This is a genomic window from Bradyrhizobium oligotrophicum (assembly GCF_051168495.1).
In the GTDB taxonomy this organism is placed as follows: Bacteria; Pseudomonadota; Alphaproteobacteria; order Rhizobiales; family Xanthobacteraceae; genus Bradyrhizobium; species Bradyrhizobium oligotrophicum_A.
The window spans coordinates 115,344-564,201 of record NZ_JBNPVB010000003.1; the positions used below are offsets into that span (position 1 = coordinate 115,344).

Annotated in this window: 411 protein-coding genes, 3 tRNA genes, 1 other RNA gene and 5 pseudogenes (1 of these 420 running past the window's edge); 174 read left to right on the top strand and 246 right to left on the bottom strand. The window is 64.8% G+C overall.

What is annotated here, in order from left to right; genetic code table 11:
• From ACQR1B_RS07240 to ACQR1B_RS07260, 5 genes are all read right to left on the bottom strand, one after another.
• Positions 1-522: the 5' portion of an inositol monophosphatase family protein gene (locus ACQR1B_RS07240; protein ID WP_434836712.1), read on the bottom strand. Its footprint begins 309 nt before the window's first position; the window shows 522 of its 831 coding nt (coding positions 1-522); it begins with the start codon at positions 520-522; the stop codon falls past the left edge of the window.
• Between the two features lie 22 nt (positions 523-544).
• Complete coding sequence (locus tag ACQR1B_RS07245) at positions 545-1,591, bottom strand: aldose epimerase family protein (RefSeq protein ID WP_434836711.1); 1,047 nt, start codon at positions 1,589-1,591, stop codon at positions 545-547.
• Between the two features lie 43 nt (positions 1,592-1,634).
• Entirely contained in the window at positions 1,635-3,521 is a 1,887-nt protein-coding gene (locus tag ACQR1B_RS07250) for an FAD/NAD(P)-binding protein (RefSeq protein WP_434836710.1), read from the bottom strand.
• A gap of 164 nt (positions 3,522-3,685) precedes the next feature.
• Positions 3,686-5,113 (bottom strand): L-fucose/L-arabinose isomerase family protein, encoded by a 1,428-nt coding sequence (locus ACQR1B_RS07255; RefSeq protein WP_434836709.1) that lies wholly within the window; start codon positions 5,111-5,113, stop codon positions 3,686-3,688.
• A gap of 112 nt (positions 5,114-5,225) precedes the next feature.
• Positions 5,226-5,921, bottom strand: coding sequence for a hypothetical protein (locus ACQR1B_RS07260; protein WP_434836708.1), 696 nt, complete (start codon positions 5,919-5,921; stop codon positions 5,226-5,228).
• Between the two features lie 739 nt (positions 5,922-6,660).
• Between ACQR1B_RS07260 and ACQR1B_RS07265 the strand changes: the two genes are divergently transcribed.
• Positions 6,661-7,155, top strand: a complete 495-nt coding sequence (locus ACQR1B_RS07265) for a cytochrome P450 (protein WP_434836707.1) — start codon at positions 6,661-6,663, stop codon at positions 7,153-7,155.
• Positions 7,156-7,310: 155 nt separating this feature from the next.
• On the opposite strand, the gene ACQR1B_RS07270 is transcribed toward ACQR1B_RS07265, so the two are convergent.
• The 21 genes from ACQR1B_RS07270 to ACQR1B_RS07370 form a co-directional block, all read right to left on the bottom strand.
• On the bottom strand, positions 7,311-8,393 hold the full coding sequence (locus ACQR1B_RS07270; protein WP_434836706.1) for a serine/threonine-protein kinase: 1,083 nt from the start codon (positions 8,391-8,393) through the stop codon (positions 7,311-7,313).
• Complete coding sequence (locus tag ACQR1B_RS07275; RefSeq protein WP_434836705.1) at positions 8,390-9,460, bottom strand: serine/threonine-protein kinase; 1,071 nt, start codon at positions 9,458-9,460, stop codon at positions 8,390-8,392. Before ACQR1B_RS07275 ends, ACQR1B_RS07270 begins: the two co-directional genes overlap by 4 nt.
• Complete coding sequence (locus ACQR1B_RS07280) at positions 9,457-10,560, bottom strand: PP2C family protein-serine/threonine phosphatase (protein ID WP_434871570.1); 1,104 nt, start codon at positions 10,558-10,560, stop codon at positions 9,457-9,459. Before ACQR1B_RS07280 ends, ACQR1B_RS07275 begins: the two co-directional genes overlap by 4 nt.
• A gap of 1,184 nt (positions 10,561-11,744) precedes the next feature.
• Positions 11,745-12,257 carry a hypothetical protein gene (locus ACQR1B_RS07285; RefSeq protein ID WP_434836703.1) on the bottom strand — a complete coding sequence of 171 codons (513 nt, stop codon included), beginning with the start codon at positions 12,255-12,257 and terminating at the stop codon, positions 11,745-11,747.
• Entirely contained in the window at positions 12,254-12,823 is a 570-nt protein-coding gene (gspM, locus tag ACQR1B_RS07290; protein WP_434836702.1) for a type II secretion system protein GspM, read from the bottom strand. Before gspM ends, ACQR1B_RS07285 begins: the two co-directional genes overlap by 4 nt.
• Positions 12,820-13,962: a PilN domain-containing protein gene (locus ACQR1B_RS07295; protein WP_434836701.1), complete on the bottom strand. Its 1,143-nt coding sequence runs from the start codon at positions 13,960-13,962 to the stop codon at positions 12,820-12,822. The genes gspM and ACQR1B_RS07295 overlap by 4 nt, the downstream gene beginning before the upstream one ends.
• Before the next feature lie 16 nt (positions 13,963-13,978).
• On the bottom strand, positions 13,979-15,769 hold the full coding sequence (locus tag ACQR1B_RS07300; RefSeq protein ID WP_434836700.1) for a GspE/PulE family protein: 1,791 nt from the start codon (positions 15,767-15,769) through the stop codon (positions 13,979-13,981).
• A complete protein-coding gene (locus ACQR1B_RS07305; protein WP_434836699.1) occupies positions 15,766-16,593 on the bottom strand; it encodes a general secretion pathway protein GspK in 828 nt (275 codons plus the stop codon). Before ACQR1B_RS07305 ends, ACQR1B_RS07300 begins: the two co-directional genes overlap by 4 nt.
• Positions 16,594-16,602: 9 nt before the next feature.
• Positions 16,603-17,277, bottom strand: coding sequence for a prepilin-type N-terminal cleavage/methylation domain-containing protein (locus ACQR1B_RS07310; RefSeq protein WP_434836698.1), 675 nt, complete (start codon positions 17,275-17,277; stop codon positions 16,603-16,605).
• A gap of 9 nt (positions 17,278-17,286) precedes the next feature.
• Positions 17,287-17,715: a type IV pilus modification PilV family protein gene (locus tag ACQR1B_RS07315; RefSeq protein WP_434836697.1), complete on the bottom strand. Its 429-nt coding sequence runs from the start codon at positions 17,713-17,715 to the stop codon at positions 17,287-17,289.
• The gene (gspG, locus tag ACQR1B_RS07320; RefSeq protein WP_434836696.1) at positions 17,712-18,215 is read right to left on the bottom strand and encodes a type II secretion system major pseudopilin GspG; all 504 of its coding nucleotides are present in this window, start codon (positions 18,213-18,215) and stop codon (positions 17,712-17,714) included. Before gspG ends, ACQR1B_RS07315 begins: the two co-directional genes overlap by 4 nt.
• A gap of 15 nt (positions 18,216-18,230) precedes the next feature.
• Positions 18,231-18,701, bottom strand: a complete 471-nt coding sequence (locus ACQR1B_RS07325; protein WP_434836695.1) for a GspH/FimT family pseudopilin — start codon at positions 18,699-18,701, stop codon at positions 18,231-18,233.
• Positions 18,698-19,918 carry a type II secretion system F family protein gene (locus tag ACQR1B_RS07330; protein ID WP_434836694.1) on the bottom strand — a complete coding sequence of 407 codons (1,221 nt, stop codon included), beginning with the start codon at positions 19,916-19,918 and terminating at the stop codon, positions 18,698-18,700. The genes ACQR1B_RS07325 and ACQR1B_RS07330 overlap by 4 nt, the downstream gene beginning before the upstream one ends.
• Positions 19,918-22,170 carry a type II secretion system secretin GspD gene (gene gspD, locus ACQR1B_RS07335; RefSeq protein WP_434836693.1) on the bottom strand — a complete coding sequence of 751 codons (2,253 nt, stop codon included), beginning with the start codon at positions 22,168-22,170 and terminating at the stop codon, positions 19,918-19,920. The genes ACQR1B_RS07330 and gspD overlap by 1 nt, the downstream gene beginning before the upstream one ends.
• Positions 22,171-22,429: 259 nt before the next feature.
• A complete protein-coding gene (locus tag ACQR1B_RS07340; protein WP_434836692.1) occupies positions 22,430-22,876 on the bottom strand; it encodes a hypothetical protein in 447 nt (148 codons plus the stop codon).
• A complete protein-coding gene (locus tag ACQR1B_RS07345) occupies positions 22,873-26,256 on the bottom strand; it encodes an RHS repeat-associated core domain-containing protein (RefSeq protein WP_434836691.1) in 3,384 nt (1,127 codons plus the stop codon). The genes ACQR1B_RS07340 and ACQR1B_RS07345 overlap by 4 nt, the downstream gene beginning before the upstream one ends.
• Before the next feature lie 120 nt (positions 26,257-26,376).
• Entirely contained in the window at positions 26,377-29,199 is a 2,823-nt protein-coding gene (locus ACQR1B_RS07350; protein ID WP_434836690.1) for an FG-GAP-like repeat-containing protein, read from the bottom strand.
• Between the two features lie 876 nt (positions 29,200-30,075).
• Entirely contained in the window at positions 30,076-32,112 is a 2,037-nt protein-coding gene (locus ACQR1B_RS07355; protein WP_434836689.1) for an acyltransferase family protein, read from the bottom strand.
• 447 nt (positions 32,113-32,559) lie between these two features.
• A complete protein-coding gene (locus ACQR1B_RS07360) occupies positions 32,560-32,679 on the bottom strand; it encodes a hypothetical protein (protein WP_434871456.1) in 120 nt (39 codons plus the stop codon).
• Between the two features lie 1,108 nt (positions 32,680-33,787).
• Positions 33,788-34,501, bottom strand: coding sequence for a hypothetical protein (locus tag ACQR1B_RS07365; protein WP_434836688.1), 714 nt, complete (start codon positions 34,499-34,501; stop codon positions 33,788-33,790).
• 459 nt (positions 34,502-34,960) lie between these two features.
• Positions 34,961-35,191, bottom strand: coding sequence for a helix-turn-helix domain-containing protein (locus ACQR1B_RS07370; RefSeq protein WP_434836687.1), 231 nt, complete (start codon positions 35,189-35,191; stop codon positions 34,961-34,963).
• A 326-nt stretch (positions 35,192-35,517) separates the two neighbouring features.
• On the opposite strand from ACQR1B_RS07370, the gene ACQR1B_RS07375 reads away from it, so the two are divergent.
• The 13 genes and pseudogenes from ACQR1B_RS07375 (at position 35,518) to ACQR1B_RS07435 (ending at position 50,221) form a co-directional block, all read left to right on the top strand.
• Complete coding sequence (locus ACQR1B_RS07375) at positions 35,518-35,919, top strand: hypothetical protein (RefSeq protein WP_231327512.1); 402 nt, start codon at positions 35,518-35,520, stop codon at positions 35,917-35,919.
• Between the two features lie 199 nt (positions 35,920-36,118).
• Positions 36,119-36,760 (top strand): TetR/AcrR family transcriptional regulator, encoded by a 642-nt coding sequence (locus ACQR1B_RS07380; protein WP_434871453.1) that lies wholly within the window; start codon positions 36,119-36,121, stop codon positions 36,758-36,760.
• The gene (locus ACQR1B_RS07385) at positions 36,757-39,444 is read left to right on the top strand and encodes a molybdopterin-dependent oxidoreductase (protein ID WP_434836686.1); all 2,688 of its coding nucleotides are present in this window, start codon (positions 36,757-36,759) and stop codon (positions 39,442-39,444) included. The genes ACQR1B_RS07380 and ACQR1B_RS07385 overlap by 4 nt, the downstream gene beginning before the upstream one ends.
• On the top strand, positions 39,441-40,361 hold the full coding sequence (locus ACQR1B_RS07390; RefSeq protein WP_434836685.1) for an FAD binding domain-containing protein: 921 nt from the start codon (positions 39,441-39,443) through the stop codon (positions 40,359-40,361). The genes ACQR1B_RS07385 and ACQR1B_RS07390 overlap by 4 nt, the downstream gene beginning before the upstream one ends.
• 473 nt (positions 40,362-40,834) lie before the next feature.
• Positions 40,835-40,948: pseudogene (tnpA, locus tag ACQR1B_RS07395) on the top strand (IS66 family insertion sequence element accessory protein TnpA); the annotation flags it as partial.
• An 81-nt stretch (positions 40,949-41,029) separates the two neighbouring features.
• Positions 41,030-41,731: an IS66-like element accessory protein TnpA gene (tnpA, locus tag ACQR1B_RS07400; RefSeq protein WP_434836743.1), complete on the top strand. Its 702-nt coding sequence runs from the start codon at positions 41,030-41,032 to the stop codon at positions 41,729-41,731.
• Positions 41,728-41,916 (top strand): IS66 family insertion sequence element accessory protein TnpB, encoded by a 189-nt coding sequence (tnpB, locus tag ACQR1B_RS07405; protein WP_434836684.1) that lies wholly within the window; start codon positions 41,728-41,730, stop codon positions 41,914-41,916. Before tnpA (ACQR1B_RS07400) ends, tnpB (ACQR1B_RS07405) begins: the two co-directional genes overlap by 4 nt.
• 40 nt (positions 41,917-41,956) lie before the next feature.
• On the top strand, positions 41,957-42,322 hold the full coding sequence (gene tnpA, locus ACQR1B_RS07410) for an IS66-like element accessory protein TnpA (protein WP_434836683.1): 366 nt from the start codon (positions 41,957-41,959) through the stop codon (positions 42,320-42,322).
• Entirely contained in the window at positions 42,319-42,666 is a 348-nt protein-coding gene (gene tnpB / locus ACQR1B_RS07415) for an IS66 family insertion sequence element accessory protein TnpB (RefSeq protein WP_434836682.1), read from the top strand. Before tnpA (ACQR1B_RS07410) ends, tnpB (ACQR1B_RS07415) begins: the two co-directional genes overlap by 4 nt.
• Before the next feature lie 68 nt (positions 42,667-42,734).
• Complete coding sequence (gene tnpC, locus ACQR1B_RS07420; RefSeq protein ID WP_434836681.1) at positions 42,735-44,342, top strand: IS66 family transposase; 1,608 nt, start codon at positions 42,735-42,737, stop codon at positions 44,340-44,342.
• Between the two features lie 1,121 nt (positions 44,343-45,463).
• Complete coding sequence (locus ACQR1B_RS07425; protein ID WP_434836680.1) at positions 45,464-47,293, top strand: serine protease; 1,830 nt, start codon at positions 45,464-45,466, stop codon at positions 47,291-47,293.
• Positions 47,275-48,609 (top strand): MBL fold metallo-hydrolase, encoded by a 1,335-nt coding sequence (locus tag ACQR1B_RS07430; RefSeq protein WP_434836679.1) that lies wholly within the window; start codon positions 47,275-47,277, stop codon positions 48,607-48,609. Before ACQR1B_RS07425 ends, ACQR1B_RS07430 begins: the two co-directional genes overlap by 19 nt.
• Position 48,610: 1 nt before the next feature.
• Positions 48,611-50,221: an MBL fold metallo-hydrolase gene (locus tag ACQR1B_RS07435; RefSeq protein WP_434836678.1), complete on the top strand. Its 1,611-nt coding sequence runs from the start codon at positions 48,611-48,613 to the stop codon at positions 50,219-50,221.
• A gap of 30 nt (positions 50,222-50,251) precedes the next feature.
• Here the strand turns inward: ACQR1B_RS07435 and ACQR1B_RS07440 are convergent, their stop codons facing one another.
• Together ACQR1B_RS07440 and ACQR1B_RS07445 are read right to left on the bottom strand one after the other, a co-directional pair.
• Positions 50,252-51,196: a S1/P1 nuclease gene (locus ACQR1B_RS07440; RefSeq protein WP_434836677.1), complete on the bottom strand. Its 945-nt coding sequence runs from the start codon at positions 51,194-51,196 to the stop codon at positions 50,252-50,254.
• A 62-nt stretch (positions 51,197-51,258) separates the two neighbouring features.
• A complete protein-coding gene (locus tag ACQR1B_RS07445; protein WP_434836676.1) occupies positions 51,259-52,341 on the bottom strand; it encodes a hypothetical protein in 1,083 nt (360 codons plus the stop codon).
• 205 nt (positions 52,342-52,546) lie between these two features.
• Between ACQR1B_RS07445 and ACQR1B_RS07450 the strand changes: the two genes are divergently transcribed.
• From ACQR1B_RS07450 to ACQR1B_RS07470, 5 genes are all read left to right on the top strand, one after another.
• On the top strand, positions 52,547-52,939 hold the full coding sequence (locus tag ACQR1B_RS07450) for a hypothetical protein (protein WP_434836675.1): 393 nt from the start codon (positions 52,547-52,549) through the stop codon (positions 52,937-52,939).
• A 2-nt stretch (positions 52,940-52,941) separates the two neighbouring features.
• Positions 52,942-54,537, top strand: coding sequence for a GMC oxidoreductase (locus ACQR1B_RS07455; RefSeq protein WP_434836674.1), 1,596 nt, complete (start codon positions 52,942-52,944; stop codon positions 54,535-54,537).
• A gap of 9 nt (positions 54,538-54,546) precedes the next feature.
• Positions 54,547-55,596: a ferritin-like domain-containing protein gene (locus ACQR1B_RS07460; protein WP_434836673.1), complete on the top strand. Its 1,050-nt coding sequence runs from the start codon at positions 54,547-54,549 to the stop codon at positions 55,594-55,596.
• 34 nt (positions 55,597-55,630) lie between these two features.
• On the top strand, positions 55,631-56,587 hold the full coding sequence (locus ACQR1B_RS07465; protein ID WP_434836672.1) for a hypothetical protein: 957 nt from the start codon (positions 55,631-55,633) through the stop codon (positions 56,585-56,587).
• A gap of 108 nt (positions 56,588-56,695) precedes the next feature.
• Positions 56,696-56,977, top strand: a complete 282-nt coding sequence (locus tag ACQR1B_RS07470) for a hypothetical protein (protein WP_434836671.1) — start codon at positions 56,696-56,698, stop codon at positions 56,975-56,977.
• Between the two features lie 198 nt (positions 56,978-57,175).
• Here the strand turns inward: ACQR1B_RS07470 and ACQR1B_RS07475 are convergent, their stop codons facing one another.
• The 5 genes and pseudogenes from ACQR1B_RS07475 to ACQR1B_RS07495 all read right to left on the bottom strand — a co-directional run.
• Positions 57,176-58,285: a hypothetical protein gene (locus ACQR1B_RS07475; RefSeq protein WP_434836670.1), complete on the bottom strand. Its 1,110-nt coding sequence runs from the start codon at positions 58,283-58,285 to the stop codon at positions 57,176-57,178.
• A 43-nt stretch (positions 58,286-58,328) separates the two neighbouring features.
• Positions 58,329-59,291 (bottom strand): restriction endonuclease, encoded by a 963-nt coding sequence (locus tag ACQR1B_RS07480; protein WP_434836669.1) that lies wholly within the window; start codon positions 59,289-59,291, stop codon positions 58,329-58,331.
• Between the two features lie 536 nt (positions 59,292-59,827).
• Positions 59,828-60,694: an IS21-like element helper ATPase IstB gene (gene istB, locus ACQR1B_RS07485; protein WP_434875039.1), complete on the bottom strand. Its 867-nt coding sequence runs from the start codon at positions 60,692-60,694 to the stop codon at positions 59,828-59,830.
• Positions 60,694-61,536, bottom strand: a pseudogene (locus ACQR1B_RS07490) (Mu transposase domain-containing protein); the annotation flags it as partial. The pseudogene ACQR1B_RS07490 and the gene istB, both read right to left, overlap by 1 nt.
• A gap of 106 nt (positions 61,537-61,642) precedes the next feature.
• A pseudogene (locus ACQR1B_RS07495) lies at positions 61,643-61,944 on the bottom strand (transposase); the annotation flags it as partial.
• 92 nt (positions 61,945-62,036) lie between these two features.
• Here ACQR1B_RS07495 and ACQR1B_RS07500 point away from each other — a divergent pair.
• Positions 62,037-62,279: a tetratricopeptide repeat protein gene (locus ACQR1B_RS07500; RefSeq protein ID WP_434832310.1), complete on the top strand. Its 243-nt coding sequence runs from the start codon at positions 62,037-62,039 to the stop codon at positions 62,277-62,279.
• A 365-nt stretch (positions 62,280-62,644) separates the two neighbouring features.
• Here the strand turns inward: ACQR1B_RS07500 and ACQR1B_RS07505 are convergent, their stop codons facing one another.
• Together ACQR1B_RS07505 and ACQR1B_RS07510 are read right to left on the bottom strand one after the other, a co-directional pair.
• Complete coding sequence (locus tag ACQR1B_RS07505) at positions 62,645-63,064, bottom strand: hypothetical protein (protein ID WP_434831984.1); 420 nt, start codon at positions 63,062-63,064, stop codon at positions 62,645-62,647.
• Positions 63,065-63,450: 386 nt separating this feature from the next.
• Positions 63,451-63,684: a helix-turn-helix domain-containing protein gene (locus ACQR1B_RS07510; RefSeq protein ID WP_434831985.1), complete on the bottom strand. Its 234-nt coding sequence runs from the start codon at positions 63,682-63,684 to the stop codon at positions 63,451-63,453.
• Positions 63,685-64,703: 1,019 nt separating this feature from the next.
• On the opposite strand from ACQR1B_RS07510, the pseudogene ACQR1B_RS07515 reads away from it, so the two are divergent.
• Positions 64,704-65,399 (top strand): annotated as a pseudogene (locus ACQR1B_RS07515) (tyrosine-type recombinase/integrase); the annotation flags it as partial.
• 189 nt (positions 65,400-65,588) lie between these two features.
• On the opposite strand, the gene ACQR1B_RS07520 reads toward ACQR1B_RS07515, so the two are convergent.
• Together ACQR1B_RS07520 and ACQR1B_RS07525 are read right to left on the bottom strand one after the other, a co-directional pair.
• Positions 65,589-65,663, bottom strand: a tRNA-Glu gene (locus tag ACQR1B_RS07520).
• Between the two features lie 457 nt (positions 65,664-66,120).
• Positions 66,121-66,459 (bottom strand): hypothetical protein, encoded by a 339-nt coding sequence (locus ACQR1B_RS07525; protein ID WP_434831986.1) that lies wholly within the window; start codon positions 66,457-66,459, stop codon positions 66,121-66,123.
• Between the two features lie 31 nt (positions 66,460-66,490).
• Between ACQR1B_RS07525 and ACQR1B_RS07530 the strand changes: the two genes are divergently transcribed.
• A complete protein-coding gene (locus ACQR1B_RS07530; RefSeq protein WP_434832311.1) occupies positions 66,491-67,471 on the top strand; it encodes an RluA family pseudouridine synthase in 981 nt (326 codons plus the stop codon).
• A gap of 219 nt (positions 67,472-67,690) precedes the next feature.
• Positions 67,691-68,590, top strand: a complete 900-nt coding sequence (gene rpoH / locus ACQR1B_RS07535; protein ID WP_434831987.1) for an RNA polymerase sigma factor RpoH — start codon at positions 67,691-67,693, stop codon at positions 68,588-68,590.
• Positions 68,591-68,662: 72 nt separating this feature from the next.
• Here the strand turns inward: rpoH and ACQR1B_RS07540 are convergent, their stop codons facing one another.
• Both ACQR1B_RS07540 and ACQR1B_RS07545 read right to left on the bottom strand, forming a co-directional pair.
• Positions 68,663-69,292 (bottom strand): peptidoglycan recognition protein family protein, encoded by a 630-nt coding sequence (locus tag ACQR1B_RS07540; RefSeq protein WP_434831988.1) that lies wholly within the window; start codon positions 69,290-69,292, stop codon positions 68,663-68,665.
• A 21-nt stretch (positions 69,293-69,313) separates the two neighbouring features.
• Positions 69,314-70,549 carry a GGDEF domain-containing protein gene (locus tag ACQR1B_RS07545; protein WP_434831989.1) on the bottom strand — a complete coding sequence of 412 codons (1,236 nt, stop codon included), beginning with the start codon at positions 70,547-70,549 and terminating at the stop codon, positions 69,314-69,316.
• 229 nt (positions 70,550-70,778) lie between these two features.
• Between ACQR1B_RS07545 and ACQR1B_RS07550 the strand changes: the two genes are divergently transcribed.
• The gene (locus tag ACQR1B_RS07550; protein ID WP_434831990.1) at positions 70,779-70,994 is read left to right on the top strand and encodes a hypothetical protein; all 216 of its coding nucleotides are present in this window, start codon (positions 70,779-70,781) and stop codon (positions 70,992-70,994) included.
• 133 nt (positions 70,995-71,127) lie between these two features.
• Here ACQR1B_RS07550 and ACQR1B_RS07555 read toward each other — a convergent pair whose 3' ends face one another.
• Both ACQR1B_RS07555 and ACQR1B_RS07560 read right to left on the bottom strand, forming a co-directional pair.
• A complete protein-coding gene (locus ACQR1B_RS07555) occupies positions 71,128-71,532 on the bottom strand; it encodes a response regulator (RefSeq protein ID WP_434831991.1) in 405 nt (134 codons plus the stop codon).
• An 812-nt stretch (positions 71,533-72,344) separates the two neighbouring features.
• Positions 72,345-73,151: a lytic murein transglycosylase gene (locus ACQR1B_RS07560; RefSeq protein WP_434831992.1), complete on the bottom strand. Its 807-nt coding sequence runs from the start codon at positions 73,149-73,151 to the stop codon at positions 72,345-72,347.
• 314 nt (positions 73,152-73,465) lie between these two features.
• Between ACQR1B_RS07560 and ACQR1B_RS07565 the strand changes: the two genes are divergently transcribed.
• The 3 genes from ACQR1B_RS07565 to ACQR1B_RS07575 all read left to right on the top strand — a co-directional run bounded on the left by ACQR1B_RS07565 (position 73,466) and on the right by ACQR1B_RS07575 (position 75,590).
• A complete protein-coding gene (locus ACQR1B_RS07565) occupies positions 73,466-74,410 on the top strand; it encodes an OmpA family protein (RefSeq protein ID WP_434831993.1) in 945 nt (314 codons plus the stop codon).
• Positions 74,411-74,491: 81 nt separating this feature from the next.
• Positions 74,492-75,004, top strand: a complete 513-nt coding sequence (locus ACQR1B_RS07570; RefSeq protein ID WP_434831994.1) for a hypothetical protein — start codon at positions 74,492-74,494, stop codon at positions 75,002-75,004.
• A 268-nt stretch (positions 75,005-75,272) separates the two neighbouring features.
• Positions 75,273-75,590 (top strand): hypothetical protein, encoded by a 318-nt coding sequence (locus ACQR1B_RS07575; protein WP_434831995.1) that lies wholly within the window; start codon positions 75,273-75,275, stop codon positions 75,588-75,590.
• Between the two features lie 205 nt (positions 75,591-75,795).
• Here the strand turns inward: ACQR1B_RS07575 and ACQR1B_RS07580 are convergent, their stop codons facing one another.
• On the bottom strand, positions 75,796-76,170 hold the full coding sequence (locus ACQR1B_RS07580) for a thiol-disulfide oxidoreductase DCC family protein (RefSeq protein ID WP_434831996.1): 375 nt from the start codon (positions 76,168-76,170) through the stop codon (positions 75,796-75,798).
• 215 nt (positions 76,171-76,385) lie between these two features.
• Here ACQR1B_RS07580 and ACQR1B_RS07585 point away from each other — a divergent pair, with 215 nt between their 5' ends.
• Entirely contained in the window at positions 76,386-76,622 is a 237-nt protein-coding gene (locus ACQR1B_RS07585) for a hypothetical protein (protein WP_284420218.1), read from the top strand.
• Between the two features lie 189 nt (positions 76,623-76,811).
• Here ACQR1B_RS07585 and ACQR1B_RS07590 read toward each other — a convergent pair whose 3' ends face one another.
• The 7 genes from ACQR1B_RS07590 to ACQR1B_RS07620 form a co-directional block, all read right to left on the bottom strand.
• On the bottom strand, positions 76,812-77,351 hold the full coding sequence (locus tag ACQR1B_RS07590) for a helix-turn-helix transcriptional regulator (RefSeq protein ID WP_434831997.1): 540 nt from the start codon (positions 77,349-77,351) through the stop codon (positions 76,812-76,814).
• A 541-nt stretch (positions 77,352-77,892) separates the two neighbouring features.
• Positions 77,893-78,828, bottom strand: coding sequence for a DUF817 domain-containing protein (locus ACQR1B_RS07595; RefSeq protein ID WP_434831998.1), 936 nt, complete (start codon positions 78,826-78,828; stop codon positions 77,893-77,895).
• A 187-nt stretch (positions 78,829-79,015) separates the two neighbouring features.
• Positions 79,016-81,223, bottom strand: coding sequence for an ATP-dependent nuclease (locus tag ACQR1B_RS07600; RefSeq protein WP_434831999.1), 2,208 nt, complete (start codon positions 81,221-81,223; stop codon positions 79,016-79,018).
• Positions 81,224-81,454: 231 nt separating this feature from the next.
• Positions 81,455-83,566: an RNA polymerase sigma factor RpoD gene (rpoD, locus tag ACQR1B_RS07605; RefSeq protein ID WP_434832000.1), complete on the bottom strand. Its 2,112-nt coding sequence runs from the start codon at positions 83,564-83,566 to the stop codon at positions 81,455-81,457.
• A gap of 410 nt (positions 83,567-83,976) precedes the next feature.
• Positions 83,977-85,983 (bottom strand): DNA primase, encoded by a 2,007-nt coding sequence (gene dnaG, locus ACQR1B_RS07610; RefSeq protein ID WP_434832312.1) that lies wholly within the window; start codon positions 85,981-85,983, stop codon positions 83,977-83,979.
• Positions 85,984-86,090: 107 nt separating this feature from the next.
• Positions 86,091-86,489, bottom strand: coding sequence for a gamma-glutamylcyclotransferase family protein (locus ACQR1B_RS07615; protein WP_434832001.1), 399 nt, complete (start codon positions 86,487-86,489; stop codon positions 86,091-86,093).
• 57 nt (positions 86,490-86,546) lie between these two features.
• Positions 86,547-87,359, bottom strand: a complete 813-nt coding sequence (locus ACQR1B_RS07620; RefSeq protein WP_434832002.1) for a transglutaminase-like domain-containing protein — start codon at positions 87,357-87,359, stop codon at positions 86,547-86,549.
• 206 nt (positions 87,360-87,565) lie between these two features.
• Between ACQR1B_RS07620 and ACQR1B_RS07625 the strand changes: the two genes are divergently transcribed.
• Positions 87,566-88,369, top strand: a complete 804-nt coding sequence (locus tag ACQR1B_RS07625) for an N-formylglutamate amidohydrolase (protein WP_434832003.1) — start codon at positions 87,566-87,568, stop codon at positions 88,367-88,369.
• Between the two features lie 4 nt (positions 88,370-88,373).
• Here the strand turns inward: ACQR1B_RS07625 and ACQR1B_RS07630 are convergent, their stop codons facing one another.
• Entirely contained in the window at positions 88,374-89,714 is a 1,341-nt protein-coding gene (locus tag ACQR1B_RS07630) for a PLP-dependent aminotransferase family protein (RefSeq protein WP_434832004.1), read from the bottom strand.
• 155 nt (positions 89,715-89,869) lie between these two features.
• Here ACQR1B_RS07630 and ACQR1B_RS07635 point away from each other — a divergent pair, with 155 nt between their 5' ends.
• The 3 genes from ACQR1B_RS07635 (at position 89,870) to ACQR1B_RS07645 (ending at position 91,559) form a co-directional block, all read left to right on the top strand.
• Positions 89,870-90,013 carry a hypothetical protein gene (locus tag ACQR1B_RS07635; RefSeq protein WP_434832005.1) on the top strand — a complete coding sequence of 48 codons (144 nt, stop codon included), beginning with the start codon at positions 89,870-89,872 and terminating at the stop codon, positions 90,011-90,013.
• 24 nt (positions 90,014-90,037) lie between these two features.
• Positions 90,038-90,874, top strand: coding sequence for a PhzF family phenazine biosynthesis protein (locus tag ACQR1B_RS07640; RefSeq protein ID WP_434832006.1), 837 nt, complete (start codon positions 90,038-90,040; stop codon positions 90,872-90,874).
• 100 nt (positions 90,875-90,974) lie between these two features.
• Positions 90,975-91,559 (top strand): Uma2 family endonuclease, encoded by a 585-nt coding sequence (locus ACQR1B_RS07645; RefSeq protein ID WP_434832007.1) that lies wholly within the window; start codon positions 90,975-90,977, stop codon positions 91,557-91,559.
• 49 nt (positions 91,560-91,608) lie between these two features.
• Here ACQR1B_RS07645 and ACQR1B_RS07650 read toward each other — a convergent pair whose 3' ends face one another.
• Positions 91,609-92,229 carry a LysE family translocator gene (locus tag ACQR1B_RS07650; RefSeq protein WP_434832008.1) on the bottom strand — a complete coding sequence of 207 codons (621 nt, stop codon included), beginning with the start codon at positions 92,227-92,229 and terminating at the stop codon, positions 91,609-91,611.
• Positions 92,230-92,360: 131 nt separating this feature from the next.
• Between ACQR1B_RS07650 and ACQR1B_RS07655 the strand changes: the two genes are divergently transcribed.
• Together ACQR1B_RS07655 and ACQR1B_RS07660 are read left to right on the top strand one after the other, a co-directional pair.
• Positions 92,361-92,675 (top strand): ArsR/SmtB family transcription factor, encoded by a 315-nt coding sequence (locus ACQR1B_RS07655; protein ID WP_434832009.1) that lies wholly within the window; start codon positions 92,361-92,363, stop codon positions 92,673-92,675.
• Entirely contained in the window at positions 92,668-93,192 is a 525-nt protein-coding gene (locus ACQR1B_RS07660; RefSeq protein ID WP_434832010.1) for an SRPBCC family protein, read from the top strand. Before ACQR1B_RS07655 ends, ACQR1B_RS07660 begins: the two co-directional genes overlap by 8 nt.
• 21 nt (positions 93,193-93,213) lie before the next feature.
• On the opposite strand, the gene ACQR1B_RS07665 is transcribed toward ACQR1B_RS07660, so the two are convergent.
• The 4 genes from ACQR1B_RS07665 to ACQR1B_RS07680 all read right to left on the bottom strand — a co-directional run bounded on the left by ACQR1B_RS07665 (position 93,214) and on the right by ACQR1B_RS07680 (position 97,104).
• On the bottom strand, positions 93,214-93,636 hold the full coding sequence (locus tag ACQR1B_RS07665) for a hypothetical protein (RefSeq protein WP_434832011.1): 423 nt from the start codon (positions 93,634-93,636) through the stop codon (positions 93,214-93,216).
• 151 nt (positions 93,637-93,787) lie between these two features.
• Positions 93,788-94,564 (bottom strand): DUF2189 domain-containing protein, encoded by a 777-nt coding sequence (locus tag ACQR1B_RS07670; protein ID WP_434832012.1) that lies wholly within the window; start codon positions 94,562-94,564, stop codon positions 93,788-93,790.
• A 338-nt stretch (positions 94,565-94,902) separates the two neighbouring features.
• Positions 94,903-96,510 carry an acyl-CoA synthetase gene (locus ACQR1B_RS07675; protein WP_434832013.1) on the bottom strand — a complete coding sequence of 536 codons (1,608 nt, stop codon included), beginning with the start codon at positions 96,508-96,510 and terminating at the stop codon, positions 94,903-94,905.
• 138 nt (positions 96,511-96,648) lie between these two features.
• The gene (locus ACQR1B_RS07680; protein WP_434832014.1) at positions 96,649-97,104 is read right to left on the bottom strand and encodes a GatB/YqeY domain-containing protein; all 456 of its coding nucleotides are present in this window, start codon (positions 97,102-97,104) and stop codon (positions 96,649-96,651) included.
• Between the two features lie 191 nt (positions 97,105-97,295).
• On the opposite strand from ACQR1B_RS07680, the gene carA reads away from it, so the two are divergent.
• Positions 97,296-98,492 carry a glutamine-hydrolyzing carbamoyl-phosphate synthase small subunit gene (carA, locus tag ACQR1B_RS07685; protein ID WP_434832015.1) on the top strand — a complete coding sequence of 399 codons (1,197 nt, stop codon included), beginning with the start codon at positions 97,296-97,298 and terminating at the stop codon, positions 98,490-98,492.
• 146 nt (positions 98,493-98,638) lie between these two features.
• On the top strand, positions 98,639-99,130 hold the full coding sequence (locus ACQR1B_RS07690; RefSeq protein WP_434832016.1) for a PaaI family thioesterase: 492 nt from the start codon (positions 98,639-98,641) through the stop codon (positions 99,128-99,130).
• A gap of 31 nt (positions 99,131-99,161) precedes the next feature.
• Here the strand turns inward: ACQR1B_RS07690 and ACQR1B_RS07695 are convergent, their stop codons facing one another.
• Positions 99,162-99,488 (bottom strand): ArsR/SmtB family transcription factor, encoded by a 327-nt coding sequence (locus ACQR1B_RS07695; RefSeq protein ID WP_434832017.1) that lies wholly within the window; start codon positions 99,486-99,488, stop codon positions 99,162-99,164.
• 88 nt (positions 99,489-99,576) lie between these two features.
• Here ACQR1B_RS07695 and ACQR1B_RS07700 point away from each other — a divergent pair, with 88 nt between their 5' ends.
• The 4 genes from ACQR1B_RS07700 to ACQR1B_RS07715 all read left to right on the top strand — a co-directional run bounded on the left by ACQR1B_RS07700 (position 99,577) and on the right by ACQR1B_RS07715 (position 102,291).
• The gene (locus ACQR1B_RS07700) at positions 99,577-99,999 is read left to right on the top strand and encodes a YeeE/YedE family protein (protein ID WP_434832018.1); all 423 of its coding nucleotides are present in this window, start codon (positions 99,577-99,579) and stop codon (positions 99,997-99,999) included.
• A gap of 7 nt (positions 100,000-100,006) precedes the next feature.
• Positions 100,007-100,459, top strand: coding sequence for a DUF6691 family protein (locus tag ACQR1B_RS07705; protein ID WP_434832019.1), 453 nt, complete (start codon positions 100,007-100,009; stop codon positions 100,457-100,459).
• 29 nt (positions 100,460-100,488) lie between these two features.
• Positions 100,489-101,382 carry an MBL fold metallo-hydrolase gene (locus ACQR1B_RS07710; protein ID WP_434832020.1) on the top strand — a complete coding sequence of 298 codons (894 nt, stop codon included), beginning with the start codon at positions 100,489-100,491 and terminating at the stop codon, positions 101,380-101,382.
• Positions 101,383-101,496: 114 nt separating this feature from the next.
• The gene (locus tag ACQR1B_RS07715) at positions 101,497-102,291 is read left to right on the top strand and encodes a sulfite exporter TauE/SafE family protein (RefSeq protein WP_434832313.1); all 795 of its coding nucleotides are present in this window, start codon (positions 101,497-101,499) and stop codon (positions 102,289-102,291) included.
• 101 nt (positions 102,292-102,392) lie between these two features.
• Here ACQR1B_RS07715 and ACQR1B_RS07720 read toward each other — a convergent pair whose 3' ends face one another.
• The gene (locus tag ACQR1B_RS07720) at positions 102,393-102,920 is read right to left on the bottom strand and encodes a Dps family protein (RefSeq protein ID WP_434832021.1); all 528 of its coding nucleotides are present in this window, start codon (positions 102,918-102,920) and stop codon (positions 102,393-102,395) included.
• A 108-nt stretch (positions 102,921-103,028) separates the two neighbouring features.
• On the opposite strand from ACQR1B_RS07720, the gene ACQR1B_RS07725 reads away from it, so the two are divergent.
• Together ACQR1B_RS07725 and ACQR1B_RS07730 are read left to right on the top strand one after the other, a co-directional pair.
• The gene (locus ACQR1B_RS07725; RefSeq protein WP_434832022.1) at positions 103,029-103,733 is read left to right on the top strand and encodes a class I SAM-dependent methyltransferase; all 705 of its coding nucleotides are present in this window, start codon (positions 103,029-103,031) and stop codon (positions 103,731-103,733) included.
• Positions 103,734-103,827: 94 nt separating this feature from the next.
• Positions 103,828-103,904, top strand: a tRNA-OTHER gene (locus ACQR1B_RS07730).
• 74 nt (positions 103,905-103,978) lie between these two features.
• On the opposite strand, the gene ACQR1B_RS07735 is transcribed toward ACQR1B_RS07730, so the two are convergent.
• Positions 103,979-104,347 carry an ArsR/SmtB family transcription factor gene (locus ACQR1B_RS07735; protein WP_434832023.1) on the bottom strand — a complete coding sequence of 123 codons (369 nt, stop codon included), beginning with the start codon at positions 104,345-104,347 and terminating at the stop codon, positions 103,979-103,981.
• A 118-nt stretch (positions 104,348-104,465) separates the two neighbouring features.
• Here ACQR1B_RS07735 and ACQR1B_RS07740 point away from each other — a divergent pair, with 118 nt between their 5' ends.
• From ACQR1B_RS07740 to ACQR1B_RS07755, 4 genes are all read left to right on the top strand, one after another.
• A complete protein-coding gene (locus ACQR1B_RS07740; RefSeq protein ID WP_434832024.1) occupies positions 104,466-105,626 on the top strand; it encodes an MFS transporter in 1,161 nt (386 codons plus the stop codon).
• A gap of 164 nt (positions 105,627-105,790) precedes the next feature.
• On the top strand, positions 105,791-109,255 hold the full coding sequence (gene carB, locus ACQR1B_RS07745) for a carbamoyl-phosphate synthase large subunit (protein WP_434832025.1): 3,465 nt from the start codon (positions 105,791-105,793) through the stop codon (positions 109,253-109,255).
• 211 nt (positions 109,256-109,466) lie between these two features.
• The gene (gene greA, locus ACQR1B_RS07750; protein WP_434832026.1) at positions 109,467-109,943 is read left to right on the top strand and encodes a transcription elongation factor GreA; all 477 of its coding nucleotides are present in this window, start codon (positions 109,467-109,469) and stop codon (positions 109,941-109,943) included.
• 243 nt (positions 109,944-110,186) lie between these two features.
• Positions 110,187-110,585: a DoxX family protein gene (locus ACQR1B_RS07755; RefSeq protein WP_434832027.1), complete on the top strand. Its 399-nt coding sequence runs from the start codon at positions 110,187-110,189 to the stop codon at positions 110,583-110,585.
• 86 nt (positions 110,586-110,671) lie between these two features.
• Here ACQR1B_RS07755 and ACQR1B_RS07760 read toward each other — a convergent pair whose 3' ends face one another.
• The gene (locus ACQR1B_RS07760; protein WP_434832028.1) at positions 110,672-111,151 is read right to left on the bottom strand and encodes an Lrp/AsnC family transcriptional regulator; all 480 of its coding nucleotides are present in this window, start codon (positions 111,149-111,151) and stop codon (positions 110,672-110,674) included.
• A gap of 283 nt (positions 111,152-111,434) precedes the next feature.
• Here ACQR1B_RS07760 and trxB point away from each other — a divergent pair, with 283 nt between their 5' ends.
• The 3 genes from trxB (at position 111,435) to ACQR1B_RS07775 (ending at position 114,719) form a co-directional block, all read left to right on the top strand.
• The gene (trxB, locus tag ACQR1B_RS07765) at positions 111,435-112,400 is read left to right on the top strand and encodes a thioredoxin-disulfide reductase (RefSeq protein WP_434832029.1); all 966 of its coding nucleotides are present in this window, start codon (positions 111,435-111,437) and stop codon (positions 112,398-112,400) included.
• A gap of 7 nt (positions 112,401-112,407) precedes the next feature.
• Positions 112,408-113,331 carry a LysR family transcriptional regulator gene (locus ACQR1B_RS07770; protein ID WP_006610484.1) on the top strand — a complete coding sequence of 308 codons (924 nt, stop codon included), beginning with the start codon at positions 112,408-112,410 and terminating at the stop codon, positions 113,329-113,331.
• Positions 113,332-113,795: 464 nt separating this feature from the next.
• Entirely contained in the window at positions 113,796-114,719 is a 924-nt protein-coding gene (locus ACQR1B_RS07775; RefSeq protein WP_434832030.1) for a 4-hydroxy-tetrahydrodipicolinate synthase family protein, read from the top strand.
• A gap of 479 nt (positions 114,720-115,198) precedes the next feature.
• On the opposite strand, the gene ACQR1B_RS07780 is transcribed toward ACQR1B_RS07775, so the two are convergent.
• The 5 genes from ACQR1B_RS07780 to ACQR1B_RS07800 form a co-directional block, all read right to left on the bottom strand.
• Positions 115,199-115,876, bottom strand: coding sequence for a ParA family protein (locus ACQR1B_RS07780; RefSeq protein WP_006610486.1), 678 nt, complete (start codon positions 115,874-115,876; stop codon positions 115,199-115,201).
• A gap of 282 nt (positions 115,877-116,158) precedes the next feature.
• Positions 116,159-116,500: a hypothetical protein gene (locus tag ACQR1B_RS07785; RefSeq protein ID WP_434832031.1), complete on the bottom strand. Its 342-nt coding sequence runs from the start codon at positions 116,498-116,500 to the stop codon at positions 116,159-116,161.
• Between the two features lie 338 nt (positions 116,501-116,838).
• Positions 116,839-116,915, bottom strand: a tRNA-His gene (locus ACQR1B_RS07790).
• 254 nt (positions 116,916-117,169) lie between these two features.
• The gene (locus ACQR1B_RS07795; RefSeq protein WP_434832032.1) at positions 117,170-117,604 is read right to left on the bottom strand and encodes a phasin; all 435 of its coding nucleotides are present in this window, start codon (positions 117,602-117,604) and stop codon (positions 117,170-117,172) included.
• Positions 117,605-117,847: 243 nt separating this feature from the next.
• Positions 117,848-118,228, bottom strand: coding sequence for a phasin (locus tag ACQR1B_RS07800; protein WP_434832033.1), 381 nt, complete (start codon positions 118,226-118,228; stop codon positions 117,848-117,850).
• 199 nt (positions 118,229-118,427) lie between these two features.
• Here ACQR1B_RS07800 and ACQR1B_RS07805 point away from each other — a divergent pair, with 199 nt between their 5' ends.
• On the top strand, positions 118,428-121,829 hold the full coding sequence (locus ACQR1B_RS07805) for a PAS domain-containing sensor histidine kinase (RefSeq protein WP_434832034.1): 3,402 nt from the start codon (positions 118,428-118,430) through the stop codon (positions 121,827-121,829).
• Here the strand turns inward: ACQR1B_RS07805 and ACQR1B_RS07810 are convergent.
• A pseudogene (locus ACQR1B_RS07810) lies at positions 121,814-123,018 on the bottom strand (NnrS family protein). The gene ACQR1B_RS07805 and the pseudogene ACQR1B_RS07810 sit on opposite strands and share 16 nt — an antisense overlap.
• Before the next feature lie 169 nt (positions 123,019-123,187).
• On the opposite strand from ACQR1B_RS07810, the gene ACQR1B_RS07815 reads away from it, so the two are divergent.
• Positions 123,188-123,904, top strand: coding sequence for a Crp/Fnr family transcriptional regulator (locus ACQR1B_RS07815; RefSeq protein WP_434832035.1), 717 nt, complete (start codon positions 123,188-123,190; stop codon positions 123,902-123,904).
• On the opposite strand, the gene ACQR1B_RS07820 is transcribed toward ACQR1B_RS07815, so the two are convergent.
• Together ACQR1B_RS07820 and hemN are read right to left on the bottom strand one after the other, a co-directional pair.
• Positions 123,905-124,096 (bottom strand): DUF1858 domain-containing protein, encoded by a 192-nt coding sequence (locus tag ACQR1B_RS07820; protein WP_434832036.1) that lies wholly within the window; start codon positions 124,094-124,096, stop codon positions 123,905-123,907.
• Positions 124,097-124,188: 92 nt separating this feature from the next.
• Positions 124,189-125,541 (bottom strand): oxygen-independent coproporphyrinogen III oxidase, encoded by a 1,353-nt coding sequence (hemN, locus tag ACQR1B_RS07825; RefSeq protein WP_434832037.1) that lies wholly within the window; start codon positions 125,539-125,541, stop codon positions 124,189-124,191.
• 200 nt (positions 125,542-125,741) lie between these two features.
• Here hemN and ACQR1B_RS07830 point away from each other — a divergent pair, with 200 nt between their 5' ends.
• Positions 125,742-125,951 (top strand): hypothetical protein, encoded by a 210-nt coding sequence (locus tag ACQR1B_RS07830; protein ID WP_434832038.1) that lies wholly within the window; start codon positions 125,742-125,744, stop codon positions 125,949-125,951.
• A gap of 81 nt (positions 125,952-126,032) precedes the next feature.
• Here the strand turns inward: ACQR1B_RS07830 and ACQR1B_RS07835 are convergent, their stop codons facing one another.
• Positions 126,033-126,194 carry a hypothetical protein gene (locus ACQR1B_RS07835; RefSeq protein WP_434832039.1) on the bottom strand — a complete coding sequence of 54 codons (162 nt, stop codon included), beginning with the start codon at positions 126,192-126,194 and terminating at the stop codon, positions 126,033-126,035.
• 245 nt (positions 126,195-126,439) lie between these two features.
• Between ACQR1B_RS07835 and ACQR1B_RS07840 the strand changes: the two genes are divergently transcribed.
• Complete coding sequence (locus tag ACQR1B_RS07840; RefSeq protein WP_434832040.1) at positions 126,440-128,158, top strand: hypothetical protein; 1,719 nt, start codon at positions 126,440-126,442, stop codon at positions 128,156-128,158.
• Between the two features lie 10 nt (positions 128,159-128,168).
• On the opposite strand, the gene ACQR1B_RS07845 is transcribed toward ACQR1B_RS07840, so the two are convergent.
• Positions 128,169-128,819: a 3-oxoacid CoA-transferase subunit B gene (locus ACQR1B_RS07845; RefSeq protein ID WP_434832041.1), complete on the bottom strand. Its 651-nt coding sequence runs from the start codon at positions 128,817-128,819 to the stop codon at positions 128,169-128,171.
• Positions 128,819-129,547: a CoA transferase subunit A gene (locus tag ACQR1B_RS07850; protein WP_434832042.1), complete on the bottom strand. Its 729-nt coding sequence runs from the start codon at positions 129,545-129,547 to the stop codon at positions 128,819-128,821. The genes ACQR1B_RS07845 and ACQR1B_RS07850 overlap by 1 nt, the downstream gene beginning before the upstream one ends.
• A 310-nt stretch (positions 129,548-129,857) precedes the next feature.
• On the opposite strand from ACQR1B_RS07850, the gene ACQR1B_RS07855 reads away from it, so the two are divergent.
• The 5 genes from ACQR1B_RS07855 to ACQR1B_RS07875 all read left to right on the top strand — a co-directional run bounded on the left by ACQR1B_RS07855 (position 129,858) and on the right by ACQR1B_RS07875 (position 136,155).
• Positions 129,858-131,807 carry an AsmA family protein gene (locus ACQR1B_RS07855; protein WP_434832043.1) on the top strand — a complete coding sequence of 650 codons (1,950 nt, stop codon included), beginning with the start codon at positions 129,858-129,860 and terminating at the stop codon, positions 131,805-131,807.
• A gap of 130 nt (positions 131,808-131,937) precedes the next feature.
• Positions 131,938-133,320, top strand: coding sequence for an ABC transporter substrate-binding protein (locus ACQR1B_RS07860; protein ID WP_434832044.1), 1,383 nt, complete (start codon positions 131,938-131,940; stop codon positions 133,318-133,320).
• A 117-nt stretch (positions 133,321-133,437) separates the two neighbouring features.
• Positions 133,438-134,313, top strand: a complete 876-nt coding sequence (locus ACQR1B_RS07865) for a carbohydrate ABC transporter permease (RefSeq protein WP_434832045.1) — start codon at positions 133,438-133,440, stop codon at positions 134,311-134,313.
• The gene (locus ACQR1B_RS07870; protein WP_284420303.1) at positions 134,310-135,161 is read left to right on the top strand and encodes a carbohydrate ABC transporter permease; all 852 of its coding nucleotides are present in this window, start codon (positions 134,310-134,312) and stop codon (positions 135,159-135,161) included. The genes ACQR1B_RS07865 and ACQR1B_RS07870 overlap by 4 nt, the downstream gene beginning before the upstream one ends.
• Before the next feature lie 7 nt (positions 135,162-135,168).
• Entirely contained in the window at positions 135,169-136,155 is a 987-nt protein-coding gene (locus tag ACQR1B_RS07875; RefSeq protein WP_434832046.1) for an alpha/beta hydrolase family protein, read from the top strand.
• A 221-nt stretch (positions 136,156-136,376) separates the two neighbouring features.
• On the opposite strand, the gene ACQR1B_RS07880 is transcribed toward ACQR1B_RS07875, so the two are convergent.
• The 5 genes from ACQR1B_RS07880 to ACQR1B_RS07900 all read right to left on the bottom strand — a co-directional run bounded on the left by ACQR1B_RS07880 (position 136,377) and on the right by ACQR1B_RS07900 (position 144,003).
• Positions 136,377-137,189 (bottom strand): ABC transporter permease, encoded by an 813-nt coding sequence (locus ACQR1B_RS07880; protein WP_434832047.1) that lies wholly within the window; start codon positions 137,187-137,189, stop codon positions 136,377-136,379.
• A gap of 282 nt (positions 137,190-137,471) precedes the next feature.
• On the bottom strand, positions 137,472-138,386 hold the full coding sequence (locus ACQR1B_RS07885; protein ID WP_434832048.1) for an ABC transporter permease: 915 nt from the start codon (positions 138,384-138,386) through the stop codon (positions 137,472-137,474).
• Positions 138,383-139,564 carry an ABC transporter ATP-binding protein gene (locus ACQR1B_RS07890; RefSeq protein WP_434832049.1) on the bottom strand — a complete coding sequence of 394 codons (1,182 nt, stop codon included), beginning with the start codon at positions 139,562-139,564 and terminating at the stop codon, positions 138,383-138,385. Before ACQR1B_RS07890 ends, ACQR1B_RS07885 begins: the two co-directional genes overlap by 4 nt.
• Positions 139,565-139,615: 51 nt before the next feature.
• A complete protein-coding gene (locus ACQR1B_RS07895; RefSeq protein ID WP_434832050.1) occupies positions 139,616-141,166 on the bottom strand; it encodes a glycerol-3-phosphate dehydrogenase in 1,551 nt (516 codons plus the stop codon).
• Positions 141,167-141,297: 131 nt separating this feature from the next.
• The gene (locus ACQR1B_RS07900) at positions 141,298-144,003 is read right to left on the bottom strand and encodes a sensor domain-containing protein (RefSeq protein ID WP_434832051.1); all 2,706 of its coding nucleotides are present in this window, start codon (positions 144,001-144,003) and stop codon (positions 141,298-141,300) included.
• Here ACQR1B_RS07900 and ACQR1B_RS07905 point away from each other — a divergent pair.
• A complete protein-coding gene (locus ACQR1B_RS07905) occupies positions 143,927-144,187 on the top strand; it encodes a hypothetical protein (RefSeq protein WP_434832331.1) in 261 nt (86 codons plus the stop codon). The genes ACQR1B_RS07900 and ACQR1B_RS07905 overlap by 77 nt on opposite strands.
• 27 nt (positions 144,188-144,214) lie before the next feature.
• The gene (locus ACQR1B_RS07910) at positions 144,215-145,318 is read left to right on the top strand and encodes an NAD(P)/FAD-dependent oxidoreductase (RefSeq protein WP_434832052.1); all 1,104 of its coding nucleotides are present in this window, start codon (positions 144,215-144,217) and stop codon (positions 145,316-145,318) included.
• 198 nt (positions 145,319-145,516) lie between these two features.
• Here the strand turns inward: ACQR1B_RS07910 and ACQR1B_RS07915 are convergent, their stop codons facing one another.
• The gene (locus ACQR1B_RS07915; RefSeq protein WP_434832053.1) at positions 145,517-145,702 is read right to left on the bottom strand and encodes a YdcH family protein; all 186 of its coding nucleotides are present in this window, start codon (positions 145,700-145,702) and stop codon (positions 145,517-145,519) included.
• A gap of 290 nt (positions 145,703-145,992) precedes the next feature.
• Between ACQR1B_RS07915 and ACQR1B_RS07920 the strand changes: the two genes are divergently transcribed.
• The 3 genes from ACQR1B_RS07920 to ACQR1B_RS07930 all read left to right on the top strand — a co-directional run bounded on the left by ACQR1B_RS07920 (position 145,993) and on the right by ACQR1B_RS07930 (position 146,868).
• Entirely contained in the window at positions 145,993-146,199 is a 207-nt protein-coding gene (locus tag ACQR1B_RS07920; protein ID WP_434832054.1) for a YdcH family protein, read from the top strand.
• A 128-nt stretch (positions 146,200-146,327) separates the two neighbouring features.
• Positions 146,328-146,540, top strand: a complete 213-nt coding sequence (locus ACQR1B_RS07925; protein WP_434832055.1) for a hypothetical protein — start codon at positions 146,328-146,330, stop codon at positions 146,538-146,540.
• A 76-nt stretch (positions 146,541-146,616) separates the two neighbouring features.
• On the top strand, positions 146,617-146,868 hold the full coding sequence (locus tag ACQR1B_RS07930) for a hypothetical protein (RefSeq protein ID WP_434832056.1): 252 nt from the start codon (positions 146,617-146,619) through the stop codon (positions 146,866-146,868).
• Between the two features lie 22 nt (positions 146,869-146,890).
• Here ACQR1B_RS07930 and ACQR1B_RS07935 read toward each other — a convergent pair whose 3' ends face one another.
• Positions 146,891-147,586 (bottom strand): GGDEF domain-containing protein, encoded by a 696-nt coding sequence (locus tag ACQR1B_RS07935; protein WP_434832057.1) that lies wholly within the window; start codon positions 147,584-147,586, stop codon positions 146,891-146,893.
• A 166-nt stretch (positions 147,587-147,752) separates the two neighbouring features.
• On the opposite strand from ACQR1B_RS07935, the gene purE reads away from it, so the two are divergent.
• The 3 genes from purE to rpsU all read left to right on the top strand — a co-directional run bounded on the left by purE (position 147,753) and on the right by rpsU (position 149,816).
• Complete coding sequence (gene purE, locus ACQR1B_RS07940; protein WP_434832058.1) at positions 147,753-148,241, top strand: 5-(carboxyamino)imidazole ribonucleotide mutase; 489 nt, start codon at positions 147,753-147,755, stop codon at positions 148,239-148,241.
• Positions 148,238-149,350 carry a 5-(carboxyamino)imidazole ribonucleotide synthase gene (locus tag ACQR1B_RS07945; protein ID WP_434832059.1) on the top strand — a complete coding sequence of 371 codons (1,113 nt, stop codon included), beginning with the start codon at positions 148,238-148,240 and terminating at the stop codon, positions 149,348-149,350. Before purE ends, ACQR1B_RS07945 begins: the two co-directional genes overlap by 4 nt.
• A gap of 160 nt (positions 149,351-149,510) precedes the next feature.
• On the top strand, positions 149,511-149,816 hold the full coding sequence (gene rpsU, locus ACQR1B_RS07950; protein WP_434832060.1) for a 30S ribosomal protein S21: 306 nt from the start codon (positions 149,511-149,513) through the stop codon (positions 149,814-149,816).
• 235 nt (positions 149,817-150,051) lie between these two features.
• Here the strand turns inward: rpsU and ACQR1B_RS07955 are convergent, their stop codons facing one another.
• The 12 genes from ACQR1B_RS07955 to ACQR1B_RS08010 all read right to left on the bottom strand — a co-directional run bounded on the left by ACQR1B_RS07955 (position 150,052) and on the right by ACQR1B_RS08010 (position 160,951).
• A complete protein-coding gene (locus ACQR1B_RS07955; RefSeq protein ID WP_434832061.1) occupies positions 150,052-150,951 on the bottom strand; it encodes a hypothetical protein in 900 nt (299 codons plus the stop codon).
• Between the two features lie 240 nt (positions 150,952-151,191).
• Positions 151,192-151,476, bottom strand: coding sequence for a cupin domain-containing protein (locus ACQR1B_RS07960; protein ID WP_434832062.1), 285 nt, complete (start codon positions 151,474-151,476; stop codon positions 151,192-151,194).
• 32 nt (positions 151,477-151,508) lie between these two features.
• Positions 151,509-152,606 (bottom strand): calcium:proton antiporter, encoded by a 1,098-nt coding sequence (locus ACQR1B_RS07965; protein WP_434832063.1) that lies wholly within the window; start codon positions 152,604-152,606, stop codon positions 151,509-151,511.
• Positions 152,607-152,719: 113 nt separating this feature from the next.
• Entirely contained in the window at positions 152,720-154,054 is a 1,335-nt protein-coding gene (locus ACQR1B_RS07970) for a sodium:proton antiporter (RefSeq protein WP_434832314.1), read from the bottom strand.
• Between the two features lie 97 nt (positions 154,055-154,151).
• On the bottom strand, positions 154,152-154,952 hold the full coding sequence (locus ACQR1B_RS07975; RefSeq protein WP_434832064.1) for an alpha/beta hydrolase: 801 nt from the start codon (positions 154,950-154,952) through the stop codon (positions 154,152-154,154).
• 18 nt (positions 154,953-154,970) lie between these two features.
• Positions 154,971-156,368, bottom strand: a complete 1,398-nt coding sequence (locus ACQR1B_RS07980) for an NAD(P)(+) transhydrogenase (Re/Si-specific) subunit beta (protein WP_434832065.1) — start codon at positions 156,366-156,368, stop codon at positions 154,971-154,973.
• A 58-nt stretch (positions 156,369-156,426) separates the two neighbouring features.
• On the bottom strand, positions 156,427-156,744 hold the full coding sequence (locus ACQR1B_RS07985; RefSeq protein ID WP_284420324.1) for a proton-translocating transhydrogenase family protein: 318 nt from the start codon (positions 156,742-156,744) through the stop codon (positions 156,427-156,429).
• A gap of 24 nt (positions 156,745-156,768) precedes the next feature.
• The gene (locus tag ACQR1B_RS07990) at positions 156,769-157,896 is read right to left on the bottom strand and encodes a Re/Si-specific NAD(P)(+) transhydrogenase subunit alpha (RefSeq protein ID WP_434832066.1); all 1,128 of its coding nucleotides are present in this window, start codon (positions 157,894-157,896) and stop codon (positions 156,769-156,771) included.
• A gap of 127 nt (positions 157,897-158,023) precedes the next feature.
• A complete protein-coding gene (locus ACQR1B_RS07995) occupies positions 158,024-158,176 on the bottom strand; it encodes an aa3-type cytochrome c oxidase subunit IV (RefSeq protein ID WP_434832067.1) in 153 nt (50 codons plus the stop codon).
• Positions 158,177-158,279: 103 nt separating this feature from the next.
• A complete protein-coding gene (locus ACQR1B_RS08000) occupies positions 158,280-158,666 on the bottom strand; it encodes a type II toxin-antitoxin system death-on-curing family toxin (RefSeq protein WP_434832068.1) in 387 nt (128 codons plus the stop codon).
• Positions 158,663-158,926, bottom strand: coding sequence for an AbrB/MazE/SpoVT family DNA-binding domain-containing protein (locus tag ACQR1B_RS08005; RefSeq protein ID WP_434832069.1), 264 nt, complete (start codon positions 158,924-158,926; stop codon positions 158,663-158,665). Before ACQR1B_RS08005 ends, ACQR1B_RS08000 begins: the two co-directional genes overlap by 4 nt.
• A gap of 69 nt (positions 158,927-158,995) precedes the next feature.
• Positions 158,996-160,951: a M3 family oligoendopeptidase gene (locus tag ACQR1B_RS08010; RefSeq protein WP_434832070.1), complete on the bottom strand. Its 1,956-nt coding sequence runs from the start codon at positions 160,949-160,951 to the stop codon at positions 158,996-158,998.
• A 120-nt stretch (positions 160,952-161,071) separates the two neighbouring features.
• Here ACQR1B_RS08010 and ACQR1B_RS08015 point away from each other — a divergent pair, with 120 nt between their 5' ends.
• The 3 genes from ACQR1B_RS08015 (at position 161,072) to ACQR1B_RS08025 (ending at position 166,964) form a co-directional block, all read left to right on the top strand.
• On the top strand, positions 161,072-162,568 hold the full coding sequence (locus tag ACQR1B_RS08015) for a sigma-54-dependent transcriptional regulator (protein ID WP_434832071.1): 1,497 nt from the start codon (positions 161,072-161,074) through the stop codon (positions 162,566-162,568).
• 402 nt (positions 162,569-162,970) lie between these two features.
• The gene (locus tag ACQR1B_RS08020) at positions 162,971-165,037 is read left to right on the top strand and encodes a L,D-transpeptidase family protein (RefSeq protein WP_434832315.1); all 2,067 of its coding nucleotides are present in this window, start codon (positions 162,971-162,973) and stop codon (positions 165,035-165,037) included.
• Between the two features lie 283 nt (positions 165,038-165,320).
• Positions 165,321-166,964, top strand: coding sequence for a DUF882 domain-containing protein (locus ACQR1B_RS08025; protein WP_434832072.1), 1,644 nt, complete (start codon positions 165,321-165,323; stop codon positions 166,962-166,964).
• Positions 166,965-167,083: 119 nt separating this feature from the next.
• On the opposite strand, the gene ACQR1B_RS08030 is transcribed toward ACQR1B_RS08025, so the two are convergent.
• Positions 167,084-167,359: a DUF2312 domain-containing protein gene (locus ACQR1B_RS08030; RefSeq protein WP_008961835.1), complete on the bottom strand. Its 276-nt coding sequence runs from the start codon at positions 167,357-167,359 to the stop codon at positions 167,084-167,086.
• Positions 167,360-167,607: 248 nt separating this feature from the next.
• Positions 167,608-167,904, bottom strand: a complete 297-nt coding sequence (locus ACQR1B_RS08035) for a DUF1244 domain-containing protein (protein WP_434832073.1) — start codon at positions 167,902-167,904, stop codon at positions 167,608-167,610.
• Positions 167,905-168,108: 204 nt separating this feature from the next.
• Here ACQR1B_RS08035 and ACQR1B_RS08040 point away from each other — a divergent pair, with 204 nt between their 5' ends.
• A complete protein-coding gene (locus tag ACQR1B_RS08040) occupies positions 168,109-168,699 on the top strand; it encodes a DUF1036 domain-containing protein (RefSeq protein ID WP_434832074.1) in 591 nt (196 codons plus the stop codon).
• Positions 168,696-170,132, top strand: a complete 1,437-nt coding sequence (gene pyk, locus ACQR1B_RS08045; protein WP_434832075.1) for a pyruvate kinase — start codon at positions 168,696-168,698, stop codon at positions 170,130-170,132. The genes ACQR1B_RS08040 and pyk overlap by 4 nt, the downstream gene beginning before the upstream one ends.
• Positions 170,133-170,138: 6 nt before the next feature.
• Here pyk and ACQR1B_RS08050 read toward each other — a convergent pair whose 3' ends face one another.
• From ACQR1B_RS08050 to ACQR1B_RS08145, 20 genes are all read right to left on the bottom strand, one after another.
• Positions 170,139-171,749 carry a glycosyltransferase family 87 protein gene (locus ACQR1B_RS08050; protein WP_434832076.1) on the bottom strand — a complete coding sequence of 537 codons (1,611 nt, stop codon included), beginning with the start codon at positions 171,747-171,749 and terminating at the stop codon, positions 170,139-170,141.
• A gap of 109 nt (positions 171,750-171,858) precedes the next feature.
• The gene (locus tag ACQR1B_RS08055) at positions 171,859-172,533 is read right to left on the bottom strand and encodes a TetR/AcrR family transcriptional regulator (protein WP_434832077.1); all 675 of its coding nucleotides are present in this window, start codon (positions 172,531-172,533) and stop codon (positions 171,859-171,861) included.
• 159 nt (positions 172,534-172,692) lie between these two features.
• Entirely contained in the window at positions 172,693-173,916 is a 1,224-nt protein-coding gene (locus tag ACQR1B_RS08060) for a glycosyltransferase family 87 protein (protein ID WP_434832078.1), read from the bottom strand.
• Between the two features lie 221 nt (positions 173,917-174,137).
• Positions 174,138-176,060 (bottom strand): ATP-dependent zinc metalloprotease FtsH, encoded by a 1,923-nt coding sequence (ftsH, locus tag ACQR1B_RS08065; RefSeq protein WP_434832079.1) that lies wholly within the window; start codon positions 176,058-176,060, stop codon positions 174,138-174,140.
• 233 nt (positions 176,061-176,293) lie between these two features.
• Entirely contained in the window at positions 176,294-177,385 is a 1,092-nt protein-coding gene (gene tilS, locus ACQR1B_RS08070; protein ID WP_434832080.1) for a tRNA lysidine(34) synthetase TilS, read from the bottom strand.
• Between the two features lie 99 nt (positions 177,386-177,484).
• Positions 177,485-178,522 carry a tol-pal system protein YbgF gene (gene ybgF / locus ACQR1B_RS08075; RefSeq protein WP_434832081.1) on the bottom strand — a complete coding sequence of 346 codons (1,038 nt, stop codon included), beginning with the start codon at positions 178,520-178,522 and terminating at the stop codon, positions 177,485-177,487.
• 165 nt (positions 178,523-178,687) lie between these two features.
• On the bottom strand, positions 178,688-179,182 hold the full coding sequence (pal, locus tag ACQR1B_RS08080) for a peptidoglycan-associated lipoprotein Pal (protein ID WP_315736319.1): 495 nt from the start codon (positions 179,180-179,182) through the stop codon (positions 178,688-178,690).
• Positions 179,183-179,459: 277 nt separating this feature from the next.
• A complete protein-coding gene (locus ACQR1B_RS08085) occupies positions 179,460-180,182 on the bottom strand; it encodes an N-acyl amino acid synthase FeeM domain-containing protein (protein WP_434832082.1) in 723 nt (240 codons plus the stop codon).
• 287 nt (positions 180,183-180,469) lie between these two features.
• Complete coding sequence (locus ACQR1B_RS08090) at positions 180,470-182,809, bottom strand: putative bifunctional diguanylate cyclase/phosphodiesterase (protein WP_434832083.1); 2,340 nt, start codon at positions 182,807-182,809, stop codon at positions 180,470-180,472.
• 249 nt (positions 182,810-183,058) lie between these two features.
• Entirely contained in the window at positions 183,059-184,399 is a 1,341-nt protein-coding gene (gene tolB / locus ACQR1B_RS08095) for a Tol-Pal system beta propeller repeat protein TolB (RefSeq protein ID WP_434832084.1), read from the bottom strand.
• A gap of 26 nt (positions 184,400-184,425) precedes the next feature.
• Entirely contained in the window at positions 184,426-185,445 is a 1,020-nt protein-coding gene (locus ACQR1B_RS08100) for a protein TolA (RefSeq protein WP_434832085.1), read from the bottom strand.
• Positions 185,442-185,918, bottom strand: a complete 477-nt coding sequence (locus ACQR1B_RS08105; protein WP_434832086.1) for a biopolymer transporter ExbD — start codon at positions 185,916-185,918, stop codon at positions 185,442-185,444. Before ACQR1B_RS08105 ends, ACQR1B_RS08100 begins: the two co-directional genes overlap by 4 nt.
• Positions 185,919-185,958: 40 nt before the next feature.
• On the bottom strand, positions 185,959-186,645 hold the full coding sequence (gene tolQ / locus ACQR1B_RS08110) for a protein TolQ (RefSeq protein ID WP_231317206.1): 687 nt from the start codon (positions 186,643-186,645) through the stop codon (positions 185,959-185,961).
• 442 nt (positions 186,646-187,087) lie between these two features.
• Positions 187,088-187,573 (bottom strand): DUF2852 domain-containing protein, encoded by a 486-nt coding sequence (locus tag ACQR1B_RS08115; RefSeq protein ID WP_434832087.1) that lies wholly within the window; start codon positions 187,571-187,573, stop codon positions 187,088-187,090.
• A 129-nt stretch (positions 187,574-187,702) separates the two neighbouring features.
• On the bottom strand, positions 187,703-188,428 hold the full coding sequence (locus ACQR1B_RS08120; RefSeq protein ID WP_434832088.1) for a TetR/AcrR family transcriptional regulator: 726 nt from the start codon (positions 188,426-188,428) through the stop codon (positions 187,703-187,705).
• Between the two features lie 136 nt (positions 188,429-188,564).
• The gene (locus ACQR1B_RS08125) at positions 188,565-188,933 is read right to left on the bottom strand and encodes a hypothetical protein (RefSeq protein ID WP_434832089.1); all 369 of its coding nucleotides are present in this window, start codon (positions 188,931-188,933) and stop codon (positions 188,565-188,567) included.
• 30 nt (positions 188,934-188,963) lie between these two features.
• Positions 188,964-189,380, bottom strand: coding sequence for a YciI family protein (locus ACQR1B_RS08130; protein ID WP_434832090.1), 417 nt, complete (start codon positions 189,378-189,380; stop codon positions 188,964-188,966).
• Positions 189,381-189,415: 35 nt separating this feature from the next.
• Entirely contained in the window at positions 189,416-189,829 is a 414-nt protein-coding gene (locus ACQR1B_RS08135; protein ID WP_434832091.1) for a YciI family protein, read from the bottom strand.
• Positions 189,830-189,940: 111 nt separating this feature from the next.
• On the bottom strand, positions 189,941-190,597 hold the full coding sequence (locus tag ACQR1B_RS08140; RefSeq protein ID WP_434832092.1) for a glutathione S-transferase family protein: 657 nt from the start codon (positions 190,595-190,597) through the stop codon (positions 189,941-189,943).
• Positions 190,598-190,600: 3 nt separating this feature from the next.
• Positions 190,601-191,152, bottom strand: a complete 552-nt coding sequence (locus ACQR1B_RS08145) for a dihydrofolate reductase family protein (protein ID WP_434832093.1) — start codon at positions 191,150-191,152, stop codon at positions 190,601-190,603.
• A 98-nt stretch (positions 191,153-191,250) separates the two neighbouring features.
• Between ACQR1B_RS08145 and ACQR1B_RS08150 the strand changes: the two genes are divergently transcribed.
• The gene (locus tag ACQR1B_RS08150) at positions 191,251-191,769 is read left to right on the top strand and encodes a winged helix-turn-helix transcriptional regulator (protein ID WP_434832094.1); all 519 of its coding nucleotides are present in this window, start codon (positions 191,251-191,253) and stop codon (positions 191,767-191,769) included.
• 40 nt (positions 191,770-191,809) lie between these two features.
• On the opposite strand, the gene ACQR1B_RS08155 is transcribed toward ACQR1B_RS08150, so the two are convergent.
• Positions 191,810-193,021 (bottom strand): hypothetical protein, encoded by a 1,212-nt coding sequence (locus ACQR1B_RS08155; protein ID WP_434832095.1) that lies wholly within the window; start codon positions 193,019-193,021, stop codon positions 191,810-191,812.
• A gap of 918 nt (positions 193,022-193,939) precedes the next feature.
• Here ACQR1B_RS08155 and ACQR1B_RS08160 point away from each other — a divergent pair.
• Together ACQR1B_RS08160 and ACQR1B_RS08165 are read left to right on the top strand one after the other, a co-directional pair.
• Positions 193,940-194,740, top strand: a complete 801-nt coding sequence (locus tag ACQR1B_RS08160; RefSeq protein WP_434832096.1) for an SDR family NAD(P)-dependent oxidoreductase — start codon at positions 193,940-193,942, stop codon at positions 194,738-194,740.
• A gap of 4 nt (positions 194,741-194,744) precedes the next feature.
• Entirely contained in the window at positions 194,745-195,191 is a 447-nt protein-coding gene (locus ACQR1B_RS08165) for a hypothetical protein (RefSeq protein WP_434832097.1), read from the top strand.
• A gap of 4 nt (positions 195,192-195,195) precedes the next feature.
• Here the strand turns inward: ACQR1B_RS08165 and ACQR1B_RS08170 are convergent, their stop codons facing one another.
• The 5 genes from ACQR1B_RS08170 to ACQR1B_RS08190 all read right to left on the bottom strand — a co-directional run bounded on the left by ACQR1B_RS08170 (position 195,196) and on the right by ACQR1B_RS08190 (position 198,235).
• Positions 195,196-195,606: a VOC family protein gene (locus ACQR1B_RS08170; protein ID WP_434832098.1), complete on the bottom strand. Its 411-nt coding sequence runs from the start codon at positions 195,604-195,606 to the stop codon at positions 195,196-195,198.
• Between the two features lie 30 nt (positions 195,607-195,636).
• Positions 195,637-196,047 carry a DoxX family protein gene (locus tag ACQR1B_RS08175; RefSeq protein WP_434832099.1) on the bottom strand — a complete coding sequence of 137 codons (411 nt, stop codon included), beginning with the start codon at positions 196,045-196,047 and terminating at the stop codon, positions 195,637-195,639.
• A gap of 95 nt (positions 196,048-196,142) precedes the next feature.
• On the bottom strand, positions 196,143-197,414 hold the full coding sequence (locus ACQR1B_RS08180; RefSeq protein ID WP_434832100.1) for an RNA polymerase sigma factor: 1,272 nt from the start codon (positions 197,412-197,414) through the stop codon (positions 196,143-196,145).
• On the bottom strand, positions 197,411-197,779 hold the full coding sequence (locus ACQR1B_RS08185) for a YciI family protein (protein WP_434832101.1): 369 nt from the start codon (positions 197,777-197,779) through the stop codon (positions 197,411-197,413). The genes ACQR1B_RS08180 and ACQR1B_RS08185 overlap by 4 nt, the downstream gene beginning before the upstream one ends.
• Before the next feature lie 99 nt (positions 197,780-197,878).
• Positions 197,879-198,235 (bottom strand): hypothetical protein, encoded by a 357-nt coding sequence (locus ACQR1B_RS08190; protein WP_434832102.1) that lies wholly within the window; start codon positions 198,233-198,235, stop codon positions 197,879-197,881.
• 89 nt (positions 198,236-198,324) lie between these two features.
• On the opposite strand from ACQR1B_RS08190, the gene ACQR1B_RS08195 reads away from it, so the two are divergent.
• Positions 198,325-199,290 carry a 2-hydroxyacid dehydrogenase gene (locus tag ACQR1B_RS08195; RefSeq protein WP_434832103.1) on the top strand — a complete coding sequence of 322 codons (966 nt, stop codon included), beginning with the start codon at positions 198,325-198,327 and terminating at the stop codon, positions 199,288-199,290.
• Between the two features lie 3 nt (positions 199,291-199,293).
• Here the strand turns inward: ACQR1B_RS08195 and ACQR1B_RS08200 are convergent, their stop codons facing one another.
• On the bottom strand, positions 199,294-199,965 hold the full coding sequence (locus ACQR1B_RS08200; protein WP_434832104.1) for a TetR/AcrR family transcriptional regulator: 672 nt from the start codon (positions 199,963-199,965) through the stop codon (positions 199,294-199,296).
• Positions 199,966-200,054: 89 nt separating this feature from the next.
• Between ACQR1B_RS08200 and ACQR1B_RS08205 the strand changes: the two genes are divergently transcribed.
• Complete coding sequence (locus ACQR1B_RS08205) at positions 200,055-200,699, top strand: glutathione binding-like protein (RefSeq protein WP_434832105.1); 645 nt, start codon at positions 200,055-200,057, stop codon at positions 200,697-200,699.
• Positions 200,700-200,825: 126 nt separating this feature from the next.
• Positions 200,826-205,604, top strand: a complete 4,779-nt coding sequence (locus ACQR1B_RS08210; protein ID WP_434832106.1) for a DUF3320 domain-containing protein — start codon at positions 200,826-200,828, stop codon at positions 205,602-205,604.
• Positions 205,605-205,608: 4 nt separating this feature from the next.
• Here the strand turns inward: ACQR1B_RS08210 and ybgC are convergent, their stop codons facing one another.
• The 7 genes from ybgC to ACQR1B_RS08245 form a co-directional block, all read right to left on the bottom strand.
• On the bottom strand, positions 205,609-206,055 hold the full coding sequence (gene ybgC / locus ACQR1B_RS08215) for a tol-pal system-associated acyl-CoA thioesterase (protein WP_434832107.1): 447 nt from the start codon (positions 206,053-206,055) through the stop codon (positions 205,609-205,611).
• Between the two features lie 66 nt (positions 206,056-206,121).
• Entirely contained in the window at positions 206,122-207,042 is a 921-nt protein-coding gene (locus tag ACQR1B_RS08220) for a metallophosphoesterase (RefSeq protein ID WP_434832108.1), read from the bottom strand.
• Between the two features lie 84 nt (positions 207,043-207,126).
• Entirely contained in the window at positions 207,127-208,173 is a 1,047-nt protein-coding gene (gene ruvB / locus ACQR1B_RS08225) for a Holliday junction branch migration DNA helicase RuvB (protein WP_434832109.1), read from the bottom strand.
• Positions 208,170-208,589: a cytidine deaminase gene (locus ACQR1B_RS08230; RefSeq protein WP_284423222.1), complete on the bottom strand. Its 420-nt coding sequence runs from the start codon at positions 208,587-208,589 to the stop codon at positions 208,170-208,172. Before ACQR1B_RS08230 ends, ruvB begins: the two co-directional genes overlap by 4 nt.
• Before the next feature lie 46 nt (positions 208,590-208,635).
• Positions 208,636-209,253, bottom strand: a complete 618-nt coding sequence (gene ruvA, locus ACQR1B_RS08235) for a Holliday junction branch migration protein RuvA (protein ID WP_434832110.1) — start codon at positions 209,251-209,253, stop codon at positions 208,636-208,638.
• Positions 209,250-209,777, bottom strand: a complete 528-nt coding sequence (gene ruvC, locus ACQR1B_RS08240) for a crossover junction endodeoxyribonuclease RuvC (protein WP_434832111.1) — start codon at positions 209,775-209,777, stop codon at positions 209,250-209,252. The genes ruvA and ruvC overlap by 4 nt, the downstream gene beginning before the upstream one ends.
• A gap of 74 nt (positions 209,778-209,851) precedes the next feature.
• Positions 209,852-210,598, bottom strand: a complete 747-nt coding sequence (locus tag ACQR1B_RS08245; protein ID WP_434832112.1) for a YebC/PmpR family DNA-binding transcriptional regulator — start codon at positions 210,596-210,598, stop codon at positions 209,852-209,854.
• Between the two features lie 217 nt (positions 210,599-210,815).
• On the opposite strand from ACQR1B_RS08245, the gene ACQR1B_RS08250 reads away from it, so the two are divergent.
• Together ACQR1B_RS08250 and ACQR1B_RS08255 are read left to right on the top strand one after the other, a co-directional pair.
• Positions 210,816-212,564: a methyl-accepting chemotaxis protein gene (locus ACQR1B_RS08250; RefSeq protein WP_434832113.1), complete on the top strand. Its 1,749-nt coding sequence runs from the start codon at positions 210,816-210,818 to the stop codon at positions 212,562-212,564.
• A 57-nt stretch (positions 212,565-212,621) separates the two neighbouring features.
• On the top strand, positions 212,622-214,052 hold the full coding sequence (locus ACQR1B_RS08255; protein ID WP_434832114.1) for a methyl-accepting chemotaxis protein: 1,431 nt from the start codon (positions 212,622-212,624) through the stop codon (positions 214,050-214,052).
• Between the two features lie 9 nt (positions 214,053-214,061).
• Here ACQR1B_RS08255 and ACQR1B_RS08260 read toward each other — a convergent pair whose 3' ends face one another.
• The 5 genes from ACQR1B_RS08260 to ACQR1B_RS08280 form a co-directional block, all read right to left on the bottom strand.
• Positions 214,062-214,886, bottom strand: a complete 825-nt coding sequence (locus ACQR1B_RS08260) for a TIGR00282 family metallophosphoesterase (RefSeq protein ID WP_434832115.1) — start codon at positions 214,884-214,886, stop codon at positions 214,062-214,064.
• A gap of 1 nt (position 214,887) precedes the next feature.
• Entirely contained in the window at positions 214,888-215,469 is a 582-nt protein-coding gene (locus ACQR1B_RS08265; RefSeq protein ID WP_434832316.1) for a 5-formyltetrahydrofolate cyclo-ligase, read from the bottom strand.
• A 109-nt stretch (positions 215,470-215,578) separates the two neighbouring features.
• Positions 215,579-215,740, bottom strand: a non-coding RNA gene (ssrS, locus tag ACQR1B_RS08270) — 6S RNA.
• Between the two features lie 1,091 nt (positions 215,741-216,831).
• Positions 216,832-218,454: an MDR family MFS transporter gene (locus ACQR1B_RS08275; RefSeq protein ID WP_434832116.1), complete on the bottom strand. Its 1,623-nt coding sequence runs from the start codon at positions 218,452-218,454 to the stop codon at positions 216,832-216,834.
• A 222-nt stretch (positions 218,455-218,676) separates the two neighbouring features.
• On the bottom strand, positions 218,677-219,828 hold the full coding sequence (locus ACQR1B_RS08280) for an HlyD family secretion protein (RefSeq protein ID WP_434832117.1): 1,152 nt from the start codon (positions 219,826-219,828) through the stop codon (positions 218,677-218,679).
• 130 nt (positions 219,829-219,958) lie between these two features.
• Here ACQR1B_RS08280 and ACQR1B_RS08285 point away from each other — a divergent pair, with 130 nt between their 5' ends.
• The 3 genes from ACQR1B_RS08285 to ACQR1B_RS08295 all read left to right on the top strand — a co-directional run bounded on the left by ACQR1B_RS08285 (position 219,959) and on the right by ACQR1B_RS08295 (position 222,983).
• A complete protein-coding gene (locus tag ACQR1B_RS08285; protein ID WP_434832118.1) occupies positions 219,959-220,870 on the top strand; it encodes a LysR family transcriptional regulator in 912 nt (303 codons plus the stop codon).
• A 272-nt stretch (positions 220,871-221,142) separates the two neighbouring features.
• Positions 221,143-221,598 (top strand): DsrE family protein, encoded by a 456-nt coding sequence (locus ACQR1B_RS08290; protein WP_434832119.1) that lies wholly within the window; start codon positions 221,143-221,145, stop codon positions 221,596-221,598.
• A 119-nt stretch (positions 221,599-221,717) separates the two neighbouring features.
• On the top strand, positions 221,718-222,983 hold the full coding sequence (locus ACQR1B_RS08295; protein ID WP_434832120.1) for a TAXI family TRAP transporter solute-binding subunit: 1,266 nt from the start codon (positions 221,718-221,720) through the stop codon (positions 222,981-222,983).
• 297 nt (positions 222,984-223,280) lie between these two features.
• Here ACQR1B_RS08295 and ACQR1B_RS08300 read toward each other — a convergent pair whose 3' ends face one another.
• Both ACQR1B_RS08300 and ACQR1B_RS08305 read right to left on the bottom strand, forming a co-directional pair.
• Positions 223,281-223,922 (bottom strand): glutathione S-transferase family protein, encoded by a 642-nt coding sequence (locus tag ACQR1B_RS08300; protein WP_434832121.1) that lies wholly within the window; start codon positions 223,920-223,922, stop codon positions 223,281-223,283.
• 3 nt (positions 223,923-223,925) lie between these two features.
• Positions 223,926-225,194 carry a serine hydrolase domain-containing protein gene (locus tag ACQR1B_RS08305; protein ID WP_434832122.1) on the bottom strand — a complete coding sequence of 423 codons (1,269 nt, stop codon included), beginning with the start codon at positions 225,192-225,194 and terminating at the stop codon, positions 223,926-223,928.
• A 213-nt stretch (positions 225,195-225,407) separates the two neighbouring features.
• On the opposite strand from ACQR1B_RS08305, the gene ACQR1B_RS08310 reads away from it, so the two are divergent.
• Positions 225,408-225,614 carry a hypothetical protein gene (locus tag ACQR1B_RS08310; protein WP_434832123.1) on the top strand — a complete coding sequence of 69 codons (207 nt, stop codon included), beginning with the start codon at positions 225,408-225,410 and terminating at the stop codon, positions 225,612-225,614.
• Between the two features lie 13 nt (positions 225,615-225,627).
• On the opposite strand, the gene ACQR1B_RS08315 is transcribed toward ACQR1B_RS08310, so the two are convergent.
• The gene (locus ACQR1B_RS08315) at positions 225,628-226,326 is read right to left on the bottom strand and encodes a hypothetical protein (RefSeq protein ID WP_434832124.1); all 699 of its coding nucleotides are present in this window, start codon (positions 226,324-226,326) and stop codon (positions 225,628-225,630) included.
• A gap of 206 nt (positions 226,327-226,532) precedes the next feature.
• On the opposite strand from ACQR1B_RS08315, the gene ACQR1B_RS08320 reads away from it, so the two are divergent.
• Positions 226,533-226,919: an ester cyclase gene (locus tag ACQR1B_RS08320; RefSeq protein ID WP_434832317.1), complete on the top strand. Its 387-nt coding sequence runs from the start codon at positions 226,533-226,535 to the stop codon at positions 226,917-226,919.
• A 42-nt stretch (positions 226,920-226,961) separates the two neighbouring features.
• Here ACQR1B_RS08320 and ACQR1B_RS08325 read toward each other — a convergent pair whose 3' ends face one another.
• Together ACQR1B_RS08325 and ACQR1B_RS08330 are read right to left on the bottom strand one after the other, a co-directional pair.
• Positions 226,962-227,345, bottom strand: coding sequence for a cell division protein ZapA (locus ACQR1B_RS08325; protein ID WP_434832125.1), 384 nt, complete (start codon positions 227,343-227,345; stop codon positions 226,962-226,964).
• Positions 227,342-227,692 carry a DUF4164 domain-containing protein gene (locus tag ACQR1B_RS08330; RefSeq protein ID WP_434832126.1) on the bottom strand — a complete coding sequence of 117 codons (351 nt, stop codon included), beginning with the start codon at positions 227,690-227,692 and terminating at the stop codon, positions 227,342-227,344. Before ACQR1B_RS08330 ends, ACQR1B_RS08325 begins: the two co-directional genes overlap by 4 nt.
• Before the next feature lie 271 nt (positions 227,693-227,963).
• Here ACQR1B_RS08330 and tkt point away from each other — a divergent pair, with 271 nt between their 5' ends.
• From tkt to ACQR1B_RS08385, 11 genes are all read left to right on the top strand, one after another.
• Positions 227,964-229,949 (top strand): transketolase, encoded by a 1,986-nt coding sequence (tkt, locus tag ACQR1B_RS08335; protein ID WP_434832127.1) that lies wholly within the window; start codon positions 227,964-227,966, stop codon positions 229,947-229,949.
• A 271-nt stretch (positions 229,950-230,220) separates the two neighbouring features.
• On the top strand, positions 230,221-232,098 hold the full coding sequence (recQ, locus tag ACQR1B_RS08340) for a DNA helicase RecQ (protein WP_434832128.1): 1,878 nt from the start codon (positions 230,221-230,223) through the stop codon (positions 232,096-232,098).
• A gap of 143 nt (positions 232,099-232,241) precedes the next feature.
• A complete protein-coding gene (gene gap / locus ACQR1B_RS08345; RefSeq protein WP_434832129.1) occupies positions 232,242-233,249 on the top strand; it encodes a type I glyceraldehyde-3-phosphate dehydrogenase in 1,008 nt (335 codons plus the stop codon).
• Positions 233,250-233,353: 104 nt separating this feature from the next.
• Complete coding sequence (locus tag ACQR1B_RS08350) at positions 233,354-233,497, top strand: hypothetical protein (RefSeq protein WP_434832130.1); 144 nt, start codon at positions 233,354-233,356, stop codon at positions 233,495-233,497.
• Positions 233,498-233,524: 27 nt separating this feature from the next.
• On the top strand, positions 233,525-234,715 hold the full coding sequence (locus ACQR1B_RS08355; RefSeq protein ID WP_434832131.1) for a phosphoglycerate kinase: 1,191 nt from the start codon (positions 233,525-233,527) through the stop codon (positions 234,713-234,715).
• Between the two features lie 45 nt (positions 234,716-234,760).
• Positions 234,761-235,030, top strand: a complete 270-nt coding sequence (locus ACQR1B_RS08360; RefSeq protein WP_434832132.1) for a hypothetical protein — start codon at positions 234,761-234,763, stop codon at positions 235,028-235,030.
• 170 nt (positions 235,031-235,200) lie between these two features.
• Positions 235,201-236,268: a class II fructose-bisphosphate aldolase gene (gene fba, locus ACQR1B_RS08365; protein ID WP_434832133.1), complete on the top strand. Its 1,068-nt coding sequence runs from the start codon at positions 235,201-235,203 to the stop codon at positions 236,266-236,268.
• A 244-nt stretch (positions 236,269-236,512) separates the two neighbouring features.
• Positions 236,513-237,532: a class I fructose-bisphosphate aldolase gene (locus ACQR1B_RS08370; RefSeq protein ID WP_434832134.1), complete on the top strand. Its 1,020-nt coding sequence runs from the start codon at positions 236,513-236,515 to the stop codon at positions 237,530-237,532.
• Between the two features lies 1 nt (position 237,533).
• The gene (locus ACQR1B_RS08375) at positions 237,534-238,211 is read left to right on the top strand and encodes a thiamine phosphate synthase (protein ID WP_434832135.1); all 678 of its coding nucleotides are present in this window, start codon (positions 237,534-237,536) and stop codon (positions 238,209-238,211) included.
• 9 nt (positions 238,212-238,220) lie between these two features.
• Positions 238,221-239,324 carry a tetratricopeptide repeat protein gene (locus ACQR1B_RS08380; RefSeq protein WP_434832136.1) on the top strand — a complete coding sequence of 368 codons (1,104 nt, stop codon included), beginning with the start codon at positions 238,221-238,223 and terminating at the stop codon, positions 239,322-239,324.
• A gap of 157 nt (positions 239,325-239,481) precedes the next feature.
• Positions 239,482-240,273 (top strand): inositol monophosphatase family protein, encoded by a 792-nt coding sequence (locus tag ACQR1B_RS08385; protein WP_434832137.1) that lies wholly within the window; start codon positions 239,482-239,484, stop codon positions 240,271-240,273.
• A gap of 186 nt (positions 240,274-240,459) precedes the next feature.
• Here the strand turns inward: ACQR1B_RS08385 and ACQR1B_RS08390 are convergent, their stop codons facing one another.
• The 5 genes from ACQR1B_RS08390 to ACQR1B_RS08410 all read right to left on the bottom strand — a co-directional run bounded on the left by ACQR1B_RS08390 (position 240,460) and on the right by ACQR1B_RS08410 (position 247,894).
• Complete coding sequence (locus tag ACQR1B_RS08390; protein ID WP_434832138.1) at positions 240,460-241,062, bottom strand: outer membrane protein; 603 nt, start codon at positions 241,060-241,062, stop codon at positions 240,460-240,462.
• A 356-nt stretch (positions 241,063-241,418) separates the two neighbouring features.
• Complete coding sequence (locus ACQR1B_RS08395; RefSeq protein WP_434832139.1) at positions 241,419-244,574, bottom strand: multidrug efflux RND transporter permease subunit; 3,156 nt, start codon at positions 244,572-244,574, stop codon at positions 241,419-241,421.
• A 6-nt stretch (positions 244,575-244,580) separates the two neighbouring features.
• On the bottom strand, positions 244,581-245,771 hold the full coding sequence (locus ACQR1B_RS08400; protein ID WP_434832140.1) for an efflux RND transporter periplasmic adaptor subunit: 1,191 nt from the start codon (positions 245,769-245,771) through the stop codon (positions 244,581-244,583).
• Positions 245,772-246,053: 282 nt separating this feature from the next.
• A complete protein-coding gene (locus ACQR1B_RS08405; RefSeq protein ID WP_434832141.1) occupies positions 246,054-247,082 on the bottom strand; it encodes an SAM-dependent methyltransferase in 1,029 nt (342 codons plus the stop codon).
• Complete coding sequence (locus ACQR1B_RS08410; protein WP_434832142.1) at positions 247,079-247,894, bottom strand: DUF1295 domain-containing protein; 816 nt, start codon at positions 247,892-247,894, stop codon at positions 247,079-247,081. Before ACQR1B_RS08410 ends, ACQR1B_RS08405 begins: the two co-directional genes overlap by 4 nt.
• Before the next feature lie 182 nt (positions 247,895-248,076).
• Here ACQR1B_RS08410 and ACQR1B_RS08415 point away from each other — a divergent pair, with 182 nt between their 5' ends.
• From ACQR1B_RS08415 to ACQR1B_RS08425, 3 genes are all read left to right on the top strand, one after another.
• Positions 248,077-249,066, top strand: coding sequence for a flagellar motor protein MotA (locus ACQR1B_RS08415; protein WP_434832143.1), 990 nt, complete (start codon positions 248,077-248,079; stop codon positions 249,064-249,066).
• Between the two features lie 329 nt (positions 249,067-249,395).
• On the top strand, positions 249,396-250,424 hold the full coding sequence (locus tag ACQR1B_RS08420) for a peptidoglycan -binding protein (protein ID WP_434832144.1): 1,029 nt from the start codon (positions 249,396-249,398) through the stop codon (positions 250,422-250,424).
• A complete protein-coding gene (locus ACQR1B_RS08425) occupies positions 250,421-250,879 on the top strand; it encodes a GNAT family N-acetyltransferase (protein WP_434832145.1) in 459 nt (152 codons plus the stop codon). The genes ACQR1B_RS08420 and ACQR1B_RS08425 overlap by 4 nt, the downstream gene beginning before the upstream one ends.
• Before the next feature lie 188 nt (positions 250,880-251,067).
• Here ACQR1B_RS08425 and ACQR1B_RS08430 read toward each other — a convergent pair whose 3' ends face one another.
• Entirely contained in the window at positions 251,068-251,268 is a 201-nt protein-coding gene (locus tag ACQR1B_RS08430) for a hypothetical protein (protein ID WP_434832146.1), read from the bottom strand.
• Between the two features lie 144 nt (positions 251,269-251,412).
• Positions 251,413-253,272, bottom strand: coding sequence for an ABC transporter ATP-binding protein/permease (locus tag ACQR1B_RS08435; RefSeq protein WP_434832147.1), 1,860 nt, complete (start codon positions 253,270-253,272; stop codon positions 251,413-251,415).
• A 233-nt stretch (positions 253,273-253,505) separates the two neighbouring features.
• On the opposite strand from ACQR1B_RS08435, the gene rpmE reads away from it, so the two are divergent.
• Positions 253,506-253,733: a 50S ribosomal protein L31 gene (rpmE, locus tag ACQR1B_RS08440; protein ID WP_015664357.1), complete on the top strand. Its 228-nt coding sequence runs from the start codon at positions 253,506-253,508 to the stop codon at positions 253,731-253,733.
• A 129-nt stretch (positions 253,734-253,862) separates the two neighbouring features.
• Here rpmE and ACQR1B_RS08445 read toward each other — a convergent pair whose 3' ends face one another.
• Positions 253,863-254,375 (bottom strand): DUF1465 family protein, encoded by a 513-nt coding sequence (locus ACQR1B_RS08445; protein ID WP_434832148.1) that lies wholly within the window; start codon positions 254,373-254,375, stop codon positions 253,863-253,865.
• Between the two features lie 561 nt (positions 254,376-254,936).
• Positions 254,937-255,128 carry a DUF1192 domain-containing protein gene (locus ACQR1B_RS08450; RefSeq protein WP_434832149.1) on the bottom strand — a complete coding sequence of 64 codons (192 nt, stop codon included), beginning with the start codon at positions 255,126-255,128 and terminating at the stop codon, positions 254,937-254,939.
• Between the two features lie 84 nt (positions 255,129-255,212).
• Between ACQR1B_RS08450 and ACQR1B_RS08455 the strand changes: the two genes are divergently transcribed.
• The 5 genes from ACQR1B_RS08455 to ACQR1B_RS08475 all read left to right on the top strand — a co-directional run bounded on the left by ACQR1B_RS08455 (position 255,213) and on the right by ACQR1B_RS08475 (position 265,751).
• Positions 255,213-256,211, top strand: a complete 999-nt coding sequence (locus ACQR1B_RS08455; RefSeq protein ID WP_434832150.1) for an NAD(P)H-quinone oxidoreductase — start codon at positions 255,213-255,215, stop codon at positions 256,209-256,211.
• 168 nt (positions 256,212-256,379) lie between these two features.
• Positions 256,380-259,259, top strand: a complete 2,880-nt coding sequence (locus ACQR1B_RS08460) for an EAL domain-containing protein (RefSeq protein ID WP_434832151.1) — start codon at positions 256,380-256,382, stop codon at positions 259,257-259,259.
• Between the two features lie 503 nt (positions 259,260-259,762).
• Positions 259,763-261,628 carry a feruloyl-CoA synthase gene (locus ACQR1B_RS08465; RefSeq protein WP_434832152.1) on the top strand — a complete coding sequence of 622 codons (1,866 nt, stop codon included), beginning with the start codon at positions 259,763-259,765 and terminating at the stop codon, positions 261,626-261,628.
• 307 nt (positions 261,629-261,935) lie between these two features.
• Positions 261,936-263,921, top strand: a complete 1,986-nt coding sequence (locus tag ACQR1B_RS08470; protein ID WP_434832153.1) for a cache domain-containing protein — start codon at positions 261,936-261,938, stop codon at positions 263,919-263,921.
• A 120-nt stretch (positions 263,922-264,041) separates the two neighbouring features.
• On the top strand, positions 264,042-265,751 hold the full coding sequence (locus ACQR1B_RS08475) for a caspase family protein (protein ID WP_434832154.1): 1,710 nt from the start codon (positions 264,042-264,044) through the stop codon (positions 265,749-265,751).
• Between the two features lie 82 nt (positions 265,752-265,833).
• Here the strand turns inward: ACQR1B_RS08475 and ACQR1B_RS08480 are convergent, their stop codons facing one another.
• The 5 genes from ACQR1B_RS08480 to ACQR1B_RS08500 are packed head-to-tail and all read right to left on the bottom strand — an operon-like array spanning position 265,834 to position 271,456.
• Positions 265,834-266,832 carry an ABC transporter ATP-binding protein gene (locus ACQR1B_RS08480; RefSeq protein ID WP_434832155.1) on the bottom strand — a complete coding sequence of 333 codons (999 nt, stop codon included), beginning with the start codon at positions 266,830-266,832 and terminating at the stop codon, positions 265,834-265,836.
• Positions 266,832-267,830, bottom strand: coding sequence for an ABC transporter ATP-binding protein (locus tag ACQR1B_RS08485; protein WP_434832156.1), 999 nt, complete (start codon positions 267,828-267,830; stop codon positions 266,832-266,834). The genes ACQR1B_RS08480 and ACQR1B_RS08485 overlap by 1 nt, the downstream gene beginning before the upstream one ends.
• Positions 267,830-268,771, bottom strand: coding sequence for an ABC transporter permease (locus tag ACQR1B_RS08490; RefSeq protein WP_434832157.1), 942 nt, complete (start codon positions 268,769-268,771; stop codon positions 267,830-267,832). Before ACQR1B_RS08490 ends, ACQR1B_RS08485 begins: the two co-directional genes overlap by 1 nt.
• Positions 268,737-269,696, bottom strand: a complete 960-nt coding sequence (locus tag ACQR1B_RS08495; RefSeq protein ID WP_284420031.1) for an ABC transporter permease — start codon at positions 269,694-269,696, stop codon at positions 268,737-268,739. Before ACQR1B_RS08495 ends, ACQR1B_RS08490 begins: the two co-directional genes overlap by 35 nt.
• 44 nt (positions 269,697-269,740) lie before the next feature.
• Complete coding sequence (locus ACQR1B_RS08500; protein WP_434832318.1) at positions 269,741-271,456, bottom strand: peptide ABC transporter substrate-binding protein; 1,716 nt, start codon at positions 271,454-271,456, stop codon at positions 269,741-269,743.
• Here ACQR1B_RS08500 and ACQR1B_RS08505 point away from each other — a divergent pair.
• Complete coding sequence (locus ACQR1B_RS08505) at positions 271,406-271,747, top strand: hypothetical protein (RefSeq protein ID WP_434832332.1); 342 nt, start codon at positions 271,406-271,408, stop codon at positions 271,745-271,747. The genes ACQR1B_RS08500 and ACQR1B_RS08505 overlap by 51 nt on opposite strands.
• 50 nt (positions 271,748-271,797) lie before the next feature.
• On the opposite strand, the gene ACQR1B_RS08510 is transcribed toward ACQR1B_RS08505, so the two are convergent.
• From ACQR1B_RS08510 to galU, 4 genes are all read right to left on the bottom strand, one after another.
• Positions 271,798-273,591 carry a peptide ABC transporter substrate-binding protein gene (locus ACQR1B_RS08510; protein ID WP_434832158.1) on the bottom strand — a complete coding sequence of 598 codons (1,794 nt, stop codon included), beginning with the start codon at positions 273,589-273,591 and terminating at the stop codon, positions 271,798-271,800.
• Between the two features lie 134 nt (positions 273,592-273,725).
• On the bottom strand, positions 273,726-273,983 hold the full coding sequence (locus tag ACQR1B_RS08515) for a DUF7662 domain-containing protein (RefSeq protein WP_434832159.1): 258 nt from the start codon (positions 273,981-273,983) through the stop codon (positions 273,726-273,728).
• A gap of 149 nt (positions 273,984-274,132) precedes the next feature.
• Positions 274,133-274,279: a hypothetical protein gene (locus tag ACQR1B_RS08520; RefSeq protein ID WP_434832160.1), complete on the bottom strand. Its 147-nt coding sequence runs from the start codon at positions 274,277-274,279 to the stop codon at positions 274,133-274,135.
• A gap of 11 nt (positions 274,280-274,290) precedes the next feature.
• Positions 274,291-275,172 carry a UTP--glucose-1-phosphate uridylyltransferase GalU gene (gene galU, locus ACQR1B_RS08525; RefSeq protein WP_434832161.1) on the bottom strand — a complete coding sequence of 294 codons (882 nt, stop codon included), beginning with the start codon at positions 275,170-275,172 and terminating at the stop codon, positions 274,291-274,293.
• A gap of 217 nt (positions 275,173-275,389) precedes the next feature.
• Between galU and ACQR1B_RS08530 the strand changes: the two genes are divergently transcribed.
• Complete coding sequence (locus tag ACQR1B_RS08530) at positions 275,390-276,817, top strand: lytic murein transglycosylase (RefSeq protein WP_434832162.1); 1,428 nt, start codon at positions 275,390-275,392, stop codon at positions 276,815-276,817.
• A gap of 149 nt (positions 276,818-276,966) precedes the next feature.
• Positions 276,967-278,778: an SGNH/GDSL hydrolase family protein gene (locus ACQR1B_RS08535; protein ID WP_434832163.1), complete on the top strand. Its 1,812-nt coding sequence runs from the start codon at positions 276,967-276,969 to the stop codon at positions 278,776-278,778.
• 125 nt (positions 278,779-278,903) lie between these two features.
• Here the strand turns inward: ACQR1B_RS08535 and ACQR1B_RS08540 are convergent, their stop codons facing one another.
• The 3 genes from ACQR1B_RS08540 to ACQR1B_RS08550 form a co-directional block, all read right to left on the bottom strand.
• Positions 278,904-279,272 (bottom strand): CsbD family protein, encoded by a 369-nt coding sequence (locus tag ACQR1B_RS08540; protein ID WP_434832164.1) that lies wholly within the window; start codon positions 279,270-279,272, stop codon positions 278,904-278,906.
• A gap of 74 nt (positions 279,273-279,346) precedes the next feature.
• Positions 279,347-280,081, bottom strand: a complete 735-nt coding sequence (locus ACQR1B_RS08545; RefSeq protein ID WP_434832165.1) for an SDR family NAD(P)-dependent oxidoreductase — start codon at positions 280,079-280,081, stop codon at positions 279,347-279,349.
• A 107-nt stretch (positions 280,082-280,188) separates the two neighbouring features.
• Positions 280,189-281,334, bottom strand: a complete 1,146-nt coding sequence (locus tag ACQR1B_RS08550; RefSeq protein WP_434832166.1) for a PQQ-dependent sugar dehydrogenase — start codon at positions 281,332-281,334, stop codon at positions 280,189-280,191.
• A 432-nt stretch (positions 281,335-281,766) separates the two neighbouring features.
• Here ACQR1B_RS08550 and ACQR1B_RS08555 point away from each other — a divergent pair, with 432 nt between their 5' ends.
• Positions 281,767-282,654, top strand: a complete 888-nt coding sequence (locus ACQR1B_RS08555; protein ID WP_434832167.1) for a TauD/TfdA dioxygenase family protein — start codon at positions 281,767-281,769, stop codon at positions 282,652-282,654.
• Between the two features lie 175 nt (positions 282,655-282,829).
• Here ACQR1B_RS08555 and ACQR1B_RS08560 read toward each other — a convergent pair whose 3' ends face one another.
• Positions 282,830-283,480, bottom strand: a complete 651-nt coding sequence (locus ACQR1B_RS08560; protein WP_434832168.1) for a YqgE/AlgH family protein — start codon at positions 283,478-283,480, stop codon at positions 282,830-282,832.
• A gap of 137 nt (positions 283,481-283,617) precedes the next feature.
• On the opposite strand from ACQR1B_RS08560, the gene ACQR1B_RS08565 reads away from it, so the two are divergent.
• From ACQR1B_RS08565 to ACQR1B_RS08575, 3 genes are all read left to right on the top strand, one after another.
• A complete protein-coding gene (locus ACQR1B_RS08565) occupies positions 283,618-284,457 on the top strand; it encodes a protein-disulfide reductase DsbD domain-containing protein (RefSeq protein ID WP_434832169.1) in 840 nt (279 codons plus the stop codon).
• Positions 284,458-284,533: 76 nt separating this feature from the next.
• The gene (locus ACQR1B_RS08570) at positions 284,534-285,910 is read left to right on the top strand and encodes a lipopolysaccharide biosynthesis protein (RefSeq protein ID WP_434832170.1); all 1,377 of its coding nucleotides are present in this window, start codon (positions 284,534-284,536) and stop codon (positions 285,908-285,910) included.
• 175 nt (positions 285,911-286,085) lie between these two features.
• The gene (locus ACQR1B_RS08575; RefSeq protein WP_434832171.1) at positions 286,086-286,745 is read left to right on the top strand and encodes a L,D-transpeptidase; all 660 of its coding nucleotides are present in this window, start codon (positions 286,086-286,088) and stop codon (positions 286,743-286,745) included.
• A gap of 25 nt (positions 286,746-286,770) precedes the next feature.
• Here ACQR1B_RS08575 and ACQR1B_RS08580 read toward each other — a convergent pair whose 3' ends face one another.
• The 14 genes from ACQR1B_RS08580 to cysG all read right to left on the bottom strand — a co-directional run bounded on the left by ACQR1B_RS08580 (position 286,771) and on the right by cysG (position 300,589).
• Positions 286,771-287,022 carry a SemiSWEET transporter gene (locus ACQR1B_RS08580; protein WP_434832172.1) on the bottom strand — a complete coding sequence of 84 codons (252 nt, stop codon included), beginning with the start codon at positions 287,020-287,022 and terminating at the stop codon, positions 286,771-286,773.
• Between the two features lie 254 nt (positions 287,023-287,276).
• A complete protein-coding gene (locus ACQR1B_RS08585; RefSeq protein WP_434832173.1) occupies positions 287,277-288,068 on the bottom strand; it encodes a 3-hydroxybutyrate dehydrogenase in 792 nt (263 codons plus the stop codon).
• 4 nt (positions 288,069-288,072) lie between these two features.
• A complete protein-coding gene (locus ACQR1B_RS08590) occupies positions 288,073-289,248 on the bottom strand; it encodes a DUF3734 domain-containing protein (RefSeq protein ID WP_434832174.1) in 1,176 nt (391 codons plus the stop codon).
• 142 nt (positions 289,249-289,390) lie between these two features.
• Positions 289,391-289,906 (bottom strand): CAP domain-containing protein, encoded by a 516-nt coding sequence (locus ACQR1B_RS08595; protein ID WP_434832319.1) that lies wholly within the window; start codon positions 289,904-289,906, stop codon positions 289,391-289,393.
• Between the two features lie 318 nt (positions 289,907-290,224).
• The gene (locus ACQR1B_RS08600) at positions 290,225-291,523 is read right to left on the bottom strand and encodes a hypothetical protein (RefSeq protein WP_434832175.1); all 1,299 of its coding nucleotides are present in this window, start codon (positions 291,521-291,523) and stop codon (positions 290,225-290,227) included.
• Positions 291,524-291,811: 288 nt separating this feature from the next.
• Positions 291,812-292,846: a sulfate/molybdate ABC transporter ATP-binding protein gene (locus tag ACQR1B_RS08605; RefSeq protein WP_434832176.1), complete on the bottom strand. Its 1,035-nt coding sequence runs from the start codon at positions 292,844-292,846 to the stop codon at positions 291,812-291,814.
• The gene (gene cysW, locus ACQR1B_RS08610) at positions 292,836-293,741 is read right to left on the bottom strand and encodes a sulfate ABC transporter permease subunit CysW (RefSeq protein ID WP_434832177.1); all 906 of its coding nucleotides are present in this window, start codon (positions 293,739-293,741) and stop codon (positions 292,836-292,838) included. Before cysW ends, ACQR1B_RS08605 begins: the two co-directional genes overlap by 11 nt.
• 9 nt (positions 293,742-293,750) lie before the next feature.
• On the bottom strand, positions 293,751-294,587 hold the full coding sequence (cysT, locus tag ACQR1B_RS08615; RefSeq protein ID WP_434832178.1) for a sulfate ABC transporter permease subunit CysT: 837 nt from the start codon (positions 294,585-294,587) through the stop codon (positions 293,751-293,753).
• Positions 294,588-294,644: 57 nt separating this feature from the next.
• Positions 294,645-295,634, bottom strand: coding sequence for a sulfate ABC transporter substrate-binding protein (locus ACQR1B_RS08620; protein ID WP_434832179.1), 990 nt, complete (start codon positions 295,632-295,634; stop codon positions 294,645-294,647).
• Between the two features lie 316 nt (positions 295,635-295,950).
• Positions 295,951-296,676 carry a phosphoadenylyl-sulfate reductase gene (locus ACQR1B_RS08625; protein WP_434832180.1) on the bottom strand — a complete coding sequence of 242 codons (726 nt, stop codon included), beginning with the start codon at positions 296,674-296,676 and terminating at the stop codon, positions 295,951-295,953.
• Positions 296,673-297,191, bottom strand: a complete 519-nt coding sequence (locus tag ACQR1B_RS08630) for a DUF934 domain-containing protein (RefSeq protein WP_434832181.1) — start codon at positions 297,189-297,191, stop codon at positions 296,673-296,675. Before ACQR1B_RS08630 ends, ACQR1B_RS08625 begins: the two co-directional genes overlap by 4 nt.
• A complete protein-coding gene (locus ACQR1B_RS08635) occupies positions 297,178-298,833 on the bottom strand; it encodes a nitrite/sulfite reductase (RefSeq protein ID WP_434832182.1) in 1,656 nt (551 codons plus the stop codon). Before ACQR1B_RS08635 ends, ACQR1B_RS08630 begins: the two co-directional genes overlap by 14 nt.
• Before the next feature lie 10 nt (positions 298,834-298,843).
• Positions 298,844-299,158 (bottom strand): DUF2849 domain-containing protein, encoded by a 315-nt coding sequence (locus tag ACQR1B_RS08640; RefSeq protein WP_434832183.1) that lies wholly within the window; start codon positions 299,156-299,158, stop codon positions 298,844-298,846.
• Positions 299,159-300,589 carry a siroheme synthase CysG gene (cysG, locus tag ACQR1B_RS08645; RefSeq protein WP_434832184.1) on the bottom strand — a complete coding sequence of 477 codons (1,431 nt, stop codon included), beginning with the start codon at positions 300,587-300,589 and terminating at the stop codon, positions 299,159-299,161.
• A gap of 234 nt (positions 300,590-300,823) precedes the next feature.
• On the opposite strand from cysG, the gene cysD reads away from it, so the two are divergent.
• Together cysD and cysC are read left to right on the top strand one after the other, a co-directional pair.
• Positions 300,824-301,618 (top strand): sulfate adenylyltransferase subunit CysD, encoded by a 795-nt coding sequence (gene cysD / locus ACQR1B_RS08650; protein WP_434832320.1) that lies wholly within the window; start codon positions 300,824-300,826, stop codon positions 301,616-301,618.
• A 16-nt stretch (positions 301,619-301,634) separates the two neighbouring features.
• Complete coding sequence (cysC, locus tag ACQR1B_RS08655; protein ID WP_434832185.1) at positions 301,635-303,551, top strand: adenylyl-sulfate kinase; 1,917 nt, start codon at positions 301,635-301,637, stop codon at positions 303,549-303,551.
• Positions 303,552-303,755: 204 nt separating this feature from the next.
• On the opposite strand, the gene ACQR1B_RS08660 is transcribed toward cysC, so the two are convergent.
• A complete protein-coding gene (locus ACQR1B_RS08660; protein ID WP_434832186.1) occupies positions 303,756-304,742 on the bottom strand; it encodes a cytochrome-c peroxidase in 987 nt (328 codons plus the stop codon).
• A gap of 332 nt (positions 304,743-305,074) precedes the next feature.
• Between ACQR1B_RS08660 and ACQR1B_RS08665 the strand changes: the two genes are divergently transcribed.
• Positions 305,075-305,461, top strand: coding sequence for a hypothetical protein (locus ACQR1B_RS08665; protein WP_434832187.1), 387 nt, complete (start codon positions 305,075-305,077; stop codon positions 305,459-305,461).
• A gap of 155 nt (positions 305,462-305,616) precedes the next feature.
• Here ACQR1B_RS08665 and ACQR1B_RS08670 read toward each other — a convergent pair whose 3' ends face one another.
• Positions 305,617-306,219 (bottom strand): Uma2 family endonuclease, encoded by a 603-nt coding sequence (locus tag ACQR1B_RS08670; RefSeq protein WP_434832188.1) that lies wholly within the window; start codon positions 306,217-306,219, stop codon positions 305,617-305,619.
• A gap of 103 nt (positions 306,220-306,322) precedes the next feature.
• The gene (locus tag ACQR1B_RS08675; RefSeq protein ID WP_434871383.1) at positions 306,323-306,619 is read right to left on the bottom strand and encodes a hypothetical protein; all 297 of its coding nucleotides are present in this window, start codon (positions 306,617-306,619) and stop codon (positions 306,323-306,325) included.
• A 1,021-nt stretch (positions 306,620-307,640) separates the two neighbouring features.
• On the opposite strand from ACQR1B_RS08675, the gene ACQR1B_RS08680 reads away from it, so the two are divergent.
• Positions 307,641-309,803, top strand: coding sequence for a malate synthase G (locus ACQR1B_RS08680; protein WP_434832190.1), 2,163 nt, complete (start codon positions 307,641-307,643; stop codon positions 309,801-309,803).
• 66 nt (positions 309,804-309,869) lie between these two features.
• Here the strand turns inward: ACQR1B_RS08680 and ACQR1B_RS08685 are convergent, their stop codons facing one another.
• The 3 genes from ACQR1B_RS08685 to ACQR1B_RS08695 form a co-directional block, all read right to left on the bottom strand.
• Positions 309,870-310,025: a Thivi_2564 family membrane protein gene (locus tag ACQR1B_RS08685; RefSeq protein WP_434832191.1), complete on the bottom strand. Its 156-nt coding sequence runs from the start codon at positions 310,023-310,025 to the stop codon at positions 309,870-309,872.
• Between the two features lie 135 nt (positions 310,026-310,160).
• Positions 310,161-310,823: a DUF2865 domain-containing protein gene (locus ACQR1B_RS08690; RefSeq protein WP_434832192.1), complete on the bottom strand. Its 663-nt coding sequence runs from the start codon at positions 310,821-310,823 to the stop codon at positions 310,161-310,163.
• 15 nt (positions 310,824-310,838) lie between these two features.
• Complete coding sequence (locus ACQR1B_RS08695; RefSeq protein ID WP_434832193.1) at positions 310,839-311,591, bottom strand: L,D-transpeptidase; 753 nt, start codon at positions 311,589-311,591, stop codon at positions 310,839-310,841.
• Between the two features lie 210 nt (positions 311,592-311,801).
• Between ACQR1B_RS08695 and ACQR1B_RS08700 the strand changes: the two genes are divergently transcribed.
• The 3 genes from ACQR1B_RS08700 to ACQR1B_RS08710 all read left to right on the top strand — a co-directional run bounded on the left by ACQR1B_RS08700 (position 311,802) and on the right by ACQR1B_RS08710 (position 313,918).
• On the top strand, positions 311,802-312,920 hold the full coding sequence (locus tag ACQR1B_RS08700; RefSeq protein ID WP_434832194.1) for an AI-2E family transporter: 1,119 nt from the start codon (positions 311,802-311,804) through the stop codon (positions 312,918-312,920).
• 80 nt (positions 312,921-313,000) lie between these two features.
• Positions 313,001-313,372: a DUF883 family protein gene (locus ACQR1B_RS08705; protein WP_434832195.1), complete on the top strand. Its 372-nt coding sequence runs from the start codon at positions 313,001-313,003 to the stop codon at positions 313,370-313,372.
• 99 nt (positions 313,373-313,471) lie between these two features.
• Positions 313,472-313,918, top strand: a complete 447-nt coding sequence (locus ACQR1B_RS08710) for a hypothetical protein (RefSeq protein ID WP_434832196.1) — start codon at positions 313,472-313,474, stop codon at positions 313,916-313,918.
• A 124-nt stretch (positions 313,919-314,042) separates the two neighbouring features.
• Here the strand turns inward: ACQR1B_RS08710 and ACQR1B_RS08715 are convergent, their stop codons facing one another.
• The gene (locus ACQR1B_RS08715) at positions 314,043-314,489 is read right to left on the bottom strand and encodes a hypothetical protein (protein ID WP_434832197.1); all 447 of its coding nucleotides are present in this window, start codon (positions 314,487-314,489) and stop codon (positions 314,043-314,045) included.
• A gap of 342 nt (positions 314,490-314,831) precedes the next feature.
• Between ACQR1B_RS08715 and ACQR1B_RS08720 the strand changes: the two genes are divergently transcribed.
• A complete protein-coding gene (locus ACQR1B_RS08720; protein ID WP_434832198.1) occupies positions 314,832-315,290 on the top strand; it encodes an energy transducer TonB in 459 nt (152 codons plus the stop codon).
• A gap of 99 nt (positions 315,291-315,389) precedes the next feature.
• Here ACQR1B_RS08720 and ACQR1B_RS08725 read toward each other — a convergent pair whose 3' ends face one another.
• Positions 315,390-316,193 carry a response regulator gene (locus ACQR1B_RS08725; RefSeq protein ID WP_434832199.1) on the bottom strand — a complete coding sequence of 268 codons (804 nt, stop codon included), beginning with the start codon at positions 316,191-316,193 and terminating at the stop codon, positions 315,390-315,392.
• A 196-nt stretch (positions 316,194-316,389) separates the two neighbouring features.
• Here ACQR1B_RS08725 and ACQR1B_RS08730 point away from each other — a divergent pair, with 196 nt between their 5' ends.
• Positions 316,390-316,626, top strand: coding sequence for a NepR family anti-sigma factor (locus ACQR1B_RS08730; protein ID WP_434832200.1), 237 nt, complete (start codon positions 316,390-316,392; stop codon positions 316,624-316,626).
• Positions 316,627-317,175 carry a sigma-70 family RNA polymerase sigma factor gene (locus ACQR1B_RS08735; protein WP_434832201.1) on the top strand — a complete coding sequence of 183 codons (549 nt, stop codon included), beginning with the start codon at positions 316,627-316,629 and terminating at the stop codon, positions 317,173-317,175.
• Positions 317,176-317,278: 103 nt separating this feature from the next.
• Here ACQR1B_RS08735 and ACQR1B_RS08740 read toward each other — a convergent pair whose 3' ends face one another.
• The 15 genes from ACQR1B_RS08740 to urtA all read right to left on the bottom strand — a co-directional run bounded on the left by ACQR1B_RS08740 (position 317,279) and on the right by urtA (position 331,500).
• Positions 317,279-318,934, bottom strand: a complete 1,656-nt coding sequence (locus ACQR1B_RS08740; protein WP_434832202.1) for a CHASE domain-containing protein — start codon at positions 318,932-318,934, stop codon at positions 317,279-317,281.
• A gap of 289 nt (positions 318,935-319,223) precedes the next feature.
• A complete protein-coding gene (gene ureG, locus ACQR1B_RS08745) occupies positions 319,224-319,847 on the bottom strand; it encodes an urease accessory protein UreG (protein ID WP_434832203.1) in 624 nt (207 codons plus the stop codon).
• A gap of 90 nt (positions 319,848-319,937) precedes the next feature.
• Positions 319,938-320,660, bottom strand: coding sequence for an urease accessory protein UreF (locus ACQR1B_RS08750; protein WP_434832321.1), 723 nt, complete (start codon positions 320,658-320,660; stop codon positions 319,938-319,940).
• Positions 320,647-321,309, bottom strand: coding sequence for an urease accessory protein UreE (locus ACQR1B_RS08755; RefSeq protein WP_434832204.1), 663 nt, complete (start codon positions 321,307-321,309; stop codon positions 320,647-320,649). The genes ACQR1B_RS08750 and ACQR1B_RS08755 overlap by 14 nt, the downstream gene beginning before the upstream one ends.
• A 40-nt stretch (positions 321,310-321,349) precedes the next feature.
• Positions 321,350-321,649 carry a putative quinol monooxygenase gene (locus ACQR1B_RS08760; RefSeq protein ID WP_434832205.1) on the bottom strand — a complete coding sequence of 100 codons (300 nt, stop codon included), beginning with the start codon at positions 321,647-321,649 and terminating at the stop codon, positions 321,350-321,352.
• 48 nt (positions 321,650-321,697) lie between these two features.
• Positions 321,698-323,413 (bottom strand): urease subunit alpha, encoded by a 1,716-nt coding sequence (gene ureC, locus ACQR1B_RS08765; protein WP_434832206.1) that lies wholly within the window; start codon positions 323,411-323,413, stop codon positions 321,698-321,700.
• 54 nt (positions 323,414-323,467) lie between these two features.
• On the bottom strand, positions 323,468-324,007 hold the full coding sequence (locus ACQR1B_RS08770; protein ID WP_434832207.1) for an HD domain-containing protein: 540 nt from the start codon (positions 324,005-324,007) through the stop codon (positions 323,468-323,470).
• 4 nt (positions 324,008-324,011) lie between these two features.
• The gene (locus ACQR1B_RS08775; protein WP_434832208.1) at positions 324,012-324,317 is read right to left on the bottom strand and encodes an urease subunit beta; all 306 of its coding nucleotides are present in this window, start codon (positions 324,315-324,317) and stop codon (positions 324,012-324,014) included.
• A 170-nt stretch (positions 324,318-324,487) separates the two neighbouring features.
• Complete coding sequence (locus ACQR1B_RS08780) at positions 324,488-324,790, bottom strand: urease subunit gamma (RefSeq protein ID WP_172110074.1); 303 nt, start codon at positions 324,788-324,790, stop codon at positions 324,488-324,490.
• A gap of 49 nt (positions 324,791-324,839) precedes the next feature.
• A complete protein-coding gene (locus ACQR1B_RS08785; RefSeq protein WP_434832209.1) occupies positions 324,840-325,676 on the bottom strand; it encodes an urease accessory protein UreD in 837 nt (278 codons plus the stop codon).
• Between the two features lie 58 nt (positions 325,677-325,734).
• Positions 325,735-326,430 (bottom strand): urea ABC transporter ATP-binding subunit UrtE, encoded by a 696-nt coding sequence (gene urtE, locus ACQR1B_RS08790; RefSeq protein WP_434832210.1) that lies wholly within the window; start codon positions 326,428-326,430, stop codon positions 325,735-325,737.
• Positions 326,431-326,555: 125 nt separating this feature from the next.
• Positions 326,556-327,317, bottom strand: coding sequence for an urea ABC transporter ATP-binding protein UrtD (urtD, locus tag ACQR1B_RS08795; protein WP_434832211.1), 762 nt, complete (start codon positions 327,315-327,317; stop codon positions 326,556-326,558).
• A gap of 5 nt (positions 327,318-327,322) precedes the next feature.
• Positions 327,323-328,486, bottom strand: a complete 1,164-nt coding sequence (urtC, locus tag ACQR1B_RS08800) for an urea ABC transporter permease subunit UrtC (protein WP_434832212.1) — start codon at positions 328,484-328,486, stop codon at positions 327,323-327,325.
• Complete coding sequence (gene urtB / locus ACQR1B_RS08805) at positions 328,483-330,045, bottom strand: urea ABC transporter permease subunit UrtB (RefSeq protein ID WP_434832322.1); 1,563 nt, start codon at positions 330,043-330,045, stop codon at positions 328,483-328,485. Before urtB ends, urtC begins: the two co-directional genes overlap by 4 nt.
• Positions 330,046-330,177: 132 nt before the next feature.
• A complete protein-coding gene (gene urtA, locus ACQR1B_RS08810) occupies positions 330,178-331,500 on the bottom strand; it encodes an urea ABC transporter substrate-binding protein (protein ID WP_434832213.1) in 1,323 nt (440 codons plus the stop codon).
• Positions 331,501-332,010: 510 nt separating this feature from the next.
• Between urtA and ACQR1B_RS08815 the strand changes: the two genes are divergently transcribed.
• The 3 genes from ACQR1B_RS08815 (at position 332,011) to ACQR1B_RS08825 (ending at position 334,248) form a co-directional block, all read left to right on the top strand.
• Complete coding sequence (locus tag ACQR1B_RS08815) at positions 332,011-333,420, top strand: DEAD/DEAH box helicase (RefSeq protein ID WP_434832214.1); 1,410 nt, start codon at positions 332,011-332,013, stop codon at positions 333,418-333,420.
• Between the two features lie 24 nt (positions 333,421-333,444).
• Positions 333,445-333,735: a translation initiation factor IF-1 gene (gene infA, locus ACQR1B_RS08820; protein WP_434832215.1), complete on the top strand. Its 291-nt coding sequence runs from the start codon at positions 333,445-333,447 to the stop codon at positions 333,733-333,735.
• Positions 333,736-334,035: 300 nt separating this feature from the next.
• Positions 334,036-334,248 carry a cold-shock protein gene (locus ACQR1B_RS08825; protein WP_006612155.1) on the top strand — a complete coding sequence of 71 codons (213 nt, stop codon included), beginning with the start codon at positions 334,036-334,038 and terminating at the stop codon, positions 334,246-334,248.
• A 174-nt stretch (positions 334,249-334,422) separates the two neighbouring features.
• On the opposite strand, the gene ACQR1B_RS08830 is transcribed toward ACQR1B_RS08825, so the two are convergent.
• The 4 genes from ACQR1B_RS08830 to ACQR1B_RS08845 form a co-directional block, all read right to left on the bottom strand.
• Positions 334,423-335,007 carry a TadE/TadG family type IV pilus assembly protein gene (locus ACQR1B_RS08830; RefSeq protein ID WP_434832216.1) on the bottom strand — a complete coding sequence of 195 codons (585 nt, stop codon included), beginning with the start codon at positions 335,005-335,007 and terminating at the stop codon, positions 334,423-334,425.
• Positions 335,008-335,024: 17 nt separating this feature from the next.
• Positions 335,025-335,579: a TadE/TadG family type IV pilus assembly protein gene (locus ACQR1B_RS08835; protein WP_434832217.1), complete on the bottom strand. Its 555-nt coding sequence runs from the start codon at positions 335,577-335,579 to the stop codon at positions 335,025-335,027.
• Positions 335,580-335,885: 306 nt separating this feature from the next.
• Positions 335,886-336,386: a pilus assembly protein N-terminal domain-containing protein gene (locus ACQR1B_RS08840; RefSeq protein WP_434832218.1), complete on the bottom strand. Its 501-nt coding sequence runs from the start codon at positions 336,384-336,386 to the stop codon at positions 335,886-335,888.
• A 136-nt stretch (positions 336,387-336,522) separates the two neighbouring features.
• Positions 336,523-337,350 (bottom strand): sterol desaturase family protein, encoded by an 828-nt coding sequence (locus ACQR1B_RS08845; RefSeq protein WP_434832323.1) that lies wholly within the window; start codon positions 337,348-337,350, stop codon positions 336,523-336,525.
• A 445-nt stretch (positions 337,351-337,795) separates the two neighbouring features.
• On the opposite strand from ACQR1B_RS08845, the gene ACQR1B_RS08850 reads away from it, so the two are divergent.
• The 10 genes from ACQR1B_RS08850 (at position 337,796) to ACQR1B_RS08895 (ending at position 348,043) form a co-directional block, all read left to right on the top strand.
• On the top strand, positions 337,796-337,960 hold the full coding sequence (locus ACQR1B_RS08850; protein WP_434832219.1) for a Flp family type IVb pilin: 165 nt from the start codon (positions 337,796-337,798) through the stop codon (positions 337,958-337,960).
• 325 nt (positions 337,961-338,285) lie between these two features.
• Positions 338,286-338,810, top strand: a complete 525-nt coding sequence (locus ACQR1B_RS08855) for an A24 family peptidase (RefSeq protein ID WP_434832220.1) — start codon at positions 338,286-338,288, stop codon at positions 338,808-338,810.
• A 126-nt stretch (positions 338,811-338,936) separates the two neighbouring features.
• Positions 338,937-339,737 carry a Flp pilus assembly protein CpaB gene (gene cpaB / locus ACQR1B_RS08860; protein ID WP_434832221.1) on the top strand — a complete coding sequence of 267 codons (801 nt, stop codon included), beginning with the start codon at positions 338,937-338,939 and terminating at the stop codon, positions 339,735-339,737.
• Between the two features lie 17 nt (positions 339,738-339,754).
• Positions 339,755-341,233, top strand: a complete 1,479-nt coding sequence (locus ACQR1B_RS08865) for a type II and III secretion system protein family protein (protein WP_434832222.1) — start codon at positions 339,755-339,757, stop codon at positions 341,231-341,233.
• Positions 341,234-341,256: 23 nt separating this feature from the next.
• Positions 341,257-341,997: a CpaD family pilus assembly protein gene (locus ACQR1B_RS08870; RefSeq protein ID WP_434832223.1), complete on the top strand. Its 741-nt coding sequence runs from the start codon at positions 341,257-341,259 to the stop codon at positions 341,995-341,997.
• The gene (locus tag ACQR1B_RS08875) at positions 341,994-343,262 is read left to right on the top strand and encodes an AAA family ATPase (RefSeq protein ID WP_434832224.1); all 1,269 of its coding nucleotides are present in this window, start codon (positions 341,994-341,996) and stop codon (positions 343,260-343,262) included. Before ACQR1B_RS08870 ends, ACQR1B_RS08875 begins: the two co-directional genes overlap by 4 nt.
• A 21-nt stretch (positions 343,263-343,283) precedes the next feature.
• The gene (locus tag ACQR1B_RS08880) at positions 343,284-344,747 is read left to right on the top strand and encodes a CpaF family protein (protein ID WP_434832225.1); all 1,464 of its coding nucleotides are present in this window, start codon (positions 343,284-343,286) and stop codon (positions 344,745-344,747) included.
• An 11-nt stretch (positions 344,748-344,758) separates the two neighbouring features.
• Positions 344,759-345,733: a type II secretion system F family protein gene (locus ACQR1B_RS08885; protein ID WP_434832226.1), complete on the top strand. Its 975-nt coding sequence runs from the start codon at positions 344,759-344,761 to the stop codon at positions 345,731-345,733.
• Between the two features lie 9 nt (positions 345,734-345,742).
• Entirely contained in the window at positions 345,743-346,717 is a 975-nt protein-coding gene (locus ACQR1B_RS08890; RefSeq protein WP_434832227.1) for a type II secretion system F family protein, read from the top strand.
• An 84-nt stretch (positions 346,718-346,801) separates the two neighbouring features.
• Positions 346,802-348,043 (top strand): Zn-dependent hydrolase, encoded by a 1,242-nt coding sequence (locus tag ACQR1B_RS08895; protein WP_434832228.1) that lies wholly within the window; start codon positions 346,802-346,804, stop codon positions 348,041-348,043.
• Between the two features lie 10 nt (positions 348,044-348,053).
• Here the strand turns inward: ACQR1B_RS08895 and ACQR1B_RS08900 are convergent, their stop codons facing one another.
• A complete protein-coding gene (locus ACQR1B_RS08900; RefSeq protein ID WP_434832229.1) occupies positions 348,054-348,860 on the bottom strand; it encodes a tetratricopeptide repeat protein in 807 nt (268 codons plus the stop codon).
• 200 nt (positions 348,861-349,060) lie between these two features.
• On the opposite strand from ACQR1B_RS08900, the gene ACQR1B_RS08905 reads away from it, so the two are divergent.
• Together ACQR1B_RS08905 and ACQR1B_RS08910 are read left to right on the top strand one after the other, a co-directional pair.
• Entirely contained in the window at positions 349,061-350,440 is a 1,380-nt protein-coding gene (locus tag ACQR1B_RS08905; RefSeq protein WP_434832230.1) for a leucyl aminopeptidase family protein, read from the top strand.
• On the top strand, positions 350,433-351,281 hold the full coding sequence (locus ACQR1B_RS08910) for an NlpC/P60 family protein (protein ID WP_434832231.1): 849 nt from the start codon (positions 350,433-350,435) through the stop codon (positions 351,279-351,281). Before ACQR1B_RS08905 ends, ACQR1B_RS08910 begins: the two co-directional genes overlap by 8 nt.
• A 1,654-nt stretch (positions 351,282-352,935) precedes the next feature.
• Here the strand turns inward: ACQR1B_RS08910 and ACQR1B_RS08915 are convergent.
• From ACQR1B_RS08915 to ACQR1B_RS08945, 7 genes are all read right to left on the bottom strand, one after another.
• Entirely contained in the window at positions 352,936-353,193 is a 258-nt protein-coding gene (locus ACQR1B_RS08915) for a hypothetical protein (RefSeq protein ID WP_434832232.1), read from the bottom strand.
• Positions 353,194-353,231: 38 nt separating this feature from the next.
• Positions 353,232-354,869, bottom strand: a complete 1,638-nt coding sequence (locus ACQR1B_RS08920) for an ABC transporter ATP-binding protein (RefSeq protein WP_434832233.1) — start codon at positions 354,867-354,869, stop codon at positions 353,232-353,234.
• A 5-nt stretch (positions 354,870-354,874) separates the two neighbouring features.
• Complete coding sequence (locus ACQR1B_RS08925; protein ID WP_434832234.1) at positions 354,875-356,047, bottom strand: ABC transporter permease; 1,173 nt, start codon at positions 356,045-356,047, stop codon at positions 354,875-354,877.
• 2 nt (positions 356,048-356,049) lie between these two features.
• Complete coding sequence (locus tag ACQR1B_RS08930; protein ID WP_434832235.1) at positions 356,050-357,159, bottom strand: microcin C ABC transporter permease YejB; 1,110 nt, start codon at positions 357,157-357,159, stop codon at positions 356,050-356,052.
• Between the two features lie 3 nt (positions 357,160-357,162).
• Positions 357,163-359,040, bottom strand: a complete 1,878-nt coding sequence (locus tag ACQR1B_RS08935) for an extracellular solute-binding protein (protein ID WP_434832236.1) — start codon at positions 359,038-359,040, stop codon at positions 357,163-357,165.
• On the bottom strand, positions 359,037-360,881 hold the full coding sequence (locus ACQR1B_RS08940) for an extracellular solute-binding protein (protein WP_434832324.1): 1,845 nt from the start codon (positions 360,879-360,881) through the stop codon (positions 359,037-359,039). The genes ACQR1B_RS08935 and ACQR1B_RS08940 overlap by 4 nt, the downstream gene beginning before the upstream one ends.
• A 380-nt stretch (positions 360,882-361,261) precedes the next feature.
• Positions 361,262-361,810, bottom strand: a complete 549-nt coding sequence (locus ACQR1B_RS08945) for a c-type cytochrome (RefSeq protein WP_434832237.1) — start codon at positions 361,808-361,810, stop codon at positions 361,262-361,264.
• Positions 361,811-362,049: 239 nt separating this feature from the next.
• Here ACQR1B_RS08945 and ACQR1B_RS08950 point away from each other — a divergent pair, with 239 nt between their 5' ends.
• Positions 362,050-362,790, top strand: coding sequence for a 3-deoxy-manno-octulosonate cytidylyltransferase (locus ACQR1B_RS08950; RefSeq protein WP_434832238.1), 741 nt, complete (start codon positions 362,050-362,052; stop codon positions 362,788-362,790).
• Positions 362,791-362,811: 21 nt separating this feature from the next.
• On the top strand, positions 362,812-363,672 hold the full coding sequence (locus tag ACQR1B_RS08955) for a prephenate dehydratase (protein ID WP_434832239.1): 861 nt from the start codon (positions 362,812-362,814) through the stop codon (positions 363,670-363,672).
• 168 nt (positions 363,673-363,840) lie between these two features.
• Here the strand turns inward: ACQR1B_RS08955 and ACQR1B_RS08960 are convergent, their stop codons facing one another.
• Positions 363,841-364,731 carry a LysR family transcriptional regulator gene (locus ACQR1B_RS08960; RefSeq protein WP_434832240.1) on the bottom strand — a complete coding sequence of 297 codons (891 nt, stop codon included), beginning with the start codon at positions 364,729-364,731 and terminating at the stop codon, positions 363,841-363,843.
• 124 nt (positions 364,732-364,855) lie between these two features.
• On the opposite strand from ACQR1B_RS08960, the gene ACQR1B_RS08965 reads away from it, so the two are divergent.
• Positions 364,856-365,515, top strand: coding sequence for an NAD(P)-dependent oxidoreductase (locus tag ACQR1B_RS08965; RefSeq protein ID WP_434832241.1), 660 nt, complete (start codon positions 364,856-364,858; stop codon positions 365,513-365,515).
• 245 nt (positions 365,516-365,760) lie between these two features.
• Here ACQR1B_RS08965 and ACQR1B_RS08970 read toward each other — a convergent pair whose 3' ends face one another.
• Positions 365,761-366,780, bottom strand: coding sequence for an LLM class flavin-dependent oxidoreductase (locus ACQR1B_RS08970; RefSeq protein WP_434832242.1), 1,020 nt, complete (start codon positions 366,778-366,780; stop codon positions 365,761-365,763).
• Between the two features lie 369 nt (positions 366,781-367,149).
• Between ACQR1B_RS08970 and metF the strand changes: the two genes are divergently transcribed.
• The 5 genes from metF to ACQR1B_RS08995 all read left to right on the top strand — a co-directional run bounded on the left by metF (position 367,150) and on the right by ACQR1B_RS08995 (position 375,108).
• Positions 367,150-368,067 carry a methylenetetrahydrofolate reductase [NAD(P)H] gene (gene metF / locus ACQR1B_RS08975; protein ID WP_434832243.1) on the top strand — a complete coding sequence of 306 codons (918 nt, stop codon included), beginning with the start codon at positions 367,150-367,152 and terminating at the stop codon, positions 368,065-368,067.
• Positions 368,067-371,933 carry a methionine synthase gene (gene metH / locus ACQR1B_RS08980; RefSeq protein WP_434832244.1) on the top strand — a complete coding sequence of 1,289 codons (3,867 nt, stop codon included), beginning with the start codon at positions 368,067-368,069 and terminating at the stop codon, positions 371,931-371,933. The genes metF and metH overlap by 1 nt, the downstream gene beginning before the upstream one ends.
• A 321-nt stretch (positions 371,934-372,254) precedes the next feature.
• Complete coding sequence (locus tag ACQR1B_RS08985; protein ID WP_434832245.1) at positions 372,255-373,388, top strand: ABC transporter permease; 1,134 nt, start codon at positions 372,255-372,257, stop codon at positions 373,386-373,388.
• Positions 373,385-374,104 (top strand): ABC transporter ATP-binding protein, encoded by a 720-nt coding sequence (locus tag ACQR1B_RS08990; RefSeq protein WP_434832246.1) that lies wholly within the window; start codon positions 373,385-373,387, stop codon positions 374,102-374,104. The genes ACQR1B_RS08985 and ACQR1B_RS08990 overlap by 4 nt, the downstream gene beginning before the upstream one ends.
• Positions 374,101-375,108: an HlyD family secretion protein gene (locus tag ACQR1B_RS08995; RefSeq protein WP_434832247.1), complete on the top strand. Its 1,008-nt coding sequence runs from the start codon at positions 374,101-374,103 to the stop codon at positions 375,106-375,108. The genes ACQR1B_RS08990 and ACQR1B_RS08995 overlap by 4 nt, the downstream gene beginning before the upstream one ends.
• Positions 375,109-375,377: 269 nt before the next feature.
• Here the strand turns inward: ACQR1B_RS08995 and ACQR1B_RS09000 are convergent, their stop codons facing one another.
• The 10 genes from ACQR1B_RS09000 to ACQR1B_RS09045 form a co-directional block, all read right to left on the bottom strand.
• Positions 375,378-376,010: a glutathione S-transferase family protein gene (locus tag ACQR1B_RS09000; protein WP_434832248.1), complete on the bottom strand. Its 633-nt coding sequence runs from the start codon at positions 376,008-376,010 to the stop codon at positions 375,378-375,380.
• Positions 376,011-376,070: 60 nt separating this feature from the next.
• On the bottom strand, positions 376,071-376,664 hold the full coding sequence (locus tag ACQR1B_RS09005) for a GNAT family N-acetyltransferase (RefSeq protein WP_434832249.1): 594 nt from the start codon (positions 376,662-376,664) through the stop codon (positions 376,071-376,073).
• 82 nt (positions 376,665-376,746) lie between these two features.
• Entirely contained in the window at positions 376,747-377,208 is a 462-nt protein-coding gene (locus ACQR1B_RS09010; RefSeq protein ID WP_434832250.1) for a hypothetical protein, read from the bottom strand.
• Positions 377,209-377,295: 87 nt separating this feature from the next.
• The gene (gene glpK / locus ACQR1B_RS09015; protein ID WP_434832251.1) at positions 377,296-378,798 is read right to left on the bottom strand and encodes a glycerol kinase GlpK; all 1,503 of its coding nucleotides are present in this window, start codon (positions 378,796-378,798) and stop codon (positions 377,296-377,298) included.
• A 394-nt stretch (positions 378,799-379,192) separates the two neighbouring features.
• Positions 379,193-379,966 carry an SDR family NAD(P)-dependent oxidoreductase gene (locus ACQR1B_RS09020; RefSeq protein WP_434832252.1) on the bottom strand — a complete coding sequence of 258 codons (774 nt, stop codon included), beginning with the start codon at positions 379,964-379,966 and terminating at the stop codon, positions 379,193-379,195.
• A gap of 219 nt (positions 379,967-380,185) precedes the next feature.
• The gene (pimD, locus tag ACQR1B_RS09025) at positions 380,186-381,328 is read right to left on the bottom strand and encodes a pimeloyl-CoA dehydrogenase small subunit (protein WP_434832253.1); all 1,143 of its coding nucleotides are present in this window, start codon (positions 381,326-381,328) and stop codon (positions 380,186-380,188) included.
• A 145-nt stretch (positions 381,329-381,473) separates the two neighbouring features.
• Positions 381,474-382,664: a pimeloyl-CoA dehydrogenase large subunit gene (gene pimC / locus ACQR1B_RS09030; protein WP_434832254.1), complete on the bottom strand. Its 1,191-nt coding sequence runs from the start codon at positions 382,662-382,664 to the stop codon at positions 381,474-381,476.
• A 211-nt stretch (positions 382,665-382,875) separates the two neighbouring features.
• Positions 382,876-384,063: an acetyl-CoA C-acyltransferase gene (locus tag ACQR1B_RS09035; RefSeq protein WP_434832255.1), complete on the bottom strand. Its 1,188-nt coding sequence runs from the start codon at positions 384,061-384,063 to the stop codon at positions 382,876-382,878.
• Between the two features lie 13 nt (positions 384,064-384,076).
• Entirely contained in the window at positions 384,077-385,747 is a 1,671-nt protein-coding gene (gene pimA, locus ACQR1B_RS09040) for a dicarboxylate--CoA ligase PimA (RefSeq protein ID WP_434832256.1), read from the bottom strand.
• Between the two features lie 181 nt (positions 385,748-385,928).
• Positions 385,929-388,025, bottom strand: coding sequence for a 3-hydroxyacyl-CoA dehydrogenase NAD-binding domain-containing protein (locus ACQR1B_RS09045; RefSeq protein WP_434832257.1), 2,097 nt, complete (start codon positions 388,023-388,025; stop codon positions 385,929-385,931).
• A 227-nt stretch (positions 388,026-388,252) separates the two neighbouring features.
• Here ACQR1B_RS09045 and ACQR1B_RS09050 point away from each other — a divergent pair, with 227 nt between their 5' ends.
• The 9 genes from ACQR1B_RS09050 (at position 388,253) to ACQR1B_RS09090 (ending at position 398,205) form a co-directional block, all read left to right on the top strand.
• A complete protein-coding gene (locus tag ACQR1B_RS09050) occupies positions 388,253-389,137 on the top strand; it encodes an IclR family transcriptional regulator (RefSeq protein ID WP_434832258.1) in 885 nt (294 codons plus the stop codon).
• Positions 389,138-389,203: 66 nt separating this feature from the next.
• On the top strand, positions 389,204-390,001 hold the full coding sequence (locus tag ACQR1B_RS09055) for an ABC transporter ATP-binding protein (RefSeq protein ID WP_434832259.1): 798 nt from the start codon (positions 389,204-389,206) through the stop codon (positions 389,999-390,001).
• Positions 389,998-390,711 carry an ABC transporter ATP-binding protein gene (locus ACQR1B_RS09060; protein ID WP_434832260.1) on the top strand — a complete coding sequence of 238 codons (714 nt, stop codon included), beginning with the start codon at positions 389,998-390,000 and terminating at the stop codon, positions 390,709-390,711. The genes ACQR1B_RS09055 and ACQR1B_RS09060 overlap by 4 nt, the downstream gene beginning before the upstream one ends.
• A gap of 13 nt (positions 390,712-390,724) precedes the next feature.
• Complete coding sequence (locus tag ACQR1B_RS09065) at positions 390,725-391,603, top strand: branched-chain amino acid ABC transporter permease (RefSeq protein ID WP_434832261.1); 879 nt, start codon at positions 390,725-390,727, stop codon at positions 391,601-391,603.
• A gap of 2 nt (positions 391,604-391,605) precedes the next feature.
• Entirely contained in the window at positions 391,606-392,622 is a 1,017-nt protein-coding gene (locus tag ACQR1B_RS09070; RefSeq protein ID WP_434832262.1) for a branched-chain amino acid ABC transporter permease, read from the top strand.
• A gap of 12 nt (positions 392,623-392,634) precedes the next feature.
• The gene (locus tag ACQR1B_RS09075; RefSeq protein ID WP_434832263.1) at positions 392,635-393,858 is read left to right on the top strand and encodes an ABC transporter substrate-binding protein; all 1,224 of its coding nucleotides are present in this window, start codon (positions 392,635-392,637) and stop codon (positions 393,856-393,858) included.
• 338 nt (positions 393,859-394,196) lie between these two features.
• Positions 394,197-395,420, top strand: a complete 1,224-nt coding sequence (locus tag ACQR1B_RS09080) for an ABC transporter substrate-binding protein (protein WP_434832264.1) — start codon at positions 394,197-394,199, stop codon at positions 395,418-395,420.
• Positions 395,421-395,672: 252 nt separating this feature from the next.
• Positions 395,673-396,896 (top strand): ABC transporter substrate-binding protein, encoded by a 1,224-nt coding sequence (locus ACQR1B_RS09085; protein WP_434832265.1) that lies wholly within the window; start codon positions 395,673-395,675, stop codon positions 396,894-396,896.
• A 28-nt stretch (positions 396,897-396,924) separates the two neighbouring features.
• A complete protein-coding gene (locus ACQR1B_RS09090) occupies positions 396,925-398,205 on the top strand; it encodes a glycerate kinase type-2 family protein (protein ID WP_434832266.1) in 1,281 nt (426 codons plus the stop codon).
• An 11-nt stretch (positions 398,206-398,216) separates the two neighbouring features.
• Here the strand turns inward: ACQR1B_RS09090 and ACQR1B_RS09095 are convergent, their stop codons facing one another.
• Positions 398,217-398,723 (bottom strand): MarR family winged helix-turn-helix transcriptional regulator, encoded by a 507-nt coding sequence (locus ACQR1B_RS09095; protein ID WP_434832325.1) that lies wholly within the window; start codon positions 398,721-398,723, stop codon positions 398,217-398,219.
• Between the two features lie 197 nt (positions 398,724-398,920).
• Between ACQR1B_RS09095 and ACQR1B_RS09100 the strand changes: the two genes are divergently transcribed.
• The 3 genes from ACQR1B_RS09100 to ACQR1B_RS09110 are packed head-to-tail and all read left to right on the top strand — an operon-like array spanning position 398,921 to position 402,456.
• A complete protein-coding gene (locus tag ACQR1B_RS09100) occupies positions 398,921-399,961 on the top strand; it encodes a branched-chain amino acid ABC transporter permease (protein WP_434832267.1) in 1,041 nt (346 codons plus the stop codon).
• Between the two features lie 3 nt (positions 399,962-399,964).
• Positions 399,965-401,734 carry a branched-chain amino acid ABC transporter ATP-binding protein/permease gene (locus ACQR1B_RS09105; protein WP_434832268.1) on the top strand — a complete coding sequence of 590 codons (1,770 nt, stop codon included), beginning with the start codon at positions 399,965-399,967 and terminating at the stop codon, positions 401,732-401,734.
• The gene (locus tag ACQR1B_RS09110) at positions 401,731-402,456 is read left to right on the top strand and encodes an ABC transporter ATP-binding protein (RefSeq protein WP_434832269.1); all 726 of its coding nucleotides are present in this window, start codon (positions 401,731-401,733) and stop codon (positions 402,454-402,456) included. Before ACQR1B_RS09105 ends, ACQR1B_RS09110 begins: the two co-directional genes overlap by 4 nt.
• 29 nt (positions 402,457-402,485) lie before the next feature.
• Here ACQR1B_RS09110 and ACQR1B_RS09115 read toward each other — a convergent pair whose 3' ends face one another.
• From ACQR1B_RS09115 to ACQR1B_RS09140, 6 genes are all read right to left on the bottom strand, one after another.
• Entirely contained in the window at positions 402,486-402,629 is a 144-nt protein-coding gene (locus ACQR1B_RS09115; protein WP_434832270.1) for a hypothetical protein, read from the bottom strand.
• 99 nt (positions 402,630-402,728) lie between these two features.
• Entirely contained in the window at positions 402,729-403,874 is a 1,146-nt protein-coding gene (locus tag ACQR1B_RS09120) for an ABC transporter substrate-binding protein (protein ID WP_434832271.1), read from the bottom strand.
• A gap of 212 nt (positions 403,875-404,086) precedes the next feature.
• Positions 404,087-404,506, bottom strand: coding sequence for an acyl-CoA thioesterase (locus ACQR1B_RS09125; RefSeq protein ID WP_434832272.1), 420 nt, complete (start codon positions 404,504-404,506; stop codon positions 404,087-404,089).
• A 217-nt stretch (positions 404,507-404,723) separates the two neighbouring features.
• Positions 404,724-405,488, bottom strand: coding sequence for an SDR family NAD(P)-dependent oxidoreductase (locus ACQR1B_RS09130; protein ID WP_434832273.1), 765 nt, complete (start codon positions 405,486-405,488; stop codon positions 404,724-404,726).
• A gap of 26 nt (positions 405,489-405,514) precedes the next feature.
• The gene (locus tag ACQR1B_RS09135) at positions 405,515-407,416 is read right to left on the bottom strand and encodes a feruloyl-CoA synthase (protein WP_434832274.1); all 1,902 of its coding nucleotides are present in this window, start codon (positions 407,414-407,416) and stop codon (positions 405,515-405,517) included.
• A gap of 1 nt (position 407,417) precedes the next feature.
• Complete coding sequence (locus tag ACQR1B_RS09140) at positions 407,418-408,221, bottom strand: crotonase/enoyl-CoA hydratase family protein (protein ID WP_434832275.1); 804 nt, start codon at positions 408,219-408,221, stop codon at positions 407,418-407,420.
• 964 nt (positions 408,222-409,185) lie between these two features.
• Between ACQR1B_RS09140 and ACQR1B_RS09145 the strand changes: the two genes are divergently transcribed.
• A complete protein-coding gene (locus ACQR1B_RS09145; RefSeq protein ID WP_434832276.1) occupies positions 409,186-409,515 on the top strand; it encodes a hypothetical protein in 330 nt (109 codons plus the stop codon).
• A gap of 226 nt (positions 409,516-409,741) precedes the next feature.
• On the opposite strand, the gene ACQR1B_RS09150 is transcribed toward ACQR1B_RS09145, so the two are convergent.
• The 4 genes from ACQR1B_RS09150 to ACQR1B_RS09165 all read right to left on the bottom strand — a co-directional run bounded on the left by ACQR1B_RS09150 (position 409,742) and on the right by ACQR1B_RS09165 (position 413,312).
• Positions 409,742-410,221, bottom strand: coding sequence for a DUF3237 domain-containing protein (locus tag ACQR1B_RS09150; protein WP_434832277.1), 480 nt, complete (start codon positions 410,219-410,221; stop codon positions 409,742-409,744).
• Positions 410,218-411,537 (bottom strand): TRAP transporter large permease, encoded by a 1,320-nt coding sequence (locus ACQR1B_RS09155; RefSeq protein ID WP_434832278.1) that lies wholly within the window; start codon positions 411,535-411,537, stop codon positions 410,218-410,220. The genes ACQR1B_RS09150 and ACQR1B_RS09155 overlap by 4 nt, the downstream gene beginning before the upstream one ends.
• 6 nt (positions 411,538-411,543) lie before the next feature.
• Entirely contained in the window at positions 411,544-412,053 is a 510-nt protein-coding gene (locus ACQR1B_RS09160; protein WP_434832279.1) for a TRAP transporter small permease, read from the bottom strand.
• Positions 412,054-412,292: 239 nt separating this feature from the next.
• Positions 412,293-413,312 (bottom strand): TRAP transporter substrate-binding protein, encoded by a 1,020-nt coding sequence (locus tag ACQR1B_RS09165; RefSeq protein WP_434832280.1) that lies wholly within the window; start codon positions 413,310-413,312, stop codon positions 412,293-412,295.
• 388 nt (positions 413,313-413,700) lie between these two features.
• Between ACQR1B_RS09165 and ACQR1B_RS09170 the strand changes: the two genes are divergently transcribed.
• Positions 413,701-414,114 (top strand): PaaI family thioesterase, encoded by a 414-nt coding sequence (locus ACQR1B_RS09170; RefSeq protein WP_434832281.1) that lies wholly within the window; start codon positions 413,701-413,703, stop codon positions 414,112-414,114.
• 12 nt (positions 414,115-414,126) lie between these two features.
• Here ACQR1B_RS09170 and ACQR1B_RS09175 read toward each other — a convergent pair whose 3' ends face one another.
• The gene (locus tag ACQR1B_RS09175; protein WP_434832282.1) at positions 414,127-415,011 is read right to left on the bottom strand and encodes a LysR family transcriptional regulator; all 885 of its coding nucleotides are present in this window, start codon (positions 415,009-415,011) and stop codon (positions 414,127-414,129) included.
• Between the two features lie 120 nt (positions 415,012-415,131).
• Between ACQR1B_RS09175 and ACQR1B_RS09180 the strand changes: the two genes are divergently transcribed.
• The gene (locus ACQR1B_RS09180) at positions 415,132-415,764 is read left to right on the top strand and encodes a pyridoxamine 5'-phosphate oxidase family protein (RefSeq protein WP_434832283.1); all 633 of its coding nucleotides are present in this window, start codon (positions 415,132-415,134) and stop codon (positions 415,762-415,764) included.
• Positions 415,765-415,969: 205 nt separating this feature from the next.
• Here the strand turns inward: ACQR1B_RS09180 and ACQR1B_RS09185 are convergent, their stop codons facing one another.
• Entirely contained in the window at positions 415,970-416,698 is a 729-nt protein-coding gene (locus ACQR1B_RS09185; RefSeq protein ID WP_434832284.1) for a glutathione S-transferase family protein, read from the bottom strand.
• A gap of 215 nt (positions 416,699-416,913) precedes the next feature.
• On the opposite strand from ACQR1B_RS09185, the gene ACQR1B_RS09190 reads away from it, so the two are divergent.
• Positions 416,914-417,612: a helix-turn-helix transcriptional regulator gene (locus ACQR1B_RS09190; protein WP_434832285.1), complete on the top strand. Its 699-nt coding sequence runs from the start codon at positions 416,914-416,916 to the stop codon at positions 417,610-417,612.
• Positions 417,605-417,913: a YkgJ family cysteine cluster protein gene (locus ACQR1B_RS09195; protein WP_434832286.1), complete on the top strand. Its 309-nt coding sequence runs from the start codon at positions 417,605-417,607 to the stop codon at positions 417,911-417,913. Before ACQR1B_RS09190 ends, ACQR1B_RS09195 begins: the two co-directional genes overlap by 8 nt.
• A gap of 11 nt (positions 417,914-417,924) precedes the next feature.
• Here the strand turns inward: ACQR1B_RS09195 and ACQR1B_RS09200 are convergent, their stop codons facing one another.
• The 4 genes from ACQR1B_RS09200 to ACQR1B_RS09215 form a co-directional block, all read right to left on the bottom strand.
• Positions 417,925-418,317, bottom strand: a complete 393-nt coding sequence (locus ACQR1B_RS09200; RefSeq protein WP_434832287.1) for a hypothetical protein — start codon at positions 418,315-418,317, stop codon at positions 417,925-417,927.
• A 126-nt stretch (positions 418,318-418,443) separates the two neighbouring features.
• Positions 418,444-418,794, bottom strand: coding sequence for a DUF3307 domain-containing protein (locus ACQR1B_RS09205; protein WP_434832326.1), 351 nt, complete (start codon positions 418,792-418,794; stop codon positions 418,444-418,446).
• Between the two features lie 298 nt (positions 418,795-419,092).
• Positions 419,093-419,977 carry a DUF6537 domain-containing protein gene (locus tag ACQR1B_RS09210; protein ID WP_434832288.1) on the bottom strand — a complete coding sequence of 295 codons (885 nt, stop codon included), beginning with the start codon at positions 419,975-419,977 and terminating at the stop codon, positions 419,093-419,095.
• A 20-nt stretch (positions 419,978-419,997) separates the two neighbouring features.
• Positions 419,998-420,666 (bottom strand): Crp/Fnr family transcriptional regulator, encoded by a 669-nt coding sequence (locus ACQR1B_RS09215; protein WP_434832289.1) that lies wholly within the window; start codon positions 420,664-420,666, stop codon positions 419,998-420,000.
• 307 nt (positions 420,667-420,973) lie between these two features.
• Between ACQR1B_RS09215 and ACQR1B_RS09220 the strand changes: the two genes are divergently transcribed.
• From ACQR1B_RS09220 to ACQR1B_RS09235, 4 genes are all read left to right on the top strand, one after another.
• On the top strand, positions 420,974-422,089 hold the full coding sequence (locus ACQR1B_RS09220; RefSeq protein WP_434832290.1) for a cyclic nucleotide-gated ion channel: 1,116 nt from the start codon (positions 420,974-420,976) through the stop codon (positions 422,087-422,089).
• Positions 422,086-422,880: an enoyl-CoA hydratase/isomerase family protein gene (locus tag ACQR1B_RS09225; RefSeq protein ID WP_434832291.1), complete on the top strand. Its 795-nt coding sequence runs from the start codon at positions 422,086-422,088 to the stop codon at positions 422,878-422,880. The genes ACQR1B_RS09220 and ACQR1B_RS09225 overlap by 4 nt, the downstream gene beginning before the upstream one ends.
• 158 nt (positions 422,881-423,038) lie before the next feature.
• On the top strand, positions 423,039-423,773 hold the full coding sequence (locus ACQR1B_RS09230; RefSeq protein ID WP_434832292.1) for a LuxR family transcriptional regulator: 735 nt from the start codon (positions 423,039-423,041) through the stop codon (positions 423,771-423,773).
• An 82-nt stretch (positions 423,774-423,855) separates the two neighbouring features.
• Positions 423,856-424,539, top strand: coding sequence for an acyl-homoserine-lactone synthase (locus tag ACQR1B_RS09235; RefSeq protein ID WP_434832293.1), 684 nt, complete (start codon positions 423,856-423,858; stop codon positions 424,537-424,539).
• A 520-nt stretch (positions 424,540-425,059) separates the two neighbouring features.
• Here ACQR1B_RS09235 and ACQR1B_RS09240 read toward each other — a convergent pair.
• From ACQR1B_RS09240 to ACQR1B_RS09275, 8 genes are all read right to left on the bottom strand, one after another.
• Positions 425,060-425,707: a nitroreductase gene (locus ACQR1B_RS09240; RefSeq protein ID WP_434832327.1), complete on the bottom strand. Its 648-nt coding sequence runs from the start codon at positions 425,705-425,707 to the stop codon at positions 425,060-425,062.
• A gap of 186 nt (positions 425,708-425,893) precedes the next feature.
• Positions 425,894-427,141: an acyl-CoA dehydrogenase gene (locus tag ACQR1B_RS09245; RefSeq protein WP_434832294.1), complete on the bottom strand. Its 1,248-nt coding sequence runs from the start codon at positions 427,139-427,141 to the stop codon at positions 425,894-425,896.
• Between the two features lie 143 nt (positions 427,142-427,284).
• Complete coding sequence (locus ACQR1B_RS09250) at positions 427,285-428,529, bottom strand: acyl-CoA dehydrogenase (protein WP_434832295.1); 1,245 nt, start codon at positions 428,527-428,529, stop codon at positions 427,285-427,287.
• Between the two features lie 155 nt (positions 428,530-428,684).
• Positions 428,685-429,812 (bottom strand): acyl-CoA dehydrogenase family protein, encoded by a 1,128-nt coding sequence (locus ACQR1B_RS09255; protein WP_434832296.1) that lies wholly within the window; start codon positions 429,810-429,812, stop codon positions 428,685-428,687.
• Between the two features lie 158 nt (positions 429,813-429,970).
• Entirely contained in the window at positions 429,971-431,839 is a 1,869-nt protein-coding gene (locus tag ACQR1B_RS09260) for an AMP-binding protein (RefSeq protein WP_434832297.1), read from the bottom strand.
• Between the two features lie 41 nt (positions 431,840-431,880).
• Positions 431,881-432,687 carry an enoyl-CoA hydratase/isomerase family protein gene (locus ACQR1B_RS09265; RefSeq protein WP_434832298.1) on the bottom strand — a complete coding sequence of 269 codons (807 nt, stop codon included), beginning with the start codon at positions 432,685-432,687 and terminating at the stop codon, positions 431,881-431,883.
• Positions 432,688-432,929: 242 nt separating this feature from the next.
• Positions 432,930-433,688 (bottom strand): SDR family NAD(P)-dependent oxidoreductase, encoded by a 759-nt coding sequence (locus ACQR1B_RS09270; RefSeq protein ID WP_434832299.1) that lies wholly within the window; start codon positions 433,686-433,688, stop codon positions 432,930-432,932.
• Between the two features lie 82 nt (positions 433,689-433,770).
• Positions 433,771-434,430, bottom strand: coding sequence for a TetR family transcriptional regulator (locus tag ACQR1B_RS09275; RefSeq protein WP_434832328.1), 660 nt, complete (start codon positions 434,428-434,430; stop codon positions 433,771-433,773).
• Between the two features lie 157 nt (positions 434,431-434,587).
• On the opposite strand from ACQR1B_RS09275, the gene ACQR1B_RS09280 reads away from it, so the two are divergent.
• The 4 genes from ACQR1B_RS09280 (at position 434,588) to ACQR1B_RS09295 (ending at position 439,262) form a co-directional block, all read left to right on the top strand.
• On the top strand, positions 434,588-435,760 hold the full coding sequence (locus tag ACQR1B_RS09280) for an acetyl-CoA C-acetyltransferase (RefSeq protein WP_434832300.1): 1,173 nt from the start codon (positions 434,588-434,590) through the stop codon (positions 435,758-435,760).
• A 169-nt stretch (positions 435,761-435,929) separates the two neighbouring features.
• On the top strand, positions 435,930-437,468 hold the full coding sequence (locus tag ACQR1B_RS09285; RefSeq protein ID WP_434832301.1) for an acyl-CoA synthetase: 1,539 nt from the start codon (positions 435,930-435,932) through the stop codon (positions 437,466-437,468).
• A gap of 241 nt (positions 437,469-437,709) precedes the next feature.
• The gene (locus tag ACQR1B_RS09290) at positions 437,710-438,780 is read left to right on the top strand and encodes an alpha/beta fold hydrolase (RefSeq protein WP_434832329.1); all 1,071 of its coding nucleotides are present in this window, start codon (positions 437,710-437,712) and stop codon (positions 438,778-438,780) included.
• 95 nt (positions 438,781-438,875) lie between these two features.
• Positions 438,876-439,262, top strand: coding sequence for a hypothetical protein (locus ACQR1B_RS09295; RefSeq protein WP_434832302.1), 387 nt, complete (start codon positions 438,876-438,878; stop codon positions 439,260-439,262).
• Positions 439,263-439,335: 73 nt separating this feature from the next.
• Here ACQR1B_RS09295 and ACQR1B_RS09300 read toward each other — a convergent pair whose 3' ends face one another.
• Positions 439,336-440,058, bottom strand: a complete 723-nt coding sequence (locus ACQR1B_RS09300) for a hypothetical protein (protein ID WP_434832303.1) — start codon at positions 440,056-440,058, stop codon at positions 439,336-439,338.
• A 199-nt stretch (positions 440,059-440,257) separates the two neighbouring features.
• On the opposite strand from ACQR1B_RS09300, the gene mbfA reads away from it, so the two are divergent.
• From mbfA to ACQR1B_RS09315, 3 genes are all read left to right on the top strand, one after another.
• Positions 440,258-441,229 (top strand): iron exporter MbfA, encoded by a 972-nt coding sequence (gene mbfA, locus ACQR1B_RS09305; RefSeq protein WP_434832304.1) that lies wholly within the window; start codon positions 440,258-440,260, stop codon positions 441,227-441,229.
• A gap of 78 nt (positions 441,230-441,307) precedes the next feature.
• Positions 441,308-441,838 (top strand): cytochrome b, encoded by a 531-nt coding sequence (locus tag ACQR1B_RS09310; protein WP_434832305.1) that lies wholly within the window; start codon positions 441,308-441,310, stop codon positions 441,836-441,838.
• 83 nt (positions 441,839-441,921) lie between these two features.
• Complete coding sequence (locus tag ACQR1B_RS09315) at positions 441,922-443,391, top strand: amidase (RefSeq protein WP_434832306.1); 1,470 nt, start codon at positions 441,922-441,924, stop codon at positions 443,389-443,391.
• Between the two features lie 242 nt (positions 443,392-443,633).
• On the opposite strand, the gene ACQR1B_RS09320 is transcribed toward ACQR1B_RS09315, so the two are convergent.
• On the bottom strand, positions 443,634-444,722 hold the full coding sequence (locus ACQR1B_RS09320; RefSeq protein WP_434832307.1) for a Zn-dependent alcohol dehydrogenase: 1,089 nt from the start codon (positions 444,720-444,722) through the stop codon (positions 443,634-443,636).
• Positions 444,723-445,019: 297 nt separating this feature from the next.
• Positions 445,020-446,804, bottom strand: coding sequence for an acyl-CoA dehydrogenase family protein (locus tag ACQR1B_RS09325; protein ID WP_434832330.1), 1,785 nt, complete (start codon positions 446,802-446,804; stop codon positions 445,020-445,022).
• A 108-nt stretch (positions 446,805-446,912) separates the two neighbouring features.
• On the opposite strand from ACQR1B_RS09325, the gene ACQR1B_RS09330 reads away from it, so the two are divergent.
• Together ACQR1B_RS09330 and ACQR1B_RS09335 are read left to right on the top strand one after the other, a co-directional pair.
• Positions 446,913-447,932: a glutathione S-transferase family protein gene (locus ACQR1B_RS09330; RefSeq protein WP_434832308.1), complete on the top strand. Its 1,020-nt coding sequence runs from the start codon at positions 446,913-446,915 to the stop codon at positions 447,930-447,932.
• A 107-nt stretch (positions 447,933-448,039) separates the two neighbouring features.
• Entirely contained in the window at positions 448,040-448,741 is a 702-nt protein-coding gene (locus tag ACQR1B_RS09335; protein ID WP_434832309.1) for an SDR family NAD(P)-dependent oxidoreductase, read from the top strand.
• Positions 448,742-448,858: the final 117 nt, after the last annotated feature.

The following is a 448,858-nucleotide window of genomic DNA, read 5'->3' on the forward strand; positions in this document are numbered from 1 at the left end:
AACGCTCTTGCCGCGGGTGAAGCCCACGCCGAAGACGGACTTGCCGGCCGAGCTCTCCATGTTCACGGTGATGGGCTCGCCGTTGCGCGTCGCGCCCCGACCCGCCGCCGCGCTGTAGAGTTCGTCCTTGACCGGATCGTAGATGACGCCCAGCACCGGCTGGCCCTCGATCGCCGCCCCGATCGAGACGCACCAGCTCGGGCGATCGCGCATGAAGTTCGAGGTGCCATCGATCGGATCGAGCACCCAGACGATCCGTTCGCCCTCCCTGTCGAGCCCGAACTCCTCGCCCAGGATGGCGTGATAGGGGAAGGCTTCCTGCAGACGCTTCCGGATCAGGAGTTCGACGGCCTTGTCGACCGCCGTGACGAAGTCCTGCGGGCCCTTGGTTTCGATCTCGAGCGGCTTGTTCTGGCGCAGATAGGACAGAGCCAGGCGGCCGGCCGCCTGTGCCGTTGCTTCTGCAACAGCCTGCATCAGGACAAGGGTCTGCTGATCCTGGTTCGTGAAGGAAAATCCCATCTTGCTCGCCCTTCGTTGCGTGTCACGATGCGCGGAGACGATACTCCGTCACCTGCCGATAGGTGTCGCCGGGCCGCAGCACGGCGTCGGAGAAGTGTCGATGGTTGGGGCTGTCAGGATAGCGTTGCGGCTCAAGGCAGATGCCGCAATGCTTGCCGTAACGCGCGCCGTCGAGGCCGACGGCCGGCCCCTTGAAGCTGCCGCCATCGTAGAGTTGGAGGTGCGGCTCGGTCGTGAAAACGTCGAGGGCCATTCCCGTTCGTGGCCCGAACAGCGTTCCGGCATGGACCAGATCGTTTTCCGGCAAGGGTTGCCGCCGCACGACAAAGCCAATGTCATAGGTGACGTTGTCCGGATTGCGCAGCGGTCTTTGCCGGTGAAAGTCGAACGGCGTACCGGAGGTGGATCTGATTTCGCCGGTCGGAATGAGGTCGTCGTCGACCGGCGTGTAGAAATCCGCCTCCGCCACGAATTCATGGTCGATTGCGTTCGGCACGGCAGCGTCGGCAAAGCCGGCCGGCAGTTCGAGGTTGAAGTAGCCATGGCTCGCGAGGTTGCAGAGCGTCGGGGCATCCGTCGTTGCGGCCAGCTCAACCCGCAGGGTCGCCGGACCAAGCAGCCGATAGACGCAGCGAACGTCGAGATTACCAGGAAAACCGGCGTCGCCATCCGGAGAGCGCAGCGACATTGTCACCGATGATGGATCATGGGCTTCAAGCGTCCAGGGCCTGCGGCTGAAGCTTTGGCCGTCGCCACCTCCGTGCAGCATATGCTTGCCGTCCTGATTGAGAGGCAGTTGGTAGCCCCGGCCATCGAGGTCGAAACGGCCGTTCCTGATCCTATTGGCGAAGCGCCCCGCAATCGTCCCGGCATAGGCCGTGTCGGCGACATAGTCGTCCAGCGTGTTGTAACCGACCACCACCCTTTGCCGGCCGCGAGCTGTGGGAATCAACAGGTCCCGTACGGCCGCGCCCCATGTCAGGATCCTGGCCTCGATGCCATCGTCCGAGCGTAGGGAGACCTCGTGGATGTCGACGCCGTCGACCTGTCCAAAAACCCGGTTCTGCATCTCCCCCACCCCTGTCGTTGCTTCGCCGTCAGCGCGGTTTGCATCAGCTCAGATACTTGTTCGGGCTCCGCATAGCGCCTCTGGTGGTTTCGCTGCCCCGCTCATCCGGCCCCGGATGGCTCGGGACGAGTTTTTCGATGGCGACCGTTGCGATCGCGTCCGCGTCGTCGATGAATTCGTCCCACACGCCGGGCTCGATCACGCCGACATGCAGGAACCATCTGGCAGCCTCGGTCGGTATTCCCAACACGTGGATGCGGTCCTTGACCTCGCCGTCCCTGGTGACCGGATGAAATGGCTTGGCGGTGACTTCGACGCCGCCGGTCCCCATGAAGCTCCTCAGCAGTCCGGCATCGGCCAGCCTGCGAATGGCGGGATTGTCGTCGACGTCGACATTCGGCACCGGCACATACGCGTCGATGAGGACATCGACGACCGCAGTGTAGTTGTCGACTGCATCCGACGAGGCGACGAAGCCTGCCCCATCCGTTTCGCGAAAGCGCGCACCTGGACCAAGCAGTTCGACCAGACCGCTTTCGATCAGCGCGAGCAGTTGCCGGGCCCGTGTCAGGGATGGGCCGGTCGAGAGGAAGGCGATGGCCGGGCCGATCCTGGTGATGAATTCGTGGTGGGACGTGGGGGTCAGCCCGCCCAGGTCCACGGCCTTGCGGATATGGGGCCTGATGAAACGCAGAACATTGAGAGCGGCCTTGACCGGATCGGTGAACTCGCCCGCCTCGGAGCGGGCGACATCCTGGCGAACCAGCGCAACGACTGCCCGCCTGAAGGCGTCCTGGCTCGGGAACGATAGGCCCCTGAACGGCGCGGCGATCGCTTCGAGGTCGAGCAGACCTTCCACGCCGAAGGAGTGAGCCAGCTCCGACATCAGCGGCATGATGGTCGCGGCGGAGACGCCGCCCGCGTCGAGCTGCCTGCGGAAGCTGTCGAAGCGATCGGGCCCGAGCGTCGTTTCGAGATAGGCGAGGTTCACTTCGGCCGTGAGCCAGGGCAGGTAGCTGGTGCGGAAGCATGCCGGCCCCTCGGCACGGATCTTGGCAATGCGTGTCTCGGTGAAGAATCGCGGCGCAAAGCCGAGCCCTGCGGGACGATCGTCCCTGCCGCGCATGGGCAAGGGGAAACCGCTGCGCGATCCGGCCACGATCAGCCTCGGCTCGCGGCCGCTTCGCACGTATCGGACATCCCCATCGTCGCCGTGAACATACCGGCCACCACGACCGAGGGTTAGTTCCGACAGCACGTCATAAAAGGTAAGGCCAAGCCCCCTGAGGCCGATGGTCTGCCGCGACAAGTCCGCCGGGAGGGACAAGCCGCTTTGAAAGGTCTCGAGCACGTCGAAGGAGGTCAGGTGCCGCGATGACGGCGTCGAGGCCGGACACGCCGATTTCGCCTTGCTGAGAGGATAGCCTGAACAGACGACGAGACGGTCGACACGGAGACTGTCGCGCCCGGATTCGAAGCTCAGCACATACTCGCCGGCATGCTCGGCGATGTCGGTGACCCTGTCCTGCACCCGTTCGATGCGCATCTGCTCGGGCAGATTCAGTTCGACCACGTCGAGGACGAACTTCAGGTACTTGCCGTAAAGCCCCCGCGGCGCCAATCCCGAAGGACCGGGATAATTGACGTCGATCTGCCGCCACCATTCCATGAATGTCGGTCCATATCCCGCACGCCAGGCCGCTCCGTCCGGCGGATTCGGGAACATCGTCGCGTTCTTGCAGCGGGTGTTCATCAGCAGCCAGTCGGGCTGATCGGTGCGCCATAGGCGGCCGCAACCGACCTCCACGCTGTCGATCGCATAGACCACCAGGGACCGAATCGTTGAGCTCTCCGCCAGCCTGCCGGCGAGCCTCTCGATCACGGACACGCCTCGCGGCCCGGTGCCGATGATGGCGATGCGCTCCGGCATCACGCTCCAGCGGTCCGTCGTCTCCGACAACTTGTTGAGCATCGGCTGTATCATCGGCACCTCATCCCAAGCAGCGTCTGCCGCTCCAGCGGTTTCCGAAAAAGAATGGCGTATATCGAAGCCGGCCGGGGCCGGCCCCCAGGAGCCGGCGTGAGCAGCCGGCGTCAGGCCTTGCCGTCGTGCAGGTGGAAATCCCAGCCGAGATAGTTGCGCGTCGCGTCGACGATGACGTCGCTGGCCGAGCAGAAGTTCGCGGCGACGTGATGCTCGAAGCCATTCTCACAGATATAGCGCAGCAGTTTCTGCATTTCGGGGATTTCGACCACGCCGGCGCCGCCGAAGGTCTCCAGCGGATCCTCGGTGAACTTGCCTTCCCCGACATAGCCGCAGATCCGCCCGGATGTGTCGTCGGTGCTCACGCGGATGAAGGTCATGTGGCCGGACTTGATCGAGCCGTCGACCGTTCCATAGGTGTTGTCCTTGCCGACAGTGCCGGCAATGATTTCCTGGAAGTCCATCCGGTAATTCTTGAAGAACTCCTTGGGCAGGTTGCTGCAATGGAAACACACGGCCTTGTTGGCGTTCGAGCCGTAGTTGTTATTCCAGTCGAGCAGTGCGCTCGGCGTCCCGGATGCCAGGGCCAGCATGTGCATGCCGATCAGCCCGCAGACGTCGACTTCGCAAGCGCTCGACATCAGCTTCGAGCTCATCATGCTCATCATCGTGCAGGGGACGACGCCATAGTTTTCCTCCAGCGAGGTCCAGCATTGGATCGCGCTGATGGACACATCGGCCTCCCGCATCCACTCTTCGGTCACCGCTGCGAGCTTTGCCTGCCTGAGGATGGCGGCGTGGGGCACGCCCTTGATGTCGATGTAGTTTCGGATGGCATCGAGCTTTTCGGTGACGATCGCGTGGTCGTCGTTCAGTCGCGACACACGGCCGAGAATCTCTGAAAGGTCCAGCGTGATGACGGAAATCCCCGCCCTCTCGAGCAGCTTCTCGCTGTAGCGGACGGTGTTGAAGGCCTGCGGCCGCGCGCCGATGGCGCCGATGCGCAGCCCGCGCAGTCCCCCGACGACGCGGCAGATCGCCGAGAAGCGGGCGAGATCCTGCTGAAACTCGTCGCTGAGCGGATCAACGCAGTGCGACTTGGTCAGCGAATAGCGGATGCCGTACTGACGCAGATTGTTGCAGGCCGACATCTTGCCGCAGAAGCTGTCGCGGCGCCATTGGATCGACATCCTCGTGGGATCGTCGGGGGTCGCCTGGATCAGGACGGGCACGTTGAGGCCGGACAGGCGCAAGGTGTCGGCGATCGGCCGTTCTTCACCGAAATTGGGAAGCGTGACGATGATGCCGTCGATGTCGCCAGCGCGGCTCTTGAACAGCGCGGCGCATTTGCGGGCGTCCTCGAAGGACTGCACCGCGCCATGTTCGGTGTCAGCCGGGCTGAGAACCACGCAGCCATGGCCGGCCCGCTCGAGCGCGCTGATCATGTGCTCGCGGCCGGTCGCGGCGAGATGGCCGGGAAAGAAACCGCGACTTCCAACGATGATGCCAAATGTCATCGACTTCATTTTGGACTTCATTTTGATGCTTCCAACCTTTGACGCCGGCGCCATCGATCTGCTGCGCGTGGGCGATGGGCCTTGGCGTGTTGCGACGTGCGGATGCGGTCGGATGGGGCGGCTCCGCCCGGGCTCATGCGCTCAGCGCTGCGCCGGCGTCGCAGGTCAGCACGGCATCGAGGACCGAGATCTGCTCGGGCCAGGTCAGCCCCTTGCCGAAAGCCTGGTCGAACAGGGCGGAGCCGATGGTGAAGCCCCAGGGCCTCAGTTTCCGCACCTGCTTGAGGCGCTCGAAGGTGTTGATGCTGCCGCTGATGATGGTCGCGTGGGGGCCGACCGACTTCAGCACCGCCACCCCGAGGTCATGAGGATCGCCATCCCTGTAGCGGTACATCGACAGGCAGACGCCGTCGGCGCCACGCGCCAGGACGCGCTGACCGTCCTCGACGACGTCCTCGGTGCTGCCATAGAGATAGCGCGGCACGCCTGCCCGACGCCCGATCGTCGGGAAGTAGACCACGGGCGAGCCCTGCAGAAGGGCGACCACGGAGGGGTGAAACTGGCAGCCGATGAGATATTTGCAATTGTTGCAGATGGCGAATTCGGCTGCACGCAGACAATCGTCCTCGGTTTCGCCGAACGATTCGAACACGATCGTCTTGCCCTTGTCTGCAATCAGCTTCGCCAGCTCGCCGGCACGATCAGCCGAGATGCCGGTGTCCTTGAAGCCCCAGAACTGGGTCGGAGCATGATTGGAGGCCTCGAACATTTCCCTGGCGTTGTCGACCGTCAGATCGTTGTTCGTGAGCATCGAGATGATCTTGACCATTGGCGCTCTCCCCGACTTTTTTTTGCAGATCGTGCGACATTCGAGAGCCGGCGCGATCACGCGCCGACGCAAACGGCATCCTCACCCGCAAGCCGGCGCGAAGCCGGACCGCCGGTCACGGATGCGGCGATGTGACAATCGAGAGCTTCGGCCTGTTGCCGCCCGAATTCACACAGCGTTCCCCGCCCCGACGATGCCGGCCGCCCCGTCTGCGGCCCGATCAGACCGCGAGAAGGCTCCGACACCATCGGCTCAACACAGGCGAACACTGAAACTTCGCATCGGCACGTCTGGACGCCATTCCCCAGAGGCGACCGACCAACGCTCCACAATCAGCGACGCGCAGCCTGATATGCGGTACGTACCTCATTGCGTTTCAGGTTGTCAATCATATTGTTTTCTTGATCAGGTTGTTATCGTCGGGCGGTCGCGGCAGCTGCGGTGAACAAGGCACCGGGGCCTGCGAAGCAGTCGCCCAACGCGAATCTCCCATTTTTAAAGGATATCTTGGCCATGCAATTGTTCGGATGACCTCGGCAGCAGATCATGCGCGCTCGCCTCGTAGCGGAGCCGACCGATTTGCCACTCGGCCGATCTGAGCCCACCGAACCGGCCGAGAGGGCCAATCTGCTCTAAAATGTGGTACGCACCTCAATCAAGCAGCAAGCTTGACGTTCGCCGGTCCGGGCTTTGTGGACTGTCACCGCAATGCCGAGCCGGATCCGTCCGCGCTTCCTTCATGGTCAACGCAAAGAATCCGATCCCGGACAGCCAGATCATCGCCAACATCAAGATCGCGATCGGCGGCGGCATCAACGAGCCGCGCGACGCGCTGCTGACGATCCTCTACGGCCTGCTGACCAACCCGGACCAGTTCGAGGCCGTGCGCGCGCAGGACAAATGGCGCTCCGCCTTCGAGGAAGGCGTGCGCTGGGTGGCCCCGATCCAGGCCAGCTCACGCCTCGTGATGGAGGACACCGAGATCCGCGGCTGCCTGATCCCGAAGGGCGACACCGTGATGACCATCCAGGCCTCCGCCAACCGCGACGAGGACTGTTCACCGACGGCGATCACACCAACGCGCTGCGCGACCCCCAACCCCCACCAGGCCTTCGGCAACGGCCCCCACCCCTGCGCCGGCGCCCACCTTCCCGCCGCACAGTCGGCGCGATTTTGCTGCCGATGCTGTTCGAGCGGTTTCCGCGGATGGAGCTGGTGGATGCGGCGGCGGTAAGGTGGCATGGGTTTGGGGGCCGCTGAATATGGCGGTGAGGTTGCAGTAGAAAAGGGGCGAGCGCTTGACGGATACATGTCTCCTCAGCGCATTCGACCCAATCGCGGTCGATTAGGATCATGATCCCAATCGTCGCACGACCGTATACACCAGCCCTACTTAGCCAAAACAACCGGAAAAGCGCGAGCCCTAGGTGTGCCTGGATAGCGGCTAAACCAAACTTTCTGGCCTACAGAAACACTTTCAGAACCGTAGACCGATTCTACATGATAGAAGACATCAGGCTTCTCCGGATCGTCGCTCGAGATATAGCCGTACCTGTTATATTTCAACGAGCTCACTACCCCGAACTCTCGAGGCGCATTTGTGTAGCACAGCCGCTCACAGGCTAATACGAGCTCATCGGCCGTCAGGCGCTCTGCAGGATCCTTTCTCATGCACTTCTCTACAAGGGAGTATAACTCCCTACCAAGAGAACTGAATTGCGGGCTCTTTTCCATAGAAGCAGGAAAGCTCGGGAGCCGTGCCTCCATGATCGCGGGAACTGCCTTGTAACCCTGACCAAAGGGCCGCCTCCCGGTCATAAGCTCAAGTGTCATTGCCCCCAAAGACCAGATGTCCGTGGGCTTATCCGCACTTCTAAGATCCTCAATCATTTCAGGCGCCATGTACGGCAGCGCACCAAGCGCCGTCTGAGAGGCGGTTAACCCTGCCGAGCCGCCTTCGACCGCATCTCCGATCTCTTTTTCAGCCATGATCGCGATGCCGAAATCCGTGATCTTAAATGCCTCAACGTGCGCCCCTCCAACAACCATAACGTTGTTGGGCTTTAAATCGCGATGAACGACATTCACGTGATGGGAGGCGGCTACCCCCTTCGCAAGATGATGCAGCGCTCTCGCCACGGAGTAAGGATCGAAGGAGGGAATGTGGTCGGCCAGCAAAGTTGCGAGGTCGCATCCGGTAACCAACTCCTCGATCAAATAATAACGCCCATTCTCCTCAAGATAGTCCAGAGTCTTTGCAACATTTGCATGATTTACTCTGCCGCTAAGGACAGCGCTTCGCTTGAACCGTTTTTCGGCAGAACTGCTCTTGGGAACTTTCAGGGCAACTGTTCGACCTAGCAACTCATCTCGGGCAGCGTACACCTCTTGCATCCCGCCCTGACCGACCTCACCCAATATTTTGTATCGACCGCCTATCACGTCCTCGGTCTTGTGGAGAACATTCGTCATAGGACCACCTCGGGGTGCGAAATATCGACGGTGATATATCGCCGATTCCAAAGCAACGATGGGTCACCCAAAGTGACAACGCATGCTCCAGGCAACGCCTGATTTAGACGCAGAGCAGAGTTATTAATCGTCACATCACCTGAAATTGCCACGACCAGAAACTGTAACCCATCATAACGGATGTCTATCGATCCTAACGATCCAGCGCCAATTCGCGCTGTTCGATTGGTCGCATCGAGAACGTGCACGCTGTTTCCAAGAACCAACGTTGCACGATGCTTATCGCGCAACAGATGCGCTGCGATTTCATCCCTGACCAGAGACATTGTCGGCCGCTGATCGGGATCAGCATCAAGGCAAGCATTGAGCAAGTCAGCAATCCGCTTGGGAAGATTCAACAGCGAATTATTGAAGTCTGCGTCTGTGCACGGCAGAATCGGAGGAGTTCTCCTCAATTGCGAGGGGAGCGTCCCCCGCATCATCTTCAGCGCGGTTGCGCCGAAAGCGTACACATCTACAGGTTGCGAAAAGGCAATCTCTTCCTCGTCAGCCACACACAACTCGGGCGCCAAGTAACCAATTGTCCCGACGGTTCCAACCGTCTTTGCGTCAAGATCGTCGGACCTGGAAAGTCCGAAGTCAAAAATCTTGAGACATCCCTCGTTATCGAACTTCATATTGCTAGGCTTTATGTCGCGATGGACTCGCCCTTTTTCATGGATGTCGGAGATGCCGCATGCAATCGCATAAGTAACTCTAAGGAATTCGTCAGCAGCCTTTATCGGAAGCTGGCTATTCAGATCGGGCCCCGAGATATAATCTTCGACTATACCAATTATGTGACCACCCCTATCACGAAGCACATCAAATATCTCGACTACATGCTTTGACCGGATGGCGGTCAGGGCAGCAATCTCGTCAAGGAGACGCGACTCATTAACGCCACTTTGTAGACGCTTGATAAGCACCGGCCGATCCAGATGCTCATCAATGCAGACAAACGCGTCGGACATACCGCCACCGGTAAACTCTGTCCCTGTCGGCTTGTAGCGTGGAGGAAGGTTCATCGATCACCTTCATCGGGAGCCGGAAATTGAATTGTGAGTGGCTCGTTGAGCGGAAGCTCGTCGGAAGGCCCCGCTTTCTTCTTCTTCTTCGAGCCCGGAAGTTTCGCACGCTTATTGTTACCTATGTCGACAGGATTTTCAGAACCCGGCGGCTCCGAGCTGGGGAGAGGCTCGTTCGCAGGCGAAGCCTCTCCAACGGAAGGCGCGCCGCGCTTCTTGTCCATCGACTCAGGGATCCAGACAGCGAGATGCCCAAATGCGGACATTAGACTCAGATCTATGCCGTCATCTGGCCTATCGGCAGCTTCCGCTATTGAAGCCGGCATTGCAATTGCCGTCGCATTATCGAAGCCACCCAGTATCTCGGACAGCTGAATAAGCTTGCGCGCCAGATCTGAATTGCTTCGCGCAGCATATGCAACTCGCTGCATATAGTTCACTGGAATATCGTGAGCGCCGTCCGATGTAAGTAGATAATTTTTCGGTTCACCGCTGATCGGTCTGAATAAATGAGCTTCAAGATCAGAACCCATGCCAACGAATTGCAGCAGTCGGGTATCGCGCTGACCGCCGTCTTGATCGGCGCTAGATCCCCGTTGAAGCGCTCCTTGCAAAGTATCATCGTGAGTTAGCTGACGAACGTAGTGATCACCGATCGCGTAAATGCGACTGTCGCCAACGTGGCACACGGCTGCGCTTCCATTCCTGCCAATTGCAATTGCCGAAAGGGTGGTACCTCCATGACCGCGAAATGCTTGAAAAATTCGGTCATTCGCCTCGCGCATGCCTACGAGAAGACGATCCTCCATAGGAAGGTGAGAGAAACGGACTACCGAGGACACGAACGTACTTAGACCCAAGATAGATGCTTCACCACCATGTTTCATACCGCCAAGACCATCGCACACGATTGCCAGATCGAAGTCCTTTTCGCTAGTAGAAGCATAACGTGCTCTGATGAATAGAGCAGCATCTTGATTTTGATCACGTACCAATCCGGTCGAAGTGGCGATGGCGCAATTGAACGCGCTTTCGGTCCCGCGGTGGTTTAGCTTGCTCCGCAGGAATTGTACTATTCGTTTTGTGAGCTGATCATCCAACATCTTACTCCCAGAGTGGTCTCCTAGCGGCACCGTGCGTTGACCCGCGAATTTTTGATCTTGGCATCCGCCCCTACCTCATGGTCACTTCGGCTCGGTACATCAGTCGCCAGAACATCGGGCTGCCTAACCGACACTGACCAATCAAAAAGTGCGCCTTGTTGATGTTTTCAGATTCTATTCTGCAGTTTGTCGATCCTTTTTCGGCAGTCTAGAGATTCACCCACAGGTTTGATGGTATTGGAAACCGAAGCAATTCTAGTCAACGGTCCGCATGCTCCGAACTTGTGATGGCGCAATTCCAGCGCCTCTTATATGGTCCTTGCTAGGCGATAAGCGAGAGAGAGAGACGCTGTCGGCCTCGCACCCGTGGGGTATGCGTGACGTCTTCGCTGATTTGGTCGCCAGCGCTGTGGCCAGTGGCATTCGGGCTGCATCGGCTCAGCATCTAGTCGTTGCATCCCACCCATTGCCAAACTGCCCGTCGCGCCAGTTTGCCGCATTCCGTCGGGCAACTTCCGGCTTGTGTCGTCGGGCAAATCACCCCGATCCTCTCCGCCGTCTCCTGCTCGGCTAGAAGGGGCGTTTCGCGATCGTCACGGACCGTGGAGCGGGGGATGCGGTGGCCGCCTGGGGTCGCAGTGCGCGTTTCGCGTGCGGACGAACGAACCCTGGACGGACGGTCAAGACGTGTGGTCCCGACACCCCGACGCTGGTGTCTTGGTCGGCGACGATGCCGATGACGGGGGCAAGCAAGCCCGGTCCCCTGGGAGAGCACGGAGCAGCCGTTCAACCCATCGCGCAGGGAAGGCCGGATGTTCGGCCAATCCTGTGGTGACTGCCGCCTGCTTTTTTGTTGCAGGCGGGCCATGGGTGCGGCCTGCACCCGGCCTTCCCTGCGCCCTTCTCTTGAGGGGCGTGCCTGAGAGCAAAGCTCGGACGCGAATTCGCGCCGCGAGGCTGATGAGCCGCGCCGCGAGGGGCAGAGATGGAGGGTTGAGCGCCGGGGAATGGCGCTCCCTAGGGAAGCAGGGAAAGTCAACAGAATCACTGGATTAGCAATCTGTTTGGGCAGAAATGGCATCATTGTTCTGCAAGGCTTTCCTGGAGGGTCACCCAAACGACCGATCGAGCTCGGCTCACCATCGCCTCGTAAATGATAACCAATCAGTGGCTCCTGAACGTCAATTGGGATAGAGCTGCAATTCGATCGCGCGCCCCGCCTGCTCGATCCGAACACCTGACGGATTGATCGAGGTCACCCGCCAGCCCTGATAGGTCTCGTTTTCGTTGACCCAAGAGCCTGGGCCACCTCCGATCTTGCTGAGCAGATAGGCCTTGCTCGTGCCGCCGTTGATCATGACGCCGCCGACCAAAAGGCCCGGGTCAGTCGCCACCGGGGGCGGCACGGCCACCGGCATCGGCGGTAGCGGCGCGGGTGGGGGCACGAACGGCTCGCGCGACTTCTGGAACACCGGATGGGCCAGGATCTCGGCATATCTCTCCAGCGGCTGCCGTCCGGCCACGCTCGCCATGCTCAGGGGCACCGACGCGTCCCAGGCCGCGCGGCCGGCGCCGGGGGCTTCTCCGCCGACGACCAGCGTCGCGAGTTTCGCTCCGAGCAGCAGGTCGAGACATGCCAGGAGCGCCAGCACGCCTGCCAGCAGCGTCACACGCGACAGCGCCCGCCTCCTCATTGGACGGCACCGTAGACGTCGAGCTGGGCCTGCAGCACCGGCTCTTCCGCCGTTCCGGGGCGCATGGCGGGCCCGCTCTTCAGCACCGCATTGCCGATGAAGAGATACGGCTTTGCGCTTTCGATGGCGTGAACTGCGCGCATGACGGCCGGCAAAGGTCCCGACAGGTCGATGCGCGCGCCACTGTACTTGATCTGGTCGACGATCCGGCCCGGCAGCGATTGAATTGCGCGGGACTGCGCACCGGCATTGCTTATGATCGTCTTCAGCTTGGTCTGCAGGTCGGCGGCAATCACGTTCTCGGTCGCACCGGTCAGGAACTCGCCGTTCTGGAGTTGCGACTGGGTTTCGGAGGCAAGGCCTTCGATGGCCGATGCCTGCGCCGCGATCGCGCTTAGCCGCGCCAGCAGCGCCTGCTGTTGCTGGATTTGTACGTCTCGCTCGGCGAACATCGCCGTGATCGGCGCCACGAAGCCCCAGAACAGCAGCGCGAGGATCGTGAGGTTGACCACGATGAACAGGCCGCGGCGTCCGAGTTCGTCCCTGCGCCTCGTCAATGCGCTCATGGCCCCACCTCCTTGAAGGCATCAGGCACACGAATCCTGGCCTGCAATGAAAAGCGCTCCCGGCTCTCGATCGGATCCATCGCCACCGGCGATGTCAGCGCGGCGTCGACGAACAGTTTCGATCCACCGAGCGTGTTGATCAGGCCCGGCGCCGCGGCCGAGAACCCGGTCATCGTGACCGATGCACTGCGCAGGTTCGGCCCCTCCACGAGCCGCAGTTCGGTCAACCAGGAATGCTTCGGCAGAATGCGGGAGGCTTCGTCCCAGACGTCGATCAATCCCGGCACTTCGCTACGCTGCAGCCGAAGACGCGACAGCGTCGTCCGCCGCTCCCGCAATTGATCCACCAGGGCGCGAACGCGCTCGGCGCCCTTGCGGGCCACGACGATCTCGGCATCGAGCCGGTCGAGCGTGGACTGTTGCCTGCCGAATGTCAGGACCGCGATGCCGAACCCAAGAAGCACCGCGAGCGCGCCGAGCATCGCGACGGCCACGGTCGAGGTCTTGCGGGCGGTCACAGGACGCGCCAGTCGGATCGACGGCGAGGCCTGATCGTCGCCGAACACGACGAAGTCGATCTGCGCGACGGCAAGCCCCAACTGATCAGCGGCCTGCTGCACATGAGGCCGCCGCGTCACCCATTGCCGAACCGCGATCCGGCCGTCAGGCGACGTGGCGGTCACGTGGTCGCAATAGATGTCCCCCGCCCTGAACGGGGTCCGGCGCAACAGGTCCTGCGGCACGATCGTGTCGATCGCGCCCTTCGCCTCGCGCGGCAGCACGAGATCGCGCGCGAAAACACTGTCCGCCGGCAGGCGCAGGCCGAGATCGACGTCGCGCCGATCCAGACCATGACGCTGAAGTATGGATGCGATCGCCGCCGTCACCTCGCCTGCCTGGGTGGTTTCGGCAGCCTCCACTCCTGAGCGTGGATCGTTCAACCGAATTCGGACCTCCATGTCGTCGCGATCGACCAGAAGTCTCGGCCGGCCGGCCGGCGCCAGCGCGGCCACGAAGCGTTGCGGCAGCAGATCGACCGCTTCCCGGCACCACCAGGCGAACGCCGATTGCGCCCAGTCGCGTGGACCGGCCGCACGAACCGTGGCCAGCAACGCTCCTCTGTCCTTGCTCTCAGGCATCGCTTGTTCCGCCGCCCTATCCCATGCGCGTCGCGCGCAGAACCTCATCAATCGTGGTCTCGCCGCGCCAGACCTTCCGGATGCCGGTCTCGTACATGGTCTGCATGCCCTGGTCGCGGGCGGCGCGCTCGATCGCGGTGTCCGACGCCTTGGCCAGGATCAGATTCTGGCATGCCTCGTCGATGACCAGCATCTCCGCAATGGTCGAGCGTCCGGAGAAGCCGACATCGCTGCAATCGGAGCAGCCGAGCGGCTGGCGAATGTCGGGCTGCGAAAGCGCACGAAGCCCGGTCACGGAGCGCTCGAAGCTCTCCGCCCAATAGGCGGCCTGCGGATGCTCTTGGGAACAACGGGGGCAGAGCCTGCGCACCAGGCGCTGCGCAATCACGCCCTTCAGCGTCGAGGACAGCAGATAGTTCTCGACGCCGATGTCGATCAGGCGGGTGATCGCGGACGCCGCATCGTTGGTGTGCAGCGTCGACAGCACGAGGTGACCGGTCAGTGAGGCCTGGATGGCGATGCGCGCCGTCTCGAGGTCGCGGATTTCGCCGATCATGATGATATCAGGATCCTGCCGGAGCATCGAGCGCAGCGCATGGGGAAACGTCAGCCCGATCTCCGACTGGACCTGGACCTGATTGATCCCCGGCATCTGGTATTCGATTGGGTCCTCCACCGAGAAGATCTTGCGCTCGGTGCTGTTGAGCGTCTTCAGCGCCGTATACAGCGTCGTGGTCTTGCCGCTGCCGGTCGGTCCGGTAACCAGGATGATGCCGTTGGGCTGCTGCAGCAGCGCCTGCAGCGTCGCGATATGCTCCGCGGAGAATCCGAGCTCGGCAAAATCCAGGCTGACGCGATTGCGGTCGAGCACGCGCAGCACGACGCTTTCGCCGAAGGCGGTGGGGATCGTGGAGACGCGGAAGTCGATGTCGATGCCGCGGACTGCGATCTTGATGCGCCCGTCCTGCGGCAGGCGCCGCTCCGCAATGTCGAGCTTCGACATGATCTTCACGCGTGACGTGATCGCGGCACGCAGGTCCACCGCGAGCACCTGGACAACGCGCAAGGCGCCGTCGATACGATAGCGGACGAGCACCTGATCGACATTGGGCTCGATATGGATGTCCGATGCCCTGGCCTCGACGGCGTTGGTGATGATCTGGTTCACGAGGCGGATGATCGGCGCCTCGCTTGCAAGGTCGCGCAGCCGCTGCACGTCGGATTCGTTGGCCTCGGCGCCGCCGGTCGCGCGCGCCTCCTCGCCGCGCGTCAGCGCCGGGTAGAGTGCCGCACAGGCCTTGTCGAAATCTGCCGCCGTGAACAGCCGGATGTCGACCGAAAGGCCTGTGAGGAATGCGAGCGCCCGGATCGGATCGTGGTTGAACGGATCGGTGACGCCGACGGCGAGCCGGCCGTCGCTGCAGAAGAGCGGCAGCACATGATTGCGCCACACGAACTCCGCTTCGACCAGCTCGGGCAGCACAACATCGATCGGGACCTGATCCGGACGCACCAGATCGAGCGCCAGGAATTTCGACAAGGCGGCGACCAGACCGGTCTCGGACACGAGGCCAAGCTTGGTCAGCACGGTGTCGAGCCTGTCGCCGGTCGTTTGCGCCGCCCGGCCGGCACGGTCGAGGCTCATGTGATCGACGATGCCTTCTTCCCGAAGGAAGTCGCCGAAGCCCTGCAACAGCGCGGTCCTGTCCATGTCCTGCATGGACCGGTGCAGCAGCGCGCGCGGCTGCTCGGGGCCCGCGGCGAAGGCCTCGTCCCGCTGCATTGCAGGCATTGCGCGTCCCGTCATCGCGTCCTCCAGCTCAGCACCCAATAGGGCTGCTGCGGATTCTCCGTCAGGCGCACCGCAACTTCGCCCACGACCACGCGCGACGCGTAGGAAAATTCGGTCCGGATCGTGAAGGCGCGGCCACGCAGCGCCGTCATCGGACTGCCTTCGGCGAGGCCCGATCTGGCGCTGTCGCGAGCGGCTACCGTCGCTTCGGCACTCTGCGCGGTCATCCCAGGCAGTGCGCGCAGCACCTCGCGCGGCGCCAGCTGCGGATCGACGAACTGCCGGCCCGAATGCACCGTGAGCGCCGGCGCGATCCGGGCGACGATCGAAGGTGTCATGTCCATGACCAGGAGCAGCTCATCGACGCTCTGGAACGGACCGTGACGGGGATGATAGGCGGCGTTGCGCGACGCATAGTCCCGGTCCTTGGCGCCGTTCAGGTGCTTCAGGGACGTTGCGGTTCGCCAGTCCACGATCTTGTCGGCCAGGCCGGCGGCAGCCTGCGCGTCCAGCCCTGCTGACAGCAGCAGGCTGTTCAGCATCGCCTCGTCGGTCTGATTGAGGTCGACCCGTCCCAGTTCGTCCTGAATCCGGATGCCGATCTGCGTCCCGTTGAAATCGAGCATGTAGAGGCGGCCGTCGGCGCGCCAGCGGCGGTCCGCCCTCGCATCGAGCAGACCGTCGATGGCGGCATTGACGCCGGCGTCGACGAGCGCATTCAGGCCGGCCTGCTCGATGCCGTTACGGGCAAGGCCATAGGACACGCTGCTCGACCATGACAGCGACAGCGCAATCGCCGTCAACAGCCCGAGCCCCCAGAGAACCGACAGTACCGGCATGTCACCCCCCTATCGCCCGCGACAGCGCATCGTGAGCGGGTCGTAGACGCAGGCCACGTCGGCCTGCACCCGCGGCGCGATCACGAGCTCCGGCCAGTGACGGGCATCGCCGGGACGCATCAGGACCCGCAGCCGGATCAGGCCGGGAGCCTCGCTCTGATCCTTCCAGCTCGTGCTCCAGGCCGCATGGACGTCTCCCGTAGCTCTCGCCGCATAACTGAGCTCGATCCGATCGATATCGGACACCAGCAGCGTCCGCTCGGTGTCCTGCCTCACCGCCAGTTCGGGTCGCGCCTGCAGGACGAGATCGACTCCGTCACGCTTGCGGTCGGCGAACAGCTTGAAGCGGAAACGGCCGGCCCCACCGGACACGGCCGGCGCATCGCTGAGGAACTCGAGGCTCTCGGCTTGGCCGTCGACATCGATCCGCCGTTGCGCCGCGCCTTCGCCCAGCATCATCGGATAGAGATTGCCGATCAGCCGCCGCAGCACGTCCTGCGCCGCGCGCTCGCGCTGGAACGATTCCGCGCGGGCGCTGCCGCTGCGCCAGGCCTGCACGCCGAATTTGAGATTATCGAACAGCAGCACGGCGAGCAGGCTGAACAGCGCCAGCGCAACGAGCACCTCGACCAGGGTGAAGCCTGCTTCGCGATCATCCATTCCGATTGCGTCTGGCGAAGTCATCGATCCTGCTCACTGCGACCTGGAGGCTCTGGGCCCGATGCGAAGCGTCGAGAGCGCATAGGAGCGCGGGTCCTGCCCTTGCTGCCAGCCGACCTGGACCGAGACCTGATACAGCTCGACCGGCCGCGCATCGCCGCTTTGTGCCGGTCGATAGGGCTGGATCGCGAGATGCCATTGATAGCCATTGGCCTCGGTGCCATCGCGTATGTCTGCGCGCAGCGGAATCACGCTACCGACCTGGGCCATGACCGACTGCGCCAGCGACACGGCGCCAGCCAGCCGTTCGGCCATTCCCGTTCGCGACAACCCGGTCGAGAGCAGGCCCATCACCAGGGTCAGGCCGAGCGACAGCATCGCCAGCGCAACGATGACCTCCACCAAGGTGAAGCCAGCCTCGTCGTCAGCCGCTGATGTCATCGCTGCCGCGACGGGCGTCATGGCTGCCAGCTCGTCACATTGGCATTGGCAGAGGTGTCATCCTCGCGTCCCTCGGGCCCGAGCGAGACGATGTCGTAGGCGCCGTGCTGCCCGGGAAATTTGTAGACATAGGGCCGTCCCCACGGATCGTTCGGCACCAGCGTGCCGCTGAGATAGGGGCCATTCCAGGTCGTCGCCGCGGCCGGCTTCTGCACCAGCGCACCGAGCCCTTCGGCTGCGGTCGGGTAGCGGCCATTGTCGAGGTGATAGAGGTCGAGCGCCGAGGACAGGCTGCGGATCTGGATCCGCGCCGTCTTGAGCTTGGAGTCGGAGAGATAGCTCAGCACGCGCGGGCCGACGAGACCCATGATCAGGCCGATGATGGTGATGACGACAAGCATCTCGACCAAGGTGAAGCCGGCCTCGCCATCGCGGCCTCTGCGTAAACGAAGCCGGAATTGCCCGCGCCACGCGGCCACCCGCAGTTTCACGACATCACGACATTGCATCCATCCCAGCATGCTCGTCCCCTCCCCTCAACACGTCGCGGCGGTCCGCACCGTCCCTGTCAGCCATTCGACACAGAGCCTGATATGATGCCCGTTCAACTCCAGGCTCAGATCGCCGCCGGTCGACGAGCCGTCCGGAAAGAACCGGAAGCCGCCCACGGCGGCGCCCACGCGCGTCGCGGCGGCATAGGTCAGCTTCGCCTGGATGTCCGGCGCAAAGGTACGCGGCCGGACGACGTCCGAGCTGAAGGTCCGGCGGTCGACGTCGATGGTCAAGGTCATCACGCGGTTCTGCACGATCGCAGCCGAGCGCGTCGCGCGCAGCGCCGACGCAATCTCGCCTGTCGCCGCATCGAGGCTCACCGTGCCGGCGCCGCGTGATAGCAAAGGGACGGCGGCGGATACCGTCAGCGCCAGGATGACGAGCACGGCAAGCATCTCGACCAGCGTGAAGCCGGCGCTCGCCTCGTCCCGTCCCAGTGCCGCCCGCGCGCTCATCGCCCCGCCAGATCATTGATACTGAGGACGGCGTTCATCACCGGCATGATCAGCGCGCCGATGATCAATGCGATGCCGACCGTCATCGCCGGCGTCAATGCCGCCATGAAACGATCGACGCTGGTCTGTAGCTGCTTCTCCAGCATCTGCGCCACGTGCAGCAGCATGCGGTCGAGCTTGCCCGCCTCCTCGCCGACCGCGATCATCTGCAGCGCCACGGCCGGCAAGGCGACCTCGTTGCGCAGCGCGCGGTGCAGCGCTGTGCCCTGCTGGATCCGCTCGATCGCCTGTTCCATGCCGGCGCGGAGATGACGGTTGTCGACGACGTCGCTCGCCGATTTCGTCGCTGCGATCAGCGGCACGCCGGCCATCAGCATGGTGCCGAGGGTACGGGCGAAGCGCGCGGTGTCCTGCTGCAGCAGGAAGCCGCCGAGCAGCGGCAGCCGCAGCGCGAGCCGGTCGAGGCGCCGGCGGCGACCGGGATCGGCCATGGTGAATGCAACGATGGCGCCGATGAGTACGACCACGGCAAGGCCAGCGATCACGATCTCGAGCCAGTGCTCCTTCAGCGCCAGCATCAGCTGGACGGTCAGCGGCACGGGCTTGCCGCTCTGGGTGAAGATCGGCGCCATCGACGGGATCACGCCGCCGACGATGATGCCGAGCGTGACGAGGCTCAGCACGATCAGCATCGACGGATAGATCAGCGCCGACTGGACGCGGGCGCGGATCTCTGCCCGCCGCTCCAGCAGCTCGGCGAGCTCGGTCAGCACCTGCGCCAGCCGGCCGCCGGTCTCGCCGGCTCTGATGACCGCGACATAGTCGGCGGGAAACACGCGCGGCTGCGCCTGCATCGCCTCCGACAGCGGCCGGCCATTGAGGATTTCGGCGAGCAGCGCCTCGACCAGGCTGCGCAGCCGCACGGCCGAGGCCTGCGTCTGCACGATACGCAAGGCGTCGTCCATCGGGATGTCGGCGGCGCAGAGCGTGGCGAATTCGCGGGTGAACGCCAAGAGGTCGCCGCGCTCGGAGCCACCGCCGAGCGTGATCTCGCGATTCCACCATGCCGTGCCGCCGCCGTCAGCAGAGTTCAATTGGAACGGTGACAATCCCTGCGCCCAGAGCGCGGCATCCGCGGCCGCGGCCGAGGCAGCCTCGATCGTCCCCTCCGCGAAGGAGCCGTCGGTGCCATAGGCGCGGTAGCGGAAGCGCGGCATCAGTCGAGGATCCTGCGTCCGGTGTCCTCGACACGCCGCCGCGCCGGCTGCCGGCGATGCGGGCCCTCGATCGCCATGAAGCGGCGATATTCGTCGGTCACGTTGCGCGCCTCATCGAGGCTGCGCATCACATGCGGACGGATCAGGATGATCAGCTCGGTCTTGCCGATGACGTTGTCGCGGCTGCCGGCGAAATTGCCGACGAACGGAATGTCGCCGATGATCGGGAGCTGGCTGCGGCCGGTGGTGCGGCTGTCCTGGATCAGCCCGCCCAGCACCAGCGCGTCGCTGTCATTGACGACCACCGAGGTGCGGATCTTGCGCTGCCGGATGGTCGGCGAATCGATGTTCGACGACGTCGTCGGCGCCACGCTCGACACCTCCTGCTCGATGTCGAGCAGCACGCGGCCGCTCTCATTGATGCGCGGGATGATCGACAGGATGACGCCGGTGTCCTTGTAGCTCACAGAATTGACGATCGGCGCGCCGGTCGTGAGGGTCGAGGTCGCCGATTGCGTCGTGATCGGCACCTGGTCGCCGATCTGCAGCACCGCTGGCTTGTTGTCCATCACCGTCAGCGACGGCGAGGAGACGATGTTGACGTTGGTGATCTGGTTCAGCGTATCGATGGTCGCGGCGATGTTGGCCGCGGTCAGCGCATAGGAGAAGCCGGGAAACACTGAGTTAACGGCTCCGGAGGCCGCCTCCGTCAGGGTGAATTTCGAGCTGTTCTTGCGCATGTACCATTGCACGCCGAAGCGCAGATCGTCGTTCAGGGTGACCTCGGCGATGGTCGCCTCAATCAGCACCTGGTTCGGCATCTGGTCGAGCCGCTCGATCACCTGCAGCACGCGCTTGTAGTCGGCCTGCGCCGCCTCGATCAGGATCGCGTTCTTGGCCTCGTCGGCGACGATGCGCAGCCGCGGCCCGTCAGCCTCGCCGTCGCGGACAGTGGGCGCAGCCGGAGCCGCCGCCGGCATGACGCTCGGCGCCGCAGCCGCCGGCGCGGCATTGCGCATGCCGCCGAAGCCGCCACTGGTCGCGCCGAGCCCGCCGGTGAAGGACGGCGACGACGATCCGGACATGCCGCCGCCGGAGGACGACGGCTGCGACTGTACGCTCGCCTCCTGATAGTTCGGCGCGACGGTGCGCCGCCCGGCCGTCGCGGTCTGCGTGTCCGTGGGGAACATCGACTGCAGAACGTCGACCAGCTCCTGGGCACGCCGGTTCTGCACCGCGTAAGTAAAAAGCTGCTTCTCGGATCCTTGCGCCTGTGCGTCGAGCTTGCGGATCCAGCTCTCGGCGCGGCGCAGATACGCAACCTGCGGCGAGATCACCAGGATCGAGCGCAGCCGCTTGTTGGGCACGAACTGCACCATGCCGGCCATCGGCCCGTCGCGGTCGGAGGCGAACACGCTCTTCAGCTCGGTCGCGATCGCGTCGGGCGCCGAGGTCTTGACCGGGATCAGCGCGAACGACATGCCCTTCATGGTGTCGACGTCGAACAGCGCGATCGCCTCCATCATCGCCGCGATCTCCTGGCGATTGCCGGACAGCGTGATCAGGTTGCGCGCATCGTCGACCCGCACCACCCCGCCGCGCGGCGCTATCGGCTCGACCACGCGCCGGATCTCGGAGGCCGAGACATATTTGAGCTGCACCACCTGCAGCCCATTGCCGACCATCTCGCCGCCATCGGCGACCTCGTCGGTGCGATACGCCGACGACACCGCCGTCTGGTCCGCCGCCACGATTCGATAGATGCCGCGGTTGTTGACCACGGCCGCATTGTTGGCCCGCAGCGCAGCCTGGAACAGATCGATGACCGCCGCCTGCGCCACCGGCCTCGGCGTCTGGATCGTGACCCGCCCCTCGATCCCCGGATCGACCGTGTACTTGACCCCGAGAATATCCCCCAACAGCGTCTTCGCCGCCTGCGGCACCGGCACCCCAGCGAGATTGATCGTGACGCCGTCGGCGACATCCTCCGACGCCCGCGACACCGCCCCCGTCGGCGGCTCACCGACGAAGCGCCCGCTGCCCTCGACCATGGTCGCCGGCCCGCCTTTGTTGTCATCGAGCAGCGGCGAACCCGACAGCTTGCCTCCACGCGCGCTCCCCGCCGGCGACCGCATCGCCGCCTGCGCCTGCGCGGCTCCGGCCTCCGCACCACTCGTACTCCAGGCGAACGACGACGTGCCCTCCTCCACCGTCTGGCACGCCGACAGCACCAGCACGACGGGAAGCGCCATCAACCCAATTCTGCGACCCCCGCCGAGCAAGACAATCACCCCGACCGATGCAACTCTGCAGCTCAACAACTAACAACTGCAGTTTAAGAGGTTTTGACCATCAGAGATACTGAACGCTGGATGCACGGCCGATTATTCAGACCTACGATACAACACTCTGCAAAAATCAGAGCGCAATACAGCCTTCAGGGCGCGCAACGAACAAGGGTAGCCCGAGCAATGACCGTCGGCGTAGAGTCCACCGCAATCCTTAACGACTTTATTGAAGCAATATCGGCCCCACACGACCAAATGCCATGTCCCCCTCCATGGTCAGGCTCAAGCACCACGAGTACCCAGGTCCAACAAAATAGTGATGCTGCGGGATATCGAGAATTGCCGGCAACACTTTCCTGAAGGATTCTAAAGACCCAAACAGCCCAAAGCTCGTCGCGCCATCGCCGACGTAAATAGCTGGGCCATCCAGCGAAAAACTCGATCGAACGCTGTCAAAAAAGCGGACAAATTGATCATGCTGCAAAAGAGGATCGCTTTCACATTGCTCAATCGCGCCCGCGACTCGCGTCCAATCAATCTTTGATCCGTTTACAGGAAACCTCTTTGAGATCTCACCAAATACCACACCGGAATCGGCAAGCTCACGAATAGCTCCTGCAGCAAGCTCACCTGTCAAAGCTTGCCTGAGATCGTCTTCATACGTGCTCACGGCCGCTCCTTAACAAATTGTCTTACGATCCGATCGACCATCGTTTGGCTCCCCTCGAAGGTAAACGTTTCTTTCTCCTTTCCGGACCAAGCATTAATGTGGGCACCATGCCGTTGATCAAACTCAACACGAAATCCTGACTTACCGTTTTCAGTCATCATGCCTATCGGTTTGCGTGCATTATCACCAAATTTTCCTATCGTTTGCCGCTCAGCAGCGAACCCACGCTGCTCAAGCCACCGAAGAGCTCCATTTCTTGCTTGATTGAAATCTTTAAAGGCGGGTGCGGCTTCCGTAGCTACCAGTCGTCCTGCGACCCTCGCGCCCGCAAAGCCAACTGCGGCCATTACTAGCATATCTTCGGGACCGGGAACAGCAGCTTGCATTCCCGTCGCGGCAAAACCGGTTAGGTTCATACCGAAATTGAGCATTTGATGATTGTAGGTACCGAAGGATGTTTGAACCGGACCGCCGAGCAAGGAGCAGAAAATCGCGCAGCGAGGCTCCGGCATTGGTGCGGCAGCACTTGCAGGCTGCTGAGCCGTCGGTGTCATTGTAACAACCGCACTAGCCCCTCCTCCACCGTAACCCAAAGCTGTCGCGTATTGCGATATATAGAAATCACCATAAATTCCGAGATTTCCCGCCCCACCTTGTGAACCCAACAGGTCGACGACGATGGGTCCCGGTACATTTGATCCGCCACTGTCAGACCCCGTTGAGCACCCGACGCAATAAGTTACAGATGAATCTCTCGGCTCCCGTGGCGTTGGCGCATCGACGGTTACCGGCGGCAGTTCACCCGTCCACTGAGCAACCTGATCACATGACGGCAAGTTCACCGTTTCAGTCCGCTCGCAGTCGATATATCCTGATGAATCAACGCGTTTGAGTGGCATATTGCTTGTATAGGCATATCGGTTCCATCCCTGGGTACTCGATGGTCGCGAGACGACAGGATCTGCGCTAGTCATACGAGCTAGGATGGGATCGTAGATCCGGCCATTCAGGTGGACCAGACCCGTAACTGAAAGCTGCTCTTCCCCTGTAAAGCCGCGCGTCGTCTGGCTGCTGATGCTGCCGGCTGTATCGTCCGTGCCATTCGCAAACCGCCGCTTGCCCCAGGCGTCGTACGACAACCGCTCTTGCACCACACCGTTCTCGTTGGTGATCACCGCGACCGAGCCGAGATGATCCTGATGTAGATATCGCGTCGACGACGTAGCTACGCCCCCTTGAGTCACCCGGATGCCAACCGTCGCCCCTCCGACCGACAGATAGTCGGTCCATCGCGCAGACGCTGTGCCGGGATTGCTGACTTCCGCGATCACGCCGAACGCCGCGATGTACAGCGTCGTTGTCTCCGGGGTCACCTGCTTGAAACGCTGATGGTCGGTATCGTCCAGGAACGAGATCGTGCGTGTCCCCTGCGTGATGCTGGCCGGCTTGTTGTAGGAGGTGTAGACGAGGCTGCGGCCGAGACCGGAGGTTTGGTTGCCATTGGCATCATAGGTAAAGGTCGTGCTGATCGATCCGCCGGAGACGCTCATCACCGCGTGCGGCTTGGCCGAGCCGGGCGCCGGATAGCTGTAGGTGCCAACGTCGGACTTTGTCAGCAGATTGCCGATTGGATCATAGGTGAAGGTCTTCGACAGCGGGGTCGGGGTCAGATTGACCGTCGACGATGTTAGCCGGCTCAGCACGTCATAGGTGAAGGTCTCGCTCAGATTGGTGTTGGCATCCGACCGCGACAGCGGGTTGCCGCGCCGGTCGTAGCTGTAGCTGAAGTTCTGCACGGAACCACCACTGCCAGTCGAGATGCCCGTCAGCCGCCCGGTCAGGGCATCGAAGCTGCGCGTCGTCGTCAGGCCATTGCCGACGGTGTCCTGCGTGATCCGCAGCTCGGCGTCCAGCGTGTCCGCCGTCCAGAAGGCCTGGCCGGTCGCATTGTCGAGCAGCTGGTTGGCATCGCCCAGGCTGGTGCGGCCATAACGGGCGGTGAAGCCCGAGGGGTAGCTAACGGCGCTCAGGAGCCCGTTGGCGTCATAGCTCGCCGCCATCGTATAGGTCGCGCCGTCGATCGTGGTCGCGACCTGCGCCGGCCGTCCGAGCGCGTCATAGCTCGCGGTTTTCGCATATCCGTTGCCCGGCCCTGCGGTGATCGCGGTCGAGGCGAGCTTGCCGATGCCATGCGCGGCCGTGTCGTAGACCCAGACCGAGGTCATGTCCGGCTCGACCGACTGCACCATGCGGTCGAGCTTGTCGTAGCTCATCGTGACCGTTTGGCCCTTGGCATCGGTCTGGCTGACCAGCAGCCCGAGCGTGTTGTAGGCGTAGCTCCAGGTACCGAGGTCGGGATCCGAGCTCGCGACCTTGTTGCCCCTGACGTCGTAGCTCGCGGTCACGACATTACCGACCGGGTCGGTGGTGCGCACGAGATTGCCGGCCGCATCGTAAACATAGGTCATGGTCTGGCCGAGCGCATCGGTCACGGACACGATGTTGCCCTGGCTGTTCCGCCTCACCGAGCGGGTCTGGCCGAGCGCATTGGTTTTGGTGACGCTCAGCCCGTGGTAGGCCACCTGCGACACGCTGCCGTCGGGCTTGGTCTTGGTCAATGCCCGGCCCAGCACGTCATAGGTGAACGATGTGTAGCGCGGCGTGCCGCCATTGACGAAGTACGGCCGGCTGGTCTGCGTCACCCGCCCCAGCGCATCGTAGCTGGTCGCCGCCCGGATCGTGCTGCCGTCGAAGCCCTGGCTGTCGCGTGCGATTTCGCGGTCGAGCATGTCGTAATAGACGATCACATACGGCCCATTGACCGTGGTCCCGCCCGCCGCATAGGGCGTCTCCTGGATCTGGTAGGCAGCGCCTGATGGGCAGGTCGCGGTTCCGCCATTAACCCCGCTGCAGATCAGGTAAGCCCACTTCGTCTGGGTTCCGTCGGGCCGGATCTCCTGCGTCTTGCGGCCGAAGCCGTCATAGCTCCAGCTCGTCGTCAGACCATTCGGCCCGGTCTGGCTGGTCGGCTGCCCAGACCGCGCATCGTATTGCACGCTCTCGGTCTGCCCCAGCGCATTGCTGTTCGAGGTTGCAAACTGACCGCGCGAATCATAGCTACCCGCGCTGCTGCTCGTGACGATATCTACCCCGCTGACCGTCGTGGTCAGCACATTGCCGAAGCTGTCGCGAGCGTAGTCCGTTTGCAGCCGGAACGCCGGCGTATCCGGCTCGACCACCTGTTGGATCAACATCCCCGTGGCGGCGTCGTACGCAAACGATGTCGCTTGCGTAACCGTGCTCGCGGCCCAGCTTGGGCTACTCGCGAGCATCGAGGCAAGCGCCGCACAAACAACTCTACTTTTGATTGCATTTCTCATGGCGCCAACCCCCAAGTCGCCGAACCAGTCAAATTGAACCGTTATCGTCCCAACAAGGACACAACTCTCCCACGGCCGCGTGCGCCATGGCGCGCGGCCATCATCTCCCCACATTTTTGGCTAGGGCGTCGCGCTCGTTGCGACCGACCTGGTCAGCCGCCCCAGATACCAGAGCGTTGGATCATTACTGTAGGTGTTGACTGTCGTCTTACTGAACCCATCCGACGTCGACACAGCAACCTGCGTCACATTACCGTACGTGTCATACTGGTTCGATGTCGTCACGCTCGGCAGCGCAGAACCATCCAGATCCGAACCACTCGATACGGCTTGCGAGAGCTGCACGCTATACGGCGGGCTGCCGGTCGACCAGCCGACGGCCTGTGGCTGCCCAGAGATCAGAACAGTCGATGTCGCGACATAGCTGAGGCTCTTCTGACCGATCGTCTGCGAGCCGAGCGAACTCGTCACGGATGACACCGTCCCAGTATAGGGAAAGTCCTGCCGATACGTGGTCGTGCCGCTGATGCCGGTCTGCTCATCCCGTACCGTCATCTGACGGAAACCGAGCATACCACGACCGGTCAGATCAACTTTGGCGCCAGCGTAGGTGTAAGTCGTACGAGAGACCCCGCCGATGCCATTCGAGCTATCGGCGCGCGAGACAACATACATCGGCCCCTGAAGATCGACCTGGGGATAGGACGCATCGCTATCCTTCGCGTAAACACTCGAATTCGTGAGCGGCTGATACGTGATAGCGATGTTGGCACCCGTGCCGGTCGTGATCGACGTCATCAGGTCGCCAATCGGCCCATTGCTGGTGAAGGCGTATTGATAGGGATATCCGGTCCCATCGATCAGGATGAACTCCGATCGTCCATCACCATTGAAATCACCTCGGATCGGAATGTAGCCCGTAGGCGTCGAGAATCTCAGACCGTTCGGCAGAGTTTGCGTCTGACCCGTGAAAGTCCCATCGCCGTTGTTTAAGAAGACGTACTGATAGGGATAGCCGTTGGTATCGACCAACAGGTAATCCGTTTTACCATCTCCATTGAAGTCGCCAATGACGGGAACCTTTCCCGTATTCTGAGCCATGTTCCAGGACCATCCGTTTGGCAGCGTCTGCGTTTGTCCGACAAACGTCCCATCACCTTTGCCGACGAAGACATACTGATAGGGATAGCCACCTCCATCGATCAGAATGTAATCGGTCGTGCCGTCGCCGTTGAAATCGCCGGTGATCGGAATGAGCTTGTAGCCCGATCCTGATGTCGTATTGAAGTTCCATCCGTTCGGTAGCGTTTGCGCCTGACCGGCGAAGGTCCCATCGCCATTGTTCAAGAAGACGTACTGGTACGGATTGCCGTTGGTATCGATCAGCAGATAGTCCGTTTTACCATCGCCATTGAAATCACCCATGACTGGAATGTATTCGTGCGGCGTAGGCGGCGATGGCGCTGCCCCGTACCCGGCCGTCTGCGCTGTTGAAACGGAAACCGCTGACGCGAAATTCCAACTATTTGGCAACGTTTGAGTTTGTCCAGCGAACGTTCCGTCACCATTGCTGATGAAAACGTATTGATAGGGGTAGCCACTACCATCGATCAGAATGAAGTCGGACCTCCCGTCTCCATTGAAGTCGCCAGTGATTGGGATGAGCTGGTAGCCAGATCCAGATGTCCCGTTGAAGCTCCAGCCGTTCGGCATGGTCTGCGTCTGGCCTGTAAAAGTGCCATCCCCATTGCTCATAAACACATATTGGTAGGGATAACCATGGACATCAACGAGGAGAAAATCTGTCTTGCCGTCGCCATTGAAGTCACCCGCTATCCGCAGGACGCTGTCGGGCGTGCTGAAATTCCAGCTGTTCGGCAATACCTGGGTTTGCCCGGCAAAGGTTCCATCACCATTGTTCAGAAAAACGTACTGATAGGGATAGCCATTCGCGTCGACCAGCAGATAGTCCGCCTTACCATCACCATTGAAGTCGCCGACGATCGGAATCATGCCTGGATGCTGCGCAAGATTCCAGCTCCATCCGTTAGGAAGAGTTTGAGTGTTCTCAGAAAAAGCGCCATTGCTCGCGCCCGCTTGCCAGCCAAGGGTCGTCGCCGGCAAGCAGCTTCCGTCTCCGGCACACATCTTCAAGGAAACAAGCTCGCTACGCTGGCTCGACCCGCCCTGCTGGTAGGCCAGCTGATAGTCGCTCACGAGACCGGACCCAACATATGTCTTGACGTTAGTCAGCCGATAGGGGAGCTGCAACCGGGAGCCGGCCCGGTAAGATGGTTCGAAATCGGGACGTGCCCCGTAAACGAACTGCACCGAATTGTAGGGCGCTGTTCCTGCTACGGCGTTGCCAGTGTAATCGATACGCAGCGGATATGCCTGCCCATTTGACGCGTCGGCGATGTACGTGACCGAGAAATAGTTCGTCTTGCTGTCACTGACCTTGTCGAGCCACCACATACTTGCGGTTGCCTTGCCCTGGGCCAGCACCTGGGAATCGGCCGTACGGCCGTACTCCATTGTTTTCCCTTCCCTCGTGTGCACCTCAAACCAAGCGGGACCATTGCCGGCAGCGCCGTGGGAGACGATCTTGGAATAGGACTCGATCTCGGTGCGATACTCCGTCCCATCAGCACCGTACGCTCCGCTGATCGCGACGAGCCGCCGCCCATGCAGGCAAAATCGGTCATTGGCGTCATAATTGACTCCACCCCGCACACCATCTTGCGCGACCGTCCTTGGACAGCGACCGATTGCCGATAAACCACCCAGCGACCAACCAACACCGAGCAGCCCGTTTCCTCCTTGACTATTGTAGCTCAACGACAGAGACGGGTTCATGCCGACCGTTCCCGGCGGCAACGCGATAGGAATGGAGTAGCTGGCTGCCCCGGCCTGGCTGACCGAGAATTGACCTGGGAGCGACAAAGCTCCTGCACAACTTAAGGCTGTATTCGAGATACAAAAAATTGCGGCTAAGCCGGCGCTCGCGATTTCTATTATGGGCCCACGCACGCCAATGCCTCGACCAAACCGAGCCGAATTCCCAAACATCACTGCCCCCGCAGTATCTGCACAATTCAAAACATAACGGACATCATTCGCGTCTGACGATCAACGAACATTGGAACTTATTCACAGCATAAAGATGAAGCCCAACTACAGCTACAACCAGATTCCGCGGCTACACCAAGTTTCTCCTAACGCGTGCATCGAGAGACGGAGTCGCGTGCCACAGCAACACTTCCGCGCCGCTCGTCGCCTCGTAGAGAAACTGTGTGAGGGTGTCCGGCTTGAGATTCCCGCGGAAATCGTTGCACACATCCCAGCAACAGAAATGCCAATGCCGCAGCGCGTAATCTCGTGCGCGATAGAACATCGGACGAACGGTTGAATGCCAAAAACCATCATGCGCGAGTTATAACTAAACACTACTTTTATGTGATTTCACCGCAGCGCACCTCAGATCAAGACCCTCAAAATTGCTCCCTGTTTTGTCTGGGATCGGTTCTGTGTGTGACCTGCCACTGAAGTTTCATCCAGCGGCGTTTAGAGTCCGAGTGAGTTTTGCAGCGGACTCCTTGCCTCCGCGTTGAGCGCCGCGGTTATCGCTACTGCGCGCGGTGCTCATCCCTCGGCGGCCTGAAGTGCTGGGCTTCTCGCATAGCCTTGAAATTTGGCGAACCGCCCATGAGCAAGGGTCTGACGTAGAGGGAGTCAGTCAACTGCCATTGAAAGCAAAAGGCCATTTGAGGCCACAGGGCACAAAGCTACAGGCCGGCCCTATGATGCCAGCGGAGGTGGTCAGCGGATGACTGACGGTCGGCTCAGCAACTGTGGCATCGGGTTAATCCCGTGAAGAATGCGGTTCAACTCCGGCGCCAGGCGCTGCATCACGTAGAGTGATCCTTCCGGCGTCAGGTGGAGCTCGTCCCACACTATCGGTGTCTCATCATCGGCCTTGAGCGGGCACTCCTTGTCGCGGCAGACGGCGGAGAGCACCGAGATGAACTGCACGGTTCGATGGTGACCAGCGATCTCCTTCAGGTGCGCGTCAACGGTGAAACTTGCAGGCATCACTTTCAACATCGCGCCCGTTGGAAAATGTGTGCGCTCGTAGTTCACGAGGCTGGTTGCCAGCGGGGCGGTAAACTCCAGCGACGGACCTAGCATCAGCACGGGAACCCCGGCAGCTTCAGCGGCCGAAAGGGTCGACTCCAGGTAGACTTCGAACTTGCTGATCGGTACTTCCCTGCCCTCCTGGAGCTCGGCGTCGGACGGCCCAAGGGCAGCCCAGTAGTAGCGCCAATTGCCGGAGAGAATGACCGCTGTGACGCGATGGTCGCGCAGCGCGTCACGAAAAGCGGCGTTGATCTCGTCGCAGTTCTGCGACGACGGCTGATGCAGAGCGAGGAGCGGCGCGCAAGCGCCAGAGGTCAGCTGCAGCAGGTTGAATCGTCCCGGGTCCAGATGATTGCGCAGAGCCCATGCGTAGTGCGCGGCAGCGCTGTCACCGAACAGGAGGATGTTCTGCTTGTCGTCCACCGGCGTCAGGCACTCGTCGTGCCGATAGTGGGCGAATGGCTCGCTGGGTTGGAGGAAGCAGCTGGATATCCGATAGAACGGCGCCATCGCCTCGACGTTGTAGCGCAGCATCCGTTGAGCCGTTTGTGGAAAGCGGTTTGGAAAACCACCCTTCGAAAAACCCGCCACGCCCATGACGAGCAGAATTGTCGCGGCGGTGGCGATCCAGCCCGAGCTCCTGAGTCCGAACCAAACTGGTCTGCCGCGTGCCGGCGCTTCCACGAGCCGATACGAGGCGTAGGCAAGTCCGAGCGAGCACGAGAGCAGCGCCGCGGTGGATATTGGACCGGCCCATGTGATTGGGATGGCAACGGTGCCCATCACGAATACCGGCCAATGCCAAAGGTACAACGAATAGGAGATCTTGCCCAGGAACAGGCCCGCGCGCTTGAAGGGCAGCGATACTGGCTGCCCATCCTCGCGATTGAAGGCTGTGATGAAGAACGCCGCACCGAGGCATGGGGCCAGCGCATTGAGGCCCGGAAATTTGGTCGCTCCCGTGAACATCACGGCGGGCCCCAGCATCAGCAGCGTGCCGGACACCGCCAGCATCCATCTCCATCTGAGATCGGCGGGCGACCAGCGATCGAGCAGGAACGACAAGCTGCCGATCAGGAACTCCCACCCGCGTAGCGCCGACAGATAAAAGGCTGCCGACGCAGAGGTCTTGATCAGCAATTCGTCGGCGATGCAGAGCCCGAGCGTACCCGTCAGCAGCAGGATCAGCGATACGGGCCTGGTAGGGTTGCGAAACAGTTTGCTCCAGAGAACGGTGACGAGCGGAAATAGAAAATAGAACTGTTCCTCCACCGACAACGACCATGTGTGGATCAGAACCTTGCCGACGGAGGGCAGGTCGAAGTAGCCGGACTGGAGCCAGAAGAAGATGTTCGAGGAAAACAGAATCGTGGACACGGCGCTGCCGAAGAACATGCGGTAGTCCTCGGGAGGCGCCAGGAACCAGGCCACGATGCCCGTACCGAGCACCATCACGTAAAGGGCCGGAAGCAGCCGGCGCGCACGACGGTCGTAAAAGGCCAAGAAAGAGAAGCTGTCGCGATGAATTCCAGCCCAGATCAGCCGGGTGATCAGGTAGCCGGAGATGACGAAGAAGATGTCGACACCAACGAAGCCACCTTGAAAACCCGGGATGCCGTAGTGGAAGCCGATAACCAGAATGACGGCGATTGCACGCAAGTAATCGATGTCAGCCCGGAACGGGAGCCCGACACCTCCGGTTGACTGTTCGATTGCCAAGGTATCCTGCTCATGTATTCCCGTAATTCTACGGTGAGTGACATGAACCCGAACCGACAGCAATAAAATGAAACCGATGGAAATACACAACCAGTGGGCACTGTTGCAGTTGTGCGACAGTCACGGTTGCAATAAGGCATGACTCGCGCGAAAGGGCGTGGTCATCGCGGCTTTGTTGCGGGATGGACGATATCTGTGGGTCCAGGCAGTGTTCGCGGACGTTTTGAGCGTGTAGGGTGTTGCGGTCCTGAATTCGCTGATCGCGGTCAAAGCGTCCCAATGATGCCCGTACTTTGCAGAGCTCGGGTACAAGGAAGCTCCGCCGGGCGAGCGCCGAGCTCAGCCCCCGTCCCGCATCGCAGCGAAACCGCAACGGCTGGAGCGTTTCAACGGCATACGCGGCCGCATCGTCCGTCCCATCAGCCTCGTTTGCTCGCGTGAAACAGTTCAGCCAGCGTGGCATCGAGCGCAATCGCAAACCCGGCTCAAGGTGTCGAGCCGAACATCGAGCTTACTTGCCTCCAGCTCGCTGATCAGCGCCTGCCGGAGACCAGCCGCGTTAGCCAGTTCCTCTTGTCAAGCTTTTGCCAAGCCGAGACGCCGCAAATCGCGCGCCAAGATCTGCCGCGCGGCATGAATGTCCCGTCGAACCATGAAGCATGGAGACACATCAGAAGCGCTCGCCATATATACGTAATTGCGTATATTCAAACTGATATCCTCAGAGCGGAAAGCCTCGGCTGTGGCACGAACGCAGCTCTGAAACTGTGCAACGGCGCGGCCGAACCTGATCGCGTGGGAGAAGCGCGATGCCAAATAGCCCTTCCGGCGGGACCATTGCGGTGACGGCGATCGAGCACCACAACATTGTCATCACCGTTGCGAGCTTGATTCAAGAACCCGAGAACTCGCAGTCATCCGCAGCCTCCGCGACATTCGTCACAATGATTTTGGGAGGGCCACTTGCCGGCCAGAGATCGGAGGACCGGACTTGGAGCATGATAATCTGAGATCACGCTGGTGCGGCAAGTCGGGTTGCCGATCTCGTTGCTGAACAAGAAGCCACAAGCCGGGCGATTCTGCGAGCACCATTGAACCCGTTGGTTGAGAGCACTGTGCGCGGATTCGCAACTATCAATACCGACATTCCCGGGAGGTTGCGATTCGACTACGGCAACCAGAGGTTGGCACTGCCTAGGGAAGAGTGAAAAAGCCAACAATTCAAGGCGTTTGCCAATTTTCCAGCCACGAGTTCCGCCACTGAGCCACAACGGCTATTTCGGCGATTGGCAAACAGATTCGCTCGGCGATCTCACCCGGTTTGCCGCAACTCCGGCCCAGGCGCAGGCAACCTGCGACGCAGCGGATCTCAGCAGACTGCTGTGCCCTCAGCCCTCCTCCCGGATCCATGGCTCTTGAGCCCTTCCGGCGCCTCTGGGGGCTTCAACGGAGTTTGGTTTGGCGACAAGACACACCCGCCAGAGCCGCTTCAGTCTCCTAGACCCGCGCTACGGCCTTAGGGATATGGTCAGGGGCATTGAGGCGAGACGCCAAGTCGGATGAAATTTCGTTTCAGACTCGACGGCCTCGCCCCGCGCTCTGCCTGGCGTGGATCATCTGCCGACCCCGCACCGGTCAGAACCGGTCAGGAGGCTCTGGAGTCCGACAGCCGCGATCACCTCTTTCCCCGACGGCCACCCAGCACATGCAGGTATCGATTCCGGAGCTCAATGATCGCCGACCGATCGAGCTCACCCCGTCTGAAGCGTTGGCGCAGCTCAGCACGTTCTTGATCCGGAAGCGCGGCTACCAATTCCCAACCTTCAGCGACGTCGTCGAAAAGCCCCACGATCGCCGGATCCAGCCGAGCCTCGTCGTCCTGGAGCTGGTTAAGCCGATCGTGCGTCACGCCGATGGCGTTCGACCAACCATCAGGTGCATAGGCCGCTGGTGGAGGGGGTCTGTTTTTATCTAGTTCTTTATAGGCAGGTCCCTTAGGGCCCCGCGGCGAGTCTTTATACGCAGGTCCCTTTTGGACCCGCGGAGCCGCAGGTCCCTTTCGACCCCGCGGACGCAACGACTTATCCACAGGCACAGGCACGTCATGGACGACATAGTCGAGCTCGCCGAACCGGTGTCCGTCGACGAATCGTTGCGCTTCGCGGGCGACATAGCCGGCGGCGATTAACTCTCGAAAGATGCGCTGCAGCTTCTTGCGGCCAACAACCAGGGTCCGCCCGACGTGATCCAGGCGGACGTGCCATTTGTGGGGACGCGACAGCAGATAGCCGAGCACGCCCTTCGCCTCGACAGATAGGCGGGGATCCGCGAAGACAGCGTTCGGGACAATGGTGAATTGCGCTCTGTGCTCGCGACGGACGATCGTCACTGGCGGCCGACCATCCAGGGGTGTCCGTCCAGATCCTTGCAAGCTTCAGCCAGCCGGGGGCACCCCACTCTCCCTGCAGGATGACGCGCGAGGCTCACATGAGTATTCGCCTCGTTCAGGAGTTTGCCGGATCTCGCATTCGCCGTTCTGCGCAACTCACTCCTGCATTGGCCGCGCGGCAACATAGGCCATTGTGCCATAGCCATTGCGGGCTGGTATATCGCCGAATCTTCGCTGTGCTACGCCACTATGCGTTCGGGATGTCCACGTCCAACCGAGGGATATGAACAGCATCAGCCAGATTGAAGGTAGCCGGAACGAGGCCGGTGCGTAGAAGGTGAGCGGGCAGACCAACAGCCGCGTCGGTGGCCGGCCGAGCTTCAAACTACGGCGCGCGTACTGCTCGAAGAGGGATCGACTTACTGCCTTGCCGGCTCGCCAATCGCAATTCCAAAGCGTTCAGGATGGCGGCTTCAGCAGATCAGAGGGCTCAACGCCCAGCGCTACAGCCAGCGCTTGGACGTTATCGAGTGTGAGATTGATCACCCCTGCCTCAATTTCGCTGATGTGCGGCTGGTCGAGCTCGGTGAGCTCGGCCAAGCGTTCTTGGCTAAACCGTTTTGCTTTGCGAAGCCGCCTAACATTCTCCCCGAGAACGCTGCGCGCCGCCTTTGGGTCCGACCAGTTCATCTGGACGGTAGGACCAAAGCAGGGCTGGAAATTCTATAGGTTATAACCTATAATACGAAAATACCGCCATCTCCTTTTAGAGTTGTCGGGCGGATTCCGAATTGGGGGTATGCCCCTGGAGTTCGGAGACAGAGCGATGATGCAGAGGCGCGAAACTCAAAAAGTCAGCCTCTCGAGGAGACCGAGGGCCGGCACAACGGCCCTGCAACAACAGGCAACACCAGCGCGGGCGAATCTTAATCACCATCGGAATCGCACGGCCACGCGGCTAGGGGCAATACACGGCTGTGAGGCGGTGCGCCGCCCGCGGCTTTCTCGGAGCTCAAATGGACACGCGAATATCGTTTAACAATCTTGATTCTGTGACGTCGTCGGACCAAGACGCTGGTCTCACGGCTCTTGAGCAACAGCTTATTGCGCTGGCGGCAGAACTCGATCGCAGCGTTTCCGACCTATCGGAGCGAGCTGACGAGTACGTTACGGCCCATGACGAGGCGTTGCTGGCCCGCCTTGATCCCATCGAACGGGCGATCATGGAAACGCCTGCCAACACTTTGAAAGGCCTGAGCATAAAGGCGCGCCATTTGGCCTACGTGCTGTCGGAGTATTGGGAAGCTCCCATTGATCAAATCGAGTGGCAGGGGCGAGCGATACGTCTCCTCATAGAGGCGATCTGCAAAATGGCGCACGCGCCTGTGCACATTAGGCAGCCTAATTCGGGCAAATAGAGCCGCTCTGCCCTCGCCTTTGGGATCCGGAGGTCGATGCTGCCGGCGGACCGCGGCTACGAGGCCGATTGGATGAGGCCAGCCAACGGAAATTCGGCGATGTCCCCGCCCGCGCGGAAGCGACTTTGACTCTTGCCCGAAGAACACTGTCATCAATCCGTGATTTGACAGTTCGTTCGTATTTGTCAAATCTGACAAAATGCAGGCCAAGGCCCCTCCCCAGGACCGGATCCTCGACGCCGCCATGCGCGTGTTCCGGCGCCACGGCTTCCGCCGGTCCTCGATCGAGCAGGCGGCTGAGGAAGCTGGACTGACGCGGCAGGCGCTCTATCATCACTTCGCCTCCAAGGAGGCGCTGTTTCGCGCAGTGATCGAGCGGCTCTACGAGCAAGGGCTCGCTGCCGAAATCGCGGCGGCGAAGGCGGCAGAGGAAGCGGGCTTCGAGCTTGCCGACATCCTGGTTGCCGAGATCGGTGCGCGAATGCAGTCGATGCTCGCTTCGCTCAACGACTCGCCTCATACCGAGGAGCTGTTTTCCGAGCACCTCGCGCAGGCGCGCGACCTCTATCAGAGCTATTCCATCCGTTTCGCCGACGAAATTGCAACCACGATCGCGCGGGTGTGCCGCAAGCGAAAGCTCACGCTTGAAAGCGGTGTCAGCGTGCGGGAGCTCGCGCGCTGCGTCGAGATGGCGATTCACGGCACAAAATCGGCTTTCCCTTCCATGCAGCCGGTCGACGCGTTCCTGAAACAGCTTCAGACCATGCTGCGCATGCTGATTGCCGGCGCGATGGCGCCGTCCGCAAAGAAGTCCCTACGCAAAACGGGAGTTCGGAAATGACCACCACGACTATCAATGGACGGCCTCTGGTGCTGCCCGATGATCCGGATGCGCTCTTGATCGACGTGATCCGCGATGGCGGCCTCACGGGCACCAAACTCGTCTGCGGCTCCGGTGTCTGCGGCGCCTGCACCGTGCTGCTCGACGGCACGCCCGTCGTGAGCTGCCTTTTGCCGGCGCAGGCGGCCGCCGACAAATCGCTGACGACTATCGAGGGCGTCGGAGCAGCCGGGTTGCACCCGGTGCAGAAGGCTTTCATGGCGCACGACGCCCTACAATGCGGCTTCTGCACGCCCGGCTTTGTCGTCGAAGCCACCGCGTTCCACGATAGCTGGCGCGCGACCAAGGGCACGGCGACACCCTCGCGCGAGGAGATCGCCGCCGCGCTATCGGGACATCTCTGCCGCTGCGGCGCCTATGAAGGCATCTATCGCGCCGTCACCGAAGCATGCTCGGGCCGCTTCGACGGCATCGATCCCATCGCGCCGCGACTGGAAGCCCGCGACAAGGTGACGGGGCAGGCCCGCTACACCGTCGACATCCACCATGACGGTCAGCTCGAAGGCGTCATCCTGCGCGCGCACATCGCGCATGCGAGGATCACCGGGCTTGATCTGGCGCCGGCGCGCGCCATTACCGGCGTTGCCGCGGTCGTTCCGCTACTCGACGACGACAATATGGTCCGCTTCGTGGGCGCGCCGATTGCAGCCGTCGCGGCCAAGGATCGCCGCACCGCACGGAAGGCGATCGCCGCGATCAGCTTCAAGGCATCGCCTCTACCCGCCGTGATCGGGCTCGATGCAGCGCGACGCGACGATGCGCCAGTCGTGTTCGAAAAGAAGGATCGCAAGCGTGCCGGCAACGTGTCCGAGGGCGCCGGCGGCGCTCCGGTGTCGTGGAAGGGAAATGTGCGCGGACCTTCGGCGCCGTTCTCGCAAAAAGCTAAGCAGGCCAAGAGCTGGCTTGACGAGGCGCGCCAGCAACGCAATCCGCTGCTGGTCGAGGAGACCTTCCGCGTCTCGACGCAACAGCACGCAAGCCTCGAACCACATGCCGCCGTGGCCAGGTTCGATGGCGATCAGCTCACCGTGCACATCTCGACTCAGGCCATTCACGAAAGCATGGAGAAGATCGCCAAGCGTTTCCGCCTTCCGCACAACAAGGTGCGTGTTATCGCCGATCATGTAGGTGGCGGGTTCGGCTCCAAGGGCAGCGTCGGGCTGGAGACCATCGCCGCGATCGAGCTTGCGCGCGCGGCGAAGGCGCCGGTGCGTGTCGCCTTCGATCGCGAGGAGGAGCTTTCCGTCGCCGGCTATCGTCCGGCCGCCGAGATGAAGCTGTCGTTGCTGCCTTCGGCGGAAGGCCGCCTCAAGGCGCTGTCGCTGACCGCCCATGCCGATACCGGCGCTTCCGTGAACTCGCTGATCGCCGGTCTGGCCCGGCTGATCTATCCGGCCGAAGCAAAAGAGCTCGTTGACTTCGACGTGCTCAGCAATTTGCCGCCCGGCGCGCCGTTCCGCGGCCCCGGCGGTCCGCCGATGTCGTTTGCGCTGGAGCAGGCGGTCGACGAAGCGGCGCTGCGCATGAAGATCGATCCGATTCACTTGCGCAAGCTCTGGGACCCCGATCCCAACCGTCAGCGCCTGTACGACTGGGCTGCCGGCCTCGACGTCTGGAAGAGCCGCAAGCCGGCCGCCTCACAGATCGGCCGCTTCCGGCGCGGGGTCGGCGTCGCCACCGGCTACTGGCTCTATCTCTGGCAGACCGGCTCCTCGCTCGAACTCGCGGTTGAGGGTGGCCGTATCGTGGCAAGCTGCGCGGTGCAGGATATCGGCACGGGCACGCGCAGCGTGATCGCGAACACCGTCGCCAAGGCGTTCGATCTCGAGCCGCAGGATGTGGAAGTTCGCATCGGCCGCTCCAACCTGCCGCCCGGACCGGGCTCCGGCGGCAGCCGTGTCACCGCTTCGGTGGTGCCGCCGACGTTGCTCGCCATCGAAAAGCTGAAGGCGGAAATCAAGCGTACCGCTTCTCGAACACCCGCTCCGGGCTCGAACGCGCCGTGGCGCGAGATGATCGCGGCTTCTCCCGATATCGCTGTGTCGGCGACACGCCAGGAGGACGGCAAGCCGCCGCCCGGAGTCAGGCCTGCGCTGCACGAGGCCGGAATCATGGGCCGGGTGTTCGGTTGGGTGCTGCGCCTGATGAACCACATGGTGGTCGGCGCCGGCGTGCCGAGCTCGGTGCAGGTGATGGAAGTCGAGGTCGATACCTGGCTTGGGCGCGTGCGCGTGCTCAACGCCTATACGGGCCTGGCGGTCGGCAAGCTCGCCGCACCGACGCTGGCGCGAAGCCAGGCCGAAGGCGCGGTGATCCAGGGCATCGGCTACGCACTCTATGAGACGCGGGAGACCGATCCTTTGAGCGGCCACATCCTGAGCAGCAGCATGGAGGATTACCGCATTCCGGGGATTGCCGACATGCCGAAGCTGGAGGTGCATTTCGACGAGGCCGGTTTCGAGCATGTGCCGGGCGGCAGCGTCGGGATCGGCGAAGTCGCGACCGTGCCGACCTCACCCGCGATCGCCAACGCCATCCGCAATGCGATCGGCGTGAGACTGACCGAAATTCCGTTCCGGCCCGATCGTCTGGTCGCCGCGCTGAAAGGGAGCGATGCAGCATGAGCGTCGCCGTCATCACTGCCAACCCCACGCCTGAATTCCGCGCTGGAGGTACCGACTTCAGCGAACGCCGTCGCAGCGGCGTGTCGCAGGCAATGCCGATCGATATTTCGGACACCGGCGACAAGACGATCACCTGGGACGCCGACGGCGCCGTTCAGATCGGGGCGCTGACCACCATCGCCACGATCGCGACCGACGCACGCATCGCCGCTGCTTATCCCGGTATTGCGGCGAGCGCACAAGGGCTCGCCACGCCACAGGTGCGCCATGTTGCAACGCTCGGCGGCAATCTCGCGCAGCGTTCACGCTGCTGGTATTTCCGCCGGGCCGACATCAATTGCTTGAAAAAAAGCGGCAGCACCTGCCCTGCCCGGTCTGGCAATCATCTCTATGGCGTTGCCTTCGACCTCGGCGACTGCGTCGCGCCGCATCCCTCGACCATGGCAGCGGCTCTGCTCGCTTATGATGCGAAAATCACCACGGACCGGCGCAGCGGATTGACGATAGCCGGCCTGCTCGGCGACGGCTCGGTCTCGCACGCGGATCATACACTCACAGCAGGCGAGCTGATCAAGAGCATTGCGCTTCCTGCTCCGCTCGAGGGCGAGCGCGCCTCCTACAAACGGGCGATTGGCCGGACCTATGCGGAATGGCCGCTGGTGGAGCTCTGCGGGCGCGTTGTGATCGCCGGCGGCAAGTTCCAGCTCGTGCGTCTCGCTGCCGGCGGTGTCGCGCCCGTGCCGCTTCGACTCGAGGCGGTAGAAGTCCAGCTCAGTGGCAAGGTTGCTAATGCGGCATCGATCGCAGAAGCGGCGAAAGCGGCCAGCTCGGGTGCCAAACCATTGCCGATGACGGCCTACAAGCTAGACATTCTGCAGGGGCTGGTGCGCGACGTGCTGGAGCGGCTCTCGGACTAACTGGTCGCGCACGTGGCGAAGAGGTCGACACCGATCTTGCTACCGGGCGTCGCAGCCGAACTCGCTCTGTCGCCCATCATGTTGACCGGCTGCCACGAAGCCGCAATGGGCATCGCCTGGAGCGACGAGAAGGCGGCAGCCTTAACTGAGCTCCGGTGGTCTGCCAGCGTCCGTCCATCCGCTCATGGCCAAGTATGTCCCAATTCTGCGAAACAGCTCGCCAAGCTCCGATTAGTGCCATTCCGGACGTTGATCTCTCAGGACTTTCTTCTTGTAACAACACTATCTGTCCCGGAGCGGTGCCATGCTGCGATGAGTGAGTACAAGAACTTACGACCGCCGATTCTACGCCGCGGAGAGGCGCTTTTATCTTGCCCTGAAACGTCGCCCGGTAAGCGTCCGGTCTCTGCACGCCTTCCCCCTGGTGTGTTGTCGTTCCATTTCGAGTTCTCTGCTGCTGTGGAGAATCTCCGGTGGGATCCAAACATTTCGAGAACAGAGCTCGCCGCGAATGGTGGTCGCTGCACATCGAAGCGTGGCGTCGCAGCGGTCTCGGGATCCGCAAATACTGCCAGCAACAACGTCTGACCGAGAACACTCTGCGGCGTTGGCTGAAGCGGCTGGCCGGCAACGAGACTGCGCTTAAGCTCGAGAAATATCAGACGGAATTGCGCCGCGAGCGCGCCCGGGACGAGCGAGAAAAGGCGCTGCGAAAACAAAAGCAGCGCAGGTTTACGGTCACCTCGGATGTGCGCAATCGGGCGTCTCAGGCGTTCTGGGCGATGCATGTCGAGGCGCTGAACTGGAGCGGGATGGAGCTCCGCGCTTACGCCGCGGCGATGCAGCTGTCGCCGCATTCGCTGCGCAAATGGCGCGACCGACTGGCGGCCGGCGAGGTCACGATCGACTGGCGCGCCCATCTTCATCCCTCCGCCCGTCCCGCCGTCAGCACTAGTGCTAGGAACTCACAGCCCGAACGCCACTTGACAGCCGCGGAAATCGGCGATCCGGCCGCGCCCAAAACGCCGGCCCGGCGCTTCTTCAGCGACGAGGAGAAGCTCGCGATCGCCAAGGAGACTGAGCTGCCGGGCGCGAAGGTCTCTGCCGTCGCGCGCAAGCATGGGATCGTCACCGGGCTGCTGTTCCGGTGGCGCGCGCAGTTCGGCATCGCGCAAAAGAAGCGATCCAAGCTCGCCCGTGTCGTGCTGCCCGACGACATGCCGGCCGCACGCGCCCTGCGCGATCTCGTGCGTCCACCGGAGGGCATGATGGCCGTCGACCTCGCTGACGGGCGGCGTGTCTTCGCTCCGGCCAGCAGCGATCCGGACGCCGTGCGAGCGCAGATCGAAAGCGGAGAGACAGCATCATGATGTTCGTTCCAGCGGGCGTGAAAGTGCACCTGGCGCTCGGCTACACCGACATGCGCAAGGGCATGGACGGCCTTGCGATGCTGGTCCAGGAAACGCTGAAGAAAGATCCGTTCTCCGGTCACCTGTTTGCCTTCCGCGGCAAGAAGGGTAAGCCTCCGGTGACGGCCGCCTTGCGCCGGCAGTGAGGCTTCGCGAAGCCATAGGATTAGTCCTGGAGCTAGTCCTATGGCCAAGTCGGAAGTGGAAATGATCACGTCGGAGCGGCGGCGACGGCACTGGTCGCGGGCGGAGAAGGAGCGGATCGTGGCGGCGGCGCTGGAGCCCGGCGCGACGATTCTGGGTGTGGCACGCACCTTCGGAGTTCATGGCAGCCAGGTATTTCGCTGGCGTCAGCAGCTGTGCGGCAAACCAACTTCCGCGCCCGGCTTTGCCGCCGTGACGATTGCGACCGAGCCGCCCGTAGCGGCAACCCGGACACAGGGATTGATCGAGGTCGAGCTCGGCGCCGATACCCGGATCCGCATCAGCGGAGCTGCGGACGCTGCGACCGTGACGACGGTGATTGCGGCGCTGCGGGCGGGCAATCGATGATCCCGATCCCCTCCGACACACGGGTCTGGCTTGCGACCGGCCACACCGATATGCGCAAGGGCTTCGATGGTCTGGCGCTGCTGGTACAGGAGACCTTGAAGCGTGATCCGCATGGCGGCCATCTGTTCGTGTTCCGTGGCAGAAGCGGCGGTCTGATCAAGGTGCTGTGGCACGACGGCCAGGGCATGTGCCTGTTCGCCAAGCGGCTGGAGCGTGGCCGCTTCATCTGGCCATCACCCGTGGACGGGACGGTGGCGATCACGCCGGCGCAGCTCGGCTATCTGCTCGAAGGCATCGACTGGCGCCATCCGGAACGAACATGGCGGCCGGAAGCCGCGGGCTGAGAAGCGCGGCCGTGCACGCGTGCGATAGCTGATGCGCGCACGCGAGAGCTGTGATTCCATCCCTGTCGATGATCACAGCCGAATCGCTCCCCGATGATGTCGCGACGCTGAAGGCGCTGGTGCTCGCCGGGCATGCAGCGCAGCTTGCAGCGGAAGCCAATGCGCGCAATCTCGAAGCCGAGGTCCGCGCCCGCACGCTGCTGATCGAGCAGATGAAGTTCACGATCGCCAAGCTAAAGCACGAGCAGCACGGCCAATCCTCCGAGCGCGCCTCGGTGCTCGAGCAGCTCGAGCTCGAACTCGCTGATCTCGAGGAGGATGCCAGCGAGGCCGAGGCTGCGGCGGAGCTGGCCGCGGAGCGGGCGAAGGCCGCCAAGATCAACGTGCAGCCGTTCGAGCGCCGGCGCCCGGCACGTCGGCCGCTGCCTGAGCATCTGCCGCGCGAGCGCATCGTGCATCCGGCGCCGACCAATTGCGGCTGCTGCGGCGGCGACAGGCTGCGCAAGATCGGCGAGGACGTGACGGAGACGCTGGAGCTCGTGCCGCAGCAGTGGAAGGTGATCCAGCATGTGCGTGAGAAGTTCTCCTGCCGCGCCTGTGAGGCGATCAGCCAGCCGCCGGCGCCGTTCCATCCGATCACGCGGGGACGCGCCGGGCCGCGTTTGCTGGCGCACATCCTGTTCGCCAAATACGGATTGCATCTGCCGCTCAACCGGCAGAGCACGACCTATGCGCATGAAGGTGTGACGCTCGACGTCTCCACGCTGGCCGACTGGGTCGGCGCGGCGGCTGCGACGTTGATGCCGCTGGTCGAGGCCATCAAGGCGCATGTGCTTGCAGGCGAGCGCATCCATGCCGACGACACCACGGTGCCGGTTCTGGCCAAGGGCAAGACGCGCACAGGGCGTGTATGGACCTATGTCCGCGACGATCGTCCCTTCGCCGGCCACGCGCCGCCGGCTGCCATGTTCTTCTACTCGCTCGATCGCTCCGGCACCCATCCAGAGGCGCATCTTGCGACCTATGCCGGACCGATGCAGGCGGATGCGTATGCCGGCTTCAATCGGCTCTACGAGGCCTCACGCAAGCCGGGTCCGATCACCGAGGTCGGCTGCTGGGCGCATGCGCGGCGCAAGCTGTTCGAGATCGCGCGGCTGAAGAAGGCGCCGATCGCGATCGAGGCCATCAAGCAGATCGATGCGCTGTTTGCAATCGAGCGCGAGATCAATGGCCTGCCGCAGCACGAGCGCAAAGCCGCGCGCCATGCGCGCAGTCGCCCGCTCGTCGATGAGCTTCACACCTTCCTGCGCGAGCGCCGCGCCAAGCTCTCAGGCAAGAGCGAGACCGCCAAGGCGATCGACTACAGTCTCAAGCGCTGGGATGTGTTCACGCGCTTCATCGACGATGGCCGGCTGTGCTTCACCAACAACGCCGCTGAGCGCGAGTTGCGCGCCGTGGCCGTCGGCCGCAAGAACTGGACCTTCGCCGGCTCGGACGAAGGCGGCAGCCGCGCTGCCGCCATCTACACGCTGATCCAGACAGCCAGGCTCAACGGCATCGATCCACAGGCCTGGCTCGCCGACGTGCTCGCCCGGCTGCCCGATCATCCGGCCGGCAGCATCGCCGACCTGCTGCCCTGGAACTGGAAGCAAGCAGCCGTCCAAGCCGCAGCCTGATCGCATCGATGAATCAACCATTCGGCCCGGGTCACTTCGCCCGTGGCCTTCACCGGATGCGTACCTTTCAACTTAATCTGGCTGGCCTAACTCAAACTTTCCCATGCCCGCCTCGTCTCCGGGCCAACAGCCAAAATCGGCTCTTTCTGCCGCATGACAGTCCCAAGCACCAGGCGTTGTAGACAAGAGCGTCGCAGCGGTGACTGGCGGAGTTCGCGGATTGCCCGCACAACCTATTACGACGCCGCGCGCGACGAGCCAATCCGCTCCGCCCATCACGAGCGTGAACCCAAACGTGCTTTCCAATCCAGGCGTGAATTCCTATTCAGCGATAGGCAATAGTTTGGCTGTTCCCTCGACCAACCCGCTCTTCACTTTACCGAATGCTTCGATCGTTACTTCTCAGACAGGATCGCTTGCACCGGCGCTTAGCGCCACAACACCAAGCAGCCATCGATGAGCGACATCATGTCGCCACCTAAATCTCCCACCCCCGATCTCGAAAGACTGCGCAGCTCGCAAATTCGAGGAGCGAGGCAAGCCCTGGCAGTCGCGCACCTGTCCGCCTACGTCCTTCGAATGCCTGCTCTTTTTACCTCTCCATGGCCCCGTTCGACGCCATGTGCGGCAATCAGCGTTTGCTCGGACAGAAGCGCGAAGCAACGATGCTCGCCTCTCATCGAGCTGGCGAGGCTGCCGTCCCCAATGGAAATTCCGATTGTGTTTTCGCTCATCCGGGCGAATATATATGTTATTGCAACTTTTGCTGGATGGTCGTCGACTCAGGTCCCCTACGTTTCGCGGCTAGAGATGGACCGGGAAATGATGACCAAGGATCGTTTGCTCTCCCGTCTTTCGCTTGTCACCATTGGGATAGATCATTTCGGGCCGATCATGAAGGTCAAAGCACTGCATCCATCAGCCATCTGTCGCGTCGCAAATCAGGCCACGGCGCAGTCGTGGCCAGGCCACCGCCCCTGCCTTCGACGGACAATCTCTCGGGGAAACGCCCAAATCTACACTACCGACGGTATTAGATTGGATCGTGAAGGCGACATCCTGCTCCATCGATCTCCCACGACCTCATCCTCCAAGAGTTGAATGATCAAGTGGAGACCTCGATGGCGAAAAAGACGGTCACCAAAGCAACGCTCAAGAACCTTTATGGGGCACGCAAATATTTGAGCGGCAAGACCCAGGAGGAGTTGGGACTGAAGATAGCTTTCGATGTCTACTTCCAGGATCCAGCGTTCGCCAAGAAACGTCCAGGTCTTCCCGAATTCGACGAGGCCCTCATCACGTGGGAGCCTAGCATCAACGATGGGCCGACGAGCGCAAGGTTTGCAGTGGTCGACTACGACGGCGACACGGGCGATCTGACACCACCTGCGGAGTGGCAAGAGGACGCCAAGCAGTTCGTCGATGCCAAAAAAGTAAAGATCGATATTTCGACCCAAGGGGATTCGCTGCAAGCGCATCAGGTGCACGTTTGGGCGGTTCTACAGCGGGCCTTGGATTTCTTCGAAGGAGGGTTCGGCCTCGGGAGAAGAATATCCTGGGGTTTCGACGGCAATCGCTTGATCGTCGTCCCTCACGCCGGAAACGGGCGAAACGCCTTCTACGACCGCCAGAGCAAATCTCTTCAGCTCTATTACTTCGACGATGGGCCGGAGAGGATCTATACGTGCCTGTCTTCCGACATCGTCAATCACGAGTTCGCCCACGCCGTACTTGACGGTGTCAGACCCCACTTCGTCGAAGCGATCGTCCCGGAAACTGCAGCGTTCCATGAATTCGTCGGTGACCTGACCGCCATTCTGATCGCATTTCGCAACAACGACTTCCGCAACTACCTCGTTGAGGAATCGAAAGGCGACCTCGGCACCGACAACGACCTGAACCGTCTCGCGGAACAGTTCGGGAAGGCCGCGTACGGCCGGGACTATCTGAGGACCGCACGTAACTGCAAGACGCTCTCCAAGCTCAAAGGAGAGCAACGGCCGCACCTGCTGTCCGAAGTCCTCACGGGCGCCATGTTCGACATAATCATCGCGTTGTCCAAGTACTACATTGACAAACGAGGACGCACGATCTCGGAAGCATTTTGGGACACGATCCAGCGCATGCAACAGATGGCCATCCAGCCTCTGGATCTACTCCCACCGGTCGACGTCACGTTCAACGACTATGCCAAGGCCGTGTTGCGCATGGAGGAAATTGCAAATCCTTCGGATCCCGACGATTACCGCGGTCTGATGATCAAGGCATTCCGGGCAAGAGACATCTTGGACGACGCCGATGTCGAAGAGTTGACTAAACCTCGCCAGGTATTCAATCGTCCAGTTCTCGACGTATTTCACGAGGTCGACGACTTCTCCTCTTCTCGCTCTGAGGCCTATCGGTTCCTCGACGACAACCGCGACCGTCTGTTTATCCCGCCAAACGTCGACGTCATCGTGTCCGACCTGTACGTTTCGCACAAGCTTAGCCGCCAGGGACGCCGCCTCCCGAAACAGATAATCCTTCAATACATCTGGCGCGAGGATGTGGAGCTCAAGGGCTCCCGCTTCGGCCGCTTCGAAGGTCAAAGCGCGAGCTTGCTCTGTGGGGGTACTCTCGCCTTCGATCACGAGGGCAACCTGCTGGCATGGGCCCGGAAGCCCGGAACCACCTTCTCCGGAAGCGGACAGCGCTGCGGAGACGACGAACGCGAGCGACAACTCGGCGAAGTTCGTAGGGAGACGTTCCTGAACTCAGTCGCGGCGAGGGTGAAGAGCGGAAGCATCGGCACCGCGATCGGTGGCCCGAAGGGTTTACTGGCGTCGAAGATACCGCCGTTCACGTCGCGCGAAGTCGACGGCGCCCTACGGTTCGAGCTCTCCCCGCACTTCGGCATTCACGACGATTCCAACGACGAACTGGGTGAGAGACGATGGCAGACGAGCTCTTGATACGGGCCTACAACGTCGAACTCGGCGATTGCATATACTGCAGGATCCCAGGGGCGCGAAGCGACGGGGGCGACTTCCACATGCTGATCGATTGCGGAACTTGGGGGCCAGTGTCTGCCCTTAAGGCCGCGATGGCGCATCTCAAGAGCGAACTTCCTAGCGCCGGCGCGGAGAAACGGCAGCTCGACCTTCTGGTCGTTACCCACGAGCATAAGGACCACATCGCCGGATTTGACGCCGACCTCTTCGAAGACTTGGAGATCGGGGCCATCTGGATGAGCACCGCCATGGATCGGAATCACAAGCAGTCGACGCGGGCCTTCGCTTTGCAGGACTTCGCTCGGCGGGCGATGCGTGGCCTGGCGGAGACGAACATCTCCCTGACGCCCGAATTGCAAGATCTCGTTGATCTGTACTCCGTCACGAACGACGAAGCGATAGAGACGCTCCAAAAGACGTTACCCAAAGCGAACGACATCGACGCCAAATACGTAAGTGCCGGCGACACGGCCGAGAGCCTCGGCCTGACGCTCACAGGCGTCACCATCGACGTAATTGGCCCGGAAAAGGACATCGACGGCTTTTACCTCGGAGAGGATCCGGATCTTTCGCTCAGGGCCCTCGAGCACGCGGCCAAAGGGCTCGAACGGAGCGTCGAGGTTGCCGCCAAGGCGATTCCCACAAACATAAGCCTTGCCGATTTTCGGCGCCTGCAGTCCCGGATGATGTCAGGCGCGCTCGCATTTGCCGACGAGGCCGGTGCCGTCATAAACAACACCAGTGTGGTGCTCCTCATCGAATGGAAAGGCAAACGGCTGCTCTTTGTCGGCGACGCGGAATGGGACACCCGGTTCCGCGAGGGCAAGAAGAACGCATCGTGGAACGTCATGTGGGCTAAGCGTAAGGACAAGCTGGCAAAGCCGATCGACTTTCTGAAGGTCGGACATCATGGCAGCATCAACGCCACACCCTGGAACGATGCCGAAGACGGGAAAGAAACCGAGCCTTCGATGATTCTAGACTCTATCCTACCCACTTCACGCTCCCACCTTGCCCAAGCGATCGTTTCGACGTTGAGAAAAAAATATCAGCCGATCCCAAGCGCAGCGCTCCTGTCGGAGCTCGGGCGTCGCGTAAGCAACGCTAAAATCTATCAAGCAGCGTTCAAAGAAGCCGGGCTCAAAACGAAGGACGTTCCATTCTACGCTGATCGTGAAAAGAGCTGGATAGGAGAAGGACAGCCAGTTCGGACGGACTTCGAAGCCCTCGTATCGGGCGAAGTCTTCGTGGAAGTCAGGATCAAGGCTGAAAATTGAGATGCGCGATCTCATCGTACCCGGCACGGAAAGTTTGGTAAGCACGGCGACGGTCGCAAAGGAAGCCGAGACTGCTCTCAATCTCAGATTTCGCATGCGGCTCAAAGACGTTTTCGCAAAGAGACTGCGGAACGAGCCCGAAGGGACATTCGAACAGGCCTTGTTGGATGGCCCAGACACGCCTTCTTTTCTTGAGATCGAGAGAAGTTGCGTCATGGCCCAAATATCGCGGGAGGACGGCGTTTCCTGGCAAGCGGCCGGCATAATCATCGGCGAGGAGCTGAGGCACCTCGCCATGACCATCCGCCAGACGAAATTCGAAGCCCTCTTAGCTCAAAGAAATATCGCCTTGCGCGACCCTTTCGCGGTCGTAAGACAGGAAGCGGTGGGACACGGCGGCTTCCATACGGGCGCCCTGGGTTTTACTCACCCGCAGTTTCGATGGGTCTACGACTGCGGATCTTGGCGCAAGCGAGCGATATTGAGGCAACGAATATTCGATTTCCTCGATCGAGCGCGCGTGTACGGGCGGCGAAAAATCGATCTTCTATTCTTGTCGCACTTCGACGCCGATCACGTTAACGGGCTAGAGGTTCTCTTTGCTGGAACGGAAGGAAAGCCCCTCGACGTCGACACCGTTGTTGCGCCTTATCTAGACCCGATCGACCGGTTCGCTTCCCTCGGACGGGCTATCGCCAAGGACCAGTGTCCGCCCGATCTCGTCGATGCCGTCGCAACCCCCGAAGACTATTTCGGTGACCGCGGCGTCCGCAGGCTCATCCTCGTAAAGCCCGACGACGATCCCGGCACCCCGCCGGGGGAAGGACGGCCGTCTCCGCCGCCCCGCCCATATATACCTCGAGATAAAAGCAATCCCCTCGCGGTCGACGCGATTACGGCCGGCGGTCAGTTTCTCACGGAAGACGCCAGGACAATGGCCGGAAAGCTCGCTCTCTACGTGGTCGAACCAGGGCTTTGGTTCGAAGCTTCGAGCGAAAAACGATGGCTCGACTGGATTTTCGTGCCGCACGCATACCGCTGGCGCTTCAATCGGGTTCATTTGGCGGATCGAATACGCAAGGTGGTCGGGGTCGACCCGGATCATCCTCAATTTTGCGCGTCCCTCGTCGGGATGCTGCGAACCAGGAAGGGGCTGAACGACGTAAAGCGGATCTACTGCGGCATGGACTCGAACGGCACCTCGCTCTCGCTTTACGCTGGGCCCGGCTACCGCGGTCTGGAAAGATGGTCTTTTACCGGACGGAAGCCGCTGGGATGGCTCATGACCGGGGATGCCCCACTGAACAGGCAAGATGCCTTTCGCGAATGGAAGGAGGCTTATTTAACACTCTCCGAGAAAGTGGGGCGCCTGATGCTTCCGCATCACGGAGCGGAACGAAACTTCAATCCGGAACTCTTCGAGTTCTTCGCTTCGTCGACCCCATTTCTTACGGTCGACAAAAGGGACTTTGACAACGAAAAGCGGCCGCCAGCCGCGGTGCGGAGGAAGCTTCCCCGCGCCCTGGACGCTGTGACCGAGCAGTCGGACCTCGTGGACGTCAGCGGACAACAATCCGCCGACGACCTCTGGAACGAAGTGATTCACTGGTGACGCAGGCAGTCGATATCCGGGAACGGCATCCTATTGGAATGCAGCATTGAGCAGGTTCGCAAGACGCGCGGCAGCAAGGGCGGCCCGGGTACGAGCGATATTGCGCGCGTTCGTCTCGTAGTCCCGGCTGAGAGCGACCGCCGCCGTCCCAGTGCTGACGGGGCTGGCATAAGCGAATTGCTTAACCAAATCGAAACTCTCTTGCGCCCAGATGGCCGGATCGGACTGCTGCGCGGCGCTTGTGTCGACCGATACGCTTCCCAACCCGGCTCGATCGTCTGCATCGAACATGGCTCCAAAGACCGACGAATATCCGCCGAAGATCCGGTCCCAATAGGCGTGAAGCGCGATCGTTTCGCCGGTTGCCGGCGTCACGGACTCCGAATTCCCACCGCGATCGCCGTGAGGGATCTGCGCGGTATACCGTCCGACGGTGTGCAGCGGCTGGTGAAGATCCCCCACCAGATGGAGCGTCCAAACTAGGTCATACGATCTCACATCGTCCGATGCCCCCGATGACGCCGGCAGCGCGGCGAGCATCAGCTTCAATTGCGTCACGGCATCGACCGGATCCGGCGCTGGGAGCCCGGTTCCGTCAGGCGTATAGAGAATGTCCTTGAAGTGCCAGTAGGCATGCTTCAACTTGTCGGAGTATCCGATGTTTCGCCCCGCGGTCGCGTCGCCCACGCGATCATCGGAGTATCCGGTCTTGGTCTTGATATCGTCGGCCCAAGTCGCCGCGTGGACGAAAGCATAGGTCTTTTCCAAAGACTGATCCGGTGCACTAGCGATCCAGCTAGAGTAGTCGGGATTCATCCTCAGCAGAACGTCGATCTTGTCTTTGACGGCGGGATCCAACCGTTTGTAGGCAAGATAGGCCACTTGCATATGGCCCTCGTCCCACCAGGCCCGAGCCGGACAAGCTGACGCAATGGTCAGAGCGAAGGAAAATGCAGAGAGAACGGACAACCTCATGATGCCTCCTAAGGAGAAAGTCGCCGCAACCTAGATTGTTCATGTCGATCTGGCTCATCACCTCAGGCCGTGTCGCTTTCGGGTATCGTCATCGGAATGAATTCTCGCATAAAGTCGATGTAACCTGCCCTCATGTCCGCATAGACCGCCAATTGCCAACGGTCCTCGACGTCGCCTTGTTCGATCGCTCGCCACCGCCCCTCCGACCGACCCAGATGCTTGGCAACCCGCGCAGCGACCGACCAGGCTAGGAAAACCGGTTCGGCAACGACCTCCCGTTCGGATCCCGTAAGATCGACCATCTCCTCGACCAAGAGGTCCGTCACGAACAAAGCTCTCCAAACGGGCGGCGGGTAGCTCAACTTCGATTGGAGATCGATGGTGCTCTCGCCCACGTCCAGGATCTGCCCAACCACGATCGCCGCGAACGCCGTCGAGAACATCATGTCTCGCGCGGTTTCATCCATTGCCGACCATTCCCCGGCGTATCCTTGCAGAATGGCATCCAGAGCCCAGGCATCCGCATCGAACTCTAGAAATCGAATGCGTTCATTGCCGAATTCCACGGCAGACAACTGCACCACTTCATCGACAAGACCCTTGCTGCCGCCTCCGAGAAGATCGAAGTGCCCGCGAACTACATGACCAAGCTCGTGGTGAATGACTATAGAGGCAATGTGACAATAAAGCTGGTGGAGGATCGAACCGCGGTCGCCGACGAGTCCAGGTGCCTGAACCTCTCCCATCAGGGCTTCACGGAGCTCGTCCGGGAGGGAATCGTCCATATCAACAAGGCCAAATGGGTAGACATTGTCGCCCCTGCCTATATCGGCGAAAGCACCGACGAGAGCATCTGCTACTCCAACGACCAATCCCCGACTAATGGCGACGGCCACGCCGCTATCGCTTCTGATGGCCCAGGCGTTCTGTATCACCGTATCGATCGCGAAAAATGCAACACTTTCCAAATGGTCGCTTAAACCGGCTTCCCGGAGCTCGGCAAGCGCCATCTCGTACACGCCCAACCAAGCTCCAAGAAGAATGCTTTCCCGAGGGGTAGGCTCTGCGAGCATGCCGCCGAGCTGGCAGACGGTTTCGTTCGTCTGCCAAAATAACCGTCTAACGTCGGCTTGAGCGTCGGACATCGTGTCGCGGATCCACCCTTGAGACTGCCAGCACCGCGGCGCCGATCGCAAAATCAACTATTCCAAATCTTCCCGAAATAAGCAACTATAGGTCGTTTCATTTCTATTCATAAACTTGCATCTGGGATCGCCAATGTATCAAGCCCGGGCAAAGCATCCACTCAGTCCGACCGTCCCGCCGAGGCAAGATCAAGTCGAGCAGGCGATGTGGGATCTGCTCGTCGCGATCGGTGAGTTTTGGAAACTGGGCGACGATCCGGAGCCGTACCGCCAACGCTTTCTAAGCTTCATGGCGAACAGGATCGAGCTCAATCCGCTCTATCGGGACTATTACGCGAAGGCAGCTTCGTTGATAGCCGACCTGGCTTCCGACGGCGGCGTCAATGCCGCCTACGAGACGATCTTCACCAAGAAGGTGAAGCCTCTACCGGCCGCGCCGGCGAGCGAGTTGGACCTCGTTCAACGAACGGTATCCAACGAATTCATAGCGCTGAGACTGGCGCTGGGAAGTTTCCAGAGCTTCGGAGCGGTCAACTATTGCGGATTCTTTGGAGGCGCCAACCTTCCTGGACGCTCCGCGCCCTACAGGACGTTGTAACCATGAACGTCGGCACCATCGTCATCGGATCGGGCGTTGCAGCGACGGCTCTCTGCCAACGTCTACTCGAAAAGAACCCGAAGGCTTCGATTCTCATGCTCGAAGCCGGGACGCGCGTGAAGACCAAGGACTTTGCCCTCTGGGAAAACTACCTGATCTCAGGCCGCCTTCCCTATGAGGCCTTCTGGGACCAGCAATATCCTCAAAAGGACTCCCGAGGCGAGAACGCCAGCGTCGGGCGCACCGAAATTCCCCTCAACGGAGCTAGAGTATTCGCTTACGGGGGATCGACACTCCACTGGGGCGGATGGGCCTTCAGACTGAAGCCCGAAGACTTTCATCTACGGACCAGCACAGGCAAGGGTGCCGATTGGCCATTCGGCTTCGATGAACTGGAACCGTACTATTGCGAGGCCGAGGACTACCTTGCAGTTTCAGGCGACTCCGATGATCCGACGGTGCCCCGTTCGAGGGCCTATCCGTTCGCCGCGTTTCCGCCGACCCTGGAAGATCGTCCGCTCGCGCTCGCGCTTGACGCCCTCAATATATCGCGATCAAGCATGCCGATCGCCCGCCGAGGCATTTCTAAGGTTCCCAGTCGGCATGCACCCTGCCAGACGACGGGGACCTGCAAATATTGCCCCTTTGGAGCCCGGTACGTCGCAAGCAACTATCTCGACGACATCCGTGAATGGAACGATTTCCCCAACTTCGAGGTCAAGTTGGGTGCGATCGTCGAAAGCATCTACGTTTCGTCAAAAAAGACCGCCGCCGGCGTCGAGTATCTCGATGTTTCCACCGGTAAGACCGAAAGAGTCGATGCGCAGCGAATAATCCTGGCCGCCGGAACGATCGAGAGCGCGAAGCTCCTTCAGCGTTCGGTTTCGAGCGACTGGCAATCGGGTCTCGGCAACGACAGCGACATGGTCGGCCGGCATTTCATCACGCATCCGTATTTCATCTATGAAGGCACGACCAAATCGAACCCGCTGAAGCTCCAACCTGAAATGAACTTCCCCACGCTCGTATCAAGGCATTTTGACAGCGAAGCCGAGCAGCCGAATGGAAAGTTCGTACTTGTGAACCCGCCTGATGCTAACCCCTTCTCGCTGGCGAAGCAGATGCAGGCCGGCCTGACGAGGAGCGAGGTCGATGCCCATCTCGTCGGACCAGGACAGGTGCAGCTCCACGGTATGGTAGAAGTTTTCGGTGAGCATCAAAATCGCGTTTCAAATCTCGATCGACGTAATCACCTTGGTCTTCTCGAGACGACTGTCGATTACGGGGCCGACGATCTTTTCGAAAAGCGCATGGACAGCATAAGAGCCGAGGTCGGTAAGATCTTTGCGCAAATGGATGCCAATCTCCCCGGCTCCGCGACGGTCTCTTGGAGAGCGGACCATGCCGCTTCGACCGTCAGAATGAGCTCCGATCCAGCGACCGGGGTCGTGGATGCCAATTTGCGCGTCCACGGCGTCGATAATCTGTTCGTATGTTCGAATGGAGTTTTTCCTTCGCTGGGCGCGATCAATCCCACTCTCACGCTGACCGCTCTCGCACTCCGATTGGGCGATCATCTCGCTTCGATTCCGATCTAGGAGGCTCCGTTGACAGACAATTTCGACGAGCGCCGCAAGCAACTTCTGGAATGGCTGCAAATCGCCTTCGCGCTCGAATTGGCAACCATTCCGCCGTACATGATCGCCTTGCTGAGCATCAAGTTGCCCGCGAACCGCGCAGCGGCGGAACTCATCCGCAGCGTCATGATCGAGGAGATGCTCCATCTGGCCTTGGTCGCGAACGTCATGAATGCGGTCGGGGGCACACCGCTGTTGGATTCGACCGTGATCCCCAAGTACCCGCTAGAGATGAACTTCAAGGGCGAGGCGTTTGCCGATCGACGCTTCCCCGTGAACCTCGAACGCTTCAGCAAGTCCGCAATCGTCACTTTCATGAAGATCGAACAGCCCGCGCCTCCGCCGAAACGAGGTAATCTCTTGTCGCTTTCGCTCGATGTGCCTGGCCTGACGATCGGGGAGTTCTACGGCAAGATCCGCGATCTATTGACCGAGCTTAACAAGGGGGATCCCGGTAAGCTCTTCACCGGAGAGCCATCGCGTCAGATAGATCCGGACTACTACTGGTCAGGCGGCGGCGAAATCATCGTCGTCACCGATCTGCAGTCGGCTCTCGCCGCACTCGATATCGTAATATCGCAAGGCGAAGGCGCGTGGCCCAAGCCCAAAACCCCCGAAGCGACGGGCTTCGGGGAGACATTCGACATGGGGCATTACTTCCGGTTCAGCGAGATCTACTACGGCCGCCGCTACAAGCGCGATGACGACCCCACAAAACCACCGACCGGCGACCACCTCGACGTGGATTTCGATGCGTCATACCCCATCGCGACCAATGCGACCGCTGCCTTGTACCAGGCGGGGTCGCAGCTCGCACGGCTCAACGAGTCGTTCAACAGAACATACACCGAAATGCTGATGCAGTTGGCCGAAGCCGTGAACGGCACACCTAAGGCGCTCTATACGGCTATCATGAACGGGATGCACTCCCTCACCCCGATAGCTCATGAAATGATGAAGACGCCTCTCGACGGAGATGCCGGGCACACTGGATGCCCGACCTTCGAATGGATGACGTAGACGGCACGTCCGTCTCACTTGGTGCGGGGAACCCATGTTCGATATTTTCGCGCGTGACGGCAAGGGTTGGCCGGGCTTTCCCAAACGGTCGTACGCCAAACTCGATCAGGTCGAACCTCTCAACGCCGGGCTGACGGAGGCGGCGGGCGCGTTCTGCTTGGACGTGGTTGACGCCGATTGGCACGAATTCGCAAGCGGCGGCAGGTTCGACCTGTCGAATACGAGTGCGCTCCGGGCATCAATATCGGATTATTGGTCTTACCTGTTTCAACGTCGTGTTCCGTCTCCTCTCGACCCGTACGCCAGCGCGCCGATATATCGGATCGAAATCTCCGCGAACCCGGGCGATGCCCATTACAAGACTCTCGCAGATCTGAACGAGGACGAGTGGATCCTGGTAGAACTTGTCGACACCGGGATTTTCGATGCCGACGTATTCGGGGCGCTGCTGCAGCAGGTTCCGGTGCCGGCTCATCTGCGGAAGATCACGAGAGCCATCCCTCAAACGAACGCTCTTAATATAGTCTTCTCGCCCGACACGTGGTCGGACGCTCAACAATCAGATATTGAAGGAGCACTATCGAGTGTTCCAGCGTTGCAATATCTCATTGGCATCGACGTCCGCCAGGGAGCCGCCATCGGCCTCGCTGAAGCCAACCAAGACATAGGGATGTATTTTGACCTCGGTGGTGGCGTCTATCGTAACGCGGCGACACGGCCCACGAACCTGCAATTCTGCTGGCGGAAGAATGCACCGATCGTCCTGAGCCACTGGGACGCCGACCATTGGTCCGGCCACACTTCGGATCCGAAGGCGCTCGCGCGCACCTGGATCGCTCCCAAACAGAATATGACAACGAAACACATCCAGTTCGCGAACAAGTTGCTTAGGGCCGGCGGCACGCTGCACATCTGGGGCAATCTGCCGGCGAACATCTCCATCAGCCTGCCGGGCAATCAAGAGCTTGATCTACGTAGATGCGACTTGTAGTTCTCGTACGCCGTTATCCAGACGGATGCACTTTTTCGCGCAGGAAAGCGGCGTCTATCCCACCTGATTAAGTACGCCGTCGATGCCCGTCTACAGACACATCGGAAGATGGCCATCGCATTCGTGTTGAAGCATTACCTCGCGGACGAAGTCGAGAAGGCGTTCAATGACGCCCTAAAGCCGAAGGCCAACGACCGCGCCACAACGGAGTCACGAATGGCCTCCCTCCGCTCCATATTTTCGATGGACCTCCTGATCACAGGGCGCCGGGAAGTCGCGTCGGAGATGCGCTCGCTCGTTCGAGCGTTCCACGATCTTGAGCATCGAGCCTCCCAGGAAGAACTGAGCGACAGCGACGAACAGGCGCTCGTTGAGATAGGCTTGGGATAGCTGACCACCAAGCGGGCCGCCGTCCAAAAAGCTATTCAAAATTGCGGATATGGTAACCTACTCGCCGCCACTGGGCTGCCCGTCGTCCTCTTGGTGGCCGCGGGATGATCCTGCGCTTGTGACACCTCCAGATCGATTTGTTCGGCTAACGAAACACCCTGCCGCTCAAGACGCTCCCTGGAAATGCCGGCAATTCGGTCAGATCGTCCACCAAGATGCCTGACGATGCACGCCCATCCGAGGAATCAATAGTCTCCTCACCCGCTGAAGGGCAGCGTATTCCTGTCCAGGCTCAGTCGCCAACTCCTCTTCGCGCCCGACGGCCAGACTAGCGAAGTCCTTCGCGAACGCCCGCCCGAACGTCACCGATCCAATCTCGGCCTCGTACCGCAGGCTCAACTCCATTTCCATCCCGGCGCACCCGATGCGACAAAACTCGATCGCATCGACGATCGTCGGGACGATGCGCCCGAAAATGACGGCTTCGGCAGCTTCGTCGATCTTGAGTTTCCGGACGAATTCCTCCACCCGCCAGTCGCCCGGCAGGAAGAGGAGCAGGTTCGCGAGGCAGAGGTTCAATATCCTCGTCAAAGCCCTTGGATGTCCGGTTTCCCTTCCGGCTTCGTGTCGTTGCCCCTCCGTCAGCGCCACCACGAGAGCACAAGCGAGGAACGCCATTTTGGGTACCGCTTCCGCACCGGCTTTCTCCTCCCATGCGATCCGATCCAATCCCGGACTGGCACGAAGAATGGTCTCGGCATGTTCGAGCAACAACTCGTAGGCTGTACTATCGGCCTCCAGCTCGAACACCTTGTTCGCGTCCACCCCAGTCACCTCGCCACCGGCTAGACCGGAATCACCGAGACGGTCGGACGTTCCTATCTCGTTCAAGGTGAAACCAGATTGACCGTTTCCCACGGCCGCGTGGATGTGCCCGCACGCGATATGGGAGAATTCGTGAAGTAGAACGAAGAAGACGCACAGATTGAGCATGCCGTTGAGAACGGCGTCGATCTCCTCTTGCGATCCGAAAAGGTCTTCCGTCAACCGCCGGGCAATGGTCAGGTCGTGTTCGTCGGATGAATTGAGCGCCCGAAAAATCCCATCGACGCAGCCTTCGTTCAAACCGATGGTAAACGACGCTCCTGCTCTGTATTCGATCGATGCGTTGAAGGTCGGGTCGACCGACCGCACCGATTCAATGCTCGCATCGGAACTCGGAAGCCCGCCGACGATCTCGACCGCAAAGAAGGCCAAAAGCGCGTCGGCTATTTCGCCCGCCTGTCCGTACTCGAGGCCCGGATTCATAGTCGCCCCGCCGCGATCGCAGCGCGCGGGAGCGACGGCGCCATCACTGCCCTGCCTCAAACTTAAAGCGCAACACCTCGTTAGCGATCTCCGTCATCGCCATCTGTGGGTCGAGACCTGGCCGGCACGACTCGCCGGTGGTGCCCGAGCCCGAAATGCGGCGGGCAGTGAACAGCGGGAATGGCGCGTGGAGAGGCGATTGCTTGCTTTCGCCGGCTGCTACCAAGACAGGGTTTAGACCCGGCAGGTAGGACGCCCGGCGCTCGCCGCCTGCCTCGTCCGTCTCGGGCCTTAGAGGATCGAAGCCGATTTCGGCCAATTCAGAAAGCCGTCGATCGAGCTTCTCGGTCGCGGCTTGCGACGGCCCCAAACCGCTGATCACAATCAGCGACGATTTCGATTCAGCGACGACCCAGAGAGCGATACCCAGGGCGCGTGCTACGTCGATCGCCTCGCCGGTGAAGCCAATGGGAGAGACGATGGCCGCCTTTTGCGCGCTCAGTGCCTGCTTGGTCTGCTCGAACTTCTGGATAACCGGCCTGTCGATCGGACGGGACCAATTCTTGCACTCGACGATCAAAAGGAAGTCGATGACGCCATCGATCTTCACGTTCAGGGCGATGTCGACCTCATACTCCCCAGGTTGACGAACCCCAGGAAAGCGCCTGTTTCGGCTAACGGTGCCGGACTTGAAGCAATCGAGCTGTCCGATCACAAATGACACATAGTCCTCGAATTCCCTCGGCGTCACGGCTTCATCCTTCGAGACAACACATTCGCCATCGTGCCATCCGGCAACAAGCTGAATGCGGCGCCCGACTGTTCGGGCCGCGTCATATTGCCCTCGAAGCTGGCCACAGTCGACTACTTCGTGGCCGGCTGACACGCTAGAATGCGGCCGGCAAAACGTCTTGGAGGGGGCATGGTACATACCGTCGCAGACATCCTCGTCTACCAGGGGGGTCGTCTCGATCCCAAGGCTCTCGACGGAGCCGCCATGATCCATCTTCAGAAATCGACGCAGGTATTTGAGGGAGATCTCAAACCGATCCTCGTCTCGGATCCTGCTTCTCCACTGATCAAGAGCACGCCCCCGTCCCGGGTGTCTCAATTCGAGTTCGTCGATCGTTGGGACGTCAATGCATGGGCCATTCTGGCCGAAGATCGTCCCCTCATTCTATTCCATGCGGGAATTCCGTTCGCACTCTTCGAGTTGTTCAACTCCCTCCTGAGCCGGAACGAGATCCTTGGGGACCTGTTTGGAACGAACGAGCGCGACGCCGGCGTTTTCTCGCCTCCAACGACCGACTATTCATTCGTAAGGAAAGGTTCGTGGCCACAGGGAATTTCCTTATCCGCCGAACAGCTCGAGTCTCTCCGTCGAGAAGGCTCCGAAATTCATCCCAACGTAAAGAACATAGTGGATTGGTCGCACTACGTTCAGTCAAAGCCCCAGTCCGCCGGAAGGCGACAATTCGCGCGACAGGCGTATGCTACAGCTCTCCATTTCCTCTTCAGTCACGAACTGGGCCATATCGACTGTCAACCGGCGTTCAAAATTGACCCCGGATCGGCGTCCAATTTTGACCCCCTGGTGCCACGAGTCCTGGCGGTAGCGCTCGCGGCGTCGGAGCTGGTCGGGGTTGCGGAGACGCCGCGAGCGCGGGTTGGGATGTGATCGTCGTCGCGGCTCTTGAAGCGCCAGCTGTCATTGCCGGTTTCGATGATGTCGCAGTGGTGGGTCAGGCGGTCCAGCAACGCAGTCGTCATCTTGGCATCGGTGAAGACGGTCGGCCATTCGCCGAATGACAGGTTCGTGGTGACGATCACCGATGTGCGCTCGTAGAGGCGGCTGATCAGGTGGAACAGCAGCTGGCCGCCGGACTGGGCGAATGGCAGATAGCCGAGCTCGTCGAGAACGACGAAGTCCATGCGGGTGAGATGGTCAGCGAGCCGGCCCTGCCGGCCGCTGCGGGCCTCGGATTCCAGCCGGTTGACGAGATCGACGACGTTGAAGAAGCGGCCGCGGGCACCGGCACGGATGCAGCTGCGGGCAATGGCGATGGCCAGATGCGTCTTTCCGGTCCCGGTGCCGCCGATCAGGACGGCGTTACGCTGCTGAGCAAGGAAGCTGCCACCGGCGAGATCGCGCACCAGAGCCGCGTTGATCGGCGTGCCCTCGAACTGGAAGTCGCCGAGATCCTTTGCCAGCGGCAGCTTGGCGATGGTGAGCTGGTATTTGATCGAGCGGGCCTGCTTCTCGCTGATCTCGGCGGTCAGCAGATCGCCGATGATGCGCTGGGGTTCATGCTGGCGCTTGACGGCGTTGGCCATGATCTCGTCGAAGGCGGCCTTCATGCCATGGAGCTCGAGCTCAGCCATGAGATCGAAGAGTTCGGATCGTTCCATCAGACGGTTCTCCTGAGGTTGTCGTAACGGGCGCAGTCGGCGACCGGGGCGTGGCGAAGGGTCAGTGCGGCGGGCGTGAAGATGGTGGGAGGCGGTTCCGGGTTGCGGCGGCGCGCCAGGATGTTGAGGATGACGTCGGCGGAGTGGACGCCTTCGGCGATCGCCTCGGTGCAGGCGGCCTCGACCGCCGGCAGGCCATCGGTCAGTACGGCGGTGAGGATATCGACCATCTGCCGGCCGCCATCGTCGACACTGGCAAGCCTGCGTCGCACGCGCTCCATCGCAGCCGGCAGCACCCAGTCCTTGAAGGGCGCGCCATTGCGCAGAGCTCCAGGCTTGCGGGCGAGCACCGGGACATAGTGCCAGGGGTCGTAGACCGTTTCGCCTCGGCCGAACGCGCGCTTGTGCTCAGCGACGATCCTGCCGTCCTGGCGGATGACGATGCGGTCCGCATAGGCATGGACCTCGACCGGGCGGCCGACAGCGCTCGCCGCCACCGAGTACTTGTTGTTGTCGAAGCGGACCAAGCACGTCTTCGAGACCGAGGCCGGCACCGCATGGAAGCCGTCGAACTGGCCGACATAGGGGACGAGCTTGGGGCGTTCGGCCTCGAACACCTCCCAAATCGTCTGCTCCGCCAACTCGGGATGGCGATGCGCCTTGGCGTAGGCGATGCACTTGTCGAGTAGCCAGGCGTTCAGCTCCTCGTAACTCCTGAACCGCAGCCGGGGCGTGAAGAAGCGCTCGCGGACCAGGCCGACCTGGTTCTCGACCTGGCCTTTCTCCCAGCCCGAAGCAGGCGTACAGGCGACCGGTTCGACCAGATGATGGCTGCACATCTGACCACCCGCTTCAACCCGAAGCGGGCAGCCTGCTACGGCCAACAATCGGGGGGTCAATTTTGGACGCCGATCCCCCAGCTTAGGGGGTCAAATTTGCACGCCGGATAACATGCGCGACAGCTTTCCGCTTGGCCGCGGGCGTCACCACTTCTTTCCCAGGAGATCTTTCAGAGCGGCATTGTCCAGCATCGCGTCAGCCAGCAGCCGCTTCAGCCGTGTGTTCTCGTCCTCCAGCGTCTTCAGCCGCTTGGCCTCCGAGACGTCCATTCCACCGAATTTGGCCTTCCACTTGTAAATGCTGGCGTCGCTCACGCCATGCTTGCGGCACAGATCGGCGACAGGAACGCCAGCCTCGTGCTCCTTCAAAATCCCGATGATCTGCTCTTCCGTAAAGCGACTGCGCTTCATGCTCTGGTCCTCTCTAGGGGCCAGAACGAACTTCAAACTGGATTAAGCCCGAGGGGCAAGGTCAAGATCGCTACGCCCTTGCCAACTTAGCCATCACACTTCTCCGAGGTGACCGCCCAAGCCAAGCAATTCCCATATTTGAACGCGCCTTAGTGGTCTCGCCAGATGATCCGTCGCTCTGGTTCGAATGTTCACGCGCCTACTACGCCGAGCGGCGCCTCGAAGAGACACGGACGTGCATAGAAAGGGCGATCGAACTGACGCCCGAGGCCGAGAATTATCGTCGGGCACTGGATCGGCTCAACCAGGTCATAGGAAGTCGACCGCCCCCTTAATCCGAGATGGATTTCTGCACGCTGAACTGCTGGTCTTCGCTCCAGCGAGCCGGAGCGGCTCCCGCTCCGTCTCAGCAATCGCCCATGCGGTGGGCCCTGCGGGACGCCGAAGATCGCGGGCGTCGCACGGGATCCCAAACTGCGTGCCGTCGGAGCAAGCAGTCGCCCGGGCCCATTCGATGTCGATCCCAACTCCGAACCTGCGGTTGACCGGAGTTTGCCCCTCAGCCCCGTTTGCGCTGACACGAACCGGAAGTCAACGATACCTACGCGGCCACGCCCCTGACTTTGCCACCTCGCCGGCCCTTATTGATATGCTCGCTGGGATTCTGCAACGCCGGGCCAGCGGCTTCAGCTCTCATCGGTCAGGTGAATATTTTCGTCGGATACACCTCGAAAAGCGATGGATCGCCGTAGGTGCTGCTGACGTATTGCACGACGCTTTCTATGAGGTCGGGCTGCCCCTCTCTCAACGGACGAGGGTAAAGACGCGACAGAACCGCGATAGGAATTCGGATCTTGCCAGAATGCTCGAAACCGCGGATCCGTTCGCCGAAAGCTTCCACTCTCATGTCCGCGACTTCTGACCGTCCGCCTTCGTTATGGCTGACATAGACGATCCCCAATTCGCCGGGCGGCACTTGAAGGCTCGCCTTTCCAAAGAGATTGGTCGGAGCCCACGTTCGCTTCCTGAGAGCGTTGGCCGCGACGTTTTTCCAGATCAAAGCAACGGGCCTTCGCACCCGGTCAACGATCGGCTCACCAGAGGGGAAAGACCAGGCCAACCAACAAACTAGGCGCCATTGATAGCCAATAAGGGAGGGCCGAAAGCTAAGACCTAAGGAAAGTGCGATCACACGTGGCGACGTTAATTGATGCCTTCAAAGAAGCTGCTCCAGGTGCACAATCGTCGAGCTTTCTGACATTGGCTGCGGGGAGGCCGAGGAATTTTATAGGTCGGGAAAGGCGAACATTTTGAAGGGCGAGCCGACAGCGTACGTCAAGAAGGAGTAGGTCGTCATGCCGTCGCCGCAGACTGCCACGCGGCTCGATGCTGCATTCCCCTTTCTTGAAGGCAACCCTGTTCCTTGCCGCGGCCAGGTGAGTGAGTCCAATACGGCGCCTATGAGGGTTTTCGCATATCGGCGTCCGCGAGCGGTTGCAGAGCGCGCTATTCCCTCGCAATCTTCGACCGAGCGTCGGGCTTCAGTAACTCGAGATAATCCACATCGAGGGCGACCGACAGTTCGTAGATCGTCACGACTGTCGGGTTGCGCTGTCCCTTTTCCAGGCCACTAATGTACTGCTGGCTGAAGCCAGAAATCTCCGCCAGCTTCTCCTGAGTCATGTCTTTGCTTTTTCGGATCCGCAGAACGTTGCGGCCAACCAAACGACGCATGTCCATGGGCAGAAGTCAGCCCATTGCACGCTTGGTTTTTATCAACTATAGTATGTATCCACTAAAGTATGTAACACCCGATCGGCCTAAAAGGAGGTTCCGTGTCGCAAGGTCGTTTCGCCGAACCAAATTCTCAGGGTCGTGCCGTGGCAGTGACCGCGATAGAACATGGCAACGTGGTCATTACAGTCGCAAGCTTAGCGTGCGAGCGCATCGTGTCCGCCGCCCCGGTCTGCGGCTTCATCACCACGATTTTGGGAGGTCCACTTCGCGGCGAGACGCGGGAGAGCAGAACGTGGAGCGGAATGATTCGCAGTCACTCGGACGCTGTATCTCGCGTCTCCGAGCTCCTCGTGTCCGAGCAGGATGACGCCTCGCAAGCAGACGATGAGCACCCGCGATAGAGCCCGTGAACCGACCCTTTTGCGTCCAAAAGCACGATGACACTTCCGAAGGACGCAAAAGCCTTCACTGTTACCTGATCCAAAGCCTAGACACGTCCTCCGGCGTTTTTCCGGCAGGTGCACAGGGCTTCGGAAAGGGTATCCGATCGATGCCAAGGCAGACGGCTCTCCCGTCATCACTCAAGCCGCGGCTCATTACTCGCGAGGCGGCAGCCGCATACATCTGCGTTTCCGCTAACGTCTTTGATCAAATGGTGCGAGTCGGCACTATGCCAAGGCCCAAAATCCTAGGTGAGCGCCGGAAAGCATGGGACGTCCGAGAGCTGGATACTGCCATTGATCTGCTGCCTTCGGATGGCAATGATCCTGGCGTTGACGAGACGTGGAGTGATGTCGATGCCTCGAAGGTTGCCGCCATACGTTGAGCGGAATCACGTCAAGGGGCATACGTACCTGTCATTTCGGCGCGGCAAGGGTGCGCGCATTCGCCTGCCAAATGACCCGACCAGCTCTGAATTCATGTCGGCCTACCAAAGCGCCCTTCTCGGTCAGGTAGCATCATCGAGACCCGAACTTCGCTCCCCCGTTCAGGGCACAATTTCCGCTTTGATCGCCTCTTACATGCGAAGCTCGGAATATATTGGCCTCCGGAAGACCAGCAAGGAGGGGTATGGCAGACGCCTCGAGGCACTCAGAATCGAGCACGGGCACCGGACCGTCGCTGGACTTTCTCGCGAGCGCATCATCACCGGCATTCTTCAGCCGTTCGCCGACCGGCCCGGCGCGGCTCTCGATACACTCAAGAAGCTTCGCATTCTGATCCGCCACGCAATCAATATCGGATGGATCAAGCACGATCCGTCGCTTGGAATAAAGCGACCCAAGCTTCAGCGCATCAGGTCTTGGACCGAGGATGAGATCGAGCTTTTCCGCAAGAAGTGGCCTCTCGAAAGCAAACAGCGGCTGGCATTCGAACTGTTCCTGAACACGGGCCAGCGACGATCGGACGTGGTCCGCATGGCGTGGTCACACATCACGCCCGAAAACAGAATCGCCGTCGCGCAGCAGAAGACAGGACGTCGATTGTTAATTCCGCTCCACCGCGACCTGCTTTCGGCCTTGGCTGTCGCAAAGCGTGACCACGTGTCGATCATTACGACCGCCTACGGCCAGTCCTTCAGCGTCGACGGCTTTAGCCAATGGATGCGCGACGCAATCACTGACGCAGGCCTGCCGCTCGGCTGTCAGCCGCACGGCCTGCGGAAGGCGACCGGCCGCCGCTTGGCTGAGGCTGGGGCGACGGCAAAGATGATCATGTCCGTCCTTGGCCACACCACTCTTGCAGAGGCTGAGCGATACACCGAGGAGGCTGATCAGGCGAGCCTCGCGGTCGATGCTCTGGCGCGCCTTGAAGGACACAAGGCGAACGACTTTCCCCAAACGCAATCTGCCGGTTTGGGAAAACCGACCAAAAAGCCAAGAAAATCAAAAGAGGAAAGGCAGAACTGGCGCTCCCTAGGGGAATCGAACCCCTGTTTCAGCCTTGAGAGGGCCGCGTCCTAACCGCTAGACGAAGGGAGCGTGAGGTGAACCGCATAGCCTCGAAATCGCCGCGCCGCAAGACGGGGGATGGGAGTTTTTTGGGGGTGGTGAAGGAGAGAGTCCCCGTGCGAACCCCCGCCCCCGACCCCTCCCCGCAAGGGGGAGGAGGGCGGACTGCCCGGGTGGTGAGGGGAGTGGCCATTCGGACATTGATGGGAGGGAAGCAGACTGCCACGACGGCGGTGGGCCCCCTCTCCCGCTTGCGGGGAGGGCTGGGGTGGGGGCAGCCGCGGCGGCGGTGCCAGAGGAGAGAGTTCCCCCACCCGCATCGCATCTTTCGATGCGATGCGAGCTCTCAGAGCGAGCTTCGCTCGTCTCGCCCCGCAAGCGGGGGAGGCGCTGACTGCCCGAGGTGGGGGAGATGGGCCAAAGCCAGAAGAGAGATGCCCAAGGCGGGAGAGAAGGGCCGAAATGGCCGGGCCAAACCGCCCTGCCTTTACGGCTCCACGGCGAAGCGGAGGCGGCCGGTGGGTTTGAGGGTCTTGGCGTCGAAGGTGCGGATTTCGGTGGTGCCGCCAACGTCCAGTGTCACGGCCAGGCGGTCGCCGGCGGTGCCGGTGGCGACGATGCGGGCGCCCTTCGGCAGCATGGCGGTGAGGTCGGGGCCGGACGCGGAGCTTCCCTCGCCGCGGAAAAGGCGATAGCCGATGGCGACCAGAAGCACTGCGATCGCGACCGAGGTGGTCACGCCCGCGATCATCATCATGCGCCGCAGCCGCGCCATCAGCTGGGCCTGCTCGGGCGAGGACGGCTCGGGCGCAACGGTAGAGTTCATGGACATCTCGACTTCACAATCCCACGGTCTGATGACGGTCATCGTCGCCGGCGACGAAGGCTCGCCGCGGCTCGATCGCGTGCTGGCGGCGAAGCTGCCGGAGCTGTCGCGGTCCCGGCTGAAGGCGCTGATCCTGGCCGGACAGGTGTCGCTCCGCGCGGCGGCGGTGCGGGACCCCGCTTATCACGTCACGGCCGGCGACACGATCACAATCGACGTCCCCGAAGCCGCGCCGGCTGAGCCCGCGGCGGAGGCTATTCCGCTTCAGATCGTCTATGAGGACGACGACATCATCGTCATCGACAAGCCCGCCGGCCTCGTCGTGCATCCGGCCGCCGGCCACGAGACCGGCACCTTGGTGAACGCGCTGATCGCGCATTGCGGGGCCAGTCTTTCCGGGATCGGCGGGGTGAAGCGGCCGGGCATCGTGCACCGGCTGGACAAGGATACCACCGGGCTGATGGTGGTGGCCAAGAACGACCGGGCGCATGCCTCGCTGAGCGCTCAGTTCGCCGATCACGGCCGCACCGGCGCGATGGAGCGCGGCTATCTCGCTTTCGCCTGGGGGCTGCCGCACCGGCCGCATGGCACGATCAACGCCGCGATCGACCGCCACCCGCATGCGCGCGACAAGATGGCGGTGCGCGCCAAAGGCCGCGAGGCCATCACCCATTACGAGGTGCAGGAGAGTTTTGCCGGCCGCGACGGCAAGCCGATCGCGTCGCGGATCGCCTGCCATCTCGAAACCGGACGCACCCATCAGATCCGCGTCCACCTCGCCCATCTCGGCCATCCGCTGCTCGGCGATTCCGTCTATGGCCCGCATTTCAAGACCAAGGCGAACCAGCTCGCGCCGGCCGCGCGGGCGGCACTGGAACAGCTCGGGCGGCAGGCGCTGCATGCCTATCTGTTGGTAATCGAGCACCCGCGGACCGGAGACATTCTGCGCTGGGAATCGGAGCTGCCGGAGGATCTTTCTCTCTTGGGAGATGCTTTGCGAGCGGCGCTATGACGCAGGCCGTTCAGGAAAACGCAATCATGTCAAATTCTTAATGCGCTCACACGGGGTCGTGACCCCCGGAATCCTTCCACCGGGAAGCGAAAATGGTGTATGTTGCGCCTGCGTCGAATGGTCGACGCGTGGAACGTCGCAAACCGGCCGGCTTTAACCAAGCGACCGCTTTGCCTGGCCCGCCGCTATCGGGGGCCTGAACCAACTGGAGGGCGCTCGATGGCCCGTACAGCTACACTCCCGGTTCTCAACGGAGAATCCGGACTTGCTCGCTACCTCTCCGAGATCCGCAAGTTCCCGATGCTGGAACCGCAGGAGGAGTACATGCTCGCCAAGCGTTGGCGCGAGCATGACGACAGCGACGCAGCACATAAACTCGTAACCAGCCATCTCAGGCTCGTGGCCAAGATCGCCATGGGCTATCGCGGCTACGGCCTGCCGATATCCGAAGTCGTGTCGGAAGGCAATGTCGGCCTGATGCAGGCTGTGAAGAGGTTCGAGCCCGAGAAGGGCTTTCGCCTCGCCACCTACGCCATGTGGTGGATCAAGGCGTCGATACAAGAGTACATTCTGAGATCGTGGTCGCTCGTGAAGATGGGCACGACCGCGAACCAGAAGAAGCTGTTCTTCAACCTGCGCAAGGCCAAGAGCAAGATCTCGGCGCTGGATGAAGGCGATCTGCATCCGGATCAGGTCAAGCTGATCGCGAAGCGCCTCGGCGTGACCGATCAGGACGTGGTCGACATGAACCGCCGCCTCGGCGGCGACGCCTCGCTCAACGCGCCGATTCGCGACGACGGCGAAGCGGGCGAATGGCAGGACTGGCTGGTCGACAATTCGCCCAACCAGGAAGCCATCATGGCCGAGCACGAGGAGTACGACCACCGCCGGCAGGCGCTGAACGGTGCGATCGGCGTGCTCAACGCCCGCGAACGCCGGATCTTCGAGGCGCGGCGGCTGGCCGACGAGCCGATGACGCTCGAGGACCTCGCCGCCGAGTTCGGCGTGTCGCGCGAGCGCGTGCGCCAGATCGAGGTGCGCGCGTTCGAGAAGGTGCAGTCCGCCGTCAAGGGCGCCATCGCCCGGCAGGAAGCGGCGACGCTGGAAGCCGCGCACTGATCCCGCGGCTTGCGGACGGAAGGCGGTTTTTGGAGCCGGCGGAGACGCCGGCTTCTTGTTGAGGGGAGTGTGTTATTCAGGCGCAGCGCGGGCGAGCTCGGCCAGCGCACAGCCCTCGCAATAGCGGGCGTCCTTGTAGTCGATCCAGTCGTGCGCATAGATCCGCTCCCGCGGGATGTTGTAGCGCAGCCGGAGCAGTTTTGAGAGCACGCGCCACGCCGCGACCTGGGCTTCGGTGGCAGGCGTGGTGACGTCGGGATAGTTGCCGGCGAACTCCACGCCGATGGAATTGTCACGCACGACCTTGCGGTAGGTGGGACCGTTGTCGATATAGCGGTGGTCGTTGCGATTGGCGCCGTCGCCATGCAGGGTCACCATGGTTTCCGGCACCGCCCAGTACACCGTTCCGTCGGTTTCCACCCACAGCGTGACGCCGCGCCGTTTTGGATTTTTGGCCTGCGCCAGCGCCCCCGATCGCGCCGACCCGGCCGGACCCTCGGTCTGGTGGACGATGATGTTGGTCCAGCGATGGGCTTTGGCGACGTCGCCCCATGGCGCGAGCCAGACCATCTTGAGGCCCGGGATGTCCGGGGTGCCGGACGCGCGGGCGAGTGCGGCGAGGTCCTCGGCCGAAACGGGCAGAGGGACCATGACGAGAAGCAGCGCCAGCGCTGCGCGGAAGGCGAACGGGATCGGCCTCATGGCCGGGGACGATAGCACCCCTCACTCGGCGGCGGCATCCTGGCGGGACGGCGGAGAGACCAGCGCCTCGATCTGATCGGGCGCGAGCGCGGGTGCGGCGCTCTCGCCGGTAAAGACGGCATAGCCGTTCTTGCCATCCTTCTTGGCCGTATAGAGCGCCTGGTCCGCCCGCGCCATCAGACGGTCCGGGAAGGCGCCGACGTCGTAGCTCCATTCGGCGACGCCGATCGAGACCTCGATCGCGACATCGTTGCCGGCGCACGCTTCGGCATCGTTGCGGCAGACCTGGAGAATGCGCCGTGCGATCATCGCGCCCTCGCGCAACGAGGACGACGGCAGCACGACGCAGAATTCGTCGCCGCCGGTGCGCGCCAGCAGGTCGCCGGGGCGCAGGCGGGTCTGGGCCATCAGGGTGAAGTGCTGCAGGCAGGCATCGCCCGCCGCATGGCCATGGGTATCGTTGATCAGCTTGAAGCCGTCGAGATCGATCACCAGCAGCGCGAACGCCCCACCCGAGCGCTCCGCACGCGCGCATTCCTCGGTCAGCCGCTGCATCAGATGGCGGCGGTTGGCGACGCCGGTGAGATCGTCGAGCAGCGCCAGATCGGCGACCTCGTTGCGCAGCCGGTCGACCGCCATCAGCAGGAAGCCGAAATTCAGCGACATCGACAGAAAGATCAGAACCAGCACGGCGGCCGCCTGGCCCGAACTCGAATGACTGAAACTGAAATCCATGCCGATGAAGGCGCCCGCGCTACGTGCGGCGAAAATGACGATGATCAGGATCGACAGCACTCCCGCGAGCCGGGCGCCCGGATTGATCGGTCCATGCCGGCGATCCAGCACCAGCCGCGCGATCACCGCCATCGGTAGCGCCTGCCCCAGCGAGTAGCACAGGATCCGCAGCGGACCGTTGTCGTAGACGTAGAGAAAGAACGCGATCGAGGCGCAGGTCAGGCCGACGGTCAGGCCGCTCAGACGCCAGGAGGCTCTCCGCCCGTAGAAGCGCTCCACGCCCATGGCGGCAAGGCAGATCGCAAAGGTCATCAGCGACGCGGCGGCGAGCAGCGGCACCAGCGAGCCGAAATAGATCCGCGCCAGTGCAAACAGCGCTGCGGGCGCGCACATGAAGGCGGACGCCGTCCAGAAGCGCGCGGAGTCCAGCTTGGGATAGCTGCGCACCACGTAGGCCCAGATCAGGCCCAGCGCGAGGAAGTTGACCACGAAGGCGGTCCACAGCGTCGGGACGTTCAGCATCCGGGCCTCGGGACGCCGCGCGTCTCGTCCTCGATATTCAGCAGCGCAGCGCTCATGACCTTCCCTGTCGTTCGCGGTAACATGGCGTCGCGCACTTAACGCTTCCTCAATTGCCGAACCGAGATTGCGCCTTGGTTTTGAATCAATGAAGACGTGATTTGCCGGCCGTTAACCCTGATCCCGCACGCCGCGTACGGCCGATCGACTGCATCGAGCTGTGGATAAGCTCATGCGTGCTGGTGACAGCGTGAGGCAGAACTTCGCGAATCTGCTGGGATCACCTCCCGAGGCTGATGCATGGCTGGCCTGCGCCAGCGAGGCCTCGAAGTCGCGTTGCAATCCATCAACTCCTGACGAGGATGCCATGGCGAAGAAGGCGAAGAAGGCCGCGAAGGCGACCAAGAAAGCGGCGAAGAAGACCAAGAAGGCTGCCAAGAAGAAGTAGTTGCACTCCCCGGGTGGGAGCGCGGCTTCCACCCGGTCTCTGCTCTCCCTCCAGGCGCTCCCTTCGAGTTCGCATTCTCAGAAATGGGATGCCGCGCCGGTCCGTCAAGGCGATCCGAAGCGCCCGCCTCGTTTCACTCGCTGACATCCTTGCGAAGCTGCGGCGCGCGCTCGAGCGTGACTTCGGCTTCACGCAGGACGTCGAGCGGTGCCCACGGCTTGGCCCAGAACTTTGCGTCTCCCGGCAAGGGCTGCGGCAGCGGCCGGCCCGAGGTGACGACGATGTTGATGTGCGGATGGCCCGCCCGCGCGATGTGCGCGAGTTCGACGCCGCTCATGCGGCCCGCGAGATTGACGTCGGTCATCAGCAGCACAACGCTGTGGCCAGGCTTGCTCAGCACCAGTTCCGCCGCCTCGGCGCTCTCGCACGTGATCACGTCGTAGTCGCTTTCCTCCAGCAGCAGCGCGATCATCTCGCGCTGGGTCGGATCGTCCTCCACGATCAGCGCGGTTGCGCGAAAGGGCTGAGACTGTCCCATGCAAACATCTCCCAAAAGCCGATCGTCACGTAAGTTGCGTAGGTTAAAAGCGAAGTGAGCGGATGGTTCGGTTCCGATGCGAAAAAGTGACGCAAGATCACCGGGACGTTTTGGAACACCGACTGGAACGGACGATCGCGAGATGACGCGGCGGCTGGAGGCGGCGGCAGAGGAGACTGCGGTCAGGCGAAGACGGTCTCGCGGCGCGTGATGCGTCCGAGTCTTGTCCATTCGCCGCCCTCGTCGGAAGTGGAGGGCGCAGGGAGAGCCAGGCCTCGGCTGAGGCCTGCGGCCCGCGTGCGAAAGATAATGCACGCGGCGGTCACCACAGGTTCAGCCGGACAGACCCGGCCCTCCCTGCGCGATGGTTTGACGCCTTATACGAGGTCTCCCTGGTGCGCCGGGCTTGTTGGCCACCATGCGCGACAACACGCTTGCGCGCGTTGCGCGGTGACACCAGCGTCGGGGTGTCGGGACGCCACGATTTCGGCGTGCGCATCGCTCCGTTCGTCGGCGCGGATAAAGCCACGCTGCAGAGCTCTACGCCCATCGCATCCCCTGCCCGCGCCTCGTGACGATCGCGAAACGCCCCTCCGGCGGGCCGGGACGGGCGGAAATGTGCGCGTGATTTGCCCGACGGTGCAAGGTCTCGTCGTGCGACAAACTAACACGACGGGCAGTTTGCGCATGGCGCATATGTGCCGGGCTCTTTCTCAACACGTCACTGGCAGTCGTTGCCGAGCCGATGCGGCGCGGCGTACTGGATGCCCGCCGGCGCGGGCATGATAGCGAAGGTGAGGAAACAGCTCGGCCTACCGCCCCATCAGCTGATCGGCGTAGTAGCCGATGGTCTTGCGGTAGATCACGGCCCGGTTCCACTCGCGCATCGCTTCGAAATTCGCGCTGCCCTCGTCATAGGGCGCGCCCATCTTGAAGCCGCTGGTCTTCAGCAGGTTGGCGGTGGAGGCGAGCACGTCGGCGGTGGAGTGGCGCAGGTCGACGCGGCCGTCGCCGTCGAAGTCGACGCCGTATTTGATGTAGGACGACGGCAGGAACTGGGTCTGGCCGATCTCGCCGGCGAAGGCGCCGACGAGGTCGCGCTGCGTGAGGTCGCCCCGCTGCAGGATCTTCAACGCCGCCAGCAGTTCGCCCTGGAACAGCTCGGTGCGGCGGCAGTCATGCGCCAGGGTGGCCAGGGTGCGGATCACCGGCAGCTTGCCCATGTCGCCCTTGCCGAAATCGGTCTCCAGGCCCCAGATCGCGACCAGGATCTGACGCGGCACGCCATATTGGCTCTCGATGCGCGACAGCAGCGCCGCGTGCCGCTGCAGCATGGCACGGCCGCCATTGATGCGGCCGGGGCCGACGCGGGTCGAGACGTACTGCTCAAAGCTCTTGTTGAAGGTGTAGCGCTGGCGGCGGTCGAAGGCGAGCACGGCCGGATCGAGCGTCACGCCCGCCAGCGCCTGACTGACGACGGCGCCGGAGACGCCGGCGCTCTGCGCCTCCGCGGAGATGCTCGTGACGAACGTATTGAAATCGCCACCGCAGCGCGCGGCCAGAGCGGGCGAGGCAAACGACAGGATTGCAATGGCGACGAGGGATCGAAGAGCCGGCATGAGAAGAGAAGTCCCTGCATGAGAGCGTGGTGGGAACGGGCAGGCCGGGCGCCCGCCGGTCGGCGATGGCCATGATCGCGCAGCCATGATGAACATGGGATGGCCGATCGTCGCGCATGCCCGCGCCCGGCGCGACGCCGGGGCGCCATCACAATGCCCGATTTCGCCACCGCAAGCCAGCCGGCAGCAACGGACCGCTCGCAATCGACCCGCCCCGGCCGTCACACATTTGAACGGCCGGCGGGCTCAGGCTCACCAATGGCAGAGCTGCCGGCGTCCACGGCCGGTTTTTCCGCAAGCCCCGCGAGGTCACGATGACAACGACTGTCCGGCTCGGCGCCCTGGCGCAGCTGACCCTGGTGACGGCCCTGCTGCTGCTATCGCCTGCGACCGCCCAGCCCGGTGACGTCGCGGGCGCCAAGGATTATCCCGGCATCGGCCGCTTCACCGGCAGCGTCATCACCGGCTATGTCGCCAAGGATTTCGACGCCGCGCGGCTGCAGGCGGCGCCGTTCAAGGACGGCAAGGCGGCCGACGAACGGCGCCTGGAGGGCCGCATCGTCCGCATCGCCTATCGCACCGCGCCCGGTCCCTCGATCCTGGAAGTGTCGCGCAATTTCGAGAACCAGCTCGCCAAGCAAGGCTTCGAGACGCTCACGGCCTGCGACACCGACGCCTGCGGCGGCATCCCTTTCACCGAGGCGATCGACATCCTGCCGGTGCCGCAGATGTGGGTCGACGGCTTCGAGTATCGCTATTTTGCCGGCCGCAAGGCGGCAGGCGGCCGCGAGATCTATGCCAGCGTGCTGGTGAGCCAGAACAATCAGCAGATCACCGCCCAGCTCACCATCGCCGAGCTCGGCGCGATGGAGAACAGGATGGTCAACGCCGCCGAGATGGCGAAGGGCCTCGGCGACAAGGGCCACATCGCGCTCTACGGCATCTATTTCGATACCGACAAGGCGACGCTGAAGCCGGAGAGCCGGCCGACCCTGGAGCAGATCGCGCAATTGCTGACCGGCCAGCCGCAGCTCAACGTCTTCATCGTCGGCCACACCGACAACCAGGGCAGCTATGACTACAATCTCGATCTGTCGCGGCGGCGGGCCGAGGCGGTCGCCGCGGAGCTGGCACGGAGCTATCGCATCGCCCCTGGCCGGCTGCGCACCGCTGGTGTCGGCCTGCTCGCGCCGGTCGGCAGCAATGCGACCGATGCGGGCCGGGCGCTGAACCGCCGTGTCGAACTGGTGGCGCCGTGAGCGCGGCGCGCGGTCGCTTGATCCTCGTCAATACCGTGCCATGGTCGATTTCTAAGCTGCGCGGCAAAAGGAGATGACGCCATGATCGGGATTACGCTGTCCGCCGACCAGATTCGCTCCGCGCCGCCGGAGGTCCGCCGCTGGATCGAGCACCAGGTGCTAGCCGGCCTCGGGCTCGGCCCGGAGGCGCCGCCGACGCCGGCCCTGCCCGCCCAGAGCGCGCATCTCGTCGCCTGCAGCATCGAAGATGCGGCGAAGGTCCTGGCGCAGATCCAGAGCGCGCTGCCGGCGGTGAACGTGTTCTTCGAATTCGGCCGGCCGGGCATCGCGATGGGCCAGCCGCCGATCATGATGTTCCGCCTGATCGACATCCTGCACCACACCCGGCTGCAGAACATCGGCCAGGTGATGGCGTCGCTGGAGATGATCAACAAGGCGCTGACGGAGGTGCGGCACGATCCCTCGGTGCGCTTCTGCGGCTTCGACAATGAAGGCCACTGCCTGATCGCACCGGAGACGCAACGCGCCATCGCCAGCGTCTGGCAGAGCGTGATCGCCCGGCAGCATGGCGTGGCCGAGGGCGAGGCTGCGTGAGGTTTGGAGAGCTGGGCACGACTGAGACGCAACGCGGGATGAGGTCGTTGGGGTGAAGCGCCCCCTCTCCTCTTGCGGCGCGTCTGCGCTTGGCTACCTGCGGAAGACACGCTCAGTCGTCCAACCACCTCGGACCTCGTGATGCACCTGTCCCAAAACGATGCGCCCTCGGCGCCACAGCCATGTCCGCCCCGGGCGGCTCCGGCCTTGAGCCCGCCGCCATCGATGCTACGATTCATCGTCGTTCACGATCCCCAGGAGATCGCCGATGCAACCCGGCCCGCGACCGCGCCGACTGCTCCAGGTGCCCCTGTTCCGCCTGCTCGCGATCAACCTCGCGCTCGGACTTGGCATGGCCGTGGTGCTGGTCGGCGGGCTGCTGGCGCTCGATCCCTGGGGCCTGCGGCACCTGGTCTTCTCCGACCACTCGCCGGGCGTCGCCATCGGCCTCCTGCTCGGCTCGTTCTTCGTCACCTTCGGCTCGACCGCGATGGGCACCGCGATCATGGCGCTCGGCGGCAGCGATGATGACGACGATGACAGCCGCGGCACGCGCGTGCATGCGCGGGTCAAGGTGCGGCGTTAGCGTCGAGCTCTCACCTCAGCGACGGTGTGCTCCCTCGCCCCGCTTGCGGGGAGAGGGTTGGGGTGAGGGGGACTCTCCACGAGCACCGACGTCGCGGAGAGCCCCCCTCACCCGGATTGCATCTTCGATGCAATCCGACCTCTCCCCGCAAGCGGGGCGAGGTAAAGCCGGGGCTCGGCGCGAGGGGCGCCCACTCCATCGTCCCTCACCAATGCCCCTTGCGCTTGTTCCAGGCGAACAGCACGTCGGCGAAGCGGTCGTAGCCGAACCGCGTCAGCGGGCGCACCAGGCGGTTGCCGAACAAAGTGGCGAGCCAGCTTTCGCCCGGCGTGAGCTTCCAGAGCAGCAGCGCCACATCGGCGCCGGTGAGCAATTGCCCGTCCTCGTCGGTCGCGTGCAGCCTGCGGCGGACATCGTCGACATCGGCACCGAACGCGCTCAGCGCCTGCGGCTCGGCGTTGATGTCCTTGAACGCGATCCGGCCCGACCTGACCAGCGCCAGGAGCTTGTTGCGCTGCCAGTCGATGCCGGCGTCGCAGACCGGGCAGCGCGTGTTGTACCAGACGGTGAGTTGGGGCATCGACATCTGGGCGGCGTGGTGGCGGGAGCGTTGCCCGGATGAACACACGTCCATCCGGCGAAATCGAGGAGTTTTCCGTCCGCCGGCCGGCCCGCGTTCGCCTGCGGGGTTCGCCCGATTCGGCGAAAACCATATGACGAGAAAGTCAAATTCGGGCAGCGGATAAGCGCTTTCTGGCATTGACCGGACCAGTCCCGCCGCCGTAAAGCGCCCCCATGGCGAAAAAACCCGGCTCCAATCCCAAAGGCGAATTCGCCTTCTTCAACGTGACCTATGAGGACGGCTCGCAGCGCTCCAACCGCCGCGTCCCGGCGGAACTGCTCGGCGGCCTCGACGGCGACGAGCCGGCCAAGGGCTTCATCATGGAGCAGGACCGCGACATCGCCGAAAAGTCCGGCCGTCCGCCGCTTCAGATCAAGTCGCTGGAACGCGTCGGCGCGAAGAAGAAGTAGCTCAGCCGCGCTGCCGTAGGGTGGGCAAAGGCGCGCCGAGCTGCTTCCGTAACGAAGACAATCTCCCGCGCCGTGCCCACCATCAGCCGCCTGCCGCGAAACGCGGTGGGCACGGCGCGCGACACCGTCCCCAGCCTGACCACCGTGCCAGCGCCTTTGCCCGCCCTACGGCAGCAACATCGGCGCGGACTAAGCGACCTTCAACGCCTGCGCCGCTTGCATCGCCCGTCGCTTCAGCCTGTCGGCGAGATGCTTCTCGCCCACACCAACCGCCGCGTTGGCTTCCTTCAGAACGCTCGCCTCGACCGACAGCTCCATGGGGACCTTCGCATTGGATGCCATCCAATGCGCGACGTCGGCCCAATCCCATAACGGACTGTCTGACGTGACCTTCGCCACTGGTGCCGGAAAATGTCGCCCGCGGCTCCCCTTGAAGTAGTTGGTGATGGCCGCACGGGTCAGCCCGGTGCGCGCGGCGATGTCGGCGAGGCTGACGAGCGGATCGGGCTCGATGCGGTCGATCACGGCACCGGCCGCCCGGACGTCGTCGATGGCCGACGCGACGGCCTCGTCGATCGAGGCGGCCTCGCGGGCGAAATCGACGATGACGTGACCTTTCTGATAGGCCACGAGCGCATCGTCGCAGCCAGCCGCGTAGAAGCGGTCGCCGAAATCGTCCGCATCGGGATCTACGCCCGAGGCAATGATGCTGAACTCAAACGTCTTCATCGCCCTCCTCCTTCTGCCGGTGGGGACAGCGATCGGCCGCCCTCCTGATCTGCCTCGCATGGTTGCCGGCGTTCTTCGGCGTCCCATTGACGACGACGTGGCAACGATCGGCGTGATCAGGATGAGGACAGTACATCCAGCCCCAATGACCCATCTTGCGAAACGTCCAGCCAAGATCGTCGCAATATCGAAGTACGTCCTCGACGTCCTTCTTCGGATGCCTTGGTCGATCAGCCACGGCCGAACCTGCATCAGGTTAGATATGAGACCGTTAACATCTGTCAACAGGGTGATTGCATGCTTCACGCAAAGAACATATCATGAACAAATGAGATGACAACAAGCAATGCGGCCTTCGGAATAAGCTGCATTGCGCCCCCGGATCGACTGACGAGACCCGAATTCCTACCGGCCCATTGCCCAACACGGTCGGCGCAAGTTCGACCTGTTGCGACAACGGGCGGAGATTTGCGGACTAGACGTCTTGTCGGCCAACCGCAACGCCTCGGCTCCCTTTTTCGCGTGAGAGATTAGTGCACTGTCACCGTAATCTCGGTTCGGCACCAGGCGGCGCGGCCGCCCTACCCGGCTCCATCGCCCTCGGCCGGTTGATCAGGCTGACCAGCGTGTAGCTGATGATCAGCAGCAGAAACCACGAGCCGAGCTTGGCCGGCGACACCATGGCCCAGCCATGGGCCTGCTGCGGATAGAGCCAGACCCGGGTGAAGGTGCCGATATTCTCCGACAGCCAGATGAACAGCGACACCAGGACCAGCCCGAGCAGCAGCGGCATCGACCGGTGCACGCGCCAGACCTTGAAGTGCACGGTCGCGGGCGCGAACAGCAGCGCGGCCCAGCCGAACAGCACGAGCCTCAGATCGAGCCCGTAATGGTCGGCGAAGAAGTTGAGATAGATCGCAGCGCTCAAGCCGATCAGCCAGCGCCGCGACGGATGGCCGGTGAAGCGGAAGTCGAACAGCCGCCAGACCCGGCAGAGATAGCTGCCGATGCAGGAATACATGAAGCCGGAGAACAGCGGCACGCCGCCGATCCGGATCAGACTCGGCTCGGGATAGATCCACGAGCCGGTCGCGGTCTTGAACAGCTCCATCGCTGTGCCGACGAGATGATAGATCAGGATGACCTTCGCCTCTTCAAATGTCTCCAGACGCGCAGCGAGCAGCGCGGCCTGGACGCCGAGCATGCAGAGGAAGAGAAAGTCGTAGCGCGCGAGCGGCGCATGCGCCGGATAGAACCGCCATGTCGCGAGCATCAACGCCACCGCGATGCCACCGAACAGGCAGGCCCACGCCTGCTTTACGCCGAAGCGGAGGAATTCGTAGAGGAAGGCGGTCCAGCGCTTCTGCGCCGCGGCCTGCGCTAGCCGCGCTTCGACCGCGATAAAGGGTCGCAACGGCGCCCAGATTGCGGCGGCGCTGTCGTGCGCTACGGCCGATGAAAACTCGTCGTCGTGCATGGGAATAGGCGTCCGGTGAGACGCCAATTCCTAGCAGTTGATCTCCCACCGCCGCCTGCGCAAAGTTCGGCCTCTTGCGGCAAGGACACGGACATTTGCGCACAAGACGCCGTCGGCCGACCGTGACACCTCGACGCGGCCCTTCGCCGCGAAAGATTAGTGCACCGTCACTGCGACCCTATCCTATTCACATTCTTGATGCTAGCTGCATCAGAAACTCCTTCAGCTCCCGATCGATATCGTCCCTTTGCATATAGCTTGCGATAGCTACACCATCCCTCATTTTATCGAACCGCAATCCATATGATTTGTAGATCTCGTCTAGCAATGCCGATCCAGGGACTATATCCAATTTCTGCTCGGACCACTTCTGGTCGATCTCTAGAGCCGCCGCATCACAAGATGCCTCAATTTGATCAGCTGCCGCAGCCATATCATCTTTGAGCTTTGTATAAGCCTCGCGACAAACGGTCTTCATTTCATCGATAGCTTTCGGAACGGCCTTGAGATCCCCATACGGATAAAATGGCTTGCGTGTACTTGCCACAACTCGCTTCCAAATAGCTAGATGCTTAAGCTTATCAGCGCACTCTTCAATTTTGGTCGAGAATTCAACGACGGATGGTTTCGAACAATGTGGATCATCGACGAAACGCAAACGACCTAAGATATGAGACACATTAGCAGTCGGGGAAAGGAGATAATTTTCCAGTTCACGGCGCCTAAGCACATGCACTCGCGCCTTATCTCCGAAATCGTCTTTAAGCCGAAGAAAATGCACGTTTCCAGACTCGTCCGAGTCGACAAGAAACCACAACTTTACTCTTCGCTTCGTCAAGAAGCTGACGACTTCCGCTGCAGCGTAATGACTGATGTTTCGAACGCCGCGCATTTGGATAAAGCCGACATTGAGCTGACCTAGGTTTATATCTAGTATCCTGGCCAATTCACGGATCACCTGCTCATCGCTCGGCCCCTCTACAAAGACAATCTGATCATACATGAACAGAGAACTGAGGCGAATTCCGAGTTCGCTCGGCAATCGTTCTTCGGCCTCGAGAAGACTTAGAGGAGAGATATCTGTAGAATTGCCCTTTGAGACCAGAAAAACGTTCTGAAAATTCCCTGTATCGAGAAAATTCGTCGAATGAGTGGTTATGAAAACCTGAGCTTGGCTTTGCGATACCTTGCGCAGATAACTCATAACGCTTGTCTCTAGAGCAGGATGCAAATGTATCTCAGGCTCCTCCACCAACAAGATCTGAGGTTTTTCAAATTCGGTATCTAAGATGAGGCGGAGAGCCTCTCGGATTCCTGATCCATTTGCCTGAACGAGAAAGTTATCAACATCCAACTCAGCCGACGAGCTTCCGTCAGGAGACGCCACCCCTTCAAAGGCGTCAACATCGACACCAAGAAGTTCATTTACGCTCGATTGAATCCCGGACAGGATCTCTGTCCCTCCCCGTCTCACTTTAAGTGAAAGGAGTCGCTTCGCTTCTGCGGAACCGATCGGTACTCGCCGCTCCTTAAAATGAAGGATTTTTGTCCGATTTAGTCGCCCGAGAAAATTTCTAACATACGCAGGGACTGTATGTTCTGCGCCTGAAAACGTTTCTATTGGAGCAGATATCTCCTTTAGATGCCAGTCCACCCCGCTGGCTTCTTCGGCCTTTAGAATTTCTCGCACAGCAAAAGCAAATTTCTCGTAGGTATCCGCGTCGTTTAACAAAACGCTGATCCGCGACATCAGGTCGCGATCTTGGAAATCGAAGCGCCTGCGAAGGAACAGGTTAAAGTCCGATCGCTCCTGGCGGCTCTTAAGAGTTGAAAAATCATCCCGATCAAACCGCAAAAGAAAATCCGCCAGAACAGATTTCACACGGTCTGATCGTTGAGCGGCAATGAAATTGTCGTAGAGTTCTTTTGAAGCTCTCTTATCAATCTCGAATAGCTGCCTCGCTTCGCTCCCCTCAGCCTTGAGCAGAGACATATTACGAACATAGGCATAACCTCTTGGGGGCGACAAAATAGAAACCGCCACAACAATTCGAGCCTCAGGCCCAACATCATCCAGAAGATTACGAACTTGAGGCTTCTCTTCGAATATATCTGCCAACAACCTTTTTCGTTCTTCATCTGAGATTCTGAAAGTTGCTTCGATGCCTATAGGCCTATTAGTATCCTTCTGAAAAAAATCTATCTCCTCACCAAGAGATGGTAGACGACTAATTACTTCAGGACTCGCGACTTGAAAAAAGACTTCTATCGAAGTCAGGATATTTGACTTTCCGGAATTATTCCTCCCGATGAGCACGTTGAAATCTCGACAAGGATTGAGTTCTACTTTCGAGATACTCCGATAATTTTCAACAACGATGCTTTCAAGGTACATGGCGCCCTCCGATCACAACGAACAGTAGAACAGCCCTGTCGCCTCACGCAACGATTAGCAGCGCAGCAAAGCTGCAATTCCAACCTTCCCCACAAATTCGGAAGAAGTCCCACTAGGTCGATTTTCCCATAAGCAGATCGGAACAAAAACGGCGGGCCTTTCGGCCCGCCTTTGATGTCTCGATAGATTGCCGGGTCAAGCCCGGCAATGACGACAAAGATCGAACGTCAATCAATTATCCAAGAAGCTCCGCAGCTTCCGCGACCGGCTCGGATGCTTCAGCTTCCGCAGCGCCTTCGCCTCGATCTGGCGGATACGTTCGCGCGTCACCGAGAACTGCTGGCCGACTTCCTCCAGTGTATGATCCGTGTTCATGCCGATGCCGAAGCGCATGCGGAGGACGCGTTCTTCGCGCGGGGTCAGCGAGGCGAGCACGCGCGTCGTGGTTTCGCGGAGGTTGGACTGGATGGCGGCGTCGATCGGGAGGATGGCGTTCTTGTCCTCGATGAAGTCGCCGAGATGGCTGTCCTCCTCGTCACCGACGGGGGTTTCGAGCGACAGCGGCTCTTTCGCAATCTTGAGGACCTTGCGGACCTTCTCCAGGGGCATGCCGAGCTTTTCGGCGAGCTCCTCCGGGGTCGGCTCGCGGCCGATCTCGTTCAGCATCTGGCGCGAGGTGCGGACGATCTTGTTGATCGTCTCGATCATGTGCACGGGGATGCGGATGGTGCGGGCCTGGTCCGCAATGCTGCGGGTGATCGCCTGCCGGATCCACCAGGTGGCGTAGGTCGAGAACTTGTAGCCGCGGCGGTACTCGAACTTGTCGACGGCCTTCATCAGGCCGATGTTGCCTTCCTGGATCAGGTCGAGGAACTGCAGGCCGCGGTTGGTGTACTTCTTGGCGATCGAGATCACGAGACGGAGGTTGGCTTCCACCATCTCCTTCTTGGCCTGACGGGCCTCGCGCTCGCCCTTCTGCACCGAGTGCACGATCTTGCGGAATTCGCCGATCTCGAGACCGGTCAGCGCAGCCAGCGACTGCACCTCCTGGCGCAGGTCCTTGATGCGGTCCTTCTCGTAATGGACGAAGTTCTTCCAGCCCTTGGCCGACAGCTTGGAGACGCGGTTGAGCCAGCGCGGATCGAGCTCCGAGCCCTGGTAGTTGCGCAGGAAGTCTTCGCGCGCGACGCCGTGGCTGTCCGCAAGCCGCATCAGCCGGCTCTCGAACGAGACCAGCTTCTTGTTGATGTCGTAGAGCTGCTCGACGAGACTGTCGATGCGGGCTTGGTTGAGGCGCAGCGACTTCACCTCGACGATGATCTCGTCCTTGAGCTTCTTGTACTTGCGTTCCTGCGAGGGCGACAGCGACTCGCTCTGCAGCTGGTTGGCGATGTCCTGCTCCTGCAGGCGGCGCAGCTTCTTGTACTCGGATGCGATCTTGTCGAAGGTCTCGACCACCTTCGGCTTCAGCTCGGCCTCGATGGCGGCGAGCGACATCTGGTTCTCGAACTCGTCGTCGTCCATGTCGGCTTCGGCCGCCGCCTCGCCGGGATCCTTCTCCTCGGCGGGCGCGCCGCCGTTCGGCGCGGCCCGGAACGGGGTCGGCTGCTGCGGGGCGGCCGGCGGCGCGACCGCGGCCTGGACGCCGCCGCCCTCGGTGGCCTCGCCCTCACCCGCCGCGGGCGCGGCGATCTGCGGGTTCATGCCGCCCTTGGACTCAGGGCCGGCATAGGTGGCTTCGAGATCGATGATGTCGCGAAGGAAGATCTTGCCTTCGTTGAGCTCGTCGCGCCAGATGATGATGGCCTGGAAGGTCAGCGGGCTTTCGCACAGCCCTGCGATCATCGCCTCGCGGCCGGCCTCGATGCGCTTGGCGATTGCGATCTCGCCCTCGCGCGAGAGCAGTTCGACGGTGCCCATCTCGCGCAGATACATGCGCACGGGATCGTCGGTGCGCTCGCCGGGCTCGGACTTCTTGACCTCGGTGACGGCCTTCTGGGTGATCTCGACGAGCTCGTTGTCGGTCTCGTCCTCGCCGTCGTCCTTCTCCTCGGACTCGTCGGCCTCCTCGGCCTCGGTCACGTTGATGCCCATGTCGGAGAGCATCGACATGATGTCTTCGATCTGTTCCGGCGAGGTGGTGTCGGACGGCAGCACTTCGTTGAGCTGATCGAAGGTCACGAAGCCGCGCTTCTTGGCCTGCTTGATCATCTTCTTGACGGCGGCGTCGGACAGGTCGAGCAACGGCGAAGGCGCATCGGCGGCGTCCTTCTCGGGAGCGTCGGCCGCCTTGTCGTCCTTTTCCTTGTCTTTCACCTGCAGCGTCTTTGCCTTCGTGGCCATTCATTGCTCCCGAAACGCGCCCGCTTCGCCCGTGGCATCATGGCCCTTGGCATCGCGGCGCCCGCCTGCTCTACTCAAACTGTTCTCGACGCGGAAAGGGCGGCGCATCTGACATCGCCACCCCATAAGGTCTGTCGCTGGTGTCGTCCCGTATCCGGACCGGCGCGCGTTTCTTGCAAAACCGATACCGGTTTGGCAAATCGAATCCGGCGCCCGAAACCGGCGCGGTGTCCGACAGCGAAACCAACCCATCTGCTGCAGAAAATGCCCCGGACCTCTTAAACTTCGATTAACCCTGTTTTTGCAGCCAAACCATGGATTTGGCGAGTCTTTTCGCGTGGCCCGGAACCGGCGTGGACGGTCGGGGTCGAAATGTGCTCGGTCGACGACGGCGCCGCGCGCCCTGCGGTCTACACGTTTCGGTTGCTGCGTCCGGACAGTTCCCCGAAGCCTTCGATCAGCGCCTCGGTGCCATCCATCTCGGCCATTCTGGCCTTCACGTCCCGCAACCAGCCCATATTGGACTCGCTCGGCTCCTCGCCCAGCGCCAACTCGGCATCCTTCAATTCCCTAAGTAAGGAGTGCCATTGCCGATGCAAGGCAACGAGCTGATGCCATGTCGCAAGAACGTCATCGCGCGCCGCCCCCGACTTCGCCGCCCACACCGCCGCGGTCGTGATCGCCCGCTCAACCCGTTGAAGAATCTCGGAAAAGCCGGACTTCTCCAGATCGGCCCGCATCTTCTCGGCCTGCTCGTCCGGGTCCGGCGAATGGTGGTGGTCGTGGGCGAAGGCGGCGATGATGGCGGCGCGCAGCTTGTGCGCCTCGGGATGGGCGAGCTCGAGCGCTGCGACCTCCTCGAGGTGATCGTGCAGCAGCCAGGGGTGGTTGATCAGGCACTGCAGGATCAGCGCCTCGCGGCGCGAGATCGCCGAGCGCTGGCCGCGCATGATCGGGCTCATGGCGAGCTGCGGGCTCGCCGCCTGGTAGGGTCCGCGGGCCATCGCCGGGCCTGTGGATGACGGGCCGCCGCGGCGGCCGCCGCCTGTGGATAACCGCCCCGGTTGGCCGGAACCGGGACCGCGGGGCGGAAACCGCCGGCCTGATTCGGCACCAAAGCCGCGGCCGAAGCCCCGGCCGCCGTCCGGCGCGAACGCCCGGTACAGCCGGTCCGAGAGGTCCTGCTTGTAGTAGCGGCGTACCACCTCGTCGCCGATGCCGCCGGTGAGCTGGCCGATCCGCGCCTCCAGCGCCGCGCGGCGTTCCGGGGTGGTGAAGCCGCCGCCCTCGGTCTCGCGGGTCCAGATCACCTCGGCCAGCGGCTTTGCGATCTTCAGCACCTCCTCGACGGCGCCGCGGCCGCCGGTGCGGACGAGATCGTCGGGGTCCTGGCCTTCCGGCAGCAGCGCGAAGCGCAGGCTCTTGCCGGGCTTGAGATGCGGCAGCGCGAGGTCGGCGGCACGCCAGGCCGCCTTCTGGCCGGCGCGGTCGCCGTCGAAGCACAGGATCGGCTCGTCGACCATCTTCCAGATCAGCGCCAGCTGGCTCTCGGTCAGCGCGGTGCCGAGCGGCGCCACGCTGCCTGCAAAGCCGGCGGCGACCAGCGCGATGACGTCGACATAGCCCTCGACCACGATCATCGGCGCGCCATTATGCGCGGCCTGGCGGGCACTGGGGAGGTTGTAGAGGTTGTCGCCCTTGTGGAAGAGCGGGGTCTCCGGCGAGTTCAGATATTTGGCCGGCACGTCCTTCTGCAGCGCGCGGCCGCCGAAGGCGATGACGCGGCCCCTGACGTCGGTGATGGGAAACATCACGCGGTCGCGGAAGCGGTCGTAAGGAACCGGGATGTCGTCGCCGGCGACGAGCAGCCCCGCCTCGACCATGTCGTTGACCGGCACGCCCTGGGCGCCGAGATATTCCTTGAGTGCGAAACGCTCGGGCGAGGCGTAGCCGATGCGGAACTGGAGCTGCGTCTGCGGCAGGATCGCGCGATCGGCGAGATAGCCCCGCGCTCTCGCGCCGTGGCGCGAGGCCAGCGTGTCGGCGAAGAACTTCGCCGCCAGCTCCATCACGTCATACAGCGTCTTGCGCTGGCGCTCCTGGCGCGCCGCGTCCGGCGTCACCGCCGGCAGCGCCAGGCCTGCGACCCCGGCCAGCCGTTCGACGGCCTCGGGGAAGCTGCAGCCTTCCGTCTCCATCACGAAGTCGAAGATGTTGCCGTGCTTGCCGGAGGAGAAGTCGTGATAAAATCCCTTCTGGTCGTTGACGTAGAAGGACGGCGTCTTCTCCTGCTGGAACGGCGACAGCCCTTTCCACTCGCGCCCCGCCTTCTTGAGCTTGACGCGCTTGCCGACGACATCCGAGACCGGAAGCCGGGCGCGCAGCTCATCGAGGAATTCCGGCGTGAAGCGGGCCATGAGCGGGGTGGTCGTCCTGTGCCAATCGGGTAGGCATATATGGGCAAGCTTGGTGAGTCCGGCAATTGCCTGACACAATCGGGTTTATCCGCCCTTTGCACAGGCCATCACGGCGCCAGAAACCGCCCCGAGACGATCCGGGCGGCCGCATCGACCGGCCAGTTGTAGACATAGGTCCAGGCCTCGCGGGCCGAGCCGTCGGCAAGCGTCACGCCGAGGCGCCGGCGCAGATATTCGGTCGGCGCAGCAAACCCGTCGCCGCAGGCCTCGTACATATCGAACTCGCGCAGCATCGGCTCGGGCTGACGCAGCCGGAACAGCTCGCCATGGACGACATCGGCCGCATTCTCGGACAGCACCAGGCCGGGATAATGCTGGATGCGGTAGAGCCGGCCGCGGCAACTGGCCTCGGCGACGAAATCGGCATTGGCCGACAACAGCCGCGCCATCGGATGGTCGAAGCCGCGCATCAGGGTGCCGTAGACGAAGAGCAGATCGGAGGTCATGCCCGTCTATAGCGGTGATCCCCGGCGATGCGAAGCGGCCCGCCCGGACTGAATGAATCAGGCGGCGACGATCTCGTCGCTGATGACGTGGAATTTGGTCAAGGTCATCAGGCCGAAGCTCGTCGACAGCGCCACGTCGGCGGCGTCGCGGCCCGTCGCCATCAGGATACGACCGATGCGCGGCACGTTGTGGCGGGCATCGAAAGTGTACCAGCGGCCGGAGAGATAGGCCTCGAACCAGCCGGAAAAATCCATCGGCGCGGGATCCGCGGGCACGCCGATGTCGCCGAGATAGCCGGTGCAATAGCGCGCCGGGATGCCCATGCAGCGGCAGAAGGTCAAAGCGAGATGCGCGAAGTCGCGGCACACGCCGGCGCGCTGCTCATAGACGTCGTGCGCGGATTTCATGGCGTGGGCGTGCTGATAGCCGAACGTGACGTGGTTGTGGACGAAGTCGCAGATCGCCTGCACCCGCGCCCAGCCCGGCGCCACCTGGCCGAACAACGACCAGGCGACCTCGGCGAGCTTGTCGGTCTCGCAATAGCGGCTCGGCATCAGATACAGCAGCAGTTCGTCGGGCAGCTGCTCGATCGGCATTTGCTGGGCGCCGGGATCGATCGCATCCGGCCGCCCGCTGTCGCGGACGACGGCACTGCCGTGGAAGGTAACGCCGCCGGCCGGCGCCACCAGCCGGCCGCAGAGATTGCCGAAGCTGTCGTTGTAGAACTTGATCGGCACTCTCGGCTCGGTCGCGATCGTCTCGGTGCCGATGATGTCCGCGAAGCGTGACGGATGGATCGACAGCATGATCACCATCGGCGTTGCCGCCGGCGCCGCGTAGGCGATCTCGAATCCAACCTTGATCAGCATGAAGGCTCCCTTGCCCCGTTCGGGCGGCACGGCCCGCCAGCCTCGTTATTGCCATCGACCGTAGGCCGATTGCGAAGTTCTGTCTTGTGATTGATCGTCAGAATCAGCATCGTTTGGCCGACCATCATGACGCCCGCCGGCCATACCTTCGTCGTTGTGCTCAATTCCAGATCGGTCTGCCGCTTCATGAAGCAACGAGAGACAGAATGACCGCGTCCGGCACGAGCACCACTCAACGACTCCTTCAGCCCGACGAAGTTCCCCCCGTGCTGGAGCACAACGTCGATGGGACGTCGGCGTTCCTGTTGACCTGCGATCACTACGGCCGGCTGCTGCCGCGTGCGCTCGGCGATCTCGGCCTCGATGAGAGCGAACTGGAGCGGCACATCGCCTGGGACATCGGTATTGCCGGCGTCGCCGAGGCAGTCTCGCGCGCGCTCGGCGCGCATCTGGTGGCCCAGAGGTATTCGCGCCTGGTGATCGACTGCAACCGGCCACCGAGGGCGCCCAACTCAATCCCGATGATCAGCGAGCGCACCACGATTCCCGGCAACGAGGGCCTGACGCAGGAGGACGCCGAGCTCCGGCGCCGCACGATCTTCGATCCCTATCACGACCGGATCACCGCGGTGCTCGATCAGCGCAAGGCCGCGGGGCGGCCGACGGTGCTGGTGTCGCTGCACAGCTTCACGCCGGTTTATGCCGGCATCGCCCGGCCCTGGCATGTCGGCACGTTGTATCAGCACGACCGCGTGCTGCCGCCGCTGCTGCTGCGCGCATTCCGCGCCGAGCCCGAACTGGTGGTCGGCGACAACGAGCCCTACGCGGTCGGCGACGGCACCGACTACACGATCCCCGTCCATGCCGAAGCGCGCGGCCTGATCAATTCGGGTATCGAGATCCGGCAGAACGAGATCGCCGCGCCCGAGGGCCAGCAGCGCTGGGCCGAGCGGCTGATCCGCATCCTCGGCGAGATCGAGGCCGAACTGCACGGCAAGGGATTGGCCTGAACGCCTACTCCGTCATGTCCGAGGCGTCGTGATGCGACAGCAGGCCGGCCAGCCGCCACAGCGCCGTGCGCAGATCGTCGTGGCTGGGCAAGCCGAGCGCCAGCCGCACCGCGTTGGGTGAGTGGCCATGTGCCACCGCAAAGGCGCTCGCCGGCGTGATCGCGATCCCGGCGCGCGCCGCCGCGGCCGTCAGGGCCTCGGCGCGCCAGCCTTCGGGCAGATGCAGCCAGACATGGTAGGACCGCGGATCGGCCTCGATGCGATGGCCGGCGAGGCATTCGGCCACGATCGCCTGGCGCACCAAGGCATCGGCGCGCTTGCGCCGCGTAATCTCGGCCGCGGTGCCGTCGGCGAGCAGCCCCATGCCGGCGGCGAGCGCGAGCGACGTCACCGACCACGCTCCGGTGCGTACCGTCGCAGCGAATTTCTCGCGCAGGTTCGAAGGCACATAGAGGAAGCCGACCGCGATCCCCGGCGCGAGGCGTTTGGCGAGGCTGTCGACGATCACGACTCGCTCCTCCGCCTGCGCGGCGAGCGAGACCTGATCGCTGAGAAAGCCATAGACGAGATCCTCGATGATCATCAGTTCGTGCTTGCGCACGAGCCGCACGATCTCCTCGCGGCGCGCCTCGCTCATCGTCAGCCCGAGCGGGTTCTGCATCACCGGTTGGACATAGATCGCGCTCAGCGCATGCGCGCGGTGAGCCTTGGTCAGCGCATCCGGGCGAATGCCCTCGCCATCCATGGCGAGCGGCACCAGGGTGACACCGAGCCGTGCCGCGATGCCCTTGATCATCGGATAGGTCACGGCCTCGACGCCGAGCCGGCCGCCGACCGGCACCAGCGCGGAGATCGCTGCCGCCAGCGACTGCCGCCCGCTGCCGGCGAAGACGAAATTCTCCGCGCGCGGCCGCCAGCGGTCGGTCGCAAAGAACGCCGCGGCGGTGCGCCCGGCTTCGACCAGCCGGCGCTGCGTGATCGGCGCCAGCACCGGCGCGAGCTTCTCGGGCCGATGCCAGACGGCAAGCGATTTCGCGATCAAGGTCGCCTGATCGGGCAGTGTCGGAAAATTGAACTCGAGATCGATGCGGCCGTCGAACGGCTCCAGCCGCAACGACGACGGCACCGGCGCCGCCTCTCCCGCGACGAAGGTGCCGCGCCCGACCTCGCCGACGACGAGACCCCTGCGCAACAATTCGGCATAGACGCGGGCTGCCGTGGATGCGGCAATTCCCCGCTCATAGGCGAACTGGCGCTGCGGCGGCAGGCGGTCGCCGGCCTTGAGCTTGCCGTTGGCGATGGCCTCGGCAATGTCGTCCACCAGGACCGTATACGAAGCATTCATGCTATATTGCACCGAGAGCAATGTTTCAATTGCACCGAGATATGTCCTGCGCGATTGCTCTTCGAACGACGCAATTGAAGAGCAATAGGTGACACATGGCATATTCCCTGGCGCAGCGTTGGGCAACTCCGCAAGTTGCCCATGCAAAGAGCAATTTGCTCCAGGCTCCGCAACTCTGGCTGCAGCGCCTGTTCTGGCGGTCCGAACTGGCGATGCTGGACGCCGAGCAGATGCGCGACTGCGGCCTCGATCCGACGGTGGTGCAGGAAGAGGCCAACAAGCCGTTCTGGCGCGACTGAGACCCTCACAAGGAGAGCACAACGATGCCGGCGCTTCCATTCCATCAGGTCGACGTGTTCTCCGCGGTCCCGTTCAAGGGCAATCCGCTCGCGGTGATCGCCGAGGCCGACGGCCTCGACGATGCCGCGATGCAGGCGATCGCCAACTGGACCAATCTGTCCGAGACGACCTTCCTGTCGCGTGCCCAGAATCCGGGCGCTGATTACCGCGTGCGCATCTTCACGCCGCAGCGCGAGCTGCCTTTTGCAGGCCATCCGACGCTCGGTTCGGCTCACGTCTGGCTCGCGCTCGGCGGCCGGCCGAAGGGCGAACACGTGGTGCAGGAATGCGGCGCGGGTCTCGTGCGCATCAAGCGCGACGGCGGCCGCCTTGCTTTTGCCGCGCCGCCGCTGCGCCGCTCGGGCGCGGTCGATGCCGAACTCACGGCGAAGATCGCGGCCGCGCTGGGCCTCGCGCCGAAGGCGATGCGCGCCGTGCAGTGGATCGACAACGGCCCGGGCTGGATCGGTGTGCTGCTGGACTCGCGCCAGGACGTTCTGAACATCAGGTTCGACGTGCTGGCGCTGTCACAGCAGCCGGTCGGCGTCGTCGCGCCATGGAACCCCGCAAAGGATGGACGTGACGCGGACTACGAGGTCCGCGCCTTCACCTGGAGCGGCGCTGAGGATCCCGTCACCGGCAGCCTCAATGCAAGCCTGGCGCAATGGCTGATCGGCGCCGGAATTGCTCCGAAGCAATATGTCGCGTCACAGGGCACCGTGCTCGGCCGCTCAGGCCGCGTGCACGTGGCCCAGGACGGCGAGACGATCTGGATCGGCGGTGCCGTCGCGCCGGTGGTGAAGGGCACGATCGAACTGTAGGCCCGGAGCAGCAGGCATCGGCGGGCGGCGAAACAGCCCTGAGCCATGCTTCCGCCGTCCGGATGCGTCGCCTATACTTCGGCCAAACAGGCGTTCTGGCATGAACATCAAGGTCGATCCGGCGGCGGTCACGCCCGAACAGTTCCTGTCCTGGGTGACGACACAGGACGGGCGTTACGAACTCGTCGATGGCGAGGTCGTCATGATGGCCGGCGCCGGCCGGCGGCACGACGCCATCGTGGTGAACCTGACGGCGGCGCTGCACGCCCAGACCCGAGGCGGTCCGTGCCAGACCTTCACTGGCGACACCTACGTCATCACCAGCCCCTCGACCCGCCGCATGCCGGATCTGGGCGTCGATTGCGGCAAGCCCGACGACGACTCGCTGGTGGCTGACAAACCGGCGCTGCTGGTCGAGGTACTGTCGCCGACGACGGGCGGCTTCGACGTGACCGTCAAGCTGGCCGAATATCAAGCGCTGCCGTGTCTCGATCATATCCTGTTCGTCGACACGGACAGCCCAAACGTCCACCTCTATTCACGGGGGCCGGACAGCGCCTGGAAGGATGCGGTCCTGAAAGGGCTCGACGCCGTCATCCGGCTGGACAAGCTGAACGTCACGCTCCGCCTGCACGACGTCTATGCGGGCCTGGAGTTTCGCCCGCGACCACGGCTGGTGGAATAGCGGTCCGCGACGGCAGGGCGAGAGGTAGGCCGACAACAGGACGCGGAGTTCACCGCGACCGCGTCAGCGCCAGCCACAAACCGCCGCCGATCATGAAACCGCCGGAGATGCGCGACACCAGCCGGGTGCGCCTGGCCGAGAACATCTTGCGGGCTCGGCCCGCGAGCAGCGCATAGACGGCGTCGGTGAGGCCCGCGATCACCATGAAGGTGACGCCGAGCAACGCAACCTGCGGCAGATGATCCTGGGTCATGTCCATGAACTGCGGCAGGAACGCGCCGAAGAACACCATCACCTTCGGGTTCGACAGCAGCACCAGCAGCCCCTGCAGGAAGAAGCCGCCGCGTGGCGGTGGAGGCGGCGCCTCGCCCGCAGCAATGCCTTCGATCGGCGAGCGGATGAGCTGGATGCCGAGCCACACCAGATAGGCGGCGCCGATCAGGCGCACCCATTCGAACCAGTAGCCCATCGTGGCCATCAGCGACGTCAGGCCGACGGCAACGACGCCGATGGCGATCGCGAGCCCCGTCTGCACCCCGGCGATGTTGATCAACGCGGCGCGGGTGCCGTGACGGAGGCCATTGGCGATCAACAGCGTGACGACGGGTCCGGGCAGCAGCGCCAGCGCCACGCAGGCGGCGATGAAGGCGAGATAGACTTGCAGGGACATGGGGCGCCTCGATGCGAATGAGGCCCTTACTAATGCACGACGTTTCGACCGATGGAAGCCTGGCCCAGCACCGGAGAAGCGGAACACGGCCAGCTTGACACGCAACCTTATGGTTGCCTATGCTCGAGAGCATGGATGATGTCTTCAAGGCGCTTGCGGACAGCTCACGACGCGCCCTGCTCGACAGGCTCCACACGCGGAACGGGCAAACCCTGACCGAGCTCTGCGACGGCCTCGCGATGACGCGACAGGCCGTGACCAAGCACCTTCTCATTCTGGAAGCGGCCAATCTGGTCGCGACGATCCGGCATGGCCGCGAGAAGCTGCACTATCTCAATCCGGTGCCGATCCATCAGATCGGGGAGCGCTGGATCAGGAAATTCGAGCGCGGCAAGCTCACGGCGCTCGGCGAATTGAAGAAGCGATTGGAGGAAGGCGATGACTGATCCGCACAGCACGGTCGACACCACCACCTTCAAGCCGGAGACCGTCTACACCATCTACATCGCCGCGAGCCTGGAGCAGGTCTGGCAGGCGCTGACCTCGGCCGAGTTCAGCCGGCAATACTTCTTCGGCTTCGCCGTCGAGGCCGACTTGCGGCCGGGCGGCACCTTCATCGTGCGCGCGCCCGACGGCTCCGAGCATATCAGCGGCGAGGTCATCGTCTGCAAGCCGCCGCACCGGCTGACCATCACCTGGGACGTCAACTGGCCCGGCCTCGTCGAGGCGCTCGGACGAACGCTGGTCACCTACGAGATCGAACAGGCCGGCGACGCCGTACGGCTCACGATGATCGAATCTCACGAGCGGCCGCTGTCGGACGACATCCTGTCCGGCGGACGCGCGGGTTGGCCGGCGATCCTGTCGAGCCTGAAGAGCGTGCTCGAGACCGGCAAGCCGCTCGCAGTCAAGATGACGCCACCGACGCGCATGCTCGCCGCGCTGAAGGCGATGGGCATTTAGGTGCCGTGACCAGAACGTCGTCTAAGATACCGCCGCGATCTGGGGAATGCACGCCAGAACTCCTCCGACCTGCACGGCGTTGCTGAGCATGCCGCCCCAATGCAGCCAGCGCAGTCGGCGCACCGCGCTGGCATCGCCGGAATCCCGGTCGGCGATACGGGCGTCCATCTGCTCCAGGAACCAGCGCCGCGACAGCATCGCGAAGGCCGCGACCAGGGCAATGCCGAGCGCCAGCAGCGGACGGCCATCGGCCAGGACGGCGAGCGTGCCGATCCCGCCGGCGATGGCCAGCGCCACGAAATAGGAATCGAACATGCCGCGCAGCAGCCGTGTCACCGGCACGATGTCGAGCCGCACCAGCAGGAAGGCCGGCGCAGCCAGCAGCAGATAGAACATCGGCAGCAGCAGGATGATCGTGGCAAACAGCGCAATGTTGTCTGGCATCATCCTTCCCCTGATATTGCGCCGGCCGGACAGCCAAGCATCATCTTGAGGTTATCCTAAGAGGCGCCGCTCCTGCGCGCCATCGGACCTTCGTCGGTAGCGATCGACCCACCGCCGGCTGCCCATGCCAATCCGAGGGCGCGCTTTCAACTCATGCCGGTGCCACGATCCGCCGGTAGAGATGCCAGGTGGCATGGCCCAGCACGGGCACGGTGACAAGCAGACCGAGGAAGTAGGGCAGCGCCGAGACGATCAGCAGCACGGTTATCACCGCCGCCCAGCCGATCATCGGTCCCGGACTGGCGACGACGGCGCGCACGCTGGTGATCATCGCGGTGACGAAATCGACGTCGCGATCGAGCAGCAGCGGAAACGACACCACCGTTAGCGAGAACAGCACCAGCGACAGCGCCGCGCCGTCGAGATTGCCGAGCGCGAGGAACAGCAGGCCCTCGTTGGTGGTCAGAACCACCGTCATGAACTCCTTGATGCTGGAGAACGAGGCGTTGAGCCCGAGCAGCAGCGCGATCAGGAGCCGGACCTGGTACATCCAGATCACGAAGAAGAACAGCGTGACGAATGCCATCCAGCCGATCTCGCCGCGCGAGACGATGGCGCGCCAGATCGCGCCGTAGGAAATTGGCTGGCCCAGTTCGCGGCGTCGACTGACCTCGTAGAGGCCGATGGCGACGAACGGGCCGAGCAGTGCAAAGCCCGCAGCCAGCGGATAGGCCAAGTAGACCATGCCGAACGCGGTGACGCACAGCACGATGCTGATACCACCGAGCACGTAGATCAGGCCGAAAGCCAAGCCGAACAATGGCTGGGCCTGGAAGTCGCGCAGGCCTTGCGTCAAGGCCTCGGCAATGTCGGCCGTCGTGATGCGGCGCACCACGGGATCGGTTCGTCCCGAGACGGATGCGGTCATCGGCGGTCCCTCCTGACTATTGTTCTTTGCGCCGATGCTAACAGCGAGAGGGCGGTGATTTCAATTTCAACTTGTAGGCAGAAAGTGAAGGGAGTGATCCCAAAGAGCTTCGATGAGAGGTGCGCGGTGGCGCGACACGGGTAGTCTGCTCCCTCTCCCCGTTCCTACGGGGAGAGAGTTGGGGTGAGGGGCAGCCGCAAGCACCAGACTCGCGGAGAGCCCCCCTCACCCGGATTGCATCTGGCGATGCAATCCAGCCTCTCCCCGCCCTAGCGAAGCTTCGCTTCGCCCTGGCGGGGAGAGGTCGCAAGCGGCCCGATTCTGTCCCAATCAAAGACCTACCCCCGCGCCCGCAATTCGCGCCGCAGCACCTTGCCGGTCGCCGTCATCGGCAGGGTGTCGGTGAACTCGACGTGGCGCGGATATTCATGGGCGGCGAGCTTCACCTTGACGAAGTCCTGGATTTCTCGCGACAGCGTGTCACTTGCAACGAAGCCCGGCCGCAGCACGATCCAGGCCTTGACGGCTTCGGTGCGCACGGGATCGGGAATGCCGACCACGGCGGCGAGCGCCACCGCGGGATGCTTGAGCAAGGTGTCCTCGATCTCCGCCGGACCGATGCGATAGCCGGCCGAGGTGATGACGTCGTCCTCACGGCTCGCATACCAGAAATAGCCTTCCGTATCCTGGGTGCCGAGATCGCCGGTCAGCAGCACGTCGCCTGCGAACTTCTTCCGCGTCGCCTCGGGATTGCGCCAATATTCGATCATGGTGCAGGGATTGGGTTGGCGCACGCCGATGATGCCCCTCGTACCGCGTGGCAGCTCCTCGCCGTTGTCGTTGACGATCAGCACCTCGAAGCCGGGCGTCGCCTTGCCCATCGAGCCTGGCCGGATTGGAAACAGTCTTGCATTGTTGCCGACGACGAGATTGCATTCGGTCTGGCCGTAGATCTCGTGCGCGTCGATGCCGAAGGTCGCGCGCACCCAGTCGAGCAGCTCGGCGCCGAGCGACTCGCCGCCGGTGAGGATGCTGCGCAGCTTCACGCCGTCATGCTTGACGTTAGCCTGCCGCATCAGCTTCAGCGCGGTCGGCGGCAGGAACACGTTGCGGACCTGATAGTCCGCCATCAGCTGCATCGCCGCCTGCGGCACGAACTTTTTCGCGCGATAGCCCACCACCGGCACGGCGTGGTACCAGGCCGGAAACAGCGCATCGAACAGTCCGCCGATCCAGGCCCAATCCGCCGGCGTCCACATCACGTCGCCGGGCTTGGGCAGGAAGCCATGCACCATCTCGACGTTGGGCAGATGGCCGAGCAGCACGCGATGGGCATGCAGCGCGCCCTTGGGATTTCCGGTCGTTCCGGAGGTGTAGATGATGATGGCGGGATCGTCGCTCGACGTCGCCACCGTCGGAAATTGATCGGAGGCGCGCTCCAGCGTCGGCCAGAATGGCTTGGCGCCGCTGCCGCCGCCGTCGGTGACGTAGATCGTCTTCAGCTCCGGCAGCTGGTCGCGAATGCGCGCAAGCTTGGTCAGGCCGATGGCATCGGTGACGAGCGCCTTGGCGCCCGAGTTCTGCAGACGAAACTGCAGCGCGTCCTCGCCGAACAGCGTGAACAGCGGCACCGAGACGAGGCCGGCGCGGAACGCCGCGAGATGGACGATCGGCAATTCCAGCGACTGCGACAGGAACACCGCGACGCGGTCGCCTTGCGCGAGACCATCGGCCTTCAGCACGTTGGCGAAGCGGCAGGAATCATCGCGAAGTTTGTCGAACGACACACGGCGGGTTGCGCCATCCTCCTCGACGACGATCAGCGCCAGGCGGCCCGAGCCGTCGGCGTGGCGATCGCAGGTCGCGACGGCGATGTTGAATTGAGCTGGGATGTCCCAACGGAAGTCGCGGTAAAGCTGGTCGTAGTCGGACGTTTCCTCGAGCACTGTTTTTCTCCGTCATGGCCGGGCTTGTCCCGGCCATCCACGTCGTTCTGCTCGTGCAGTCTTAAAGACGTGGATGCCCGGGACAAGCCCGGGCATGACGATGTAGCGGTCGTGGTTCTCAAATCGGCGACAACAGGCTCAGCCCGTCAACGCCGCCTTCACCAGCGCGCTGGCCTTGGCGAAGTCCATCTGCCCGGTGTACTTGGCCTTCAGCGCGGCGATCACCTTGCCCATGTCCTTCATGCCGCTGGCGCCGGTCTCGGCGACGGCGCCGGAGATCGCCGACTTCACCTCGTCGTCGCTCATCTGCTTCGGCAGATAGGCCGAGATGACCGCGATCTCCTCGCGCTCGCCGGCGGCAAGTTCGGCGCGACCGCCTTTTTCATAAAGTTCGACCGATTCCTGGCGCTGCTTGATCATCTTCTGCAGCACGGCCAGCACGTCGGCGTCGGTCAGCGGCGGCTTGCCCTCGCCGCGCGCGGCGATGTCGGCGTTCTTCAGGGTCGAGTTGACCATGCGAAGGGTGGACAGCTTGCGCTCGTCCTTGGCCTTCATTGCCTCCTTGACCGCATTGTTGATGTCGTCGCGCAGCATGGTCTCGTCCTCTCAATTCGGTTGGCGGCTGGTCTAGGCGGTTCGTCCCCTTGAGACAACTCGGTTCCGCATCCGTTCCGGTCAGAGAGGCGGAAACCAGGGCAATCTCAGCCCAATTTGACCGAAATCGCGTGTGAATCGGCCGCTTCCCGCTTTGACGCCGGGCCCTCGTCCCACTATGTAGGGGCCTCATGACACACATCGATACTGACGCCGCCTGGCCGGACCATAAACCGACCGCGCTCCTCGTGCTCGCCGATGGAACGGTGCTCGAAGGCTACGGCCTGGGCGCCGAAGGCCACGCCGTGGGCGAGGTCTGCTTCAACACCGCGATGACCGGCTATGAGGAGATCCTGACGGATCCGTCCTATGCCGGCCAGCTCATCACCTTCACCTTCCCGCATATCGGCAATGTCGGCACCAACGACGAGGATATCGAGACGGTGAACATGGCGGCGACGCCGGGCGCGCGCGGCGTGATCCTGCGCACCGCGATCACCAATCCTTCGAACTATCGCAACACCCGCCATCTCGACCAATGGCTCCGCGTCCGCGGCATCATCGGGCTGTCCGGCATCGACACCCGGGCGTTGACCGCGCTGATCCGCTCCAAGGGCATGCCGAACGCCGTGATCGCGTATGCGAAGGACGGCCAGTTCGACCTCGACGCGCTGAAGAAGGAAGCGCGGGAGTGGCCGGGCCTGGAGGGCATGGACCTGGTGCCGATGGTCACCTCCGCGCAGCGCTTCACCTGGGACGAGACCCCTTGGGTGTGGAACGAGGGGTTCGGCCAGCAGACGCAGCCGGAGTTCAACGTCGTCGCCATCGACTACGGCATCAAGCGCAACATCCTGCGCCTGCTCGCCGGGGTCGGCTGCAAGGTGACGGTGGTGCCGGCGACGACCTCGGCCGAAGACATCATGGCGATGAAGCCGGATGGCGTGTTCCTGTCCAACGGCCCGGGCGATCCGGCCGCGACCGGAAAATATGCCGTCCCCGTCATTCAGCAGGTGATCAAATCGGGCACGCCGACCTTCGGCATCTGCCTCGGCCATCAGATGCTGGGGCTGGCCGTCGGCGCCAAGACCAAGAAAATGCACCAGGGCCATCACGGCGCCAATCATCCGGTCAAGGACGAGACCACGGGCAAGGTCGAGATCACCTCGATGAACCACGGCTTCGCGGTCGACCAGGAGACGCTCCCGGCGGGCGCAACGCAGACCCACATCTCGCTGTTCGACGGCTCGAACTGCGGCATCGCGCTCGAAGGCAAGCCGGTATTCTCCGTGCAGTACCACCCGGAAGCCTCGCCCGGCCCGCGCGATTCGCACTATCTCTTCCAGCGTTTCGCCGAGCTGATGCGCGAGAAGAAGCGCAGCGCGGCCTGAGGCCGAACGCCTGATCGATATCGGAATGCCCGGGCCCGCCCGGGCATTTTTTTGCCCGCCGTTTGTGATGAGGTTGCCGGCGCTTTGCGCTCGCCTCAAGGCGGCTTCTTTTATATGATTTGTATCATTCTTTGGAGATGGGCGGCATGAGCGAGATAGGCCAGGATGAGGTGTTCGGCGTGGTGCCGCTGGAGGTGCTGGCCTCGATGCCGGGGCTCGATTTCGTGCGCGGCGTCTTTGCAGGCACCTTGCCGCAGCCGCCGATCATGCAGACCATCGCGCCGTTCGACTGCACGGCGGAGGCCGGGCAGGTCGTGATGCACAGCGTGCCGGGCCTGAGGCACTACAACCCGATCGGCTCGGTGCATGGCGGCTACGCCGCCACTCTGCTCGATTCCGCGATGGGGCTCGCGGTCCACAGCATGTGCCCGCGGGGCAGCGGCTACACCACCCTGGAGTTCAAGGTGTCGTTCATCAAGGCCATGACCGAGGGTACCGGCGTGGTGAAGACCGAAGGCAAGACGCTGTCGTTCGGCCGCCGCGCCGCGACCGCCGAAGCGCGCATCACCGATGCGCAGGGCCGCCTGCTGGCCCATGCCACGACGACCTGTCTGGTGTTCGAGCTGCTGAAGGCCTGAGGCTGGACCGGCGGCCAACGCCTGCCGCCGGTCAGGCGCAGTACAGCCGATACAGCGTCTGCAGGATCTCGCGGACTTCGTGGCTCGCCAGCCGATAATAGATGGTCTGGCCCTCGCGCCGCGTCGCGACCAGATCGAGCGCGCGCATCATCGCAAGATGCTGCGACAGCGCCGCCTGGCGCAGGCCGACCTGCTCGGCCAATTCGCCGACGGCTCGCTCGCCCTCGATCAGGTTGCAGAGCACCAACAGCCGCTTCGGGTTGGCCATGGCCGTGAGCAGGCGTGCGGCCTCTTCCGCCTTGTCTTCGAGACCCGCCACCGAGGCAGGCTTGGCTTTGCGCGCGGTCCGCGTTGTCATGATTGTTACTTTATGAAGTTCGTATATAAGCAATAATGCATACGAAACTTGATTGCAACAGGCTTCGTTTTCGAGGAACCGGCGCGAGATGATCACAGAATACACGGCCCTCACCGCGCTCGCCGGCGGCGCTCTGATCGGTGTCGCAGCCGTCACGATGATGGCCTTGACCGGACGGATCGCGGGCGTCAGCGGAATTGCCGCCCGGCTGCTGCCGCCCTGGGACGGCGCGCTCGCCGGCCAGGTCGCGTTCATAGCCGGCCTCGTCATGGCGACACTCGCCGTTCGTGCCGCCACGGGGCACCTGCCGCCGCTCACGCTCGAGGTCGGCCCGGTCGCCCTCGTCGCAGCCGGGCTGCTGGTCGGCTTCGGCGCGGTCTGGGGCAACGGCTGCACCTCCGGCCACGGCGTCTGCGGCATCGCCAGCCTGTCCCCCCGCTCGCTCGTCGCGACGCTGGTGTTCATGGCGACGGCGGTCGCAACCACATTCCTCGTCCGGCATGTGATGTGAGGCGGTGATGGTCATTCTGATCCAGTTCGTCGTCGGGCTCGTGTTCGGATTAGGGCTGCTGCTGTCCGGCATGTCCAATCCGGAGAAGGTGCTGAACTTCCTCGATCTCGCCGCGATCCGCAGCGGCGGCTGGGATCCCAGCCTCATCCTGGTGATGGCCGGCGCGGTGACCGTCACCTTCGTCGGCTTCCGTCTCGTCTTCCGGCGCCAGCGCCCCATCCTGGACGACCGCTTCCATCTGCCGTCCTCGCAGACCCTGGATTGGCGAATCGCAACGGGTCCTGCGATCTTCGGCATCGGCTGGGGCCTTGCCGGCATCTGCCCGGGTCCGGCCTTCGTGGCGCTCGGCTACGGCTCGCCTGCAATCCCGCTGTTCGTCGTTGCGATGATGATCGGAATGGCTGCGGCCCGCATGCTCGCGAACCGGCAGCCGTCGCTCCCTGCCGCTCTCTCGGAATGAAACAGAAACGCCCTTCGACGGAGGTTCGAATGTCCCGCATCCCGCATCCGGTCGATTTGTCCGTGACGCCCGAGGTCACCCCGTTCTTCGATCCGGCCACCAATACCGTGAGCTACGTCGTCAAGGACCCGAACTCGCCATCCTGCGCCGTGATCGATACGGTCATGGACATCGACTATGCGTCCGGGCGGATCGCGCCCACCTCGGCCGACCGGATCATTCGCCTGATCGAGGATCGCGGCTGGCACCTCGATTGGCTGATCGAGACCCACGTCCACGCCGATCATCTGTCGGCTGCGCCCTACATCCAGTCCCGGCTGGGCGGCAACATCGGCATCGGCGCCGACATCAGAATCGTGCAGGAGACGTTCGGCAAGATCTTCAACGAAGGCACCGAGTTTCAGCGCGACGGCAGCCAGTTCGACCGCCTGTTCCAGGACGGCGACACCTACCGGATCGGCGGCATGGCGGCCTTCGCCATGCATACGCCGGGGCACACACCGGCCTGCATGACCCATGTCATCGGCGACGCCGCGTTCGTCGGCGACACCCTGTTCATGCCCGATGGCGGCTCGGCGCGGGCGGACTTCCCGGGAGGAGATGCCCGCACGCTCTATCGCTCGATCCGTCGGGTGCTGGAATTGCCGGACGCGACGCGGCTGTTCATGTGCCACGACTACGGTCCGGATGGTCGCGACATCCGCTGGGAGACGACCGTCGCAGAACAGCGCGCACACAACATCCATGTCCGTGACGGCATCACCGAAGATCAGTTCGTCGCAGCCCGCGAGGCGCGCGACCGCACCTTGGACATGCCCAGGCTGATCATTCCCTCATTGCAGGTGAACATGAAGGCCGGGCAGTTGCCGACGCCGGATGCGAACGGGCGCCGCTACTTGAAGGTCCCACTCAACGCGCTGTGAGTAGGCCGCGTGCCCCTCAACCGGAGCAGGCCGTCTGCGCGGTCTGCTCCGTTCTCTTCCCTGCCTGCCGCGTCCCCCCGTGGGGCCCCTGACGACGATCCGGAGCATCACATGATGACCTTGCCCGCCGCCGAGCTTGTGCTCGGCTCGCTGTCCGGCTCGCTCGTCGGCTTTACGCTCGGCCTGATCGGCGGCGGCGGATCCGTTCTGGCCGTCCCGCTGATGGTCTACCTGGTCGGCGTCGCCAATCCTCACGTTGCGATCGGCACCAGCGCCGTCGCCGTGGCTGTGAATGCCGCCGCCAATCTCGCCAATCACGCCCGCGCCGGCCACGTCAAATGGCCCTGCGCGCTGGCGTTTGCGGCAACCGGTGTGATCGGCGCCTTCGCGGGCTCGACGCTGGGCAAGATGGTCGACGGTCAGAAGCTGCTGCTGCTATTTGCCCTGGTCATGATCGCCATCGGATTTCTGATGCTGCGCAAACGCGGCAGTGACAGCCTGTCTGACGTCGAGCTTTCACGCGACAACTTGTTGCCGCTGCTGGCGTTCGGCTTCGGCACCGGAGCGCTGTCCGGCTTCTTCGGCATCGGCGGCGGCTTCCTGATCGTGCCGGCCCTGATGTTCGCGACGGGCATGCCGATCCTCTACGCCATCGGCTCCTCACTCGTATCCGTCACGGCCTTTGGCCTGACGACAGCGGCCAACTACGCGCTGTCGGGTCTGGTCGATTGGGTCTTGGCGGCAATCTTCCTGGTGGCCGGCATCGCCGGTGGTCTCGCCGGCGCAAAACTCGCTGCGCGCTTGTCCGGAACGCGCGGCACCTTGAACAAGATGTTCGCGACGATGGTCTTCGTGGTGGCCGTCTACATGATCTATCGCAGCTCGATCGCGATCGGCAGCGTCAGCTAGCGCGGGGCCGATCGTCCGCATGCGAGTGGACGCATCGCCAGCACCGAGGAGACGCGCCACTTCGTGCTGCGCGTCCCCCTGTCATGTCTCGGGCGATCGGCTCACGCCGCGTTGCTGCCTTCCTGGCGGCTGGCCTCGAACAGGAACCAGGTCCGGCGCTCGGTCTCGTCGATGAAGGTTTCCAGCAGGCCCGCGCTCGCCGGATCGTCGTTGTCGTCGCACAGTTGGTGCGCCTTCCGCATCGCGGCCGCCATATGCTTGTTGTCCTCCATCAACTCCCGCAGCATCTCGCGCGGCGGCACATACTCCTCGTTGTTGTCCTTGATGGTCTGCAGCTTGCTGATCTGACTGATCGATTTCAGCGTGGTGCCGCCGAGCTTGCGCACCCGCTCGGCCAGTTGGTCCGTGGTGGCGAAGATGGCGTCCGACTGCTGGTCCAGCATCTCGTGATAGTCATGAAAATGCCGGCCGCTGACGTGCCAGTGGAAATTCTTGGTCTTGAGGTAGAGCGCAAAGGCGTCGGCCAGCAGCGTGTTCAAGGCCGTCGAAATCGTGTTCACGGCGTCGGGCGACAGATCGGTCGGAGTGTCGAGCTCGGGGGCGGTCTTGTCGGTCTTTGCTTTACTCACGGCTTTGCCTTCCTGTTAGAACCAGCAATGGACAGGGATGATCGGACCCGTTAACGCTCGTCAACCCCTCCGGTTCCGATCAAGGAACTGTGTTCGCCGGAACCCGCCATGGACGATTGGATCGACTATTACGATTCCACGCACACGATCTATGCGAGCAAGCTGCATCGCGACCTGCACTTCGAGGTCATCGCGCGCGACATCGTCGGCTACATCCCCTCCTCCGATGCCGTGGTGCTGGATTATTCCTGCGGCGAGGCGCTGTCGGCCGCCAAGGTCGCCGAAGCCTGCATGACGCTGATCCTGGCGGAGCCGGCCCCCGGCGTGCGCGGCCGGCTGATCGCCCGCTTTGCGCCCAATACCAAGATCCGGGTGCGCTCGCTCGACGAGTTGCGCAACATGCAGGAAGGGTCGATTGACCTCGTCGTCATGAACTCGGTCGCGCAATACATGAGCGAAGCCGAATTCGATGCGGCGCTGGCGGTGATCCGGCGGCTGTTGAAGCCGTCGGGACAGTTCGTGCTGGGCGATGTTCTGCGCCCCGAGGTCGGCATGGTCCGTGACGTGCTGGCGCTGCTGATGTTCGCCGCGCGGCACGGGTTTCTCAAGGATGCGCTGGTCGGACTTGTGGCCACCGCCCTGTCCGACTACCGGCAACTGCGGAGCAAGGTCGGCCTGCAGCGCTACAGCCAAGCCGACGTCCTTGCACGACTGCAGCGAGCCGGCCTCAGCGCCGTCCGCGCGCCCAAGAACATCGGCCACAACCCCTGGCGCATGACTTTCTTGGCCAAGCCCTCGAGCCGAACCGCTTGATCCGCCGAGCCCGCCCCGCAATATCCGGCAAACGGATTAGGGTTAATGGCAACACGGGCTGGCTCACGCAGCCGCGAGAGGTAAGATCGGCCCCGGCCCGGTGGCGGAAGCTACGACGCGAAGAGCGGTGCAACGCTCTTGAACCTGGTTCAAGTCCAGGCCGGGCCTCCAGCCTTTGCCAATACGCCACCTCGATTCGGCAGCATCATCCCCCCGCGTATCGTGCGCGGGCGGCAGGCCGGATTTCAGACCGCCGTCACGAGCTCGCAATCCGGCAATTGCAGCCGTTCGGCATCCCGGGTGGCGGCAGAAATGATCGCGGCCAGCAAGCCGGGAAAGCGCGCCTCGAGGTCATCGCGCCGCAGCCGTATAAAACGCGTGGTGCCCGAGATTCGCGTCTGGATCAGCCCCGCCTCGCGTAGCCGGGCGAAGTGGTAGGCCAGGTTGGATTTGCCGCTGAGCACGTTGAAATCGCCACAGCGCAGCTCGCTCGCGGCGTGCTCCAGCCGGGCGAGATTGTACACGATGGCGAGCCGGATCGGATCGCCGAGGCAATCCATCAGCGCCGGCAGCTCGATCTGATCGCGAGTGGGATGATGGGGAGCTCGACTCATGACTAGATCATAGTGGGCGGCAGCGGCGCTCTCAATGTTCAATATTTATCGAACCAATTGACAAAGACCAAGCGGCAATCAATAGTTCAATGAATATTGAACCATGGGGCGATGAACCATGCTCGTGACGTGGCTGGCGCTGGCAACCTTTGCGATCGGGACCGAAGCTTTCGTGATTGCGGGTCTGTTGCCGGCGATCTCCGCCGATCTTGGCATCTCGGCGGCCACCGCGGGTCAGCTGGTGACCGCCTATTCCCTGGCCTATGCCATCGGCTCGCCCCTGCTCGCCGTGCTGTTCAACAATGTCGACCGAAAGACGGTGCTGATCCTGGCGCTATCCTTCTTTATCGCGAGCAACCTGCTCGCTGTCGTCGCGCCCGGCTATCCGCTGCTGATGATCTCCCGGGTTCTCATGGCCCTCGGCGCCGGCCTTTGCACGCCGACCGCAATCGGGATTGCGGTCGCGATCTCTGCGCCGGAGCGCCGCGGCCGCGCGGTCGCGCTGGTAACCTCCGGCCTGACGGTCGCGACCGTGATCGGCGTGCCGCTCGGCACCTTCGTCGGGAGCCAGGCGTCCTGGCGGGCAACCTTCCTTCTGGTCGCAGCGCTCGGGGCCATTGCCCTGATCGGCGTGCTTCTGCGGGTTCCACCCAAGCTGCCCAATGCGGCCCCGAGCCTCGGCAGCCGCCTTGCGGTCGCCCGGCATGAATCCGTGATTTATGCGGTCGTGACAACGACGCTTTGGGCGATCGGCGGCCTCACCGTGTTCACCTATCTGGCGGTTCCGCTTCACGGTCTCGGCTTCAGTTCCAATGAGATCAGCTTGGCGCTTCTGGTGTTCGGCTCCGCCGCCGCGGTGGGCAATGTCCTCGGCGGGATCTTGGCCGATCGAATTGGCCCGACCCCGACGATGGCAATGAGCCTCGCAGGCATGGCGAGTGCACTCGGGCTGCTGTCGTTGACGCTGAAAGCAGTCGCCCCCGAGCTGAGCCATTACCTCGTGCTGCTTCCAATCGCCGCCTGGGGCCTCTGCGGCTGGAGCTTCTTCCCGGCCCAGGCCGCAAGCCTGATCCGGATCGAGCCTCAGGCCGCAACAGTTGTCCTGTCGCTCAACTCCTCGTTCATGTATCTTGGCTTCGCGCTTGGCGGCGCGCTCGGCGGGATCGTGCTCACGACGGCCGCTCCAGCCCATCTCGGTTGGGTCGGCGGGCTCAGCGTCGGCGCCGGGCTGGTGGTTCTCGCCCTCCGGCACCGGCGGGAGCGATTGAAACTCGCGTAAAATTGCCCGTTGATGGCGATCTAAGGCCCTTTTCGCTCGGAGGAAACTGGTCTAAAGACCGCTCGCGCGCGAGAACTGGTCGCGCCTTGGCCTTACGGGGACGCGCGGTAAGCGCGCCCTTTTTTTGTGCCCAATTCCTGCACGTTCCTTGCCCGTGAGCTTGAATGCCGAAACGAACCGACATCTCGACCATCCTGATCATTGGCGCCGGTCCGATCGTGATCGGCCAGGCCTGCGAATTCGACTATTCGGGAACGCAGGCGGTGAAGGCGCTGAAGGAGGAGGGCTATCGCGTCGTCCTCGTCAATTCCAATCCGGCCACGATCATGACCGATCCGGAATTGGCCGATGCGACCTATATCGAGCCGATCACGCCGGAGATCGTCGCCAAGATCATCGAGAAGGAACGCCATGTCGTTCCCGGCGGTTTCGCCCTGCTGCCGACCATGGGTGGCCAGACCGCGCTGAACTGCGCGCTGTCGCTGCGCCGGCAGGGGACGCTGGAGAAGTTCGACGTCGAGATGATCGGCGCCACCGCTGATGCGATCGACAAGGCGGAAGACCGCCAGCTGTTCCGCAACGCGATGGAGAAGATCGGCCTGCAGACCCCGAAGTCGCGGCTCGCCAATGCGTCGGCGCTGAAAAAGTCCTATCGCGACAAATATCACGCCGAACGCGAGAAGCTCTCGGGCCCTGAGCGCGACGAACTCGACCGGCAGTGGGCGCTCGGCGAGAATGATCGCCGCAAGCGCTACCAGGAGCATGCGCTCGGCGAAGCGCTGATGGCGCTGTCGGAGATCGGCCTGCCCGCCATCATCCGGCCGTCCTTCACGATGGGCGGCACCGGCGGCGGCATCGCCTACAACAAGGAAGAATTCCTCGACATCATCGAGCGCGGTCTCGACGCCTCCCCCACCAACGAAGTGCTGATCGAAGAGTCGGTGCTCGGGTGGAAGGAGTACGAGATGGAGGTGGTCCGCGACAAGAAGGACAACTGCATCATCGTCTGCTCGATCGAGAACCTCGATCCGATGGGCGTGCATACCGGCGACTCGATCACGGTGGCGCCGGCGCTGACCTTGACCGACAAGGAATACCAGATCATGCGCGACGCCTCGCTGGCGGTGCTGCGCGAGATCGGCGTCGAGACCGGCGGCTCCAACGTGCAGTTCGGCGTCAATCCGGCGGACGGCCGCATGGTCGTGATCGAGATGAACCCGCGGGTGTCGCGCTCCTCGGCGCTGGCCTCGAAGGCCACCGGCTTTCCGATTGCCAAGGTCGCGGCCAAGCTGGCGGTCGGCTACACGCTCGACGAGATCGCCAACGACATCACCGGTGGTGCGACCCCGGCCTCGTTCGAGCCGACGATCGACTACGTCGTCACCAAGATCCCGCGCTTCGCCTTCGAGAAATTCCCGGGCGCCTCGACCACACTGACGACCTCGATGAAGTCGGTCGGCGAGGTGATGGCGATCGGCCGCACCTTCCAGGAGAGCCTGCAGAAGGCGCTGCGTGGCCTGGAGACCGGACTCACCGGCCTCGACGAGATCGACATCGACGGTCTCGGCCGCGGCGACGACAAGAATGCGATCCGCGCAGCGCTGGGCACGCCGACCCCGAACCGCCTGCTGCAGGTGGCGCAGGCGATGCGGCTCGGCTGGTCGGATGAGGATATCTTCAATTCCTGCAAGATCGACCGCTGGTTCCTGGCGCAGATGCGCGGCATCGTCGACATGGAAGACAAGGTGCGCCGCAACGGCCTGCCGCCGAATGCGAGCGGCATGCGCACGCTGAAGGCCATGGGCTTCTCGGATGCGCGGCTCGCGGTGCTGGCCAACACCACCGAAGCCGATGTCGCCGCCAAACGGCAGGCCCTCGGCGTGCGCCCCGCGTTCAAGCGCATCGACACCTGCGCGGCGGAATTCGCTTCGCCCACCGCCTACATGTATTCGAGCTACGAGACGCCGTTCGCAGGCACCCTCGCCGACGAGAGCGCACCGTCGGACAAGAAGAAGGTCATCATTCTCGGCGGCGGCCCGAACCGGATCGGCCAGGGCATCGAGTTCGACTATTGCTGCTGCCATGCCTGTTTCGCACTGGCCGACGCCGGCTACGAGACGATCATGGTCAACTGCAATCCGGAGACGGTGTCGACCGACTACGACACTGCCGACCGGCTGTATTTCGAGCCGCTGACCGCCGAGGACGTGCTCGAGATCATCGCCACCGAGCGCACGAACGGCACCGTGCATGGCGTGATCGTGCAGTTCGGCGGCCAGACGCCGCTGAAGCTCGCGCGCGCGCTGGAGGCGGCCGACGTGCCGATCCTCGGCACCTCGCCGGAAGCCATCGACCTCGCCGAGGACCGTGACCGCTTCAAGCGCATCCTCGACAAGCTGCATCTGAAGCAGCCGAAGAACGGCATCGCCTATTCCGTCGAGCAGGCGCGCCTGGTTGCGGCCGATCTCGGCCTGCCGCTGGTGGTGCGCCCGTCCTACGTGCTCGGCGGCCGCGCCATGCAGATCATCCGCGAGGACAACCAGCTCAGCGACTACCTGCTCGGCACCCTGCCCGAGCTGGTGCCTGCCGACGTCAAGGCGCGCTATCCGAACGACAAGACCGGCCAGATCAACACGGTGCTCGGTAAGAATCCGCTGCTGTTCGACCGCTATCTGTCGGATGCGACCGAGATCGACGTCGACTGCCTTTGCGACGGCAAGGACACCTTCATCGTCGGCATCATGGAGCACATCGAGGAGGCCGGCATCCATTCCGGCGACTCCGCCTGCTCGCTGCCGCCGCATTCGCTCGACGAGGCGACCATCGCCGAGTTGGAGCGGCAGACCCGGGAGCTCGCGCTCGGGCTCGACGTGGTCGGTCTGATGAACGTGCAATATGCGATCAAGGACGGCACCATCTACGTGCTCGAGGTCAATCCGCGCGCCTCGCGCACGGTGCCCTTCGTGGCCAAGGTGGTCGGCACGCCGGTCGCCAAGATCGCGGCGCGAATCATGGCCGGCGAGAAGCTTGCTGATTTCGGCCTGACCAAGCGCGCGCTCAAGCATGTCGGCGTCAAGGAATCGGTCTTCCCGTTCGCCCGCTTCCCCGGCGTCGACACCGTGCTCGGCCCCGAGATGCGTTCGACCGGCGAGGTGATGGGCATCGACCGCTCGTTTGCCGTGGCCTTTGCCAAGAGCCAGCTCGGCGGCGGCACGCGCGTGCCGCGCAAGGGCACGGTGTTCGTCTCGGTGCGCGAGAGCGACAAGGCCCGCATCACCGAAGTGGTGAGGATGCTGCACGAGCTCGGCTTCAAGGTGGTCGCGACCTCGGGCACGCAGCGCTTCCTCACTGATCAGGGCGTGCCGACCGAGAAGATCAACAAGGTGCTGGAAGGCCGGCCGCACATCGTGGACGCCATTACCAATGGCGACATCCAGCTCGTCTTCAACACCACGGAAGGTCCGCAGGCGCTGGCCGACAGCCGATCACTGCGGCGCGCTGCCCTCTTGCATAAAGTGCCGTATTACACCACTCTTTCGGGTGCCGTGGCGGCCGCACAAGGCATCCGTGCCTATCTCGGGGGAGACCTCGAGGTCCGCACCCTGCAGAGTTACTTTTCCGAAAACTAGTCGCGACGCGCGGGCAAACGCCCGCTAAGCGATTGGCAACAATCGGCAATAAGGCCTCTCGGTAGGAACTCGCCGCCCCGTTAGATGTTGGTCCGGCCTTTCACGGGTTGGTATGAGCGGGCTTTCGGGCTTTGCTTTGAGCCGCGAAGGCCTATTCTGAAGATGCTGATCGTGCGCGCCTCTTGCCCGCACGGCTGAAGGACGAGAAGAGATGGTGGAAAAGGTTCCGATGACCGCGGGCGGCTACGCCGCGCTGGAGACCGAGCTGAAGCAGCGACAGTCGGTGGACCGCCCGCGCATCATCGAGCACATCGCCGAAGCGCGCTCGCATGGCGACCTGTCGGAGAACGCGGAATACCATGCCGCCAAGGAAGAGCAGTCGCACAATGAGGGCCGCATCGCCGAGCTCGAGGACAAGCTCGCGCGTGCCGACATCATCGATGTCGCCAAGCTGTCCGGCGACACGATCAAATTCGGCGCGACCGTGACCCTGATCGACGAGGACACCGAGAAGAAGACGGTCTGGCAGATCGTCGGCGAGGTCGAGGCGGACGCCAAGAAGGGCAAGATCTCCATCACTTCGCCGCTCGCGCGCGCCCTGATCGGCAAGAAGATGGGGACGACCGTCGAGGTCATGGCGCCGGGCGGCGCCAAATCCTACGAGATCGCCAAGGTCGAGTGGCGCTGAGACGCGCCGCGTCCGCTCCGAACGAATCGAAGGGCTCCGCCATGGCGGGGCCCTTCGCCGTTTCGGCGGTCGCAGTGCGGCCGGGTTACGGCGCTTCTGCGGTACACGCTCAATTCATCCCAGGACCGCCACATGACGGTGACGCAGTTTCCGTAATCAGCTAATTCTGGGGCGACGAGCCGCGCCGCAACGATCGGTCCGGCGAGGTCGCATCATGATTTTATGATTGGGGGACGATCACACATGGAGCAGATGCTCTCGAAATGGCAACCGGCTGTACTCAGCCTGTTTCGCTTCATCACCGGCCTGTTGCTGTTTCAATACGGCGTGGCGAAGATCTTCAAGTTTCCGGCCGTGGAGATGTTTGCCAAAGTTCAGCTGATGTCGCTTTACGGCGCGGCTGGCTTGCTCGAACTGGTACTCGGCGGATTGCTGATCCTCGGGCTGTTGACGCGCCCGGTTGCCTTCATCCTGTCGGGTGAGATGGCCTTCGCCTACTTCATGGGCCACTTCCCGCGGGGGTTCTTCCCGGTCGTCAATAACGGCTCGCTGGCGATCGCCCTCTGCTTTGCCTGCCTCTATCTGGCAACCTCCGGCGGCGGTCCGATCAGTCTGGATGCGCTGCTTCGCAAGAAGAGCTGATCTCTTTCGCGTCCCGTTCGCTTCGCAACAGCGAGCTTCCGGGTTCAGCCTCCGCAGGGGGCTGGACCCGCAGTGCCAGCCGGGGTTCACCCGCGTCCCTTGACCTCGAGCGGCACCGCCGCCTCGTACTTCGAATTGTGCAGCACCAGCGAAGTCCGCACATTTCGCACGTGCGGCGCTGCCGTCAGGTGCGTGACGAACTCCTGAAACGTCGCCATGTCCGGCGCTACGCATTTCAGGATGAAATCGACCTCGCCGGACAACATCCAGCATTCCCGCACCAGCGGCTCCGAGCGCACGAATTCCTCGAACGCCTTCAGGTCGGCGTCCGCCTGGCTCGACAGGTGCACCGCGGCGAACACGGTGACGTCGAAGCCGAGCTTGCGCGGATCGAGCAGGCCCCGATAGCCGGTGATGTAGCCCTCCTCTTCCAGCGTCCTGACGCGCCGCAGGCATGGCGGCGGCGAGATGCCGACCCGCTTGGCCAGCTCGACATTGGTGATCCTGCCATCGGCCTGGATTTCGCTGAGGATTTTGAGATCGATTTCGTCAAGATTCTTGGTCACGGGGATTGCAGGCTCTGGCGGGAACTGGGAGATGAAGACTCCGGGGCGGATGGCAACTCTCTTAGCGCAAGCCGGCCAATTTGCGTAATTTTATTACTCTACATTTCCCCTGTTGACCGGGTCGTGAAGGGAAAATTCGCCGAGATGCGTTGCAATTCTTGCATGGCTTGCCAGATGGCTTAGACTTGGTTTTGACATTTTCAATGGGGCTTCGGGGCGCTTCTTCCATGTATTCCGCGCGCTGCGTCGTCAATTCTCCTCTTTCCAGCGAGTCATCGTGCCCATGCAAGCTCCGATCCATGCCAAAGTCGTCATCATCGGTTCCGGCCCTGCCGGGTATACGGCGGCGATCTACGCGGCACGGGCCATGCTTGAGCCGGTCCTGATTCAGGGCATCCAGCCGGGAGGCCAGCTCACGATCACGACCGACGTCGAGAACTATCCGGGCTTCGCCGACGTCATCCAGGGCCCCTGGCTGATGGAGCAGATGGAGAAGCAGGCGACACATGTCGGCGCCAAGGTCAGGACCGACCTGGTGACCAAGCTCGAACTTGGACAGCGCCCGTTCCGCCTGACCTGCGATTCCGGCGACGTCTACCTCGCCGAGACGGTCATCCTGGCCACCGGCGCCCAGGCGCGCTGGCTCGGGCTGCCGTCGGAGGAGACCTTCAAGGGGTTTGGCGTCTCGGCCTGCGCGACCTGTGACGGCTTCTTCTATCGCGGCAAGGAGGTCGTCGTGGTCGGCGGCGGCAACACCGCGGTCGAAGAAGCGCTGTTCCTGACCAATTTCGCATCCACGGTCACGGTCGTGCACCGGCGCGATCATTTCCGGGCCGAGCGAATTCTGCAGGAGCGGCTGTTCAAGCATCCCAAGATCAAGGTCGTCTGGGACAGCGCGCTGGACGAGATCTGCGGTGCCAGCTCGCCGTCGAAGGTGACGCATGTCCGGCTCAAGAACGTCAAATCCGGTGCGGTGTCCGAGCTGCCGGCCGACGGCGTGTTCGTCGCCATCGGCCATGCGCCCGCCACGGAGCTGGTCGCAGGTCAGTTGAAGCTGAAGCCATCCGGTTACGTCGAGGTGGTGCCGGGCTCGACCGCGACCTCGGTCCCCGGCGTATTCGCCGCCGGCGACGTCGCCGACGAAACCTATCGGCAGGCGATCACCGCCGCCGGCATGGGCTGCATGGCCGCCCTCGAGGCCGAACGCTTCATCGCCCAGGCGGCGAGCGAACGCGCCGCGGCAGAATGAACTGAAGATGCCACGATCACGGGATGGATTTACGGATATGGATTGGGACAAGCTGAAGGTGTTTCACGCAGCGGCGGAAGCTGGCAGCTTCACGCATGCCGGGGAGCAGCTCGGGCTGTCGCAATCGGCCGTGTCACGGCAGGTGAGCGCGCTGGAACAGGAGCTGGCGGTCTCGCTGTTCCATCGCCACGCCCGCGGCCTGATCCTCACTGAGCAAGGCGACCTCTTGTTCCGTACCGCGCATGACGTCTTCATGCAGCTGCAGGCGGCCCGCGCCAAGTTGACCGACAGCCGCGAGCGGCCGAGCGGCGATCTGAAGATCACCACCACGCCCGGCGTCGGCATCAACTGGCTGATCCCGCGGCTCGGCGAATTCACCGCGATGTATCCGGAGATCCGGATCTCGCTGATCGTCACCGACGAGGAACTCGACCTGTCGATGCGCGAGGCCGACGTGGCGATCCGCACCCGCAAGCCGACCCAGCCCGACCTGATCCAGCGCAAGCTGTTCGCGATCAGCTTCCATGCCTATTGCTCTCCCGAATATGTGAAGCGCTTCGGCACCCCGCGAACCCTCGACGAGCTCGACGATCATCGCATCATCATGCTCGCCGACGGCCAGGTCGCGCCGCATCTGCAGAACCGCAGCTGGCTGGTCGACGCCGGCCGCAACGGCTCCGGTCCGCGCGAAGCCTATTTCAGGGTCAACAACATCCTCGGCCTGGTGCGCGCCTGCCAGCAGGGCCTCGGCATCGCCGCGCTGCCCGACTATCTCGTCGAAGAAAACAGCCGGCTGGTGCAGTTGTTCGGCGAGTCGGACTCGATCCAGCTCGACACCTACTTCGTCTATCCCGAGGAATTGAAGACGGTGGCGCGGGTCCAGGTGTTCCGTGACTTCGTCGTGAGCAAAGCGCAGCGCTGGCCGGCCTGAGATTGTGCATGTCTGACATGCGGCTTGCATGGTTGCTGCAGGGCCGTGTCGAAGATCATACTGTACGGGTACTGAGTACCGGCGTTGCGCATTGTCCCCCTCCTCCAGTGGCGCAGGCGCTCAGGAATCCTTCTTGGAAGGTGATTGTGTCGGCCGCGTTGGCCACAACCTCCAGCCGGGCTCATTGGGCCCGGCTATTTTTTTGGCTCGGCTGTATTTGTTCCAGCTATTTTTGTCTCAGCGCCCGGGGATCGTTGACAGCACCGCTTGCACCGCGCATGTAGGGGTCATGTCCACGTCGTCGCACGTCAAGTCGTCGTCGAAAAAAGGTCCCCGCCCGGGGACATGTGGACGCGCGCGCTAGAATCTCTCCAGAGTTCACCGCCGCATCACCAGCCCCGCCGCAAGGACGGGGCTTTTTTGCGTGTCCCGTCTCCGGCCTCAACACCCCAAGGAGATGGACCATGATCGACCCTCGAACGCGACTGCAAGGACTTTGGCTACCACTGATCACGCCGTTCCGCGACGGCGCGCTGGATGAGGCATCCTTGCGCAATCTGATCCGGCACTACGCGGCCAAGCCGATCGATGGACTGGTGCTCGGCGCGACCTCCGGCGAAGGGCTGGCACTGTCATGGGAGGAGCGCGCAAGGCTGGTCCATGTGGTCCGCGACGAACTCGCGGTCCTGGCGCGGCCGCTGCCGATCTGTCTCGGTGTCGGCGGCGTGGCGACGGCCGACCTGATCGAGGCGCTCGCGCGAACCGCATCGTGGCCGATCGACTTCTACCTGATCTCGAGCCCGCCTTACGTGCGTCCCTCGCAGCGCGGGCTGCTGGCGCACTTCACGGCCCTGGCTGATCACGCCGCCCATCCGATCGTCCTCTACAACATTCCGTATCGCGCCGCGGTCGGCCTCGACAATTTGACGCTGCTGCAGCTCGCCGGCCATCCGGGCATTGCGGGCCTCAAGGATTGCTGCGCCAACCGCATGCAGACGCGGGACCTGATCGCGCGCCGGTCGCCCGGCTTCCGCATCCTGACCGGCGAGGACGCGCAGAGCTTCGATGCGCTGCAGGCCGGCGCCGACGGCGCCATCCTGCTGTCCGCGCATCTGGAGACCGAGACGTTCGGCGCAATCCTGCAGCATGTCCGTGCCGGCCGTCACGACGCGGCAGCGGCCTGCTGGGCCGAGGTCGAGGATCTCACGCGGCTGCTATTCACCGAGCCGAGCCCGGCCCCGGCGAAGTACTGGCTGGCGCGGACCGGCGTGATCGCCAGCGCGGAGGTACGGCTGCCGATGGTGGAGGTTGGCGCCGAGCTCGCCGCGCGGCTGGACTGCGAGATCGAACGCCGCCGAGCGACCTCGATGCAGAGCCGCGTGGCCTGAGCCGCGCCGCCAGCGATCCCGGCTCCCGCCTCGATTGTCGAGATCGGGCGCAGGGCCGGCCGTTTGGCGGCCTCCGAACGGGGCCACGGTGGGCGCGCTCCCCCGTGGTTTCGTCGGAGCTAACGAACGCGCTCAAATGTCACGAAGTCGGCAACCAGCTTCTTAAAGACATTCCAGTATCGATGTTGAAAACGTCGAAGAGCGCGGGGGCGTCGTGGCTTTGCAGGATCCAACATTCCCTGAGCGTCAGGGCTTCAGCATCGAGGACATTCTCTGGGCGGTCGGGATCTGGTCCGTGATCCTCACACTGACGCCAGCGATCGCATTCTATGTGCTGATGGTCTCCTAACCTCGCCGCGCACTCCGCGCGGCGTCGGGCCAGGATCGCGATACGATCCGATCGGCTCGAACGGGAGACCGGTTCCAGCCACGAAAAACGCGCGGAAACCCGCGCGTCGATGACCGGCTTGGTCGAAGGATCAGGCCGCCTGCTTGTGCATCGCGCCGTTGGCCGACACCGTGCCGCGAATCGCCTTCACCGACCGCTCGATCGCAGCCCACAGGCGCGCGATCTCGGCCGCAGCGCGGCCTTCCGCGTAATATTCGCGCACGCCCTCGCCCTGCCCCAGCGCCATCAGCAGATCGGCGCGGTTGGTGATCTGTCCGCCCCACACCGGCGCCTTGAACTTGGCCAGCGCTTCGCGGGCGATGGTGACGATCGGGCTTTCGGCGTCGTCGCGGCGCGCCGGCGCACCGTTGAGAACGACCGCATAGGGCTTGCGCGCGGCGCGGCAGGTCTGGATCGTCTCTTGTACCGCGTTGACGTCGAACACGCCGGGGCGCGCCGGGATGATCACCATGGTCGCGTTCTTGATCGCGTCCTCGACGACGGCCGAGATCGTCGGCGGCGTATCGATCAGCACCCACTCGACGCCGTCGCGGCGGGCCGCGGACACGATCGCGCTCACCGAGTTCACCGCGGTCTTGATCGGCGGCTCGTTGGTGCCGCGCAGCTTGTGCCAGAGCGTCAGCGACCCCTGAGGATCGGCGTCGATGAGCAGACAAGACTTGCTCGCCTTGATCTGCGCAGCGAGATGGGCGGCCAGGGTGCTCTTGCCTGAACCGCCCTTACGCGATGCGAAAACAATAACGTTCATACCTTGGCCTCCAGATTGACCCCAGCCGCGAAAATGAATCAGCGGACTGATTCGCGGAAGATAAATTTAGCGATTGAGGAGACGTAACTCCTGATTGCCGACCCCATTGGTTTTTGCGTCACACCGAACGTTGAAAGACGAGCAGATCGTGCCGCGTCATTCGACAACATCCGGTCATGCCCGGACGCATTTGCATGCTGAGGCTGCGCCGATGGGTTGGAACGAACTGCGTCCACGACTCACGTCCGCTCTCGTGGCGTCGAATCCGGCATCATGCCGTGTTCAGGTCGCGTCCGGCCGCGGCAACTTCTTCGTCTTGCGTGCGACTGCATTCGCGGGCTTCCTCGCCGCGGCAGGCCGGATGATCATCGGCCGGTCCGCGCGTCCCGATGACGCAGCCTGGCGCGGCTGCGGTCCGAACTGGGCGCGACAAGGCGGCGACAGCTCCGCCTGGCGGCGGACCATGCAGGCGGTGACGCGATCGACGTCGGGAATCTCGGAACTACAAAGCCGAAAAGCGTCGCCCGTGCACGCCTGCTCCTGCTCGGCGGTGTAGGCGCGCGCCGCGTTCGGCACGAACAGCGCGGCGGCCGCGATCAGTACTCCAGCAATGCGTGGATCCATCCGCCTCATCGTCCCCGCCCCGATATGGCCACAAAGTGTGATCGAACGAGGCTGGATTCGCAAGGCGCAGCGTCGTGCCGCGTTACTAATTGAGCGAAGCGAACGACAGGCGAAGGCGCTGGGCAGCGATATATCCGTCGAAATACGGGGCGGAATCGGATCGGAATTCCAGGAGAACGCGGCGCGCGCACCACACGGTGCAAAGCGCGGCGCCAGATGCCGCAGTCACGCTAACGCTCCGGACCATCACGACCGGCCCCTGCCACGGATCGAGTTGCGACACGGCCAAGTCAACGAGATGAAGGAAGTGGCGGACCGAAATGCGATTGTCCCGATCATGGTACAGTTGGGTGGGCTCGAACCACCGACCTCCTGTTCCACAGACAGGCGCTCTAACCAACTGAGCTACAACTGCATCGCCATGGGATCGCCGCGCGTGGGGGCGTCCGAACGCGCCGGAAACTAGGTGCAACGGCGGAATTTGGCAAGGCCGAGAACGGATAAAGTGGCCCGCCCCACCGCCGTTTTTTGATGCCTTTCTGGGCTGTTCTGGAGCCTGCTCAGAATACGGGCTCAAAACGATCGAGCCCGCACGCGATGCGCCGGGCTCGGGATTCGTGGCCAGTTGCGCCGGGCTCCTCTCCGCAGGGACGACCGGCGGGGGGTGTCTCAGGCCGCCGGCTTGAACAGCTTCGAGGCGCTTTCCTTGATCGGCTCGACCGTCTCGGTGGCGACCTTCTGGCCGAGTTCCCCGAGCTCCTTGGCTTGGGCGGTGAACGTCTCGAACTGCTTGCGCGTGAACCCGGTCCACAGCTCCAGCGCCTCGGACGGCGACTTGATGCCGAGCAGCTCCTGGGCAAAATCCAGCGAAGACGTCGTGTTGACCTTCATGAACTCCATCACCTTCGAGGAGTAGGCACCGGCGCCCTTGCTGGCATTGGCGAAGAAGGCCTCGATGGCTGAATTGTGGGTCTCCGCCGCGTCCTTGAACTTGGCGTAGTTCTCGCGGGCCTGCGAGACGCCTTTTTCGGCGAGCGCGCGCACCTGTTCGGGAACCTCGAACGGAATGATAGAGGCGGAGAAAGGATCGGCGGCATTGGTCATGGCATGCATCCTTGGAAGATTGAGACTAACCGTCCCGGCAATCGGGAAGTCACTTTTGGATCACGCAGAGGAAACGCCCCTGGGAGGCAACAACAACCTCCCGTAGAGCTATATCGTGTCGATATTGTGCAACGCAATGAGAATTCCACTATCAGGAACTCCCCATCATCCCTAAGTGGTGTAAAACAACAAAATCAATCAATGAGTGCGGTCGTCGCAGGCGTCGCAGCGCTTCGGAGACCGCTACGTCTTCGGTTTGGTCGCGTCGATCGCCGCTCTGCTGATGGCCTGGCCCATCTCGCTGGCCTGCTCGGCCAGCGATCGCATCTGGCCTTGCACGAACTCGCTGTGCAGCTTCAGCACCTCGGGCAGATCCTTGGCGTGGACCAGCGACTGAGCGTAGTCCAGCGACGTCTGCACGTTCTTCTCGGCATAGGACAGCACCTTCGCGCCGATGTCCTTCGCCCCGGCCCGCACGGTGGCGCCGCGCTCCTCCAGCGAGCCGGCCGTCGCCTCCGCCCCCGCAAGGAACTTCTCGAAGTTCTGGCGCGCCTGATCGAAGCCGGCCTCGGCCATCGCGCGCATGTCCTTCGGAATTTCGAAGCGGCGTCCGTCGTCAATCATGGGTGCTCTCCTCCTGCTGCCTCCGAGCCGCCCGAGGCGGGCCCGGAAGGAACACATTAAGGTTATCCAAGCTTTAGCAGGACATGGGCACGGCGCTGCCGTGGACCTCCGCCCTCAAAACGCGCGATAGTAACGAATTCTTAACGCTGCCAGTTCCGGCCGCAGATCAAACTCACGAGAGCCCCAAGCCGTCGTTGCCATGACCCCCGCCGATCTCGAATTACAGGCCCTGAGCGATCCCCGGCTGGCCGTCCATGCCGCGGGAAGCCTGCCGGCGTGGCTCTGGTCGGCCGATGGCAGCCGCGTGTTGTGGGCCAATGCGATGGGCGCGCGCGTGTTCGGCGCGGCCAACGGCACGGCGCTGTGCGGGAAGACGTTCGGTCCGGCCGATTCGCATCGCCGTCAGATCGCGCAATTGGCGCGGCGGTTGCCCGAGACCGGCGCGCTCCGGCTCGAACGTCTGCGCGGCTTCGGCGCCTCCCTCGGCACGCTCGCGACCTGCGGCTGCGCCAGGATCGACTTTGCGGACGGCACGCGCGCCGTACTGATCACCAGCACCGACAACAGCAGCGGGCGCGGCTTTCCTCTCACGGAGCGCCTGAAGCGGCTCGTGGACAACAGCGAGCATGCACTGATCGCATTCACGCAAGACGGCCAGTTCGCCGGCATCAGCACGGCCGGGCGGCGGCTGTTCGGCATGTGCGACCTGAGCGAGCCCGGATTTGCGGCAGCCCGAAGCGCGGCGCTTGCCGATGGTGTCGCCGAGGTGACGTTCGGCGCCGAGCGCGCGGCGCTCTACCGCATCGGCAGCGGCCGTCAGGCCGGGCTGGTTGCGGCAGCCATGCCGGCACTGCCCGACGAGATGCAGGTGCCCACTCCCGATGCAGAACTCGGCGCACACGCCCCCGCGGCACCACAAGGTCCCGTGGACATTGCCTGCGCGGACGCGGCCGACACTCCGCCTGCTCCTTCGATGGATGACATGACCGAACGCTACACCGACTACGAAGCACCCGCCCTGTCCAACGAAGCGCCCGCCGAATTCCTGCTGGTCGACGGCGCTGCCGAGGCCGAGCCGCTCGCGCGGGTCCCGCAGGCGACGACCGACGGCCAGCCATCCGACTTCGCGCCGATGCACGCACAGGACGACACCTCGGTGATCGGAACCGGCGATCCGTCGACGCGCGGCCGTCGCCATCCGCTGCGCTTTTCGTGGCAGATGGATGCCGAGGGACGGTTCTCTATTGGCTCCGACGAGTTCGTCCGCCTGGTCGGCGCCCGAAGCGCCGCACATCTCGGCCGCCCGTGGCACCACCTCACGGAGACACTCGGACTGGATCCGGATGGGCGCGTCGGCGCCGCGATCGAGACGCGGCAAACCTGGAGCAACCTCGTCATCAGCTGGCCTGCCGATGGCGGCGAGAGTCTTCCCGTCGAACTCTCGGGACTACCGGTTCTCACCGGAGACAAGACCTATTCCGGTTATCGTGGCTTCGGCGTTTGCCGCGATCTCGATGTGCTGGACCGGTTGGAGACGCTGCGGCCGCCCGAGACGGGCGTGACCGAACATCCGCATGCCGGCGCAACCGGCCTTGCCCCGGCCGGTGTCGTCCCATCGCAGCTTGCTCAATCCGACCATGCACCGGCCGCAGATGCGCCGCCGCGGCGGGACAACATCACCGCGTCGGGACGCGACGCTTCCATTGTGGCCGAAGCGCCCCACATCGATGGTGTCGGACTCGAGCCGGCCGGAAACGTCGTGCCGTTCCGCGCCCCCGGCGAGACCAAGCTTCCGGCACTGACGCCGGTGGAGAACAATGCGTTTCATGAACTTGCGCGCCAGCTGTCGGCCCGGCTCGAGGGTGAAGTCCGCAACAGTCCGGCGGACGTTGCCGGCGCGCCGCTCGAACCGGCCTTGCGCGTGAGCGATCCGTTCGGGCCTCCGCCTCACCAGGATGCGTCGGCGACGGGCGAGATGGCGAGCGAGCACGCGACCGGGCTGCAGACCGAATGGCTGACGCCCGAAGCGCCGCCGGCCCACGGCGACAGCCAACGCGACCGGATCCTGCTCGATCTGCTGCCGACGGGCATGCTGATCTATCGGCTCGACCGGCTGCTCTATGCCAACCCGGCCTTTTTCAAGCAGATGGGCTATGCGGACCTGGCGACGCTGGAGCAGGCCGGCGGCCTCGACGCCCTCTATGTCGAGCCCGGCGCATCGTCGTCGACCGGCAAGTCGGAAGCCGGCACGCCGGTGACGATCTCGGCCGCCGACGGATCGTCCAGCGTGGAGATCAAGGCCGAGGCCCGCCTGTTCACGATCACCTGGGACGGTGACACCGCGCACGCCCTGATCTTCGCGCCGCCCCCCGGACCGGCCGCGGCGCTGCCGCCGGTCGCGGAGCCTTCACCGCCGCCGGTGACCGCTCCGGCCGCACCGGCTCCCCTCGTCGTCGCACCACCTCCCGCCGCCGGCCATGCCGATGCCGAAGACCTGGCTGCCATCCTCGACGTCACCGCCGAAAGCGTCCTGATGTTCGATGCCGGCGGCAACATTCACGCCTGCAATCGCAGCGCCGAGGCCTTGTTCGGCTACGACGGCGCCGCGTTCGTTCGCCGCAATCTCATCGAGCTGTTCGCACCGGAGAGCGCACGTCTGGTGTTGGATTATCTCGACTGCGTGCAGCACGCCGGTGCAGCAGGTCTGTTGGACCAGGGCCGCGAGGTGCTCGGCAAGGACGCCCAGGGTGGCGCCGTTCCGCTGTCGATGACGATCGGCCGCACCAGGGCCGATGGTCTGAACTTCTTTGCCGTGTTCCGTGACCTGTCGCAGCTCCGCCGCGGCGAAAGCGAGTTGCTGCAGGCGCGCCGCGTCGCCGACCGCGCCGCCAATGCCAAGGCCGACATGCTGGCCCGCATCAGCCACGAGGTGCGCGCGCCGCTCAACGCGATCATCGGCTTCGCCGAGGTGATGATCGGCGAACGCTTCGGCACGCTCGGCAACACGCGCTACGCCGAATACATGAAGGACATCCGCACCTCCGGCGAACGCGTGGTGTCGCTGATCGACGACCTGCTCGAACTGTCGCGCATCGAGACCGGCAAGCTCGAGCTCGCCTTCACCAGCCAGAACCTCAACGAACTGATCGAGAGCTGCGTTGCGGTCATGCAGCCGCAGGCCAACCGCGCCCGCATCATCATTCGGACCTCGTTGTCGCAGTTGCTCCCGCCGGTCATCGCCGACGCGAGAGCGTTGCGCCAGATCGCCCTGAACCTGATCTCGGCCTCGATCTCGCTGGCCAATCCCGGCGGTCAGGTCATCGTCTCGACCGCGCTGTCGGATTTCGGTGAGGTGGTGCTGCGCGTCCGCGACACCGGACACGGATTGAACGATCACGCCGTGGCCGCGGCGCTCGAACCCTTCCGTGCGCCGGGGGCCGCCGAGCAGAGCGCCGATGGATCGGGCCTCAATTTGTCGCTGACCAAGGCACTGGTCGAAGCCAACCATGCCCAGCTCCACATCAAGGCGGCGCCGAAGTCCGGCACGCTGATGGAGGTCGTGTTCTCGCGCGCGATCCCCCGAAATCAGAGCGCCGGCTGAGCCGATCCCGCCGAACGCACCGCGAGCGAACGGAGCCGGAGACCGAGCAGCAGCGGGCCGAACGCCAGCACGAAGCCCGCGAATGCAACGATCCAGGCGGACGCCGCCACGTGCAGCAGGATCCCCGCATGGGCCGGCAGCAACACGGCACAGATCCGCGTCACCGCCGCGACGATGATCCCCAGATAGATCGCCTGGGTCGCGACGGAAGCCGTCAGCGCCTGGCCGGTATGGCCGAGCGTGGCGCGCGTCATCACCGCAAGCGTCATGGTCCCCGCAGCGCCGACCATCCAGGCATGCAGCCCGGCGCTCGGCAGCACCATCCGAAGCTCGCAGCCGCATTGAGCAGGAAGCCCAGCGGCACGAAGGCGTAGCCGACATGCAGGATCACGAGCAGCCGTTCGCGCGTGGTGCGGTCGCCAGCCCAGCGTGCGAGCCTCACCGCATGCAGCACGCCCGCCGCAGCCAGAGCGAGCCCGATGCCGCCGCTGTCCGGCGCCACGATCCAGCCGAGCAGGGTCAGCGCACTGAACGCCACGACGGCCGTGTCGAAGCGGCCGAACGGCGCCGGCAGCCGGCCGGGATTGTATTTCACCAGCCAGTTGCGCGTGAAGCTCGGCGTGATGCGGCCGCCGATCAAAGCCAGCAACAGCACGATCACGGCAACGCCGATGCGGATGGCGTCGTCCGCCGACCCGCGCAGATGCGCCTCGATATGGAACGCGACGTTGCCGGCGCACAGCACACCGACGATGGCGACGACCGGCAGATTGCGCCAATTCCGGCCGGCGACGATTTCGCGCGCGGCGGCCAGGACCACCAGCAGCAGAAAGCTCGCATCGATCGGCAGCGCGGCCCACCACGGCAACGACAGCGTCACGGCCACCCGCCCGGCCAGCCACGCCGCGACGAGCGAGAGCAGCGGCAGGCCACGGATCGGCAGCCGTCCGGTCCAGTTCGGAATCGCCGTGAACAAAAAGCCGGTGACGATTGCCGGCAGATAGCCATAGAGCATCTCGTGCACGTGCCAGTCGCGCGGCGCGAACACCGCGTTCAGCGTCAGCTCACCGGAATAGGCCGGAAGCCAGATCAGGATCGACAGCGCGGCCTGGATTGCGCCGAGCAGGAAGAACGGCCGGAACCCGTTGGCGAGAACGCTCCAGCCCTGATAGTTGCGCGGAATGGCCATGTGCAAGCTCGCTCTGACGACGGCGGGAACGGCGCCGGTCGGGCGCCATGGTCGACATGTAGTTGAACCTCGACTGCAACAGGTTGCGCCAGCACAAACTTCCGATGGATTGCAAAAACGTGGTATTGAGCGGCGCTGGTTTCGGGCGCGCTGCGCCGCGGAGAACATCATGGCTTCCATCGACCGCTCGCTGGTCGCGCACCTGCCGCTGTTTGCAGGGCTCGGTGCCGAGGATCTCACCGAGGTGTTGCGTGAGGCGCGCTCCCTTCGCGTGCCTCGCAACGGCGCGGTGTTCGAACAGGGAGCCGATGCGACCTCGCTCTTCCTGCTGCTCCACGGCCATGTGCGCGCCAGCAAGACGACGCCGACCGGCGACCAGATCGTGGTCCGCTATGTCGTCCCCGGCGACACCTTCGGCGTCGCACCGGCCATCGGCCTGCAGCACTATCCGGCCACCGCCACCGCGGTCGACGACAGCGTCGTGCTGGCCTGGCCGTCCGCCGCATGGCCGCGTCTGGTGTCGCGGTTTCCGTCACTGGCCGCGAACGCGCTGCAGACCGTCGGCCAGCGCCTGCAGGAGACCCATGCCCGCGTCATCGAGATGTCGACGCAGCAGGTCGAGCAGCGCATCGCGCATGCGCTGCTCCGGCTCGCCAACCAGGCCGGCCGCAAGCTCGATCACGGGGTGCAGATCGACTTTCCGATCAGCCGGCAGGACATCGCGCAGATGACCGGCACAACGCTGCATACGGTGAGCCGGATTCTGTCCGGTTGGGAGCAGCTTGGCCTGGTCGAAAGCGGCCGTCAGAAGATCGTGCTGCGCGAACCGCACAAGATCGTGCTGCTGGCCGAGCAGAACTCCGACACCGCCGCATCCCGCTCCTGATCACGTTCCCGCACACAGCGCCGAGAGAAAGGTGTCGGTATCGACGCCATGCTCGCGGCAGGCATCTGCGACATTGTGGAAGCAGGCGATCGGGCAGCCGACGCAGCGCATCCCAAAGGCGAGAAAGACGCGGATCGTCTCCGGCTTTTGCCGCATGACGTCGTCGACCAGTTCATCGAATGAGATGGGCATGCGCGCCTCCACTCCAGAGCGAATGGTAGGCGCCATGCCGCCGGCCGTCTTTGTCGCGGCACAAGCACCGCGAGCCAATATCGACCTGTTTGCTACACTGCCCGGCTGTGCAGCTGCTTCGACGCATCGAGATGCGCATCGAACGCTGCGGCCACGCTGCGCACCAGGAACCGCGAGTGCTCGGTGACGGCAATCGCGCTGCCGTTCAGCTCGACGACGCCGTCGGAAATCAGCGACTGCAGCCGTGGCGCCGATCTCAGCATGTCATCGGTTGCCATGCCGTGCCGGGTGCAGATGACATCGAGGTCGACACCATAGTCGCACATGATGCGCTCGATGATGTCGGCCCGCAGGCGGTCGTCATCGGTCAGACCATAGCCCTTCACGGTGGCGAGATTGCCCGACGCGATTTTCTCCTCGTAGGCGCGCACCTGGGGCGCGTTCTGAACATAGCCTTGCGGCAGCTGGCCGATCGCCGAGGCGCCGAAGCCGAGCAGCAGGTCGTTGGCGTCGGTCGTGTAGCCCTGAAAATTGCGATGCAGCCGGCCCTCGCGGAAGGCAATCGTCATCGGGTCGGCCGGCAACGCGAAATGGTCGAGCCCGATCTGGACATAGCCCGCCTCCTTCAGCGCGTCGGCAATGGCGCAGGCCTGATCGTAACGCGCCAGACTGTCCGGCAGCGCTTCGTCCTGGATCTTGCGCTGGTGCGTCTTGAAGGACGGCACGTGGGCATAGCCGAACACGGACAGCCTGTCGGGACGCAGGTCGATGGCGCGCCGCACGGTGTCGAGACACGACGCCACGCTCTGATGCGGCAGGCCGTAGATCAGGTCGAAATTGATGCCGGCAACGCCCGCCTGACGCAGCCCGTTGGTGGCCTCGGCGGTCTGCTCGAAGCTCTGCACCCGGTTGATGGCCTGCTGCACCCGTGGATCGAAGCTCTGCACGCCCAGGCTGGCGCGGTTGACGCCGCTCAGCGCCAGTGCGGCGATCATCGCCGGCGTCAGCGTGCGCGGATCGATCTCGATGGCGATCTCGGCCGACGGCAGCACGAAGAAGGAATGGCGCAGCGATCCGACCAGATCGGCGAACGACTCCGGCGCCATGATGGTGGGCGTGCCACCGCCGAAATGGATGTGGCCGACCTGAAGCCGCCGGCCGATCTGGCGCGAAACCATGTCGATCTCGCACCGCAACGCAGACTCGTAGACTGCGATCGGTTCGTCGCGCTTGGCGATCATGGTGTTGCAGCCGCAATACCAGCACATCGAACGGCAGAACGGCACGTGCAGGTACAGAGACGCGGTGGCGTTCGAGGGGATCGCACGCAGCCACTCCGCATAGGTGGATGCGCCCACAGCGGCCGAGAAATGCGGCGCCGTGGGATAGCTCGTATAGCGCGGAAGGCGCTCCTGTCCGTAGCACGCGGCGAGATCTGGTCTCATGTCCTTGCCTGTCCAGCTGGATTTGGACGTGTTTGACACGAGGCGAGAGAAGCGGCCTTGAGCCTCCTCAAGGCGCCGCGGCAGATGCCCCGTCAACGTGCCAGTAGAACCCCGGGTTTCGCCATCGACATTGCGCTTCGTCAAAGTGGCGTAACCATTTCGCCTGATGATCGGATCATTCACGATTCGAGGGACCCGCAATGGAAGCTCTGGACCTGCTCGTTCGCTTGTTCGCTGCCCTCACCACCATCCGCGGTCATATTCCCCAATCCGACGGGTTCTATTCCTTCCGCGACGACTCGGCGCCGAGCGGCGTGCTCGGCAACATCGCCATGTTCCTGACCACGCTGTTCTGCATCGCAGCCGGGGTCGCCTTCGTCGTGCTGCTGGCGGTACGCTGGCTGAGCTGACGCGGACATCGGGCGCGGATGGCTTCATACCTGCGCGCGGGTTGCCGCATGACCGCTCCAGCCTTTTCTCTCAGCACCGTTTCACGCCTTCAGATGCAGCTTGCCGGTGCAATTCATCGGCACGCCGGACACCGCCCGCTCTGCCGGTTTCGCAAGTGCCAAATTGATTGCAACACAAACAGGACCGGTTTCAGCGGGCGCATGGTGATCGCGGCACGACAGACCAATGAAGAAGCGATCCATGGTCCGCGAGCAGCCTGCATGGAGCACGAGCACAGCGCGGCTATTCAGCCGGCTGATCCGCGACCTCCGGATCTGAGGTCGGGATCTCCAACTACGTGACCAGCTAGTCCCAGGCGCGGCGATTGCCGGTGCCATCGCACTGGTACAAATGACAGTCACCCAATATCAACTTTTGGTTGCGAAAATCAAGCTATAAACGCTAGACAATTGCCGTTGAGAGACGCGGGACGGACCAGGAGGCGAGTGTGGTTTCTCGACATCCGCCGGTCTTCTTCGCGTCCGACCTGCATGGGTACGGCATCGGCAACACCGGCTGGTTCGACGACAATTCTCCGCGCGCACTGGCCGGACGCTGCCTCGTCGACGCACTCGAATATCTCCGGACATCGCCGAAATTTGCCGCCAAGGACTGGCACGTGGTGAATGCGAACGCCGCGCGCATCGTCCACCAATGTCTTGCGGACACCGCGCTGGCGCGACGCGACATCCTCGATCGCGTGGCGCCCGCCATCGATGAGATCTGCGCGCAGATCGTCGCGAGCCGCCAATATCGCATTCCGTTCTACGGCGACGATTTCTGGGACTGGGCCAGCGTGGTCGACGCCTTCTGCGAGGTGCAGACGGTCTCCGTCACTGCAGCACGTGTCGCCAAGCGCGAACTCGACCAGTTTCGCAGGACCGTCCACATCCGCATGCCGAGCGGGCTCTCGGTCGGCGATCCCGATCAGGAGTGGTTTGGACCTGCGGTCGCGACGCGTGCCCATCGGCTGCTGAACACGCGCGCCTCGGGCTTCGATCCGGACTTGCGCCATGAATTGCAGGCCCAGGCGCTCGAACGCATCGAGCGCGGCCGATATCGCGGCCGGCAGGTGACGCCGTGGCAGCTCAGCTGGCACTACGGTCAGGTGGTCGGCGAATTTCAGCGCGCCGCGGGCGATCAAGCGGCCGAGCTGGCCGACTTCGCCTGGCTCGCCGTGCCGCTCGAACCCGGCAAGCGCGCGATGGTGCTCGCGCGCATCCTGCAGGGGGCCGGCGCGGTCAAGGACCGCCGAACGCTGTTACAGGCGCTCGACGAGCTCTATCGCTGCGAGACGCCGGGCCGTCCGCTCGGCCAGGGCGTGATCGGCGCCAGCGTGGAAGCCTGCCTGGACGTGCTCGAAGCGTTGTGGCCGCAGCTCGACGATCGAGATAAGGCCGGCATCAACACGATGCTCGACGCGCTGCGCTTTCTCCACGCCAAAGCCCACACGATCGGCTTCATCGTCGAGACGCCGGAGGACATCGAAGGTCTGATCCAGGCTATGGGGCCGGGCACGCTGATCGAACAGCGCAACGTCGCACGCGCGATCATCAGGCATTCCTGCTTCCATGCGGTGATCTGCCTCGGCCGGTCGATGACCGAGGTCGCGAGCGCCGCAGCGGTCGCGATCGAGGAACATGGCGCACGGTGGCTGATCATGCCGGGCCGCGCGCATGCGCTCGGACCCGCGCTTGCGCAGGCCGCCCAGGGCGCCCGCTTCGTCGGCGCCGGCCCGGGCGATCTCGTGATCGCGACCGCGGTCGCGCCATTCCGGATCGAGATCAAGGTGCGCGATGCGCTCAGCATCGCCGAGCCGCCGTTTCCGAATGACGGCATGATCATCCCCGCCGACGCGGAGCTATGCCGCCTCGCACATGAATCGGCGGCCACCATGCTCGACGAGATCGGCGTGTTCTTCGAGGGAATGACGGTCACGCGCAATGGCGGCGGCACCGCCGCCGAAATTTCGGCGGCGTTTCCAGGCGCCCTCGCCACCGATGAAACGTCCTATATGATGGCGCTGACCTGCCTCACGCATGCCGTGCCCTGTCTCGTCGTCCAGAGTCTGGCGGAGATGCCGCCGCAGGCACCGGCGCGTTCGGCACGCAACGCCGGCTGCCGCCTCGCCGTCAAGGTCGCGGAGACGCTGTGCCGGCGCTGGTAGCGGCGCGCCTTCAGGAATTCTTAAGGGCGACCCGGAATTCGGCTTCGGTCTTGGCCTTGACCTCGTCCAGCGTCACGCCGTCGGCAAGCTCGATCAGGGCCATGCCGTCATTGCCGTGCTTGTCGATCGTGAACACCGCGAGATCGGTCACGACCATGTCCACGACGCGCTCGCCGGTCAGCGGCAGGTTGCACGACTTCAGCAGCTTCGGCCCATCCTTGGCGGTGTGCTCCATCACGACGACCACGCGCTTGACGCCGGCGACGAGATCCATCGCGCCGCCCATGCCCTTCACCATCTTGCCGGGGATCATCCAGTTGGCGAGATCGCCGTTCTGGGCGACCTGCATCGCACCAAGGATCGACAGGTCGATGTGGCCGCCGCGGACCATCGCGAACGAATCCGCCGAGGAGAAATAGCTCGTGATCGGCAGCTCGGTGACGGTCTGCTTGCCGGCGTTGATCAAGTCGGGATCCTCTTCGCCCTCATAGGGGAACGGACCCATGCCGAGCATGCCGTTCTCGCTCTGCAGCGCGACGTCGACGCCCGGCGGAATGAAGTTCGAGACCAGCGTCGGAATGCCGATGCCGAGATTGACGTAGTAGCCGTCCCGCAGCTCCTTGGCGGCGCGCGCCGCCATCTGCTCTCGCGTCCAGGCCATCACACTTCCTCCCCGGCTGCCGCGGCGGCTTCACGTTTGCGGACGGTGCGCTGCTCGATGCGCTTGAGCTCGGTTCCGACCTGGATGATGCGCTTCACGAAGATGCCGGGCGTATGGATGTGGTCGGGATCGATCTGGCCGGCCGGCAGCAGATGCTCGACCTCCGCGACCGTGACCCTGGCCGCCGTGGCCATCATCGGGTTGAAGTTGCGCGCGGTCTTCCGGTAGACGAGGTTTCCTGCGGTGTCGCCCTTCCAGGCGTGCACGATCGCGAGATCGGCGAACAGGCCGCGCTCCATCAGATATTTCTGCCCGTCGAACTCACGGACTTCCTTGCCCTCGGCGACCAGCGTGCCGACGCCGGTCTTGGTGAAGAAGGCCGGGATGCCGGCGCCGCCGGCGCGGATGCGTTCGGCCAGGGTGCCCTGCGGACAGAATTCGAGCTCCAGCTCGCCGGCCAGATATTGCTGAGCGAACAGCTTATTCTCGCCGACATAGGACGAGATCATCTTCTTGATCTGCCGCGTTTCCAAAAGCCGGCTGAGGCCGATGCCGTCGACGCCGGCATTGTTGGAGACGACGGTGAGATCCTTGACCCCGGACTCGCGAATGGCGTCGGACAGCGTTTCTGCAATGCCACAGAGGCCGAACCCGCCGGACATGATGGTCATGCCGTCCTTGAGAAGGCCCGCAAGGGCGGATTTGGCGTCCGGATAGACCTTGTTCATGCGGGCATGACCTGATGGAGGACGGCGACAGCGTGGATATCGACCGGATTATTAGGCGAAATCTTCGCAATGCGTCAATGATGCCTTCCCAAGGTGCACATCCTGCTTTAGCTGTCGCGCTGGCGCGTGACTCCGGGATGATCCGGAGTGCGGACTTGACGGCTTCCGCCGCAATCCCGCCACACCGGCGGCGCGGCCTTGAAAGCGTCAAGAAAACGCATCAAGTTGTTGATGTTGGCAAGGGTTTTCGGCGCGCCCTGCCCATCCTCCGTAAACAGCGATCCGACGACCCCAGGACATGCCAGTGACCATGGCCCAAGGAATGAGGCGCCTCGGCACGCCGATCGCGGTGCTGCTCGGCATCGCGTTCGTGGGCCTGCTGGCGAGCTCCTGGCTGATCAATCGCGAGGTACTGCGGCGCGCGGTCGAGACGCAGATCCGCGCCGTGACCGGGCTCGAACTCGTCGTCAAGGGACATATCGACGTCTCCTTGTTCCCCGGCAGCTACGTCTCCTTTCACGACGTCGGCCTGAAGGGCAGCGGCACCGAGGACCCCGCTCTGCGCGTCGACGTGCTGACCGCAAATCTTCAGTTGCTGCCGCTGCTGCTGCAGCGCTTCGAGATCGCCGACGTCATGATGCTGCGGCCGCAGATCAACGTGACCCGCGAGGCCGACGGCCGCAGCAACTGGACCCCCTTCATCGAGACCATCGCGCACACCATGCGGCCGGGTCCCGACAGCCAGATGTCGTTCTCCGAGATCCGCATCCAGGATGGCATCCTGGTCTACGAAGATGCCGATCATCATGCCTCCGAGCGGCTCGACGACATCGACCTGTCGCTGGCCTGGCCGTCGATCTCGCGCTCCTTCGCGGCGACCGGCCAATTCGATTGGCGCGGCCAGCGCATCGAGGGCTCGATCAGCGTCAGCGACTTCCTGGCCGCGCTGTCGGGAGACCGCTCCGGCCTCAAGATGCGCCTTGCCAGCCCGCCCCTGAAGGTCGCGTTCGACGGCACGATCGCCAATCGCACCAGCACGCTGATGGAAGGAACGCTGACCGTCGACAGCCCGTCGCTGCGCGACGCCTTGCGCTGGACCGGACAGACGCCGCTCGGCAGCGGCGGCTTCGGCCGCTTCGCGCTGCGCGCGCGCGCCAACGTGGTCGGAGCCTCGATCGCGCTCACCAACGTCAATGTCGAGCTCGACGGCAACACCGCCGAAGGCGTGATGACCTACGCCAACAACGGCCGGCAGGCGCTGCAGGCGACGCTCGCGGCCGACGCGCTCGACTTCACCCCCTACATCTCGACCTTCCGGCTGCTTGCCAACGGCGCGCGCGACTGGAATCGGCAGATGTTCGATCTGAAGGCCCTGTCCACGACCGACCTCGACATGCGGCTATCGGCCGCAAAGGTCATCGTCGGCTCCTCGAAGCTGGGGCGGACGGCGTTCGGGGCGAACCTGCGCAACGGCGTGCTCGCGCTCTCGGTCGGCGAAGCCCAGATGTATGGCGGCGTGGTGCGCGGCTCGTTCGGCGTCGCCCGGGCAGATACGGTCGCGGACGTGAAGGCCGAACTGCAATTCATCGACGTCGATCTGCAGGCCTGTGCCAACGAGATGTTCGGCATCTCCTCGCTGTCGGGACGCGGCAATCTCAACATCTCGCTGACCGCGTCGGGCTCGAGCCCGTTCGGGCTCGCGCAATCGCTCGACGGCAGCGCCAATCTGCAGGGCCATGACGGCGCGGTCTCCGGTTTCAACGTCGAACAACTGCTGAAGCGGCTGGAGCGCAGCCCGCTGTCGCGCGGCGGCAATTTCCGCACCGGCTCGACCCCCTACGATTCACTGACCATCGCCGTGAAATTCGCCGATGGCGTCGCGACCGCGGAGGACATCCGCGTCGAAAGCCCGACCGCGCGGATCACCATGACCGGCACCGCGTCGGTGCCGAGCCGCGAATACGACTTCAAGGGCGTGGCGAGCCTGTTGTCGAGTGGCAGCGGCAGCAACGGCTTCGAACTGCCATTCGTCGTGCAGGGGCCCTGGGAAGATCCGCTGATCTTTCCCGATCCGGAAAGCCTGATCCGCCGCGCACCGGCGGCAGCACCGCTGCTCGATGCGGTGAAGGACCGCAAGACGCGGGACGCAGTTCGCTCGGTGCTGGAGCGCTTCACTGGCGGCGGGCTGCGCCCCGCCCAGCAGGACGCCACGCCACCGCAGGCTGATGCTCCGGAGAACAGTCCCACCAAACAGAACTGACGCGCCGGCGTCGGCTCTCGCCTCCGCCGCACGACCTATGTCTGATATATTACTTCTGGATCGCATCGAATCCCTGGGATAGTGTCCACCACAACCGATCAAGCAAGATCGGCGGATCAGGGAGAGACACGTGAAATCCAGGGGAATGGGTGCGCTTTCAATCGCAGTCGCAGCCGCCGGGCTTTTTTGCGCTGCAGCACCAGCCATCGCTCAGGACACCATCACGATCTGGTGGAGCAAGGGCTTCTACAAGTCCGAAGACGATGCGCTGCTCAACGTCGTCAAGAAATTCGAGGCCAAGACCGGCATCAAGGTCGAGCTGTCGCAATACGCGATCCAGGACATGATCCCCAAGACGGTCGCAGCTCTGGATTCCGGCACCGTGCCGGATGTCGCCTATGCCGACACCTACGACGTCCAGGCCCAGGGCAAATGGGCCTACGAGGGCAAGCTCGAGGATCTCACCGACATCCTGGAGCCGATGAAATCGGCGTTTGCACCAAACACGATCGAGACCGCCAATCTCTATAACAACGTCACCAAGAAGAAGGCCTATTACGGCTTCCCGCTGAAGCAGCAGAGCATGCACGTCCAGATCTGGGGCGATCTGCTGGAGAAGGCCGGCTTCAAGGCCAGCGACATTCCCACCAAGTGGGAGGACTACTGGACGTTCTGGTGCGACAAGGTGCAGCCGGGGATCCGCAAGGCGACCGGCCAGCGCCTGTACGGCGTCGGCCAGCCGATGGGCGTGGAATCCACCGATTCGTTCCAGTCGTTCTACACCTTCATGGACGCCTACAACGTCAAGCTCGTCGACGACGACGGCAAGCTGCTGGTCGACGATCCCAAGGTGCGCGAGGGACTGACAAAGGCGCTCAAGGACTATACCGACACCTACATCAAGGGCTGCACGCCGCCGTCCTCGACGACCTGGAAGGACCCGGACAACAACGTCGCCTTCCACAACAAGACCATCGTGATGACCCACAACTTCACGATCTCGATCGCGGCGAAGTGGTTCGAGGACTCGACCAACCCCGCGCTGACGCCCGAGCAGCGCGCCGCCGGCAAGAAGGCCTATGAGGAGGACATCATCACCGCGTCCTTCCCGAACAAGCCCGACGGCACGCCGATCAAGTATCGCTCCGACGTCAAGACCGGCCTGATCTTCAGCAATGCGAAGAACAAGGCACAGGCCAAGGAGTTCATCAAGTTCCTGATGCAGGAGGAGAACCTCGGGCCGTATGTCGAGGGCGCGCTGGGCCGCTGGTTCCCGGTCACGACCGCCGGTCAGAAGAGCCCGTTCTGGCAGGCCGACCGCCATCGCAAGGCCGTCTACACCCAGTTCACCGGCGGAACCTCGCCGTTCGACTTCACCAAGAACTACAAGTTCACGATTCTCAACAACGAGAACGTCTGGGCGAAGGCGATGAACCGCGTCGTCAGCGAGAAGGTGCCGGTCGAAAAGGCCGTCGACGAGTTGATCGCGCGCCTGAAGGAGGTCGCGGGCTAGTCTCTCGCGTCGCGATGCACTAGCCTTGAGACCCTGACAACGACAACACGTGCCGGCCGCAGCGCATGCGGCCGGTTCGGCTATCGGCGGGAAGAAACGACCCGGGACAAAACGACCATGGCGATCACGCTCTCAGCTTCCGATTCCGCGCTCGTGGAGGCGCCACGCCCGGTGCTGCTGACACCGTCCCAGGTGTGGGGCATCGTCATGCTCGCGCCCTACCTGTTCGTCTTCCTCGCCTTCGTCGTCTATCCCGTCGGCTACGGCCTGTGGCTGGCGCGGGACCCGGCCAGCTATGTGGCGCTGTACAACGATCCGATCTTCGCGCGCGCCGCCGTCAACACGCTGATCTTCCTCCTGGTCGGCATCAATCTGAAGATGCTGATCGCGCTGTTCCTGTCCGGCTTCTTCATTCAGCAGCGCGGCTGGATCAAATGGCTGTCGGTCATCTTCATCCTGCCCTGGGCGGTGCCGTCGATCCCGACGATCCTGTCGGTGCGCTTCATGCTCAATCCCGAATGGGGCATGGTCAACCATCTGATCTTCAACCTCACCGGCGATGACGGCCCGAACTGGCTCAACGATCCGACGATCGCGCTGTCGATGGCAATCGGCATGCACATCTGGAAGTCGCTGCCGTTCTGGACCTTGATCCTGATGACCGGGCGGCTGGCGATCTCGCACGATCTGTTCGAGGCCGCCGAGGTCGACGGCGCCACTTGGTGGCAGAAGTTCCGCTACATCACCTGGCCGTCGATGCAGACGCTCTACATCACCTGCACGCTGCTCTCGATGATCTGGACGCTCGGCGACTTCAACAGCGTCTATCTTTTGACCGGCGGCGGCCCGGCCGACCTCACCCACGTGCTGTCGACGCTCGGTATCCGCTATCTCCGGCTCGATCAGCTCAGCCTCGCCATGGCATCGATCGTCTGCGCCATGCCGCTGGTGCTGCCTTTGGTCTATTTCATGATGAAGCGGTTGTCGCGATGAAGCTCCCCTCCCTCCGCGAAGTCGGCACCGAAGCCCGGCTGCTGCTGATCGGCATCCCCGTCTTCATCTGGACGATGATCCCGATCTATCACATGTTCCTGTTCGCCATCTCGCCGAAGGAGGACGCGTTCTCGGGCAAGCTGTGGCCTGACCATCCGACCTTGCACAATTTCTCGATCGTGTTTCATCAGCAGCATTACTTCCTGCGCGACTTCTGGGTCCAGTTCGGCAACTCCGTCGTCATCGCCGTCGCCGTTGGCGCGCTGACGCTGATCATTGCGACCTGCGCGGCCTACGCGATCTCGCGCCTGCGCGTGCCCGGCAGCCGGATCGTGATGAACCTGGCGCTGTTCACCTATTTCATTCCGGCGGCTTTCCTCGCGGTGCCGATGTATCGCACCATGGGCAAATACGGCCTGCTCAACAATGACTGGTCGCTGATCCTGGCCATGGTCACCATCGCCTCGCCCTACGCGATCTGGGTGCTGAAGCAGGCGTCCGACAAATTGCCCGTCGAACTCGACGAAGCCGCCGTCATGGATGGCGCGAGCCCGCTGCAGATCTTCCGCCTCGTCTACGTGCCGCTGATGATGCCGTCGCTGGTCGCGATCGGCACCTATGCGGTGCTGCTGGCCTGGAACGAATATCTCTACGCGTTCCTGCTCCTGTCGAACGACAAGGCGATCACCCTGCCCGTGGCGCTCGGCAACTTCCTGGCCGCCGACGACTCGCCGTGGGAACTCTTGATGACCACCGGCTTCATCTACGCGCTGCCGCCGGCCGCGGTCTACTACGCCTTCAAGCGCTACATGGTGGGCGGGCTCACTGCCGGCGCCGTCAAATCGTGAAGCACTGATGCGGGTCGGGTTTCGTCAAGGACAGTTCGAGGACGCATCGCGGCCGAACTGGGACGGCGACGCGGCGCGTCCCATCCACTGGTTCGCGTGGTACCCGGCCGCTGAGGATGCGATCGAAGCCGCGCTGTCCGTCGCGCCGTGGCCGCAGGGCTGGTTCAAGACCGGACCGGTGGCTTTGAATGCGCCACTTGCCGGCAACGGGCCGTATCCGCTGGTGGTCTACTCGCACGGCACCGGTTGCAACGGCCTGCAATTCGAATGGCTGGCGAGAGAGCTGGCGAGCCACGGCTTCATCGCGGTCGCCGTCAATCATCACGGCAACAGCAATGCCGAGCCCGACCGGGCCGAGGCCTTCCTGTGCTCCTGGGAGCGGCCGCGCGACATCTCCTTGCTGATCGACCACCTCGTCGCTGATCCCGACTTCGCAGGTCGTATCGACGAAAACCGCATCTTCGCCGTCGGCTACTCGCTCGGCGGTGTCACGGCCACCGCCCTGCTCGGCGCCATCATGATCCGCTCGCCATTCGAGCCCGGCGCCAATCTTGGCCGCGGGCCGCGCGAGTTTCCCGATCTCGTCGATCATCTGCCGCGCCTGATGGACCAGAGCCAGATCTTCCGCGACTCCTGGGCGCGCATGTCGGCGTCGTATCACGACCCGCGCATCAAGGCCGCGCTGCTGCTGGCGCCGGGACGGTCGGTGCAGGGCTTCTCCGCGGACAGCGTCGCCGCGATCAATGTGCCGACGCACATCATGGTCGGCGGCGCGGATGCGCTGCTGCCGGCGGCGCGCTGGCTGCATGAGCGCTTGCCGGACAGCGCGTTCGACATCGTCGCTGCTGACGCCGGACATTACGTGTTCTTGCCGGAAAGCACCGAGCTCGGCCGCACCTCCGATCCGGCCATCTGCGCCGATCCGCCGTCGGTCGACCGCGCGGCGATCCATCGGACGGTGATCGCCGCCGCCTTGAAGCTGTTCGCGCGTTGATCGACGCTGTTACAGCATTCGCGGTCATCTTCGCGAGTTACGCCCGTGTGAACCCAGCAAGCCTCCACATCCCCGGCTGTCATGCCCGCGCAGGCGGGCATCCAGTACGCCGCGGCCTCTCGGTGCTCTCACAGGCGTCTCGGCGGACTGGATTGCCCGGTCAAGCCGGGCGATGACGGCTGTTCTGGAGCGACCTGACAGGCCCGTCGCAATGAGAGCTCTCATAGCGGCGCTGCGCTCTCGCCGCGGTCGCTGGACAGTTTTGACGCCAGCGAGGCGATCACGATCACAACGGCAATGAGTCCAATCACCAGCGTGCAGATCGCGTTGATCTCCGGCTTCACCCCGAGCCGCACCTCCGAATAGATCCGGATCGGCAGGGTCGCCGAGCCCGGTCCCGTGGTGAAGCTCGCGATCACGAGATCATCGAGCGACAGCGTGAAGGCCAGCATCCAGCCGGCGACCACCGCCGGCGCGATCAGCGGCAAGGTCACCATGATGAACGCGCGCAACGGATCGCAGCCGAGATCCATCGCCGCCTCCTCCAGGCTGCGGTCGAGCGAGACCAGCCGCGACTGAACGACCACGGCAACGAAGCACATCGTCAGCGTCGTATGGGCGATCGTCACCGTCCAGAAGCCGCGCTCGGCCTCGAACGCCACGAACAGCAAGAGCAGCGACAAGCCGGTGATGACCTCGGGCATCACCAGCGGCGCATACAGCATGCCGGAGAACAGCATACGGCCGCGAAAGCCCTCGCCGCGCGACAGCGCCACGGCGGCGAGAGTGCCGAGCACGGTCGCCACCGTCGCCGAGGTGGCGCCGACGCGCAGGCTCATCCAGGCCGCATCGATCATCGCACGGTCATTGAAGAACTCGTGATACCAGCGCAGCGACCAGCCGCCCCACACCGTCACCAGCCGTGAGGCATTGAACGAGTAGATCACCAGGATCAGGATCGGCAGATAGAGGAACGCGAGCCCCAGCGTCAGCGAAGCGACGTTGAAGCGCGACAGGCGGGAGGGATTAGGCATGAACGACGAACTCCTGCCTGACAACAAGCGCAACCTGTCCTGTAGTCCTCCGCGTCACGGCAGATATTGAGCAGCGTTGGCTGTCGGCTACCCTCCCCTGGAGGGGGAGGGTCGATCGCCCGCGAAGCGGGCGAGCGGGGTGGGGTGATCTCTCCACCCGCGCCGGTGTTCGTGGAGGGATCACCCCACCCCGTCTCACATTCCGCTTCGCTCCATGTGAGACGACCCTCCCCCTCCAGGGGAGGGTGGTCAGCGGAGCAAGCATCAAGACTGCGCACCCCATCACCTGCCCTCCTCCAACTGCCGGCGCTGCAGGCGGTCATAGAGCAGGAGCGGGAGCAGCAACACGACCAGCAACACCACCGCGAGGCTCGACGCCACGGGCCAATCCTTGTTGGTGAAGAACTCCAGCCACAGGGTCTGGCCGATCATCAGCGACTTGGAGCCGGCGAGCAGGTCGGGAATGACGAACTCGCCGACGATCGGGATGAAGCACAGCAGGCTGCCGGCACCGACCCCGGGCAACGACAGCGGAAACGTCACCAGCCAGAAGGTCTCGCGCGGCGAGGCGCCGAGATCTGCAGCGGCCTCCTCCAGCGCCGGCTCCAGCTTGGTCAAGGTCGCGAACAGCGGCAGGATCATGAACGGCAGGTAGGAGTAGACGATGCCGACATACATCGCGCTGTCGGTCGACAGCCACACGACAGGCGCAGACACGATGTGCAACGCCAGCAGGATCTGGTTCAACAGGCCGTCGTGCTGGAGGATGTTGACCCAGGCGTAGATGCGGATCAGGAACGAGGTCCAGAACGGCACGATGACCAGCATCATCGCGACACCCTGCCAGCGCTTCGGCAGCCGCGCCATCCCATAGGCGATGGGATAGCCGATCAAGAGCAGGATCGCCGTCGACGTCGCCGCGACGACGACGCTACGCAGATAGGAGGCGAGATACAGATCGTCCGACAGCAGCAGGCGGAAATTGTCCAGCGACAGCGCGGCCAATGCATCCGAGAGCGCCGACAAGCCATCCGCCAGTGAGAACACCGGCGTATAAGGCGGTTGCGCGATCACCGTCTGCGACAGGCTGATCTTGGCGACGAAGGCGAACGGCACCAGGAAGAACAGCACCATCCAGACATAGGGCGCGATCGCCGCGAAGCGGGCCGGGCGCGAAAAGATGCGGCGCGCGCTCATCGCTCCAGCACCACGCAATCATCGGGCGTGAACCAGGCCACGACCCGCTGGTTCAGTCCGTAGCCGTCGGCATCGAGCCGCGCGGTGTTGGCCTGGGAAGCGTGCAGGACGGCGCCGCCATCGAGCCTGATCTTGTAAACGGTCTTGCCACCGAGGTAGCTCGCATCGGTGATGGCGCCCTCCACGCGATTGAACGCCGCCGTCACCGCCGTGTCGGTTGCCGGTCCGCGGCGCGCCAGGCGGATCTTTTCCGGCCGGATCGCGACCGCGACCTTGGTCTCGCTGACGGGCGCGACGGGCTGCGCCGCAACCAGTTCGCCGGCACTCTGCGTCGCGACCCTGAGCCGGTGCGGCTCCCGCGCGGTCACCTCGCCCTCGAACAGATTGATATCGCCGACGAACTGCGCCACCCAGCGCGAGGCCGGCTCCTCGTAGAGGCGGCGCGGCACCGCCACCTGTTCGAGCCTGCCGGCGTTCATGACGCCGATCCGGCTCGCCACCATCATCGCCTCCTCCTGGTCGTGGGTGACAATGATGAAGGTCATGCCGAGCTTGCGCTGCAGCTCCATCAGCTCGAACTGCGTGCTCTCGCGCAGCTTCCTGTCGAGCGCGGCCATCGGCTCGTCGAGCAGCAGCACCTGCGGCCGGCGCGCCAGCGAGCGCGCCAGCGCGACGCGCTGCTTCTGCCCGCCTGAGAGCTGATCGGGCTTGCGCTTCTCCAACCCGTCGAGCTTGACCAGCGCCACCATCTCGGCAACGCGGGTGGCGATCTCGGCGCGCGGCATGCCGGCCCGCTTCAGGCCGAAGGCGATGTTGTCGCGCACGTTCAGATGCGGGAACAGCGCGTAGTTCTGGAACATCATGTTGACCGGCCGCCGATGCGGCAGCACCTGCGCGATGTCCTCGCCGGACAACAGGATGCGTCCCTCGTCCGGCGTCTCGAAGCCGGCCAGCATGCGCAGCAGCGTGGTCTTGCCGCAGCCGCTGGGGCCAAGCAGCGCGAAGAACTCGCCGGCGCGGATGTCGAGCGAGACGCCGTCGACCGCGCGGAAGCTGCCGAACGTCTTGACCACGTTCTCGATGCGCAGGATGGGCGGCTGGGGATCGGGGCGCGGCTCCGGCGGCGGCGATGCTGCCGGCTCGGCGGCAGGCTCTGGGGTCGCGAGGTCGTCAGCCATGATCCAGTCAATTCACCCTGCCCGGCCCACAACGGCACGGCGGAGGGCAAGCTAGCCGCCGACGGACTGCAGCTCAACCGCAGCTGCCGGACTATCCCCGTCCCCGTCACGCTCCGGCGCGGCGTTCACGGGCCTGGTCGCACCGGCCATGAACGCGGTCAGCGCTTCGTGCTCCGCCGCGCCGAAGGTCAGACCGAGTTTGGTCCGCCGCCACAGCACGTCCTCGGGGAATCGTGCCCATTCCCGGGTCATGAGATAGCGGACCTCGGCCTCCGTCAGCCGCGGGCCGAAAGCCTGGCCGAGATTGGCCCGGCTTCTGGCATCGCCCAGGATCTCCGCCAGCCGGGTGCCATAGGCGCCAACCAGACGCCTCGCCTCGGCGTCGCTGAGAAAACGCCAGCGCTCGCGGACGTCGTCGACGACGTCCTCGAAACGATCCCAGCCGAAATCGCCCCCGGGCAGCGGCGCGCCCGCGGTCCAGCGTGGCGACAGCGGATAGAACTTCGCGAGCCGCGAAACGGCCTGCTCGGCGCGGCGCCGCACCGTGGTGACGTCGCCGCCGCACATGGTCAGCAGCGGCGCCTTGCCGCGCCCCGCGTCGAGACTCACGACGGTTTCCATCCGTTGCCCATCGGCGCCTCTGCGCACCATCATGTTGGCGCCGGAGATCGTCCGGACCACATCGGCCGGCTGGATGTCCGAGCGGAAATAGCGGTTGGCGGCCTTGCACAGATAGCTCACATCCGCCGCCGGCATCGTGACCACAGCCGGGTCGCCCTTGAAGCCATGGGTGACCGTACCGATCAGCGTGAAGTCATCCGCATAGGGTTGGGCGAAGATCAGCCGCCCGTCGTGATTCTGAAACACGTAGACGGCGTCGACCTCGAACAGCCGGGGCACCACGATCTGGTTGACCTGCCTTGCGGTCACGCGCGGCGGCGGCTGGCGCAGCACGGTCTCCGCGGCCGAGACGCTCCACGCACCGGTGGCGTTGGCAAGCGCGCCGGCGGTGAGGATGCGGCGGTGGCCGCGGTCGATGATCGCGAGCCGCCAGATGCGATCGCGGTCGGCACGCACGCAACGGGCCCCGGTGCGAATCGCGGCGCCGCGCTCGGCCGCGTCCAGCGCCGTCAGCACCACGAGGCGGGAATCGTCGACCACGCAATCCGAATATTCGAACGCCGTCCCGATTGGACGCTTCAAGGCATCGCCGACCGGGTGATGGGTGACGTCGAGCGTCGCGGCGGCAGGCAGCCGATTGCGCGCGGCGAGGCGATCGTACAGCCAGAGCCCGGCACGCAGCCGCCATGGCTGGCGCTCACTGGCATGCGCGGGAATGGCAAAACGGATCGGACGCACCAGGTGCGGCGCGACGGTCAGCCACACGTCGCGCTCGGCCAACGCGGCGCGCACCCGCAGGACATGGCGGCGTTCCAGCGCCGCAAGGTCTCCGTGTACCAGCCGGGAGGTCGCCGACGACGCGGCTGCGCCCAGATCGCCCTGCTCGATCAGGATCACGCGCAGGCCACGGCCCGACGCGTCGCGTGCCAGGCTGACGCCGTTGAGGCCGCCACCGATGATCGCAAGATCGTAGTCCGCCATGCGCCAGGTCTTCGAGCGTGTCAGGACGAACGATCGTAGACCTGCGCCGCTGATTCTCGTAGCTGCGCGGATTGGGGATCGACGGATATATTCGCGCTGTTGCGCGGCAGCCTCTGACCGCGCCCGTCCGTTCAGCCCGTCTTGCGCACGGACGCAACGTCATCGTCATGCGCGCGGCCGACGACGCCGTCATATTTGTCGATCGGCAGCGGCTTGCCGAGCAGGTAGCCCTGAACCGAATCGCAGCCTTGCTCGGCAAGGAAGCCGAGCTGCTCGGGCGTCTCGACGCCTTCGGCGACGATCGACATGTTCATGCCGTGGCCGAGACCGATCACCGCACGAATGATCGCGGCCGATTGCGGATTGCGGCCGAGATTCATCACGAAGGCGCGGTCGATCTTGATCTTGTCGAACGGGAACGCCTGCAGATAGCTGAGCGACGAATATCCGCTGCCGAAATCGTCCATCGACACACGGACGCCGAGCGCCTTGAGCCGGCGCAGCAGCGCAACGCCGCGATCGAAATCCTCGATCAGCACACCCTCGGTGATCTCGAGTTCGAGCCGCCCCGGCGGCAGCCCGGTCTCGATCAGGATCGAATGCACCAGGGCCACCAAATCGCCATGGACGAACTGGGCCGGCGACAGGTTGACCGCGATCTGCAACGGCTTCGGCCAGGACGCCGCCTCGCGGCAGGCCTGGCGCAGGATCCACTCCCCCATCTCGACGATCAGCCCGCTCTCTTCCGCCAGCGGAATGAAGTCGCTCGGCGGCACGAAGCCGCGGGAGGGGTGGTGCCAGCGCGCCAGCGCCTCGAAGCCGATGATCTCGCTGGAATCGACGGTGTGGCCGGAACTCGCCTGCGGCTGGAAGTACAACGACAACTCGCCATGCTTGATGGCGACCGAGAGTTCCTGATGCAGAACGCGGCGATCGCGGATCTGCTGATCCATCTCCGGCTCGTAGAACGTGATGCTGCCACGCGACTTCGCCTTGGCGCGGAACAGAGCGGCGCCGGCATTGGCGAGCAGCGAGGCCGGATCAGAGCCATTGTGCGGGAATACCGAGATGCCGGTGGTGAGCGCGGTGCGGATCGACTTGCCGTCGATCTGGAAGTCGACGGCAATCGCGGCGGCAAGCTGTTCAGCCAGCGCCCTGCCGACCTGCGGCTGTTTGCCGTCGATGATCAGCCCAAACTCGTCGCCCGAGAGGCGCGCGACCACGCCGCCGCGGGCGACGGCATGGACGCGGTGGGCGACTTCGATCAGCAGCTTGTCGCCGACGGCATGGCCGAAGACGTCGTTGACGTCCTTCAGGCCCTTGAGGTCGACGTTCAAGACCGCGAACTGCTCGTCGGTGTCCTGGCAGGCCTCGATCATCTGGCTGAGCGCCTGAAGGAAGGCGGCGCGATTCGGCAGATCGGTCAGGCCGTCGTGATAGGCCATGTGCGCCATCCGCGATTCGGTCTGGCGGCGGTCGGTCACGTCCTCATAGGTCTTGATCAGATATTGCGGCTCACCCTGCTCGCCGAGCACCGTCACCCGGCGTGTCAGAAACAGGCGCAGGCCGTCCTTGGTCGAGATCGGGTGCTCCTCGGTCATCAGGCTGCGCTTCTTGATCGCAGCCTCGTCGCGCGCGATGATCAGCTTGGCTTCGCGCGGGTTGAAGATGTCGGCGGCGGTCAGGCCCGTCGCATCCTCGCGCTTGCGGTTGAGGATGATTTCGGCGCTGCGGTTGGCGAGCAGATAGCGGCCGTCACTGACGCTCTCGACGATCAGCGACACCGGAATGTTGTCGACGACCAGCTCGAGGAACTTCTTGCTGTTTTCGAGTTCGCGGCTCAGCGACCGCCGCTCGGTGGCGTCGTCGAACAGTGCGATGAGAAATTGCGGTTCGTTGTTCTCGTTGCGCGCAACGACCCGGTGGGCATCCAGGATGCGCTTGTCGCCGTCGCGCCGGACGACCAGTTCGCTGCAGTACGTGGCGCCGGCCGCCAGAATCGCTTCGCGGTCGGCGGCCGCGATGTCGGCCGCGGTCTCGGCGCCGAACAGGTCGCTGGGGCGCTTTCCGATGATCTGATCCCGCGGCGTCTGCGAGAACTGTTCGAACGCCCGATTGGCGAAGATGTAACGACCGTCGTCGATGTTCTTGGCGGCGACGCAGACCGGCACCTGATCGACCACGGATTCCAGGAACTGCTTGGTCGAGGCCAGCTCGCGCTCCAGCCGGCGCTGCGCGGTACAATCCTCGTGGATCCCGATGGACCCGCCGTTCGGAAGACGGAACAGCTGGGCGCGCACCGTGCGCCCGCCGGGCAGCTCGGTCAGGCATCCGTCCGGCTCCCGCGCCAGGCGCGCATAGTCTTCGACCGTCAGATCGAGCAGACCGCGCTGCCGCCGCAGCTCGACCAGATCCCGGCCGGTGCAACCGGGGGGAATATCCGCCCGGCTCATGCCGTAGATGTCGAGAAAGCGCTGGTTATAGAAGACGACGCGGTTGGCGGCGTCCGTCAGCATCAGTCCCTGGCTTAGATTGTTGAGGGCGGAGCTGATGAAGGCGTTGCGCCGCAGCTGCGCCCGGTTGGCGCGCCGCAATGCCGAATGGATCCAGATCACGACCGAGGCGAGAAAGGCGCAGACGACGATCCCTCCGATCACGACCTTCCAGAGCATGTCGGGTTCGACGGTCCCCAGATAGCCGGACGGCTGGAAATCGGACGTCGCGGCCGATGCGCGCGTCGACGCAGCCGCCAGCGCGGCGATGGCGGCCATCGAGGCCGCAACGACACGCGCAGAAAACGCGTTTCGGTCGCTCGCCTGCCAATTATTGCCAGCCATCAATCACCCGCGGTATCCGGATGGCATCCTCTGGCTCGACCGGTTGGGATCGGGTAAACGATTTCCGCAAACTTCGAAAAAGGCGAAGCAAATCCCATCGATGACCTTCTATGATGAATGGTTTGCTAAGCAGCGGCCGGCTTTGGCGCAGGTTCCGCCCACCAGGGATTGCATAGAGTCATGACCACTCGGGATCGTCTCAGGAAGGCATATGGAAAAGGTTGATTGCGTCGTCGTCGGTGCCGGCGTCGTGGGGCTCGCCGTCGCCCGCCAGCTGGCCAAAGCGGGTCGGGAAGTCATCATCCTCGAGGCCGCCGAGGACATCGGCACGGTCACGTCGTCTCGCAACAGCGAAGTGATCCACGCCGGCATCTATTACAAGGCCGGTAGCCTGATGGCGCGCTTCTGCGTGACCGGCAAGCGGATGCTGTACCGCTATTGCGACGAGCACGGCGTTCCCTACCGCAACTGCGGCAAGCTCATCGTTGCGACCAGCCCGGCCGAGACCGAGAAGCTGCAGGGCATCCGCGCCCATGCGGAGGCGAACGGCGTCGAGGGCATGCGGCTCCTGACCGGGTCCGAAGCCCGGGCCATGGAACCGGCGCTGGCCTGCGAAGCCGCCCTGTTGTCGCCGTCCACCGGAATCCTCGACAGCCACGCCTTCATGCTGTCGCTGCGCGGCGAGATCGAGGATCAGGGTGGTGCCCTCGCATTCCATACCCCGTTGCTGCGCGCCAAGGCCGCCGGCGGCGCGATCGAAGTCGATGCCGGCGGCGAGCAGCCGATGACGCTGTCCTGTCGGCTGCTGATCAACGCGGCCGGCCTGAACGCGCCGGCGCTGGCCCGCCTGACCGACGGCATGCCGCCATCGTTGGTGCCGACCGCCTATCTCGCCAAGGGCAACTACTTCAGCTGCAGCGCCAAGGCGCCGTTCAGCCGGCTGATCTATCCGGTGCCCGAGCCCGGCGGCCTCGGTGTCCACCTCACGCTCGACCTGGCGGGCCAGGCCCGCTTCGGCCCCGACGTCCAATGGATCGATGCCATCGACTACACTGTCGATCCCGCGCGCGCCGAACGTTTCTATCCGGCGATCCGCAAGTACTGGCCGACGCTGCCGGACGGTGCGTTGATGCCGAGTTACTCCGGCATCCGGCCGAAGATCGTACCTCCCGCGGTGGCATCGCAGGACTTCGTCATCCAGGGCCCACGCGATCACGGCGTGGCCGGACTGATCAATCTGTTTGGAATCGAGTCGCCGGGGCTGACGTCATCGCTCGCCATCGCGGCCCATGTCGGCGAACTCATCGCGAACTGATCAGGTCACGAAGAGAAGCCGGACGTGCGAGTTTTAGCTACGATAGTTAACGCATGCCGACCAAAGATCGGTGACGATCGAGATCAGCGCCCGGCGGTACGATCCTGTCTCGAACTCTTGATCGATGTTTGCGCCTGGGATGGATTTGTCACCATCCCAGTGCGCGTGGGCTTCCGGTCCGGATTGACGCGATTGTCGTCAGTGAATCGTTTCGGTAGTAACCTGTCTCAAGCGTTCGATCTCGTCCTTCACCATCAATTTACGCCGCTTCAGTTCAGCAATTCGCAGATCGTCGGTCGATGGATGCAGGAGCGCTTCATGCAATTCGCTTTCAAGAACTTTATGCTTCCGCTCCAGTTCAACGAGATGCGCCTGAATGGCCATTCGAAACCTCCTTGGTAGGTGAACCTGAGATTCGACCAGGATGAACGAGTGTACACCAGTCGCTTGACCTGTCGATGGGACCAAAAGACCGCTCATACAAATTTGAGCGCCAAGTGTAATGAAGCGTGAGCAGATGCGGACGATTCGAGAATCGACGCCAACCTGAAATTCACGGGACAGCTGCGGAGATCATGGGGTTCGCGGCTTGCGCATCGGCTTCGCAAGCGCAATATTCGCGCCCGCCTTCCGTTGGCTTCCCACTTCCTTCCGCTTTTTTGCTATCATAGATCATGGCTGACCAAGACGAGAGCGAACTGCAGGCCGAACTTGCGCGCCTGCAGCAGGAGCACCGTGACCTCGATGCGGCGATTGATGCCCTCCATCAATCGCCGGCGCCCGATTTGTTGCGGCTGCAGCGGCTGAAGAAGCGGAAGCTTCTGCTCCGCGACAGGATCGCCTTCATCGAAGATCAGATCACGCCCGACATCATCGCCTGACACGAAACGTCAGCACTCTTGTCCCTGATCGGGGCGCCAAAACGGACGAAAGTGAATCTTGACAATTTGAACAAAACAGGAACAATAAGCCATTCCCGCGAGCCCTTCGAACGTCCAGGATGGTTCTGATGCCCGCCCCCTTCTCCCCCGACGACCGCCTCTACGAACAGGCCTGCGATCAGGCCATCGCGATGTGCGACGGCAACCTGCGCTCCACGATCAAGGCGCTGATCATGGCCAATGAATATCTCGAGCTGGAGCTCCAGGAACTGCGCGCAGCGATCTCGTGCGGTTGCATGCCGAACACCGCCTCGGACGACGCACAGAGCAATGCGGCCTGACCCCCACGACGCGTGAGTGTTGCGGACGAACGTCGCTGCACTTGCCCGGCTCGACCCGATTGAGGAGGAGCGCGCAATGCCCGATGTCACCTATTACGTCGCCATGCCCTTCCAGCGCGACGAGCTGGGCATACTGATCGCCGGGACGGCGGAGGAATGCCAGAGCGCCACCGCCGCACTGCGTCGTGCGGAAGCCATGTCGCGCTTGCCGGGCGCCATCGGCGCCGTTGCCTTCAGCCGCAGCGGCGATCCCTTGATGGGGGAATTCAGCGATGCCCGGCTGCTGCACAAGTTCGGCGAGTTGCCGGACGATTTCGGCGAGCTCTGACCGGATCGAGGCGGATCCCGCTCTACACCTGCATCTCGTGCCTGCGCTGCGCCTTGCGGACGTACATCGCGCGGTCGGCTTGCTCCAGGGCACGCACCGGGTTGACGCGCTTGTCCAGCACGGCAACGCCAGCCGACGCGCCGGCATGCACGGTCGTCTCGCCGAAGGTGAAGGCCAGGCCGTCGATCGCCTCTTCCAGCGCGGCCGCTTTGGCACGCGCCTCGGCCTCTCCGAGGTGCCACAGCAGGATGCCGAATTCGTCGCCACCGAGCCGTCCGATCACGTCGGAGGAACGAACCTGCTCGCCGAGGACGCGCGCGACCGCCTTCAGGACTTCGTCCCCCGCGGCGTGACCGAACGTGTCGTTGATCGGCTTGAGGCGGTCGACATCGAGCACGACCAGGGCGCCGGTCGCGTCGTAGCGTTTGATGAATGCGATCGAGCGGTGCAGCTCGCGGGCGAAGCCGCGGCGGTTGAAGATGTCGAGCAGGAAATCGCGCTCGGCGGAGGCGGTCAGCTCGGCGATCCGGTTCTGCGCTGCAGCCAGCTCGGCCCTGAGGCGGCGGATGGTCTGACGCGTGCCCGCCGGGCCAGGGACAGATCCAGGTCCAACTTCAAGTCGCGGCCCGGGTCCAGAGCCCGGGCTCGGCGAGCGCCTGCGCCGCGGAACCTTGGGACGGTAGCGGGCTCCTCGCTTCCCGGCTCGTCCGGCGGTCATCATGCGCTTCTTTTTCATTGGACACCTTGCCGCGCCGTCGTTTGGGCTTGCCGCGGTTTACCAAGACAGGATAGTCCATTCGGACCTCCATGCCATGGCTTGCCGCTGTCGGGACCGATCCTATACTCCGGCCCATGCTGATGGATTCCCGAGTAGAATTGAGGTCATGACCGCCCCGATCGCCATCATCATGGGAAGCCAGTCGGACTGGGATACCATGCACCATGCCGCCGACACGCTCGGCGCGCTGGGCGTGAGCTATGACGCCCGTATCGTCTCGGCGCACCGCACCCCGGATCGGCTGTATGCCTTTGCCAAGGGCGCCAAGGCGGCCGGCTACAAGGTCCTGATCGCCGGCGCGGGCGGCGCCGCCCATCTGCCGGGGATGGCGGCCTCGCTCACGGAACTGCCGGTGTTCGGCGTTCCCGTCGAGTCCAAGGCGCTGTCCGGAGTGGATTCGCTGTATTCGATCGTCCAGATGCCCGCCGGTATTCCGGTCGGAACGCTCGCGATCGGCAAGTCCGGCGCCATCAATGCGGCGCTGCTGGCGGCAAGCGTGCTGGCGCTATCCGACCCCGCGCTGGCCGACCGCCTGTCGGCCTGGCGGCAGGCCCAGACCGATGCCATCGCCGAACGTCCGGAGGGCGCGGCGTGACCGGTTCCAATCGGGTGAAGCTCAAGCCCGGCGACACCATCGGCATTCTCGGCGGCGGCCAGCTCGGCCGCATGCTGGCGCTTGCCGCGGCCCGGCTCGGGCTGCGCTGCCAGGTGTTCTCGCCGGACCCGGACTCGCCGGCCTTCGACGTCGTGCTGAACGCAACCTGCGCCGAATATGCCGACGTCGAGGCCTTGGAGCTGTTCGCCAACGACGTCGACGTCGTCACCTACGAGTTCGAGAACGTCCCGGCGGCCGCAGCCATGGTGCTCGCGGCGAGACGCCCCGTGCTGCCGGGCCGTTCGGCACTGGAGACGACACAGGATCGCCTCACCGAGAAGGATTTCGTCACCTCGCTCGGCATCCGCACCGCGAATTATGCCGACGTGTCCTCCGTCGCCACCCTGCGCGAGGCGGCGTTCCGGATCGGCTTGCCGGCCGTCCTCAAGACCCGGCGGTTCGGCTATGACGGCAAGGGCCAGGTCAAGATCCGCCCGGGCGACGACCTCGAACGGATCTGGACGGAGCTCGGCACCAAATCGGCGATCCTGGAGGCGTTCGTCTCGTTCGAGCGTGAGATTTCCGTGGTTGCGGCGCGCGCAGCCGACGGGCAGGTCGAGTGTTTCGACGTCACCGAGAACGAGCATCGCGACCATATCCTCAAAGTGTCGCGGGCTCCGGCGGCCATTCCGGACGCGCTGGCCGACGAGGCCCGCGACATCGCCAGCCGGATCGCGACCGCGCTCGACTACGTCGGCGTGCTGGCTGTGGAAATGTTCGTCGTTTCAGCCGGCCCCAACCCAGGCGTCGTGGTCAACGAAATCGCTCCGCGGGTGCACAATTCCGGTCACTGGACCTTGGACGGCGCCTCGATCTCCCAGTTCGAGCAGCACATCCGGGCAATCGCCGGCTGGCCGCTCGGAAAGCCGCAGCGCCACGGGTACGTCACCATGACCAATTTGATCGGCGACGAGATCCATACCTACGAGCAATGGCTCACCGTTCCCGGCGCGACCGTGCACCTCTACGGCAAGGGTGCCGCCCGCCCGGGCCGGAAGATGGGGCACGTGACCCAGGTCTCGCCCTTCCCCGGGGCAGGGCTGAAATAAACACCGTTGCGGCGTTAAACTTCCCGGCAAGAGCCCGTCGGCGGGTGGACAGCGCCCGACATGTCTGATACATGGGCGCCCTCAAGGTTAAGGGCGAGGCCATTTGCCAGCCCTTGCTTCAGCCGATTTCAAACCGATAGACTGAGAAAGAGGATGCCGCGTGCAGGTTCTCGTTCGCGATAACAATGTCGATCAAGCCCTCAAGGCGCTCAAGAAGAAGATGCAGCGCGAGGGCATTTTCCGCGAGATGAAGCTCCGCGGTCATTATGAGAAGCCCTCCGAGAAGAAAGCCCGCGAGAAGGCCGAAGCCGTGCGCCGCGCGCGCAAGCTGGCCCGCAAGAAGCTGCAGCGCGAAGGCCTGCTGCCGATGAAGCCGAAGCCGGTGTTCGGCGCGGGCGCGGGTGGTGATCGCGGTGCCGGTCGCGGTCCGGGCGCTGGCGCCCCCCGCCCCGGCGCGCCGCGCTGATCTCGGCGGACCCAATCTGACATTGTTTGAAAGCGCGGGCCTTGGGCTCGCGCTTTTTGTTGTGCGCTGCTGTCGAGCCGCTCATTTCGTCCATGAGCGCAATCGCACAAAATATCCGAGGCCGCACAGTTGAGGTCTCCTGGTTGCGCCGAACAGATCACATGCGATCAACGAAAAACGGCGGACCAGACGGTCCGCCGTTTTTTTGAATGACCGCTGCAACTGAGCGAACCGACTACTTCGGCAGCACCGAGTGGAACACCGACTTGGCCGCCGACATCATGTCCTGCGCCACGTTCGACATCTGATCCTTGATCGAGGGATCGGCCTTCTCGGCACGCAGGTCGAGCGGCCGCAGTTGGCGCGACGGAATTTCGGCCGGCGGCGTCGGACGACCATCGGGCTGCAGCGAGCCCGTGTAGGACGGGTTGGCGCCCGAACCGGACGAAGCCGCAACGGCCTGATCAGCCGAAGGCGTGGAGACTGAAACCGGCGGCGGCAGTGGACGCATCGGAGAGACCTGCGGCGCTGCCGTCACGATGCGCGACGGCTCGCGCGCACCATCGACAGCCGGCTTCTCGGCGGCAGCAGCTCGATCGCTGGTTCCCCGACCTTCGCTGGCCCGCAACCGCTCAATGGCGGCCCGCGCCAGATCGGCCGCGTCGCGGCGTTCCTCCTGCTGCGCTGCCGGCGCCTCGGCCGGCGTGCCGCGCGCGATCAGCTTCTCACGCGGCGAGGCCAGATGACGCGGCGCCGACGCCTCCGCTGGGAGGCTCGCGGTCTCCGTCGGCTTCACATCGACTGTCTTCTCGGCGGCCTTGTCGGCCAGCGACTTCTCCGACACGCCCTTTGCCTTGATACCGGGCGCGGGGACATTCGAAACGTCGCTCGACGTCTCGGCCGGTTTGGCGTCGGCGTCGAGCTTGGCGCCATCGGCTGCCTTGTCCGGTGATTTGGGAGCGTTGGCCTTGGAGCCGGTCAGCTTCGCATAGGCAGCCGACGCCACGGCGGCCACCGTCGAAGGCGGCGCGTCAGGCCTGGTGTTGATGTAGTGATTGACGATGTAGGCCCCGAGGATGGTCGCGACCACCGACGGAATGATCTCCAGGGCAAACTTGGTGAGATATTTCAGCATGCTTGACCACTCCCGCGCGGTATCTGCGGGAACTTTGAGGCACAATTAAGGGACCATTCCCTACCTTCCGCTGCTCGCACGCCTGACAATCGCGCAGGGGGACGAACGGCGAAAAATCGTTTTCCTGAAAGCCTTTGAGACCGGAGCCGCGCCACAGTTTGGAGTCTCGCAGGCACGGCCACAGCTTCCTGATCGCTGGCTTGAGATACCACAATCAGCGGCATCCGGGTAAACAATTGGTTACGGCTTCAATTCAACTTCCAGGAAAACGATCTCGGACCCGGTCTCGTTCAGCACATCGTGTTCGACACCGGCCTTGCGGAAGTAGGATTTCCCGACCGCGAGTTGAGCCTTGGAGCGCTCCCCCGACGGCGCCACGATCGTCATCTCTCCCGCGGTCACGGGCACGATCACGTAATCCATTTCATGAACGTGGCGTCCGGTCGCACTGCCGGGCGCGAGCCGCCACTCGGTGACGCGGACCTCGGGCGTATCGACCTGGACGTCGGACTGGGCGCTGAGCATGGGTCTCTGTGGAAAATGGGTCTCTGTGGAAATCAGGGCACGAAGAGCAGAAACAGGAATACCGCGAACACCACCACATGCACCAGCCCGAACAGAATGTTCGTCCGTCCCGTGCCGAAGGTCAGCATGCTCAGAACGAAGGTCAGGACCAGCAGCACCATCCCCTGGGCATCCAGCCCGAGGACCAGTTGCTTGTCGAGCGCATAGGCGGCGGTTGCCACGGCCGGGATCGTCAGCCCGATGGTCGCGAGCGAAGAGCCGAGCGCCAGGTTGATGCTCTTCTGCAGGTCGTTGGTACGGGCCGCCGAGATGGCGGCAACGCTCTCCGGCAGCAGAATCAACAGCGCCACGAGCACGCCGGCCACGGCCTGCGGCGCGCCGGTGGCGGCGACGCCGGCATCGACCACCAGCGAGAACTTCTTGGCGAGCAGGACCACCGCGAGCAGCGCGACCAGCAGCAGCCCGACGCTCAACGCGAGCTTCGTCCGCGGCAGCCGGATGTCGTCATCGCTGAACCCGGCCGAGCTGACGACGAAGTAGTCCCGGTGGCGCGTCGTCTGCGTGTACAGGAAGACGGCATAGAGCAGGATCGTGGCCACGCTGACGAAGGCAAGCTGGACGGTCGAATACACCGGACCGGGCGACGTCAGCGTATGATTCGGCAGCACCAGCGTGATGGTCGCCATCGTGAACAGCACGCTGAGATAGAGGTTGGCGCCGGACACCAGGACGTCCTGCTCGCGGTAGCGCAGGCCGCCGATGAAGACACAAATGCCGACCAGGCCGTTGCAGACGATCATCACGACGGCAAACACCGTGTCGCGCGCCAGCGCCGGAGCCGCCGTGTCGCCGAGCATGATGGTGGCGATCAGCGCCACCTCGATGACCGTCACCGCGAGCGTCAGGAGCAGCGTGCCGAACGGCTCGCCGATCTCATGCGCGATCACCTCGGCGTGATGAACGGCCGCGAACACCGTGCCGAACAGGATGATCAGAAGTGCCGCAGCGAAGACGAGGCCCCCAGTCGAGGGCGTGAAGTCATACTGCGTCACGGTCACGATCGCGACCAGCGCGACGGCCAGCCCGGGGAAGACCATCGACGATGCGGGCGTTGCGCCCTTTACACTCATGATTCCCGCCTCACAGCCATTCTACACGACTATGCGCCACCGCGGGTTGATCGTCACCCGGCGCGCCCGACGACGCGCTGCGCCAAAGGCGGCCGCTCGAACCCGCGATCCTATCAGTGCGGGCTGAGCAGCGGGTGGATGGGCAGCAGCGTCAGCAGCACGAACAGCGGAATCAGCACGACACCGGCCCAAAGCATATAGCCGAAGAAGCTCGGCATGCGGATGCCGCGCTCATTGGCGATCGCGGCGACCATGAAGTTCGGCGCGTTTCCGATATAGGTCAGCGCGCCCATGTAGACGGCGCCCATCGAGATCGCGGCCAGCGTTCCCGAGAGCTCGCTCATCAACACCTTGGGATCGCCGCCGGCAAGCTCGAAGAACAGGAGGTACGTCGGGGCATTGTCGAGGAAGGCCGACATCAGCCCCGTGAACCAGAAATAGGCAACCTCTCGCGGCGCACCGGAGGGCGTCGTCACCGCGTTCAGCAGCCAGCCGAAGCTGCCATCGTGGCCGGCATTTAGCATGGCGATCACCGGAACGATGGCGATGAAGATCGCCGCGAACAGCTTGGCAACTTCGCGGATCGGTTCCCAATTGAACCCGTTCGCCGCGCGGTGTTCGTCCGGCGTGAGCCAGAGTGAGAATCCGGCGATCACCACGAGGATGGCGTCGCGGACGAGGTTCTGAAGCTCGACATGCGTGCCGACGACGTCGAAGGCGATGCCCGGCTTCCAGGTCGCCGAGACCAGCGTGTTGGCAACGATCGCAGCGATCAGACCGACATTGATCAGGCCGCGAACGCGAACCGGCTCTTTGGTTCCCGGGCCCTTCGAGGCCGGCTCGGCGCGGAACCGCCACCCGTCGATGCCTGCGAAAACGACGAGCAGCAGGCCGGCGACGATCGCGGTCTGCAGCCAGATGTGCTGCGTGGTCCAGAAGAAGTCGACGCCGCGCAGGAAGCCGACGAACAGCGGCGGATCCCCGAGCGGGCTCAGTGCGCCCCCGACATTGGCGGCCAGGATGATGAAGAAGATCAGCACATGCACGTTGTGCGGCCGGCTCAGGTTGGCGCGGATCAGGGGACGGACCAGGATCATCGCGGCCCCCGTGGTGCCGACGATACTCGCGATGACCGTGCCGAGTGCGAGGATGGCCGTATTGGTCGCCGGAGTTCCCTTGATGTCGCCGCTCACCAGGATGCCGCCGGCGACCGTATAGAGCGCGAACAGCAGCACGATGAAGCTGAGATACTCGGCGAGAAGGGCGTGGACAAAGGCGGCAAGCGCCGTCGAAAGCCCGGCGTTCCAAGTCAGCGCCGCCAACGTCACCAAGGCCCAGGCCGCCGCGATTTTTCCGTAGTGGTGATGCCAGAACTTGGCAAACAGCAACGGCCCGAGCGCGATCGACAGCAGCAATCCCCCAAACGGCAGCGCGAACGGCCAGGTCATCGCGGCACCGTTCAGCCCGGCGGCGTGCGCCTGCATCGGCAGGCATGCAAGAACCGGAACAGCCAACAGCACAACCGGCCATCGCGCCGCGCGGACGCTAGGGACCATCGATGAAAGTCTTGGCTGTGTCAGTCGCACCGAAAAAATCCAGATCGTTATGGCCGCCGTCGGGAAACCGTACGAAGCGCTTGGGCTCATGTGCAAGCGTGAACAAGCGTTGTCCGAAGCGAATTGGAATCCCGGGATCTTTGGCGCCATGCATGATCAGCAGCGGCACATTGACGTTGGCGATGCGCCGGTCGGAATGGAAGCGGTCCCGCATCAGAAGGCTGACGGGAACCACTTTGAGCATGTCGGAGGCGACGTCGACCGTCGACGTATAGGGCGCTTCGAGGACCAGCTTCGCGATCGGATGCTCGGCGGCGATCGCCGTCGCCACGCCGCTGCCGAGCGAAAAGCCCCAGGCTACGATGCGCTGCGCATCGTAGCGCTCCCGCGTGAAGGCGTAGGCGGCCGCGGCATCCTGAAGCAGGCCTTGCTCGCTGGGACTGCCGGTCGACCCGGCATAGCCGCGATAGGACAGCGCAACGAGTCCGGTGCCATCGGACGTCAGCGCCTTGAAGCGTGAGACCACACCGGCGAGGAAATCGCCATTGCCCGGAAAATACAGCACGACCTTGCGGCCGGGCTGCGCCGGCACGTGCCAGACGATAACCTTCTCGCCGTCGGCCGACGTCAGCACATGCTCTTCAGCCTGCGGAAAACCGGCCGCTTCCGGCGCAATGCGCCCGACCGGTGGGATCGGAAACAGCATCGCGCGCTGGCGGACGAAAATGACACCGACGACGATCACGTAGATCGCAGCCAGGACGATCAGGAGCCACTTCAGAAAGGTCATGGCTCCCCTGTCGGGTCGCTACATCGCCTTGACGATGTTCTCGGTCATCTTCTTGGCGTCGCCGAGCAGCATCATCGTGTTGTCGCGATAGAACAGCGGATTGTCGATGCCGGCGTAGCCCGACGCCAGCGAGCGCTTGATGAACATCACGGTGCCCGCCTTCCAGACCTGCAGCACCGGCATGCCGTAGATCGGCGAGGACTTGTCCTCCTCGGCCGCAGGGTTGGTGACATCGTTGGCGCCGATGACGAAGGCGACGTCGGTCTGGGCGAATTCGGAGTTGATGTCCTCGAGCTCGAACACCTCGTCATAGGGCACGTTGGCTTCGGCGAGCAGCACGTTCATGTGGCCGGGCATGCGGCCGGCGACCGGATGGATGGCGTACTTCACCTCGACGCCTTCCTTCTTCAGCGTGTCGGCCAGCTCGCGCAGCGCGTGCTGCGCCTGCGCCACCGCCATGCCGTAGCCCGGCACGATGATGACCTTGGAGGCGTTCTTCATGATGAAGGCCGCATCGTCGGCCGAGCCGAGCTTGGCCGGCTTCTGCTCGCCGGTGGCACCGCCGGCTGCAGCGGTCTCGCCGCCGAAGCCGCCGAGGATGACCGAGATGAAGGACCGGTTCATCGCGTGGCACATGATGTAGGACAGGATCGCGCCGGACGAGCCGACCAGGGCGCCGGTGATGATCAGCGCCGAATTGCCGAGCGTGAAGCCGATGCCGGCGGCGGCCCAGCCCGAATAGGAGTTCAGCATCGAGATCACGACCGGCATGTCGGCGCCGCCGATCGGGATGATCATGAGCACGCCGAGCGCGAGCGCCAGCACGGTGACCATCAGGAAGTCGAAGCCGCCGCCGGTCATCACCAGGCGGATCACGAAGAAGACGAGCGCAACGGCGAGCGCGATGTTGATGATGTGACGCGCCGGCAGGATGATCGGCGCGCCGCTCATCCGTGCCGACAGCTTGAGGAACGCGATCACCGAGCCAGTGAAGGTCAGCGCGCCGATGGCGACGCCGAGCGACATTTCGACCAGGCTCTGCGGATGGATGTTGCCGGGCGTGCCGATGTCGAAGGCTTCCGGCGCGAAGAACGCGCCGGCGGCGACCAGCACCGCGGCCATGCCGACCAGCGAGTGGAAGGCCGCGACCAGTTCGGGCATCGCCGTCATCGGCACCCGGCGCGCGACGACCGCACCGATCCCGCCACCGATCGCAACGCCGAGGATGACGAGCACCCAGGCGACGCCGTCGGCCGGCGGATGTCCGGCGAGCGTGGTGACCACGGCGATCGCCATGCCGGCCATGCCGAAGAAGTTGCCCTGGCGGCTGGAGGCCGGGCTCGACAGCCCGCGGAGAGACAGGATGAACAGCACACCTGCCACGAGATAAAGGAGTGCCGACAGATTGGCGTTCATTGCAGATGCCCCGTTGTGCCTGTCATCCCGCGTCGTGCGGCGTTGTTAAGCGACGTTGTTATTTGGACTTCTTCTTGTACATCGCGAGCATGCGCTGGGTGACGAGGAAGCCTCCGAAGATGTTCACGCAGGCGAAAATCAGCGCGATGAAGCCGAAGGCCCGCGCCAGACCGCTGCCGCTCGACAGCATGGGAACGCCGACCGCGAGCAGCGCGCCGACCACGATCACCGAGGAGATCGCGTTGGTGACCGACATCAGCGGTGTGTGCAGGGCCGGCGTCACCGACCACACGACGAAATAGCCGACGAAGACCGCCAGCACGAAGATCGACAGCCGGAAGACGAAGGGATCGACGGCTTGGACGACATGTTCCATGGCTTAGCTCCTGATGTCTTCCGACTATGCCTTCGGCTGGAAGTTCGGGTGGACGATGGCGCCGTCCTTTGTCAAAGCCGTGGCCTTGACCAGTTCGTCGTCCCAATTGACCGCCAGCGTCTTTTCCTTCTTGTCGATCATCGTCTCGATGAAGGAGAACAGATTGCGGGCGTAGAGGCCGGAGGCGGAGGCAGCGACCCGGCCCGCGAGATTGGGGTAACCGATGATCTTGACGCCGTCGATCTCCACGGTCTCGCCGAGCTTGACACCCTCGACATTGCCGCCGCGCTCGACCGCGAGATCGACCAGCACCGAGCCCGGGCGCATCGACTTCACCATCTCCATGGTGACGAGACGCGGCGCCGGACGGCCGGGAATCAGCGCCGTCGTGATGATGACGTCCTGCTTCTTGATGTGTTCCGCCGTCAGAGCGGCCTGCTTGGCCTGATACTCTTTCGACATTTCCTTGGCGTAGCCGCCGGCCGTCTGGGCGTTCTTGAACTCCTCGTCCTCGACCGCCAGGAACTTGGCGCCGAGGCTCTCCACCTGCTCTTTGGTGGCGGGGCGCACGTCGGTCGCAGAGACCATGGCGCCGAGCCGGCGCGCGGTCGCGATCGCCTGCAGGCCGGCGACGCCGACGCCCATCACGAAGACCTTCGTCGCCGGCACGGTGCCGGCCGCGGTCATCATCATCGGGAAGGCGCGGCCGAATGCTTCGGCGCCCTCGATGACGGCGCGGTAACCGGCGAGGTTGGCCTGGCTCGACAGCACGTCCATCACCTGCGCGCGGGTGATGCGCGGCATCAGCTCCATCGCGAAGGCGGCGATGCCGGCGTCGGCCATGGCCTTCAGCGCGGCGTCGTTGCCGTAGGGGTCCATGATCGCGAACACCAGGGCGCCGCGCCGGTAGTTGGCGAGCTCCGAGGCTTCCGGCCGTTTCACCTTGACGATGATGTCGGCGTCCTTGAGCGCATCCGCGCTGACGGTTGCGCCCGCCGCCGTGAACTCCGAATCCGGCAGGCCGGACTTGATGCCGGCGCCGGGCTCGACCGCGATCTCGGCACCCAACGCCTTGAACTTCTTCACCGTGTCGGGCGAGGCGGCGACCCGCGACTCCAACGGGTCGATTTCCTTGGCGACGGCAATCTTCATGAGGCCTCCGGCGCGAATGCGCGCGCGAGCTTAACAGGGCGGGACGTCCGACTGGGTTCAGCCTGCAGCGCCGTGGGCGCTCAGCTGAAGGCCCGCCGGCTGGGATGCCGACGGGCCCAGTGCGACACTAGACGAGGAAAATAGCCATCAAGATGACGATCAGAGCGACGCCGATGGTGCCGAACTTCACCAGCTTGATGAAGCCCTCATAGGTGGCCTCGTGCGCCACATAGTCGTTGCCGTCAGCCGTCGAATAGGCGATCTCGCCATGGTTTGCCATCGGGTCCCCCTAGAGAAGCATGCTTGTTAAGGTCGCATACCTCAAAGCCGGTGCAAGGGCAACGGCAGGCATGCAAGGCCGATTTATCGGTTTTCCGATCGGCCTATTCGCCGGGCCAATTGTCACGGATCCAGCGCGTCAGGCTGGCCTCGCTGACCTCGCCGGCGGCGAGGGCGAGGATCATGGCAGCAGCTTCCGCCTCCGGAACGTCGAAGTCGAATCCATTGACCCCGAGAAACGTATAAAGTGCCAGGAGCGAGGTCCGCTTGTTACCATCCACGAACGGATGATTGCGCGCGATGCCATACGCGTAGGCCGCAGCCAGATCGGGAAGCTCCGCACCTTCGTAGGCCCACTTGTTTCTCGGACGATCCAGTGCAGACTCGAGCATTCCTTCGTCGCGCAGTCCGCTGGCTCCACCATGAATGGCAAGCTGCTCATCGTGGATTGCGACGATCATCTGACGGGTGAGCCAAAACGGCTCGCTCATTTCGCCAACTCGGCAAGCGCGTTGTGATACCGCTTCATGCCTCGTCGTGCGACCGTCATCGCCCGCTCGAAATCCGGATCGTGCGGCGTCAACACGATGCTGCCACCTGGCTGCTCGACAGGGAACAGCTTGTCCCCCTCTTTCAGGTTCAGCCGTGCCACCATCTCCTTAGGCAAAATAAGCCCGATCGAATTACCGATCTTGCGGACCTGCAGCACGACGCTGCTGTCCGGCTTCAGCTCCTTAGGATTTTCATTCATGGCGGGCTCCTATATTTTACATTTGTATAACACTGAAGCCAGCCCCGGTTCAACACATGTTTCACAGCCCTACCCCATCGCCTCCAGCTCATCGATCATCCCGGCGATGACCGACAGACCGCCGTCCCAGAACCTGGGATCCTTGGCGTCCAGGCCGAACGGGGCGAGCAGCTCGGAATAGTGCTTGGTACCGCCGGCGGCGAGCATCGCCAGATAGCGCTCGGCAAAGCCTTCGGCGGCGTGCTCGTAGACGGCATAGAGCGAGTTCACCAGGCAGTCGCCGAACGCATAGGCGTAGACGTAGAACGGCGAATGGATGAAGTGCGGAATGTACATCCAGAAGTTCTCGTAGCCCGGCTTGATCTCGATCGCCTCGCCGAGGCTCTCGGTCTGCACCGACAGCCAGAGCTGTCCGAGCCGCTCCGCGGTCAGCTCGCCGTTCTTGCGCTCGGTGTGCACGGCGCGCTCGAACGAATAGAACGCGATCTGCCGCACCACGGTGTTGATCATGTCCTCGACCTTGCCGGCGAGCAGCGCCTGGCGCTGCCTCGCGTCCTTGGTCTCGGACAACAGCCGCTTGAAGGTCAGCATCTCGCCGAACACGCTCGCGGTCTCCGCCAGCGTCAGCGGCGTCGGCGCCATCAGCGCGCCTTGCCGCGCCGCCAGCACCTGGTGCACGCCATGGCCGAGTTCGTGCGCGAGCGTCATCACGTCGCGCGGCTTGCCCTGGTAGTTCATCAGCACATAGGGATGCGCCGACGGCGTGGTCGGATGCGAGAACGCGCCCGGCGCCTTGCCCGGACGCACCGGCGCATCGATCCAGCTCTGGTCGAAGAAGCGCTGCGCGATGTCGGCCATCTCGGGCGAGAAGCCGCGATAGGCGGTCAGCACCATGCTCTTGGCTTCCGGCCAGGCGATGGTGGCATTGGCCGCGAAGGGCAGCGGCGCGTTGCGGTCCCAATGCGCGAGCTTCTTCTTTTTGAACCAGCGCGCCTTGAGATGATAGTAGCGATGCGACAGCTTCGGATAGGCCGATCGCACCGAGGCCACCAGCGCATCCACCACCTCGCGCTCGACGCGATTGTTGAGGTGGCGGGAGTCGGCGACATCCTGGAAGCCGCGCCAGCGGTCGGAGATGTCCTTGTCCTTGGCCAGCGTGTTGGTGATCAGCGCGAAGGTGCGTTCGTTGGCCTTGAAGGTCTTGGCCAGCGCCTCGGCTGCCGCCTTGCGCTTGGCACCGTCGCGGTCCTGCAGGAAATTCAGCGTCGGCTCGATCGCGAGCTCCTTGCCTCCGACCTGGAAGCGCAGGCCTGCGATGGTCTGGTCGAACAACCTGTTCCAGGCCGAATAGCCGGTCTGTGACTTTTCGTGGAACAGCTGCTCGACGCGGTCCTCGAGCTGATAAGGCTTGTCCTTGCGCAGATCCTCGATCCACGGCCGGTAGTGACCGAGCGCAGGCGTCTCCATCGCGCGCTCGATCACGGCATCGTCGATACGGTTGAGCTCGAGCGGAAAGAACAGCAGATGAGTCGAAGCAGCCGTCAGCCGCTCCGAAATGTCGCCGTAGAATTTGGAGATCGCGGGATCCACGCTGTCGCCAGCATGCGCCAGCCCAGCGAACGAGCCGAGCCGTCCGGCGAGATCGTCGATCGCCTCGTAACGCCGCACGGCACCTGCGAGCCATTCGCCGCCATCCTCACGCGCGACATGCTCGGCGAGCTTGCCCTTGTAGTCCGTCTCAAACGCGACGCATTCAGAATCCATCTTCGCGAGATCGTGAGCAATCTCCGGCGCGTCGATGCCCCTATAGAGATCGCCGAGGTTCCACTCGGGCAGCGAGCCGATTCCGGCCTTTGCCGCGACAGCCTTCCTGGCCGGCTTGGCAGATGATTTGGCCGCCGCACCACGCGCAGCCTTGGCCGCGGCCGGCTTCGGCTTGGCCGCAGGCTTCTTGGCCTTGGCTGATTTGGTCCGGAGAGCGGATCTGGTCGGCTTGCGGAGAGCAGAAGAGGCGCGCGAGGTCATCGGATGGGTAACCTGTTGTTCGAACGTGTATCCCGATCAGCGAGGTTTAAGGTTGCGTTAATCGGCGTCGGCGAGAGTGCCCCGATTCGAGACAGATAGTCGTAGCGTGCAAGGAAAGCCATGGCTGCCAGCATTTTGATCGCCGATGATGATCCGGTCCAGCGCCGGCTGGTGGAGAACATGGTTCAGAAATGCGGCTACGAGGCGGTCGTCGTCGAGACCGGCGACGCCGTCATCGAGAAGCTGACCAATCCCGACGCCGGCCCGATCGATGCGATCGTGCTCGACCTCGTGATGCCTGGGCTCGACGGCATGGGCGTGCTCTCGAAGATGCGCGAGGCCGGCATCTCGATTCCGGTGATCGTGCAGACCGCGCATGGCGGCATCGACAACGTCGTCTCCGCGATGCGCGCCGGAGCCCAGGATTTCGTCGTCAAGCCCGTCGGCATCGAGCGGCTGCAGGTCTCTCTGCGAAACGCTCTCAATACCTCCGCGCTGAAAGGCGAATTGCAGCGCATCCGGCACAGCCGTGAGGGACGGCTGACCTTCGCCGACATCGTCACCCGCGCCGAGGCGATGGCGCCGATTTTGCGCATCGCCGAGAAGGCCGCGGCTTCGTCGATCTCGGTGCTGATCGAAGGCGAATCCGGCGTCGGCAAGGAGCTGTTCGCGCGCGCCATCCATGGCACCAGCGAGCGCAAGACCAAGCCGTTCGTCGCCGTCAATTGCGGCGCAATCCCGGACAATCTCGTCGAATCGATCCTGTTCGGCCACGAGAAGGGCGCATTCACCGGCGCGACCGAGCGCCACACCGGAAAGTTCGTCGAAGCCCATGGCGGCACGCTGTTCCTTGACGAGGTCTCGGAACTGCCGCTCACCGCCCAGGTCAAGCTGCTGCGCGCGCTGCAGGAAGGCGCCGTCGAGGCCGTCGGCGGCCGCAAGCCGGTCAAGGTCGACGTCCGCATCGTCTCGGCGACCAATCGCCGCCTGCTCGACCGCGTCAAGGAAGGCCATTTCCGCGAGGATCTGTTCTACCGGCTGCACGTGCTGCCGCTGACGATCCCACCTTTGCGCACGCGCCGGGAGGACATTCCGCATCTGCTGCGGCATTTCCTCGTGCGTTTCGCCGCCGAGGAAAACCGCGCCGTATCCGCGGTCAGCGGCGAGGCGGTAGCCTATCTGACGAGGCTCGACTGGCCCGGCAACATCCGTCAGCTCGAGAACGCCGTCTATCGCGCGGTCGTCATGAGCGAGACCGACCAGCTCGGCGTCGCCGATTTCCCGCTGATCCCGAGCCATGCGCCGCCGGTGGAGCCGGCGCCCGCGCTCATGGTGGAGCGCCCTGTCCATCCGGGATTGCCTGCGATGGTGCCGGGCGGTGAAGTCCCCATCGCGCCGCTGCCGTCCCATGGCAGCCTGGCGATGCTCAGCGCCGGCGGCGACGTGCGTCCGCTGGAAGAGATGGAGCATGAGATCATCCGCTTCGCGATCGCCCATTACCGCGGTCAGATGTCGGAGGTGGCGCGCCGGCTCAAAATCGGACGCTCGACGCTCTACCGCAAACTGGACGAAGCCAATGGCGAGACGCCGACGACGGAGAGCCCGCCGCTCGGCTGAGACGCTCGATAGGTAACATCGTCGCACGCCGCTCCGGGGTCCGAAAAACGCCGCAAGGCTCGGCAACGATGGAACATCTGAACCGTTGCCTTGCGGTGACAGACAAAGGAAAAAACGCGTGGCACAAACGAACGATCGGTTTGTCCGGGGTTTTTCCCAAGAGTCAGTTTGTCGTGAGTTGTCCCGTGTGGCGCTGGCCGCAGAAGTGGGGCTTGGGTATCGTTTGGGCGTGACTCAATCATTGCGTACACGCGTGCCCCATTCTCACGGGCTGTACTCGAGCCAAAGCTGGCGGGTAGACATCGACCTTGTTACCGACCCTGTTCCGGACGGAACAGATCATCCGAGGAATTGACAATGCGAGATTGTGTGACGACCCGTGGCGGATACGACCGCGTGTTGATGGCTGTCGCGGCGACCTTCCTCGTGGTGTCGACGAGCTCAGCTCTCGCCCAGAGCGACCCGCCCCGCAACAGCGCTGCCGAGCTGGCGATCGATGCGGCGATCCCGTTGCCCGAGCCGGCCAATGTACCGCCGCCGACCGCCAGCGACTTCAAGCTCGACACGACCGCCACCGTTTCGCCGAACCAGGCCAAGGAGCCGGAGCGGACGACGAAGCCGCTCGATTCCGCGGCCGCGCCTGCGACCGATCCCGCCAATGCTGCCACCCCACCGGCGGCGCCACCGGCTCCGGCGACCGCGACGGCTCCCGAGCCGGTCAAGGCCGCCAGCAACGTTCCCGCCGCCGACCAGCCCGTGGCCGATCGCCTGCGCGACCTGATGGCGACAAAGGCTACCCGTTTCTTCGATCGCAAGGCCGAGCGCGCCGCCGTCGAGAAATTCTACACCGGCCGCGACTATGCGCCGATCTGGACGCAGGGCGGCACCCTGACGTCTGCAGCCAAGGGCGTGGTCGCGCGTCTCAGGGATGCGGCTGCGGACGGGCTCAATCCCGGCGACTATCCGGTGCCGGATTTCGCCGCCGCAGCGTCCACGCCCGACACCCTCGCGGAAGCCGATCTCAGGCTCACCGAAAGCATGCTGGACTATGCACGGCAGGCGCAGAGCGGCCGCATGCACTGGTCGCAGGTGTCGGCGGACATCCAGTATCCCGAGCATCCGATCGATCCGACCGAAGTGCTGGCCAACGTCACCGGCGCGAAGGATGCCTCCGCGACGCTCGACAGCTATAACCCGCCGCACAAGCTCTACAAGCTGCTGAAAGCCAAGCTCGCCGAGCTGCGCGGCGGCAATGACGGCACGCCTGTCATCATCGACGACGGCCAGACGCTGAAATATACGCCCGCGCGCGGCAAGAACGCGCCGGAGGCCGAGGCGCAGATGTCCGACCCGCGCGTGCCCAAGCTGCGCGCCAAGCTCGGCATCACCGAGAACGCCGACGACATCCGCTACGACGCCAAGGTCGCGAGCGCTGTCCGCAAGTTCCAGGAGAGCGTCGATCTCAAGCCGACCGGCGTCCTCGACGACCGCACCGTCAAGGCGCTCAACACCCCTAAGCGCGACAAGCAGATCGACACGATCCTCGTCAACATGGAACGCTGGCGCTGGCTGCCGCGCGACCTCGGCGCGCCCTCACTCGGCGACGCCTATGTCATCCTGAACATCCCCGACTATACGCTCAAGGTGATGCAGCGCGGCGCCCAAGTGTGGACCACCCGCGTCGTGACCGGCAAGCCCGGCCAGCACGCCACGCCGCTGCTGACCGAAACGATGAAGTACATCACGGTCAATCCGACCTGGAACGTGCCGCCCTCGATCATCTATAACGAGTATCTGCCGGCGCTGCAGCAGGACCCGACCGTGCTCGACCGCATGGGCCTGCGGCTGGAGCGCGCCCGCGACGGCTCGATCCACATCTCGCAGCCGCCGGGCGAGGCCAACGCGCTTGGCCGCATCCGCTTCAACTTCCCGAACAAGTTCCTGGTCTACCAACACGACACGCCGGACAAGAACCTGTTCGCGCGGGACGAGCGCGCCTTCAGCCATGGCTGCATGCGCGTGCAGTATCCGGACCAATACGCGTCGGTGCTGCTCAACATCGCGATGCCGAACGAGCGCTACACGCCCGAACGCATCCGCAGCATGTATGGCCGGAGTGAGATCGACCTGAAGTTCCCGACGCCGATCCCGGTCAATATCACCTACCAGACCGCGTTCGTGGACGAGGCCGGCAAGCTGCAAATCCGCAAGGACGTCTATGGCCGCGACGCGACCATGATCTCGATCCTGAAGAACGGCCGCGGCAAGGATCTCGAGAACGTGGTGGCGCACGCGCAGCCCAATTATTCTCGTCCGCGCGGACCGCTGCCGAGCTCGGTGAACGTCAGCGACAACAGCTTCTCGTCCGGCTCCTCCGGCTCGAACTTCTTCGAGCGCCTGTTCGGGGGCGGTCCGCCGACCCCGCCGGCCCCGGTTGGCCGCCCGCCGCGGCGGGTTTTCACCCGGTGATCCGGGCGATGACCGCTGCTTGAAATATCCATTTACAATCAAGAACCTCGCCGATCGGGACGCCGCCGGCGAGGTTCTTCATTTGTGGTTAACCACACTGAACAACCACGATTGGATGGCACTTTTTCGCCACACTCAAGAGTATATGTTAAGGGTAATTGGGGGGCGGGCCGGTCAATATGCATTAACCATCCCGCCTTAGGTAAGCGTTTCCTCTCTCTTCCGCCGGACGGGCCGCAAGAGGGTATCCGAGTAAACGCTCGTCGACGGGGTGGGCTGCATCTTGCTGTCTGTTTTCGCGCGCCAATCGCGTTCGCTGCCCAGAGCGGGATGGAACGCCGTATGCCGCTATGGTCTCGCGTCGCTGCTCCTGCTGATGGGAGCGGGCACGATCCGTGATGCCGAAGCCCTGAACGAAACCCGCAGCCTGTCCTTCCACCACACCCATTCCGGCGAGGACCTGACGGTCACCTTCAAGCGCGAAGGCCGCTATGACGAAGACGCGCTGAAGAAGCTCAATCATTTCCTGCGCGACTGGCGGACCCAGGACGAGACGGTCATGGACCGCCGCCTGTTCGACATCCTCTGGGAAGTCTATCGCGACGTCGACGGCAAGCAGCCGATCCAGATCATCTCGTCGTACCGCTCCCCCGCGACCAATTCGATGCTGCGCCGGCGCTCGCAACATACGGGCGTGGCCCGCCACAGCCAGCACATGCTAGGCCATGCGATGGACTTCTACATCCCCGGCGTTCCGCTGGAGCAGATCCGCTACGCCGGCCTGCGGCTGCAGCGCGGCGGTGTCGGTTTCTATCCGACCTCCGGGTCCCCCTTCGTTCACCTCGACACCGGCAACATCCGCCACTGGCCGCGGATGACGGCCGACCAGCTCGCGCGCGTATTCCCCGACGGCAAGACCGTCCACGTCCCGAGCAATGGCGTCCCGCTCAAGGGCTATGAGGTCGCCAAGGCCGAGATCGAGAAGCGCGGCCCGGGTGATGACGCGTCGTCCGGCCGGTCAAATCTGTTCGCCCGCCTGTTCCGCGGCCGTCCGAGCGAGGATGACGACGAGGCGGGCGAAAGCGAGAGCAAGGCCGACGGCAAGCCGGTTCAGACCGCGGCACTCAGCGCCAAGGCGACCGACAAATCGTCGGACAAGGAGCGCTCGGCGGACAACAAGGCATCGACCGCCCGCGGCAAGATCGCCAACGCCCTGCAGCTGGCGTCGGCGGATGCGCAGGAGCCGATGGCGGCCAAGTCAGAAGCCAAATCTGAAACCAGGCCGGAGACGACGAGCGCAATTGCCGGCGCGTCCCGGGACGGCGCACCGCAAAGCGTCGCGGACATCATCAACGCGCGCGGCTTCTGGGGTGACAATCCGAGCGCACCCAAACAGGCCACGCCCGAGCAGGTCGCCGCGATCACCGCCCGCAGGGCGCTGTCGTCGATCGATCAGACGCAGACGGCGAGCCTGATGCAGGCGATGGCCTTCGCTCCGCAGGTCCCGTCCTCGGCCGATCGCGCCAACGCCGGTGGCACCACGCCGATCCCGGTCCGAAACTCCCGTCCGGCGACCCGCAGCGCTGCACCAGCGTCGGACACGCCCGGCACTGCCGCCAAGAGCGGATCGGGGCCCGACGGCATGATCACGATGGCGACGCGGCTCTCGGCTGCCAAAGGCCCGGATTCGACCTGGATGCGGGCGATCATCCTGACACCGAGCGCATCATCGTCCATGTCGGTCACGAAAATCGGCGATCTGGATCTGACCGTCATGCGCAGCTATTTCGTCAAGCCGCAGATCGCGCTGGCGATGAGTTTCGCCGCCGATCCAACTCCGGGACTGAGCTACGATCAGTTCACCGGGCCCGCGATCATCAAGCTCGAAACCAAATCCTTCACGATGCGCGCGGCAGCGTTGCGCTGACCGCGCCGGCCATGGAATCACGCGGCCCTGCACTCACACAAATGCCCCGCGCTGGCTGGCTTTGCGGGGCATTCGGTGGTTCGTCGAGATGAACAGATCAATCGAGCGCAGATGGCCGCTCAGATCATGCCGAGCGCCTGCATGTAGGTCTCGAGGATGCTCTCCTCTTCCTGGCGCTCGTTCGGATCCTGCTTGCGTAGCCGGATGATCGTGCGCAGCGCCTTGACGTCGAAGCCGTTGCCCTTGCTCTCGGCATAAACGTCCTTGATGTCTTCGGAGATCGCCTTCTTCTCCTCCTCCAGCCGTTCGATGCGCTCGATGATCGACTTGAGCTGATCTACGGCGAAGCGGGTCGCGGGCGAGTCGTCGTCCTTCGCGGCGGCGGAGGTGGCCATCTGATACTCCTGAGTGGAACTCGTGTGTCCTGGGCAGACGCCCCCGGGCGCTGCGTGTTCGCCGCGACCCTCAAATCTGGCGTGCCCCGCGTCAAGGCAACATCGCCCTCATCCACAAAGCGCCCACATGTTGTTGGGTCCGGCAGCCCGCCGGACAACAAGATCGGCCACGCCGCTTGCGTTTTCGGCGCGTCCCGGACAGGCGCGCGATTCGCGGATTGCAGCAAGCGCAGCGCGGCCAGCCGGGCTCAATGGCCCGGATGCACCTTCTTCATCGCCTCGAGCTGCTCGGTGCTGGCCTCGCGCTGGTACTTCGCCTTCCATTCCTCATAGGGCATGCCGTAGACGGCCTGGCGGCTCTCATCCCTGGTCATTGGCGTCCCCTTGGCGTCGGCGGCATCCTTGAGCCAGTTGGACAGGCAGTTGCGGCAGAAGCCGGCCAGATTCATCAGATCGATGTTCTGAACGTCGGTTCTGGTCTGCAGATGCTCGACGAGCCTGCGGAACGCCGCGGCTTCGAGCTCGGTCCTGGTGGTGCTGTCCATCGTCGTGTCTTTCTTCGTTGCCTGTTCCGCGCCGTGACGGATGTCTGCTATAGAATGCGGCATCGTCGCGGGTTTGGCCATATCGCAGCATACCGTCGAGGGACGAGCAGATCGTTCACATCCACCTTCGCCACGAAATCGCCGCCGTTGACAGCCGCAGCCAAGTCACGCGACATCATTCAACGTTTGATATAGCGTCGCGCAATGATCCCCAAAACCTCCTTTGTCCTGCATCGCTTTCCCCGCCGCCCCGGTTTCGGACTGCTTTCGCTGCTTGGGCTGGTCGCGCTCTGCCTCTCTTCCAGCCCGGCGGCAGCCGATTTCCGGCTCTGCAACAACACGTCGAGCCGGGTCGGGATCGCCCTTGGCTACAAGGATGCCGAGGGCTGGACCACCGAAGGCTGGTGGAACGTGTCGTCTCGCAGCTGCGAAACCCTGCTCAAGGGCACCCTGGTCGCGCGCTACTACTACATCTATGCCCTGGACTATGACCGCGGCGGTGAATGGTCCGGTCAGGCCTTCATGTGCTCGCGCGACAAGGAATTCACCATCAAGGGCACCGACAATTGCCTGGCCCGCGGCTTCGACCGGACCGGCTTCTTCGAGGTCGATACCGGCGACCAGCGCGCCTGGACGGTGCAGCTGACCGAAGCCAATGAGCAGCCGGCGCAGCAGCGAGTCCCGGGCATCCCAGGCACGCTCGGCCCCGGAGGCAACATGCCCGGTCTTCCCAACGGACCCCAGGGGACGCAGCCCGGGCCTGGCCTGCCCTCAGGGCAAGCACCCAAGCCATGAGACGACTGCGCCGCATCAAGATCCTCGCCACGCTCGGCCCCGCCTCGTCGGACAGCGCGATGATTCGCAAGCTGTTCGAGGCCGGGGCCGATATTTTCAGGATCAACATGAGCCACACCCCGCACGACAAGCTGCGGGAGCTGGTGGCCACGATCCGCAGCGTCGAGGCGAGCTACGGCCGCCCCATCGGCATTCTGGTCGACCTGCAGGGCCCGAAGCTGCGGGTTGGGACCTTCGCCGAAGGCCCGGTCCAGCTGAACAACGGCCAGAGCTTCGTGCTCGATTCGGACAAGACGCCGGGCGATGCGACGCGGGTGTACCTGCCGCATCCGGAAATCCTCGCCGCGCTGCAGCCCGGCCATGCGCTGCTGCTGGATGACGGCAAGGTGCGACTGATCGCCGAGGAAACCTCCCCCACCCGCGCCGTCACCCGCGTCGTGATCGGCGGCAAGATGTCCGACCGCAAGGGTGTCAGCCTGCCGGACACCGACCTGCCGGTCTCGGCGATGACGCCGAAAGATCGCGCCGACCTCGACGCCGCATTGAACATCGGCATCGACTGGATCGCGCTGTCCTTCGTGCAGCGCGCCGACGACGTCCTCGAGGCCAAGAAGATCATCCGCGGCCGCGCCGCCGTCATGTCCAAGATCGAAAAGCCGCAGGCGATCGAGCGTCTGAACGACATCATCGACGTCTCCGACGCGCTGATGGTGGCGCGCGGCGATCTCGGCGTCGAGCTGCCGCTGGAGCGCGTGCCGGGCCTGCAGAAGCTGATGACGCGGATGGCGCGCCGTGCCGGCAAGCCGGTGGTGGTTGCGACGCAGATGCTGGAATCGATGATCCAGTCGCCGGTACCGACGCGCGCCGAGGTCTCCGACGTCGCCACCGCCGTCTACGAAGGCGCCGATGCGATCATGCTGTCGGCGGAGTCGGCCGCCGGCAAATATCCCATCGAAGCCGTGTCGACGATGAACCGGATCGGCGAGGAGGTCGAGCGCGATTCGGTCTACCGCTCGGTGATCGCGGCTCAGCGCCCCGAGCCGGAATCGACCGCCGGCGACGCGATCGCGGAAGCCGCGCGGCGGATTGCAGAGAACCTCGATCTGCCCACCATCATCTGCTGGACGTCATCCGGCTCGACCGCGATCCGCGTTGCACGCGAGCGTCCGAAGCCGCCTGTCGTTGCGATCACACCCAACCTGGCGACGGGACGGCGGTTGTCGGTCGTCTGGGGCGTGCATTGCGTGGTGGCGGAGGATGCACGCGACCAGGACGACATGGTCGAGCGCGCCGGTTCGATCGCCTTTCGGGACGGCTTCGTGCGCGCCGGCCAGCGTGTCATCGTCGTGGCCGGCGTTCCGCTCGGCACCCCGGGGACCACGAACATGGTCCGCATCGCCTATGTCGGGCCATCGAGCGAAGCTCATCTCTGACGACGATCAGTCGACACTGCCGTCCGGCTTCAGGCCTGCGCTCGAGGCCGCCGGTGCCGCCGACGACACGGCCGGACAGGCCATGATGTCCGTGCCGTCTGCGCCCGGAATGCGCTCGCAGCGGCGTGACGCGTCGATCTCGAGATCGTAGTCGCCGAGCACGTCGAGCCGCGGCGGATTGTCCGCCGCGCTCTCCGCATAATACAACGCCCATACGCCGCCCGGCAGCGGCGTCGCCAGGCCGTTTCTGACCCGCCGGTCCAGCACGCCGCCGGGCATGATCGGCACCACCAGCTCCGACAACTGATAGACATGCGAGCCCTGCGGCAGGAACGACGTCACGTAGCCGAGCGGCTTCTGCAGCAGCAGAAACGTCGCCGGGCGCTGCAAGGTCTCCGCAAGCTGCGGCCGGTACGGGTCGGACCACGGCCGCCGCATCCAGTCGGTCGGCTGCGAGGCCAGCGCGATGGCGAGCGAAACGAGCACGATGACGGCCTGTGGGCCCGGCGACGACGCGCCCGGCTCAGCGCGCTCGCGCCAGGCCTCGATCAGGCGCACCACGAGCAGCACGATCAGCGGCGCCGCCAGCAGTTCGAGCGGGATCAGATAGCGCTGGATCGAGAACGCCAGCATCCACACGACGTAACTGACCCAGACGAAGACGACGAGACGCCGGTCGCGCAGCGGCAGCACCTCGCGCCTCCGCCACAGGCCTGTGACCACGAGCGCCGCGAGCAGCACGATGATCACGGCGAAGCGCGGATCGCGGAACGGCCATTCCGACGAGGGATACTTGCCGACCACCCAGTAGAACGGATAGGCGAGCGCATCGAACAAACCGGATGGCATGAAGCGCGTGTCGGCGATCGAGACCTCCGGCGCCTCGGGCGAGCGGAAGATCGTGTTGTAGAACGGATAAAGCGGGCTGCCGAAGTCGCGCATCATCTTCAGCGCCCACGGCCCCGCCGTGACGATCCCGGCCGCCGCACTGCCGACGCCGAACGCGATCACCGCGCGCAGCGGCCGCGCTACCAGCAGCAGCGAGACGCCGGCTCCGATCAGGAAGCTGGCGTTGGTGAGCTTCAGCCCGGTGGCGGCTCCGATCAACAAGCCGCCGATGAGGAAGCGCCGGCCGCGATCGTCGTCATCGCGGAAGATCAGTCCGACCCCGGCAAGGATCGGCATCGCGGTCAGGACGTCGGCGAAGCTGGTGCCGACCTCGGACAGAGCCATCGGGCTCAGCGCCGCGATGACGACCGTGGCGGCAAGCGTGACGGCGTTGGCCGCATGTCCCAGCAGCACGCGCGCAACCCACCAGACCAGCGCGAGATTGAGCCCGTGCAATGCGCCGAGCGCGATCCCCCACCAGGGTGCATCGAGCCCGTGGCGGACGACGTAAGGCAGCAGGTAGATCAGCGGATTGAGGAAGCTCTGGAAGCCGCCGGGCGCGACGTCGACATCGAAGCGGCCATGCACGAGCGCAAAGCCCGCATACTCGTGATAGTTCTGCCAGTCCCAGTTGATGTCCTCGCCGGCGGCATAGGCGTAGACCGCCCCCGCAATGGCCGATCCGGCGATCACGAGCGGAGTGGCCGGATGTTTGCGTTCGATCGACATCGGTGCGGGACACGTCCGGGACTACGAGCCGCGGCGGCCGTCCCGGCGCCGCACCCGACCATGGCGACGACGCGTGAATCGTTGATTAAATGCCCTCCGCGTCGGAGCGCTAGGCGCCGACCAGGCTCCTGACCGGGAGGACCGCCTGCACGACGAGGCCGCGGGCGCGCGCATCCATCACGCCGACCGCGCGCAGCGCCAGCAGGGTGACCGCCTGGACGGTGTCGCGGAGCTTGGCCGGATCACCGAGATTGTCCGGCGCCAGCGGCCCCACCAGCGCCTCGTGCAGCGCACCGAGCAGCGCCGTCGCCGCCAGCTGGGTATCCTGCGCCGGAAGATGGCCGGCGCGAACGGCGGCATCGATGCGCGAGGCGATCTCGCCGACGATGTCGCGGCGGCTCGCGATCCGCGAGGCCGTCACGTCGACGTCGACCGGCTCGGCCAGGATGCCCCAGGCGAGCTTGCGCTGCGACAGGACGTGAACGGCGACGGTGGAGACCGCAGCGGCCAGCGCCGAGGACGGGCCCGGCGCGGCATCGGCGGCACGCCGGACCGCGGCCAGCTCGTCGCGCGACACCTCGGCGATCAGTTCGGAAATCAGATCGGCCTTGGACGGAAAGTAGCGGTAGACCGTTCCGGCGGCCACGTTGGCCCGGACGGCCACGGGGGCGATCTGAACGGCCGACATGCCGCCTTCGGCGGCGGCTTCGCGGGCGGCGGTCAGAATCGCGCTGCGGCGGGCAGCCAGCCGCTTCACGACCTGATGGGTTCGCCGGTAGACCATGGCGTTTCTCGTCCCGGACGCGCTCGTCCGGGACATGTCCGGCGAACGCTGGTTCAGTGCTTTTGGAGGAACGTCCTCGCAAATTGCTTGGAAGAACTGAACACTTGTTCAGGAAAGAAGACAAGCGGAATCATGCCGTCCCCCACCGCAGCGGGAGAATCAGGCCGCCGCGAGCGTCGCCTGCGATGCCACCGGATGCCGCCACCATGACCCGGCCCGGGCGAGCACCAGACCGCCCATGATCAGATTGGCAGCGAGGCCGAGGGGAATGCCCGTCAGCATGAACGTGATCTGGAACGCCGCGATGCAGCCGAGCGCCGGCAACTCGTAGTGACGGAATCCGTCATGGAGGCCAACCCGCACCAGCCAGGCGACGGCGATCGCCTGCACCATCATGTCGTACATGAACAGATAGGGCGTCGTCAGCAGCAGCCCCACCGCCAGCGCCGCCGCCTTCAGCGAATAGCGCACCGGACTGCGCCACAGCGTCACCAGCGCGACCGCGACGGCTCCGGTCAGCACCCATTGGAAGGTCCAGCCGAGCGCTTCGGAGCCGCCGAAATAGCGCACCAGCGAGAACAGGCTCTGCAGCTTCCACCAGGTCGCCTTGCCTTCGGTGAGGAAGGCCTGCGAGAACGTCGGCAGCCAGTGAAAGAAGGCCTGCCAGCTCTCCAGGCCGAAGGTCATCCAGGACGCGAGCGCCAGGGCGACCGCGGTGATGCTCGCCGAGGCGAACGCGGTCCAGCGCTGGGTGGCGATGAGCAGCACCGGAAACAGCAGCCCATATTGCGGCTTGTAGGTCAAAAGCCCGAGGCAGATGCCCGCCAGCACCGGCCGCACCGGCAGCCAATACAGCGTGCCGCCGACGAGGGCGGCGGTGAGACATCCGTTCTGGCCGACGAGCGTATTCGAGAACAGCGCCGGAAAGCCGGCCGCCAACAACAGGCCGAAGCCGCGGCCGACGATGGCGCGCATGGCCAGCGCGAAGGGAATGAAGCTCGCATAGGCCCAGCCGGCGAAGGCGACCATGTAGGGAAACTGCGCCAGCAACGCCGCGACGAACAGGAAAGGCGGCGGATAGTGCCACGCGAAGTAGCCCGGGAAATCCTGTCGCAGCAGGTCGAGCTCGATCTGGCGCTGGACGTCCCAGTCCCAGGCCAGCGCCGGATGCCCCTGCAAGGCCAGCTTGCCCGCCGCCCAGACGTTGACGAAATCGGTCGGAATGCCGAGGCCCTCCGCCCCCCAGATCCAGATCCCCGACAACAGGCCGGCAGGGAAGAACGCGGCGTTGATGCAGGCGAGCGCAAAGCACACGGCGAACAGGCTGAACGGAACGCCACGCCGCGGCGATGGCATCGCAGCGGCGTCAGAATGATCGGCCATCTGAACCTCGACCCCGCGCCGAGACGGGCGCACTTCTGAGATAGGCTCGGACGCTTGAAGAAGGCTTAAGCGCAGCTGCGCGTCGGCGATGACCCATCAGTGGGCGATCAGGGATTGCAGCGGATCGCCGACAACGAAAAGCCCGGCTGCGAGCCGGGCCTGTCGTTGCATCGTCCTGATCTTCCCGGACGGGAGAGCCTGATCGCCCTCCCCGCTCCGCGTCATGCCTGGGGCTGCGGCTCCAGGCCGGGATCCGGATCAGGACGCGGACGCGGCTTGCCGGCGGGCGGCACGGCCGAGGCGCGCGGAGTCGACGGCTCGATCGCCGATTCGCGGTTCGGCTTCTTGCCCTTCAGCAGATCGAGGATCTCCTCGCCGGTCAGCGTCTCGTATTCGAGCAGCGCCTGGGCAATCGCCTCCCAATCCTCGCGCTTCTCGGTGATGATGCGGCGCGCTTCCTGTTCGCCGGCCTCGATCAGGCCGCGAATTTCGGAGTCGATCAGGCGGGCGGTGTCGTCCGAAATGTTGGTCGAGCGCGCCACCGAATGACCCAGGAAGACCTCCTGCTCATTGCTCTGGTAGCGCACGCGGCCGAGCTTGTCGGACATGCCCCATTCCATGACCATCGCGCGGGCGAGGTTGGTCGCCTGCTGGATATCGCCAGTGGCGCCGTTGGTCACCTTCTCGGCCCCGAACTTCTGCACCTCGGCCTCGCGGCCGCCGAACATCATAGCGAGCTTCGACACGCACCACTCGCGGGTGTGCGAGTGACGATCGGCCTCGGGCAGCGACTGCACCATGCCGAGCGCGCGGCCACGCGGAATGATGGTGGCCTTGTGGATCGGATCATGGCTCGGAACGTTCAGGCCGACGATGGCATGGCCCGCCTCGTGATAGGCGGTCAGCATCTTCTCTTCCTCGGTCATGACCATCGAGCGGCGCTCGGCGCCCATCAGCACCTTGTCCTTGGCCTCCTCGAACTCGGCCTGGGTCACCATCCGCTTGTTGCGGCGGGCGGCGGTCAGGGCGGCCTCGTTGACGAGGTTCATCAGGTCGGCGCCCGAGAAGCCGGGCGTGCCGCGCGCGATGGTCTTGAGGTTGACGTCCGGCGCCAGCGGCACCTTGCGGACGTGGACCTTGAGGATCTGCTCGCGGCCCATGATGTCCGGGTTGGAGACCACGACCTGACGGTCGAAGCGGCCGGGACGCATCAGGGCGGGATCGAGCACGTCAGGACGGTTGGTCGCCGCAATCAGAATCACGCCTTCGTTCGCCTCGAAGCCGTCCATCTCGACCAGCAGCTGGTTGAGGGTCTGCTCGCGCTCGTCATTGCCGCCGCCGAGACCGGCGCCACGATGGCGGCCGACGGCGTCGATTTCGTCGATGAAGATGATGCAGGGCGCGTTCTTCTTCGCCTGCTCGAACATGTCGCGGACGCGGCTCGCACCGACGCCGACGAACATCTCGACGAAGTCAGAACCGGAGATGGTGAAGAACGGCACGTTGGCTTCACCCGCCACCGCACGCGCGATCAGCGTCTTGCCGGTGCCGGGAGGGCCGACCAGCAGCACGCCGCGCGGAATACGGCCACCAAGCCGTTGGAATTTGCCGGGGTCGCGCAGGAATTCGACGATCTCCTGCAGGTCCTGCTTGGCCTCGTCGACACCGGCAACGTCCTCGAACGTCACGCGGCCGTGCGCTTCCGTCAGCATCTTCGCACGTGACTTGCCGAAGCCCATCGCCTTGCCGGCACCGCCCTGCATCTGCCGCGACAGGAAGATCCAGACGCCGATCAGCGCGATGAAGGGCAGCCACGACACCAGCAGCGACACGAACCACGGCACGTTGTCGCCCGGCGGCTTGGCGGTGATCGAGACCTTGCCGTTGTACAGCCGCGTCACCAGTGTCGGATCGCTCGGCGCGTAGGTCTGGAACGAGGAGCCGTTCTTGAAGGTGCCGTGAATCTCCGGTCCCTGGATCACGACGTCACGCACATTGCCCTGATCGACCTCGGTCAGCAGCTGTGAAAACGTGATGTCGGTCGACGACGCGCGTTGCCCCGGATTTTGGAAGAGTGTGAACAGAGCCAACAGCAATAGGACAATAATGACCCAAAGGGCGAAATTGCGCAGATTGGCGTTCATCGATTTTCCTTCGTGGTCGCGCGGATCGCGGCCGTCTATCCTCGGACTCATCCTGGGTAGCCACGAGGGAGTCCCCCGGTCGACCGTCCCGTAATCTAGGTACCACTCGCACCGATGCCAAGGGAACCACACAGGACTATTTAACGCATCCTAGCCTGATTCCCGCTCAAAAAATGGCGCGGGACGCGCTGCCGACGCAGGTGGTTAAGGGTCCGCGAAGGCCGCGGCGCGCCTCATCTCTCGCGCGATCGCCGAGGCGGCGCGGACGTGATGCGGATCGCCTCGCTCGTCACGCTTACCAGCGCACCAGCCAGGGTTAGTCTTAGCCTGCCTGATCGAGACGTACCAGCATCTGCGATCCCCGCAAGAGTGCGGTCGAGCCGGTCGAGCAGCGCTTCCGCCTTGCCGAGTTCCACCGGGCCTTCGGTTCCGACACGATTGATGGCGCGCATCAGCAGCCGGAGCCTGATTTCCGCCGGGAGTGCGACAAAGGCGCGCGGCTCGAAGGTCTGGCCGTGATCCGGCTGGGCCGACCCGGCTCCCGATTTGCGCAGCGCGAGGTACATTTCGGCGCCCTCCACCATTAATTCGATCGCAGCGTTGGCCCGTCCCAGCCGCCCTGCCAGCGTGGCCAGGGTCCTCGCATCGCCGCCCTCAGCGGCAAGCGCCGGCATCAGCGCCCGCAGGCGCGGCCGGGTGAAGGCTTGGTCGCGATTGGTCGGATCGTCGGCGAAGGGGACGTCGACGGACCTCAGCGTTGCCACGAGCCGGGCCTTGCAGATGTCCAGCAGCGGCCGCGCCAGCAGCAGCCCCTCGCGCTCGCTGACCGCGGTCATCGCTGCAAGCCCCACGAGACCGCTGCCGCGCAACAGCCGCATCAGCAGGGTCTCCGCCTGGTCATCCCTCGTATGCGCCGTCACGATGTGGCTGGCGCCGGCCTGCCGCGCGGCGCGTGCCAGCAAGCGATATCTCGCAAGGCGCGCCGCCTCCGGGAGTCCGGTCGCCGGCTTCTCGTCCATCCAGCGCAGAGTCCGGTGCGCGACTCCGAGCTGACGTGCGATCACCTTGACCATCCGCGCTTCGCGGCCGGCTTCCGGCCGCAAACCATGGTCGACGGTCACCGCGACGAGGCGAGGCCCATCGGCAAGCGCGGCGCGCCAGCGCGCCACGAGCCACATCAGCGCCATCGAATCCGGACCACCGGAGACCGCGAGCACGAGCGCCGGTGCAGCGATCAACGGCGCGAACAGGCGCTCGGCCTCGGCGACGGAGATCGGATCACCGTCCTCTGATGTGTCGTGCCGCACGGTCCCGTCGACTGCCATGGAAATGGACAATAGGCGCGACACGGCCGGACAACAAACTCGGCCGCAGTTGACGGCCGATCGTGGGTCAGCGACGCCGTGCCACGCGCGTGGCCGTCGTCAGCATTTCACGCGCTTCTGCTCGCGGTCGACCGTCGCCTTCACGCCGACCGACGCGCGCGGATATTTGCGCGTGACCTCGCCGAAGGCCGCGCACGCGGCCTCCTTCTCCTTCAGCGCCGCCAGCGACTGGCCGAGGCGCAGCAGCGCATCGGGGGCCTTCGACGACTTGGCGTATTTCGTCGTCACGGCGAGAAAGATTTCGGCCGCGTCGCGATATTGCTGACGCAGGTAGAAGCTTTCGCCGAGCCAATATTGCGCGTCGCCGATCATCGGATCGTTCGGATATTTCTGCGAGAAGTTGCGCATCGTCTGCTCCGCCAGCGCATAGTCGCGGCGCTGCATGTAGCCGATGCCGAGATCATATTCGTCGCGCGGCGTCTGTGTCGGCGGCGCGGTATCGAGACCCGCGGCTCCGGGAGCAGCCACCGGCGCGCCCTGCGGATAGCGGCCGCCGGCCGTGTTGGCGACGGTCGGATCGCCGGCCGGTCGCGCGGCCGGCTGGCCGCCCGGCTGGATCGGCAGCGCGCCGCCGCCGAGGGCCTGCGGCGCGCCTGGCGCCGCCGGGTTCTGGTTGGGATCGAACGCATCGCCGCGGCGGCGGCCGCCGGCGGCCGGCGGGTCCTGCGCGATTGGCGCAGGCGCCGAAGCCTGCGGCGGCACATAGCCCGGCTGCTGCTGCGGATAGGCCTGCTGCTGCTGGCCATATTGCGGCTGGCCATAGCCGGGCTGGGCCGGCTGTCCGTAGGCCGGAGCGCCCGGATTCGACGGCGGAGCCGCCGCGCTCGGCTGCGCCGCGGGCGCCTGCGCCCCGCTCTGCAGCTGCCGGAGCCGCTCCTCGAGCTGGCGATTGCGATACTGCAGTTCCTCGTTCTGGCCGGTGAGCTGCCGCAGCTGATTCTCCAGCCGCTGGATCCGGATCTCCGGATCGTCGTCGACCTGGGCGAGCGCCCGCGACGACAATGCCTGGCACGAGAAAATGACGAGCGCTGCGACGGCAACCGCAGCGGCGCTCCTGGAAAGAAACGTGAATGACATGCTGCCCTGACGACCGGATCGGCGAGAGGTTGGAAATAATAGCCCTGTGGGCGAGGCTCTACGTCAGAACCGGAATAGAGACAAATGACGTTCAAGCGAAGACCAAAAGATGAAGCCGGCGTCGATCACCGACGCCGGCTTCATGAACGCGCGAGGCGTTCAGCTTTATGAACTGGCGTTCAGCACGGTAACCGCGCGGCGGTTCTGCGACCAGCACGAGATGTCGTTGCAGACCGCGACCGGCCGCTCCTTGCCGTAGGAGATCGTGCGCATGCGGCCTTGGTCGATGCCGCGCGACACCAGGAAATTGCGGACCGACTGCGCCCGGCGCGCGCCGAGTGCGATGTTGTATTCGCGGGTGCCGCGTTCGTCGGCATGGCCCTCGATCGTGAAGCTGTAGCGCGGATAGCTCTGCAGCCACTGCGCCTGCTTCTCCAGCGTCGCGATAGCCTGCGGCGTGAGATCGGTCTGATCGCTCTCGAAGAACACGCGATCGCCGACGTTCACGACGAAGTCCTGCTGGCTGCCTGGAGTCGCAGCGCTGGCCATCGCACCATCGGCCCCGGTGAGATTCTTGTTGGCGCAGGCGCCCATCGAGAGCGCGACCGCTAACACCGCGGCCAACTTCAATCCCTGGAGGATACGCATCTGATATTTCATTCCGGGAGCCTCCACGCTCACGTTCTTAGACTGCCATCCGGTCTACAGGGCGATGGTTAAGCGAACGTTCCGTCAACCTTGATGGGGTCTTGCCGAACCCCGTCAAATGCTAACGAAACCCGAAAAGCGACCGCGATGGTTAATGGGTTGTAAATGTGGCGCCAGGGTGAAGGCAAGCGGCGCAACCCCCGCAGCAGGGTGCTTTTTTACCGATCCGTGCGCCGGCGCCACGGAACGAACCGGTCGCGGGCCAGGCGCGAGGCATCCCGGCTGACGCTCAGCCGGTCCTTGCGACCGCCCGGATCCGGAACGAATCAGTGAAGGCGTCCGGCGAGGAACGATCGAACAGCATCCGCCGCTCGAAGGCGCTGGACCTCATGAACGGGAAACGCTGGAACACCCGGTCGCGGATCGAGGGATAGTGAGCGGCGACGAGGCCGACCGGCTTGGTCAGGCCGGCATAGAGGCGCGGCTCGCCCCAGGGTTCCTGCAGGAACACCTTTTTGTAGAACGCCCGATGCTCCGGCCGGACGTTGGCGAGACCGATGTCGGCGTTGAAATGGGCACAGGCGACGTAGCCGAGCCGGACGGTCACGTAGGGCAGCGCCGGAAACAGGCGCGCCTTTTCATGGTCGGCGACGAAGCGCGTCGGATCGACGATGACCTTGCCGCGCTCGAGCTCGGGATGCAGCAGATCCGCGAACATGTCCGACGACAACGACTTGGGCCATTGCGCATTCAGCACGCTGATGCGGATCGAGCTGTAGAGCTCGCCATTCACGTAGACACCGAAGATGAAGCTGTTGGGAAGATCGTCGTACTCGTCGGTGACGCGCTCGCTGGCCGAAGGGAGGATCGCCCCCTCGCGCAGATAGGCGCGATAGCGCAGCCGATAGATCTCATCCTTGTCTTCGGCGGTCAGGGCCAGCCGATAGTCCACATTCTCCAGCGCGTCCGACTTTTGTTCGGCAACGGCAGTCGCTCTAGCCGCCGACTTCATTCGCAACCCCTCTTTACACAACCCTTACGAGCAGGATTGAGATTAACAGCGGGTTAATTCGGATGCAAAGCTTTCGCCGGTACACAGTTAACGGTACGTAGAATCCCGGAGCTACAACCGTCACTTACGGGGACAGTGACGGCGCGGAAAAGGACCACCTGGGATCAATTACGTGCCAATTCGAAACGGACTCGCGTGGCATGCGCGCGCCCTGCCCCCGCTTGATACGACGTGCGGTTGTCCTGCATGGCTGCGTGGGCAGCCATGCTCCCACGACGGAGCCGTGATCAGGCGATAGACCGCGCGCCGCCGGCAGGAGGAGCGGTCTCTTCGGCCGAACGCCGGCCATGCGAGGCGTTCAGGAGCTGGCGGATGCGCACTGCGGGCACCGGCCGGCTGAACAGATAGCCCTGCGCCTCGGTGACGGTGCCGTCCACGCTCACCAGTTCGAGCTGCTCGTTGGTCTCGATGCCCTCGACCACGACCGACATGCCGAGATCGGCCGACAGCCGGGCGACGCCGCGCAGCAGGGTCAGCGGCCGGTCGCTGTCGATGCCCTCCAGGAAGGAGCGATCGATCTTGACCTTCTCCAGCGGGAAATTGTGCAGATAGCTCAGGCTGGAATAGCCGGTGCCGAAATCGTCGAGCGAGATGCGGACGCCGAGCATGTGTAGCTGCGACAGCACGTCGTGGGTCAACTGCGTGTTGCGCAGGAGCGACGATTCGGTGATCTCGATCTCGAGCCGGTGCGGCGGCAGGCCCGAGACTTCGAGCGCGTAGCGGACCTCGCTCAGCACGTCACGCTGGTGGAACTGCTGCGGCGAGAAGTTGACGGCGACGCTCACCGCCTCGGGCCACTTCATGCATTCGAGGCAGGCCTTGCGCAGGATCCAGCGCCCGAGATCCACGATCAGGCCCATGTCTTCCGCGACCGGGATGATGTCCACGGGGGAAACGGTGCCGCGCACCGGATGATTCCAGCGCAGCAGCGCCTCGCAAGTAGAGATCTTGCCGGATTTCAGATTGACCAGCGGCTGGTAGAACAGCTCGAATTCCTCGTTGGCCAGCGCCTTGCGCAAATCGAGCTCGAGGATGCGCCGCGCCTCGACCGTCTGCGCGAGCTCGTCGCGGAAGAAGCAGAAGGTGCCGCGTCCCTCCGCCTTGGCGCGGTAGAGCGCCATGTCGGCGTTCTTGAGCAGCGTATCGGCGCTGATGCCCGGCGCCGTCATGGCGATGCCGACGCTGGCGCCGATCTCGACCAGATGATTGTCGATCTTGTAGCGCTCGCTGAGCTGGTCGACGATGCGACGCGCCAGGATGGCGGCGTCGTCGTTGGAGTGGATGTTGCGCTGGAACACGACGAATTCATCGCCACCGAAGCGCGCGACGAAATCCTCCGGCCGCAGCATGTCGCGCAGCCGTTCGGAGACGGCGCACAGCAGCTGGTCGCCGCAGGGATGGCCCAGGGTGTCGTTGACCTGCTTGAAGCGGTCGAGATCGACGAACAGCAGCGCCGACAATTCGCCGTTGCGCTGCGGGATCTTGAGCAGACGCTCGATCTCGTCGCGGAAGCTGACGCGGTTCGGCAACGTCGTCAGTTCATCGTAGCGGGCGAGGTGCGAGATCCTGGCCTCCGCATGCTGACGCTCGGTGATGTCCTCGAGCAGGACCACCGCGCCGCCATCGGCCATCGGTTGGAACGTCCATGCCAGCGAGCGGTCACGCACGATGTCGGGATCGCTGGTGATGATGTTGTGGGTCTTGGTGTTCTCGATCTCGGACAGGATCGTTCGGCCGCTGGAGGCCGAGATCGAACCCGAAATGACGCAGGCGTTGATGATGTCCACCGCATTGCCACCACGCTGCAGGATGTCGTCCGGCAGGCTCATCATCTCGCCGAAGCGATGATTCATCACTGCGAGACGCCCGTCCGCCCGGAACATGCACAGGCCGTGCGGCATGTTGTTCAGCGCGGTGTCGAACTGTTTGGCCAGGGCGGCCTCGCTTTCGCGCGCCACGAAGGCCTGGACGAAGATTCTCTGCAGGTTCGTCGAGATGTGCTTCAGCGACAGAAAGAACAGCACGCAGAACGCCGCCATCCCCATGTAGTAGGGACTGCCGTGCAGCGCGAGCGCGATCGCCAGGGGCCCGCAGGCGAGCAGGATCTGGACGTGGAAGATCCAGGGCCGACCGTAGGTCCGGCCGGCGCCCGCCGACATGTAGCAGAGCGTGACCACGATCGCGATCAGGTGCACGACCGGGTCGCTGTTGTCGACCACGGCGACGACGCACCAGACGCCGAGCACGAGCGCGTAGAGCATCGCGCCGATCTGATAGCGGATCTCCCAGCGCGCGACCGCCATCTGGGTCAACCGCCCGGCGTCGCAGAGGTGCCGATAGTAGCGCATGTCGAGCGAGCGCAATCCGCCGGCAACGATGAGCATGACCGCGCAGGGCCATAGGTTGACGTCGCCGCTCTTGATGGCGGTCATGACAGCCGCGACGGCGGCGCAGAGCGCGCCGGCAAACATCGGGCCGGGATCCTGGAAGAGAGAGTCGACGAGAGCCGCCTGGACGGCAGGCGACAGTTTTCGATCGTCTTCTCTGTTCTGACTGGCAAGCTGCATTCGTGCGCACGCGTCCTGTTCGGCGCGTACTATTACCGTTCGCAGGTGAAGTCTTTCTGAGGGAACATCGTTAGCGGAGCGTTGCCGCAGCAGCGAAATGCGAAAAAACCGCCGGAATTACAGACAGCTAGGCAAACACTGCACAGTTCTGCAACGAGCGGTTCCATTTCTTGCGACAACACGCATCGCGCGCCCTTCAAAATTGCGTCCACCATGACGTGAGCGGCCTCCCGGGCGAGCCCCACTCCATCACGACAGCAGCGGCGACCAGGCGGGGTCCGAGGCGTAGCCGGGCGTCGGAACCTTCTGCTCGAAGCGGCCGGAAACGTCGATCGAATACAGCGATGGGCCGGCGGAACCGCCGGGATCGCGGAAGAACATCAGCACGCGGCCGTTGGGCGCGAAGGTCGGCCCTTCATTATGGAAGCCGGAGGTGAGGATGCGCTCGCCCGATCCGTCGGTCTTCATGATGCCGATCGCGAACTGGCCGCCGCCCTGCTTGGTGAAGGCGATGTAATCGCCGCGCGGCGACCACACCGGCGTCGAGTAGCTGCCCTCGCCGAAGGAGATGCGCTGCGCGCCGCCGCCACTGGCCGGCATGACGTAGATCTGCGGCTTGCCGCCGCGATCGCTTTCGAAGCAGATCTGGCTGCCGTCCGGCGAGTAGCATGGCGAGGTGTCGATCGCCGGCGTGTCGGTCAGCCGCGTGGTCGAGCGTGAACGCAGATCCATTACGAACAGATTGGAGTTGCCGCCCTGCTGCAGGCTCAGGATGATGCGCTGACCATCCGGCGAGAAGCGCGGCGAGAACGACATGCCCGGGAAATTGCCGACGATCTCGCGCTGGCCGGTCTCGATGTTGAACAGATAGACCTTCGGGTCGCCCTGCCCGAACTCCATGTAGGTGATTTCCTGGCTCGACGGCGAGAACCGCGGCGTCAGCACCAGGTCGGCACCGCGAGTCAGATAGCGCACATTGGCGCCGTCCTGGTCCATCAGCGCCAGCCGCTTGACCCGGCGATCCGACGGGCCGCTCTCGTCGACGAACACCACGCGGCTGTCGAAATAGCCTTTTTCGCCGAGCAGCGTCGTGTAGATCTGGTCGGAGATGATGTGGGCGATGCGCCGCCAGTACTCCGGCGCGGTGACATATTGCTGAGCCGCCGACTGCTGCCCCGAATTGACGTCCCAAAGCCTGAACTCGGCCTTCAGCCGTCCATCGGACTGGCGTGTGGCGCGGCCGGTCAGCAGCCCCTGCACGCTGAGCGGCTTCCAGCTCGCGAATTGCGGCACCTGGTCGAAATTGGTGATGCGCTCGGCGAACGCGGCCGGATCGAGCGGCGCAAAATATCCGCTGCGCTTCAGATTGTTGGTGATCACCTGCGAAATGCCGTTGGCCACGTCGGCATCGCCCGGTCCTCCTGGGACGAAGGGCGGAATCGCAATCGGGATCGGCTTGAAATCGGTCGGATCGATGCGCAGGCGGCCCTGTTGTGCCTGCGCCAGCGCGGTCGACCATCCGAGAGCTGCTGCTGCCGTGCCGGCGCCCGCGATGAAGCCGCGGCGCGATAATCCAGTCATCGAGTGCATGGGTACCTTGGAGACGAACTTCGAAATCATCGCAAATCTTTCAGTCCGAAAACGAGTTGAATCAGCTTCCACGATTCATACTGGTTCTTGGGCAAGAAGGAGTAGGATTGACATTGGATGATGGCGCGCCTCGCGCTTTCAGCCATCGCCATGGCCACCGACCGGGACGGTCCCCGTACCGCGACAATCCGCGGCTCGCCCGCGACCGTTCCGTCAAGTCGCATCGGAATGTCGATGTCCGCCTCATACAGGTCCGCATCCTGACCGTTGTAGGGAAAGCCGAAACAGCGGCGCACGGCGGTCTGGAACGCCCCGCTCCAGCTCGCGATGTTGGTGTCAGCCATGCCACGCGTCGAGCCCAGCGCCGCATTCGCATTCAGCTCCGTGCCCGTCACCGCCTGCCGCGTCGGGTCCTTCTGATTGATCAGGCTCGCCATCTTCTCCGCGTCGAACTTGCGTTCGCTCTTATGCTTCGGAGGCTCCGGCGTCGCCGCCGCGGCCTGCTGCGGTTTTGGCGGCTGCTTCGGCTTGTCCTTGTTCAGCACGCTCGCGATCTGGTCAGGATTGAAGGGATCGGGCTTCTTCTCTTCCGGCTTCGGCTTTTCGGCGGGCGCGGGCTTGGGCGGTTCCGGCTTGGTCTCGGCCACGGGCTTCGGCGGATCGGGTTTCTTCTCGACCGGCTTCGGCGGATCAGGCTTCTTCTCGACCGGCTTCTCCGGCTTGGGCTGCGGCGTCGGCGCTGCATCGGTCTCGGTGACCGGCTTCGGATCGACCTTGCCGACGATGTCCTCGGTCGGCTTCTTCTCGCCGATCTTGTCGGCCAAGAGCTTCGCGACTTCCTTCTTGCCGGTCAGCGCGCCCGCTTTGGCCTTCGACGTATTGTCCTCGGAAATGACGTCGACCGGCACCAGGTCCTCCGGCGGCGCCACCATCGAGCGCGCGGAGAAGCTGAACAGACCCCAGCACAGCACGAGCACGTGCAACGCCACGGACAGAACCGTGCCCTTGCGCGTCCGCACGAACTGCATGAGGTCTGCTGCTGTCATGAGCCCTGTTCCGGCAGCACGACGATGCTGGCGCGGTAGCCGGCGTCGCGTGCAAGCCCAAGCACCTTCATCATGTCGGAATAGCAGGCGTCGCGATCGCCGCGGATCTTGACGACGTTGTCGGTGCCGCCGGCGCCGGCGTCCTTCATCGCCTTGATCTTCGGTCCGAGTTCGTTGATCGCGATCGGCGTCTCGCCGAGATAGACGTCGACCTTGGAGGCGCAACCGCCGCCGGTCTTCTTCACGGTTACCTCCAGCGGCGGCTTGGCGTCGGCGGTCGAAGCCGAGCCGCCCTGCGCCTGCGGCAGGTCGACCTGGATGTTCACGGTCAGCAGCGGGGCTGCGACCATGAAGATGATCAGCAGCACCAGCATGACGTCGACCATCGGCGTGACGTTGATCTCCGCCATCACCGCCGCCTTGCGCCGGCCGCGGCGACCACCGCCGGACGCGCTGCCCATGCTCATGCCCATCGTCTGCTACTCACGATCCGGGGGGCCACTATACCCGCCCTCATCCCCGCTCGTCGATCTGACGGGACAAGATGGCTGAAAATTCATCTGCGAAGCCTTCCAGCCGCTGCGCCTGCCGGTTCACCTCGGAGGTGAACTTGTTGTAGAAAATCGTCGCCGGAATGGCCGCGATCAGGCCGATCGCCGTGGCGAACAGCGCCTCCGCGATGCCCGGCGCGACCACCGCCAGCGAGGTATTCTTCGACGCCGCGATCGCCTGGAAGCTCGTCATGATGCCCCAGACCGTGCCGAACAGGCCGACGAACGGCCCGGCGGAACCGACGGTGGCGAGCACCAGCAGGCGGCGTTCCAGCCGCTCGACCTCGCGCGCGATCGAGACGTTCATCACCTTCTCGATGCGCATCTGCAGGCCTGCGAAGGAGCGGGCATGGCCCTCGAAGGACCGCTTCCACTCGCGCATCGCGGCCACGAAGCAGGCCGCCATCGATTGCGTCGGCTTCGCCGACAACACCCGGTACAGTTCCTCGATCGACTCGCCGGACCAGAACGCCTGTTCGAACCGGTCCATCGCGCGACGGGTGCGTGAATACAGGAACATCTTGTCGATCGCGATCGCCCACACCCAGATCGAGCACGAGATCAGGCCGAGCATGATGATCCGAACCACCCAGCCGGCATTGCCGAACAGATCTATCAGGGACAGGCCGGTGCTATCGCCAGGCGTCATCCGCAGTATCCTCTCAACCAACTGTCCCGGACGTCCGGGACCATGCATCTGCCGTTCCACGGCGGATGCCGTCGCGGCGGAAAGCGCCTACGCGAGACAACCTTGATCTGAACGCTTTAAGAGGCCCGCCGAAGCCACAAGCGGGCCTGCTTCCTCTGCCAACGTGTCAAAACAAGGGCTCATGGCGCGCGTAAGCGGCCCTTAACCAAACCCCGGCCGGAGTTAAGGCGGGGTTACCGCGGAGAGTTGCGGAGGTCAAAGGGCGAGCCGGGACAGCCAGATAGAGCCTTTGTGATCAGATCCTTGGCCATCGGCCGTCCCAAAGGGCGCGGCGAGCCGCCGCAGCGGCGCAAACGCAAGACGCCCGCCAGCGGGAACCGCGGGCGGGCGCTCGTGCCGTCAGGGCGGGGCTGAAAGCCCTGCGGCGTCAGGTCGTAGCCAGTCAGCTCTGCGGCTGGTCGCTCGGCGGGGTCGGTCGCGGCTTGTGCTGGGCCATGAACGCGTCGAACTCTTCCTTGTCCTTGGCGTGGCGCAGGCGGCTCAGGAAGTCACGGAACTCCTGCTGCTCCTCTTCGAGCCGCCGCAGGGTCTCCATGCGGTATTCGTCGAAGGCGCGGTTGCCGCTCGACGACGGCGCGGAGAAGCCGAAACCGAAGCCGCGGCGCTCCATCCGGTCGCGCATGCGGTCCATCTTCCACTGCATCCGTTCCATCTTGTTCTGCCAGCGATCTCCGCCGTTCCAGCACGACATCTTTCTGCTCCCGAGTGTGAAAAAGAGAAGGGCAAGTCCGATCGGCCACCAAATGATGAAGCCGAGCACGGTCACGGCGATCCAGCCGGGATGCCAGGGCGACTCCATCATGCGGGGCCGATACCTCTGGTCCTCCTCCGAACCGCGCCATCGATTGACATCTGCGGTGTAGGCCATCTCCCTCTCCATTCGCGGCGCCATGCCGTGTGAATGTAAATAACATTTACATAGCTAGCTCAACCCAGGATTTTGTCAAGGCGACCGCCTGACGCGCGGTTCGAATTATTTTTGGTCGTTCGTTGAACCTTATTTCGGCCGGCCCCACGGCCCCGGCGGCTTGTCGTCGTCGGGCAGCGGCGGCGGTTCGGCGGCGGAAGCCGGCGCGGCCCGGCGGTCGGTCGGGAAGCCGAGCCCGCGCAGATAGATCAGCACCTCGGCCTCCAGCAGCTCCTCCGGCGACATCGGCAGCTTGCGCCGGGCGGCATCGCCGCGGGCGAACAGCGAGGCGATGCCATGGGCCATCGACCAGATGTGCAGCGCCATCATCAGCGCCGGCGGCCGCGGCACGCCCGGCGGCGCCAGCGCGGCCAGCCGCTCGGCGGCGGCGCGGATCACGCCGAACGCCCGCTCGCCGGCGGCGAGCAGCCCGGCCGTGGAGTCGGCTGCTATGCCGGATTCGAACATCGCCGAATAGAATGCGGGCTCGGAGCGCGCGAAGGCGAGATACGCCTTGCCGACGCGCTCGAACGCCGTGACCGTGTCGGGACGGCCGTCGTCCCAGGCGGCCGACAGTTGCGACTCGAACTGCTCAAAGCCGCGCTGGGCGATGCTCGACAGCAGTTCGTCGCGATCGCGGAAATGGCGGTACGGCGCTGCCGGGCTGACGCCGGCCATGCGCGCGGCATCGGCGAAGGTAAAGCCGGCGGCGCCCTTCTGCGCGATCAAGTCGAGCGCCGCCTGCAGCAGCGCCTCCTTGAGGTTCCCGTGATGGTAGCCGCGCTCGGCGCGGCGCTCTTCCTTGCGCCAGCTCATGTGAAGGGCTTTTACATGAGCCGGTGCGAAAGACACCAGAGACTTTTCGGCGCTGCCGGCCGAGCCCAAGCGCAGGACGAAGTGCCACCCTGCCTAGAGGGGAGGGTGGTACCACTCAAGCGGCAAGATGCAGGCTCTAGCCACCCGGGATCGGCAGCACCGGCATGATCTCGACGCGCTCGCCGGGGAAGATCGCGAAGTGCGGATGGTTCACGAACATCCTGGCGGCGTCCTCGTGCGAGGCCGCACGGACCACGGTGAAGGCGCCCATCTCGTTGGCGATGTCGTTGACGCCGTTCTTGTCGACCCGCTTGGTCTTGCCGAGCGGCCCGCCCATGGCAACGATCGCGTCCTTGTGCGTCTCGACCCAGCCTTGCCAAGCGGTCATGCCCTGCCGCCCCCGCGCATTGCGCTCGGCCTCGGGTAGCGCCTCCCATTGCTTCCAGGCCGGGCTGGTTTTGCTGCCGAGAAAGACCGCGAGATAGGTGTTGCTGTTGTCGCTCATTGCACATCCTCCTGCTGAGAAATCGATCGATCAGGTACGGCCGGCATGCGGCAGTTCGGCGAAGCCGGCCGCGGCCTGCTGCACCTCGTCGGAGAAGTCGGCCATCTCCTGCACCTGCCGGATCTCAATGATCTCGTTCTCCGAAGCCGGGCACTGCTTCGCCCAGCCGATCGCCTCGTCGCGCGAGCCGACCTCGATCATCCAGTAGCCGCCGAGCACCTCCTTGGCCTCCGCGAACGGGCCGTCGGTCACGACAGGTTTGCCGCCGGCGAACGACACCCGCGCGCCCATCGACGGCGGATGCAGCCCTTCCAGCGTGATCAGCACGCCGGCCTCTTTCAGCGCCTCGTTGTAGCGCATCATCGCCCTGACCCGCTCGGGATCGAGCTGCACGTCCGGTGACGCGCTCTCATAGCCGAGCGGGATCATCAACATCATGAATCGCATCGGATCTCCTCCTCCCCTGCTTCGCAACCGCTCGTTCAGCTCTTGGCCGCCTGCGCACGCAGCCGCTCGATCCGCGCGCGCAGTTCCGGCGTGAACGTCTCGCCGAAATCCTCGGGCGCGTACACCTGGCGAATCTCGATCTCGCCGCGCGGCAACGGCGCGTGCTGCATGTGTTCGATCACCTCGTCGAGCGAGCCGGCCTTGATCATCCAGAAACCGGCGGCGAGTTCGCCGGTGAAATCGAACGGGCCGCGCGCGACGCGGGGTTTTCCATCCGAGAAGGCGATGCGCGCGCCCTTGGCCGTCGGATGCAGGCCCTCGCCGGCCTCCATCATGCCGGCCTTGCACAGTTCTTCGTTGAACCGGCCCATCGCGGCGAATTCCTCGGTGGTCGGCAGGATGCCGGCCTCCGTGTCCTTCGTCGCCTTCACGATCACCATGAACCGCATGGTCGCTCTCCCTGATGTCATCGGGCGAAACCGGTCCGCCCTCACCAGTAAGACGATCGCGTCGTTGGACCGCCGACATGGCTCCGCGATTATTTTTGCAGAGTTGTCGCTTCAGCCGCGCTCCTCGGGAAACATATGGAAGAAGGGGGCCGCCTCGGCCAGAACACGCGCGACGGAGGGCCGCGCCGCGAGGCGATCGAGATAAGCCGCCACCGCGGGGAGCCCGGCGCCGAACGGTTCCACGTTTTTCGCATAGAACAGCGCCGGCAGGGCCGCACAATCCGCCAGCGTGAACGGGTCGCCCATCGCCCAGCCGCCTGGAGCGAGTTCGGCTTCGAGCATCGCATAGGACGTGCGCAAGCGCGTCCGCGCTTCGGCGACGCCAAATGGATCACGCGCATCGGCCGGGCGCAGCCGGTCGAACACGATGGTCTGTGTCGGCATGTGAACGTAGAGATCAAGGAAGCGGTCGCGCAGACGCGTCCGCAGCGCCAGATCGGCATCATCCGGAATGAGGCACGTCGCGCCGCGATGCTGCTGATCGAGATATTCGATGATGACGCTCGACTCCGGAATCGTGCGCTGTCGCGCGTCGTCGCGCAGCACCGGAAACTTGCCGACCGGCCACAGCTTCAGGAACGCGGCGCGCTCACTGGCGTCGCCGAGATCGATCAGCTTCGGCGTGAACGGGATCTCGTTCTCGTACAGTGCGATCAGCACCTTCCAGCAGAACGACGACAGCGGATGATAGTACAGCGTCAACGACATCGCTCACACCTCACGAGACGGCACATAGCGCACGATGACGACGCCATTGGAGAGCGGGCGGGTGTCGATCAGGCGGAGCTTGATCGCCAGCCCTGGCTTGAACAGCGGCGCTCCGCCGCCGAGCACGCGCGGGTTGATCGCCAGCCGAAATTCATCGATCAGATCGCGGGCGATGAGCGTCGCGGCGAAATCCGCGCTGCCGAACAGAAACAGATCCTTGACGCTGTCCTTCTTGATCTGATCGGCGTCGACCGCCGCTTGCGGACCCAGCAGATGCGCGTTCGACCATTCCAGCCGAGACAGCGAGCGCGACGCGACATGCTTGGGGATGCTGTTCATGACGTCGGCGATGACGCCCTGCTGCGATGGCCAATACCCGGCCATCAAATCGTAGGTCACCCGGCCGAACAGCAGCCCGCCCGCCTCGTGCAGCTGGTCCTCGCAGAAGCGCTCCAGTTCGTCGCCCCAAACGTCCTCGTGCCAGGAGATGTCCCCGTTCGGACCTGCGACCATGCCGTCGAGCGTCATCATGTTCCACATGATCAGCCTCGCCATCGCGCCACCTCCTTGACTGCTTGTGTTTTGCAACTAGTTGGAGAATGCCGAGACTGGTGCAATGTTGCAAGCGGTTTATGCGCCATCATGAGACTCCGATGCCCGACCCTCACCGCTCCGGCTGCCCGATCAACCTCACCCTCGAGGTGCTCGGTGACAAATGGAGCCTGCTCGTCATCCGCGACATGATGTTCGGAAGTCGCCGGCACTATCGCGAACTGCTCGGCGGGTCGGAGGAAGGCATCTCCTCGAACATTCTGGCCGACCGCCTGAAGACGTTGCTCGCCGCCGGCATCATCAGCCGCCAGGACGATCCGAGCCACAAGCAGAAGGGCATCTATTCCCTGACCGAGCAGGGCATCGAACTGCTGCCGATCCTCGCGCAGATGGCCGGCTGGGGTTACAAATATCTGCCGGTCTCGGAAGAACTCGGCATCCGCGCCAGGCTGCTGACGGAAGGCGGGCCGACGATGTGGGCCGAATTCATGGATGAGTTGCGCGAGATCCATCTCGGCGTGAAACGGCGCAAAAAGGCCGGTCCCGGCGTCGGCGAACGACTGCAGGCGGCCTACCGGGAGGTGGTCGCGGCCAAGGCGGCTGAAGCGCGCAAGACGTGATCATGGACACTGCGCGGATGCCGCGCCCGCAGGCACGGCGTCAGAAGCGGGTGTTGTCGGCCCTGTACCGCGATGATCTGCGCGGGCTTCGCTCGGGGACCTGCTCCAATTGCGCGATCGGACGGCGGTAGGTCTCGGCGCGGCGCAGCCAGCCCGCCTCCCAGACGCGGTTGGACGGCAGATTGCGAACCCGCTGCTGCAGCACGACCTGCACGGCTTCGGAATATTCCGCCAACACGGCCTTCGGCTCGCTGGTGCTGCCGTTCATCTTCAGCAGGACCTGCTTCAGGCCCCAGCCCTGGCGCTGCCCCGTCTCCTTGTCCACCGCGGTCTCGGAGGGATTGGTGCCTTCGCCCTTGAAGTTGATGTAGTCGATCAGAGGATAGAGATCCTCCGATGCGCGCACGACGCGCGCATATTGCGCGACGATGTGCTCGCGCTCGGCGCTGTCGGGCGTGTTGGCGAGGATCTTGTCCATCGCCCCTTGCGCGCGCGCCACCAGGAACTGCGTCTGCTCCGCCATCGTGTCGAGCAGGAACTGGCGCAGTTGACGCATCTGGGGCGAATTGAAATTCCGCTTGAAGTCGGCCCGGCTCGTCCACGGGCAGGCCGGAATCGGCATCTTGTCGAGCCATTCCGGAAGCCGCGTCTTGCCGTTGCGCAGAAACGCGACCAACCCCGGAAAGCCTTCTTCATAGGGCGGCTTCGCGGTGGTCGGATACCAGATGAAATGGCCGATCCCGAGCGAGGCGAATTCCTCGCCCGCATTCCACGACGTGATCGCGTCACGCCGGCCGCCGGCTTCGTTGAGCCAGATCTTGCGGCCGATCATCTGCGCCACGTCGGCGGGCAGCACCCGTTGCGGGACGGACAGATTCTTCGCGTCCTTGGTCTCTCGCCCCGCCGTCCGCACGTCGCCCTTGCGCTCGGCCGTGACAGGCTTCGACGGCCCGGTCAACGGCAAGGCCAGCTTCGGCGCGGACGTCTGCACCTCGGCCGGCCGTCCGACCGTCTCGGGCTCGTTTTTTGGGGGCTGCGGCGACGTGGCCTCGCGCGCCTGCTCGGTCTCGGTCGGCTTGGCAGCAACGGTGTCGTCCGCCCATGCGCTCCCGTTCGCCGCCAGGCCGAGGACGACGCAGGACAGGAGCAATGCCTGGCGCGCGCGCACCAAGCCGTCCGGCCCGCGCGACGATGCCTGCCGTTCCATGCCGCTTGAGGATGTGATTCGCTGGCTGATGAATTGACCGCCCATGTCGCTTCTACCGAGACTCCGACTCTATGCTACCCGTTCGGGATTCGTCCAAGCCCGGACGAGACCGCACCACCCGACGGGAAAATCAACCGGGGGGCGACGGCTGCATCCGACATCGCAATCCGCTCTTCGCTGCGCCGGCGAGGCCACAGCTTCGCTGCGCCAAACAGCTGTTTCTTGAAGACGTTCAAGCCGATCACCCTTATCCAGCCATTCCCGTCCGAGTCCTGCGTTTAGAATTCCTGGTCCTTTAACCATGTCCTCCTTCCGATCGAGAGGCCGTTTCGCGGTCGTCGAGACGTCGGGAGCGGCATGTGTTGGACGCGTCGATGGTGCAGCGGGGATCATGATTCGGAACCAGAGATCGTGGACGCGCATTGCGCCATAGCTTTCCGACAAGATCATGCTCAGAAGTGGACACGTAGACGAACAACGCGGAGCGTACGGCGAAATCGTGCGGTCCTGGCATCCCGGGCGCAGTGCCGTGTCCGGTGCATGTGTGCATTGTGGCGGAAACGGGGGCAAAACAGCCTGTCGCCGCGAAGAATATATGAGCCGTCAGATCATCGTGGAGGGCTGGCCAGGATGTCGCAGCGGAACCTTCGGTATCGGCCCGTGCATTTTTCCGCCCGAGGGCCAAGGGGCGGCAAGCTTCCGGTCCTTCCCTGCGTCCTCGGGGGAGGGGGACGGCATCCGGCACGACACGGCCGCCCTTCACCACAAACACGCGAACGATGAGCTCATTTCTACCCCTGACTGTTTGACAAGGACCCCGAACTTCGGTGCGCTGTCTGCATTCCGCGGATATGGATCGAACGCACACTGACAATGTGACGATCTTCACAGCCGGTCCGCGCAGCCCATGTTAGAAACCACAATGAGCAAGCGCCGGGGCGCCGGCCGGAGGAGCCGACTGCCGTGACGGAATCATCGACGACGGTGCGAAACGACAAGGTCGCCCTGATCACCGGGGCGGCGCGCGGTATCGGGCTCGCAACCGCCAAGAGATTCCTCGACGAGGGCTGGCAGGTGGCCCTGCTCGACATCGAGGCCAAGCTGCTCGGCAACGCCACGGCCGCACTCGATTGTCCGGACCGCACGCTCGCACTGCATTGCGACGTGTCGGAAGCGACCATGGTGGCCGAGGCGCTGGAGCGCATCACGAAGCGGTTTGGTCGTCTCGATGCGCTGGTGAACAATGCCGGCGTCGCACGCTTCGCGCCGATCATGGAAACCAGCGAAGCCGATTGGCAGCGCATTCTCGACGTCAATCTGACGGGGCCGTTCCTATGCACGCGGGCCGCGGTGCCGCTGATGCGCGAGCGCGGCGGCGCCATCGTCAACATCACCTCGATCTCGGCCGTGCGCGCCTCCACCCTGCGCTCGGCCTACGGCACCAGCAAGGCGGCGCTGGCACATCTCACCAAGCAGCTCGCGGTCGAGCTCGCCTCAGCCGGCATCCGCGTCAATGCCGTGGCGCCCGGGCCGGTCGAGACGGAGATGGCCAAGGCCGTGCACACGCCGGAGATCCGCGCCGACTACCACGACGCCATTCCGCTCAACCGCTACGGCCTCGAAGAGGAGCTGGCGGACGCCATCTTCTTCCTCAGCTCCGAGCGATCGAGCTACATCACGGGCCAGGTGCTGGCCGTGGACGGCGGCTTCGATGCCGCAGGAATCGGACTGCCGACCTTGCGCGGCCAACGCGGGAACGCATGAGACGATGCCGAGCCGGATGCGCATCATCCTGACCCTGCTGCTCGCGCTCGCGTTGTGGGTGATCGCGACGATGCTGGCGCGCGCCGATGTCCGTATCACCTCCTCGCCCGGCGGCGAGGTCGGGCCGTTCCTCGAACTGTTCGAGAAGGTCCGCGCCTCCGGCGAGCGCGTGATCATCGACGGTCCCTGCCTGTCGGCCTGCACGCTGGTGCTGAGCGTCGTGCCGGAGGACCGCATCTGCGTGACACGGCGCGCCACCCTCGGCTTCCATGCCGCACGCTCGGTCGACCGGCGCGGCCGCACCTATGAGGAGCCGGAGGCCTCACAGATCGTGCTGCGCACCTACCCGGCGCCGGTGCGCAACTGGATCGCGCGCCGCGGCGGCCTGACGTCGCGGCTGCTCGTGCTGCGCGGGCGCGATCTGAAGGCGATGTACCCCTCGTGCCGCTAGCCGCTCAGTAGCCGTCGGCCGGGGAATTGATCATCCAGGGAATCCCGAAGCGATCGACCCCCATACCGAAGCCCTTCGACCAGAAGGTCTTGCCGAACGGCATGGTAATGCTGCCGCCCTCCAGCAGCGCCTTGAACTTGTGCTCGGCCTCGGCCGGATCTGCGATCTGCAGCGAGACCGAGATTCCCTGGGGCGTCCGAAAATACGCCGGCGGCGCATCCGAGGCCATGATGACGTCACCCGATATCGAGAAGCTGACATGCATGATCCTGTCCTTGTGCTCGGGCGCTGACGGCATCTCCGGCGGAGCCTCGCCATAGCGCATCATCATGTCGACCTTGGCGCCGAGCACGTCGGCATAGTGCTTGAGGGCCTGCTCGCAATTTCCGTTGAAGGTGAGATAGGGACAGATCATGTCATCCTCCTTGGTTGAAAACGTCATGCCTCAGCGCAGCGGCAGCAGCGCGCGCAGACGGCGGTCGCGCAACCACAGGCCGCCCCACACCATCAGCCCGAGATAAAGGCCGAACAGCAAATGGCTGAACAGCGGACTGCCGATGCGGACATGGGAGGCGATGGCGCCGCCGAGATAGCCGGTGAGCAGGATCGCACCGAAGAGCGACGTCTGCGGCAGCGCATAGAGCACGGTGCAGATGATCGTGATGAAGCCGAGCGCGCGCGCCGTGGAATCGCTCGCGCCATAACCCATCTGATCCATCGTCTGGGTGACGACATCGAGCGGAATGAGCTTGATCGCGCCATCGAACAGCAGGAACAGGATCACCAGCCCGCTGAGGAAGCGGCCGCTCCACGATTCGGCGCGCGAGACCGGCCGGTCCAAGGTGATCGTCGACATCGTCAGGCCCTCTCCATGATGTTGCTCCAAGGACGAACGACCGGCCGCGCCGCCGACAGCCCGGGTCAGATTTTGGGTCGGCCTTCGGCTACACGTCAATGACCAACGCGCGCCTGCGCCGTCGCGCCGTCGCGCATCAGCCGGTCGAGTTGCATCCGGATGTGCGCCGCCTCGGCCGAACTGTGCGCCAGCGCGATGGCGCGGTCGAACGCCGTCCGGGCCTCGTCACTGCGCCCGAGCTGCATCAGCAAACCGCCGCGGACACCGAAGAAATAGAAGTAGTTGGCAAGCCGCCCCTCGAGCGGTGCGATCAGGTCGAGCGCGGCCTGCGCACCTCGTACCTTGGACACCGCCACCGCGCGATTGAGCGTCACCACTGGCGAGGGCTGCACGACTTCAAGTGCACCATAGAGCAGGTCGATCTGGGTCCAGTCGGTGTCCTCAGGCCGTACCGCACGGGAATGCAATGCGGCGATCGCCGCCTGGATCTGGTACGGGCCGCTGCGGCGATGCCGCATGGCCTTGTCGATCAGCGCCGCGCCTTCCGCGATCATCGGCTGATTCCACAGCGTGCGATCCTGATCCTCCAGCAGGATCAGCGATCCCTGCGCATCGAAGCGGGCCGCCGTACGGGCGTGCTGCAGCAGCAACAGCGCGGTGAGCCCCATGATCTCGGGCTCGCTCGGGAACAGCCGCAGCAGCAGCCGCGCCAGCCGAATCGCCTCCTCCGACAACGGTTGGCGCAGCTCGGCGGTCTCTCCGCCGGCCGAATAGCCTTCATTGAAGATCAGGTAGATCATAGCGGCGACCGCCATCAGGCGCTCGGAGCGCTCGACAGCGCCGGGCGTCTCGAACGGCACGTCGGCCTGCGCGACACGCGCCTTGGCGCGGGTGATGCGCTGCTCCATCGCAGCCTCGCTCACCAGGAAGGCGCGGGCGATCTGCTTCACCGTCAGTCCGGAGACCACGCGCAACGCCAGCGCGATCTGCTGAGTCGCCGGCAACTCCTTGTGGCAGCAGATGAACAGCAAACGGAGGATGTCGTCGCGATAATGCGAGCCGTCGAGCCGGTCGGCAACGGCGCTCTCGGCGTCGCCGAGATCGGAGATCGCGTCGTCCTCGGGCAGCGGCTGCTCGCGGCGGCTGCGCCTGACCTCGTCGATGGCCGCGTTACGGCCGACCATGATCAGCCACGCCGCGGGATCGCGCGGCGGGCCGTTCTGCGGCCAGCTCTTCAGCGCGCGCAGGCAGGCGTTCTGGAACGCCTCCTCGGCGGTATCGAGGTCGCGAAAATAGCGCAGCAGTGCGCCGACGGCCTGGGGACGCGCTGACGTCAGGGCTGCATCGATCCAGGCCGCATCGCTCATGCCAGCGCTCCACCCGGCCTGAACGTCCCCACGGGACGGATTTCGTACGAGCCGCCGGGATTGGCCTCGCCCAGTTCGCGCGCGACCTCCAGCGCCTCGTCGAGATTGGCGCAATCGACGATGTAGAAGCCGAGCAATTGCTCCTTGGTCTCGGCATAGGGCCCGTCGAGCACGAGCGGCGGATCCTCCTTGCGCAGGGTCGTCGCCGCCGTGGTCGGCAGCAGCCGCGCCACCGGGCCGAGCCGTCCCTGCTTGATCAGCTTCTCCTGGACGACCGCGAGCTTGGCCATGACCGCCGCATCCTGGTCCTTGCTCCAGGCGCAGACGACATCCTCGTCGTGATAGCAGAGCAACGCGTACAGCATCGGCGGGCATCTCCCTTCGTCTTCAAGACGGTGGAGTATGCCCGCAGCCGACAGGCTCACGAAGAATTTTCGCAGGTTCCGCCAGCAGGGACGAGCCGCCTACCAGGAGATGCCATATTTGGCCGCGATGTTGCGCGCCCGCGTCTCCTGGGCGCTCTCGCGCGGCTGCTTGGCACGCCCGGCCTGCCGCTGCGACTGGCCCTGGCCTTGGCTTTGCCCTGCAGCCCCCTGGCCTTGCCCTGCAGCGCCCTGGCCGCCGGGATTGCCGGCGCCCTGCGCCATTCCGGCCGCGGCGCCCTGCCCCTGGCCACCCGCCTGTGGCTGCCCGCCGCCCTTGCCGAGGGAAATGCCGTTGGCCGACAGGATCGAGCCGACGTCGATGGTCTGGGCCTGGGTCTGGGCCTGGGCCGAGACGGAAGCGATGACGAAAGCTGTGACGAAAAGCAGTTTGCGCATGACGATGTCTCCGTGTTGATGACCGGAGATTGGCCTGCCCGCACGATCTGGTATGTGGGACAGATCACTCAAGCTTCGAGGACCTTCTGATGACCAAAGGCGCGCTGGCGCTCCTGATCCATGGCGGCACCGACAATTGGTCGCCGCAGCGCTGGAAGGCGCGTTTCGACGACGTCTGCGGCGATCGCCCCGTGGTGCTGCTGCCCGATGCCGGGCTCGACCCGGTCGACGTCCACTATGCCGCGGTGTGGAAACCGGTCCCCGGCGAGTTGGCCGGCTTCCCGAACCTGCGCGTCATTTTCAATCTGGGCGCCGGCGTCGATGCGCTGATGGCCGACAACACCCTGCCGAGCGTGCCGCTGGTCCGGGTGGCGGTCGACGATCTCACTCAGCGGATGACCGAATATGTCGTCCTGCACGTGCTGATGCACCACCGGCAGGAGCTGTATTTGCGCGAATCGCAGCGGATGAAGCGCTGGGCGCCGAAATATCAGTGGCCGGCCGCCGCCATCGGCGTCGGCATTCTCGGCATGGGCACGCTCGGCCTCGACGCGGCCGAGGTGCTCAAGCGCATGGGCTTCCAGGTCGCCGGCTGGAGCCGCAGCGCCAAGCAGGCCGACGGCATCGAATCCTTCCATGGCGCGGCACAGCTCGATACGTTCCTGGCGCGGACCGACATCCTGGTCTCGCTGCTGCCGCTGACGCCGGACACCCGCGGCATTCTCGACCGCAGGATGTTCGCCAAGCTGCGGCGCTCTTCGCCGCTCGGCGCGCCGGTCATGATCAATGCCGGCCGCGGCGGACTGCAGAACGAGGCCGACATCCTCGCCTGTCTCGACGACGGCACGCTCGGCGCGGTCTCGCTCGACGTGTTCGGCCGGGAGCCGCTGCCGGCCGACAGCGCCTTCTGGAGCCATCCGAAGGTCGTGCTGACGCCGCACAACGCCGCCGACACCGACGCCGACGCGATCTCGCGCTATGTCGGCGAGCAGATCGCGGCGTTCGAAGCCGGCGGCGCGCTGCGCAACCTGGTCGACCGCGTCAGGGGCTACTGAACGCTATCTGCCGCCCAGCATGACATCGATGGCGCCGGCGATGATCGCCTCCAGCTCCGTGCGCGGCACCCGCGCCCGGGCGCGGACCGCGATCGAGTGGATCGTCGCCGACGCCAGATGCGCCAGCACGACGGGATCGGCGCCATCGGGCAGTTCGCCCTTCTCCTTGGCGCGCCGGAAACACTGCGCAAACGCCTTGTCCAGCTCGGTCAGGGCGTTCTGCACCATGGCGCGGATGTCGGGATCGGCGATCGCCTCGGAGCCCGCCGTCATCACCGTGAAGCAGCCATGCGGCCCTTCCTCGCCGGAGAGATAGAGGTCGAGCACGGCGGCAAACAGCCGTTCCAACTGCCGCCGCACCGGCCAATCCTGGCGGAAGATCTCGCCCAACACGGCGCGGGCGTTGTCGCGATAGCGCTGATAGCTCTTGATGTAGAGCTCGCGCTTGTCGCCGAACGCGCCATAGAGGCTCGGCCGGTTCATCCCGGTGGCGGCGCTGAGGTCGTCCAGTGAGGTCGCGGCAAAGCCGGTCGTCCTGAACAGGTCGAGCGCCTTCCCGAGCGCGATATCCGGCTCATAGGCCCGCGGCCGCCCGCGCCGCTTCGGTTCGGCAGGCGCGGCGGCGGTTTTGGCAACGGAGTCGCCCCGCGGCGGCTGCTTCTTTTTTTGTACCATTCCGCACTAAATTCCTTGACCGCCCACATACTATGCGAGACAGTATAAAAATCAATCAGCGCTCCGGTCAGGAGCCCGAGGAGACGTCCATGGACCTGTATTTCTCGCCGCTCGCATGCTCGCTCGCCAGCCGCATCGCGCTGTATGACGCCAGCGCTGAGGCGAAGTATCTCGAGGTGGATCCGAAGACGAAGATCGTCCTCAATGACGGTTCCGATTTTCGCGCCGTCAATCCGCTCGGGCTCGTCCCGACCTTGCGCACCGATGACGGCGACGTGCTGACGGAGAACGCGGCGATCCTGCAATATGTCGCCGATCGCTTCCCTGCGGCAAAGCTCGGCACCGCCCCCGGCATGGACCGCAGCCGGCTGCAGCAATGGCTCTGCTTCATCGGCACCGAGCTGCACAAGGGGCTGTTCATTCCGATCCTCGACAAGACCGCCCCGGACGAGATGAAGACCCACGTTCTGAGCAAGAACCTGTCGCGCCTCGACCATCTCGACAACCATCTGCGCGGCCGCGACTATCTGCTCGATCATTTCACGGTCGCCGACGCCTATCTCGTCACCGTGATCAACTGGACCATGGCGACGCCGCCGATCGAGCTCGCCAGATGGCCGGCCGTGAAGGCCTACTACGAACGCCTGCGGACACGCCCGTCGATCGCACGCGCGATCGCCGAGGAGTTCGCGCTCTACAAGGCGGAACTGGCGCGGCACAAGGCGGCGGCCTGACGGCATCCGCGTATCATCTCACCCGGGCGGAGTTGAAGCCTCGTTCCACGAGCCCACCGACATCGTGTCGGATGCTTGACCTGAGTCACGTCGGGTTGCAATCCTCGAATCGCAGGAGGATTGCACGTGGCAAGCACATCCGTACGAGACCGATTACTGGCGGACCGGCGCGCGTTGCTCGATCTGGGCACGCGCAACCGGCTCGTGCACATCCCGCTCAAGACCAAGACCATCCGCACCATCGACATCGTCGGCGCACGCTCGGCTGCGCTGTTCGAGCTGCTCGGCGAAGGCAAGCGCTTCACGTTCCTGCCGACGAAGGCCGAAACGGCTGCGGAAACTGACGGCACGGCATCGGCTGCGGCCCTGCCTCCGCCGCCTCAGTCCGAAACGCCGGCCCCCAGGTCGAAGCCGACCGAAAACGAATCGGAGGCCCAGACCCGGCCCGCAGACACCCGGCTCCAGACCCGCTTGACGTCCGAGGCGCTGCAGAAGCGGCTGCTCGACATCTGGTACGACGCGCGCACGCTGGAAGAGGAACAAGGCGTCAACGTCCTCTATCTCGCCTTCGGGCTGCTGAAATGGTTCGAGGACGACAAATCCGACGTCGAGCGGTTCGCTCCTCTCGTCCTGCTGCCCGTCCGGCTCGAACGCAGCAGCGCCGCCGATCGGTTTCATCTCGTCTCGCGTTCCGAGCCGCCGTCGCCGAATCTTTCGCTCCAGGCGAAGCTCGATGCCGAATTCGGCTTGAAGGTCGCGGATTTCGGCGACGAGGACGATGTCGACATTGCCGGCTATCTGGCCGGCGTCGCCGAGACGGTCGCAGGAAAGCAGAAGTGGGAGGTCAAGGCGGATGCGATCGTCCTCGGCTTCTTCTCGTTCTCCAAGTTCCTGATGTATCGCGACCTCGATCCGGAGAATTGGCCCGCGGACGGCGCCCTGGATCGGCACCCTTTGATCACGGCGCTGCTGCAGGACGGCTTCGAAGCGTCGCAGCCGATCGTCGCCGACGATGGCAAGATCGATGCGGTGATCCAGCCGGTCGCGATGAACCACGTCGTCGATGCCGATTCATCGCAGGCCGTTGTCATCGAGGAAGTGGTCCGCGGCCGCGACCTCGTCGTCAAGGGACCACCAGGCACGGGGAAATCGCAGACCATCACCAACATCATCGCGTCGGCTGCGGCCGAGGGAAAGACGGTGCTGTTCGTCGCCGAGAAGATGGCCGCGCTCGACGTGGTGCACCGAAGGTTGAAAGCCGTCGGTCTCGGGTCGCTCGCGCTCGAGCTGCACTCCAACAAGGCCAACAAGCGTGCTCTGCTGGAAGAGCTGAAGCGCTGCAAATCAGCCGCCGTGCCGCCCCCTCGCGGTGAAGCGACGCTGGTGCGGCGCCTCACCGACAGCCGCGACAGCCTCAATCAGCACGCCGACATGATGCACCAGCCGCATCCACCGAGCGAACTGACACCGTTCAGGCTGCTCGGACATCTCGTGCGTTGCGGCGAGACCTCTGCGCAGACGCCTCTGCCACTGCAAAGCGCGCCATCCTGGTCACCGTTGGAGCTGGAACGGCGGAGCGAGCTGGTCGCAGAACTGGCGGAACGGATCGCATCCGACGGTGCGCCTCAGTTGCATCCGTGGCGGGGCGTCATGCGCGAGGCGCTCGATCCGGCCGAGATGGCCCAGCTGCGGACTTCGCTGGACGATCTTTCGAATGTGCTCGGCCGCGTCGCCACAGGCGCGGCGCGCCTCGGCACGCTGTTCGAACTGCCGCTATCGGCGACCTTGGCCGATGCCGCGGGCGTCCTGGCAATTGCGGAGGCCGTGGCCGCGATGCCCGAGTGCGACAAGGCTGCCTTGCGCGATCCGATCTGGAGGCGGCCTCAGGACGTCGCCGATCTCGTCGACAAGGGACTTCGCTACGCCAAATTGAAGACTGCGTTCGAGTCCGCCTTCGTCGACTCCGCCTGGGACGCATCGATCGCCGATTGCCGCAAGGTCATCGCCGAGAAAGGCCGCTCCTGGTTCCGCCTGCTCAGCGCGCGCTATCGCGCGCAGATCGCACTGCTCAACTCGTACCTGAAAGTACCGATGCCGAAATCGCTCGATCAGCGGCTGCTGCTGATCGACGGTCTCATCGCCGCGCAGGCGGCGCGCCGGTCCTTCGCAGAGGTGGAGACGGCAGGCAGCGCGGCCTTCGGAACCGCATGGCAGAAGGAGCAGTCGGATTGGGACGCGCTGTCGAAATTAACGGCTTGGTGGAGCGCGTTTCCAAAACCGTTCGCGACCGATGAGACGCGCCAGCGCCTGACGCATCTGACGCTGGCGGCCGACGATCGGCAATCGATCGACCGATTCAGGAGCGATCTCGCAGGCCTGAGGTCCGGCCTGCAGCAGCTGATCGATTTTCTGCAACTGGAGCCCAGCCGCATCCCGCTCGACCCAGGCGACCGGATTCGGTTCGACGAGCTGTCGCAGACCTTGTCGGAGTGGCGCGGCTCGACCGAGCGTCTCACCCGCTGGATCGCGTTCATGGAGCGGGTCCGCCTCGCGCGCGCGGATGGTCTGGCGGCATTGGTCGACCGCACGCTCGACGGCTCGTTGCCGGGCGACGCCCTGCAACAGACCTTCGACGCGTCCTACTACGATGCGATGCGCAGCGTGATCTTCGCCCAGTTTCCGCAGCTCAAGCGTTTCGACGGAGAGTCGCACGACCGTTTGGTCGACGGCTTCCGCAAGCTGGACGTCGAGCGCATGCAGTTCGCGCGTGACCAGATTGCGTATGACCACGCCGCAGCGCTGCCGCGCAATGCAGGCGGCATCGGACCGCTCGGCGTGTTGAACGGCGAACTTGCCAAGAAGCGCAATCATTTGCCGATCCGCCAGCTCCTGGAGCGCGCCGGCCCGGTCGTGCAGCAGATCAAGCCGATCTTCCTGATGAGCCCGCTGTCGGTCGCCCAATTCCTCAAGCCCGGCGCGATCGCGTTCGATCTGCTCGTGGTCGACGAGGCCTCGCAGATCGAGCCGGTCGATGCGCTCGGCGCCGTGGCGCGCTGCCGGCAGATGGTGGTCGTCGGCGACGAGCGCCAGCTGCCGCCGACGCGCTTCTTCGCAAAGCTGACCGGCAATGATGACGACGACGGCGACGACGAGGACCAGCCGACCTTCCAGGTCAAGGACGCCGAGAGCATTCTCGACCTCTGCCTGGCCAAGGGCCTGTCGCATCGGATGCTGAACTGGCACTACCGCAGCAAGCACCAGTCGCTGATCGCAGTCTCCAACAAGCAGTTCTACGACAACCGCCTGTTCATCGTGCCGAGCCCGTACGACGCCGTCGCCGGCATGGGGCTGAAGTTCAACTACAACCCCGATGCGCATTACGAGCGCGGCAGCAGCCGGACCAATCCGGGGGAAGCGCGGATCGTGGCCGAGGCGGTCATGCGCCACGCGCGCGAGACGCCGGAGAGAAGCCTGGGGGTCGCGACCTTCTCGGTGGCGCAGCGCCAGGCGATTCAGGACCAGCTCGAAATCCTGCGCATGGAGAACCCGGAGACCGAAAGCTTCTTCGTTCGCGGCACGAGCGAGCCGTTCTTCGTGAAGAACCTCGAAAACATCCAGGGCGACGAGCGCGACGTCGTCTTCATCTCGATGGGCTATGGCCGGACCAAGGAAGGCTTCGTCTCGATGAGCTTCGGCCCGCTGAACTCGGACGGCGGCGAGCGGCGGCTGAACGTGCTGATCTCCCGCGCCAAGCTGCGCTGCGAGGTGTTCTCCTCGATCACCGGCGACGACATCGACCTGTCGCGCGCCAAGGGCCGCGGCATCGCGGCTCTGAAGACATTCCTGACGTTTGCGCAGACCGGGCAGCTCGGCATTGCGCACGAGACCGGCCGCGATCCGGACTCCGTGTTCGAGGAGCAGGTCGCAGCCAAGCTGCGGACGCTCGGCCACGACGTCAAGACGCAGATCGGCACCGCCGGCTTCTTCGTCGATCTGGCGGTCGTCGATCCCGACAAGCCCGGCCGCTTCCTGCTCGGCATCGAATGTGACGGCGCCCAGTATCATGCCTCGCGCTCGGCACGCGACCGCGACAGGCTGAGACAGAACGTGCTCGAAGCGCATGGCTGGGTGCTGCATCGCATCTGGTCGACGGACTGGTTCCTGCGACCCAAGGAGGAGACCGAGAAGGTTGTTCGCGCGATCGAGGCCGCGAAAGCGCACTGGCGGGAGATCGACGAAGGTGCTGCCGAGGCGCAGCCCGAGCCTGCGGCACGCACCGATGTGCCCGCGCCGGAACGAGCCGACGAACACGCCGCCGAGGCCGTCGCACAGGCGCCGGCCGCGATCCCCTATGAGGAGGCGAAGCTGCGGGTGCGCCGGGAGACCGAGCCGCACGAAACCCCGCTCGCCGACATGACCCGGCACATCGTCGAGATCGTCACGGTCGAAGGACCGGTGCACGAATCGGAGATCATCGTGCGCATCCGATCGGCCTGGGGCCTCGCCCGCGCCGGCAATCGCATCCGCGACGCGGTGCGCGCGGCGCTGAAGTCGGCGGTCGATCAGGGGAAAATCGCGGGAGGCCCGTTCTACGTCGTGCCCGGACAGACGCCCGTCGTGCGAAACCGCGAGGACGTGCAATCGACGACGCTGCGCAAGCCCGAGATGCTGCCGCCGGACGAGATCAAGGCGGCCATCGTTCAGGTCGTCGAGCAGAACTACGGCGCCGAGGAGGATCAATTGATCCAGGCGGTGGCCCGCCTGTTCGGCTTCGGATCGACCAGCGCCCAGTTGCGCGATGCCGTCCAGAGCAGCCTCAAGGATCTTCTCGACGCTGGCAATCTGCGTCGCGAAGGAGAGCTGCTGACCAAGCCCCAGGAGGTCTCGCCGGCCGCGCCGGCCTAATCCACTAGGCGAGATCCGCCTTCATCAGATCACGCAGGGCCTTCGGAATCGGCTGCGCCCTGCCGCCGCTGATGAAGGCGACGCGGACGTCGGCCTTGACGAGAACCTCCTCGCCGCGCCGCACCTCCTGAGCCAGCGTGATCGAAGCGCCCTTCACCGCGATCGGCCAGGTGACCACGTCGAGTACGTCGTCCATGCGCGCCGGCCGCAGGAAATCGAGCGTCATCGACCGCACGACGAAGGCGAAGCCCGGCGCCTCGCTTTCGGCCTCCGCAAACAACGCATGCTGCTCGGCCCCCATCAGGCGCAGATGATTGGTGCGGCCGCGCTCCATGAAGCGGAGGTAGTTGGCGTGATAGACGATCCCCGAGAAATCCGTGTCTTCGTAGTAGACGCGGACCTGCATGTGATGGCGGCCGCCGCGGATGTCGCCGTCGAGATGTTGGGTCACCGGAAGCCCTCGATTGCCGGAAATGGCGATCGTTTTGCCCAGTTCAACGGCAAGTGCAAGAGCAAGCTACGACATCACCTCCACGGGTTCCCCACCGACGGTGACCAGCACGATCTCCGGCGGCATGCCGATCCGCACCGGCATGATGCTGCAGCCGAGTCCGCCGGAGACGATCACGTCGCACTGCGTGCGGATATGGCCGTAGGCAAGGTTGACGCCGTTGCGCGGGGGAACCGCCGGCGACCAGCCGAGCACGCGCACCTGGCCGCCATGCGTATGCCCGGAGAGCTGCAGCGAAACCCGCGACGGCACGCGGAGCGCGACGTCGGGCTCATGCGCCAGCAGGATCACCGGCGCGCTGTCCGTCACCTTGCGCAGCGTACCTGCGAGATCATCGACGCCGATCCGGGGCACCGAGCGGATGCGGCGGGCCGGCATGTAGGCCAGTTGATCGCCGAGGCCGGCGAGCCAGAAGGCATGACCGCCCTTTGTGAGCCGCACGACATCGTTCTCATAGACCGGAATGCCGGCGGCTTCGAGCGCCTGCTGGGCAACCGGCGCGCCGCGGCCGTTGCGCTGCACGGTTCGATCGTCCCAATAGTCGTGATTGCCGAGGATGGCATGAACGCCGAGCGGCGCCTTCAGGCCGCCGAGCACGGGCGCCCAGGCCGCAGCGTCGATGCGTCCGATATGATGACGGTGCCCGGCCACGTAGTCGCCGAGCAGCACGGTCAAATCCGGCTGCAGAGCGTTGGTCCTCTGGACGATGGTCTCGATGTGCGCCAGCGACATCCAGGGATCGCAGGCATGGATGTCGGCGATCGCCGCGATCTTCAGCTTCAGCCCGGCCGGCCAGTTGCGCGGATGGATCTGGTAGTCGGTGATGCCGAGCCGCAGCGGCTCGATGCCGACGCCATAGGTGGCGGTGGAAAAACCGGTGGCGGCAAGGCCGCCTGAGAACGACAGAAAGCGACGGCGTGACAGCATGGACGAACTCCTCGCACGCAATCCTTTTCTCCGGTCATTGCAACCGATTTCGGGTGCGTCTGTGCAGATTGTCAGCAGTTTTCGCTAGGCGTCGTCCTCATTGCCGAACAGGCCGAACTGGCTGGGATCGCGGTTCGGCTCGGCCATGCCGAGATGCCGGAACGCATGCGAGGTCAGCAGCCGGCCACGCGGGGTGCGCTGCAGATAGCCGCACTGAATGAGATAGGGCTCGATGATGTCCTCGATCGCATCGCGCGGCTCCGACAGCGCCGCCGCCATCGTCTCGACGCCGACCGGACCGCCGCCGTAGTTCAGCGCGATGGTCGTGAGATAGCGGCGATCCATGGCATCGAGCCCGGCGGCATCGACCTCCAGCGCGCTCAGGGCATGGTCGGCGATCGCACGATCAATCGCGGCCGCGTCGGCGGCGGACGCGAAGTCGCGCACCCGGCGTAAGAGGCGGCCGGCGATACGCGGCGTGCCGCGGGCGCGGCGCGCGATCTCGTTGGCGCCGTCGGCGTTCATGCCGATCCCGAGCACGCGGGCGCCGCGAGTCACGATGCCTTCGAGCTCCTCGACCGTGTAGAAGTTCAGCCGGATCGGAATGCCGAAACGATCGCGCAGGGGATTGGTGAGCAGGCCCGCGCGCGTCGTCGCGCCGACCAGCGTGAACTTCGACAGGTCGATCTTGACCGAGCGCGCAGCCGGGCCCTCGCCGATGATGAGGTCGAGCTGAAAATCCTCCATCGCCGGATAGAGCACCTCCTCGACCGCCGGGCTGAGGCGATGGATCTCGTCGATGAACAGCACGTCGCGCTCTTCGAGATTGGTCAGCAGCGCCGCGAGGTCACCGGCCTTGGCGATCACGGGTCCCGACGTCGCGCGAAAACCGACGCCGAGCTCGCGCGCGACGATCTGCGCCAGCGTCGTCTTGCCGAGGCCGGGAGGACCGACGAACAGCACATGATCGAGCGCCTCGCCGCGCTTGCGCGCCGCCTCGATGAAGATCGACAGATTGGCGCGCGCCTGCTGCTGGCCGACGAACTCCGACAATTGCTGCGGGCGCAACGCGGTGTCGCCGACATCGTCGGAACGCCGCTCCGGACTGACCATGCGCGCAGGCGGCTTCATTCGTTGCCGCGCCGGTATTTGTTCGGCAGCAGCTCGCCGATCGTCACCGCGGCAGGCCCCTTGCCGTTCGACGGCACGATGACGCGGGCCTTGGCGTCATAGTCATGGATCAGTTCGCGGCAGGTGCCGCAGGGCGACACCACGGCGACCTCGCCCGGCTCGCCGGGCTTGGGATGGCGCACCGCGACGATGGTCTCGATGCCGTGGTCACCGAATTCGGTAATGGCCCTGCCGATGGCGATAGCCTCGGCGCAAACGGCGTTGCGGCCAAGATAGGCGTCGATGTTGACGCCGGTGATGATGCGTCCGTCGCGGGTGCGCATGGCAGCACCCACCTCCTGCCAGTCGTTGCGGTAGCGGTTCTTCACCGCTGACGTCGCCGCCTCGATCAGCTCCTTGTCCTTCTTGCTCACCATGGGGGAAACGGATGTCCTTCTGCTCGCCCGGCCGGGCGACGATAGCCTATTTCGCCAGCTCTTTGAGGCCGAGGCGGATGAGTTGTGCGGTCTCCGCCGTGTCGCCGGCCGCGCGCGAGGCGGCGGCGATCGCGGCGGCGGCCTGCGGCTGGCCATAACCGAGATTGACGAGCGCGGAGATCGCATCCGCGATCGGCTTTGGCGCGCGCGAGTCCTCGATTGCGCCGGACAATCGGACCACGCCGGGATCGACATCGGCAAACGCGGGCGCCTTGTCCTTCAGTTCGGTCACGATGCGCTCGGCCACCTTGGGGCCGACGCCCGGCGTGCGCGCCACCGCGGCCTTGTCGCGCAGCGCGATGGCGTTGGCGAGATCGTTCGGCGGCAGGGTGCCAAGAACGGCGAGCGCGACCTTGGCGCCGACGCCCTGCACGGTCTGCAAAAGACGAAACCATTCCCGTTCGACATCCGAGCGAAAACCGAACAGCTTGATCTGGTCCTCGCGCACATAGGTCTCGATCGACAATGTGGCGGCTTCACCCGGCGACGGCAAGGCCTGCAAGGTGCGCGCGGAGCAGTGCACCTGGTAGCCGACGCCGCCGACATCGAGGATGACGAAATCCTCGGTGGTGGAGTCGATCAGCCCCTTGAGCTTGCCGATCATAGCCCGGCCACCTTCATCCGCAGCGCCTGGCCCTGGCGGTGATGGGCGTGGGTGATGGCGATGGCGAGGGCGTCGGCGGCGTCTGCCGACGCCGGCTCGGCCTTGGGCAGCAGGATCTTGAGCATGACCGCGATCTGGCCCTTGTCGGCGTGGCCGGCGCCCACAACCGTCTTCTTGACCTGATTGGGAGCGTATTCGGCGACCGAAATCCCGAACATCGCCGGCGCCAGCATGGCGATGCCGCGGGCCTGGCCGAGCTTCAGGGTGGCGACGCCGTCCTTGTTGACGAAGGTCTGCTCGACCGCGGCTTCCATCGGCTGGAGATCAGCGAGCACCTTCGCCAGCCCTTCATGGATCGCCAGCAGCCGGCTCGCCAGCGGCAGGTCGTCCGGAGGCTCGACCGAGCCGCAGCCGACATAGATCAGCCGGTTGCCCTCGCTCTCGATGACGCCCCAGCCGGTACGGCGGAGGCCGGGATCAATCCCGATGATGCGGACGGCTGAGCGAATCGGCTGGGCTTTCATGGGATAGAGATAGCCTCGCGCCACACCGATGGAAACATAAACGGAACAGCCGGGCCGACGTGGTTAACCGTCCGTCAACCGCCCATCTTCGCCATCAGCGCGTCCGAGATCTCGAAATTGGCGTAGACGTTCTGGACGTCGTCGTGCTCGTTCAGCAGATCCATCAGCTTCAACAGCTTTTCGGCGGTCTCGTCGTCGACCGCGACGGTGTTCTGCGGTTTCCAGGTCAGCGCCGCCTTGCGCGGCTCACCGAACTTGGCCTCGAGATTCTTGGCGACCTCGCGCAGACTTTCCGGCGCGGCATAGATCTCGTGGCCGCCCTCGCCCGAGATGACGTCGTCGGCGCCGGCCTCGATCGCGGCGTCCAGCACTGCGTCATCGGAGGCGACGCTGCGGTCGTATTCGATGATCCCGACACGGTCGAACATGAACGACACCGAGCCGGTTTCGCCGAGATTGCCGCCGGATTTGGTGAAGTAGGAGCGGATGTCGGAGGCGGCGCGGTTGCGGTTGTCGGTCAGCGCCTCGACGATGACGGCGACGCCGCCCGGGCCGTAGCCCTCGTAGCGGATCTCGTCGTAGTTGTCGCCCTCGCCGCCGAGCGCCTTCTTGATGGCGCGCTCGATGTTGTCCTTGGGCATGTTCTCCGCCCGGGCCGCGACCACGGCGGCGCGCAGCCGCGGGTTCATCGCCGGATCCGGTGTGCCGAGCTTGGCCGATACCGTAATTTCGCGGGCCAGCTTGCCGAACAGCTTGGACTTCATCGCGTCCTGCCGGCCCTTGCGATGCATGATGTTCTTGAATTGGGAATGGCCGGCCATGCGAGGTCTCTTGGAATCGTAGGGGTCAGTGGAAGCGCGGCCTTATAGGCCGCGGGAGCGTCAAAATCAAAGATTTGGGACGGGCTCGAGGGTGAGCGCAAGCTGCGGCGCAGCATCGGGCCGCCTGTCGCCATAAGCCAAATGTTAACCATGGCTTCACTGTCAAGTGCAAGGATGCCGCCGCTCTGCAGCTTTTCCCGCGGACCGGGTCTGCCCCATGGCGTTTGGTTTCTTTGCAAGACGAACCGCCCCGGCCCCCGATCCGGTGGTCGAACCGCAGCCGGTCGCGGCCCCCGAGCCGCCGGCGTCGGACGGCGATTCGGCCAAGGCGATTCTCGACCTGCTGGAGCTGGAACTCGGCGGCATGATCCGCCAGCTCGAGCGCGCCGCCAATGCGGTGGCCAGCGGCGCCGAGGCGACGGCGGGGACGCTGACCGACATTCGCCAGCGCGCCGATGCCTTGAGCGGCCGCAGCAGCACCGCGCAGGGCACGGCCGCGACCTTCGCGCAGGCTGCCGAGAAGGTGACCCAATCCGCCCATGGCATCCGCGCCCAGGTCCACGACGCCGGCCAGCTCGCCGATCAGGCCAGCAACGCCGCCAGGGAGGCCCGCGAGAATGTCGACCGCCTGCGCGAATCCTCGGCCGCGATCGGCAACGTCGTCAACCTGATCTCCCAGATTGCGCGCCAGACCACCCTGCTGGCGCTGAACTCGACCATCGAGGCCGCCCGCGCCGGCGAAGCCGGCCGCGGCTTCGCCGTGGTTGCGACCGAGGTCAAGGCGCTGGCGGTCCAGACCCAGAACGCCACCGAGGAGATCAGTCGCAAGATCGAGGCGCTGCAGAAGGACGCCGCCGGCTCGGCCGACGCCGTGCACCGGATTGCGCAGGCGATCGAGGCGATCCGCCCCGTGTTCACCAACGTCAATGGCGCGGTGGCCGAGCAGAACCAGACCACCGGCGAGATGTCGAGCAATGCCGCACAGGCCTCGCAGTTCATTGCCTCGGTGGTCGACAGCGCCGCCGACATCGGCAGCGCCACCAAGCAGGCCGAGAGTTATGGCGAGCGCGTCACCAGCGCCGGCCGCGCCGTGACCATGTATGCCCAGAAGCTGAAGGCGCGCTGCGCCGTGCTGCTGCGGCAGGGCGACCGCACCGCGCGCAGCGGCAGCGAGCGTCTGCCCTGCCATCTGAAGCTCGAGATCAAGTCCGGCGCGCGCACGATCAGCGCGCCGGTCTACGAGATCTCCAACGATGGCGTTCTGATCACCGGCCCCGATGCAGGCCGCCTGCCCGTGAACGAGCGTCTCGACGCCGAGCTCGAGGACGTCGGTCCGTGCCGGCTCCGCGTCACCGAGCAGGTCAAGGCCGGCGCCCAGGCGCGGTTCGACGGTCCCAGCGCCGAGCTGCGCGAGAAGATCGAGGACAAGCTCTGGGCGCTGCACGAGGAGAACAACGAGTTCGTCGCCCGCGCGCTGGAGGCCGGCACCGCGCTGAACAAGATCTTCGACAGCGCGGTCGCGCGCGGCGAGATCACGCTCGAGGACATGTTCGACACGAACTATGTCGAAATCCCCGGCACCAATCCGCAGCAGCACCGCAGCCGGATTCTCGACTGGGCCGACCGCGCGCTGCCGGCGTTCCAGGAAGCGTTCCTGGCCAAGGACCAGCGGATGGCGTTCTGCGTCGCCATCGACCGCAACGGCTACCTGCCGGTGCACAACAAAATCTATTCGCATCCGCAGCGGCCGGGCGATGTCGCCTTCAACACCGCCAACAGCCGCAACCGCCGCATCTTCAACGATGCGGCCGGGCTCGCGGCGGGCCGCAACCAGCGGCCCTATCTGATCCAGAGCTACGCGCGCGACATGGGCAACGGCAACACCGTCATGATGCGCGAGATCGACGTGCCGATCCGCGTCCGCGGCCGGCACTGGGGCGGTTTCCGCACCGCCTACAAGCTGTGACGCAGGCGGAGACTTGCGCACGATCGTAACGAATTCTGCAATCCCGGGAGTGAGGAAATGTCCGTCGCGCAACGCGCCATTCTGGAAAGCCACGATTCGCGCTCCGGCGCCGAACGCCTGATCGAACAGATTGCCGACCGGATCGGCGGCCTCGGCGTCGAGCTCGCCGACGTCGCCGGCAACGTCCAGGAGGTCGCCAACCGCGTCAGCTACCAGTCGCAGCGGTTCGGCCATCTGCAGGCCACCGCCAAGACCATGGTCGCGGCCAATCACGACATCGCCACCGCCTCGCAGGCGGTGCAAACGGCCACCACCGCCGCCGTCGGCGACATCGCGCAGTCGCGCAGCGTGGTCGACAGCGCCGTGCGGCACATTTCCGAGCTGGTCGATTCGGTCGAGCGCATCGAAGCGCGGCTCGGCTCGGTCGGCGACGCGCTGGCGCAGGTCGCCAAGGTTTCGGTCGCGATCGAGGCGATCGCCAAGCAGACCAACCTGCTCGCGCTCAACGCCACCATCGAGGCGGCCCGCGCCGGCAGCGCCGGCCGCGGCTTCGCGGTGGTCGCGAGCGAGGTGAAGTCGCTCGCCGAGGCGACGCGGCAGGCGACGCAGCAGATCGGCGATACCCTGCGCGGGCTGGATGCGCAGGTGAAGAGCCTGCTCGGCGAGAGCGGCCAGGCCTCCTCGCGCGCCAAGACCGCAGGCGAAGGCGCCCAGCGGATCGGCGGCATCATCGTCCGCGTCCAGGACGGCTTCACCAGCGTCGGCCAGGAGATCGACGGCGTGGCGAAGGCCGCGACCTCCAATCTCACGCATTGCGACGCGGTCATCAGCGAGCTCGCGGAATTGGCCAAGGGCGTCGACCAGTCCTCGGTCGAGCTCAAGCAGGCCGACGGCCGCATCGCCAGGCTGCTCGACCATTCCGAGGCGCTGATCGGGCTGATCGCCGAGAGCGGCGTCGAGACAGCCGACGCGCCGCTGATCAAGACCGTCGTCGAGACCGCAAGGCAGATCTCGGCCACCTTCGAGGCTGCGGTCGACCGCGGCGAGATCACGCTGGCCGATCTGATGGACGAGACCTATCGCGAGATTCCCGGCACCAATCCCAAGCAGTACATGACGCGCTACGTCGAATTCACCGATCGCGTCCTGCCGGCAATCCAGGACCCGATCCAGGGCAGCGACCCGCGCATTGTGTTCTGCGTCGCCTGGGCGCGCGGCGGCTATCTGCCGACGCACAACCCGAACTACTGCAAGCCGCAGGGGCCCGATCCGGTCTGGAACAACGCCAACTGCCGCAACCGCCGGCTGTTCGAGGACCGCGCGGTGAAGAAGATCGCGGCGGCGAGCAACAAGCCGTTCCTGCTGCAGACCTACCGCCGCGACATGGGCGGCGGGCAGTTCGTGCTGATGAAGGACCTCTCGGCGCCTGTCTTCGTCAAGGGCCGGCATTGGGGCGCGTTCCGCATGGGCTTTCGGCTCAAGAGCTGACGCCGGGTCTTATCCTCCCCAGAACGACGGCTTGGCCGGCGACAGCCGGCCGCCGATCCGCACCGGCGCGATCCTCTCTGCAAGCCCCGTTGCGTCGTCGGTCTCGACCGCGACGCCGCTGAAGGTGGCTTCGCCCATTGCCGGCGCGAAGCGCTCCGACGGAATGCCCGACTGGAAGCGCCGCAGCGGCTCGTCCTTCTGCATGCCGATGATCGAATCGTAGTCGCCGGTCATGCCGGCGTCGGTCATGTAGGCGGTGCCGCCGGGCAGGATCTGGTGGTCGGCGGTCGGCACATGGGTGTGGGTGCCGACGACGAGGCTGGCGCGGCCGTCGCAGAAATGGCCGAGCCCCTGCTTCTCGCTGGAGGCCTCGCAATGCACGTCGACCACGATCGCATCCGCCGCCTCGCGCAGCGGACAGGCGCCGAGCTCGCGCCCCAGCGCCGCGAACGGATCGTCGAACGGCGTCATGAACACGCGCCCGAGCACGTTGACTACCAGCGCGCGGGCGCCGTTCTTGGCATCGACCAGCGCCGCGCCGCGGCCGGGCGTGCCGGCCGGATAGTTCGCAGGGCGCACCAGGCGCGGCGCGCGCTCGATGAACACCAGCGCCTCGCGCTGGTCCCATGAATGATTGCCGAGCGTGACCGCGTCGGCGCCGGCATCGACCAGCTCCTGATAGATCGCTTCCGTGATGCCGAACCCGCCGGCCGCGTTCTCGCCATTGACGATGACGAGATCGAGCGCCCAGTCGCGGACCAGGCCAGGAAGGTGGTCCGAGACGGCGGTGCGGCCGGCCCGGCCGACCACGTCGCCGACGAAGAGAATTCGCAACTCAATTGCTCCGGAAATCCAAGGTCTCGCCTTCGGTTAGCACATAATCCAGCGCCGCGTCGTGGGCCAGAGCCGGGATCGCCTCAACTTCCTGCACGGCGAAGCCGAGGCCGACGCCGATGACGTGATGCGCCTTGCGCAGGTGCGAAAAGGTGTAGTCGTAGTAGCCGCCGCCATAGCCGATGCGGTGGCCGGTGCGGTCGAAGGCCGCGAGCGGCACCAGCATCACCTCAGGCACCAGTTCGGCCGCGGCCGGCGACGGTTCGGGAATGCCGAGCGAACCCAGCGTCAGCCTGTCGCCCGGCGACCACGCCCGAAACGACAGCGAATGGCCGCGCGCCAGCACCACCGGCAGCGCCAGCCGCGCGCCCTGCCCGGCCAGCGCTTGCATCAGCGGCATCGGATCGAGCTCGTTGCGGATCGGCGCATAGCCGGACACGACCGTGCCGGGCTCGAACGCAAAGGGGAGCCCACGCGCGGCGATGGCCAGCGCGGCCGCGCTCCGTGCCTCGTCGCTCAACGCGTCGCGGGCGGCAAGGGATGCAGCTCGCAGCTGCTGCTTGGTGTGCTGAGCGGCCTTCATCGGCATGCGACGTGGCCTCCGTGACGGGCTCCGCGGAGCGCGGGCACGCAAACGTTGCAGAAACGCGGCAGGTCGGCAACCGATGGGGAGTGGGGAGACGGAAAACCAGCGCGAAGCCGCAATCGCCGTTGAAACGCTCGATCCCGGAGTTCCCTACGAAAGTAGGTGGGCACCATATGTCCAGGTCCACGGACCTGGCCAGGGACAGTTCCCTTAAGGATCGATAAGGCCCCGGGGATATGTTGGTTCCGGACGCGCGTCGCAGCCTCGCAACGGCCAATGTAACCATCGCAGACTGATTTTGCCAGCGGCGGACGTGGATTGGGGCGCGATACCGTTGCCCAAAGTCGGTGTCGTCGCCCGGCTCGCCGCCTTCGCTGAAGCTCCGGCGCGCCCTGGGTGATCGTGGCCGCGTCGAAGCCGCAGGCGAAGACGGGACCGGGCGACGACAGTTGTGCGGTGGTGGGAGCCGGGCCGATCTCGGCAAAGCGGACGATGCTGGGCATGGCTTCGTCTCCTCGCGGCGCTCAGCGTCCGAGTTGTTCATGACGGTCACCCTCTTCGAAACAGAGGGCGCAGGGAAGGCCAGGCGCCGACTGACGCCTGCGGCCCGCCTGCGAAAGAAATGCAGGCGGCAGGTACCACAGGTGCAGCCGAGACCACCCGGCCTTCCCTGCGCGATGGCTTTACGGCTGCTTCGCGATCTCCCTGGTGCGCCGGGCTTGTTGGCCACCATGCCCTGCGCGACGCCCGAGGCGCCATCGCAAGGGGGACACCAGCTTCGGGGTGTCAGGACCACGCGACTTGACCGTGCGTGCCTCGCCGTTCGTCCGCGCAAGATGTCTCACGCTGCGTCGACACACGCCCATCGCATCCCACTGCCAACGGTCCGTGACGGTCGCGAAACGCCCCTCATGCGGCAGCAGGACGAGCGGAAACATCGCCCCGATTTGCCCGACATGACAAGCCGCGCAGCGTGCGACATCGGAGCGCGACGGGCAATTTGCGCATGCTGGACATGCGCGGATTGCCCGTCGTGCAGCGGAGGTCGGGTGAGAAGCCATGCATCGCGACGAAGCGATCGCAACCAGCATTCCGCTGTCGTCCCCGGCAAGCCACAACGGCGCGCAAGCGCCGGGGCGGCGCCGACCCGGGGACCCAACCTGCGTGATCTCTCTTGGGGCACGATGGCAGCGACCGAGCGCAACAACAAACAGCGGTGGCTATGGGTCCCTGCGTTCGAAGGGACGACAGCAGTTGGCGTGGCGACAGCATTGGTCATCACGACATTCCTCATCCCAGCCTCGTCACCCTCCTCGCCTTCCTCACATGATCCCCACCCAACATCGTCAAGCACGAGTCCTAATGCGCCTCCACCGCGGAGACGTGCCCTGGCTTCTTCAAGAACATCGCCGCGACGAGGGCCACGATCAGGGCGGCGCCGAGCAGGAAGAAGGTGTCGCTGAAGGCCTGGATGAAGGCCTGCTTCTGCACGATGTGGCCGATGGCGACGAGGGCGCGGCGGGCGGCGTCGGCGCGGTCGGCGACGCCGTGCGCGACGAAATATTGCGTGAGCTGATCGAGCCGCGTCCGGGTCGCCGGCTCGAACACGCTGACCGACTGCATCAGCACGTTGGAATGATACTGCTCGCGCTTGGTCAGCACGGTCTGCAACAGCGCGATGCCGACGGCGCCACCGAGATTGCGCATCATGTTGAACAGGCCGGACGCGGAGCCGGCATTCTCCGGCTCGATGCCGGCGGTGGCGACCGCCGATAGCGGGGCCATCACCAGCGCCTGGCCGATGGCGCGCACGACATTGGGCCAGAACAGCTGGTCGGCGGCGTAGTCGCTGGTCATGTAGATGTTCATGAAGTTGGAGCCGGCGAACAGCGCGAAGCCGATCCCGATCACGATCCGCGCGTCGATCCGCTGCATCAGCCGCGGCACCAAGGGGATCAGCACCAGTTGCGGCAGGCCGGTCCATGCCAGCACCATGCCGATCTGCTCGGCATTGTAGCCCTGGATGCGCGACAGATATTGCGGCAGGATGAACACCGAGCCGTACAGCGCCACGCCGAGCAGGATGTTGGCAAGAATGCCGAAGCCGAAATTGCGCCGGAACAACAGGCGCAGATTGAGCAGCGGCTTTGCGACGCTGAACTCGATGATCAAGAAGGCGCTCAGCGCCAGTGCGGCGATCACCGAGAGCTTGACGATGAAGGGCGAGCCGAACCAGTCGTCCTTGTTGCCCTCCTCCAGCACGGTCTGCAGCGCGGACAGGCCGATCGCCATGGTGATGATGCCCGGCCAGTCGCCCTGGCGCAGCAGTGAAAGCTTCATCGGCATCGGCTCCAGCGCATACCAGAGCATGCCGAGCATGATCGCGCCGGGCGCGAGGTTGACATAGAAGATGTATTGCCAGCCGAAATTCTCGGTCAGATAGCCGCCGATGGTCGGGCCGATCGCCGGCGCGAACGTCGCCGACAGCGCGAACAGCGCCAACCCCACCGGCTGCTTCGGCCGCGGCAGCAGCGTGATGATCAGCGTGAAAGCCATCGGAATCAGCACGCCGCCGCTGAAGCCCTGGATCGCGCGCAAAACGATCATTTGCGGCAGGTTCTGCGCCAGCGCGCAGGCGGCCGACAGGATCAGGAACAGGATCGCATTGGTGAGCAGATAGCGGCGCACGGAGAACACCTGGGCGAGCCAGCCGCTCAGCGGGATGACCACGATCTCGGCGACCAGATAGGAGGTCGAGATCCAGCCGCCGTCATCGATGCCGGCGCCGATCGCGCCCTGGATGTCGGCCAGCGAGGCGTTGACGATCTGAATGTTCAACACCGCCATGAAGGCGCCAAGGGTAGCGCCGATCACGGCGATCCAGGTTTTGACGGCGACGGTGGTGGGTGTGGCGGGCTTCGGAGGGTTTGGCGAGGCCGAAGCCGCGGACTGCGCTGCTGGTGACGGATGATGAGCGCTCATGGGCGCCTCCCGGAATTACAAAGTCTCTGACAGTTTGTCTGTCGATGCAGTCAGGATTGCTTCGCTCGCAATGACGGCTGGGATCGCAGCCGCGTGCCCAACTCTCGTCATCGCGCGCGAAGCGACGCGATCCAGTCTCTCGGAGCCCGGATGAGCGGAGCAACATCCGGGGTGCCGAGAGGGCGGTCCCGCGTGTCGCTTCGCTCACGCGGACTACATTCATCAGCCGCCGTTCGGACGTCCTGCGTTGGCGGCCACGCGTTTGGCTTCGTCGCGTGCGGCGAGCACGGTGGCCCTGGTGTCGACGGTCGGCTCGGCCGACATGCCCGGACGCAGCAGGCCGTTGAGGCCGTGATCATCGAGCACGATCTTGACCGGCACGCGCTGCACGATCTTGGTGAAATTGCCGGTGGCGTTGTCCGGCGGCAGCAGCGCGAATTCCAGGCCGCTGGCCGGCGACAGGCTGTCGACATGGCCGCGCAGCGTGTGATCGCGGAAGCCGTCGATGCTCAGTTCGACCGGCTGGCCGGCGCGCACATAAGTGAGCTGCGTCTCCTTGAAATTGGCGACGACATAGACCGCATCGAGCGGCACCACCGCCATCAATTGCGTGCCCGCCTGCACATACTGCCCGACGCGCAGCGAGCGGGCACCGACGGTGCCGGCGACCGGCGCGGTGATCTCCGTGTAGGAGAGATTGAGCGAGGCCTGCTGCGCAACAGCCTGGGCGCGAGCCAGCTGCGCCACGGCCTTGGCGCGCTCGGTGGTGAGCACGTCGACCTGCCGCTGCGCGGCCGCGAGCCCGGACTTGGCGCGCTGGACTTGCGCATTGCCGGCCCGCAGCGCCGCGTCGGTCTGCTGCGCCCGCTGCACCGTGCCCGAGCCCGACTTCATCAGGTCGTCGTAGCGGGCGCGTTCTTCCTGGGCAAATTTGAGATTGGCCTCGGCGGCTGCGACATCGGCGCTGCCTTGCGCGATGACCTGCTGCTGCAGCTCGAGCTGGGCATCGAGATTGCGGACCGAGGCGTCCGCTCCGGCGACGTCGGCGCGGGCCTGGTCGAGCGCGGTCTTGAAGTCGCGGTCGTCGATGCGCGCCAGCACCTGCCCGGCGCCGACCTTCTCATTGTCGCCGACCAGCACGGTGGCGATATAGCCGGACACCTTGGGGGAGACGATGGTCGAGTCCGCCTTCACATAGGCGTCGTCGGTCGATTCCAGGTAGCGCCCAACAGTCATGTAATCATGGCCGTAATGGCCGGCGGCGGCGAGGCCGAGCGCAAGCCCCAGTCCAAGGGCAGTCCGTTTCAGCACCGCCCGCGACGGGCGCAGGCCGGTTTTTGCATCGGTTTCAGGGACATAGGTGATATTCGACATGGCATGCTCCGGAGGGCCGGCTTCAAGGGGCCGCCATCCTCTGCCGCCTTAGATGCGCTTTCCTGTCGTTCGTGATAATCCTGCGCAAACCGAAAGGATTATCCTGCAAGAGCGAACAATCGGAGGGCCCATGGATCGGTTCGCAAGCCTGACCGCCTTTGCGGGGGTGGTTGAAGCAGGCGGCTTCTCCGCCGCCGCGCGGCGCCTCAACATGTCCACCACCATGGTGAGCAACCATGTTCAGGCACTGGAGGACCGGCTCGGCGTACGTCTCTTGAACCGGACCACACGGAAGGTGAGCCTGACCGAGATCGGCCGGGCCTATTACGAGCGCGCTGCCCAGATCCTGGCCGAGCTGGAAGAGGCCGACGACATCGCCGGCGCGCTGCACGCTACGCCCCGGGGCACGCTCCGCGTCCACTCCGCCACCCATATGGTTCAGTTCATTGCGCCAGTGGTCAGCCGGCTGCTCGCGGCGCACCCGGAACTCAAGGTCGACTTGATGATGGGCGAAACAAGCGTCGACCTGATTGACGAGGGCATCGACGTGGCCGTGCGGATGACGACGCCCCCAGACTCCAGCCTGATCGTCCGCAGCCTCGCCACGTGGCGGCACGTGCTGTGCTGCTCACCGGCCTATGTCGCGGACCATGGCTCGGTGACCCAGCTCGCCGAGCTGTCCGACCGCAATTGCGTCCGCCACGCCAATTATCCGTTCGGCGACGAATGGCGCTTCGTGCATCGGGACGGACACGCCGCCGCGGTGTCCATCGCCGGCAATCTGCTGACCAACAGCGGCGAGGCCCTGCGCCAGTCAGCCCTCGACGGGGTCGGGATCGCGCTCGCCGCGGGCTTCCTGGTCAGCGACGATCTCGAGGCCGGGCGGCTGCTCCGACTGCTGCCCGACTACCGCCCAGTCGAACTGTCGATGATCGCGATCTACCCTCATCGCCATCATGTGTCGGCGAAGGTGCGTGTCTTCGTCGACATGCTGGTCGTCCATAGCGCCGAACAGCAGAAGCTGATCGATCCCTATGCGTGACGGCCCGAGCCGCGCGGATAAAGGCTATTCAGCCGCGTGTTGAAGAAGCGAGCCGCGGGTCGCTATCGCGTACCGGCGCGATAAGTCCCCGACGATCTCCCGTCCTCACGCATCGCCGCCATCACGGCGCTCGCGCGGCGACGTTGCGCCGGCAGCGCATAGTGTCGCCACGATTGGGGTTCATCGATTCGCCGCTGAGGTTGTGTCTGATCAAGACCACATCCAAATGTCTAGTAGCGTACATAGCTTGTTGCGTACATTGGAGAGCTTACATGCGCTTCGATCTCAAGACGGCCACGATGGCCTGCGTGCTGCTGATCGCCTCGGCCGGCGCGGACTCTGCCGCCGACGTCAAGACTCACCGCGTCTCGATCCAGGTCGACCAGAACGATCCCGCGATCATGAATCTGGCGCTGAACAACGCCAGCAACATCATGGAAACCTTCAAGGAGAAGGGCGAGGAGGTCGAGATCGAACTCGTCACCTACGGGCCCGGACTGAACATGCTGCGCGAGGACACCTCGCCGGTGAAGGACCGGCTCAAGCAGATCGCCGAGCTCAGCTTTCCCGCCAGGATCCGGTTCTCCGCCTGCAACATCACCAAGCGCGGCATGGAGAAGCGCGAGGGCCATGCGATCCCCATCATCGCCGAAGCGAGTCTCGTGCCATCGGGCGCCGTGCGACTGATGGAACTACAGGAGAGCGGCTGGAGCTATCTCAAACCTTAGGTTGTCGACGCCCCAAAACCGCCAGGTTTACATCTCAGAGAAATACGACCTTGGATTGAGTTGATGTCATCAGTCTGCCCGCGGGGACACGTGGACGGACGCGATCGGGGACCGTTCTCATGCGTCGAACACTTGCTGGTCCAGCGCTGATGGCGCTGGCGTCGATCTCTGCTGCCTCGTTGACTTTCGGAAGCCTGGCGCTGGCCCAGGAACAGATCACAGCCCCGCTCTCGCTCAAACCGGCCCGCGCGCCCGACAGGCGGACTGCGGAGACGCGAACGCCCGAGGCGCGCGCGTCCGAGACCCGTGCGCCCGAACCGCGCACTGCGATCGACGAAACCAACATCAAGCTGCGCATGAACCAGTGGACCGTCGGCCTCGCCGCAGGGCTGCCCGATGGCGGCTTCGTGCGCTTCGCCAGCGAGATGGCGCGGACGATGGATGACGGCGACAACATGCGCCTGATTCCGATGGTCACGCGCGGCACGACGTCGAACATCGCCGACCTCCTGTATCTGCGCGGCGTCGACGTCGGCATCACCTATGCCGACGCCTTCGACTTCTATGCCAGGCAGGCCGGCCTCGCCAACATCAACGACCGCATCCGCTACGTCCTCCGGTTCTTCATTTCCGACGTGCACATCTATGCGCGCGAGGAGTTCAAGACGCTGCAGGATCTGAAGGGGCAGAAGATCGCGGTCGGCACGGCGGGCGTCGCCGCCGCGCATACGGGACCGCTGATCTTCCGCCGGCTCGGCATCGACATCGAGCCCGTGGCGGTCGGCGGCCCCGTCGCGCTGGAGAAGCTGCACAAGCGCGAGATCGCGGCGATGGTCTATGTCGCCTCGAAGCCCGGCGAGGTGTTCAGCGGCATGAAGACGGCAGACCCGGGATTCCATTTCGTGCCGATCCCCTACAGCAATCAGTTCTCGGACTTCTACTATCCGACGTCGATCAAGGCCGAGACCTATCCGGCGCTGCTCGCTCCGGACACCGCGGTGGAGACGATCGCCGTTCCCTCGGTGCTGGCCGTGTACAACTGGAAGCCCGGCAGCGATCGCGCCGACCGCGTCAACCGCTTCGTCGAGACGCTGTTCACCAACCTCGCGCGCCTGCAGCAGCCGCCGTTTCATCCGGGCTGGAAGGATCTCAATCTCGAGGCTCAGGTGCCGGGCTGGCAGCGCTATCCCTATGTCGAGACCGTGCTGGAGCGCATGAAGAAGGAGGCCGATGTCGGCATCGCGCCGGCCATCACCGGCGGCCTGTCGCAGCAGGAGCGCTTCGAGGCCTTTCTCGCCTCCCAGGCCAGGGGGCCGACGTCGAAGGCGGAGAAGGAAGAGCTGTATCGCTCATTCCTGGACTGGAGCAAGAAGCGGCAGAAGTGAGGGGGGCGCATCATGACGCATATGACGCGAGCGGCTCCGAGCTGATTCCCGCCGCACCGATACCGACGTGATGAAACGGCACGGGAAGAGAGCCGGTCGCCGCGGCACGGATGGTCGGCTCCCTCGCCCCGCTTGCGGGGAGAGGGTTGGGGTGAGGGGGACTCTCCGCAAGCGCGGTGCATGTGGAGAGTCCCCCTCACCCGGATTGCATCTGGCGATGCAATCCGACCTCTCCCCGCAAGCGGGGCGAGGTGCACCGCGCGAGCCGCACCGGCGATCGACAATCTTGTCTTGCGATCAGCTCAACAACAGCTTCATTCCCGGATCGCCCTTGGCCATGGCGCGCTGATAGGCCGGGCGGGCGCCGATGCGAGCAAGGTAGGCGCGGATATTCGGGAACGGCGTGAGGTCGTAGGGCAGGAAATAGCGCATCGTGGTCAGCGAGAACACCGTCATGATGTCGGCGGTCGTGAGCGCGTCGCCGGCCAGATAGTCCGCCTCGCCGCAGCGCGTCTCGACGGACGCAAAGGCGAGGTCGAGCCGTCGGCGCATGGCGCCGAGCACGGGATTGTCGTCCGGCAGATTGAGCCGGTTGAGAATCATCACCCGCCCCATCGCCGCCTGCAATGTGCCGTTGGCGAAGTGAAACCAGTACAGGAACGGCGCGAAGTCGGCATCGCCGGGATCGGGCCGCAGCCGGCCCTGGCCATATCTCGCGGTGATGTACTCGACGACGGCACCGGATTCGGCGAGCAGCAGCTCGCCGTCGGTGATGACGGGCGCCGCTCCGATCGGATGCAGCGCCTTGTACTCCGGCGGCGCCAGGATGGTCTTGGCGTCGCGGGTGTAGCATTTCAAATCGTAAGGGATCTCCAGCTCCTCGCAGAGCCAGACGATGCGTTCGGATTGGGATTTGCCGAGATGATGAACGGTGAGCATGCGCTATCTTACCATCGCGCCATAGACGATGTCCTGCACCTGCTCGCGATAATATTTGCGTAGCTCTCCGGGCGCGGCCGTGCCGACCACCACGACGAGGCGCTCCTTGGGATCGCAGAAGAACTGCGTGCCGAAGGCGCCGTTCCAGCTGAACTCGCCGGGATTGCCGGGCACCGCCGACAGGCCCTCGCTGGTGCGCACGGCCACGCTCAGGCCGAAACCGAAGCCGGCGCGATGCGGCTCGACGTTGGCCACGGTGTTCTTGATCTCGGGGCCGAGGTGATTGACCGTCATGTGATGCACGGTCTTAGGGCTCAGGATGCGCGCGCCGTCGAGCTCGCCGCCGTTGAGCAGCATCTGGCCGAAGCGGATGTAGTCGCCGACCGTGGCGAACGAGCAGGCGCCGCCGCAATCAGATTTGAGCGGCGTATCCAAGAGCTTGATCGCCTGCGGCTTGCCCGTCAGCGGATCGTTCGCAAACGGCCGCGCCAGCCGCGGCCGCTGCGCCTCCGTCGGCGCGAAGGTCGCATCCAGCATGCCGAGCGGCTTCCATAGATTGGCTGACAGATATTCGCCGAGCCGCTGCTCGCTGACCTTCTCGACCACCGCGCCGAGCACGTCGATGGAGAAGCCGTATTCGAACTGGGTGCCCGGCTGATGCGCGAGCGGCAGCTTGGTGAGGCGCGCGATGAAGGCTTGCGTATCGCCCTCGATCGCCGGCGCCGTGCCGTCGGGATAGAGCCGCGCCACCGGGCTCGAACTGTCGGGACGGCCGCCATACATCAGGCCGGAAGTGTGGCGATAGAGATCATGAATCAGGATCGGGCGCGCCTGGGGCGCCAGCAGCAGCGATCCATCTTCCTGCGCGATGCCGACCTTCATGTCGGCGAAACCAGGATAGTAGTCCGACAGCTTCGCCTGCAGCGGCAGCCGGCCCTGCTCCATCAGGGTGAGCGCGCCGACCGCGGCCATCGGTTTGGTCATCGAGGCCAGGGCAAAGATCGCATCCAGCGGCATCGGCGTGCCCTTGACCGGATCGAGCTGGCCGTAGGCCTTGTAGTGCACGAGCTTGCCGTCGCGCGCGATCGCAACCACAGCTCCGGGCACGCGCTTGGCGGCGATCTCGCGGGCGAAGAAATCGTCCATCCGCGCCAGGCCGCCGTCCGAGAAACCGACCTCGTCCGGCTTGGCCTCCGGCAAGGGCGCGGCGGTCAGCGGCGCGACGATCGTGGTGAACGCGACGGCCGCCGCCGCGAGGATCAGCTTGTTCATGGGCACCTCCCTGATGCGCGGACGATCCCGCTTATGGATATGCGAGATTCGACTGGTCCGCAGCATCGAGGCTAGGTCAGCCCGCGGAGAACGACAAGCGCTCGCACCACAATCGCATCGCGATGAATTGATCGGCTTCGCGGCTGCACAATCGGATGCCGGTGAGACGCATAAAAAGGTGGACAGAAGAGTCCTGAGCCTGCGAGGTCCCCCATGCTCAACAAGGTCAAGCTCGCCATCCAGATTCTATGGACCGGCAGCATGCTGGTCCTGGGCACCACGATCGGCGCCAGCTACGGCTTCAGTCAGCACGGCATCAGCGGCGCCGTCGCGCTCGGGTTCGTCGGCCTGTGCATCGGCGCGCTGGCAGCGGCCGCGCCGGACATGGCGCTGGAGGTCTTGGCTTCAGGACTCTGGTAGTCCGATCGCGCGGCTACCAAGGCAGCGGTGAGGGCCGGACCGCCCCTCGCTTGCCGACGCGGACCACGAACGCCTCACAATCGGCCACCGGGCACTTTTGCTCGCTGTCGGCGGGAAGGACCTGCAGCGCGACGCGATCATTGTCGATCCAGCGCTCGAACCGCCATTGTCGCGACTCGTCCACGCGGCGAGACTGCCATTCCATCGCCAGCTTGCCGTTCGCAGCCGTGCCGATCGAAAGATCATGCTCCTCGCCATGGACATAGTCGTTGTCGATGGCGACGAAGCGGGATCCATCGGGAGTGAAGTATGGCGTTCCGCTCACACGCAGGATGGCGCCGCTGCGCGCGCTGAGCAGCTCGACACCGCTGCCTTCGTAAAACGAGAGCTGGATGGCGTAGACACTTCCCTGCGGATGATAACCCAGCAGGACATAACCGACGCAACGCTGCGCGTCGTCGTTTTCGCAGGCTTTCGAATTATTCCGGTACGTCTTTAGCTTGCCGGTCTCGAGCCGGATGGTCAGCGTTTCGCCGGTGCGGCTGACCCGGCCACTCAACTCGCTCAGGCAGGCCGCTTCCCGGTCCACCGGATCGTCCTTACCGGTCATGTTGCAGAGGGCAGGAGCCACAGGCGCAGCGGTCTGCGCGGTGACGCGGCCGGACAGCAACGACAACAGCAACGCCGCCAGGATAAAGCCGCGACACAGCATTTCAGGCTCACGGAGTTTTCGACACCGGCATCGACGTTATGATAGGAGCGCATCCGGGCTCAAGGGTAAAACTCCTCGAATACCAAGAGTGAGCCGAGTTGCCCCCGATGAGGATCACCGACTTGCGTCGCCCGAGCGAGTCCCGGAACCGCTGCGCCTCGCAAGGTGTTGTTGCCGATGACCGCCTGGGAACGAAGAGCAGCGCCATGACCGGACCCGAGCTTGCCGATCTCTATCGCGCCTACATTGCCTGCCTGAACGCGCAGGACTGGCAAAGGCTCGGGCAATACGTTGGTGAAGGCGTGGTCCACAATGGTCGGCCGATCGGGCTGACGGGCTATCGCGAGATGCTGGTGCGGGATTTTTCCGAGATTCCCGATCTCTCTTTCCACATTCACCTGCTGCTGTCGGATCCGCCCATGATCGGGAGCCGGCTCGTCTTCGACTGCATGCCGAAGGGAAAATTCCTCGGCCTCGACGTCGACGGCCGGCGCGTGCGTTTCACCGAGAATGTGTTCTATCAATTCCGCGACGGCCGGATCGTCGAAGTGTGGTCGGTGATCGACAAGGCCGCGATCGAAGCGCAGCTATGATCGATGCGTAGTCCGCACACGCGTCAGCGCTCACGCGCGTTCTCACCCGATCGCGACCCCGCCACCGATCGTGCGGTTCAGCACCTGCGTCGTCCGCTCGATCCGCTCGGCCGCCGCGTTCAGCGCCTTCGCCACTGCAACCTGGGTCGCACGCGCGCGATCGCTCGCCTGGTTGCGCACATTGCGCAGGCCTTCGAGCTCCTGCTCCAGCGCCTGGACGCGCTGATTGGCGTCGATCAGTTCATCGCACACGGTCAGCGCGGCCATCACTGTGAGCCGGGCGTCACCGATCTCGCCGAACTTGCCGCGCAGATTGGTGATGCGCGTCTCAAGGCTCTCGGCGAGCTTGAGGAGCCTGAGCTCCTGGCCCTCCTCGCAGGCCATGCGATACTGACGGCCGTTGATGGTGACGTTGATGTGGCTCATTCGTCATCCTCATCGTCTTCAGCGGCGTCCTGCGCGCCGCCGCCATTGAGCACCGCACGGATGGTGCCGATCGCGGTGTCCAGGCGTTCGGCGATCTCGCGATTGGTGCGTTCGAGCCGGCGCGTCTTCATCAGCGAGCCGTCGAGCTCGTCGGCGAGGCGCGAGCGGTCGGCGCCGAGCGCCTGGATGCGCGTCGCCAGTTCGTCCTCGTCGCGATCGGCCTCGCGCCGTCGCTCGACCGCGCTCTCCAGCGCGTCGAGGGCCGTCATGAGTCGCCGCGTCGCCGCCTCCAGATCGGCGGCGCCGGGTTCCACCTGGCCGGCAAGATTGGCAGGGTGATCGTTCATGGCACGGATGCGAGGCCCTTAAACCGCGGGGGATAGCGACAAAAGCCGCTGTCCGGCAAGCGTTTACGGGCAAAATCTTACGTGCTGGGCGAGCCAAGCGCAACGCTCGGCCGAAACTATGCACTACTAAGCAACTTTTGGACGTCCGGAGACGTTGCATTGCCTTTGATTCCCGGAACTGAGGTGCTAATCAGCCCGCAAAATCCCGGCCCCGCCAGAAATACCGGCGGCGTCCCTGTCATCAGCACTTTACGTTTGGACGGATTCCAGCATGACGCAGGTCGAACATTCTCGCATGGCCAACGCCATCCGCGGGCTCGCAATGGACGCCGTCGAAAAGGCGAAATCGGGCCATCCCGGCCTGCCGATGGGCGCGGCCGACGTCGCCACCGTACTGTTCACCCGCTTCCTGAAATATGATGCTGCGGCGCCCGCCTGGCCGGACCGCGACCGCTTCGTGCTGTCGGCCGGGCACGGCTCGATGCTGCTGTACGCGCTGCTGTATCTGACCGGCAACGAGGTGATGACGCTCGACCAGATCAAGCGCTTCCGCCAGGTCGATTCGCTGACGCCGGGGCATCCGGAGAACTTCCGCACCAAGGGCATCGAGACCACCACCGGCCCGCTCGGCCAGGGCATCTCGACCGCGGTCGGCATGGCGCTGGCCGAGAAGATGCTCCAGGCCGAATACGGCAAGAAGATCGTCGACCACCATACCTACGTGCTGGCCTCCGACGGCGACCTGATGGAGGGCATCTCCCAGGAAGCGATCGCGATGGCCGGGCACTGGAAGCTCAACAAGCTGATCGTGCTGTGGGACGACAACGGCATCTCGATCGACGGCCCGCTCTCGATCGCCGATTCGGTCGACCAGGTGAAGCGCTTCAAGGCCTGCGGCTGGGCCGCCGAGCTGATCGACGGCCATGATCCCGAGGCGATCGCAGCCGCCATCACCCGGGCGCAGAAGTCCTCGCGTCCCAGCCTGATCGCCTGCAAGACCACGATCGGCTATGGCGCACCGACCAAGGCCGGCACCTCCAAGGTGCATGGCGAGGCCCTCGGCGCGGATGAATTGAAGGGCGCCAAGGAGAAGCTCGGCATCTCGCTCGAACCGTTCTCGGTGCCCGATGACGTGCTCGCCGCCTGGCGCGAGGCCGGCCGCCGCGGCGGACCGGCGCGGACCGAATGGGAGACGCGGCTTTCCGAGATGGGCCCGCGCAAGCGCGCCGAGTTCGAACGCCGGCTGCGCCACGAGCGTCCCGCGGCACTGGCGAAGGCGCTGAAGGACCACAAGAAGGCGCTGCTGGAAACTCCGCTCAACGCCGCCACCCGCAAGTCGTCGGAGGCCGCGATCGAGGTGATTGCTGCGGCGATGCCGTCCGAATTCCTGGCCGGCTCGGCCGACCTCACCGGCTCCAACAACAACAAGGCGAAATCCGTCACCGGGTTTTCCGCGAAGACGCCGAAGGGCCGCTTCATCCATTACGGCATCCGCGAACACGGCATGGCCGCGGCCATGAACGGCATCTTCCTGCATGGCGGCTTCGCGCCGAACGGCGCCACCTTCCTGGTGTTCTCCGACTATGCGCGCGGCGCCATCCGGCTGTCGGCGCTGATGGGCGCGGGCGTGGTCTATGTGCTGACGCATGACTCCATCGGCCTCGGCGAGGACGGCCCGACGCACCAGCCGGTCGAGCATCTCGCGGCGTTGCGCGCGATCCCGAACATGCGCGTGTTCCGGCCGTGCGATTCGATCGAGACCGCCGAATGCTGGGAGCTGGCTCTGAACCGGACCAACGGCCCGACCGTACTGGCGCTGACGCGGCAGAACCTGCCGCAGTTGCGCACCAGCGCGCCGGCCGACAATCCCTGCAGCCGCGGCGGTTATGAGCTGGTGGCAGCCCAGGGCGAGGCCAAAGTGTCGCTGTTCGCCACCGGCTCCGAGGTCGAGATCGCGGTCGCCGCCCAGAAGCAGCTCGCCGAGCGCGGCATCCCCGCGCGCGTCGTCTCGGTGCCGTCGCTGGAGCTGCTGCTGGAGCAGCCGGCCGAGGCCAAGGCCAAGATCATCGGCAACGCCCCCGTCAAGATCGCGATCGAGGCCGCGGTGCGCTGGGGCTGGGACGCCGTGATCGGCCAGGACGGCCTCTTCATCGGCATGCATTCGTTCGGCGAGAGCGGCCCGGCCAAGGAGCTGTACAAGCATTTCGGCATCACCGCCGAAGCGGCGGTCGAGGCGGCCGTCAAGCGGCTGGGCTGATCGATCTCCTCTCCATGAGGACGCTCCTCATGGTCAATGTGCAGCACCGATCTCGGTGCCCAACCCTCATGGTTAGGAGGCGCGTCAGCGCCGTCTCGAACCATGAGGCCCGGGTCCAGAATGTCGGCCTCGCCCTTCGAGACGCCCGCCTCTGGCGGGCTCCTCAGGGTGAGGGGATGGATTGACTATGACGCGGTAAAACGAGGACAATACGAGAACGGCGCGGCTTGACGCGCCTGTTCGCTTGACCTTCGGAAGCTTTCCTCCCCCCATGGCCTCAGCCCCCAACGCCCCGACCGAGCCAGCCGACAAAGCGCTGTCCGTGCTGCATTCGGTGTTCGGGCTGCCCGGCTTTCGCGGCGCGCAGGAGAAGGTGGTCCGGCACGTCACTGACGGCGGCAATTGCCTGGTGCTGATGCCGACCGGCGGCGGCAAATCGCTGTGCTATCAGCTACCGGCGCTGCTGCGCAAAGGCTGCGGCATCGTGGTGTCGCCGCTGATTGCGCTGATGCGCGACCAGGTTGCCGGCCTGCTGGAGGCCGGCGTCAACGCCGCAGTCTTGAACTCCACGCTGTCGCGCGATGAGGCCGACGAGGTCGAGCGGCGGCTCATGGTCGGCGATCTCGACCTGCTCTATGTCGCGCCGGAGCGGCTGGTGACGCCCCGCTGCCTGTCGCTGCTCGAGCGCGCCGAGATCGCGCTGTTCGCGATCGACGAGGCGCATTGCGTGTCGCAATGGGGGCATGACTTCCGCCCCGAATATATCGGCCTGTCTGTCATCGCCGAGCGCTTCCCCGAGGTGCCGCGCATCGCGCTGACGGCGACCGCCGACGAGCTGACCCGCAAGGAAATCGCCCAGCGGCTCGGGCTCACCGACGCGCCGCAATTCGTCGCAAGCTTCGACCGCCCCAACATCCGCTATGAGATCGTCGACAAGAACAACGGGCCGGCCCAGCTCAAGGCGTTCATCAAGGACCGTCATCCGGGCGACGCCGGCGTGGTCTACTGCCTGTCGCGCGCCAAGGTCGAGGACACCGCGGCGGCGCTGACCGAAGTGGGCATCACGGCGATCCCCTATCACGCCGGGCTCGACGCGAGCGTGCGCGCGCGCAACCAGGACCGCTTCATCAACGAGGACGGCGTCGTGGTCGTTGCCACGGTCGCGTTCGGCATGGGCATCGACAAGCCGGACGTGCGCTTCGTCGCGCATCTCGATCTGCCGAAGAGCATCGAGGCCTACTACCAGGAGACGGGGCGTGCGGGGCGCGACGGCAAGCCGTCGACCGCCTGGATGGCCTATGGCCTGTCCGACATCGTGCAGCAGCGCCGCATGATCGACGAGTCCAACGGCGCCGAGGCGTTCAAGCGGGTGTCCATCCGCAAGCTCGATGCGCTGGTGGCACTGGCCGAGACCGCCGGCTGCCGGCGCAGACTGCTGCTGAGCTATTTCGGCGAGAGTCCCGCGGGCGAGAGCTGCGGCAATTGCGACAACTGCCTGTCGCCGCCGAAGATGCGCGACGGCAAGGTGATCGCGCAGAAACTGTTGTCCTGCGCCTATCGCACCGGCCAGCGCTTCGGCGCGATGCATCTGATCGACGTGCTGGTGGGGCGCGCGACCGAGCGCGTCAAGCAGTTCGGACATGATCAATTGTCGGTGTTCGGCGTAGGACGGGAGCTCAACGAGAAGCAGTGGCGCGCCGCGCTGCGCCAGCTGGTGGCGATGGGCCATCTCGCGCCCGACAGCGAGGCCCATGGCGCGCTGAAGCTGACGGAGTCCTCGCGCGGCGTGCTGAAGGGCGAAACTCCGGTGATGTTGCGCGAGGAGACCGCGAGCACGGCGCGCGCGATCCGCAGCAAGTCGCGGCGTGGCGAGCTGGTGGCGCGGCCGGCCGCGGCCGCCGACGCTCCGCTGCTCGCACGCCTGCGAGCGTGGCGGTCGGAGATCGCGCGCAAGCGTGGTGTACCAGCCTATGTGGTGCTGCACGACGCCACGATCGACGGTATCGCCAGCGTCCGTCCGGCGACGCTCGGGCAGCTGCGCGATATACCAGGGATCGGCGACAAGAAGCTCGAACATTACGGCGACGAGCTGCTGGCGCTGATCACGGCGGTAAGTCCGTCAGGATCCGGATCGTCACCAGACGGTTGAGATTGGCGCGAAAAAGCGCTACCAAAAGTCCCATATCGTCCGCTCCCGCCCGGCAGAACCGGGTGGCATAGGTCCAAAACCCTCGTGGCGCCCCTCAGGAAGGCCGTCGACGGGGACGAAAAACGTCATTGAAGGAGACGAGAATGGCAGTCCGGGTCGGGATCAACGGGTTTGGCCGCATCGGCCGCAACGTTCTGCGCGCCATCGCGGAATCGGGTCGTACGGATATCGTGGTGGTCGGCATCAACGATCTCGGCCCGGTCGAGACCAATGCCCATCTGCTGCGCTTCGACAGCGTGCATGGCCGCTTCCCCCACACCGTGACCGTCGACGGCGACAGCATCGACATCGGCCACGGCAAGATCAAGGTGACCGCCGAGCGCGATCCGTCGAAGCTGCCGTGGAAGGATCTCGGCGTCGACATCGCGCTGGAATGCACCGGCATCTTCACCTCCAAGGACAAGGCCTCGGCGCATCTGACCGCCGGCGCGAAGCGCGTGCTGGTCTCCGCGCCCGCCGACGGCGCCGACGCCACCATCGTCTACGGCGTCAACCACGCCACGCTGACGAAGGATCATCTCGTCGTCTCCAACGGCTCCTGCACCACCAACTGCCTGGCGCCGATCGCCAAGGTGCTGAACGACACGGTCGGCATCGAGACCGGCTTCATGACCACGATTCATGCCTACACCGGCGACCAGCCGACCTTGGACACGATGCATAAGGATCTCTACCGCGGCCGCGCGGCGGCGATGTCGATGATCCCGACCTCGACGGGTGCTGCCAAGGCGATCGGCCTGGTGCTGCCCGAGCTGAAGGGCAAGCTCGACGGCGTCGCGATCCGCGTGCCGACGCCGAACGTCTCGGTGGTCGATCTCAAGATCGTCGCCAAGCGCAACACCGATCCGAAGGAGATCAACGAGGCGATGAAGCGCGCCAGCGAGCAGGAGCTGAAGGGCATCCTCGGCTACACCACCGCCCCCAACGTCTCGATCGACTTCAACCACGATCCGCACTCCTCGACGTTCCACCAGGATCAGACCAAGGTCATGAACGGCAACCTCGTGCGCGTGATGTCCTGGTACGACAATGAGTGGGGCTTCTCCAACCGCATGGCCGACACGGCCGTCGCGATCGGCAAGCTGCTGTAAGCTTTTCCCAGTCATCCGGGGCGATGCGAAGCATCGAACCCGGAATCTCGAGATTCCGGGTTCGGTCCTGCGGACCGCCCCGGAATGACGACTGAGGAAGCGCCATGACCCTTCCTAATTGGCTCGGCATCCCCGGCGTACTGCTGCTGATCGGCTTGATCGCTTATGGCTTCCGCCAGGGTATGCGGGTGACGACCAAACAGGAAGGCAGTCCGCCGGAGAACACCGACGGATTTAATCACCGCTGATGAGTCCCTCGTATTACGGTGGCTTCAATGACCCAATTCCGCACCCTCGACGACGTCGACGTCAAAGGCAAGCGCGTGCTGCTGCGCGTCGACCTCAACGTGCCCATGGACAATGGCCACGTCACCGACGCCACGCGCCTGGAGCGCGTCGCGCCGACCATCAACGAGATCGCGACCAAGGGCGGCAAGGTCATCCTGCTCGCCCATTTCGGCCGGCCCAAGGGCCGCGATCCCAAGGAGTCGCTGAAGCCGGTCGCAGCGGCGCTGTCGCAAGTGATCAAGCGCCCCGTCGCCTTCGCCGAGGACTGCATCGGCGCGGCAGCCGCCACTGCGATCGCCGCCATGAAGGATGGCGACGTGCTGTGCCTGGAGAACACCCGCTTCCACAAGGAGGAAGAGAAGAACGATCCGGCCTTCGTCGCCGAACTCGCCAAGCTCGGCGACATCTGGGTCAACGACGCGTTCTCCGCGGCGCACCGCGCCCATGCCTCGACCGAGGGCCTCGGCCACAAGCTGCCGGCCTATGCGGGCCGCACCATGCAGGCCGAGCTCGACGCGCTCGACAAGGCGCTGGGCCGGCCGGCCAAGCCTGTCATCGCGATCGTCGGCGGCGCCAAGGTGTCGACCAAGATCGACCTGTTGGAGAACCTCGTCACCAAGGTCGATGCGCTGGTCATCGGCGGCGGCATGGCCAACACCTTCCTGCATGCGCAGGGCGTGCAGATCGGCAAGTCGCTGGCCGAGAAGGATCTCGCCGCCACCGCGCTCAGGATCATGGACAAGGCCGAAGCGTCCAACTGCGCCATCATCCTGCCGGTGGACGCCACCGTGTCGTTCCACTTCGCGGCCAACTCGCCGTCCTTCGCCTACGGCCTCGACGCGATCCCGCCGGACAGCATGATCCTCGACGTCGGCCCGCAATCGACCGCGCGTATCCACTCGGCGATCGACGACGCCGCGACCCTGGTCTGGAACGGCCCGCTCGGCGCCTTCGAGCTCACGCCGTTCGACCGTGGCACGATGGTTGCGGCCAAGCACGCGGCCGAGCGCACCAAGGCCAAGAAGCTGGTCTCGGTGGCCGGCGGCGGCGACACTGTCGCGGCCCTCAACCAGGCCGGCGTGGCCGCGGACTTCAGCTACGTGTCGACCGCCGGCGGCGCCTTTCTGGAGTGGATGGAAGGCAAGCCGCTGCCGGGCGTCGAGGTGCTGAAGGCCTAATTTTCGGTGCTTGTCGGCCATGGATGTTTCTGTTATGTTCCATCCATGGCCGAAACCCCGACAGATGCTGTCCCTCTGATCCTGATGAAGATCCAGGAGAGCATTTCTGCGCTCCGATCCGAGTTCAAATCGGACCTTGGGCAGTTCAAGCAATCGGTCGAGACGCGGTTTGATCGACTGGAAGCTTTGGTCCGCAAGCAGCGCCGCGATTCCGCCGGCATGCTGGTCATGATGCGCGCGGCCGCCAGCGACTTCGACGAGCGGGTCAGCGAGGTTGAGGAACGGCTCCGGGCTCTCGAGGCCAAAGGTCAGTAGCGTTCTACTACTCCCCGCAGGCTGATCAGACGGCGAAATGTCGCCCTAACGCCCCAAAAACGCAGCGAGCCTTGGAATCCGCTCCCCGCCGCGTTATGCACGGTGCAGCAGTTTCGACATGTGCGTCATCAACCGCGCGGTCCTCAATTCTTATCCAGGGAGTTCCAGCCATGGCCCGCATTACCTTGCGTCAATTGCTCGATCACGCGGCGGAGCACGATTACGGCGTCCCGGCCTTCAACATCAACAACATGGAGCAGGCGCTGGCGATCATGGAGGCGGCGAACAGCGTCGATGCTCCGGTGATCATCCAGGCCTCGCGCGGCGCCCGCTCCTACGCCAACGACATCATGCTCAAGCATATGATGGATGCAGTCACCGAGATCTATCCGCACATTCCGGTCTGCGTGCATCTCGACCACGGCAACGGCCCCGACACCTGCATGACCGCGATCCAGGCCGGCTTCACCTCGGTGATGATGGACGGTTCGCTGAAGGCCGATGGCAAGAGCCCGGCCGATTGGGACTACAATGTCGGCGTCACCAAGACCGTCACGAACATGGCCCATCTCGGCGGCATCTCGGTCGAGGGCGAGCTCGGCGTGCTCGGCTCGCTCGAGACCGGCATGGGCGACAAGGAAGACGGCCACGGCGCCGAAGGCAAGCTGTCGCACGACCAGCTGCTGACCAATCCGGACGAGGCCGTGAAGTTCGTCAAGGAAACGCATGTCGATGCGCTGGCGATCGCGATGGGCACGTCGCACGGCGCCTACAAGTTCACGCGCAAGCCTGATGGCGACATCCTCGCCATGAACGTGATCGAGGAGATCCACCGCAAGCTGCCGAACACGCATCTGGTGATGCACGGCTCGTCGTCGGTGCCGCAGGACCTGCAGGAGATCATCAACTCCTTTGGCGGCAAGATGAAGCCGACCTGGGGCGTGCCGGTCAGCGAGATCCAGCGCGGCATCAAGAACGGCGTGCGCAAGATCAACATCGACACCGACAACCGCATGGCGATGACCGGCCAGATCCGCAAGGTCCTGTCGGAGCACCCGGAAGAGTTCGATCCGCGCAAATACCTGAAGCCGGCGATGGAGGCGATGGCCAAGTTGTGCAAGCAGCGTCTGCAGGAGTTCAACACCGCGGGCCAGGCCTCCAAGATCAAGCGCGTGCTGACGACCGCCGAAATGGCCAAGCGCTACGCCAAGGGCGAGCTCGACCCCAAGGTGGCGTGAGCCGGGCTGCCGTCCACTCTGCGCGTTGAGCCCGGTAGACCTCAATGGCTACCGCAACGGCGGTGAGCTCCCTTTCCCCTCGCGGGGATGGGAAGCAGACCGCCGCCGACGCGACAGGTCCCTGCGTCAGCAACGTCCCCTTCACCTCTCCGAGAGACCGCCTCACATGCGGCCAAGGTTTGCTCGGCAACCGCCCGAGAACCGTCTATTTTGATGGGCAGGGCAGGTGCGTCTGGAGCCAAGCATGAACCTCTCCGCACTGAACACCACAGCTCTTGCCATGGTCACCCCCGGCAAGGGCATTCTCGCCGCGGATGAATCGACCGGAACGATCAGGAAGCGCTTCGACGCCATCAACGTCGAGTCGACCGAACAGAGCCGTCGTGATTACCGGGAGATGCTGTTTCGCAGCGAAGGCATGTCGTTCATCTCGGGCGTGATCCTCTATGACGAGACGATCCGGCAGGCCGCGGCCGACGGCACGCCACTGGTGAAGCTGATCGAGCAGGCCGGCGGCATTCCCGGCATCAAGGTCGACGAAGGCACCCAGCCCTTGGCAGCCTGCCCCGGCGAGACCGTCACGACCGGCCTCGACCGGCTTGCGGATCGGCTGGCGGCGTACTACGCGCTAGGCGCACGCTTCGCCAAATGGCGGGCCGTGATCGCTATCGACAAGGACACAATCCCTTCGATGACCGCTGTTCATGGCAATGCGCATGCGCTCGGCCGCTACGCTGCGCTGTGCCAGGCAGCCGGCCTCGTGCCGATCGTCGAGCCGGAGGTCCTGATGGACGGCGATCACGACATCGGACGCTGTTTCGACGTCACGCAGCGCGTGCTCAACGAGGTGTTCAGCGAATTGCGCATCCAGCGAGTGGCGCTCGAAGGCATGATCCTGAAGCCCAATATGGTGGTCTCGGGCAAGACATGCCCTGTGCAGGCCAAGGCCGCCGAGGTTGCCGAGAAGACCGTGCAGCTGCTGAAGGAGTGCGTGCCGGCGGCGGTGCCCGGCATCGCCTTCCTGTCCGGCGGCCAGTCCGACGAGGACGCGACGGCGCATCTCGATGCCATCAACAGGTTTGGTCCCTTGCCATGGAAGGTGACCTTCTCCTACGGTCGCGCGCTGCAGGCGGCGCCCCAGCAGGCCTGGTCCGGCAAGGCTGCGAACGTCCCCGCCGGCCAGCGCGCCTTCACCCACCGCGCCCGCATGAACGCGCTGGCGAGCCACGGCCAGTGGACGCATGAACTCGAGAAGGCGGCATAAATTGTCAGGAAAGACCACTCCCGCGCGGCCCGAGCCGCGCCTCTATCTGGCGACGCCGGTCGTGACCGACGCGGCGGCGTTCGCCGCCAGCCTGCCCGCGATCCTCGGCAGCGCCGACGTCGCCGCGGTGCTGGTGCGGCTCCAGGACAGCGATCCGCGCAGCATGATCACGACCGTCAAGACGCTGGCGCCGGCGATCCAGGGCACCGGCGCGGCGCTGCTGATCGACGGGCATCCCGACATCGTCGCGCGCGCCGGCGCCGATGGTGCGCACCTGACCGGCGTCTCCGTGCTGGAGGACGCCATGCCGGGCCTGAAGCCGAACCGTATCGCCGGCTGCGGCGGCCTGTCGACGCGCCATGATTCGATGCGTGCCGGCGAACTGGGTGCCGATTACGTGCTGTTCGGCGAGCGCGACGCGCTGGGCCGCCGCCCCTCGCCCGATGCCGTCAACGAGCGCCTGGCGTGGTGGGCCGAACTGTTCGAGCCGCCCTGCGTCGGCTATGCGATCTCGCTGAAGGAAGCGGCCGATTTCGTCGCCGCAGGGGCCGATTTCGTGCTGGTCGACGACCTCGCCTGGAACGATGCGCGCGGGCCGGCCGCGGCGCTGGCCGACATCGGCGCGACGATCCGGCACGCCCATGCGGCGGCGCCGGTGATCGCGGCTGGACAGAGCTGAACGAGCGAGATGACGATCCTGCGCCTGACATGCCTCGTTGCTGCGTTCCTCGCCGTGGGGGCCGGTGCGCACGCGCAGATCTCGTTGACGCCGCCGGCCTTGCAGCAACCGCCGGCCGACAAGCCCAAACCGGTCGAGAAGCCGGCCGAGAAGGCCGCCGACAAACCGAAACCACCGCCGACGCCGGCGACGGCTGCCAAGAAACCGGCCCCTGCCCCATCGGCCAAGCCGGCGGCTCCCGCGCCGGCCCCGACGCCACAGCCTGCCGCCAACGATCCCAATGTCGACCTGGTCTATGGCGCCTATCAGCGCGGCCAGTACAAGACCGCCTTCGACCTCGCTACGCCGCGCGCGCAGGCAGGCGACCCCAAGGCGATGGCGATGCTGGGTCAGCTCTATGAAAACGCCATGGGCATCCGCCGCGACTACGACAAGGCGGCGATCTGGTACAAGCGCGCCGCCGAGGCCGGCGATCGCGAGGCGATGTTCGCACTGGCGATGATGCGGCTGGCCGGGCGCGGCGGCCCGACCGACAAGCCGGAGGCGGTGAAGCTGCTGGCCTCCGCCGCCAAGCTGGGCGAGCCCAAGGCGGCCTATAACCTCGCGCTGCTCTATCTCGATGGCCAGACCCTGCCGCAGGACCTCAAGCGCTCGGCCGAGCTGCTGCGGATGGCCGCCGATGCCGGCAATGCGGAGGCGCAATATGCGCTGGCGACCTTCTACAAGGAGGGCACCGGCGTCCCGCAGGATCTGGAAAAGGCCGCCCGGCTGCTGCAGGCCGCAGCGATCGCCGATAACATCGATGCCGAGGTCGAATACGCCATCGCGCTGTTCAACGGCACCGGCGTGCCGAAGAACCAGCCCGCCGCGATCTCGCTGCTGCGGCGGGCGGCCCGGCAGAACAGCCCCCTCGCCCAGAACCGGCTGGCATGGGTGCTGCTGTACGGTATCGCCACGCCGATGGACAAGGTCGAGGCCTATAAATGGCACCTGGTGGCCAAGACGGCCGGCAAGGGCGACCCCAAGCTGGACGAGAAGTTCGCCGACATGCCGCCCGAGGACCGCGCCAAGGGCGAGCAGGCGGCCAAGCGCTGGCTCGGCACCATCAAGTGACCTGCAGGCCACAGCACTTGCAGATCGGCGGCGGCTGATCCGCCCTTGACGCGGCGGCCCCGGCAGGGCACCCACAGCCGGCCCGTTTCACCCGCCTTCGCCTGATCCAGGCGAGGCGCGCACCGCCAAGGTGCGGTCAGCCCAGCGCATCGAGCTCATGATTCATTCCGCCCTCATCAATGTCATGGTCAAGGCCGCGCGCCGCGCCGGCCGCAACCTCAAGCGCGATCTCGGCGAGATCGAGCATCTGCAGGTCTCGCTGAAGGGGCCCGCGGACTTCGTCTCGCGCGCCGACAAGAAGGCCGAGGAGATGCTGTACGAGGATCTCTCCAAGGCGCGGCCCGGCTACGGTTTCATCGGCGAGGAAGGCGGCAAGCGCGAAGGCAGCGACAAGTCGCACACCTGGATCGTCGACCCGCTCGACGGCACCACCAATTTCCTGCACGGCATCCCGCAATTCGCGATCTCGATCGCGCTCCAGCGCGAGGACACCATGATCGCCGGCGTGATCTACAATCCCGCCAATGACGAACTCTACATCGCCGAGCGCGGCAAGGGCGCGTTCCTCAACGACCAGCGGCTGCGCGTCGCCGCGCGCCGCCAGCTCCACGAATGCGTCATCGCCTGCGGCCTGCCGCATATCGGCCGCGGCGACCACCAGCTGTTCCTGCGCGAGATGACGTCGCTGCAGGTCAAGGTCGCAGGGCTCCGCCGCTTCGGCGCCGCCTCGCTCGACCTCGCCTTCGTCGCCGCCGGCCGCTTCGATGCCTATTGGGAACGCGACCTGCAGCCCTGGGACATCGCCGCCGGACTGATCATGGTGCGCGAAGCCGGCGGCACCGTCTCCGGTATCGACGGCAAGGAGGACGCGCTGACCACCGGGCACGTCGTCTGCGGCAACGAGGTCATCCACCGCGAGCTGGTGAAGGTGCTGAAGGCGGCGGGGTAAGGTTGCGCTCGGCTTGCGTCCAAGCCTGCCCTGCGCTTGATCCCCGCTTCCGCGTCACAACCGCTGTCGTCATCCGCGAAAGCGGATGATCCAGTACGCCACGGCGGCTGCGATGAAGCCGAACCGTTTGCGTCTACTGGATGCCCGCCTTCGCGGGCATGACCAGCGTGAACATCATGGCCAAACTCAACGCCGCCCGCTGGTGAACGCCTGGGGCGTCGCGCCAGGCAGTGCCGGGGAGTTGATGTCGCTGTCGAGGCGATCGGACGACTGGCCGGCATAGCTGAAGCCGAGCGACAGGCTGACGTTGCTCGTCGGTTTGAACTCGACGCCGCCATTGATCGCGTAGGCCGGCGTCGAGGTTGAGCGCCCGTCGAACGTCGCGAACGGACCGCCGAGCCCGGGATTGTATTTCAGCGCCTCGAAGCCGCCATAGAAGCTGACGCCGCTCTTGAACGTGTAGCCGTACTGCGCGCCTTCGGTCGTGTACGAGCCGAGCGCACCGTAGCGGTTGACGATGTTGGAGCTCAGGCCCGTGCCCGCCAGCGCCGACCAGTTGTTCGCCACGCTGTAGCGCCGCGCAAAGAAGCCGCTGTCGCTGCCATTGCCGGTGAAGCTCGGGAAGTTGCCGTAGGACTCGAGGCCCTGAGTGCCGGCGTCGCTGAATCCGACCGGCCAGCCGGGCAGCCAATATTGCAAGGGAGCCGTCTGAGCGTGGGCTGCGGGACCGCCGAAGCCGAGTGCGGCGAGCGCGACCGCGAGAACAGGTTTGCGAAAGATCATCGACATGCCGTCAGCGTTACATGTCGCGGGACAATACACGCGGAGCACCGGGAACTCCAGCCAGCGGGAAGTAGAGTTCCGCTCTCCCTGCATGAACGATGAACTCCCCTCACCCTCTTGCGGCAGGACTATCGCATATGAGCATCCAAGCTCGAGTTTGGCTCCCTCCACACGGTCATGGCCGGGCTCCGTCCCGGCCATCCACGTCGTTCGGCATTCGGTGAAGGACGTGGATGCCGGGGACAGAGCCCGGGCATGACGACGTGGAAGCAGACTCGCGAAGAACTCGGATTTGCATATGCGATAGCCCTCCCCGCAAGGAGGAGGGGAGCAGATCGAGATCGCGGGGGCATTTCGATTGCCTAGGACTCCGCCGGCGCCGGAGGCCCGTAAGTCTGGCCCTCCGCCATAGGCTCCGGCTTCTCCCGATCCCCCGCGAGCACGCGCTGCACCGAGACGAAGAACACCGGCACCATCAGGAGCGCGAGGATCACCACCGCGATCATGCCGCCCATCACGACGGTGCCGAGCGCCTGCTGGCTGGCGCCGCCGGCGCCGGTCGCGATCGACATCGGCAGCACGCCGCAGACGAAGGCGAGGCCGGTCATCACGATCGGGCGGAAGCGCAGGATGCAGGCGAGCTGCGTCGCCTCCACCAGCGGCCGGCCCTGCGCACGCAGTTCCTTGGCGAACTCGATGATCAGAATGGCGTCCTTGGCGGCGAGTCCGATGATGGTGATCAGGCCGACGGTAAAATAGACGTCGTTCGGCAGGCCCCGCATCATCGCCGCGATCACGGCGCCGAGAATGCCGAGCGGCACGGTCAGCAGCACCGCCAGCGGAATGGTCCAGCTCTCGTAGAGCGCGGCAAGACACAGGAACACGACCAAGGCCGACAACCCCAGCAGCAACGGCGCCTGCGAGCCCGACAGCTTCTCCTGCAGCGACTGGCCGGTCCATTCATAGCCGAAGCCGCGCGGCAGCTTGTCGGCCAGCCGCTCCATCTCCTTCAGCGCGTCGCCCGACGTGTAGCCGGGCCTCGCCTCGCCGGAGATTCGCACCGCCGGATAATAGTTGAAGCCGGCGATCTGCGTCGGACCCTTCGCCCATTGAACGGTGGCGAAGGAGGAAAACGGCACCAGATTGCCGGCCCTGTTCTTGACGCTGTAGTTCAGCATGTCGTCCGCGTTCATGCGATGCAGGCGGTCGGCCTGCACCACGACGCGCTGCATGCGGCCGCGGTTCGGGAAGTCGTTGACGTAGTTCGAACCGAGATTGGTCGAGATCGTGTTGTTGATGTCCTCGAAGGTGACGCCGAACGCACCCGCCTTCTCGCGGTCGATCATCAGATTGACCTGCGGTCCCGGCGGCAGGCCCTCGATATACACCTTCTGCAGCACCGGGCTCGCATTGGCCGAGGCGATCAGCTGATCGGCCGCGGCGGACAGCGCCGTAAACCCCTTCTGGCCGCGGTCCTGCAGGCGGAAACTGAAGCCGGAGGAGTTGCCGAGATTGTCGATCGGCGGCGGCTGCAGTGCGGTGATCTTGGCGTCGCGGATCGAGTTGAGCTCGCGGTTGATGTCGGCCACGATCGCCGCCGCGCTGTCCTGTTTGCCGCGTTCGTGCCAGTCCTTCAGCGAGATGAAGGCCTGCGCGGTGTTGATGCCCTGGCCGGCATACGAGAAGCCGGTCAGGAAGGTGACGTTCTCGATGCCGGCGCGCTGCGCCAGATACTGCTCGACACGCTCGATCGCCGCCTGCGTCCGCGGATAGGAGGCGTCCGCCGGCGTTTGCACGTCGGTCGTGATGAAGCCCTGATCGTCGACGGGCAGGAAGCCGCCGGGCAGGCGCACGAAGGCGTAAGTGAGCCCGCCGAGCAGGATCGCATAGATCAGCATCAGCCGGCCGGTACGCCGGAGCGATCCGCGCACGACGAGGCCGTAGCGGTCGCGGCTGCCGTCGAGGAAGCGGTTGAACCAGCCGAACACGCCCTTCTTGGCGTGGCCATGCCCGGCCTGGACCGGCTTGAGCATGGTCGCGCACAGCGCCGGCGTCAGCGACATCGCCAGCAGCGCCGAGAAGCCGATGGCCGCGACCATGGTGACCGAGAACTGGCGGTAGATGATGCCGACCGAACCGGGGAAGAACGCCATCGGCACGAACACGGCCATCAACACCAGGGTGATGCCGATGATGGCGCCGGTGATCTGGCCCATCGCCTTGCGCGTCGCCTCCTTCGGCGGCAGCCCCTCCTCCGACATGATGCGCTCGACGTTCTCCACCACGACGATGGCGTCGTCGACGAGGATGCCGACGGCCAGCACCATGCCGAACATGGTGAGCATGTTGATGGAATAGCCCGTCAGCAACAGCGTGGCGCAGGTGCCGAGCAGCGCGACCGGCACCACGATGGTCGGGATGATGGTGTAGCGGATGTTCTGCAGGAACAGGAACATCACCACGAACACCAGCACCACGGCCTCGACCAGCGTCGAGATCACCTTCTTGATCGAGGCTTCGACCACCGGCGTGATGTTGTAGGGAATCTCATAGGAGATGTTGGCCGGGAAGAAGCGCGACAGCTCCTTCATCTTGGCTTCGACCGCGCCCGCGGTCGCGAGCGCGTTGCCGGTCGGCGACAGCAGTACCGAGAGACCCGCCGTCGGCTTGCCGTTGAGGCGGGTGTTGAACTGATAGCTCAGCCCCCCGATCTCGATACGGGCGACGTCGCGCAGCCGAACGGTGGAGCCGTCGGCGTTGGCGCGCAGGATGATCGCGCCGAACTCCTCGGGCGAATCGAGCTGGCCCTTGACCAGCACCAGCGCCGAGGTGCGCTGCTTGGTGGTCGAGGGTTCGGCGCCGATGCTGCCCGATGCGACCTGCGCGTTCTGCGCGCTGATCGCCTTGGTGACGTCATCGGCGGTGAGGCCGTAGCCGATCAGCTTGTCAGGATCGAGCCAGACGCGCAGCGAGCGCTCGGTCGAATACAGCGTCGCGCGGCCGACGCCGGGAATGCGCCTGATCTCGCCGAGCACGTTGCGGATCATGAAGTCGCCGAGGCCGACCTCGTCGAGGCTTCCGTCGGTCGAACTGAGCGTGATGATCTGCAGCACCGCGCTGGAGGCTTCCTCCACCAGGATGCCCTGTTGGATCACCGCGCGCGGCAGCCTTGCCTCGACGCGCTTGAGGCGGTTCTGCACCTCGACCGAGGCGTCGTTGGTCGACGTGCCCGGCACGAAGTTCGCGGTGATCTCGACCTGTCCCAGCGAGTCGCTGGTCGATTCGAAATTGAGAATGCCGGAGGCGCCGTTGAGCTCCTCCTCGATCAGCCGGGTGACGCTGTTGTAGAGGTTCTCGGGCGAGGCGCCGGGATAGCTGGTCGAGATCGAGATCGAAGGCGGCGCGATGATCGGATATTGCGCCACCGCCAGCAGCGGAATCGCGATCGCGCCGATCAGGCAGATGAACAGCGCGACGACCCAGGCGAAGATCGGCCTGTCGATGAAGAAACTAGGCATGTGGGCTTACTTCGACGGCGCCGGGAGCTGGCTCGCCGCGCTGACCTCAGTCCAGGTCTGCGGCACCACCTTGTCGCCGGCTGCGAACTTCTGGAAGCCGTCGACCACGACCTTGTCGCCGGCCCGCAGGCCGTCGGTGATCAGCACGAGACCATCCTGGACCGGACCGGTGCGGATCGGCCTTGCGATCGCGCGATTATCGTCGCGGATCACGTAGACCTCGGAGCCGCCGGCGGCATTGCGCTGCACCGCCTGCTGCGGCACCGCGACGGAATCACTGTCGATGCCCTGCTCGATGCGGACACGCACATACATGCCCGGCAGCAGCTCGCGCTTGGGATTGGCGAACTCGCCGCGCAGCGTGACCTGGCCGGTGGCGGCGTCGACCTTGGCGTCGGAGAACAGCAGCTTGCCCGGGATCGCATAGGGCGTGCCGTCGTCGAGCACGAGGCGGACCTTGATCGCGTCGGGCGAGATCTGGTCGAGATCACCGGATTCGAACGCGCGGCGCAGGCGGTTGAGCTCGCTGACCGACTGGGTGAAATCCGCATAGATCGGATCGAGCTGCTGGATCGTGGCCAGCGTGGTTTCGTTCTGGACCGCGATGGCGCCCTCGCTCACCTGGGCCGCACCGACGATGCCGTCGATCGGCGCCCGCACGGTCGCATAGTCGAGATTGAGCTGGGCGCGGGCCAGATCGGCCTTGCGGGCCTCGACATCGGCCGCCGCTTCGCGCTCGCTCGCGATCGCCTTCTCCTGTTCGACCTCGGGCGCCGCACGCTCCTTGAACAGCAGCCCGATGCGGCGCGCCTGCAGCACGGCGCGCTCGTGCAGCGCTTCGGCCTTGGCCAGCGCTGCCCGGTTCGACAGGATCTCGACCTCGAACGGCTTCGGATCGATGCGATAGAGCGGATCGCCCGCCTTCACTTCGCTGCCCTGGCGGAACAGCCGTTCGACGATGATGCCCGACACCCGCGGCCGCACGTCGGAAACGCGGGTCGGCGCGATGCGGCCGGGAAGCTCGCGCACGATCGCCCGCGCTTTCTGCTCGATCGTCACGATCCCGACGTCGGGAACGGCGATCTGCTCGCTGGTGGAGGCCTGGGCCGGGGAGGTGTCGTTACAGCCGGCCAGCAGCGGCGCGGCTGCGGCGAGCATCAATGCACTGCTGACCAGCGACGCGCGAAGACGAGACATGGATGGAGAAGCCCCTCGATAATGATCAAAAGCCGTCGACCGCATGGTCCGGCCATGGCGCCATTCTGGCGCCCGTGTTGCGTGCAACATAGAAATGTCCCGGTGCAGCGCAACGCGAAGCCCGGGCGGCTTGATGTCACACGAGCTATGAGCTTGATCGGCCTTCGTTTCTGCCGACTCACTCGATTGTGAGCGCTTTGTGGCGAGACGGTTCCCCGCGAGTTCCGCATCACTTGCGCGAATCCTTCGGGTGCGCTGCGGCATCCCGCCGCAGCACACCAATTAGTTGATCGGCCGCAGGCGGTAGTGGCTTACGCCCCACTCCCGGCCCTCGTCGTGCCCGAACAGGCCCGCGGTGGCCAGGAAGAACCAGCGCCAGCGGCGCATCCACAGCGCCGCATCGTCGCCATGGACCGGCTGCAGCAGTTCGAGGAGACGATCACGGTCGGCGTCGAAATTGGCGAGCCAGTCCTTCGCCGTGCGCTGATAATGCGTGCCGCTCCAGCGCCATTCCTTCTCGACCGCGAACAGATCCTGATACTGCCGGATCAGGCCATGGCTCGGCATGATGCCGCCGGTGAAGAAGTGCTGCGCGATCCAATCCTCGCGATCGTTGCGGTCGAACAGATAGGAACCGGTGCGGTGGGTGAAGACGTGCAGGAACAGCCGCCCCTCCGGCGTCAGCCACGATTTGATGCGCGACAGCAGCGCACGCCAATTCATCATGTGCTCGAACATCTCGACCGAGACGATGCGATCGAAGCGTCCCTCCGGAATGAGATCGTTCATGTCGGCGGTGACGATGCGCAGGTTCAATAGCCCGCGCGCGGCCGCCATCTCCTCGATGGCCCGGCGTTGGGAATGCGAGTTCGACACCGCGGTGATCTGCGCGTGCGGAAACTGACGCGCCATCCACAGCGAGAGCGAGCCCCAGCCGCAGCCGAGTTCCAGGATGCGCTGGCCATCCTGCAGATCGGCATTGGCGGCGGTCTGCCGCAACGCCTCCTCCTCGGCCTCCTGCAGCGTCGATGCCGTGTCCTTGTAGAAGCAGCAGGAGTATTTGCGGTTCGGCCCGAGCACCCGGGCGAAGAACGCGGCAGGCACCTCGTAGTGCTGGCTGTTGGCGGCGTCGGTATGCTCCGCGATCGACCGTGTAGTCAACAGCCGGGCGAACTCAGCATCGCCCATGACCTGGGGCTCCGCGAGCCGCGTCGCCGTGCGCGCGCACAATTCGTGGATCGCGGCGCGGACCACGGCGTCGGGCAGCGGCACGCGCTCGGCGGCGCCGATGATGGTGGAGATGAAGCTCATGCGGAGGCTCCGTGGCGTGGCGGCAGGGGAACGAAGGCGCTGGTGCGGGCCTGATAGGCGCGGTAGCGGTCGCCGCGCGAACGCAGCATCTGCTCCTCCAGCGGCGGAATCCCGGTGACGTGGACCAGGATCCAGTACATCAGCAGCGGGGCGAGCAGGCTGGCGAGGCCGAAGGGATTGTCCGGCGACAGCGCGATGACGGGATAGGACAGCCAGCACACCCACTCGAAGAAGTAGTTGGGATGTCGCGACCAGCGCCACAGCCCGACGTCGCACACTTTGCCCTTGTTGGCGGGATCGGCACGGAAGGCCTTGAGCTGGGCATCGGCGAGCGCCTCACCGGCGATGCCCACGAACAACACGAGGATGCCGAGATAGTCCTGCGGGCGGAGGTCGGCGGCCGGCGCGTGGGCAGCGACGAACATCGCAAACACCAGCGGGATCCCGCCCCAGGCCTGCTGCTGCAGGAACAGGAACATCCGCCGCGGTGCGGCCGCGCCCCATTGCCGGGCAAATTCGGCGTAACGGGGATCGTCGGAAATGCCGCGGCTGCGCGCTGCGACATGGCCGCCGAGCCGTATCGCCCACACCGCCGCCAGCGCTGCAACCAGCCATTGCCGGGTATTGGGCCCCTCGCCCTGAACGGGCCAGATCGCACCGAGCGCGCCGACGAGGCCGACGGAAAATGTCCAGATCGTGTCGACCCAGCCGGAATTCCCGGTGCGCTGCTGCACGCCCCAGGCGCCCGCCATTAGGAGGGAAAGTGCCAGCGAAAGCGCCAGCAGCGCCTGCAGATATTCAACGACGGTCATGACAAAGCCCGGGCATTCCCGCTAGATATGAACACGGGACTAACTACGCCGCGGACGCCCGCCGGTTTCAGCCAAAGTTCCGCGCAGGGGACGGGATTGGGCCGGTCGCGGCTTTTCTCCCGCCGCTGCTATGCCATAGTGGATTTTCGGGAACCGGTCCCCCGCAACGGATGTCATCGATAATGCCCCAAGGCTCCCCTCACCGCTCCGCGATGGACGCCCAAATGACCAAATTGTCCTCGCCCAGGATTTTCCTGGTGCGGATGCTGGTCTTCCTGGTGCTGTGTGCGCTGCTCGGCGTCGTGCTCTACAAGCAGATCATCATGGCGTTCTTCGCCAATCCCGGCCTCAACGCCCTAATCGGGGCGGTACTGCTGATCGGCGTCATCCTGTCGTTCCGCCAGGTCGTCCGGCTCTACCCGGAAGTGTCCTGGGTGAACAATTTCCGCATCGCCGATCCCGGCCTCGCGGTGCCCCGCCACCCGGTCTTGCTGGCCCCGATGGCCGCGATCCTCGGCCGCGAGCGCACCGGCCGGATGTCGATCTCGCAGCAGACCATGCGCCATCTGCTGGACTCGATCGCCACCCGGCTCGACGAGGCCCGCGACATCTCCCGCTACATGACCGGCCTGCTGGTGTTCCTCGGCCTGCTCGGCACTTTCTGGGGTCTGATCGAGACCGTCGGCTCGGTCGGCAAGGTGATCGACGGGCTCAAGGTCGGCGGCGACGCCGGCGCCCTGTTCGACACGCTCAAGGGCGGGCTTGCGGCCCCGCTCAGCGGCATGGGCATCTCGTTCTCGTCCTCGCTGTTCGGCCTTGCCGGCTCGCTGATCCTCGGCTTCCTCGACCTGCAATCGAGCCAGGCGCAGAACCGCTTCTATACCGACCTGGAAGACTGGCTCGCCGGCACCGTGCGCGAATATGGCGGCACCGGTGATACCAGCACCGACCTCTCGGTCGCCATCGAGCGGCTGCGCACCTCCGTGGAAGACGGCTCCAACCGCGGCGCCACCGCGGCGATGGCCAACCTCGCCGAGGCGATCCAGGGCCTGGTCGGACACATGCGCACCGAACAGCAGATGATCCGCGAATGGGCCGACGGCCAGGGCGAACAGAACCGCGAGATCAAGCGGCTGCTGGAGCGGCTGGCGCGGCAGACGGAGAAGAGTTGAGGTGCTCGGTTGCGCCGGATTGCGACGAACCACCTTTCCCAGAAGGTAGCGACCGTTTTGGTTGTGATGAACACCGATCATGCCACACCGGCGGTGCACCCTCTGCCCTTGTGGGAGAGGGTGGCGGGCATGAGCGCAGCGAAATGCACGCCGGGTGAGGGGTTCTTTCCGCGGAGACAGACCCCTCACCCGGCTCGCGCCCGCTCCGCGCGCGCGATCCACCCTCTCCCACAAGGGGAGAGGGTACACCGACTTTGCGGATATGCCGGTGATCCCAACTTGAAGATCAAGCGGCGTCGCACGCGGAGACAGTCTTGAGGAGACGCTGAATGGCGCTTGCACGTACCCGCCGTGGAGATTCCGGCCTCAACTACTGGCCGGGCTTCGTCGACGCGCTGTCGACGCTGGTGCTGTCGATCGTGTTCCTGCTGACCGTGTTCCTGGTGGTGCAGTTCTTCCTGTCGCAGGAGGTCACCGGCAAGGACAAGGCGCTGGAGCAGCTCAACGCCAAGATCGCGCAGCTCAACGAGATGCTGTCGCTGGAGAAGCTCGGCAAGCTGTCGCTCGACGACCAGGTGGCGCAGCTGCGCGCCGGCCTGTCCAACGCCGAGGCCGAGCGCGACCGCGTCAAGGGGCTCTATGACGGGCTGGCCAATGCCGGCAGCAATGCCGCCGGTCGCGCCAACGAGCTCAACCGCGCTCTCGATTCCGAGAAGCAGGTGACGGCGCGCGCGCTGGCGCAGATCGAGGTGCTGAACCAGCAGATCAGCGCACTGCGCCGCCAGCTCGCCGCCCTCGAGGACGCGCTCGACGCCTCCGAGAAGCGCGACAAGGAATCGCAGAGCCGCATCGCCGATCTCGGGTCGCGCCTCAACGTCGCGCTGGCGCAGCGGGTCCAGGAGCTGACGCGCTACCGCTCGGAGTTTTTCGGCCGGTTGCGCGCGATCCTCGGCAACCGCCCCGACATCCGCGTCGTCGGCGACCGCTTCGTATTCCAGTCGGAGGTGTTCTTCGACACCGGACAGGCGACGCTGCTGCCCGAAGGCCAGCAGGAGCTGAACTCGGTGGCGACGGCGCTGGTCGACCTCGACAAACAGATCCCGGCCGAAATCTCCTGGGTGCTGCGTGTGGACGGTCATACCGACGTCCGTCCGATCAACAGCCCCGTGTTCAAGTCGAATTGGGAATTGTCGTCGGCGCGCGCGATCTCGGTGGTGCAGTACATGATCTCGCTCGGCGTGCCCGCCCAGCGCCTGGTCGCGGCAGGCTTCGCCGAATTCCAACCGCTCGATGCAGCGAATACCGAGGACGCCTTCCGCCGCAACCGGCGCATCGAATTGAAGCTGACGGAGCGGTGACCGCGACCTTCACCCTGCGTCCCTATCGCGCCGAGGACGAGGACGCTGCAATCGCGCTGTGGCAGGAGACGTGGCAGCTCGCTTATCCCGCCATCGACTTCGCCGCGCGCGTGCCGTGGTGGCGCGAGCGTTGGCGCAGCGAGCTGGTGCCGAACGCGGATGTGATCGTGGCGGAGAAGGATGGCACGCTGGCCGGCTTCGTCACCATCGATCGAACGGGTTATCTTGATCAGTTGGTGGTGTCGCCGGCGCATTGGGGCTCGGCACTTGCCACGCAACTGGTCGATGCCGCCAAGCAGCGATCGCCCGGCGGCATCACGCTGCTGGTGAACAAGGACAACGCGCGCGCGATCCGCTTCTACAAGCGCAACGGCTTCGTCGAAGCCGGGGAGGACGTCAACCCGACCTCGGGCCGTCCGGTGCTGCGCATGGCATGGAAGCCTGAGGCTCGTTAGCCCGGCACGCAGCTACACCCGCCGCCGCCGTCCCGGACAACCGAGCGCAGCGAGGGCAGATCCGGGACCCACGCCGCAGCAGAATTGTTGCGAAGAACGACGTGGCGAGCTTTGCCTGCCACACGTTCGACCGGGGTTATGGGCCCCTGCGTACGCAGGGGCGACACCGAGTGCGTGGCCAACCGCAACTACACGCCGCGAAACAGCACACCCACCGTCAGCACCACGAACGCAATCGCCAGCGCGTCGAACGCGTGCGCCGTCGACAGCAGCGGGATCGAGGCGTGTGTGTAGTGCGCGAGCATCGCGACGAGGGCGAGCACCAGCGCGATCGCGAAGATCACGAACGAGGGCGGCGTGAGGGCAAAACTGCCACGACGATAAGGCATGGTCGTTCATCCTGTGTGACGGGGCGCCAGCGCAGGCGCGGCGCCGTGAAGTTTCGCGCAGGGAACGTACAAAGCCCGAGAAAGGTTGCAGGGCCGGGAACGAGAATTCGGGGGTGTTGCCGGCCGCCCACGGTGTTGCCGAAACTACACGGTCTCGAACTGCAACCGCGCCAGCCGCGCATAGAGGCCGTTGGCCGCGACGAGAGAGGTATGCGTGCCCTGCTCGACGATGCGGCCGCGGTCCATCACCAGGATGCGGTCACAGGACAGCACGGTGGCGAGGCGATGTGCGATCACCAGCGTGGTGCGATCCTTCATCAGGCCTTCGAGTGCAGTCTGCACCAGCGTCTCACTCTCGGCGTCGAGCGCCGAGGTTGCCTCGTCGAGCAGCAGCAGCGGCGCATCGCGCAGGATGGCCCGCGCAATCGCGATGCGCTGGCGCTGGCCGCCGGACAGGGTCACGCCGCGCTCGCCGAGCGGCGTCTCGAACCCCTCCGGCAGGCGGCGGATGAATTCGCTGGCATGGGCGAGATCGGCGGCGCGCTCGACCTCGGAATCGCTGGCCTCGGGCCGGCCGAAGCGGATGTTCTCGCGCGCGCTCGTGGCGAACACGACGGATTCCTGCGGCACCAGCGCCATGCGCTCGCGCACCTTGCGCGGGTCGGCCGTGCGCACCGGCACGCCATCGACCGAGATCGTGCCGGAGGCCGGATCGTAGAAGCGCAGCAGCAGATGAAACAGCGTGCTCTTGCCGGCGCCGGAGGGGCCGACGATCGCGACCTTCTCGCCGGCCCGGATGGCGAACGACACGTCCTCGAGGACGCGGACGTCGGGGCGTCCCGGATAGGCGAAGCTGACACGGTCGAAGCCGATGTCGCCGCGCGCCGGCTCGGGCAGCGCCGTGGGACGCGCCGGCGCCGTGATCTCCGGCTGCACGTGCAGCAGCTCGAACAGCCGCTCGGCGGCGCCCGAGGCGGCCGAGACTTCGCCCCAGACCTCGGAGAGCTGGCCGAGGCCGGCCGCCGCGAACGCCGCATAGAGCACGAACTGGCCGAGCCGTCCGGCGCTGATGTTGCCGGTCAGCACGTCGTGCGAGCCGACCCAGAGGATCGCGACCACGCTGGAGAACACGATGAAGATGATGATCGCGGTGAGCACGCCGCGCGCCTTGGTCGAGACCCGCGCGGCCTCATAGGCCTGCTCGACCTCGCCGCCGAAACGCCCGGCCGCCAGTTTCTCGCTGGTATAGGCCTGCACGGTCCGGATGGCGCCGACCAGCTCGGAGGCGTAGGCCGAGGCGTCGGCCAGCGTATCCTGGGCGTTGCGCGACAGACGGCGGACCCAGCGCCCGAAGGCGACCAGCGGCAGCACGATCAGCGGGATCGCCAGCAGCACGAAGCCGGACAGTTTCGGGCTGGTGAACACCATCATCGCGGTGGCGCCGAGAAACAGCAGCAGGTTGCGCAGCGCGATCGAGACCGAGGCTCCCGCGGCGGCCTTGATCTGGGTGGTGTCGGCGGTCAGCCGCGACACCAGTTCACCGGAGCGCGCGGAATCGAAGAAGGCTGGCGACAGCGACATCAGATGCGCGAACACGTCGCGCCGGAGGTCGGCGACGATCCGCTCGCCGATCGTCATGACCAGGTAGTAGCGGGCGGCGCTGGCCAGCGCGAGCACGGCAACGACCGCGATCATGACGCTGAAATAGCTGTTGATCAGCTCGATGCCCTTCGGCGTGAAGCCGAAATCGATCATGCGGCGGACCGCGATCGGCACCAGCAGGGTGGTCAGGGCGGCGATCGTCAGCGCAATCAGCGCCAGAATGGCTCGGCCGCGATAGCGCAGGATATACGGCGCCAGCGCCAGCAGCGGACGCAGCTTGGAGCGGCGGACCGGCACGGCCGGCTCGGTCAGTGCCTCGACGGCGGCGACGGCATCCTCGACCGCGTCCTGCGCTGAAGGGGCAGCGCTCTGGCGCTCGTCAAGCCGTTCCACTGCACTCATCGGGTCACCTGAGAATTCATCCAATCTGCCGCCGTGATAGGCCTGCCGCACCGGCCTTGGCAAATCCGGAAACATACCAAGGCGGGAGCAAGATCCGGGCTTGTTTCACGACCTCGGCTTGTTTTGGGCGGGACCTTGGGATATAGAGCCCGCCAATTGTCCCCCTTCAGTGACGACAGGATCAGGCGCGGCCGCGCCTCGTCGTGTCTTCGCATCGCGCCGCAGGATGAGCCATGAAAGCCGACATTCACCCGAATTATCATACGATTACCGTCGTGATGACGGATGGCACCGAGTACCAGACCCGCTCGACCTGGGGCAAAGAGGGCGACAAGCTCAACCTCGACATCGACCCCAAGTCGCACCCGGCCTGGACCGGCGGCACCCAGCAGCTCATGGATCGCGGCGGCCGCGTGTCGCGCTTCCAGAAGAAGTTCCAGGGCTTCCTCAAGAAGGATTGATGCCCTCCGGGCCGCTCAGCTGGCCCTCGGGCCTGCTGTTCTGGACTTTCTCAGCAAAACGCCCCCGGAAACGGGGGCGTTTTTGTTGTCAGCCTGCGCCATCGTGACGCTGCAGAGGGCCGCCGGCTTTTACTGCTCGAAGGCAGCCTTCAGCCGATTCAGCTGCGGAACCAGCGGGTTGCCGATCGCGCTCTGGTCCGGCGGCGGGGAATGGATGGTGGCGTCGAGGCGGCGGACCCGTCCCTGCAGGCTCATCGAGCGCGAGATCAGGTCCTGCAGCTGCTGAGGCAGCTTCTCCAGCAGATCGGTCGGCCCGGGATCGGCCGCGGTCAGCTTGACCTTGGTCTTCTCGCGATTGGCCTGGCCGAGGGTCATCTCGCCCTCCTTCACCGCGCGGTGCAGCAGCAGCCACGAAGCGAGCTGCATCAGGCGCGTGGTGAGCCGCATGCTCTCGGTCGCGTAGGTGAGGCTGACGGCCCGGTCGAGCGCCTTGGCCTCGTTGCGGCCGTCGCCGTCGAGATAGGCGGCGGTCTCCTCGACCAGATCCATGCCCTCCCGGAACAGCGCGCCGAATGCAGCGGAATTGGTGAGCCGCTCATTGAACTGAACAAGAGCGCCATCGCCCAGCAAACGGTCCGACATGGTTAACGCCTCTTATACGCGACGGATTGAGCAACCCGGCAACCACGCCGGTATGATGAACAAATCATTGCGCGGCCGGTTTCGAGAGTCCAGCAGCAACGCCTATTATGGTTTCCACGGCGTGGGACGCGCCGTGTCCTCGTACCTTGCAGCTGCAACACGGCCGATCAGGCCAGGTCGCATCCATCAGCTCAACTAGCAAACAAGATCGCGGCAATATTTTGCGGCGGCGCACGGGATTTTTCGGAAGCGGCGTCCGCCGCCGACCGACCTGCGCCATCGCTCAAGGCGGAAGGCCGCTGATCGTTCCAGAGCGTGGGACCAGGGACGGCGGCCGGGCGGGCCGCGGGCGCGCAAAAAAAGAGCCGCCGTTGCCGGCGGCTTTGAAGTTGATAACAGGGAGGCGTCAAACAGAGTGGACAGGAGCCACTCAGTGTCCAAACGAGGACGGTTACGGTTGTAAACGCGAAAGCTTAATCAACCGTAAATGGCGGAAATTTTTCAAACTTCATTAGCCATGTCGGCCACTGGCCGACCCTCATCTGACGTGCCGGAGCTCCGCTAGGACTTGAAAATGCTGGCGGCGGCGTCGCGCGAGGCGCGCTTCCTGGCTACCGCCTGCTCGACCCGCTCGATCTCGCCGCGCAGCAGCGCGATGCGGCCGGTCAGCTCCTCGACCGAGAGCATCGAAAGGTCCTGGCCGATCTCGTGCGCGGCCGCCTTGCGCGGCCGGTCGTCGTCCTCTTTTGCCATCTCGTTCTCTCCCGGTTGCCAGCCATGCCCCGGCTGGCCTAAGCACGCCGCAGCACCCGACGATCTCTGGCCGAAGGATTTCTCATGGAACAGCTGCCCGCGCAAATGACCGTGGTCGCCATCAGCAAGCCCGGCGGGCCGGAGGTTCTCAAGCCCGAGACCCGGCCTGTGCCCAAGCCCGGCCCCGGCGAGATCCTGATCAGGGTGAAGGCCGCGGGCGTGAACCGTCCCGACGTCGCCCAGCGCTCCGGCAGCTACCCGCCGCCGCCCGGCGCCAGCGACCTGCCCGGGCTGGAAGTCGCCGGCGAGGTGGTGGCGCTCGGCGAGGGCGCCGCGCGGCACAAACTCGGCGACACCGTGATGTCGCTGGTCGCGGGCGGCGGCTACGCGCAATATTGCATCGCACAGGACGCGCAGGCGATGGCGGTGCCCGCTTCCCTCTCCATTCTGGAGGCCGGCGCCCTGCCCGAGACCCTGATGACGGTCTGGCACAACGTGTTCGAGCGCGGTGGCCTCGAGGCGGGCGAGACCCTCCTGGTGCATGGCGGCTCCTCCGGCATCGGCACCATGGCGATCCAGCTCGCCAAGGCGTTCGGCGCCAAGGTGCTGGTCACGGTCGGCTCCCAGGACAAGGCGGACGCCTGCGTCAAGCTCGGCGCGGACCGCGCCATCAACTACAAGACCGAAGATTTCGTCGCCGTCGTCAAGGAAGCGACCGGCGGCAAGGGCGCCGACGTCATCCTCGACATGGTCGGCGGCGACTATATCGAGCGCAATTACGACGCGGCGGCGACCGACGGCCGCATCGTCCAGATCGCCTTCCTGGCCAGCCCCAAGGCCAGCGTCAATTTCGTCAAGCTGATGGTCAAGCGCCTGACCCATACCGGATCGACGCTGCGCCCGCGCAGCAATGCCGACAAGGCGGCGATGGTGGCCGCGATCGAGGCGAAGGTGATGCCGTTCCTGCGCGAGGGCCGGATCAAGCCGCTGATGGATTCGACGTTTCAACTCTCGGATGCAGCAAAAGCCCATGCGCGCATGGAGACCAGCCAACATATTGGCAAAATTGTGTTGGAAATCTAAGCGTTCTCTAAACAGAGCGTGTTTGGAAACTCTTTGATTTTCCTCGCTTTCGTGCCAATGATCGCGCACATCTGAACCGTGCCTGGAACGGCTCCAATTCCTTTCGCGAACGCGACTTTGAGTTTGACCTGTTTCGCTGTGGTTTGGTGTCGAACGCGGAGATTGACATTGCGTCTGATCAGGTGCTTCGCGTCCTTGGCGGCGCTGGGCCTCGTGATGTGTGGTGCCGCTGCCCCCGCTCAGGCCGTTGACGCCGTCAGCGTTCGCAGCGACGCGCCTGCCATCGACCTGACCGGCATCCTCGATCACCAGCGCAGCGAGAACGACCGCATCCAGGTCTCGACCGCGCCCGGCACCGACGGCATCGTCCGCCGCATCGAGGTGCGCGCGCGCGAGGGCGGCCAGCACTGGATCGTGTTCGCGCTGGCCAACAACACCGACGACCAGCTCGACCGCCTGATCGTGGCGCCGCATTACCGCGTGGTCGGCTCCGGCGTGCTGTGGCCGGATCTCGGCCTGTCGCGCATCGCCACCATCACGCCCTCGATCGGCGACCTGCCGGAGCGGCAGGAGAGCCCGACCGCCGACGTGTTCCGCGTCACGCTGGATCCCGGCTCGGTCGTCACCTTCGTCGCAGAACTGCGCACCGACAAGCTGCCGCAGCTCTATCTGTGGGAGCCAGAGGCCTACAAGGACAAGGTCAACTCATTCACCTTGTACCAGGGCATCGTGATCGGCATCTCCGGACTCCTTGCGCTGGTGCTGACGATCCTGTTCGTGGTTAAGGGCAGCATCATGTTTCCGGCGGCGGCGGCGCTGGCCTGGGCGGTGCTGGTCTATATCGGCGTCGATTTCGGCTTCTGGGGCAAGGTCCTGGACATGTCGAACAACGCCGAGCGGGTGTGGCGTGCGTCCGGTGAGGCGATCCTGGCCGCGACCTTGCTGGTGTTTCTGTTCGCCTACCTCAATCTGTCGCGCTGGCATGTCCGCTATTCCCACATCACACTGGGCTGGCTGTTCTTCTTAGGGTCGCTGGTCGCGGTGGCGCTGTTCGACCCCGCCGTGGCTTCGGGAATCGCGCGCATCTCGCTGGTCTTGATCGCGGTCGTCGGCTTCGCCCTGATCGTCTATCTCTCCAGCCACGGCTTCGACCGCGCGGTGCTGCTGATCCCGACCTGGTTCCTGCTGGCCGTGTGGGTCGGCGCCGCCGGGATGACGGTGGCGGGCCAGGTCACGAACGACATCGTCGGCCCGGCGCTGCTCGGCGGCCTCGTGCTGATCGTGATGCTGATCGGCTTCACGGTGATGCAGCACGCCTTCGCCGGCGGCGGCGCCACCACCGGCATCGTCTCCGACGTCGAACGCCGCGCGCTGGCGCTGGCCGGCTCCGGCGACCTGATCTGGGACTGGGACGTCTCCGCCGACAAGGTGTTCACCAGCCCGGAGACCGAGAGCTTGCTCGGCCTCAAGCGCGGCACGCTCGAAGGCCCCGCGGCGAAATGGCTCGAGGTGCTGCACCCGCTCGACCAGGACCGCTTCCGCGCCGCGCTCGACAGCGTACTCGACCAGCGCCGCGGCCGCCTCGTCCAGGACTTCCGCCTGCGCACGCCCGACGGCCATTTCATGTGGTTCGCGCTCAAGGCGCGCCCCGTGGTCGGCTCCGACGGCGAGGTCTCGCGCGTCGTCGGCACCTTGACCGACGTCACCGAGTTCAAGAACGCCGAGGAGCGGCTGCTCCACGATTCCGTGCATGACAATCTAACCGGCCTGCCCAACCGCAAGCTGTTCATCGACCGTCTCGCCGCCGTCGCCAATTTCGCCAAGTCGATGCCGGCGATGCGGCCGACCCTGATGGTGATCGATCTCGACCGCTTCAAGCAGGTCAACGATTCCGTCGGCATCGCGGTCGGCGATTCCATCCTGCTGACCCTGGCGCGGCGGCTGTCGCGCATCCTGAAACCCCAGGATACGCTGGCGCGATTGGCCGGCGATCAGTTCGGCCTGATCCTGCTGTCGGAGCAGGACCCCGCCCGCATCACCGCCTTCGCCGAAACCATCCGCAAGACCGTTCGCGCGCCGATCGCCTTCAACGAGCGCGAGATCTTCCTGACCGCCTCGATCGGGCTGGCGCTGTCCGATCCGCAAGTCCAGCTATCGGAGGACATCATCAAGGATGCCGAGCTTGCGATGTATCACTCCAAGCGCATCGGCGGCGACCGCATCGACGTCTACAAGCCGGCGATGCGCGCGCGCAAGAACGACCGCCTGACCCTGGAGAGCGAGCTGCGCCGCTCGATCGAGCGCCAGGAGATCACGATCCTGTACCAGCCGATCGTGCGGCTGGAGGATCGCTCGATCGCCGGCTTCGAGGCCCTGGCGCGCTGGGATCATCCGAAGCTCGGCCGGATGTCGCCGGTCGAGTTCATCACCATCGCCGAGGAGATCGGCCTGATCGTCGATCTCGGCACCTTCGTGCTCGACCAGACCGCCCGCCAGCTCTCGGTGTGGCAGCGCGCGACGCGGCTGCGCGAGCCGATCTTCGCCAGCGTCAACGTCTCCTCGCGCCAGCTGCTGCGTCACGACCTGATCCACGACATCCGCTCGGTGCTGGCACGCTCGTCCGTGGCGCGCGGCTCGCTGAAGATCGAGCTGACGGAATCGCTGGTGATGGAAAACCCGGAGCACGCCGCGCAGATGCTGACGCGCATCCGCGAGCTCGGCGTTGGGCTGTCGATCGACGATTTCGGCACCGGCCATTCCTCGCTGGCCTATCTGCAGCGCTTCCCGTTCGACACCTTGAAGATCGACCAGTCGTTCGTGCGCACCACCGCGCGCGGCACCCGCCCGGTGATCCTCAAATCGATCATCGCGCTGGCCCACGACCTCGGCATGGACGTGGTTGCGGAAGGCGCGGAGTCGGACTCCGATGCCGTCGAGCTCTATCAGCTCGGCTGCGAATACGCGCAAGGCTACGCCTTCGGCGAGCCGATGGACGCCGACGCCGCGATGCGGCTCCTGACGGAAGAGCGGCTGGAAGCGGCGAGCTGAGAGCACCGCCTTTCGCTGCGGTCCATCCGCCGCACGCTCAGCCTCCAGATGCATCTTCCAATTTTCATATCTTGAGGTAGAGTTACCGCGATACCGCGCGCAACGTGCTGTCGGCGTGAACCGATGCGCGCGGCGGCGGCGGCCGAAACGACCCTCGGCACGTTCCACGATCCGATTTGAGAAGGCCCGATCCTCCCCGCGCGCGCGACGACTTGTCGTCCATACCGCCCAGTCCAGGAGCCTCGTGACCGTGCCGGCGACAAGCGGCCGCATCAGTCTCGAACTGCGACCGCGCCGCCAGCGCGCGGCGACAATCGTCGGCACCATGCCGGCGCACCACGCGACGACTACCAAATGGGAGGGAGCAGCGATGTCGTCCTCGATCACCAGCGCTGTCTGCATTGCGACGGCAATGCGGCAGTGGGACAGAACGGATTGCGGATCCGTCCGCGTCGGGTCGAATGACTTTGCCTTGTCGGACAAGGCAGCGGCGGAGGCGGACCATGGGTAGCGCCGAACGCCGTCTCGACTCCGAACCTGCCATGTTCGCCGCCCCCTCCGTCGAGGCCCTGAAGCGCGACGACGGCGCGATCATCCTGCGCTCGCGCATGAAGCTGCTGCCCACCGCGCGTTGCACCGGCGAATGGCTGGAGCATTGGGCGCGCGCCGTGCCCAACCGGACGTTCCTGGCCGAGCGCCGCGGCGACGGCTGGACGTCACTCACCTACGGCGAGACGCTCACCCAGGTGCGCGCCGCCGCGGCCTGGATGCTGGCGCAAGGCCTCGGCCCCGACCGTCCGCTCGCCATCCTCTCCGACAACAGCATCGCGCACGCGGTGCTGGCGCTCGCCGCGCAACATGTCGGCGTGCTCGTCTGCGCGATCTCGCCGGCCTATTCGCTGATGTCGACCGACCACGAGAAACTGCGGGCGATGATCCGGCTGCTCGATCCCGGCGCTATCTTCGTGGCGCAGCGCGGCCCCTTCGCGCGTGCGCTCGCGGCAATCGACGGACTGCACCACGCGACGATCATCGCCGGCGACGGCGACGGGTCGAGCGCGGTGCCGCTGCAGACCCTGATCACGACGAGGCAAGGACCCGAGGTCGACCGCGCCTTCGCCGCGGTGACGCCCGACACGATTGCAAAACTGCTGTTCACCTCGGGCTCGACCGGGCAGCCGAAGGCCGTGATCAACACGCACCGGATGCTGACCATGAGCCAGCAGGCCAAGGGGCAGCTGTGGACCTTCCTGCGCGAGGTCGAGGGCGCGCCCGTCATTCTCGACTGGCTGCCATGGAGCCACACCTTCGGCGCCAACCACAATTTCAACCTGGTGCTGGCCCAGGGCGGCTCGGTCCATATCGACGGCGGCAAGCCGGCGCCCGGCCTGTTCGAGACCTCGCTCGCCAACCTGCGCAGCTTGGTGCCGACGATCTATTTCAACGTGCCGCGCGGCTTCGACATGCTGGTCGCGGCGCTCAGGACCGATGACGAACTGCGGCAGAAGTTCTTCTCCGGCGTGAAGTGCATCCTCTATGCAGCGGCGGCGCTGCCGCAGAATCTGTGGGATGCGCTCAACGAGATGAGCATGGCCACGATCGGCCGCCCGGCGCCGCTGGTGTCGGCCTGGGGCGCCACCGAGACCTCGCCGCTCGCGACCGACTGCCACTTCTTCGCCGAGCGCGCCGGCAATATCGGCGTGCCCATTCCCGGCACCGAGCTCAAGCTGGTACCGGCAGGCGAAAAGCTCGAGGTTCGGGTACGCGGACCCAACGTGATGCCGGGCTATTGGAAGGCGCCCGAGATCACGGCCGCCGCCTTCGACGAGGAAGGCTTCTACAAGATCGGCGATGCCGTGAAGCTCGCCGATCCCGATCATCCTGAGCGCGGCCTGTTCTTCGACGGCCGCATCACCGAGGATTTCAAGCTCAGCTCCGGCACATGGGTGAACGTCGGCGCGCTGCGCGTCGCCGGCATCGCCGCGCTGGCGCCGCTGGCACAGGACATCGTGATCGCCGGCCACGGCACCGACGAGGTCCACTTCCTGATCGTGCCGAACATCGCCGCCTGCCGCAGCAAGGCGGGGCTGACGGACACGACGGGAGTCGATGAGGTGCTGGCGCATGCCTCCGTGCGTGAGACGATCTCGCAAGGGCTGGCGAAGCTGCGTGCCGAGGCCGTCGGCTCATCGCGCTACGCGACCCGCGCACTGCTGATGGCGGAGCCCCCCTCGCTCGACGCCGGCGAGATCACCGACAAGGGCTACATCAATCAGCGCGCGGTGCTCTCCCGCCGCGCCGATCTGGTCGCACGTCTGCAGGATGATGCGGCGTCGGACGTGCTCAGGCTCCGCGCGGTGGCCTCCTGAGTGAGATGAGATTGTCGACGGCTCGCCATGCTCATATCGGCACCCGTCTCGACATCCGCACCAGCAGAACGCGACCGGCCTGCGCAGGCGCAGCGCGCAGGCGGCTCGCGAGACGGCGCCGATTAGTTCGGCGTGAACGGCTCAGCGCCCGCCACGCGACGCCAGCAACCTCGGAGCTCGTGCGAACTCCGTGGAACTACGTGACTCTCTCGCTGTTTGGCACCATGCTACCGCTACAACTTAACCGGGCATCAACTGCGATTCCCTAATCTTGTTCGCAGTTGAATCCTCGTGCCCGGATCGTCTCATGGCTCAGCCGCGCTTCTCGCTCGCCCTCCGCATCTACGCAATCATCGGACTGTCGTTCTGCGGCCTGGCAGGACTTGCGGCGACGCAGAGTCGGAATCTCGACACCGCTCTGAAAGACCAGCGGCAGAGCGAACTCAGCCACCTGATCCAGGCGGCGCTCAGCATCGTCCGCGACGAATATGACGCGGTCGCGCGCGACAAGGTTGCGCCCGAGGTCGCGCAGAAGAAGGCGGCCGAACGCATCGGAAAGCTGCGCTACGGCAACGACGACTACTTCTGGATCAACGACATGGGCCCGAAGATGGTCATGCACCCGATCAAGCCGGAGCTGAATGGCCAGAACCTCGCCGACAACAAGGATCCGACCGGCAAGCGGCTGTTCATGGAGATGGTCGACGTCGTCAGGCGCCAGGGCGCCGGCGTCGTCGACTACATGTGGCCCAAGCCCGGCAAGGACGCCCCACAACCGAAGATGTCCTATGTGGCTGGTTTCGAGCCCTGGGGCTGGATCATCGGCACCGGCGTCTATGTCGACGACCTCGAAGCCCAGATGTGGGAGAGCAAGCGCACGGTCTTGATTGCGGCAACGCTGGTGATACTGATCATCGGCTCGATCACGCTGATCATCGCACGGCAGATGTCGTCGGCGCTGGCTGCGATGAGCGGCGCGCTGACCGAGCTCGGTCGTGGCAATTTCGACATCAAGCTGCCGGGGCAGACGCGCAGCGACGAACTCGGCGACATGGCGCGCTCGATCGAGCAGTTCCGGCAGAAGACCGAGGAGAAGGCGCGGCAGACAGCAATGCTCGAGGACGAGCAGCGCCAGGTGGCCGAGCGGATCAAGCGCAGGGCGCTGAGAGATATGGCCGAGGCGGTGGAGCAGGCGACCAGCAGCGCCGTCAGCGATGTGGCCGAAGATACCGGCCACATGGCCAACAATGCGAAATCGATGACCGAGGGCGCGCTGACGCTGGAACGAAATTCGAGCAGCGTCGCGGCGGCCGCCGAACAGGCGCTGGCCACGACGCAGACCGTGGCCAGGGCCTCCTCGCAACTCGCTGCCTCGATCTCGCAGATCTCCGGCCAGGTCAACTCGTCGCGCGAACTCACCCGCAAGGCCGTGGCCGCCTCATCCGACGCCCAGGCGACGATCGCGAAATTGTCCGAAGCCGCCGACAGGGTCGGCGCCGTGACCAGCCTCATCAGCGAGATCGCCGGCCAGACCAACCTGCTGGCGCTGAACGCGACCATCGAAGCCGCCCGCGCCGGCGAAGCCGGCCGCGGCTTTGCGGTGGTGGCCTCCGAGGTCAAGTCGCTCGCCGAGCAGACCGCCAAGGCAACCAGCGAGATCGCACAGCAGATCGCGGAGATTCAGGATTCGACGCGCGCCTCGGTGACCTCGATCGGCGCGATCGGCGAGGTCATCCGCAATGTCGAAGCGGTGTCCTCCGGAATTGCCGATGCGATCCAGGCCCAGAACACCGTCACCATCGAGATTTCCCGCACCGTCGAGGAGACCTCGGCCGCGGCTCGCGAGGTGGCGACCCAGATCGCCGAAGTGTCGCGCGAGGCCAGCGAAGCCGGCCGGCGGTCGACCGACATTCGTGACGGCTCGACGACGGTTGCCGATAAGGTTCAGCGGCTGCGGACCGAGCTGGTGCGGGTGATCCGAACCTCGACCGCCGATGTCGACCGTAGGCTTTCGACGCGGCTCAATATCAACCGCCCGGGCACCCTGCAGGTGAATGGCGAGCCGATTTCAGTCACCGTGCGCAACCTCTCGCTCGGCGGCGCGCTGCTGGAGGCGATCCCCGTGCAGCTGTCGACGAACACGTCGGTGACGCTCGCCATTACCGGCATGATGTCCGATCTGCCGGGCACCGTGACTCGCGTCGGAGACCGCACCGCGCTGGTGCAGTTCACGCTGAACCCGGAGCAGACGACGCGCCTGACGGGCATCATCTCCGAACGCCAGGCCGCTTAACACAGAAGCGCACACCCCTCCTCATCATCGCCCGCCAAGCTGCGGCATTCCGCTTGATATTTCCTGCAACTTGCGGATCGCATAGGCTGACCAGAATATGAGGGTTCAGCAGGAGGGGCAATGGGCTGGGGCAGGTTGAGTGTCTTCGCCGTGGCGTTTGCGTTATTCGCCGTGCCGGCAGCCGCCGCCGACCGGGTCGCGCTGGTGATCGGCAACGGCGCCTATCAGAAGGTGGCGGCTCTTCCCAACCCGCCGCGGGATGCAACCGACATCGCGGCAGCCCTGCAGCGGCTCGAATTCAAAGTGACTTTGCTGACCAATTTGACCGGCGCGCAAACGAGAAAAGCTCTCGTCGAGTTTGGGCATGCGGTCGAAACGGCAAACATCGCAGCGGTCTTCTATGCCGGCCATGGCATGGAAATCGGCGGCGAGAATTGGCTGATCCCGATCGATGCGGAGCTGCTGAGTGACACCGACGTCGAGAGCGAAGCCATCAGCCTGCGATCGATCAATCTTCAGGTCGGCAAGGCCACGCAACTCGGGCTGGTCATTCTGGACGCCTGCCGCAACAATCCGTTTGCAGTCAAGATGCGGCGTTCGCTCAGCGTGCGATCAGTCGCGCGCGGACTTGCTCCGACCGAACCGACCGAGAATGTCCTGATCGCCTACGCGGCCCGCGACGGCACGACGGCAAGCGATGGCAACGGGCGCAACAGTCCGTTCACGACCGCTCTGCTCCGTCACATCGAAACGCCTGGTCTGGAGATCTCATTCCTGTTCCGCAGAGTTCGCGACGACGTCATGGCGGCCACTCAACGCGAGCAACAACCCTTCGTCTACGGATCGCTGTCCAAGGACGAGATCTACCTCCGACCGGCGGCGACGACGACAAGCGCCCCCAAGCTGGTCGCAACGCCCTCTCCTGCGCCAACCGAGGATGAACAATTTTGGCAGGCAATCCGGACCTCGAATGTGCCGGGTCTCTACGAAGAATTTCTGTCCAGATACCCGAGCAGCCGATTGACGGCAGAGGCTCGCGCTCGCCTTGCGGACCTCAGGGCGGAACAAGCTACCACAGCTTCACACCCCGACTCGAACACACCTGCAAACGGCGGGGGCGGCGAAGCGGCGCAATCGTTCAAGTCCTCGAAAGTCCATCCATTCACGACAGAGGATAGGGAACGCGTAGCAGCGTGGGCCGCAGAGCTGAAACTGAGGATGCCTCCCTTCACCATCCCCTCGGAAGAAACTAAGCCTCCGAATTCCTATTCGCGATTCGTCGGCGTGTGGTCCAATAAACGCGGTTGGGGAAACGGAAAAGGCCGCACCGGGATGCTTCTCATCGCCAAGGTGTCTGACACGGGCCTCGCGAGCGGATACTACCTGTGGGGACCGCCGACGAAGGCATCCTGGAAGCAATCTCCTGCCGGCTACGTTGAATTCGCCGAATACCTATTCGGCGATACCCTGATCTTCAAGACCGACGAAACGATTACTGCGAAGCTCGACAGTCAAAACGTTCTCACCCTTTCGGCCTCGAGAGCACGTTCATCGGAGAAGTCGGGCATCGAGCTTCGGCCCATCTGGCAGCTCGTCGGACCAAACATCAACGACACACGGTCGACCCCTGCTTCGGCTGCAAAGGCCGGCAAGGCGGCGGCGGGTGCGGTGTCCCATCGCGAGGCAGGAGACCGCGAGCTCGCCAAGGATACACAGCCGCGAGAAGCCCCGGATGAAGTACGCGCCCAATGTCGCCGCGAGGCGCATCGGCTTCAAAGCAATGACACCTCACGGATCGAGGCTTGCGTGCGCAACGGCGGGAGGATCTAGTTTAAACCAGCCCGCCGATCTAGTCGCCTGAGAATGCTCTCTCGCTCAACGGAGCCGCGTCAGACCAACAACAATAGCTCCATCAGCGGAAATGGCAGGCGACGAGATGCCCCTCGTCGCTGGCCTTCAGCGGCGGCACTTCCTTGCTGCAGACGTCCTTCGCGATCGGGCAGCGGGTGTGGAAGTGACAGCCCGACGGCGGATTGATCGGACTCGGCACCTCGCCCTTGAGACGCACGCGCTTGCGCTTCACAGTCGGATCCGGGATTGGCACCGCGGACAGCAGCGCCTCGGTGTAGGGATGCTTCGGCGCAGAATAGAGCTGGCGCGACGGCGCGGTCTCGACGATGCGGCCGAGATACATCACCGCGACGCGGCGGCTGATGTGTTCGACCACCGAGAGGTCGTGCGCGACGAACAGATAGGCGATGCCGAACTTCTGCTGCAAGTCTTCGAGCAGGTTGATGACCTGAGCCTGAATGGAGACGTCGAGCGCCGACACCGGCTCGTCGCAGATGATCAGCTTGGGCTCGACCGCGAGCGCCCGGGCAATGCCGATGCGCTGGCGCTGGCCGCCGGAGAATTCGTGCGGATAGCGCGTCATGTGGTCGGCCTGCAGGCCGACGGTTTCGAGCAGATGGACGATGCGCGCCTCATATTGCTGGCGCGAACTTGCGAGCCCATGGATCGTCAGCGCCTCGCCGATGATGGCGCCGATGGTCATGCGCGGATTGAGCGAGGCGTAGGGGTCCTGAAAGATGATCTGGATGTCGCGGCGCAGCGCCCGCAGATCCTGGCCCGACAGCGCGATGACGTCCCTGCCCTCGAAGCGCAGCTCGCCCGAGCTCGGCTCGATCAGCCGGAGCACGCAGCGGCCGGTGGTCGACTTGCCGCAGCCGGATTCGCCGACCAGACCGAAGGTCTCGCTCGGCTCGATGTCGAAGTTGACGCCGTCGACGGCGCGCACGCTGCCGATCTGGCGCTTCAACAATCCGCCCCTGATCGGAAACGCCTTGGTCAGGTTGCGCACGCTGAGCAACGGCGCCGGTGCGGCGGCGGATGCAGGACTGGCTTCGGTCATCACGACAACGTCTCTTCGGCGCGGATGCACGCCACCTTGTGGCCGGGCTCGATCTCGCGCAGCGGAGGCTGCGCGCGCCGGCAATCGGGAATGACGAAGCGGCAGCGCGAGGCGAAACGGCAGCCTTCCGGCGGGTTGACCAGCTTCGGCACGCTGCCCGGGATGCTCTCCAGCCGGCTCTTCCTGACCGCCGCGAGATCGATGCGCGGAATCGAGCGGATCAGGCCCTGGGTGTAGGGATGGCGCGGATTGGCGAACAGCCGGTCGACCGGCGCCTCCTCGGCGACCCGGCCCGCATACATGACGACGACGCGCTGGGCGACCTCGGCGACGACGCCCATCGCGTGCGTGATCAGCATGATCGACATGCCGAGCCGCTCCTTCATGTCGAGCAGCAGATCCAGGATCTGCGCCTGGATCGTCACGTCGAGCGCCGTGGTCGGCTCGTCGGCGATCAGGAGCTTGGGATTGCACGACAGCGCCATCGCGATCATCACGCGCTGGCGCATGCCGCCGGAGAAATGATGCGGATAGTCGCGCACCCGGGCTTTCGGATTGGGGATCTGCACCAGCGCCAGCATCTCCGCCGCGCGATCCATCGCCGCCTTCTTCGACAGGCCCTGATGCAGCCGGATCACCTCGGCGATCTGGTCGCCGACCGTGTAGACCGGATTGAGCGAGGTCATCGGCTCCTGGAATACGATCGCGATCTCACTGGCGCGGATCTCGTTCATCTCGGACGAGCCGAGCGGCACCAGGTCGCGGCCCTGCCACAGGATCTGGCCGCCGGCGATGCGGCCGGGCGGCATCGCGATCAGCTTCAACACCGACATCGCGGTGACGGTCTTGCCGGAGCCGGACTCGCCGACCACGCACAGGGTCTCGCCACGGTTGATCGAGATATCGACGCCGTCGACGGCCTGGACCTGGCCCTCGTCGCTGTCGAAATAGGTCTTCAGCCCCTTGATCTCAAGGAGCGGAGCGACACGCGCGTCCATCACATCACCTTCCGCGGATCGAGCGCGTCACGCAGGCCGTCGCCGATGAAGTTGATCGCGATCACGGTCAGGAAGATCGCGCCGCCGGCGAACAGCGCCCAATGCGGCGCGATGTCGAGATAGTCCTTGGCGTCGAACAGCAGCCGGCCCCAGGTCGGAATGTCCGGCGGGAAACCGAGACCGAGGAATGACAGCGTCGATTCCGCGATGATCGCGGCCGCCACGTCGATGGTGCCGGCGACGATCACGGGCCCGAGCGCATTCGGCAGGATGTGGCGGACGATCAGACGCAAATTGGACGCGCCCAGCGCGCGCGCGGCCTCGACGAACTCCTTCTCGCGCAGCGACAGGAACTGCGCGCGCACCAGGCGCGCCACCGGCATCCAGCGGAAGCCGCCGATCACCAGCACGATCAGGATGAAGGTGCCGCCTTCCGGACCGACCAGACCCTTCAGCAGATCGCGGAACAGATAGATCACGAGCAGCAGCAGCGGCAATTGCGGCAGCGACAGGAACAGGTCCGTCAGCCACATCAGCGCGGCATCGACCGGCCCCTTGGAGGCGCCGGAGATGGCGCCGATGACGACGCCGACGAACAGGCCGACCGCCATCGCCGCAAAGCCGACCGCCAGCGAGATGCGTCCGCCATAGATCATCCGCGCCAGCAGATCCTGGCCCAGATCGTCGGTGCCGAACGGATGATCCGACGACGGCGGCGCGAGCCGCGCGGTAAAATCAATCTCGTTGATCGGCACCCGCCAGATCCAGGGGCCGACGACGATCGCGAGCGCCAGCAGCGCCAGCACGACGATGCTGACGGCCGCCATGCGGTGGCGCAGGAAGCGCCTGACGGCGTCGCGTCCGGGCGAGAAGCGGCGCTTCTTCGCAGCCGGCGCGACGGCCGCCTCAACGGAAGGAGATGCGTGGGTCAAGCCAGCCATACAAAATGTCTGCGATGAGGTTGAACAGGACGACGAGGCAGGCGAACACGAAAGTCACCGCCATGATGACGGGCGTATCGTTGGCGAGGATCGCGCTGATCAGGAGCGAGCCGATGCCGGGAATGCGGAAGATCTGCTCGGTGACGATGGCGCCGCCGAACACCGTGGGCATCTGCAGCGCCACCAGGGTGACCACCGGGATCAGCGCGTTGCGGACCACGTGCTTGACGATGACCTTGCTCTCGTCCAGCCCCTTGGAGCGCGCGGTCGTGACGTAATCGAGCTTGATGACGTCGAGCACGGCCGAGCGCACGTAGCGCGTATAGGACGCGGCCTGGTAGAGGCCGAGCACGGTCACCGGCATCACCGCCTGCTTGAAGTTCTCCCACCACCACATCCATCCCGTGGCCGGGATATCCGCGCGATAGACGAACGGCAGCCAGCCGAGATTGACCGAGAACACCAGGATCAGGAGCAGGCCGGTGAAGAAGGTCGGCAGCGAGAAGCCGATGAAGGCGAAGGTGTTGGCGATCTGGTCGAAGATCGAATACGGCCGCCGTGCCGCCAGCACGCCGACCGGGATCGCCACGATCAGCGCCAGCAGCTGCGCGGTGCCGACCACGTAGAGCGTGGCCGGAATCCGCTGCAGAATCAGGGTGTCGACATTGACGCGGCTGGCAAAGGAGAAGCCCCAGTCGCCATGGATCATGGCGACCAGCCAGCGGAAGTAGCGCACCATGATCGGATCATCCATGCCGAACTTGATGCGCAGCGCCTCGCGGACCTCCGGGGGAATGTTCGGATTGCTCGCGAGCTCGCCGAACGGGTCGCCCGGCGCGAGCGCGAGCAGCACGAACAGAATCAGGCTGATGCCGAGCAGGCTCGGCACGGCGACGATGAGGCGCCTGAGAAGGTAATTTCCCATCGCTCCACCTCTACGATGTCTGGCTGGTCATGTTGATGGCGCGGTCAGGTCTCGCGATACCAGTTGGCGATCTGCCAGAGATCGTTGTCCCAGCCGCTCTTGTTCGCCACCATCCCGTTCTTCAAGCCGATGCAGTTGCGGCGGTTGATTTCGGGGAGGATGTAATTGTCCTGAACGACGAGATCGTTCAGCTTGACGAACAGCGCCGCGCGCTTGACCGGGTCGAGCTCGCTCGAGGCCTGCTTGTAGGTCTCGTCATAGTCCTTGTTCTGCCAGCGCGAGACGTTGCGGCCCTGCCACTTGTTGTCCTTGTTGGCGACCTCCCACGAGACGAACTGGTTCATGAAGAACTGCGGATCCGCCTGCGGCATGGTGGTCTGGTACATCTCCATGTCGCAATAGAAGTGCGGGTAGGTGTCGGGGTTGGCGGCGTCGGAGGAGAAGAACACCGACGCGACGACCGACTTCAGCTCGACCTCGATGCCGGCCTTCTGGAACGCCTGCTTGATGATGGCCTGGTTCTTCTGGCGCGGCGCGTTGATCGAGGTCTGGAACACCAGCTTGATCGGCTTGCCGTCCTTCTCGCGGACGCCGGACGAATTCTTCTTCCAGCCGGCATCCTCCAGAATCTGGTTGGCCTTCTCGATCGAGAACTCGAACTTGTTGTTCGGCGAACGGAAGCGCTCGGGGTTGTTGAGGAAGTTCGCGGTCGCGACGCCGGCGCGGCCGTAGATGAACTTCTGCACCGAGGCGCGGTCGATCAGCAGGTTGATGGCCTTGCGCACCGCCGGATCGGTGAAGATCGGATGCTTGGTCTTGACGCTCGCGCGCTCGCCGTCGACCTCGGTCCAGGGATCGGTCACGTTGAGCGCGATGTATTCGATGTGCCCGGTCACCGTGAGCTGCGCCCTGCCCTGCCCGCCGGCTTCCAGCTTGGTCAGGATCTCGTCTTCGACCTGCAGATTGTAGGCATAGTCGTATTCGCCGGTCTGCAGCACCGCGCGCGCCGCCGACACCGCGTCGCCGCCGCCCTTGACCTCGACCGTATCGAAGTAGGGCCGGTTCGCCTGGTGATAGTCCGGATTGCGCTTTGCCGAGATCGAATCGCCGGGCTTGAAGTCGACGTACATGTAGGGGCCGGTGCCGACCGGCTTCAGATTGATCGGCGCCTCGCGCGACTTGGCGCCGATATAGTCGGCGAACAGGTGCTTCGGGACGATGAGACCATAGGCCGCGACGAAGGCATCGGCCCAGAACGGCGTCGGCTGCTTGAAATTGAGCTTCACGGTGTAGTCGTCGATCTTGTCGATCGACTTGATGCCCCGATAGCTGCCGACCGAGACCGCGGCGGTGTCGGGATTGACCGAATATTCCCAGTTGAAGATGACGTCGTCGGCCGTGAACGGCTTGCCGTCGTGCCACTTCACGCCCTGCTTCAGCTTCCAGGTGACAGACAGGCCGTCGGCCGCGAGCAGGCCGTTCTCCTTGCTCGGAATCTCGGCGGCGAGAATCGGCACCAGATTGCCGTCGGCGTCCCAGCCGGCGAGCGGTTCGTAGAACAGCCGGCAGGCTTCCTGGTCCTTGGTGCCGTTGGCGAAGTGCGGGTTGAGCAAGGTCGGCGCCTGCCAGAACAGCAGCTTCAGCGGCCCGCCGCCGCCGGCCTTGGTCGGCTTGTACGCGATCGGCTCGGCCGCGAAGGCCACGCCGGAATGGGCGAGCATCGTGCCGGCCATCGGCGCGGTCAGCCCCACGGCAATCATCCGCTGCACAAATTCGCGCCGCGACAGGCGTCCCGCTTTGACATCAGCGATCTGGTTACGGAGGTCACGCTCGTTCATTCAATCGACTCCAAAGTGGTGCTGAATGCCAAAAAACGCGTCCTCGCCATGCAACGGAGGAGAACTGCACAAAAGTGGATCAGCCGTCGAAGCGTGTCAAAGCAGAATCCGGGCCAATTCCGCAAGAAGGAACGGATCGATTGTCGCACCTCGCAGACGCAGCACGCGATTGCCGCGCAACATCCCGGAAAATGGAACTACGCCACCAACTGATAGCGGCCACACCGGGATGTCGCGCCGACGTAGAACCGGCGCGATCGCGCTCAGCTCTCCCGATACCAGTTCGGCAGTTGCCAGAGATCGTTGTCCCAGCCCGAGGAATGGGTCTGCAACCCCTTGCGGATACCGCTGACGCGCGGACGGTTGAGCTCCGGCAGCACGTGACGGCCGGCGCAGACGGTATCGTTCAGCTTGATGTACAGCGCGGCGCGCTTCACCGGATCGAGCTCGCGCGTCAGCGCGTTGTAGAGATCGTCATACTCCTTGCTCTGCCAGCGCGAGATGTTGCGGCCCTGCCATTTGTTGGCCTTGCTGGCCGCCTCCCATGACACGTACTGGGTCATGAAGGCCTGCGGCTCGGGCGAGGCCATCGTGATCATCAGCATTTCCATGTCGCAATAGAAGTGCGTGTAGGTGTCGGGGTTGGCGACGTCGCTGGAGAAGAACACCGAGCCCACCACCGACTTCAGCTCGAGCTCGATGCCGGCCTTCTGACAGGCTTGCTTGATGATCGCCTGGTTCTTCTGCCGCGGCGCGTTGGTCGAGGTCTGGAACACGAATTTGAGCGGCTTTCCGTCCTTTTCGCGAAGGCCGCTCGGGCCTTTCTTCCAGCCGGCATTTTCCAGGATCTGGTTGGCCTTCTCGATGTTGAATTCGAACGTCGTGTTGGGCGAGCGATAGCGCGCGGGATTGTTGACGCAGTTGGAGGTGGCGATGCCGCCGCGGCCATAGATGAACTTCTGGATCGAAGCGCGGTCGATCAGCAAATTCATGGCCTCGCGCACGGCGGGATCCGAGAACAGCGGATGCTTGGCCTTGAGGCTCGACCGCTCGCCATCGATCTCGACATTGGGATCGGTGGCATTGAGCAGGATGAATTCGAGATTTCCCGTCGGCACGATCTCGGCGGCTCCGGTGCCGCCGGCCTCCAGCTTGACCAGGATCTCGTCCTCGACCTGCAGATTCCAGGCGTAGTCGAATTCCCCGGTCTGCAGCACAGCGCGCGCCGCCGAGACGGCATCACCTCCGCCCTTGATTTCGAGCGTGTCGAAATGCGGCCGGTTCGGCACGTGATAGTCGGGATTGAGCTTCGCCGTCAGCGTGTCACCCGGCTTGAAATCGACGAACAGATAGGCGCCGGTGCCGACCGCCACCAGGTTGTTCGGCGCCTCGCGGGACTTCGCTCCGATGTAGTCGGCGAACAGATGCTTCGGGATGATCGCGCCGCGGCCGCCCACGAACGGCGTGAACCACAGCGGCGTCGGCCGCCCGAACACCAGCCGCACGGTGTGATCGTCGATCCGCTCGATGGTCTTGATGTCCTTGTAGTCGCCGATGGTGACTGCGGACGTCTCGGGGTTGGTGGCGTATTGCCAGTTGAAGATGACGTCGTCGGCCGTGAACGGCCGGCCGTCGTGCCACTTCACGCCCGGCTTGAGTTTCCAGACCACGGAGGTGCCGTCCGCCGCGACGCCGCCGTTGGCGACACTCGGAATCTCGGCGGCGAGCACCGGCACCAGATTGCCGTCGGCATCCCATCCCGCGAGCGGCTCGTAGAAGGCGCGCGCCGCCTCCTGATCCTTGGCGCCGATCGCGAAATGCGGATTGAGCAAGGTCGGCGCCTGCCAGAGCAGGATCTTCAGCGGCCCGCCGCCGCCCGCCTTGGTCGGCTTGTAGGGAAAGTCCGGCGCGGCCATCGCGACGCCGGAATGCGCCAGCATCATGCCTGCCAGCGGCGCAGTCAGCCCGACGGCGAGCATCCGCTGCACGAAATCGCGGCGCGACAGCCGCCCATCCTTGACCGCCGCGATCTCGTGGCGCAGGTCCTGTTCATTCATTGCCGTGTCTCTCCATTCCGTCGGCGCTTAAAGCCGGCTTCGGTCGCGCCTTCAAGGCCTGCGTGGTCGCATGGCCGTCTGCGCCAGGCAGAAGGCATGATCCGCGCCATTTGCTGGAGAGCCGCGAGACGGTCTCAGCGCGGCGGTTTCAGTTTGCGGAAGCGGACGCCCTTGCCGTCGGGCAGCCGGGTCGCGACGTAACCTGCTTCGAGGCAGGCCTCGCGTTGCGGCATCTTCTCCTGCGGACTCCTCAGGCTGTCCCACCACGACGCCCGCTGCGCGGCGCGGGGCAGGCTGTCGCCGATCATGTCCTCGATCGCCTCGAGGCTGAGCGTCAGTTCGGGGAGGGTCTGCCGCTTGAGATAGTCTCGAAGCGCGTCATAGTCCGGCAAGTCTCGACTCCATCGTATCGGCCCGTCTCGGCGAGTGTTCGGCAGCCCTGACGGCAGGCGCAGCTCACGCAACCACTCGTTAACCTAGCCTGATTTGCGCCGGGCTGCTCCGTCGGTCTCCGGCGGAAACCAACGCGGCATCGCCAACGTCACGCCCGGGCGATGCGGACCGGCCTGCTGCAGGCCGCCGATGAGAGGCTATACATGGTCAGGACGCCGGGCCGCAATTGCTGCGCCGCAATGGCCGTGCCGCAGGTCGACGGCAGCCGCGCCGGCGGCGTGACGCCGCCAGCCACGGCGAGGGACCTCAGCTCTTGTCTTCGAGGTATTTCTTCATGTCGGCGCGCAGGCTGCCACGCAGGTCGGCGCGTGCCATGGCGAAAGCGATGTTGGCCCTCAGGAAGCCTGACTTCGAGCCGCAATCGTGCCGCTCGCCGTCGAAATCCACGCCATAGAATTTCTGCGTCTTCGACAGCCCGATCATCGCGTCGGTGAGCTGGATCTCGCCGCCGGCGCCGCGCTCCTGCGTCGCCAGGATCTGGAAGATCTCGGGCTGCAGGATATAGCGGCCGGTGATCGAGAAGTTCGACGGCGCGGTGCCCTTGGCCGGCTTCTCGACCATGCCGTCGACCTCGAACATCTTGCCGTCACGCTTGCCGACGCCGCAGATGCCGTATTGATGGGTCTGGTCGGCCGGCACTTCCTGCACCGCGAGCAAATTGCTCTTCTCCGGCAACTCGCGCGCCGCCGCGATCATCTGCGCCAGGCACCCCGGTGAGTTCAGCACCAGTTCGTCCGGCAGCACCACCGCGAACGGCTCGTCGCCGACGATGTCGCGCGCGCACCACACCGCATGGCCGAGGCCGAGCGGCGCCTGCTGGCGGGTGAAGCTGACCGCGCCGGCCTCCGGCTGATCGCGCGCCAGGATCTCGATCTCGGTCTTCTTGCCGCGCGCCGCAAGCGTCGCGTCGAGCTCGTACATGCGGTCGAAATGATCCTCGATCGCGGTCTTGTTACGCCCGGTGACGAACACGAAATGCTCGATGCCGGCTTCCTTGGCCTCGTCGAAGACGTACTGGATGAGCGGCTTGTCGACGATCGTCAGCATCTCCTTCGGCATCGCCTTGGTGGCGGGAAGGACACGGGTGCCGAGACCGGCGACCGGAAAAACGGCTTTGCGGATCTTCATGGGTATGACTAGACCTTGTGACGATATGAATGCGAAATCGATCGCATTTTGGTAGCTCGTTTGCAGCCGAGAACAAAGGCGGATGTTGGTCCGGTGTTCCGCTCGGAAGCAACCGAATGGCTAAATTTCGCTGCGGAAGCCGGTCAACCTGTTAATCTCTTGTTAAGCAGGACCGGGCCTCGTGGAGGCTGATCTTCCACGCGATCTGGATCGAGACATGGTGCGACGGAACGTTTTGCCCGCAGTTCTGAAAACCGGCCCCCGTGCGGCGGTTTTGGCCACGGCCCTGGTGACAGCCTTGGCCACGGGGCTGGCCGTGTCGCCCGGTTCGGCATGGGCGCAATCCGGCGGCGGGCCGCTGAACTTTCTCGACAGCCTGTTCACGGGTACCCTGACCAACGGCAACCCGAGTCCGTCCCAGCCGGGGCAGGCTCCCTCGCCTGGTGGGGCGCAGCCCTGGAGCGGCGAGGACGGCGCGTCCGGCCATCCGCTGATGACCGCGGCGGCGATCCGCGAGGCCGCCGGCAATTTCGATGCCTGTGTGGCAGGGCTGTGGCCAGATGCCGCACGCCGCAACATCACCCAGGACAATTTCCAGCGCTTCACGGCGGGGCTGTCGCCGGACCTGCGCATCATGGACCTGATGGACGCGCAGCCCGAGTTCACCAAGTCGATCTGGGACTATCTCGACATCCTGGTGAACGACACCCGCATGGCCAGGGGGCGCGAGGTGCTGGCGAAGTACAAGCCGCAGTTCGATGCGACCGAGCGCGCCTATGGCGTCGACCGCTATATCATCGCTGCGATCTGGGGCATCGAATCCAACTACTCGACCCAGATCGGCGACCGCAGCGTGCTGCAATCGACCGCGACGCTCGCCTGCATCGGCCGCCGGCAGGCCTATTTCAAGGACGAGTTCCTGTCGGCGCTGGAGATTCTCAATCGCGGTGACCTGCGCCCCGAGCAGTTGCGCGGCTCCTGGGCCGGCGCGTTCGGGCCGACCCAGTTCATGCCGACCGCGTTCAAGCGCTTCGCCGTCGATGCCGACGGCGACGGCCGCCGCGACGTCGTCGACAATCCGGCCGACCTGATCGCCTCGACCGCCAACAATCTCAAGAAGGACGGCTGGCAGAGCGGCCAGAGCTGGGGCTACGAGGTCGTGCTGCCGCAGGGCTTCAACTTCATGCTGGCCGACCGCGCCAAGACCATGAGCTTCGCGCAGTGGGAACAGCTCGGCCTGAAGCGCGCCAACGGCCAGCCGTTCCCGGCTACGGCCGAGAAGGCCTATCTGCTGGCGCCCGCGGGCGCACAGGGGCCAGGCTTCCTGATGCTGCAGAACTTCCGCGTCATCATGAAATACAATCCGGCCGAGGCCTATGCGCTGGCGATCGGGCATTTCGCCGACCGACTGCGCGGCGCGCCGCCGTTCGTGCAGGCCTGGCCGCGCGAGGAGCGCACGCTGTCGCGGGCCGAACGGCTGGAGCTGCAGCAGCTGCTGGCGGAACGGGGCTTCTACCGCGGCACGCCGGATGGCCAGTTCGGCGGCCAGACGCGGGAGGCGCTGCGCAACTTCCAGGCCTCGATCGGGACGCCTGCGGACGGCTTTGCGACCACGGACGTGCTGGAACGGCTGCGCGCGCGCTGAGGGCGTCAGATCCGCCCGCTCTGGTAACCTTTTGGGACGATTGCGGGTGGACCACAACACCATCCGGTGAATGCCCGTTTGCGGCCTGATTCGGGTCCTATTATATGGATGGTCACGATTTCGCCGCACGACGGTGCGGACGGGTGCGCATGTCAAAGCTGAAGTCCATCCTCAAGCTGTTGAACGAGCCCGGCCCGCTGGTCGTGCTGGCGGTCGTCATCGCCATGCTGGTCGGGATCACCGGCCCTGCCTCGGCCCAGTTCTTCAATTTCAACCCGTTCGCCTCGCCCCGCCCGGCCCCTCGCGGCGGCGGTGGTGGAGGCTGGTTCGGCGGCGACTTCTTCTCTCCGTACCAGCCGCAGCAGCCGAAGAAGGTCATTCAGGACTATTCCAAGGCGCCGTCCCCGGAGAAGCGCGACAACGCCGGCGCCCCCGAGCGCTACGTGCTGGTGCTCGGCGACGGCATGGCCGACTGGCTCGCCTACGGCCTCGAGGACGCTTATGCGGAGCAGCCCGACATGGGCGTCACCCGCAGGATCAAGACCAATTCCGGCCTGATCAAGTACCAGCCCAAGGGCGAGCCGGCCGACTGGGCCGCCGCCGCCAAGGGCATCCTGGCGACCGAGCGCGCCGACGCCATCGTGATCATGCTCGGGCTCAACGACCGCATCCCGCTCCGCGAGCCGGCCGTGGAAAAGACCGACGACAAGAAGACGGACAAGACGAAGAAGGACGCCAAGGCCAAGCCTGGAGATCCAAAGCCCGGCGACGCCAAGCCTGGGGACGGCAGCAAGCCCGGCGATGCGAAAACTGGCGACGCCCGGACTGGCGATGGCAAGCCCGGCGACGCCAAGCCGGACACCAAATCGGACGCTAAGACCGACACCGCCGCCAAGCTCGCCGACCCCGATCTGCCGCAAGATGAAGCCGACAACGATTCGCCCGCGATCGCAGCCCCGGAAAAGACCGCGCGCTCGCCGGGCGGTCTCTACGAGTTTCGCGACGAACGCTGGGTCGAGCTCTACGTCAAGAAGATCGAGGAGTTGATCGCAGTCGCCAAGAGCAAGGGCGTGCCGGTGCTCTGGGTCGGCTTGCCCGCGGTGCGCGGCCCGAAGGGGACGGCCGATACGCTGTTCCTGGATTCGCTGTATCGCGACGTGGCCGGCAAGGCCGGCATCACCTATGTCGACATCTGGGACGGTTTCGTCGACGAAGCCGGCCGCTTCCTGCAGAAGGGCCCGGATTTCGAAGGCCAGATCCGCCAGCTGCGCTCCTATGACGGCGTCTATTTCACCAGACCCGGCGCGCGCAAGCTGGCGCACTATGCCGAGCGCGAGATCAACAGGCTGCTCGCGAACCGCTCCACGCCGCTGGAGCTGCCGACCGAGCCGGCGACGCCGGACGCCAACGCCGTGCCCGGCCAGCCCGCGCCGCGCCCCGTCGCAGGGCCGATCCTGCCGCTCGTGGCCTCGTCCGTGGGCACCGATCAACTGCTCGGCGGCCCGGGCTCGCGTCCCGCAGCGGTGGACGCACTGGCATCGCGGACGCTGGTCAAGGGCGAGGCCCTGAGCCCGCCCGCCGGCCGCGCCGACGATTTCGTCTGGCCGCGCCGCGAGGTCGGTCGCGAGCAGGCCAAGGAACCGCCCAAGGAACTCAGCAAGCCCGATACGCCGGTCGCGGCGACGTCGCCGACGGAGGCCGTGCCGGGCGCACCCGCTCAGGCTCCGCAGCAGCGGCAGAGGCGGCTGACGACGCCCAGCTCTCCCGGCCAGCAACCGCCGGCTCAGGCGCAGCAGCCGAATCAGGCGAATCAGGGCGTGCGCGACTTCTTCGGCTTCGGCGCGCCGCAGCAGCCGGCTCAACCGGCGAGGCCGCCCGCGGCACGTAATCCGAACGCACCGCCGCGGCCGCCGGGGTCGGTCGGTCGCGCGGCAGCCGTGCTGGAGACGCAGGGCCGCTGATTCGCGCAGCAATGCGAATCGCGGCCCGCCCAATCCCAAAACGAGATACGCATGACAAATCGGCCCGCATTCGAGAGCGAATGCGGGCCGATTTCTATTCAGTCTCTAAACTGGCTGTCGCCAGTTCAGTAGCGCCAGCGCTGCGGCTTCTGCGGCCGGCTCGGGCGCATCAACACCGCGAGCAGGAAACCGATACCGCCTGCGACCAGCAGCGCGCCCATCGGATTGTCCTGCACGCGCTTGGTCAGCGCCTGCGTGCCGTCGCGCAGCGTATCTGTGCTGCTGCCGAGCGTATCCTTGGCGTAATCCATGGCGGCATCGCCGACCTCGCGTGCGGCATCCTTGGCTTGGCCATAGAGATTCTGAACGACGCCCGACGCCTCGCGCGCACGACCCGAGGCCTGCGTGCTCTTGTCGCCCAGCATTTCGCCGACGCCGCCCTCGACCTTGCCTGCGACATCCTTGACCGTACCCGTCAGCCGATCCTGATCCATTACCGCTCTCCTTGTCCTGCACCTGCGGGATTGCTGTCGAACTAACCGGCTGGAGCGGTGACAGTTCCGAATGACTACAAAATCAACCCGCCGTCGACGACCAGTGTCTGTCCGATGATGTAGGACGACAACGGCGACGCCAGGAACAGGGCCGCGCCCGCCATGTCCTGCGGCGTGCCCAGGCGCTTCAGCGGGATGCGTTGCAGCGCGCCTGCGAGACGCTGCGGATTGGCCGTCGTCACCCTGGTCATCTTGGTATCGACCAAACCCGGCGCGATGCCGTTGACGCGGATGCCGTCACCCGCCCACGCCTCGGCCAGCGTCCGGGTCAGCCCGACGGCGCCGGTCTTGGACGCATTGTAGGCCGGATTGCCCATCGTCGAATGATAGGCCGCCGTCGACGAGACGATGATCAGCACGCCCTTGGCTGCGCGCAACATGTCGTGAAACTTCGTCGCACAGGCCATCAGGCTGATGAGGTTGACCTCCACCACCTTGCGGAAGCCGTCCATGGCGAACTCGCCGCGGCGATACAGCACCGCCCCCTGCGCCAGCACCAGCACGTCGAGCCGGTCGAAGCCGGGCGCGAACGCCTCGATCGCCGCGGCATTGCCGACGTCGAGCTGCTGATAATGCAGGCCGTCGAGATCCGACCCATCCTCCGCGCGATAATCGGCCGCGCCGGCGCGCGTGCCGCAGACGGCGACGTCGGCGCCCTGCGCACGAAACGCCTGCGCGATGCCGTTGCCGATGCCGCTGGAGCCGCCGATCACCAGCACCTGCCGCCCCGAGAAATCGAGCGCGTTCATCTCCCTGCCCTCTTTGGTGTTTGTCGACATGTGTGGAGAGCGGTCGACGCGCTGTCAACGCCACCGCGCGGCAAGCAGGGCCCGCGCGCCGCGCAGCATCCGCAGTCTCACTTCGCCGGCGTCAGCCGCAGCAAGCGGCCCGGCGAATCATCCTCGATGATCCAGACCGCGCCATCCGGCGCGACCGCGACATCGCGAATGCGCGCGCCCATGTCCCAGCGCTCGGCCTCATCGGGCTGGCCGTTCGCGCCGAAGGCCACGCGCACCAGCGCCTGGGCGCGCAAGCCCCCGATCAGTGCCGATCCCTTCCACTGTGGAAACATCGCGCCGTCGTAGAACGCGAGACCGGCCGGCGCGATCACCGGATCCCAATAAAGCGGAGGCGCCGTGAGATCCGGCCGCGTCGCATGGCGTGGAATCGGCGTGCCGTCGTAATTGTCGCCGTTGGAGACCAGCGGCCAGCCGTAGTTCTTACCCGGCTCGATCAGGTTGAGTTCGTCACCGCCGCGCGGGCCCATCTCGTGCAGCCAGAGCCGGCCATCGGCGGCAAAGGCGAGCCCATAGGGATTGCGATGGCCGGTGGTCCAGGTCTGCGCCGGCACGCCCTTGTCCTCGGCCATCGGATTGTCCGACGGCGTCGAGCCGTCGAGATTGAGCCTGAGCAGCTTGCCGCGCGCCTGGCGCGGATCCTGCGCGCTGGTCGGCTGCATGCGATCGCCCACGGTCAGGAACAGATGCGTTCCCGCCGGGTCGAACGCAATGATGCCGCCGGGCTGCCCGCCGCCGCCGGCGGGCGTCTGGCGCCAGATCGCCGCGAGATCCGTCAAAGTGGCGCGGTCGTTCGCCAGCGACAGCACGGCACGGCTCAGGACGAGCCGGCTGCCGTCGGCACCCGGCTCGGTGGAGGTGAAGTAGACCTGCGACGTCGTCGCAAAGCTCGGCGACACCGCGATGTCCAGGAGGCCGTTCTGTCCGCGCGCCGCCACGGCAGGGACGTTGCCGATCTCGGTCTTCTGCCCGCTCTGGGTCACCAGGAAGATCCGGCCCGGCTTCTCCGTGATCAGCATCCGCCCATCGGGCAGGAAGGCGATCGCCCAGGGCGTGTCGAACTCCGCCACGCTCCTGGTATCGAAGGGCTGGACGGCGCCGGCCCTGCGGCCACCGGCATTGATGCTGTCGGCACGCGCCGACGGCACTGCGACGAGGGCTGCCGCCGACGCGACAAACGCGATGAACGTTCTGCGCAGAATCATGCTGACTCCAGTGTGTTAGTGGCGTGAGACGCGCACATGCAGCGGGAAACGCGACGGCAGGCGGGGCTGGATCATAGGCCGCACTGCGGCAAAGTTGAGTACGCGACAGCCGCATGCATTGATCGTCCGGCTTCATCACGCCGTGCCGGTCTCAAACGCGCGGGTCGGTGAATCGTGCCTCCCGAACGGACCTGATCGGTGCCGTCGTTTTCCGCGAGCCGCAAATAGGCCGAGCCACGATCAACGCACTCGTCGGTGGCGCCGTGGGCTCGGCGGGCCGATGGCCCGCAACGCATGATGTCCGACGCGCCGGCATGACAGCCGTGCGCGCGGCGCTCGATCGCTCGCGTTGACATCGGGGAGTGCCGGCGTAGCCTCTCGGATCAGACGCGGACACCAGTCCGTCCGATGAGGATACGCAAGGAGGACGCCATGGCGATCGCCATCCGGCAGCTGCATCCGCATTTCGTCGGCGACGTCTCGGGTGTCGATCTTCGCCAGCCTCTCACACCGGATGAGGTCGCGCAGCTGCAGGCTGCGATCGATCACTACGGGGTACTCGTGTTCCATCATCAGGACATCACCGACGAGCAGCAGCTCGCTTTCGCGCTGAACTTCGGCGAACGCGAGCAGGCGCGCGGCGGCACCGTCACCAGGAAGGAAGACTACCGCCTCACCACCGGCCTCAACGACGTGTCCAATCTCGGCAAGGACGGCCAGCCGCTGCCGCCGGACCATCGCACGCATCTGTTCAATCTCGGCAACTGCCTGTGGCATTCCGACAGCTCGTTCCGGCCGATCCCGGCCAATTACTCGATCCTCTCGGCGCGCATCGTCAATCCGAAAGGCGGCAACACCGAATTCGCCGACATGCGCGCGGCCTATGACGCGCTGGATCAGGAGACCCGGGCCGAGATCGAGGACCTCGTCTGCGAACATTCGCTGATGTATTCGCGCGGCTCGCTCGGCTTCCTCGACTACACTGACGAGGAGAAGGCGATGTTCAAGCCGGTTCGGCAGCGGCTGGTCCGCACGCATCCGGCGCATGGCCGCAACTCGCTGTATCTGTCGTCACATGCCGGCGCTGTCGTCGGCATGAGCATCCCTGAGGGACGGCTGCTGCTGCGCGATCTCACCGAGCACGCCACGCAGCCGCAGTTTGTCTATGTCCACCGATGGACGCTGCACGATCTGATCATGTGGGACAATCGCCAGACCATGCATCGCGTGCGCCGCTACGACCAGTCGCAGCCGCGCGACATGCGCCGCGCCACGGTCGCCGGCACCGAGCCGACGGTGGCGCAGCAGGCGGCGGAGTAGCTGCCTTTAGGGACCACTGTCAGGATGGGTCGTCATTGCGAGGAGCGCAGCGACGAAGCAATCCAGGGGCTCGGGTGGGACTCTGGATTGCTTCGCGGAGCCTGTCATCGGGCCGCGCCTCCGCGCGGACCCGTTGGCTCGCAATGACGGCGGAGAGGCTGATCGACGCTCGCTTCTACGCATGTCCTGCGGCGTTGGACAGCATGCCGGGATCGATGCCGATCTTGCGCAGCGCGAGATCGTATTTGTCCTCGACATTGTCGCCGAAGATCAGGTCGGCATCGGCGTCGCAATGCAGCCAGCCATTGTCCTGGATCTCTTCCTCCAGCTGGCCGGCGCGCCAGCCGGCATAGCCGAGTGCGAGGATGGCGTGCTTGGGGCCGTTGCCCTTGGCGATCGCCTTGAGGATGTCGATGGTCGTCGTCAGGCAGACGCCGTCATTGATCTTCAAGGTCGCATTGGCGATGAAGTAGTCGCTCGAATGCAACACGAACCCACGCCCGGTGTCGACCGGCCCGCCGCTCAGCACCTTCATCGTCTCGGCGCTGTCGGGCAGGCTGATCTGATCGCCCTTCTCGATGATATTCAATTGCATCAGGAGCTGCGGGAAATCGATGCTGCCGGCCGGCCGGTTCACCATGATACCCATGGCGCCCTCGGCCGAGTGCGCGCAGAGATAGATCACGGAGCGTTCGAAGCGGGAATCGCCCATCACGGGCATCGCAACCAGCAGCTGGCCATCGAGGTAACCACCCTGTGAGGCGTGGTCCCCGATCCCCGTGACTTTGCGGCGAATGTCGCCCAGCCGTTTTGCTTCAGGATTCATCCGCAAGGACTCTCATGATCGTCGATATCCTGATATTGGGATGCGCATCTGTCAATCAAGGTTCAGGTCCCGGCGACGAAATCTGCCTCACAAGCAATTCAATGGTTTGCGCCTGAACAGCACTCTAAAGACGTCTCATGTCCGCCTTGGTTCCTCATCACTCCGCCACACTGCTCGTCGCCACCGTCGTGTCGTCCTGCCTTGCGTTCGGCGCGCAGGCGCAGGACTCCTCGCCCTGGCAGCGCGACAGCCACTCCGCGGTGCGCCTGCTCGCGGGTTCGCGCAGCGGCCCGGTCATGCTGGGCGGCATCGCCATTCAGCTGCAGCCGGGATGGAAGACCTATTGGCGAACGCCCGGTGATTCCGGCGTGCCGCCGCGGTTCGACTTTTCCAAGTCGGAGAACGTCGAAGCGGTGACGATTTTGTGGCCGGCGCCGACCAAGTTCGACGACGGCGCGGGCGGCCATTCGCTCGGCTATCACGATCAGGTCGTGCTGCCGCTGCGCGTCGTCGCCAAGAGCGTCGACAAGCCGATGATTCTGCGCGCCGACATCAGCTACGCGGTCTGCGAGAAGATCTGCATCCCGGTGGAAGCCAAGGCCGAGCTCGCCTTCACCAGCGTGGCCAGCACCGAGGACGCGTCGCTGTCGGCCGCGCTCGACACCGTGCCGAAACCGGCCAATGTCGGCGATCCGAATCCGCCGACGATCCGTGACGTCAAGCGCGACGGCAAGAAGGACGTCATCGTCGATGTCGCCACGGCCGATCCGCGCGGCGTCCAGCTCTATGTCGAAGGGCCGACGCCGGACTGGGCGCTGCCGATCCCGGTGGCGCGGGACAGCGGCACACCGGGCATCAAGCGTTTCGCCTTCGAACTCGACGGCGTCCCGCCGGGCGTCAAGCCCGACGGCGCGGCGCTGAAGTTCACGCTGGTCGCGCCCGACAAGGCCTACGAGTTCAACGTCAACCTGCCCTGACCAACCCAATCTTAACGATGCGTTGATAGGGAAGGGCCATCGCCGCCTTCAGCGCGGCCGTGGAGCCGGACCTGCCGTGGCCGTGATGGATGCCCGCAACGATCCCGCAGCGCCGGGCCTCACGGCCCGGCTGAAGGCGCGCCTCGTCGCGCTCGGCGGCAGCGGCGAAGCCTCGCTGACGCGGCGGCTGGCCGGCACCATCTTCCTGATCCGCGTGCTCAGCGCCGGCCTCGCCTATCTCAGCCAGATCCTGCTCGCACGCTGGATGGGCGGCTCGGACTACGGCACCTACGTCTATGTCTGGACCTGGGTGCTGCTGCTCGGCAGCATGCTCGACGTCGGCATCGCCTCCTCGGCGCAGAAGATCATTCCGGACTACCGCACCACGGGCCAGCACGCTCTGCTGCGCGGCTTTCTGTCCGGCGGACGCTGGCTGACACTCGCGACCTCCACCATCGCCGCGCTGCTGCTCGCCGGCCTCGTCGCCCTGCTGTCGCCGTGGATCGAGCCGAGCGAGCGCATGCCGCTCTACGTCGGCTGCCTCACGCTGCCCGCCTTCGTGGTCGCCAACACGCAGGACGGAATCGCGCGTTCGCACGACTGGATGACGCTCGGGCTGATGCCGCAATTCATCATCCGCCAGACGCTGATCATCGGCTTCACCGCGGGCGCCGTCGTGCTCGGCTTCGATCTCGGCGCGACCGCGGCGATGGCCGCGAGCGCCGCTGCGGTGTGGATCGCGATGCTCGGCCAGATGCTGGCGCTGAACCGGCGGCTCGGTCGTCATATCGAACGCGGCCCGCGACAGTATGACCTGCGCGGCTGGCTCGCGATCTCGCTGCCGATTCTGCTGGTCGAGAGCTTCTATCTGCTGCTGTCCTACACCGACGTGCTGGTGCTGCAGCAATTCCGCTCGTCCGAAGAGGTCGGCATCTACTTCGCCGTCGTGAAGACGCTCGCGCTGGTGTCGTTCATCCACTACGCGATGTCGGCGACGACGGCGCATCGCTTCGCCGAATATCACGCGCTCGGCGACAAAGCGCGGCTGGCCGCCTATGTCGCCCATGCCATCAAATGGACGTTCTGGCCGTCGCTCGCCGCGACCCTGGTGCTGCTCGCGCTCGGCAAGCCGCTGCTGTGGCTGTTCGGCGCGCAGTTCACGAGCGGCTACGACATCATGTTCATCGCCGCGATCGGCCTCGTCGTGCGCGCGGCGATCGGCCCGGTCGAGCGGCTCCTGAACATGCTGGGCCAGCAGCGCGCCTGCGCCTCCGCCTATGCGGCGGCCTTCGTGATGAACCTCGTGCTGTGCATCCTGCTGGTTCCGCATTTCGGCGGCCATGGCGCCGCAGCCGCGACCTCGCTGTCGCTGGCGTTCGAGACGGCGCTGCTGTTCCGCATCGTCAAGCAGCGCCTCGGGCTGCACGTGCTCGCCTTCGGTAAGACGTCTTGATGGAACCGTGTTGACGCATCTGTCGCATCATCTTGGCGTCGGCTCGACGGAACCGAGAACGCAGCGCCGCGACAGCTCTCGTCGCGCTCCGATCACGCAAGTGTTGGGTGCAACGCCTTGATATTGGCGCGATCTTCCGGGCAGATGATTTGATTGCGCGTTGGGGGAGATCGAGATGTCGAGACTGGGGCTCGCAGTAGCGCTGGCCGGAACGATGTTGCTGGCCGGCTGCATGGAAGCGACGTTGTCGCCGAGCACGGAGGCGGCCCTCAATCCGCGCGACCGTCAGTTGCTGGCGCGCGCGCCTTACGCCGAGGCGCAGATCCCGCAGCAGTTCCAGCGCCACATCGTCGAATATACCCGGCAGGAACAGCCGGGCACGATCGTCGTCGATACCGACGCGCGCTTCCTCTACTACGTCCTTCCCGACCGCAAGGCGATCCGCTATGGCGTGGCCGTCGGCGAGGAAGCGATGGCGTTCTCCGGCGTCGCCACGGTCGGCAAGCTCGCGGAATGGCCGGACTGGGTTCCCACCGCCGATATCCAGGCGCGCCTTGGGCCCTATCCGAAGCGCGTCGCCGGCGGCCCGGCCAATCCGCTCGGGGCCCGCGCGATCTATCTCTACGAGGGCAACAAGGACACCCTGTACCGCATCCACGGCACCAACCAGCCCGAATATATCGGCCAGGCGATCTCATCGGGCTGCATCCGCATGACCAACACCGACGTCGCCGACCTCTATGGCCACGTCCAGCTCGGATCGACCGTGGTCGTGCTGCCGCCAGGCCAGAGCGTCGCGTCGACCAACACCAACATCTTCGCGCGGCGCAGCTGAATGGCCGGGCGCGTGATGCGCCCTCCTAACCGTAGCGCAGCTTCAGGCCGAGGATCGCGGCCACCAGGCCCAGCGTGATGGCGTTGGCGACGACCAGCGGCAGGTCGCTGATCAGCGCGCCGTAGAGCAGCCACATCGAGTTGCCGGTGGTCTGCAGCACGAACATGCCGGCCGAGATGTCGTGGGTCGAGCGCGAGCGCCAGGCCTTGATGACCTGGGGCAGGAACGAGCACGTGGTGCAGGTGGCGGCGCCGAGGCCGATGATGGTGGTGAGCAAGATGAAAGTCCGTGCGCTGGTCGTGGAGACGCACGCTTGTAGAATGGCGCGCGCTCGAGCGAAACCCGCCCCGGCGCGAATTGATAGCTTTGCGTGAGAGGGCCACACCACCCACGGTCATTCCCAGAAGGCGGGGAATCCAGCACGCCGCAGCGTCTCGATGACACACAGCTGCCGGTGAGTACTGGATCGCCCGGTCAAGCCGGGCGATGACGGTGGGGGATCTGGCAGACCCCGCCCCTCAGCAAAGATCGTTACTCCGCGGTCCAGCCGCCGTCGATCGACAGGTTGGAGCCGGTGATCTGCGCGGCCTCGTCGCTGCACAGGAACAGCGCCAACGCGGCGACCTGATCGACCGTCACGAACTCCTTGGTCGGCTGCGCGGCCAGCAGCACGTCGTTGATGACCTGCTCCTTGGTGAGATTGCGCGCCTTCATCGTGTCGGGGATCTGCTTCTCGACCAGCGGCGTCCAGACATAGCCCGGCGAAATGCAGTTGCAGGTGATCTTGTGGGTCGCGAGCTCCAGCGCCACGGTCTTGGTGAGGCCGGCGATGCCGTGCTTGGCCGAGACATAGGCCGACTTGAACGGCGAGGCGACCAGCGAATGCGCGGACGCCGTGTTGATGATGCGGCCCCAGCCGCGCTTCTTCATGCCGGGCACGGCGGCGTGGATGCCGTAGAATGCCGAGGAGAGATTGATCGCGATGATCTGCTCCCATTTCTCCGGCGGAAATTCCTCGACCGGCGACACGAACTGGATGCCGGCATTGTTGACGAGCACGTCGACCGAGCCGAACGTCGTTTCGCCGAGCGCGATCATGCCGGCGATCTCGGCCGGCTTGCTCATGTCGGCCGGCGAATGCACGGCCCTCACCTTGAACTCGCTCTCGATCGCGGCGCGCTCCTTCTCGATGTCGGCAGGTGCACCGAAGCCGTTGATCACGACGTTGGCGCCGGCCGAGGCGAAGCCGCGGGCAATCGCGAGTCCGATGCCGCTGGTCGAGCCGGTGACCACCGCGGTCTTGCCTTTCAAATTCGTCGTCATTGCTTCACTCCTTCTTGGCGGCCGCAAGGCTGCCGTCCTGCGTGAGATCGTAGGTCACCATGGTCTCGCCGGACTGCGGCCGCTCCAGCCGGTCCTTGTGGCGCATCGACTGATGCACGTCGCGCACGCCCGCCTCCCAATGCTCGACCATCGCCACATGCGAGAAATCGTAGTCCTTCGACGAGGTCTCGTAGTTCTTGCTGCGATAGATCAGGTGCACCACCGTCACGGTGTTCTCCTGCGCCGCCTTGCACAGAATCTCCAGCGAGGGATCGTTACGCAATTCGTCCGGCAGCTTGGCATAGAGCTCGCGGAACGCCTTGCGCGTATTGTGGATCATCCGGTTCTTGTCGGTGTTCATCCGCGTCCGGCTGGAATAGCGGATGTCCTTCTCGCGCTCGGCGGCCTCGAGCAGCGTCCGCGGCAGGTTGCCGCGCGCGGAGAACAGGTCGACCTGGAAGATCAGGAGGTCACGATCGGTCTCGGCGTCGAGCACGTAGTCGAGCGGCGTGTTGGAGGCGATGCCGCCGTCCCAGTAATGCTCGCCGTCGATCTCGACCGGCGGAAAGCCCGGTGGCAGCGCGCCTGAGGCCATGATGTGCTCGGGGCCGATGCACTTGCCCTGCTTCTTGAACTCGACATTATCGAAATAGGTGAAGTTGCCGGTGGTGACGCCGACGGCGCCGACCGACAATCGCGTCTTGAGATCGTTGATGCGGTCGAAATCGACCAGCCGTTCCAGCGTGCGCTTCAGCGGCGCGGTGTCGTAATAGCTGACGGACTGCGGCGAGCCGGAGGGCCACAACGGCGCCGGCGGAAACCGCGGCGTGAAGAAGCCGGGCACGCCGAACGCCGCGATCAGTCCAGCGCTGACTTCGTTGAAGGCCGAGCGGTGACGGTCGCCATTGAGCAGCGGCTTCCACGGTACCGGCGACGACACCATCTCCCAGAATTCCTTGAGACGGCGGACGCGTTTCTCGCGGTCGTTGCCGGCGATGATTGCGGCGTTGATGGCGCCGATCGAAATGCCGGCGATCCATTCCGGCTCGAAATCGAAATGACACAGCGCCTGATAGGCGCCGGCCTGATAGGAGCCGAGCGCGCCACCACCCTGCAGGACCAGCACGCGCTTTGCTTCGGTGGGAGTCGTCGGCGGAGCCGGCTGCGGATGATGTGTCATGTCAATCGATCGGTTATCAGCGAATGGGCCAGCGTGGCGTGACCGCGTGATAACGTCAATCCAGCCTCACGCATAGGTCGCTTCCGGCCACCTGTGGGGCTCAACCGGACAGACCGCTGCGCAGAGAGAGCAGCGGTGCCTCTCAGGAAGGCTTCTTGCCGTCGGGTGCCGCCAGAATCATAGTCCAGAATACCTTGTACTTGGTGTTCGGAGCATAGCTCGCGGCGATGCCTATTTTTGTGACACCGCTCTTCAGCATGTTGGCGCGGTGGGGCGGCGAGTCGCGCCAGCCGGAAAAGGCTTCGGCCAGCGTGTGATAGCCGGCCGAGACGTTTTCGACGGCCACCGTCGCATCATAGCCTGCGCCGGTCAGGCGTTTCGCCAGCGGCGCGCGCACGTCATGATCGAGCTTGTTCTTGTCGGCCATCGCCTGCGACTGCGATTCCGCCAGCCGCATCAGTTCGGGATCGACCTCGACCATGCCGAGTCCGTTGTTCTGACGATATTGTGAGATCATCGTCGCCGCAGCCACCGCGTCAAGCTTCGCGCCGGCGACCGCCATGTCGGCATACATGGTCGGCGCCTGCACGACGGGCGCCTCAGCCGCGCAGCCGGCAAGCAGGAATGCAATGGAGAGAGCGAAAGCCAGACGCTTCAATGAACCGGACCCTATGCGATGACGAGAGGCGGGTTGTTGCACATCAACCGTGGCTGAAAGGTGAATCGACGGTAAGTTCCATCGGTTCAATTTGAGACATTCTAGCCGGCAACGGTCATTTCACCAAAAGATCCGTTAGCCAAAAGATCCGCGCGATGCGTTCGGGCTGTTCGAAAAGCCAGATGGCCAAGTCCACAGAAAGCTCTCGGCCATCGGACGAGTTGTGCCAATTTAAAGATCAGTCAGACTGCTCACGCTGGGTGCGGACGCCTGAACTCTACAGCTCTTCAGAGGGAGACGAAGGGATGATATTGAACATCACTCCATTATCGCACCTGCAGCGAAGAACGACATAGAAATGAACGAACCAAGCAGAGCTTGATACAAGTAGTAGTGATAGAATGCGGGGAGATGGCATTCATACACAAAATCACAAAATCCGAAGGAGACGGCTATCAAGGCCGTTGTACCTCCGACAATAATCGAACGGGAAGCCCCCAAAGAGCGCAGCCATAGGATGGCGCCAAACGCAATTATAGGAACCATCGAATAGAGAAGAGCCGAGATATGCAAACGAGGCGACAAAAATGAGTAATCCTGCGAGCTCCACGCTGCAACTGCCACGTCGATCCCGTTGAAGAGTTCCTGCACGGCAAGCGATATAATCAGCTGAGAGGTCGCCATGACGGCAAAAGAGGTTTCGTGAGTCTCCGTTCGCCTGAACGCTCTTCGTCGCACTGGAAATGCATGCAACGCAAATGCCAACGGCAAGACAAAGCTGGCTGTGAACTTAAGCACATATCGGATTGTACTAAACCAACCGTCTCTATCTGGATTCGGCCACTCAAAATGAAGAGGCACAACTCGACGGAGAAGGGGGACAAAGATTACATAGAGTCCTAGGAGGGCAGAGAAAAGGATAGGAGCTGCAATCAGACGCCTGAGGTCAAACTTAAGTCCTCCCTCGGAACTTGGAGAGACCCCAAGCCGCTGCCGTAGAAAGTCCAGGCTATTGATTAAGCCATCGGCGCGGATCTGACTTCGACAGCGCCAGATTAGTTGGTACGCAACCCTATTTTCCCCCTTGTTTCCAACAAATTCCGGGGGCAGAGGGGCTTCAGAACCTAATGAGTGCTGGAGTTGAGTTTCTAAACGATCGAAATCCCCTCCATGCAACTGCAGAAGGGCGCGCGCAGCCTCTTTCGCGTTCTCATCTATGACTGAATACAACCCGGTCGTGTTCAAAACTAGGTCCCGCGCATATACTAATAGCGACCTAATTTTGCTCGCAAATAAGAACAGAAAAGCGCTTAAGACAATTAGCGGCTCCGCCCAAGGTGGTATCGCCGCACTGATTGATATAAATCCTTGATGTACTTTAACAGGTAAATGGTCTTTCACGAGATCAAGAAGGACTTGCTTCAAAGCAGACAGACATGCCGCAGCATCGAACGCTACGGCAGCAAAGGTTAGCGAAATCGTCCCTGCAAAAAACACACCAATCGCACGGAACCAAACCGATGAAACGATCTCATCTAGTGCATAAAATGATGAGGGCGAAGTGACGTCATGCTTTCGCTTGTCACGGAGAAGATCTACGGTAAGAAAATAGATCACTGCAGAGCTCAGAAGCACTGAGCAAATACGTAGCCAATCAATAGAAACTATATATAATAATCGATCCAGCATACCCAAGGCGCTGGCCCCCACAAAAATCTTGCGCTTAGGTTCACTTACACCGATTATTATTGCAGTCGGCAGCTGCGGGCTGAGGAAAAACAGAAGCCGTTACCAGACCAGCCGTCAAAATTGCTAGCAATAAAAAGATGGACTTCATTGGCCACCCTCTCCACCTCGTACTTATCATACATAAAAACAACCAAAGGCGCAACGGAGACTCCACCTTCAGCCGGCGAAAATCCGATAATGCCGCGGCTTGAGTCCGATGCGATCGCCGATGCGGAGTTCGCGGTCGCGGGGGGCGTCGATCTCGATGGTGGAGCCTTCGGTTAGCGCGATCTCGGCGCGCTGGACCGGGCCGAAGCTGCGGACATGGGTGACGGCGCCGTGCAGGGTACCGCTGTCGGCCGGGCCGATCAGCATATCGTGACGGCGCACGAACAGCGTCGAGGCGCCTGCGGCCCCGCCGGGGGCGGCGATGTCCAGCGGCCGGCCGTTGAGATGCACCGCGCCGCCGGAAATCTCGACCGGCAGCATGATCGACTCGCCGATGAAGCCGTGGACGAAGGCGGTCGCCGGACTGTCATAGACGTCGTTCGGCGAGCCCACCTGCTCGATGCGGCCCTTGTCCATCACGACGACGCGATGCGCGACCTCGAGCGCCTCCTCCTGGTCATGCGTGACGAAGATCGAGGTCACGTTGATCTCGTGGTGCAGGGTGCGCAGCCACTGCCGCAGCTCCTTGCGGACCTTGGCATCGAGCGCGCCGAACGGCTCGTCGAGCAGCAGGATGCGCGGCTCGATGGCCAGCGCCCGGGCCAGCGCGATGCGCTGGCGCTGGCCGCCGGAGAGCTGGCTCGGATAGCGGTCAGCGAGCCAGTCGAGCTGCACGAGGTCGAGCAGCTCCTTCACGCGTGCGCGGATCTGTGCCTCGCTCTTGCGGATGCTGCGCGGCTGCACGCGCAGGCCGAAGGCAACGTTCTCGAACACGCTCATGTGCCGGAACAGCGCGTAGTGCTGGAACACGAAGCCGACATGGCGCTCGCGCGCGCCGCGGTCGAGCGCGTTCTCGCCGTCGAACAGGATCTCGCCGGCATCGGGCCATTCCAGGCCGGCGATGATGCGCAGCAGCGTCGTCTTGCCGGAGCCCGAAGGCCCCAGCAGCGCCAAGAGCTCGCCATTGGCGACCTTGAGGTCGACACTGTCGAGCGCCTTGAAGGAGCCGAAGGTCTTGACGACGCCCCGCGCTTCAATGGTCATGAGGCATGTCCTCGTCGATGTTCCGTTCGAGAATGGTCTTGGCAATCAGCGTGATCAGCGCGAGCATCGCGAGCAGCGAGGCGATCGCGAACGAGGCCACCATCTGGTACTCGTTGTAGAGGATCTCGACCAGCAGCGGCATCGTGTTGGTCTCGCCGCGGATGTGGCCCGACACCACCGAGACCGCGCCGAACTCGCCCATCGCGCGCGCGTTGCAGAGCAGGACGCCGTAGAGCACGCCCCATTTGATGTTGGGCAAGGTGACCCGGAAGAAGGTCTGCAAACCGGAGGCGCCGAGCGAGATCGCGGCCTCCTCCTCCTGCGTGCCCTGCTCCTGCATCAAGGGGATCAGCGCGCGCGCCACGAACGGAAAGGTCACGAACACAGTGGCGAGCGTGATGCCCGGAAAGGCGAACAGGATCTGCAGACCATGGCTCTGCAGCCAGGGCCCGAAGAATCCCTGCGCGCCGAACAGCAGCACGAAGACGAGGCCCGAGATCACCGGGCTCACCGAGAACGGCAGGTCGATCAAGGTGATCAGGAAGGTCTTGCCGGGAAAGTCGAACTTCGCGATCGCCCAGGCGGCGGCGAGGCCGAACAGCAGGTTGGTGCCGACCGACACGGCCGCGACCGCGAGCGTGAGGCGGATGGCGGACCACGCCTCGGGGTCGGCCAGAGCGGACAGGTAGGCCATCACGCCCTTGCCGAACGCCTCGACGAACACGACCACCAGCGGCAGCACGACGAAGATCGAGAGAAAGCCGATGGCGAGCGTGATGATGGCAATGCGCACGGCGGCCGGCTCAGCGCGCGGATCGCGCCGGGCAGCACTCGCGATATGGCTGGACTGTGCCGTTGGGCCGGACGTCCGTTGCAGGGTCATCTCGATGCTCATGTCGCGGCCTCAAGTCGACGGCGCCTGGGCCTGGGCCCAGCGCTGCAAGCGATTCACCGCGAAGATGATCACGAATGCCACCACAAGCATGACCACTGCAATGGCCGTGGCGTCGGCATAGCGGAACTCGGACAGGCGGATCACGATCAGGAGGGGGGCAATTTCCGACACGTTCGGCAGATTGCCGGCGATGAAGATCACTGAGCCGTACTCGCCGACGGCGCGGGCGAAGGCCAGCGCGAAGCCGGTCAGGAGCGCCGGCATCAGGCTGGGCAGGATGACCTTGGTGATGATGTGCCAGCGGCTAGCGCCCAGGCTCGCAGCAGCCTCCTCGATCTCGGGATCGAGATCGATCAGCACCGGCTGCACGGTGCGGACGACGAAGGGGATGCCGATGAAGATCATGGCGATGAAGATGCCAAGCGGCGTGAACGCCACCTTGATGCCGAGCTCGGCCAACGGCGCGCCGAGCCAGCCCTTCTGCGCGAACAGCGCGGTCAGCGCCACGCCGGCGACCGCCGTCGGCAGGGCGAACGGCACATCGACGATGGCGTCGAACAGCCGCCGGCCCGGGAAGCGGTAGCGCACCAGCGCCCAGACCACGATGGTGCCCATCACGAGGTTGACGAGCGCCGCAGCAAAGGACAGGCCGAACGAGATCTTGAGCGCACTCAAGGTGCGCCGGCTGGTGACGATGCCCCAGAACTGCTCCAGGCTGAGTTCGGTCGAGCGGACGAACAGCCCGGCCAGCGGAATGAGGACGACGAGCGACAGCCAGGTCAGCGTCAGTCCCATGGTGAGACCGAAACCCGGCAACGTGCTACGCCGCGGCGCAAGAACGCTCAAGACGCCACCTGGCTCATTCTCTGGCTCACCCCATCGTCTCCTGCCGTCGACTCCGGATCAGTTCTTGTAGATCTGATCGAAGATCCCGCCTTCGCCGAAATGATCCTTCTGGGCCTTGGTCCAGCCGCCGAATACGTCGTCGATCGTGAACAGCTCGACCTTTGCGAACGAGTCGGCGTACGTCTTCGCCACGTCCGAATCACGCGGACGGTAGAAGTTGCGTGCGGCGATTTCCTGACCTTCCTTCGTATACCAGTACTTCAGATAGGCTTCGGCGGCGGCCTGCGTGCCCTTCCTGGCCACGACGGTATCGACGACGGCAACCGGCGGTTCGGCCAGGATCGACAGCGACGGCGAGATGATCTCGAACTTTTCCTTACCGAATTCTTTAAGCGCCAGATAGGCCTCGTTCTCCCAGGCCAGCAGCACGTCGCCGACGCCGCGTTCCACGAAGGTGACGGTGGCGCCACGGGCACCGGTGTCGAGCACCGGAACATGCTTATACAGGTCGGCCACGAACTGCTTGGCCTTGTCGGCCGAGCTGGTCTTCTTGAGAGCATAGCCCCAGGCGGCGAGGTAGTTCCAGCGCGCGCCGCCGGAGGTCTTCGGGTTGGGCGTGATGATGTCGACACCGGGCTTGAGCAGGTCGTCCCAATCCTTGATGCCCTTCGGATTGCCCTTGCGGACCAGGAACACGATGGTCGAGGTGTAGGGCGAGGCGTTCTGCGGCAGACGCTTCTGCCACTCCTTGGCGACCAGCCCCTTGCCCGCGATCGCGTCGATGTCGTAGGCGAGCGCGAGCGTCACGACGTCGGCCTGCAAGCCGTCGATCACGCTGCGGGCCTGGGCGCCGGAGCCGCCATGCGACTGCTTGATCTCGACGCTCTTGCCGGTTTCCTTCTGATAGCTCGCGGCAAACGCCTTGTTGAACTCGACATAGAGTTCGCGGGTCGGATCGTAGGACACGTTGAGCAGGCTCACGTCGGCCGCATAGGCCGATCCTGCCCATGCCAGGCCCGCGACAACAGCCAGAACACGCCGCATCATCCAAGCTCTCCATTCCAATGACCCGCAATGTGGCAGGCGCGTGCAGCAGAACGCCGGATGTACGGTTCAGAGTCAACGAAACCGGATTCTCTTGTTTCCGGCCGGACATGAGCATTGTGCTACGAAGCGGGGCGCAATGGGATGGGCATTCTGTGCCGCGACACAATGCCGTCGTGAAGGCGCGAAACACGGCGATTACCGCAGTCCAACGCGGGCGGCAATGCATTCGCGCTTGATCTTGTTCCCGATATGTCCGCAAGAATGGGAAAACAACCTTAGCGGGAAATGTAGATGATGTCGGACAGCGCTGGGCTCTCTACACCGATGACGTCGCGACCGTGTGGATGCCGCATTCGGTCTTGCCGCGGCCGCGCCAGCGGCCGGCGCGGTCGTCTTCGGCTGCGTCCGCGCGGCTGGTGCAGGGCATGCAGCCGATCGACCGGAAGCCGGACGCGACCAGCGGATGCTGCGGGAGGTTGGCCGCACGATAGATCGCCGCGATGTCCTCGCGGGTGACGTTGGCGAACGGATTGAACTTCACCCGCGCGCCGTCCTGCTCGACGACGGGAATCGCGGCGCGCAAGCCCCCCTGGAAGCGCTTGCGGCCGTTGATCCAGGCGGCGAAGGGCTTGAGCGCGCGCGCCAGCGGCTCGACCTTGCGGATGCGGCAGCAGGCGTCGGGATCTGAGAACCACAATTCGTTGTCGGCATCCTCCCGGGCCAGCGCTGCGGCATCAGGCTTCATCGACCGCACGTCCTGCAGGCCGAGGATCTCGATCAGCTGGTCGCGATAGGCCAGCGTCTCTGCGAACATGTGCCCGGTGTCGAGGAAGACGACCGGGATCGCCGGATCGACGTCGGCCGTGACCTTCAGCAGCGCCGCCGACTCCGTGCCGAACGACGACACCACGGCGAGTCGCTCGCGCCCGATCGCCTGCAAGGCGGCGGCAATGATCTCATGCGGCGTAGCCGTGCGCAGCGCTGCATCCAGCGCCGCGACAGGCGTCTGTGCGTCCGACGATGATGCAGCCAAGGTGCTCACAGCCCGGCACTCTCCGAATGGCGCAATTGCAGGCGCTGATGCAGGGCCGAGAGCCGGCCGTCGCCGGTCGGCTGGTAGAACACCGAATAGCGCTTCACCGTCTCGGCGAAGGCCTCGGCGTCGGCCTGCTTCTTGACCTCGAAGGCATCGAAGCCGGCGCGCAGCATGAACACGAACTGATCACGCAGCACCTGCCCCGTGGCCCGCAGCTCGCCGCGATAGCCATGGCGCTCGCGCAGCAGGCGCGCCTGGGTGTAGGCGCGGCCGTCACGGAAGTTCGGGAACAGCAGCGCGACCAGCGCGATGCGGTCGAGATGGGGCACGAGATCATCGACATCGCGATTGTTCGGCCAGATCACGCCGAGCTTGCCGCCGGCGCGGCCGACCAGCGCATCAGGACCAGCCAGAAAGCGCGCCTCGGAGACGAGGATCGCGCCCTGCGCCGGCAATTCGGCATCGTCGGCGACACGGACGAACTCGTCCGCGATGATGTGTCCGCCCTTAACGAGTGGCATAGACCCGCTCCTTGAATGGTTCGACCCCGAGCCGCTTCACCGTATCGACGAACAGCTCTTCGGGATGCGCGCGCAGCGCGAGATAGGCCTCGACGATGTCCTCGACGACGTCGGCGACCTCGGCATAGGGCACAGCGGGGCCGATCAGAGTGCCGAGCACGGCGCCCTCGTCGGCACGGCCGCCGATCGTGATCTGGTAGAACTCCTCGTCGTTCTTCTCGACGCCGAGGATGCCGATATGGCCGACATGGTGGTGGCCGCAGGCATTGATGCAGCCGGAGATGTTGATGTGCAGCCGGCCGATCAGGTTCGCGGTGTCGTGATTGGCGAAACGGCGCGTGATCTCCTGAGCGATCGGGATCGACCGCGCATTCGCCAGCGAGCAGTAGTCGAGCCCCGGACAGGCAATGATGTCGGAGACGAGGTTGACGTTGGGGATCGCAAGTCCGATCGCGTCGAGCGCCTTCCACAGCGCCGGCAGGTCGCGCTTCCTGACATGCGGCAGCGCCAGGTTCTGCTCGTGACCGACGCGGATCTCACCGAACGAGTATGTGTCGGCGATATCGGCGAGCGCATCCATCTGGTCGGCGGTCGCGTCACCCGGAGGACCGCCGACCGGCTTCAGCGACACGGTCACGATCGAATAGCCCTGCGCCTTGTGGGCAAACACCGAGTTCTTGCGCCACGCCTCGAAGACAGCATCATGCGCCGCCTGCTTGAGTTCGTCGGGCATCGCCGGCAGCGTCTCATAGGCCGGATAGAAGAAGCGCGAGCGGATGTCCTCGACGACGCCGTCGTCGATCTTCAGCGCGCCGTCGCGGATCTGCTGCCACTCCTCCTCGACCTCGGCGGCGAACTTCTCGATGCCGAGCTCGTGGACCAGGATCTTGATGCGCGCCTTGTAGATGTTGTCGCGGCGGCCATACTGGTTGTAGACGCGCAGGATCGCCTCGATGTAGCTCAGGATGTCCCGGCCATGGACGAACGGCCTGATGAGCTTGCCGATGAACGGCGTGCGTCCCAGGCCGCCGCCGACCAGCACCTCGAAACCGGTCTCACCCTGCTCGTTCTTGAGGAGACGCAGGCCGATGTCGTGGATCTTGATCGCGGCGCGGTCGTGATCGGAGGCCGTGATCGCAATCTTGAACTTGCGCGGCAGGAACGAGAATTCCGGATGCAGCGTCGTGAACTGACGGATCAGTTCGGCCCAGATGCGCGGGTCTTCGATCTCCCCCGGGGCGACGCCCGCCCACTGGTCGGAGGTGACGTTGCGCATGTTGTTGCCGGAGGTCTGCATCGCATGGATGCCGACCTCGGCGAGATCCGCCAGCGCATCCGGCAGCTCCGACAGCTTGATCCAATTGTACTGGATGTTCTGGCGGGTGGTGAAATGGCCATAGCCGCGGTCGTAGCGCCGCGCCACATGGGCGAGCCGCCGCAACTGCTCCGACGACAGCGTGCCATAGGGGATGGCGACGCGCAGCATGTAGGCGTGGAGCTGCAGGTAGACGCCGTTCTGCAGGCGCAGGATCTTGAACTCGTCCTCGGTGAGCTCGCCGGAGAGGCGCCGCTTCACCTGGTCGCGGAATTCGGCGACGCGCTCGTTGACCAGCGTGCGATCGATTTCGTCATAAGCATACATGAGAAGCCCTTCAGGCCTGAGCCGGCAGCGCGATGGTGGCGCCCGTCAGCCGAATGTGTTCGCGGAGATTGCCCGGCTTGACCGCGCCGTCGGCGGCGACCTCGACCGGCGCGATATAGGCACCGATGGCGCCGAGATCGTCGGCCACCGCTTCCGTCAGCAGCGCCCGCGCCTCGTCGGCGGTGCGCACGATCGCCGCATCGCTCAGCGCGTCGGACCAGCTCTTGGCGCCGGTGCGGTAGATCACCGCGCCGTCCCAGGTCCGGTTGGCGGTGATGACCGAGGGGCCGGTGATCTTGATCTTCTGTTGCAGCGGAGAGGTCATTCAGACGGGTTCCAGGAGTTGTTCAATCACGCGACTGAGATTCTGCTGACGCCACGGCGCCGAATGCGCCACGACGTCACCGATGACGAGAATGGCCGGGCCGCCGTCGATCCTCGCGACGAGGTCCGGCAACTGATCGAGCGTGCCGACCGCAGCCTGCGCATCCGGCCGCGTCACCCGCGCGAACACGCCGACCGGCGTCTGCGGCGAGCGTCCCGCGGCGAGCAGGCCGGAGCGCACCGCCGGTGCTGCGGTCATGCCCATGTAGACGACGACGGTCATCTTGGTGTCGGTCAGCACCGACCAGTCGACCGCCTCGGCGTCGCGCTCCTTGTGCGCGGTGAGAAAGGTGATGCGCAGCGCCTTGCTGCGGAAGGTCAGGGGCACCTCGAACTGCGCGGCGGCGCCAAGCCCTGCGGTGATGCCGGGCACGATGGTGTAGGACACGCCGGCCTTGCGCAGCGCATCGACTTCCTCGCCGCCGCGGCCGAACACGAAGCAATCGCCGCCCTTCAGTCGCACGGCGCGCTTGCCCTCGCGCGCGGCCTCGATCAAGAGCCTGTTGACGGCATCCTGGCCGATGCCGGGCTTGCCGACGCGGCGGCCGACCGGCACGCGCGAGGCGTCGCGGCGGATGCGGTCGAGAATCTCCGGCGTCACCAGTTCGTCGTAGAACACGACGTCGGCGTCCTGCAGCGCGCGCAGCGCCTTGATGGTGAGAAGATCGGGATCGCCGGGACCGGCGCCGACCAGGGTGACATGGCCCTCGCTGCGGCCCGTCTTGTCGGCACCCGCATAGGCCGAGGGATCGGCAATGCCGTGCAGCGCCGCCGCGGCCTCCTGCTTGCGACCCGCGAGCACGAGCGCGCCGATCGGGCCATCGACGATGCGTTCCCAGAAGCGGCGGCGCAGCGGCATCTCGGCGATGACCGGATTGATGGTCTTGCGGAACTCGCCGATGAAGCCCGCGAGCTCGCCGATCCGCGCCGGCAGCAGCGCCTCGATGCGCTCGCGCACGCGGCGCGCCACCACCGGCGACGAGCCGCCGGTGCCGATCGCCACCACGACGTCGCCGCGATCGACGATCGCCGGGAAGATGAAGCTGGAATGCGCGAGGTCGTCCATCACGTTGACGGGCAGGCCGACACTGCGCGCCCGCGCCGCCATCGCCACGCCGATGTCGCCGGCACCCGCGCACAGCACGGCGATGACGCCGGTGAGGTCGGCCGCGAGCGGATCGCCCTCGGCGCGCGCGATCTGGCCATGGTCATCGTGTAAGCCGGCGAGATCGAAATCGCCATCGGTCGCGAACCAGCGGATATCGGCGCCGGCCGACAGCAACACCCGGAGCTTGGCGCGCACGAGCTCCCCCGCGCCGATCAGCAGCACGGGACCGGTCTTCAGATCGAGAAACACCGGCAGATATTGCATTGCGCTCTTCGGCTTCGACTCTTCGGGGTTGACTGGAATTATTTTCTATATAAGTGTCACGCCGCGGACGTAAAGAGAAAATTATTTCTTGGCTTCGCCATAGAATTTTCTCCCAAGCAGGCGATGGCTGACAGCATGCACATTCTCACCAACGACGTTTCCAGAGACCGGTTGCCCTCTTCCGAGCTCGAGCAAGCATCTTCCATGCCGCGCGTCCTCAGCGCTGCCCCGACGATGGATCATCTCGACCAGCTGGAGGCGCAGAGCATTTACATTCTCCGCGAGGCCTTTGCACGGCTGAAGAAGCTCGCGCTGCTGTGGTCGCTGGGAAAAGATTCCAACGTGATGATCTGGCTGGCGCGCAAGGCGTTCTTCGGCCGGGTGCCGTTCCCAGCCATGCATGTCGATACCGGCAAGAAGTTTCCGGAGATGTACGCCTTCCGCGACACCTACGCGCAGGAATGGGGCCTCGATCTCCGCGTCGAGCCGTGTCCACCGATCGATGCCGTCGACCCGACGCTGCCGCCGGCCGCGCGCTCCGCGGCGCGCAAGACCGAGGGCCTGAAGATGGCGCTCGCCAAGCACGGCTTCGACGGCCTGATCGCCGGCATCCGCCGCGACGAGGAGGCGACCCGCGCCAAGGAGCGCGTGTTCTCGCCGCGCGGCGCCGAGGGCCATTGGGACGTGCGCGACCAGCCGCCGGAGTTCTGGGACCATTTCAACGCCTCGCCGCCGCAGGGCGCGCATCTGCGCATCCATCCGATCCTGCATTGGACCGAGGCCGACATCTGGGCCTACACCGCGCGCGAGAACATCCCGATCATCCCGCTGTACCTGTCCAAGAACGGCAAGCGCTACCGCTCCCTCGGCGACCAGGACATCACCTTCCCGGTCTCGTCCAACGCCTCGACCATCCCCGAGATCCTCGCCGAGCTCGAAAGCACCAAGGTGCCGGAGCGCGCGGGCCGCGCGCTGGACCATGAAACCGAGGACGCCTTCGAGCGTCTGCGCGTCGCCGGCTATCTCTGACGCGGAGCGCGAGGTCATGAACATGAGAGTCCCGGCCGCCGCTCCCGCCACGCCGAACGGCACCACCCGTCCGCAGGTCTCAATCGTCATCGTCGGCCATGTCGATCACGGCAAGTCGACGCTGGTCGGCCGCCTCCTGCATGAGACCGGCAGCCTGCCGGACGGCAAGCTCGAGATGCTGCAGGCCGTCTCGGCCCGTCGCGGCATGCCGTTCGAATGGTCGTTCCTGCTCGACGCGCTGCAGACCGAGCGCGACCAGGGCATCACCATCGACACCACGCAGATCCGCTTCCGCACCAATGCGCGCGAGGTCGTGCTGATCGACGCGCCCGGCCACGCCGAGTTCCTGCGCAACATGATCACCGGCGCCTCGCAGGCCGACGGCGCGGTGCTGATCATCGACGCGCTCGAAGGCGTGCGCGACCAGACCCGCCGCCACGGCTATCTCTTGCATCTGCTCGGCGTGAAGCAGGTGGCGGTCGTCGTCAACAAGATGGACCGCGTCGACTTCGGCGAGGCGCGTTTCGACGCCATCAAGTCGGAGATCTCGGCGCATCTCGAAGGCCTCGGCGTCAAGCCGGTGGCCGTGATTCCGATCTCCGCCCGCGACGGCGACGGCGTCGCCGAGCTGACCTCGCGCATCGGCTGGTACAAGGGCCCGACCGTGGTCGAGGCGCTGGACGGCCTGGAGCCGGCGAAGCCGCTGTCGAGCCTGCCGCTGCGCCTGCCGGTGCAGGCGATCTACAAGTTCGACGACCGCCGCATCGTCGCCGGCCGCGTCGAAGCGGGTGAATTACGCACCGGCGACGAGATCGTGATCATGCCGGCCGGCAAGATCGCCAAGATCAAGACCGTCGAGGGCTGGCCGCAGACGCCGGTGACGTCGGCGCAAGGCGCGGGCCGCTCGGTCGGCATCACGCTCGACCGCGAGCTGTTCATCGAGCGCGGCGACATCATCGCCCATGTCGGCCGCGAGCCGCAAGCCGCGCGACGGCTGCATGCGCGCATCTTCTGGCTGCACGACCAGCCGCTCGCCAAGGGCGACAACATCCTGGTCCGGCTCGGCACCCGCGAGGCCCGCGGCAGCGTGGTGGCGATCGAGAAGGCGGTCGATCCGGGCTCGCTGTCCAACGAGGAGAACGCCTCGATCGCGCGCAACCATGTCGGCGAGATCGAGATCGCGCTGACGCAACCGGTCGCCGTCGATCCCTATACCGAGAACGCGCGCACCGGCCGCCTCGTCATCGAGGTCCAGGGCCGCATCGCCGGCGGCGGTCTCGTCCTGACCGTCGACGCCGGCAAGCGCGCCGCGCCCGTCGACATCATCCCGGTGGAATCGGCGCTGCAGCCGCAGGAGCGCGCCGACCGCTACCGCCACAAGGGCGCGGTGGTCTGGATGACCGGCCTGCCCGGCGCCGGCAAATCCACCCTCGCCCGTGCCTTGGAGCGCCGGCTGTTCAGCCGCGGCGGCGCGCCCGTGCTGCTCGACGGCGACACCGTGCGCGCCGGCCTCAACAAGGATCTCGGCTTCACGCCGGAGGACCGCGCCGAGAACATCCGCCGCCTCGCCGAGGTCGCAACCCATCTCGCCCGCAACGGCCACGTCGCGATCGTCGCCGCGGTGTCACCGGCCCGCGACGACCGCGCATCGGCGCGCCGCATCGCCGGCGACCTGTTCCGCGAGGTCCATGTCGCGACGCCGGCCGAGATCTGCGAGAGCCGCGATCCCAAGGGCCACTACGCCAAGGCCCGCGCCGGAGCCTTGCAGAACTTCACCGGCATCGGCACCGACTACGAGCCGCCACTCGACGCCGAACTGGTGATCGACACCGCGACCCGCCCGATTGCGGAAGCGACCGACGAGCTCGAAGCTCTGCTGTCAAAGACCGGCGTGCTGTTCGACGACATCGCCGATCTCGGCGCCAACATCTGAGGCGAAGGTCGCTCTTGCCCCTCATGGTGAGGAGCGCCTTACTCCGCAGCCTCTCCGCGACAGCTGCCCAAGGCGGCGCGTCTCGAACCATGAGGCCCGCATCGGGGCCTCGCCCTTCGAGACGCCCGCCTCAGGGCGGGCTCCTCAGGGAGAGGGTTGAGGGTTCGCGCGGGGCGATTGCGAATGATAATGCTCTAACGCGCGTCAGAGCGCCCCGACATACGCCGTGAGATCATCGAGTTCGGCCTCCGTCGGCAGCCGCGACTCCATCTTCTTGGCGTAGAACTCCCACATCAGCTTCACCGCATCGCGCAGCGAGGCCGTGCGGCCGTCGTGGAAATACGGCGCGGTCGATGCGGCCGCGTGCAGGGTCGGCACCTTGAACTTGCCGCCGGTGCCGATGTCGTCCTTGCTCTTCTTGTCGAAGCTCGGGAGCTGATGGCAGGTGCCGCAGCCGCCGTCGCCGACATAGAGCTCGAAGCCGCGCTTCACCGCCGGGCTCGCATCCTCACGCGGCGTGCCGTCCTCCCTGACCTGCCAGTTCGCCGGAGTGTTCAGCGTCTTCACATAGGCGATGAGCGCCGCCAGGGTTTCCTTCGACGGCTCCGGCCCCTTCATACGGTTGACGATGATGCCGCGGATGCTGTCCTCGAGCGTGGCGGCCTGGCCCTGCCAGCCGAACACCGAGCGTTCGCCGACGCCCCACAGGGTCGGCGTATTGCGGCCGTTGGGATCGCCGTCGGCAACCACGTCGAGGCCGACATAGGTCTTGTTGTTGGTGTGGCCGGTCGAGAAGTGACAGGTGGCGCAGGACGCCTTGCTGCCGCCCGACAGGCTCGCATCGTTGAACAGCGCGAGGCCCTTGGCGGCGAGGTCGGCCTCGGAGAGTTGCGCTGGAGATGTCATCGCCGCGCCGACGGTCGTGGACAACGCCGGCGTCTCCGTCGCCGCAGCGGCAGGCGGAGCCTTGCTCTTCTTGGCCACGCTGGCGACATGACGAGGCGCGGCCTTGTGTGCGGGCTCGGCCGCCCGCACCGGCTTGGGTCGCAGCGCCGACGCCAGCCGCTGGAGCAGGCTCGGCTTCTCCGGCACCACGGAGAGATATGGCGTCACCGACTTGTCGGCCGCGAGCGCGGGCAAGGTGAGTAGTCCAAGACACAGGACGACCGACCGCAGCCCAGTGAACGCCATGACACCACTCCCCGCACCCCACCAGATGCGAGTCGTTATCGAAAGCTTTTAAGTCCGAAGTAGGACTGCGCGGCGGCATTGAATCGGCGCGGGTGCGCCGGCCGCCGCACAACCGCCGTGCCTCGCCCCGCATGAGTTGCTGTTGTCGGCTCCGGCGTTCGAGGGATCAAACGCGGCCTCACCCCGTTGCGTGATCCGCGTCACGGTGGGCGCAGCCCGCGATTTTTAAACCTGAGCGCATCGCTGACGGCGGCGCTGTCGAGCCGCGCGCAGCGACAGCGCCGGCTGAGCGGCCATCACCGGCCGCATGCGTTGTACTCACGGAGGGACCCATGGGACGTTTCGGCACCACCAACATCGTCTTGGTCGTCATGCTGCTGTCGATGTCCGTGCTGAGCGGGATGACCCACACCCAGGCGGGCCGCCTCTATCCGCCGGACGGCTGCAAGGCCGGCTTCGTCTGGCGCCAGGCTTATCCCGGCGACCGTACCTGCGTGACCTATGATCAGCGCAGCCGCGCCGCGAACGACAATCGCCAGGCGCCCAACCGCATCAATGACGCCGACCGCAGCAACGGCCCCAAGGCCTGCATCCCCGGCTATGTCTGGCGCGAGGCCTATGCCGGCGACATCGTCTGCGTCACCCCCGAGCAGCGCGCCCGCGTCAAACATGACAACGAGCATGCGAATGAGCGCCGCCGGGTGGCGGCAGGCGGCTGATCGCCGCGACGATCGTCCTATCTGTGTGCCCCCTTCGTAGGGCGGGCAAAGCGAAGCCGAAGGCGGCGCGTGCCCACCGTCTCACACCGCGCGAGCAGCCGGTGGGCACGCCGCTCCCGCGCGATTCGCGGGCTCGGCTTTGCCCACCCCACGAACTAATCACGTAGCACCGGCGTTCGTTCGTAGAGGTCGGCCACCCGGCACACCAGACCGAAGGTAGGAAGCGACAGCTCGTCGCCCGCTTCGAGCGAAATCGACGTCCAACCTCCACTGCCTCTGAGCTCAAGCATGACCTCCATCCGAGCCTGCGCAATCACCAGCACGGCCACGCAATGCGGATGCGCGCGGTACAGTTCGCGCTTGACCTCGATCCAGCGCCGGTCGGTGCCGGGCACGATCACCTCATCGGTATCGGAAATGACCTCGGCCAGCAGATAGGCCTTGTCGACGAAACGCTGGCCTGGGTCGTAGTCCGCATCGATCACGCCGACGTCCGGCTCTGGCCTGAACTCGCCGGCGCCGAGATCGAGCCCCGGCCGTTGCGCGGCCAGCCATTCCGGCGCGTGCCGCGCCAGTGCATCGTTGAGCAGCCGTTCGAGATTGCTGGCGATCTGGTTGTGCGCGATGGTCGGCGGGGTCATCATCATGGCCACACCCCCGACCAGCTCCCAACGCTCATGATCCGGCCGCCGCGCCTGGAAGCTGCGGAACTCCGAGGCTGACATCCGGCCTGAGCGGTCATGAGCGGCAATCTGCATAGCGGCATCCGATCGTCGGCCAAGACTAACATGCATCCTGCTTTAAGAGGAGTCGCCCGCGGCGGATGGGAGACTCGGCGTGACGCACAGCTCATGAACTGCGCTATCGGTACGATCTGGTATTCATTACCTCGATCCACATCCCGGACCGCCCCTCAAGCGCATCCTCGATTGGCCAGCCCGGGGCGGTTTCGATGAGGTGAACAAGCGTCCATGCCAAGCCAAAGCAATCGTCTGATCCTAGCAGGCCGACCAGGGCCTTCGCATCGTCTTCGCTGATGGGCGGCTGGATCTTCTCTAACGCCGCCTCGATCTTCTCGAGAGTTGCAATATCCGCCACAGCTGAAGGCGGAAACGGACCGAGCGACAGAAGCTCCTTCACGGCCGCCTGCATCACCACGCGCGTGACCTCCATGTTGACGGGCTATCTGAATGTGCGACCGTAGATCACTGCGCAGAAAAGCCCGAATTCGTCTGCCGGTTCAACCTGATTCGCCCTGTCCAGTCCCCGCCGCAAAAATATTCTTCTTTCTTTTTTTCGGAAATCATGTTTATCTCTGCCCATCCCGTCCCACACGAGGGACAGTTCGCGACCGTCACGGACGTCGGGTGCGGGATGCGGTGGGCGCTTTGGGCTGCGGCGTGAGCGATCATGCTGGCGGACAGTCCCGGGGCGCACGGCCAAGCCGTGGGGTCCTGGCATCCCGATGCTGATGCCACGTCTGCGAAGCGCCAACGCGCTGCGTGGGCAACGGTGACCAGAAAGCCCGGCGCACCGGGGAGACCACGGAGCAACCGTAAATCCATCGCGCAGGGAAGGCCGGATGTCCGGCTCGTACCTGTGGTGACTGCCGCCTGCTTTTTTTCTGCAGGCGGGCCATGGGTGCAGCCAGCACCCGGCCTTCCCTGCGCCTCTCGTGATCGAGGGGCGAGCAAGAGCAAAGCTCGGACGCGAATGCGCGCCGCGAGCCTAAAGTCGCATGAGTATGATTTCGACGAACTATCATCGCTGTGAGTTGGGCGCTCCATCCCCACCCTCCGCTGTCATCGCCCGGCTCGACCGGGCGATCCAGTATTCCAGAGATGCCAGCGGGCTCCCGAGAGGCCGCGGCGTACTGGATCACCCGCTTTCGCGGGTGATGACAGCGGTAGCGATGGCGACAGCTCCGGCGGGGCGGCGGACCTGCGGTAACAGCGGTCGGAACGGCGGCAGGATCAAACCCGGCGGGCGCGGATTGTTCCGGAAGCGCCCAGGCCAAACCGGCCGTGCCTCTCCCCCGACCATCTGCCATACCCCCTCCCCCTTCCTTGGCCCCCGCTTTGGCGTTAAATGCACTGCACACGCCGCCCAGCGTTGGCGGCCATTTCAGCATGCCAAAATCACGCGCAACGTCGCTTTGACCCGAGAGAAACGTCTCATCATGACCCGTATCGACGCCCATGGACTGAAGATCGCCCCGGTTCTGTTCGACTTCATCGCCAAGGAGGCGGCCCCCAAGACGGGAATCGATCCGGACGCGTTCTGGGCCGGGCTGGCCGCGATCCTGCGCGATCTCGGTCCCAAAAACCGCCAACTGCTCAAGTACCGCGACGACCTGCAGGACAAGATCGACGCCTGGCATCTCGCCAACAAGGGAAAGGCGTTCGACCTCGGCGCCTATACGGCGTTTTTGAAGGAGATCGGCTACCTCCTGCCGGAGCCCGCGACCCACAAGGTCGAGACGGCAAACGTCGACGAGGAGATCGGCAAGATTTGCGGCCCGCAGCTGGTGGTGCCGCTGACCAACGCCCGCTATGCGCTGAACGCCGCCAATGCGCGCTGGGGCTCGCTGTACGATGCCTTCTACGGCACCGACGCCATCCCGCATGATCCGAGCGAGGGCGGCAAGGGTTACAACAAGGCCAGGGGCGACAAGGTGATCGCCAAGGCCAAGGCGTTCCTCGACGCCGCCGCGCCGCTCGCCACCGGCAGCCACACCGACGTCACGGCCTATAGCGTCATCGCCGGCCAGCTCTCAGCCAAGCTGAAGAGCGGCAATGCCACCGCGCTGAAGAACGCCGACCAGTTCGCCGGCTACCAGGGCTCGGCCGACGCACCGAGCGTGATCCTGCTCGCCAACAACGGCCTGCACATAGAGGTCGTGATCGACCGCAGCCACGTCATCGGCAAGGACGATCCGGCCGGCGTGTCCGACATGATCCTGGAGGCCGCGGTCTCGACCATCCTCGACATGGAGGACTCGGTCGCCGCCGTCGACGCCGAGGACAAGGTTCTGGTCTATCGCAACACGCTCGGCCTGATGAACGGCACGCTGTCGGCCGACTTCGAGAAGGGCGGCAAGACGCTCACGCGCGCCTTGAACAGCGACCGCAGCTACACCACGCCGTCCGGCGGCACGCTCACCCTGCACGGCCGCAGCCTGCTGCTGATCCGCAACTGCGGACATCACATGTTCACCGACGCCGTGCTCGGCGCCGATGGCGAGGAGATTCCGGAAGGCATTCTCGATGCCGCCGTCACCGGCCTGCTCGCGATCCACGACCTCAAGGGCCTCGCGAAGACCAAGAACAGCCGCACCGGCTCGATCTACATCGTGAAGCCGAAGATGCACGGTCCCGATGAGGTCGCACTCACCGTGGAGCTGTTCGCGCGCGTCGAGAAGCTGCTCGGCCTGCCCGAGAACAGCATGAAGGTCGGCATCATGGACGAGGAGCGCCGCACCACCGTCAACCTCAAGGCCTGCATCCAGGCCGCCTCGAAGCGTATCGTCTTCATCAACACCGGCTTCCTCGACCGCACCGGCGACGAGATCCACACCTCGATGGAAGCGGGTCCGATGATCCGCAAGAACGAGATGAAGGCGCAGCCCTGGATCAAGGCCTATGAGGACTGGAACGTCGACATGGGCCTGATCGACGGTCTCCCCGGCCACGCCCAGATCGGCAAGGGCATGTGGGCCGCGCCGGACAAGATGGCGGACATGCTGGCGCAGAAGATCGGTCATCCCTCCGCCGGCGCCACCACCGCCTGGGTGCCGTCGCCGACCGCGGCCACGCTGCATGCGCTGCACTATCACCAGGTCAACGTGCACGCCCGCCAGGACGAGCTCACCAAGGGCGGCCCGCGCGCCAAGCTCGGCGATATCCTGACCATCCCGGTGTCGAACTCCAACTGGGCGCCGGATGACGTCCGCCAGGAGATCGACAACAACTGCCAGGGCATTCTCGGCTATGTCGTGCGCTGGATCGACCAGGGCGTCGGCTGCTCCAAGGTGCCGGACATTCACGACGTCGGCCTGATGGAAGACCGCGCCACGTTGCGCATCTCCAGCCAGCATCTCGCCAACTGGCTGCATCATGGCGTGGTCAGCAAGGACCAGGTGATGGATTCGCTCAAGCGCATGGCGGTGGTCGTCGACAAGCAGAATGCCGGCGATGCGCTCTATCAGCCGATGGCGCCCGGCTTCGACGGCGTGGCGTTCAAGGCAGCGTGCGATCTCGTGTTCGAGGGCCGCACCCAGCCGAACGGCTACACCGAGTACATCCTCACCGCGCGACGGCGGGAGGCAAAAGCACAGGCCTGATACGACAAAGCCCCGGCCAGACGCCGGGGCTTTTTTTTGATCAGCAGAAGGTAACATGATGCCAGATCATATCACAGCGATGAAGCGCAGCAGCGAGATGACGCCGAGCACGATCACCACGACACGGCAGATCTGCTTGGCGCGGCCGTCGAGCGGCAACAGGTTGATCAAATAGAGGATGAGGATGACGACGAGGAAGGTGACGAGAGCACTGATGAGCATGGACGGCCCCTGAACGTGTTGACGACTGCGCTGGCGCTGACCGACCTAACCCACAGGATCGTCGTTGGTTCCGTTGTCGGAACCTGTGAACCTGAGCTGGCTGCATCCGCGCGGCACAAGGAAGCGTCGCAGAGGTCAGTCGGACGCCATCACCGGCGCCCGCTCGTACTTGGCCCGCAGCGCTGCGGGCGCCGGGGAGAAGTTCAGCTCGGCGCGTTTGCCGCCGCTGCTGCGGTTGGCGACCTTGAGGCCGTCATCGCTGGCGACCACGTCGCCCTTACGCAGGGTGGGATCGTTGTCGATCGACACTTTGGCGAGGCCGAAATGGTCCTTGCCGTTGCAGGTGCAGCCGTCGACGATTTCGGTGCGATACTTGAATGCGTTCGGCAGCGTCGAATACGGCTTGCCGCCATCCGTCTCGGCATTGTCGATGGCGCTGCCATAGACGATCTCGGTCTTGGAGGCCGGGCAGAAGCTGTTGCACGCCGCCTCCTTGCTCTGGTCGCCGGTGGCGCCGAGCGGGAAATAGCGGCCGTCGCAGGTGCGCACGCACCAGGCGACGCCGCCGCCACCACCGCCGCGATAGCTGACATCGCCGCGCGGCGCCGGCCGCGGCGCGGGAGTTTCATCCGCGAACGGCATGCGAATGTACGGCTGCGGCGCGGCCCGCTGGGGCGCGTTGAAGCCGCCGAACAGCGCGGAGAAGAAATCCTGCGCGCTGGCCGCGGTCGGCCCCGCGAGGGCGCCTGTGGCGGCCATTGCTGCTGCAGCGACCGCAATCGTCCGTCGGCTCGTCATGATCCCTCGCTCCGATCAGTTGACGGCGGCGACGGGCAGCGACATCGCCTGTCGCCCGGACGGCAGCGAGGTCACGCGCCGGGCGCTCCGCTGTCCGTTGTCGGCCTGCAACGAGGCGCCCTTCGGCAGCACCACGACCCTGGTGCCCACCTGCACCCGGCCGAACAGATCGGCGACGTCCTCATTGGTGAGGCGGATGCAGCCCGACGACACGAACTTGCCGATCGTGGTCGGATCATTGGTGCCGTGGATGCGGTACTCGCTGGAGCCGAGATACATCGCCCGCGCGCCGAGCGGGTTGCCGGGGCCGCCGGCCATGAAGCGCGGCAGATAGGGCTGGCGCGCGATCATCTGTGCCGGCGGATGCCAGTCGGGCCACTCCGCCTTGCGCGTCACGCTCTGCACGCCGGACCAGGTGAAGCCCTCGCGACCGACGCCGACGCCATAGCGCAGCGCGCGGCCGCCGCCGAGCACGTAGTAGAGATAGGTGTGACCGGTATCGATGATGATCGTGCCCGGTGCCTCGCGGGTGTCGATATTGACGATCGTGCGGCGCAGCCGGTCCGGCAGCTGGCTGTCCTCATCCTGCGCGACCGCAGGGTCGTTCGCATCGTCCGGCGGAAATGCCTGCTGCTCGACCGGCGCATATCCAAGGCTCTGCGCTCGCGCCGCTGTGATTCCTGGCGCAAGCAAAAGCGCGGCTGCGATAGCGATCATCGATGCGGTCCGCTGCAACGCGCAGCGCTGGCTGGAAACGAGCTGTGTCATGGGAGGCCCCCTGTCGAGCGCATCGCTGTGATGCATGATTGCCCTACCAACGTCATACGGGCCGCCTCAGTTCCGGCGCCAATGTGGTTTGCCGGCGTTAGTCAAGCGCACGCCTTTCACGTTCTCGCGACGGAACCCGCGGCGGCTTCGGCTGTTGTGAACAACGTCGCGACGGCAAGCTGCGCATCAAGAACTTGGCCCGGGGAAAGCATGGTCCGTGTACTTCCCACCGAGCGGCTGCTCGGAAGCGGCAACGAGAGTTCTGCCCTCAGCGACAGCCGTCACGAACAACCACCCGTCATCAAGCGCACCGAGATCGTCGCGATTGCGCTGGTCGTTCTCACCGCAATCTGCGTCACCGGCGTCCTGTATGTTGCGCGGGGATTCTTCCTTCCCATCGTCATGGCCTTCGTGGTCGGCACCATGCTGTCGCCGGCGGCGAACTTCCTGGAGCGCTATCGCGTCCCGCGCAGCGTCGGGGCCGTCCTGATCGTGATCGCCGTCGCCGCAGGCCTCGCCTTCATCATCGGCCTGATCTCGGCCCCCGTGCTCGACTGGACCAACCGGCTTCCCGAACTCGCGACCCAACTGAAAGCCAAGTTGCACGTGTTCGATCGGCCGATCGCGCTTTGGCACGAGATGCAGACCGCGATCGGCGGCGGAAGCGCGCAGACGAGCAGCCTGGAGCTGCCGAAGTTCGACTGGGTGCAGCCGACGATCGAATTCCTGTCGCCGACCTTCACCGAATTTCTTCTGTTCTTCGCCACGCTCGTCCTCTTCATCGCAAGCTGGCGCGACCTGCGGCGGACGTTGATCATGACCTTCGGCGATCACGATGCGCGACTGCGGACGCTGCGCATTCTGAACGAGCTCGAGCTGCATCTCGGCAACTATCTGTTGACCGTCACCCTCATCAACGCTGGCGTCGGTATTGCAGCGGGCATCGCCTGCGCGGTCGCCGGCATGCCCAATCCGGCCGGCCTCGGCGCACTTGCGGCGACGCTCAACTTCGTTCCGATCATCGGGCCGATCGCGACATTCGCCGTGCTGGTGGTGGTCGGCGTGATCACGTTCCCGACCTTGAGCGGCGGCATGGTCGCACCGCTCTTGTTCGCGGTGATCACCTTCATGGAAGGCCACTTCGTCACGCCGACGATCATCGGCAGGCGGCTCGCGGTCAATGCGCTGGCGGTCTTCATCGCACTCGCATTCTGGACGTGGCTGTGGGGACCGATGGGAGCTTTCCTCGCCTCGCCGCTGCTGATCGTCGGACTGATCCTGAAGGAGCATTTGCTGCCCGACACCTCGCCGCAACTCCCTTCGGACTAATTCCGTTTCATTTCGGGAACCTCCCCGCTCAAGGGGCGTTTTCCGACAGACTTGAAGCGCCTCGCGCCGGGAGCCTCCAAATGCCACCAACCGATGGTGATACCGCTCTGAAAGACCTCACCGACAAAGCGAACTATGACCGCTTGCAAAAGGATGTCCACGCCGTGAAGAACGATATCGCAGCTCTCACCGACCAGATCACCGACGCACTCAACGCCTTCGCCGGTCAGGCCGGCAAGCAGGCGCGCAGCGGCTATCGCCAGGCACGCGAGAACATGGACCAGACGCTCGATGACGTGTCCGAACGCGGCAGCGCCATGCTCGGTGCGGCCCATGATGCCGCCAACTCTCTCGAGGAGCGGCTCGAGGACGTGATCGCACAGCGTCCACTCGCGACCGTCGGCCTTGCGCTTGGTTTGGGCTTCCTGATCGGCGTGACCTGGAAGCGCTGAGCGTCGCGCAGACCCATCTAATCCATGATCGGATCGGCGCCAATTCGGCGCCGATCCATTTTATCGCATCGCCGCGGGCGTCAACTTGGGAGAAGAAAGATGCTTCAGCGCATGATTGCAGAGGTCAAGGAAACGACCGGCCATACCGTCCGGCTGACGTCCCTGGCGTTTGCGGCGGCCGTCGGATTATTCGTCACCACCTGTTTTCTGTGCGCCGCCGCCTTCGTTGCGGTACTGCAGCGCCATGGACCGGTCGCAGCGTGCCTCACGGGGGCTGCGATCTTCTTCGTCGTCACGTTGATTGCAGTCATCAGCTACATGGTGCGCAAGCGCTCGGTTGTCGCGCGCGTTGCACGTCCGGCCGAAGCGGCGCGCTCGGCCGCCCAGTCTTTCCTCGCAGATCCGGTGCTGCTGGCGAGCGGCCTGCAGATCGTCCGCATGATCGGGGTCAAGCGTCTGGTTCCCATTCTTGCGGTGGGTGGCTTGGCGCTCGGCCTTCTCGCTCGGAGCCAGATGGCCGAGAGTACAGCGGAGCCGGCGGAATAGCGGCCGCCCGCAGGCCTGAGGTTTGAACGTTGAGGATTTTGGTTTGAAGCTTGAGGCCTTTTAGCCTGCTGCATATCGACTTAGCTTGCTGCATATCGATGTACCGAAGGCGCAGGCGGGGTGCTCACGTCACGCAACGCCCCGGCTGCAGTCGCTTCGCGATCTCGGTCAGCACGGAAACAGACGGCTCGCAGGCAACCGGCTGCCTTGCCGCTCCTCGACGCTCATTCTGGGCGCTGATGGTCTGCGATCCCTGCGGCGCGCTCCGCTGACCGGCCGCCGTGCTCGACGCTGCGATCGGGAGCCGCAACAGGAACGACGTGTCCGCGAAGGCTGCGAGCTTGATCGAGACGGTCTTCGTCGGCGGCACCTCGGCAACGAGACCAACCCGGTCTGCTTTGGCCGTCCGGTTCACGGTGCTCGACGTCTCCTCGAGGAGGTCGTTGGAAGACGTCTGCCCCCGCAGATCGGCGGTGAGGTCGTGCCCGGCGGCAAATTGCATTGCACCCGCGAGCATCAGGGCCGAAGCTGCGAGCGTGCCCAAAACAACGACTTTTCCCGTCTGCGACATTGTCTGCTCCCCGCGCCTCACAGGCACTCGGCATTTCAACGTAAGTCGCCGGAGCCCGGTTCGCGGACGGGCAAATCACTTAACCGTGTCCTAATGAGCGACGCTTTTTCGAAAAAAATTCGAGCTAATGGGAACGACCTTGAGGCTCGCGCGTCATCTCGACAGCCGGTTATTCCCCCTGCCCCATTGACCGGCGACGCGGGGCACCGTCGTGGTGATGCCGACGGTGCCCCGCATTCTTTTCAGGTCCAGATGGTGGCCTGACAGCGGTTCCAGCCCGGTTTTCCCAACGGTATATTTCGGCAGGCGCGGCGGCGTTGAGACTTGCGCTTGGGGACGCAAATGCTGAAGACGTCGGGTTTCCGTATCGGGTGGCACACCTTTGGACTGGCGCTGATCCTCCTCGGGCTATGTCCGGGCATCGGCGCGGCCGACAGCGCCAAGGACAACTGGATCAAGGCTCTCCTCCAGCAATTGAAGGCCAGCCGCCGCTACCCCCTCCAGGCAACCGACCAGGGCGGGAGTGCGAAAGTCGTTTTCCAGATCGACCGCGCAGGACGCCTGCTCTCCGCAGCCCTGACGGAAAGCACCGGCGATCCGGCGCTGGATCAGGAGGCGCTGGCCATGGTCGAGCGGGCTCAGCCGTTTCCCCCACCGCCGCCCGACCTGCCTGATAGCGATCTGACCCTGCTCTTGCCGGTCGTCTTCGCTCCGCGGCGGACGTCGGAGCTCGATCACACCAGGCCGAACCATCGTATCGCGCAGCAGGCAAGGCTCAACGGCGTCTGTCGTTCCTGCTGACGCGGGCTTCTTGCGACCGATCCAAAAACACGACCGCTCCAAAAACAAAGCGCGCCCCGCAAGGAGCGCGCCCGGATCTCTCATACTTTACAAGGCCGGTCAGGCCGCAGGCTTGGGCATCCGGTTGCGCGAGTTGCGCTGGAAGAACAGCGCCTGGCTGGCCACTGCCGAGACCATGGCCGGCTGGAACGGCTTCGAGATCAGGAACGCGGGCTCAGGCCGCTCGCCGGTGAGGAAGCGCTCCGGGTAGGCGGTGATGAAGACCACCGGAACCTCGAAGGTCCGCAACAGCTCGTTGACCGCATCGAGACCCGACGAGCCGTCGGCGAGCTGAATGTCGGCGAGGATCAGGCCCGGCTTCTTGTTCTTGGCGAGCGCCACCGCATCGGCATGCGTCCGCGCGACGCCAATGACGTTGTGACCGAGATTCTTGACCAGGCTCTCGATGTCCATCGCGATGAAGGTCTCGTCCTCGATGATGAGCACGTCGGTCGCGATCTCGGCGGCGAGCTCACGGCCGGCGGCGTCGGCGAGCCGGCGGGTCTCAGCGACGTCGATGTCGAGGATGAACGACACTTCCTCTTCGGGAAACCCCTCCAGAGACAGCAGCAGGAATGCCTGCCTGGGGAGCGGCGTGATGTTGGACAGGCGACGCTCCGGCGGCATCGGTAACGTCGCCACTTCGGCGTCGTCGTTCAAGGCAACTGAATTCCAGATCTGCGTAAACAGCCGGAACAGGCCCGCGCGCGGACCATACCGTTCGTCCAGCAAGGCCGGATCCTGGATCAGAGCCTCCAGCATCGCGCCGACATAGGCGTCTCCGGAACCTTGGCTCCCGGTGAGGGCACGCGCATACCGGCGCAACAGCGGCAAATGTTCAGCAACTAGCTGTGATCGGCTCATCCCCACTCCATTTGGTATTCTGGGCTTCCGCCCCGGTTCCATGATGGGCTGTTTACGCCTGAACCGACGAAAAGTTCCACAAACGTCGGGAACTTTTGTCGGCCGGTTGCATTAGTTCCCGATCAGACCCCCTCGATGGCGAGGATAATTCTTGAAGCTTCAGGGACTTAACTCTCGGGGAAACGTGGAAAAGGTCATGAAAGATGTAAAGTCTCAAGCCAGCAAGAATGCGGCACCGCGCAAGCCCGGCGGACTCAACACGGAGATCCAATCACGGATCGGTCATCAACTCCGCGCGATGTACGATGATGTCGTCCGTCAGGGGGTTCCCGACCGGTTTGCAGATTTGGTTCGCAAGCTTGATGCGCCGGCAGCACCATCCCACGTAGAGAACGGCGGGGGATCCAATGACCAGAACGACGGGAGGGAGTGAATGCCTCTCACTGATTCCTTGCGGGACGATATCCTCGCAGCCGTCCCAAGTCTCCGCGCCTTTGCGATTTCCCTGAGCGGTAATAGTGATCGCGCCGACGACTTGGTCCAGGAAACGTTGCTCCGGGCTTTGGCAAACATCGACTCGTTTCAACCGGGCTCCAATCTGCCCGCGTGGTTGTTCACGATTCTGCGCAACCTGTTCCGCTCCGACTACCGCAAACGTCGGCGCGAAGTCGAAGACGCGGAAGGCAACTACGCCAAGACGCTCAAGACGCATCCCTCGCAAGGGGCGCATCTCGAGTTCGAGGAGTTCCGCGCGGCACTGGAAAAACTGCCTCAGGACCAACGCGAAGCGCTGATCCTGGTCGGCGCCTCCGGATTCTCTTACGAGGATGCGGCCGCCATCTGCGGCTGCGCCGTGGGCACCATCAAGAGCCGCGTCAACCGCGCGCGCTCGAAGCTCGCAGCGCTGCTCTACGTCGACGGTGCCGAGGATTTCGGCCCTGATGAGACGGTGCGAGCGGTCATCGGCGGCAGCGGCGGCTGATACCTCGCCGGTATCTGAAGATTAAAAGAGGCGGCTCCCATCGAGCCGCCTCTTCTTCGTTGTGTCCGACGCTTGGCATCAATCTCTGCTGGAGCCCTGCGGCTCAACGCGGCGGATGTACCGGTGCCGAGAACTGTTCGGTGCGGTCGCGCTCCGTCATGTCGATGACGGTCTCCATCGGCGCCGTCAGCTCGTAGACGTAGCTGGCCTCGGTGAAGGAGCGCCTGGACGTGCCACCGAGCGCCTCCGGAGCGACGCGGTCGAGCAGGATCAGGCCGAAATCGCTGTCCGGCCTGCGCGTCGCCTCGCTGGTGTTGAGCTCCTCCCAGCGGAAGTGGAAGACGGCGTTCGGCTCCTCTCCCGTCACTTCCCATTTCGCGGTGATGTGCGGGTGCTTGCCGACCAGCGAAAGCCCTTCGTCAGAATGCGAGGCGAGCTCGAAGAACAGCAGCGACAGGCTCTGAGCGGCGCGCGCGCTCACGGTGATGTCGGGGCCGCTGACGGCAATCCGCTCGGCATGCGGGATCGCGCGGGCTTCGAACAGACCGCGCAGCTGAACGCCCTGCCACTGACTCTCGCTCAGCAGCGTCACCACGTTCGACATCGCATGAATCCGCCCGATCAGGAGCTCACGCGCGACGTCGATATCGGTGCCGTGACGGAGCGTGCGCGTCACGATGGACTGGATCACCGCGAGGATGTTCTTCACCCTGTGGTTCAACTCGTCGATGACGGCCGTCAGGCGGCGCTCGAAGCCGATCCGGACCTGGATCTCCCGGCTGAGCCGCAGATTGTTGTAAGCGACATAGCCGAACAGCCCGCAGATGATGCCGGTCAGTGCCAGCCCGATGACGCCGATGATCACCGCGGTCTGTTGCGCGCGCCGTACGGCATTGCTCTTGGCGTAATACACCAGCGACCAATCGTGATTGCCGAAGGTCACGGTGCGGATCGAGGACGGCGCCGGATCGTCGGGGCCACGCGTCCGGCTCGTCACCATCCCCTGATCGTTGGCGACCAGTTCGTCGGACGCATTCCGCGGGTCCTTCAACGCGACCGAAAACAGCGAGAGATCGTCATTGGTCAGCAGCAGCGGGCCGATCTCGTAGGAGAACGTCACGAAGCCCGCCGGCACGGTCGCCCCCTGCGGAACCACAGGAGCCGCCAGGACGATCCCGACCGCACCGTTGGCCCGCACCAGCGGCGTCGGGTCGGAAGCCACGGGCTTGCCCTCAGCCATGGCTCGCGCCAGCATCGGTCCGACGATGGGCTGCCGATCGAGCGCGATGCCGGGAAGCCGGGAGGTCTCGGCATTGCGCGGCTCGAGATCCATCAGGACGTCGAGCGGTCGATCGACGTTCGGACCGAGCGGCGTATCGTCGTAGTTGCGGATCGTGGGATTGGGAAAGCCCGCCTGGCGCAGTTCGGCCTGCGCGACCGGAAGCTCGTCCGGACGCAGACGCGCGATCCAGGACGCCACCACGAAATCGGTCTTGAACGCGTAGATCGACGACCGCAGCGGCTCCAGCATATTGGCCTTGATCACGGACGGCGCCCTGAACAGACCAGAGGCCACCCGGGCCAGCAGTTCGCGCTCGGTCAGCCGGTCCTGGACGAGGCTGGCATGGACGTCGATGGCACGCGCCAGTGCAATGCGGTCGAGAACCAGCTCCTGGTCGTGAACACGATAGGCCGCCAAGCCGGACAGCGCCGTCCCGACCAGCGCGATCACGCAGATGATGACACTCAGCCGGAGCACTCGTTTACTCTAAGGTCAAGGGTTGGCGGAGGAGAAAACGAGTCATCAAACAACGGGCCTGCCACTCAATAACGGGCACTTCGGAGCGAGTGCAAATGATCGAAGCAATCAGCGAAAATGCTCCTCGAATACCGGCGGTCGGCAAGCCCGTCATGCGTCTTGGGCAAGGCGCACCCCGGGGCCGAATAAACACGCGGACGCCAAAGTTGTTCCGGGCTGCTGAGGCTTTTTTGCGTCTGAAATGAGAGCCGACATTTAGCGCGACGGCACCCCGGTGCGGATCAGCCGCTCAGACCGCGGGTGTCAGACCGCCCTTGGCCTCGATGAAGCCGATGATGCGGTCAAGCCCGAGGCCCTTCTTCAAATTGGTCATGACGAAGGGGCGCTCACCGCGCATGCGCTTGGCGTCGGTTTCCATTTTCTCGAGCGAGGCCCCGACATGCGGCGCCAGATCGATCTTGTTGATCACCAGCAGGTCGGAGCGGGTGATGCCCGGACCTCCCTTGGATGGGATCTTGTCGCCGGCCGCGACGTCGATGACGTAGATGGTGATGTCGGCCAGCTCCGGCGAGAAGGCGGCAGCGAGATTGTCGCCGCCGGACTCGATCAGCACCAGATCCAGGCCGGGAAACTTCGCGCGCATGTCGGCCACGGCCGCGAGATTCATTGAGGCATCCTCGCGGATCGCCGTATGCGGACAGCCGCCGGTCTCCACGCCGGCGATGCGGTCCGGGGTGAGCGAGCCGGAGCGGACGAGGAATTCCGCGTCCCATTTGGTGTAGATGTCGTTGGTGATCGCCGCGATGTCGTAGCGCTGCCGCATCGACTTGCACAGGAGATCCATCAGCGCAGTCTTGCCCGATCCGACCGGACCGCCAACTCCGACGCGGAGCGGACCATGAGACGAAGCCATATCGTATGCCCTTCTGTCGTCTCCCCGCGAAAACGGGGACTGAAAATCACCAATCCGGTCTCTGCGATACGCCGACCATCGCGTCCGTCCTCACGAGCGGAACAACCTCGTATACTGCGTCTCATGGCGGAGACTGGCGAGATCGGCCCGGAAACTCGCACTGCCGATATCGTCCAGCGACGCGACCAGCGCACGCTCGGCCGTCGCGACCACGACCGGCTCCAGCGCTGCGAGTACGCGCTGACTGTCGGTCTGCCCCAGCGGAACGAGCCGGCTGCCGGCGGAAATCCAGTTCGACGTCACGGCATGCAGGAACCCGTGCAGCAACGGCCCCAGCGGGACGCCATGAAGCGCGCCGACCAGCCCAACGGCCACCGGATAGACGATGGTCTCGCAGCGCAAGACCGCCGCGTCGAGACCCTCGCAGCTCCAGGCGGACCGCGATATTTCGATGAAGGCGCGCCCTTGCGCGGTCGCTTCCAGCTGACGCTCGCGCGACGGCACGAAGGCGGCAGCGAGCTCCGCGACCTCGCTCAGGGGCGTGTCGCTGCCCAGTTCGGCCGCGCGATGCGCATGGGCGAGGAACACGGCATCGCTGAAGCCGGCGCCGTCGGTGAGCATCGTCGAAAGCCAGCCGCGCAGCGCGGCCGCATCGCTGATGTCGCCGGCCTCGACGGCCCATTCGATGCCGCTGGAGTAGGAAAACCCGCCGACCGGAAATGCCGGTGACAGCCATGTCATCAGCCGGTAGAGCGCCGAATTGTCGAGCCCGATCATCGCCTCCAAGGAGCCCGCGCGCTCACTTGTGGTCATGAGCATGGGGGTGACCGTGATGGTGATGGTCGTGATGATCGTGGCCGCAGTGCTCGTCATGCACATGATGCTCGTCATGCGCGTGACCGTGATCATGGCCATGATGCGCATGATCGTGAGCCCCATGATCGTGAGCCCCATGGCCATGATGATGGTCGTGGCCGTGGTGATCATGCCCGTGATGATCATGGTCATGATGCTGGTCATGGGCATGGCTCGGCTCGGCATAGGCGCCGCCTTCGGGATCGAACGGCGCCTCGATCTCGATAACGCGCGCGCCGAGGCCCTTGACCATGGTCTCGATCACATGATCGCGGCGGATGCGCAGGCTCTTGGCCACGATCTGCGTCGGCAGATGGCGATTGCCGAGATGCCAGGCGAGCCGCACCAGATGGTGCGGATCACTGGCGCGAATCTCGAGCAGCGGCTCCGCGGCCGCCACCACCTCGATCAGCCGGCCATCCTCAAGCACCAGGGCATCGCCACCGCGAAGTGCGGTGGCGTGCTCCAGGTCGAGCAGGAACTCCAGCCCGCGCGTGCCGGTCATCACCAGCCGCCGCCGGTGCCGATCGTCGAAATCGAGCAGGACGGAATCGGCAGCCGCCTCTTTCCAACGATGCTGGCCGAGCACACGCGTGGCGCGGATCATGCTGAAATCCTCATTCTTTCTTCCGCTCGTTCAATTCCGCTCAGCGGACATCGACCTTCTCAGGCGTGATGATCTCGATCTTCGGAGGCGCCGCCATGCATTTGACGGCCGCCCGCCCGAACGTCTTCATGTGCTCGGTCGCGCGATGCGGCACCAGCGCCTCGGCGCTCTCCCACTGCTCGACGAACACCATCTTGCTCGGGTCGGTGACGCTCTCGTGCAGATCATAGGCGATATTGCCGGGTTCCTGGCGAGTCCCCGTGATGCAGGCGGTCGCAGCGGCAATGAATTCAGCTCTCGTTTCGGGCTTGATGGTCAAGGTGGCAACGACATAGATCACGAAGCAGTCCTCCCGGTACGTTTCTGGTTTCTTGTACCGGGCGGAAGTCTAGAACATGAAGTAGCGCTGCGCCATGGGCAGCACCTCGGCGGGCTCGCAGGTCAGAAGCTCGCCGTCGGCGCGCACCTCGTAGGTCTCCGGATCGACCTCGATGTTCGGCGTCGCATCATTGTGGATCATGCTCTTCTTCGAGATCCTGCCGCGGGTGTTCTGCACCGCGTAGAGCTTCTTGGAGAGGCCGAGCTTGCGGGCGAGCCCGCCGGTCACGGCCGCCTTCGAGGTGAAGATCACCGAGGACGCCGTCAGCGACTTGCCGAACGCGCCGAACATCGGCTGGTAATGCACCGGCTGCGGCGTCGGGATCGAGGCGTTGGGGTCGCCCATCGGCGCGGCGACGATGGTTCCGCCCTTGATGACGCAGTCCGGCTTGACGCCGAAGAAGGCCGGCGACCACAGCACGAGATCGGCGAGCTTGCCCTTCTCGACCGAGCCGATCAGCTTCGACACGCCATGCGCGATCGCCGGGTTGATCGTGTATTTGGCGATGTAGCGCTTGACGCGGAAATTATCGTTGTCCTTGCCCTTGTCCTGCGGCAAGGCGCCGCGCTGCTTCTTCATCTTGTCGGCGGTCTGCCAGGTCCGGATGATGACCTCGCCGAGCCGGCCCATCGCCTGCGAGTCCGACGACATCATCGAGAGCGCGCCGAGATCGTGCAGGATGTCCTCGGCTGCGATCGTCTCTTTCCGAATGCGGCTTTCGGCAAACGCAAGATCTTCGGCGATCGACGGATCGAGATGGTGACACACCATCAGCATGTCCAGATGCTCGTCGATGGTGTTGCGCGTGAACGGCCGCGTCGGATTGGTCGAGGAGGGCAGCACGTTCTTCAGGCCCGCGACCTTGATGATATCGGGCGCGTGACCGCCGCCGGCGCCTTCGGTGTGGAAGGCATGGATGGTGCGGCCCTTGAACGCCTTGATGGTGTCCTCGACGAAGCCGGATTCGTTGAGCGTGTCGGAGTGCAGCATCACCTGCACGTCGTGATCGTCGGCGACCGACAGACAATTGTCGATTGCAGCCGGCGTCGTGCCCCAATCCTCGTGCAGCTTGAGCGCGCAGGCGCCGGCCTTGATCATCTCGACCAGCGCGGCCGGACGCGAGGCATTGCCCTTGCCGGAAATGCCGAGGTTCACGGGGAAGGCATCGAACGACTGCATCATACGGCCGATGTGCCAGGGGCCGGGCGTGCAGGTCGTCGCGAAGGTGCCGTGAGACGGGCCGGTGCCGCCGCCGAGCAGCGAGGTGACGCCCGCCATCAGCGCGTGCTCGATCTGCTGCGGGCAGATGAAGTGGATGTGGCTGTCGAAGCCGCCGGCGGTGAGGATCTTGCCTTCGCCTGCGATCACGTCGGTGCCCGGGCCGATGACGATGGTCACGCCCGGCTGGATATCGGGATTACCGGCCTTGCCGATGGCGCTGATCATGCCTTCCTTGATCGCGACGTCGGCCTTCACGACGCCCCAGTGATCGACGATCAGCGCGTTGGTGATGACGGTGTCGGCGGCGCCCTGCTTGTTGGTCGCCTGCGACTGGCCCATGCCGTCGCGAATGACCTTGCCGCCGCCGAACTTCACCTCCTCGCCATAGATGGTGAAGTCCTTCTCCACCTCGATGATCAGATCGGTGTCGGCGAGCCGGACCTTGTCGCCGGTGGTCGGGCCGAACATGTCGGCATAGACGGAACGCTTGATCTTGACGGACATCGACGGCCCCCACTCAGCTCTGCTTGTCTTGATTTCGAGACGCTGGCGATCCGCTCACAGCGTTCCCCGCGCATTGGCAACCGTTTCGTCGAACAGCGCATCCATCCGCGCGTTCACGCCGCGGCAGCCGGCCACGACCTGCTCGGACCAGCCGAGATACTCCATCAGCTCGAGCTGCTGCTCGAGATCCGGCTCGAAGAAGATACGCGCACGGATGTTGCTGATCTTGTCGGCGATCTTGATCTGCTTGGCGCCCTCAGATTTGCCGGGAGCTGCGATGATTTGGACCTGGCGCCGCTCGCTCCTGGGCAGGGTCATGTCGTCGGTGACTTCCTCGACAAGGCCGGCCACGCGCAGGCCGAAGCGCTCCGCCAGTTCGTCATGCGTGGTATCGGTGTCCTCGATGGTGTCGTGCAACCAACCCGCGGCGACCAGCTCGGCATCCTCACCGTTGCAGGCCACAGACAGGATGTTGGCGACTTCGGCGAGATGGTTGATGTACGGCTCCTCGTCACGGCCCTTGCGCTGCTGGCCGGCGTGACGGCGCGCCGCGAGCTCGGCCGCTTCGGAGACGAGGCGCAACCCGGTCAGCATCGGCTTACAACTTGCCCATCACGTCGCCGCGGAAGCCGTAGACCGTGCGCTTGCCGGCGAGCGCCACCAGCTGCACCTCGCGGGTCTGGCCCGGCTCGAAGCGCACCGCGGTGCCGGCGGCGATGTCGAGCCGCATGCCCCTGGCTTTCTTGCGATCGAACTTCAGCGCCGGATTGGTCTCGAAGAAATGGTAGTGCGAGCCGACCTGGATCGGCCGGTCGCCGGTGTTGGCGACCGAGAGCGTCACCGTCTTGCGGCTGGCATTGAGCTCGATCTCGCCGTCCTGGATGAAGAGTTCGCCGGGGATCATGTGGTACCTCGCCTATGTCCACTGCGTCAGAGCCGGGCTTGTCCCGGCCATCCACGTCCCACCTTTCGGATCAGAGAGCGTGGATGCCCGGGCCTTCGCCGCGCCGAAGCGGCTACGGCCGCGCAGGCGGGTCAAGCCCGGGCATGACGACCGAAAGAGTTGGGCTCGCCTCACCGGATCGGCTCGTGCACCGTGACGAGCTTGGTGCCGTCCGGAAACGTCGCTTCGACCTGGATGTCGTGGATCATCTCGGGGATGCCGGGCATCACCTGGTCGCGGGTCAGGACCTGGGCGCCGGTCTGCATCAGCTCGGCCACGGTGCGGCCGTCGCGTGCGCCTTCCAGGATGAAATCGGAGATGATCGCGACCGCCTCGGGATGATTCAGCTTGACGCCGCGCTCCAGCCTGCGGCGGGCCACGATGGCCGCCATCGAGATCAAGAGCTTGTCCTTTTCGCGGGGAGACAGGTTCATGCGGACTCTCTGGTGAAACGTCTTCTAATGATCGTCTGTTGGTAAACGTTTAGTTGAGCCACAGCCGCGGCAGCGGCACGGACGAGGCGCAGCCGAGCACCGCCATCATGTCGGCGCGCAGGCTCGCGGCATCTTGGGCACAGAAGCGCGCCATTGCAAATCCATTCCAGGCGGACAGTCCAGCCTCGCCACGGAAGGCCGGCAGGCTCTCCCTGATGCGCTCGACCAGTGCGGCGTCGCCTGGGACGATCAGCGCGGTCCCGATCGCGGCCGCGCCCTTGGCGATGGCCGGCTGCGCCAGCTTGTCGCCGATGTCCCCGTCGAGGCGGACCGTCTCGGCGAACACGAGCCTGCCGCCGCGCCGGACCCGCCAGCGATCGACGAACTCACCCTCGCGCATCGTCTCCCCCATCGCCGTGCGCCCGAACACGACGATCTCGCACAACAGGAGCGAGGCAGTGGCCGCGAGATCGATGTCGATCCGGCGATGGATGCGGGCGCGGTCGAACAGGATGGTCTCCTGCGGCAGCCAGGAGATGTGCGCGCCCGCATGGGCGGTCAGCGCGATATCGAGCTCCGCGGGCTTGCCGGCGGCGCGATAGACCTTTTCGGCCGCGGCGCTCGACAAGGTCACGCGGCTGCCCTCGCCGGCCGCGACCTCGATCGCGAAGCGGTCGCCACCGGCGATGCCGCCGGCGGTGTTGACGAACATCGCCGAGAGGCCGTCGTCCTCGGGCGAGGGAAAGCGCACCCGCAGCGAGCCGGATTCGTGCAGATGATGACGCCGCGTCACGCCGTCCTGCAGCCGCACGTCGAAGCGCACCGCGCCGCGGGCGCGGTTGGCCTCGAAGATGTCGGCAGCGGCGTTAGCGGGATCGGCCCGCATCGATCCCCTCCCTTGGGACCGGACGCGGCGGGGCCGCGTCCACGAAGCTAGATGACGATCACAGCGCCATCTGGCGGCTGATCTCGGCCGGATCGAGATTGGCGCGGGTGCAGGTGAATTTCACCGCGCCGCGATCCATCACGGCGAAGTTGTCGCCGAGTTCGCAGGCAAAGTCGAGATACTGCTCGACCAGCACGATGGCGATATTGCCGAGATTACGCAGATAGGAGATCGCCCGGCCGATGTCCTTGATGATCGAGGGCTGGATGCCCTCGGTCGGCTCGTCCAGCAGCAGGAGCTTTGGCCGCATCACCATGGCGCGGCCGATCGCGAGCTGCTGCTGCTGGCCGCCGGAGAGATCGCCGCCGCGCCGGCCGAGCATCGATTGCAGCACCGGGAACAGCGAGAACACGTCGTCGGGGATACTGCGGTCGGCGCGCTTCAGCGGGCCGAAGCCGGTCTTGAGGTTCTCCTCGACCGTGAGCAGCGGGAAGATCTCGCGGCCCTGCGGCACGAAGCCGATGCCCTTGCGCGCCCGCTCGTAGGGCTTGAGATGAGTGATGTCGGCGCCATCGAAGGTGATGCTACCCGACGCCAGCGGATACTGCCCGACCAGCGCGCGCAGCAGCGAGGTCTTGCCGACGCCGTTGCGGCCGAGCACACAGGTGACCTTGCCGGGCTCGGCGGCGATCGAGACGCCGCGCAGCGCCTGGGCGGCGCCGTAATAGAGGTTGATGTTGTCGACGGTGAGCATCAGCGACCTCCGGCCGCTGAGGGGCGAATGGCGAGTGGCGAATAGCGAATAGAAATTGCTGTCCTGGTCATGCTTCCCTGCGCTCTTCCCAATTCGCTACTCGCCATTCGCTGTTCGCCAGCCGACTAGCGGCCCAGATACACTTCGATCACCCGATCGTTCGACGACACCTGATCGATGGTGCCCTCGGCCAGGACCGTGCCTTCGTGCAGGCAGGTGACCTTGACGCCGAGTTCGCGAACGAAGGTCATGTCATGCTCGACGACCATGACGGTATGATCCTTGTTGATTTCCTTGAGCAGCTCGGCAGTCTGATGCGTCTCGACATCGGTCATGCCGGCCACCGGCTCGTCGACCAGCAGCAGCTTCGGGTCCTGCGCCAAAAGCATGCCGATCTCCAGCCACTGCTTCTGGCCGTGGGACAGGCTGCCGGCGAGTTTGCGGCGGACGTCCTTGAGCCGCACCGTCTCCAGCACCCTGTCGATCTGCTCGGCCTCGCCCCTCGTACCGCGCCAGAACAGCGTGCCCCTGACGCTGTGGTCGACGTTGAGCGCGAGCAGCAGATTGTCCTCGACCGACTGGCTTTCGAACACCGTCGGCTTCTGAAACTTGCGGCCGATGCCGAGCTCGGCGATCCGGGTCTCGTCGAGGCGGGTCAGGTCGGTCTTGCCGTCGAACAGCACCGTGCCCTCGTCCGGCTTGGTCTTGCCGGTGATGATGTCCATCATCGTGGTCTTGCCGGCGCCGTTCGGACCGATGATGGCGCGCATCTCGCCGGGCTCCAGCGCCAGCGAGAGGTTGTTGATGGCGTGGAAGCCGTCGAAGGAGACGTGCACACCGTCGAGATAGAGCAGCGCGGACGTCGATCGCGTATCCATCACGTTCATGCCGCTTACTCCGCCATCTTGGGTTCGGTGACGCCGTCTTCGCGGGCGGCGCTGTCGGCGTTCGGCGTCTTGGTGCTGTACTGGTCCCACCAGGAATTGAACGTGCCGACGATTCCCTTCGGCAGCAGCAGGGTCACGAGCACGAACAGGGCGCCGAGCATGAACAGCCAGTACGGCGCCAACACACCCGAGGTGAAGAACGTCTTGGCGTAGTTGACGACGACGGCGCCGAGTGCGGCGCCCACCAGCGTGCCGCGGCCGCCGACCGCGACCCAGATCACGGCTTCGATCGAATTGCCGGGGGCGAATTCGGAAGGGTTGATGATGCCGACCTGGGGTACGTAGAGCGCGCCGGCGACGCCCGCCATGCAGGCCGACAGCGTGAACACGAACAGCTTGTAGGACTCCACGCGATAACCGAGGAAGCGCGTGCGCGATTCCGCGTCGCGGATCGCGATCAAGACCTTGCCGAGCTTCGACGACACGACGGCACGGCAGATCAGGAACGCCAGGATCAGGGCCAGGCAACTCAGCGCGAACAGAGCCGCGCGGGTGCCTTCCGCCTGGACGTTGAAGCCAAGAATGTCCTTGAAGTCGGTCAGGCCGTTGTTGCCGCCAAAGCCGAAATCGTTGCGGAAGAAGGCGAGCAGCAGCGCGTAGGTCATTGCTTGCGTGATGATCGACAGATAGACGCCGGTGACGCGCGAGCGGAAGGCGAGCCAGCCGAAACAGAAGGCGAGCAGGCCGGGCACCACCAGCACCATCAGGGCTGCGAACCAGAACATGTCGAAGCCGTACCAGTACCAGGGCAGCTTGGAGTAGTTCAGGAACACCATGAAGTCCGGCAGGATCGGATTGCCATAGACGCCGCGGGTGCCGATCTGGCGCATCAGGTACATGCCCATCGCGTAGCCACCGAGAGCAAAGAACGCGCCGTGGCCGAGCGAGAGGATGCCGCAATAGCCCCAGATCAGGTCGATCGAGAGCGCGAGGATCGCGTAGCAGACATATTTGCCCCACAGCGCGACCAGATAGGTCGGCACCTGCAAGGCGGAGCCCGCCGGCAGCAGCAGGTTGGACAGCGGGATCAGGATGCCGCAGGCGGCCACGACCAGCACGAAGATGGTCGCGGTGCGGTCCAGCGACCGGGTGAGCAGATGCGGCATCATGCTTCCACCGCCCGGCCCTTGAGCGCGAACAGACCGCGCGGGCGCTTCTGAATGAACAGGATGATCAGCACCAGGATCGCGATCTTGCCGAGCACGGCGCCGGCGACCGGCTCCAGGAACTTGTTGGCGATGCCGAGCGTGAAGGCGCCGACCAGCGTGCCCCAGAGATTGCCGACGCCGCCGAACACCACGACCATGAAGGAGTCGATGATGTAGCTCTGGCCGAGATTGGGACTGACGTTGTCGATCTGCGACAGCGCCACTCCGGCGATGCCGGCAATGCCGGAGCCGAGCCCGAAGGTGAGCGCATCGACCCGCGAGGTTGCGATGCCCATCGAGGCCGCCATGCGCCGGTTCTGCGTCACCGCGCGCATCTCCAGGCCCAGCGCGGTGTAGCGCAGCATGGCGAGCAGGATCGCGAACACCGCCATGGTGAAGCACAGGATCCAGAGCCGGTTGTAGGTGATCGTGATCTGGCCGATTTCGAAGGCGCCGCTCATCCAGGAGGGATTGCCGACCTCGCGGTTGGTCGGGCCGAACGCGGAGCGCACCGCCTGCTGCAGGATCAGCGACAGGCCCCAGGTGGCCAGCAGCGTCTCCAGGGGACGTCCGTAGAGGAAGCGGATGATGGTGCGTTCGATCACCACGCCGATCGCGCCGGCTACCAGGAAGGCGAGCGGCGCCGCGATCAGCAGCGAATAGTCGAACAGCGCCGGATAGCGGGTGCGGATGACCTCCTGGACCACGAAGGTGGTGTAGGCGCCGAGCATCACCATCTCGCCATGGGCCATGTTGATGACGCCCATGACGCCGAAGGTGATGGCGAGGCCGATCGCCGCCAGCAGCAGCACAGACCCGAGCGACAGGCCGTACCAGGCGTTCTGCACACTCGACCAGATCGCAAGCGAACTCTGGATCGAGGCGATGGCGGTCGCCGCAGCTTTGGCGACGCTTGCGGGCTGATCGCCGGCGCTGATCTCGGTCAATAGCGCCAGCGCCTCCTGGTCGCTGCGCGCCCTGATGGTCGCGACCGCATCGAGCTTGTCGACCTCGCCGGCATCGGACTTGAACAGGATGATGGCGGCGCGCGCCTCGGTGAGCGCCTGCTTGACCGCGTGATTGGTTTCCTTGGCGAGCGCTGATTCCACGGTCGGCAGCGTCGCCTCGTCATGCGACTTGAACACGGATTTCGCGGCCGACAGGCGCGTGCTCACATCCGGCGACAGCAGGGTCAGGCCGCCGAGCGCAGCATCGACGCTGCGGCGCAGCCGGTTGTTGAGGCTGACCGCTGCGGCACCGTCAGGGAGCTTGTCGACCGCGGCGCCGGTGGCCGCATCGATGATCTTGCCGTCGGCCTGCTTGACATAGACCTTCTTGGTCTCGGCATCGAACATCAGCCGCTCGTCCTGCAGCGCGCTGATGATCGGGAAAGCCAGTGGGTTGCCCGACACCGCGATCTCGTTCACCGCATCATCGGTGTCGGAGAAATCGTCATTGGCAAACTTCGCGACGGACTCTTCGAAACTGGCGGCGAAGGCCGGAGCGGCAGCGACGATCAGGGCAATGGACAAAAGAAGACTGCGAAGGATCGCAAGAACAATGGCAGGCACTGGACCACCCCGGCAGGAGGAAGAGAGAAGGCGGCATGGCTTGCCGCCTTCTCCGGTCGTGATGACGTCGGAAGGCTCAGATCAGGTGCCGGAGCCCAGGCACTTGTTGGTCTTGACGTTGAAGTTTCCGCACTTCTTGCCGACCCAGTCGCCGATCAGGTCCTTGGAGCCTTCGAGCTCCTTCGACCAGGCATCACCCGGGACGAGGTCCTTGGTCTTGTAGACGACACTGAACTGGCCATCGCCCTTGATCTCGCCGATGAACACCGGCTTGGTGATGTGATGGTTCGGCAGCATCTTCGACACGCCGCCCGTCAGGTTCGGAGCCTCGGTGCCCGGGAGAGCGTCGATCACCTTGTCCGGGTCGGTCGACTTCACCTTCTCGACCGCCTTCACCCACATCTGGAAGCCGATCACGTGCGCCTCCATCGGGTCGTTGGTCACGCGCTTCGGGTTCTTGGTGTAGGCCTGCCAATCCTTGATGAACTTCTCGTTGGCCGGGGTCTTGATCGACTCGAAGTAGTTCCAGGCGGCGAGATGGCCGACCAGCGGCTTGGTGTCGATGCCGGCGAGTTCTTCCTCACCCACGGAGAACGCGACCACCGGGATGTCCTTGGCCTTGATGCCCTGGTTGCCGAGCTCCTTGTAGAACGGAACGTTGGCGTCGCCGTTGATGGTCGAGACCACGGCGGTCTTCTTGCCGGCCGAGCCGAACTTCTTGATGTCGGCGACGATCGTCTGCCAGTCGGAGTGACCGAACGGCGTGTAGTTGATCATGATGTCGTCCTGAGCCACGCCCTTCGACTTCAGGTAGGCTTCCAGGATCTTGTTGGTGGTGCGCGGATAGACGTAGTCGGTGCCGGCCAGCACCCAGCGCTTCACCTTCTCTTCCTTCATCAGGTAGTCGACCGCCGGGATCGCCTGCTGGTTCGGCGCAGCACCGGTGTAGAACACGTTGCGCTCGCTCTCCTCGCCCTCGTACTGCACAGGGTAGAACAGGATGCTGTTGAGCTCCTTGAACACCGGCAGCACCGACTTGCGCGACACCGAGGTCCAGCAGCCGAACACGACCGCGACCTTGTTCTTGGTGATCAGCTCGCGCGCCTTCTCGGCGAACAGCGGCCAGTTCGAAGCGGGGTCGACCACGACGGCCTCGAGCTTCTTGCCGAGCACGCCACCCTTCTTGTTCTGTTCGTCGATCAGGAACAGGATCGTATCCTTCAGCGTCGTCTCGCTGATGGCCATGGTACCGGAGAGGGAATGCAGAACGCCGATCTTGATGGTGTCGTCAGCAGCCTTGGCCGGGCCGAAGCCGGCAACGCCGAGCGCCAGGCCGGCAGCCGCAGCCAGCCAGCGACGGCGGCTGAACGGCGCCGTTAATTCCTGAGTGAGTCGAGTAAGCATGAGGTAATATCTCCCTGACGCAGACCCTGCTTCGCAGCCAAGGCGGCCGGCGGTCTGCGGCGGAAGAATCGCAAGAAGCATGCCATGCCATTCACATCGGGTAAGCCATTGAAAGAAAAATGGAACTCGTCCCCGTCGCGACCCAATGTCGCAACCATTCGCCGCGATTTTAGGCAGACACACTGATTATCTGGCCAGCATACAGCCGACAATTTATGCATTTTGTTTTGAATGGCTAAATTTAAAGCAGCAGAGTACCGCCTCAATCGCCGATCCGTTGCGCAGCAGCCCTTGAAAGTGCCGGCGATCTGTTCCATATAGCTGATAGATCGAGGCGAATCGGCCGGATCTCTGCAAGCCGCGTGTTCTTTGGCTCCTCCTAGAGCCTCTGGCTTTGCATCCTCACCCATCCTATCTCGACGCTCCAAACACGCGGGTGTCTCAAACCACCCACCCGCGTCCGGCTGCCTGCCGACACGGGCCTTATCCTCTTATGGAAAGCCCAATCTTTTGACATCCTTCCAGGATTTTAACCTCGCCGACGCGCTTTCGCGCGCGCTGAAGGAAGAGAACTACCACACCCCCACCCCGATCCAGGCACAGACCATCCCGTTGGCCCTCGAGGGCCGCGACGTGATCGGCATCGCCCAGACCGGAACCGGCAAGACCGCATCGTTCGCGCTGCCGATCCTGCACCGCCTGTTGCAGAACCGGATCAAGCCGCAGCCGAAGACGGCGCGCGTGCTGGTGCTGAGCCCGACCCGCGAACTGTCCGGCCAGATCCTCGACAGCTTCAACACCTACGGCCGCCACATCCGGCTGACCTCGGCGCTCGCGATCGGCGGCGTGCCGATGGGACGCCAGGTCCGCGCGGTCATGCCCGGCCTCGAAGTCCTCGTCGCTACGCCCGGCCGGCTGCTCGACCTCGTCCAGGGCAACGCCCTGAAGCTGAACCAGGTGGAATTTCTGGTGCTCGACGAAGCCGACCGCATGCTCGACATGGGCTTCATCAACGACATCCGGAAGATCGTGGCCAAGCTGCCGATCAAGCGGCAGACGCTGTTCTTCTCGGCCACCATGCCGAAGGACATCGCCGAACTCGCGGACGCCATGCTGCGCGATCCGGCGCGGGTCGCGGTGACCCCGGTTTCGTCGACGGTCGAGCGCATCGCCCAGCGCGTCATCCAGGTCGACCACTCGGCCAAACCGAACCTGCTGGCCCAGTTGCTCAAGGATGAGCCGGTCAACCGCGCGCTGGTGTTCACCCGCACCAAGCACGGCGCCGACAAGGTCGTGAAGGGCCTGGAAAAGGCCGGCATCCCGGCTCAGGCGATCCACGGCAACAAGTCGCAGAACCACCGTGAGCGTACCCTGGCGGCGTTCCGCACCGGCGAGATCCGCACCCTGGTCGCGACCGACATCGCGGCCCGCGGCATCGACGTCGACGGCGTCAGCCATGTCGTGAATTTCGACCTGCCGAACGTGCCCGAGACCTACGTCCACCGCATCGGCCGCACGGCGCGCGCCGGCGCCGAGGGCGTCGCGATTTCGCTGGTCGCCGGAGCGGACGAAATGTCCTACCTCCGCGACATCGAGCGGCTGATCAAGATCTCGCTGCCGCGCGACGACCGCCGCACGCCCGGCCACCGCGAGGCTCCGCCTGCGGCCAAGCCGCCTCAGCGCGGCGGCCGTCCCGGCATGCAGAATGCGCGGCCCAACGAGGGCGGCAACGCCGCAAAAGGCCCTCGCCGACGCCGCCGTTCCAATGCTAAGATGGCGCCTCTGCCAGGCAATCGTCAGGAGCCCAACCGACCGTCGCAAGGCGGCGGCAAGGCCGGGTCGATTCAAGGCGTTGCATTCCTGCATCGCGAAGGCAGACCCAAAAACCACGCTCACAACCGCAACCAACGGCCAAACTAGACGTCCATCGATCTGGAGAGAGACATGGCTAAGGAAGAGCTGATCCAGTTCGAAGGGCTGGTCACCGAAATCCTTCCCGACGCACGCTATCGGGTACAACTCGACGCGGGGCACGAAATCGTCGCCTACACCGCCGGCAAGATGAAAAAGAATCGCATCAAGACCCTCGCGGGAGACCGCGTGACCGTCGAGATGTCGCCCTATGATCTGGAAAAGGGGCGCCTCATCTTCCGTCACAAGGACGAGCGCGCCAGTGGGCCGGGCGGACCTCCGCGCGGCGCACCGCAACGCGGCGGGCAGTTCCGCCGGCGCTGACGTCTGGGGCGGAAAGATGGTCCGCCCCTCCTGCGGCCTGATCAAGTCTTGCGCAATCAGTGATAATCCAACGCGTCGGCAGCTGGCCGGCGCGTCAAAAAATCCTGCGCCCTCGCGCAGCTCAGGATTGTTTTGCGCGGCCAATTCCAATAATATATCCCGCAATCGATTTTCGGCCGGACGAGATTAGCTATTACCGGTACAGCCGGTTCAGACGCTGACGACCCTTCCAAAAATTCGATCTAACCAGCCCAGGATCCTGGGTTACGACATTTGATATCTGAGAAGGGAACTACCCCCGTGAGCATGGGAACCGTGAAGTGGTTTAACGCGACCAAGGGCTATGGCTTCATCCAGCCGGATGACGGCGGCAATGACGTGTTCGTGCACATCAGCGCTGTCGAGCGCGCCGGTCTCGGCACGCTGCGCGAAGGCCAGAAGATCTCCTACGAGATCGTGGCTGATCGCCGTTCGGGCAAGTCGTCGGCCGACAATCTGCGCGCTGCCAACTGAGCAGCGAAGGGGCGATCGTTCGATCGTCCCGGAACAACACCAAAGGCCGCCTTGCGCGGCCTTTTTTCATGCCCGGTTTTTTTTAATGCCCGATTTTCCTCATCCCGATTTTCCGCGTCCGGGCCATGGTGACCGTGATGCGCGGCAGGCGGGACGCCCGAATGATGTCGCGGCTCAGCAGCTCGTCTTGGGACTGTAGTAGACGCAAGTCGACTGTCGCGGCCGCGTATAGGCGACATCGCTGAGCTTGATGCCGGTCTTGGCCATCACATAGCCGACCGTGGGGACGTACTGATAATTCACCTCGCTGAAGATCAGATAGGTGCCGGTGACCAGCAGGTCCGCCGGCACGCCCACGGTCACTCCCACCGTCCGCGGCGCCGATCCCTTGCTCCACACCACGGTCGCCTGTTTCGTGGTCGGATCGACGTAGAGCTCGGTGATCGTCGCGTTCACCGGCGTCGTCGAATACGGGTACATGATCCCGGTCGAGGCGGCGAAGAAGTTCGATATGTCGGTGTCGCCGACCGAGTTCGATTGCGAAGTGAGGTCGGACAGCGTCCGCGCCATCAGCGTGACCTTGCGGTCGACCGCGATCGCCGAGCAGAATTCCACCGTGCCGAAGAACATCACCAGCATCAGCGGCACGATGAAGGCAAACTCGGTGGCGGCGACGCCGCCACGATCGGCTGCGAACCTGCCGATGAGAATCCTCGAGCGTGAGGCCGACGAGCGACGCGGTGTCCTTCCGAAGCGCATGATGAACGTCCGTCGCCTCATGTTGAATAGGGTTCGTTCTTGAAGGCCGCCGTTCCCACCAGCAACCGCATGCTGCCCGACAGGTTGGCGATGTTGTAGCCCAGTCCGGTCACGAAGATCGGCCATTGATAGAACAGCCTGACGACGACGATGTCTCCGGCGGCGCCCGGGCTGTAGGTCATGTTGTTGATGAAGTTGCCGGTGTTGTCGATCTGGCTGTTGATCGAGACGCTCCCGAACGAGGAATAGCTCTTCACGTCGATGTAGATCTTCTTGCAGTCGAACAGCACCGAGACCGACGTGTTGTTGCAGACATAGTCCGCGAAATCCTGCTTGCTGTAGCTTGCGCTCTGGGCCTGCCCGGTCAGGATCATGCGGGCCGAATCCTGTGTCGCCGTCTCGAGCACCTGGCCGGCGAAGAACATCAAGGCCGTCTCGATGATGGCGAACAGGAGCGCAAAGAAGATCGGGGCGACCAGCGCGAATTCGAGCGCAGCCGACGCCCGCCGGTTGCGGCGAAAGCGTCTCAGCAGTCTGCGGATCGAACTGGTCGCGGAGGCGGAGGCTTGCATTGTTTGACCCGGAATTGGAAAGGCACATCAACCTGAGTGAAACAAATAGCCGAAACTCCTTGGGAAAGGGTTTCCCACGATCCGAACGACATGGCCCGCCACGTCAACCTCCCGCTAACCACGTCCAAGAGCCGGCTCGCGTGCGGATGCGCGGCCCGCGTCTAAGCGAGACATCACGGCTGCCTTGCGAAAGCGGCCGGCCGATCATGCGCGCAATCGCGGACGCCCGGATCGCTGCGCTCCGGACACTTTCCCGACAAGGTCGGGTTCGGCCCCGACCTCGACAGGAGTGATCGGACTCCAGCCTCAATTGGTCTTCGAAGCGGACGCGGCACTGCCGCCGGCCTGGCTCGACATCGTGCCGGCCTGATCGAGCACCGACTTGAAATAGCTGTCACCGTCGCCCAGCGTGACCCGGCGCTGGCAGATCGGCATGCAGCTGTAGGTCTCGCGGTCGACGCCGCGATACACCGTGACGAGCCGGTCGGTGGGCCCCGCAACCTGAATCTGGCGATCGATCAGCACCTGTCCGCCGCGGTCCATGGCGATGAAATTGGTGGCGCCGTAGCTCTTGCCGGTGACGACGATGATGCCGCCGCTCTGCAACGTCACGTCCGCGATCATCGGATTGCCGACGACGAGGGTTGCGACGCGGTCGGGAAGCTTGACCAGCTTGGCTTGGTCGACGTTCACGGCAATGGCGGGATCGGGCTCCGCCGACACGGCGGCCGGCCACAGCAGCAGCGCGGCGACGATCGCCCGCAGCGCGAGGGAAACACAAGGACGACGGGACACTCTGAACGACATACTCAACCCCGGGGCATTGACGAGCCGTCTCAAGCGATACGCAGCGGTGACGGCGCCCGACGCGGCAAATCTGCGCTCAATTGGTGAACGATCTCCAAACGCGGTCCAACTCTCTCTCGATCACCCACCGCGCCACTCAGCGGCGGAACGGAAAAGCGAGCTGGCCGGCGAATTCGCCTGGCATCGTCGCTTCGTCCTTGCCGTAGGTCGCCGGGAGCTGCCCCTGCGGCATCCGGAACGTCCCGAACATGATGTCCCAGAGCGGGAAGGTGCCGGCAAAGTTGGTGTTGCCGCCCTCCGCGAGCGCAGTGTGGTGCCAGCGATGGAAGACCGGCGTCGCCAGGACGTACTTGAACGGCCCCAGCGTCCAGTTGAGATTGGCGTGCACGAAGGCCGAATGGAACGTCGTGAACGGTCCGACCCAGATCATCACGTTCGGGGAGATGCCGGCCATCAGCAGGATGACGTCGACGGCAATCGTGCCCAGGATCAGGTTGATCGGATGGAAGCGCGCCGCCGAGATCCACTCGAGGTCTTCCGAGGAATGGTGAACGGCGTGGTACTTCCAGAATTCGCCGCCGTGAAACAGCCGGTGCGTCCAATACAGCATGAAATCGGCGAGCACGATGAACAGCAGCCCCTGCAGCCATTCCGGCAATTGCGCCAGCGGGCCATGGCCATTCTCATAGAAGGCGATCAGCTCGTCCGCATCATGGATCTTGAAGATCACGCCGGCGCCGAGCACCAGCAGCCCGATGCGGAGCACGCGTGCGAAGACCGGTACGAAGAACCAATAGACCGTGTCCGTGACGAGTTCGCGCTTCTGCCACCATGGCTTGCCCGGATTGCAGGCCCAGAAATAGCTGAGCACCGAGAAGACGACCGCCAGAACAAGGGTGATCGGCAGCACCTTCTCGATGGTCTGGCCGAGCATCAGCGCAACTTCCCACGGCAGTCCGGACATAACGTGCCTCATTTCATGAACTTTCCCGAGGGGTACTCCTTGGCGCTTAAGGAGCCGTGAACCCACCTCCGGTCCTGCGCAAACGCCGTCTCAGGAAACATCCGCGGTCCGTCGACGAAGGCAGATCGTGAGACATCGCCCGTTCGCGAAGACGCTTCCGCGATCGGAGCCTGCTCACGCGAGACCACTCCTGGAGAGTCGATCGCAGATCGCCTTCACGACTCCCGCGGCGCTCCGCGGCCGTTCGCAGATTTGTTCCGCTTTTTCGTCGGACGGTTCATCCGAAATTTACTCTGCGCAAGAACGGCCAATCGTCGCGTTGTTTCATCGATCGAATTAACTACGCCGAAATTCCTGCCCCCTAGGGTGAGCACATGGTCACGGTGCTGAGAACGCCGCAACGACCAGATTTGTTCGACCAGCCACGTGTACATGGAGTTACCCTATGAAGAATCTTGTTGCTCGTTTCGTGAAGGATGAATCCGGCGCGACCGCGATCGAATACGGTCTGATTGCCGCCGGCATCTCGCTCGCGATCATTGCGGCGGTGAATGGTCTCGGCTCCAGCCTGAGCTCCAAGTTCGGCTCGATCAACTCGTCGCTGAAGTAAGCGTTTTCCACGACCGAGCAAAAAGGCCCCGGACTTCCGGGGCCTTTATCATTTCGACGTCCAGCTCCGGTGCGTTCAGTGATGCGTAGCCAAATTGCCTCCGCAGTTGCGTCCCAACGCCCGCCCCGGCCCGCCGATGCGGCCCTGCGCTGGATCTGCGCCGCTCTCGGCCTGTCCATCCTCGTGCTCGCGGCCCGCATCGCCAGCGTCTGGTGAGGCAGGACCCCGTCAGCGGGAACTCCAGTCGTTTCCCGATCGTTTATTTGTTGCCGCTAGATTCGGCGCGTCGGTGCATTCCGCGCCGCTTCGATGCCGTTGAGAGCTCATGACCCTCGATCTCGCGCGCCTGCTGCTGTTTCCGGCCCTGATGGCCTTCGCCGCGGCGAGCGACCTGTTCACGATGACCATTTCAAATCGTGTCTCGATGGCGCTCGTCGCCGGCTTCCTGGTGCTGGCGCCGCTGAGCGGAATGAGCATGGCCGACATGCTGATGCATCTCGGGGCCGGTGCGTTGCTGCTGGTGATCGCTTTTGCCTGCTTCGCATTCGGCTGGATTGGCGGCGGCGATGCCAAGGTCGCGTCGGCCGCCGCCTTGTGGTTCGGCTTCGCCCACCTGATGAACTACCTGCTTTACGCCTCGATCTTCGGCGGGGTGCTCACCCTCGCGCTGATGCAATTCCGGCAATGGCCCCTGCCCTACATGCTTGCAGGGCAACCCTGGCTTGCACGCCTTCACGCCAAGGACAGCGGCGTTCCCTACGGCATCGCGCTCGCGCTGGGCGCATTGATGGTCTATCCGGAAACCGAGTGGGTGAAGGCGATCGACGCCGCGCGCCTCGCGCTGAGCTGATAACCCCGTGTGAACGCGGTGTTAAGGCGATTTAGATACGCCTCATTAACCATGCTTTGACGAATAACTGCTCAACTCCCATCACGGCGGCGCAAGCGTCGCGGCGTAATGTGGAAAGTGAAGCGTATGAATACCGCACGGATTGTGGTTCTGACCATCGCTGTGGGCGCTGGCGGCATCGCCGCATATCTGGCGAGCGGGTCCGACGACCGGCCGGCTCAGGTTGCCGCCCCGGCGCCGCAGGTGCCGACCGTCGACGTCCTCGTCGCCAAAGCCGACATCGGCCTCGGCCAGTCGCTCAAGCCCGAACACCTGCAATGGCAGAGCTGGCCGGCGGCGACGGCGAGCTCGAGCTTCATACGTCGCAGCGAGCGGCCGGAAGGCCACAACGAGGTGACCGGCACGATCGCACGCGCACCGTTCATTGCCGGCGAACCGATCCGCGAGCAGAAGCTGGTCAAGTCCGACGGCTCTGGGTTCATGGCGGCGATCCTGCCTGCCGGCATGCGCGCCATCTCGACCGAAATCTCGCCGGAGACGGGCGCTGGCGGGTTCATCCTGCCGAACGACCGCGTCGACGTGATCCTGTCCAAGCGCGAGCGCAATCCGGATCAGCCCAACGCCGGCGACGTCGTCAGTTCCGACATCATCCTGTCGAACATCCGCGTGCTGGCAATCGATCAGGCTCCGAAGGAAAAGGACGGCCAGACCACGGTGGTCGGCAAGACGGTGACGCTGGAGCTGAAGCCGGAACAGGCCGAGACGCTCGCGCGTGCCCGGCAGACCGGAACACTGTCGCTGGCGCTCCGCAGCATCGCCGACATCCACATGGCCGAGACGCGTCCGGACGAGAACAGCCGCAAGCGCAGCGACAGCGTCGCCGTGGTTCGCTTCGGCATTCCCAGCACGATGACGACGCAGAAGTGACCGAGAGGACCACCAAGATGACCTGCAGCGAAAATCAGCGGAGACGTTGGACCCCGATGGTCCGCGCGCTGTCGTTTTCGGCCGCCGCTGCGCTGACGTTGAATCCTGCGCTCGCCCCCGTGATCGCGGCGGACTACCGCCCTGCGGCCGCAACGGCCGCCACCGACGGCCAGATCAACGCGCGCTTCCTCGCACTCGGCATCGGCAAGTCCGTGGTCATCGACCTGCCGCGCGACATCAAGGACGTTCTCGTCGCCGATCCCAAGATCGCCAACGCCGTGGTGCGATCCTCGCAGCGAGCCTACATCATCGGCGCCGCTGTCGGCCAGACCAATATCGTCTTCTTCGATGCGCAGGGCCAGCAGATCGCGGCCTACGACATCGCGGTCAAGCGCGATCTGAACGGCGCGCGCGCCGCGCTGAAGCAATTGCTGCCGAACGCCGAAATCCAGATCGAAGGCCTCGGCGACGGCGTCGTGCTGACCGGCTCGGCGTCGAGCCAGATGGAGGCCCAGCAGGCCGGTGAACTGGCCGCTCGCCTCGCCGGCGGCGCCGACAAGGTCGTGAATTCGATCACCGTGCGCGGCCGCGACCAGGTCATGCTGAAGGTGACGGTCGCCGAAGTGCAGCGCTCGATCGTCAAGCAGCTCGGCATCGATCTCTCCGGCCAGCTCAACTACGGCACCGCCGTCGTCAAGTTCGCCAACTCCAACCCGTTCACCGCCTATGGCAGCAACCTCGTCTCCAACAATGCCGTCAGCGCGGCCTTCGGATCGACTCCGTCGGTGCAGGCCACGCTCCGGGCGATGGAGAACGCGGGCGTGATCCGCACCCTTGCCGAGCCGAATCTGACCGCCATTTCCGGCGAGTCCGCGACCTTCATCGCTGGCGGCGAGTTTCCGGTTCCAGCCGGCTACTCCTGCGATCCGACGACCCATGTCTGTACGACGCAAATCAGCTTCAAGAAATTCGGCATCTCGCTCAACTTCACGCCCGTCGTGCTCAGCGAAGGCCGCATCTCGATGCGGGTGATGACCGAGGTCTCGGAGCTCTCCAACGAGAATGCGATCACGCTCTCCCAGGCCGTGAGCTCCACGACCACGAACTCCCTGACGGTGCCGTCGATCAAGACCCGTCGCGCCGAGACGACACTTGAGATCCCCTCGGGCGGGGCGATGGCCATGGCCGGCCTGATCCAGCAGCAGACCAAGATGGCGATCAGCGGCATGCCCGGGCTGATGCAGCTGCCCGTGCTCGGCGCCCTGTTCCGCAGCCGCGACTACGTCAACAACCAGACCGAACTGATGGTGCTGGTGACGCCCTTCGTGGTGCGCGCGGTCGCGCAGAAGGATCTTTCCCGCCCCGATGACGGCTTCGCTGCGGCCTCTGATCCGCAGGCCGATCTGTTGGGCAGCATCAACCGCATCTACGGCGTGCCGGGCCGGACCGAACCGGGACGCAACTATCGCGGCACCTACGGCTTCATCACGGATTGAGCAGGGACCAAGGACTTGCAGCCATGACCACGACCCCCAGCCCCGCTCGATACCGCAAGTTGCAACTTGCCGCCGCTCTGGCCTGCACCGCAGTCCTGCTCGGCGCCTGCAACTTCCGCAGAGATCCGGAGATCACGGCCAGCATCCCCGACGATTACCGGCTGCGCCACCCGATCGCGGTCCAGGAAGCACCGGACTCCCTCGTCGTCTTCGTCGGCCAGGGCCGCGGCGGCCTGACCGCCGAGCAGCGTGCCGAAGTCATGGGACTGGCGCACAGCTGGGCGCGTCAAGGCACCGGTGCGATCAGCGCCGATGTCCCGAGCGGCACGCCGAACGCCAGGGCGGCCGCCGACTCGATGCGCGAGATTCAATCGCTGTTCGCGGCTGCAGGCGTTCCGCCCCAAGGCCTCACGGTGCGCAACTATCAGCCGAAGGATCCGCGCCAGATGGCTGCGATCCGGCTGAGCTATCCGAAGCTGTCGGCCACTGCAGGTCCATGCGGCATCTGGCCGGACGATCTCGGACCCTCGATCAAGAACAAGAACTGGTTCGACAACAAACCTGATTGGAACTACGGCTGCGCCTACCAGCGCAACATGGCGGCGATGGTCGACAACCCGGCCGATCTCGTGCAGCCCCGATCCGAAACCCCGTCCTACACCCCCCGGCGCACCGCGTTTTTCGATAAATATCGCAAGGGAGCGTCAACCGCGGTCACGTATCCCGAAGCCGACAAGGCCAAACTCAGCGACACAGGCAAATGATCAGCTACGCCCGACAGACTCCAGAGGAGCAGCCCGAAGTCGTGCCGCCGCCGGCCGACGATCACATCGCGCCCGCGCCGCGTGTCTCGGTGCAGGCGTTCTGCGAGACGGTGGAAACCGCTGCCATGGTGCAAGCCGCCGGCGAGGACCGGCGCCTCGGCAAGGCGCATCTGAAGGTCCAGATGGGCGGCATGGCTGCGGCGATCGAAGCCTATCGATCGGCCCCGACGCCGAACGTGATCATCCTGGAGACCGACACGCGCACGGACATCCTGGCCGGCCTCGATCAGCTCGCCACGGTCTGCGATCCCGGCACCCGTGTCGTCGTGGTAGGTCGCGTCAACGACGTTACGCTGTATCGCGAACTCGTCCGCCGCGGCGTCAGCGACTATGTGCTGTCCCCGGTGACGCCGATCGACGTCGTCCGCTCGATCTGCAACCTGTTCTCGGCTCCGGAGGCCAAGGCCGTCGGCCGCATCATCGCCGTCGTCGGCGCCAAGGGCGGCTCCGGCGCGTCGACCGTCGCCCACAACATCGCCTGGGCGATCGCCCGCGACCTGGCGATGGATTCGGTCGTCGCCGATCTCGATCTCGCCTTCGGCACCGCCGGTCTCGACTACAACCAGGACCCGGCACAGGGCATCGCCGACGCGGTGTTCTCGCCGGATCGCATCGACATCGCGTTCATGGATCGACTGCTGTCGAAATGCACCGATCATTTGAGCCTTCTGGCCGCGCCGGCGACGCTCGACCGGGTCTACGATTTCGGCGTCGAAGCGTTCGACGCGGTCTTCGACACGCTGCGGGCCTCGATGCCGTGCATCGTGCTCGACGTTCCGCACCAATGGTCGGGCTGGACCAAGCGGGCCCTGATCAGCGCCGACGACATCCTGATCGTCGCGGCACCGGATCTCGCCTCGCTGCGCAACACCAAGAACATGTTCGATCTGCTCAAGGCCGCACGGCCGAACGATCGCACGCCGCTCTACTGTCTGAACCAGGTCGGCGTGCCCAAGCGACCGGAGATCAACGCGAGCGAATTTGCCAAGGCGATCGAAAGCCCGCCGATCGTGACGATCCCGTTCGAGCCGCAGATCTTCGGCGCGGCCGCCAACAACGGTCAGATGATTGCGGAGATGTCTCCCAATCACCGGACCACCGAGATGTTTCTCCAGATCGCCCAGCGGCTCACCGGCCGCAGCGAGACCAAGAAGCCGAAAGGCTCCTTCCTGTCGCCTCTGCTCGACAAGCTGAGGGCGAAGTGAGCCCGAGGGGAGTTCTAAGTCGTGTTTGGTAAGCGTAGCGGATTGGACAACGATACCAGGGCTCACAGGCCGGCCGCGCCGGCATCTGAGCCTGCGCCGGCTGCGCCGCGCGCGGCTTCACCGGCCGTGCCGTCGCCGCCTCTGGCACCGACGCGGCAGGCTCCGCCGCCGCCTCCGCCGGTGGTGGAGACCCGGCGTTCGGACAACTATTATCAGGTCAAGGCGACGATCTTCGGCGCGCTGATCGAGGCGATCGATCTCGCCCAGCTGGCCAAGCTCGACGGCGAGTCGGCGCGCGAGGAAATCCGCGACATCGTCAACGAGATCATCGCGATCAAGAACATCGTGATGTCGATCGCCGAGCAGGAGGAACTGCTCGACGACATCTGCAACGACGTGCTCGGTTACGGTCCGCTCGAGCCGCTGCTGTCGCGCGACGACATCGCCGACATCATGGTCAACGGCGCCGGCACGGTCTTCATCGAAGTCAACGGCAAGATCCAGCGCACCGGCATCCGCTTCCGCGACAATCAGCAATTGCTGAACATCTGCCAGCGCATCGTCAGCCAGGTCGGCCGCCGCGTCGACGAATCCTCGCCGATCTGCGACGCCCGCCTCGCCGACGGCTCCCGCGTCAACGCCATCGTGCCGCCGCTGGCGATCGATGGCCCCGCGCTCACCATTCGTAAGTTCAAGAAGGACAAGCTGACGCTCGACCAGCTGGTCAAGTTCGGCGCGATCTCGCCGGAGGGCGCGGAGATCCTGCAGATCATCGGACGCGTCCGCTGCAACGTGCTGATCTCCGGCGGTACCGGCTCGGGCAAGACGACGTTGCTGAACTGTCTGACCAACTATATCGATCACGACGAGCGCGTCATCACCTGCGAGGACGCGGCCGAGCTCCAGCTGCAGCAGCCGCATGTGGTGCGCCTGGAAACCCGTCCGCCCAACATCGAGGGCGAAGGCCAGGTCACGATGCGCGAGCTGGTGAGAAACTGCCTGCGTATGCGCCCCGAACGCATCATCGTCGGCGAGGTCCGCGGACCCGAGGCGTTCGACCTGCTGCAGGCCATGAACACGGGTCACGACGGCTCGATGGGCACGTTGCACGCCAACAACCCGCGCGAGGCGCTGTCACGCTGCGAATCCATGATCACGATGGGCGGCTTCTCGCTGCCGTCGCGCACCATCCGCGAGATGATCTGCGCCTCGATCGACGTCATCGTCCAGGCGGCGCGCCTGCGCGACGGCTCGCGCCGCATCACGCACGTCACCGAGGTGATGGGCATGGAAGGCGATACCATCATCACCCAGGACATCTTCCTGTACGACATGATCGGCGAGGACGCCAACGGCAAGATCATCGGCCGGCATCGCTCGACCGGCATCGGCCGCCCGCGCTTCTGGGAGCGCGCGCGCTATTACGGCGAAGAGAAGCGGCTGGCGGCGGCGCTCGATGCGGCCGAAGTCGCAAGCAAGGACTGAGGAGCGCCCCCATGAAGCTTCAGGCTCTCGCCCTCGCCTTTCTCGCCGCGACCGCCATCGGCGGCATCGCGTGGGTGTTTCTCTATCCGATGCTGTCGGGCGAGCGGAAGGCCGAGCAGCGGCGCAGCACCGTCGCCAAATCGGAGCCGGTGGTCCGCCAGGCCGAACGCAGTCAGCGGTCGCGCCGCGAGCAGGTCGAGTCCTCGCTGAAGGATCTCGAAGCCAAGGCGCAGAAACAGAGCAAGGTGCCGCTGAACATGCGGATCTCGCAGGCCGGGCTCGACTGGACCGTGCAGAAATTCTGGATCGTCTCCGGCATCCTCGGCTTCGCGGTCTGCGCGGTCGCGTTCCTGGCCGGCGGCGGCCCGATCGGCGCGCTCGGCCTCGGCTTCGCTGCGGGCCTGGGTTTGCCGCGCTGGATTTTGGGGTTCCTGAAGAAACGGCGCGAGAAGAAATTCCTGGCGGCGCTGCCCGACGCGGTCGACGTCATCGTGCGCGGCATCAAGGCCGGCCTGCCGCTGTTCGAATCGATCAAGGTCGTCGCCGCCGATTCGCCCGAGCCGCTGCGCAGCGAGTTCCTGGCAATCATCGAGACCCAGGCGATCGGCATGCCGCTGGGCGAAGCGTGCGCGCGGCTGTATGAGCGAATGCCGCTGCCGGAAGCCAACTTCTTCGGCATCGTCATCGCCATCCAGCAGAAATCGGGCGGCAACCTCTCCGAGGCGCTGGGCAACCTCTCCAAGGTGCTGCGCGACCGCAAGAAGATGGCCGAGAAGATCCAGGCGATGTCGATGGAAGCCAAGGCGTCGGCGGGCATCATCGGATCGCTGCCGCCGATCGTGATGCTGCTGGTCTACCTGAGCACGCCCGACTACATCTCGCTGCTCTGGACCCATCCGACCGGCCAGCTGATGCTGGTCGGCTGCGTGGTCTGGATGTCGATGGGCATCATGGTCATGAAGAAGATGATCAACTTCGATTTCTAAAGGCGGACCATGGTCGACTTTCTGATCACCAAGCTGCACGATCCGCACTTCATGACGATGTTCTTCGCCGCCATCGCGGCGAGCGCCACCGTCTACACGCTGATCATGCCGCTGTTCGCGGGCGAAAATCTCAACAAGCGCATGAAGGCGGTCGCCAGCGAGCGCGAGCGGATCAAGCAGCGCGAGCGCGAGCGGATGAATGCTGGCGAGAAGGTCTCGCTGCGGCAGACGCCGAAGCAGCTCGTCGCCAAGGTGGTGGACGATTTCAACCTCACCAAATGGCTGGCCCAGGAAGCCGCGCGCGACAAGCTGATCATGGCCGGCTATCGCGGCCAGGCGCCCTACATCACCTTCCTGTTCGGACGGCTGGTGACGCCCGTCGTGCTGTTCGTCGGCTCCGTGCTGTACGTGTTCGTGATCGCCAATCTGCAGAAATCGCTGCCGGTCAAGATCGGCATCTGCGTCGGCATGGCCTATCTCGGCCTGCAGGCACCGATGCTGTTCCTCAGCAACGCGATCTCCAAGCGCCAATTGTCGATCAAGCGCGCCTTCCCCGATGCGCTGGACCTGCTGCTGATCTGTATCGAGTCCGGCATGTCGATCGAGGCCGCGTTCCGCAGGGTCTCGATCGAAATCGCGAGCCAGTCCATCGCGCTGTCGGAGGAGTTCACGCTGACCACGGCGGAGCTCTCCTACCTCCAGGACCGCAAGGTCGCCTATGAGAACCTCGCCCGCCGCACCGGCCTCGAAGGCGTGAAGTCGGTCTGCCTCGCGCTCCAGCAATCCGAGCGCTACGGCACCCCGCTCGGGCAGTCGCTGCGCGTGATGGCGCAGGAAAATCGCGACATGCGCATGAACGAGGCCGAGAAAAAGGCCGCGGCGCTGCCGCCGAAGCTGACGGTGCCGATGATCCTGTTCTTCCTGCCGGTGCTGTTCGTGGTCATTCTGGGACCGACCGGCATCAAGGTCGCCGCCATGCAGTAGCCGCTAGCGCCCATCGCGAAATGTCGCTTGCGGTTGCGGCGCTACCCTGGAAGCTAGGCGGAGCATGATCGAGGTCTCCGCCTGATGTCCGACAAGCCCAGCCGCGCCGACGGCGCCCGTGTCCTCGCCGATCTCAACGCGCTGCGCGCCTTCGGCACCTACAAGACCGGCGTCCACCGCCCGACCTTCTCCGAAGCGCACCGTCACTCCCTGAGTTGGCTCGCCGAGCGGCTGCCCGACGCCCAGCTCACGCCTGAGATCGACGGCATCGGCAACGTGCTGGGCACGAGCGCAAAGCCGGGGCCGAAGCTGCTCGCCGGCTCGCATCTGGAGAGCCAGAATCAGGCCGGCTGGCTCGACGGCCCGCTCGGCGTCATCTACGCGCTCGAGGCGGCGCGCGTGCTCAACCCCGACCCGTCGATCGCCGGTGCAGTGGAGGTCGCCTCCTGGTGCGACGAGGAAGGTCATTTCGGGGCCTTCCTCGGCAGCCGCTCCTACGTCGGCGATGTCAGCGAGGCCGATATCGATGCCGCCCGCGACCGCAGCAGCCCGCGCACGATGCGCGAGGCGCTGGCCGAGATGGGCCTCACCGGCCGTCCGCGCCTGCAGGCCCCGCGTGGCCGGCACATCGGCTATCTCGAAGCCCATATCGAGCAGGGCGACACGCTTGAGAAGGGCGAGCTCAAGGTCGGCGTCGTCACCTCGATCGTCGGCATCTGGCAGTACCGCATCATCTTCACCGGCGAGCAGAATCACGCCGGCACGACGCGGATGGCGGTGCGCAAGGATGCCGGGCTCGCGCTCGCCAGATTCTGCGTCGCGATCGACACCCGCTTTCCGGCCGCCTGCGGCCCGCGCACGGTGTGGACCACGGGCCGCATCACGCTCGACCCCGGCGCGCCCAGCATCATCCCCGGCCTGGCCGAGATGCTGTTCCAGATCCGCGACGACAATGCTGCCGTGGTCGATCGGCTCGAACAGCTGCTGCGGAGCATGGCGGAGGAGGCCACTGCCGCGGGGCCGTGCGCGGTCGCCGTCGAGCGCATCCGCACCGGCGCGCCGGCGATGATGGACGGCACGTTCCAGGATGCGATCGAGGCCGCCAGCGGCGCGCTGGCCGCCGGCAAGTCGCTGCGGATGCCGAGCGGCGCCGGTCACGACGCGCAGGTGCTGGCCACCATCATGCCTGCGGGGATGCTGTTCGTGCCGTCGATCGGCGGCATCAGCCATCACTGGACCGAAAACACCGCCGACGCCGACATCGTCACCGGGGCCGACGTGTTCGTCGACACCTGCCGCCGCCTGCTGGAGGCCGCGACGCGATAGCCCGGGGTCGTCAGTCCGGCTGGTTCAACGCCGCCATCGGCGTCGAATTGCGCGCCTTGCCTTTGCCCTGGGTCTGGCCCTGGATCATCTGCTTCAGATAGGCGACGTTGGCCGCCGCCTCGTCGGGCGGCAGATCGGCGCGCGCGATCTGCTCGGCCTCTGCGAAACGGCCCTGCAGACCGATGACGAGCGCGAGGTTCTGGCGCACGCGCGCATCCGCGCGCTGCGAGCCATAGGCCTGGCGCAGCGCATCTTCCGCCTTCGGCAGCTCGCGCGTCAGCATGTAGGACAGGCCGAGATTGGACAGCACCGAGGGCTCGCCCGGCATGATCTTCAGCGCGCTCTCGTAGTAGCGCCGCGCTTCGTCGTGGCGGCCCATCTGGTCGAGCACGGTGCCCTGCACCGACAGCAGCTTCCAATCGGGATTGTCGGGCGAGTGCGCGCGCGCCAGCACGTCGAAGGCCAGCTTGAAATTGCCGTTGTCGGCGAGCGCCCGGCCATAGGCCGCGAGTACGGTCTTGTTGCCGGCATTGGCGAGCGTCGCCTGCTCGAGCACCGCGACCGCCTGCTCGCGCTGGCCGTTGTTGCGCAGCGCCTGGCCATAGGCAACCGCGATGGCGGGATCCTTGGGGTTGGCGCGGTAGCGCTCGCCATAGACCTCTGCCGCACGCTGCGGAGTCGCGGGCGGCGGCTCGGCGCGGCTCCCCAGCGATCCCGTGACATCGGATACGGTCTGGCAACCGCCGAGGCCGGCAGCAAGGAGAGCGGCGAGCGCGGCCGAGACGAGGAGCCGGCTGATGGGAGGCTGCTGACGCATGTCACGTGGACTCGGGGGAGACGAGCGGATTGAATGCGCCAGCAATAAACTGTTAACGCTAACAGCCGGTTAATGGCGGGATGCGGGCGCGGCCGTCACGGCTGCGGCGGATTGCGGGCCACGCGGCCGGCGCGATTGCAGCGACCGTCGAACTCTGCGAAGTCTGGGTGCAGCGCGCGCCCTTTAAGGAATCATTAGGCATGCCGTCGATCTTCGAGACCGCCTCGTCGTCCGCCATCCCGATCACCTTCGTGATGAAATCGACATGGCCGGGAATCAGGGAGAGCCTGCCGGTCGAGGCCCGCAACTTCGCCGATGCCAACGCCTACGCGGCCAAGCCCGGCAGCTGCCTCGTCCTGCCCGGCGCCGACGGCCATATCGCGCAGGTGCTGTTCGGCATCGAGGACGCCGACGCCAGGCACCGTGATCTGTTCCGGCCGGGCGCCCTGCCCGGCCTGCTGCCCGCCGGCACCTACCGCTTCGCCAATGCGCCGCATGATATCAGGCTCGCCGCGCTCGCCTTCGCCCTCGGCAGCTACCGCTTCGGCCGCTACCGCACGTCCGAGCCGCCGGAGGTCCGCCTCGTGCCGCCGGACGGCGTCGATGCCGCCGAGCTGACCCGCCTGGCCGAGGCTGCCACGCTGGCGCGCGATCTCGTCAACACGCCGTCCAACGACATGGGTCCGGAGGAGCTGGAAGCCGCCGCGAAGCAGGTCGCCGACCGCTATGGCGCCCGCTTCAGCAGCATCGTCGGCGATGATCTGCTGCAGCAGAATTTTCCGCTGATCCACGCCGTCGGCCGCGCCTCGACCCGCGCACCGCGGCTGATCGAGCTCACCTGGGGCGACGCTGCGCATCCCAAGGTCACGCTGGTCGGCAAGGGCGTCTGCTTCGACACCGGCGGGCTCGACCTCAAGCCGTCGAGCAGCATGCTGCTGATGAAAAAGGACATGGGCGGCGCCGCCAACGTGCTGGCGCTGGCGCAGATGGTGATGGATGCCAAGCTCGAGCTGCAGCTGCGCGTGCTGATTCCGGCGGTCGAGAACGCGGTCGCCGGCAATGCCTTCCGCCCGATGGACGTATTTCCCTCGCGCAAGGGCCCGACCGTCGAGATCGGCAACACCGACGCCGAGGGCCGGCTGGTGCTGGCCGACGCGCTGGCGCTGGCCTGCGAGGACAAGCCCGATCTGCTGATCGACATGGGCACCTTGACGGGAGCGGCGCGTGTCGCACTCGGCCCCGATTTGCCGCCGTTCTATACGCAGGATGAGGCGCTGGCCGCCGACGTCGCGCGCTGCGCCGCCGCCGAAAACGATCCGCTGTGGCGGATGCCGCTGTGGGCGCCCTATGATTCATGGCTCGACTCCAAGGTCGCGACCATCAACAACGCGCCCTCGGGCGGCTTCGCCGGCTCGATCACCTGCGCGCTGTTCCTGCAGCGTTTCGTCGAGCCTGCGACGAGCTGGCTGCATCTCGACATCTTCGCCTGGACGCCGTCGGCCAAGCCCGGCCGCCCCGAGGGCGGCGAGTGCCAGGCCGCGCGGGCGCTCTACAAGCTCCTGAGCGAACGCTATGGCTGATCCGCGGATCACGCCGGCGCGCGGCGACATCGCGGCCAAACACCTCGAAGGCCAGGTCACGGCTGCGCGCTTCGTCGAGGGCGACACGCTGGTCGTCGTCGATTCCATCGCACCGCTGCGCCTGCAGCCGTTCTCCGGCGCCGAGCTGGCGACGCAGGCGCTCAGGGGCGAGCGCGTCACGATCTACGATCGCAACGGCGAGGGCTGGGCCTGGGGCCAGCTCGAAGCCGATCATTATGTCGGCTGGCTGCCGGAAGCCGCGCTGGCTCCGCCCGCTGCGTTGCCGACGCACAGGATCAGCGCGCTGCGCAGCTTCGCGTTTCCCGGGCCGTCGATCAAGCTGCCGCCGGTGGACACGCTGGTGATGGGAGCGGCCATCGCGGTGATCCGCGAGGAAGCGAGCTTCGTCGTCACGCCTGAAGGCTGGTTCGTGCCGAGGCAGCACGTCGCGGCACGCGATCATGTCGAACCCGACTACGTCGCGGTCGCCGAGCGCTTCGTCGGCACGCCCTATCTGTGGGGCGGCAAGAGCAGTCTCGGCGTCGACTGCTCCGGTCTCGTGCAGCTGTCGTTGAATGCCGCGGGCATCGCGTGCCCGCGCGACAGCGACATGCAGCTGGCCGCGCTCGGCCACGCCCTCGACGACAGCGAGCGAACACAGCTTCGGCGCGGCGACCTCATCTTTTGGAAGGGCCACGTCGCCATCGTGCGTGACGCCGACACCATAGTGCACGCCAACGCGTTCCATATGGCCACCCAGATCGAGCTGATCACGGACGCCATCGCGCGCATCAAGGCGAGCGGCAGCGAGGTGCTCGCAATCAAGCGGCTTGATTCGTAGGGTAGGCAAAGGCGCGATCGCGACGCGATCGTGACGTGCCCACCATCGCAGATGCGCGCGCGGTTGGAGCGGCGGGCACCACGCGGGATAGGCAAACTCGGAGCCGTCACCGAGTGAGTGCCTCTGCCTGCCCTGTTGCTGACGGCGACAAAGACAACTCATCAAGTCGACATCCGGCCGCGCAACGGGTTACGGTGCCAGTGACTGCGCCCTCTCCCCGCGTGGGAGAGGGCATGTAGGACAGAGCTGCAAGCGCGGTCGGGTGAGGGGTCTGTATCTACGAGCGCGATTGCGGAGAGATACCCCTCACCCAACCGAGTACGTAGATCCGCCGAACATGCCCTCTCCCACAAGGGGCGAGGGCGCAGTCATGGGCAGTGTGCTGATAGCAACAGTTTCGCGACAGCTGCGCGGGCAATCGCGCGTTGCGAGTAGCAACGCACCTTGATCCGATTCACATCTCAAACAGCCTGCGGACGAGCGTCAGCACTCTCGCGGCCTCACTGGCCCGAGCTCTGCAACATTCATCCGCCCTCGAACAAAGAGAGGGCGCAGGGAAGGCCGGGCGCCGATCGCACCCGTGGTTGCGTGCAAGAAGCACGCGGTAGTCACCACAGGTACGGGCCGAACGACCGGCCTCCCCTGCGCGATGGGCTGCGTCTTATACGTGCTCTCCCCAGGGACCGGCTGTTTTGCCCCTGTCGGCTACGGGCTCATCGACCCGCAACCTTGACGCCAGCATCGGGGCGCCAGGACCACACGACTTCGTCGCCCGCATGACGCCGTTCGTCCGTGCGCACATGCACACGCAACATCATCGCGGCCATCGCATCCCGCACCCGACATCCGTGACGACGCGTACGTCCCTCTCGTGGGGCAGGACGAAGCGGAGTATGCACGATTTCTGTAAATAAGAAACAGGAATATTTTTGCCCCTAGGGCTGGACAGGCATTCGCAGACGCTGCCCGTCGGGCAAATCATCAGCAAGCCACGAGTTGAACGATTAGTAATGCGGGCTTTCGCGCGGGGGAAGCTCTATCGACGGGATCACGACGTGTTCGTGTCGTGCGCAAATCGCTCCACGAGGTCGGACCAGAACGGAATGTGCTTGATCTTCGCAGGCCAGGGCTTGTTGCTCCAGCCCGTGAACTCCCGCTCGAAATAGTCGTTCAGATTGACGCCGTAGTAAATCGCGTCGACACCCCGCTGTTACCCTCCCCGGGAGGGCAGGGCAATCGCATATGGCCAATCTGAATTTGTCGCGAAACTGGCCCCTCATCGTCATGCCCGGGCTCCGTCCCGGGCATCCACGTCGTTCTCAGCATGCCGGACGACGTGGATGGCCGGGACGGAGCCCGGCCATGACGACGTGGAGGGAGACGGGTGCAACACGTCGATCGTCAAATGCGATAGCCTTGCCCTGGAGGGGGAGGGTCGCTCGAACGCGAAGCGGGCGAGCGGCGTGGGGTGAAGCCGTGGACACCGGTGCGAGTGGAGAGATCACCCCACCCCGGCTCACACGCGCTTCGCGCCCATGAGCCGACCCTCCCCCTCCAGGGGAGGGTGAGACTGAGACCGCCGTGCCTTCCGCCGCCATCATCGGCAAGTTGGGGCAAAAGGGCATGATGCGTTTCCACGTCACTGCCCCATGCTCTAACTTCGATGGATCATCAAAACCCTTGCAGCGATCCGACGATCGACTTCAGGACGCCCCGTGAGTGACATTCTGTTTGTGACGACACCAGTGAGATAGCTCGCGATCGACGCAACATCGGCACCGTCTTGAAGCATTTTGAAGACCTGAAGAGCGTAACGATCATATTCGTCCTCGGCGCCCTCGCAGCCGGACACGCCGATCGGGTCCCACTCGGACAGCAGAAGAGCTCTGATGAGATCCAGCTTGGACGGCATTGTCTCGCGGTTGCTCGGGTGCCCATATCTGTGATCGTTTACGGCGCCGCCGTCCCATTCCCCGCCGTCTCGTTCCTGAACGCCGCCGCGAACAGCGCGCGGGTGTAGTCGGTCTTCGGGGCCTTGAACAGTTCGACCGCTGGGCCCTCCTCCACGACCTTGCCGTTGCGCATCACGATCAGATGGGAGGCGAGCGCGGCGACGACGCGCAGATCGTGCGAGATGAACATGTAGGTCAGCTCGCGGCGGCGCTGCAGCTCGCGCAGGAGGTCGACCATCTGCGACTGGAACAGCATGTCGAGCGCCGAGGTCGGCTCGTCGAGCACGACGAAGCTCGGCTCGAGCACGACGGCGCGGGCGACCGAGATGCGCTGGCGCTGGCCGCCGGAGAATTCATGCGGGTAGCGGAAGCGCGTCTCGGGATCGAGGCCGACCTCCTTGAGCGCCTTGACGACCTTGGCCTCGCGCGCCTCATCGGTCAGTCCGGGCTGATGCACGCTGAGTCCTTCGGCGATGATGTCGCCGACCGACATGCGCGGGCTGAGCGCGCCGAACGGGTCCTGGAACACGATCTGCATGTCCCGGCGGAACGGGCGGACGTCCTTGAACGACAGGCCCTGGATCTCCCTGCCGAGAAACACGATCGGGCCGTCGGAGGAGATCAGCCGCAGGAGCGCCAGGCCGAGCGTGGTCTTGCCGGAGCCGGACTCGCCGACCACGCCGAGCGTCTCGCCTTTGCGCACGGCCAGGCTGACGCCGTCGACCGCCTTGATGTGGCCGACGGTGGAGCGGAACAGGCCGCGCTTGATCGGAAACCAGACCTTCAGATCCCTGGCCTGCATCACCACCGGCTGATCGGGCCGCGGCGGCGCCGGGTCCGGCTTCGGCTCGGCGGCGAGCAGCGCCTTGGTGTAGGGATGCGACGGGGCGGTGAACACCTGCTCGACCGGGCCCTGCTCGACGATCTTGCCGCCGTTCATGACGCAGACCCGCTCGGCGATGCGGCGGACGATGCCGAGATCATGCGTGATGAACAAGAGGCTCATGCCGAGGCGGGCGCGGATGTCGGCGAGCAGCGCCAGGATCTGCGCCTGCACGGTGACGTCGAGCGCGGTTGTCGGCTCGTCGGCGATCAAGAGATCCGGCTCGTTGGCGAGCGCCATCGCGATCATGACGCGCTGGCGCTGGCCGCCGGAGAGCTGATGCGGGTAGCTGGCGAGCCCCGTCTCCGGCTCGGGAATGCCGACCTGGGTCAGAAGCTCGAGCGTGCGCGCACGCGCCGCGCTGTTGGAGATCGGCCGGTGCAAATGCAGGATCTCGCCGATCTGCCGCTCGATCGTGTGCAGCGGATTGAGCGAGGTCATCGGCTCCTGGAAAATGATGGAGATGTCGCTGCCGCGGATGCCGCGCATCTCGCCTTCCGACAGCGGCAGCAGGTCGCGGCCCTTGAAGCGGATGCTGCCTGAGGGATGCGAAGCCACGGGATAGGGCAGCAGCTTCAGCACCGACAGCGCGCTGACCGATTTGCCCGAGCCGGACTCGCCGACCAGGGCGACGCATTCGCCGCGCTGGATGTCGAACGAGACGTGGTCGACCGCGGTCGAGCTGCGGCCCTGCTGATGGAATGCGACCGAGAGGTCCTCGACCGACAACAGCGGCTGACTCATCGCATCCATCGATATCACCTGAACGTCTTGCGGGGGTCGAAGGCGTCACGCATCGCTTCGCCGATGAAGATCAGCAGCGACAGCATGATCGCGACCGAGAAGAAGCCGGTGAGGCCGAGCCACGGCGCCTGCACGTTGGCCTTGGCCTGCGACAACATCTCGCCCAGCGACGCCGATCCCGGCGGCAGGCCCAGGCCGAGGAAATCGAGCGCGGTCAAGGTCATGACCGAGCTCGACACGATGAAGGGCAGGAACGTCATGGTCGCGACCATCGCGTTCGGCAGCAGATGCCGGACCATGATGACGGAATTGGACACGCCGAGCGCGCGCGCCGCCTGGATGTATTCGAAATTGCGCCCGCGCAGGAATTCGGCGCGCACCAGCCCGACCAGCGAGACCCAGGAGAACAGCAGCATGATCCCGAGCAGGGTGAAGAAGCTCGGCACCAGCACCGCCGACAGGATCAGCAGCAGATAGAGATAGGGGATCGCGTTCCAGATCTCGATGAAGCGCTGGAACAGAAGATCGACCCAGCCGCCGAAATAGCCCTGCACACCGCCGGCGGCGATGCCGATGATCGAGGAGAAGAAGGTCAGCAACAGGCCGAACAGCACCGAGATACGGAAGCCGTAGATCAGCCGCGCGACGACGTCGCGGCCCTGGTCGTCGGTTCCGAGCCAATTGTATTCGAGATCGCGGCAGCTCTTCAGCCCCTTCTTCTCGACCACCGCCTTGCACTGCTGCTCCTTCAGCATCCAGGTCGGCGGTGACGGCGCCGGCGTCGGCAGATCGAGATTGTGGGTGGCGTAGGAGTAGCGGACCAGCGGCCAGATCACCGTGCCGCCCTTGTCCGCGATCAGCTTCTGCAGATATGGATCGCGATAATCGGCCGCGGTCTCGAAGTCGCCGCCGAACGCGGTCTCCGGATAGGACACGAAGGCCGGCCAGTACAGATGGCCGTCGAACTTGATCAGGAACGGACGGTCGTTGGCGATCAGTTCGGCGAACAGCGAGACGATGAACAGGACCAGGAAGATCCACAACGACCAGTAGCCGCGGCGGTTGGCCTTGAAGTTCTGCCAGCGGCGCTGGTTGAGCGGCGACGGCCGGAATCTGTGCCGCGTCGGCGGCACGGCCTCGCCAAGCGGCGCCTGCGTGGTGGTCTCGACGGGTGCGGTTTTGAGCATCGTCAGACCTCCCGCGCCTCGAAATCGATCCGCGGATCGATCCACATGTAGGTCAGGTCGGAGATCAGGTTGATCGCGAGGCCGAGCAGCGAAAAGATGAACAGATTGCCGAACACGACCGGATAGTCGCGGTTGAGGATGCTCTCGAACGACAGCAGGCCGAGGCCGTCGAGCGAGAAGATGGTCTCGATCAGCAGCGAGCCGGAGAAGAAGGCATGGATGAACGTGCCCGGGAAGCCCGCGATCACGATCAGCATGGCGTTGCGGAACACGTGGCCGTACAGCACCTGGGTCTCGCTGCAGCCCTTGGCGCGCGCCGTCATGACATATTGCTTGCGGATCTCGTCGAGGAACGAGTTCTTGGTCAGCAGCGTCATGGTCGCGAAGGCGCCGAGCGCCATCGACACCAAGGGCAGGGTGAGATGCCAGAAATAGTCGATGATCTTCCAGTACCACGGGAAGTCCGACCAGCCGTCCGACGTCAGCCCGCGCAAGGGAAAGATGTTGAGGAACGAGCCGCCGGCGAACAGGATGATCAGCAGGATCGCGAACAGGAAGCCCGGAATGGCGTAGCCGATGATGATCACGGCCGAGGTCCAGACGTCGAAGCGCGAGCCGTCCTGGACCGCCTTGCGGATGCCGAGCGGAATCGAGATCAGATAGGTCAGCAGGGTCATCCAGATGCCGAGCGACATCGACACCGGCAGCTTCTCCTTGATCAGCTGCAGCACGGACGTATCGCGGAAATAGCTCTTGCCGAAATCGAAGCGGGCGAAGTTCCAGACCATCAGCGCGAAGCGCTCCGGCGCCGGCTTGTCGAAGCCGAACTGCTTTTCGAGCTGCTTGATGAAGGCGGGATCGAGCCCCTGCGCGCCGCGATATTTCGAGTTGGTATCACCGGAGCCGACCTGGCCCGGCGGGCGCGCGCCGAAATCCGAGCCGCTGCCGCCGGAGATGCGCGAGGTGCCGCCGGTGTCGGCGCCGGTCAGTTGCGCGATGACGCGCTCGACCGGGCCGCCCGGCGCGAACTGCACCACGACGAAGGAGATGAAGAGGATCCCGAGCAGGGTCGGGAGCATCAGAAACATGCGGCGGACGATATAGGCAGCCATGAACTACTTCGCCTGCTCCAGCTTTGCGGCCTTGGCGGCATCGTACCACCAGATGTCCGGGGCGCCGACGCCGGACGCGTATTTCGGCGGCTTCGGAGGGTGGCTGAACTGATCCCAATAGGCGATCGGATGGGTCTGGCGATACCATTGCGGTATCCAGTAGTGGCCGGCGCGGAACACCCGGTCGAGCGCCCGGCAGGCGAAGGTCAGCTCACCGCGCGTCTCGGCGCCGATCGCCTTCGCCACCAGCGCGTCGATCGCGGGATTGCTGATGCCGGCGAGATTGTAGGAGCCCTTGGTCTTCGCCGCATCGGACGTGAAATAGGGCCTCAAGCTGTCGCCCGGCGTCGGCGACATCGACAGCCGCTGCACAGTGATGTCGAAATCGAAATCCTCGACCCGCGCCCGGTATTGCACGGCGTCGACGATGCGGAGATCCGCATCGATGCCGAGCGTCTGCAGGTTCTTGATCAGCGTGCCATGATGCGGCTTGAACGAGACCTCGTCGATCAGGAACTCGATCGCGAACACCTCGCCGGACGGCAGCAGGCGCTTGCCGTCCTTCACCGGCAGGCCGGCCTGCTGCAGCAATTGCGTGGCCTTGCGCAGCAGCGCGCGATCCTGGCCCGAGCCGTCCGAGGCCGGCGGCACGAACGGCTCGCCGAACACGTCGTCAGGGACCTGGCCGCGGAACGGCTCCAGCAGCTTCAACTCCTCCGGCGAGGGCGGACCGACCGCGACCATGTCCGAGTTCTGGAACGGCGACACGGTGCGCGCATAGGCGCCGTACATGATGGTCTTGTTGGTCCACTCGAAGTCGAACGCGTAGGTCAGCGCCTGGCGCACGCGCGGGTCCTTGAACTTGTCGCGGCGGGTGTTGATGAACCAGCCCTGCCCGCCCGACGGCGTCTCGTCCGGCAACAGCTCGCGCTTGACGCGGCCGTCCTTGATCGCCGGAAAATCGTAGCGCGTGGCCCAGATGCGCGAGGTGAACTCCTCGCGGAACAGATAGCTCTTGGCGGTGAAGCCCTCGAAGGCGACGTCGCGGTCGCGATAGAACTCATAGCGCACGATGTCGAAATTGTAGAGGCCGCGGCTGACCGGCAGGTCGGCGGCCCACCAGTCCTTGACCCGCTCGAACTCGACGTAGCGGTTGATCTCGTATTTGCCGACCTTGTACGGCCCCGAGCCGAGCGGCACGTCGAGCGGCCCCTCGTCGAAGGCGCGGTTGGCGTACCAAGCCTTCGAGAAGATCGGCAGGGTCACGACGTAGAGCGGCACGTCGCGCGCGCGCTTCTCGACGAAGCTCACGACGACGGTGGCATCGTCGAGCGCCTCGGCCTTCACGAAGTCGCGCAGCTGCACCACGATCAGCGGGTGGCCCTTCTCCTTCAAGGTGTTCAACGACCACGCGACATCATGCGCCGTGATCTTCGAACCGTCTTGGAAGCGCGCCTCGGGCCGCAGGGTGAAGCGATAGGTTAGTCTGTCCGCGGAGATCGCGACCGACTTTGCGACCAGCCCATACACCGCGTCCGGCTCGTCGCCGGCGCGCACCATCAGCGACGCGAACGTCATGTCCATGCCCTGCGCGCCCTCGCCCTTGAGGACGTAGGCATTGAACGAGTTGAACGTCTGATAGGACTGGTTGTAGGCGCGCACCGAGGGGATCAGCGAGAACATCCCGCCCTTCGGCGCTTCAACATTGACGTAGTCGAAGTGGGGAAAGTCGGCCGGATATTTCAGGTCGCCGAACGCCGACATGCCGTGCGCCTCGGCGCCGAACTCCGCGGCCATGGCCGGCCCGAGCAAGGGCGCGCTGAGCGCGCCCAGGCCGAGCCCGAGCACGCCGCGACGCGACAGATGCGGGAGCCGGCTCAAGAGCGCTTCACCTTGGCGGCCTTGTCGGCATCGTACCACCACAGCGACGGCCATCCGGACCGCGAATATTTCGGGAACGGCTCGAAATGGCTGAAACGGTCCCAGCGCGCGCTGCGCGCGAACGAATAGGTGAACTGCGGGACGACATAGAAATTCCACAACAGGACGCGGTCGAGCGCATGCGTCGCCGCCTCCAGCGTGGCGCGATCCTTGGCGAAGATGATCTTCTCGATCAGGGCGTCGATTGCCGGGTTCTTGATGCCGATGGAGTTCTTCGAGCCCGGCTCGTCGGCCGCCTTGGAGCCCCAGAAATCGCGCTGCTCGTTGCCGGGCGACAGCGACTGGCCCCAGAGGTCCGTGATCATGTCGTAGTCGAACGTCCGCATCCGGTTCTCGTATTGGACGTTGTCGACCTGGCGGACCGTCACCGTCACGCCGAGACGCTCCAGCGACGGCTTGTAGAACAGCGCCATGCGTTCGGACGACGGGTCCTGGACCAGCATCTCGACGGCGACCGGCTTGCCGGCGGAATCGACCAGCTTGCGGTCCTTGATCTCGAAACCGGCGTCCTTCAACAGCTTCGTGGCCTCGCGCAGATTGCCGCGCACATTTTCGGAATTGCCGCCCACCGGGTTCTGGTAGACCGTGGTGAAGACTTCCGGCGGCACCTTGTCGCGCACGCTGTCCAGGATCTGCAGCTCCAGTCCCTGCGGCAGACCGGAGCAGGCGAGATCCGTGCCTTCGAAGTAGCTGTTGATCCGCTTGTACTGGCCATAGAACAGCTGCTTGTTCATCTCCTCGAAGTCATAGGCGTAGTTGAACGCCCGCCGCAGCCGCGGATCCTGGAACTGCGGACGGCGCAGGTTGAAGGCGAAGCCCTGCATACGGCCGGAATCGCTGATCGGAAACTCTTCCTTGACCACCCGCTTGTCGGTGACGGCAGGGAAGTCGTAGGCCGTCGCCCACTGCTTGGCGGAGTTCTCGGAGATCCAATCGGCCTGATCGGCCTTGAACGCCTCGAGCGCGACGATGTTGTCGCGGAAGAACTCGAACTGCAGCTCATCGAAATTGTTCTGGCCGATCTGGACCGGAAGACCGGCGCCCCAATAGTCCTTGACGCGCTCCACCTTGATCGAGCGGCCGGGCACGAATTCCTTGATGCGATAGGGGCTCGATCCGAGCGGCGGCTCCAGCGTGGTCGCGGTGACGTCGCGCTTGCGGCCCTGTGCGTCCGTGCCTTCCCACCAGTGCTTGGGAAGCACCAGCAATTCGCCGACGATGTGCGGCAGTTCGCGGTTGCCGGGACCGTCGAAGGTGAACTTGATCTCGAGGTCGCCGGTCTTCTCGGCCTTCACGACATGGCGATAGTAGGAGGAGTAGTGCGGGCTGTTCTTCTTGAGCACGTCGAGCGAGAAGATCACGTCCTCGGGCGTGACCGGCTTGCCGTCCTGCCAGCGCGCCTCCTTGCGCAGCCGATAGATCACCCAGGAATAGTCGTCGGGATAGGCGGCGGCCTCGGCGAGCAGCCCGTACTCGGTCGAGACCTCGTCCTGGGACCGCGTCATCAGCGTTTCGTAGACCAGCATCGCGGCGGGCGCGATGTTGCCCTTTACATACATCACGACGATGTTGAAATTGTCGAAGGTGCCGATCGAGATCATGCGGGCCGCGCCGCCCTCGGGCGCGTCGGGATTGACGTAGTCGAAGCGCTTGAAGTCGGCCGGATATTTGACCTCGCCGAACAGCGACAGGCCGTGACGCCAGACCAGCTGCTCGCCGGCCTGCGCCTGGGCGGCGGCGATGCTGGAGAGGTTGGCCGCGACGCCGAGCGCCGGGGCCATCGCAGCGAAGGCGCTGCTCTGCAGCAGCTGTCGTCGGGTAATCGTCAAATGAGACTTCCTCTGAATAGGACCGCTCGGGACCAGCTGGCCGGCCTCAGCCGGTACCGCCCCCTGATCTAACGTGGGATCGTAACCCAATTCGCAAGGGCAGGTTGCGCCGGCCTGAGCAAGAGCACCCGCTTCGGGCTGCGAACCAGGTTTTCATTCAGGGGCCAATATACGGCAAGGTTTCGACCAATAACCTTGCTTTTTCCTCATGATACCGGGTTGTGAACGGACTGGATGCGGCGAAACGTCCCAAATGGGGCCAGAACCGGGCCCGAAAAAGCAAAACGGCCAAGCTTGGGGCCTGGCCGTCAAACTCTCATCGATGGGCCGATTCACTTCGCCGCGGTCGGCAGCGGCGCGGGGGTGTCGGCCAGCGAGTTCAGATAGGCCAGCACGTCGGCCCGCTCGCTGTCCTTCTGGATGCCGGCGAAGCCCATCGCGGTACCAGGGACATAGCCCTTGGGATTGGCGATGAACTGGTTCAGCGCATCGATGGTCCAGGTGCCGCCCTTGGCCTTGAGCGCAGCCGAGAAGTTGAAGCCGCGGCCTTCGCCGATGTGGTCACCGACGATGCCGTAGAGGTTGGGGCCGACGCCGTTCTTCTCGCCCTTGGCGAAGGTGTGGCAGGCGGCACACTTCTTGGCGGCGGCAGCGCCCTTCTCGACGGACGCGGTCTGCAGCAGCTTCTCGATCGGCTCGGCGGCGGCGGGCGCGGCGCCACCCTTGGCGGCGCTCTCGACCTCCTTCACGGCGATCTCGAAACCCGGCTTCTCCGGCATCTTCGGCGCGAAAATCGCGCTGGCGGAGAAACTCGTGACCAGCACGACGAGACAGGCAGCCAGCACGGCGCCGAGGATTTTGTTGAGTTCGAAGGAGTCCATTTTGGAAGCAGGCTCCGAGGGCAGATTTCATTGCTTTGGGGCCGCGGGGCCGCGACCGTGAATCGCCCCAGGACTTCGAGAAGGCATCGAGAAGAATCGAGCCGTCGCGCCTCCCCCTGCGGCAGAAGTGAGATATCGGTTTGCCCGTGCTCTGGCAACCCGTATAAGCGGGCGGTTTTTGCTGTCCCCATCCTGTCCGGCCGCGCTGTTGCGACCCGGTCCGACCTGCCGTTCCCCGGATGACCCGATCCAAGATCCTCGTGCTGATTCCCGCCCGCATGGCCTCGACCCGCCTGCCCGGCAAGCCGCTGCTCGACATCGCCGGCCTGCCGATGATCGTGCAGGTGCTCCGCCGCGCACAGGAGGCCAATATCGGCCGGGTCGCCGTGGCCACAGACACGAAGGACATCGCGGACGCGGTCACCGCCCACGGCGGCGAGGCGGTGATGACCCGCGCCGACCATCCATCCGGATCGGATCGCATCTACGAGGCGTTATGCAAACTCGATCCCGCCGGCGAGGCGGAAGCCATCGTCAACGTTCAGGGCGACCTGCCGACCATTCCGCCTGACGACATCGGCGCGGCGTTGGCACTGCTCGATGAGACTGCGGTGGACATCGGCACTCTGGCCGCAGAGATCCGTCATGACGGCGAGCATACCAATCCAAGCGTGGTGAAGCTGGTCGGCGCGACGATCGCTCCAACCAGGAAGCGAGCGCTCTATTTCACCCGCGCCACAGCCCCCTACGGCGACGGCCCGCGCTACCACCACATCGGCCTCTACGCCTATCGCCGAGCGGCGCTCGAGCGCTTCGTCAGCCTGCCGCCCTCCGCACTGGAGCAGCAGGAGAAACTGGAGCAGCTGCGCGCACTCGAAGCGGGCATGCGCATCGACGCCGCCATCGTCAATTCCGTACCGCTGGGCGTCGACACGCCGGCCGATCTCGAAACCGCGCGCCGGCTGCTGTCCAAGCCGTAAGCTGCTGCTACAAGGCCCACCATGAGCAAGAACTTGAAAATCGCATTTCAGGGCGAGCCGGGAGCCAATTCCCACATCGCCATCTCCGAGGCCTATCCGACCGCCGAGGCGATGCCCTGCCCGACCTTCGAGGACGCGCTGGCCGCGATCTCGTCGGGCGAGGCCGATCTCGGCATGATCCCGATCGAGAACTCGGTCGCCGGCCGCGTCGCCGACATCCACCATCTGCTACCGGCCTCCGGCCTCTACATCATCGGCGAGTGGTTTCTGCCGGTCCGGCACCAGCTGATGGCTCTCAAAGGCACCAAGCTCGCCGACATCAAGACCGTCGAGAGCCATGTCCACGCGCTCGGCCAGTGCCGCCGCATCATCCGCCAGCTCGGCGTCCGGCCGATCGTCGCCGGCGACACCGCCGGCAGCGCGCGGGACGTCTCCCAGCGCGCCGACCGCAGCGTCGCGGCGATCGCCTCGCGGCTCGCCGCCGAGATCTATGGCCTCGACATTCTCGCCGAGGACATCGAGGACGAGGCCCACAACACCACGCGCTTCGTGGTGCTGGCCCGCCAGGAGCAGTGGGCGGAGCAGAATTCCGGCCCGCTGGTGACGAGCTTCGTGTTCCGCGTGCGCAACCTGCCCGCAGCGCTCTACAAGGCGATGGGCGGCTTCGCCACCAATGGCGTCAACATGACCAAGCTCGAAAGCTACATGGTCGACGGCAATTTCTTCGCGACGCAATTCTACGCCGATGTCGACGGCCATCCCGAGGACAAGGGGCTGGCGTTTGCGCTGGACGAGCTGAAGTTCTTCTCGCGCGAGCTGCGCATCGTCGGCGTCTACCCGGCGCATCCGTTCCGGGCGACGTTCAGCGAGACGCGGGACTAGCTCTCTCGGGTCGCTCCTCGTAGCCACAGCGCCGAGTGGTTATTGGACGGTCTCTCCCACCGTCGTCTCGCCGCGACATCACGCGGTATGGGTCCCGGGTCGGCGCCCCATCAGCGCTTCGCGCTGCTGGGGCTTGCCCGGGACGACAGCGGAAATTGACGCTAAGACCTACCCTTCGACATAGGCGGCGAGCTCGGCTGACGTTCCCGTCGGGAAGGCGTCCTTGAGGTGATCGAGAAACGCCGACACGCGCGGACTCAGCAGCCGCCGCGACGGATACAGCGTCCATAGCGCGACCGGCGGCGCGTCGAGATCGGCCCAATGCACGAGACGCCCGGCTGCGATATCGTGGCTGGCGAGCGACAACGGCAGGCACGCCGCGCCCACACCGGCGCGAACGGCATCGCGCACCATGATCAGCGAGGTCAGCCGCAGGATCGGCTCGACGGAGATCCGAGCCGGTCCTGCCGGCCCCGAGACCGCCCAGCTCGTGATCGGGTCACTGCTGCGAACGATGGCGCGGACGGGCGCTCCATCGTCCGGCCGGGGAAGCGCGGGGTGAGCGACCACCACCATCCGGTCACGCACGAAGATTCGCCCGACCAGGCTATCGTCGGGAGCGGGATTGACCCGGATCACCAGGTCATAGCCCTCCTCGACCATGTCGACGGTGCGGTCGTCGCTGGTCACGTCCAGGCGCACCGCCGGATATTTCAACGCGAAGGTCGCTGCGAGCTTTCCCATTGCAGTCTGCGAGAACAGCAGCGGCGCGCTGATGCGCAGGCGGCCGCGCGGCGTCTGGCCGCCTGATGCGATCGCGCCGACGGTCTCGTCGAGCTCGGTCAGCAGCGCGCCGGTGCGCTCGAACAGCGCCCGTCCCTCCTCGGTCAGCTTCAGCGCGCGTCCGCCGCGCTCGATCAGGCGGATGTCCAGGGCTGCCTCCAGCTCGGCAACCCGGCGCGACAACGTCGCCTTCGGCCGCCCACTGGCCCGCGCGGCGCGGCCGAAGCCGCCGTGCCTGGCGACGAGCGTGAAATCGGCAAGCGCCAGCAGATCCATCGTTCCACCAGTGAGACAGACCGTCCAAGAATAGCGTCTTTCGGCTCAAATGTGGATCGCTATTTTCCCAGTTCAGCTTTCGGACCGCTCGACGCGGGGGTCCAATTCAGAACAGGAGACGACGATGACCGCCGACGACAGCAACGAGACCAGGCGTAACATCCTCGTGCTCGGCGCCACCGGCGGCACCGGACGGCTGATCGTCCGCGATGCACTGGCGCGCGGCCATCGCGTCAGCGCGCTGGTGCGATCGCCCGAAAAGGCCGGTGATCTGCAAGGCGCGCAACTGATCGTGGGCGATGCCCGCGACGAAGCCACGCTGCGCAAGGCGCTGAAGGGACAGGACGCGGTCATCAGTTCGCTCGGCACGTCGCTCAGCCCGTTCAAGGGGGTCACGACGCTCTCGACGTCGACGCGCGCGCTGGTCAAGGCGATGAAGACCGAGAACGTCGCGCGGCTGGTCGCGATCACCGGGATCGGCGCCGGCGACAGCCGCGGGCATGGCGGCTTCGTCTACGACCGCTTGATCCTGCCGCTGCTGCTTCGCAACGTCTATGCCGACAAGGACCGGCAGGAGGCGATCATCCGGGACAGCGGGCTCGATTGGGTGATCGTGCGCCCCGCGATGCTCAACGACAAGCCGGGCGGCCAGAAGCTACGCGCGCTGACGGATCTCGCAGGCTTCCACGGCGGCACGATCGCGCGCGCCGATGTCGCGCGCTTCGTCGTGGACCAGGTGAGCGACGACACCTTCCTGCGCCGCGCGCCGCTGATCACATGGTGAGCAGGGAGACGCGGAGCTATCACGACGAATCACCCTGCTAACGAGGTACTCCGTCATGCCCGGGCTTGTCCCGGGCATCCACGTCGTGCCCAGCATGCCGAACGACGTGGATGGCCGGGACAAGCCCGGCCGTGACGACGCGGAGAGTGACGGGCGCAAAACTCAGATCCTCGATCCAGATAGCGGGAAGATGATCATGCTTGTCCCGCCCCCTAAATCCGATCGAGGTCTGCTGACGACTCTGGCTACGCCGCCGCCTGCCGCTCCAGGCCAAAAGCATCCGCGAGCAGGGTGTAGGAGCGCTTGCGGGCCTCGTGGTCGAAGATCGCGGTGATCACCATCAGTTCGTCGGCCTGGCTCGCGGCGATCATCGGGTCGAGCTTGGCGCGCACCGTGGCCGGTGAGCCGACGAACAGCCGCGAGCGGTTGCGGGCGATCGAGGCGCGATCCGCATCTGTATACGGATAGGCCGCGGCCTCCTCCGGGCTCGGCAGCGGCAGGAACTGGCCGCGGTCGCGCCTGAGGCGGTTGAGGTCCATCGACGACGCCAGCCGCTCGGCTTCGGCATCGGTTTCCGCCGTCACCACCGCCACCGCGAGAATCGCATGTGGCTGCGAGCGCCAGCGCGAGGCGGTGAAGTGGGCGCGATAGTTGGTCATCGCGTCGATCGCATCGTGGTTGGCGAAATGATGCGCGAAGGCGAAGCCCATTCCGAGCTGCGCCGACAGCTCGCTGGAATAGTCGCTGGAGCCGAGCAGCCAGATCGGCGGCAGCGGCGCATCGTCAGGCATGGCGATGACGTTGTTGTAGGGATGGCCGGCGGGAAACTCGCGCGTCTCCCACAAGGTCAGTTCGTGCAGCCGCTCCAGGAAATCGTCGCCGTCGCGGCGATCGAGCCGGCTCCTCAACGCATAGGCCGTGGTGCCGTCGGTGCCGGGCGCGCGGCCCAGGCCGAGATCGATCCGGCCGGGGAACAGCGCCTCCAGCATCTTGAAGCGTTCGGCGACCACCAGCGGCGCGTGGTTGGGCAGCATGACGCCGCCGGAGCCGACGCGGATGTGCTTGGTGACGGCAGCGATCTGCCCGATCATGATGTCGGGCGACGGGCTCGCGACCGAAACCAGGCTGTGATGCTCGGCGAGCCAGTAGCGGACATAGCCGAGCTGATCGACATGGCGGGCCAAGTCGATGCTGTTGCGCAGCGCCGCCGACGCCGGCGTGGCGGTGGTCGTGACCGAGAGGTCGAGGACTGAGAGCGGGATCATCGTTTCAACGTAATACCTGCGCGGCACGCCACAATGGGCCAGCCGCGGCGGTGCCCTGCCGGAAACGCAGGGATGGGCAGGAATAGCATTGGGACAAACCAGCTGTATACAATCCTGACGAGGCCTGATCCCACGTCAAAATCCATCGCAAACGACCGCACGATGCTCGTTTGTTATTGATTTATCGAATAATTTTCTGCCCACACAAACAGACAATATCTCAGTTCAAATGCCAATTTTTCCTTATAGTGGGCCAAATCCCATTTACGTTGGGCTGTCACTTGCGACGCACTTCCATTATCTTGGTGCCTCACGGGGCGAGCCCCCTCTTGAGTTGAAATTTACGCGCCATCGGGAACCTGCGTTGCCATGACCGACCTCGCCTCCACCATCACCGACAGCAATTCCGCCATTGGCCGGCCGAGAATTTCGTTCGAATTCTTCCCGCCGAAGTCCGAGGAGATGGACCGGACGCTGTGGAGTTCGATCGAGCGCCTCGCCCCGCTGGAGCCGAGCTTCGTCTCCGTGACCTACGGCGCCGGCGGCTCGACCCGCGAGCGCACCCACGCCACCATCGCGCGCATCCTCAAAGAAACCGCGCTGCTGCCGGCGGCGCATCTGACCTGCGTCGGCGCCTCCCGAGGCGAGATCGACGAGGTCGTCGACCGCTATCATGAGGTCGGCGTCCGCCACATCGTAGCCTTGCGCGGCGATCCGCCCGGCGGCATCGGCACGCCCTATTCCACCCGCGCCGACGGCTACCAGACCTCGCCCGAGCTGATCGAAGGCATCAAGCGGCGGCATCCCGACATCGACGTCATCGTCTCGGCCTATCCGGAGAAGCACCCGGAGAGCCGGGACTTCGACGCCGACATCGACATGCTCCAGGCCAAGGTCGACGCCGGCGCCAGCCGCGCCATCACCCAGGTGTTCTTCGACAACGACCTCTACTTCCGCTACCTCGATCGCGTCCGCGCCCGTGGCATCGAGATCCCGATCGTGCCGGGCATCATGCCGATGCACAATTTCAAGCAGGCGCGCGGCTTCGTCACCCGCGCCGGCACGACGGTGCCGAACTGGCTGGCCGAGAAGTTCGACGGCCTCGACGACGATGCCGAGACCCGCAAGCTGGTCGCGGCCACCGTCGCCGCCGGCCAGGTGCACAAGCTCGCCAAGCATGGCGTCGACACCTTTCATTTCTACACCATGAACCGCGCCGACCTCGTGTTCGCGATCAGCCATCTGCTTGGCATTCGTCCGAAGTCCACCAACAAGGCTGCCGCCTGATGTCCGCTCCCGTGTCCCCCATGCGTACCGCCTTCCTCGCTGCCGCAGCGAAGCGCATCCTGATTCTTGACGGCGCCATGGGCACGATGATCCAGGCGCTGCAGTTCGACGAGGCTGCCTTTCGCAGCGCCCGCTTCAAGGACTTTCATCGCGACCTCCGCGGCAACAACGACCTGTTGATCCTGACCCAGCCCGAGGCGATAGAGGATATTCACGCGCAGTACCTGCGCGCCGGCGCCGACATCGTCGCGACCAACACCTTCTCGGCGACATCGATCGCGCAGGCCGATTACGATCTCTCCGACATCATCTACGAGCTCAACCGCGAGGGCGCGCGGCTCGCGCGCAATGCCGCGACCCGCGTCGCCGCCGAAGACGGCAAGCAGCGCTTCGTCGCCGGTGCCATGGGCCCGACCAACCGCACCGCGTCGATCTCTCCTGACGTCTCCAACCCCGGCTATCGCGCCGTCACCTTCGACGATTTGCGCATCGCCTATGGCGAGCAGGCGCGCGGGCTGCTGGACGGCGGCGCCGACCTCCTGCTGGTCGAGACCATCTTCGATACGCTCAACGCCAAGGCGGCGCTGTATGCGATCGCCGAGCTGTGCGAGGAGCGCGGCATCGACGTGCCCGTGATGATCTCGGGCACCATCACCGACAAGTCCGGCCGCCTGCTCTCCGGCCAGATGCCGGAGGCGTTCTGGAATTCGGTGCGTCATGCCAGGCCGCTGACGATCGGCTTCAACTGCGCGCTCGGCGCCGAGGATCTGCGCGGCCATGTCGCCGACATCGGCCGCGTCGCCGACACCTTGGTCTGCGCCTATCCCAATGCCGGCCTGCCCAACGAGTTCGGCCAATATGACGAGACGCCGGCCTACATGGCGCGGCTGATCGGCGAGTTCGCGTCGGCCGGCCTCGTCAACATCGTCGGCGGCTGCTGCGGCACGACGCCGGACCATATCGCGGCGATCGCCGCCGCCGTCGCTCCGCACAAGCCGCGCGTGGTGCCGGAGATCGCGCCGCGGCTGCGACTGTCGGGCCTGGAGCCGTTCGAGCTGACGCCCGCGATTCCGTTCGTCAATGTCGGCGAGCGCACCAACGTCACCGGCTCGGCCAAATTCCGCAAGCTGATCACCGCCGGCGACTACACCGCCGCGCTGCAGGTCGCGCGCGACCAGGTCGAGAACGGCGCCCAGGTCATCGACGTCAACATGGACGAGGGCCTCTTGGACTCGGAAGCCGCGATGCGGACCTTCCTCAACCTCGTCGCCGCCGAGCCGGACATCGCCCGCGTGCCGGTGATGGTCGATTCCTCGAAATTCCACGTCATCGAGGCCGGCCTGAAATGCGTCCAGGGCAAGCCGGTCGTGAACTCGATCTCGCTCAAGGAAGGCGAGGAGAAATTCATCCACGAGGCCAGGATCGCGCGCCGCCATGGCGCCGCCGTCGTCGTGATGGCGTTCGACGAGACCGGCCAGGCCGACACCTATCAGCGCAAGACCGAGATCTGCGCCCGCGCCTACAAGATCCTGGTCGAGACGGTCGGCTTCCCGCCGGAAGACATCATCTTTGATCCGAATATCTTTGCGATCGCCACCGGACTCGAGGAGCACAATAACTACGGCGTCGACTTCATCGAGGCGACGCGGTGGATCCGCCAGAACCTGCCGCATGCCCACATTTCCGGCGGCGTCTCCAATTTGTCGTTCTCGTTCCGCGGCAATGAGCCGGTGCGCGAGGCGATGCACTCGGTGTTCCTGTATCACGCCATTAAGGCGGGCATGGACATGGGCATCGTCAATGCCGGGCAGATGATCGTCTATGACGACATCGATCCCGAGCTGCGCCAGGTGTGCGAGGACGTCGTCCTCAACCGCGATCCCGGCGCGTCCGAGCGATTGCTCGCGCTGGCGGAGAAATTTCGCGGCCAGGGCAAGCAGACCAAGGAGGCCGACCTCGCCTGGCGCGAATGGCCGGTGGAGAAGCGGCTGTCCCACGCGCTGGTGCACGGGATCACCGAGTTCATCGACGTCGACACCGAGGAGGCGCGCGCCAAGTCGACGCGGTCGCTCGACGTCATCGAGGGCCCGCTGATGGCCGGCATGAACGTGGTCGGCGATCTGTTCGGCGACGGCAAGATGTTTTTGCCGCAGGTGGTGAAGTCGGCGCGCGTGATGAAGCAGGCGGTCGCCTATCTGATGCCGTTCATGGAAGCCGAGAAGGCCGCCAACAAGGGCACGGCCAACGCGCGCTCCAATGCCGGCAAGATCGTGCTGGCCACCGTCAAGGGCGACGTCCACGACATCGGCAAGAACATCGTCGGCATCGTGCTCCAGTGCAACAATTTCGAGGTCATCGATCTCGGCGTCATGGTGCCGGCCGCCAAGATCATCGACACCGCGAAGGCGGAGAATGCCGACATCATCGGCCTCTCCGGCCTGATCACGCCGTCGCTCGACGAGATGGCGTATCTGGCGTCCGAGATGGAGCGCCAGGGCCTCAACGTGCCGCTCTTGATCGGCGGCGCCACGACGAGCCGTGTCCACACCGCCGTGAAGATCGACCCGAACTACCAGGGCGGCCCGGTGGTGCATGTCAACGACGCCAGCCGCGCCGTCGGCGTCGCCTCGTCGCTGCTGTCGGCGGAGCGCAAGGACGCCTATGCGGCCGACATCCGCAGCGAGTATCAGAAGATCGCCGCCGCGCATCTGCGTGGCCAGGCCGACAAGAAGCGGCTGAAGCTCAGCGACGCCCGTGCCAATGCGCCAAAGATCGATTTTGCCAAGGCGAAGCCGGTGAAGCCGACCTTCCTCGGCACCAAGACGTTCGTCGATTACGACCTCGCCGAGCTCGTGCCCTATATCGACTGGACGCCGTTCTTCCAGACCTGGGAGCTGGCCGGCCGCTTCCCGGCCATCCTCGACGACGCCAAGGTCGGCGAGGCCGCGCGCGCGCTGTATGACGACGCGCAGAAAATGCTGACGCGGATCGTCTCCGAGAGGTGGTTCTCGGCGCGCGCCGTGATCGGCTTCTGGCCGGCCAATGCCAAGGGCGACGACATCGTGCTCTATGCCGACGACAGCCGCACCAAGACGGTTGCAACGCTGCACACCTTGCGCCAGCAGCTCGAGAAGCGCGAGGGCCGCTTCAACACGGCGCTGTCCGACTTCGTCGCGCCGCAAGCTTCCGGCGTGCCGGACTATGTCGGCGGTTTCGTCGTGACGGCGGGCCTCGGCGAGGACGTCGTGGCCGACCGCTTCAAGAACGCCAATGACGACTACTCCTCGATCCTGGTGAAGGCGCTGGCCGACCGCCTCGCGGAAGCCTTTGCCGAGCGCCTGCACGCCCGCGTACGACGCGAATTCTGGGCCTATGCGCCGGACGAGACGCTCTCGCCCGACGACCTGATGCTGGAGAAGTATCAGGGCATCCGCCCCGCGCCCGGCTATCCGGCGCAGCCCGATCACACCGAGAAGGCAACGCTGTTCGAACTGCTCGATGCCGAAAACAATGCCGGCGTCACGCTGACCGAGAGCTACGCGATGTGGCCGGGCTCGTCGGTATCGGGGCTCTATTTCGCCTCGCCCGAGAGCTTCTATTTCGGCGTCGGCAAGATCGAGCGCGACCAGGTCGAGGACTACGCGGCGCGCAAGGGCATGACGGTCGCCGAGGTCGAGCGCTGGCTGGCGCCGATCCTGAACTACATCCCGGCACGGGGCGGATCGCAGGCTGACGCTCCGGCACGCGCCGTCGCATCCCCCGCCCCGGCCAACGACGCGGCGCCCGCCGAGCTCGCCAGCCACCCGCCCGGCTGCGCCTGCGCCGTGCATCTCGCCTGGCGCAAGAAGGCTGTGGGCGCCAAATAGCCCGCGCACAGCCCACCCACGGCTGTCGTCCCCGCGAACGCGGGGACCCATACCGCGTGATGTCTCGGCGATCCGCGGTGGCCGAGATCGCGTGCAACGACATCTCCCTGTGGCTATGGGTCCCTGCGTTCGCAGGGACGACACCGGATTTGACGCGCCTTGGCCGGCTAACATGCCGTTCTGCAGCGCCCCCTCCCGTGTCCCCCGCGCCACGGCCGCCCCGAATGACAGACCGCCACACAGCCCCGGCACGCCTCCGGCGTGGACTTGTCCCCCGTAACCGGCTGAAATGGACGCGGGGCGTCCGGGTGGTTTTCGTTCATGTCGTTGCAGTTCAGGCTGGCGTCGCGAAACCTGTTTCATGACAGGCTGCGCTTCATCGCCACGATCATCGGCATCATCTTCTCGATCGTGCTGGTGACCGTGCAGATGGGGCTCTATGTCGGCTTCCGCCTGATGGTCACGACCATGATCGACCATGCCCCGGCCGAGCTGTGGATCATGCCGGTCGGCACCAAATGCTTCGAGGACCCCTCGCTGCTCGACGAGCGGCAGCGGTTCCGGGCGCTGGCGGTTCCCGGTGTGGCGGAGGCGACGCCGCTGGTGATCGGCTACGCGCAATGGCGGCTGCCGCAGGGCACCACGACGCCGGTATTCGTGGTCGGTTCGGAGCTGCGCGGGCTGGGCCTGCATCCCTGGAACGTGGTGGAGGGACGGCTCGACGACCTCACGGTGCCCGGGGCGGTCGCGATCGACCAGACCTATTTCGAGCGGCTCGGCATCACTGGTGTGGAGCAGGCGGCCGAGTTGCGCGACCGCAAGATCCAGGTGATGGCGGTCACCAAGGGCATCCGCTCCTTCACGACCACGCCTTACGTGTTCACCGACGTCGAACGCGCGCGCAGCTTCACCGGCATCGCTCCGAACAAGGCGTCCTATCTGCTGGTGAAGCTGTCGCCCGGCGCCGATCTCGGGACCGTGCAGCAGGCGATGCGCGACAGCCTGGCCAATGTCGAGGTGCTGACGGCGGCCGAGTTCGCCGGCCGCAGCCGGTCGTTCTGGCTGTTCGGCACCGGCGCGGGGGCGGCGCTGTTCGCGGGCGCCCTGCTCGGCCTCATCGTCGGCACCGTGATCGTGGCGCAGACGCTGTATTCGAGCACCAAGGATCACATCAACGAGTTCGCGACCCTGCGCGCGATCGGATCGTCCAGCCGCTACATCTACACGGTCATCATCTGGCAGGCGCTGCTCAGCGCGGTCGTCGGGTTTGCCGGCGCCGCAGGCATCGGCAAGATCGTGGCGGCGGCGACGGCGGAATCGGCGCTCCCGGTCATCATGACGCCGGCGCTGACGGTCGCGCTGTTCGCGCTGACGGTGACGATGTGCGTGGGCTCGGCGATCGCAGCGATCGTCAAGGTGATGCGCATCGATCCGGCCATGGTGTTCTCGCGATGACCGACACCGTGCTCGAGGCCATCGATCTCGTGCATCACCTCGGCCAGGGCGCGGGGCGGGTGCAGGCGCTGAAGGGCGTCAGCCTGTCATTGAAGGGTGGCGAGCTGGTGCTGCTGATGGGTCCCTCCGGCAGCGGCAAGACCACGCTGCTGTCGATCCTCGGCTGCCTGATGACGCCCGATGCCGGCACGGTGAAGGTCGGCGGCGAGGCCGTCGCCAATCTCGATCCGGAGGCGCTGGCGCAGCTAAGGCGCGAGCGCATCGGCTTCATCTTCCAGTCCTATCATCTGTTCCCGACGCTCAATGCCCAGGACAATGTGCGGCTCGCGCTCGATGTGCGCGGCGAGCGCGCGCGGACGGCGAAGACCGCGGCGCGCGAGGTGCTGGCCACGGTTGGCCTCGGTCACAAGGGCAAGTCGTATCCGCGCGAGCTGTCGGGCGGTGAGCAGCAGCGCGTGGCGATCGCCCGCGCCATCGTCGGCAAGGCCCAGGTCATTCTCGCCGACGAGCCGACCGGCGCGCTCGACACCGCCAACGGCCAGGCGGTGATGACGCTGCTTGCCGAGATCGCCAAGGATCCGTCGCGCGCGGTGCTGGTCGTGACCCACGATCCGCGCATCCTGCCGTTTGCCGACCGCGTCATTCACATCGAGGACGGCCGCATCATCAGCGACGAGAGCGGCAGCGGCGCAATGAAGAAGGTCTTGCAGGCATGACCCGCTGGAGAACAAGGATAGCTGGAGCGATCACGCTGACGGCGGTGCTCGCGATCCCGTTCACCGTCGATGCGCCGGCGCGCGCCGCCAACGCTCAGGAGGAGCGCTGGCTGGCAGTGGCGCCGGGCCGGGTCGAGCCGGTGTCCGGCCTCATGAAGCTCGGCGCGCCCGTGGTCGGCCTGATCCAGGAGGTGCTGGTCAAGCAGGGTGAGACGGTGTTCGCCGGCCAGGCGCTGGTGCGGCTCGCCGATGCCGAGGCCCGCGCGCAGCTCGCCAGCGCCGAGGCGCAGGCGGCGATGCGCAAGCGCGTGCGCAACAAGGAAACGACGCCGTCCGGCGCCGGCCCGCGGCGCCGCGCCGAGGATGGCCTGGCTGACGCGCAGGCGGCCGTGTTCGACGCGCGCGCTGCGCTCGACAAGGCGGTCGCCGAGCGGCGCGCCGGGCGCGGCGCCGATGCCGATATCGAGACCGCGCGCACGCAGCTGACGAGTGCACAGGCCAAGGCCGACCAGCAGGCCGATGAGTTGCGCAAGGTCACCACTGATGCACCGCTGCCGATCAGCGCCGAGGGCCAGCTCAACGTCGCGCGCAGCGAGCTGCAGGGCGCGCGCGCCACGCTCGACAAGCTCACCCTCCGCGCGCCGCTCGACGGCACGGTGCTGCAGGTCAATGCGCGCCCCGGCGAGATCGCCTCGCCGCAAGCGACGCAGCCGCTGGTGCTGCTCGGCGATACGTCGTCCTTACGCGTGCGCGCCGAGCTCGACCAGCGCGACTTCGACAAGATCAAGCCCGGCCAGCAGGCCGTGGTCCGCTCCGACGCCTTCCGCGGCCGCGACATCGCCGGCAAGGTGGCCTCCGTCGCGCCGCTGGTGGAGAGCAGCCGTACGGCGGCCCTCAGCCAGCGCAACATGACCGATGTCGACGTCGTCGAGGTGCTGGTCGATCTCGCCGAGCCGGGCCCGTTCGCGGTCGGCATGAAGGTCGATGTGTATTTCAGACCGTGACGACCGGCGGCGTTCGACGATCGCCGCGCGCCCCGCTGAGCTGCACATTGTCGTCCGGTCAGATGAGTTGCCCCCTCCGCTCGCCGCAGGCCCGGTGCACCTCGCCCCGCTTGCGGGGAGAGGTCGGATCGCATCGAAGATGCAATCCGGGTGAGGGGGACTCTCCGCACGGCCGGTGCGCGTGGCTGCCCCTCACCCCAACCCTCTCCCCGTGAAGAACGGGGAGAGGGAGCGCAGTGTCAGTGTGGCGCGAGATACGTCCAACAAACTCAATCCCCGCTCGGCGGGGCCAGGGGCTGGACGATCTCCTGGAATGGCGGCAACGCCTCGCACTTTGCGGCATGCGCAGCCAACGCCGGATAACGCGTGTCGTCGAACAGATGCGAATGCGCCTCTGATGTGAAGCGCAGCACGCAGGTGACGGCGACGTCGGCATGGCCGATCTGATCGCCGTACCAGTACTCCGTCGCAACAGCCGCGCGCTCGGCTTCGAGCATCGCCAGCACGCCGGTGATCTGGGTCTCGCAGCGCGCGACCCACAGCTCAAGCCGGTCCTTGCGCAGCACGCGCTCGTAAATCAGGCTGACGGCCTTGTCGCCGAGCCCGGTGGCGAGCGCGATCGTATGCAGCTGTTTCCGCCGCAGCGCCCCGCGCGACGCCAGCATGGCGCGCTCGGGCCCGACGGTCTCGTCGAGATGATCGAGGATCGCCACCGAATCGATCAGCGCCTCGCCATCGTCGAGCACCAGCACCGGCACGCGCAGCAGCGGATTATACGGCGCGATCTTGTCGGCATCGCCGAAGGTCGACCACGGCTTGTGCTCGAACGGCAGGCCGTAGAGCCGCAGCGCGATTGCGGTCCGGCGGACGAAGGGCGAGTCGTATTGGCCGATCAGGAACATGAGGCATCCTCCCGTACGGCGTATTGAAGCGTCGTTTGGCGCCGTTGTCAGCCGGGAAGTTCAGGCCAGAAGCGGCACATGCGGAGCGACGTCGCGCGGCAGGGTGCCGTCGAGGCGCGGATCCGGGGCAATCTCGATCTGGCGGCGGTAGGGACGAAAGCCGGAGCGCTGGTAGAACGCCAGCGCGCGCGGATGATCGAAGCTGCAGGTGTGGACCCAGAGCCGCGTGAGCGGCTGCGCCCAGGCGCGGCGCAGCGCGTGGTTCATCAGCAACCGTCCGGCGCCGGTGCCGATCAGCTTGGCCGTGACGCCGAACAGCACCAGCTCGCAATCGGTCTTCTTGCGGAAGTCGAGCTCCAGCAGCGCCTCGTCGCCGCCGGCATGCTCCAGCGTGTAGATCTCGACGCCGGTTGTGCGGATGGCGGCGGCGAGCTCGGCGTCGCTCATCCGAAGACGCTGCGACCACAGCCATTCCGACCCGACGCGCGCATAGAGGTCGCGGTACCAATCGAGATCCGGCTGCGCGACGCGCCGGATGGTCCCGTCGGCGGCCGGATCTGGCGGCAGCACCGGCGGCGCCAGCATTTCCAGCGAGGTCACGACGGCAGCGATCTTGCCGGGCGGGATGTCGACATAACCATCCGGAATGGTCATCTGCTCATGTCTTCTAGTGATGAGGAAGGAGATTCTGGGATGAACGGCGGCCGCTGTGAGCGACCGAACGACGAACATTCCGTCAAAGGCACGGATTCATGACCGGTTCGCGCGGCTTTGCGAGAAGCTTCTTCACCGAGGCCCGGAGTGCGTCAGGCGCGATGCTGCGGAAGCGCTCGAGATCAGGCCTTTGGCAGAAAGCCTGCAAACCCGCTCGCTGCCCCTGAGCGAGATCGGCCGCAGCAGCGCGGCGCTTGAATTCGTCCAACATCGTCGGGGTCGGCTTCAGCGACGAGTTCGCCAGGATGAATTCATCGATGGCGCCCACTGCTTCGTCGATTGCATCGTCCGTGGGTCGGCGAGGCAGCTTGCATATCGCCGTTTCGGCCTGGATCGACAGGTAGATCGACCAGGCACACAGGACGGCGCCGTCGCCAGATTGATCAAACTCGAACTGCTTCGCACCCAGCACCATTCTTTCCTCGCCGCGCGACGGCGCGGCAAGTGCACACATCCCCGCCACGATGATGAGCGTGTGCCGCATCAAGCGTCCGAGTCGAGCGACCGAAAGCTCCGTCTTGCCGGTCCCGACGCCATGAGCCGGTGCATGAGAGCAGGATCCCATGGCGCTCTACTCACCCTCGTCGCTCGCCAGCACGCCTTTCACCGCGCGGGCCCAGCCGGCGAGCTTGCGCTGGCGGGTCGCGGCGCTCATCGCCGGCCGGAAGCGGTGCTCCAGGCGCCAATTGTCGGCGAACTTTTCCGGCTCGGGATAGACGCCGGCGTGGAGGCCGGCGAGATAGGCGGCGCCGAGTGCGGTGGTCTCCTGGATCATCGGGCGGTCGACCGGCGCGTCCAGGAGATCGGCGAGGCGCTGCATGGTCCAGTCGGAGGCGGTCATGCCGCCGTCGACGCGTAGCACGATGGTGGCGGCCGAGGCATCCGGCCAGTCGGCGCGCATCGCCGCCCACAGATCGTAGGTCTGGTAGCAGACGCTCTCCAGCGTCGCGTGCGCAAGCTCAGCCGGGCCGGTGTTGCGGGTCAGGCCGAACAGCGCGCCGCGCACGCGCGGATTCCAGTAGGGTGCGCCCAAGCCGACGAAGGCCGGCACCAGATAGACCGACTGCATCGAATCGGATTTGTCGGCGAGCGGGCCGGTCTCGGCGGCGTGCTTGATGATGCCGAGCCCGTCGCGCAGCCACTGCACGGCGGAGCCGGCGACGAAGATCGAGCCTTCGAGCGCATAGGTGCGCTGGCCGTTCAGCTGATAGGCGATGGTCGTCAGCAGCTTGTTGTTCGACTTCACCGGCGTGGCGCCGGTGTTGAGCAGCGCGAAGCAGCCGGTGCCGTAGGTCGACTTCATCATGCCCGGCGTGAAGCAGGCTTGGCCGATGGTCGCGGCCTGCTGGTCGCCGGCGATGCCTGCGACCTTGATCGGGCCGCCGAACAGACCGGGCGTGGTGGTGCCGAAATCGGCCGAGGAATCCTTCACCTCCGGCAGCATCGAGCGCGGCACGCGCAGCAGCTTCAGCAGCGTCTCGTCCCACTGCCCGGTGTGGATGTTGAACAGCAGCGTGCGCGAGGCGTTGGTGGCGTCGGTGGCGTGCACCTTGCCGCCGGTGAGACGCCACAGCAGATAGCAGTCGACGGTGCCGAACATCAGTTCGCCACGCTCGGCGCGCTCGCGCGCGCCCGGCACGTGATCGAGGATCCAGGCCACTTTGGTGCCGGAGAAATAGGGATCGATGATCAGGCCGGTTCTGGCGCTGACATCCGGCTCATGGCCCTCGGCCTTGAGCTTCGCGCAGATGTCGGCGGTGCGGCGGTCCTGCCAGACGATGGCGCGGTGGACGGCCTGGCCGGTGGCGCGGTCCCACACCACGGTGGTCTCGCGCTGGTTGGTGATGCCGATCGCGGCGATGTCGTTTGCCGACAGCCCCGCCTTCTCCAGCGCGTCGCGGCAGGTCATCACCGTCGAGGTCCAGATGTCCTCCGGCTCGTGCTCGACCCAGCCCGACGCCGGGAAATGCTGCGGGAATTCCTGCTGCGCCACGGCGGCGATCGAGATGTCGGAGCGGAACACGATCGCGCGCGAGGATGTGGTGCCCTGATCGATGGCCAGCACGAAGGACATGGGGTTTCTTCCCGAAGAGGTTGACGACGTTGGGGCGACAAGCAAGCGGATTGGCGGGGGAAGGTCAAGCAGGTTGCGACACGCGTCTTCCCGCTGCCCTTTCAGAAAACTCCGTGACCGATCCGGAGGACGTCGATTGCGCCGTGCATAGTCGCGTTCGGGCTATATATTTAGGGTCCAAAGCGGTGCCAGTAATTGCGCCCTCTCCCCTTGTGGGAGAGGGCAGCGCGACGCCCGCCTCACACTGGCTCGGGTGAGGGGTTCGTGCCGCAAATCACGGCCCGAGTTTGCGGAGAGAGACCCCTCATCCGGTTTCTCACTTCGTGAGAAACCACCCTCTCCCACAAGGGGAGAGGGTGCAGCCGTCGTAGGGATAGATGCTTATACTGCCTAACTACACCGCCGCCGTGGTCACACCGCCATCCACGACGATCGTCTGCCCCGTCATGAAGGTCGACGCATCCGACGCCAGGTACGCCACGGCGCCGGCGATCTCGTGCGGTTCGCCGATGCGGCGGAGCGGCGTGGTGGCGCAGCGCTGCTTGAGGCGGGCTTCGTCCTCCCACAGTGCGCGGGCGAAATCGGTCTTGATCAGGCCGGGCGCGACGCAATTGATGCGCACGCCCTGCGGGCCCCATTCGCCGGCGAGGCTGCGGCACAGCGAAAAATCGGCGGCCTTGGAGATGCCGTAGGCGCCGATCACCGTCGAGCCGCGCAGGCCGCCGATCGAGGACACGATGATGACCGAGCCTTTGCCCCGGATGGCCATCGGCGGGATCGCCCTGGCGCAGAGCCAGAGATTGCTCTTGATGTTGGAGGCCATGATCTTGTCGAAGGCCTCGTCGGTGATGTCGAGCAGCGGGCCGTAATAGGGATTGACCGCGGCGTTGCAGACGAGGATGTCGACCTGGCCGTAATGCTTCACTGCGCCGTCAATCAGGGCGTCGACCTCCGCGCGGCGCGAGATGTTGCAGGCAATGACATGCGCATCGCCACCATTGGCGCGGATGCCGCGCGCGACCTCCTCGCAAGCGTCCGCCTTGCGGCTGGAGATCACCACCTTGGCGCCGAGTTGCGCCAGCAACTCAGCGCAGGCGCGGCCGATGCCGCGGCTGGAGCCGGTGATGACGGCGACCTGGCCGGCGAGGTTGAAGGGATTGGGGGTCATATTCTGCTCCTCCGCAGCGGCCTCGTAGCCCGGATGAGCGCAGCGACATCCGGGATCTCACGAGCTGCCGAGATGAACCCGGATGTCGCTGCGCTCATCCGGGCTACGAAATCTCGCTCCGCCGTCATTGCGAGCGAAGCGAAGCAATCCAGGGCCTCACGCGCGACCCTGGATTGCTTCGTCGCTTCGCTCCTCGCAATGACGGAGGAACTTGTCGACCTAGATCAACCCTCCCGCCTCGCTGACGCGGCGCATGTGGTAGTCGGTGTCGCCGAAGGTGTTCTCGATCATCGTCAGCCGCTTGAAGTAGTGGCCGATCTTGGTCTCCATGGTCATGCCGATGCCGCCATGGAGCTGGATCGCCTGCTGCCCGACATATTTGCCGGACTTGCCGATCTGCACCTTCGCCGCCGCGATCGAGGTGGCGCGCTCCTTGGCGTCGTCGAACTCGGCGGCCATGGTGGCGAACATCGACATCGAGCGGGCCTGTTCCAGCGCCACGAACATGTCGGAGGCACGGTGCTGCAGCGATTGGAACGAGCCGATCGCGACGCCGAACTGCTTGCGCGTCTTGATGTACTCGACCGTGGTCTTGAGCGACTCGTCCATCAGTCCGACGGCTTCCGCGCACAGCGCGATGCGGGCCTCGTCGACGACGCGCTCGATCAACGGCAGGGCATTCGCGGGATCGCCGATCACGCTGTCAGCGCCGACCTCGACGCCGGTGAAGGTGATGTCGGCGGCATGCAGGCCGTCCTGGGTCGGATAGCCCTTGCGGGTGACGCCCTTCGCATCCGCCGGCACGATGAACACGCCGATGCCGGACTTGTCGCGCTGGCCGCCTGACGTGCGCGCGGTCACGATCAGGGTGTCGGCATTCTCGCCGTTGAGCACGACGAACTTCTCGCCATCGATGACGTAGCCATCGCCCTTCTTCTTGGCCGAGGTCGCAACGTCGAAAAGATCGTAGCGCGACTGCTTTTCGAGCTGGGCGAAAGCGAACGTCTTGCTGCCGTCGATGATGCCGGGAAGGTGCGCCGCCTTCTGCGCCGCCGATCCGCCATGGCGGAGGAAGCCGCCTGACAGCACCACGGTCGCCAGATACGGCTCGAGCACCAGCGCGCGGCCCATCGCCTCCATCACGATCATGGTCTCGACGCCGCCGGCGCCGAAGCCGCCATCGTCCTCGGAGAACGGCAGCCCGAGCAGGCCCTGCTCGGCGAGCTTGGACCACATCGCCCGGCTCCAGCCGCCCTTCTCCTTCATGTAGGTCTTGCGCTTGTCGAAATCATAGGCATCCGCCAGCAGGCCGTCGATGCTGTCCTTGAGGAGGCGCTGCTCCTCGGTGAGATCAAAATCCATTGGTTGACTCTCCAGTATCCCCATTCTCCGTCATGCCCGCGCTCGTCGCGGGCATCCACGTCGTGCCCGCCCGGGGCTGCGCGTGGATGGCCGGGTCAAGCCCGGCCATGACGGTGTGCGTTGTCGAGGCGCTGCGGCTCACACGTCAGAGCCCCAGCACCGCCTTGGCGATGATGTTGCGCTGGATCTCGTTGGAGCCGCCATAGATCGAGACCTTGCGGTTGTTGAAGTAGCTCGGCGCGATCTGGGCGGTCCAATCCATGGTCTCGTTGCTGTCGTCGTCGCCATGGACGTCGTAGGGCGCGGCGAACGGGCCGATCACCTCCATCAGCAGCTCGGTCGTGGTCTGCTGGATCTCGGAGCCCTTGATCTTCAGCACCGAGGAGGCCGGATTGGGCTTGCCCTTGCCGTGCTTGCCTTCGTCGGCGACCACGCGCAGCTGCGTCAGCTCCAGCGCCTTCAGCTCGACCTCGCACGCCGTGAGCTTCTCGCGGAACGACGGGTCTTCCAGCACCGGACGACCGCCGGCTTCGATCTTGCCGGCAAGCTCCTTGATGCGGCGGATGCGCTCCTTGGAGACGCCGACGCGGGCAATCCCGGTGCGCTCATTGCCGAGCAGGAATTTGGCGTAGTCCCAGCCCTTGTTCTCCTCGCCGATCAGGTTCTCGTAGGGCACCTCGACATCGTCGAAGAACACCTCGTTGACCTCGTGGCCGCCGTCGATGGTCTGGATCGGGCGCACGGTGACGCCCTTCGACTTCATGTCGAACACGATGAAGGAGATGCCCATCTGCTTCTTGGCCGCGGGATCGGTGCGGCACAGGCAGAAGATCATGTCGGCGTGCTGGGCAAGCGTCGTCCAGGTCTTCTGGCCGTTGATGATCCACTTGTCGCCGCGGCGCTCGGCCTTGGTCTTCAGCGAAGCAAGGTCGGAGCCCGAGCCCGGCTCGGAGAAGCCCTGGCACCACCAATCGTCGACATTGGCGATACGCGGCAGATACTTCTTCTTCTGCGCCTCGTTGCCGAAGGTGTAGATGACCGGGCCGACCATGCTGACGCCGAAGGCGAGCGGCTGCGGCGCCGGATAGGCCTGCAGCTCCTCGTTGAAGATGTAGTGCTGCACCGAGGTCCAGCCGGTGCCGCCATATTCCTCCGGCCAGTGCGAGACGCCCCAGCCCTTGTTGTTGAGGATGCGCCACCAGGTCACCATCTCGTCCTTCGACAGATGACGGCCCTCGATCATTTTCCGGCGCGTCTCCGCGGGCACGTTGTCCCTGAAGAACTGCCGCACTTCCTCGCGGAACGCCTGCTCTTCTTTCGTGAATGCAAGATCCATCGGATCCTCCCGTGTGTCGTGTGGTCCTGTTAGTTCGTCTAAGTCCGTCGTCGTCCCGGCGAAAGCCGGGACCCATAACCACCGGCGGACGTCTTGGAAGCACAGGCATCTGCCATCATGCCTCAAGCGACATCACGCGGTATGGGTCCCGGATCTGCGCCCGCGAGCGCTATCGCGCTCGCAGGCTTGTCCGGGACGACAGCTGTGGTTGTTACTGCAGCACTTCGAACAGGCCCGCGGCGCCCATGCCGCCGCCGACGCACATGGTGACCACGGCATACTTCGCCTTGCGGCGGCGGCCTTCGATCAGGGCGTGACCGGTCAGGCGTGCGCCCGACATGCCGTAGGGATGGCCGACCGAGATGGCGCCGCCATTGACGTTGATCTTGTCGGGATCGATGCCGAGCTTGTCGCGGCAATACAGCACCTGCACCGCGAACGCCTCGTTGAGCTCCCACAGGCCGATGTCGTCGACGGTGAGGCCGTGGCGCTTGAGCAGACGCGGCACCGCGAACACCGGGCCGATGCCCATCTCGTCGGGCTCACAGCCATGCGAGACGAAGCCGCGGAAGATGCCGAGCGGCTGCAGACCGCGCTTGGCGGCATTGGCATCGCTCATGATGACGCAGGCCGAGGCGCCGTCGGACAGCTGGCTGGCGTTGCCGGCGGTGATCGAGAAACCGTCGCCGCGCACGGCCTTGAGGCCCGCGAGGCCTTCAGCCGTCGTTTCGGGGCGCGGACCCTCGTCCTGAGACAGCGTGATGTCCTTGAACGAGATGTTACCGGTGGCCTTGTCCGTGACCGCCATCTTGGTCGAGATCGGCGCCAGCTCGTCGTTGAACTTGCCGCCCTGCTGCGCGGCGGCGGTGCGGCGCTGGCTCTCCAGCGCATATTCGTCCTGCCGCTCGCGCGAGATGCCGTAGCGCTTGGCCACGATCTCGGCGGTGTCGATCATCGGCATGTAGACCTCGCCCTTGATCTTGAGCAGCGCCGGATCGGTCGCCTGGAACGCGTTCATCTTGTCGTTCTGGACCAGCGAGATCGATTCGCCGCCGCCGCCGACCGCGATCTCGACGCCGTCGAAGATCACCGAGCGGGCGGCGAGCGCGATCGCCTGCAGGCCGGAGGCGCATTGGCGATCGATCGTGGTGCCGCCGACCGACACCGGCAGGCCGGCACGCAAGAGCGCCTTGCGCGCGATGTTGCCACCGGTCGAGCCCTGCTGCAGGGCTGCGCCCATCACGACGTCCTCGACCTCGGCCGGATCGACCTTGGCGCGCTTGACGGCCTCGCCGATGGCGTGGCCAAGCAGCGTCGCGCCGCCGGTGGCGTTGAGCGCGCCGCGATAGGCCTTGCCGATCGGCGTGCGGGCGGTGGAAACGATGACGGCATCGGTCATGGGCGACCTCCTGTTATGGTTGCTGTTGTTCGACATGAGACGTCGTTGATTGCTGCCGGCGCAATTCATGGCGCGACAATTTGCCGACCGGCGTGCGCGGCAACTCGTCGACGAATTCGACGGCGGCCGGCAGTTCGTGCTTGCCGAGCTTGCCGGTCAGGAAGGCGCGGAGGTCGTCGACCGGGAACGGCCCGAAACCGTCGCGCAGCTTGATGAAGGCCTTGGCGGCCTCGCCGCGATAGGCATCGGGAATACCGATCACGATCACCTCCTGCACCGCAGGATGGGTGTAGATCGCCTGCTCGATCATCTGCGGATAGACGTTGAAGCCGCCGGAGATGATCATGTCCTTCTTGCGGTCGACCAGGAAGAAGAATCCTTCGGCATCGATATAGCCGATGTCGCCGGTCAGGAAATGATCGCCGACGAACGACTGCGCCGTCTCCTCCGCCCTGTTCCAATAGCCGCCGGTGACGTTCGGCCCCTTGATCCGGATTTCGCCGACTTCGTTCACGCCGAGCAGCTTGGCCGGATCCTCCAGCGAGACCACGTCCATCTCGATGCCGGGCAGCGCGATCCCGATCGAGCCGGGCTTGTCCGGGCCGCCCTTGGGATGCGCGGTGCCGGGCGAGCAGGTCTCGGTCATGCCCCAGCCGCTCTTCAGCTTCATGCCGACGCGGCGCTCCAGGATGCGCGCCACCTCGACCGGCAGCGGGGCGCCGCCGGAGCCGACGCTGGCGAGCGAGGACAGGTCGCGCTTGTCGAGATCGGGCAGATTGGCGATCGCGATCCACATCGTCGGCACGCCCGGAAAGTAGGTCGCGCGCTTGACCTCGATGTCGCGCATCACGGCCTCCAGGTCGAAGCGCTGATGCAGCGAAATCAGGTTGCCGAGGCGCAGCGAGGTCAACAGCACCACGGTCAGCGCATAGATGTGGAACAGCGGCAGCACGCAGATCACGCGCTCGGCGCCGTTGCGCCCGGCCCTGGTAGCGCGGCCCCAGATTTCGGAGATCGAGACCGCCGACGTGAGATTGCCGTGCGTCAGCATCGCGCCCTTGGGCAGGCCGGTGGTGCCGCCGGTATATTGCAGCAGCGCGATGTCGTCCGGCGAGATCGCCGGCCATGCCGCCGGCGCGGCGGCGTCCTCGGCGAAGGCACGATGGGTGATGACGGCTGGATTGTCCGGCAGCGCCGTCTGCGGCGTGCCGATCTCGCCCCAATGATCATCCTCGCAGACGATCAGGCGATCGAGCAGGCCCTTCTCCAGAAACTTCAGTGCCGTCGGCAGCAGCGCTGACAGGTTCGACGTCACCAGAATGCGCGCGCCGGAATCCTTGAGCTTGTGCGACAGCGCGATCTCGCCGTCGAGCGGCGACAGGTGCACGACGCGGGCGCCGGCCTTGAGCGCGCCGAAGAAATTGATCGGATGATCCGGGGTATTGCCGAGGAACAGCGCGATCGAGGCGCCCTTGCCGTAGCCGGCGCGCAGGAACGCGGCGGCGGCCTGGTCGACGAACGCCGCGAGCTGCTTGAACGTGATCGGCCGGTCGCGGAATTCGAGCGCGCCGCGATCGCCGAACTCGCTCGCCGCCCGCGCCAGCAGATCCGGCAAGGTGCCGCGCGCAATCGGCGCGTCCCAGCGGACGCCTTCGGGATAGAACTGTTCGCCGGGGTGGGTCATGCGCGTTCGATGTCCGTTGGCGTAAGGAGGCCCCACTGCGTCCGTTCCCTCTCCCCTTGCGGGGGAGGGTCAGGGAGGGGGGTAGCTCCAAGTGAGACTGCCTGTGTGGCCCCCCACCCCCGACCCCTCCCCGCAAGGGGGAGGGGAGCGCACCTGCGAACGAGGCGACGAGCGGGGCGCATCAACCAGCCTTGGATTCCTTGGCCAGCGAGGCGAAGGTCTTGCCTTCGTCGGCGAGCTTCTTCAGCAGCGGCGCCGGCTCCAGCGACGGATCGTTGGTCTCCTTGGCGTAGAACGCGAGCCGCTCGGCGATGTGCTTCAGGCCGACGCTGTCGGCCCAGTACATCGGGCCGCCGCGATAGATCGGCCAGCCATAACCATAGAGCCAGACGACGTCGATGTCCGACGGACGCGCGGCGATGCCTTCGGCGAGGATCTTCGCGCCCTCGTTGATCATCGGATACATCATGCGCTCGAGGATCTCCTCGTCGCTGACGGCGCGGCGCTTGAGGCCGAGCTTGGCGAGCGTCTCGTCGATCAGTCTCTCGACATCAGGATCGGGCAGCGCCGCGCGCGAGCCGGCCTCGTATTTGTAGTAGCCCTTGCCGGTCTTCTGGCCGAAGCGGCCGGCCTCGCACAGCGCGTCCGCGATCTCGCTCTTGATGCCGCGGTCCTTGCGCGAGCGCCAGCCGATGTCGAGGCCGGCGAGATCGCCCATCGCGAACGGGCCCATCGGCATGCCGAACTTGGTGACGACGGCGTCGACCTGCTGCGGCAGCGCGCCTTCGAACAGCAGCTTCTCGGCCTGCTTGCCGCGCTGCGCCAGCATGCGGTTGCCGACGAAGCCGTCGCAGACGCCGACCACGGCCGGCACCTTGGCGATCTTGCGCGCGATCGACACCGCGGTGACCAGCGCATCCGGCGCGGTCTTGTCCGCCCGCACGATCTCGCACAGCTTCATCACGTTGGCCGGCGAGAAGAAGTGCATGCCGAGCACGTCCTGCGGACGGCTGGTGTGTTTCGCGATCTCGTCGATGTTCAGATACGAGGTGTTCGAGGCGAGCACCGCGCCGGGCTTGGCGTGTTGATCGAGCTTGCTGAACACCTCCTTCTTCACCGCCATGGTCTCGAACACCGCCTCGATGACGAGATCGGCGTCCTTGACGTTCTCCAGCCCGACCTTGCCGTCGATCAGCGCCATGCGCTTGGCCGGCGCATCGGCCGGGATGCCGCCGCGCGCCGCGGTCGCCTCCCAGTTCTTCTGCATGATGCCCATGCCGCGCTTCAACTGCTCCTCGGCGGTCTCGATCAATGTGACCGGGATGCCGGCATTGGCGAACGACATCGCGATGCCGCCGCCCATGGTGCCGGCGCCGATGATGGCGACGCGCTCGACCTTGCGGCCCTTGGTGCCCTCGGGCACGCCGGCGATCTTGGCGGCCTCGCGCTCGGCGAAGAATGCGTAGCGCTGCGCCTTGGACTGGTCGCTGGTGAGCAATTTGAGAAAGCCTTCGCGCTCGCGCTTCAGGCCCTCGTCGAACGGCAGGTCGATCGCGTAGCCGACCGCATCGGCCGCCGCGAACGGCGCTTCCAATCCGCGCGACTTCTTGGTGACCGCCGCGACCGCATTGGTGAAGATCGAGCGATCGGCCTTGGCCGCCGCGAGCTTCGAGTCGTCGTCGCGCAGCTTGCGCAGCGGACGGTTCTCCGCCACCACCTTGCGCGCGAAGTCCACGCCGCCCGAAGCAGGACCCTCCACGATCTCCTCGATCAGGCCCGACTTGAGCGCCTCCGCGGCACCGATCGGATCGCCGACGACGATCATCTTGACCGCGAGTTCCGGACCGACCGCGCGCGGCAGGCGCTGCGTTCCACCCGCGCCCGGCAACAGGCCGAGCTTGACCTCGGGCAGGCCGAGCTTCGCGTCCTTGGTGGCGACACGATAATGACAGGCCAGCGCCACTTCGAGGCCGCCGCCGAGCGCGGTGCCGTGAATGGCCGCGATCACAGGCTTGGGGCTGTTCTCGATCGCGCTCAAGACGTCGTTGAGCGCCGGCGGCTTCGGCGGCTTGCCGAACTCGGTGATATCGGCGCCGGCGATGAAGGTGCGTCCGCCGCAGGTCAGAACGATCGCCTTGATCTCGGGATCGGCGATCGCCGCCTTGACGTTGTCCAGGATACCGCCGCGAACTGCGGCACTCAGCGCATTGACGGGCGGACTGTCGATGGTGACGATGCCGATGATGTCATGACGATCAAGCTTTGCCACTTCGCTCACGCTAAGCTCCTTGGGATGTCGTTTCTTGAGATGTCGTTTCTTGGCAGCCGGTTAACGCCCCGGCCAATTCTTGGCTCTTCATTTGCGCAGAGTATCAGCCTTGCTTGCGTCTACCCGCTGCGGAACATCAATTCCGCAGTGCGAAATCTAATTCCACATCTTGACAGCAAGGGTTATTTTGAAGCACGAGCGTTGTCAACGAGGCTCATCAATCAACAGCCGATGACATGAAACGCCCAGGGAAGAAAGCCGCGACCGATCGCAATTTCGTCGTCGCGCTGGCGCGCGGCCTCGATGTGCTCAGGGCCTTCCGGCCCAATGACGGCCTGCTGGGCAACCAGGAAATCGCCGCGCGCACCAATCTGCCCAAGCCCACCGTGTCGCGGCTGACCTATACGCTGACCAAGCTCGGCTATCTCACCCCGGTTCCCCGCTTCGAGAAGTATCAGTTGGCGCCGTCCGCGCTGCTGCTCGGCTACGCTGCACTCGCCAATCTCGGCGTGCGCCAGCTGTCCGAGCCGTTCCGCGAACAATTGATGCGCGAGACCGGCGGCGCGGTCGCGATCGGCGGCCGTGATCGCCTCAGCATGATCTACATCGGCCAGAGCCGTCACGGCGTCGTCAACGTTCAGCTCGACGTCGGATCGCGAATTCCGATCGCCACCACGGCAATGGGGCGAGCCTATATCTGGGCGCTGCCCGAAGACGAACGTGCGGTTCTCATGCGCGAGCTGCGCGAGCACTACGGCAGCCGCTGGCCCAAGATCCGCGACGGCATCGAGCGCGCCGGCGAGACCGTCGCCAAAACCGGCTTCACGATCTCGGCCGGCGAATGGCAGGACGACGTTCACGCCGTCGGCGTCGCACTGAGACTCAATGATGGAACGGGGCCCTACGCGATCAATTGTGGCGCGCCTGCATTCCGCTTCACGGAAGAGCGCCTGCGCACCGACATTGGACCTCGTCTCGTCGCGATGGTAAGAAACATCGAAGCGGCCTTGGGGGGACTTGCGCCGCAAACTAATCAAACAAGCACCCCATCCAACAAAGAACTCAATAAGAAGCCGAAGCCAGGAGGAAGACTTGCCCGTGTTGCCGAGGGTATCAGATAGCCTGCATCGCCGCGGTCGGCTGGCGCCGCGCCCTTTCCTCAGCATGTTCGGGAGGGGCGAGACGAGATGACGCAGGCACAACTCGCCCAGACCAGCGAGCCGCTGCTCGCGGTGCGCGACGTCAGCGTCGTGTTCGGCGGCATCGTGGCGCTGAACGGCGTATCCTTCGACATGCGCCAGGGCCAGATCCTCGGCCTGATCGGTCCCAACGGCGCCGGCAAGACCACGCTGTTCAATTGCCTCAGCCGGCTCTATCAGCCGAGCGCCGGCGACATCCTGCTGGAGGGCCGCAGCATCCTGAAGCGGCCGCCGCACCGCATCGCCGAGATCGGCATCGGCCGCACCTTCCAGAACGTCGCGCTGTTTCCCAATCTCTCCGTGCTCGACAACGTCCGCATCGGCACCCACGCGCGAACCTCGAGCGACATCATCTCGGATTCGCTGCGGCTCGCCTGGGTCCGCCGCAGCGAAAACTCGGTCAACACCAAGGTCCACGAGATCCTCGCTTATCTCAATCTCGAAGACGTCGCGCACAAGACCGTGTCCGGTCTGCCGTTCGGCACCCAGAAGCGCGTCGAGCTGGCGCGCGCGCTCGCGGCCGATCCCAAGATCCTGCTGCTCGACGAGCCCGCAGGCGGCCTCAATCACGAGGAAGTCCACGTGCTCGGCGACCTGATCCGCCGCATCCGCGACGACCGTCATGTCACCGTGCTGCTGGTCGAGCATCACATGGGGCTGGTGATGTCGATCGCCGACCACGTCGTGGCGCTGAATTTCGGCCGCAAGCTCGCCGAGGGCACGCCCGCCCAGGTGCAGGCCGATCCAGATGTCATCAAGGCCTATCTCGGGAGCAAGGATCAATGACGGCGCTCCTGAACGTCAAGGACCTGCGCGCCTATTACGGCCAGGTCCAGGCCCTGCACGGCCTGTCCTTCTCGCTCAACGAGGGCTCGCTGACGACCCTGCTCGGCGCCAACGGCGCCGGCAAGACCACGACCTTGCGCGCGATCTGCAACATGGTGCGCTCGACCGGGGCGATCGAGTTCGAGGGCAAGGCGCTCAACAACAAATCGACCGAGAACATCGTCCGCTTCGGCATCGCCCACGTGCCGCAGGGCCGCGGCACCTTCACCAACATGACGGTGGAGGAGAACCTGCAGCTCGGTGCCATCACCCGCAGCGACAAGCCGGGCATCGTCGCCGATATCGAGCGGATGTACTCCTACTTCCCGAAGCTCAAGGAGCGCCACACCCAGCAGGCCGGCACGTTGTCCGGCGGCGAGCAGCAGATGCTGGCGGTGGCGCGCGCGCTGATGCTGCGCCCCAGGCTGATGCTGCTGGACGAGCCGTCGTTCGGCCTCGCACCGCTGATCGTCCGGGACCTCTTCGGAATCCTCGGCAAGATCAATCGCGAGGAGAAGGTTTCGATCCTCGTCGTCGAGCAGAACGCGCAGCTCGCGCTGGAGCTCGCCGACCGAGCCTATGTGATCGAGACCGGCCGCATCGTGATGTCCGGCGCGGCCAAGGACATCGCGAACGACGAGAACGTCCGCAAATCCTATCTGGGCTACTGACGGAGACGGGACAATGGAGCTCTTCACCAACCAGGTCCTGGCCGGAATTGCGACCGGCGCGATCTACGCCTGCATGGCGCTCGCCGTCGTCATGATCTACCAGGCCATCGACCATCTCAATTTCGCGCAAGGCGAGATGGCGATGTTCTCGACCTTCATCTCCTGGCAGCTGATGCAATGGGGCCTGCCCTACTGGGTCGCCTTCGTGGTGACGCTGGCCTTCTCCTTTGCCGGCGGCATCGCGATCGAGCGGGTGCTGTTCAAGCCGCTGACGAAGGCGCCGATCCTGACCCAGGTCGCCGGCTTCATCGCGCTGTACTCGATCATCAACTCCTTTGCCGGACTGACCTGGGACTTCACCATCAAGCAGTATCCGACGCCGTTCGGATCGTCGCCGTTCCTGGGCAGCCAGCTGATCTCGACGCACCAGGCCGGCATGATCGGCATCACCGTTCTGCTGCTGGTCGGCCTGTACTTCTTCTTCCAGTACACGCGGGTCGGCCTTGCGATGCGTGCGGCGGCGGCGGTGCCGGAATCGGCGCGGCTGGTCGGCATCAACACGTCCTGGATGATCGCGCTCGGCTGGGGCATGGCGGCGGCGATCGGCTCGATCGCCGGCATGCTGATCGCACCGGTGGTGTTCCTCGAGCCCAACATGATGGGCGGCGTGCTGATCTACGGCTTTGCGGCGGCCGTGCTCGGCGGCCTCACCAGCCCGTTCGGCGCCGTGCTCGGCGGCTTCATGGTCGGCGTGTTCGAGAACCTCGCCGGAACCTACATCCCGCATGTCGGCAACGAGATGAAGCTGCCGATCGCGCTGGCGCTGATCATCTCCGTCCTGGTCATCAAGCCCGCCGGCCTGTTCGGCCGCAACATCGTGAAGCGAGTCTGATCATGAGCGCTGTCGAGGAAATTGCGTCCCAGGCGCCCGCGGTCCAGGCCGTTCCGAAGCGGGCGATGACCTTGAGCTCCGGCACGACCTTCGTGGTCGTGCTGCTGCTGCTGGTGGTGCCGCTGTTCGTGAAGAACTTCATCATCTTCCAGATGACGATGCTGCTGATCTACGGCCTCGCCGTGCTGGCGCTGAACATCCTGACCGGCGGATCCGGCCAGTTCTCGCTCGGCAACAGCGCGTTCTACGCCATCGGCGCCTACACGTCGGCAATCCTGATGGAGCAGTATAACGTCAACTACGCACTGACCCTGCCGGTCGCGGGCGTCATCTGCTTCGGCGCCGGCTTCCTGTTCGGCCAGCCCGCGCTGCGGCTCTCGGGCGTCTACCTCGCGCTGGCGACCTTCGCGCTTGCCACCGCCATGCCGCAGATCCTCAAGCTCGGCTTCTTCGAGCACTGGACCGGCGGCGTGCAGGGCCTGGTCGTGACCAAGCCGGATGCGCCGTTCGGCCTGCCGATGTCCCAGGACATGTGGCTGTACTACTTCACCCTGGCGATCACGATCGCGATCTACGTGTTCTCGGTGAACCTGCTGCGCTCGCGCTCCGGCCGGGCGTTCATGGCGATCCGCGACAACGAGATCGCGGCCTCGGCGATGGGCATCGACGTCGCCACCTACAAGACGCTGGCGTTCGGTGTCAGCGCCGGCATCACCGGCGTCGCCGGCGGGTTGGGGGCCATCGCCGTGCAGTTCGTGGCGCCCGACAGCTACACGATCGTGCTCGCGATCTCGCTGTTCCTCGGCATGGTGGTCGGCGGCGTCGGCTGGCTGCCCGGCTCGTTCGTCGGCGCCGCCTTCATCATCTTCGTTCCGAACATCGCCGAAGGCATTTCCAAGGGCTTGTCCGGTGCCGTGTTCGGCGTGCTGCTGTTCCTGGTCATCTTCCTCGTGCCGCATGGCGCGCGGCAGGTGGCGATGGTGGCGCAGCAATTGCTCGGCAAACTCAGAAAAAACTAGGGAGGAACTCTCTTGCAGGTCGTTCGACAACTCCGGATCGCCGCGCTCGCGACGGCGGTGATCGCCGTCACTTCGGGCGCAGCCCTTGCCCAGAAGAAATACGACACCGGCGCGTCCGATACCGAGATCAAGATCGGCAACATCATGCCCTACAGCGGACCGGCGTCCGCCTATGGCGTGATCGGCAAGACCGAGGAGGCCTATTTCAAGAAGGTCAACGCCGAGGGCGGCATCAACGGGCGCAAGATCAATTTCGTCACCTATGACGACGCCTATTCGCCGCCGAAGGCGGTCGAGCAGGTGCGCAAGCTGGTCGAGAGTGACGAAGTTCTGTTCGTGTTCAATCCGCTCGGCACACCGTCGAACTCGGCAATCCAGAAATATCTCAACGGCAAGAAGATCCCGCAGCTGTTCGTCGCCACCGGCGCCACCAAGTGGAACGACCCCACGAACTTCCCATGGACCATGGGCTGGCAGCCGAGCTACCAGAGCGAGGGCCGCATCTACGCCAAGTACCTGCTCAAGGACAGGCCGGGTGCCAAGATCGGCGTGCTGTTCCAGAACGACGATTTCGGCAAGGACTATCTAAAGGGCCTCAAGGACGGACTCGGCGACAAGGCCGCGTCGATGATCGTCATGGAGGAGAGCTACGAGACCTCCGAGCCCTCGATCGACGGCCACATCGTCAAGTTAAAAGCCTCGGGCGCCGATACGTTCTTCAGCGTCACGACACCGAAATTCGCGGCGCAGGCGATCAAGAAGCTCGCCGAGATCGACTGGCACCCGCTGCATCTCGTGGTCAACGTGTCGGCCTCGGTCGGCAGCGTCATCAAGCCCGCGGGCTTCGAGAACGCGCAAGGCATCCTGTCGGCCGCCTACGCCAAGGACGCCGCGGACGCGCAGTGGGACAGCGATCCCGGGATGAAGAAGCTCACCGAGTTTCTCGCGCAGTACTATCCGGACGCCAACAGGCTCGACAGCTCGGTCGTGTATGGCTACGGCGCAGCGCAGACGCTGGTGAAAGTGCTGCAGATGTGCGGCGACGACCTGACCCGCGCCAACGTGATGAAACAGGCCGCAAGCCTGAAGGACTTCACGCCCGACACGCTGCTGCCAGGCGTCAAGATCAACACCTCCGCGACCGATTTCGCTCCCATCGAGCAACTCCAGATGCAGCGCTTCAAGGGCGAGAAGTGGGAGCTGTTCGGAGAGGCGATCAGCGGCGCCGTCGAGTAATCGCGCATCGCCATAGAAGCGGTGCCGATCTTCAACTGGCCCTCCGTGCTGACAGCACGGGGGCCTTTTCATCGACAGCAGAGGTCTGCTCCGAACGGTTGGCAAACACCGCCCCGCTCATCTCTGGCTGTTCTTGCAGAGCACGCACGCGCTGAGATTGCGCCAATCTCTCGCAGTTGCACATGACACCAGACCGCCGGCGTCATCCGCGAAAACACGGGCCGTGCCGTGATGTCGCAAGCGCCCCGTGCCAGCTTTGCTATAGTTCTGGCTCCAACGAGAGCTTCCAACAAGGAAGCCATGACACGTCATCCAGAACAACACGGGAGACACGCACAATGATGATCACGCGAAGAGCAGCCCTTGCGTCCGCCGCCGCCATCGTCCTCGCCTCGACAAGCGCAATCGCCGCCGACAAGAAATACGACACCGGCGCCTCCGACACCGAGATCAAGATCGGCAACATCATGCCCTATAGCGGGCCGGCCTCGGCCTACGGCATCATTGGCAAGACGGAAGCCGCCTACTTCAAGAAGATCAATGCCGAGGGCGGAATCAACGGCCGCAAGATCAACTTCGTCTCCTATGACGACGCCTATTCGCCACCGAAGGCCGTCGAACAGGCGCGCAAGCTGGTCGAGAGCGACGAGGTGCTGCTGATCTTCAACTCGCTCGGCACGCCGTCGAACACGGCAATTCAGAAATACATGAACTCCAAGAAGGTGCCGCAACTGTTCGTCGCGACTGGCGCCACCAAATGGAACGATCCGTCGAACTTCGCCTGGACCATGGGCTGGCAGCCGAGCTACCAGGCCGAGTCGCGCATCTACGCCAAATATCTCTTGAAGGAGAAGCCGGATGCCAGGATCGCGGTGCTGTACCAGAACGACGATTACGGCAAAGACTATCTCAAGGGTCTGAAGGACGGGCTCGGTGCGAAGGCGGCGAGCATGATCGTCATCGAGGAGAGCTACGAGACGACGGAGCCGACGATCGACAGCCATATCGTCAAGCTGAAGTCGACGGGCGCCGACGTGTTCATGAACATCACGACGCCGAAATTCGCCGCCCAGGCGATCAAGAAGGCCAAGGAGATCGACTGGAAGGCGCTGCATCTCCTCAACAACGTCTCCGCCTCCGTCGGCAGCGTGCTGCGGCCCGCAGGCTTCGAGAACTCGCAGGATATCATCTCGGCCGCCTATCTGAAGGACGTCTCCGACCCGCAATGGAAGGACGATGCCGGAATGAAGCAGTTCCTCGACTTCATGGCGAAGGACTTTCCAGAAGGCGACAAGCTCGACGGCGGTGCCGTCGTCGGCTACGGCGTGGCGCAGACGCTGGTGCAGGTGCTGAAACAGTGCGGCGACGATCTCACCCGCGAGAACGTCATGAAGCAGGCGGCGTCCTTGCGCAACTTCCGCACCGAGATGCTATTGCCAGGCATCACGATCAACACCTCGGCGACCGACTTCGCCCCGGTGAGCCAGCTGCAGCTGATGCGCTTCAAGGGCGAGAAGTGGGAACTGTTCGGCGATGTGATCTCGGCCGACGTCGGCGGCTGACGCCTCGACACGACTCAATGCAACATCCTGCGGCGTCAAGCCGCAGGAGCCTGCGGCTTCGCGCAGCTCGATCGTCTTTGCCAAGTCTTTCTTAAGCTAGGAGTTCGAAGGACGGCGGTCATGCGTCTGCTGCAGTTACCTGATGCGTGCGGCTGCGCTATGGGGACTCGTTCGGAGTGAAACGAGTCGCCCGCCACGGGCGGATCCAACAACAAGGCCAATCCCGAAGGCCGAGGAAGGAATGCCACCGCAATGACCACCCCCCTCACCCGCCGCACGGTCTCCAGCCTGCTTGGCCTCGCCCTGGCCGGCGCTGCCGCCGGCGGTGCGTACGCCGACAAGACATACGACACCGGCGCCAGCGACACCGAGATCAGGATCGGCAACATCGTGCCCTATAGCGGCCCGGCCTCGGCCTATGGCTCGGTCGGCAAGGCGATGACCGCCGTGTTCAAGATGGTCAACGACGACGGCGGCATCAACGGCCGCAAGATCAACTTCATCTCCTATGACGACGCCTATTCGCCGCCGAAGACCGTCGAGCAGGCGCGCAAGCTGATCGAGAGCGACGAGGTGCTGTTCCTGTTCGGCGTGCTCGGCACCGCGCCCAACACGGCGATCCAGAAATATCTCAACGCCAAGAAGGTGCCGCAACTGTTCGTGGCGACCGGCGCCACCAAGTGGAACGAGCCGAAGGCCTTTCCCTGGACCATGGGCTGGCTGCCGAGCTACCAGTCCGAGGCACGCATCTACGCCAAATATCTCACGGCACAGCAGCCGGCCGGCAAGATCGCGGTGCTCTATCAGAACGACGACATGGGCAAGGACTATCTGAAGGGCCTCAAGGACGGGCTCGGTGACGGGTCGCGCCTGGTGCTGGAGGAGAGCTACGAAATCGCCGAACCCACGGTCGAATCGCACATCGTCAAGATGAAGTCGGCCAATCCCGACATCGTCGTGCTGTTCACGACCCCGAAGTCCGGGGCCCAGGCGATCAAGAAGCTCGGCGAGATGAACTGGAAGCCGCTGACCATCATCTCGAACGTCAGCGCCTCGACGGCGGCGGTGATGCGGCCGGCCGGAATCGAGAACGCGCAAGGCGTGATCTCGGCCGCCTACGCCAAGGATGCCTCCGATCCGCAATGGGCCAATGACCCCGGTCTCGGCGCGTTCAGGGAGCTGCTCGCCAAATATCTGCCGGAGATCAACCCCGTGGATTCGTCGGCGCTGACCGGCTACAACATCGCCACCACGATGGTCGAGGTGCTGAAGCGATGCGGCGACGAACTGACCCGCGCCAATGTCATGAAGCAGGCCGCGAGCCTGAAGCAGTTCGCGCAGGGCGGGCTCTTGCCCGGCATCACGCTGACCACAGGACCCGACGATTTCCAGCCGATCGAGCAGTTGCAGTTGATGCAGTTCAAGGGCGAGCGCTGGCAATTGTTCGGCGATGTGATGAGCGGCGAGCTGAAATAGCCGCGGCCCGGCAGATGGATGGCGCCGCATGAGCAGCCGCCGTCCGCTGTTGCGCGCGATCTTCGACGCCGCGGTCGCCGCGGCACATCCCGACATGGTGCTGCCGGCGCATCTGCCGGCTGCACCTGCGGGGCGGATCATCTGCCTCGCTGCCGGCAAGGGCGCCGCGGCGATGGCGGTGTCGGCCGAGCGCCACTACCTCGACACGCTGGGCGTCGATCGGGCGAAGCTGATCGGCATCGCAACCACCCGCCATGGCCATGGCGTGCCGACCCGGCGGGTCAAGGTGATCGAAGCCGGCCACCCGATGCCGGACGAGGCCGGGCTTAAGGCGGCGGATGAAACGCTGCAGCTCGCAGCGACCGCTGAGACCGACGACCTGATGCTGGTGCTGCTGTCCGGTGGCGGATCCGCCAACTGGATCGCGCCAGTCGATGGCGTCAGTTTCGCGCAGAAGCAGCAACTCACGCGCGCGCTGCTGCGCTCGGGCGCGCCGATCGGCGAGATCAACACGGTCCGGAAGCATCTGTCGCGCATCAAGGGCGGGCGGCTGGCGCGGGCCGGTCGCAACGCCGAAATCGTGACGTTGGCGATTTCCGACGTGCCGCATGACGACCCGTCCGCCATTGCGTCCGGGCCGACCGTGCCGGACCCGACCACGCTGGCCGACGCCCGCGCCATCGTTGCCAAATACAGGCCGGACGTCGACCCGGCGATCGCCCGTGCGCTCGAGGCTGCCGCCAATGAGAGCTGCAAGCCGGGCGACGCGGCGTTCGCCCGCGCTTCGTTCGAGCTGATCGCGCGCCCTGCCAGCTCCCTCGATGCCGCTGTCGCCTGCGCCAAGGCGGCGGGCTACGACGTGGTCGATCTCGGCGCCGATGTCGAGGGCGAGGCGCGCGAGATCGCCGCCGATCATGCCACGCTGGCGCGCGAGGCCCGCGCGCTCGGCCGCCGCATGGCGATCATCTCCGGCGGCGAGCTCACGGTGACCGTGCGCGGCCAGGGCCGCGGCGGGCCGAACCAGGAATATGCGCTGGCGCTCGCCGACCTCCTGAAGGACATGGAGGGCGTCGCGGCGCTCGCGGGCGACACCGACGGCGCCGACGGCGGCGGCGGCAGCGCCTCCGACCCGGCCGGCGCGCTGGTCGATGCCGAGGTCATCGCGGCGATGCGCAGCCAGAGGCTCGATCCGCAGGCCTATCTCGCCAACAACGACGCGACTGCGTTCTTCGCCGCAACCGGCGGCCTGTTGCAGACCGGACCGACGCTGACCAACGTCAACGACGTCAGGGTCATCCTGGTCGATTGAGGCCGCGCCGTTCAGAACTCCTCCGCGATCTTGGTCAGCATCGAAAGCAGCGCATCCCGCCCGGCCGGACCGAGCAGTTCGTTCAGCCGCGCCTCGTGCTTCGACACCACGAGCTTCTTGGCGCGGGCGAGCACGCCCCTGCCCTTTTCGGTCAGCATCAGGATGTGCGAGCGTCGGTCATTGGCCGAGCGGACCCGGGTGCAGAGGTCGCGGCTCTCCAGGCTGTCCAGCAGCGACACGAAGTTCGGGCGGAGGATGCCCAGCGTGTTGGCGATCTCGGTCTGGTTTCGGCCGGGATTGGCGTCGAGCAGCAGCAGCACCGAGAACTGCGCCGGGGTCAGCTGCAGCGGCGCGACGCAGCGCAGGAAGTCTTCGAACACCTTTAACTGCGCCCGTTTCAGCACATAGCCGAGCAGATCGGAGAGCTCGCCGAGCCGGACCGCTTGCGTCTCGTCGACGGCTACGGCAGCTTCCCTGCGGCCTTCCTTCCTGCTGACGGGCTTGGCGCTATCGGCCATCATGGTCCGCCAAAGTCATCACACCTGCTTCCATCCCTGGTCTCGCATGCCGCAGCCGGAACGGCGGCCTTGAGATTATAATCGATAATTGTTATCCACCATATCAAACACGGGCAGCCGAATTCAACTGCTCCGACCAGCGGATGGCGCGCGGGCGCTGCCCGCCTGCGGTCGCCACAGAGGGGGAGCGTCCGGTCTTGAACACCACGATCCTGCTGTTCCTGCTGCAGGACGGCATTACCAACGGCGCGATCTACGCGCTGCTCGGGCTTGCGCTCGTGCTGGTCTTTGCCGTCACCCGGGTCATCCTGATCCCGCAGGGCGAATTCGTCACCTACGGCGCCCTCACCTATGCCTCGCTCGCCGCCGGCCGCATGCCGGGCACGGCCAAGCTCGCCGTCGTGATGGGCCTCGTGCCCCTTGCCTTCGATCTCTACGCGATGCGCAAGACGCTGCATGCGCCGAAGATCGCACGCACCTTCGGCCTCAACGTCGCCGTCCCCGTGGTCATTCTGCTGGCCAGCCTGTGGGCCGCCGACCAGCGCATGCCGGCCGGTGTCAGCCTGGTGCTGTCGCTGCTGATCGTCGCCAGCATCGGCCTGTCGCTCTACCGCATCGTATTCCAGCCGCTCGCCCACACCTCGGTGCTGGTGCTGCTGATCGCCTCGGTCGGCACCCACCTCGCGCTGCAGGGCCTTGGCCTGTTGTTCTTCGGCGCCGAGGGCCAGCGCGGCCCGACGCTCTTGACCGCCAGCGCGACGCTGGGCTCGCTGCGCTTCACCGGCCAGGGCATGGCTGTCTACGGCATCACCATCGCCTTCATCGTCGGCCTCTGGCTGTTCTTCGGCCTGACCCTGTATGGCAAGGCGCTGCGCGCCACCGCCGTCAACCGGCTCGGCGCCCGTCTGGTCGGCATCCGCACCACGCTGTCGGGCCAGATCGCCTTCCTCCTGGCGTCCACGATCGGCGCGCTCTCCGGCATCCTCATCGTCCCGATCACGACGCTCTATTACGACACCGGCTTCCTGATCGGCCTGAAGGGCTTCATCGCCGCGATCATCGGCGGCCTGATCAGCTATCCCTTGACGGCGGTTGCCGCCCTGATCGTCGGCCTCGTCGAGGCGTTCTCGTCTTTCTATGCTTCGAACTTCAAGGAAGTGATCGTCTTCACGCTGCTGATTCCGGTTCTGCTGCTGCGTTCGCTCGCCGCGCCCGCGGTCGAAGAAGAGAAGGATTGATCCGTGCGCGAGCGTTGGCCTCTCATCGTCTTTGCCGTCATCGTTGCGGCTGTCCCGTTCATCCCGGGCATGCCGCCGTTCTGGATCGTGCTGCTCGACAATATCGGACTGTCCGCGCTGGTCGCGATGGGCCTGGTGCTCCTGACCGGCGTCGGTGGCCTCACCTCGTTCGGCCAGGCCGCCTTCGTCGGCTTCGGCGCCTATACGACGGCGGTACTGTCCGCCAATTACGGCATCTCGCCCTGGCTGACCCTGCCGCTGTCGCTGCTGGTGTCCGGCCTCGCGGCCGTGCTGCTCGGCCTCGTCACCGTCAGGCTGTCCGGCCACTATCTGCCGCTCGGCACGCTCGCCTGGGGTCTTGGCCTCTATTATCTCTTCAGCAAGCTGGCGTTCCTCGGCCGCAATGACGGCATCTCCGGCATCCCGCCGCTGTCGATCGGCAGCCTCAGGATGCTCGATCCCGGCACGATCTATTTCGCAATCTGGGCCGCCGTGCTGATCTCGGCATTGCTGACGATGAACCTGCTGGACAGCCGCACCGGCCGCGCCATCCGCGCACTGCGGCGCGGTCATATCGCAGCCGAAGCTTTCGGCGTCTACGCGCCGCGCGCCAAGCTGCTGGTGTTCATCTACGCAGCCGTGCTGGCGGGCCTGTCCGGGTGGCTCTACGCGCACTTCGCCCGCGCCGTGAACCCGACGCCGTTCGGCGCCCAGGCCGGCATCGAATATCTGTTCGTGGCCGTCGTCGGCGGCGCGGGCTACGTCTGGGGCGGCGTGCTCGGTGCGGCGATCGTCGTGATCCTGAAGGAGGTGCTGCAGAGCTACCTCCCGCTGCTGCTGCATGGCGAGGGCCAGCTCGAGACCATCGTGTTCGGCATCCTCCTGGTCACGCTGCTGCAGCTCGCGCCGACCGGCCTGTGGCCGTGGCTGACGTCGCGGCTGCCGTTCAAGCCCGTTGCCAAGACGCCGGACACCACGATCAAACTGGCGGCTCGCGAGCGGGCCGCATCCGCCCCCAGCGTGCTGCTGCAGGTCGACAATGCGCGCAAGCAGTTCGGCGGCGTGGTCGCGGTCAACAACGTCTCGTTCGACGTCCAGGCCCGCGAGATCGTCGCGCTGATCGGGCCCAACGGCGCCGGCAAGAGCACGACCTTCAATCTCATTACCGGCGTGCTGCCGCCGACCTCCGGCAACATCGCGGTGCTCGGCAAGGCGGTCGGCAACGCTCCGCCGCAGGACGTCGTCAAGCTCGGCATTTCCCGCACCTTCCAGCACGTCAAGCTGGTGCCTGATATGACCGTGCTGGAGAACGTCGCAATCGGCGCGCATCTGCGCGGCCATTCCGGGGCGCTGTCCAGCATGTTCCGGCTCGACCGCGGCGACGAAGCAAAACTGCTCGCCGAGGCTGCGCGGCAGATCGAACGCGTCGGACTTGGCGACCAGATGCACCAGCTCGCTGGTTCTCTTTCTCTGGGACAGCAGCGCATCGTCGAGATTGCGCGTGCGCTGTGCGTCGATCCGATGCTGCTGCTGCTCGACGAGCCCGCCGCCGGCCTGCGCCACATGGAGAAACAGCGCCTCGGCGCCTTGTTGCGCGAGCTGCGCGCCGGCGGCATGTCGGTGCTGCTGGTCGAACACGACATGGGTTTTGTCATGGATCTCGCCGACCGCATCGTGGTGCTCGATTTCGGCACCAAGATCGCCGAGGGCACCCCAGCCGCGATCAAGACCAATCCCGAGGTGATCAAGGCGTATCTCGGAGCCGCCGCATGAGCACCTTGCTGGAAGTCACCGACGCCCACGTCGCCTACGGCAAGGTCGAGGCGGTCCGTTCGGTCTCGCTCACGGTGGCCGAGAACGAGATCGTCACCATCATCGGCGCCAACGGCGCCGGCAAGACCACCTTGCTCAGCGCCATCATGGGCGTGCTGCCCCTGAAGGGCCGGGTCTCCTTCCTGGGCGACGACATGGCCCGGCTGGAGATCGAGGACCGCGTCGCCCGCGGCCTCTGCCTGGTGCCGGAGCATCGCGAGCTGTTCGCCACGATGAACGTCGAGGACAATCTGCAGCTCGGCGCTTTCAGAATGTCGAAGGCGCATGCTTCCAGAGGCTTCGAGCACGTCTACACGCTGTTCCCGAAGCTCAAGGAACGGCGCAAGCAGCTCGCCGGCACTTTGTCGGGCGGCGAGCAGCAGATGCTGGCGATGGGCCGTGCGCTGATGGGCGCGCCGAAGATGCTGATGCTGGACGAGCCGAGCCTCGGGCTCGCGCCGATCATCGTCGCCGGCATCTTCGAGATCGTCGCCAAGCTGCGCCAGGAAGGCGTCTCGGTGCTGCTGGTCGAGCAGAACGCCAAGGCGGCGCTGCAGGTCGCCGACCGCGCCTATGTCATGGAGCTCGGCGAGTTCGTGCTCAACGGCAAGGCCAGCGAGATCGCCACTGACCAGCGCGTCGCCGCGAGCTATCTCGGCTTCGCCGAGGCGGCGGCGAGCTGAGCCTGACATCTCGATGGGACGGCGCCGTCTCAGCATGGCGCCTCCCGCGATAGCCCGACGTCGACCATCTCGCGCTTCAGCACCCGGGACCCGCCGGTCGCCGTCAGGCGGCCACGCGCACGCGCGGCGGCGATGAGGATGCGGAGCCGGCTGGCTCCGTTGGCGGGGATCATGGCGGGGCTCCCGGCAAAACAATCAAAATTGGGGTCTCGATAGCCGAAAGGCCGGCTCACTGAGCCGGCCTTTGCTGATCTTGATATGGTCCGCGAAGCTCATTGCGCCGGGACGTATTTGCCGTCCTTCACGGTCAGGATGATGCGGGCGCGGTCGTCGAGGCCGGAGCGGTCCTTTTCGGTGAAGTTGTAGACGCCCTGCGAGGCCGCCAGATCCTTCTCGGTCAGCAGCGCCTGACGGATGGCCTCGCGGAACTCAGGCGTACCGGGCTTGGCGGTCTTCAGCGCCACCGGAATCACGCGCTTGAGGATCTCGAAGGCATCGAACGAATGGCCGGCGAACTGGCTGCGGCTGTTCGGGCCATACTTGCCCTCATAGGCCTTGTTCAGCTCCATGCCCGGCGCCTTGGTCAAGGCGTCATCGGCCTGCGTCTCCGGCGACATCACCGGGCCCGAGGCCATGATCACGCCCTCCGCCGCCTTCCCGGCGATGCGGATGAAGTCCATGCTGGCTGCACCGTGGGTCTGATAGATCAGGCCGGTATAGCCGCGCTCGCGCAGCTCGGTCTGCGGCAGGGCGGCAGCGGTGCCGGAGGCGCCGACCAGGACCGCGTCGGGATTGGCGGCGACCAGCTTGAGCACCTGGCCGGTGACGGAGGTGTCGGGACGGGCGAAGCGCTCCTCGTCGGCGATGGTGATGCCCATCGGCACGCCCTGGTTCTTCAGGTCGTTGAACCAGAGGTCGCCGTAGGAATCGGAATAGCCGATGTAGCCGACGGTCTTGATGTTGTGCGCCTTCATGTGCTCGTAGAGCACCTTGCCCATGATCGGCACGGGCTGCGGCATCACCACCGACCACTTGGTCCGCTCCGGTGTGACCGGAAACGGCGCCAGGCCGAAATGCGGGATGCCGGCTTCATTGGCGACGTTGGACACCGCGATGGTCGGCGGGGTCAGCGCCGAGCCCATGATGATGTCGGCCTTGGATTCGGTGACGAAACGGCGCGCGTTGGTGGTTGCCGTGGTCGGATCGCCGCCGTCATCGAGCACGATCACCTTGAGCGGCACGCCGCCGATCTCCTTCGGCACGAATTCGAGCGCATTGCGCTCGGGAATGCCGAGCGCGGCGCCCGGGCCGGTCGTCGTGGTGGTGATACCGATGGTGATCTCGCTGGTCTGCGCCAACGCCGGTGCGGACACCAGCATCGCAATGACGCCAGCCGCCGCCAGATAGGCCTTCTTCATTCTGTCCTCCCTCTCGCTCTTTTCGGCTCAGTTCGTGATCCGCCGATCCTGTTTGCCGTCTTGCGCACCCCCCGCGGGGCGCGCCTTCTTCGCCGACATGTGTCCAAAGTTGTACCGGCATTGAACACGAGAACAATACCTCTCACCAGTCGACCAAAGCACGACGGCTGAACATCCTTAAGACGGTCGCATGTCGCACCCATTGCCGCACCTCATTCCCCTAGAAACTTGGCTCGCATCTCCGCAGGGAACGGCGCCGATTTCAGTTTGTCGGGATCGGACGGGTCGCGCCCGACCAGCACCCTCGTCTCGAATCCCTCGAGCGCCAGGGCCCCGCCCTTGAACACCTTGTGGGTGACGTCGAAGGACGAGCGCTTGATGCTCTCGATCCGGCTTTCGATCGTGATCCAGTCGCCATAGGTCGAGGGGATGTAGAACTTGGCGCGGGTGTCGACCATGGGAATGCCGACCAGTCCGTAGCGGCGGACGATGTCCTGCTTGGAGAAGCCCGCCGCCTCGAACATCACCGAGGTCGCATCGTCGAACATCGCGAAGTAGCGCGGATAGTAGACGATGTTGGCGGGATCGCAGTCGCCCCACTGGATCTGCACGTCGCGGCGGTTGACGAACATGTTTTTGGCCTCGCTTACACCGCGACGTCGGTGCGCTCCCTCTCCCCGTCCTTGCGGGGAGAGGGCTGGGGTGAGGGGCAGCCACACGCACCGACCGTGCGGAGAGCCCCCCTCACCCGGATTGCATCTGGCGATGCAATCCGGCCTCTCCCCGCACGCGGGGAGAGGCTGGGAGCGTGCTCGTGGCCGGCGACCGAACTCATTCGAACGTTCAAACCTACTTCGGCGCCATGCGCAGCGAGCCGTCGAGGCGGACGACCTCGCCGTTGAGATAGGGGTTCTCGACCATGTGCAGCGCGAGCGCCGCAAACTCGTCGGCGTGGCCGAGGCGGCGCGGGAAGGGAATCGCGGCGGCGAGCGAGTCCTGGGCCTCCTGCGGCAGATTGGCGAGCAGCGGCGTCAGGAACAGGCCGGGCGCGATGGTCAGCACGCGGATGCCGAACTGCGCCAGCTCACGCGCGATCGGCAGCGTCATGCCGACGATGCCGCCCTTCGACGCCGAATAGGCGGATTGCCCGATCTGGCCGTCATAGGCGGCGACGGAGGCGGTGTTGATGACGACGCCGCGTTCGCCGGTCGCCTGCGGCTCCAGCTTGGTCATGCCGTTGGTGACCAGACGGAGCATGTTGAACGAGCCGATCAGGTTGACCTTGATGACCTTCTCGAAATCGGCGAGCGCCATCGGGCCGTCGCGGCCGACGACGCGCTTGGCGACGCCGATGCCGGCGCAGTTCACCAGCACCCGCGGCTGCTGGCCGAGCGCCTCGACCGCCTTGGCGACGGCAGCTTCGGCGCCGGCCGCGTCGGAGACGTCGCAGACAACAGGCACGCCCCTGATCTCGGCGGCCACCTCTTCGGCCAGCTTGGCATTGAGGTCGAACACCGCGACCTTGGCGCCCTGGGCAGCGAGCTTGCGGGCGGTGGCGGCGCCGAGGCCGGAGGCTCCGCCGGTGACGATGGCGGCCTGATCCTTCAACAACATGGTCGTCTCTCCCTTGAATGCACCGATCAGCCGGCGACGATGATGTCGTCGTCCGGCGTCGCGGCGTAGATGCGCTCGATCAGGTCCTTGCGGTTCTCCAGCACGGCGCGCTGGTTGATCGAGCCCTTGTCGGTGACCTCGCCCTTGTAGATGGACAGCGGCACTCCCAGCAGCACGGCGCGGGTGATCCGGGTCGACGAGCCGGTCGCGGTGCCGAGAAATTTCGCAAACCGCGTGCGGAAGGCGTCGCGGATCAGCGGATCGGCGGCGGTGACGGCGAGGTCGTCGAACGGCAGGGTGGCGTTGATCAGGCGGCAGCCGTCGAGATCGAGCACGACGATGGCGGCGATCTCGTCGCGGTTGATGCCGGCGATGATCACGTCGCGCGCCAGCGGCGCGCACGCCGCCACGAAGCGAGCCCTGAGCGGGCCGACGGAGACCCAGGTGCCGCTCGCCAGCTTGAAGTCCTCGGCGACGCGGCCGTCGAAATCGAAGCCGGCGTTGAAGTCGGCGGGATCGACGGGCTTCAGCGCATCGCCCATCTTGTAGTAGCCCTCGTCGTCGAATGCCGCGGCCGAGACCTCCGGCAGCCGCCAATAGCCCGGCGTGACGTTCGGCCCCTTGGCGCGGACCTCGAGCTTGCCGTTGTTCGGCACGAGCTTGGCCTCGTTGCCCGGCACCGGCAAACCCACGTGGCCGGAGCGGCTGGTGCGCGGATTGACCGACATGAAGAACGGCGCGGTCTCGGTCGAGCCGAGGCCAGTCAGCATCGGAACGCGATATCCGGTCTCGGACACCGAGAGCTCGTCGAGCTCGTTCCAGACATGCGGCGCGAGCGCGGCGCCGGAGAAGAACATCGCGTGCAGCCGGCGGAAAAAGGTCTTCCGCAGGTTCGGGTCCTCGCGGAAATACGGCAGCAGCGACTCGTAGCCCTTGGGGACGTTGAAATAGACCGTCGGCGAGATCTCGCGCAGATTGCGCACGGTCTCCTCGATGCCGCCGGGCACCGGCTTGCCCTGGTCGAGATACATCGAGCCGCCGTTGAACAAGGTCAGGCCGATATTGTGGTTGCCGCCAAAGGTGTGATTCCACGGCAGCCAGTCCACGATGACAGGCGGCTCGTCCTTCAGGAAGGCGAGCGTCTCGCGGATCATCACCTGGTTGGCGCAGATCATGCGCTGGGTGTTGATGACGGCCTTGGGATTGCCGGTCGAGCCCGAGGTCAGCAGGAATTTCGCGATCGTGTCCGGGCCGATCTTGTCATGGATGGCATCGAGGCCGGCAAACAGCGGCGAGGCGATCAGCTCGGACAGCATCGTGATCTTGCGGCCCGGCACCTCGCCGAACGACGCCACGATCTCGGTGCCCTCGGGCACGTTGGCGATCAGCGCATCGGCGAACTTGTCCGCGTCGTCGACGAAGACGAGTCCGGGCGTCAGCAGCTTCATCAGATAGGCGAGCTTGCCGTAGTCGCGCGACACCAGCGAATAGGCTGGCGACACCGGACAGAACGGCACGCCGGCATAGAGCGAGCCGAACGCGACGAGCGCATGATCGATCGAATTGCCGGACAGGATCATCACCGGACGGTCCGGCGACAGGCCGCGGGCGAGCAAGCCCGAGGCAATGTGCCGGCTCGCCGCCAGCAAGGTGCCGTAGCTCAGCTCGCGCCAGCCCTCGGGCCCGACGCGTTCGGCCATGAACACGCGCTCGGGTGCTGTTTTGGCAAAATGATGCAGCCGGTCGGTGATCCGCAGCGGGAAATCGCCCAGCGGCTGGGTCGGCCGGAGGTAGATGGTGCCGTCGTCGCGGCGCTCGACGTTGACGACGGGATCGTTGAACGAGATGGCGCGCAACGGATGAACACTGGCGCTCCGCGCCGTGTTGTCCGTTCCTCCCTGTGTGATTTTTGTTGTTTGCGCGGTCATGTCACGTCGGCTTCACTTTGGCTGTCTTGTGATCGAGGAAGGCGCGGATGCGGCCCTTGGCCTCCTTGTCGCTCTGCGCGACGGTGGCCATCAGCGATTCCATCAGCAGGCCGGTCTGCGGATTGGCTTCCGCGATCATCGGCAGCGCCTGCAGCACGGCAAAGTTGGTCAGCGGCGCGTTGCCCGCGATCTTGGCCGCCAGCTCCATCGCCTTGGTCATCGCGGCGCCGGCCTCGACCAGATATTGCGCGAAGCCGTAGGACGAGCCTTCGGTCGCCGAGTAGACGCGGCCGGTCAGCATCATGTCCATCATGCGGGCGACGCCGATCAGGCGCGGCAGCCGCACCGAGCCGCCGCCGCCGACGAAGATGCCGCGCTGGCCCTCGGGCAGCGCGAAATAGGCCGAGGGTTCGGCGACGCGGATGTGCGCGGCGCAGGCGAGCTCGAGGCCGCCGCCGATGACGGCGCCCTTCAGCGCGGCGATGACAGGCACGCGGCAATATTGGATGCGGTCGAACACGCGGTGCCACATCTGCGAATGCACCAGGCCTTCGGTGGCATCGCGCTCGCGCAGTTCGGAGAGATCGAGGCCCGAGGAGAAATTGTCGCCGAGGCCGTGGATCACCACACAACGGACGTCCTCTGGCAGGCTGGTGAAGCACTCGCCGATCGCGAGGATGATACCGTCATTCAGCGCATTGCGCTTGGCGGGACGGTTGAGCCCGATCGTCAGCACGGCGCCCTGCTGTTCGATCTGCAGCAGAGACGGATCGGCCGCTGGCGTGGCGGTGTCGGCGTTTCCCATCGCTTGATTGTGTCCTGTTAGAATAGTTATGTTTTATAACGATCTCGGCAGGAGTCAACACGCGGGCCGGGAGAACGTGTTGTGCAATGCGAAATGAACGGCGCCAGGATGAAGGACGAGATGAAGGACGAGACGAACTACGCGACGTCTCCGGCGCGCCGCATCGTAAGGCGCATCGGCGCAAAGGCAAATGGCATGATCGGGCATTCCCGCGGCGAAATCACGCCCGGGGTTTGCCGGTCTCGTTCACCCTCATGTGAGAGGGCGCAGGGAAGGCCAGGCGCCGGCTGACGCCTGCGGCCCGCCTGCGAAAAAAAATGCAGGCGGCAGGTACCACAGGTGCAGCCAGGAACGCCCGGCCTTCCCTGCGCGACGGTCTTCACGCTTACTTCGTGCTCTCCCCGGGGACCGGCTGATTGACCCCGTCGCCGACGCCGCGCTTGCGCGACGCCCACTTGACCTCGGCACCGGGAGGTCAGGACCACACGACTTCACGTCCGCGCCATGCCGTTCGTCCGCGCGCCCGAAGACGCGCTGCGGCAAACCGCGGCCATCGCTCCCCGCCCCGCGTGTCGTGACGATCGCGCGCTACGCCCCTTGCTTGGGACGGGATGAGGGATACAATCACGGTTTTTGAAAATACGCAAGAGATTTATTTTTTTCAGAATATGACGATCGATGGATCATCGTTGCCTCGACACGCTCGCCTGTCGTCCCTGCGAACGCAGGGACCCATACCGCGGAATTTATCGGTGAGACATCACTCCCAATCATCGTCCTACTGAAGCCGGTGGTTATGGGTCCCTGCGTTCGCAGGGACGACACCATGTGTCGTAGCAGGCTGCCGGGCCGGGGCACCGAGGTCGGCTTTGCACATGAATGGCCGACAACATCGCATTCAGCATGGCTTCAAAGCGCGCCCTGTAGAACGTCACGGTCACCACACTTCCCGATGGAGGGGACCATGGTTTCGCTGAAGACATCTCTCGCCGGCGGCGTTGCCACGCTCGCCGTGACCGCCACCCTGCTCACCGGCGCGGCACCGGCCCAGGCGCATGACGGCCGCAACGCGGCGCTGTTCGGCGGGCTGGTGGCCGGAGCTCTCATTGGCGGCGCGCTGGCGGCGGCGTCGGAAGCGCAGGCGTATGAGCCTGCGCCAGTCTACCGGTCGCACTACCGCGACGCGGCGTATGACGGCTACGGCTATGAGCGTCACCGCTACGTGCCGGCTTACCGCGACCGCAATTGCGACCACGGCGGCTATGGCCGGGCGGGTTGGGACGACGAGGATTAGTCGTAGGTCTTCCCGAATACGAAGCTGTCGCGACGAACGACCGCTTCAGCCAGCTACTCCGTCATGCCCGGGCTTGTCCCGGGCATCCACGTCCCTCGGAGTATGCAGAACCACGTGGATGGCCGGGACAGGCCCGGCCATGACGGCGTGGAGACAGGCGACGGCGAGCTCAGACCGCTCGATGCTCAGACCGCTCGATGCGATGACTCTGCGCAGCCAGCCCGGCCTACAGCACCACATGCACGTCGATGATGACGCGATCGGCGTGGCGGGCGGCGGAGCCGATGAAGACGTGCTGCATCAGCCAGCGATATTTGTCGTGGCCGGTCTCGAACCGGGGGTGGGTGCGGAAGTAGATCAGCGCAGGATCCACCGGCTCGCCGCGCTTGAGCTTCTGCAGCAGGTCGACCGGCCCGAAGCGGATGCCGCGATTCTCGACATAGATGGTCGCGCCGTCGTCGGTCTCGAAGGCGTATTTGGCTTCGAGGTCGATCAGCTCGCTGGGACGGATGATCTGGAAGTCGGCGCCGAAGGCGCAGATCCGGCCGCTGACGCCCTCGCCGTCCAGACCCGGCCCCTTCACCTCGCCGCCGATGATCGGGATGATCCGGCGCACGCCGATGCCGGTCTCGCCGGCCGAAGTGACGTCGCCGATCGAGACAATGAGGGTGAAGACGTAGCGGGTCTCGAGGATGGGCGTCGTCATCGGTTCATCATCTGTTGCGGCAGCCAGGTGGCGAGCAGCGGGAAGGCGATCAGGATCACCAGCCGGATCAGGTCGGTGGCGACGAACGGCAGCACGCCCTTGAAGATGGTGGAGAACGACACGTCCTTCACCACTGATTTGATCACGAACACGTTCATGCCGACCGGCGGATGGATCAGGCCGAGTTCGACCGTCATCACGATGATGACGCCGAACCAGATCGGATCGAAGCCGAGATGCGAGATCACGGGGAAGATGATCGGCACCGTCAGGATGATCATCGCCATGGCGTCCATCAGGCAGCCGAGCACGAGATACATCACCATGATCAGCGCCAGCACGCCATAGGGGCCGAGGCCGAGGCCGGTGAGGAATTCGGTCACCTTCTGCGGCGTCTGCGTCACCGTGAGGAAATAGCCGAAGATCAGCGCGCCGATCAGCACGGTGAACACGGCCGCCGCCGTGCGCGTCGCCTGCAGCAGCGAGGCCAGGATCTTGTCCTTGTTCAGCCGTCCGGTGACCAGGCCGATCAGGAAGGCGCCGGTGGCGCCGACGCCGCCGGCCTCCGTCGGCGTGAAGCGCGGCAGGAACGGAAGGCCGTAGAGGCCGCCGATCACGAACAGGAACAAGAGCATCGGCGCCCAGATGCCCTTGAGGCCCTTGATGCGCTCGCGCCACGGCAGCGCCTCGCCCTTCGGGAGAAAGTCCGGCCTGACGCGGCCGATCACCGTGATGGTGATCATGTACATGGTCATCGCAAGCAGGCCCGGGATGATGCCGGCGATGAACAGCTTGCCGATGTCCTGCTCGGTGATGATGCCGTAGACCGCGAGCACGGTGGACGGCGGCAGCATCGCGCCCAACGTGCCGCCGGCGGCGATGACGCCGGTGGCGAAGGATTGCGGATAGCCGAAGCGGCGCATCTCCGGATAGGCCACGGCCGAGAAGGTCGCGGCGGTCGCGACCGACGAGCCGCAGATCGCAGCGAAGCCGCCGCAGGCCGCCACCGTCGCGATGCCGAGCCCGCCCCTGAGATGGCCGACGAAGCCGTTGGCGGCGCGGAACAACTCCTTGCTCATGCCGGAGTTGGAGACGAACGTTCCCATCAAGAGGAACATCGGGATCACGCCGAAGGTGTAGTCCGTGACCGTGCGCATCGAGGTCTGGCCGACCAGCTTGAGTGCCGCCGTGCCGTTGACGAGATAGGCGAAGCCGGAGACGCCGACGAGGCCCATCGCCATGCCGACGGGCACGCGCAGCAGCATCAACGCGAACAGTGAAACGAAGCCGATGATGGCGACCGCATCCGTGCTCATGCGGCGCTACTCCGTGACCTTGACGTGGGGGTCATGAATCTCCTCGGGATGGAAGATCAGGCGATAGGTTCGGATGGCGATCAAGAGCACCGCCGAGACGTCGCCGATCCAGGCGATGGCGAAGAACGGCCAGGTCGGCATGTGCAGATCGAAGGTGAGGACGTTGTCCTCATAGGTGCCGCGCACCTTGTCGAACAGGGTCCAGGTCTGGACGGTGACGACGAACAGGAGCACCAGGGTGGCGAAGATGTCGATCCAGCGCTGCCAGCGCGGGCCGACATTGCCCCAGACCAGGTCCACGGTGATATGCGTGCCGCGATAAGATGTCGCAGCGATGCCCCAGAAGATCAGGATGCCGAGCAGCATGCGGCCGATGTCGAAGGAATCCGGGATCGCATAGTTCAGCGTGTTGCGTAGCAGCACCGACAGGAAGATGTCGAGCGCGACGATGCCGACGAAGAACGCGGCGATCCACTCGATCCCGTCGATAATCCGATCCATGTAGGCGCGCTGCATGGCGTCCCCGTTTCAGAAAGTTTGGCGCTTATGTTTGGAAGCGAGCTGCTGCGCAGCCGGCGGTGCTCAGCCTCTCCCCGCGTGCGGGAGAGGCCGGATTGCATCGTCAGATGCAATCCGGGTGAGGGGGCTCTCCGCACGGTCGGTGCCCGTGGCTGCCCCTCACCCCCGCCCTCTCCCCGTGAAGAACGGGGAGAGGGGGCGCACCGTCTGCCGCGCAACAGTTTGGATCGAAGACGTTACTGCGCCAGCGCGTTGTACTTGGCGAGCGAGGCCTTCAGTTCGGTCATGGCCGCGTCGGCGTCGACGCCGGTCTTCTTGACGCCGTCGGCCCAGGTCTTGAACAGCGGATCGGCCGCCTTCTTCCAGGCCGCGGTCTGCTCCGGTGTCAGCTTGTAGACCTCCTGGTCCGGCTGCGCCTTGATCTTGTCGACGCCGGCGTCCTCGAACTTGCCCCAGGGCTCGCCGACCCGGCCGGCCGCTTCCGTGTTGCAATTGTCGTCGATCGCCTTCTTCTGACCAGCCGACATCTGGTTGTACTTGTCCTTGTTGATCACGAACACGAAGGTCGTGACGTAGAACGGCGCGTCCATGTGGTACTTCGTGACCTTGTCGACGCCGAACAGCACCAGCGAGCCGGCCGGGAAGGTGACGCCATCGGCCACGCCGCGCTCGATGATGTCGCGCACTTCAGGCGCGGAGGACTGCACATTGGTGCCGCCGAGCGCCGTGACGAAGTTGGCGATGGTCGCATCCGCCGGGCGGATCTTCATGCCCTTGACGTCCTCCGGCACGACGACCTTCTTGGTGCGGGTGTGGAAGGCCGAGGGCGTGTGGACGAAGGCGAGGCAGTATTTGACGTCCTTCATCTCCTTCTCGGCATATTTGCGGTACCAGGCGTCGAGGCCTTCGGAGCCGCCCTTGGCGTCGGAGATCAGGAACGGCAGCTCGCCGGCGCCGATGATCGGGAAACGGCCGGGCTGATAGCCGGGATTGACGTAGGTGACGTCGGCGATGCCGTCGCGCGCCATGTCGTAATGATCGAACGCCTTGCCGAGCTGCTGGGCCGGAAACACCTTGCCCTTGATGGTACCGCCGGAAGCCTTCTCGACCGACGCGGCCCAATCCTCCAGCGCCTTCTGCAGCGGATGGCTGGCCGGCACCCAGTGCGAGATCTTCAGATCGAACGTCTTGTCCTGCGCAAGCGCGGGGGTCGTCACACCGGCAGCCAGCGCCAACGCCAGAAGCGTCTTCCTCATCGGGATCGTCTCCTCATTCCGCGGGCCTTCGAGGGCCCTTTGCTTCATTGTTATAGCATATAAACATCATTGCAAGCGCCGCGGCGGGCTGGCCCGCACTGCACGTGCAAGCGGAGCCTATCGCTTCAGCCGATGCAAGTCTGGCAGACGAAAGTTGCAGACGCACGGCATTTCATTAACACGTTAAGGATTTCCGTTGCACCCGAAATTGCACGGCTTCATCAGCGCACCACGAAATTGCCGCAGGAGCGGTCGGACAGGCCCGGCGATGTCGGGCGCGGTCCGTTTCAAACGCCCACGCAAAACACGTTTGAAACTTTGTAGGCGGTGCAAAACGCGCGCAGACGTCGTTCACTGCCGATATCGCCAGCCAATGATCGAGACGCGCATGAGCAGCATTCCCGCCGGCTTCGAGCCGCACTTTCGCAAGAGCCCGTTCACCGATCCCTGGGAGCCGCTCTACGCCAAGACGACCGACAAGGCCGTCATCCTCGGCCTGCGGCTCGCCACCCCGCACACCAATTCGCGCGGGCTGATCCATGGCGGCCTGATTGCCGCGCTCGCCGACAACGCGATGGGCTACAGCTGCGCCCAGGCGCTGGGCTGGGAGACGTCGCTGGTGACGATCAATCTCGCGGTCGACTACATCGGCAGCGCCGGGATCGGGCAGTGGCTGAGCGTCGAGAGCGACGTCATCAAGAGCGGCCGCACGGTGTGCTTCGTGCAAAGCCTGGTGCTCGCCGACGAGGCCGTGATCGCGCGGGCGAATGCGACGTTCCGCGTGGTGCCGAAGACGGCGTGACGACAATGGGCGTCAGCCGAAGCGCCAGTCGCAGGTGGCGATGACCAGATCGATGAAGGCGCGCACCTTGGCGGAGAGCAGCCGCGAGCTCGGAAACACGATGTGGATCGGCAGCGGCGGCGGCTCGTATTTCGCCAGCACACGCTTGAGGCGGCCGGCGCGCAAGCCCTCCGCGGCCTGATAGGCCAGCACCCGCGTCACCCCGCCGCCGGCCTCGGCATATTGGATCGCGGTGTCGGCATTGTTGGTGACGAGCCGCGGGCTGATCGCGATCCGCTGCTCGCTGTCGTCCTTCACGAAGCGCCATTCCGCTTCGGGGCCGAACTGGATGGTCTGATGCGTCGCCAGCGCTTCGGGCGTGCGCGGCTCGCCATGGGCCTTGAAGTAGGCGGGCGCGCCGACCACGATCCGCCTCATATGTCCGACCTGACGGGCCACGAGAGAGGAATCGCCGAGATGGCCGATGCGCACGGCGCAGTCGATGCCGTCCTCGACCAGGTTGATGATGCGATCTTCGAGCCGCAGCTCGGCCGAGACCTCGGGGTAGCGGCCCAGATAGGCCGACACCGCCGGACCGACGTGCAAGCGACCGAAGCCGACCGGGGCGGAGACCACCAGCCGCCCTGCCGGCTGCAGCCGCTCGCTCTCGGCGGCGCGCTCCGCCTCCTCGAGATCGGCCAGGATGCGCCGGATGCGTTCGAGATAGCGCCGCCCGGCATCGGTCAAGGTCACCGAGCGCGTCGTGCGCTGCAGCAGGCGGACGCCGAGATGCTCTTCGAGCCCGGCGACCAGCCGCGTCACCGCCGATGGCGAGAGCTTCAGCCGGCGGGCTGCCGGTGCAAAGCCGTTGAGCTCGGCGACGGTGACGAAAGCCTGCATGGCGTCGATGCGGTCCATGGGATTATTGCATCATCTGCAACGATCTCGTGTCAACCGGCCAGATTATGTCGGGAGGCGATCCGGACCATATTGGCGGCGCGGCGACGATCATTGCCGCATCGACAAGGAGTCATTGCCATGACCCAGACAGCCATCAAGGCGCCAGCGGACGTCGCGTTCTCTCCGGCCGTGAAGACGATCCAGACGCGCAAGGGATCACGCGAGGGCTATGCCCGGATGGAGCAGGCCCACGGCTGGCGCCACGAGGTCGACGCCGATCTCGCCGGCCGCCTCGCCGAAGCCACCAGCTTCTATCTCGCCACCGCCTCGGCCGACGGCCAGCCCTACATCCAGCACCGCGGCGGGCCGAAGGGCTTTCTCAAGGTGCTCGACAGCCACACGCTGGCATTCGCCGACTACAGCGGCAACCGGCAATACATCACCCAGGGCAATCTGTCGGAGAATGCCAAGGCCTATATCTTCGTGATGGACTACGCGCACCGCCGCCGGGTGAAGATCTGGGGGACGGCCCGCGTGGTCGAGGACGATGCGGCGCTGATGGAATCGCTGATGCCGAGGGGCTACAAGGCCCGCCCCGAGCAGGTGATCCTGTTCACGATCACGGCCTGGGACACCAATTGCCCGCAGCACATCCCGCAGAAGTTCGATGCGGCAGATGTCGCCGAAGCGCTCGCTGTTCGCGATGCGAGGATCGCGGAGCTGGAGGCGGAGGTGGCGCAGTTGAAAGGCGAGAACGAGCCCTCCGTTTAGATGAGCGTTCCTTGGAACCTCGGACTATTTCCGGGTTGAGCTTTCGCCACAGCCACAGCTGTCATGCTCCGCGAAGGCGGAGCATCCAGTACTCCGCGGCAGAGGAGATTCGACCGAAATGTCACGGCGTACTGGATCGCCCGCGGGCGATGACAGCTGGGTTTCCATGAATGACGAAACAAGCAGCTGGAAGCGGCCGCCAAGCTCACGCCGCCTCGGCCGCCCTGCCCCAGTCGAACTCCGGAAAATACGTCGCCATCAGGCGGTCGACGTAGGCCACGAGATTGCCGAAGCCTTCGGTACGCCGGCGGAGCTCGGACTCGAAGAACGGCGTGAGAATGCCGGCGAGAACGGCGAACGCCGTCGCATCGGTGCCGCACGGACGATCGCCCATCAGATAGGGCCGGTCGCCGAGCTGCACTGACAGCGCGCGCAGCGAGCGCGCGGCGAGATCGACATCCTCGTCGGGCGCGTGGCGGCCGAGCCCTGAGATCAGGTAGTTCTCGGCGACGCGGAACTGCGCGTCCTCGCGCAGCTTCTCGCGCCTGTCGGCCGCCACGCCGTCAAAGAAGTGCGCCGGCCCCTTGGCGAAGTTGGCCGGATCGACCCAGCGCGCGCCGACGAGCGCGAAGTACAGATGGTGCTCGATCATGCGCTCGAACGCCCAGGCCTGCGCCCGCGACCGCACGTCGAGCCCGTGATCGAAATCGTAGCCGTATTTGCGCTCGATATGCGCGCGGATGAAAGTGCTATCGGCGATCAGCTCGCCGCCATCGTCGATGAAGGGAAGCTGCCCCTTGGGGGAGGCCGGCGGCATCGCCCGCTGCTTCCGGTAGGCAAGGCCCGCCATCTTCAGCTGCACCTCCGTCTTGGTGGCGAACGGGCTGATCTCCGGCAGGCCGAAGCCCGCGCCCAGACCGAACAACGTGATCATGACAGCACTCCCGACTTCCTGAGCAGGCGTCGGACGCTAGCGAGATGCTGCTGCCACCATGGTGTCAGCAGCGGCAATAGCGTGGTGGCAAGGCCCAGGCCATAAAGCATCATCATCGTCATCACCCCTTCAATGCAGTATGGGCTCGGTATAAAGACGGGCTGCTGCCAGCATCCTGTCAGCATCGGCCGGGGCTGGCCCATGCAGGACACACCATGAGACGCGCCGACCGGCTGTTCCAGATCATCCAGGTGCTGAGACGCACGCGCCGCCCGCTGACGGCGGATGCGATCGCGGCCGAGCTCGAGACATCGAAGCGCACGATCTATCGCGACATCGCCACCCTGATCGGCCAGCGCGTGCCGATTCGCGGCGAGGCCGGCATGGGCTACATCCTGGAGAAGGGTTTCGATCTGCCGCCCTTGATGCTGACGCCGGACGAGATCGAGGCCGCGGTGCTCGGCGCGCAATGGGTGTCGGCCAATGCCGATCCGGTGCTGGCGCGCGCGGCGGAGGACCTGATGGCCAAGATCGCCGACACCGTGCCGGAGCGCTTGAGGCCGTTCGTGCTGGAGCCGGCGAGCCGCGCACCGCGGCCGTGGATGCGCGAGCCCGACCGCATCGACATGGCGCGCACGCGCACGCAGATCCACGAGGGCCGCAAGATCAAGCTGCGCTACCGCGACGAGCAGGGCCGCGAGAGCGAGCGCGTGATCTGGCCGATCGCGATCGGCTATCATGACGCCGTGCGCATCCTCGCCGCCTGGTGCGAGCTGCGCCGCGACTTCCGCAGCTTCAGGACGGACCGCGTGGTCGAGGCGGACTATCTCGACGACAAATATCCAGAAAGGCGCGAGGCGTTGCGTGCCAAATGGCGGCGCAGCCTGGTGTGGGAGGTCCCGAAAGATGTCTGATCAGACCGAGATCAGCCCCTGCCAGAGCTGCGGCGCCTGCTGCGCCTATTCCGCGAACTGGCCGCGCTTCACGATCGAGGAGGATGCCGCGCTCGACCTCATCCCGGCCGAGCTGGTCAACGACCGGCTGTCGGGCATGCGTTGCGAGGGCGACCGCTGCTGCGCGCTGGAGGGCAAGATCGCGCAGGCCGTCGCCTGCAGGATCTACACGATCCGGCCCGACGTGTGCCGGACCTGCATGCCGGGCGACGCCGAATGCGCGATGGCGCGGCGCCGGTTCGGCCTGCCCGAGATCGTCTGAGGGACGGCGACTCAGGCCGTCGCGGGCGCGAGATCGTCGTCGATGTCGTCGTCGAGCGGCGCGACCGCCGACAGCGGCTTGGTCGACAGCGAGATCGGCTTCTTGCTCGACAGCGGGCTGGCCCGCCCGCTCCTGCCGTTGCGCGACTGCGCATAGAGCACGGTGCCGACCCGGCCGCCGAATTGCAGCAGATCATGCTCGCTGCAGGTCGAGGCGATCGCCAGCGCCAATGAATGCAGATGGGTGCGCCGGTAGCAGAACAGCGCCAGCATCGCCCTGACATCGGCCGACACGCTCTCGACCAGCGCGGGCAGCCCGTTGTCGTCGGCGCGATAGAGCGCGCCGAGAAGTTCCTCGCCGACCGGGCAGGCATCGCTGTCGAACGCACTACGGCTTGGAAACATTGTTGGATCCTCTTGTATGAAGGATGCAACGCGAATCGCTAACGTTCGGTTAACCATGCCGGACGACGTCACGAGGTGGGGACAGCCGCCCGATGCCCCACCCGGCCGGAGGTACCGGCGGGCGGCTCAGCCGTTGGCCGCCATGAAGATCGAGAGCCCGAAGCCGGTGAGATGATGCAGCGCCTGGTCGACGCCGATCAGGGTCCAGAACCAGGGATGTTCCAGGGTCATGCCGAAGCGGGACGAGCAGATGCCCTTGATGCGGTCGATGGTGATGTGGATCGCGAAGTCGATCACCGCGACGAACCAGAATTTCGGTGCGACGATCAGGATCAGCAGCATCGCCACGGCCAGATGGATCAGGCAGTGCACCAGCAGCGGCAGGGCCCATCCCTTCCGCTGGTCCTTGCCGTAGGCCATCCAGGCGTTCTGCAGAACGAAGTCGCCAATGATATGCTTGAAGGTGAGCAGCAGCATCCAGCCGACCAGCGCACCAACCGGGACCTGCGACGACAAAGCGGGAAAAGACAAAGCTGACGCTCTCGCTACGACTAACCCTTGGACGCACCGGGAACTGGAGGCGTTCAGCGCAATCTGATGAGAATACCCGGCCAATTCGACGCGTATGCGTCGCTTATGACATCTCTGATGGCGAATTGCACGCGAAAGGGAACCGCAAAATCACACTCTGCTACCCTTCCCACCGCTTCGGCGAGAGGTAAGGTTACCTACGCGACCGCAAACGTCTTCCGGCGCTCGGCCGGTCCGCGAGAACTCACTCCGCGGCATGGCTATTAGGCCCGGCGTCCAGCGCTCGCGCACGAATCTGGGCGATCGCCCGCTTCAGGGCGGCCTGGCGCGGATCGGGCATGGCGGCGCCGCGCGCCTCGGCAATGGCGGCGGCGAGATCGGACATCGGCAGCACGCCGTCGAAGGTCGGCTTGGCCAGGCCATCGATGATGGCGTGCCAGTCGGCGAGGCCCTGGCGGTAGATGTCCCCCTGCCCCTGGATCATCGTGGCCGTCGCGATCACGGCATGCACCGCGGCGGGCTGCTTGTCCAACGCCCGGGCGATCATGTGCAGCCAGCGCTCGGCCCAGGCGCGCTCCTCGGCGTAACGCACCGACTGCAGCCGCCAGCGGCGCAGGCCGGCCATCAGGCGCAGGCGCCGGATCCGCAGACGCGACCGGGTCGAGAAGCGCACCGTGAGCCGGCGGCGGCCGAGCCAGCCGATCTGCTCGAAGCCGGCGAGCAGCGAATCGGCCAGCGCCTGCGGCAACACGCCGATCAGTTCGTCGAGCCGGAACCTCCTGAGGTCGTCGATCTCATGCCCGCCTCCGCTCCGCCGTGTTGCGAGGTCGAGCAATTTCAGCTGCGCGATCCGGATCGGATCCTCATAGGCCATGCGCGCGGCCAGGAGCTGCGCGATCTCGGACAGCGTGACGGCGTCGACGTTCGACCGTCGAACGAAGCGCTTGATGCGATCGACGTAGAGCTGCGCGTAGCCGGCGCCCTGATATTCCATCAGGAGATGGATGCCCTCGCTCACGGCCGGGGCTGCGGCGTCCGGCAGACCCACGGGCAGAAAGGGCGGCTCGCCCTCGTCCTCGCCGATCAGGTCGGCGAGCAGATAGCGCAGCGAGGAGCGGACGCTTTTCACGGTGATCGAGGCTCCCCGGATCACGCCGATTTGGCGACGGGCGCCGGCGCCGCGGCCTGCTGCGCCAGCCGCCGCTCGAGCGTCTCGATGTTCTGGAACAGCCGCGCGCTGGCAAGGCGCAGGAAGTAGAAAGCGAACGCCGGGTTCTGGACGTAGAGCTGCTCGACCTGGTCGTAGGACACCGACAGGATCTGGCCGCCTTCGACGCATTCCAGCGTCTGCGTGCGCGTATTGGAGGGCGAGATCATGCCGAACTCGCCGACGATGGCACCGACCGGCAGCTCGATGCCCGACTCGACCAGCCGGAAACGGCCGCTGACGATGTAGTACATGCTGTCGGCCTTCTCGTCCTTGTAGAACAGGACCTCGCCGGGACCGCATTTGCGTTCCGTCATGAACGGCTTCAGCCATTCCATCGACAGGTCGCTGTTGACCGATTGCTTCACGTCGCGGACCAGCTGCAGCATCTGATGCAGGCGATAGCTGTTCAGCGGCAGCAGCACGCCGTGCAGCACCAGCACGGGATAATTGTGCATCGGCAGTGCGGTCGCGATCAGCACGATGTTGGTGAGGATGGCGAAGATGCGCAGCGGGATCATCGTCCGCATCGACAGCGTGGCGACCACGAAGATCGAGGCGAAGAGGCTGCCGGCGGCGCCTGCATGTTCGACCAGGTGAGAGGTATCCATCGGGATCAACCAGACTCTTGCTGCGCGGGCGGGCGGAGGCGTGGTCCGGCCGCTTCTTGCCCAAATTTAGTGTGTCCGCGCCGGCTTTTGATATACGGCGAACAGACGACGATTGAACCGGTATTTGAGCCGGGCCTGCAAAATTCCCGGCCGGCGCCGAACGGCTGATCGGCCCGGGCAACTGTTCGCCGGACGCAGGCCTCGCCGCGACCCCGCCGGCATCGTTGACGGAGGTTCCCCGCTCGGGGCACTTTGCCGGCGCGACCCCCTCCCCCCAGACTCGTCAACCACAGGCGCCTGCTTTCCCATGGCCAAACCGCCATTACCTCCTGCCCTGGCGACGTTCGTCGCCGCCTCGGCCGGACGCGACATGACCGGAGCGGCCTACGCAGTCATGCTGCTCGGCACGACCGCGATGGTCCTGCTGACGCAGGACGCGGCCTATGCGGCGGCTTACCGCTGGATCTATGCCCTGCTATGGGGATGCCTTGCCTTCTTCGTCGCCGAATGGGGGGGCCGGGTTCAGGCGGCGGCGCGGGTGCACCGGGCCCGCGCCTATCTCACCTCCGGGCGCGGCTTGGTGGACACCGCCTCCGCGCTCGCCGTTCCCGTTGCACTGGCAGCGGGCGTCGAGCCGCGCTCCGCGTGGTTGCTGGCGTTCACCTGGGCGCTGAAGGTCATTTCCGGGGTGCCCGGCTTGCGCCGGCTTCGCCGCGTCATGGTGGTCGAGGCGCGCCCGCTGCTGGCGGTGCTGGTGCTGTTCCTGCTGGTGCTGTTTCTCGGCTCGGTGGCCGAATATGCGCTGGAGCATGACGGCCAGCCGGCAACCTTCGGCACCATTCCCTCAGCCATGTGGTGGGCCGTCGTCACCCTCACCACGACCGGCTATGGCGACGTGGTACCGATCACGCCGCTGGGGCGGCTCGTGGCGGCCATGGTGATGATCTCGGGGCTCGGCGTGTTCGGCCTATGGACGGGTATCCTGGCCACGAGCTTCGCGTCCGAGACCCGCCGCGACAACTTCCTGAAGACGTGGGAATTGGTCGGCAAAGTGCCGTTCTTCGCCACTCTGGGGCCGTCGACGCTCGCCGACGTGACCCAGATGCTGCGCTCGATCGACCTGCCGCCGCGCGTGACCGTGATCCGCAAGGGCGAGCCGGGCGACTGCATGTATTTCATCGCCGCCGGCGAGGTCGAGGTCGACCTGCCCAGCAAGAAGATCCGGCTCGGCGAGGGCGCGTTCTTCGGCGAGATGGCTCTGCTCGGGAACAATCTGCGCTCGGCCAACATCGTCACCACCAGCCTGTCGAAGCTGCTGGTGCTCGATCTCGTCGACTTTCGCGTGCTGATGGCACGCCACCCTGATCTGGCGCAGAGCATCGATACCGAGGCCGTGCGCCGAACCTTGGAGAACAGGACATGACGAACCGGACCAGCGCAACCGAGGACGCGCCGAGTACGCCCCAGCTCACGATCGAGGGCCGGCGCGCCACGATCCGTCTCAACCGGCCGCGCCACCTCAACCGGCTGCAGCCGGAGGATCTCGTCGCGCTGCTGTCTCTGTTCGACCGCGTCGAGGCCGACCCCGACTTGCGCGTGCTGGTGCTGACCGGCACCGGGCGCGCCTTCAGCGCCGGCTTCGATCTCGGCGCCATCGGCACGGCGCCGGGCAGCGAGACGGAAGGTCAGTCCACGCCGTCGTTCGAGGCGGTGGTCGACCGGCTCGAAGACTTGGCTCTGCCGACGATCTGCCGGATCAATGGCGGGGTCTATGGCGGCTCGACCGACCTCGCGCTGGCCTGCGATTTCCGCATCGGGATCGACACCGGCGAGATGTTCATGCCGGCCGCACGGCTTGGACTTCACTACTACCCGGGCGGCATCAAGCGCTACGTCTCTCGTCTTGGCATCGACAATGCCAAGCGACTGTTCCTCACCGCGGAGAAGATCGACGCGCGCGAGATGCTGCGCATCGGCTATCTCACCTCCATGGTCGCTGCCGACGCCCTCGATTCCGAGGTCGAGCGTCTGGCGACGATCCTGGCCGGCAACGCACCGACGGCGATGCGCGGCATGAAGCGCGCCATCAATGAGTTTGCGCGCGGTGCGCTCGACGAGGCGGCGGCGCGAAGCAGGCATCGGGACAGCATGCGGGGCGCAGAGATCAGCGAAGGCATGAAATCGTTTGCAGAGAAGCGACCACCGAAATTCTGAGCGCAGTCCTGCGGCGATTTGCTGAGATTTTGTATGCAAAGCAGATGTATGCAGCCGGTGTGCCGGCACACGTTCAACGAACTATCGACGTAAAGACCCAATTTGCGGTTGACAGCCTTTTGTCCGCGGCTAGCTTGGCCTTGGGCGGAGACTTTCACATGCAAGTGATAGACGCGTATTGGGGACGACGGGCTCTGGACTACGTCGATGCGATCGAAGCGTCGAAAACCAGCGCCAGCGTGCTCTCCCAGTTCGAGAAGATGATCGGCGATCTCGGGTTCCACGCCTACATCATGGCGGGCGTCCCGGTGGCGGGCCAATCCCTGCAGCAGACGATCCTGGCCAATGGCTGGCCCAGGGAATGGTTCGACATCTATGGCCGGGAGCAGTTTCATCGCCACGATCCGATTCCCCGGCACTGCATGTCGACCCTGAATCCCTTTGCGTGGTCGGAGGCACCCTATGATCGCGATGACGAACCGTGTGCGCATCGGGTGATGACGCGGGCGCGGGATTTCCGATTGCACGAGGGCTTCTGCGTGCCGATCCACTACGACGATGCGGTCGGCGCGGTCAGCATCGCGGGCGAGCATCCCAATCTTGCTCCGGACGCAAGAGGCGCGCTGCATCTCATCAGCATCTTCACGCATTCACGGCTGCGCGCGCTGGCGCGCGCGGCGGCGAGCGGGCAGGCCCGCCGCCTGTCGCGGATCGAGGCCGAGGTGCTGAGCTGGGCGGCGCGCGGCAAGACCGCCTGGGAGACGGCGCGCATCCTCGGCGTCTCCGAACGCAACGTTCGTTGGCATCTCGAGGAAGCCCAGCGCAAGCTCGAGACCAAGAACAAGACCGCGACGGTGGCGACCGCTCTTGTCAACGGCGAGATCGCGATCTGATCTGGCGTTTTTCCCACTGGATCAATTCGAGCACATCAGCAATCTGCAAACCCCAAGTTGGTTTAAGCGACCGGGGGGTTCGATGCCGGAGATTCATGTCGTCCGAAAAGATAATCGCGCGCTCTACGAGAAATATTTCGATCCCTATTTCAGGCTGCGCCACGATATCTACGTCAAACAGCGCAAGTGGATGGACCTCGACCGGCCGGACGGACGCGAGATCGATCAGTTCGACACCGAGGATGCCGTCTATCTGTTCTGCATCGACAACGGCCAGCTGATCGGCGCGATGCGTGCAGTGCCCACGCTGCTGCCGACGCTGATGAGCGACATCTTTCCCTACCTCAATCTGCGCGGGCCGGTTCAGCGGCCCGACGTCTACGAACTGTCACGCATCTTCGTGGTTCCGGAGCGCCGCGGCGAGCACGCCGGTCCGCGTGTCGACCTGCTGCTGCTCACCGCCATCATGGAATACGGCATATCGATCGGGCTCACGGGCTTTTCGATCGTGCTCGAAACGTGGTGGCTGCCGCGGTTCGAAAAGTGCGGCTGGAAGGCGCGCCCGCTGGGGGTGCCGCACATGATGGACGGGATGTCGGTGATGGCCGTCCTGGTCGATTGTGACGAGACGACGTGGCAATCGCTGTGCAAGCAGATCGGCCTGACGCGGCCGACGCTGACCTGGCAGGGTCTCGAAGAGGTCAACCGCCAGGCCCTGCCGGATATCTTTCTTCATGCTCCAGCAGCCGCTCAGCCAGCGCAATGAGCTGCTCCCGGTGCCGCGTCAGCCTCAGTCGGTGGAAGGCCTTCAAGAGGCGGTGACCGAGGAGCGTCGCCTCATCCACCTCGAGGGCGCAAAGGTTGGACGGCGTGTTCATGGAATCCATCGCTGACACTTCGGGTTTTGAACCGTGACTGAGCCTTCAATTGAGAAGATCATCGAGCGGCTGCAATTCTGCATCGTAGACGCTCGGGCAATGCAACTCAAAATGTTAGAAAGAATTTTGTCAATATCATTGCTTGAAGCCCATGAGCTCAAGGAAAAATGCGCGCCCAAATCGTCCGATAGCAGCCACTAGAGCGGTCCAAAGTTCCTTCCCCATTGCCCACATTGCCGCGCCCGTGTTGACCGGAGTTATCAATAGCATCGGCAAGGCCTTGATTTCCGGAGCGGCTTTGACGGTTGGATGAAGCGCACGGCGGTCACGTCGGAGGCGATGCCGGTACAGCACGCCGCCCCGGTTCTATCAGACGGAACTCAGACCGCTTCGGCTGTCGCCCCGGCTCTATTCGTCCACGAAGCGGACGGTTTCCGCGAGCGCGGCGCGGCTGGTCCGATAGGAATTGGCCTTGTGGTCGAGGTCCGGATAGCCGAACGAGATGCCGCAGACGACCTTGCGGTCGTCACCGAGCCCGAAATGGTTGCGCACCACGTCGGAATGAAACGCCAGCGCGGCCTGCGGCACGGTGGCGACGCCGAGCGCCTGCGCCGCCAGCATGAAACTCGTGACATAGCCGCCGCAATCGATCGCGCCATAGGTGCCGAGCGCCTCGTCGCTGTGGATGATCGCGACATGCGGCGCGCCGAAGAAGTTGTAGTTCTCCAGCGCCTGCCGGGCGTAGCCGGCCTTGTCGCCGCGTTCGATGCCGAGCGCGTTGTAGAGCTGAAAGCCGCTCTCGCGACGGCGGTCGAGATAGACGCCCTTGTATTCGCGCGGAAACGGAAAGTCGCCCGAAGGCGGCTTGCCGCCCGACGCCGCCGCGTACATCACTTTGCGAAACGCCTCGGTCGCCGGACCGGATGTGATCTCGACCCGCCAGGGCTGGCTGTTGCACCAGGACGCGGTCTTTTGCGCAGCCGTCAGAATGCGCTCGATGATGGCGCGCGGCACCGGCTCAGGCCGGAAGCTGCGGCAGGAGAAGCGCGCGGCCATGAGGTCTTCGAGGATGGAGATGGCGTCGGTCGGTACGGCTTCGGCATCTGCTGGCATGACATGGTTCTCACTACGACCGATGGGTCCCCCTCATGGTGAGGAGGCGCGCAGCGCCGTCTCGAACCGTGAGGCCTGGGCGGGCCTCATCCTTCGAGACGCTGCTGCGCAGCTCCTCAGGATGAGGGTTCAAGTCCGCCCGCGTGTCGGGACCTTGTTGAACGGCACATCCTTGTCGACGCGGATATCGCCGGGCAGGCCGAGCACGCGCTCGGCGATGATGTTGCGCAGGATCTCGTCGGTGCCGCCGGCGATCCGCATCGACGGCGAGCTGAGCAGCATCTGCTGGAACTGGCCTTGCGTCTCCGCTTCGTCCGCGCCGGTGAGCACGCCGGCGCCGCCTTCGAGGTCCATCGCATAGGTCGCGATGTCCTGCAGCATCACGCCGGCGACCAGCTTGCCGATCGAGTTCTCCGGTCCCGGCCGCTCGCCCTTGGACAGCGCGGAGATGGCGCGGTAGCTCGTGTATTTCAGGCCACTGGCCTTGACCGCCCAGGACGCAAGCTTCGAGCGCGTGGCGCGATCGTCGATGGCGAGGCCGTTCTCGGTCATCAGGTTGGCGCAGAACGCGAACATCTCCGGGAAGCCGGTCGCAAGCCGCGCGCCGATCGACATGCGCTCGTTCATCAGGGTGGTCAGCGACACGTTCCAGCCGTCGCCGACCGCGCCGAGGCGCTGGCTGTCCGGAATGACCACGTCGGTGAAATAGACCTCGTTGAACTCCTGCATGCCGTTGGCCTGCTTGATCGGCCTGATATCGACGCCCTTGCTCTTCATGTCGAGGAAGAACATCGTCAGGCCCTTGTGCTTGGGCACGTTGGGATCGGTGCGCGTGATCAGCAGACCATAATCGGAGTAATGCGCGCCCGAGGTCCAGATCTTCTGGCCGTTGATGATCCAGTCGTCACCGCGCTTCTCGGCGCGGGTGCGCAGGCCCGCGACGTCGGAGCCGCCGGCGGGTTCTGAGAACAGCTGGCACCAGATCTCCTCGCCCGAGGCGAGCTTTGGCAGATAGCGGCGCTTATGCTCCTCGCTGCCATAGGCCATCACCGTCGGGCCGCACATGCCCTCGCCGATCTGGAACGGCTGCGTCAGCTTGCCGTAGACGCCCTCCTCCTGCTGCCAGATGACGCGCTCGATCGGCGTCGCACCGCGGCCGCCATAGTCCTTCGGCCAGTGCAGGCAGGCCCAGCCGGCGTCCGACTTCTTCTTCTGCCAGGCCTTGCCGACCTCGACGATGTCGGCGTGCTTGAGCCGGATCCGGCCGAGCGAGGAGCTCGCCAGCTCCTCCTCGAGCTCCTTCGGCGCGTTGGCGGCGACCCAGGCGCGCGCGGTCTCGCGGAAAGCGGCTTCCTGCGGGGTATCGTCGAAGTTCATGGGTCCATCTCACTTGCGTCGGGTCATGCTGGATGTGGCTCCTCATGGTGAGGAGGCGCCCCTTGGCGCCGTCTCGAACCATGAGGCCCCACTGCGGGCCTCATCCCTCGAGACGCTGCTACGCAGCTCCGCAGGATGAGGGTCTAGTTTCGTCCCCGCGTCGGCACCTGATTGAACGGCAGATCCTTGTCGACCCGGATGTCGCCGGGCAGGCCGAGCACGCGCTCGGCGATGATGTTGCGCATGATCTCGTCGGTGCCGCCTTCGACGCGGGTGCCGGGCGATCGCAGCAGCATCGCCTGGAAACGTCCTGCAAGCTCCGCCTCGGGCCCGCTGAGCACGCCCGCCGCGCCCTGCAGATCGAGCGCGTAGGTCGCGACGTCCTGCACCATCGATCCCGCGACCAGCTTGCCGATCGAATTCTCCGGCCCCGGCCGTTCGCCCTTGGACAATGCCGAGATGGCGCGCATGCTGGTGTATTTCAGCCCGCTGGCCTTCACCGCCCAGTTCGCCAGCTTCGAGCGCACGTTGCGGTCGTCGATCGCCGGACGATCGTCGAGCATCAGGTTGGAGCAGAACTCGAACAGCTCGGGGAAACCAGTCGCGACGCCGGCGCCGATCGACATGCGCTCGTTCATCAACGTGGTGAGCGCGACGTTCCAGCCGTCATTGACCGCGCCGAGCCGCTGCGAGTCCGGGATCACCACGTCAGTGAAATAGACCTCGTTGAAATCCGAGTGCCCGCTGGCCTGCTTGATCGGGCGGACCTCGACGCCGGGGCTCTTCATGTCCAGGAAGAACATGGTGAGGCCCTTGTGCTTCGGCACGGTGGGATCGGTGCGCGTCAGCAGGATGCCGTAGTCGGAGTAATGCGCGCCGGAGGTCCAGATCTTCTGGCCGTTGATGACCCACTCGTCGCCGCGCTTCTCGGCGCGGGTGCGCAGGCCCGCGACGTCGGAGCCGCCGGCGGGCTCGGAGAACAGCTGGCACCACACCTTTTCGCCCGAGGCCAGCGGCGGCAGATATTGACGCTTATGCTCTTCCGACGCGTAGGCCATCATGGTCGGGCCGCACATGCCGTGGCCGATGATGAACAGGCCCGAGAGCTTGCCGAACGGCCCCTCCTCCTGCTGCCAGATCACGCGCTCGATCGGCGAGGCGCCGCGGCCGCCATAGTCCTTCGGCCAGTGCAGGCAGGCCCAGCCGGCGTCGGCCTTCTTCTTCTGCCAGGCCTTGGCGACTTCGAGAATGTTGGCGCTCTTCAGCGCGGTGCGGCCGAGCGAGGACGCGCGCAGCTCGTCTTCATACTGCTTCGGCGCGTTGGCCGCGATCCAGGCACGGGCTTCGGCGCGGAAAGCCGCTTCCTGCGGGGTGTCATCGAAGTTCATGATTCAAACCTCTCATCTCGTAGGGTGGGCAAAGGCGCAACGCGCCGTGCCCACCAATCCAAACCGCGACACTTGCGGTGGGCACGCTTCCGCCTTCGCCCTTCGGGCTTCGTCGGACAAGTCGCTTTGCCCACCCTACGGATTCTCGCTTCGATTCATGCCGCGTTGCGCTTGCGCATGCGGTCGATCAGCTGGTCCTCCCAATAGGACAGGCTGCCGAGGCCGAGCGCGAGCGCGTTGGCGCGGCGGTAGTACATGTGGCAGTCGAACTCCCAGGTGAAGCCCATGCCGCCATGGACCTGGATGTTGTTCTTGGCGCAGTGCTGATAGGCTTGCGTCGCGCTGATGCGCGCCGACGCCGCGGCTTCCGGCAGCTCCGGCGCATTGGTCGAGAGCGCCCAGGCACCGTAATAGGCGTTGGAGCGCGCCAGGGTCGCCGAGACATACATGTCGGCCAGCATGTGCTTGACCGCCTGGAACGAGCCGATCGGACGGCCGAAGGCGATGCGGTCGAGCGCGTAGTCGCGGCCCATCTCCAGCGCGCGGTCGGAGCCGCCAACCTGCTCGAACGCGGTCAGCACCGCGGCGCGATCGAGCACCTGGCTGATGATGCTCCAGCCGTCGCCGGCAGCGCCCAGCGGTTCGGCCTTGCAATTCGTGAAGGTGAGTTCGGCCTGGCCGCGGGTTGGGTCGAGATTGGTCAGCGCCTTGGCCTCGACGCCGCCGGCCTTGGCGTCGACCAGGAACAGCGAGATGTCGCTGTCGCGGCCGGTCGATGCGGTGCGCGCAGCGACGATGATGAGATCGGCGATGGCGCCGTCGGCGACCGGCTTCTTGGTGCCGTTCAGCACGCCATTGGCGGCTGCGAGCTTGATCGCCTTCGGCGAGGGATTGCCGGTGCCCTCGAACAGCGCGAGCGTACCGATCGTCTCGCCGCTCGCGATCTTCGGTAGCCAGGCCTGCTTCTGCGCATCGCTGCCGGCGAGCATCAGCGCTTCCGCAGCGAGATAGACCGTCGATGAGAACGGCACCGGCGCCAGCGCGCGACCGACTTCTTCTGCGATGACGCAGAGTTCAAGGTGGCCGGCGCCCGCCCCGCCATATTCCTCGGGGATGGCGACGCCGAGAAAGCCCATCTCGGCAAAGCCCTTCCACAGCGCGCGGTCATACGGTTCCTTGCCGTCGAGCACGACGCGCACGGCTTTCGGCGGACACTTCTCGGCAAGGAATTTGCGCGCCTGGTCCCGCAGCTGCTTCTGGTCGTCGGAGAAATCGAAGTTCATGGATGTCACTCGCCTTGGAAGTCGGATCTAAAGCTTGCCGTCATTCCGGGGCGCGCGAGCGCGAGCCCGGAATCCATACGCCCGATCGGGGTTATGGATTCCGGGCCTGCGTGCTTCGCACGCATCCCGGAATGACGAGTGGGAAGAGACGGGTCGCATCACAGCACGATCACGTCGCTGTCGGGCGTTGCGGCATAGAGCCGCTCGACGAGCGCGGCGCGGCGCTCCAAGCCGGCGCGCTGGTTGATGTAGCCCTTGTCGGTCAGCTCATGGCCGTCGATTGACGGCGGCTCGGCCATAAGCATCGCTCGGCCGATGCGCCGGCTGCTGGCGCCTTCGCAGTCCTTGTTGTGCGCCTGGAGGCCGCGGCGGACGCAGTCGATGACCGCCGGATGCTTCACGACGTCCTCGAACGTCGCTTGGGGATTGCCGACCAGTTGGCGGCAGGCATGAAGGTTCGGCCAGGCCAGCAGGCCGATGTAGTCGCGGTCCTGTCCCGCCACCAGCGCGTCATGGATCGCGGGCGTGGCCGCGGCGATCGCATCGGTGCGCAGCGAGCCGACATGGACGAAGGTGCCGGTGGTCAGCTTGAAATCCTCGACGACACGGCCGGCGAAGATGATGCCCTGCACGGGATCATTGGGATCGACAAATACGCCGGCATCGCCGATGCAGTAGAAGCCTTCGTCGTCGAACGCCTTCCTGGTCAGCTCGGGCTGGCCGAAATAGCCGGGCATCACGTTGATGCCGCGCAGACGCAGCTCGTATTTGTCGCCGGTCGGCACCATCTTCAGCTCGACGCCCGGGAATGGCAGGCCGATCAGGCCGACGCGCTCCGTGTTCCAATAAGTGCCGGTCGAGGTCGGCGCCGTCTCGGTGGAGCCCCAGCCGGTGTAGAACACGATGCGCTCGCCGGTGGTCTTCACCGCCAGTGCCTGCATCCGCTCGTAGAGATCGTCCGGCAGCCGCGCGCCGCCATAGGCCATGATGCCGAGATCCTTGAAGAAGGAACGGCACAGCACATCGTCCTTCTCCATCGCCGCCGCGAGCGCGGCATAGCCGGCGGGAACGTTGGCGTAGTAGGTCGGCGACACCTCGCGCAGGTTCTTGATGGTCTCATCGAACATGCCCGGCATCGGCCGGCCATCGTCGATGTACAGCGTGCCGCCCTCGATCAAGAGCGGATTGAACAGCGCGTTGCCGCCCATGGTATGATTCCACGGCATCCAGTCCAGCACGGTGGAGATCGGCGCATCCGGCCCGCGCGGCCGGGTCTGCATCATCATCGCCGCATTGGCGCACATCATCTCTTGCGTGTTGATGACCGCCTTGGGCATGCCGGTCGAGCCCGACGTGAACAAGAGCTTGCCGACAGTGTCTGGCGTGATCTTCGCAATCGAAGCCTCGACCTCTGACGTGGCCGGTGTCGCGGCCAATTCGGCGAAGCTGATGCTCGGAACGCCGTCGCACGGACGCGCGACATGAACGACGGTGACGCCATCGAGATCGAGCGCCTTCAGCGCCTTCTCGAAGGTCGGGCCGTCCTGTACCATCACCACGCCCGGCTTCGCCAGCCCGAACAGATATTTCAGCTTGAGGTGATCATGGCTCATCAGCGAATAGGCCGGCGACACCGGCGCCGCGGGCACGCGGGCCTGCATCGCGGCGAAGGTCATCAGCGCATGCTCGATCGAATTGCCCGAGAGGATCGCAACCGGACGGCCGTCGAGCTTCAGGTTGAGCAGTCCTTGCGTCAGCCCGTCGACGGTGCGCTTCGCCTCCGCATAAGACAGCTTTCGCCACTGCCGTTCCTGACCGCTGCGCTGCGCGAGCCAGGTCCGCGCCGGCGCCTCCTTCGCCCAGCGGGCGAGCGGGGCGGCGAGATGCGGCTCATAGGCCTGCAGCGGAATACGCGACTTGATGACGATCACGCCGTCGGCGCGCCTGTCGACGTCGATGTCGCGCGCCAGCCAGTTGACCTTGCGGAATGCCGGCTTCTCCAAAACCTTCGCTGCCGTCCCGTCCATTTTGCGTCTCCCGAAATATCGTCCTTTGCGGATCTTGATATCTAGCCGTTGGTATAGACCGGCTTTCGCTTCTCGAGGAAGGCTTGAATGCCTTCCTTGAAATCGTCCGAGCGGCTGCACAGCACCTGGTTGCGATCTTCCATGGCGATGACGGCTTCGATCGACGCCGCATCGACGCTCATGTTGAGACATTCCTTCGAGAGACGAAGTCCGACCGGCGAGGCCGTCATCATCGCGTCGACGAACGGCGCCGCCGCGCTTTCGAGCATGTCCTCCTCGACGATCTCCGACGCCAGTCCGACCATCAGCGCGCGTTCGGCGCCGATGAAGCGTCCGGTGAGGATCAGCTCGGAGGCGACGGAGACGCCGACGAGGCGCGGCAAAAAGTAGCTGGTGCCGATGTCGCAGCCGCCGAGACCGAGCTTGATGAAGGCGCAGTTCATCCGCGCCGAGCGCGCGGCGATGCGGATATCGGCGGCGAGCGCCAGCGCGAAGCCACCGCCGGCGGCCGCGCCCTGCACCAGCGCGATGATCGGCTGCGGACAGCGGCGCATCAGCATGACGATGTCGGCGATACGGCGCTGCGAGTCCAGGGAGTCGGTGACGCTGGGCGGCTCGTTGACGCCGCCGCGGCGCTGCATCGCGGCCTTGAGATCGAGGCCGGCGCAGAAGTTCTTGCCTGCGCCCTTCAGCACGACGGCGCGTGTCGTGCGATTACGCTGCAGGCCTTCGAAGTAGTTATTGAGCGCGTCGATCAGCGCCGGGTCGAGCGCGTTCAGGCTCTCCGGACGATTGAGCGTCACCCGGTCGACGCCGTTGTCATGCTCGATCAGCAGCGGTTGGGACATGGCATGCTCGCTCGCTTCAACAAGCGCCGGAGTTTGTTAATGCGCCCTCTCCCCTTGTGGGAGAGGGCATCACCGACATCAGACGCGCATTCGGTCCGGTGAGGGGTCTCTCTCGGCAGTTGGACTCGCGGAGAGAGACCCCTCACCCGGCTCGCATTTCGCTCCGCTCACGCGAGCCCCCCTCTCCCACCTTGCGAAGCTTTGCTTCGCTTGGGGGAGAGGGTAAACTTCCGTTGAGACGACTAGCGCGGGGCCATGCGGATGGCGCCGTCGAGGCGGATGGTTTCGCCGTTCAGCATCGGGTTCTCGACGATGTGGACGGCGAGGTTGCCGTATTCCGAGGCGTCGCCGAGGCGGGCCGGATGCGGCACCTGGGCGCCGAGGCTCTTGCGCGCCTCTTCGTTCAGGCCCATCAGCAGCGGCGTCAGGAACAGGCCGGGCGCGATGGTGTTGACGCGGATCTTCTGGCTGGCGAGATCGCGCGCCGCCGGCAAGGTGAGACCGACGACGCCGCCCTTCGAGGCCGAATAGGCGATCTGTCCGATCTGGCCCTCGAACGCCGCAACGCTCGCGGTGTTGATGATGACGCCGCGCTCCTCGCCGACCGCCTCGGCGGTGACGAGCCGCTCGGCGAACAGGCGAAGCACGTTGAAGGTGCCGATCAGGTTGACGTTGATGATGCGCGCGAACTTGGCGAGCGGATAGACGCCGTCCTTGCCGACGATGCGTTGCGAGCCACCGATGCCGGCGCAGTTCACCAGCACGCGTGCGATGCCATGTGCGGCTTCCGCCTTGGCGATGCCGGCCTTGACCTGCTCCTCGTCGGTGACGTCGGCATGAACAGCGACGCCGTTCAGCTCGGCTGCGACCTTCTCCGCATTCTCCTTGCTCTGATCGAGCACGGCGATCCTGGCGCCCTTCGCGGCCATCGCGCGCGCAGTGGCGGCGCCGAGGCCCGAGCCACCGCCGGTGATGAGAACGGCGACGTTGTTCAACTGCATGGTTGGTTTCCTCCCTAGGTTTCTTGTTGGCGAATAGCGAATAGGGAGTAGCGAATAGCGGGGAGCCCCTACTCGCTACTCCCTATTCGCCATTCGCTCCCTTCACTATTCCGCCGCAGATCAGCGCCTCCATGTGAGCGATGTACTGGCGGCAGACGTCATCGGTGACCGGGCCGACGCCGATCGCGCGCGACATCGCGTGGCGGCCGAAGAACAGATGATCGCAGGCGCCGATCAGGCTGGTGTAGAACAGCACCGGATCGACGGCGCGGAATTCGCCCTTGGCAACGCCCTCTTCGAGCAGCCGGCGATGGAAATCCAATAGCGGTGCGACGAAGAATTTCGACACCTCGTCGGCGGCATCAGTGCTGCTCTCGTGCAGCAGATAATGGATCAGCCGGTTCATGTAGGGGAACCGGTAATAGGCGCGGATGATGCCGCTGATGTGCAGCTTCAGCTTGGCCGTCGGCGGCAGCGGCTGCGCCAAGAGATATTCGAGATTGGCGACTTCGGTCGCGGCGTCGCGCGCGAGCAGCGCCAGCAGCAGGCCGTCCTTGTTGCCGAAATGATATTTCACCAACGCGGCGTTGGAGCCGGACTTCTGGGCGATGTCGCTGAGCGAGATCTCGATCGAGGACCGCTGGATCATCAGCTCGCTGGCAGCGTCGAGCAGTTTTTCCGCGGTGGCATTCCGCCCCACGGCAAGCTTCTCCGGCGCGCTGTTCTGCAGCTGAGGTCCCAAAACGGTGCCCACCTTGGACGTTTCCCACCTGATTGTTGGGGCCAGATAAGCCGAAGCCGGGGCCGATCTCAAGAGTTAATTGATCGATTGACTAACCGGCAGCGGGGCATTTAAATCGGCACAAAGACGAGAACACCAAGTCTAGGGAGGAGACGTCATGGCGGAAGCCTACATCGTCGCGGCTGCGCGCACGGCCGGCGGCCGAAAGGGAGGCCGTCTGGCCGGCTGGCATCCGGCCGATCTCGCCGCGAAGGTGCTGGACGCGCTGGTCGAGCGCTCCGGGGCCGCGCCGGACCAGGTCGAGGACGTGATCATGGGCTGCGTCATGCAGACCGGCGAGCAGTCGACCAACATCGCCCGCAACGCAGTGCTGGCCTCGAAGCTGCCGGAGAGCGTGCCCGGCACCTCGATCGACCGGCAATGCGGCTCGTCGCAGCAGGCGCTGCATTTCGCCGCGCAGGCGGTGATGTCGGGCGCGATGGACGTCGTGATCGCGGCCGGCGTGGAATCGATGACCCGGGTGCCGATGGGCCTGTCGTCGACGCTGCCGGCCAAGAACGGCTTCGGGCACTACAAGAGCCCGAACATGGAGAGCCGCTATCCCAACATCCAGTTCAGCCAGTTCACCGGCGCCGAGATGATGGCGGAGAAGTACGGGCTCTCCAAGGATGAGCTCGACGAATACGCCTATCACAGCCACCAGCGCGCGATCGCGGCGACGCAAGGAGGACAGTTCAAGGACGAGATCATTCCGCTGCAGATCACCCGCGCGGACGGCTCGACCGACACGCATTACATCGACGAGGGCATCCGCTTCGACGTCAGCCTCGACGGCATCAAGAACGTCAAGCTGATCGCCGAGAACGGCAAGCTGACGGCGGCGTCCGCCAGCCAGATCTGCGACGGCGCTTCGGGCGTGATGGTCGTCAACGAGCGTGGCCTGAAGTCGCTCGGAGTCAAGCCGCTGGCCCGCGTCCACCACATGACCATGATGGGCAGCGACCCCGTGATCATGCTGGAGGCGCCGCTGCCGGCCACGCAGCGCGCGCTGCAGAAGGCGGGGATGTCGATCGACGACATCGACCTCTACGAGGTCAACGAGGCCTTCGCCTCGGTGCCGACCGCGTGGCTCAAGACCACCGGCGCCGATCCCGACAGGCTCAACGTCAATGGCGGCGCCATCGCGCTCGGCCATCCGCTCGGCGGCTCCGGCACCAAGCTGATGACCACGCTGCTGCATGCGCTCAAGGCGCGCAACAAGCGCTACGGTCTGCAGACCATGTGCGAAGGCGGCGGCATGGCGAACGTGACGATCGTCGAGCGGCTGTAGCTGTCGCAACGACAACGGTGTCGTCCCCGCGAAAGCGGGGACCCATAACCACCGAATTAGACTGCGGGCGGGCTGGAGCCACAGCCCGCCCTAACCACAGGCTCCTGTGGTTAGGGGTCCCGGCGTTCGCCGGGACGACGCCATTTTCCTGATCAAGCGGTGAGCCCTCATGACCCACCCGTCCATTTACGCCCACAGCCATCCCGACAAGATCGCCTATCAGATGGCGGGGACCGGCAAGGCGATCACCTATCGCGAGCTCGATGAGCTCTCCAACCAGGGCGCGCAGCTGTTCCGCGCGCTCGGGCTCAAGGCCGCCGATCACGTCGCCTTCCTGATGGAGAACCGGCTGGCCTTCATGGAGATCGCCTGGGCCGCGCAGCGCTCCGGCCTCTACTACACCGCGATCAGCCGCTACCTGACCAAGGACGAGATCGCCTACATCATCAAGGATTGCGGCGCCAAGGTTTTCATCACCTCGCCGAAATGCGCCGAGCAGGTGCGTGATCTCGCGAGCGCCGCTGACGGCCCGCTGTTCTTCATGGTCGACGAGCCCGAGCCCGGCTTCCGCTCTTGGGACAAGGAGGCCGGCGCGCAGCCGAAGACGCCGATCGCCGACCAGGTCGCCGGTTACGACATGCTGTATTCGTCGGGCACGACGGGGCGGCCGAAGGGCATCAAGAAGGATTTCGAGGGCAATCCGATCGAGCAGGCCAGTCCGTTCCTGCGCGTGCTCTGCGCCGACATGTGCGGCATGAACGCCGAGAGCATCTATCTGTCGCCGGCGCCGCTGTATCACGCAGCACCCTTGCGCTTCAACATGATGGTATCCGTGCTCGGCGGCACCTCGATCATCATGGAGCATTTCGACGCCGAGGAATTTCTGCGGCTGGTCGAGACGTACAAGGTCACCCAGTCGCAGCTGGTGCCGACCATGTTCGTGCGCATGCTGAAACTGCCGCAGGACGTCCGCAAACGCTATGACGTCTCCACGCTCAAAGGCGCGATCCACGCTGCGGCCCCCTGCCCGGTCGACGTCAAGGCCAGGATGATCGACTGGTGGGGCCCGATCCTGATCGAGTACTATGCGGGCTCCGAGGGCAACGGCGTCACCGTGTGTACCTCCAAGCAGTGGCTCGAGCATCGCGGCAGCGTCGGCCGCGCCGTGGTCGGCAAGATCAAGATCCTCGGCGAGAACGACGAGGAGCTGCCGACCGGCGAGATCGGCTCGGTGTACTTTGCGGATGCGCCTGTTTTCTCCTATCACAACGATCCGGAGAAGACGAAGCGCGCCTATAACGACAAGGGCTGGTCGACGCTCGGCGACGTCGGCTATCTCGATGCCGACGGCTTCCTTTATCTCACCGACCGCAAGTCCTACATGATCATCTCCGGCGGCGTGAACATCTATCCGCAGGAGACCGAGGACGTCCTCATCACTCATCCCGATGTGGCCGACGTTGCCGTGTTCGGCGTACCCAACGAGGAGATGGGCGAGGAGGTCAAGGCGGTGGTCCAGCCGCACGACATGGCGCGCGCCGGCAAGGCACTCGAAGAACAGCTCATGCTGTTCTGCCGCCAGCATCTGTCGCCGATCAAGTGCCCGCGCTCGATCGACTTCGAGCCGGAGCTGCCGCGCACGCCGACCGGCAAGCTCGTGAAGCGGCATCTGCGCGAGCGCTACTGGCCGAAGAAGGGTGCGGCCTGACAAGTGATTGATGTCGTCCCGGCGAACGCCGGGACCCATAGCCACCGCCGCCGAGGATGCGAAAGGTATAAGCTCCAGCTTTGGCGCCACACGACCGCCTGTGATTATGGATCCCGGCTCGCGCTCGCTTCGCTCGCTTGGCCGGGACGACGCGAGGAAAGATCACGCGATGTCCCTGCCCCCGCTGCCTCTTCCGGCCACCATCCGCTCCCGCTTCGTCGACGGCCTCAACGGCCTGCGCATGCATGTGCTCGAAGCCGGCTTCGAGACGCCGGGACGGCCCTGCGTGCTGCTGCTCCACGGCTTTCCCGAATTGGCCTATAGCTGGCGCAAGGTGATGCCGGCGCTGGCGGCGGCTGGCTACCACGTGCTGGCGCCCGACCAGCGCGGCTATGGCCGCACAACCGGCTGGTGCGCCGACTATGACGGCGACCTCGCGCCATTTCGATTCACCAATCTGGTGCGCGATGCGCTCGGCGTCGTCTATGCGTTCGGGCATCGCCATGTCGCCGCTGTCGTCGGCCACGATTTCGGCAGCTTCGTCGCGGCGTGGTGCGCCGTGATCCGCCCCGATGTCTTTCGGTCGGTCGTCATGATGAGTGCACCGTTCGCCGGGCCGCCGGCAGCGCCGTTCGGCATCGCGGAGCATCCGTTCACACCGCCGCAGGATTCCGTGCACCGCGACCTCGCGGCGCTGCCGCGGCCGCGCAAGCATTATCAATGGTACTACTCGACGCGACAGGCCAATGCCGACATGCATCATGCGCCGCAAGGCCTGCATGATTTCCTGCGCGCCTACTATCACCACAAGAGCGCGGATTGGCTGGACAACAAGCCTGCTCCGCTGCAGGCGTGGAGCGCCGGCGAGCTGTCGAAATTGCCGACCTACTACGTGATGGACCTCGACAAGACGATGGCCGAGACCGTCGCCGAGGAGATGCCGGAAGCCTCGGCGATCGCAACCAATCGCTGGCTGCCGGACCATGAGCTCGCGATCTACACCGCAGAATATCAACGCACCGGATTTCAAGGCGGGCTGCAATGGTATCGCTGCGGCACGTCAGGCCTGTTCGACGCGGAATTGCAGACATGGTCCGATCGCACGATCGACGTTCCGTCTGCATTCATCTCCGGCCTGCAAGACTGGGGCATCTACCAACGGCCCGGAATGTTTGAAGCGATGCAGTCCCGAGTCTGTACCCACATGATCCTGTGCGAGCTGATCGATCGTGCCGGCCATTGGGTGCAGCAGGAGCAACATGAACGAGTCAATCAGCTGCTGTTAAGATTCCTGAACAAATCGACAGCCTGATTTTCGACGTCGTTCTGCCCTATCCCCCGAATCGGGGAACGAACCATCGTGGCTGACGTTTCCGCATCCGGGCGATGCGCACCAGGAGATGATTTATGGATAAGAAGATCGCAGGCTTGTTGGGCGCGGTCGCCGCTGTCGGCGCGCTCGGCACGGCGCAGGCATCGGCGGCTCCGGCTCCCACCGATGTCCTGAAGGCCAATTCCTACGCCGACCTTCTCGAACCGATCCCTGACGCCGCCAAGGTGCTGCAGGTGCTCGACGAGCAGGCCCCGCAGGCGGACGAGCCGAAGGTGCAGCTCGCGCAGTGGTACCATCACCACCATCATCATCACCACCACCACGGTTACTGGCGTGGCCCGGGCCCGGGTTACGGCTATGGCTACGGCTACGGACCGCGCGTCTACGTCGTGCCGCCGCGCCGCTATTACCATCATCACCACCACCATCACCATCATCACTGGTATTACGATCGTTATTGATCGCACAGCGGTGACGATTTGACGGAGGCGCCGACCGCGAGGTCGGCGCCTCTTTCACGTCAGCATAGCGCCATTACGATTTGCGCGCCTTCTCCTTGGCGGCGCGATGCAAATGGCGGTAGGTGCCGTCGAACACGGTGTCGGTGCTCGACACCCACTCGGTCTCCTTGGCGAGCGTGGGCCGGCTGGCATGGATACGGCGTGACTGCAGCTCGCGCTCGGCCGCCTCCTCCGGACCCATCGGCTCGACGGTGAAGTTGGCCTCCTCAGGGATCACGATCACCTGCGCGAACGGCTCGCCGGGGCGGAAGATGTGGGTTCGTCCTTCCGCCGGCGCCTTGAACACGCAGAAGAACAGCATCGGCCAGAAGCTGCGCACCAGCGCGGGCACGGCGATCGGACAAGTATCTGTCCGGTCGGTGTAGAAGCGCGGATGCGGTTCGGTGCGGATCGCAAAACCCTTGGGCACCTTGAGGTCGAGCAGGATCTGGTAGGTGTAGAAGCCATCGCCGAAATTGCGGAACGGCGGCCATTGCAAGCTCGGGCTCGGCGGCTCGCCCCAGTCGCCGGCGATCTCCAGCGCCCCGTCGCGCGTCGTCACCCGCAGTTCGAAGGCGTAGGGGTAGAACAGCTCGATGCCGTATTGCGCGCCTTCGGAGAACGGCACGCAGTGCCAGACCTGCTCGTGCGAGCCATTCGCGCGCGGTTGCCGCTCACCGGCCCAACCCGGAATATCCATCCTGGTCCGGCGCGGTGCCAGTCCTGGATCATTCAGCCGGAATTTGACGGTGTCCATTGGAACTCCTTAGGTAGCTGAGCGGAACGCGAACGGTGAATTTGCATCGAGGTTTCATGACTGGGACCTGAATGTGACCTCACAAAAATGTTTCGCGGCGACGTAGCGGCCGCAGTTTGACCGCGGTGCGGCAAATCCATATAGATTTAGAAACGTTCTAAACTCGAATGTTCGGAACGGCAAATCCGGGGACCTTGGAATGAAGAATTTCGCCGACCTCACCGAGCGCGAGATCCTGGCGATCGCGATCTCGGCCGAAGAGGAAGACGGCCGCATCTACATGAGCTTCGCGGAAGACCTGGCGGAGCGATATCCGGATTCGGCGAAACTGTTCGAGCAGATGGCCGAGGAGGAGAAAGGCCACCGCCACATGCTGCTCGAACTCTACGAGGAGCGCTTCGGCAAGAACCTGCCGCCGATCCGGCGCGAGAACGTCAAGGGCTTCATGCAGCGCCGGCCGATCTGGCTGACCAAGAACCTGTCGCTCGACACCATCCGCAAGGAGGTCGGCACGATGGAGTTCGAGGCCGAGCGCTTCTACGCCAAGGCCGCCGAACAGGCCGAGGATGTCGGCGTGCGCCGGCTGCTCGGCGATCTCGCGCTGGCCGAGAAGGGCCACGAGCAGGTCGCGGCGAAACTGACCGACCAGATCCTCAGCCCCGACGTCCGTCACAAGGAGGACGAGACGCGCCGCCGCGTGTTCGTGCTGCAATATGTGCAGCCGGGCTTGGCCGGCCTGATGGACGGCTCGGTGTCGACCCTGGCGCCGCTGTTCGCGGCCGCCTTCGCGACGCATCAGAATTTTCAGACTTTCCTGGTTGGCCTCGCCGCCTCGATCGGCGCCGGCATCAGCATGGGCTTTGCCGAAGCGCTGTCCGACGACGGCTCGCTGACGGGGCGCGGCTCGCCCTGGCTGCGCGGCGCGGTCTGCGGCGCGATGACGACGCTTGGCGGCCTCGGCCACACGCTGCCCTATCTCGTCCCCGATTCCTGGGCGAACGCGTTCTGGATCGCCACCGCGATCGCCGGCATCGTCGTGTTCTTCGAGCTCTGGGCGATCGCCTACATCCGTGCGCGCTACATGGACACGCCGTTCCTGCAGGCGGTGTTCCAGATCGTGCTCGGCGGCATCATCGTGCTCGGCGTCGGGATCCTGATCGGAGCGGCGTAGCGGTCCGCCGATAGGGTGCTGCAGAACTCCCAGCCGGGCTGCAGATCGCAGCAGACCGGCCACGACGAAAGGCCCGTCATGACACCACGCCTGCATTACGGCACACCTGCGAAGATCCTGCATTGGCTGGTGGTGGCGCTGCTCGCGATCCAATATCCGATCGGCTGGCTGATGCCGGACCTCCACGCCAACACGCCGCCCGGCGCGCCGATGGTCCTGCACATCTCGTTCGGCCTCACCATCCTGGCGCTGATCGCGGTGCGCTTCGTCTGGCGGCTGACGCATCCGGTCGCGCCGGAAAGCTCGCTGCCGCCGTGGCAGCGGCTGAGCTCGGAGGCCGTGCACTGGGCTCTCTATGTGATGGTGATGGCCACCACCATCACCGGCTGGCTTTTCGCCTCCTACCGCGGCTGGAGCGTGTCGTACTTCTATCTGTTTCAGCTGCCGATGCTCGCGGCACGCAACCCTGCCGGCAATCGTGCGATCGACGGATTGCATCAGGCGTCGGAGTGGCTGCTGCTGATCCTGATCATCGTGCACATCGGAGCTGCGCTGGCGCACATCTTCGTCTATCGCGACCGCGTCATGCAGCGCATGCTGCCCGGCTGACCCGCGCCTCCAGCAATTTCGGTCAAGCGCCCGCCACGCGTCTGGGGTAAAACGCGACCTCCACGCGCACGGGGAGCAGGACCTTGGCTGCATCGCAATGGACGTTCGCAACTGCCGTCGAGACGGCGAAAGCTCTGGCACATCGGGAAATCTCGTCGGTCGAGCTGACGCAGCTCGCGATCGACCGCATTCAGCGACATGACGACAAGATCAACGCCGTCTGCGTGCGCGATTTCGATCGCGCGCTGGAGGCTGCCCGCAGCGCCGACGCGCGGCTGGCCCGTGGCGAGCGCGCCCCGCTGCTCGGCCTGCCGCTGACGGTAAAGGAATCCTACAACGTCGCCGGCCTGCCGACGACCTGGGGTTTTCCGCAGCACAAGGATTTTGTCGCGGCCGAGGATGCGTTGACGGTGACGCGCGTGAAGGACGCCGGCGGCATCGTGCTCGGCAAGACCAACGTGCCGCTCGGGCTCGGCGACTGGCAGAGCTACAACGACATCTACGGCACGACGAATAATCCTTACGATCTCGGCCGCACGCCGGGCGGCTCCTCCGGCGGATCGGCGGCGGCGCTCGCCGCCGGATACGGCTCGCTGTCGCTCGGCTCGGATATCGGCGGCTCGCTGCGGGTGCCGGCGTTTCATTGCGGCGTCACCGCGCACAAGCCGACCTACGGCCTCGTGCCCACGCGCGGCCACACGCCGCCGCCGTTCCAGCCGCTGCCGAACGACGCTGACCTCGCCGTCGTCGGCCCGATGGCGCGCTCGGCCGCCGACCTCTCGCTGCTGCTCGACGTCATGGCGGGACCGGATCCGATCGAGGCCGGCAAGGCGTATCGGCTGGAGCTGCCGCCGCCACGGCACACGCGGCTACAGGATTTCCGCGTGCTGATGATCGCCAGCGATCCGCTGCTGCCGACCGACAGTGCCGTGCGCGGCGCGATCGAGCGGCTCGCGGCCGATCTCGCGAAGGCCGGCGTCAGTGTCGTCAGGGAAAGTCCGCTGCTGCCGGACTTCGCCGCATCGAGCCGGCTCTACATGCGCCTGCTGCTGGGCTTCCTCGGCGCCACCATGCCGCCGGAGGTCCACGCCGGCGCCAGCCAGGCGGCCGCGCAACTGCCGAAGGAGGCCGTGAGCCTCGCCGCCGAGCGGCTGCGCGGCCTCGCGCTCAGCCACCGCGACTGGGTCCAGGCCAACAACGCCCGCTTCGGGCTGCGCGCGCAATGGCGGGCGCTGTTCGAGAGCTTCGATGCCGTGATCTGCCCGATCATGCCGACGCCCGCCTACCCGCACGACCATTCGCCGGACCAGGAGCAGCGCCGCATCCGCATCGATGGCATCGACCATTGCTACACCGACCAGCTCGCCTGGCCGGGGATCGCCACCCTGCCCGGCCTGCCGGCCACCGCGATCCCGCTCGGCCTTGCCGATGGTTTGCCCGTCGGCGTGCAGATCGTCGGCCCTTTCCTCGAGGACCGCACGCCGCTCAAGCTCGCCGAGCTGATCGAGCGCGAGTTCAGCGGCTTCGTGCCACCGCCGATGTTTGCGGAGTAGTTGGCGTCAGGGGTGCACTCGCGCCCTCGCCCACCGCCGTCGTCCCGGCCTTGAGCCGGGACCCATAACTAGCGGCGCTTGTGGGACGATGACTGATAGCTGCGCCAACTCGATAGATTCCGCGGTATGGGTCCCGGCTCAAGGCCGGGACGACAGCAGTGTGTAGAGCGCCAGCCAATCCCGCATCGTCATGGCCGGGCATGACGAGTAAATCATGACGACACGTCCCTGCGACCACTCCCTCACGCGTCGAACACGATCACGCTGCGCAGCGTCTTGCCGGCTTTCATGTTGGCAAAGCCCTCGTTGATCTCGGACAGTTTCAGCTTGGCCGAGATCCAGTCTTCCAGGTGCAGCTTGCCGCGCAGGTAGAATTCGACCAGGCGCGGCATGTCGACACGGAAGTGATTGGAGCCCATCGACGAGCCCTGGATGCGGCGCTCGCGCAGGAAGTCGAAACCGTGCAGCTCGATCTTCTGGCCGAACGGGATCATGCCCACGATGGTCGCGGTGCCGCCGGGCGCCAGCATGGCGAAGGCCTGCTCGGCGGTCTCCTTGCGTCCGAGCACCTCGAAGGCGTGGTGCACGCCGCCCTTGGTCAGCTCGCGCACCTGCGCCACGACGTCGCCGTCGGCGGGATTGATGATGTCGGTGGCGCCGAGCTTGGTCGCGAGCTGCAGCTTGGCCGGGTTGGTGTCGATGGCGATGATGCGGCCGGCGCCCGCGATCTCGGCGCCGTTGATCGCGGCCATGCCGACACCGCCGCAGCCGATCACGGCCACGGTTTCGCCGGCCTTGACGCCCGCCGTATTCACGACGGCGCCATAGCCGGTGATGACCCCGCAGCCGATCAGCGCGGCGAGATCGAGCGGCATGTCCGGCCGGATCTTCACGATCGCGTTCTCATGCACCAGCATCTGCTCGGCGAAGGACGACAGATTGAGGAACTGGTGCAGCTTCTCGGTTCGTCCCCATGACAGCCGGTTTGAGGCGCCGGGCGGCATCTTCACCGTCGCATCGGTGCACAGCACCGGCCGCCCCGTGGTGCAGTTGTCGCAGGTGCCGCAGAATACCGACAGGCAGGTGACGACGTGATCACCCGGCTTCACATAGCTGACATCGGAGCCGACCTGCTCGACGATCCCCGCCGATTCATGGCCGAGCACCGCGGGCAGTGGATGCGGATACAGCCCCTCGATGAAATGCAGGTCGGAATGACAGAGGCCGGCGACCGCGGTGCGGATCAGCACCTCGCGCGGGCCGGGCTTGGGCACACTGACGTCCTCGATGACGAGCGGCTTGTTGACCTCCATCAGCACGGCGGCTTTCATTTGGCGTTCCTCCCTAATTGAATTTTGTTCGTTGAAGCCCGTCTGTCGCGCCGCCGTCGCTATGCTCCCTCGCCCCGCTTGCGGGGAGAGGGTTGGGGTGAGGGGGGCTCTCGGCGAGCGCGGTGCATGTTGAGAGCCCCCCTCACCCGGATTGCATCTTCGATGCAATCCGACCTCTCCCCGCAAGCGGGGCGAGGTGAATACCGCGCTCGCGGCAATCTGTTTGCCCAACTCCTCGCTTCTGCGACTCAGCAACTTCGAAACGGCAATCGTAGTCCGTTTTCGCACGCGAACAGCCTACGCCGCTGAAAACAGTTCGCCAACCTCTTCCATGCCGGCGACGTTCTCGCCAAGTAGCAGCGTTGCGATCGCATCATCCGTCTTGTTTTCCGTAAGCCGGAATGGATCGAACGACCTCAGCCGATGATCGACCACGAGCTTGGCCAACAGCAAGCGCCGGGCATCGCCGCGCATGGCGTAGATGCGCGCGCTTTCCCAGGTGAGAGAAACTGCGCTGGCGACGTGATACAGCAGGCTGGTGGCGCGGCGCGACTCGGCTTCGTTTTCGGCATGGCCGGCGACCTCGCGCGCAAAACCAACCGCGCGATCGACCAGGCGGTGCAACTGATCGCGCCAGGCCTGCGGCACATCCGCGCTGTCGTCGAGCCGCGCATGCAGATCGGCTGCTAGCGCGGTCTCAGCGCCGTGACGGCCGACAGCACGCTTGAGCGCGTCGAGCGCGACGATGTTGCCGGTGCCTTCCCAGATCGAGCCGAGATGCGCGTCGCGCAGCAGCCGCGCGGTGGCGAACTCCTCGACATAGCCGATGCCACCGCGCATCTCCAAGGCATCGCCGCAGACCTTGCGGGCGTCGCGGGTAGCACGGAATTTCAACGTGGGCGTCAGGATGCGCAGCAGCGCCGCAGCATCCTGGCTGCCGGCTTCCGCCCGATCGAGCGCGTCCGCCGTGAGGAAGCTCATCGACAGTGCCTGCTCGGTCGGCAAGAGGATCTTCAGCAACTGGCGGCGGCCAAGCGGCAGGTCGACGATGCGATTGCCGAACACGACGCGATTGCGCGCCACCGTGATCGCATCGTGCCAGGCGCGCCGCATCAAGGCGGTCGACTTGACGCCGTTGGAGAGCCGCGAGGAGTTGACCATCTCGGCCATCTGCACGAAGCCGCGATCGAGCCGTCCGACCGCATAGGCGATCGCGCCTTCCAGCTTGATCTCGCCCGACGCCATCGAGCGGGTGCCGAGCTTGTCCTTCAGACGTACGATCCGATAGTGGTTCTGCGTGCCGTCATCGAGGAAGCGCGGCATCAGGAACAGGCCGACGCCGCGCGTTCCCGCCTCGGCACCTTGCGGCCGCGCCAGCAGCATCACGATCTTCGCATCGGCATTGGAGCAGAACCATTTCTCGCCATGCAGGCGCCAATGGTCGCCCTCCTGCACGGCCACTGTCGTCAGAGTGCCGACATCAGAGCCGCCTTCCTTCTCGGTCATGAACTGGCCACCCTGGGTCAGCTTCCGCATGTCGGTCTGGGTCAGGCCGTCGAGATATTTGGTCTTGAGCGCGTCGCTGCCGAAGCTCGCCAGCAGCTTGGCGCAGCCGTCGGTGACGTTGATCGGACATCCCAGCCCGAACTCCGCCTGGTTGAACAGGAAGGTGAAGGCGTGTTTGGCCGTGACGGGATATTTGTTCGGCCAACCGAGAATGCCCTTGCGGATCGACATCGCATGGATGCCGAACTCGCCGAACGCCGCCCGCTCGAGCTCGCGATAGGCGGGGTGATATTCGATCCACTGCACGTCGCGGCCGAAACGGTCGCGCTGATGCAGCACGGGCCCGTGACGGTCGGCGAGCCGGGCGCATTCGTCGAGATAGGAGCCGGCGAGCTCGCCGAGCCGGTCGAGATGCGGCACGAGATGACGAAACAGGGCGTCGGGCAGATGGATACGCAGGAGGTCGGCGAGCGCCGGATCGGCGCGATAGAAGTTCAGCCCGGTGGTATCAGGTGCCAGCAGCGCAGGCCTCGCGCCTGATGTCATCACGTCATCGCGCTTCAGGAACTGGTGCATGTTCGTCAAGACCTCGTTCGTTTCCGCAAGTCTCTGATGGACTCTTCGACAGGTTGCGCCGGATCGGGTACACCACTGCCACGCCCGAATGATCGAGGGAGCAGGTCCATGACCGGTCAGCCGACGGAGGTTTATCGCATCTTCGGGGCGGAGATGTCGCCCTATTCGGTCAAGGTGCGATCGTATCTGCGATACAAGGGCATTCCGCATCGCTGGATCTTGCGCAATGCGGAAAGCGAGTCGGAGTTCATCCGGCACGCCAAGCTGCCGATCATTCCGCTGGTCGTCGCGCCCGACGAGGTGCCGATGCAGGATTCCACGCCGATCATCGACGCGCTGGAACTCGATTTTCCGCAACCCTCGATTCATCCGGGCGACGTGCTGACCAGCTTCATCTCGGCTGTCATCGAGGAGTTCGGCGACGAGTGGGGCAACAAATGGATGTTCCATTATCGCTGGGCGCGCGATCTCGATCAGCGCGCCTCCGCCGGGCGGATCGCCCGCATCCGTGCACCGAAGGCGGACGAGACCGAGCTTGCCGTGCTGACGGAGAAGATCCGCGCCCGCATGGTGGAGCGGCTCTGGTATGTCGGATCGAACGAGATCAACGCGCCGCAGATCGAGCAGGGTTTTGCCGAGATGCTCGACATGCTGGAACGTCATCTCGCGGTCCGGCCATATCTGTTCGGCGGCCGGCCGGCCTATGGCGATTTCGGCCTGTGGGGCCAGTTCTACGAGCTGTGGACCGACCCGACCGCGGGCGCGCTGATCGAGGGCCGCGCGCCGCATGTGTTGACCTGGATCCAGCGCATGCTGTGGCCGCGCGCCGAAGGCGATTTCGAGCTGTGGCCCGAATTGTCGCTCACCCTGATGCCGATCCTGACCCGCCAGGTCGGCGGGCTGTTCATGCCGTGGACGCTCGCCAACGAGCGGGCCCTGGCCGACAACCGCGACATCTTCAGCGTGCAGCTCGGCGACGTCCTGTGGACGCAGAAGCCGCAAAAATATCATGCGCGCTCGCTGGCCATGCTCCGGAGCAAATATGTCTTCCTGCACGACCACAGCCGGATCGACGTCGTGCTGGAGGAGATCGGCTGCCTTGCCGCCATGCAACCGCGTCCATCCTGAGGCTCGCGGCAAAAATGTGGGGATGAACGATAGGAAGTCGGCCGCCGATGCACTAGCTAAATGGCTGCGAACGCTTCGCCGAAGACCTCGTTGCCAAGGACATGCCAATGGACATCCCTTCCTACAAGATCGCCCTGATCGTCGGTGCCGGCGAAGGACTCTCGGCCTCGCTGACGCGGCTGTTGACCCGCGAGAAGATTCGCGTGGTGCTGGCGGCACGCAAGGTCGAGAAACTCGGCGCGCTCTGCAACGAAACCGGCGCGCGCGCCTATCCTTGCGACGCCACCAATCCTGAGGAGGTCGAGCGGCTGTTCGGCCTCGTCGAGCGCGAAATCGGCACGCCCGATGTCGTCGTCTACAATGCCAGCGCACGGGCGCGCGGGCCGCTGGTCGACCTGGTCCCGGCCGAGGTGCAGCAGTCGATCGCGGTCAGCGCCTTCGGCGGCTTCCTGGTGGCGCAGCAGGCGGCGCAGCGCATGCTGCCGAACAAGCAGGGTGCGATCCTGTTCACCGGCGCTTCCGCCAGCGTGAAGGGCTATGCGCAGTCGGCGCCGTTCGCGATGGGCAAGTTCGCGTTGCGCGGGCTGGCCCAGAGCATGGCGCGCGAATTGTCGCCGCAGGGCATCCACGTCGCGCATTTCGTCATCGACGGCGCGATCAGGAGCGCGGCCCGCCAGGATCCGGCTGAACGTCCGGATTCGATGCTCGATCCCGACGCCATCGCCGCCAGCTATTGGAGCGTGCTGCAGCAGCCGCGCAGCGCCTGGAGCTGGGAGATCGAGCTGCGCCCGTGGGTCGAGACGTTCTGATCGCGCAGCGCTGACTCATGGCCGTGCGCCATTGCGGGGCTGCGTAGATTCCATGGGGGAGCGGTGAGCGAGCCCTTCCGATAGGTTTGGGTTTCCACACTCGAACCCTCGGAGAGT

Bases quoted from the DNA above. Each gene is read 5' to 3' on its own strand.
- ACQR1B_RS07300 (WP_434836700.1), bottom strand. From the start codon at position 15,769: ATGACGGGACGCGCAATGCCTGCAATGCAGCGGGACGAGGCCTTCGCC.
- ACQR1B_RS08180 (WP_434832100.1), bottom strand. From the start codon at position 197,414: ATGAGCGATGCGGCCTGGATCGATGCAGCCCTGACGTCAGCGCGTCCC.
- ACQR1B_RS09320 (WP_434832307.1), bottom strand. From the start codon at position 444,722: ATGAAAGCCGCCGTGCTGATGGAGGTCAACAAGCCGCTCGTCATCGAG.
- rpoH (WP_434831987.1), top strand. From the start codon at position 67,691: ATGGCCCGTACAGCTACACTCCCGGTTCTCAACGGAGAATCCGGACTT.
- ACQR1B_RS08535 (WP_434832163.1), top strand. From the start codon at position 276,967: ATGTCAAAGCTGAAGTCCATCCTCAAGCTGTTGAACGAGCCCGGCCCG.
- ACQR1B_RS07995 (WP_434832067.1), bottom strand. From the start codon at position 158,176: ATGGCAAACCATGGCGAGATCGCCTATTCGACGGCTGACGGCAACGAC.
- ACQR1B_RS09180 (WP_434832283.1), top strand. From the start codon at position 415,132: ATGACCCAGACAGCCATCAAGGCGCCAGCGGACGTCGCGTTCTCTCCG.
- gap (WP_434832129.1), top strand. From the start codon at position 232,242: ATGGCAGTCCGGGTCGGGATCAACGGGTTTGGCCGCATCGGCCGCAAC.
- ACQR1B_RS08995 (WP_434832247.1), top strand. From the start codon at position 374,101: ATGACCCGCTGGAGAACAAGGATAGCTGGAGCGATCACGCTGACGGCG.
- ACQR1B_RS09300 (WP_434832303.1), bottom strand. From the start codon at position 440,058: ATGGACACCGTCAAATTCCGGCTGAATGATCCAGGACTGGCACCGCGC.
- ACQR1B_RS09185 (WP_434832284.1), bottom strand. From the start codon at position 416,698: ATGATCACGTTGTTCGGTCTGGGCGCGGGCTTCGGCCTGCCGGAGATC.
- ACQR1B_RS07705 (WP_434832019.1), top strand. From the start codon at position 100,007: ATGGTCATTCTGATCCAGTTCGTCGTCGGGCTCGTGTTCGGATTAGGG.
- ACQR1B_RS09155 (WP_434832278.1), bottom strand. From the start codon at position 411,537: ATGAGCACGGATGCGGTCGCCATCATCGGCTTCGTTTCACTGTTCGCG.
- ACQR1B_RS08040 (WP_434832074.1), top strand. From the start codon at position 168,109: ATGATCCCCAAAACCTCCTTTGTCCTGCATCGCTTTCCCCGCCGCCCC.
- ACQR1B_RS07310 (WP_434836698.1), bottom strand. From the start codon at position 17,277: ATGACTTCGCCAGACGCAATCGGAATGGATGATCGCGAAGCAGGCTTC.
- ACQR1B_RS08360 (WP_434832132.1), top strand. From the start codon at position 234,761: ATGGCCGAAACCCCGACAGATGCTGTCCCTCTGATCCTGATGAAGATC.
- ACQR1B_RS08330 (WP_434832126.1), bottom strand. From the start codon at position 227,692: ATGAACGATCACCCTGCCAATCTTGCCGGCCAGGTGGAACCCGGCGCC.
- tnpC (WP_434836681.1), top strand. From the start codon at position 42,735: ATGATCACAGCCGAATCGCTCCCCGATGATGTCGCGACGCTGAAGGCG.
- pal (WP_315736319.1), bottom strand. From the start codon at position 179,182: ATGAAATATCAGATGCGTATCCTCCAGGGATTGAAGTTGGCCGCGGTG.
- hemN (WP_434832037.1), bottom strand. From the start codon at position 125,541: ATGAGACCAGATCTCGCCGCGTGCTACGGACAGGAGCGCCTTCCGCGC.
- ACQR1B_RS07615 (WP_434832001.1), bottom strand. From the start codon at position 86,489: ATGACCTCCGATCTGCTCTTCGTCTACGGCACCCTGATGCGCGGCTTC.
- ACQR1B_RS07710 (WP_434832020.1), top strand. From the start codon at position 100,489: ATGTCCCGCATCCCGCATCCGGTCGATTTGTCCGTGACGCCCGAGGTC.
- ACQR1B_RS07985 (WP_284420324.1), bottom strand. From the start codon at position 156,744: ATGGAACATGTCGTCCAAGCCGTCGATCCCTTCGTCTTCCGGCTGTCG.
- ACQR1B_RS09080 (WP_434832264.1), top strand. From the start codon at position 394,197: ATGATGATCACGCGAAGAGCAGCCCTTGCGTCCGCCGCCGCCATCGTC.
- purE (WP_434832058.1), top strand. From the start codon at position 147,753: ATGACCGCCCCGATCGCCATCATCATGGGAAGCCAGTCGGACTGGGAT.
- ACQR1B_RS08715 (WP_434832197.1), bottom strand. From the start codon at position 314,489: ATGTCGCAGACGGGAAAAGTCGTTGTTTTGGGCACGCTCGCAGCTTCG.
- cpaB (WP_434832221.1), top strand. From the start codon at position 338,937: ATGAATACCGCACGGATTGTGGTTCTGACCATCGCTGTGGGCGCTGGC.
- ACQR1B_RS09095 (WP_434832325.1), bottom strand. From the start codon at position 398,723: ATGGCCGATAGCGCCAAGCCCGTCAGCAGGAAGGAAGGCCGCAGGGAA.
- gspM (WP_434836702.1), bottom strand. From the start codon at position 12,823: ATGAGCGCATTGACGAGGCGCAGGGACGAACTCGGACGCCGCGGCCTG.
- ACQR1B_RS08490 (WP_434832157.1), bottom strand. From the start codon at position 268,771: ATGGCTGGCTTGACCCACGCATCTCCTTCCGTTGAGGCGGCCGTCGCG.
- cysW (WP_434832177.1), bottom strand. From the start codon at position 293,741: ATGAGCATCGAGATGACCCTGCAACGGACGTCCGGCCCAACGGCACAG.
- ACQR1B_RS09290 (WP_434832329.1), top strand. From the start codon at position 437,710: ATGCATGTGCTCGAAGCCGGCTTCGAGACGCCGGGACGGCCCTGCGTG.
- ACQR1B_RS08165 (WP_434832097.1), top strand. From the start codon at position 194,745: ATGCCGAGCCGGATGCGCATCATCCTGACCCTGCTGCTCGCGCTCGCG.
- ACQR1B_RS08670 (WP_434832188.1), bottom strand. From the start codon at position 306,219: ATGCAGATTGCCGCTCATGACCGCTCAGGCCGGATGTCAGCCTCGGAG.
- ACQR1B_RS07665 (WP_434832011.1), bottom strand. From the start codon at position 93,636: ATGCCAGACAACATTGCGCTGTTTGCCACGATCATCCTGCTGCTGCCG.
- ACQR1B_RS08005 (WP_434832069.1), bottom strand. From the start codon at position 158,926: ATGAATGAAAATCCTAAGGAGCTGAAGCCGGACAGCAGCGTCGTGCTG.
- ACQR1B_RS09005 (WP_434832249.1), bottom strand. From the start codon at position 376,664: ATGACCATTCCGGATGGTTATGTCGACATCCCGCCCGGCAAGATCGCT.
- ACQR1B_RS08895 (WP_434832228.1), top strand. From the start codon at position 346,802: ATGTCCGACAAGCCCAGCCGCGCCGACGGCGCCCGTGTCCTCGCCGAT.
- ACQR1B_RS07850 (WP_434832042.1), bottom strand. From the start codon at position 129,547: ATGAACAAGGTCTATCCGGACGCCAAATCCGCCCTTGCGGGCCTTCTC.
- ACQR1B_RS07555 (WP_434831991.1), bottom strand. From the start codon at position 71,532: ATGGGACAGTCTCAGCCCTTTCGCGCAACCGCGCTGATCGTGGAGGAC.
- ACQR1B_RS07955 (WP_434832061.1), bottom strand. From the start codon at position 150,951: ATGCTGAAATATCTCACCAAGTTTGCCCTGGAGATCATTCCGTCGGTG.
- ACQR1B_RS08855 (WP_434832220.1), top strand. From the start codon at position 338,286: ATGACCCTCGATCTCGCGCGCCTGCTGCTGTTTCCGGCCCTGATGGCC.
- ACQR1B_RS08885 (WP_434832226.1), top strand. From the start codon at position 344,759: ATGAAGCTTCAGGCTCTCGCCCTCGCCTTTCTCGCCGCGACCGCCATC.
- ACQR1B_RS08465 (WP_434832152.1), top strand. From the start codon at position 259,763: ATGGGTAGCGCCGAACGCCGTCTCGACTCCGAACCTGCCATGTTCGCC.
- ACQR1B_RS08630 (WP_434832181.1), bottom strand. From the start codon at position 297,191: ATGCCACTCGTTAAGGGCGGACACATCATCGCGGACGAGTTCGTCCGT.
- ACQR1B_RS07510 (WP_434831985.1), bottom strand. From the start codon at position 63,684: ATGGACATGCGTCGTTTGGTTGGCCGCAACGTTCTGCGGATCCGAAAA.
- ACQR1B_RS07570 (WP_434831994.1), top strand. From the start codon at position 74,492: ATGATCGGGATTACGCTGTCCGCCGACCAGATTCGCTCCGCGCCGCCG.
- ACQR1B_RS07250 (WP_434836710.1), bottom strand. From the start codon at position 3,521: ATGCCGGAGCGCATCGCCATCATCGGCACCGGGCCGCGAGGCGTGTCC.
- ACQR1B_RS07785 (WP_434832031.1), bottom strand. From the start codon at position 116,500: ATGGATCCACGCATTGCTGGAGTACTGATCGCGGCCGCCGCGCTGTTC.
- ACQR1B_RS07295 (WP_434836701.1), bottom strand. From the start codon at position 13,962: ATGCCTGAGAGCAAGGACAGAGGAGCGTTGCTGGCCACGGTTCGTGCG.
- ACQR1B_RS07285 (WP_434836703.1), bottom strand. From the start codon at position 12,257: ATGAGGAGGCGGGCGCTGTCGCGTGTGACGCTGCTGGCAGGCGTGCTG.
- ACQR1B_RS09150 (WP_434832277.1), bottom strand. From the start codon at position 410,221: ATGACGACGCCCATCCTCGAGACCCGCTACGTCTTCACCCTCATTGTC.
- ACQR1B_RS08145 (WP_434832093.1), bottom strand. From the start codon at position 191,152: ATGGCGAGGCTGATCATGTGGAACATGATGACGCTCGACGGCATGGTC.
- glpK (WP_434832251.1), bottom strand. From the start codon at position 378,798: ATGTCCTTCGTGCTGGCCATCGATCAGGGCACCACATCCTCGCGCGCG.
- ACQR1B_RS08965 (WP_434832241.1), top strand. From the start codon at position 364,856: ATGACCGCCGACGACAGCAACGAGACCAGGCGTAACATCCTCGTGCTC.
- ACQR1B_RS09260 (WP_434832297.1), bottom strand. From the start codon at position 431,839: ATGGACGGGACGGCAGCGAAGGTTTTGGAGAAGCCGGCATTCCGCAAG.
- rpoD (WP_434832000.1), bottom strand. From the start codon at position 83,566: ATGGCCACGAAGGCAAAGACGCTGCAGGTGAAAGACAAGGAAAAGGAC.
- ACQR1B_RS07245 (WP_434836711.1), bottom strand. From the start codon at position 1,591: ATGCAGAACCGGGTTTTTGGACAGGTCGACGGCGTCGACATCCACGAG.
- ACQR1B_RS08545 (WP_434832165.1), bottom strand. From the start codon at position 280,081: ATGAACGCGCTCGATTTCTCGGGGCGGCAGGTGCTGGTGATCGGCGGC.
- ACQR1B_RS08310 (WP_434832123.1), top strand. From the start codon at position 225,408: ATGCTCAACAAGGTCAAGCTCGCCATCCAGATTCTATGGACCGGCAGC.
- ACQR1B_RS07480 (WP_434836669.1), bottom strand. From the start codon at position 59,291: ATGGATCATGGCGGCTCCGTCGAGAGCCTTGGGATCGAGACGACCCCC.
- ACQR1B_RS08500 (WP_434832318.1), bottom strand. From the start codon at position 271,456: ATGATTGCCGTGGGGCTGACCGCGCCGATGGCCGGCACGATGCTCGCC.
- ACQR1B_RS08455 (WP_434832150.1), top strand. From the start codon at position 255,213: ATGGAACAGCTGCCCGCGCAAATGACCGTGGTCGCCATCAGCAAGCCC.
- ACQR1B_RS08550 (WP_434832166.1), bottom strand. From the start codon at position 281,334: ATGATTCTGCGCAGAACGTTCATCGCGTTTGTCGCGTCGGCGGCAGCC.
- ACQR1B_RS07255 (WP_434836709.1), bottom strand. From the start codon at position 5,113: ATGAAGTCCAAAATGAAGTCGATGACATTTGGCATCATCGTTGGAAGT.
- ACQR1B_RS08170 (WP_434832098.1), bottom strand. From the start codon at position 195,606: ATGATCTGTCCCTATCTCACCTTCAACGGAAATTGCGAGCAGGCCCTC.
- ACQR1B_RS09070 (WP_434832262.1), top strand. From the start codon at position 391,606: ATGAGCGCTGTCGAGGAAATTGCGTCCCAGGCGCCCGCGGTCCAGGCC.
- ACQR1B_RS08020 (WP_434832315.1), top strand. From the start codon at position 162,971: ATGGCTGTCGCGGCGACCTTCCTCGTGGTGTCGACGAGCTCAGCTCTC.
- ACQR1B_RS08035 (WP_434832073.1), bottom strand. From the start codon at position 167,904: ATGGACAGCACCACCAGGACCGAGCTCGAAGCCGCGGCGTTCCGCAGG.
- ACQR1B_RS07755 (WP_434832027.1), top strand. From the start codon at position 110,187: ATGGAGCAGATGCTCTCGAAATGGCAACCGGCTGTACTCAGCCTGTTT.
- ACQR1B_RS08105 (WP_434832086.1), bottom strand. From the start codon at position 185,918: ATGGGCATGAGCATGGGCAGCGCGTCCGGCGGTGGTCGCCGCGGCCGG.
- ACQR1B_RS07590 (WP_434831997.1), bottom strand. From the start codon at position 77,351: ATGAAGACGTTTGAGTTCAGCATCATTGCCTCGGGCGTAGATCCCGAT.
- ACQR1B_RS09245 (WP_434832294.1), bottom strand. From the start codon at position 427,141: ATGAACTTCGACGATACCCCGCAGGAAGCCGCTTTCCGCGAGACCGCG.
- ACQR1B_RS08990 (WP_434832246.1), top strand. From the start codon at position 373,385: ATGACCGACACCGTGCTCGAGGCCATCGATCTCGTGCATCACCTCGGC.
- ACQR1B_RS07440 (WP_434836677.1), bottom strand. From the start codon at position 51,196: ATGAGGTTGTCCGTTCTCTCTGCATTTTCCTTCGCTCTGACCATTGCG.
- ACQR1B_RS07780 (WP_006610486.1), bottom strand. From the start codon at position 115,876: ATGAACGTTATTGTTTTCGCATCGCGTAAGGGCGGTTCAGGCAAGAGC.
- ACQR1B_RS08775 (WP_434832208.1), bottom strand. From the start codon at position 324,317: ATGATCCCCGGCGAACTCTTCATCCAGGACGGCGAGATCGAGCTCAAT.
- ACQR1B_RS07980 (WP_434832065.1), bottom strand. From the start codon at position 156,368: ATGAACGCCAATCTGTCGGCACTCCTTTATCTCGTGGCAGGTGTGCTG.
- ACQR1B_RS07930 (WP_434832056.1), top strand. From the start codon at position 146,617: ATGCCCGATGTCACCTATTACGTCGCCATGCCCTTCCAGCGCGACGAG.
- ACQR1B_RS09125 (WP_434832272.1), bottom strand. From the start codon at position 404,506: ATGTTCGTCAACCGCCGCGACGTGCAGATCCAGTGGGGCGACTGCGAT.
- ACQR1B_RS08690 (WP_434832192.1), bottom strand. From the start codon at position 310,823: ATGACGAGCCGACGGACGATTGCGGTCGCTGCAGCAGCAATGGCCGCC.
- ACQR1B_RS08850 (WP_434832219.1), top strand. From the start codon at position 337,796: ATGAAGAATCTTGTTGCTCGTTTCGTGAAGGATGAATCCGGCGCGACC.
- ACQR1B_RS07595 (WP_434831998.1), bottom strand. From the start codon at position 78,828: ATGCACGACGACGAGTTTTCATCGGCCGTAGCGCACGACAGCGCCGCC.
- ACQR1B_RS08400 (WP_434832140.1), bottom strand. From the start codon at position 245,771: ATGTCTCGTCTTCGCGCGTCGCTGGTCAGCAGTGCATTGATGCTCGCC.
- ACQR1B_RS08845 (WP_434832323.1), bottom strand. From the start codon at position 337,350: ATGTCCGGACTGCCGTGGGAAGTTGCGCTGATGCTCGGCCAGACCATC.
- ACQR1B_RS08710 (WP_434832196.1), top strand. From the start codon at position 313,472: ATGCTTCAGCGCATGATTGCAGAGGTCAAGGAAACGACCGGCCATACC.
- recQ (WP_434832128.1), top strand. From the start codon at position 230,221: ATGGCCTCAGCCCCCAACGCCCCGACCGAGCCAGCCGACAAAGCGCTG.
- ACQR1B_RS07695 (WP_434832017.1), bottom strand. From the start codon at position 99,488: ATGACAACGCGGACCGCGCGCAAAGCCAAGCCTGCCTCGGTGGCGGGT.
- ACQR1B_RS08300 (WP_434832121.1), bottom strand. From the start codon at position 223,922: ATGCTCACCGTTCATCATCTCGGCAAATCCCAATCCGAACGCATCGTC.
- ACQR1B_RS07670 (WP_434832012.1), bottom strand. From the start codon at position 94,564: ATGACCGCATCCGTCTCGGGACGAACCGATCCCGTGGTGCGCCGCATC.
- ACQR1B_RS07585 (WP_284420218.1), top strand. From the start codon at position 76,386: ATGGCGAAAAAACCCGGCTCCAATCCCAAAGGCGAATTCGCCTTCTTC.
- ACQR1B_RS08835 (WP_434832217.1), bottom strand. From the start codon at position 335,579: ATGCAAGCCTCCGCCTCCGCGACCAGTTCGATCCGCAGACTGCTGAGA.
- ACQR1B_RS08205 (WP_434832105.1), top strand. From the start codon at position 200,055: ATGGACCTGTATTTCTCGCCGCTCGCATGCTCGCTCGCCAGCCGCATC.
- ACQR1B_RS08445 (WP_434832148.1), bottom strand. From the start codon at position 254,375: ATGTCGGACCGTTTGCTGGGCGATGGCGCTCTTGTTCAGTTCAATGAG.
- ACQR1B_RS07375 (WP_231327512.1), top strand. From the start codon at position 35,518: ATGGACACGCGAATATCGTTTAACAATCTTGATTCTGTGACGTCGTCG.
- ACQR1B_RS08620 (WP_434832179.1), bottom strand. From the start codon at position 295,634: ATGATGCGGCGTGTTCTGGCTGTTGTCGCGGGCCTGGCATGGGCAGGA.
- ACQR1B_RS07550 (WP_434831990.1), top strand. From the start codon at position 70,779: ATGCGTGCTGGTGACAGCGTGAGGCAGAACTTCGCGAATCTGCTGGGA.
- ACQR1B_RS07275 (WP_434836705.1), bottom strand. From the start codon at position 9,460: ATGAACCTTCCTCCACGCTACAAGCCGACAGGGACAGAGTTTACCGGT.
- ACQR1B_RS07385 (WP_434836686.1), top strand. From the start codon at position 36,757: ATGACCACCACGACTATCAATGGACGGCCTCTGGTGCTGCCCGATGAT.
- trxB (WP_434832029.1), top strand. From the start codon at position 111,435: ATGCAAGCTCCGATCCATGCCAAAGTCGTCATCATCGGTTCCGGCCCT.
- ACQR1B_RS08720 (WP_434832198.1), top strand. From the start codon at position 314,832: ATGCTGAAGACGTCGGGTTTCCGTATCGGGTGGCACACCTTTGGACTG.
- ACQR1B_RS07725 (WP_434832022.1), top strand. From the start codon at position 103,029: ATGGACGATTGGATCGACTATTACGATTCCACGCACACGATCTATGCG.
- ACQR1B_RS08420 (WP_434832144.1), top strand. From the start codon at position 249,396: ATGGCGCTTGCACGTACCCGCCGTGGAGATTCCGGCCTCAACTACTGG.
- ACQR1B_RS08185 (WP_434832101.1), bottom strand. From the start codon at position 197,779: ATGCTGTACGCGTTGCTCTGCTATCACGACGAGGATGTCGTCTGCGCC.
- fba (WP_434832133.1), top strand. From the start codon at position 235,201: ATGGCCCGCATTACCTTGCGTCAATTGCTCGATCACGCGGCGGAGCAC.
- ACQR1B_RS07620 (WP_434832002.1), bottom strand. From the start codon at position 87,359: ATGCTGATCAAGGTTGGATTCGAGATCGCCTACGCGGCGCCGGCGGCA.
- ACQR1B_RS07640 (WP_434832006.1), top strand. From the start codon at position 90,038: ATGCCGGCGCTTCCATTCCATCAGGTCGACGTGTTCTCCGCGGTCCCG.
- pyk (WP_434832075.1), top strand. From the start codon at position 168,696: ATGAGACGACTGCGCCGCATCAAGATCCTCGCCACGCTCGGCCCCGCC.
- ACQR1B_RS08695 (WP_434832193.1), bottom strand. From the start codon at position 311,591: ATGACACAGCTCGTTTCCAGCCAGCGCTGCGCGTTGCAGCGGACCGCA.
- ACQR1B_RS08200 (WP_434832104.1), bottom strand. From the start codon at position 199,965: ATGGTACAAAAAAAGAAGCAGCCGCCGCGGGGCGACTCCGTTGCCAAA.
- ACQR1B_RS07905 (WP_434832331.1), top strand. From the start codon at position 143,927: ATGGCGGCCATCGAGGCCGCAACGACACGCGCAGAAAACGCGTTTCGG.
- ACQR1B_RS08565 (WP_434832169.1), top strand. From the start codon at position 283,618: ATGTCCGCCTTGGTTCCTCATCACTCCGCCACACTGCTCGTCGCCACC.
- ACQR1B_RS08430 (WP_434832146.1), bottom strand. From the start codon at position 251,268: ATGCCTTATCGTCGTGGCAGTTTTGCCCTCACGCCGCCCTCGTTCGTG.
- ACQR1B_RS09325 (WP_434832330.1), bottom strand. From the start codon at position 446,804: ATGCACCAGTTCCTGAAGCGCGATGACGTGATGACATCAGGCGCGAGG.
- ACQR1B_RS07475 (WP_434836670.1), bottom strand. From the start codon at position 58,285: ATGAATCCGGGCCTCGAGTACGGACAGGCGGGCGAAATAGCCGACGCG.
- gspD (WP_434836693.1), bottom strand. From the start codon at position 22,170: ATGGCGCTTCCCGTCGTGCTGGTGCTGTCGGCGTGCCAGACGGTGGAG.
- ACQR1B_RS07815 (WP_434832035.1), top strand. From the start codon at position 123,188: ATGGCTTCCATCGACCGCTCGCTGGTCGCGCACCTGCCGCTGTTTGCA.
- ACQR1B_RS08505 (WP_434832332.1), top strand. From the start codon at position 271,406: ATGGGCGAGCATCGTGCCGGCCATCGGCGCGGTCAGCCCCACGGCAAT.
- ACQR1B_RS09115 (WP_434832270.1), bottom strand. From the start codon at position 402,629: ATGATCCCCGCCAACGGAGCCAGCCGGCTCCGCATCCTCATCGCCGCC.
- tilS (WP_434832080.1), bottom strand. From the start codon at position 177,385: ATGGCAGTCGACGGGACCGTGCGGCACGACACATCAGAGGACGGTGAT.
- ACQR1B_RS08450 (WP_434832149.1), bottom strand. From the start codon at position 255,128: ATGGCAAAAGAGGACGACGACCGGCCGCGCAAGGCGGCCGCGCACGAG.
- urtE (WP_434832210.1), bottom strand. From the start codon at position 326,430: ATGCTCACCGTCGACAACATCAACCTCTATTACGGCGCCGCCCAGGCG.
- ACQR1B_RS08325 (WP_434832125.1), bottom strand. From the start codon at position 227,345: ATGAGCCACATCAACGTCACCATCAACGGCCGTCAGTATCGCATGGCC.
- ACQR1B_RS08730 (WP_434832200.1), top strand. From the start codon at position 316,390: ATGAAAGATGTAAAGTCTCAAGCCAGCAAGAATGCGGCACCGCGCAAG.
- ACQR1B_RS08575 (WP_434832171.1), top strand. From the start codon at position 286,086: ATGTCGAGACTGGGGCTCGCAGTAGCGCTGGCCGGAACGATGTTGCTG.
- ACQR1B_RS09065 (WP_434832261.1), top strand. From the start codon at position 390,725: ATGGAGCTCTTCACCAACCAGGTCCTGGCCGGAATTGCGACCGGCGCG.
- ureG (WP_434832203.1), bottom strand. From the start codon at position 319,847: ATGGCTTCGTCTCATGGTCCGCTCCGCGTCGGAGTTGGCGGTCCGGTC.
- ACQR1B_RS07910 (WP_434832052.1), top strand. From the start codon at position 144,215: ATGGAAAAGGTTGATTGCGTCGTCGTCGGTGCCGGCGTCGTGGGGCTC.
- urtD (WP_434832211.1), bottom strand. From the start codon at position 327,317: ATGAACGTGATGGATACGCGATCGACGTCCGCGCTGCTCTATCTCGAC.
- ACQR1B_RS07580 (WP_434831996.1), bottom strand. From the start codon at position 76,170: ATGCCCCAACTCACCGTCTGGTACAACACGCGCTGCCCGGTCTGCGAC.
- ACQR1B_RS09120 (WP_434832271.1), bottom strand. From the start codon at position 403,874: ATGAAGAAGGCCTATCTGGCGGCGGCTGGCGTCATTGCGATGCTGGTG.
- ACQR1B_RS08705 (WP_434832195.1), top strand. From the start codon at position 313,001: ATGCCACCAACCGATGGTGATACCGCTCTGAAAGACCTCACCGACAAA.
- tnpB (WP_434836682.1), top strand. From the start codon at position 42,319: ATGATCCCGATCCCCTCCGACACACGGGTCTGGCTTGCGACCGGCCAC.
- tolQ (WP_231317206.1), bottom strand. From the start codon at position 186,645: ATGACGCCTGGCGATAGCACCGGCCTGTCCCTGATAGATCTGTTCGGC.
- ACQR1B_RS08295 (WP_434832120.1), top strand. From the start codon at position 221,718: ATGCGTCGAACACTTGCTGGTCCAGCGCTGATGGCGCTGGCGTCGATC.
- ACQR1B_RS09035 (WP_434832255.1), bottom strand. From the start codon at position 384,063: ATGACCGATGCCGTCATCGTTTCCACCGCCCGCACGCCGATCGGCAAG.
- ACQR1B_RS09280 (WP_434832300.1), top strand. From the start codon at position 434,588: ATGGCGGAAGCCTACATCGTCGCGGCTGCGCGCACGGCCGGCGGCCGA.
- ACQR1B_RS08115 (WP_434832087.1), bottom strand. From the start codon at position 187,573: ATGGCCTACACCGCAGATGTCAATCGATGGCGCGGTTCGGAGGAGGAC.
- ACQR1B_RS07445 (WP_434836676.1), bottom strand. From the start codon at position 52,341: ATGTCCGACGCTCAAGCCGACGTTAGACGGTTATTTTGGCAGACGAAC.
- ACQR1B_RS09160 (WP_434832279.1), bottom strand. From the start codon at position 412,053: ATGCAGCGCGCCTACATGGATCGGATTATCGACGGGATCGAGTGGATC.
- ACQR1B_RS08140 (WP_434832092.1), bottom strand. From the start codon at position 190,597: ATGTCGTTGACGCTGTACTATCATCCGCTGTCGTCGTTCTGCTGGAAG.
- ACQR1B_RS08485 (WP_434832156.1), bottom strand. From the start codon at position 267,830: ATGGACGCGCGTGTCGCTCCGCTCCTTGAGATCAAGGGGCTGAAGACC.
- ACQR1B_RS08135 (WP_434832091.1), bottom strand. From the start codon at position 189,829: ATGCGGTTCATGGTGATCGTGAAGGCGACGAAGGACACGGAGGCCGGC.
- ACQR1B_RS08910 (WP_434832231.1), top strand. From the start codon at position 350,433: ATGGCTGATCCGCGGATCACGCCGGCGCGCGGCGACATCGCGGCCAAA.
- ACQR1B_RS09310 (WP_434832305.1), top strand. From the start codon at position 441,308: ATGACACCACGCCTGCATTACGGCACACCTGCGAAGATCCTGCATTGG.
- ybgF (WP_434832081.1), bottom strand. From the start codon at position 178,522: ATGTCATTCACGTTTCTTTCCAGGAGCGCCGCTGCGGTTGCCGTCGCA.
- ACQR1B_RS09250 (WP_434832295.1), bottom strand. From the start codon at position 428,529: ATGAACTTCGATGACACCCCGCAGGAAGCGGCTTTCCGCGCCGAAGCC.
- ACQR1B_RS07865 (WP_434832045.1), top strand. From the start codon at position 133,438: ATGGCGATCACGCTCTCAGCTTCCGATTCCGCGCTCGTGGAGGCGCCA.
- ACQR1B_RS08725 (WP_434832199.1), bottom strand. From the start codon at position 316,193: ATGAGCCGATCACAGCTAGTTGCTGAACATTTGCCGCTGTTGCGCCGG.
- ACQR1B_RS08560 (WP_434832168.1), bottom strand. From the start codon at position 283,480: ATGAATCCTGAAGCAAAACGGCTGGGCGACATTCGCCGCAAAGTCACG.
- ACQR1B_RS08230 (WP_284423222.1), bottom strand. From the start codon at position 208,589: ATGGTGAGCAAGAAGGACAAGGAGCTGATCGAGGCGGCGACGTCAGCG.
- ACQR1B_RS08865 (WP_434832222.1), top strand. From the start codon at position 339,755: ATGACCTGCAGCGAAAATCAGCGGAGACGTTGGACCCCGATGGTCCGC.
- ACQR1B_RS08755 (WP_434832204.1), bottom strand. From the start codon at position 321,309: ATGATCCGCGCCACGCGTGTGCTCGGCCAGCATCGTTGGAAAGAGGCG.
- ACQR1B_RS08785 (WP_434832209.1), bottom strand. From the start codon at position 325,676: ATGCGGGCCGATCCCGCTAACGCCGCTGCCGACATCTTCGAGGCCAAC.
- ACQR1B_RS07805 (WP_434832034.1), top strand. From the start codon at position 118,428: ATGACCCCCGCCGATCTCGAATTACAGGCCCTGAGCGATCCCCGGCTG.
- ACQR1B_RS07565 (WP_434831993.1), top strand. From the start codon at position 73,466: ATGACAACGACTGTCCGGCTCGGCGCCCTGGCGCAGCTGACCCTGGTG.
- ACQR1B_RS09130 (WP_434832273.1), bottom strand. From the start codon at position 405,488: ATGTTGTTGAAGGATCAGGCCGCCATCGTCACCGGCGGAGCCTCCGGC.
- ACQR1B_RS09230 (WP_434832292.1), top strand. From the start codon at position 423,039: ATGCAAGTGATAGACGCGTATTGGGGACGACGGGCTCTGGACTACGTC.
- ACQR1B_RS09165 (WP_434832280.1), bottom strand. From the start codon at position 413,312: ATGAGGAAGACGCTTCTGGCGTTGGCGCTGGCTGCCGGTGTGACGACC.
- ACQR1B_RS08480 (WP_434832155.1), bottom strand. From the start codon at position 266,832: ATGACCGAAGCCAGTCCTGCATCCGCCGCCGCACCGGCGCCGTTGCTC.
- ACQR1B_RS07970 (WP_434832314.1), bottom strand. From the start codon at position 154,054: ATGACCTGGCCGTTCGCGCTGCCGTTTGGGGGATTGCTGCTGTCGATC.
- ACQR1B_RS08245 (WP_434832112.1), bottom strand. From the start codon at position 210,598: ATGGCCGGCCATTCCCAATTCAAGAACATCATGCATCGCAAGGGCCGG.
- ACQR1B_RS08060 (WP_434832078.1), bottom strand. From the start codon at position 173,916: ATGGCCGATCATTCTGACGCCGCTGCGATGCCATCGCCGCGGCGTGGC.
- pimC (WP_434832254.1), bottom strand. From the start codon at position 382,664: ATGGATCTTGCATTCACGAAAGAAGAGCAGGCGTTCCGCGAGGAAGTG.
- ACQR1B_RS07975 (WP_434832064.1), bottom strand. From the start codon at position 154,952: ATGACCTTTCTGAAGTGGCTCCTGATCGTCCTGGCTGCGATCTACGTG.
- ACQR1B_RS07630 (WP_434832004.1), bottom strand. From the start codon at position 89,714: ATGAATGCTTCGTATACGGTCCTGGTGGACGACATTGCCGAGGCCATC.
- ACQR1B_RS08985 (WP_434832245.1), top strand. From the start codon at position 372,255: ATGTCGTTGCAGTTCAGGCTGGCGTCGCGAAACCTGTTTCATGACAGG.
- carA (WP_434832015.1), top strand. From the start codon at position 97,296: ATGACACACATCGATACTGACGCCGCCTGGCCGGACCATAAACCGACC.
- cysD (WP_434832320.1), top strand. From the start codon at position 300,824: ATGGATCATCTCGACCAGCTGGAGGCGCAGAGCATTTACATTCTCCGC.
- ACQR1B_RS07390 (WP_434836685.1), top strand. From the start codon at position 39,441: ATGAGCGTCGCCGTCATCACTGCCAACCCCACGCCTGAATTCCGCGCT.
- ACQR1B_RS07430 (WP_434836679.1), top strand. From the start codon at position 47,275: ATGGCAGACGAGCTCTTGATACGGGCCTACAACGTCGAACTCGGCGAT.
- ACQR1B_RS08315 (WP_434832124.1), bottom strand. From the start codon at position 226,326: ATGCTGTGTCGCGGCTTTATCCTGGCGGCGTTGCTGTTGTCGTTGCTG.
- ACQR1B_RS09085 (WP_434832265.1), top strand. From the start codon at position 395,673: ATGACCACCCCCCTCACCCGCCGCACGGTCTCCAGCCTGCTTGGCCTC.
- ACQR1B_RS08900 (WP_434832229.1), bottom strand. From the start codon at position 348,860: ATGCGTCAGCAGCCTCCCATCAGCCGGCTCCTCGTCTCGGCCGCGCTC.
- ACQR1B_RS08385 (WP_434832137.1), top strand. From the start codon at position 239,482: ATGATTCATTCCGCCCTCATCAATGTCATGGTCAAGGCCGCGCGCCGC.
- ACQR1B_RS08390 (WP_434832138.1), bottom strand. From the start codon at position 241,062: ATGTCGATGATCTTTCGCAAACCTGTTCTCGCGGTCGCGCTCGCCGCA.
- ACQR1B_RS08950 (WP_434832238.1), top strand. From the start codon at position 362,050: ATGACCCGATCCAAGATCCTCGTGCTGATTCCCGCCCGCATGGCCTCG.
- ACQR1B_RS08840 (WP_434832218.1), bottom strand. From the start codon at position 336,386: ATGTCGTTCAGAGTGTCCCGTCGTCCTTGTGTTTCCCTCGCGCTGCGG.
- ACQR1B_RS07800 (WP_434832033.1), bottom strand. From the start codon at position 118,228: ATGATTGACGACGGACGCCGCTTCGAAATTCCGAAGGACATGCGCGCG.
- ACQR1B_RS08120 (WP_434832088.1), bottom strand. From the start codon at position 188,428: ATGAGCTGGCGCAAGGAAGAGCGCCGCGCCGAGCGCGGCTACCATCAC.
- ACQR1B_RS07265 (WP_434836707.1), top strand. From the start codon at position 6,661: ATGGTCAACGCAAAGAATCCGATCCCGGACAGCCAGATCATCGCCAAC.
- ACQR1B_RS07575 (WP_434831995.1), top strand. From the start codon at position 75,273: ATGCAACCCGGCCCGCGACCGCGCCGACTGCTCCAGGTGCCCCTGTTC.
- ACQR1B_RS08050 (WP_434832076.1), bottom strand. From the start codon at position 171,749: ATGTCGATCGAACGCAAACATCCGGCCACTCCGCTCGTGATCGCCGGA.
- ACQR1B_RS09295 (WP_434832302.1), top strand. From the start codon at position 438,876: ATGGATAAGAAGATCGCAGGCTTGTTGGGCGCGGTCGCCGCTGTCGGC.
- ACQR1B_RS07845 (WP_434832041.1), bottom strand. From the start codon at position 128,819: ATGGCCTGGACGCGAGAGCAGATGGCGGCGCGCGCCGCCAAGGAGCTG.
- ACQR1B_RS07625 (WP_434832003.1), top strand. From the start codon at position 87,566: ATGACCGCGTCCGGCACGAGCACCACTCAACGACTCCTTCAGCCCGAC.
- ACQR1B_RS07830 (WP_434832038.1), top strand. From the start codon at position 125,742: ATGGAAGCTCTGGACCTGCTCGTTCGCTTGTTCGCTGCCCTCACCACC.
- ruvA (WP_434832110.1), bottom strand. From the start codon at position 209,253: ATGATCGGCAAGCTCAAGGGGCTGATCGACTCCACCACCGAGGATTTC.
- ACQR1B_RS07895 (WP_434832050.1), bottom strand. From the start codon at position 141,166: ATGGCGGACTACGATCTTGCGATCATCGGTGGCGGCCTCAACGGCGTC.
- ACQR1B_RS07920 (WP_434832054.1), top strand. From the start codon at position 145,993: ATGGCTGACCAAGACGAGAGCGAACTGCAGGCCGAACTTGCGCGCCTG.
- ACQR1B_RS09205 (WP_434832326.1), bottom strand. From the start codon at position 418,794: ATGCTGCTGCTCACCTTCAAGCATATCATTGGCGACTTCGTTCTGCAG.
- ACQR1B_RS09000 (WP_434832248.1), bottom strand. From the start codon at position 376,010: ATGTTCCTGATCGGCCAATACGACTCGCCCTTCGTCCGCCGGACCGCA.
- rpmE (WP_015664357.1), top strand. From the start codon at position 253,506: ATGAAAGCCGACATTCACCCGAATTATCATACGATTACCGTCGTGATG.
- ACQR1B_RS09335 (WP_434832309.1), top strand. From the start codon at position 448,040: ATGGACATCCCTTCCTACAAGATCGCCCTGATCGTCGGTGCCGGCGAA.
- ACQR1B_RS07855 (WP_434832043.1), top strand. From the start codon at position 129,858: ATGGCCCAAGGAATGAGGCGCCTCGGCACGCCGATCGCGGTGCTGCTC.
- ACQR1B_RS08770 (WP_434832207.1), bottom strand. From the start codon at position 324,007: ATGCTGACCGGGTTGCGCCTCGTCTCCGAAGCGGCCGAGCTCGCGGCG.
- ACQR1B_RS07525 (WP_434831986.1), bottom strand. From the start codon at position 66,459: ATGAACTCTACCGTTGCGCCCGAGCCGTCCTCGCCCGAGCAGGCCCAG.
- ACQR1B_RS08945 (WP_434832237.1), bottom strand. From the start codon at position 361,810: ATGGACTCCTTCGAACTCAACAAAATCCTCGGCGCCGTGCTGGCTGCC.
- ACQR1B_RS08125 (WP_434832089.1), bottom strand. From the start codon at position 188,933: ATGAGCGACAACAGCAACACCTATCTCGCGGTCTTTCTCGGCAGCAAA.
- ACQR1B_RS07345 (WP_434836691.1), bottom strand. From the start codon at position 26,256: ATGAGAAATGCAATCAAAAGTAGAGTTGTTTGTGCGGCGCTTGCCTCG.
- ACQR1B_RS08830 (WP_434832216.1), bottom strand. From the start codon at position 335,007: ATGCGCTTCGGAAGGACACCGCGTCGCTCGTCGGCCTCACGCTCGAGG.
- ACQR1B_RS07925 (WP_434832055.1), top strand. From the start codon at position 146,328: ATGCCCGCCCCCTTCTCCCCCGACGACCGCCTCTACGAACAGGCCTGC.
- ACQR1B_RS08780 (WP_172110074.1), bottom strand. From the start codon at position 324,790: ATGAACCTGTCTCCCCGCGAAAAGGACAAGCTCTTGATCTCGATGGCG.
- ACQR1B_RS08905 (WP_434832230.1), top strand. From the start codon at position 349,061: ATGCCGTCGATCTTCGAGACCGCCTCGTCGTCCGCCATCCCGATCACC.
- ACQR1B_RS07450 (WP_434836675.1), top strand. From the start codon at position 52,547: ATGTGGGATCTGCTCGTCGCGATCGGTGAGTTTTGGAAACTGGGCGAC.
- ACQR1B_RS09050 (WP_434832258.1), top strand. From the start codon at position 388,253: ATGAAACGCCCAGGGAAGAAAGCCGCGACCGATCGCAATTTCGTCGTC.
- ACQR1B_RS07990 (WP_434832066.1), bottom strand. From the start codon at position 157,896: ATGAAGATTGCCGTCGCCAAGGAAATCGACCCGTTGGAGTCGCGGGTC.
- ACQR1B_RS07650 (WP_434832008.1), bottom strand. From the start codon at position 92,229: ATGTCCCTGCAAGTCTATCTCGCCTTCATCGCCGCCTGCGTGGCGCTG.
- ACQR1B_RS08290 (WP_434832119.1), top strand. From the start codon at position 221,143: ATGCGCTTCGATCTCAAGACGGCCACGATGGCCTGCGTGCTGCTGATC.
- ACQR1B_RS08955 (WP_434832239.1), top strand. From the start codon at position 362,812: ATGAGCAAGAACTTGAAAATCGCATTTCAGGGCGAGCCGGGAGCCAAT.
- ACQR1B_RS07270 (WP_434836706.1), bottom strand. From the start codon at position 8,393: ATGACGAATGTTCTCCACAAGACCGAGGACGTGATAGGCGGTCGATAC.
- ACQR1B_RS08150 (WP_434832094.1), top strand. From the start codon at position 191,251: ATGCCCGACCCTCACCGCTCCGGCTGCCCGATCAACCTCACCCTCGAG.
- ACQR1B_RS08590 (WP_434832174.1), bottom strand. From the start codon at position 289,248: ATGACACATCATCCGCAGCCGGCTCCGCCGACGACTCCCACCGAAGCA.
- ACQR1B_RS08370 (WP_434832134.1), top strand. From the start codon at position 236,513: ATGAACCTCTCCGCACTGAACACCACAGCTCTTGCCATGGTCACCCCC.
- ACQR1B_RS08915 (WP_434832232.1), bottom strand. From the start codon at position 353,193: ATGCCGTCCAAGCTGGATCTCATCAGAGCTCTTCTGCTGTCCGAGTGG.
- ACQR1B_RS09145 (WP_434832276.1), top strand. From the start codon at position 409,186: ATGGTTTCGCTGAAGACATCTCTCGCCGGCGGCGTTGCCACGCTCGCC.
- ACQR1B_RS07795 (WP_434832032.1), bottom strand. From the start codon at position 117,604: ATGACCAATGCCGCCGATCCTTTCTCCGCCTCTATCATTCCGTTCGAG.
- ACQR1B_RS09200 (WP_434832287.1), bottom strand. From the start codon at position 418,317: ATGTTTCCAAGCCGTAGTGCGTTCGACAGCGATGCCTGCCCGGTCGGC.
- ACQR1B_RS08410 (WP_434832142.1), bottom strand. From the start codon at position 247,894: ATGACCGTCGTTGAATATCTGCAGGCGCTGCTGGCGCTTTCGCTGGCA.
- tolB (WP_434832084.1), bottom strand. From the start codon at position 184,399: ATGCACTCGATGACTGGATTATCGCGCCGCGGCTTCATCGCGGGCGCC.
- ACQR1B_RS08000 (WP_434832068.1), bottom strand. From the start codon at position 158,666: ATGAGCGAGCCGTTTTGGCTCACCCGTCAGATGATCGTCGCAATCCAC.
- ACQR1B_RS08925 (WP_434832234.1), bottom strand. From the start codon at position 356,047: ATGCTCAAAACCGCACCCGTCGAGACCACCACGCAGGCGCCGCTTGGC.
- ACQR1B_RS09330 (WP_434832308.1), top strand. From the start codon at position 446,913: ATGACCGGTCAGCCGACGGAGGTTTATCGCATCTTCGGGGCGGAGATG.
- ACQR1B_RS09060 (WP_434832260.1), top strand. From the start codon at position 389,998: ATGACGGCGCTCCTGAACGTCAAGGACCTGCGCGCCTATTACGGCCAG.
- ACQR1B_RS07600 (WP_434831999.1), bottom strand. From the start codon at position 81,223: ATGTACCTTGAAAGCATCGTTGTTGAAAATTATCGGAGTATCTCGAAA.
- ACQR1B_RS08875 (WP_434832224.1), top strand. From the start codon at position 341,994: ATGATCAGCTACGCCCGACAGACTCCAGAGGAGCAGCCCGAAGTCGTG.
- ACQR1B_RS07770 (WP_006610484.1), top strand. From the start codon at position 112,408: ATGCCACGATCACGGGATGGATTTACGGATATGGATTGGGACAAGCTG.
- ACQR1B_RS08350 (WP_434832130.1), top strand. From the start codon at position 233,354: ATGACCCTTCCTAATTGGCTCGGCATCCCCGGCGTACTGCTGCTGATC.
- ACQR1B_RS09170 (WP_434832281.1), top strand. From the start codon at position 413,701: ATGAGCAGCATTCCCGCCGGCTTCGAGCCGCACTTTCGCAAGAGCCCG.
- ACQR1B_RS09175 (WP_434832282.1), bottom strand. From the start codon at position 415,011: ATGGACCGCATCGACGCCATGCAGGCTTTCGTCACCGTCGCCGAGCTC.
- ACQR1B_RS07560 (WP_434831992.1), bottom strand. From the start codon at position 73,151: ATGCCGGCTCTTCGATCCCTCGTCGCCATTGCAATCCTGTCGTTTGCC.
- ACQR1B_RS07380 (WP_434871453.1), top strand. From the start codon at position 36,119: ATGCAGGCCAAGGCCCCTCCCCAGGACCGGATCCTCGACGCCGCCATG.
- ACQR1B_RS07305 (WP_434836699.1), bottom strand. From the start codon at position 16,593: ATGCCGGTACTGTCGGTTCTCTGGGGGCTCGGGCTGTTGACGGCGATT.
- ACQR1B_RS08090 (WP_434832083.1), bottom strand. From the start codon at position 182,809: ATGCAGCTTGCCAGTCAGAACAGAGAAGACGATCGAAAACTGTCGCCT.
- ACQR1B_RS09190 (WP_434832285.1), top strand. From the start codon at position 416,914: ATGAGACGCGCCGACCGGCTGTTCCAGATCATCCAGGTGCTGAGACGC.
- ACQR1B_RS07660 (WP_434832010.1), top strand. From the start codon at position 92,668: ATGACTGATCCGCACAGCACGGTCGACACCACCACCTTCAAGCCGGAG.
- ACQR1B_RS09220 (WP_434832290.1), top strand. From the start codon at position 420,974: ATGGCCAAACCGCCATTACCTCCTGCCCTGGCGACGTTCGTCGCCGCC.
- ACQR1B_RS08700 (WP_434832194.1), top strand. From the start codon at position 311,802: ATGGTCCGTGTACTTCCCACCGAGCGGCTGCTCGGAAGCGGCAACGAG.
- ACQR1B_RS08395 (WP_434832139.1), bottom strand. From the start codon at position 244,574: ATGCCTAGTTTCTTCATCGACAGGCCGATCTTCGCCTGGGTCGTCGCG.
- mbfA (WP_434832304.1), top strand. From the start codon at position 440,258: ATGAAGAATTTCGCCGACCTCACCGAGCGCGAGATCCTGGCGATCGCG.
- ACQR1B_RS07875 (WP_434832046.1), top strand. From the start codon at position 135,169: ATGCGGGTCGGGTTTCGTCAAGGACAGTTCGAGGACGCATCGCGGCCG.
- ureC (WP_434832206.1), bottom strand. From the start codon at position 323,413: ATGTCCGTCAAGATCAAGCGTTCCGTCTATGCCGACATGTTCGGCCCG.
- ACQR1B_RS07870 (WP_284420303.1), top strand. From the start codon at position 134,310: ATGAAGCTCCCCTCCCTCCGCGAAGTCGGCACCGAAGCCCGGCTGCTG.
- ACQR1B_RS09195 (WP_434832286.1), top strand. From the start codon at position 417,605: ATGTCTGATCAGACCGAGATCAGCCCCTGCCAGAGCTGCGGCGCCTGC.
- ACQR1B_RS09240 (WP_434832327.1), bottom strand. From the start codon at position 425,707: ATGGCCGCGCGCTTCTCCTGCCGCAGCTTCCGGCCTGAGCCGGTGCCG.
- ACQR1B_RS07690 (WP_434832016.1), top strand. From the start codon at position 98,639: ATGAGCGAGATAGGCCAGGATGAGGTGTTCGGCGTGGTGCCGCTGGAG.
- ACQR1B_RS09020 (WP_434832252.1), bottom strand. From the start codon at position 379,966: ATGACCCCCAATCCCTTCAACCTCGCCGGCCAGGTCGCCGTCATCACC.
- tnpB (WP_434836684.1), top strand. From the start codon at position 41,728: ATGATGTTCGTTCCAGCGGGCGTGAAAGTGCACCTGGCGCTCGGCTAC.
- ACQR1B_RS07545 (WP_434831989.1), bottom strand. From the start codon at position 70,549: ATGCTGAACGTCCCGACGCTGTGGACCGCCTTCGTGGTCAACTTCCTC.
- ACQR1B_RS08220 (WP_434832108.1), bottom strand. From the start codon at position 207,042: ATGCTGTCACGCCGTCGCTTTCTGTCGTTCTCAGGCGGCCTTGCCGCC.
- pimD (WP_434832253.1), bottom strand. From the start codon at position 381,328: ATGGATTTTGATCTCACCGAGGAGCAGCGCCTCCTCAAGGACAGCATC.
- ACQR1B_RS08030 (WP_008961835.1), bottom strand. From the start codon at position 167,359: ATGGCCACCTCCGCCGCCGCGAAGGACGACGACTCGCCCGCGACCCGC.
- ACQR1B_RS09265 (WP_434832298.1), bottom strand. From the start codon at position 432,687: ATGTCCCAACCGCTGCTGATCGAGCATGACAACGGCGTCGACCGGGTG.
- ACQR1B_RS07260 (WP_434836708.1), bottom strand. From the start codon at position 5,921: ATGGTCAAGATCATCTCGATGCTCACGAACAACGATCTGACGGTCGAC.
- ACQR1B_RS08635 (WP_434832182.1), bottom strand. From the start codon at position 298,833: ATGTATGCTTATGACGAAATCGATCGCACGCTGGTCAACGAGCGCGTC.
- ACQR1B_RS08475 (WP_434832154.1), top strand. From the start codon at position 264,042: ATGGGCTGGGGCAGGTTGAGTGTCTTCGCCGTGGCGTTTGCGTTATTC.
- metH (WP_434832244.1), top strand. From the start codon at position 368,067: ATGTCCGCTCCCGTGTCCCCCATGCGTACCGCCTTCCTCGCTGCCGCA.
- ACQR1B_RS07880 (WP_434832047.1), bottom strand. From the start codon at position 137,189: ATGCCTAATCCCTCCCGCCTGTCGCGCTTCAACGTCGCTTCGCTGACG.
- urtC (WP_434832212.1), bottom strand. From the start codon at position 328,486: ATGATGCCGCATCTGCTCACCCGGTCGCTGGACCGCACCGCGACCATC.
- ACQR1B_RS08155 (WP_434832095.1), bottom strand. From the start codon at position 193,021: ATGGGCGGTCAATTCATCAGCCAGCGAATCACATCCTCAAGCGGCATG.
- ACQR1B_RS07715 (WP_434832313.1), top strand. From the start codon at position 101,497: ATGACCTTGCCCGCCGCCGAGCTTGTGCTCGGCTCGCTGTCCGGCTCG.
- cysC (WP_434832185.1), top strand. From the start codon at position 301,635: ATGAACATGAGAGTCCCGGCCGCCGCTCCCGCCACGCCGAACGGCACC.
- ACQR1B_RS08010 (WP_434832070.1), bottom strand. From the start codon at position 160,951: ATGACCTCGCGCGCCTCTTCTGCTCTCCGCAAGCCGACCAGATCCGCT.
- ACQR1B_RS08265 (WP_434832316.1), bottom strand. From the start codon at position 215,469: ATGAAGGCCGCTCAGCACACCAAGCAGCAGCTGCGAGCTGCATCCCTT.
- metF (WP_434832243.1), top strand. From the start codon at position 367,150: ATGACCGACCTCGCCTCCACCATCACCGACAGCAATTCCGCCATTGGC.
- ACQR1B_RS08285 (WP_434832118.1), top strand. From the start codon at position 219,959: ATGGATCGGTTCGCAAGCCTGACCGCCTTTGCGGGGGTGGTTGAAGCA.
- ACQR1B_RS08355 (WP_434832131.1), top strand. From the start codon at position 233,525: ATGACCCAATTCCGCACCCTCGACGACGTCGACGTCAAAGGCAAGCGC.
- ACQR1B_RS07735 (WP_434832023.1), bottom strand. From the start codon at position 104,347: ATGAGTCGAGCTCCCCATCATCCCACTCGCGATCAGATCGAGCTGCCG.
- ACQR1B_RS08940 (WP_434832324.1), bottom strand. From the start codon at position 360,881: ATGGCCCCGGCGCTCGGCGTCGCGGCCAACCTCTCCAGCATCGCCGCC.
- ACQR1B_RS08555 (WP_434832167.1), top strand. From the start codon at position 281,767: ATGGCGATCGCCATCCGGCAGCTGCATCCGCATTTCGTCGGCGACGTC.
- ACQR1B_RS08320 (WP_434832317.1), top strand. From the start codon at position 226,533: ATGACCGGACCCGAGCTTGCCGATCTCTATCGCGCCTACATTGCCTGC.
- ACQR1B_RS07775 (WP_434832030.1), top strand. From the start codon at position 113,796: ATGATCGACCCTCGAACGCGACTGCAAGGACTTTGGCTACCACTGATC.
- ACQR1B_RS08415 (WP_434832143.1), top strand. From the start codon at position 248,077: ATGCCCCAAGGCTCCCCTCACCGCTCCGCGATGGACGCCCAAATGACC.
- ACQR1B_RS08870 (WP_434832223.1), top strand. From the start codon at position 341,257: ATGACCACGACCCCCAGCCCCGCTCGATACCGCAAGTTGCAACTTGCC.
- ACQR1B_RS07820 (WP_434832036.1), bottom strand. From the start codon at position 124,096: ATGCCCATCTCATTCGATGAACTGGTCGACGACGTCATGCGGCAAAAG.
- ACQR1B_RS07700 (WP_434832018.1), top strand. From the start codon at position 99,577: ATGATCACAGAATACACGGCCCTCACCGCGCTCGCCGGCGGCGCTCTG.
- ACQR1B_RS07740 (WP_434832024.1), top strand. From the start codon at position 104,466: ATGCTCGTGACGTGGCTGGCGCTGGCAACCTTTGCGATCGGGACCGAA.
- ACQR1B_RS08190 (WP_434832102.1), bottom strand. From the start codon at position 198,235: ATGCGCAAACTGCTTTTCGTCACAGCTTTCGTCATCGCTTCCGTCTCG.
- ACQR1B_RS08660 (WP_434832186.1), bottom strand. From the start codon at position 304,742: ATGGCGTTCACTGGGCTGCGGTCGGTCGTCCTGTGTCTTGGACTACTC.
- ACQR1B_RS09055 (WP_434832259.1), top strand. From the start codon at position 389,204: ATGACGCAGGCACAACTCGCCCAGACCAGCGAGCCGCTGCTCGCGGTG.
- ACQR1B_RS07425 (WP_434836680.1), top strand. From the start codon at position 45,464: ATGGCGAAAAAGACGGTCACCAAAGCAACGCTCAAGAACCTTTATGGG.
- ruvC (WP_434832111.1), bottom strand. From the start codon at position 209,777: ATGAAAGCCCAGCCGATTCGCTCAGCCGTCCGCATCATCGGGATTGAT.
- ACQR1B_RS07540 (WP_434831988.1), bottom strand. From the start codon at position 69,292: ATGAGGCCGATCCCGTTCGCCTTCCGCGCAGCGCTGGCGCTGCTTCTC.
- ACQR1B_RS08175 (WP_434832099.1), bottom strand. From the start codon at position 196,047: ATGTCGACGATCACCTTGGACCGGCCGGTCTCGCGCGCCGAATCGTGG.
- ACQR1B_RS08470 (WP_434832153.1), top strand. From the start codon at position 261,936: ATGGCTCAGCCGCGCTTCTCGCTCGCCCTCCGCATCTACGCAATCATC.
- ACQR1B_RS09235 (WP_434832293.1), top strand. From the start codon at position 423,856: ATGCCGGAGATTCATGTCGTCCGAAAAGATAATCGCGCGCTCTACGAG.
- ACQR1B_RS08085 (WP_434832082.1), bottom strand. From the start codon at position 180,182: ATGAAGTCGGCGGCTAGAGCGACTGCCGTTGCCGAACAAAAGTCGGAC.
- ACQR1B_RS08890 (WP_434832227.1), top strand. From the start codon at position 345,743: ATGGTCGACTTTCTGATCACCAAGCTGCACGATCCGCACTTCATGACG.
- ACQR1B_RS07935 (WP_434832057.1), bottom strand. From the start codon at position 147,586: ATGACCGCCGGACGAGCCGGGAAGCGAGGAGCCCGCTACCGTCCCAAG.
- ACQR1B_RS07885 (WP_434832048.1), bottom strand. From the start codon at position 138,386: ATGAGCGCGCGCCGCATCTTTTCGCGCCCGGCCCGCTTCGCGGCGATC.
- ACQR1B_RS08920 (WP_434832233.1), bottom strand. From the start codon at position 354,869: ATGGATGCGATGAGTCAGCCGCTGTTGTCGGTCGAGGACCTCTCGGTC.
- ACQR1B_RS08195 (WP_434832103.1), top strand. From the start codon at position 198,325: ATGACCAAAGGCGCGCTGGCGCTCCTGATCCATGGCGGCACCGACAAT.
- ACQR1B_RS07530 (WP_434832311.1), top strand. From the start codon at position 66,491: ATGACGGTCATCGTCGCCGGCGACGAAGGCTCGCCGCGGCTCGATCGC.
- ACQR1B_RS09010 (WP_434832250.1), bottom strand. From the start codon at position 377,208: ATGCGGCACACGCTCATCATCGTGGCGGGGATGTGTGCACTTGCCGCG.
- ACQR1B_RS07455 (WP_434836674.1), top strand. From the start codon at position 52,942: ATGAACGTCGGCACCATCGTCATCGGATCGGGCGTTGCAGCGACGGCT.
- cysG (WP_434832184.1), bottom strand. From the start codon at position 300,589: ATGCAATATCTGCCGGTGTTTCTCGATCTGAAGACCGGTCCCGTGCTG.
- ACQR1B_RS07900 (WP_434832051.1), bottom strand. From the start codon at position 144,003: ATGGCTGGCAATAATTGGCAGGCGAGCGACCGAAACGCGTTTTCTGCG.
- gspG (WP_434836696.1), bottom strand. From the start codon at position 18,215: ATGCTGGGATGGATGCAATGTCGTGATGTCGTGAAACTGCGGGTGGCC.
- ACQR1B_RS08305 (WP_434832122.1), bottom strand. From the start codon at position 225,194: ATGAACAAGCTGATCCTCGCGGCGGCGGCCGTCGCGTTCACCACGATC.
- ACQR1B_RS09215 (WP_434832289.1), bottom strand. From the start codon at position 420,666: ATGGATACCTCTCACCTGGTCGAACATGCAGGCGCCGCCGGCAGCCTC.
- tkt (WP_434832127.1), top strand. From the start codon at position 227,964: ATGACGCAGGTCGAACATTCTCGCATGGCCAACGCCATCCGCGGGCTC.
- ACQR1B_RS09285 (WP_434832301.1), top strand. From the start codon at position 435,930: ATGACCCACCCGTCCATTTACGCCCACAGCCATCCCGACAAGATCGCC.
- ACQR1B_RS08640 (WP_434832183.1), bottom strand. From the start codon at position 299,158: ATGACCTCTCCGCTGCAACAGAAGATCAAGATCACCGGCCCCTCGGTC.
- galU (WP_434832161.1), bottom strand. From the start codon at position 275,172: ATGAAGATCCGCAAAGCCGTTTTTCCGGTCGCCGGTCTCGGCACCCGT.
- ACQR1B_RS09255 (WP_434832296.1), bottom strand. From the start codon at position 429,812: ATGAACTTCGATTTCTCCGACGACCAGAAGCAGCTGCGGGACCAGGCG.
- ACQR1B_RS07965 (WP_434832063.1), bottom strand. From the start codon at position 152,606: ATGAGTGTAAAGGGCGCAACGCCCGCATCGTCGATGGTCTTCCCCGGG.
- ACQR1B_RS09225 (WP_434832291.1), top strand. From the start codon at position 422,086: ATGACGAACCGGACCAGCGCAACCGAGGACGCGCCGAGTACGCCCCAG.
- dnaG (WP_434832312.1), bottom strand. From the start codon at position 85,983: ATGGCCCGCTTCACGCCGGAATTCCTCGATGAGCTGCGCGCCCGGCTT.
- ACQR1B_RS08280 (WP_434832117.1), bottom strand. From the start codon at position 219,828: ATGTCGAATATCACCTATGTCCCTGAAACCGATGCAAAAACCGGCCTG.
- ACQR1B_RS08750 (WP_434832321.1), bottom strand. From the start codon at position 320,660: ATGACCACAAGTGAGCGCGCGGGCTCCTTGGAGGCGATGATCGGGCTC.
- ACQR1B_RS08605 (WP_434832176.1), bottom strand. From the start codon at position 292,846: ATGACCATTGAAGCGCGGGGCGTCGTCAAGACCTTCGGCTCCTTCAAG.
- ACQR1B_RS08540 (WP_434832164.1), bottom strand. From the start codon at position 279,272: ATGGATCAGGATCGGCTGACGGGTACGGTCAAGGATGTCGCAGGCAAG.
- ACQR1B_RS07645 (WP_434832007.1), top strand. From the start codon at position 90,975: ATGAACATCAAGGTCGATCCGGCGGCGGTCACGCCCGAACAGTTCCTG.
- ruvB (WP_434832109.1), bottom strand. From the start codon at position 208,173: ATGAAGCCGCCTGCGCGCATGGTCAGTCCGGAGCGGCGTTCCGACGAT.
- ACQR1B_RS08405 (WP_434832141.1), bottom strand. From the start codon at position 247,082: ATGAGCTTCATCTCCACCATCATCGGCGCCGCCGAGCGCGTGCCGCTG.
- ACQR1B_RS08930 (WP_434832235.1), bottom strand. From the start codon at position 357,159: ATGGCTGCCTATATCGTCCGCCGCATGTTTCTGATGCTCCCGACCCTG.
- ftsH (WP_434832079.1), bottom strand. From the start codon at position 176,060: ATGAACGCCAATCTGCGCAATTTCGCCCTTTGGGTCATTATTGTCCTA.
- ACQR1B_RS09110 (WP_434832269.1), top strand. From the start codon at position 401,731: ATGAGCACCTTGCTGGAAGTCACCGACGCCCACGTCGCCTACGGCAAG.
- ACQR1B_RS08970 (WP_434832242.1), bottom strand. From the start codon at position 366,780: ATGATCCCGCTCTCAGTCCTCGACCTCTCGGTCACGACCACCGCCACG.
- carB (WP_434832025.1), top strand. From the start codon at position 105,791: ATGCCGAAACGAACCGACATCTCGACCATCCTGATCATTGGCGCCGGT.
- tnpA (WP_434836683.1), top strand. From the start codon at position 41,957: ATGGCCAAGTCGGAAGTGGAAATGATCACGTCGGAGCGGCGGCGACGG.
- ACQR1B_RS08960 (WP_434832240.1), bottom strand. From the start codon at position 364,731: ATGGATCTGCTGGCGCTTGCCGATTTCACGCTCGTCGCCAGGCACGGC.
- urtA (WP_434832213.1), bottom strand. From the start codon at position 331,500: ATGCTTACTCGACTCACTCAGGAATTAACGGCGCCGTTCAGCCGCCGT.
- ACQR1B_RS07370 (WP_434836687.1), bottom strand. From the start codon at position 35,191: ATGAACTGGTCGGACCCAAAGGCGGCGCGCAGCGTTCTCGGGGAGAAT.
- ACQR1B_RS08275 (WP_434832116.1), bottom strand. From the start codon at position 218,454: ATGAGCGCTCATCATCCGTCACCAGCAGCGCAGTCCGCGGCTTCGGCC.
- ACQR1B_RS08380 (WP_434832136.1), top strand. From the start codon at position 238,221: ATGACGATCCTGCGCCTGACATGCCTCGTTGCTGCGTTCCTCGCCGTG.
- istB (WP_434875039.1), bottom strand. From the start codon at position 60,694: ATGGAACGATCCGAACTCTTCGATCTCATGGCTGAGCTCGAGCTCCAT.
- ACQR1B_RS09135 (WP_434832274.1), bottom strand. From the start codon at position 407,416: ATGACCGCGCAAACAACAAAAATCACACAGGGAGGAACGGACAACACG.
- ACQR1B_RS08665 (WP_434832187.1), top strand. From the start codon at position 305,075: ATGGGACGTTTCGGCACCACCAACATCGTCTTGGTCGTCATGCTGCTG.
- ACQR1B_RS09090 (WP_434832266.1), top strand. From the start codon at position 396,925: ATGAGCAGCCGCCGTCCGCTGTTGCGCGCGATCTTCGACGCCGCGGTC.
- ACQR1B_RS08585 (WP_434832173.1), bottom strand. From the start codon at position 288,068: ATGACGACGAATTTGAAAGGCAAGACCGCGGTGGTCACCGGCTCGACC.
- ACQR1B_RS07330 (WP_434836694.1), bottom strand. From the start codon at position 19,918: ATGCCGCGCTTCCGCTACCGCGCCTATGGCACCGACGGCTCCTTCGCG.
- ACQR1B_RS07915 (WP_434832053.1), bottom strand. From the start codon at position 145,702: ATGGCCATTCAGGCGCATCTCGTTGAACTGGAGCGGAAGCATAAAGTT.
- ACQR1B_RS08510 (WP_434832158.1), bottom strand. From the start codon at position 273,591: ATGAATGAACAGGACCTGCGCCACGAGATCGCGGCGGTCAAGGATGGG.
- ACQR1B_RS07680 (WP_434832014.1), bottom strand. From the start codon at position 97,104: ATGCTGCGCGACGACATCAACAATGCGGTCAAGGAGGCAATGAAGGCC.
- ACQR1B_RS09140 (WP_434832275.1), bottom strand. From the start codon at position 408,221: ATGGGAAACGCCGACACCGCCACGCCAGCGGCCGATCCGTCTCTGCTG.
- ACQR1B_RS08435 (WP_434832147.1), bottom strand. From the start codon at position 253,272: ATGAGTGCAGTGGAACGGCTTGACGAGCGCCAGAGCGCTGCCCCTTCA.
- ACQR1B_RS07315 (WP_434836697.1), bottom strand. From the start codon at position 17,715: ATGACGCCCGTCGCGGCAGCGATGACATCAGCGGCTGACGACGAGGCT.
- ACQR1B_RS07655 (WP_434832009.1), top strand. From the start codon at position 92,361: ATGGATGATGTCTTCAAGGCGCTTGCGGACAGCTCACGACGCGCCCTG.
- ACQR1B_RS07835 (WP_434832039.1), bottom strand. From the start codon at position 126,194: ATGGATCGCTTCTTCATTGGTCTGTCGTGCCGCGATCACCATGCGCCC.
- ACQR1B_RS07960 (WP_434832062.1), bottom strand. From the start codon at position 151,476: ATGCTCAGCGCCCAGTCCGACGTCCAGGTCGATACGCCCGAGGTCCGC.
- ACQR1B_RS07465 (WP_434836672.1), top strand. From the start codon at position 55,631: ATGTTCGATATTTTCGCGCGTGACGGCAAGGGTTGGCCGGGCTTTCCC.
- ACQR1B_RS07890 (WP_434832049.1), bottom strand. From the start codon at position 139,564: ATGGCTGACGACCTCGCGACCCCAGAGCCTGCCGCCGAGCCGGCAGCA.
- ACQR1B_RS07435 (WP_434836678.1), top strand. From the start codon at position 48,611: ATGCGCGATCTCATCGTACCCGGCACGGAAAGTTTGGTAAGCACGGCG.
- ACQR1B_RS09270 (WP_434832299.1), bottom strand. From the start codon at position 433,688: ATGCAGTTGAACAACGTCGCCGTTCTCATCACCGGCGGTGGCTCGGGC.
- ACQR1B_RS08250 (WP_434832113.1), top strand. From the start codon at position 210,816: ATGGCGTTTGGTTTCTTTGCAAGACGAACCGCCCCGGCCCCCGATCCG.
- ACQR1B_RS07470 (WP_434836671.1), top strand. From the start codon at position 56,696: ATGGCCATCGCATTCGTGTTGAAGCATTACCTCGCGGACGAAGTCGAG.
- infA (WP_434832215.1), top strand. From the start codon at position 333,445: ATGGCTAAGGAAGAGCTGATCCAGTTCGAAGGGCTGGTCACCGAAATC.
- ACQR1B_RS08055 (WP_434832077.1), bottom strand. From the start codon at position 172,533: ATGGTCTACCGGCGAACCCATCAGGTCGTGAAGCGGCTGGCTGCCCGC.
- ACQR1B_RS08130 (WP_434832090.1), bottom strand. From the start codon at position 189,380: ATGCGATTCATGATGTTGATGATCCCGCTCGGCTATGAGAGCGCGTCA.
- greA (WP_434832026.1), top strand. From the start codon at position 109,467: ATGGTGGAAAAGGTTCCGATGACCGCGGGCGGCTACGCCGCGCTGGAG.
- ACQR1B_RS08735 (WP_434832201.1), top strand. From the start codon at position 316,627: ATGCCTCTCACTGATTCCTTGCGGGACGATATCCTCGCAGCCGTCCCA.
- ACQR1B_RS08685 (WP_434832191.1), bottom strand. From the start codon at position 310,025: ATGCTCATCAGTGCTCTCGTCACCTTCCTCGTCGTCATCCTCATCCTC.
- pimA (WP_434832256.1), bottom strand. From the start codon at position 385,747: ATGACCCACCCCGGCGAACAGTTCTATCCCGAAGGCGTCCGCTGGGAC.
- ACQR1B_RS08255 (WP_434832114.1), top strand. From the start codon at position 212,622: ATGTCCGTCGCGCAACGCGCCATTCTGGAAAGCCACGATTCGCGCTCC.
- ACQR1B_RS08680 (WP_434832190.1), top strand. From the start codon at position 307,641: ATGACCCGTATCGACGCCCATGGACTGAAGATCGCCCCGGTTCTGTTC.
- ACQR1B_RS08015 (WP_434832071.1), top strand. From the start codon at position 161,072: ATGGCTGCCAGCATTTTGATCGCCGATGATGATCCGGTCCAGCGCCGG.
- ACQR1B_RS08530 (WP_434832162.1), top strand. From the start codon at position 275,390: ATGGTGCGACGGAACGTTTTGCCCGCAGTTCTGAAAACCGGCCCCCGT.
- ACQR1B_RS08100 (WP_434832085.1), bottom strand. From the start codon at position 185,445: ATGACAGCAGCAGACCTCATGCAGTTCGTGCGGACGCGCAAGGGCACG.
- ACQR1B_RS08495 (WP_284420031.1), bottom strand. From the start codon at position 269,696: ATGGGAAATTACCTTCTCAGGCGCCTCATCGTCGCCGTGCCGAGCCTG.
- ACQR1B_RS07325 (WP_434836695.1), bottom strand. From the start codon at position 18,701: ATGAGCGCGCGGGCGGCACTGGGACGGGACGAGGCGAGCGCCGGCTTC.